The organism is Bacillus cereus (assembly GCF_025917685.1).
GTDB lineage: Bacteria > Bacillota > Bacilli > Bacillales > Bacillaceae_G > Bacillus_A > Bacillus_A cereus_AT.
Genome location: NZ_CP089518.1, coordinates 1,898,432 through 2,359,804 on the forward strand (window position 1 = coordinate 1,898,432; position 461,373 = coordinate 2,359,804).

The following is a 461,373-nucleotide window of genomic DNA, read 5'->3' on the forward strand; positions in this document are numbered from 1 at the left end:
AGATTTAAAGTGTAAATAGAAAGGGCTGCTTCAAAATAGTATTACTGCTATTAGAGGCAGTCCTTTTAGTTAATAGCCCTTTTTGTAAGAGTAGAGAACTTATGGGGAACGGGGGGATTCAATAATTAAAGCTTTATTTTATTTAATATTTGTCGAAAAATAGAGGGATTTGTTAAGTGTGTGTATAATGAATATTGTATAGATTACATATAAAGGAGATTATTATGGGAGTGTATTGGGGAACGAAAAGACATTCTTGGCTTAGTTATGTCTCGTTTTGGTTAAGTATTTTATTCTTTGCTGCTTTTGTAATTGAAGTGTTTATATTTAAAACACTTTCAAATAGTTCATTACAAATCATTAAATATTTTTATTTTATATTTGTCCCATTAAATATCATTCTTAGTTTGAGATTATTATCTAAGAAGAATGAAAAGAAAATATTACCGATTTTTAGTTTAATTGTCTCACTATTATTTGTCAGTTTAATTATAGTATTAGCATTAGTAGCCACAGGAAAAGTCTTTTGAGGAGAGTGATATAAATCACTCTTCTTTTGTGTGAAATTTTTAGATTTATAAGTAGTGTGAAGGAAATAAGGAAAGTGATAAGTTATCAGTAAAGGGACGTACTAGTGAGTAGAAAATGAATCAAAAATACTATATGTTTTGTATGTGTTTATAAAGCAAATGAATGCGGTAAGATTCGTGAAATATGGTACAATAAACATGGATAGTGATAGAGATAAAGGGTATATAAAATACTCATCGTTTTTTAGTAAGAGAGGGGTTATCTTATGCTATACGAGGATTTGATGACATTATTCCAAGCTGCTCCGATAGAATTGGATAGAGGCGGCTGGAAATATATAATCCAGGAACAAAATGATAATTATGAAATTGTTGATGAAATGTTAAAAAAGCAAATGAATGTTGAATTGTATTTTAATGAATATGATGAGGTGAAAATCACTTTATATAAAGATGGAAGCCCCATTACTACAATGCAAAGAATTGCTATTTCAAAAGTTGAGTTAGATGAAGAGGAAGAAGGCATTCAATTCGTATTAGAACGTATGCCAAGTCGAATGATTCGTTTGCAATTAAAGCCATATCTTGCAGTAGAAATGGGGCCGTATTGGGAAGTATGTGAAGAGTGTGAATGAACATGAAAAAGCATCCGTATAAACGGATGCTTTTTCATGTTTTTTGAAGTTGTTTAAAAGCAATAATCGGTAGTAAAATGATGCTTACCCAACCGATAATCGGATATAGAATATGAAGCAATTGGCTATATCCGATGTAACTAAAGCAATAACTAATTAGTAATATGAAGTAAATAATGTTATGACTTTTCCATCCTGTAATGGATTGCATTTGTTTTGTCATTCCGAATATATTCCCAACTAATGTTGTGAACACTTCACCAAAAATGATAAGAACAAAGAAAAAGTGGAAAGTGGCATTAAATCTTCTTACAACTTCAGCCATTGGGATGTTGTATTGATAAAATTGTTCAACTGATAATATTGCTAAATGGCTACATAATAAAATGAAGCAAAGCCCTGCGCCTCCTAAAATACCACCCCATAAAATAGCTTTTCGGTCTTTTACTTCACTGGCTAATGGGACGAGAACACTTTGGGCGAGTGAAAGATTTAATGCAACATATGTAATCGGGCTAGTAATCCATTTCATATTCCAACTTTCTGTAGGAACGGTGTTAATAAGAGGAGTTGTACCATGAATAAAGGTTGTGATAGCGAGTCCAATAATAAAGATCATCATTATAGGTACGACAAGTGTATTTACTTCAAAAACACCTTGTAATCCCCGGCTCCCAATAATGAGACAGGCGATGACTGTGATGAAAATACCAAGTTGTCTCGGGAGGCGGAGTTGTTCTTCAAATACTGCACCGGCCCCTGATAACATAACGCTTGTTACACCAAATAATACGAGTAATAGTAATGTGTTTACGACATTTCCAAATACATCCCCAAATAAATATTTGTTAAATTCTTGAGCTGAAAATGCCCCTATTTGTGATGAAAGTAACATCATCTTTGTGCCGAGCCAAATAAAAAAAAATCCACTTATACATATGCCGATGGTTCCGTAAAATCCGTTCACTGTAAAAAATTCAACAATTTCTCGCCCAGTAGCAAATCCAGCTCCAACGACAGTTCCGATATAAGTAGCAGCGACTTTCTTTGCTACTTGCCATTGTTGATTGTCCATGTTATCCCTCTTTCTTCTATGATGAGCTTGACTTACTATTATGCATATGTGTGAGCTTGGACAATTAGACATATGAAGTAGTTGAAAGAATACATGAATTATATGATATTAGGGAAATATTAAGGTTGTTAAAACTTTGTTACATATAAGCTGTTCATTCAAAAAAACAGGAAATGTATGGTAAAATGTAATTGGGTTATTAAAAGATAATAATTATAAAAATGCTAAGAGGAGTGGATTGTATGAGTACGAAAACAAATGTTGTTGAAGTATTAAACAAGCAGGTAGCAAACTGGAATGTGTTATATGTGAAACTGCATAATTATCACTGGTATGTGACAGGACCACACTTCTTTACATTACATGAGAAATTTGAAGAGTTTTATAATGAAGCAGGGACTTACATTGATGAGCTAGCAGAACGTATTTTAGCGCTAGAAGGAAAACCGTTAGCGACAATGAAAGAATATCTAGCAACTTCTACTGTGAGTGAAGGGACAAGCGAAGAGCCTGCAGAAGAAATGGTACAAACTTTAGTAAATGATTTTTCTGCACTCATTCAAGAATTGAAAGAAGGTATGGAAGTAGCGGATGAAGCTGGTGATGAAACATCTGCTGATATGCTATTAGCAATTCATACGACATTAGAACAACATGTGTGGATGTTAAGTGCATTCTTAAAATAAACATAAATGGATTAAAGAAAAACTCTATTGAAAAATTCTTTCAATAGAGTTTTTTATGATTTTTCAGTTTCCTTTTATGCTATAATATAGTAAAAAGGAGGCGATGGGATGTTTCGCTTTTTCAGAACTGGAAAAGAAGAGCGGGAAATTACGAAAGACGAATTAGAACAAGCGATGGCTAAGTTTCTAGAAACGAATGCTAATATCGTTTATACAGTATTAGTAAATGATGATTACACAGTAAATTATGATTTATTAAAGCCCTATTTACCTGCATTTCCAACCAACTTTTTTCTTATTACGAAGGAAACGCTTGAGGTATTTGAGCATACAGAAGAAAATTTAAACCTAGTTAAAGAAATTGATGTCGTACAAAAGGCCGTTGATCAATATGTAACAGAAAAAGAAATGTTCCCAATTGTTGAAGGTAGCGAAGATCGCCTCATATGTGGAATGAAGCTAGGACCATATTTAAATCGTATATTAAAAAGAGATTTATATATTTCAGAAAAGCATTATTTAGTTTCAAGTAAACCAGATAAGAAAAAAAAGAATACCGGATAGATGTTATGAGAACAACAATAATATATTGTTGTCTTTTTTTTGTTTTTTTAAAACATTGATTTTTCAGTCTATTTAATTTTATACTATAACTAGTGGATAGGAAGGAGTGGTGTATTATGCGTATACATACATTAATTATTAAATATCATTCTGAGAATCAGGTATTGTTAAGTTGAATTGTAGAATTTTACTACTTATACCGTGACCCTAGAATGATAGGATGATTGGAGAAAAAATTATTATAAAAGGTTACGGGGGATTTCTATATGAAAAATAGTATGACTTATATTCAATTATTAAATGAAACGCTAGATTGTTATGCAAAAAAAGGAAGTTTTGAAGCGTACACTTATATAATGGAGCATGCTAAAGGTGTAGTGGGTAATGAAGCACAAATATATAACTTTAAATATGCGCTAGCAAGTGCAGCAGGACTTGAAGAAGAAGCGTTGCATTTAATGAAGAAAGCAATTATAGAAAATGAGTTTTGGTACGGAAGTGAGTATTTAATTTCCGATGATGATTTAAAACCATTACATAAATTTGAAGAGTTTCATAGAATGGTTCAATTATGTAAAGAAAGAGAAGAATTAGCAAAGAAATCGGAACAAGCAGACGTGAAATATAAATACAGCAAACAAAATGAAAATCTATTAATAACAATGCATGGGGATCAAGAAAATATAAAAATAGTAGAACCTTATTGGCATTCAGCTTTGGAACAAGATTATATGTTAATGTTGCCTCAATCGTCTCAAACTCAATTTTCAGATGGATATGTTTGGGATAATGTCGAAAGAGGAAGAGAAGAGTTAAAAGGACATTACAATAAGATTATGTTGAGTAATACATTTGAAAACATTATCATTGGTGGATTTTCTGCTGGGGCAAGAGTAGCGTTACACTCCATTTCGCAAGGTGAAATAAAAGTGAACGGTTTTATTTTTGTGGCACCGTGGCTCCCGGAAATTGAAGAATGGGAAGACATGTTTGGAATATTACATGATAAAAGCATAAAAGGATATATAATATGCGGGGATCAAGATGAAGATTGTTTTGAAGGTACGCAGCAACTTGTACAGTTATTAAAGGATAAAAATATAGAACATAAGTATAAAGTTGTGCCTAACTTAAATCATGATTATCCTGAGAATTTTGAGGAGTTATTAAAAGAAGCTATTGAATATATAGGAAGCAAAAACAATTGATTGGTAGTAAGAAAGGGAGATGCATCATATGTGATGCATCTCCTTTTCGTTATTATAAATTAAAAGCGTCTGCCAATAGGCGATAAGAGTTTAATTTATCTTCAAATTGATGAGTGATTGTGACAATCATAAATTCTTCAGCATTGTATGCTTTGCTTAAGTTTAATATTTTTTCTTTTACAGAAGACGGATCGCCGACGATCATACGTTGACGATTTTCTTTAATACGAAATAGGTCATAAGCACTATACGAATAATTTTGAGCAGTTTCGATAGAAGGGGTTCCAGTAGTCCGTTTTCCTTGTTCTAATAGTAAAATCGATAAATCAAGGCTTGATGCTATATTCTCCGCTTCTTCGTTTGTTTCTCCGCAAATAACAAAAATAGAGACGATTGATTTTGGTTTATCACCTAAATAGGAAGGTTGGAATTGCTCTTGATAAGCCTTCGTTACTTCAGGGCCACCGTATCCGTTAATGAACTGTGCAAATGCAAAAGAAGCGCCTTGCTTTGCGGCAATCATTGCACTTTCCCCGCTAGAACCAAGCATCCACATTTCAGGAGATGTTGTGATAACTGGAGTAGCCTTTAAATTTGCATAATGATGGTTTTCTGGTACTTGATCATGTAAGTACATAGCAACATCTGCAATTTGTTCTGGATATTGATCAAGTGAGACCATTTTCCCTTCTTGAAGTGCGCGAGTTGCTATTGGCATACCACCAGGCGCTCTACCAACACCAAGGTCAATACGGTTTGGATAAAGTGCCTCTAAAACGCGGAAATTCTCGGCAACCTTATATGGACTATAGTGTGGCAACATAACACCACCCGAACCAACTCTAATACGATTCGTTTTTGCTGCAATATGTGAAATGAGTATTTCTGGACTTGAGCCTGCTAGGCTTACAGAATTATGGTGCTCGGATACCCAAAAACGTGTAAATCTTAGTTTTTCAACTTCTTGTGCAAGTGTTACTGTATGTGAAAAAGCTTCAGCTGCTGTGCTGCCATCAGAAATAGGTGATTGGTCTAATACACTTAATTTGATCATAGAATATACCTCTCAATCTTAATGTACATTCTATTATATATTTACTTACGAAAAATGCGTAGTGAAATGCTCACACAAAAAAGAGGATGATAATATAGCCACTTTTAACGAGAAAATCCTCGTTCATAATGATTCATTTCGACTAAGTTTAATATATATTCGTAGTTATCAATCTCAAGTTTTATTTGTTCACGTTCTTTTTCAGATAATTTCATATTACTAAGTTTTTTGCAGAGGTGTTGTTTCTTTAATTCTAGATGTTTTTTTGTAGCGTGGTAATCATAAGTCTGTTTCATTTTCAACCACTCCTTCGTTGCAGTTGCTATATTATACGAAGCATGAAGAGATGTGAGAGTTATACCTTATGTACTTTTAGTGAATATTCCAATTGCTATGGCGTTATGTTTAAGGGGATTTATGAATAAAATGCACTAAACCACTAATGCCCATAAAAGCCCGATTGGTTCAACTAATAATCAGTGGGTATGAACAAACCCAATGATTATAGCTTCACTTTATGAAGTAAGGGGTGGAATTGTGCAGAAAGATATAATGTATAACAGTGAGATGGATGAAACGTTAAAAGTTATAGATAAGGGATTGAAGAAGGCGAAAAGTCCGAAACAAATTATTGTAGTAGGGGCTGGTATGGCTGGGTTGGTTTCGGCATCTTTACTGAAGGCCGCAGGACATGAAGTGAAGATTTTTGAAGCAAATAATCGTGTAGGTGGTCGTATAGAGACGGTTAGAATGGAAGATACCGGATTATACTTAGATGTCGGGGCGATGAGAATTCCGTATTCACATAAGCTAACAATGGCATATATAAAAAAATTTGGACTACAGGTTAGCCCTTTTATTAATAGAAATGACACAGATATTATTTATGCCAATGGCCGAAAAACGACATTGAAACAATACGAAAAAGACCCGAGTATTTTAAGATATCCTGTCGAGATGAATGAAGTCGGGAAAACGTCTGAGGAACTATTATTGTTAGCGGTACAGCCCATTATAAATTTTATAAAAAAGAACCCAGAGAAGAATTGGGATATTGTAGTAAAGGATTTTGGGAGGTACTCTACAGGGCAATTTTTAAAGTATCATCCTTATCAATATAATACGTATTTTTCCCCGGTAACAATTGAGATGATCGGTGTTCTATTAGACTTAGAAGGCTTTTTGGAAAGATCTTTTGCTGAGACGTTACGTTTTTTATACATTATGCAAGAAGAAAGTGGATTTTGCGAAATAGTAGGTGGAAACGATAGATTACCAAAGTCTTTTTTACCACAATTAGAAGAAAATATTATATATAATCAAAAATTAATGAAGCTTCATCAACAAGCTAATGGCGTAACAGCCTATTATCGAAATGAGGAAACTTTTGAATATAGTAGTATTACAGGGGATTTAGTTATTGTGACGATTCCATTTTCGACAATGCGTTTTGTGGAAGTAGATCCATTTGATTCTATATCTCATGCGAAATGGAAAGCAATTCGTGAATTACATTATATGCCGGCCACAAAAATAGGGATTCAGTTTAAAAGTCGTTTTTGGGAGGAACAAGGGCAATTAGGCGGCAGAATTATAACGGATTTGCCGATTCGTTACGCCTATTATCCAAGTCATGGAATTGGAGAGAAAGGACCTGCTATGATGTTAGGAAGCTATACATGGTCTTATGATGCGTTACTATGGGATGGGGTATCGAAGGGTGATCGTATTTATTACACATTACACAACCTAGCAACGATATTAGGTGGTCAAGTATATGATGAGTTCATGTCTGGAATATCAAAAAGTTGGACAATGGATCCATATGCGCTTGGAGGATTTGCCCTTTTTCAAGCCGGTCAAGAATCTGAGCTACAACCAGCGATTGTAAAGCCAGAGGGGAGAATATTCTTCGCTGGAGATCACACAACGTTATATCACGGATGGATTCAAGGTGCGATTGAATCAGGAGTTCGTGTAGCGATGGAAGTGAATGAATAAAAAAAATAAAATTCGGAAATTTCTTTACTATATAACTTGAGATGGATATTATTATATATAAAAGAATTATAGGGAGTGTTTACAGTGAATCCGTTATTATTCGATTTTCCTTCTGAATTTTATACTGACAGGCTTTTTATTCGAATGCCAAAACCAGGTGATGGTAAAGTTCTATATGACGCAATTCAAGCTTCAATACAAGAATTAAAACCTTGGATGGTTTTTGCACAGAAAGAGCAAACAGGGGAAGAAATAGAAGAGAGTATTAGAAAATCGCATATTCAATTTTTGCAGCGTGAGGATTTGAGATTACTAGCTTTTTCGAAAGAAACAGGTGAATTTATTGCATCTGCCGGATTACATCGTATTAATTGGGATATACCTCAATTTGAAATCGGGTATTGGATTGATTCAAGGTTTAGTGGAAAGGGCTATATGGTAGAGGCTGCAAAAGGTATAACAGATTATGCTTTCACTGAACTGAAAGCAAACCGTGTAGAAATTCGATGCGATTCTCTAAATAAGAAGAGTAGGGCGATACCTGAGAAATTAGGCTTTAAATTAGAGGGGACTTTAGAAAGTGCGAGTGTAGCGGTGGATGGAAATGGATTAAGGGATATGTGTGTATTTGCAATGACGAGAAATACATATGAAAAAGAAGAGCTGTAAAGAAACAGCTCTTCTTTTTGTGTATTATGGTACAGGATGTCCATTAGAGCTTTCGAAAATTGTAAACCATTGTTGGCGGTCTAAGTTAACTTTTGTAGCAAGAGCGGCTGTTTTTACACGATCTAATTTACCAGAGCCAACGATTGGCATCATGTTAGCTGGATGAGCAAGTAACCATGCATACATAACAGTATCGATGCTAGTAACACCTAGTTCAGTAGCAACTTTTTGTAAAGTTTCACGTACACGTATGGCACGTTCTGATTGACCAGTAAAGATTTCACCACCAGCAAGAGGTGACCAAATCATTGGTTTGATTCGTTTTTCTTGGCATAAATCAATCGTACCTTTTTCAAAATGCTCAAGCTGCATCGCAGATACTTCAATTTGATTTGTAATGAGCGGGAAATCTAGATACGAACTTAACATATTAAACTGTGAAGGGATAAAGTTAGAGACACCGAAGTGACGAACTTTGCCTTCTTGCTTTAAGCGTGAGAACGCTTCTGCTACTTCATTTGGATCCATAAATGGATCAGGGCGATGGATGAGCAATACATCAATATAATCTGTATGTAAGTTTTGTAATGAATCCTCCGCGCTTTTTATAATATGTTCGGCACTCGTATTGTAGTGAGCAACATATCGCTCTGGAAATTTTGGTGATGGGGGAGCGATTCCACATTTTGTGATAATTTGCATGTTTTCGCGTAAGGAAGGCTTGAGTTGTAATGCTTCTCCAAACAATCCTTCACACGTATAACCGCCATAAATATCAGCGTGATCGAAAGTAGTAATTCCCATATCCATACAAGCTTCAATGAAAGAAAGTAACTCTTGCTTTGTCATATTCCATTCTGCTAAACGCCAAAAACCTTGAATAATACGAGAAAATTCTAGCGTTTCGGCCATTTGAACTCGTTCCATTATATGTACCCCCTTGATGAATGAATAATATTTTGAAAAGGCTTTCTTGCTACATACTATTATATAGTTACCCGGTTGTACATACAATAAATATGTTTTGCTACAAAAACGATTTTCTCTATATGCTATAATGAAGGAACATAGAGCTATAAGGAGATGTAAGGGATGATTCCAGTAACAATATTAACTGGTTTTCTTGGATCAGGGAAAACGACTTTATTAAATCGTATTTTATCAGAAAATCACGGTAAGAAATTAGCGGTAATTGTAAATGAAATCGGGCAAATTGGTATTGATAATCAATTGATTATGAATGTTGAAGAAGAAATTATGGAAATGACAAACGGTTGTTTATGTTGTACTGTACGTGAAGATTTACTCGTTGCTTTAAAACAATTACTGGATGTAAAAGCAGAGGGGGAAATGGATTTTGATGGTTTAGTAATTGAAACGACCGGTCTTGCGAACCCAGGTCCGATTATTCAAACGTTCTTTTTAGATCCAGTTATTCAATCTGCATACCAAATTAACGGCGTTGTAACAGTAGTAGATAGTTATCATATACATAAACATTTTGAAAAGGGACTAGAAGCAAAAGAACAAATTGCATTTGCTGATGTCGTTTTAGTAAATAAATTAGATATAATAGACGAGAGTGAAAAGGAAAGTCTCTTGCATGAACTGCAAGGAATTAATCCAACTGCAAAATTAATCGAGACGACTAACTGTGAGGTAGATATACCATCGTTACTACAAATTCAAACGTTTAAAACGAAAGATACGTTACAAATTTACCCTCATAAAGAACATAACCATTTAGAAGGTGTAAAATCTTTTGTACTTCGTGAAGAGCGTCCGTTAGATTTACAAAAACTGAATGAGTGGATGTCAGCTGTCGTTCAAGAGCTAGGGGAGTATTTATATCGTTACAAAGGAATTTTATCTATTGATGGAGTAGATAAACGTATCGTTTTCCAAGGTGTGCATACACTGTTTGCCGCTTCGTACGATAGAGAGTGGCAAGAGGGCGAAGAGCGAGTAAGTGAAGTAGTGTTTATCGGAAAAAATATTAATAAAGAATGGTTCCAAGAACATTTCCAAGAGTGTGTGAAATAAGTCTGCGTATATTGCAGGCTTTTTTTTGTTTACTAAAATTGGAATTTGTATTAAAATAATCTGAAAATACTAAACGTTTAGTATTTTTTTAGGGTAGGGGGAGAAAAGGTGCGTTTAATGATTCTTGGATTGCTTACTAAAAGAGAGTCGCTATCTGGTTATGAAATACAGCAGGCGCTAAATATGGTGCAAAGTAATAAATGGGCGGAAGTTTTCCCAGCTTCTATTTATCACGCATTAAAAAAAATGGAAAATGAAAATTTCATTCAAGTTAAAGCAATTGAAATGACCGGAAAACGGTCGAAAACGATATATTGTATTACAGAAAAGGGAAGTCAAGAATTTAAAAGGTTATTAAAAGAGTCGTTTCAAAAAACTTCAGTTATGTTTCCGAAACATCTATATACAGCGTTAACATTTCTGTCAGAAGAAGAGAGTATGAGAGAGGAGATTTTAGAAGCTTTAGAAGAGCAGAAAAGTGAAATACGATCTACTTATGAAGAGATGAGGAAAGGAGAAAGACTAAAAGATAACGCGCCAGCGTATGTGAAACTAATTTTCGAAAATATGTATGAACAATGTGAGATGCAACTTCGATTTATTCATAGGTTAGAGAAACTATTAAAAAACTAAAAATGTGGTGGGAAGAATATGAAAATCGATCATCTTGTTATAAATGTAAATAAAGAGATGCAAGAAAATAAGGAAACGATTAAAAATGTACATTCTATCGGGCTTCCATATGTTCCAAAATGGGGAAAGGGAACGAAAGGGTTTAAAGTATCTAACATATGGATTGGAAAAGAATATTTAGAATTAGTAAGAGTAAAAACAAAAGATGGGGGTGGTTGGGTACAAGAGTGGGTTCAGAAATATTATGCTGGCCATAGAGGACTCATCGGATTGGCAATTGATGTTGAAAATATAGATAAAGTGTATGAAAAAATGATAGAAGCTGGAATTGAAATTACAAAACCAGAATCATTACAATATAAGTGGTTTTTTAATTTATTTAAGAAAACTATGCCGTGGAAAAATGCATACATACAGCCGATGAAGGGGATGCCGTTTCAATTCTTTCTACAACAAATGGACGATCAAAAGAGCAGAGAATATATGGAGAAATATATGTATCCAAATAGTTTGGAACAGGGAATTACAGGAATAGATACGGTGAAATTATATGGAGAAATAACAAATGAAGATAGAGACATTATTAGTTGTTTATTTTCAGATGTTACAAATGAGGAAGAAGAATTAGTAATACGTTTAAACAATCAAATGATTCATCTAATTCAATCGGATGAGCATTTTACGGAGATAATACTAGATTGTAAAAGCGAAGCACATAGGGAGAAAAAATTAAATATAGAAAATGTGACATTAATAAATAAATAATAAAAAGCCTGTTTTCACAGGCTTGTATTTTCATCTATTAGTAACTCCATTACAACACCTACAACTGGACCTTCGTCATCAATATCCCCGTTTAAACGGAAGCCAAATGACTCATATAGTCCCATTGCGTGCTTGTTGTCTGGATGTAAACTTAAATAAATTATTTTACATTCAAATTTTTGTTGTAAATATTGGATTAATAAACGAAGGAAACGTTTTGCATATCCTTTTCCTTGAAAATGCTGATCAATCATAAAACGATCTAACCATACGCTTTCATGCTTTTGGGAATACCAACCGTACATTGCGTATCCAACGAGTGTTTCTTTGTCATATAAGCCTACTGACGTTCCGTTTTCTTCATATAATGATTCTGCTAAAGAAAACGCATTGCTTTCAATAAATTGCTGCTGGTCTTTTGCTACGTCTAAAGCAGCAACTGAACGCCAATTATTTGCTGTTACTTCACAAATGTGAAGATTCATAGTTCCAACTCACCTTCTAAATTATTATAGCTTAAAAGCTAATATGGATAATTTTACTTGTTATTTCGGTCAAGTCAAGGGTAAATACATAAAAAGGCAGCTGAATGACATATTCAGCTGCCTAGAAAATATAGTTGATTAGTTTGTTGCTTCTTTTAAAGTATTCACGTTTTCTTCCATTAAAGTAAAGTAATCTTTATTGTTCTTAGCATCATCTTCAGAAATAGTAGCAAGGTGATTTAACCGTAAAATTTTTGTGCCAGTTTCTTGTTGAATCACTGATGCTACTTTTGGAGTGGAGAATGTTTCAAATAAAATATATTTTAGACCGTGCTCTTTTACTGTTTTTGTAATGTCAGCCAGCTGTTTTTGAGACGGTTCATCAGATGCTGAAATTCCAGCGATTGGGATTTGTTTTAAACCGTATCGTTGTTCCCAGTAGCCATAAGCTGCGTGTGAAACTAATATTTCTTTCGTTTTTGCATTTGCAACAACAGCCTTAAATTGATCGTCTAGATCAGTAAATTTTGTTTGTAGTGCTGCGAAGTTTTTTTCGAACTCTTTTTTATGTTCAGGTTGTAATTCTACAAGTGCATTTTTAATTTTTTCTGCTTGTTTCATCGCCAGAGTAGGATCTATCCAAACGTGTGGGTCTTTATCATGGTGATGTTCATCTTCTTTATGACCGTCTCCATGATCGTGATGCTCTTCTTCAGATGAAGCACGAAGTTCGATATCTTTAGATGCATTTACAACTTTTACATTTTCTTTTTTTAATGATTTTTCCATTTTTTCGGCAAATGGTTCTAATTCTGCACCGTTATAAACGAATAAATCGGCTTTTGCGATTTGTACAGTCTGTTTTTGACTTGGTTCAAATGTATGAGAATCCGCACCAGGTGGGTAAATTGCTTCTACATTTACATAATCACCACCGATTTTTTTTGCGAAATCAGCAAGTGGGAAAATGGTTGTATAAACAGTTAGTTTTCCATCTTTCTTGGCAGTATCTTCTTTTTTATTTGAGCAGCCAGTAAAAATTAAAGTGAAAATAAGTAAGAATGAAAATATAGTCAATCTTTTAGGCATGAAGTTCTCCTCTTTTCTTTTTTTACGGATATATCTTCCCCAATTATAGAAGAAAAATATCATTTTAATGCAAAACGGAATAATTACGTTTTAGCTTGCGAACCTAGTATAATACATCTTTATGAAAGTTGCAATAAATAATAATCATTACGATTTGATTTTGTTATAAATCTGTCAAAAAGAAAGGTATTAATTTTTATGATTGGTGCATATGTGACAATGTTACTTTCATATATTGGGAGGGAGCAGAAAAAAGGGGATGAGCGCTTGGGTTACATTATGGAGGCTATCTTTTTAATACTTGCGGTTGTTTTGCCGTTATCTTTTGTTTTAATTTTTTTAAGAAAACTAATAAGTAATTTAGGGGATGCTACAACAATTACGAAATTGCCAGTTGAAGAAAAAGAAAAGAAAAAGAAGTAAGTAAAGCACTATGCTTACGCATAGTACTTTACTTATGATAAAATGATAAAATGATAAAACGGAAACTCCTATTAGCGACTTTCAGCAAAAGGAGAGAAAAGTAAATAAAGAGGTATGTATATATATGAATGAACGAACAGCGTTAGTACTTGGTGCAAGTGGATTAGTTGGACAAGAAATAACGCGTCTATTACTTGACTCAGATTACTACGATTCGGTTACTATTTTTGTAAGGGAACCATTACAATTACAACATGAGAAATTACAGCAGAAACAGGTGGATTTTTCGGTATTAGAGGAATATAAAGAGTTTTTTGCAGTAGATGATGTATTTAGTTGTTTAGGAACAACGATTAAAAAAGCGAAGTCGAAGGCGAATTTTAAAAAAGTAGATTATGAATATACATTGCGAGCTGCCTGCTTAGCTGAAAAACAAGGCGTGCAAAATTTTCTTGTTATTTCATCAATGGGAGCGAATCCTAAATCATTCTTCTTTTACTCGCAAGTGAAGGGGAAAATGGAAGAGGAGCTGAAAAAGCTAGTTATTGGTGGCATACACATTTTTAGGCCTTCATTATTAGTAGGAAATCGACAAGAATATCGTTTTGGAGAAAGAATGGCTGAGAAATTAACGCGTATTCTTCCGTTTATATTTAAAGGAGCTTTTAAAAAGTACAAACCAATTTCAGCTAAAGGTGTGGCGAAAGGAATGTATATAACGGCGCTACGTGAGGAATCGGGTATTCATATTTATAATTCAAATGAAATTACAACGATAGAATAAATAAAACCGAGAAGAATGACTTCTCGGTTTTATTTATTAGTTTTAATGTTTCCAGGTGCTCGCCCGTATTGATATGGTTCTTGTAATTCAAAGCCTAGTTCATTGGCGGCTATTCTTGGGAAGTATGGATTGCGAAGTAACTCACGTCCGATAAAAATTAAATCTGCCTCGTTAGTTTTTAAAATTTGCTCTGCTTGTGATCCAGTTGTAATTAATCCTACTGCGCCTGTTGCAATGTTAACATGTTCCTTAATATGTTTAGCATATTGTACTTGATACCCAGGATACACATCAATATGTGCTGGTACAACAGCACCAGAACTACAATCGATTAAATCTACCCCCTGTTCTTTCATCCATCCTGTATACTGTACATAATCTTGAACCGTTAACCCGTCAGGATGATAATCATTTGCCGAAATACGAACAAATAACGGTCCGTCCCAAACTTCATTTACAGAGTCAATGATTTCGCGTAAGAAACGATAGCGATTTTCAGCTGAGCCCCCGTATTCATCAGTCCGCTTATTGGAAAGCGGAGAAAGAAATTCATTAATAAGATAACCGTGAGCGCCGTGTAATTCAATAATGTCAAATCCTGCTTGTTTAGAGCGGAAAGCTGCTTTTTGAAAAGCAGAAACAGTTTCTTTAATTTGCTGTTTATTCATTTCTGCTGGTATTTTCATTCCGTCGCTAAATGGAATTGCTGAGGGAGCGAAAGCGTCTGTTTCTAATTCAGCCTTTCTTCCGGCATGAGCGAGTTGAATGGCTGCTTTTGCACCGTTATCATGTATAAAAGTTGTCGTTTTATGTAAGCCTTCAATTAGAATGTCATCCCAAATGCCTAGGTCTTTGTTAGAAATTCGTCCTTCAGGTAACACAGCTGTTGCTTCAATCATAACTAGACCTACTTGACCAGCGGCCCTGGTTCCATAATGGACAAGATGAAAATTAGTTACTTGGCCATCCGCGTTTTCTGATGAATACATGCACATAGGCGACATAACGATACGGTTTTTTAGTGTAACGTCCTTAATTGTATAGGGTGAAAAAAGTTGGGAATGCATCAAATAACCTCCTTGATTGAATTTTCTTACATTGTATCATTCTCTTTTTTGTTTCCCTAACAAAACGCTTATACGAAAAATTTTGTCTATTCGTGTTACAATGACTAATATGAAATGAATTGGAGGATGACATATGTATCAGGCTTATTATGAAAGTGAATTAGGTTTGCTGGAAATTACAGCGAATGATAAAGGAATTACGTCTGTTATATTTGTTGATGAACGACAAGAAGAACGTACAAATGAAATGATAGATCAGTGTATAAAAGAGCTAAAGGAATATTTTAAGGGGAAAAGAAAAGAGTTCACGGTTCCGTTGTCTGCTGAGGGAACATTATTTCAAAAAAATGTATGGGATGCGCTCTATACTATTCCATACGGCGTAAGTGCTTCATATTTAGATATTGCGGAGAAGGTCGGCAATACGAAAGCTGTACGAGCGATAGGAGGAGCAAATAGCCGGAATCCAATTTCAATTATCGTTCCATGTCACCGTGTAATAGGAAAGAGTGGAAAGCTTGTTGGGTATGCGGGTGGTTTATGGAGGAAAGAGTGGTTATTGAAACATGAAGGTATTTTAAAATGAAGTGTGGATGGAAAGAGGGATCGTTTTGAAATGTATAAATTGTGGGCGACCTTGTACTAATGATCAGTTAAATTGTGCAAATTGTCAACGAGATTTGCATAATGAACAAGGGGAAAGTAGCTCGTTAATAGACAAAGAATTAGAAGTATATGTAGGGAGACAATATCCGTATTACAAAAGAAAATGGGAGCTTGAAAACAAGCGAATTGCTAGGTGGAGCTGGAATGGTTTGGCTGCTATTTTCAATGTAGGTTGGCTTGGATATCGTAAGTATTATTTACCTGCTGCTTTATTTATACTGTTATTAGTGGCATGTGATGCGTTTTCTTATTATATGGGGTTCAACGTAGCATTGCCAATCATTAATATGGTGCCTCTTACGTTTTTATTACTCGTTTTTATTCTATTTGGGATGGGGATTTTTGCGAATGGATTATATTATCAATTTGCAGAAAGGCGTATATATCGAATAAAAGCACGGGGAATTAAAGATGAATCGGTTGAAAATTATCTCATCCGTGATAGTGGTGGAACGAGTAAAATGGGCGCAACAATCGTAACTATTTTAGCAGTTGCTAGCCTTCTTTTAAGCCATTTCTTTTTTCCGACTGATCGAGATATTATACAAAAAGTACGTACAAGTTCGCTTTATGAATATCCATTCTTTTCGATTGGTGAATCGTTTGAAAGCTATTTTCAAAATTCAGGGTGGATATATTATCGTGGATCGGAAGGTATGGAATTAGTAGAATTTCAAGGATACAGTCCAGGAATGCCAAGACAAAAAGTTACAATTCAATTTATTGTTGATTATAAATTGAGTGAAATTGAACCATACTCCCTTACGATTAATGGCGAATCTAAAAATGAAGAAGAGTTTTTGAAGATGATGGAAGAAATATTCAAGGTTCAAAATCCGTTTGAAATAGAGGATGGGTTGCAAGTAAAAGTGATAGAAAAAGAAGCGGATGGAAAGAACTTTCTATCTGCTTCTTTTTTTGTGTGTGAAAAAATAATATTTGAAATAATCTGAATCTTTTGTATAATAATATGTATTATACTATACTGGCTTTCATTTATACATATAGATTGGGGGAAGGAAGAATGAAGAGAAAGGTAACAACGATTGCTGCAGTTGCATTATCAACTAGTGTATTGGTTGCAGGTTGCGGAAATGGGGAGAAGGCATCTACAACAAAGAAAGAAGCAGGTAAGGGAATAGCAGATAAGCAAGTATTAAACTTACTAGAAACAGCAGAAATTCCTTCAATGGATACATCAAAATCAACGGACTCTGTATCATTCCGGGCCTTTGTAAATGCAATGGAAGGGCTATATCGTTTAGATAAGGATAATAAGCCAACGCCAGGTATGGCAAAAGATGTGAAGATTAGTGAGGATAAAACGACGTATACATTTGAATTACGAGATGCAAAGTGGTCTAATGGCGATCCAGTTCGAGCGCAAGACTTTGTATATGCATGGCAACGCGCATTAGATAAAGCAACGGCTGCTGAGTATGCATTTATTTTATTCGATGTGAAAAATGCACAGAAAGTAAATAAAGGAGAATTACCGCTAGATCAATTAGGAGTGAAAGCGAAGGATGATAAAACATTAGTAGTAGAATTAGAACAACCAGCACCGTATTTCCTTGAGCTGACTTCATTCCCGACATTTTTCCCTTTAAATGAAAAATATGTGAAAGAACAAGGGGATAAATATGCATTAGAAGCAGATAAATTATTATACAATGGACCATTTACTATGAGTCAATGGAAACATGAACAAAGTTATCAGTTAAAGAAAAACCCTAATTATTGGGATAAAGATACTGTAAAGTTAGAAGAAATTAATGTAAGTATTGTGAAGGAAACGAGCACGGGAGTAAATTTATATGATAGTGATCAAGCAGATCGAGTTATTTTAAGTTCTGAATTTGTTGATAAATATAAAAAGAATAAGCCAGATGAATTTAAAACGAAGTTAGATCCACGTATGTATTTCTTGCGCTTCAACCAAAAAAATGCAACATTTAAAAATCAAAAAGTACGTGAAGCAATTGATTTGGCATATGATAAAAAAGGAATTGCGAATGTTATTTTAAATGACGGATCATTACCAGCATATTTCTTAGTACCTGAAAAATTTACGACAGGACCAGATGGGAAAGATTTCCGTTCTGTAAATAAAAATTTCCGTGACAGTAAAGATAATGCAGAAAAAGCAAAAAAATTATGGGAAGAAGCGAAGAAAGAACTTGGCCAAGATACAATTACAGTAGAATTTCTGAATGATGATAACGGTAGCCGTAAAAAAGTGGGCGACTTTATTAAAGAAGAGTTAGAGAAAAATTTACCGGGTCTAAAGGTGAATTTGAAACAACAACCATATAAGCAGAAGCTAGAATTAGAAAAGAAATTTGAATATGAATTCTCATTATCTGCATGGAGTCCAGATTATCCAGATCCAATGACTTATATTGATATGTTTGTAACTGGAAGCTCATTTAATGAAATGGATTATTCTAATCCGAAGTATGATGATTTAGTAGCAAAATCAAAAGGAGAATTATTAAAAGATGATGCAGCACGCTGGAAAGCACTTGCGGAAGCTGAAAAAATCTTAATTGGTCAAGATGCTGCAATCTCACCTGCTTATCAGCAAAGTACGGCTTATTTAGAGAAGACATATGTAAAAGGTATCGCTAACCATACATTTGGTGGGGACTTTAGTTATAAATGGGCATATATTACAAAGAAATAGTATAATAAAAGATGAGTGAATTTTCGCTCATCTTTTATTTGTATAGGAGGAATTAGAGTTGTTAAAGGGAATCAATCATCTTTGTTTTTCAGTGTCCAATTTAGAAAAATCTATTACATTTTACGAGAAAGTATTGGAAGGAGAATTATTAGTCAAGGGGAGAAAACTTGTATATTTTAATATATGTGGAGTATGGATAGCGCTTAATGAAGAAACACATATTCCGAGAAATGAGATTCATCAATCTTATACGCATATGGCGTTTTCTGTTGAACAGAAAGACTTTGAATGCCTACTGCAGCGATTAGAAGAAAACGATGTTCATATTTTAAAAGGAAGAGAACGGGATGTAAGGGATTGTGAGTCTATATATTTTGTTGATCCTGATGGCCACAAGTTTGAATTTCATTCAGGGACATTGCAAGACCGACTTAATTATTATAGGGAAGAGAAACCTCATATGACATTTTACTAAGGGGGGAAGAAGTTGCATGCACTAGTAATTGGTGGGACAGGAATGTTAAAGAAAGTTTCTGTTTGGCTTTGTGATCAAGGATTTCGTGTGTCTGTTATTGGACGAGATGAAGTGAAATTAGAAAATGTTAAGCGAGAGAGTGCTACACCAGAAAGTATCACATGCCTTCCGTTAGATTATCATAATGATGGCGATGTAAAGCTAGCTATTAAAAGTACAATTGAGAGGAATGGCCCAATAACATTAGTTGTCGCATGGATACACTCAAGTGCGAAGGATGCGTTATCATTTATTTGTAGAGAAGTAGACTCATCGTCTGAAACATACAGCGTTTTTCATATTTTAGGTAGTAAAGCGTCGCGTATGCCTGCACAAAAAATAGGAGGTACGCGATGTAGCTATCATAGAATAATATTAGGTTTTATATTAGAAGATACATATGGAAGATGGCTTACCCATGAAGAAATATCGGATGGGGTAATAAAAGGAATTGAAAGTAAATGTGATGAATGGATTGTAGGATGCGTAGAACCTTGGGAATTGCGGCCAAAATGGTAAGGGGGAATGTGTAATGAAAACAACTGTATATGTAACAAGGCACGGTGAAACGGAATGGAATGTAGCAAAGCGAATGCAAGGGCGGAAAAATTCTGCTTTAACTGAAAATGGTATGCTACAAGCGAAACAATTAGGTGACCGAATGAAAGATTTATCTATTCATGCGATCTATAGTAGTCCGAGTGAAAGAACACTTCATACTGCAAAGTTAATAAAGGGCGAACGTGATATACCGATAATAGCGGATGAGCATTTTTATGAAATTAACATGGGTATATGGGAAGGACAAACAATCGATGATATAGAGAGGCAATACCCAGAAGAAATACAATTGTTTTGGTATGAGCCACATCTTTTTCAGTCAACATCAGGAGAAAATTTTGAGGCCGTTCATAAAAGAGTAATTGAGGGGATGCAGCTTCTTTTAGAAAAACATAAAGGAGAGAATATATTGATTGTTTCTCATGCGGCAGCAGCAAAATTACTTGTAGGACATTTTGCGGGTATTGAAATTGCAAATGTATGGGATGATCCATTTATGCACAGCGCTAGTCTTAGTGTGATTGAGTTTGATGACGATTGTGGTGAAGTAAAACAATTTGCAGATATAAGTCATTTTCAGTAAACGTAAAAAAGGTCGCAAAGCGACCTTTTTTGGTGGACATAAAAAACTAGCAATTACGTTTTTTATACCAGAAGTGATCGAATTTTTTATTCTTGCAAGAAGAAAACTTGTGTCTGCAATCTTTGCAATCATTCCACTTGTGCCCGTCATCGTGACAGTCTTTACCATGATCACAATCATCGCAAGAGCGACCGTGTCCGTGAGGGAAGAATTCGCATTTTTTACAGAAACATCGTTTTGTCCAGAAACATTTCTTTTCAAAGCGTATGCATTTTGTAACGAAAGTACAATGTTTTCTGCGAGTACGTTTTGTAACTAAAACGCATTCTTTTCTACGTGTCACTTTCGTAACGAACGTCCATTTTTGAACGCGTACACGAGTACATTTTGTAACAAATGTCCATTTTTTTACATGAGTACATTTTGTAACGAAAGTACAATGTTTTACGCGAGTACATCTTGTTCTTGGACATTTATTCCCTGTTGTACATTTCCGTCCTGTTGTACATCGATGATGAGAGAATTTATCATCATCGCACTCAAAAGTACTTGGATCTTGGTGTAAGAAATCCTCCATCCCTGCACTTTTGATTTCTTCAACAGCTTTTCTAATATCACGTTTCATAGAAATCCTCCTTATCGAGTGTTAAATTGAAAAGGTATTCTTTTTCCTTAACATGATATGAGATTCGGCTTCTTTCTGAACAGGACAAGAGTGTAATTTTATATAAATGGATGATAGCGGATGTATGGACAAGGCGTGGTGCATACATTGAATGAAGAGAACTGAGAAGGGATGAGAAAACATGCTGCCTTCATATGATTTTTTTGTTCATCCAATGTACTTAGTGGAATTGAAAAAAGACATTTGGTCAGATAGTCCAGTGCCAGCAAAGTTAACATATGGAAAAAAGAAGTATGACATTGATATTGTCTACCGTGGTGCTCATATTCGTGAATTTGAGAAAAAATCTTATCATGTTATGTTTTATAAACCGAAAAAATTTCAAGGCGCGAAAGAGTTTCATTTGAATTCTGAGTTTATGGATCCGTCTCTCATACGAAATAAATTATCTTTAGATTTTTTTCATGATATTGGTGTACTTTCACCAAAGTCACAACATGTATTTATAAAAATTAATGGTCAAATTCAAGGTGTATATTTACAGTTAGAATCAGTTGATGAAAACTTTTTGAAAAATAGAGGATTACCGAGTGGTTCTATTTATTATGCGATAGATGATGATGCGAATTTTTCTTTAATGAGTGAGAGAGATAAAGATGTTAAGACAGAGCTCTTTGCGGGTTATGAATTCAAATATTCGAATGAAAATAGTGAAGAACAGCTGAGTGAATTTGTATTTCAAGCGAATACTTTGTCGAGGGAAGCTTATGAAAAAGAAATTGGGAAGTTTTTGCATGTTGATAAATATTTACGATGGTTAGCTGGAGTTATTTTCACACAAAACTTTGATGGTTTCGTTCATAACTATGCACTATATCATAACGATGAAACAAATTTATTCGAAGTGATACCGTGGGATTATGATGCGACTTGGGGGCGAGATGTACAAGGGAGACCACTTAATCATGAATATATTCGTATTCAAGGTTATAACACGTTAAGCGCAAGATTGTTAGATATACCTGTATTTAGAAAACAATACCGAAGTATTTTAGAAGAAATATTAGAAGAACAATTTACCGTTTCGTTTATGATGCCGAAAGTAGAAGGTTTGTGTGAATCGATTCGTCCATATTTACTACAAGATCCATATATGAAAGAAAAATTAGAAATATTTGATCAAGAAGCTGATATGATTGATGAATATATAAATAAAAGAAGAAAGTATATACAAGACCACTTACATGAATTGGATTAATTTTGAAAGAGATTGGAACACTATCAATCTCTTTTTTTGTATAATAAAGATGTATCAATTGAATTGACGTAATATTTATTTAATAAAGAATGGAGATGTGGAAACATGACGGTCAAGTGGATTGATTGGGTAAAACAATTACAATCTATAGCTCAAGCGGGTTTAACGTATTCTAAGGATGTGTATGATATAGAGCGTTTCCAACAATTACGGGATATTTCCATTTCGATGATGTCACATTACACAAAGACAGATTGGGAAGTTGTAGAGAAGTTATTTGCAAGTGAGACAGGCTATCAAACACCTAAAGTTGATATAAGAGCAGTCGTTTTTCAAAATGAAAAACTATTATTTGTGAAAGAAAAAAGTGATAGGAAATGGGCATTGCCAGGTGGATGGGCTGACATTGGTTATACGCCAACAGAAGTCGCGGCGAAAGAAGTATTAGAAGAGACAGGTTATAAAGTAGATTATTTTAGGCTATTAGCAATATTCGATAAAGAAAAACATCAACCATCCGCATCAGCAACCCATATATATAAGATTTTTATAGGTTGCGAGATTGTTGGCGGAGAAAAGAAGCTAAGTATTGAAACAGAAGATATAGATTTTTTTAGTGAACATGAAATACCTGATTTATCAATCGCTAGAAATACCGAGTGGCAGATTAAAGAAATGTTTGCGTTTATGAAAGATCGAAATAAGGAGAGGATACTTGATTAATTAAATGAATCAAATATCCTTTTAGGGTATATTGATGAAAGGTTGTACATATTCTTTTAACAAAAAAGAACATTGTGTAGTTATCCTTAATGTCTATAAGTTAGGTGAAGAGGTTCACATGATTATATTGGCAGATGCCAATATTTATGTGATAATGGAATGGTATGTGAAGAAAAAAGGAGATAGAAAAGAAAATGTTAGCAAACATAATAGATCAGTTATTGCAATTCTTTGCAAGTCTAGGATACTTTGGAGTAGCGCTAGGTTTAATGATTGAAATTATCCCAAGTGAAATTGTTCTTTCATATGCAGGATTTTTAGTTGCAGAAGGAAAAATTAGTTTTGTCGGAGCTGTTATCGCTGGAACAATTGGTGGTACTTTAGCGCAAATCTTTTTATACTGGCTTGGATACTACGGAGGGCGTCCGGTTGTTGAAAAATACGGGAAATATTTACTTATTAATAAGCATCATCTAGATATTGCAGAAAATTGGTTTAAACGATACGGGGCAGGTGTAATATTCTCTGCACGCTTTATTCCAGTTGTACGCCATGCTATCTCTATTCCAGCAGGATTAGCTAAGATGCCGTTAAAGCTCTTTACACTGTATACAGTAGTAGCGATTATTCCATGGTCAATTCTTTTTATATACTTAGGAGAAAAGCTTGGTGGAAATTGGAGACATATTAAAGAATATGCATCTGATTACACACATTACATAATTATAGGTGCGGTTTTCTTTATTGCTCTTTACTTCGGTTTAAAGCTTTTGAAAAAGAGAAAAACAACTCATTAAAGTCAATGATTTTTCATTGGCTTTTTTTATTGTTTCAGTTCTAAAAAAAAGGAGTTGTCCATAATGTGTAATAATAAAGCGTAGCGGGGGAATGTGATGAAAGGATCACCGTTTTTACGTGGAACGATATTTTTAACGATGGCAACGATGATATCTAAAATGTTAGGGTTCATATATGTTATACCATTTACAGCAATGGTAGGTACGAGTGGGTACGTATTATATACGTATGCATACCGTCCTTATACAATTATGCTTAGTATTGCAACGATGGGATTGCCACTTGCCGTTTCAAAAATGGTATCAAAATATGATCAATTGAATGATTATCATACGGTTAAAAGAGTATTAAAGAGTGGTATTGTCTTTATGTTTATAATGGGAGTTATTTCATGTTTTACACTATATATATTAGCTCCACATTTAGCTAAACTTGTAATCGATGGAAATGATCAAAGCGGGAATAGTATAACGGCAGTCACTAATAACATTCAAATTGTAAGTTTTGCGCTAATACTTGTACCAGTAATGAGTTTATTAAGGGGCTTCTTTCAAGGGTTTCAATCGATGGGGCCTTCTGCACTAAGTGTAGTTGTTGAGCAATTTTTTCGGGTCTTAACCATTTTAATAGGAAGTTTTGTCGTTTTATATGTTTTAAAAGAGTCTATTTCACTAGCGGTCGGTATTTCAACGTTTGGTGCATTTATGGGAGCTATAGGTGGATTAACGGTTTTAAGTGCCTATTATGTAAAAAGGAGAAGGCACTTAAAGAAAAAAGAGATGGCAAGTATACAACAAACAACGAAATCTTTTTTCGCGTTATATAGGGAGCTCTTTACATATTCAATACCGTTTGTTGTGGTTGGTTTAGCAATTCCGTTGTATCAGACAATTGATACATTTACAATTAATAAACTACTTATACAAATAGGATATATGCAAGGAGAAGCAGAAAAGATTAATGCGATAATTGGTCTTGTTCAGATGGTTGTACTCATTCCAGTTTCCGTTGCGACCGCTTTTAGTATGTCTCTTGTACCGGAGATGACGAAAGCTTATACAGCAGGAAATACAAAATTGCTGTACAAACATTTTACGAGGACGAATGTATTAGTAGTAGGGATTACGGTACCAGCAGCAATTGGGATGATGGTATTAGCTAAGCCAGTATATACTCTTTTATTTGGTGCCGGAAATGATCCGGAGATGGGGAGAATCATTTTACAGTACTATGCTCCTGCTTGTATACTATTTTCACTCTTTACAGTAACGGCTGCAATGCTACAAGGAATCAATCAACAGCAGAAAACAGTGCAAGGATTAGTAATCGGAATAATCGTAAAGATAGTTTTAAATATTGTATTGCTACCGTATTTTGATTATGTGAGTTTTATCATTTCAACATACGCTGGCTATACGATTTCAGTCGGCTTTAACTTGTGGATGCTTTCTAAATATGTTATAAAGGCAACATAAGCTTTTTTAAAGGCAGAGAACACTCTGTCTTTTTCTATGTTTACAAGATTTTTCTTAAAAAAACGTTTTCAAAATAATTTTTCTATTGAAATTTAATCGTTTGTTCCATATGCTGAAAATAGCGGTTCAAAAACTGTTGTTTAAGTGAGGTAGATTCCTACATGTAAAAAGAATCGGGGTGATAGTATGTTAAATATTTATTTAACAGACCGAAACGGAAAACTACAAGAGATTGAGGAAATGCAAAAGGGTTGCTGGATTAATGTACTTCATCCAACAGAAGAAGAAATTCAGTATCTAGTACAAACTTTAAATGTAGATTTAGATTTCATTAAAGACCCTTTGGATGATGAAGAACGCTCTCGTATTGAAAAGGAAGACAATAATACCTTAATCATCGTCGATATTCCGACAGTTAGGCATGATGAAGAGGGGAATTCGATTTATGACACGATTCCAATAGGTATGATTGTAATGCCAGATTGTTTCGTTACAATTTGCTTAGAAGAGAATCCAATTTTTGAACGTTTTATTAATCAACGTATTAAAGAATTTTATACGTTTAAAAAGACACGCTTTGCACTGCAGCTCTTATATACAATTTCTACTTATTATTTAAGATACTTAAAGCAAATAAATCGAAAAACAATCGATTTAGAGCACCAATTAAATAAATCAATGAAAAACAAAGAAATTTTCACATTGCTCGGTCTTGAAAAAAGTTTAGTCTACTTTACAACATCATTAAAGGCTAATAAAATTGTAATTCAAAAATTAATGCGAAACAGTACATTTTTAAAAATGTATGAAGACGATCAAGATTTATTAGAAGATGTATTAATTGAAAATAAACAGGCAATTGAAATGGCGGAAATATATAGTCACATTTTAAGTGGAATGATGAATACATTTAGTTCCGTTATATCAAATAATTTAAATAGTGTTATGAAACTGTTAACGTCTATTACAATTATTTTATCTTTACCAACAATGGTTTCTAGTTTCTTTGGAATGAACGTAAAGGTTCCATTTGAAGGTGAAGCCCATGGTTTTGTAATTGTACTCATAATATGTGTAACACTATCTTTCACATTAGCTTTTGTTTTCTGGAAGAAACGTTACTTTTAACGATAAGAAAGCTGCTTTAGCATAGTTATAAAACTGTGCTAGAGCAGCTTTTTTGCTATGAAATCCAAAGTTTTGAATAGAATATAAGTTATAAAATGTAATGTATATGAAAGGAGGGAATTCCGTATAAGTCTTGTCCAATTAATAAAATGGGGTTAAAATTACATATTGTTAATGAAAAGTTGGAGGAAATACATCATGGAATTGTTTCAATTACCGAAAGCATTCCTGCAAATGAATACAATCTTTATCTCAATATTAATCGAAGCACTTCCTTTTGTGCTAATTGGTGTATTTATTTCAGGATTCATTCAAATGTTTGTGACAGAAGATATGGTGGCAAAATGGATGCCGAAGAACCGATTTCTGTCTGTTTTATTAGCTACTTTTTTAGGTATGATGTTTCCAGGGTGTGAATGTGGAATTGTTCCGATTGTAAGGCGACTAATCGGAAAAGGGGTTCCGCCATACGCAGGGATTGCATTTATGTTAACTGGACCGATTATTAATCCGGTTGTACTATTTGCAACATATGTTGCTTTTGGAAGTAGTATGCACATGGTATGGTATCGTTCTATTGTAGCGATTATCGTAGCAATTATCGTTGGAATTATATTATCATTTATGTTTAAAGAACATCAATTAAGAGATGATCACTTCCCAGAAGTGAATCATAAGCGTCCATTACGTAAAAAAATGTGGGATGTATGTACACATGCTGTTGAGGAATTTTTCTCAATGGGAAAATACTTAGTGTTAGGAGCATTAATTGCTGCTGCAGTTCAAACGTTTGTACAAACTTCAACATTGCTTGCTATTGGACAAGGTCCGTTTTCTTCATCAGCTGTAATGATGGGACTTGCTTTTATTTTATCACTTTGTTCAGAGGCAGATGCATTTATTGCTTCTTCGTTCCAAAGTACATTTTCAACAGCGTCACTTGTCGCGTTCCTTGTATATGGACCGATGGTGGATATTAAAAATATGTTTATGATGCTTGCAACATTTAAAACAAAATTTGTAATTGTCGTGACGGTTACAGTTACACTTGTTGTATATGCAAGCTCACTACTCATTTATGCGATGGGGTGGTAGGTTATGTTTCGAGCATATATATTATTAGGCTTTACAATATTAATTGGACAGCTCCATATTTCCGGTAACATTACGAAGTATATAAATATGAAGTACGCCTATTTATCAAAAACTGCAGCTATTATTTTAGGTTTCTTAACGATTGTACAAATTATTATCGTTTTCCAGAAAGAGCATCAAAAGGAAAAAGAGAAACAAGATTGTAGTTGTGATCATAGCCATTGTGGGCATGATCATTCAAAAGATGAAAATAAATGGTGGAAAAAAGCATTTTCGTACACATTGTTCTGTTTCCCAATTATTTCAGGATTATTTTTCCCGATTGCAACTTTAGATTCGGACATTGTTAAAGCGAAGGGATTCCATTTTCCTGTTGCACAAGCGGAAAGTAAAGATCCGTTTATGACAAGACAATTCTTAAGACCAGATACGAGTATTTATTACGGAAAAGAAGGATATCGTGGTGTAATGGAAAAAGGGAAGAAAGAGTTTGTTACGAAAGACAATATTGCATTAAAAGATGAAGATTTCCTAAAGGGTATGGAGACAATTTACAATTATCCTGGTGAATTTACTGGTAAAACTTTATCATTTAAAGGCTTTGTTTTCCGCGATGATTCTTCTAAAAAGGAACAATATTTCTTATTCCGTTTCGGCATTATACATTGCGTAGCGGATTCGGGTGTATATGGTATGTTAGTCAAAAAACCAGAAGGTGTAGAGTGGAAAAATGATGATTGGATTCAGGTGGAAGGAGAAATTTCAACTGAATTTTATCAGCCGTTTCATGCGAATATTCCAGTGTTAGAAGTAACGAAATGGAATAAAGTTGAACAGCCGAAAGAACAATATGTATTTAGAGGAGCCGATTGATAAAATCGGTTCTTTTTTGTGGACTAAAAGTTCTAAAAATTGTTAATATTAAATGTGTAGTTCATGAAATGTAGTATATATTGGAATATTAGGGGTATTTAATTAAAGGGGTGATAACAATGACTGAAGTAAAGGGTAAAACAGCTAATGAATCAAGAGTGTTTAAAACGAGTCGAGTATTTCCAACAGATTTAAATGATCATAACACGCTATTTGGTGGAAAGATATTGGCGGAGATGGATATGGTTGCTTCAATTTCAGCAACGAGACACTCGAGAATGGAATGTGTCACAGCGTCTATGGATTGGGTAGATTTCTTACATCCAGTTCGTTCTTCAGATTGTGTTAGTTATGAATCTTTCGTAATTTGGACGGGAAGAACTTCTATGGAGATATTTGTGAAAGTAGTAGCGGAAGATTTAATTTCAGGGGAAAAACGTGTAGCGGCAACCTCATTCGTTACTTTTGTTGCGCTTAGTAAGGAGAATAATCCAGTTCCTGTACCGCGCGTTATCACTGAGACAGAAGAGGAGAAAGAATTACATCGAATTGCTGTGTTACGTGCAGAGCAACGCCATATTCGTAAGGCAGAGAGTAAGAAGGTAGCTAAACTGCTAACTTTTTGATGATAAATACTTTTTCTTTTCGTTTAATATTTCAGCAATAGGCGAAAAAAGTTTTAAAATGAAAAGCGGGCACCTAAAAATAGGTGTCCGCTTTTATAGTTTTTTCATCCCCATATCGTATTACAATAACTGCTTAGCAGAAGCAAGCAGCACCGACGATAATTAAGAGGATAAATAATACAACTAGTAGCGCAAATCCATTACCATGTGCGAAGCCCATTGTTATTTCCTCCTTTTATTTTAAGATACAACATACAATATGCAAATGAGCTCTTGTTTGATATGGACGTATATCATGGAGTGACATATTTTTTGTATGATAATGTTTTAAAAAAGGAAAGATATAGGAATAACAGTATGTGGAGAAAGGAACTTATCCATGAAGCACTTTTTTATTATAATACTTTGCTTGATAGGTGTATTCATATGGATGAACATCGATGTGGAAATGGGGAAAAAAATGGTTAGCGGTTATGAATTAGAAAAAATTCGATTAGGGGATGTTCAACTATATACGAACGGTGATGAGTTATATAGGAATTTATTTGATGATATAAATCGCGCGGAAAAGTACATATATATTCATTTTTATATTGTAGGTAAAGATGAAGTAAGTCGAGAGTTCTTACGGTTATTAGAGAAAAAAGCATCTAGTGGTGTAGATGTGAAATTGTCAGTAGACCGGATAGGTGGATATAAGCTTAAGAAAAAGATAATTAGTCAACTAAAAGAAAAAAGCGTGAAGTTTACATTTAGTAAAAAACCTAAATTTAAAAATTTATTTTTTTCTTTGCATCAACGTAATCACAGACGCATTGTTACTATAGATGGGAAAGTATCGTACATCGGTGGTTTTAATATCGGCAAGGAGTATCTTGGACAGGATCCTAAATTTGGTCCGTGGCGTGATTATCATGTACGCATCGAAGGGGATGGAGCTGCTGATATGGAACGGAAATTTGCGGAAGATTGGCAGGAAGATACGGGAGAAAAGTTCCCTATACATCATGGTTTACCTATACAAGGAAATGTAAAATATCAATACATATTTTCGAATGGAAAAGGTTTATGGCAGGAATATGGGGGACTATTAAAGAAGGCAAAACATTCCTTAATAATCGCCACACCATATTTTGTACCGAGTAAAGAAATGATGCAGGGGTTAAAAGATGTATTAAATCGAGGTGTTCGTGTGAAAATTCTCGTCCCGTTTAAGAGTGACGCTGTAATGCTGAAACAAGCAGCTTATCCACATTTAAAAGAAATGCTTATGGCAGGGGCAGAAATCTATCAATATCGAAATGGATTTTTTCACGGGAAAGTAACAATTATAGATGATGAAATTGTTGACGTTGGTACAGCAAACTTTGATAATAGAAGTTTTTATTTAAATACTGAATCTAACTGCTTTATTTATGATAAGAAAGTAGTAGCAGAAGTATGGAGCCGACTAGAGAAGGACTTTCATAAATCTAAACGGTTTTCTGAAGCAGACTTTGAAAAAATTAGTAGCTGGGATTGGTTTCTAGCAAGAATAGCGAATGTCATAGCATCATATTTATAGTATAGAGATGAAAATAGGAAGGGAGGCTTTTTAATGGATTGTATGAAAGAATTGATGACATATAGTTACACGCTTATATATAAAGTTGGAGAATATACGGGCATGGTTCGAGATGAAGAATTAAAGGATATATTACAGCATCATTTGCCGTATATGTTACAAGCATATAATGAACAAGTGAATTTTCAAGAAGGAGAAAATGTACAACATATAACTTGTAAACAGATGTGGCCGGAATTTACTGAAATGGATAGGGAAACAGATAATGAATATACAGGGGATATTGGGATTGCTATTTGTTATATTACACATTTGAAACGATTAGCATTGAAATTTGCTCAAGTGGCAGTAGAAGTTGCGAACCCGGAGTTTCGTTCTTTTCTGGAAAATTGTTTTGTGAAAATGAACCGTTATGCATATAATGTTTGGCAATATGTTGTGAAAAAGGAATATAAGATTAAACATGTATATGAAAATGAAAAATTCGCGTGAAAAGCTAAGGCGGTATGAAAGGCGCCTTAGTTTTTTTATGTCCAATTAGAGGGTGAAGATTAAAGAGTGGGTTTGTTAGCAGTAAATTTACATAAATTTACTGTATCTTTACTATTTTTAAATCTTTCCTTTAAAAATAAAGAGTAATATAGGGTTGTACATATTCTATCAAAGGGAGGAAACGCAAATGAACAAATGGGTTAAGTCATTAACTGCTATGGCACTTGCAAGTTCTTTATTAATGGTAGGTTGTAGTAAAGGTGAGGATAAAAAGAAAGAGGATGACACAACTTCGCAGCAAGATGAAAAGAAAGATAAAGAAACAAGCAGCACAGATAAGTCTACTGATTCAAAAGAAAAGAAATAAAGTAATAATAGAGCTTCCTCTTATATATGAGGAAGCTTTTTTTGTTGTAAATTGATTGAGATTATTGAAAAATAGAGAAAGAATGAAAGAGGGGGAAAACAAATGAAAGTATGTATATTGGGAGCAACAGGGCGAGTAGGTTCAAACATAATAAAATTAGCACTAAAGGATTCAGCTGAAGTGACTGCGTTAGCGCGTGATTTAAATAGAATCGAAATAAATCATGAAAGGTTACGAGTGATAGAAGGTAATGTATTGAACGAAAATGATATAAAGAAAGCGATAGAAGGAAGCGATATAGTAATTAGTGCACTTGGAACGGATCAAAATGGGACATTAGCAAAGAGTATGCCACAAATCATAAAGCATATGGAAGAAGAAGGCGTTAAGAAGATCCTTACAATAGGAACAGCTGGTATTTTACAAGCAAGAACAAATCTAAATTTATTTCGTTTCCAGTCATCGGAATCAAAAAGGAAAACGGCAACAGCAGCAGAGGATCATCTAGCTGCATATAAGGCAATTAATAATAGTAATTTATGTTGGACCATTGTTTGTCCGACGCATTTAATAGACGGTGATGTGACAGGGGTATATCGAACCGAAAAAGATATATTGCCAGAAGGTGGAGCGAAAATCACAGTTGGTGATACAGCACATTTTACATGGAATTTGAGTAAAGAAAATATATACGAAAATAGTCGAGTAGGTATTTCATATTAAAAAAACCATTCCAAAGTCGGAATGGTTAAAAGATGATATAACATACGAAGATGATAATCATAATGATCTGGAGAATGGCTTTTGCAACGGTACTACTTAAAAAACCAACAACAGTAGCAATTCCAACTAAAAAGGCGTCTTTTGGCGCTTTTTTATGCATTAATTCTGTTATAAATACCGATAAAAACGGTATGATAATAAGACCAAATGGCGGGAAGAAGAACGAGCCGACAATGATAGAAATCATGCCGACACGTTCACCCCACTTAGAACTCCCGTATTTTTTTAAGAAATATCCATTTGCAATAAAATCAGCACCGAAAATGAAAAGCGTAAAAATGACTTGAATGATCCAAAAAGATGTCGTTAACTCTCCGCCATTTATACCAAAATGATAAATGAAATAGCCAGCCCATACTGCAAGAATGCCAGGAATAATGGGGTAAATAAAGGCAAGAAATGAAACAATGAAACAAGCGATGATACTAATTGTTAATAATACAGTCACTTTATATCTCCTTAATAGAATCTAATTTATGTACAGCAATTTTTTTAATTTGATGTCCGTCTAGTTCCAATGCCTTAAATTGAAAACCATCATATTCAACTGAATAGCCAGCATCAATATTTAAGTCAATAGCTTGGGAGAGAAGCCAACCACCAATTGTATCTAAATCACTATCATCAATATGCAGACCAAACATATCATTTACTTCAGAAATGAGTACTTTTCCATCTAAAACAGTAAGTTTTGGAGTACGTTTTTCAATCATTGGTGATTCGTCTGTATCAAATTCATCTTGAATTTCTCCGATAATTTCTTCAAGAATATCCTCCATCGTTAAAAGTCCAGCTGTCCCACCGTATTCATCCATAACAATTGCCATTTGTACGCGGTTCTTTTGAAGGTGGATTAACGTTTTACGAATGGGAACTGTTTCAAATACAGTTAAAACAGGATGTATATACGCATCAAGCGGCTTGTAAATGCCTTTTGTTTGATTATGAAAAATCTCTTTCGTATTTATCATACCGATAATATCATCTTTATCTTTTTCAATAATAGGATAGCGTGTATATTTTTCAGTTGCGACGATATCCATATTTTCTTCTAACGTATTTTCAGTAGATAAGCAAACCATTTCAGTTCTAGGTACCATAATTTCTTTAGCAACACGATCGTCAAATTCAAAAATATTATTTACATATTTATATTCGGTTTGATTAATTTCGCCGCTTTTATAGCTTTCGCCTAAAATGAGTCGTAGTTCTTCTTCGGAATGAGCAAGTTCATTTTCTTTTGCAGGTTCTAAACCGAATAATTTTGTGAAAAACACAGCTGAACTATTAAGCACCCAAATGAATGGATACATAATTTTATCAAACAAAATAAGCGGTTTTGCAAATTTTAATGTGATTGCTTCTGCTTTTTGAATTGCGAAAGACTTAGGAACTAATTCTCCTAATACAACATGGAAAAAAGTAATAACACTAAATGCAATAATAAAGGATAACGTGTTAGCTATTGCTCCAGTAATGTTGATCTTTTCAAATAGTGGGCGTAGTAAATGTTCCACAGTCGGTTCACCAAGCCAACCAAGTCCTAAAGAAGTGATAGTAATGCCGAGCTGACAAGCAGATAAATAAACGTCTAAGTTAGATACGACGCTTCTTGCAGCCAATGCCTGCTTATTACCTTCATTTGCAAGCTGATCAATGCGGCTTTTTCGTACTTTTACAACAGCGAATTCTGATGCAACGAAAAAGCCAGAAATAAGGATAAGTATAAAGATGAGAAAAATATTTAATATGTCCAAGTGTGTTCTCTACTCCAAAGTTTGGAATAAAGATGTCACCTCCTGCAATTATGTTATACTTTTATAATAAATCCAAATGAAAAGATTAGTCAAAGGAAATGGGTAAATATTGGTAGGTTTTTAAAGTGTTTTTTAAATTTGCTGTTATTTTGTCCTCTATATAATAGGAATAACCGTCTACATTTAATTTAAGTAGACGGTTATTCTATGTTATGGTTTCGAAATACTTCTAGTTAAAGTATATGTTTTCTGTTTAGAGTAGTTTGTTGTCCATAAAGTTTGGAGAAAAGACAAGACGCTATACGGAATATAAAGTAGTAATAAACCAATTGTAACAACTATAGGTGTATTTCCCCCAAATTGAACGATAAATTGTAATAGTCCATTTACATGAAAAACACATTCCATAAAAACGAATGAAAGAATAATGGAACTTAAAATAGATTTATGATTGGAAGTAAGCGCCATAAATAACGTATCAACAAGGAAAGCTGAATTTTTTATTTCATATTCATTTGTGTTATTTAAGAAAGGAAGCCATTTTTTAATTGCTTGCATAACAATAATCATAGAAGTGCTACACACGATGATAAAAGATGAGTAGAAAGGAAACTTTATGAATTTCGCGATGTAGAGAAGTAGTAATAAGACTGAACATTGTAATATTACAGTGCTAATAGAATACGGTATCCAGCGCAATAAAGAAGTACACTTTCTTACTGGATTGGGTGCTTTTAAAAATAGATGTCCGATTCCTAAACTTAAAAAGAAACCGATCGCAAGAGTGAATGTGAAACGAACAATCGATAAAAAATATATTTCCCATATGTAGGGGAATAGTGGTGAAGAATGGCTTGAAGTATGTATCATATTTTGTGCATGAATAATCTGATTTGCCGAGAAAAGGATAGGTTCATGCATCCAATCAATTCTTGGAATTGAAATGGAAGAAAGTTGTGCGAAGTTATGAAAAATGCTTATAAAACTAGTTAAGTAAGAGTTACTATGTGTAAGAAATAATGCTGGAATAGGACTTATAACAAGAATAACAAGAACACCAATGATAAATTTACATATATGTGAGCGCAATAAGGACATACAATCACCTGCTCTTAGAATATTCAGAAAATTCTTATTCTTATTTTAGCTTTTTTCGGAGTAAGTTACAATATATTTTTCTTGCAGTAATTCAGAGAGAATGTTTGATACTGAAGATCATACAAGTGAATGATTCATGAATAAATTATGACAAGAAAATGAATAATTTTCAGAAAAATAAAATAAATCATTTATTTTTTTCTGAAAATATAATATAGTTATGGCACAGAAAGTATTTTAACATAAGGAGGCTATTTATGAGGATTAAAGGGAATTATGTGCCGAAAAGGGAAGTTTTATTTTGCTCCGGCTCAATTACAGTAGGGGAAGCGCTAGAGCACTTAAATAAAACAGGGTATCGTTGTGTACCAGTTTTAGATGAAAAAAAAGAGAAATTTTTAGGGAATGTATACAAAGTAGATATTTTAGAATATAAAGGTTCACTTGAAGATAATGTATTACAATTATTGAACGATAAAGATGGGTACGTGAGAGAAGACTCTTCCTTCTTTAAAGTATTTTTTACAATTAAAAAGCTACCTTATTTATCAGTAGTTAACGAAAAAGGGATCTTCCTTGGTATTTTAACTCATAAAAAAGTTTTTGAACTATTGGAAGATGCATGGGGAGTCCATTCTAGTAAATATTCTGTCATGATTGGAACACAAGATTATAATGGGGCCATTCAAAAATTATCGACAGTGCTAAAGAAATACACTGGTATTCAAAGTTTAATGACTTTTGATAATGATGCTTTATTAGTACGCAGAATTATGTTTACATTAGGAGAAGAGTTTGAAGATAGTGAATTAGAAACATTGCTAAAGGATTTAGAAGATCATGGATTTAGAGTTGTGTATGTTGAAGAGATGAATAATCCACGTGAAGTTGAAACGATAGACTAACAAGTAAAGCCATCTTATTTTTGATGGCTTTACTTTCTTTCGTGTAAAGATATCTAAATATAATAAAATATATGAATCTTAAATTTTTAAAAATATTTGTGTAATAGAATAAATAAAGGGAGTATATGTGGATAATTTTGATTTTCGAAAAATTCTATTTAAAAATATGTTTTTATTTTTCAACTAAATATGTTACTATATGTGTGATAAAAGCAAAGAGGTCTGACAACTAAACTCCGCGTTATAACACTCTAATGACTTAAATATTCGAAAAAATCAAAATTTATTATTTAGAGTAATTAAAAGGGGAATGGAGAAATTATGGAGAAAGACATTGCTTTGTAAGGGGCATCTTTTATGATCATGAACAGAGAGGAGGATGCATAGCATATTGTGAGAATAGAGAAAAACAATGAAAAAGTGCTATGCAATTTAAAGAAATGAAGGGACGATTAAGGCCAGGTGATACGCTAGCAATTGGTTTAATGTTATTTGCATTATTTTTAGGAGCGGGAAATTTAATTTTCCCACCAGTTTTAGGTCAACAAGCAGGAGAAAATGTTTGGATTGCTACAATTGGATTCCTTGTAACGGGAGTCGGTTTACCCCTATTAGCTGTCACAGCTGTCGCGTTTGTAGAGGGGGACTTGAAAGCGCTATCTTCTAGAGTTCACCCTATATTTGCGTTTGTTTTCCCATTAATTAGTTATTTAGCGATTGGACCATTTTTCGCGATTCCGCGTACTGGAGCCGTTTCATTTGAAATGGGTATGAAGCCATTTTTATCAGAAGCAATGGTTTCAGAATGGTACATGCTATTTCTTTTTACTATAGTTTTCTTCGGAATAACGTGGTATTTATCATTAAATCCATCTAAATTAGTGGATTGGTTCGGGAAATTTCTTACACCATTGTTAGTATTGATTGTTGCTGTTATTGTCGGAAAGGCAATTATTGATCCGATTGGAGAACCAGCTGCGCCGCTAGCGGCATACAAAGAAAATGCTTTCTTTGGTGGATTTATTCAAGGATATTTAACGATGGATGCAATTAGTGCGCTTGTATTTGGAATTGTCGTTGTACAAGTTATCCGTTCTAAGGGAATCAAAGAGAGTAGTCAAATTGCAAAAACAACAGTTGTATCAGGTATTATTGCTGTACTTGGTTTAACGTTAATCTATTTATCACTTGCTTATCTTGGTTCAACAAGTACATCACTTGGTGTATCGGAGAACGGTGGTCTTATTTTAACGAATGTTGTAAATGAGTTATATGGAACAAGTGGTAAAATTTTATTAGGTCTTGTTATTATACTCGCTTGTTTAACAACTTCTGTTGGATTAACATCTGCCTGTGCGGGCTTCTTTACAAACTTATTCCCAAAACTTTCGCATAGAACGATTGTAACGATGGTATGTGTGTTTAGTTTAATTGTATCTAACCTAGGATTAACACAATTAATCGCAGTAACTTTACCAGTGTTAATGATCATTTATCCAGTTGCAATTGTATTAATTGTACTTTCGTATTTCCATAAATGGATTGGAAAGCGTAATACAATTTATATTGGAGCAATATTAGGCGCCTTGTCAATTAGCTTATTTAATGGTTTAGAAAGTGCGAATATCAAAATTGACGCAATTTCAAATGTACTACAAATGCTACCATTATATAAAGAAGGAATAGGATGGTTAATCCCAGCATGTATTGGCGGGGTTCTCGGTTTCTTCTTCTATAAATCAAATGAATCAAGTGAGTTACAAAAGAAAGGTGCCTAGGCACCTTTCTTTTTTGAAGGGGATTTTTATATTTTGTCTAAGTAGTAATTGGGAGGTTTGATAAAATGGCTAGTTTTGAAGATTTTTTAAATTTGGATTTGCGTATTGGGACTGTAAGGAAGGCGGAGGAATTTAAAGAAGCAAGGGTTCCTGCAATTAAGTTAGAAATTGATTTTGGAGAGCTAGGGGTTAAGCAGTCCAGTGCTCAAATTACGAAAAGATATAGCCCAGAAGATTTAATCGGTCAACAAGTGGTTGCTGTTGTGAATTTCCCACCAAAGCGTGTGGCAGGATTTAAATCGGAAGTGCTTGTATTGGGGGGGGTTCCTGAGGCTGGCGATGTTATTTTACTTCAGCCTAATATGGAACTACCGAATGGAACGAAAATTAGTTAGTGTGAAAGTGGGTGTTAATTTGGATATCGGACAAGAATATTTAAAATGTGCAATTTCGAATTTTAAAGCAACACAAAATCAAGGAGAACGAGTACTTTCTCAATTAACTTATGAACAGATAATGTGGTCTCTTCATGAGGAGACAAATAGTATTGCAATTATTATTAAGCATTTACATGGTAATATGCGTTCAAGATGGACGGAATTTTTAATATCTGATGGCGAAAAAACAGACCGTAATCGAGATGGTGAATTTGAAGGTGGCTACAATTCAAAACAAGAAGCTCTTGCTGCGTGGCAAGAAGGGTGGGAATATGTTTTTGAAGCTTTGGATAATGTAACGCCAGAGCAGATTTTGCAGAAAGTATACATTCGCGGAGAAGAGCACACTGTCATGCAAGCGATCGAAAGGCAAATTTCTCATTATGCTTTACATATTGGACAAATCATTTACATTGGTAAAATGTTAAAAGAAAATGATTGGGAATGTTTAAGTATTCCTAGAGGTCAGTCTACCCGTTATTTAGAGAAAAAACGTTCAACATAATAATATGAAAAAAACCGATATAAAATAGGAAGCAAAAAAATAAGCCAAATGATAGAGGGCTCTGTGAACATTAGAATGCTGCCAGCGATAAGCCCGTATGTAATAAGAAAGAAACCAAAGAGTGTATTTATAGGAATAAAACGCGAGACAAATAATTGCTGATTTTTGAAACAAGTGTTGTGAAATAAATAAAAGCGGAAATACCGTATAGAGGTAATAAGATCTTTCTTTCTTGTTATTCTTTTTTTACATTTATGACAGATGAATGGTGGATGCATTTAGTTACACTCCATTTTGGGAATTCATTAGTTTCATAATAAGTTGAGACAAAATTAAGTACAACGTGTATACACCTATATATGCTCCTGAGAGTAGAAAAAATGGATTTAGTAAAATTCCATGAATGCTTGTCATGAAAACTAGATTTTGTATTAAAACATCATATATAGTAATAGAAATTATAGTCCCAAGTACATACAATGCTAGGTACGCAGAAATATGGAGCACAATACGAATTTTAGGATGTAAAGCAAGTAAATAAAAAGTAATTGATAGAGCGATTGGTAATGCACCTATTAATAGCTTCAATTCATTTCACCTCATTAACAATATAGCCGAAATTTAAACGGTCTATTCTCTAGAGCTTGTACATAACTTGAAATAGAGAGGGTGATAGTATGAATCGAGGCTTTTTTTACGTGAAATTAACAAGTGTACGCAAATTAATTTTATTTGTTATTACTACGGTATTAGCGACTTTTTTTCTTATTAGTGTAATGGTAACTTCCATGAAAGAGACGAAGTCAACGTATTTATATAATTGGTTGAATGAGTTATCAATGAATGGTTACATGTACGTTATTGGGAAAGAGAATCATTATTTTACACAGGAGTACCGGAATTTGAATCAAGACTTTTCTATTTCTTCATTCCTCTTTTCGATGGCTACGAATATTCGTTTTGATGATGTACGTAGTTTTGTTGGGAAAGAACTTCCGGGATTTGGGAAATATGATACGGAAATCGTTATAGCAGGTGAAGGAACAAATTACTCCAACTTACCGATAGAATCGAGTGTTCCTCTTGAAGAAGTAGTGAAGGAACGGACTGGAGAAGCTGGACAAGTTCCTAAGCCTGATCCGAATAAAGAGAAGAAACAGCCAGCTCAAACAACGGGGAAAAGACAAGTTGCATTCATTTATCATACACATAGTTGGGAATCTTATTTGCCGTTACTGAACTTAACGAATGACCCAGATCCGAATAAAGCAACGAGTTCTGTAACGAATATTTCAATAGTTGGAGATCGTTTTCGGGAACAACTGGAAAGTGAAGGTATAGGTGCTAATAACGATAAGACTGATGTCGGCCAAAAGTTAATAAGTAAAGGATTAAACAGTAATAGTTCTTATAAACTGTCACGAGAAATTGTACAAGAAGCGATGACTAGTAATAAAGAACTCCAATATTTTTTCGATTTGCACCGTGATAGTGCACGGAAAAATGTCACGACAAAAACAATTGGAGATAAATCATATGCAAAGCTTGCTTTTGTAATAGGGAAAGGTAACAAAAACTATGAAAAAAACTTACAATTAGCAACGGCTTTACATGAGACGATTAATAAGAAATATCCAGGAGTGAGCCGTGGTGTAATTCAAAAAGGATTCCAAACAGGAAATGGAGTCTATAATCAAGACTTATCAGGACAAGCCATATTAATTGAAGTTGGTGGCGTAGACAATACAGAGGAAGAATTAAATAGATCGATAGATGCTCTTGCTAAAGCATTTGGAGAATATTTTTGGCAAGCTGAAAAAGTAAATGGATAAAGTGAAAATTTAATTGGTGAGTGCTCATCCTACTGATTAGTAGCCCTTACCAATCAGGATACCTGTTAATGCGGGATAAACGTAAGCAAGATTACGTTTATTTGTTTGTTCATAATCTATAGGTAGAAAGAAATGTCACATTATAGACAAAAATCCCTATTATTATAGTGATATCGAAATTTGTCTATTTATAGTAAGAAATTTAGAAAGGAATTTTCGGAATAGTGGAGAAAATATTTTTACAAGGAAAATTTTTAACTAACAGAATGGGTAGGGGATCAAGGTGATACGTGAGATTAGAGTAGAAGATGCAGCGTCTTTTTTGCAATTAAGTAAGCAATTAGATGAAGAAACGAAATTTATGTTATACGAACCAGGAGAACGAAAAACTACAGTAGAGCAACAAGAAAAGATGGTCCACCGTTTTATAGAAAATGAATATGCAACAATATTTGTAGCAGTTGAAGATGATAGAGTAGTTGGATTTATTTTAGCCAATGGTAATGATGTTCAGAGAAAGAGACATGTGGCAGGCATTGTAATTGGTATTTTGCAAGAGTATAGTGGCCGAGGTATTGGAACGAGTTTGTTTATAGAAGTAGAAAAGTGGGCAAGATTACATGATGTATGGCGTTTAGAATTAACGGTAATGGCCCACAATACAAGAGCTCAGGCACTATATAGCAAAATTGGATTTGAACAAGAAGGTGTCAAAAAATCTGCTCTTATCATCGATGGAAAAGGTGTCGATGAGTATGAAATGGCCAAATTATTAAAATAAGAGGTCGTTATATGAAAAAAAGATGGGCACTACTTGGTATCGTAGCGATGATACTGATTGTTGGAGTAGCAGGAATAAATTATAAGATGTACAAGGATCAAGAGGCGCGGGAAGTAAATGTAAATAATATATTCCCAAAAGCAACAGAAACGATTGCTAATATGGATGGAGATATCGCGGTCATTAGTAATCCAAATTCGATGCTTGTACTTGTGAATAAAAATAGGCGATTACCAGATGGGTATAGACCGCCAGATTTAGTTATCCCGAAAGTACGTTACTCTAGTGAAGGTGATCAAGAGAAGAAAAAGATGAGGAAAGAGGCAGCGTTGGCACTTGAAGAAATGTTTCAGCAAGCTAATAATGAGCGGATTTTCCTTTTTGCAGTCTCTGGATTTAGATCTTTTGATCGACAAAAAGCATTAAATACGATGTATAAAAGGCAAGATGGAGAAGCAAAGACAGCGATGTCTAGTGCAGTCCCTGGTACGAGTGAACATCAAACAGGATTAGCTATGGATATTACATCTCAATCAGCTAAGTTTCAGTTAGAAACTGCTTTTGGGGAGACGAAAGAAGGAAAGTGGCTTTCTGAAAATGCCCATAAGTTTGGTTTTGTTATTCGATATACGAAAGCGAAAGAAGGGATTACTGGTTATCGTTATGAACCGTGGCATGTACGGTATGTTGGGAATCCGCAAGCTACATATTTATATGAAAACCAAATGACGCTTGAAGAAGTAACACAGTAATGAATTGAGGGGAGAGGGCTAAGATGGCGATGTTATATAAGAAAAAGGTACATGCATATATTACGAGAGAAAAAGAAGGGGTTATGCAACTACTCGTTTTTAAACATCGTGATATACGAGAGGCTGGTATCCAAGTGCCAGGTGGGACAGTAGATGAAGGGGAAACGTTAGAGGCAGCAATTTTACGTGAAGTACAAGAAGAGTCAGGACTACGCCATTTTTGTATCGAGGGCTTTCTTTCCGATTACATTATTTTTGTGAAAGAAAAAAAGGAATATCAAAAACGTCATTTTTTCCATATTTCATTATTAACAGATGTGAAAGATACGTGGGAGCATATAGTGAGTGCTGGTGAGGAAGACAAAGGTTTAGTATTTTGTTATGAGTGGGTTGATATTAACAAATGCCCTGAATTAGCAGGTAAACAAGGAGAGTTTTTACATTTGCTAGAAGAGGTATACGTAAAATAATAAAAAGAGTCTGGGGCGACAATGTGTTCGTTTCAGACTCTTTTTATTTCTCTGGAAATTAAAGGTTTTTTAACTGGTAAGTTGAAGTCCTTTAAAGGGATTGTAGTTATTTATGTGAGGAGCGGAGAAAATGAAAAGATAATAGATACGCGTCATCAATAAAAGGAGAATGAATATGGAAATCCAGTTTAATACATTATTGCAAAAAGAATTAACAATTCATGATATTCAAAAGGAAATGGAAGCTGGGCAGTTAACTTCAAAAGAACTAGTCATGTATTATCTTTATAGAATCGCAAAGTATGACCAAGACGGCCCGGAAATTAATTCAATTTTAGAAATTAATCCAGATGCTATCTTTATTGCAGAAGCATTAGATTATGAAAGAAAGACAAAAGGTGTAAGGGGTCTATTACATGGTATACCGGTTTTACTTAAGGATAATATTGAAACGAATGACTCAATGCATACAAGTGCAGGTACAATTGCCTTAGAACAAAATATAAGTAGTGAAGATGCATTTCTCGTAAAAAAACTGCGAGAAGCAGGAGCAGTGATAATAGGAAAAGCAAATATGACAGAGTTAGCAAATGGAATGTCTTTTGAAATGTGGGCTGGATATAGTGCGAGAGGTGGTCAAACAATCAATCCATATGGAACAGGCAAGGATGATATGTTTGTTGGAGGATCAAGTACAGGGTCTGCTATAGCAGTTGCTGCTAACTTTACTGTATTATCCGTTGGAACAGAGACGGATGCTTCTATTTTGAGCCCAGCTGTTCAAAACTCAGTTGTAGGTATTAAGCCGACTGTTGGGTTAATTAGTCGTAGTGGAATTATTCCTTTCACTTATTCACAAGATACAGCTGGGCCATTTGCAAGAACAGTAACAGATGCTGCTATTTTGCTAGGGAGTCTAACTGGGGTGGATGAGAAGGATGTAGCTACTCATAAAAGTGAAGGAATGGCATATCAAGATTATACAACTTACCTCGATGCTAACGGTTTAAAGGGGGCGAAGATTGGTGTGTTTAGCAATGCACCAAAAGAATATTACGAATCTGGTGAGTACGATGAAAAATTGTTTAAGGAAACGATCCAAGTATTACGTAGTGAGGGAGCGACAGTAGTAGAAAATATTGATATTCCTTCTTTTCACAGAGAATGGAGTTGGGGAGTTCCACTTTATGAGCTGAAGCATAGCCTGGATAACTATTTTTCTAAACTACCTTCTACTATTCCAGTACATTCTATTTCGGAGCTAATGGAGTTTAATAAAAACATAGCAGAAAGAGCTTTGAAATATGGACAAACTAAGTTAGAAAGAAAAAAAGATTTTCCTAATACGTTAAGAAATCCTGAATATTTAAAGGCAAGATTAGAAGATATATACTTTTCGCAAGAACAAGGTATTGATTTTGCATTGGAAAAATATAATCTGGATGCGATACTGTTCCCTTCTTATATAGGATCTACTATATGTGCGAAAGCAGGTTATCCGTCTATAGCAATACCGGCTGGATATATGAAAAGCGGAAGGCCTTTTGGAATTACGATTGCAAGTACTGCTTTTAGTGAAGGAATATTAATTAAACTAGCATATGCTTTTGAACAAGCGACAAAACATAGGGAAATTCCTCAATTGTCATGAATAGAATAAAACAAAGAGGACAGGAATTCCTGTCCTCTTTGTTTTATTGATTAAAGTGAAATATCTTTCTGCTCCGTCTTATGATATTTTAATAAGCTAAAAGACAAACAAGCAGAACATAAAATAAGAAAAGAAGCGATGATATAAATAGTACGAACACCGAAAATGTCAGTAATAATTCCAACGCTAAGCATAGAAAGGCCGGAAGCTGTCGAGATAAGTGCACCATGGGCTGTATACATCTTTGATAATAATGAAGGAGAGACACTTGATTGAAGAACTGTTGTTTGAGAAATATCTCTAATTTGATAACATGGTCCCATTAAAATGCAAAGAAATAGAGCGATAAATGCGTTGCTTGTAACACCATATAGAAACGTAAGGATGCTAAACATAAGAGAGCCTAATGCCATGGAGCGTATTAAATTATTTTGAATGTATGAACTCATTCTCCACGCTATTAGACCACCAATTAATGTACCGACATAGTAACTTGTATTAATATATCCCCACCATTCTTCACCTTTATGTAGAATAGTCGTTACATATGCCATCGTAATAGCACCAATCCATATTGTTCCTGCGAAAGTTTCAATTATGTCCATTAGTGTAACTGTGCGCAAAGAAGGGTGATGAAATAATAGTTTCCAGCCTTCTAATAAAGCGGTGCTTTTTGAAGAGGAAGGCTCTGTTACTCGTTCAGTATGTATGGAACGTAATGAAAAGTGTAATGCAACACATCCAAAAATCATCAGAATGTTATTAATCATGAGTGTAGAAGTAGCGCCAATGAGAAGAACTATAATACTTGTAAATGAATAAGCCGTCGCTTGTGCAATTTGTGTTGAAAATGAAAAGATACTATTTACTTTTACCAATTTTTCTTTTGGTGTTAGGCGTGGAAGGATGCTGTATAGTAATGGAGCACTCCACCCACTACATAATGAAATGAAAAAAATGAAAGTTAATAGAGCTAAAATGTTTGTGGATAAGACCGGGAATAAAATCATTAATAATAGCAAAAGAGCTGTTTTCAGCCATTGCAGAGTATATAGCAATGCATAAGATGGAAAACGATTCATTATAAGTGGTGCAGATGTGTTCGCGATAAGATTTGTGATTACTTGTAATAATGGAAAAAGAGCGGTAATTGTAGCTGATTTAGTTGTGATATAGATGTGAGTTGTAATAATCATTATGTATACAATGTCAGCAAGGGTAATACACATTTTGGAGCCTAAATAGAAAGCTAGTGAGCGTTTCGGCAATAAGAATACCACCTTCCAAAAAATAATGGTTTTTCAGTTAGAATAATTATAATTTTAAAAATATAATTTTGGAAGAATTAAATTTTTTGTCATTTTTTGAAAGGGATTTTCATGTATAATGAAGAATATATTAATATAGTATTTTATTAATGCTTGTTGTAACAGCGAATATATATAATAGCTTGTAGCAAACGCCCCTCTATGAGAAAGGGCGGATAAACCATTCTTTTCTTCATATACATATAGAAAATGAGAAAGAAAGTGAGGGTTGCATATGGCCGGATGGGTGATTTGGTTCATAATAGCAGGTATTTTATTTATCGCAGAAATGTTGTCGATTACGTTTTACATGCTTTGGCTTGGGATTGGGGCTGTTGTCGGAGGTCTTATTGCTTTGTTTGCTCCTGATGCACTATTTTTACAAGTTGTTGCTGGTGCGATTGTCAGTTTAACATTGACCTTCTTTACGAAAAGAATTTCAAAAAACTTACGAGAAGCAAAAGGTTTTACTGATACAGTAGATAAACTTGTTGGTAAAAAGGGAATTGTTATGCAAGCGATTACAAGTGAAGTGAACGGTATTGTGAAAGTGGATGGAGATACTTGGACAGCTATTTCGGATACTCCTATTGATGCTGGAGAAAAAGTCGTTGTTATAAAGAGGCATAGTACTATTTTACAAGTAAAAAAGGAGAGTGAATAAATATGGTAGTAGCATTAACGTTAACGATTATTTTCGCATTGATTGTCGTTGTATTTGTTGCATTGACGATTAAAATTATCCCACAGCAAAAAGTTGGGGTTATTGAAAGGTTTGGTAAATTTCAGCGCATTATGCACCCAGGATTAAATATTTTAATCCCGATTGTAGATCGCGTTCGTGTATATCATGATCTACGTATTCAACAAACGAATGTACCACCGCAAAAGGTAATAACGAAAGATAATGTACAAGTAGAAATTGATACAATTATTTTCTATCAAATTGTTGAACCAGAACTTGCGACATACGGTATTTCTAATTATGAATATGGTGTTCGCAATATTACTTCTGCAACTATGCGTCAAATTATTGGTAAAATGGAACTTGATGAAACATTATCAGGTCGTGAGAAAATTTCAACAGAAATTCGCTTAGCGCTTGACGAAGCAACAGAAAAATGGGGCGTTCGTATTGAACGTGTTGAAGTAGTAGATATTAACCCGCCAAAAGATGTGCAAGCATCGATGGAAAAACAAATGAAAGCAGAACGTAATAAACGTGCGATCATTTTAGAAGCGGAAGCTGCAAAACAAGATAAGGTTCTTCGTGCTGAAGGTGAAAAACAAAGTAAAATCTTGATGGCTGAAGGGGATAAAGAAGCACGTATTCGTGAAGCTGAAGGTATAAAAGAAGCAAAAGAATTAGAAGCGCAAGGGGAAGCAAGAGCGATTGATGAAATTGCAAAAGCAGAACAAAATCGAATTGAGTTACTTCGTGCAGCAGATTTAGATGAGCGCGTACTTGCTTATAAATCATTTGAATCATTGATTGAGGTTGCGAAAGGGCCAGCAAATAAAGTCTTTATTCCATCTAATGCAATTGAAACACTTGGTACACTTGGGGCAATCGGAGAAATCTTTAAAGAAAAACAAGCGAAGAAACTACCTTCAAATGATACAGGTAAAGAACAATAAGAATGAGAAAGAGAAATGGGATGCCATTTCTCTTTTTTTGTGCGTATATTACATAAAGCTTGTACATATTCATGTATAAAGAAGGTGATACAGTGAAAAAGTATGCAACTCGTATACATGGAAAGAAACTAATTTCATTACTCTTTTTATATGCACTAGTAGTAATTATTATTGCGTCGATTGTGACGTCACTTTTACATACAATGAAATCTTATTATGCGAATCAGTGGTTTGGAAAAGTATCGATGCAAGGTTTTGTTCAAATGATAGAAAGTGAGAATCATTACTATGGATATGATTATTTTAAAAAATATAAACGGGACTCAGTTGGAAGTTTACTATTCTCTATCGCGACGGATTTAAAAATTAAAGATTTAAGAACGTTTGTTGGTAAAGAAGTACCCGGTATGTCAAAATATTATTCTAACATTATCGTAGCTGGTGAAGGGACGAACTATACGAATATTCCTAATGAATCTAGTGTACCAATTGAAGAAGTAACGAAAGAACGAGAAGTAGCAAAAGACAAAGTTACAGAAGCGGAAAAGAAGAATCCAGTGCAAAAAAAGAACGGGACAAAAAAGGGAGAAAGCGCGGTATATATTTACCATACACATAGCTGGGAATCCTTCTTTCCGTTATTACCAGGGGCTACCGATCCATCGAGTCCAGATGTAAATGTGTCCTTATTAGGGAACCGTTTTAAGGAGCAACTTGAAGGACAAGGAATTCCAGTAATTCATGATAAAACGAATATGGGTGATTTACTAGCAAGTAAAAAATGGAAATGGTATCAGTCGTATACAGCATCTCATGAATATGTAAAAGAAGCATTAGCACAAAATAATAAAATTGCGTTTCCGATTGATATACATCGTGATGATCAGCGAAAGAAAGTAACAACAAAAGTCATTAACGGGAAATCGTATGCAAGATTATATTTTATTATTGGGATGGAAAACGAAGGGCGTGCTGAAAATGAAAAAATCGCAAGGGCGATCAATAGCTATTTAGATGAAAACTATTACGGATTAAGTAGAGGGATTTTTCCGAAGTATAAAAAAGATGGAAATGGGATTTATAACCAAGATTTATCTAAAAACGCAATATTAATTGAAGTTGGTGGTGTGGATAATACGTTAGATGAACTATATAATACCATTGATGTGTTAACGGAAGCGTTTAGTAAGTATTATTGGAACAATGCGGAGAAAGTGAATGGGTGAGGAACGGGAAACTGTTCCTTTTTTGTGTTACTTAAAAAATTATTAGGATTTCATAATGTGAAATAAGAGAGGGATTGTACCTATTAAAATTGATATAATAATTGAAAATTCAGTCATCTAATAGAGTTTCTAAACTTTTTAGTATATTATTATGGGAAATTGGAGGGGAAAGAATGGCAATTAGAACAGGGGAACAGTATATTGAAGGATTGCGAAAAAGAAATCCTGAAATTTGGATTGGTGGAAGAAAAATAACGGATGTAGTAAATGAAGATGTTTTTCGCGAACCTATTTTACAAATTGCTAACTTATATGATATGCAGCACAATCCAGAATATCAAGATAAGATTACTCATATATGCGAAGAGACAGGCGAAAGGGTCTCAAATGCCTTTTTAGTGCCAAAAAATTATGAGGATTTAAAAGCACGTCGTGAATTATTTGAAGTATGGGCAAAAGCTACCTTCGGTTTAATGGGAAGAACACCAGATTTTTTAAATGTAACAGTGACTTCAATGGCAAGTAATTCTTGGTTTTTTGAGAAGTTCAATCCAGAATGGGGAACGAATATAAAGAATTATTATAAACATATACGGGATAATGATTTATTTTTAACACATGCGATTATTAATCCGCAAAATGATCGTAGTAAGGCTTCTCATCAACAAGAAGATGAAACGATGCATTTAGGTGTAGTAAGTGAAACAGCAGAAGGGATGTATGTTAGTGGTGCTAAAATGTTAGCGACACTTGCTCCAATTACAGACGAGGTAATTATATATTCCTATCCAAGTTTTAAGCCAGGTGATGAACGTCATGCAATCTCTTTTGCAGTACCAATTGATGCACCAGGACTAAGAGTTCTTTGTCGTGAGCCAATGCAAGATGGAAAACGTTCTTTATTTGATCATCCTCTTGCATCAAGGTTTGAGGAAATGGATGCATTACTAGTATTTCATAATGTGTTTATCCCATGGGATAAAGTATTTATTTATCAAAATATAGAAGCTGGGAATCAATTGTATCCTAAAACGGGAATTGGTCATCAACCAGCGCATCAATCTGGAGTAAGAGGATTAGTAAAGCTTTCTTTCGCTGCTGAAGTAGCTATGAAATTAGCAGATTCGATAGGAGTAGATGGATTTTTGAATGTACAAAACCAGTTAGCAGAGCTTATGCAAGATGTAGAAACGATACGTGCGCTCTTACAAGTAGCTGAGTATGAATATGAAACGAATCCATATGGAGAAGTTATTCCTGCAAGGTTGCCACTTGATACGATACGCAGTTTATTACCTAAAATGTATCCACGTGCAATTGAGATTATTCAAACTATTGGTGCTGGTGGATTATTAATGTCACCCACAGGTGCAGATTTTATGAATCCAGAAATTCAAGACGATATGGAAAAATACTATATCGGGCGTGAAGGAGTATCTTCTGAGGAACGAGTTCGTTTATTTAAATTAGCATGGGATTTATGTGGAGAAGCTTTTGGACAACGGTTATTACAATATGAGCGTTATTATTCTGGAGATCCGGTGCGTAAAATGGGAATGTTTTATAATGCGTACAAAAAACAACAAACGTTTTCCCTAGTAAACAATGCTTTGCAATCAAGTTCATCTGAAGGTGCTTTAAGTTAAATAAAAATGTTTGCGCTTACATTTTTATTTGGAAAAGGAAGGAGCAACAGATGATAACAAGAATTTTACTGTTAGGATGTAAATCTTCTTATATTTTTAACAACATCTAAAACTAGAGAACTGTAACTGGAATAGGGGAGGTAAATGATTTGATCGCTTCTATCAGTAAAATTTGTAAAATTCTAAATTGTTTTACGAGTGATGAGCCTGTACTAGGTAATTCTGAAATAGCGGAAAAACTAAATATGAATGCAAGTACGGTTCATCACCTTGTTCGTACGTTGTGTGCAGAAGGAATGCTCATTCAAGATGAGCAAAGAAAATATAGATTAGGCTGGAAATTGTTAGAGTGGGGAAACCAGGTTATGTTTCAGCAAGAGATTTATAGCGGAGCAATTCCACTTGTAGAAGAGCTGGTTAGAAATTTTAATGGGACTGTGCATATTGGTATGTATGATCGTGGTGATGTCGTATTTATTTTGAAAGTTTCATCAAGGGAATCAGTTCAAATTTCAACACATGTTGGATCAAGAGAGCCTGCATATTGTACAAGTACAGGGAAAGTGTTGCTTTCGTTTCATTCATCTTCATTAGAATGTACGTCAGAAAAAGAACTTTTACGACGAGCCCCTAATACAATTACTTGCGTGAAACAATTTCAAGTGGAGTTACAGAAGATTCGTAAACAAGGATATTCAATTAGTGATAATGAAAATGAACATGGACTATATGGAATTGCTGCTCCAATTCGATCTTATACTGGCAGAACTATTGCGGCGCTTAATATTGTTGGTCCCATATCATATATGCAGGGAAGTAAACGTGAAATCATAATTCAAAGTGTGATGAATACAGCAAATTTGATTTCAAAGGAATTTGGTTATTTAGAAATCTAACTCTAGAAGAAGAGAGATGAGAATCATTTATATACATGAGCAGTGTATACCTGAATTAACGAAATCAATTGTTACAATTGGTGCTTTTGATGGTGTACATAAAGGCCATCAAACTGTTATTAAAAATGCTGTTGAGAAGGCAAAGGAATTAAAGATAACAAATGTTGTGTATACATTTGATCCACCACCACGTTTTTATTTTCAAGGGGCGCAAATATTAACAGCCATTGAAGAGAAGGTGAGCGAATATCTTCAACAAGAATTAGAAATTATGTATGTCATGGAGAGTTGCAAAAGTCTAGCTCTTTACTCGGTTAGTCTTTTAAAACGATATAAATAGAAGGAATAAAGAGGAGGAAATAATATGTCTAAAACATTGCAATCTTTTAATTTACTAAAATGGATTGATGAGAATAAGGAGTTATTGAAGCCGCCAGTAAATAATAAAGTTATTTGGCAAGATTCGGAATTTATCGCCATGATATTAGGTGGTCCAAATAGAAGACGTGATTTCCACGTAGATCCTTCAGATGAATTTTTCTATCAAATTAAAGGTGAATGTTATGTGGAGTGTATTACAGAGGAAGGTAAGCGGGAAGTCGTCACAGTAAAAGAAGGGGATGTATTTATGCTGCCAGCAATGGTACCACATTCACCACATCGTGTTGCTAATACATTTGGGCTAGTAATTGAAAGAAAACGTAGCCAAGGAGAACTTGAGGATTTCGTTTGGTTCTGTGACGAGTGTAATCATGAAATGCATCGTGTACGTGTTCAATTAAATGATATCGAAAAACAAGTAAAAGAAGCAATTCATAGTTTTAATTCAAATAAGGAAATTCGAGCGTGTAAGAACTGCGGTCACATTATGCCAGAAGAAGTGGAGGAATGGAAGTGCGAATAGATTTTCATACACATATTATTCCTGAAACTTTTCCGGATTTTGAAGAGAAGTTTGGTGGCGGTCGTTGGCCGATATTAAATCGGACTTGTACATGTGGTGCAAGTATTATGGTTGGAGGTAAAAACTTTCGTGACGTTACAGACCAAGTCTGGTGCCCTAAGAAAAGAATTGAAGATATGGACCGTGAAGGTGTAGATATTCAAGTTTTATCGCCAATCCCTGTTACATTTTCGTATTGGGCAAAACCAGAGGAAGCCGAAAGTATGGCACGTATTCAAAATGATTTTATTGCAGAAACAGTTTCAGCACATCCAGATCGTTTTGTAGGGTTAGGAACAGTTCCGATGCAAGATGGAGAAACTGCAATTCGTGAAATGGAGCGTTGTATAACGGAATTAAATTTACATGGTATTGAAATTGGCACAAACGTAAATGGTAAAAATTTAGATGATCCATCGTTTATTGAATTCTTTCGAATGGCTGAAAAATGGCAAGTTCCGATTTTTATTCATCCATGGGAAACATTAGGGCGCGATAGAATGCCACATCATAATTTTATGTATACAGTTGGGATGCCAAGTGAAACAGCACTTGCGGCAGCTACACTAATATGTAGTGGGATAATGGAGAAATTTCCACGGTTAAAGGTTTGTTTTGCACATGGGGGAGGGTCTTTCCCATATATTTTGCCAAGATTAGATCAAGGATGGAAAGTATGGCCACATTTACGGCTGACTACATACCCTCCTAGTTATTATGCAAAGAAATTTTATTTTGATTCTTTAAATTATGATCCTATTAATTTGAAATATATGATTGAAAGATTTGGACATGAAAAGATTTTCATGGGTTCAGATTATCCATTTTTATTGCGAGAAGTTGATCCGGGAAAAGTGATTGATGAAACAGTCGGTTTATCGGAGGAACAAAAAGCAGCGATGCTTGGGGGGAATGCTGCGGGATTTTTAAATATTGATATAAAGAAACGAGGTGTAGCATATGCAGAGATTACAAACACCTGAGAGCAAATTAAGTGAGTTAGGAATCACACTACCAGCTATCCGCCCAGCAGTTGGAAATTATGTGAGTTGTGTAAAAGTAGGTAACTTATTGTTTACTGCTGGACAAGGGGTAGATGAGTATCATGGGAAATTAGGAAAGGATATTTCAATTGATGAAGGATATAAAGCAGCAAGACAATCAATGTTGAATTTATTGAGTGTTGTGAGAAACGAACTAGGTGATTTAAATAAGGTGAAACAAGTTGTAAAGCTGCTTGGTTTTGTAAATAGTACGGAAGATTTTATTAATCAGCCAAAAGTAATGAACGGGGCATCTGATGTATTAGTAGATATTTTTGGGGAAAAGGGAAAACACGCCCGATCTGCAGTCGGTATGGCTCAATTACCTAATAACACAACAATTGAAATTGAGATGGTTTTAGAAATTGAGGAATAGGAGGTAAGGAAGGTGAACAAAGAATTATTAGCTGACAAAATGAAAGTAAAAGATGCGAAATTGTTTATTGATGGACAATATGTGGATTCCATATCTGGCGAAACATTTGATACGTTCAATCCAGCGACGAATAGAAAGCTTGCTTCTATTGCAAAGGCAAATGAAGAGGATACAAAAAGAGCAATTGATGTGGCAGAACGTACATTTAAAAGCGGCATTTGGAGTAAAATTCCTGTGGAAGAGCGGTCGAATATTTTATGTAAAATGTCAGATTTGATTATGGAAAGAGTGGATGAACTAGCGTATATAGAAACTCTTGATGTTGGGAAACCGATTAAAGAAAGTAAAGGATTCGATATACCACGTTCGGCTCATAATTTTCGCTTCTTTGCTGAAATGGCTAAATATATGGTGCATGAGCATTATGACAAACATAACTTTATGTCATATGCAAAGTATGCTCCCGCGGGAGTGACCAGTTTAATCATTCCTTGGAATTTGCCATTTATGCAAATGACGTGGAAAGCATCAGCTGCACTTGCTTCTGGTAATACTGTTGTTGTCAAACCAGCCTCCTATACTCCATTAAGTGCAGTTATGCTCGGTGAAATTGCAAATGATGCAGGACTACCTCCAGGTGTACTTAATATTATTACAGGTCCAGGGAATACTGTCGGGACAAAAATGACAACACATCCAGCTGTAAGAAGAATTTCATTTGTTGGAGAAAGTAATACAGGAAAAACAATTATGCGTAATGCATCAGAAAACTTAATACCTGTTTCGTTAGAATTAGGGGGTAAATCAGCAAATATCGTATTTGAAGATGCAGATTTAGATGAAGCGGTACAAGGATCGATTGAAGCTATTTATCGGAACCAAGGAGAAATTTGTTTAGCTGGTTCAAGATTACTTGTGCAAGAAAGTGTATATGAACAGTTTTTAGAGAAATTTGTAGCGGCTGTAAAAAGAATAAAAGTGGGAGATCCTCTTTCTGAAGATACAGATATGGGAGCGCTTGTATCAAAATCTCATTTAGAAACAGTTGATCGTTATGTAGAAATAGGAATTTCAGAAGGGGCAAAATTAGCCTATGGTGGAAAAAGAGTGGAGAGTCTAGTAGAAGGAAACTTTTATGAACCTACTATTCTATATGATGTCGATAATAGTATGCGTGTAGCGCAAGAAGAGATATTTGGCCCAGTTCTAGTTGTTATTCCATTTAAAACGGAAGAGGATGCAATTCGCATTGCGAATGATTCCATTTATGGACTAGCTGGAGTTGTTTGGACAAATAATCTTAGACGAGCGCAACGAGTGGTTTCACAAATCGATTCAGGCTTACTTTGGATTAATTGTTGGTATGTTCGAGATTTACGTACTCCATTTGGCGGTTCGAAGGCGAGTGGGATTGGTAGAGAAGGTGGACGTCATAGTTTCGAATTTTATACGGAAGCTAAGACGGTTACGATGAAATTATAAAGGTGATGTTTTAACTTAAAGTTCAAAGCTCCCATCTGACATTTATGGAAATAAAATAGTTAGGTGGGGGCTAGTTATCATGTCATTGATTGGGGATATATAAATTTAAAAAATGAGGTGAAAGCAATTGTTAATTAAAGAATTAGCTGATGAACTATTACAAGCTGAAAATTCACGAGTAGGGATACCTCCTTTTACTGAGAGATATGCTAATTTATCTGTTGAGGATGCTTATAATATTCAGCTTGAAGTAGTAGAAAGAAAGTTGGAGAATGGGCGTTGTGTAATTGGAAAGAAAGTTGGACTTACGAGTGTTGCGATGCAGCAGATGCTTGGGGTAAATGAACCAGATTATGGACATTTACTAGATGATATGAAGATAGAAAATGGTAGTGAAATTTCAATAAGTTCCTTTGTATCTCCCAAAATAGAGGCAGAAATAGGGTTTGTTTTAGCAGAAGACTTAAATGGGCCTAATATTACATATGTTGACGTACTAATGGCGACGAAATATGTAGTGCCTACACTTGAAATTATTGATAGTCGAATTGCTGATTGGAAAATTCGGCTTGCTGATACAGTGGCGGATAATGGATCGTCGGCAAAAGTTGTAATTGGTGATACATTCTCTAGTGTTGATAAAGTAGATTTACGTACAACCGGAATGACACTTTATAAAAATAAGAGTTTAATTGCAACGGGTGCTGGTGCGGCTGCATTAGGGCATCCTGCGCAAGCTGTTGCTTGGCTAGCTAATAAACTTCATGAGTTTAATATTGGATTAAAAGCAGGGGAGTTAATTTTACCAGGTGCGTTATCTGGTGCAGTCTCAGTAAATAGTAAAGATAGTATTCAAGCTGATTTCGGTTCACTCGGATCGGTTTCTGTTACCTTCATATAGATTAAAGGATTGAAAAAGGAGGGATAGATGTGGAGAAAGTAAAGGTAGCTATTATTGGATCAGGTAATATTGGCACGGATTTAATGTATAAATTAAGAAAAAGTGAAGTCATAGAGCTGAATGCCATGATCGGAATAGATTCGGAATCGGATGGTTTAAAGCGAGCAAAAGAAGCGGGATACGAGGTTTTTGATAATGGAATACAAGCAATTATTGATAATCCAAGTTTAGCTGATATTGTATTTGATGCAACTTCAGCTAAAGCACATAGTTATCATGCAAAAGTATTAGGAGAACTTGGAAAAATAGTAATTGACTTAACACCTGCTGCATATGGACCGTTCGTTTGCCCTGCTATACAAAATAATAATTTTGTAGATAAGCAAAACGTTAATATGATTACGTGCGGGGGACAAGCAACGATTCCGATTGTTTATGCTATTAATGAGGTAGCAAATGTTACATATGCAGAGATAGTTGCTACAATTTCAAGTTTAAGTGCTGGTCCAGGTACACGGGCAAATATTGATGAGTTTACTATTACCACAAAGCGTGGAATTGAAGAAGTTGGTGGAGCAGACAGCGGGAAAGCACTTATTATATTAAATCCTGCAGACCCGCCTATTTTAATGAGAGATACAGTATATTGTGAAGTTGAAAATATGGATGAATTTTCTATCCAAGAAGCTATTTATAAGATGGTTGAAGTAGTGAAGCGATATGTTCCGGGTTATTCTTTAAAACAAGAGCCGATGTTTGATGGGAATCGAGTAACTGTATTTTTAGAGGTTGAAGGAGCTGGAGATTATTTTCCCCCTTATGCCGGTAATTTAGATATTATGACAGCGGCGGCATTAAAAGTAGGTGAAGAATTTGCCGTGCAAATCATTTCGGAGAAGAAAAGAGGTGTAATGAATGAGGCGAAATAGTGAAATGCCAGTGAAAATAACGGAAGTTTGTTTACGTGATGGAAGCCATGTAATGAAACATCAATTTACAGAAGAACAAGTTCGATCTGTTACAAGGGCATTAGATGAGGCTGGTATGCATTATATCGAAGTGAGTCATGGGGATGGCTTAGGAGGATCCACATTACAATATGGAAAGTCGTTAGTTAATGAAATGAAGCTGATTGAAGCAGCGGTAGATGAGTGTAAACAAGCTAAAGTAGCTGTTTTATTAATTCCCGGCATTGGAACGATCTATGAATTAAAGCAAGCTGCAAGTATTGGTGCGAAAATTGTTCGTGTAGCAACGCATGTAACAGAAGCTGATGTTTCAGCTCAGCATATTCAATTTGCGCGTGAGTTAGGAATGGAAGTATGCGGTTTTTTAATGATGGCACATTCTGCACCGGTTGAAAAGTTAGTAGAACAAGCAAAGCTTATGGAAGGTTATGGTGCAGAAGCAGTTTATGTAACAGATTCAGCGGGGGCTTTATTGCCTCATGAAGTACGTGAACGTATCCGTGCTTTGCGTCAATCTTTAAATATTGAAATTGGTTTCCATGGTCATAATAACCTTTCTGTTGCAGTAGCGAATACAGTGGCGGCAATTGAAGAAGGTGCGACACGTATTGACGGAAGCGTGCGGTGTCTTGGAGCTGGAGCTGGAAATGCCCAAACAGAAGTATTGCTCGCTGTTTTAGATCGTATCGGATATAAGCTAGATATAGATTTATATAAGATGATGGACTTGGCTGAGGATGTTGTTGCGCCTTTATTGCCAGCACCACAAGAAATTCAAAAAGGTAGTCTTGTAATGGGATATGCTGGTGTATACTCTAGCTTTTTATTACATGCTGAAAGAGCGGCAAAACGATTTAATGTAGATGCCCGTGATATTTTAATAGAACTGGGGAAAAGAAAAGTAGTTGGAGGACAAGAGGATATGATTTTAGATGTAGCGGCAGAATTAGCAAAGATAAAAATGGGGGTGTAACATATGGCTTTAGTGAAAGGGGCAGATTTAGAAATTATTGACTATTTACTTCAAGCTGAAAAGGAAAGGAAAGAAGTAGTAAAAGTAACGGATAAGCACCCAGATTTAACAGTAGAGGATGCTTATAAATTACAAAAATGTTTAATTGAACAGAAAATGAACGAAGGTTCTAAAAGAGTTGGTGTGAAACTTGGGTTAACGAGTAAAGCAAAACAACAAATGATGGGTATTGATGAAGCGATATACGGATATTTATTGGAAGATATGTTAGCGTTCGAATGGGAGCCATTGCAATACGAAACATTGATTCATCCAAAAGTAGAACCAGAGATTGCTTTTTTAATAGGTGAGGATTTACAGGGAACGAATGTGACAGCAGATGATGTATTAAAGGCAACAAAATATGTTGCGCCAGCTTTAGAGATTATTGATAGCAGGTATTTAAATTTTAAATTTACATTACCTGATGTAATAGCAGATAATTGTTCATCTTCAAAGTTTTTATTGGGAAGTAGATGGATGGATGCTAAAGAAATAGACTTAGCTAGTGTAGGGATGGTTATGTCGAAAAATGGTAAGATTGCTACAACTGGAACGGGGGCAGCAGTGCTGGGACATCCAGCAGAGGCAATTGCTTGGGCGGTAAATAAACTTGGTTTACAAAATGAAGGATTTAAAAAAGGTGATATTGTATTAAGTGGAGCATTATCTGAAGCGATTGCATTTAAAGCAGGAGATTCCATAATTGCACAATTTGATGATTTAGGAAGTGTAGCGATGTTTTGTGAATAAATAGTAAAGTGAGAGATAAAAATGCCAATTATACAAATTCAAATAATAGAAGGTAGAAAGCAGGAGCAAATTCAAAATCTAATATTTGATGTTACAGAGGCAGTTGCGAAAAACTTAGATGTAGATGTTGGACGAGTGCGTGTTTTAGTGAATGAAATCCCGAGTTCACATTGGGGAGTAGGAGGAAGGTCTAAAGCTAGTTTAGATGAAAAATAGGTGTTAACAAAAGCAATTTTCATTCATTTTAGAATGGGGATTGCTTTTGTTATTTTGAAAATTTTTAATAATATGTTAAAATCTAATCTTGGTTTTAAGTTGATAAGGGGGAATAAGCATGCAAATACTACTAATACGCCACGGAGAATCAGAAGCCGACATTTTAAATGTACATGAAGGACGAGCTGACTTTGAATTAACAGAAAAGGGAAGACAGCAAGTACAAAGACTTGTACAGAAAGTGAAAGCGGATTTCCCGCCAGATTTCATTTGGGCAAGCACATTAAAACGTGCTCGAGAAACGGCTGAAACATTAGCGGAAGAAATCGGATGCCCAATTCAACTAGAAGAAGAATTAATGGAGTTTAATAATGGAGTACAAGCCGGTTTATCCTTTGAAGAAGCGAAAAAATATCCAGAGCCAAAATTTCTCCATGATCGTTTTGAAAACGGGGAATCATTTATTGAATTTAGAATGAGAATAGAAGGAATCTTTTCTAAAATCGTGACAGAGAATACATATGACCGAATTGCAATTGTTGCACACGGTGGTGTAATAAATAGTATTTTACGAGCGTTTTTCCAAATGCCAATTAGCATGGACTATTATTTTAAAATGGGAGATACGGGAATTAGCTTGATTGAACTTACGGATAAACAGAAAACTATTCATTTTATAAATGATACAAATCATTTAGATAGGATGTAAGAGGATATGTACAAAGTTGTATTTATTGATGTTGACGGTACTCTTTTAAGCGAGATTGATAGAAGTATGCATGAAAGCACAAAAGAAGCGGTACAAAGGTTAATAGATAAAGGAATTCACGTAGTTGTTACAACAGGGAGACCATATAGTTTATGCTTACAATTTAAAGAGCTGGGCATAAATACGTTTATTTCTGCAAATGGTGCACATATAAAATGTGCTGATGAAGTTGTACATAAATCGGTACTTTCAAGTGAAATTGTTCATGATATTTCAAGTTTTGCTGAATTACATGGTCATAGTGTTTCTTATTTTACAGAAGAATTTGTAATGAATGGTATTGCCTCAGAAGACGAACGTGTAATACGAGCATTAAATGAAACGTTAAATTTAGAACATTATCCTGACAAAATTAGAAACTTATCAGAAGAGATTTATTGTGTATGTCTGTATGCTGATGAAACAGAAGCTCAAAAATTCTTTGAAAGATATCCAGCACTTACGTTTGAACGTTTTCATGGTTACGTTATGAATGTGTTGGAAGATAATAAAGTATCGAAGCTAACTGCAATTCAAAAGGTATTGGAACATCTAAAAATTTGTAAGTCAGAAGCAATTGCATTCGGAGATGGTGGGAATGATATTGAGATGTTACAGTATGTAGGATTAGGAATTGCGATGGGGAATGGCGGAGAAGAGTTAAAAACAAGGGCAGATTTCGTTACAAAGAAGGCGAGTGAAGGTGGTATTTTATTTGCCTTAGAGAAGTTTCATGTCGTCTAACATACCTTTATTGAAATAAAGGTATGTTAGGATCTTTAATGTGCTCGCACAATAAAATATGAATTTGTCCGCGATGATGATAAAAGTGTGCAACGATTTCAAGCAACCATTCGAATCGAGAATAAGAAATACCCCAATAAGCAGTCATAATTTCCGCTAACTCTTCATTGGAATAGGATAAGAAAGTTTTAGAAAGTAGTTCGTACCCTTTTATCATCATTTGTTGCATTTGAGTAATCGTTTTTGGTGTTTGTTCTATATAAAAGGTATGTAACTCTTTTTCCGAAATACCATTTAATACGAGCAAATCCGCATGGAAAATAAGGGGAAGATGTGTATACATTTCAAATAATGAACGCTTTGATTCAATCGGTTTTATTATTAAATCACTTTCAGTATATTGGTTCAGTATTTGAATAGAAGTATCGACAGCAACTTTAAGTTGGTGCAACGCAGATTGTACAAACATTGTAATTCTCCTCATCTCCGTATATAATAGTTTCTTAAGGGTATTATATCATACTCAAAATTCCGAAAATTCTAGTAGTTTGACTAGCATATTGAAAAGTATTATATTGTAAAAGGTCATATGAAACGTGAAATAGAATGGAATGTAATTATTGAGTTAGGAGTTAGACCAATGAGCTTGAAATATGGAAGAGATACAATTGTTGAAGTTGACTTAAATGCTGTAAAACATAATGTAAAAGAATTTAAAAAACATGTGAATGATGAAAATATTACAATGATGGCTGCTGTAAAAGCGAATGGGTATGGCCATGGAGCAGTTGAAGTTGCCAAGTCTGCTATCGAAGCAGGAATAAACCAACTTGCAGTTGCATTTGTAGATGAAGCAATAGAATTAAGAGAAGCTGGAATCACTGTCCCGATTTTAATTTTGGGCTATACATCAGTAGCAGCTGTGGAAGATGCAATTCAATATGACGTTATGATGACTGTTTATAGAATTGAAGATTTACAAAGTATAAATGAAATTGCAAACCGTCTTCAAAAGAAAGTACAAATTCAAGTGAAAATTGATACAGGAATGAGTCGTATCGGTTTACAAGAAGAAGAAGTGAAACCATTTTTAGAAGAATTAAACCGTATGGAGTATGTGGAAGTGGTAGGAATGTTTACACATTACTCTACCGCTGATGAAACTGATAAAGCATATACGAATATGCAAACAGGTTTATTCGAAAAAGCTGTAAATACAGCAAAAGAATTGGGAATTCATTTTCCATATATTCATAGTTCAAACAGTGCAGGATCAATGGAACTTAGCAACACATTTCAAAATATGGTTCGTGTCGGTATTGGAATCTATGGAATGTATCCTTCGAAAGAAGTTGATCATACTGTTGTAGCGTTAAAACCAGCGTTGTCTTTAAAATCAAAAGTAGCTCATGTTAAACATGCGAAGAAAAAACGTGGTGTTAGTTATGGAAATACGTATGTAACAACGGGTGAAGAATGGATTGCAACTGTCCCGATTGGTTATGCGGATGGTTATAATCGTCAGTTGTCTAATAAAGGACATGCACTAATAAACGGAGTTCGAGTACCTGTTATTGGCCGTGTTTGTATGGATCAGCTTATGCTAGATGTTACGAAAGCAATGCCAGTACAAGTTGGAGATGAAGTTGTATTCTATGGTAAACAAGGCGAAGAAGAAATTGCGGTAGAAGAAATAGCAGATATGTTAGGGACAATTAACTATGAAGTTACATGTATGTTAGACAGAAGAATTCCACGTGTTTATAAAGAAAATAATGAAATGACTGCTGTTGTAAATATATTAAGAAAAAACTGAATCGTTCTGATTCAGTTTTTTTATTTTTCACAAATAAAAAATGTTCTATTTGTACCATGTAGTTGAATGTTTTTAAATCCTACAGATTCCAATGAAGAAATTATTTCTTCATTGGAGTAACAAGCTTCCTCAAAAGAAAAGTCACTTCTTTTCCAATTAGCATTTATGTCATGCCTAAATAGTATAAAGTTCATTTCTGCTTTTTTTCTTTCAATGTCATAAGTAGAGTTTATCGTACAGACATATTTTTGTTCTGAAATGTGAAAGGACGCACTCCAACTTTCAAGAAAACCTTTCTCCATATTCATATCAAATGCAAATGTACCTCCATCATATAATGCTAAATAAACATGATGGAAAGTGTTTTTTAGCTCATCTAATTTCATTATATGATTTAAGCTATCACCGGCTGAAATGACATAGTGGAATTTCTCATTCACTTTGAAAGAGCGTGCATCATCGACGGTGAAGGATGCATCTGGCGCGTTTTGACGTGCGTGTTCAATCATTTGAGCAGAACCATCTATACCAGTTACTATAAAATTATTATCAATTAGTTTCCTAGTAAGATGTCCAGTCCCGCAGCAAAGGTCTAATATACGGGAGTGGGAAGCTGCATCTTGTAAAATGAATTTATGATAGGCTGGATAAGAGTGTTCTGCAAAATGTCCCCAATGTTTATTATAGATGTCTGCAAAAACATCATAATCAGAATAAATTAGTTTTTTAGACATATGTATGCTCCTCAAAATTCATTAAATTATAATAGTCATGCTTCGTTTTAATTTCAAAACCACATTGTGTATATAGTTTTAAAGCATTGTTATTTTTCGTTTCGACGTCTAATTCAATTGTTGAAATCCCTTCTGTAATAAGTGTATGTACCATATAACTAAGAATATCTTTACCATATCCTTTACCTTGATAAGAAGGATGAACTGCGAATCCTGATAGTGTAGTAGATTGCCCTTGCTCAGAAACTGTAATCGTTCCTATCACTTTTTCATCGATAAGGGCACTGTAAACTTGATGGGAAGGTGAATTCATCATTTTCTGTAACCATGTAGCGGTATTTTCTACAGAATCTCCAAAGGCTTTACTGGAAATTTCAATAAGATTAAGAAGTGATTCTGAAGATGCAAGAGTGAGCTGTATAGTATTCTTTGTTGTTTTTTGCACTTCTTTTGCTTTGAACTCCATACTATATTCACTATATAAATAAGGTAACTTCATTTGTTTTGCAAATTCTTTCCCAGAAGCAGAATCCCCATTCATAATAAGAAGAGCTTCATCTGCCTCCCTTATTCGTATTTCTTTCATTGCGGTTTGTAAAAGAGTGGTGCCTATATGTTGTTTCCTATAGTTCGGATGGACAAACCCTATTAACTCCAGTTTTGTCGGTCTTTCAAAGTCATACATACTTAATGCACTGATTAATTGTGTATTATCATAAAATAGAAAATCATTTATCTTTTCTTTATTACGAGCAGTTAAAAAGTTTACATGTAAATCTGACGAGTAATCAATTTGATCGTGTTGTCCGCAAATATGAGATAAATCTTTCATTTGCTGAATTTCGTTTGCTGTTAAAGATTTCTTTTTTTCAATATTCATTTCATAATCCCTCTCATTCGTATTTAAAAATAGGATGGATGACTTAGCCACTTTTCTAACTCCACATTACCCTGAACAGATAATAAGCGATATAAATATCGATAGGGTTGTCTACATTCTTTAAGACGAGGAATGGGCATAATGGTTTCGTAACCTTGTTTAAAAGCATGAGCCTCTTTTTCTGTAAATACATATTCTAAGCCGATGAAATCAAACTCTCGAGGAGCAACTGCATAGGCTTCTGTATCTACTAAACCCGTAATAGTTGTACCATCTGATAAAAACTGAGTAGGGTCCATATCAATTAAAACGAGTGTAGCTTCCTTTGGTGCTGGCAAGGAAGAGAGTTGTGACTCAAAAGTATGAAATGCGTTATGGATGCCCGCGTTATCGGAATAGAACCTATTTACAAGATCTTTACTGACTTTTAATATGTGAGACTTAAATTCTTCTAGTGAAATGTGGAAAGTACTTGATGGGTTTCCTATAAACTCTGCTTGAAACGAATGAATCTCTGCTAGTCCTTTTCCAAGGCTGAATAAAATAGAATCAGGTTGTCCGATAAATGATTGCAGTGTACTTCCGGTTAGTTTTTCGACGATTACATACTCTTGGCCATTTAAAATATGTTTTTGTAAAATAGTAGGGATTGGTAAGGTAGTATGCTTTTTCAATAATGCGTGTATTGTTTCTAAATAATGTACGTTCCTTGGATCAATTCCAAAAAGGTTTTTACATCCCCACCAAAAATCATTGCTAGGCTCTTCAGTCATTTTTGAGGAACGAACAATAACTTCTTCAGATGCTGTTTTAACAAGAAATACATCGCTTGCATGATCTTCATAACCTGGGTGTAAAGTTTGAACAGATAAGATAGATGAAGTGAATAGTTGTTGTAGCATGAAGGTGCTCCTTTTTTCTGTAAATTCCATAAATTCATTATATAACAAAATATGTACTAAGTGGATAATGATAGGGAAAACATAGAACTTAAATAAATCTATTGTGAGAAATTGGTGTGGAAATTATATTTTTCTAGTTTTGTATGAATTATCAAAATAATGTTTTTGATGATACACCTGTAAAAATGCCTGAATGTAAATCTCGTATTTTTCAGTAAATGAAGAGTTCAGCGTACTTGTATGAGGATTATAATGTAGGTTTTGAAAAATATTTCTCAATAATAAAATGAAGAGAAAAATATGAAGAAGTAGAATAGATTCCTTTATAATAGTTTTAAATTAATTAACATGATTAATTATTAATTATATTAGATAGGAGAGAATATTATGGCAAATGTACTCGTAATAAATTTCCCTGGAGAAGGTCATATTAATCCGACTTTAGCTATTGTTAGTGAGTTAATTCAGCGAGGGGAAACAGTTGTTTCGTATTGTATTGAAGATTATAGAAAGAAGATTGAAGCAACAGGTGCAGAATTCCGAGTGTTTGAGAATTTTCTCTCTCAAATTAATATTATGGAACGAGTAAATGAAGGTGGGAGTCCTTTGACGATGCTATCTCATATGATTGAAGCATCAGAGCGTATTGTGACTCAAATTGTAGAAGAAACAAAAGGCGAAAAATACGATTACTTGATATACGATAATCATTTTCCAGTAGGACGTATTATAGCGAATGTTTTAAAATTACCTAGTGTTTCTTCCTGTACAACATTTGCTTTTAATCAGTACATTACTTTTAACGATGAACAAGAATCAAGACAAGTAGATGAAACGAATCCATTATATCAATCTTGTTTAGCGGGAATGGCAAAATGGAATAAGCAGTATGGTATGAAATGTAATAGTATGTATGATATTATGAATCATCCTGGTGATATTACTATTGTATATACTTCAAAAGAATATCAGCCGCGGTCAGATGTATTCGATGAATCGTATAAGTTTGTCGGTCCATCAATTGCTGCTCGAAAAGAAGCAGGCAGCTTTCCTATTGAAGATTTAAAAGATGAAAAAGTGATTTTCATTTCTATGGGAACAGTTTTTAATGAACAACCTGGGCTATATGAAAAATGTTTTGAAGCGTTTAAAGATGTAGAAGCGACAGTCGTATTAGTTGTTGGTAAGAAGATAAATATAAGTCAATTTGAAAACATTCCGAATAACTTTAAGTTGTATAATTATGTACCACAATTAGAAGTATTACAGCATGCTGATGTATTCGTGACACATGGTGGTATGAATAGTTCGAGTGAAGCACTATATTACGGTGTCCCGTTAGTTGTAATTCCGGTAACAGGAGATCAGCCTTTAGTGGCGAAACGAGTGACTGAAGTAGGGGCTGGAATAAGGCTTAATCGTAAAGAATTAGCTTCTGAATTGTTACGTGAGACTGTAAAGAAAGTAATGGATGATGTGACGTTTAAAGAGAATAGTCGTAAAGTTGGAGAGTCACTTCGGAATGCTGGTGGATATAATAAGGCAGTTGATGAAATATTTAAAATGAAAATGAATTCATACTCAAAACTTCAATAAACGTTAGAAACACACTTACTGTAATAAGTAAGTGTGTTTCTATAAATAAATTACATAAAAATCGCCGTAAAGGTGAGAATTCTGTGTATATAAACCGATATCTTTGAATTAGTAGTAAAATTACGTTAAAATAATACTAAGAAAATATATAAGTTTTGGGGGTAATGAATGAAAAAAATATTTGAATACCTATTATTAACAATTGGCTCGATTATAGTAGCAGGTTCATTAGAGCTTATTTTAGCACCTAATGGATTAGTAGATGGCGGGGTAACGGCTATTGCTATTATGGCAAATAAAGTTGCTGGATTACCGCTTTACGGAGTGTTTTTAGGACTTAATATCCCGATTTTACTATTTACTGCAAAAGTAATGGGGAAGAAGTTTTTCATCCGTACATCCTATGCAAATGTTGTTACAACACTCGGATTGATTTATTTAAAACCATTTCCAGCAATTACGACTTCGGAATTATTAATTGTACTTTATGGAGGAGTTCTATTTGGTGTTGGTGTTGGGATTGTTGTAAAAATGGGCGGAGCAATTGATGGATCAGAAATGTTAGCTGTATGGATGAACAAGCATTTTAAAGTACCAATTAGTACATTTTTACTTGCTGTAAATGCGGTTATTTTTGTATTTGTTGCTATTTTATTTTCAATTGAGCAAGCGATGTTCTCATTAGCAATTTTCTATATTGTTACGAAGATGATAGATTTCATATTAGACGGTATTAATCAAGGAAAGAGCGTCATGATTATTTCGAATAAAAATAAAGAAATTGGCGAACTGCTTATGAAAGAATTACAACTGTCTGTTACGTATCTACATGGAGAAGGTGGTTTTTTAGGAGAGCACCAGAGAATTATTTATTGTATTACAAACCGTTTCATTTATCCAAAAATGAAAGATCTCGTTCTCTCTGTAGATCCAACTGCTATAATTGAAGCTTCTTATTCAACAGAAACAACTGGTGTAAAGCGTCCAGGAAGGACAGCGAGATCAGGGCAAGTATCAGAAAAATAGTAACTAAAAATAACTCCACGTAAGTATAACTTACGTGGAGTTATTTTTAGTTAGGGAACCAGACTATTTTCAGTAATTTGACAACCGTTTCGATACTATCTTCGGGAATACTGCCGAAACCAAGTAATACATAAGACGCCTTTCTTAAATTATGTACAGAATCATATGTAGAGAGTGGGTACAATTTGATTCGCTGTTTTGCAGCAGCATGAATAAGTTCTTGTTCGTTCATCCCATTATGAACATGAAGTACGATATGAAGCCCTGATTGTTCACCGAGTATATGAACGCTATTGCCCATTTCGTTTGTAATAGATTTAACTAAAGAAATATGTTTTCTTTTATATAACGTACGACTTCGATTAATATGGCGTTCCCAATCCCCATTTTGAATAAAGGCTGCAAAGGCAAGTTGCTGCAGGGTAGAAACAGTTTGTTTAAACATGCCTCCAAGCGCTTTATAGATTTTTAAAAGATGAGGTGGTAAAACGATATACCCCATTCGCAAAGAAGGTAAAAAGGATTTCGAGAAAGTTCCCATATAAATAACGCGTTCATTTGAATCTAGTCCCTGTAAAGAGGGGATAGGTTTTCCTACATAACGAAATTCCCCGTCATAATCATCTTCAATAATATATCCTTCGCAATCATTGGCCCATCTTAATAATTCGAGCCTTCTAGATAATGGCATAATCATTCCAAGAGGAAATTGGTGAGATGGAGTGACGTATGCCACATTAGCACTTGATTCACGTAAAGCTGAAATATGAATACCTTTATCATCTAGAGGTATAGGGTGAACAGGAAGAGCAGAACTTTGAATCATAGCAGTTATACGGTGAAATCCAGGGTTTTCGATTCCATATTCTTTTTTTGAACCAAGCAGTTGGAGTAGTAGCCAAAGAAGAGGCTGCGTACCGGCTCCGATAATAATTTGATCAGGTGTAGAATGTACCCCGCGAGCATGATATAAATATTTTGAAATATGTTCTCGTAGAATGAACTCACCTTGAGGATCTTCTCTAGCAAATAAATCATTTTCATACTGGAATAAAGTTTCTTGTAATGCTCTTTTCCAGTTTGTAATTGGAAAAGCTTTTTGATCAATAAGGCCTTGGCTACAATCATAGTCATATTGTTCATTTTTAATATTGTTAGCGCTGTTTGACGCAACGTGTTGTTTATTTTGAATGACATCAATATCAACTTCCGCAACAAAAATCCCACGTTTCGGTTTACTTTCTACATAACCTTCAGCTAGTAATTGTTGATAAGCAGATTCAACAGTAATACGACTAACATTAAGTTGTATCGCTAAATTTCTGTGAGAAGGAAGGCGTGTACCGGCAGGTAGTAATCCCTGAGAAATTTCTCGTTTCATATATTCGTAAATTTGTAAGTAAATTGGTGTTTTACTTTCTAATTGTAATGGGATAGTAAGATCCATTTTAAGAATTCTCCTTTAAAAACTGGCCATATAAAAAATAATCGAACTGTCACTTAAGTTAAGGGCAGTTACTTTTTATAATGATGATATAACATTTAGAAAATTTAATAAATAGCAAGGAGAGAATCATAATGAATATTAGAGAAGTAGTAACAGAAGCTGATTTACATGATGTATTCCCTGTATTACAGCAATTACGAACAAAAATCTCAAGAGAAGAAGCAAGTTCTTTATTTCAAAAAATGAAAAAAGAAAATTATAAACTACTCTCGTTACAGAATGAAGATGACGAAGTTGTTAGTCTAGCTGGTGTAGCGATTTGTACGAATTTTTATAATGAGAAACATGTTTTCGTATATGACCTTGTAACTGCAAAAGCTCACAGATCAAAAGGATATGGTAAGGTTCTGCTGTCATATGTAGAAAAATGGGGGGAAGAAAAAGGGTGCAGTTCTATCGTTCTTACATCAGCGTTTCCAAGAGTTGATGCACATCGTTTTTATGAAAGAGAAGGCTACGATAAGGTAAGCTATTCTTTTTATAAAGAATTATAATATTAAGGGGGTTCTATGTGTGAGAACATATGGAACCCCTTTTAATTTAGAATTGAAGAATGAGGAGGGTTAATTACTTATTTTGTCGAATAGTTTCTTTATAATTGAGACGATAATATTGAATTAAAAGAAGGTTAGGGGAGTTTATACTTGGAAAAAATTCAGAAACTATTAATTCCAAAAGGTGTAAGAGTTATCGTAATATCTGATATTCATGGCGAATTAAATCTTTTAAAGGAATTATTACATAAAGTTAATTTTAAAGATGATGATTATTTAATTATAAATGGCGACCTTTGTGAGAAGGGGAACGATAGCATTGGCGTCGTAAACTATGTGATGGATTTAGTAGTTAGCAAGCCGAATGTTTATGTAGTTGAAGGGAATTGTGAAGTTGTAGTTGAAGCGCTTGTAAATGAAAATCCTGCGCTAATAAATTATTTATGTACGCGAAAAAATACAATTTTTAATGAATGGATAGGGCAATTGAACATTACAGTTAATGAAGAAAGTGATATTCGTGAAGTGAAAAACATATTGATGAGCCATTTTTCAAAAGAAATAAAGTGGCTAACAGAATTGCCAACTGCTATTGAAACTGAGGAGTATATCTTTGTACATGCTGGCCTTGAAGATAGAGAGGATTGGAAACGAACAGACAGGAAAAATGCAATTGCAATGCCAGAGTTTTTTTATAAGTCACACAGAGCGGATAAGTACGTAATTGTAGGACATTGGCCTGTTGTGAACTATTCCGATGAGGCGCCGTCTAACAATCCAGTTATTGATAAAGAGAAAAAAATTATTGCGATTGATGGTGGTAATGCGATTAAAGAAGCAGGGCAATTAAATGCATTTATTATTCAGAGGACAACTTCAGGTGATATGTTTTCTTATACGTATGTAGATCATTTTCCGCAGTATGAAGTATTGGCTGATTTTAATGCGAATTCAGTAATGCAGGGCGGGGTTACATATCCGCATTATTACATAGAACCAGTGGAGAGAATGAAAGGTTTTACAGTATGTAAACAACTAGGAACAAATGAATTACTTCATGTGAAAAACGAGTATATAAAGCAACTTGAATCAGGTGAGTATACAGTGAAAACGGATATTTCTTGTGCGCAAATCAGTATTAGAAAAGGGGATACAGTTTCTTTAATTGATGGCAGTTGCATGGGATATGATTTAATTAAAAAAGATGGTGTAGAAGGCTGGATAGAGAAAGGGATTCTACTTGAGGTAAAAAAGAAGGGGAATACAATATTTAGCTAAAATGGGGGGGATATAACCTCCTATTTTTATTAACTATGTTACGAATTCGTACTTCATCTAACTTTTTCCGAAGTTCCGTTTCTAAATTAAACTCGAAAAATTTGGCTAATTTACATAAATAATTCGCATCTTATAACAAAATTATACAATATAGAGTGGAGTTTTGTTTTGATTTTTCAGAAAAAATATTATAATTATATATGAAATAAAGAGAGATGTAGGAGGAAATTATGCAAAACGTTATATTAAAGGGGAACAAAGTTACAATTCGTACAATTGAAGAATCAGATATAAAAACATTATGGAGCCTCATATTTAAAGAAGAAAATCCAGAGTGGAAAAAATGGGATGCACCGTATTTTCCAATATCAATGCAAGAATACACGCCATATAAAGAAAATTCACAAAAACGTTTAAAAGAAGAACCGCTATCGAATTTAATTGTCGAACATGAAGGCCAAATCATTGGGACAGTAGGTTTTTATTGGGAACATAAACCGACGCGTTGGTTAGAAATGGGAATCGTAATTTATGACCCAGCATACTGGAATGGTGGCTACGGTACAGAAGCATTAACATTATATAGGGACTTACTATTTAAAAATATGGAGATTGGTAGAGTAGGACTTACAACTTGGTCTGGCAATGAAAGAATGATGAAAGTAGCGGAGAAAATAGGAATGAGCTTAGAAGGTAGAATGCGAAAATGCCGATATTATAACGGAACATACTATGATTCTATTCGAATGGGAATGATTCGTGAAGAGTGGGAAGTGCTATGTGCAACGAAGGGATGAGGAAGCGTGTACGCTATTATTGCTACATTTGATTGTGTGTTTACTAATAAAGTTAGAGAATTGCAAAATGAATTAACGAATATAATTGAAACAAATGAACTAGCCGGAGTAGAACCACATATAACATTGGCTGATTATAAAGAGTTAGATGTTAATTTATATACGAAAAGATTAGAGGAGTTTGTAGTTTTTCAAGAGAACATCTCCACTGTAACTTTTCCTTCTGTTGGAACTTTTCTTACTAACGGAACGATCTTTCTAGCACCAAACATTACTGATGAATTATTAAGACTTCATCATTCTTATCATGATTATTTCAAAACTTTTCATGATAATCAAAAGTCCTATTACGTACCAGGGAGGTGGGTCCCACATTGCACAATTGCAAATCAGTTAAATGTAAATCAGTTTTTAGGTGCAATAGAGTATTTATATGAAAAGTTCGAAATAACAAGAGCTTCAATTGAAAAGTTAAAATTAATTAAGGTAAATTATGAAAATGGTTTTGCCATTTCTTCTAGTATATTAGCAGAATATAATTTAAAGAGAATGGAGACATCGAGATGACATATGTAATTAGAGAAATGAAGCAAGAAGATATTCATGCTGTACAAAACGTAGCAAAAATAGCTTGGCATGATACTTACGAAGGAATTATTCCGAGAGAGATTCAAGATAGTTTTTTAGATGAAGCCTACTCTGATGAAAAAATGAAATATCGTCTTAAAAATACACATTTATTCGTTGCAGAAGAAGAGGGAGAAGTAATTGGATTTGCGAATTTTTCACCTGTTAGACTGCAAAATGAAGCAGAATTAGGTGCGATTTATTTGTTACCAGATCAGCAAGGAAAAGGGATAGGAAGTGCTTTGTTAAAAAGAGGGATTAAGGGACTAAAAGGGATTCGGAAACTGTACATACATGTAGAAGCAGCAAATGAAAAAGGAAAGCGCTTTTATGAAGCGAAAGGTTTTGCAGCTTTAGAGCAATTTGAAGAAGATTTTGAAGGACATTTGATGCAGACAGTAAGGATGGTTTTATACATATAGGGAGGAGTAGGAATGAAAATATTTGATTTTAGTGTAGAGGTTGGGAAGTACATATCAGCATTTCAATCTAATTTCATAATGGCAAAAATATTAAATCATCAAGGGAATATACATATCGGTGCCATGCATTTACAAGAGAATGGAACTATCGGATATCATGAAGCAGTTGTATCTCAACTGCTTCTTATTGTGGACGGAGAAGGGTATGTATGCGGGGCAGATAAAGTAAAGGTAAAGGTGGAAGCGGGACAAGCTGTGTTATGGGAGAAGGGTGAGTTACATGAAACAAGTACAGAAAAGGGATTGATGGCAATTGTTATGGAGTCGGAGAATCTTGAACAAGCGATATTAATGCCTATTAGTGATGGGAGTTGTGAAAAATGATAGTAAAGGCGAATCGAGAAGATACAAAAGAAATATTACATTATGCAGCTCAAGCGCTTTTTGAAGGGACGAGAGGGAACTGTCAGTTAAGTAAAGAGAAAGCGATTGAAATTACAAAGCCAATAATAGAAAAAGGGGCATATTATTTAGTCATTAAAGAAGAAAATAAAGTAATGGGATGGATATTAATAGGGGAAAATGCAGACTATTTTTCTCGTGAAAAACTTGGATTTATATATGAGCTGTACGTATTCCCAGAATATCGCGGGAGAGGATTATCGCGAGAATTGATGGAGGCTGGCATTAAGGAATTGAAGGAGAAGTATTCCGAAATTCGTTTGAATGTATTTGCTGGGAATTTTGCAAAAGAGATGTACGAAGAATTAGGGTTTGTTGAAAGACAAGTAATTATGACTTTGAAGTAAGTACAATAGCCTGAACGGGAGAAGAGAGAGAATGAGAAAAGAAAACGAGTATGTTGCGTATTTACAAAGGATGTATCCTCAATTACAAATAAAATCGGTTTATGTAAATGAAATAGGTCAAAATAATGATGTATTAATTGTAAATGATAATATAGTATTTCGTTTTCCGAAATATGAAAAAGGTATTCAGAAACTTCGAGTAGAAACAAAGCTGTTAGAGAAAATAAGACCCTTCATTACGCTCCATATTCCCAATCCATGTTATCAAAGATTTCAAGATGAAGTGCCAGGGAAAGTATTTACAGGATATGAAATGATTGAGGGAGAACCGTTTTGGAAAGACATTTTTACAGAAATAAATGATGAAAAACAAATACAGAAACTTGCGTGCACATTAGCAGGATTTTTAAAAGAGTTACACGAAATTCCATTATCTATATTTGAAGGTATTATGCAATATGATGGTACTGATACGTATTCAGAAATAAATAGTTTATATAGTAAATTACAAGAACATGTTTATCCATTCATGAGAAATGAAGTGAGAAAAGAGATTTCAAAATCGTTTGAGTTATATTTAAATGAATCTAGTCATTTTAACTTTACCCCTAGTCTTGTTCATGGGGATTTTGGCATGACAAACATTTTATATAGTGCAACAAAGCGGGATATTTCAGGAGTTATAGATTTTGGTGGTGCGAGCATGGGAGATCCTGCTTATGACTTTGCGGGGATATTAGCTAGTTATGGAGAGGAGTTTTTACAACTCTTTTCGGTTCATTATCCTAATTTAGAAGCAGTAAAGGAACGAATGTATTTTTACAAAAGTACATTTGCTCTTCAAGAAGCATTATTTGGTGTCCTGAATAATGATAAAAAAGCCTTTCAAGCTGGAATGGCAGAATATGTATAAAAGCCGATTTCAAATCGGCTTTTTATTATCGATACATCGTCCACATCCCAATATCTTTAAATCCTAATCGCTTATAAATTCGTCCGGCAGTTGGATTGTTATAAAATAAGCAAAGCGTTCGGCCTTCTTTCGTAAAGTCTTGGATCATTTTCTGTAATATGAACGAAGCATATCCATTCCCGCGATGATTCGGATGTGTACAGACTCCAACAACCATAGCCGATAATGAATTTTCAGCGGATGTAGAGGCGGATGCGATGATTGCACCGTCTTTTTCAATATAGTATGTACGTCCTGTATTTGTTTCGATAGCTTGCCTTAAAATTTTTTCTGATTCATTAGCAGTCGGGAATTCAGCGATGTTCTTTCGTAATTTCATAATTCGTTCTATATCATCGAGTGAGGCAAGTTTAATTGTTTCATGAATTGGTGTGCTAGGTAAGTTGTTGTCATCTAGACATTCGCAAAAATACATTTCATTTTTGGTACCTAGTTGTACACTTGGAGCAGTTTCAAATCTTTCTACAATAGTCGACTTGCCAGAGAGTTTAAGCGGCTTATATGCGGAAAGAAGTGCCTCATAGTAAGTAACCACAAACTCATCTTTACTATACGGTATAAATGTATCGTGAAAGCGAAGTAAAATCGATTTTAATGTTCCATTCTCTTCGAATGCTCCCCATAATTCTTGAAAGTCTGTTTCGTAACCGAAAGCTTCTATATCTCCAATAATAAACAGGTTAAGGGCTGCTTCTTCTTTTAGAAAAGAGAATACTTGTTCATGGTCTTTCTTTGTTAATTTTCGCATCATAACGAATCGACCTCTTTTTTATTTTTTCTAAATATTACAACTTTTAATTTTTGAAATCAATATAAAATTTTATGTTTAGTTCACAAAGTTTCGGAAAAACTAGGAAAGATATGACAAAGGAGGTTATGAACGGTGGATCATCCAATTCAAGGATTAATGAAAGCAGCAATGGAAAATTTGAAGGAAATGGTCGATGTAAATACGATTGTTGGAGAGCCTGTTCAAACGGCTGACGGTGGTGTAGTGTTAACGGTTTCTAAAGTAGCGTTCGGTTTTGGAGCAGGAGGTTCTGATTTCCAGACGAATGATGGACAAAGAGCGAGTGGTAACCCTGCATTTGGTGGCGGTAGCGCGGGTGGAGTTTCAATTACACCGGTAGCATTTCTAGTTGTGAATAAAGACGGGGTAAATATTCTTCATTTACAAAATGCGACACATTTAGCGGAAAAAATGATTGAATTAGCTCCACAAACAATCGATAAAATCCAATCGATGTTCCAAAAAGAAGAAAAGAAAGAGGAAAATCATCACCCTCAAAACCCAGATGACATCCTTTAAAAACGCCTGCTTATGAGCAGGCGTTTTTTCTTGTAATCAGTATGTAATAAAACACATGAAATTGTAAATAGTTTTTGAAGTTTTTTCTATGTTTCTAAAATTTTTCATGTTAAAATATGCTATAGAATTGAAACATATAAAACGAAGGTGGCTAGGTGCTTTGTCTGGAGGATCTGACCAAGTAAACAATATGATATATATTAATGGTAATCGTCGGGGTCATTGTTTTATTACATCTGGAATTACGTTTAAAGAGTTTGCAAGTAACATCCCTTCACCGCTTCATCAAGTATTACTTTTAAAGCATAATTTTGAGTGGACAGATTTTCATTATCATACTTTATTTGAATATGTCGAGGAAGAAAACATACATAAACTCATTCAAGCAGAGATTGATGAATTTGATGAATTTTGTTGGGTAGATTTTGATGATGCAAGCGATTTAGATGAGTTAGAGCCAAAAGAAATTGCAGAATTATTATATTTGGCTCACAAAAAAGAACCACTTGGAAGAACGTTCTTCCCGTTACTGAAAAATAGATTCGTTTATTTTTCACATGATGACGGTTGGTACAACAAAGTGTATTACCGTAGAATCGGTGATTTTGTAGGAATGCTAAGTAAAGTAATTCCATATAAACTCGGTTCGTTTGGAAAGAAACGTTTTACTTTCTTCCAAAAATCAAAAATTTTCCCAGCAATTTCAAAGGAAGTTATCCTTGGGCTTGTTCCGTTAATGGAAGATGGGTTATACATTGATTTAGCGGGGAAAATTGAGTCAAGGAGAGGTCTTGAAATTCCGGTATATGTAGTAGGATCATTCGAAAGTACGGATGAGGTACTAGATAATATCGATGAATTGAAAGCGGACGCAACAGAAACAGGTTGGCTCATTTTTGATAAGAAAGAACAAGAGTGGCAATGGGTAGTAGACTAAGAAAACTTGGCGCATGAAGTCAAGTTTTCTTGTCTTTTGAAAGGAGAACAAATGAAGAAATATTATACAATTGTGGGTATGGTAAGTATTATTCTCGTGGCGATATTACTTATAACTTGTCCGAAAGAATCAGATTTCAAGTTGTATTTAGAGGATAAGTATGCATTGAAATGTGACGAGAATAGCTTTGAATGCACGCAAAATGTAGATGAAAAAAAAGAAAAATTACAGTTTGAAAGTATTGATGCGCGAAATGGTGTTTTCTTTATGACTGTAAAGCAAACGTATAAAACAGAAGCTGGTGTTACAAAAGAATATAGCGGAGTAGGGATGTTTGGTACATTTCTTTTTGTTTCAGAGAAGACTTTCTAGTAATAGAAGGTCTTTTTTTTATGCTTATGTTCATATAGATGAAGTAAGACAAGCATAGGAGGGGTATTAATGAAGAAGGAATGTATCGTTTGTGGTGGTGAGGAGTTTTTTTCTTCAACATTATATGCACGTACGAAACAAGATTGGGCATATGCACCAAACATGTACCGATTTGAAAAGGTGTTTATTGAACAAAGGGACGAAGAAAATTATCCAGTCTTTCAAGAAATTACAGCCAAGCATTGTTGTGGATGCGGTCATATCATGTTGTATCATGAATGAACACACCAAGTATAACTTGGTGTGTTTTTTTTAAAACGCTGATAAAGCAAGCGGATATAGTAAAGTGAATAAAACAGAAAAACTGCCAAAACCAATTGCGGTATATCCAAGTGTTCTCGCTCCAAAGTTGACAGCTAATAAGCCGACTAAAATCGCAAGGGAGCCGAGTGTAACAGGATAAAAAGCAATGGAGAATAACGAAAGAAATAATGCGACATAGCCTATCATTGCTCCGGTATTTGTACCTTCTATTTCATTTGCAATTTCTTTGCGCTCATGTCTTATCGGAATACCAGCTGGTGATATTTCAGCTGCATACTCTTCGTTTTTTTCACCACTTTTAAAATGATGATTTCTCTTTCTTCGCATGTACATCCCTCTCTTTCAATTGGGTGTATCTATAGTATCTTTCATAAGGAAAAGAACATGAGTATGAGTTAAACCCAAGTAAAGCAAAAATTGGAGAAAATAGATTCCGTTGTTATTCTGTACATCCCGCTATTTGCCGTGCAGTAAGGATCCCACCTCAAAATTCGGCTGGAGTAAAGAAGTAAGGTGGGAACCGGGTTGCCCGTAAAAGCCCGATTGGTGAGGGCTAATAATCAGTTGGGACGAACAAAATCCCCACTAATTAAAGTTTCACTTTATCTCCTTATGAAGATAAACAGGAATTTTGGAAAATGATGTAGAATGAAATGAATGATAATAACTGAAGGTAGGGGAATGTATGGCGAAGTTTAATTGGCATGAATCGGCAGAGAAAAAATGGGATAACAATGCAGAGTTTTGGAATCAAAATAGTCAAGAAATGTGGGATAGCGGGAGCAGGAGTACAATCATTCCATTTTTTGAGCAGTACGTGGAAAAAGAAGCACAAGTGTTAGATGTTGGCTGTGGTGATGGGTATGGTACATATAAATTAAGTATTACTGGGTATAAAGCAGTTGGAGTGGACTTATCGGAAGTGATGATTCAAAAGGGTAAGGAACGCGGAGAGGGCTCAAATTTATCTTTTATAAAAGGTGATCTTTCTGCATTACCATTTGAAAATGAGCAATTTGAAGCAATAATGGCAATTAATTCTTTAGAATGGACTGAGGAGCCATTACAAGCATTAAATGAAATAAAACGTGTTTTAAAGAAAGATGGATACGCATGTATTGCAATTTTAGGACCGACAGCAAAACCGAGAGAGAATAGTTATCCGCGCTTATACGGCAAAGATGTTGTTTGCAATACAATGATGCCTTGGGAATTTGAACAGTTAGCGAAAGAACAAGGTTTTGAAGTTGTAGATGGCACCGGCGTATATAAGCGCGGAGTAAATGAGAAGATGTTAGGTCAACTACCTACAGAGTTACAACAATCGTTAACATTCTTATGGGTATTTATGTTAAAAAATGTATAACGAAATCAAAGAATTTTTAGGAGGTAAATAAGTGCAGAAAATACAAAAAACTGATACAATATCATCAGAACCAATTAAAGGGGGACTAGGGTATATGACAACTACTACAACAGTTAAATCTGATATTGAAATCGCACAAGAAGCAAGTATGAAGAAGATTCAAGAAATTGCAGCTAATTTAAATATTTTAGAAGAAGAACTAGAGCCATACGGACATTATAAAGGCAAGTTATCTCTTGATATTTTTAAGCGTTTACAAGATGAGAAAGACGGTAAAGTTGTTTTAGTAACAGCGATTAACCCAACTCCAGCAGGAGAAGGTAAATCAACAGTAACAGTTGGTTTAGGTCAAGCTTTTAATAAAATTGGTAAGAAAACAGTAATTGCACTTCGCGAACCATCTCTTGGACCAACAATGGGATTAAAAGGCGGAGCAGCAGGTGGCGGTTTTTCACAGGTTGTACCAATGGAAGACATTAACCTTCACTTTACTGGAGATATTCATGCGATCACAACTGCCAATAACGCGTTAGCGGCGTTTATTGATAATCATATCCAACAAGGAAACGTACTTGGGATTGATACGCGTAAAATCGTTTGGAAACGCTGTGTTGACTTAAATGATCGTGCCCTTCGTAACGTAGTAATTGGCCTTGGTGGACCGGTTCAAGGTGTACCACGTGAAGACGGTTTTGATATTACAGTAGCATCTGAAATTATGGCCGTATTCTGCCTTGCAACAGATATTCAAGATTTAAAAGCGCGTCTATCTCGCATTGTTGTCGCTTATAATTTTGCAAATCAACCAGTAACAGTAAAAGATTTAGGTGTAGAAGGTGCGTTAACATTATTATTAAAAGACGCATTAAAACCGAACTTAGTACAAACATTAGAAAATACACCAGCTATCATTCATGGCGGACCATTTGCGAATATCGCTCACGGTTGTAACAGTGTTATCGCTACGACAATGGCAGCAAAATTAGGTGATTATGTTATTACAGAAGCTGGATTCGGTGCGGATTTAGGTGCTGAGAAGTTTTTAGACATTAAAGCTCGTGCAGCTGGCATTAAACCAGAAGCAGTTGTTATTGTTGCGACTATTCGTGCGCTTAAAATGCATGGCGGTGTAGCAAAAGATCAATTAAAAGAAGAAAATGTAGATGCATTAGCAAAAGGAATGGAAAACTTACAGAAACATGTTGAAACAATTCAAAGCTTTGGTGTTCCGTTCGTAATTGCTATTAACAAATTCATTACTGATACAGATGCAGAAGTTACATACTTACAAGAATGGTGCAATGAGCGTGGCTATGCAGTATCCTTAACGGAGGTTTGGGAGAAGGGTGGCCAAGGCGGAGTTGACCTTGCTGAGAAAGTGTTAAAAGAAATTGAAAAAGGTGAAAACAACTACGCACCACTTTATGAATTAGAATTACCATTAGAAGAAAAAATTCGTACAATTGCTCAAAAAGTGTACGGTGCAAAAGATATTGAATTTGCTCCGAAAGCACGTAAGCAATTAGCTCAATATGAAGGAGAAGGCTGGAGTAACCTACCGATATGTATGGCGAAAACACAATACTCTCTTTCTGATGATGCAACGAAATTAGGTCGCCCATCTGACTTTATCGTTACAATTCGTGAATTGAAACCATCTATCGGTGCAGGATTTATCGTTGCGTTAACAGGAACAATGTTAACAATGCCGGGACTTCCGAAACAGCCAGCTGCACTTCAAATGGATGTAAATGAAGATGGAAAAGCAGTAGGTTTATTCTAAAAGGTTGTAATTCATCTCGTTTATCTGTAAACTATATATACATCAAGTGGCGCCTTTCCATAGAAAGGCGCCTGTTTTTTGGAGGAAATTATGTTTGATCCAACTGCTTTTGAAAATTTAAAGGTAATTGTGGAAGGAGCTGTCTATGATTTCGATTTACACGGTGATATTCTCGTAACAGATCGAAAAGATTTGATGGACCTTGCTTCATTAAGTCGTATGTATTGTATTTCATTTCAACTAACAGAAAAATTTAATACGATGGTAGAGGCGACATTTTCACTATCTGTTGATGCAAAGAACTTATCAGGTGAAATATTAGAAGTACCTCAGTTTATACCAGGGTGTGAAATGAAGTTAGAATTCTCGTTCGAAATGGAACAACCGGAGATAGGATGTCAAGAAATTGAAGATTTATTGCATTCTATATGGGGAAAAGAAAGAATGATTAAGCAGAAAATTTCATACGAATATAATAAGCAAGCGATTTCATATCATAATAAGGTAGAGGTTCTATTTCAAAAAGCGATTACAGAAGACCATGTTGATGATCTAATAGCTGTTATTTCACACATGATAGAAACGGTGCGAACAATACAACATTTTCTTCAAAAATAGAGATAAAGGAGAAAAACAAATGATAAAAGATATGCAACCATTTTTACAACAAGCTTGGGAGAAGGCTGGTTTTAAAGAATTAACTGAAATTCAAAAACAAGCGATTCCAACTATTTTAGAAGGACAAGACGTTATAGCTGAATCTCCAACTGGAACAGGAAAAACATTAGCGTACTTATTACCCCTTTTACATAAAATTAATCCTGAAGTTAAACAACCTCAAGTTGTAATTTTAGCGCCAACTCGTGAACTTGTTATGCAAATTCATGAAGAGGTTCAAAAGTTTACAGCAGGAACTGAAATTTCAGGTGCATCTTTAATTGGTGGTGCAGATATTAAGCGCCAAGTTGAAAAATTAAAGAAACACCCGAGAGTAATTGTCGGTTCACCAGGCCGTATTTTAGAATTAATTCGTATGAAAAAGCTAAAAATGCATGAAGTGAAAACAATTGTATTTGATGAGTTTGATCAAATTGTAAAGCAAAAAATGATGGGCGCTGCACAGGATGTAATTAAATCAACGATGCGCGATCGTCAATTAGTATTCTTCTCAGCAACGATGACAAAAGCGGCAGAAGATGCAGCACGTGATTTAGCAGTTGAACCACAATTAGTACGTGTAACACGTGCAGAATCAAAAAGCTTAGTTGAGCATACGTATATCATTTGTGAGCGACGCGAAAAAAATGATTACGTAAGAAGAATTATGCATATGGGCGATGTAAAAGCAGTTGCTTTCTTAAATGACCCATTCCGTTTAGATGAAATTACTCAGAAATTGAAATTCCGTAAAATGAAAGCAGCAGCTCTTCATGCAGAGGCAAGCAAGCAAGAGCGTGAAGCAACGATGCGTGCATTCCGCGGTGGGAAATTAGAAATTCTACTTGCTACTGATATTGCAGCACGTGGTATAGATATTGATGATTTAACACATGTAATTCACTTAGAGTTACCTGACACTGTAGACCAATACATTCACCGTTCAGGACGTACTGGACGTATGGGGAAAGAAGGAACAGTAGTTTCTCTTGTAACACAACAAGAAGAACGTAAATTACTGCAATTTGCGAAAAAACTGGGTATCGTGTTTACGAAACAAGAAATGTTCAAAGGAACATTTGTAGAATCGAAACCACAAGAACCAAAGAAAAAGAAACCAGCATTTACTGGGAAGAAAAAACCTAGATAAATGAACGGAAAGACGTAACTATGCGTAGTTACGTCTTTTTTGTTTGTAAGTTGTCATATAGTAATTTCAAATATATCAACGATTCTATAGGGGATATCGATTTATCGAAAAAAAAACGGCAATAGTGTTAGTTTCTAATTTTGTATGTGCATTGAATGGAATGAGTCAGTCGATAAATTTCGTGAAGAAACACGTATAAAATATAAAGGATTAATAAGAGCACCTGTAGAAAGCTACTTAGAATATAAAAACCATTAGGGGGAAAATAAATGATTCATAAAGTCGGACAAATTATGTTATATGTAAATAATCAAGATGAGGCAGTAAATTTTTGGACGGAAAAGGTAGGGTTTCATGTAGTTGCAGAGGAAGATAACAAACAAGGAATGAGATGGATTGAAATTGCTCCAACTAACGGTGCTGAAACGAGCATTATATTACATAATAAAGAAGTTATTTCAAAAATGAGCCCAGAATTGAATCTTGGTACACCGTCTTTAATGTTCTTCTCAGAAAATCTTGATCAATTATATACAGATTTAAAAAATAAAAATGTTACTGTTGGAGAAATGGTAAATATGCCTTCTGGTAAAGTGTTTAACTTTGCTGATAGTGAAGGGAATTACTTTGCGGTTATGGAAAAAAATAAATAATTATATAGTTATGTAAAAATCCCCCTTGTATATAATGAGGGGGATTAAATATTTGAAGTGAATTTTTTGTTAGCGAGTTGTTCTATAAAAAATGTTCCTTTTTCAATTGCAGTCTCAATATAACCAACGATTTGATCAAATGAAAACACTTGTAAGTTTTCGTGCAAGTGTTGCTCAGGGTATAGCATATCTTCAAAAAGGTATTTTCGAAAAGCTAAAACGTTTTCTTTAGAAACTTCTTCGATATCCACAATGTGAGCCTCTTGATTGAGAAGAGAGAAGAGTTGTTGTCCTTTATCGTAATGATGAAGCAACTTTGCGTTCAACAATTTAAAATCGTTATAGTACATAGGAGCGATAGTTTTGTCATTTTCTATTCTATTTTTTAGCCAAGGTAGAAAAAATCCACTTAGCCAATTATCATCGGCAATCAGGTGGGTATAATAGCCTAAGAGGAAAGGGGAATCCATATGAACTTTATATTTATGAAAAAAAGAATTGAAATCTATCCTTCTCGTATAGTTCTTCGTTGTGCCAGCGTAAAAATGTGAGGTTCCTTTTTCTTCTTTTGAATGCACCGCATCAGGGGCTACACCTCCAAGTAAGAAAGACGCTTTATCTTGAATAGATAGTTTCTCTGCAATACCGTTAGCGATAATAACATGCATAATTCGTGATCCCATGAATAACACCTCTATTTCAAGTATTCACTCTAGGGAGCTGTCTGAACGTTTAGTATTACTTTCCCTGTACTTTGTCTACTTTCGACCCATTCATGTGCTTTCCCTGCGTCTTGAAGAGGAAAAGATTTCGTAGCTTTAATTTGCAACCTTCCATCACGTAAATAACGGAAAACTTGATTCGCAGTTTCTTGAAGCAATTCAGGACGTTTTTTCCGTGTAGTGCCAAAGCTGAAACCGAGTATAGAACGGCAACTTGCGTGTAAATCTTTCGTTTGAAAACTACCAACTTCTCCGCTAGCATTGCCGAAATGGACGAGACGACCGTAATAGGCAAGGCATTCTAAACTTCTTTCGGACACAGTACCAGAAATAGAATCTAAAACAATATTAACGCCTTCTCTGTTTGTAAGCTGATTTACCCTCTCTACAAAATCTTCATCTTGATGACAAATAACATAATCAGCGCCAGCATCTAAAGCAATTTTTCTTTTTGCTTCACTTCCGACAGTCCCGATTACTTTTTTAGCCCCTAATAATTTTGCGAGTTGAATCGCGGTAGTACCAATTCCTCCAGCAGCTGCATGAATTAGAACAGATTCACCTTGTTGAAGTCTTGCAACATTTGCAAGTAAATTGTAGCTTGTAAAAGATACGATAGGGCAAGCGGCTGCAGTTTGGAAATCAACTTCATCAGGTAATACGAAAGTAAGCTTTTCATTTGCAACAACATATTCAGCGTAAGAACCATTTTGAGGAAAAGTAATGACTCGTTGGCCAGGATAAATGTTTTTTACATGAGAACCTACGCGTTCTACAATACCAGCTGCATCTATCCCTGGGATAAAAGGTAAGGCTTTGTTTCCTTTTTTGCCATAACGTGATTTAATATCGGCAAAATTAACACTAGTAGCAACAACGCGAATTAAAACTTGATTATCTGAAATTGTAGGAATATCCATGTCTGTATATTTCAACACTTCAGGACCACCGAATGAAGTTACAACGATAGCTTTCATATACATCCTCCTAAATTTGACTATATAAATTATTTTAAATCTTCATTAGGAATTGGAAAATTATATAATTGTTATGCAAGGCTATAAGTGAAGCTTATGAACTCATTGGATTATTATATTAATGTATATAAAAAAATTGAAAAAATCGAACGAAATATCAATTACTTGCCAATATATAGTGTATGACAAGGGAGGGAAGGTACATGAAGGATGAAACGGTGTATACAGATTTAATCCAATTAACTTTATCAGGCAATAAAGAAGCATATAGCGAATTGTATGATAAAACGATTCAAGAAGTATATAAGACAGCACATTTTTTAATAGAAGATAAAACGGATGTAGATGATATCGTTCAGGAAATATACATACAGCTATATGAATCGCTTCGTAAATATGATAGCGAGAAGCCATTTCGTCCTTGGCTAATTGGACTTGCAATTAAACAAATTCATTCTTATAGAAGAAAGAGATGGATGCGACTGCGAATTGTAAAAAAAGCAGAAGAGCAAAGAAAACCAGTACAAATGGATTTTTCTAGCGATGTTGTAAGTAAACTATCAAATCAAAAACTAATCGAACTCATTCATAAATTGCCGTATAAATTGAAGCAAGTTATTATTTTGAGGTACTTACACGATTACTCACAAGAGGAAGTAGCACAAATATTACATATTCCAATCGGTACTGTGAAATCTAGAATCCATGCCGCATTAAAGAAACTACGTCAAAAAGAGCAAATAGAAGAAATCTTTTTAGGAGAGGTAGGGAATGTGAAATGAGTTTAGATTGTAGAGTTAGAGAATCTATACAAGAAGAAGCGAAGGGGATTGTTGCCCCGCCAGAGTTAAAAGAAAAAGTAATCGTTCAAATAAAAATGAAGAGCGGGGGGAGTAAAAAGAAGAAGCGCCTCATCGCTGGGGTGCTTGCAGCCGCATTTTTAATTCCGACAACTGGTTTTGCTTATCAATCTATTATGGCGGATGGTATATACGGGTCGTTTGAAAATTTAAAGAAGCATGCCGGAGCTATAACATTAGAAGGATACATGCGTTTTAATGCAAAGTTATCACAAGTGAAAGACGAAATGGGTGCAAAGGAATATGAAGAGTTTTCAAAAGAACTAAAGAAATTAACAAATGCAAAGCTTGAGTATGGGGATTCGAACGGTAATATTGATTATGATCAATTATCACCAGCTAAAAAAGAGGAATTGAAAAAGGTAGAAATGGAGCTTCAGCCGTATTTTGATAAATTAAATGGTCATAAATCTAGTAAAGAAGTATTAACTCCTGAAGAGTATGAACAATATATGGAAGCATTAATGGCGTATCAAACCATATTGGTAAAAACGAAATCGAGTGGCGGAATAACAGCAGACAAAGTACCTGAGGCGTACAAAGAAAAATTTATTAAAGCAGAACAGTTTATGGAGTATGTAGATGAAAAGGTGAGATAAGTAAAAAGCTCATAGCTTTAGCTTAGAGCTTTCCTTATTGAAATGTAAATATATTAACCACCTATTCCTTTTGCTAGCAATAAGAAATATACAAATACTAGTATTACCCCATTTAATGCCGTACCAACTATTTTAAATAGCCAATTCTTTGATGAGATCGCAAAAATAATACCGAGTAATGAAAAAATACTTAGAAGCACAATAATTAATGTTAAATTCGCATTAGGTCCTCTTAAAATAAAGAAAGAACATATACTTGCGATAAACGTTAGAAACGAGAAAGTCCCTAATTTCATAATAAGTCCCCCTTGTTTGAAAGGTATTTTGATTTAGTTCACGATTCCCTTTAATTTAACATAAAATTCCTGTTACATATTAAATATATGAATAATAAAAAAACGAGTATAAAATCTACGGGATTTCATACTCGTTTTGCTATTATTTAAATTTCCTTACGGCATATATAGCGACCTTTACAAGTAATATCGCAATTATAAATAAGCCGCCGTAACTAACGATACTTAAAAATTGGTCATCAGTTATATTTTTTCATATTCGCATTGTCCTTTTGGATAAAACAATCTAAAAGTGAGTAACCAGCTATTAAGCTAATAATGGTAACGAAAGTTGTATTTACAAGAATAATATTAGTTAAATAGGGTAGGTATTTGCCAACTGGTGAAAAGAGTAGAGCAGGAGAAAAGGAAATTAATATTGTAGGGACTGTAATAGCGATAAACTTATCCGGCTGAAAGCCCCAGTTGTGTTTAGTTGTTTCGTGATTAATGGATTGAAGGAATCGTAATAAAATGCCGACCAAAAGAGGGAAGAGTGTATAGTAGAATAACCTTGGATAAAAGTTAAAGTTCACTTGCGCATCTGTTTCTAAATAAAATTGAATTTTCACTCCTACAAATAATAATAAGATGATAAATAATGTAAAGCAGAGGTAAAGTATCACTTTTTGCATTCCATTCCACCATCCTTTACTAAAAATATATTCAAGGAACGAAGATATATACGAAAACTGCGTTGTATATATCTTCGTTTTCAATTAGTTAGTTGTGGATTTTGTTTGTTTCGTTAAGTAATCAATAATGCCCATTGCACTAATTTCTATATCTAGATGTAAAATGTTATAAACGGAATGATTTGATGGAACGTTTAACTTTGTAAGATGAGAAGAGATTTTATCCATTAATAAAGTTTGCAAAGCTTTAGTCGCTTCATCGAAATCATTATACTTTTCAAAGACCTCTTTACCAGTACCAACGAAAATAGGTAACCAATGTTCAAGTTGGTTATATACTTCTGTAACATTGGATGATGCGCCGTAATGACCGAAATAAATAGTATCTACATTCATACTTTGAATATGATTTTTAGAAGCAATCATCGCATCTGGCTGGAATTGTGAAGGAGACGTTGATGGTAGATATAGTTCTACATCAAGATCTGCGAGTTCTCTATAATAAATTCCTATTGTATCGCCAGTAAAAATGCCGTTTGTTAATGAATCATGAATGCTAATATGGTGCTTCGCATGTCCCGGTGTATCGTAAAATGTAAGTGTACGGTCTTCTGAAATTTTTAACGTATCACCATGTTGTACAATACGAACACGTTCTTCTTCAATTGGAAGAATGGGATCAAAAAGTTTATCAAAATCTTCTTTGTACACAGCTTTTGCACCTAAAATGAGTTTTGTTGGATCAATCATATGACGAGCACCGCGAGAATGCACAAATAAAGTAGCATTTGGGCATTTTTCCATCATTAGCCCAGCTGCGCCTGCATGATCTAAATGAACATGTGTAACAATGATGTTTTTTACATCTTTTAAATCAATATGTAATTGTTGTAAGCCATCTAAAATGTAAGGAAGAGAAGGGGCTGCACAAGTTTCAATTAAAGTAATTTCGTCACCTAATAAAACGTACGTACCTGTTCGTTCAATATGTTGTAAGTCGTAATCATCAATAAGATATAGGTGAGAAGATAATTGTTCTACTTTTTTCATCTTTACCACTCCTTATATACTTTTATGTTTTTTATTATACGCTAAAAATGCAAAAAGGCAGAAAACGAAACCTCGTCTTCTGCCTTTTTGTAATGTAGTTATTTCGTTTGATCTTTATTTATAGACATAACGAACAGTCCGACAATACCTCCAACTATTGGAAGCATAATCTCTCCTGCTAAATTAAAGTAGGAGCTTAAGAATAAACCATTTACATCGATTACCCAACCAGTAACATACAATAACATCATATATAGTACGAAATAAAACTCGCGATTTGAAATCGTTTCATGTTGTGCAGTTTTCATAATGAACACCATCCTTTTCTTTTATAATGGAAATATAAACTGTCACATTTTGTTCACAATTCAATTGTAAAACTTTCCAACATAAAAGTCTAGTATATTGTGTCGAATTTTTGAACAAAAATAAAGCGCTATCATTTCAGTGTGTAAGTACGTAATAAGAGCTGTATATTCACGAATGTAGTATAGTAAAAACATAGAATGATAATGAAGAGAGGGGTAGGAACAATGACAGTTTATGATTTTTCAGCTAAAACAATAACAGGAGAAGATAAATCGTTAAAAAATTATGAAGGAAAAGCACTGCTTATTGTAAATGTAGCTAGCAAATGTGGTTTTACACCGCAATATAAAGGATTACAAGAAGTATATGATAAATATAAAGATCAAGGATTAGAAATACTAGGTTTCCCTTGTAATCAATTTGGAGGACAAGAACCGGGAACAGAAGCTGATATTACTAGTTTTTGTGAATTAAACTATGGTGTAAACTTTCCGATGTTTGCAAAGATTGATGTGAAAGGTGATAAGGCTCATCCTCTGTATACATACATGACAGAACAAGCACCAGGTTTACTTGGTATGAAAGCAGTGAAATGGAACTTTACGAAGTTTCTAATTGGAAAAGACGGGAAAGTAGTAGGGCGTTTTGCGCCGCAGACGAAGCCGGTGGATTTAGAGGTTGAGATTGAAAAGGTACTTGGGGAATAACTAGGAGTTTCACTTTATTAAAAAACGCCTCAAAGAACTACTTTGTTCTTTGAGGCGTTTTCTTTAAACTCACATTATCAAGATTAAATCACTGAATGGAAGTCATTTGATTTAGGCGGAGAAGCTGCTTTTTTCATAAGCAATTCCCATAAGTGTACGGATTTCTTCCATTCGGCTGTGGTCTGTCCCTTTTGATACATAGCGTTCTCATAGCTGAAAGTAAGTTGTTGCATATCGGCCGAGTTGTAAAGTGTATCGATGCGAAGAGCGTATTCTCGGAATGTTTGACTTTCATCCCGTGGTATGCCGATTCTCGCAAATTGTTTTAAAAGTGCACTGTAAGCTTTTTGATAAACAGCATCATCTTTTCGGTATTTATAGAAAAGAATAATAAAAAATGTAATCCATTTCATTCTAGTAGTGAAGAGAATGTATCCTATAATACTAATCGGTATCGTAGAGAGGAATACGTACCACCAAGAAATCCTATTTTTAGAATTTGTAATCTTTTTAGTAGAGGCTTCCTCTGTAGTTTCTATTAAATTTTTGAGTTTTGCTTCATTGTTCCGCTCTTGCATTTGCGCGTTTTGAGAATTAGTTTCTTCGCTATTTTGTGAAGTAGGAGCAGGAGTATTATTTGTGAAATTATAGGGATTTGTAAATCCTTTTGTTGGTTCGAATGGAATCCACCCGTATCCTGGAAAATATACTTCGACCCAAGAGTGTGCGTTATCGTTCGCGATTTTATAAACATTCTCACCTTCAGCACTAGCACTTGTATTCTGGGGAGTTCCTTCTGTAAATCCTTTTACCCAGCGAGCGGGAATTCCGGCAGAACGAAGTAGCACAATCATAGATGTTGAAAAATTATTACAGTAGCCGCTTTTCGTATCGAAAAGGAATTGATCTACATAATCTTGGTTTTTGTCAGGAAATAAGACATTCGTTGTTTCGTATACAAAAGAGTTGTCTGTGAAGTACTTTTCAATAGCTAATACTTTATCATACTGGTTGTCTTTATCATTTGTAAGATTGGCAGCCAAGTCTTTTACTCGCTGTGGTAATGATTCGGGAAGTTGTGTGTACTTTGTCATGAAATAAGAACTTGTTTCATGACCTTCATTCGTTTTTACAGCTTTCAAGTTTTCTATGGGAAACTCCGGAATCTCATATGTTACTTTATACGAATTTAAAGTAGTAGAAGAGTCTCCGTGCATCGTATAAATTTTTTCTGAAAAGGGGTCAACGCTGTATGATACATCAGAAGAAGCCTCAACTGATATCAATCCCGCTGGATAGGTAAGGTGAGGAGAACTTTTTTGCATGGTGATTGTTGCTTCGGTTGTCTCCGTTTTTGTATTTTGTTCGTACCAGCTTACGACGTCGTTTTTATTTTTAAAAGAAACCTTTTTCGGATTCTCAGAAACTTCCCATCCTTTTCCTGTATAAAAATCTTTCGTTTCTACTCTCCAATATTGTTTATTTTGCGTTTGTGCTGTAAAAACAATTGTATTATCTGCCTTAAAGGGACCACCTAATTGCGAGTCATCTAAACCATACCCAATTGTAGAAACTTTTTGTTCTTTACTTGCTTCGGATGTGTTGAATTTTAAAAAATCTATTGGATTTGGCCATTGAGGGCCAAATTTTGGAGCAAAGTATGCGACGGTTGCTGACAATACAATAAATAGTGTAAGAGGTTTAAGTAATTTCGAGATTTCTCTAGCATAATTTTGTAAGTGTTCCATCTCTTTTATTCGTTCAATTTGAAGAAGACTAAGCATAAAAAAGCCGATGACAACAGTACGAATGATAGCGTAGTTTGCATTGTATAAATGTAAGTTATGAAAAGTTGTGATATAAATAATAGTCAATACAAGAAATAACAACCCACGTTTTTTATGAATCATCCAAAAAGAGATGAAAGAACTCAAAAACCAAAATGATAGAAAAAATAAAAATGTTGGAAAAACTGGAGAAATATCTAGCAAATTCCCTTGAAATAACAGGGAGGAATTTCGAGAAATATCAGAAAAAAATTTTGTTAGCCAAGATGGATTTATAAAAGCATTTTTATAATACAAGAAATGAATGATGAATAAGATCGTGACGATCTTTATTGGAATCTGCCACCTTGTTTGAAAAAAAGAGAGTGTGAAGCAAATTCCTATAAATATTACAAAAATATCTAATCTACCTACGTTTGTAATACCTATAAGGGGTCTTAGCCATTCTAGTAAAAGTAGAAGTGCACATACATGCATGAAGAATCTGCTCATATCCCATTTGTATTTTGTTCGTAATGTTATCATTTGCTCACCTCAAAAAACACGTTTGTATACCGGTTTTCATAAACCGCATTTACAAATATTTTTCGTTTTTGTAGAGTTTCTAGAATACTTAGTTCTCGATGTGAGAGTTGATTCGCTTTTTCTTTCACGACAAACACCATTAATTTTCTATTTTTAATAGCAGCATAGTCGGCCGCCTTTTGAATATCGGGAGAAAGGTCGCTTGTCACGAGTATAATCGTTACGGGCTCATAAATTTTTCTTAATTCCATTTCTACACTCTGGGAGAGCGGGAATACACTGTCTGCTTGTACTTTCGCTAAATGACAAAAGATTTGTTGTAACTGCGTATCTCCATTGTCTAAAGGGAAAAAAGTTCGTTCTTTTCCGACAGACACGAATGACGCTGGTGAATTTTGCTTCAAGACAGCCCTCACAATAGAGGCAGTAAACGTTACGACTGATTCGAATAAAGAAGATGGGGTTCTGTCCATGAATATCATGATATTATGGCTGCGCTGTTGTTCAAACTCTTTCGTCATAATATTGTTTGTTCGTGCAGTTGCTTTCCAATCAATCCATGAAAAGCGGTCACCAGGTTTATATTCTCTGACACCGACAGAGACTGTAGAGTCTTTTGCTAAATTTATATTTGCTGAAAGCGCTCCTTGTTCGAAATGATTTTCCAATTGTCGATACGTTATATCTACATACTGAGGATAGACTAAAAATGTATCTGGAACTGAAAAAGTTACTTCTTTCTCTATCATACCGAATAGATCACCAGTTTTGACACGTACGCTTGAAAAAGCGTGCTCTCCTCTAGGGATTGTGTCAATAGTATATTGAAACGAAATATTTCGTTTTAATCCTGGAAAGAGTATGACCTTATTCATCTTTGTTTGTATACAACTTGTAAAATGTGGTGGCAGTTCATCTTCTATAACTAAATAAAGTAAGGGGAAAGGAAATTTTCTTTTTATTGTAATGGTGCTTACAAATGGTTCTCCAGCTACATAATCGTTTTGATTTGTTATTCGTTTTACTTCAGCGCCCCGTAAAGTATAGAAGGGGAGTAGTAGTGAGTAGAGGCCAATAGGAATCATACTATAAAACAGAAACCAACTTACAAATCCTCCTTGAAGCATAGCGTATACAAATGTTAAGACTAGGCATAACGGAATGAATGATAACTTAGTAAAATGATATAGTACTCGTAGTATCCGTTTCATCAAAGGTTCATCTTTCTTTGAGTAGGAACGGTAGTTCGTGCAACGATTTTGGCGATAACTTGTTCTCCTGTTATTCCTTCAAATCTTGCTTCCATTTTTAGAATGAGTCTGTGTGCTAAAACGTAAGGAGCTAAAAATTTAACATCGTCTGGAATAACATAATTTCTGCCATGGATGAATGCATAAGCCTGTGAAGCTTTCATTAAAGCAATTGAGCCGCGTGGACTTGCACCTAGCTGTATAGAACTGTAAGAACGAGTCTGACTAACAAGCTTTACAATGTAATGCTTGATTGCTTTGTCCATGCTTATATCCCGTATGCTTTGTTGTAAATAAAGTAATTCTTTTATTGTAGTAATAGCTTGTAAATGAGAGAGTGGATTTGTTTTTTCCATCCGGTTTAAAATTTCAAATTCTTCTTCAGGTGTAGGATATCCCATTCTTAGCTTTAACAAGAAACGATCGAGTTGAGCTTCTGGTAAAGGATATGTTCCCTCATATTCGACCGGATTTTGTGTAGCCATTACAAAGAACGGTTTTGGTAATGGTCTAGTAATGCCATCTATTGTGATATTGCCTTCTTCCATACTTTCAAGTAAGGCAGATTGTGTCTTTGGAGATGTACGATTAATTTCATCAGCAAGTATAAAATTCCCCATGATTGGCCCAGGCTTGAACTCAAATTGGAGCTCTTTTGGATTGTAAATAGAAACACCTGTTACATCTGACGGCAGTAAATCAGGTGTGAATTGAATTCGCTTGTAATCGGCATCAATGGATTTAGAAAGAGCACGTACTAGAATTGTTTTCCCGACACCAGGAACATCTTCCAATAGTACATGACCTTCAGCTAAGAGAGCTGTCAAAGCTAAAATCGTTTCTTTTCGTTTCCCGACCATTAATCTTTCAATATTGTTAATTATTTTTTCTACAATGGGATGTAATGAATCAAGCTGTGGCATCGTAATCCTCCTAATTTTATTATCGTTTTCTAATTTATTTAGTAGAAAATAGAATTTATCCCTCTATTTGCGGGTAGTAAAACTCTTATCTTGAATTCTGGGAATATTCAGATTATTTATTCCGATTACAACTAGTATAATTGTTTCCGTAACCAAGGGCAATACGGTAAATAATGATTTCTACTCTTATGTAAAATATGTCTTGATATAAAGTAATATCGTTGAAGAAAATAAATTCCTTACATACAATTTATAATCGTTTCCTTATAGTAGTTTTGAAATAATATCAAAACTCTATTTAATATATTTATAGAGAAAAACGTAGGAACTTTTCCTGCGTATTTTTTTTGCAAAAAAGATTAATCCCCCAAATACTATTCTCCTAATAATCAGGATTGACCATAAACCTTCACAAGGGAACAAAGTAACCTTTGTATACGAAGATTTTCTTTCGAGCTTATTTTTTATGAATTTTTGACAATCTCTTGAACTGTGCGAAATGTCACATCTGTATTTTACAACCTCTCTTATAGTAAGGGTATGTAAGAGAGACGTATTAAGGGAGTGAACAGTATGAAGAAGAAACCTTCAGCACTAATGAGACGTTTAAAATATTTTTCACCAATAGATCGTTATAACGATAATCATACACAAGAAACATATGAAGATCGCGAATGGGAGAAGGTGTACAGAAAGCGTTGGCAACATGATAAAGTAATCCGCTCTACACACGGTGTGAACTGTACTGGTTCTTGTAGCTGGAACATTTATGTGAAAGATGGAATTGTAACGTGGGAAGGGCAAGAGCTTAACTATCCAACGACAGGTCCTGATATGCCTGATTTTGAACCACGAGGATGTCCGCGTGGAGCAAGTTTTTCTTGGTACATTTATAGCCCGCTTCGTGTGAAATATCCATACGTACGTGGTGTTCTTTGGAGTATGTGGCAAGAGGAATTACAAAATAATGAGTCACCATTAGATGCTTGGAAAAGCATTGTGGAAAACCCTGAAAAAGCACGTACGTATAAGCAGGCGCGTGGTAAAGGGGGATTCATTCGTGCGAATTGGGATGAAGTGTTACAACTCGTTTCTGCTTCTTTACTTTACACAGTAATTAAATATGGTCCAGACCGAAATGTTGGTTTTTCGCCAATTCCAGCTATGTCGATGTTAAGTCATGCTGCTGGTAGCCGTTTTATGCAACTTATGGGTGGACCAATGCTTAGTTTCTATGATTGGTATGCAGATTTACCACCAGCTTCTCCGCAAATTTGGGGTGATCAAACTGATGTACCAGAAAGTAGTGACTGGTACAACTCTGGTTACATTATGACATGGGGTTCAAATGTACCGATGACGAGAACACCAGATGCACACTTTTTAGCTGAGGTTCGATATAAAGGAACGAAAGTCGTTTCTGTAAGTCCTGATTTCGCTGAATCTACAAAGTTTGCGGATGATTGGATTAGTGTGAAACAAGGTACAGACGGTGCACTTGCGATGGCAATGGGGCACGTGATCTTACAAGAATTTTACGTAGATAATCAAGTGGAATACTTCACAAAGTATGCGAAGCAATATACTGATTTTCCTTTCTTCGTTACATTGAAACAAAAAGGAGATCAATTCGTCGCTGATCGTTTCTTAAATGCTACTGATATTGGACGTGAAACAAAGTTAGGAGAATGGAAGCCTGTTCTTTGGAACGAGAACACGAAAGATTTTGCAACACCTCACGGCACAATGGGGTCACGTTGGGATAATGAAAAGAAATGGAATTTACGTTTAGAAGATGAACAAACAGGTGAAAAGATTGATCCACGTCTTTCTTTACTTGGAATGGAAGACACTGTTGGAACGGTACAAATTCCGTACTTCTCAGATGAGGGAAATAAAGTATTGGAACGTACAATTCCAGTGAAAAAAATTATGACAGAAGAAGGCGAAGTGTTCGTTACAACTGTATACGACTTAACGTTAGCAAATTACGGTGTGAACCGAGGACTCGGTGGACAAGAACCGAAAGATTTCAATGATGACGTACCGTTTACACCTGCATGGCAAGAGAAAATGACAGGAGTGAAACGAGAGCTTATTATTCAAATCGCTCGTGAGTTTGCACAAAACGCAGTTGATACGGATGGGCGCTCGATGATTATTGTAGGGGCCGGTATTAATCACTGGTTTAATTCTGATACGATTTATCGCGCAGTTTTAAATCTTGTTCTTCTCGTCGGGGCACAAGGTGTAAACGGCGGCGGTTGGGCGCATTATGTTGGGCAAGAAAAATTACGACCAGCAGAAGGATGGCAAACAATCGCGATGGCAAAAGATTGGCAAGGGCCACCGAAATTACAAAACGGTACATCTTTCTTCTATTTCGTAACAGATCAATGGCGTTATGAAGATACACCGGTTGGACATTTAGCATCACCAATTGAGGGCAACTCTCGTTATCAACATCATGGTGATTACAATGTATTGGCAGCACGACTTGGTTGGTTACCTTCCTATCCAACATTCGAGAAGAATGGAATTGAATTATATAAAGAAGCTGTTGCTGCTGGTGCAACAACGCAAGAAGAAATCGGAAAATACGTTGCACAAAAACTAAAAGAAAAAGAACTAAAATTTGCGATTGAAGATCCAGATAATAAAAACAACTTCCCGCGCAACTTATTCGTATGGCGTGCCAACTTAATTTCAAGTTCTGGTAAAGGCCACGAATATTTCTTAAAACATTTATTAGGCACAACAAATGGATTAATGAATGACGATAGTGATTCATTACGACCAGAAGAAATTAAGTGGCATGAAGAAGCACCAGAAGGGAAGCTTGATCTACTCATTAATTTAGATTTCCGTATGGCTGGAACAGCGCTCTATTCTGATATCGTCTTACCTGCTTCAACTTGGTATGAAAAGCACGATTTAAGCAGTACGGATATGCATCCATTTGTGCATCCATTTAATCCAGCAATCGGTTCACCATGGGAAGCACGCTCTGACTGGGATATTTTCACTTCACTTTCTAAAGCTGTGTCAGATTTAGCGAAGAAAATTGATCTTGAACCAATGAAAGAAGTTGTTGCAACGCCACTTCTTCACGATACACCGCAAGAATTAGCGCAACCACTTGGCAAGATTAAAGACTGGAGCAAAGGTGAGTGTGAACCGATCCCAGGTAAAACGATGCCGCAAATTCATGTTGTTGAAAGGGATTATAAAACGATTTATGACAAAATGACTGCGCTAGGACCAAATGCCGGAAAACAACCGATTGGTACGAAAGGGATTTCTTGGTCTGCAGAAAAAGAGTATGAGCAATTAAAGAGCCGATTAGGAGTTGTTCGAACGGATTCTATTGCGAGAGGTTGCCCAGACATAAAAGAAGCAATCAATGCTGCTGAGGCGGTATTAACACTTTCTTCTACAACAAATGGTCATATGGCTGTAAAGGCATGGGAAGCACTTGAAAAACAAACAGATCTAAAATTACGTGATTTAGCAGAAGAACGTGAAGAAGAATGCTTCACATTCGAACAAATTACAGCACAGCCTAAAACAGTAATTACTTCTCCGGCCTTTACAGGTTCTGAAAAAGGTGGACGACGTTACTCACCGTTTACAACAAATGTGGAACGTCTTATCCCTTGGAGAACGATAACTGGTCGACAATCTTTCTACTTAGACCATGACATGATGAAAGAATTTGGTGAAACGATGGCAACATTTAAACCAATTCTGCAACATAAACCTTTCCGTAAATCTAGACCTGAAGTAGAAGGAAAAGAAATTACACTAAACTATTTAACACCGCATAATAAGTGGTCGATTCACAGTATGTATTTCGATTCATTACCGATGTTAACGCTGTTTAGAGGTGGTCCAACTGTTTGGATGAATAAAGAGGACGCTGCTGAAGCTGGTGTTGCAGATAATGATTGGATTGAGTGCTTTAACCGTAACGGTGTTGTTGTAGCGCGTGCTGTCGTAACACACCGTATACCGAGAGGAATGGCGTTTATGCACCATGCACAAGATCGCCACATTAACGTGCCTGGTACGAAATTAACAAGCACCCGCGGGGGAACGCATAATAGTCCAACCCGTATTCATGTTAAACCAACACATATGATTGGTGGATATGGCCAATTAAGCTATGGATTTAACTATTATGGTCCGACTGGGAACCAGCGTGACTTAAATGTTGTAATCCGTAAACTGAAGGAGGTAGATTGGCTTGAAGATTAAAGCACAAGTCGGAATGGTAATGAACCTAGATAAATGCATCGGCTGCCATACTTGTAGCGTAACATGCAAAAACACCTGGACAAATCGTCCAGGTGCTGAATATATGTACTTCAATAACGTAGAAACGAAACCTGGAATTGGTTATCCGAAACAATGGGAAGATCAAGAGAAATATAAAGGCGGCTGGGAATTGAAAAATGGTGAAATTCAGCTGAAATCCGGTTCGAAAATGAAACGCCTTATGAATATTTTCCACAATCCAGATCAGCCAACAATCGATGATTACTTTGAACCTTGGAACTATGATTATGAAACATTAACAAATAGCCCGCAACGTAAGCATCAACCAGTTGCTCGTCCGAAATCGGCAATTACAGGCGAATTTATCGACAAAATTGAATGGGGTCCAAACTGGGAAGATGATTTAGCTGGTGGACATATAACAGGATTGCAAGATCCGAACGTAAAGAAAATGGAAGAAGAAATTAAAACAGATTTTGAAAATGTCTTTATGATGTATTTACCACGCATATGCGAACATTGTATGAATCCATCTTGCGTATCTTCTTGTCCATCTGGTGCGATGTATAAACGTGAAGAAGATGGGATTGTTCTTGTGGATCAAAATGCATGTCGTGCTTGGAGGTTCTGCGTATCTTCTTGTCCATATAAAAAAGTGTATTTTAACTGGCAAACGAATAAAGCAGAAAAATGTACAATGTGTTTCCCACGTATTGAAGCTGGTATGCCAACGATTTGTTCGGAAACATGTGTAGGACGTATTCGATATATTGGGGTAATGCTATATGACGCTGACAAAGTGAAAGAAGCAGCTTCTGTTGAAGATGAAAAAGATTTATATGAATCTCAGCTTACTGTTTTCCTAGATCCAAATGATCCAGAAGTAGCAGCTGAAGCGAAAAAACAAGGCATTCCTGAAGAATGGATTAAAGCAGCACAAGAGTCACCAATCTATAAAATGATTATCGATTGGAAAATTGCTCTTCCTCTTCATCCAGAGTACCGTACAATGCCAATGGTTTGGTATATCCCGCCACTTAGCCCAATTATGAATATGGTGGAAGGGAAAGGAAGTAACTGGCAAGCAGAAGAGATTTTCCCTGCTATTGATAATATGCGTATTCCGATTCAATATTTAGCGAATTTACTCACTGCAGGAGATGAATCACATATTCGTCTTACATTGAAAAAAATGGCTGTTATGCGAACGCATATGAGAGCATTGCAAATTAATAAAGAACCAAATGAAGCTGTATTAAAAGAGCTTGGATTAACGAGACAGGATGTAGAAGATATGTATCGTCTTCTTGCTATTGCGAAATATAAAGATCGCTTCGTCATTCCAACGTCTCACCGCGAACAAGTTGCAGATTTATATAGCGAACAAGGAAGCTGTGGCCTTTCCTTCACAGGTGGCCCAGGCTCTTGCACGACAATTTCTTAAATAAAGGGGGCAGAAAATTATGAAACAAAGTTTACAAACTGCTTTTTCTTGTTCTTCTTTTCTTCTCTCCTATCCGGAACTTGGGTGGGGAGAAGCTTTAACTGAATTACAAGAAGAGATTGAAGCGATTGAACAGGAAGACGTTAAAGTAGCACTTACAGCATTTATAAAACAAGCACTAGATAAAACGAATGATCAATTAATTGATTGTTACGTATATACATTCGATTTTGGTAAAAAGACAAATATGTATCTTACTTATATGAACACCGGTGAACAAAGAGAAAGAGGGATTGAATTATTAGAGCTAAAACAGCATTATAAAAAATCTGGTTTTGAAGTAACAGATAAAGAACTACCTGATTATTTACCGCTATTACTTGAGTTTTTTGCAAATGCAAATGAGCAAGATAGTGAACCAATTATGAGTAAATACAAGGAAAATATACAAGCATTGCACGTTCAATTAAAAGACGCAAATAGTATGTATGAACCAATTCTTGCAGCTGTTCTCCTCGCTATCGATGCATGGGGTGTACAGACAAATTAGAAAGGAGAGTTGTCAAAATGATGGATCAATTTCTATGGGTATTGCTTCCCTATATCATTTTTGCAATCTTTATCGGTGGACATATTTTCAGATACAACTATGATCAATTTGGATGGACATCGAAATCTAGTGAACTATTAGAGAAGAAAATGCTCCGAATCGGAAGTCTGTTATTCCACTTTGGGATCATGTTCGTCATTGGTGGTCATGTTATGGGGATTTTAATTCCAGAGTCTGTATACCGTTCAATAGGTATTTCTGAGCATATGTATCATGTAGTAGCAATTAGTTTCGGGCTTCCGGCAGGTGTTGCTTCTATCATCGGTTTAATTATATTAACGTACCGCCGTGTAACAGTAAAACGTATCATTGCAACGAGTACAAAGGGAGATTATATTGCGCTTATTTTATTACTTATCGTAATGCTAGCAGGACTTTCTTCAACCTTTTTAAATATCGACTCAAAAGGGTTTGATTATCGTACAACAATCGGTCCATGGTTCCGAAGTCTCTTTATTTTCCAACCAAAGATTGAATATATGACGGAAGTACCTGTATGGTTTAAAATTCATATTATTGCAGGGCTGGGGCTATTCGCAGTGTGGCCATTTACTAGACTTGTACATGTATTTAGTGCTCCAATTAAATACTTAAGCCGTAGTTATGTAATTTACAGAAGACGTATTCCTAATGAATTGAAAAAATAATACCGCTGTAAACGGATAAGAGTTAACAGCAAACATGAAACGAGGTCTAATGGAAGGCCTCGTCTTTTTTTAGGAAATAGCTGTATGCAAGAAAAAAAGATTAGCATCTAAATTAGATGCTAATCAATGCTACAAACAGAAGCAGAGCAATCTTCACAAGCAATTTCACATTTTAAAAACTGTAAATCGTGAATTGTAATCTTGCCTTTATGGATAGAAATTGTTCCTTGCTTTTTTAATTCATTTAACATTCGATTTACACTTTCGCGTGAAGTTGCACAGAAATTAGCAAGTTCTTGATTTGTTAATGGTAAATCGATGAGAATACCATTTTCCTTTAACACACCATAACTATTTGTCATTCGAATGAGAGTAGAATATAGGGCACCTTTTTTGCCGTGTAATACTAAATCTCGGAATTTCGTTTGCATTCTTCTTAAATGTTCACTAATCCATTTCATAAATTCAAATACAAGAGCGGGCTTTTGGAGTAATGCTTTTTCTAAGGTTTCACGTTTTATAACTCCTACTTCAACATCTTCAAGGCATTTTGAATTTAATAAATACTTTGCATTGTCCGTGAACAATGTTAATTCACCAATAATGTCGTATGCCGAACAAATACGAAGTGTTAATTCTTGCCCATCAGCACTTAGTTTACTAATTTGTACTTTTCCTGAGTGGATGATATAGAGTTCTGTTGCTTCCATACCTTCTTGAAAAATAAAACTTCCTTTTTTAATCTGCATTTTATATTCAACAGATGCAAGTAACTCCTTTAAATCTTGAGATAATGTCATACTGTTTGCCACAGCGATCACCTTTCTTATTTTAAGCAATACATTTCCTATTTTGAATGTAAGTATGATGAAAATGCAAGAGCTATTTTAAAAATAAATTGAAATTTCAATGACCGTAAGGGGAAGAGATTTTCAGTTTTTAGTTTGAAAAATTCAATAGACAAAGTGGATGAGATTAAAGATGTGAACAAAATTCGAACGGATTTGTGAAGAATTTTTGAATGGGGAAAGTAATGTGAGAAAAGTCACATTGAATATGTAGCTTCTTTTTTATAATGAAGGCAAATAAAAAAATTGAAAGCTTACTAAGGATTACAGCAGAAAAGAAGGGATATAGATGCACGAGAACATGAAAGATTCTTTAGAACGGCCACTTCAAGATTTACGTATTTCAGTTATTGACCGTTGTAATTTTAGGTGCACATACTGTATGCCAGCTGAAGTGTTCGGACCAGATTACGCTTTTTTACAGGAAGAGTTTTTATTAACGTTCGATGAAATAGAAAGATTGGCGAGATTATTTATAAGTATGGGAGTGGAAAAAATTAGGCTTACTGGCGGTGAACCTTTGTTGCGTAAAGATTTACCGAAGTTAATTGCAAGACTTGCAAAGCTAGAAGGCTTAAAAGATATTGGACTCACAACAAACGGTATTCATTTAGCAAAACAAGCAAGGGCGTTAAAAGAAGCGGGATTAAAACGTGTAAATATTAGTTTAGATGCGATAGAGGATTGTGTCTTCAAAAAAATTAATGGACGAAACGTAAGCACAAAGCCTGTATTAAAAGGAATTGAAGAAGCAAAGAACGTAGGGTTAGAAGTAAAGGTAAATATGGTCGTAAAAAAAGGAATGAATGATAGTCAAATTCTTCATATGGCTCGTTACTTTAAAGAACAAGAAATTCAGCTCCGCTTTATAGAGTTTATGGATGTGGGCAGTACAAACGGCTGGAACTTTGAACAAGTTATTACGAAGGAAGAATTAATTGAGAAAATTAATCGTGTGTATCCAATTGAGCCTGTTAAGCCTCGTTACTTTGGAGAAGTTGCGAAATTGTATCGATATGTAGGGAGTAATGCAGAAGTTGGATTTATTACTTCTGTTTCTGAGTCATTTTGTTCTTCTTGTACGAGAGCCCGTATTTCGGCAGACGGTAAGTTTTTTACGTGCCTATTTGGAGCGAAAGGAACGGATTTGCGAACGCTTCTTCGAGAAAATATTTCTGACGCCTCATTATTAAAAATTTTACAACATACATGGCGATATAGAACAGATCGATATTCAGATGAAAGAACGGTTGAAAGTACAAGTAAACGTCCAAAAGTTGAAATGTCTTACATTGGTGGATAGTGAAAGGAGGATTTCTTATGCAAGAGCGTTATTCAAGACAAGTGTTGTTTTCTGGAATTGGTGAAATGGGACAAAGAAAAATAAGAGAAAAGCATGTGCTCCTAATCGGTGCGGGTGCACTAGGAGCTGCAAATGCAGAAGCTCTTGTTAGAATGGGAATTGGGAAATTGACAATTGCTGATCGTGACTACGTCGAATGGAGTAATTTACAACGGCAACAGTTATATACAGAAGAAGATGCACAGCAGTGCAAACCGAAAGCAATTGCAGCCGCAGAACATTTAAGAAAGATTAATTCTGAAGTGGAAATTGTACCAGTTGTAACGGATGTCACACTGCAAGAAATAAAAGAGTTAACAAAAGAAGTGGATCTCATATTAGATGCGACTGACAATTTTGATACGCGCCTACTTATAAATGACATTTCACAAAAAGAAAATATACCTTGGATATACGGTGGATGCATTGGAAGTTACGGTGTAACGTATACAATTCTTCCTAGAGAAACACCATGTTTTCGCTGCTTAATGGATCATCCTATGGGCGGAGCAACATGCGATACAGCAGGAATCATTCAGCCAGCTGTACAAATGGTCGTTGCTCATCAAGTAACAGAGGCGATGAAAATATTGGTGGATGATTTCGAGGCGCTAAGAGGGACAATGTTATCATTTGATATTTGGAACAATCAATATCTCTCATTAAAAGTAAATAGACAGAAGAAAAATACATGTCCATCTTGTGGAAATACACGCACGTATCCAAGTTTAACATTTGAAGCACAGATGAAAACGGAAGTGCTATGTGGACGGAATACGGTTCAAATCCGTCCAGGGATAAAACGTGTTCTTCATTTAGAGGAAGTTCAAAAACGATTACAAAAAAGTGTAAATGTCCAAAAAACGTCTTACTTACTATCATTTCTAATTGATGAATATCGTTTCGTTTTATTTACAGACGGTAGGGCATTTATTCATGGAACAAATGATGTGAAAATAGCAAAACGATTATACGCAAAATATATAGGCTGAATAGAAAGTGAGTTTCACTTTCCAAAAACGAGGTGAAAAAAGAATGTTATTAAAACGTAATCCAATTCCAGTGGCAGAAGCAGTTGCACGAGTAATGGAATATGCTTACCAGGGTGAAATAGAAAAGGTTTCTCTTATAGAAAGCTACGGTAGAACGCTTGGAGAAGATGTTATTGCAGATCATGATGTCCCGCATTTTGATCGCTCTCCGTACGACGGGTTTGCGATTCGAGCAGAAGATACGAAAGAAGCCAGTAGCAGTAACCCTATTCAGTTTGAAGTAATTGGTGAAATCGGAGCAGGTTTTGTTTTTACAGAAGAAGTGAAAGCATTTCAAGCTGTCCGTATTATGACAGGAGCCGCAATTCCAGCAGGGTGTAATGCTGTTGTTATGTTAGAGCTAACGGAAGGATTTGAAGAAAAAGAAAAGACTTATATGAAATTAAAACGCTCTTTCGCTTCTGGTGATAACATTTCTTTTAAAGGAGAAGATGTAAAGCAAAATGCTATCCTTGTGAAAAAAGGGACTGTTATTAACGCAGGGGTAGCAGCACTTCTTGCTACGTTTGGTTATAGTTCCGTACATGTTGTAAAACAGCCAGTCATTGGAATTGTAACGACAGGAAGTGAACTGCTCGAAGTACATGAACAATTAAAGCCAGGGAAGATTCGAAATAGTAACTCCTATATGGTAGCTGCTCAAATTGAACGAGCGGGCGGAGTTGTACAGTATTATGGGCAATTCGCTGACGATTTTGAGACGTGTTATAACACTGTGAAAAAAGCGATAAAAGAAGTTGATATATTAATTACAACTGGTGGCGTTTCAGTAGGAGACTATGATTATTTACCGGCTATTTATGAGAAATTACAAGCAAATGTACTTTTCAACAAAATAGCGATGCGACCAGGAAGTGTGACAACTGTAGCTGAGCTAGAAGGAAAACTATTATTTGGTCTATCTGGTAATCCTTCTGCTTGTTATGTCGGTTGTGAATTATATGTTCGACCAGTCATTGAAACATACTTGCATAAGAAAAATCCCCACTTATATCGTGCAGAAGCAATTTTACAGAAAGACTTTCCAAAAGCGAATCCATTTACTCGTTTTGTAAGAGGGAGAGTGGAATTTGTAGATGGCCAATTGAAAGTTACACCAGTCGGTTTAGATAAATCTAGTGCAATTTCTTCACTTGCAGAGACGAATGCATTTATCGTCCTGCCGGGAGGAACGAGAGGATTTGAAGCAGGGATAATTGTTTCGGTATTATTATTGGAATCGAACATGGGAAGTGAGTGGCCATGGGAAGAACCGCTTCGATCATACAAGTAATAGAAAAATAGATTGCTAATTTATACAAAGATAAGAGGTGCAAGATGACACATACGTATTATGAAGTAATTGATACACCTATTTCAATTGAAAGTGTTACTAGCAAAGTAATTCGGCATGAGTGTGGTGCGGTTACTACTTTTATTGGTACTGTTAGGGAATTTACGAAAGGACGTCGTACGCTTTATTTAGAGTATGTAGCTTATAAAACAATGGCGGAAAAACAACTTGAGAAAATTGGTACTGAAGTAGGAGAGAAATGGCCTGGGACATATGTGGCAATTACACATCGCATTGGTACATTGCAAATTTCTGATCTTGCGGTTGTTGTCGCTGTTTCTACACCACATCGGAAAGCGGCCTATGAGGCGAATGAATATATTATGGAGCGTATAAAACAAATTGTTCCGATTTGGAAGAAAGAGTTTTGGGAAGATGGTGAGTCATGGATAGGTGATCAGTTAGAGAAAATAGCATATGTAAATGGCGAGCCTGGAAAGAAGATGAGAATATGATTGAAGTATTATTATTTGCACATTTGCAAGAAGAAGTAAGCAAACCGGCCTTGCACATAGATTGTGAAAATATTACGGTTGCTGAACTAAAGGAAGTTCTGGTTAAGGAATATAACGTAGCAATTTCAAACGAGATTACGTTCGCCATAAATGAAGAGTATGCAAATGAGGATGACATCATTCAAACTGGCGATATTGTAGCGATGATTCCGCCAGTAAGTGGTGGTTGATTCTTTTCAGCCTAATCATGTTAGGACGTGATTAGGCTGGAGAGAATGAATATAACGATGAATACATAGGAGGGAACAGGATGAAAAGTCCTAATTTTCAATTAAGTTTACAAACTTCTAATCTAGTTATCGGTTTTATGGTATGGGTTATCTTATCATCATTAATGCCATATATTAAAGCGGATATTCCATTAACTGCGGGACAAATTTCTATGGTAACAGCAGTACCGGTTATTTTAGGTTCTATTCTTCGCATTCCAATTGGTTATTGGACGAATCGTTACGGAGCAAGAAAATTGTTCTTTATTAGTTTTATACTTTTATTATTCCCTGTCTTTTACATTAGTATTGCCAATTCTATGATGGATTTAATTATTGGTGGATTATTTGTAGGGATCGGTGGTGCTGTATTCTCTGTAGGAGTAACTTCTCTACCGAAATACTTCCCGAAAGAGAGTCACGGTTTTGTAAATGGTATTTACGGTGTCGGTAACGCCGGAACAGCAATTACTTCATTTTTAGCACCTGTAATTGCGACATCAGTTGGATGGAGAACGACAGTACAGTGTTATTTAGTTTTACTTGCAGCATTTGCACTTATGAACTTTTTATTAGGCGATCGTAAAGAAAAAAAGGTGAATACACCATTAATGGAACAAATAAAAGGTGTATATAAAAATGAAAAACTTTGGTTTTTATGTATCTTTTACTTTTTAACATTCGGATCATTCGTCGCATTTACAGTATATTTACCAAACTTTTTAGTGTCTCACTTCGGATTAGAGAAAGTAGATGCAGGCATGCGGACAGCTGGATTCATCGTATTAGCAACAATGATGCGCCCAATTGGTGGTTGGCTCGGTGATAAATTTAATCCATTTAAAATATTAATCTTCGTATTTATCGGTTTAACACTGTCTGGTATTGTTTTATCATTTATGCCTAGTATGAATGTGTATACATTTGGTTGCTTACTAGTTGCATTTTGTGCAGGTATTGGAAATGGAACAATCTTTAAGCTTGTTCCAATGTACTTCTCTGAGCAAGCAGGGATTGTAAATGGGGTTGTGTCAGCTTTAGGTGGACTAGGAGGGTTCTTCCCACCATTAATTTTAACATTACTATTCCAACTGACAGGTCATTATGCAATTGGATTTATGGCGTTATCAGAAGTCGCACTTGCTTGTTTAATCATTACAGTGTGGATGTATAGCCAAGAGAAATTGTTAGTGATGTTAAAGAATCATTAATAAGGAAAAAGAACCGTCCCAAAGTATATTGGGATGGTTCTTTTAGTAATAGGCTTCAACATGTTTTTATTGCTATCTCAACAAACGCTTGTTTTCTAAAAGAATGTGCTTTTAAAATGAAAAACAGAAGGTTTATGGAATTTTATGTTAAAATATAGATGTCAGAAGTTATTCAATTAAAGGGCTGGTTAGTTAAAGGAATCTTAAAATTTTTTCAAAGATCGAACTAATTTTTAGAATGCAAATATTTAATTGGATCGGGGTGCTTAGATGAAAAAACTATATAAGTCCACTAAGGATAAACAAGTATCAGGTGTATTGGGTGGCTTAAGCGACAAGTATGGAATTGATGTAAGTATCCTTCGCATAGTAACTGCATTATCAGCCTTTTTTACTAGTGGATTAACAGTGCTAATTTACATAATAGCTGCAATTGTTTTGCCTACAGATAAAGAAATTAAGGGATAAATTTATGAACTTAAATCTAATTCCACACAATCGGGAACTTTAATGGAACGAGTAGATAAAGGCACTCCGCCTCTTACACGTCTAGGGTACTAGAAAGGGGCTTCGATTTTGGTAGTAAGAATCCAACTGATTTTAGTCAGCTTGCCTCTTTAGGGGTGGGAGTGCATTGCTATCAAGCTAAGGTAACAAGGAAACAGTAAGAATTAGAATCAAAATAAGCTTAGATAACAGCTCTACTTGTCGATGACCTTCATTCTGTTCTGCACTACCGACAGCATTTGATGATTGTTTCTCTAGTCGAGAACTCAGTTTTTTGTCTATTGAAAGTTTCCAAAGTAAAAGCAACAGTACGATTGTTATAAGACTGAAATGAACAAACGAAAAATCCTCATAAAACATTCGGAATATATCGAGAACGAAAATAATAACTTTTGAATTAAACGATGACTATTAATCGCTAACGAATCGATAAATAGTCGCTCCTTTCTAAAAACTATATATTAATCTATATAAAAAATATATCAATAGATTGAGATGTTCCGAAATTTAAAAACATAGGACGGTATCTATAACAAGAAAAAACTTCATATTTTTTAGGGCCAGATTTTTGGGTAAGGCTAATGGATATTGTGAAAAAGTACACTTAAAATAAAGAATACAGTTTAGGTCGATAAGATAAAATTATGAATTTGTATAAATAATCCATAATTTTCTTTATAAGTCATATTTGATATGTTAAAGAAAAGAGAGGGGAGGGAAATGAAATGAGAATTTTTGATGCACATTTTCATATTATTGATTATAATTTTCCGATTATTGAGAACTAAGGATATTTTCCACCCAACTTTGTTGTAGAAGATTATCAGAATGAAACTCCTGATTTGAATGTAATTGGTGGAGTAATTGTATCTGGTTCTTTCCAAGGATTTGACCAAGAATATTTATTAAAGGCAATAAAACAATTGGGTTCAACATTTTGTGGCGTAACACAATTACCTTTTACAGTGACGGACGAAGAAATACTAAATTTAAATGAAAATGGGATAAAAGCATTACGTTTTAATATTAAAAGAGGTGGTTCAGAAGATTTATCGAAGCTGGATTACTTTGCTAGAAGAGTTCATGATTTAGTAGGATGGCATAGTGAGCTTTATATTGATGCAATAGAGTTGCCCGAAATTGCATCCACTATAGAAAAGTTACCAGCTATATCAATTGACCATTTAGGGTTATCAGAAGAAGGTTTAGCACATTTATTAAAACTAGTTGATAAAGGGGTACATGTGAAAGCTACTGGTTTTGGTCGTGTCGAATTAGATGTTGAGAATGCCTTAAAGTCGATTTATGAAGTTAACCCAGATGCACTTATGTTTGGAACAGATTTACCATCTACCAGAGCAAAAAGACCTTTTGAGTATGGAGATATCAAATTGATTCAACAGCTATTTGATGAACAAGCTACCGATAACATCCTGTATACGAATGCTTTTAAATGGTATTTTTGGTACCGTCAGGGGCTACATTTGAATTAAATGTGTCCATATTTAGTAAAGAGTTTAATCCAACTATAATATATTTAGAATGAGGTTTTAAATGTTTGTTTTTATTATATTAGACGTAATATTACCAATATTAATATTGATGCTAATTGGTGCAATCTTACAAAGAAAGTTCCAATTTAACTTGAAGCAGCTTTCTACACTTATTACTTATTGCTTGATGCCAGCGGCTGTATTTGTGAATATATATGATATTAGTATAGAGACAGGTTTGTTGCTCCAGATAATATACTATTTAATGCTTTATAGTCTGAGTCTGATCATAGTAAGTCATTTCATTTCAAAAACATTAAAGTTAGAAAAAGGAGAAAGTGCAGCTCTAAAAAATAGCATTTCGTTAATGAATTCCGGTAATTATGGGTTACCAGTAAGTCAATTGATTTTCAGTCACAATCCAGTGGGGGTTTCCATTCAGATTTTTATTATGATTTTCCAGAATCTTTTAACTTATTCATATGGGATATATAATTTACTATCAGCAACAAAAACAATCGGAGGTATTATTCAATCATTTCTAAGACTGCCTGTATTTCATGCGCTCGTATTAGGGGTTCTCTTTCAATCTTTTAAAATTCAAATACCTAATTCTATCTTGCTACCTCTTAATCAGCTTGCGAATGGTTTTGTTGCAATAGCACTCATATTGCTAGGGGCACAATTATCCAACATTAAGCTTAATTTTTTCCATCGAGTCATAACATGGGCTTTAATTGGAAGGTTACTGATGGGACCATTATTAGCACTTGCCATGATATACCTACTAAACATTAATGGTATTGTTGCACAATCATTATTGATTGCAAGTTCTTTTCCTACTTCAAGAAATACATCAACCATTGCTATGGAGTATCAAATAGAGCCTGAATTACATGCACAAATCGTTTTATTTTCAACACTTTTAAGCATTATTACAGTAACTGTCGTTATTTATTTGTCATATATTTTGTTTTGAATATACGTGCAAAAGCGAATAGATTTGAGGCGGTAAATGATGGACGGAAATCCCATCGATATGAGAAGAAAACAGTCTTAGATATATTGGGTGTCGTTTACAATTGTACCATGTCTGATAATCAAGCAGCTTAATTCAAAAAAAGGAAACTCATTAGGGGCTATTTCGTATGCAAATCTTTAAAGCATCTACATATAGACTTGCGAAAAAAGACACAATCTCGCTTATAATTGACGTTACATAAGCTTAGGTTGATAGCGATGGGGGGAGTGTCAAGTAAGAATTTTATCTTTATTGATTTCATGCGGTTTTTCCATATAATTGTAACTAAGGGGGATGATTCCAAGTTGAGTGAAAAGAATATCAGCACAACAGTTTCAGGAAATATAATTGTTACCCATCTAGTTGGCAATATAAAAACAGATGATGTGTATGAATGGTTTAATGGTTTCGAGCAGGTTTGTCAGCAATTCATTTCCGAAGGGCGGAAATACAAATTGTTGGTAGATAGAAAAGGATACACGCCAAATCATTTTTCTGTTCAAAAAGTATGGAAAGAGAAGTTCTTCAATGAAACCATTTTGAATCACAGTAAGGCAATTGCATTTCTCCTTGAAGAGGGAGAGATAATGAATTTTTTACAACAATCTAATACGAAAGAATCTGTGAGATTTTTTGATGATTATGAACATGCGCTAATTTGGTTGAATGAATATCCAATATAAAACCTGTATTGAAGCAGTTGCTCTCAAGCAACTGTTTTTTATGTCCGTAATTGTTGCCGTTATTTTTCTTCACAGATTCTTGTCCAATTGTTTGTCTGAGCTTAAAAAACGAAACTAAAGCAAAAAGAACAAACGCCTCTAAAAAACGTTTGTTCAAAGTTAATTACTATTTTAGCTGAGTGATAGATTACAATTTGCGAGTATGAGAAAATTTTTTTATAAGTTTAGGAAATATAGATGTTAATTCTTGCTTCATACGCTTCGTAAACGATGGATCCTTACCTGAAGTTGAAATAGTAACAACATATTCATCATTTCGAATGACGCCAGGTGTGTGAAAAGATGATGCTGTACCATCACTTACAACGTTAACCCACTGGAAATCATGAGCGGCCTGTTTGACCATCATATTTACAGCATGTTGATTTGTAGCTGCATAAATAAGGTGGGCATCTTTAATATCATCATTACTAAAAGCTTTTTGCTTCCAAGTAATATAAGGAAGTTCCTTCATTTCCTCACAAATATCTGGGCTAACAACAGTGACAAAAGCGCCTGTATCCTTTAATCCAGACGCTTTTCGATATGCAATTTTACCTCCACCAATGATAACGACCAATTTTTTATTTAGATTAAGCATAAGAGGGTACATGTTATACATACACACATTCCTCCATTCGTTCTAATAATGTTAATTTCATATACGTATCAAACTGAAGACAGTTACAAGCTGTAACGTGATTGTATTTTTTTGCATGCAATTTAATTTTTTGAAGTAATAATCCGGTAAAGAGGAGGTACGGCATGACATATACATGGGACGCAGTCGATGTTATAGCCTTGAGCTCAGCAGTAAAAGAGGGAGTTCCTTTCGTTAAAAAAGAACAGGATATTGGCATACCGAGTTTTTGTTCGACAGCTGCTCCGATTTGTTGTAATTCATGTATCGGCTGAGGGTCACTGCTACCTCGTCCTACGAGTAAAATACTACTACCTTGCAGTGGCATAGCTTCACGTATTCTTTTCACTACAAGTTCAACCATATGCGGATGCGTACTAAGAGGTGGTACAACTGAAAATGTTATATGTGGATATTGCTTTTGCATTTTCTCTATCTCAAAAGGAATATCACGTTTAAAGTGAGCTGCTGCAAATAATAAAACAGGTACAATCATTATTTCAGTTGCTCCCTCTAGTAGTGTTTCTGTAACTGCATCCGAAATGGTAGGTATCGTTAGTTCTAGAAAAGCAATTTTTTGAATTCTTTCGTTACGTTCTTTCATAACAGATTGAATAAAGTGAATGAATTGTTCGTTACCTTCTTGTAGCCGGCTCCCGTGTCCAACATATACAATTCCTTTCATTGTCTCACCATGTCTTTCTTTATAAGAGTTTCTTGTAATTGATGGTCTACGTTATGAAACCCGACTTTATTTGCATAGTGTAAAGTTGGAACATCGGTATACGAGAATGGAAGAGTAAGAATATCGATAAAGCCAAGGCGTTTTATTTCTGCTAGAAACGTATCAATAGAAGCACGACCTTCAAATACAATACTATCCCATGAGAATTCAGAAAGCATACGGGAATGAATTTCATCGAAACGATAATCAATTGTATACTCATGAGTCATAATATAAGATCCAGCACCGATTTTTTCTTGAATGAAAGCAATTCGATTAATATTTCTGCCTAAATAAATAGTTGTATCGGAAGAGAACGTTGCTTGTTTACTTAACAATCCATATTGCATAAGCTTTTCTTGAACAGAAAGGCTCATATATTGAAGTTCCGCTTGTAAGGATCGAATATCTTTATGGTTTTTACTGCATGATTGCATCAAAATTTCTACACTTTCAGCCGAACAAAATACAAGGCGATCAACGTTAAAAACTTCATTGATTTGTTCAGAGGTTAAAGTGTATTCTTTCTTTTTGAAAGTTGGAATTTGATATATTTCTGCACCGGACTCTTGTAACATTTGCTTTATTGCGCTTTTTTTATTTGTTGCAGATGCAAGTAAAACTTTCTTGCCATGCAATGGTTTACGTTCTTTCCAAGCGATTTGATTCCGTAAAGTAACAACATCACCAACAATTGTCATGGAAGGGTTAGAAATATTTTCGTTTTTGACGATAGGGACAATGGTGGAAAGTGTCCCTGTGACTACACGCTGTTTACCAGTTGTACCCCATTCAATGACTGCTACTGGCGTATCTTCTTTTTTTCCTGCGTGTAGTAAGTTTTCACAAATTGTAGGTAAGTTTTTTATACCCATGTAGTAGGCAATCGTGTCGCTATTGTGAGATGAATTATATTTTCCATGATCGGTTAAAGGACCTTTTGCATGTCCGGTTAATAAAGTGACACTATTACTGTAGTCACGGTGGGTGAGGGGGATACCTGCATAGATACTAGCGGCGATGCTAGATGTAATACCTGGTACAATTTCATATGGAATATTTGCTGCTGCTAAAGTTTCTGCTTCTTCACCAACACGGCCAAAAATAGATGGATCTCCGCCTTTTAAGCGGACTACGATTTTTCCTTCTTTTGCAAATTGAAGGAGGTGTGCGTTAATCATTTCTTGACGCATAGTATGATTGTTTGGCATTTTTCCGCAATAAATAAGTTCACATGTTTCTTTTGTATAATTAAGAAAGGAAGGGTTTAATAAGCGGTCATATAAGACGATATCTGCACGATTTAAGCACTCTATTGCTTTTTTTGTAATAAGCCCTTCATCACCTGGTCCTGCACCAACTAAATATACATATCCGTTCATATTCGCACCTCGTCTATTTTTATTTAAAAGGAAGCCAGGGGAAGCTTCCTTTTGTAAATTACATGTATATATAAATATCCCCGTCAATAACTTCTACTTCATACGTTTGAATACAACCGTCATCAGGTTTTTGAACTTCACCTGTTATTAATGAAATTTTCCAATCATGTAGTGGACAAAAGACGAATTCTCCAGATACAATGCCTTCTGCTAACGGTCCGTTTTTATGAGGACAACGATTTTCTACAGCTCGAATATCGCCATTTGAAAGGCGGAATAAGGCGATAGACATACCTTGCATTTGTACCTCTTTACCGATTTGAATAGGAAGATCTTCTGCCCGCATAACTTTTATTTTTTCTTTCGTTTGTAACATATGGATCACAGCTCCTTATTTCACAGTTTCAACTTCATACATCGCTTTTAATGATTTCGTTTCTAGTGCTTGTCCCCAAGCTTCTTTATATGTGCCACGAGCTGTTTGGAAACGCGCATTTAACATCGTGACCATACTTGTATTTTGTAGTATTTCTTTTATATGATTGAAGCCTAATCTCTCTGTCCAGTAGGCAGTACGCTCTCCGTAAATACCAGTTTCACGATAATATTGCATGTAAGCTGTAGCGATGCGAAGGACATCATCTTCAGTAGGGACAATCATTACAAAATCAGCCTCGCGTACTTCAGTACCACCATTTCCGCCAATATAAAGTTGGAATCCATTTTCGACACAAACAACGCCAAAATCTTTCGTCAGTACTTCCGCACAGTTACGTGGACAACCTGTTACACCCATCTTCATTTTATGAGGCGTATCTACCATTTCTAATGATTGTTCAAGTAACATACCAAGTCCTAATGAATCTTTCGTACCGAATCGGCAGAAGCGAGAACCAACACATGATTTTACATTACGTAGAGATTTTGAATACGCATATCCCGAAGTCATATTTAAATCAGCCCATACGTTAGGTAAATCTTGTTTTTTAACACCATATAAGCCGATTCGGCTAGCACCAGTAATTTTCACAAGAGGAACATTATACTTTTTCGCAACTTCAGCAATTTTCATTAAATCATCAGCTGTTGTAACGCCTCCGTACATACGTGGAATAACAGAGAATGTACCATCGTGCTGGATGTTACCATTCATTCTTTCATTAACGAAACGGGATGATTTATCATCTGCATATTCTTCTGGAATCACCATACGTAAATAGTAATTTAGAGCAGGGCGACATTTTGAACAGCCATCTTCATGTGAAAAATCAAGAACATTTCGTACTTCTTTTGGTGATTTTAAACCTTTCTCATGAATCGCCGCTACGACTTCATCACGTGATAAAGTTGTACATCCACACATACCGGTAGACTGCGCAGAAGCATCAAAAGCATCTCCGAGTGTATGAGATAAAACTTGTTCCACAAGCGGACGACATTTTCCACAAGACCCCGCCGCTTTCGTACATCCTTTTACTTCTTCAAAAGTAGTTAACTCTTGTTCTAAAATGGCATGAACGATTGTACCTTTCGTAACACCATTACATCCGCAAATCGTGTCATCCGCACTCATAGTAGCAACGTTAAGTTCACTTTCTTCACCAGCTTTGTGAAGAAGGGAAGTTGCTGTATATTCTTGTATATCTTCTTCTTTCTTTAACATGCTAAAGAGGCGTGTACCATCAGCAGTATCCCCGTATAAAACAATACCAACGACTTTATTGTCACGAATTAATACCTTTTTATAGGAACGTTTACATTCGTCAAAGATTGATATTGCTTTCGTTTGATCATCTTCATATATTTGGCCAGCAGAGAATAAATCACAACCTGCAACTTTTAATTGCGTACCGACGATACTGCCCACATATCCATCAGTTTGTAAATTTGTTATATGCTTAGCTAATGTTGCACCTTGTTCATAAAGAGGAGCAACAAGTCCATATGCGATACCATCATGTTCCGCGCATTCGCCAACTGCATAAATGGATTCATCATTTGTTTGCATATAGTCGCTGACTACAATACCGCGATTTACAAGTAAACCAGCATCTTTTGCTATTTGAGTATTCGGACGTATTCCGACAGCCATTACGATTAACTCACAATCTACAACTTCACCATCTTCAAATAGAATGCCCTCAACATGGTCTGTACCAAGAATCTTTACCGTTTTCTTTTCCATTAGAAACTTCATGCCTTGCGCTTCTAAATCTTCACGTAATAGAGAAGCTGCTTTGGAATCTAGTTGTTGCTCCATTAAGCTCGGCATTAAATGAACAACATGTACGTCCATTCCTAAGTCAATAAGACCTCTTGCAGCTTCTAAACCAAGTAATCCACCACCAATGACAACGGCCTTTTTCTTTTCTTTAGCGGTATCAATCATAAATTGTGTATCTTCAATTGTTCGAAATCCTGTTACACCAGGAAGGGTGGAACCTTCGACTGGTAAAATAAAAGCACTAGAACCTGTTGCGATAATGAGTTTGTCATATGTAAGAGTACGACTCTTTTCTGTGATAATGATTTTATCTTCTCGGTTAATACTTTGAACTCTTTCATTTGTATACAAAGTTATTTCGTTTTCTTCGTACCAACTATATTCATTCATAATGATATCTTGCATATTTGTTTTGCCTTGTAAAACATGAGAGAGCATAATGCGGTTGTAGTTTGGATGCGGTTCATCTCCCAAAATAGTAATCTCATATGAATCACTATCATGTTTTAATATTTCTTCCATACAGCGTATGCCAGCCATACCATTTCCGATCATAACTAAACGTTTTTTCATATTTATTTCCCCTTTTATGTGAATTGCTGAACAAAGTATTATATTCTCATTATAGAAAATCAAAAAAGGGGAAGATGTGATGTTTATCACATTTTTATAATGATTCACAAATTGTTAAAATTCGGATTTATGTGAAGGGAGAAGCGAAAGGGAATTTGGTTATATGGATAGAGGGGGAGGGGAAGTATAAATAAAGTGAAGGACATGAGCATTTATACTCATGTCCTTCACTTTATTTATGCTTTTGTAATTGCACGCGGAAATAAAATATTATTTTCTAAATGAATATGCTCAAATAAATCAGATTCAATGGCTTCAAGGCGCTGGTAAACAAGGCGATAAGTGCCGCAAGCTCCTTCTGGTGGAGTAAAGTCATCTGTCACCCTACGAAGTTCTTTAATAATATTGCCAGCATGGTTATGTTCATTCTCCAACTCATCTACTACTTTACGTAACTTTGTATAGTTTTCATCAGTTGGATTTCGTTCGAATTCTAAAATTAATGGGAAATCCTCTGTTTCTTCTTTAATTAAATGTTGTTCTAATTCAATCTTAAGTTCATGAAATAGTTTATGAGTTTGAGCTAAATGAGGCTGATTTGCCCCATGAACACGTAATACCTTAGTCACATATGGACTTAACTGTGGCAACTCTTCATTCAAATAGCGATGATGCTTATTAATTACATAATCAATCAATTCACGATATGAAGCATTTTTCCAATCAATTTCCGATTCATTTAATAGTTTCGTTTTATGATAAAGCGTATTTAACTCTGTAATTACTTCAGAAGCTGATAAATTTCTTTCATTAATTGCATCAATCAGTGGTCTATTACCACCACAGCAAAAGTCTATTCTATATGATTTAAAAAGGTCACTAGCTTTCGGGAATTGCGTAACAATCTCACCAACAATTGAAGTTTCAGTAAATGTATGTTCCATATGAATACCTCCATAAAGTTTAAATGTAATATCTAAATCAAGAATAGCGATAATTTAAAATCAATGTGGTGATTGAAATCACTTATTATGTGTCATTTTTGAGAATAATAAAATGAGTTTTATAAAAGGAAGGGGGAGGGTAATTCGTCGCAATAGTTTCTGATAATAAAAAAGAAGCTTACTAGAAGCTTCTTTTTTATTACTATTTTTCACACGCGACTCCATCACCATCACGATCAAGGTGAGAGCTGTAACCTGGCTGATCTCTATATAATGGAGCTTTCCCAGCAGCTCTAACTGCGGCACAATTTTTGTAATATGCGTTACTAGTATTTCCTGCAGCTGGTTGTGTTTGAGTTTGCTGTGCTTTTTGTTGTTCCTGTTGTACGAGAGCTTGTTCAGCGGCTTGACGTTGTTGCTCTTCTTGTTGTTTGCGAGCTTGTTCATCAGCTTGACGTTGTTGCTCTTCTTGTTGTTTGCGAGCTTGTTCATCAGCTTGATGTTGTTGTTCTTCTTGTTGTTTACGGGCCTGTTCTACAGCTTGACGCTGTTGCTCTTCTTGTTGTTTACGGACCTGTTCTACAGCTTGACGCTGTTGCTCTTCTTGCTTACGAGCTAGTTCATCAGCTTGGCGTTTCTCATCCTCTTGCTTACGAGCCAGTTCATCAGCTTGACGTTTCTCATCTTCTTGCTTACGAGTTTTTTCGTCCGCTTCTTTCTTTTCTAATTCCTTTTTCTTTTCGTCATCTTTTTTCTCTTCACTATTAGAAGCGACTTGTTTATTCGTTGCTGTCGTTTTTTCAGAAGAAGGACCTGAAATACCTAATAGCGCAACAAAAATGACAAATAAAATAGCTGTAATAATAAATTGTTTTTTTGCTACACCGGTTTTCTTAATTACAGATAAGATTGCTAGAACAAGGAAGAAAATAAATAAAACAAAGCTTAAAATAGAAAAGAATTCAACAATTGGGTGATTAGAAGTCTCTGCGCCAGTTATTATTAAGACGATTGAAATCATAAAAAGAATAACGGTAGAACGACCATATTGTTTTACTTTACCATTTTTCTTAAAGAACGAGATGATGCAAAGAATTAAAAGGATAAAAGCAATAAAAAATAAAGCCGCACCAATATTACTCAATACTGTCATTTGAATACCTCCATTTGTAAGATTTTCTCTATTGATTATATAAAAATCCATTGGGAATTACAGGATTTTTAATAAAATAAAAAGATTTATATTATTTTTAATAGATAGATAAACAGTTATTTTATATATAAAGAAAAATGGATTTAATTACTATTACTTTTTGAAAAAAATTTCATAGATTATAGTATCTCATTTGAAAGGAGGAGATTTGAATGGAATTTCAATTATTAGTGAATTGCGTGTTACAAGAAGGGAATGCTTACTTTTTAGTAACAAAAGTAGATGATGTTATTACGTTGAAAGTGCCAATTACAGCAGGAGTAGCAGGTTTGTTTTTAGCTTTAGGTGTACCAAGATGTTCTTAATCTAGCTTTTGATAGTAAAAGGATGGGGGACAAGCCTTATCCTTTTACTATTACATAATTTTTTTATGTAAACTAAATGAGTTTTTTAATATTATTTTTGCCATAGCACGTTTAAAACAGACATGCATATACTATAATGTTTCATTGGCCTTTGATGAGAAACGATAGTTTTAAAAAGTGTATCGAAAGTAGAAGTGATACTTTTTTTAATAATGAAAAAATATGAGGTGCTAGTATATATGAAAAGACGGACGTATGATATTCCAGTCGCGTTGCGAAGAGAATGGTTTTTAATAGAGTTAGCGCATTTAACAAAGAAATACGGAATTGAAATTGCAAATAGTAAAATAGAAGATGCACCATTTCTAAGAGATCAAGTTACAGAATTGAAAATAGGAGCTGGTTTGCAATACGATAAATATGATGATGAGTACATCATCGAGTTTTAAATAAAGAAGCTGCGTATAAAAGGTTATTAAAGAGACCTTTTATACGCAGCTTTTTTTGTAAAGAGAAAGCTTTATTGAGAAATATTTAAAACGCTTCTTGCAAAAAGGAATGAAGGGATGCTGAGAGAATAACGTTTGATAAGAAAGGAATGTGGCTATTAATTTCTTATTCAAATGTATCGTAAAAATAATTGATTAAATGGAATTTAAAACAATTGGTGTTCAATGTAATGGTATCGCTTTCTTTCGGGCGGGAAAAGGGGGATTTTAATGGGGATTATGAAAAGGTGTATCGTATTACTTATTGTACTTTGTTTTATGAGTCCGATGGTTGTTAGTACAAATGTACACGCAGAGGTTGTAACAGAGATTAAGACTGGCTTTCCAGATCAAGAAGTATTTACTCCTGGAGAATGGTTTTTAGGTCAGAAACCTGCTAATTATGATGAGAATAAACCACCAATTCTCTTTGTACAAGGAAGAAATGGTAATGCGGATAGTTGGTATGGAAAGACAGTATATCATGAGATGAATGATATGTACGATTATGCTTTGAAAGCAGGCTATCAAACTGTATTTATTCAATTATATGATGCCGCGGGGAAAGGATCTGCTAGCCAATGGGATAATGGAAAATTGTTAGCACAAAAGCTTGAAGAGATTTATAATCATTTTGGCAAAAAAGTAAATATTGTAGCTCACAGTAAAGGTGGTATTGATACACAAGCTGCGGTAGTTGGATATGGAGCAAATCGATTTGTTGGAAATGTTATTACGCTTGCCACTCCACATTACGGATCAAATTTAGCGGATTTATCATATAGTTGGTGGGCAGGGTGGCTTGCCTCTATATTAGGTCAAAAAGATGATGGGACATATTCATTACAAATAGGTGAAATGGCAAAGTTTCGTTCTACAATAGATAATAATCCTGCAGCTAAATTAAACCGTTACTATACGGCTACTGGGACAAGCTGGGGACCTGTTTTTTCAGCATTATCTATGGGCGGGTTGTATTTGTCATCATACGGTTCTAATGATGGGTTAGTGAACGAGTGGAGTGCTAAGTTACCATATGGAACACATTTATTTACAGATTCACGGTTTGATCATGATAATATACGAAAAGGTTCAGCTGTTTTCGCACGAATTGAACCATATTTACGGACAGCGAATGTACCAGTACCGGTTTTATTAACCCCAAGTAATAGTTCGGAGGAAAAGGTAGAACAATTAAACACAACCTCTAATCAAGCTATTTTAGGAGGAGAGTTGTCACAAAATCAGTGGGTAGGGCAAACTGTCGCAGTTGATAAAAAGGCAGAAGGGGTAGTTTCTGTTTTAACAGCTTCTTCGGATGTAGAAATACAACTAATATCTCCAAAAGGAAAAATTTATACAAATAAAGATAGTGCTGTATCTACTGGTGAAGGTGAATCTTTCTTTAAAGGAGCGACTATAAGAACATTTAAATTTGATAAAATGGAAGCAGGAGAATGGCAAGTTAAAATGATGGCGAAGCAGCCGAATGATGCATATTTAATCGTAACCGATTACAAAAAAGATGCTCCGTTCGTCCTTCAAATGCCGGTAAAAGTTAAAGTAAATAAAGCAGAGTATAAACTCAAAAAATCACCTGTAGCTCCAGAAATGAAAGGCGATCTTTCAGTAACAGTAAGAGTAATTAATAAAGATGGAAAGTTAGTTTCTGAATCAAATGAATCGCAAAATATTAATACAAATACATTTACAGGTGCTTTGAAAAATATAGAACAGCCGGGTGTATATAACGTTACAATTGATATAAAAGGGATGAATAAGGAAGGACAACCTTATAATCGTACGATAGTTAAGTCGGTTTATGTGGAGAAGTAGGAAAGAATGAATAGGTTTTAATAAAAAAAGTGCCGAATTCTTGTGGTAGAAGGATTTCGGCACTTTTTCATATTTAGTAAATGAATAGAAAAGTGAAATGGGAGTTTATGTTGTATAAGAGGACGATAGGAATCAAAAAACGTTATGCAATAAAAAAAGATACTAAATTAGTATCTGAATGTGAGGGAATAGTATTAACTTAGTTTTGTAACTGTTAATTCAACTGAATTTATACCATTATCACAAGTTACAATACTTTGATGATTGAAGCCACTATTATTTCTAAGTTGAAGAGTTGAATTAGCGGGTACCGTAACAATAGTTTCGCCAACTAGTTGAAGGCATTCGTTATTTGATGAAGTATTCATTTGAAAAGCGAAATCACCTTGACTATTAGCAAGTGGATTGTTATTTAAAAATATAGTTATGACTGGAATATGGGGAAATACAGGATTTAACGTAGTGTTAATACTTGAAATGAAAGAAATTCTATAATCACCAGCTTTACTAAATTGTATAGTAGTCGGATTTAGTAAGGAAACTCCTCCTGCCAAAGGGCCAACGTGATTAAACGGAAAAGAACCGCCAAAAGGAACAGTGATAAACTCAGTTTGCCAAAAAGTGCCGTAAGCAGGCCTAGATGATTTATGTGAATGGTCGCATGAACATTTTTTATACGAACGGGAAGATTGATGGCATGAACATTTTTTATATGAACTAGAAGAAGAGTGGCATGAACATCTTTTATATGAACTTGAAGAATGATAGTATGAACCCAATATATTACCTCCTATTATTAATAAATGTATTACACATAGTAGTTTATGCAATCGAAAAGCAATTGGCGTGTATACTTGTCCATATATAAGGTAATAGATTTGGGATAAAAAGCTGGCATAATATAAAGTGCTCTAATGAGGAGATATAGTTTTCAAAAAAATGGAGTTAGAATATTCAATGTAATGAATTTTGGAGAAGAAAAAGGATGAATACTTAGCAGATAACTCTATCCAAGGTTTTAAAATGTTGAAGTATTTAAACTTTAAGATAGTATATCGCCAAAGTAAAGAAGAGAAGTATTTAAAGGACAGCATTTTAGTGAAACAGAGAAATGGATAAAGCGATGATTAAGTTTTTACTTAGTCGTCGCTTTTTATTTATGTAGTTGTGCAGGAAGAAGGAAAAAAATATCGAATGAATGTAATTATACAGAATTGTTTGTATTTATTATGAATAGTAGTTAAAGATACGTTAGTCATATTTCAAACAGTAAGAAAAGAGAGATTAAATAATAGAGGGAGCAACTTACATGGAAAATATATTAAAGGTATCCTCAAAATCAAGTCCGAATTCAGTGGCAGGTGCAATAGCGGGCGTACTAAGAGCAAGTGGCAATGTAGAAATCCAAGTAATTGGAGCTGGTTCTTTAAATCAAGCGATTAAAGCGATTGCGATTGCAAGAGGTTTTGTCGCTCCAAGTGGAATTGACTTGGTTCTTGTTCCAGCGTTTCAAGAGGTTACTATCGATAATCAAGAAAGAACAGCAATCAAATTAATTGTAGGTCCTAGAAGAAAAAGGTCTTAATAGCGAGCACTAATATAAGGGGATTTGAAAAGGTCAATAGACTCCAAAAAGTTAGACACGTTATTTCATTTGACAGTTCCTTGGGCTTGGATACAGTATTGTACCGGATTCATGACTTTTAATTTCCACGTATATTTATCGGATTTTTCTAGAAACTTAAAAATGCCAAATCCTTTGTTACATTTAAACAGACTATAATTAGAAGAGGATACTATGTTCAGTATGAGAGCATATATCCTCTTTTTTCATACATATTAGAATGTATAATCAGATATAAAAGATATAGTTTAGTATGTATATAATGTTTAGGGAACTTAGTTAGTTTTTTGAGTTAGAGGATTTAGCCCATAGCGGGAGGCGTAGAGAAGTCGTGAAATCGAGCGTAAAAGAAAAAGAGTTTAGGAGTGAAAAACTATACGTGTACAAGAGATAGTACTAGAAGAAGGTAAAAGATACATTTTAGTAGATAAAAAAGGCATTCCTGTAATTCCTGTGTTGAAGTACCTCAAATATTTGGATGCCACAGGGAAAAGTCCCAATACACAGAAGACGTACTGTTATGCATTAAAACAGTATTTCTCTTACTTACAGGAGATAGAAAAGGATTATAGAGAAATACGACTGGAGGACTTGGTAGAGTTTGTGGGGTGGTTACGGAATCCTTATGAGAGTAACAGGGTAACACCGCTTGTTCCTGTGAAAGCAAAGAAAGCAGAGAGAACGGTGAACCTGACGGCCACCACTGTAACAAAATTTTATGACTACTTGTATCGTAACGAAGCGTTGCCACGTGATATGGGCGAGAAGTTAATGCGCCAGGTTTTTACAGGCGGGCGAACACGTTACAAGAGCTTTCTTCACCATGTCAATAAAGACCAGCCATCTGTAAGGAATGTGTTAAAGGTAAAAGAGCCTCGCAAGAGGATACAAATACTCACAAAGGAACAGGTGCAAAAGATCTTAGGGGCTACCACAAATATAAGGGATACATTTATGATTCAACTTTTGTTTGAAACTGGATTGCGGATTGGAGAAATACTTTCCCTATTCCTGGAGGACTTCCAATTTGATTATGGAAAAGGGCACCGCATTCGCTTGACGGACCGTGGGGAATTGGAAAACGGAGCAAAACTCAAAACAGGTGAAAGAGAGATTTTTATATCACAAGCTCTAATGGATTTATATGATGACTACCTGTATGAAGTCGTTGATGAACTGAGTATCGATACAAACTTTGTATTTGTAAAGTTACGTGGTGAGAACACAGGAAAGCCCATGACATATAGCGATGTGGAAGCTCTGTTTAAACGGTTGCGGCAGAAAACAGGAATTGATGTTCACCCTCACTTGTTCCGTCATACCTACGCGGAAGGGTTGAATCCTTGCGGCAACAACAAGCACAAGCACCAACTTTGAAGCAAATCAAACGTGAGATGAATGAGAATAACAAAGATGCCATCATAGATTCTTTGAAACGTCGAATTAAGAAATTGGAAGGAGAAAATAAGGAATTACGTGAGCAATTAAAGTTTGCATACGCGGATGTTCAACAAGCTTGGTCTAATCGGAAATTGCTATTTGTCTTATTAACTATAATACAGATTTAGACTGGATAATAAATATACATTTTATGTAATGGAGATAAGGGAAATCCTGAGAATTTGCATATAAGAAATTGTTGGAATTGAAGTCTTGGAGGATACATTTCGAAGAAATTACCATGCGATATATTTTTCTGTAGCTCTAACATTTCCATAAATTTCTTTCCAGTTATTTATTGCTGCTTTCACTTGAAGTTATTTTTTCTATTATATAAGTTTGTTGTACCGAAGGTTCATTTATTATAAAGATATTTGGTTAGGGCATATTCAAAGAATTTAATCATAAGATACATATGTGATTAAACTTCATTAGTAGTAAATAAATCTTTGACAAATTTAACTTATATTTTTAATGAAATTTAAAAACCAGTTAATTAACTATTTAACAGCATGTGTAAGTCATACAGTGAATAAAATTTTCAAATGGCAAGGGGGGGTTATATGTCATATGAGAGTGGAGACTATTTGAAAGGATTAAACCCAGATGATTTTATATCTGCTGGAGCACTTGATCCTAACCTTGTAGGACCTACATTACCACCAATACCGCCATTTACATTACCAACCGGACCTACTGGATCTACTGGACCTACTGGACCTACTGGAGCAACAGGGTCTACTGGAGCAACAGGGTCTACTGGAGCAACAGGGTCTACTGGAGCAACAGGGTCTACTGGAGCAACAGGGTCTACTGGAGCAACAGGGTCTACTGGAGCAACAGGGTCTACTGGAGCAACAGGGTCTACTGGAGCAACAGGGTCTACTGGAGCAACAGGGTCTACTGGAGCAACAGGGTCTACTGGAGCAACAGGGTCTACTGGAGCAACAGGGTCTACTGGAGCAACAGGGTCTACTGGAGCAACAGGGTCTACTGGAGCAACAGGGTCTACTGGAGCAACAGGGTCTACTGGAGCAACAGGGTCTACTGGAGCAACAGGGTCTACTGGAGCAACAGGGTCTACTGGAGCAACAGGGTCTACTGGAGCAACAGGGTCTACTGGAGCAACAGGGTCTACTGGAGCAACAGGGTCTACTGGAGCAACAGGGTCTACTGGAGCAACAGGGTCTACTGGAGCAACAGGGTCTACTGGAGCAACAGGGTCTACTGGAGCAACAGGGTCTACTGGAGCAACAGGGTCTACTGGAGCAACAGGGTCTACTGGAGCAACAGGGTCTACTGGAGCAACAGGGTCTACTGGAGCAACAGGGTCTACTGGAGCAACAGGGTCTACTGGAGCAACAGGGTCTACTGGAGCAACAGGGTCTACTGGAGCAACAGGGTCTACTGGAGCAACAGGGTCTACTGGAGCAACAGGGTCTACTGGAGTAACAGGGTCTACTGGAGTAACCGGACCAACTGGATCAACGGGACCAACTGGAGTAACCGGATCAATTGGATCAACGGGAGCAATAGGGTCTACTGGAGCAACAGGGTCTACTGGAGCAACAGGGTCTACTGGAGCAACGGGACCAACTGGAGTAACTGGAGTAACTGGAGTAACTGGATCAATTGGATCAACGGGACCAACTGGACCAACTGGGTTTACTGGAGTAACCGGGCCTACTGGGGCATCAGGTGGTCCTATTGGACCAACAGGAGTAACCGGATCAACAGGGCCTACAGGATCAACGGGATCAACGGGACCAACAGGAGTAACCGGATCTACTGGACCAACGGGACCAACGGGACCAACTGGGGACACGGGACCCGCTGGAGTAACCGGAGCAACAGGAGTAACCGGATCAACAGGATCAACAGGGCCAACCGGAGTAACCGGATCAACTGGAGCAACAGGATCAACGGGATTAACAGGAGTAACAGGAGTAACAGGGTCAACCGGATCTACTGGACCAACGGGACCAACAGGAGTAACCGGATCAACTGGGGACACGGGACCAACCGGAGTAACCGGGTTAACCGGGCCAACGGGACCAACAGGAGTAACAGGGTCAACCGGATCTACTGGACCAACGGGACCGACCGGAGTAACCGGGCCAACGGGGCCAACCGGAGTAACCGGATCAACAGGATCAACCGGAGTAACGGGATCAACCGGAGCAACAGGAGTAACAGGATCAACGGGAGCAACAGGATCAACGGGAGCAACAGGGCCTACCGGGCCAACAGGATCAACCGGAGTAACCGGGCCAACAGGATCAACCGGGTCAACCGGAGTAACCGGACCAACAGGATCAACGGGACCAACAGGATCAACGGGACCAACGGGACCAACAGGAGTAACCGGGCCAACAGGATCAACCGGATCTACTGGACCAACGGGACCAACGGGACCAACGGGACCAACCGGGCCAACAGGATCAACCGGGTCAACCGGGTCAACCGGGTCAACCGGGTCAACCGGGTCAACCGGGTCAACCGGGTCAACCGGGTCAACCGGGTCTACTGGACCAACCGGAGTAACTGGATCAACGGGACCAACCGGAGTAACCGGGCCAACAGGATCAACCGGAGTAACTGGATCAACGGGACCAACCGGAGTAACCGGGCCAACAGGATCAACCGGGTCAACCGGGTCAACCGGAGTAACTGGATCAACCGGAGTAACTGGATCAACCGGAGTAACTGGATCAACCGGAGTAACTGGATCAACGGGACCAACCGGAGTAACCGGGCCAACTGGATCAACCGGATCAACCGGATCAACCGGATCAACCGGATCAACCGGATCAACCGGATCAACCGGATCAACCGGATCAACCGGATCAACCGGATCAACCGGATCAACCGGAGTAACCGGGCCAACTGGATCAACCGGGTCAACCGGGTCAACCGGGTCAACCGGAGTAACTGGATCAACCGGGTCAACCGGATCAACTGGACCAACAGGAGTAACCGGAGTAACCGGATCAACGGGACCAACCGGGTCAACCGGATCAACGGGACCAACCGGAGTAACCGGGTCTACTGGAGCCACCGGTCCTACGGCAACAACTTCTACAAAGGCTATCCTTTTTGGTGGTACTAATTCAGGATTTCAGCGTACAGCAGGATCACCTGGTGCAGATTCATTAACACTGCCTTATGTAACAGGTGGGGCTGGTAGTATTGTTGGTTTTTCCACTTCTATAAATATAAATAATTTAGCTACGGGTGTATATGTACTGCAAGTATGTGATAATGTACCTATTAATCTAACTTCACCCGGAGCTGGTCAAATAGTATCTACAATTACCCTTACAGCTAATATTACTGGAACTATAGTATTTTCAATTAAACCTACTGATATTGGACCACAGCCTGTAAAAGTATTTGACCCAAATCCAGTAGTTGCACCCGCAACTGTTACATGGACTAGTACGATACCTGGTAATCCAGTTGCAAGATCGGATGCTATATCACTTTTTATTACTCCGGGGATTACTCAAAGTGCTGTATACTCTGTATTTATATCTACTGCAATTTAAAAAACTACTAAGTTAAATGTACAATTTTTATAGTTTTAGAAAAAATAAATAATTATTAATGAACTTGACAAAAATATTCCTGAAAGTACGTTTAGAATATAGGTAGGAGTCCGAATGACATTGGACTCCTTTTTTGCATCAATTAAGCTCATGGCAATAATTTATTAAATCTTAATAAATGATTATCTAGAATTTTTCTCTGCAGTAATTGTTAAATCCAATTATTATCATAGAAGTCATTAGGGGCTCTCAAAGTGGGATTTAAGTTGTCTATTTAGCGGGAGCACGAAAAGTAATAAACCCCCCTCACATATTAGTCATGTAAAATATGTGAGGGGGGTTATTTTTACTGGATTTTTTAAAAAAAGGTCTTGATAAGATACATAAGGGATTTTGCATTTTTGAAGTTTTTATATTTTTTTAAATAGATACTAAAACTGCTCATTCTTCTCCCAAGATTCAACGATATAGGCTTATAAACCTTGATATATCAAGGTTTATAAACTTTGTTTTTTATCGATGCTCACATTTTGCTCACATTAGAATTTTTTCGCTTTTTATTTGATATTTTCATAAGGTTTTATTACATTCTCAAAATTTTCTGCGGCTTGTTGCTGCATGTTTTGTGTAATATGGCTATACTTGTCTAAAGTCATTTGAATAGAAGAGTGTCCTAAGCGATCCTGAACAATTTTAGGGTGCTCACCAGCTTGTAGCATAAGTGTTGCATGTGTATGCCTTAAGTCGTGAATACGAATTCGTGGAACACCAGCTTTTTTATAATGGTCTTTCAAAAAACGATGAGGCGCATCTATATGTAAGGGAGAATGAATCGTATTGCCAGCGAAGATATAGGCCTCCTCATTCAAGTGGATACCCCAGCGGAAGGACTCTTTCTTTTTATAAAAGTAGTATGATTGTAATTCTGTTACAACAAAGGAAGAGATGCTAATGCTTCTATTCGAAGATTTAGTTTTTGTAGCAGCTTTAAATAGTCCATCTTCAGTTTTTACAAGAGATTTATTAACTAAGATACGTCTGTTATCAAAGTCAATATCTTTCCACGTCAACGCAAGTAACTCTCCACGTCTCATACCTGTATAGATCGCAAGTAAAAAGAACATATAGTATTTTTTGTTTTTTTCTTTTAAATATTGAATGAATCGATTACATTCCTCACTCGACCAGGTTTTCATTTCACCTTGCTCTTCACGCGGCTTTTTTACTTTATTCATTATATTATCATGTATGATTTCCCATTCTACAGCATGTTTGAATATGCATCTGAAGCAGCGATGGATATTGCTGATTGTACCATTTGACAGACCTTTTTCTTTAAGTTCAGCATAATAGCTTTGAATCATTACAGGTTTAATGCTTTTAATTTTTTTATAGCCAAATGTGGGAAGTATATAAAGTCTGACTAAGCTCATGTCTTTTTCATAAGATGTTATTTTTAACTCAGCTTTACGAATAGGCTTTAATTTTTCCCAGATATCTAACACATTTAATTGTTTGTCGTCAAAATACATTCCTTTTTCAATCTCTGTAATCATATTTGCAGCAGCATTTTGAGCTTCTTTTTTAGTTCTAAATCCACCTTTACTTTTTTGCTTTCTTTTTCCTGTCATTGGATCTATACCAACATCTATAGTAAATGACCATCTATCTCCACGTTTATGAAAGTATCCCTTCAAATTTAACCCTCCTTAAAAAATTATTAAATCATTTTGTAGTGTTGAGTAATGGCATCTTGCAACTTACTAGCTAATAGTTGATTTTCATAACGCAGTAGCCTTTTTTCAGCGAATTGGAGTGAGACGTTAAAAGTCTCAGCTATAAAATGTACTGTTAAATGTGAAGGAAGCAAGTTTCTTAACATGAAAGTTGGTATACAAAAATGTAATTCAAAATTCTTAGCTTTTGCTTCTTGATAATCTAGAAACATTTTAGGCATTAATAATTGATTACCAGAATGTAAGAGTATGTGGCATAGCTCATGTCCGAAATCTTCCCATTGTTCCTGTTTTGTTTTACGATTATCAATTACTAAGCTATACATTCCACTTCTTTCAATAGCATGGCTTCCAAATGGGGCAAAGTAAATCCAAATACTTAATTTATTCGCAATCTCCATCATATCAATTTCTTCTGGAACAATAATAGATAAGGATTGGTACATGTGCTGGATATAGTCTTCGAGTTGTGTCGTGTAGTAGGGTTGCGATTGAAACATGATTTTCACTCCATTTAAATTATAAAATAAGAACGTTTGTTCTTATTTTATAATAAAAGAGAAAGAGTTTGAAGTGTTATTTTTGTATATTAATTTATATATATAAAATTGTATGAGATTGCTAATTAATATCTTGTCAGGAATTAAATGTTAAGGTACGGTAATAAATGAAAGAAATATATGGAAAAGAGGGTTGAGAGTAGTTGGAAATGAAAACAATGGTAACACAAAAACAAATTTTGGAACATTTCAATTTATCTAGAGATACTTTGTGCGTTACGTGCCCCCACAATGTCATTACCGAATTACTGGGAGTTTCCAGGCGGAAAAATAAATGAGGGCGAAGATCCTAAAGGAGCGTTAATACGAGAGATTAAAGAAGAGTTGGACTGTACTATTACTGTAGGAAAGAAAATAGAAGAAGTTGAGCATGAGTATGAGAAAATTAAAGTGCATTTAACTACATATAAGGCACAAATAGAATTCGGCATACCTAATGCTCTTGAACATGCCGAATTAATGTGGGTTACCACTAATAACTTGAAAAACTTTACGTGGGCGCCGGCTGATGTGCCAACTGTAGCAAAATTAGTATAATCGTTTTATTAAACAGGGGAGATATATTTAATGTATTTTTAATAGAGAAAGAACAACCAAAAGAAAAATATGAAGTTAAATAAATTAGAAATTATATTTGGGGAGTATAAACATGTCAAATAACTATCATAATCTTTTTATTGAAACAAGTGATACAAAGGCAATGCTAGAAAAGGCAACAGTAGTTGTTGATACAAATGTTCTTTTAATGGCTTATCAGTGGAAGGACGTTACTTTTGAAAAAATTTTAGAGATTTTAACTGATCTTTCTAATCAAGATAGATTAAAAATCCCTTCTCATGTAGTTAGAGAATTTGCAAAGAATAGGCCTGAAAAAATAAAGAATTGGATTAACGAATTACATCAATTTATTAGTAATATTCCGAGTGTGAAAAATAATGGGAAATCTTTAGATAAAATTATTCCAGCAATAGAGGTTTTGGAAAGTCAGTATGAACCAATTGTAGAAATAGAAAGTAAATTCGAACAAGCCATAACCCAATTAAAAGATATTCGTAAAGATTATATAGAAGCTTTAAATGGCTTGAAAAGCAATTTAGGTGAATGTCTAGACTCGGATCCTATCCTTAAAAAGTATAATAATATTATCAGAAAAAGTTTTTTTGATCCAGAAGAAACAAAAAGTGAAGCAGAATTACATGAGGAGTGGAATAAAAGGTTGGCAGCCAATATTCCACCTGGGTATATGGATAAAGGAAAAAAAGACAATAAGTATGGGGATATAATTGTATGGAATCAAATTTGTAAGTTACAAAGCGATGTTATTTATATTACAGCTGATAATAAACCTGATTGGGTTTATACGTCTAGCAATGAGGAGGTTATAGGTGCTAGAAGAGAATTAGTTGAAGAGTTTTATAATTTAAGCGGTGGAAAAACATTTAAAATATTAACACCATTACAATTTGTAAATCTCTATGCTAGTTACAATGTAGAGTCAGATATACAAGAAGATTTAAAAAATACTAAAAGGTATCTGGATGATTTTTATTATAATATGCAAAATGTTAGTGATTTAACTTTAAATATTAAAGATAGTGAGGAAATGAACAAAAATAAAACGGATATTTCAGAAGGTAATTATAAAAATTTAATTAAATCATTAATTTATCAACATTATACTACAGAAGATGCACATTTATTTATAGAACTTTCTAATGAAATTGAGGCTAATATTAAAAGAGCAAAGAAATTTAATTTGTTTGAAATGCAATATTATGTCCCAGAATGGGAAGAGGAATATAATGAATTAAGCCAATTAATCTTCCGTGATTTAGAATATAATAGAAAAATGGACTTAAAAAGCTATTTGAATAAACTTGGAGTACTTAATGAAAAAATAGGAATATTTATAAGGCGAGCGGAAGAAATTGGGGTTAATGACTTTAGTTAAGATGGTATAAAAATTGATTTTTAGAATTGGTAAGATTCTTTTTTCATGTTTTGTTAAGTATATAATTAGTATATCTGAATTTTTCACAGTAGGCATGTTATTGGTAGAGTACCGAGTGTTAATAATAGATTTAATAATATTTTTAATTGATTTTGTAAATAAGTTAAAACTTGACCAACAAATGTCACAGAATACTAATAAATTTATATAGTTTCTATTTAATCAAAAGCTTGGGAATCTCAACAAAAGAGCTTTCCAAGCTTAAGAATTAATAATTTAAAGGTTACCGTTTAGATTTCACATAACCATTTGCTTGAGCATCAGCTTCTGAACAGAACCATACGATATTATCTTTTGTAGAATCATAATATTGCCCACCAGGAACATGGTATTTTTTCGAATTGGCATTTCCTTTAATTTGTCCTTTACAAGTAGTGTTGGATTCTTTGTCATCACTAGGATCATTCTGGAAAGGCTGGCCATTAGAGCCTCCACGATTAACACTAGATGAGGAAACTGTAGCGCTTTTCTTTTGTGAAGCCTCTTCCTGAGCTTTATGTTGAGCTTCTTCTTGAGCCTTACGATCAGCCTCTTCCTGAGCTTTACGCTGAGCTTCTTCTTGAGCCTTACGATCAGCCTCTTCCTGAGCTTTACGTTGAGCTTCTTCTTGAGCCTTGCGATCAGCCTCTTCCTGAGCTTTACGTTGAGCTTCTTCTTGAGCCTTACGATCAGCCTCTTCCTGAGCTTTACGTTGAGCTTCTTCTTGCGTCTTGCGATCAGCCTCTTCTTGATCCTTACGTTGAGCTTCTTCTTGTGTCTTGCGATCAGCCTTTTCTTGAGCTTCTTCTTGCGTCTTGCGATCAGCTTCTTCTTTCTTCTTTGTGTCTTCTTTATTATCAGCTGAAGTGGAAACTTTTGTGTTTACCTTTTGGGCAGTTTGTTTGGAAGCTGATTTGCCATCAACAAACGCACTACTCATTAAAAAGAATGCTAAAGCTAGATATAAATATGAATATAATACTTTTTTTCTTGTTTTAATTTGTATTTTTGGTAACACAAATTGTGGTTTTATTAATCCAATAATTAAAGCTAGTAAACTTAACAAAAAGCCCCAAAAACCAATGTTAACAATTATAGGGTGGATAAAATTTGGAATAATTGCTTGAAGAATTAAAAATAAAATTATGCTATAAACAATAGAAGCAATAAACATTTTCCAGCCTGTTTTAGAACGATAACCAAACATTTTTCTCCAGTTCATTTAAGAACCTCCTTTTCTGAATTGCTGCGCTTTACTACTCAAAGTAGAATACGGACCACCTTTCTCTATTGGATAAGAATAATATATCGATAAAACGAATATATTACAAAACAAATACACGCATGAAGCGTGTATTTGTTTTGTAATAAACTATCTATTTTATTTATATCTATTTTGTCTAATCTTTTCGTTCTGCATTATAAACTCCCAAAAGCGTTTTAACTCTTCGCGTTTTTCAGGTGAAGCATCTTTAATATCTTTAAACCAGAGACCCAGTTCTGGATCCACGTCAATATTAGTTGGTACATGTTCTTGGTAACTAGTTGTTCTTCCAAGGAGGAAGTCAGTTGTTACTTTAAAATAATTAGCAATACGATTTAATGTATCATAATCGGGTTGGCGCTCATTTCTTTCATACATACCGATGGTACTTTCACTAAGTTTAAGCGTAATTGCTAAATCTTTTTGAGTTATTTTCTTTTCTTTTCTTAATTCACGTAGTATATTTCCGAATGTTTTCATTTTATCACCTGTCCTTATAATAACACATTGCGTGTTATTTGATTAAGTTTCTAAGTTTTAACCACACGAAAAGTGTTGACAACACGGAGTGTGTGGTTTATATTTTAAATTAACAACACGATATGTGCGGTTAAGGGGGTGTAGATATGAATAAGAGAAAAGTAGCAGCAACTCTTGTTAATTTAAGAAATGGAAAATCTAGAGAGGAAATTGCAGAGGCGATAGGAATCAGTGTGAGTACATTACAAATGTATGAGAATGCACAGAGAATTCCAAGAGATGGTATAAAAATAAAATTAGCCAATTTTTATGGTGTTACAGTTCAATCTATTTTTTTTGATTATTAACTGCACAAAGTGTGTGGTCTTGTGGAAAAATACTAAGGGGGGAGAAATATGATTAACTTCGATATCGAATCATTCCGACAGATTATCCGAGAAGAAGTACAAAAAGCAACTGAGCATCTTCAACCAATGAAAGAATTACCACCATTTTTAACTATTAAGGAATTAATGGATCTGTTACATATTAAACGCACCAAAGCATCTGAGTTATTAAATCGCTCTGATTTTCCAGTATGTCGAGAAGCAGGAGTTCTTATCCCTACACATCTTTTATTTAAGTGGATGGAAAATCATACTGACTGGGTAGAAAACAATACAGAGTACTACAATCCATTTAAAGAATCCGTCTAATACTAAGTTACCATGTTGGGGTGTCACAAATAAATAATACATTAGGTACGAATGGGGGAAGTAAACGATGTCTATAGGAAAAGAAGTTGCTATGGCACGTAAACGAAAGGGAATCACTCAAGAACAACTCTCCTTAGAAATCCCTGTAAGTCGTGAGTCGTTAGCAAAATATGAAACTGAAAAACGGCGAATACCGAAAGACTTAAGAAAATGTATTACTGAAGGAATAGACGACCCACAATTGTTTTTTAAAATGTGGAGTGAAGCAGCTGGTCATGTAAGCATTCCATTTTTTAATGGAGAATACATAGATCTGCATCCTACAAGTATGAGGTATATGGTTCAGCAAGAAACAAATGAAGCTTTGAAACAACTTGATACATTATGTTGGTTTAAACCTTCACAAGCATGGTCTGAACAGGAGAAAGAATCTATGAAAAAAGCTATGCATGAAATTTTAGATGCTACAGGTTCGATGATGAGTCTTGTAGCGGTCTTATGTGATCAGTACGGTTTTTCAATGACAGATATATTTAAGTATTGGAAGGTTTCACTGAGAGCAAGGAAATATACAGATGGTTAATTTGATTATTATTAGGGAGGTTAAAGTAATGACAATTGACTATGTGAGTCCAACTTTAAAGCAATATAAAGAACTGGTGAGAAAAGAAGCAAATTTATATGGTGATATCCGAATTGCATCAATTTGTGGAGATTTTATAAAAGCTAAAAGTTTAAAGCAAGAGAAGAAATTAACGGAGATAAGAATTCGTATTATAGAAGCTGCATTTGTTTTGAAAAATAAAAAGAAAAAAGAAATGGCTACCGCATAGCCCGCGATAACCAATAATATCAACAAATAAATTATAACATATTCCGATTTAATGCGACAAGCAACTGCGCTTGTCGTTATGGCCAGAAAGAATTGTTCTCCTATTGTTAATAGTTTATAAGATTGTACTTTCTGGCCATAACGATACGTACAGTATCAAATTATTTAAAGTGAGGAATGAAACATGAAAGTAGATTGTAATCGTCTGTTTGATTTAGTTCTACCAGGAGACTTTGCTTTTGCAAATGAATTACATAACTGCATGGTGACATGTATTCATAACATGTTTAATGCTGGTTCGCTTGATGAAGCAGATCACTGGGAGAAAGAGTTAAATAGGTGCGCTAAAGAATTCAAGAGTATTCGTAACGCAAGAGAAGAACATGATGTATCAAAAAGTTATCGAGTAGTTGTTAAAAATCTTCAAGGGAAAGGAATCAATGCATCATTAGTTAGTCGTAGAAAATAAAAAATCTATCACTTGGCAGAGTGATAGATTTTAGACTCTTATAGAGAGTCTTTATAAAAATAAAAGTAGATTAAGTATATCAAAGTAAACCAAGTAAAACAATGGAGGGTGAATATTATGGCAGTTTATAGACCTGTTCAGGTTTCATATTGGCAAGATGCATTTGTTTTAGATCTTACACCAGAGGAGAAATACTTTTACTTGTATTTAATGACTAACAGTAAAACTTCTCAGAGTGGAATTTATGAGCTTCCATTACGTGTTATAGAAATGGATACAGGATATAACCGTGAAACAGTTGAGAAACTATTAGAGCGGTTTAGTGATTACGGAAAAATTAATTACAACAAGAAGACTAAAGAAATCATGTTGCTTAATTGGCTTAAATTTAATGCTATTACAAATATGAACATTGAAAAGTGTGTGCTGAAAGAAATACAGAGCATTAAAGACGAGGAGTTTTTAGTTGATTTTTATGAAACCTGTTTAGAGCAAGAAAAACAGCAAGATTTTAAAATTCCTCGTATTAAGGAGTACTTCCAAGCTCGTTTTGAGTGGCTTGCAAGGGGCTTCGATGACCCTATGAAGGAAAAAGAAGAAACAAAAACAGAAACAAAAGAAAAAGAAGAAACAAAAACAGAAACAAAAGAAGCAGCGAGCTGCTCCGAAATGCCAAAAGTAGCAGAAGAAAATCCAATAGCATTTTATGAACAAAATTTTGGAGTTCTTAAACCTTTTGTAGCTGAAGGTATTAACGCTTGGATTGATGATTTAAATACACAACTTGTAATTAAAGCAATGAAAATCGCTTTAGAAAAAAATGCACCTAATATGTCTTATGTGCAAGGTATTTTAAGAGATTGGCATGCTAAAGGGTATAAAAGCATTAATGATGTTGAAGCTGCACAAGCTCAATTCCGTAAGAAATATCAGTCACGTGGTGGAAGAAATAATGCTCGAAAAGAAATTGTTCCTGATTGGTTACATGCTCAAGATACGGAAACACATTCTCAGTCAGTAGAGCGTAGTGAAACCGAATTAGAAGCTGAACGTAAACGTTTAGAACAAGTGTTATCTAAATATAAAAAAGAGGCCTAGGAGGATTGTAATGCCAAAGCAGCTAACAATCTTTGATGTTGAATCAGTTGTGTCATTTGATCCTAAGAAGGCTCATGTTCATCGGTTAAATTCTAAACTACGTTTTGCTGACGTTGTTGTACAAATACCACGCCAAGCAAAGGCGATTGACGAATTAAAACCAACGACAGCACCTGATGAGCGTTATGAGTTGTTTGAAGATTACGTGATTGGTATTTGGCGCTATAAGCGATCGGAGGATAAAGAATTTGTATGGGAAGAAGCAGAAAAAATGTGTAAGCAAGCACGGGATGAAAAAAAGCCGATTCCAATACGGCTCCATTTATCACTTGAACAATCATTTGTTCCAGAAAATGTTGTGCGATATTTGTAGACAAACAAAAAAGCCGAGACTGCTCCCGACTTACTTCGACAAAGTAATTATAACATATGGGAGTGATCTAGGTGGGAATCAGAAAAGAAAATCTTATAGAAATGACAGCTGAAATAGATTTGAAAATAAACGGAATATATGTTGTTAAAAATGGTCAAGTCCAACTAATAGAACCACCTCAAGGTGGATTTGGTGAACAATCATTTGTATATCAAAGTGGAAAAGTAATCCGTATGGAAGAACGAAAAACACAGTTACTTTAATCAAATTTGAATTTTATTAAAAAATTGGACTAAAAGCATTAATAATGAGATGGGAAAAAGAGCATCATCACTGAAATAAAAAAGCCCTGCACACAGGGCGTATAAAAAGATACCTTAGCAATAACGACGATTAGGGGGACGTATTAGCTAAGGTATCTTTATAGGGTGATTGCATACTAAGTATGCAATCAGGAGCATTGTTGAATGTATTGGGATATTCAACACGTTAAGAATAACATGAAATTTCAGTTAATTCATCCGGTAAATTTGTCCAAAAAAGGTGCTTCTATAAAAGTTTTTCATCTAAGAATTGGATTCATGGATCTTAACAAAAGAGTTATTTAATAGAATTTTGTTAAAAAGCGATTATCATTAAATCGCTCCATGATTAATGATAATCGCTTATGTATTGAAAAGCTATTCAGTTATTTGAAATATAGTTTCATCAGGTCTGGAGAATCCATACAATTTCCTTGCGAACTTTAAAATACCTTCTTCACTCTCTGTTAAAGTTTTAATATCGTTTTCAAAATAACGTCCTGTAATTTCTAATTCAGATAATCTTTTCTTTTCTTTATTAAGTGTAATTTGTTTTTCTTGAATCATTTGTTCTTGCTTATAAATGGAAATTTGGATGGAAATAACCATAGGTAGCATAAAAGCAAGCGCTAATAAAAGACGACGTCTTAGCTTTTTATTCGTTTGTAGGTTCTTGTTAGGATTAATTTGTTTTTTGGAGATTGATTGTTGTGGTGGTAAATTTGGGACACTCCCCATTTTAATGCCTCCATTACTTATGTATAGAATTTAAATTGCTTAAAAGTATTATATATGCTAAATAGATAATTTTGAACCTATTTAGGCAAAGATAGGTTTTATGAAATTTAAATAAAATCCTTATTTGAGAGAAATAGAATTATTTCAAATTTTGTAGCTGTGATTCTGCTAACCCTGCACCAATAATAGTAGCAATAATTAATACGCAAGCAATTAAAATACCTAAAATGATTAACATAGCAAAAGTAATTTTTTTCGCTATATCTCCTTTCGGAGCAAGGATAGCTAAAATAATTGAGATAGATAGTATAAAACTTGCAGTTAAAAAATCAAAGTGTATATACCTAGAAAATGAACTGAAAAATAAGATTGAAGTTAAAAACATTGAAATGAAACCGAAGTATTTTCTCATTATTTTAGCCTTTCTTGAAAAATGAATTATGCAGATTATACCATAATTAAAGTGAATTGAAGTTGGATTTTAACAAAAACGCTATTTTAGTAGGAGAGTTAAAAAGGACCCACATTGAGGGGGTGAGTCCTTTTAATAAAGCTAAGCATATAGAGATTATGTATATATTACCAAAAATGGAATCCGATTTCTATATGTTAGATGTTGAGAAAAAATCACTTGGCACAACAAAGTAGCCAGCTTAATCAGCTAACCACTTGTTGTACAAAAGAAAATTAGGCCCTACAAGTTAGTATGTGTAACTTTAAGTTACAGTTATAGTGTAAACCAGATTGGAAATGTTATGCGGGAGTGAAAACAATAAAAATTTCATTTTGTAGAAATAAAAACCCTAGTTTCCTAGGGGAATGGTATAACAGCTCAATATATTTTAATCTTTTATATTGTAACGTAATATTACGTTGAAAACATCAGGTGAATGTAACCAATCGCAGAAAAAGAGCAGCTAGCAAAAGCTAACTGCTTAATACAGAGGAGAGAAGAATTACAGGGACAGTTAAATGAGTTCTGGCTTATCGCCTGTGTATAGCATTTGCGAATTATTAAATTTTATTCAGGAGGAATGGATTTGAAAAGATATCGCGTTGAATTTACTGAAACTAAATCTTATGAAGCATTTGTGGAAGCACCTGATCTAGATAAAGCAATTGATAAAGTTCGTAAGGGTCTTGTAGAGGATGAAGAACTAATTGCAAAGGATGTATTTACAAAATAAGAGCAGCTAGCCACTTGTTGTACAAAAGAAAAATAGGGCCTGCAAGTTGGGATGTGTAGCTTTAAAGTTACAATTTTAGTATAAACCGATTAGAAATGTTATGCGGAAGTGAATGGAGAAAAGCTTCATTTTAGTAGTAAGCGTTCTTTTTCCTAATTACTTTAATAAATTTAATGGTTTTTCAGGTTAATTTAATATAAATTTCATGTTCTGGCTCTAAATGGATTAGTATGTGAGCACGATTAAATTTTTTCTTGATACTTTGTTCTATTCGATCACATAACTCATGCGCTGTTTTGATGTCATAGTGAGATAAAACAACAAGGTGAAAATCTATGTATTCCATTGAACCTGAGCGTCTTGTGCGAAAATCATGAAACTCAATATATTCATCTTTATAAGTTTCAATGATATTTATGATTTTTTGTTCTTCTGCTGGTAATAGACACGCATCAATTAATGGAGGGAAGGACTCTTTCATTAATTTGAAGGCTTCAGTCATAATATAAACAGCTAAAATAATTCCAATGATTGGGTCTAGGAAATACCATTTAGTTAAACTAACTAAAAATAAGCTAATTGCAACACCTAAGGAAGTGTAAACATCAGTGAGTAAATGTAGTGCATTAGATTTCATTGCAATTGAATTTGTTTTTTCAGCAGTTTTGTTAACAATTCGTGATACTACAGAATTGATGAGTGCTCCTATCAACATAACGACTATTCCTAAAAATGGGAGTTGAATTGGTTCAGGGTTTATCAATTTAAGAACACATTCATAAATAATCCAAAAACCAGCTATGAAAATTAGTAATGTTTCAATTGTTCCGGATATGTTTTCCACCTTTCCGTGTCCATAGGGATGGATTTTATCCGCTGGTTTATTTGAAATTCGGACAGAAAAGAAAGCGATGATTGAAGCTAATAAATCTAATGATGAATGAATAGCCTCGGAAAGAATAGCGACTGAACCAGTAAATATACCAATAACAACTTTTAAAACAACAACAAAAGAGTTACTTAATACTGATAAAAAAGCTACTTTTGATGAATCCATTGTTATTTATTCCCCCTAAACTCTTATGATTTACCATTTTATGTTATCAGTTCAAAATACAGTGGGTCTATAGCAACCTTTTTGTGAAAGACAATAAAAATTGAAGTGCTCTTAATATGTTTCCTTTAGGCATATTTAATTACAAAATTGAAATATAAGTGAACAGAATATAGTCCGGCTAGAAAACTAGAGGACACCAATTCACTAAAGCAGCAATTAAAACTGTTTTAGGAATAGGTGTCCTTTTTATTTTGAAAAGGGAGATGGGGAAATGAAGGCATTAAAGGATCAGCTACGTGAGTGGAAAAAGCAATCAAAACAAGCAAAGAAGAAAAATAAGAAAAACAAGAAAAAACGAAAAGGAAAATTAAGTACTCGTGACATTGAAGATTTAATGAGAATTCGTGGCCCACGTTATGAACGTAGACGCGGAGCTTTAAGACAAAAGTAATTTAAAAATAAAAAGGAGTGGTCTTACATGACTAAACAATTATCTTTCTTACCAAAAATTGATAGAACGGCAACACAAGAGGAATTAGAAGGTGTGTTGGAAAGCGTACGTATACATAGGCAATTTTGGATGATACGTAAAGAAATGAAAGTCACTCCTTCTTATGAAATACGTGAGCACGGTCCTACACATGCGGTTGGGAAGCCATTAGAAGATGTTGCCATAGCGAATATTCAACAAAGCAAACGAGAAGAGTGGCTTGAAAGAATGTCATTACGTATTGATCAGTTTCTAAATCGATTAGGGAACGGACGTGCGGGAAGTATTCAAAGAGATATTATTTATAAACGTTATTTAGAAGAAGAGGACGTATGTGATTACATGGTTTATAACGAAATAGGGATGTCAGAGCGTACTTATCGACGTTGGAAATCTAAAGCGTTTTATAAACTTGCTTTTGCGCTTGGATTAGAAGTTTACGAGACAGAAGAAAAGGGAGGTAATGAATAATGAATTTTGTTCAACCAATACGTGATCCAGAGCAAATACAGCAGCTTAAAGAGTATTTTAAGGAAAAGAGCTTACGCAATTACATTCTCTTCATTATGGGCATTAATACAGGTCTTAGAATCTCAGATATTTTGAAACTGAAGGTAGGAGATGTCAAGGGCAGTCATATATCTATGAGGGAAAAGAAAACAGGGAAGCAGAAACGAATACAAATTACCGCATCTCTTAAAAGAGAGCTTAAATGGTTTATTGAAGAAAGAGAAGATAATGAGTATTTATTACAAAGTAGACAAGGGAAGAATCGTCCTATTGGGCGTAGCATGGCATATAAGATATTAAGTGGAGCAGCCGCAGAGTTTGGATTAGATGAAATAGGAACACATACGCTAAGAAAGACGTACGGATATCATATGTACATGCAAACGAAAAACATAGCATTACTCATGGAGATATTCAATCACTCTTCAGAGAAGGTCACGTTACGTTATATAGGTGTAAATCAAGATGCAATGGATAAAGCAATGACTAGGTTTAGAATCTAATCATTGCTTTTTTCTTTTTAAATCTAGGGGTATCACCAGCAATTACTAAATCAATGATAACGATTGATAATAAAGCTAAAAAAACTCCAATGTATTCACCTCAATTTATACTTAAAACAAATTGTGCACAGCGATTAATAATAATATAAATCCACTTAAAGCTGTGCTAAATTGTCCTAATGTCCAAGATCCAATTTTTACATTTGCAACTTTTTTTCCTAATTTAACTCCTAACCAAACAGTTAAAAAGCTGAATATTGCTGCTGATAATGAAATAGCAAATGGAGATAATTTTAATAGCCCTGCACCTAGTCCATTCGTTAGAGCATTCATAGATATAGCAATACCAAGAACAATAGCTTCAAAAAAACTAATATTTCCTGATTTATCAAGGTCAGCTTTTTCAGGAGATTTTAAATATCCAGTAATAACATTTGAAACAGATTCATCGTCATCAAATACTTCTTGATTAACTTTCTTTTTTCTTGGAATTGTCATTAAAATAATTCGCAAACCAATTACAAACAAAAACACTGTACCAATAACGTCAGATAATGTACCAGGAAAAACTTTTGAAATATATTGCCCAAACAAAATACCCATTTCACTAAAAACAAAAGCAATAATCGCAATTATAAAGTTAGCTAAAAAACCTATACGAATATTACGGATACCATAAGATATGCCTACTCCAAAATTATCTATACTAGAGGATAACGAAAGTAATAAAATGGTGATTAAAGCTGTTATAGCCACAATTATCATACTCCCTTTTTGTTCTATGCTGAAACAGCAAGCTATTTTCTGGGTTATTGTATGTTTTTGCTTAGCGTGTTGTTCTTCATAAATGCTGGTGGTACTCCTATACAGTTACTCATAAATTTCGTACTGTGTAACTCAAAAGAGAAAGTTTAATTAAGTCAATGATTGCAAGGGATTCAGCGAAGGGGTCAGTTACACACAATATAAGATATGGGTAAGTCATTTATGATAACATAATTTATAGATGTTTATAAAATGGAGGGATGAGCATGGGTTATACAAGAAAGCAATGGGGAGAGCGTTATAGTCAAAGAACTGATATGAGTACCTATTTAATACACTTAACAAAGGGAGTTTATGATGAAAACGGGAAACAAATAAAATCACCATTTGAGGTACTTAATAAAATATTAATAGATAAAAAAATATTAGGAAGTACAACGGAATCAGGATACATAATAGGGGGAAATAAAGCTGTGTGTTTTCAGGACATGCCATTGACTGGTGTGTGTCAAAATATATTATTCGAGCAGGAGCGGACAGACCAAGTTTCTCAAAGACGATATGTAGCAGCGGGTTTAGCTTTTCCGAAGGATTATGTATATAGAAATGGTGGCAGACCAGTACTTTACGAAAAAAAAGATATTGCAAAGGATTTACTTCCAGAAGATGAGTGGTGGCGAATAGTAAGTCTAAACTTAGATGATGCTGATAACTACATTGACTGGACTCATGAAAGAGAATGGAGATTAAAAGGGGACTTTGAATTTGATATTAGAGAAGCAGTTATACTTTTAGGGAATGCAAGGGCTTATAGAGGTGTGGCAACTCATATAGATTCAGCAATTCTAAAAGAAGTAGCCGGAGTAAATATGATGGCCCCAATTCTTTTTTAATGAATTAAATAAAAAAGGTGGCAGAGTCGTGACCGCTTTTTGGCAGTATATGTGCCGGTTGTTTTGGCATCATCGTGATATATTTGTATTGTGAGAAGTGGTGGAAAACACAACTCAGTATGTTGTTCTTAAATTTCTAAACGGTTCGTAATGACGGCACATAAAATCCGAAACCAGCAGATGGTACTGATTGAATGCTACCGTTATTAAGGAGAGCTTTTGCTCTTCCTTGAGTTAACAACATCCTAGTTAGACAGAATGAGGTGGACCTGATAAGTTCGCCAAGAGTGTCTGTTGAGGTTGTTAGCTGAGGGAAGAATAAAACTTAATTTGCCGTAATTTAATAATTAATGAGAAAGCATTCATTCGGGTGCTTTTTATTTTGGAGGAGGATATCGGAGTAAGGGATGAAATGAGTGGTAGGAAGGCGCGGGAGAACGTATCGGCGTTTGTTTCGTACTGAGCCTAGTATTTCTCCAGCTAGGTTCAAAAGTAACATATCCCCTTATAGGAAAGTTATCATTGTTTGATGAAGGTTTTGAGTTGAATAATTAGTAAATTTAGGTTAAAATAAATAGAACAAACGTTCCTTTTTTCTGTGCTATAAAAATTATTCTAAATACTTTATAATTAAATTAGTAATTTTATACAGCTAAAGGGGAAATGAATAGTGGTACAGAAGAAAAGAATTATATGTAATTTTTTTTACTTTGAAGAACCAGAAGGTGGAGAGGGAAAAATAAATGCATTATTTGAAACGCAAAAAAATATTATAGATAATGCAGGGGTAACAAATATACAAGTCTCTTATTTTTATTTAAGAATTACATATTTGGAAAAAAGAATAGATGAAGATAAACAATGGTGGGTTGGAATAGTTGAAAGACTTGAGACTACCGAAGAAGTTGAGAGCTCTAATTTAGTTGGTGAAAGAAATGTATACGCTTCTGGGGATGATGAAGGTCCAATAAAAAACACGGGCTTTGTATACTATCCATATACTAAGACACTAGTTTTACATAGAAAAATTGGTGGTGTTAATGATTACAATTTTGGTATATTCATTAGAAAGCTTTTAAAACAATTAAAAGTAGTTAATAAAGGATTTACTAAATATAAAATGCATTTGTTACCAGATTTACATAAATTGGATAGGTTAAATAAGGCGCCTCATATCCATTCATTAGAGTATAGTTTTAAGTTACCGGAAAAAATTGATAAAGTCGCATCTGAAAATAGATCAATTTTTGGGGATTTATTTTTAGCAGAAAGGCTTGGGGGAAGCCACATGAAAGTTGCGATTAAATCGGATAAAATGAATGTAAAAGAAACGATTCAAAAAGTGTTGAAAATTAAAGCGTTAGGTGATGATAACGTTAATACATTAAAGGTAGTTACTGAGCATAACAACATTGAAGAACCCTTAGATTTATTAAATTCCAAGTTTACAGATTTTAAGGATGTAGAATTAAAAAAAGGGAAAAAAGAAACACCTTCATTAGTCATGGATACAATAAATGAAATATTTAACAATCAGAGAATATTAATTGAGAATATGTATATAAACAAAGAGGAAGAGGAATAATTTTACACAGAGGAGAGTGAAATTTGTGAAAAGATTTGTATTAAAGTTTTTAATTTTTTTAATTCCTCTCATAATATTCTCGTGTGTAAACTTTAACTATTCTAATATAGGTAACATGAAAGATATTTTGTTAGGCGCTATTGCATTAGGTTCTTCTTGTCTTGGTTTTTTTATTGCAGGAGTATCAATTATGCAAACCACAAATTTCAGTAGGTTTTATAAAAAATTAGTGGAACTGGGAACAAATAAGAAAATTACAGCATGGCTAATGGCAGCAATAGGATACTTTTTCCTTTTGGCGTTTTTAAGTCTATTTCTTTTATTTTTTACAAATGTTGAAAATATGTTTGTCCAAATGTTATTTAATATTTGGTTATCTACTTTAACTGCAGCGTTTATTTCAAGCTTATTTGTAACGGTAATCATTATTATTGTTTTTTCTAAATGATTTAAAGAGCTTTTCATGAGATTCTTAATTATTTATAAGGTGTAATTTAATTCCTGAAATAATTATTAGATGAAAAAGTTTTGTAAGCATCATCATAACGATGGTGCTTTTTATGTTTTACAAAACAAACTTAAATGTGAAGTGACAGATGAAATGTAAATAGCTAAATACAATTTATGGTTAACCATAAGAAGGGTTATTGAAAATTGAAGGGTATGTAAGGAATGGTCATACAGAAGAACAAACTATCCATAATATGGACATTAGTTTTACTACTTGAAATAATTAGGAAGAATATCCGATGATTGCACAAGTTTTTCGATGTGGAAAAGAGGTTGCGTATCGTGGAGTTGAGACTACTTTGTTAAGAGGAAAATAATTGTAATTAACCAATAAAAATTATCGCAGACGCTACTTTCATTCTTCTAGCATCTAATTTGTTTTTAAGGAAAGATCAGGGGGATAAGGATAAATGGATAACATTTTAAAAGGTAAGATTGCTGTGCTTGGTCTTATACCTATCGATAAGAAAGCATACATTAAACACCTTAAGCCACATGAGAAAGCGTACAAGAAGTCTGGGATTGATGTTAATCGATTCAAATATTATAAACTGTATGGACAGAAACCTATATTTTACTCTATGGAATATATTAAGCAAACAACAATAAAAGATTTATTGGAAAGAGATAAAGGTAATAAGGATCGTTTGGTAAAGACAGATGAATGAATACAAAACCAAACAACAGAAGCGTAAATTCTATGACAGTGGTGAGTGGAAGAATATAAGAGAGCAAGTAAAGAAGCGAGACAATTTTGAGTGTCAGGAATGCAAACGTAATGGTCGCGTTCAAACAGACAAGAATGAATACAGTGAGAGTGCAAAGCGTAAGAAGATTCAACTCGTTGTCCATCATATAAAAGAACTAGAACATTATCCAGAACTTGCATTAGAAATAGATAATCTCGAAATAGTCTGTGTGGATTGCCACAATAAAGAACACGGTAGAACATTCAAAAAGAAACAGAATAAATGGGAACACGATGAAAAGTGGTGAAAATGATTCGGTTATACCCCCCCTTAAAATATTTCATCAAAAAATGCTCTAAGGGGCACCGGAGGAGGGGGTTAACTGTCAGGTTTTTTTCGAAATTACGCACGTAAGGGGGGTGGGGAGATGGCTGTTAGTATTCTGAAGTTGAAAGAACAGCTAATGAATAGTATTGATATTACAGATTTAGTTGAAGTTGAAAAGGTTGAAAGATACATAGATCTTGTTAAAGCATTTAGAAAAATAAATAAAACCATTAATAAAGAAGGCGAGTCTGTAACAATAAAAAATGGATCACAAGTTTTTGTGAAAGCCCACCCTCTTATAAGTGAGAGGAATAAAATTAACAGTTCTTTAATTGCTTTAGGACGAGATATAAAGTTTACTCCGAAAGCTGGTGGTTCTAATACGGGATATAGTACAAGTGATTTAATATGATTAAGCAAAAGTATGTGGAAGAATATATTGAACTTTATAGAAGTGGTAAAGTAAAGTTCAACAAAGAACGAAAACTGTTAATTGAATATCTAGAAAAATACGTTTTGAACAGAGACGACTTGTATTTTGATGATGAAATGATTGAGAAGTGTATCCGTTTCGGTGAAAAGTGGTACTTTCCATTACAATCATTTCAGAAATTCTTAATAGCATTCGTCTTTTTATTTTACAAGAAAAATGGTCGCGTATTTTATCGTAAGTTTCTATGGATGCTTGGACGTGGTGGAGGTAAAAACGGATTAATATCAGTAATTATTCATTTTTTAATTAGTGAGATGCATGGTATTTCGGAGTATAACATTTCTGTTGTTGCAAACAGTGAAGAACAAGCAAAAACAAGTCCTGATGAAGTTCATAAATGTGTTAAACGAAATGAAATATTACAACGAGCATTTAAAACAACATTAACTCAAACTGTTTCTAAAGCTACAGGAAGTGTATTGAAGTTTAGAACCTCAAATGGAGATACAAAAGATGGTTTGCGAGATGGTGCTGTTGTATTCGATGAAATACATCAATACGAAAGCAATAAAGATGTCCGAGTTCATATAAGCGGTTTAGGGAAAAAGAAAAATCCACGAGAATTTTATATTGGTACAGATGGATATGTCCGTGATGGTTTCTTAGATAAGCAAAAAGAAAAAGCAATGAAAGTATTAAATGGTGAAGCACGGCCAAATGCTATTTTCCCATTCATTTGTAAATTGAATGATGAAAAAGAAGTTGATAATCCAGATAATTGGGAAATGGCGAATCCTATGTTATCACAACCATTAAGCGAGTATGCTGAGGGATTACTTGAAACGATAAAGGAAGAATATGAAGATTTAGAGGATGATCCTAGCAACCGAGAAGAGTTCATGACAAAGCGTATGAACTTACCTGTTACAAACTTAGAACGTTCTGTTGCAAAATGGTCAGAGATTCTTGCTACAAATCGTCCATTCCCTGATTTATATGCTCGAGAATGTATAGGGGCACTAGACTTTGCAAGTATTCGCGATTTCGCAGCATGCGGTCTTTTGTTTAGACAAAATGGCGAGTACATTTTTAAAACCCATTCCTTTGTACGTAAAGAATTTGTTGATATTTATTATGGTTATTCTAAGAAAGCTGACGAGTATAAAAAACAAAAATTTGCTCCTATAAAAGAGTGGGAAGAGCAAGGTCTACTAACAGTTGTGGATGAACCGACTATTAATCCTCAACACATTGTTGATTGGTTTGTAGAAATGCGAGAACAATATGGGATTAAAAAGATTATAGCTGATAACTTCAGAATGGAAGCTATAAGACCACTATTAGTAGCAGAAGGATTTGAAATAGAAGTTATACGAAATCCAAAAGCAATCCACAGTTTATTAGCTCCACGTATTGAAATGGCATTTGCAAATAAACAAATTGTTTTTGATGATAATCCGCTAATGCGTTGGTATACGCAAAATGTGTTGGTTGTTATCAAAGGTGATGGAAATAAAATATATGAAAAGAAAGAGCCTGTTCGTAGAAAAACAGATGGGTTTCAGTGTTTTGTTCATGCTCTTTATCGGGCAGATGAGATACAAGAAGCAACTGACTTCGTTATAGGTAACATTAAATTTTAATAAAGGGGGTGATAACCATTGGATGGTTAGGTTCAGTATTTAAAAGAAATAAAGAACTAGAATTTATGGTGGATCTAGACATAATTGCTGATACAGCAAACAGGCTTCATATGAAACGATTAGCACTTGATACATGTGTATCTTTTCTAGGAAGAACGATTAGTCAATCTGAATTTAGGGTGAGAAACGGTAAAATATTTGAGAAGAATGAGCTTTATTATCGATTAAACGTTAGACCGAATAAGAATATGACTGCAAGTACCTTCTGGGAAAGATTTATCCGTAAACTTATTTATGATAATGAGTGTTTAGTTATACAGGCGGATGATGGTGATTTACTTATTGCTGATGGGTTTCAGCATAATGAATATGCTGTATATGAAGATACCTTTACAGATGTAACAGTAAAAGATTACACGTTTAAGAGAAGTTTTAAGCAAAGTGAAGTTATTCATTTAAAGTATCGAAATGATAAATTGTCTCCGCTTATTGATGGATTATTTGCAGATTATGGGGACTTATTTAGTAGGATATTAAACTCTCAAAAACGTAAAAATCAAGTTCGTGGCACGGTCGATATGGATATGATTGGTGCCAAAACAGAAGAACAAATAGCGAAGTTACAAGAGTTTATCGACAATATGTATAAGGCGATTGGTACTAAAGATATCGCTATTGTTCCGCAACAAAAGGGTATTAATTATAACGAAATATATAATGGTGTTGCGAATGGGCCGAGTGTGGAAGAAATAAACAAAGTAACCAGTGGTTTTTTAAATCAAGTAGCAATGGCCATCGGTATTCCGACAGCTTTATTATATGGAGAAATGGCTGATGTAGAGAAGCAAACGAAAAATTATATGCTTTTCACAGTAAGACCATTATTAAAAAAGCTATCTGATGAAGCGAATGTTAAATTCTTTGAAATGAATGAATATCTTTCAGGACAAAAGATTATAGTTAAGGCTGTTTCTTATCAGAGTATATTTGACCTAGCAACAAGTATTGATAAGCTTATTTCTTCAAGTGCATTTACAGGAAATGAGATTCGTTCAGAAGTAGATTATGAAGATTCTGATGATCCAAACTTAAATATCCACCATATTACAAAGAACTATAAGAAACTAAATGAATCTGAAGGAGGTGAGAAATGATGGAACATTTGAACATGAATAAGCTTTTAAATTTAAAACGAGATATTCGTTTTGAGGCAAAAGGTGAAAATGAGTACAAATTAACCGTTTACGGGTCAATCGGTGGATGGTTTAGTGAAAATAACGCTGAAGCAGTAAGAAGAAAGATTCAAGATGTAAAAGCAGAAAAAATTCACGTTCATATTAATTCGGGTGGAGGTTCAGCGTTTGATGGTGTAGCAATTTGTAATCAATTAAAGCAGCATGATGCCGAAATTATAGTTCATATTGATGGTTGGGCAGCAAGTGCCGCATCTGTAATTGCAATGGCAGGTGATAAAATCATTATGCCTAGTAATACTATGATGATGATTCATCAAGCGAGTACCTTTGAATATGGAAATGCAGATCTATTTGAAAAAACAGCACGAGATTTACGGAAGATTGATTCAGCTTTAGCAGCATCTTATAAGAAACGTTTTGTTGGAACAGATGAAGAATTAAAACAACTTTTAAAAGATGAAACCTGGCTAACGGCAGAGGAAGCAGTTGCTCTTGGTTTAGCTGATGAAATTGCTGATGAAATTGAAATAGATGATGCGCAGGAAGAGGAAGTTGTAGAAAATTTTAAAGAAGATTTAGTAGCTAAGTATACGAAACAGCCAAATAATCAAAAACCAAAAGAGCTTATTCAAGAGCCTGTTAAAACAAAACAGAATCTGAGTACGCTCTTTTTAAATTTAGGAGGAAAATAAATTATGGTAATTAAATTTAATAACTTTGAAGATAAAAAACTAGCTTTTGCAAAAGCAACGCAGGAAGGAACACCAGAAGAACAAACAGCGGCTTTAAATTCCATGATTGAAGCACTTGCTACAGATGTTCGTTCGGATATCTTGAATCAAGTCAATGAATCTATTGTAGACCGTTCTATTATGCAGTCTCGTGGTTCTAACGTATTAACGAGTGAGGAAATGAAATTCTTCAATGCAGTCGTTCAAGATGGTGGATTTAAAGATACTGAAACATTACCTAAGACAACGCAAGAACGAATTTTTGATGATTTAGTTCAAGGTCATCCGTTGTTAGAACATATCGGATTAGAAAACTTAGGTGCTGTGACAGAATTTATCTATGGAGATCCAGAAGGTGCAGCTGTATGGGGACCATTATTCGGTGATATTAAAGGACAACTAAATGCTACATTCCGAAAAGAGTCTATCTCTCAACTTAAATTAACGGCATTTATCCCATTGGCAAATGACATGCTTAAACTTGGTCCAGTGTGGGTGGAACGATATGTTCGTACAATGATTTCAGAAGCTATGTCTGTAGGTTTAGAACGTGGATTTGTAATTGGTACAGGTAAAGATGAGCCTATCGGATTGTTAAAAGATCCAAGTGGAAGTGTTGTTGGAGGAGTATATCCAGATAAAAAAACAGCAGGGACTTTAACGTTTGAACCAGGTCGCAAAACAATCAATGAATTAAAAGGCGTTGTTAAATTACTGGCTAAAAAGCTAAATCCCGATGGTAAAACTGATGCAGACAGACCAAAAAATATTGCTGGGAAAGTCGTTATGGTAACAAATCCGTTTGATACTTTTGATATCCAAGCAAATGCAACAATTCAAAATGCGGCTGGAGTATATGTGACAAGTTTACCTTTCAATCCAACTCCTACAGAATCAGTGTTTGTCCCTCAAGGAAAGGTCCTGTTTTTTGTTAAAGGAGAGTATATTGCAGCGATGGGCGGAACTGAACCGATTAAAAAATATGAAGAAACATTAGCTTTAGAGGACGCGACACTTTACGTCGCTAAACAATATGCTACGGGTAAGCCAAAGGATAAATATACTTCACAAGTTTACACATTAAAACTTGAAGAAACACCAACTCCACCAGCTCAAGGGTGATGCGAATGGATACAGTAATTTCAAATGAAATATTACAGCAATTCAAAGATAGGATGCGATTAGGTGATGATGAGGATGATAACCTAAGACGTATCCTTTCCGCATCTAATCAAGAATTAACAAGAGTATGTGGTTCATATGACATAAATAATGATGAAGCGTTCAAAGAATTAGTTTTTGAGCGCTCTCGTTATGCTTATAATGATGCACTTGAATATTTTAATAATAATTTTTTAACGATGATTAATAGTTTCAGTATTGAAAAAGCATTAGAAGAAATTGTATTGGACGGTGAATCATATGCGTCCTTTTCAGTATAAGAAACCATTAAATACAGGTGATTTTAGGAATAGAATCATCATCGAACAACCTGTAGCAATAGAAGATGAATTAGGTCAAATAAGTGAAGAAGATATAACATGGAAAGAGTTAAAAAAGGCGTGGGCTATGATAAAAACGCTAAAGGGCTCTGAATATATTGCAGCTTCAGCTTCACAAGCGACCAAAACATATCGTTTTGTTATCCCGTATACTTCTGGAATTACAGAAGAGATGAGGATTAAATTAAAAGGTCGCATCTTCGATATTATCGAACCACCTATGAATGATGATGAAATGAATCAAACATTAACCATCATTGCAAAGGAGAGTGTGGGAGATGAATGATTTTGCTAGTGAAATTACTAGAGAATTACAACGATACTCTCACCTAGTAGAAGAGGACTTGGAAGTTGCTAAAGAAGAAGTTTCAAAGAATCTTGTGGACGAATTACAACAAAAAAGTCCAAAGAATACAGGTGAATATCGTAAAGGGTGGCGTAAGAAGAAAGTTGGCAATGCAATTGTTGTTCATAATACATTGAAACCACAACTTACACACTTGTTAGAAAAAGGACACGCAAAAGCCAATGGTGGGCGTGTGCCAGCTCAAGTCCATATCGCTCCAGCTGAAGAAAAAGCTATAAATGAATTTTTAGAACAAGTTGAAAGGGCGATTCAACAATGACATTAAGTGAATTAAAAGGAATTCTTGATGCTACAGGTTATCCTGTGGCCTATTCGCATTTCACAGCAACGCCCGGTAAGCCAGTTCCTAAACCGCCTTATATTTGTTATCTTGTGGATGGCTCTCCTAATATGCCAGCCGATAACAAGGTTTATCACGAGATAAGTGATGTAAGCATTGAGCTTTACACAATTAAAAAGGATTTAGTTGCTGAATCCAAATTAAAAAAAGCCTTAGATGATCATGAGATACCTTATGAATCATTTGAGGCTTTTATTGAATCTGAAAAAATGTATCAAAAAACATATGAAGTGAGGTTGATATAAATGGAGAACAAAGTGCAATTTGGTTTAAAGAACGTTCATTACGCAACATTTGAAGAAAAAGACGGTGTGGTTACATTTGAAGCGCCAACTCCTCTACCAGGTGGGGTTGAACTGACATTTGAACCACGCGGAGATTTAATTGAATTCTATGCAGACGATATGCTTTATTACGCTGCAAGTAATAACCAAGGTTATGATGGAACGTTAAGTATCGCTAGTATCCCTGAGAAATTTGCTATCGATGCATTAGGCGAACAGTTAGATGAAGTTGATGGCGTATTAAATGAGATAGCGGATGCAAAAGGGAAATCATTCGCATTGCTATTTGAATTTGATGGCGATAAAAAAGCAACTCGCCATGTTATGTATAACTGTTCAGCGAGTCGTCCAACACTCGCATCTAAAACGAAAACAAACTCCGCTGAACCTAATACAAACGAGTTGAAATTCGTTGCTAGTCCTATCAACCTTAATGGGAAACGTGTAGTTAAAACAAAAACAACTTCTAATACCACTCAAGCTATTTATGATGGTTGGAACACAGAAGTTTATAAAAAGAAATAATGCTAAAAGGAGCGTAAGTAAATGGAAAAAACAATTATTGTAGATGATAAGGAAGTTAGATTAAAAAGCACAGGAGCTACTCCAATCCGATTTAAAGCGCAGTTTAGAAAAGATTATTTTGCTGAGCTTTTAAAATTAGCACCACTTGGGAAAATTGATATGGAAAATTTGGATCCAAGTAAGTTAGATAGTGTTGATTTTGAAGTATTTTATAATCTCGTTTGGACTATGGCAAAAACTGCAGATAAAGAAATACCAGAGCCGATGGTATGGCTAGATTCCTTTGATGAATTCCCAATCATTGAAATCTTAGAAGATATCCAAGATATGATAACTTCCACAATTCAATCTAAAAAAAAGTTGTAGATAGCAATAATAATAGTCAGCAAGGAGCGGATCAGGGTGATGTATTCACAACTGAGACGTTCCTTATTTTGTGTTATAAATGCAAGCTCACTAGAGCTGATTTAGAAGATATGACAATTGGAATGTGCTTAGATTACATCGATGAATATTTAGAAATGCAAAAACCTCAAAAAGAAAAAGTAAGAAAAGCAACTCAAGAAGACTTTAATTCCTTCTAAGGAAGAGAGGTGAGATTATGGCAGGAAGAATTAAAGGAATCACCGTTGAAATAGGTGGAGATACCGTCGGATTACAAAACGCCTTAAAAGACGTTAATAAACGCAGTAATGATTTAACAAAAGAATTAAAAGATGTTGAACGTCTTTTGAAGTTTAATCCAGGTAATGTGGAAGCATTAGCTCAAAAACAACAATTACTTACACAAGAAATTGAAAATACAACACAAAAGCTAGATAAGTTGAAGGCTGCAGAGCAGCAAGTCCAAGCTCAATTTCAAAACGGTAAAATTTCTGAAGAACAGTATCGTGCATTTAGGCGTGAAATTGAATTTACAGAAGGATCGCTTAATGGTTATAAAAACAAACTTGCTGGATTAAAAGCTGAACAAGATAATGTAGCAAGTTCAACTAGACAGTTAGGAACTTTGTTTAGTGCTACAGGTAAAAACGTTGAAGATTTTGCAGGAGCGTTAGGAAATCGTCTTGTAAATGCGATCAAAAGTGGTACGGCCACAAGTAGACAGTTAGATCAGGCTATTGAGCTTATCGGTCGTGAAGCTTTAGGTGCTGAAGCTGATATTGAAAAGCTACAACGTGCATTGCGATCTGTGGATGATGGAAACTCAATACAAAATGTTCGAAATGAATTAAGGGAACTCTCTCGTGAAGCGGAAAGAGCGAGTAAAGAATTTAAAGAGTTAGATATTGGTTTGGAAAATATGCTTGGTGGAGCTATGGCAGCTGGTGGTATATCAGGAGTAATTGAACAAGCTCTTGATACTTCTAAGTTAAAAACAAAAATTGATATAACTTTTGAAGTCCCTGAAGCATCAAAAAAGTCAGTTGAACAGGCTGTTCGTGGGATAGAAGCATACGGTGTAGATGTGGAAGAAGCTCTTGAAGGAACACGTAGACAATGGGCTTTAAATAAAAGTGTCGGTGATGAAACAAATGCAGCAATCGTAAAAGGAGCAGCCGCAATATCAACTTCTTATGCAGGTATTGATTTTACAGAATTAATACAAGAGACAAATGAAGTTGGTAGTGAATTAGGGGTCACTAACGAAAGTGCTTTAGCTTTAACAAATGCCTTATTAAAAATGGGTTTTCCTCCAGAACAATTAGATATTATTGCTGAATACGGTGGGCAATTAACACGAGCCGGTTATACAGCCGAAGAAGTACAAGCTATTATGGCGGCCGGGGTCGATACAGGTACCTGGAATATTGATAACTTATTGGATAAAAAATTGTCCCTATGAATGGTGACATTCATAGCAAACTCCTTTAATTCGGTGAAACTCTCAGTGATTTTTCATTGAGGCAATACCGAGCCAAGCTTTTAACAAATCGACGACGAATTTATTTTTTTATTAAAAATACCATTCCTAATTGTTCAAACATTTCTTCCTCTAAAGTAAATGATACAATATAGGTATCATTAAGGATTGTAAATATGGGGTGAGTAGATGGACAAACGGTTCTACGTTTACGAATTTATAAGACTAGATACAGGAGAGCCATTTTACGTAGGAAAAGGCTGTGGAAATCGAGTGAACGATATACACAGGGGGAGAAGTGAATGGTTTAAAAATACAATCAAGGTACATGGTGCTATTTCTAGGGTTATAGCTGATAATCTTACTGAGAAAGAAGCGTACGAAGCTGAAGTGTGGTATATCTATGAATATAAGCACTTATTTAATTACAAACTTGTGAATTTAGATGACGGCGGATATGGTGCAGCCTCTGGTGATTTTAATCCAATGTACGGAAGAAAGGGTAATTTAAGTCCGTTATATGGAAGAAAAGCCACAGAAGTGAGGAGGCAAAAAATCAGTAAAGCGCTTGAAGGTAAGAAAAAGTCAGAAGAGCATAAGTTGAAACTTAAAATTCATTGCTTGAATAGAGATTATTCAGGAGAAAATAATCCTAATTTCGGTAATGGAGCAGCTATATCCGGAGAAAATAATCCTAGTTCTATAAAAATAAGAGCTACTGATAGTAGTGGGAGTGTCACTATATTTGCTTCTAAAGAAGAGGTTACTGAACATTTTAGGATGAGTTATTACTTATTGAATAAATTAATGGGGAAAAAAATATCCGTTGAAATAGATTTTAATAGAGAAAAAAATAAATATCGTCATTTAGAAGGGTATAAATTCGATTTGTTAAATGAAGGTGTAACGACTAGTCGAGAGACGTACACTATAAGTTAATGATAGTGGAAATAGGGAGCATCTAGGCTCTCTTTTTTATTGCCTAGATGATGATATAGTCTGGTCTGTATAGTGATATACAGAAGTTCATAAGAGAACTGGCAGGGCGTTGCGAATTCTGCTGAACATTACGGGACTAAAAGAAGGGCGTATTAAAGCGGCTGAATTTGGTCAAGGTGTCGATAAGTCAATGAAGGAAGCCTTGGAAGGAACTAAAATTTCAGCTGATCAGCTAGAAAAATGGGGACAATCTGTAGCAAAAGGCGGTAAGGAAGGTTCAGCCGCTATGACAGATATCGCTAAAGCATTGAACGAAGTCGAAAATGAAACAAAGCGAAATGAGATTGGCGTAAAGTTGTTCGGGACCATGTTTGAAGACCAAGGGCAGAACATCATCGATACACTGTTAAATGCTAAAGATAAAGTTATTGATTTAAATGTAAGCCAAGAAGAATTAAACGAAATGATTAAGAAAATGGATGCAAGCCCAGCTATAAAGTTCCAAAAGGCAATGGGTGACTTAAAAATGGCACTTGAGCCACTTTTAGGCGTAATTGCAAGCATCATTGGTGCATTTGCAAGTTGGATTTCCGCTCATCCAGCATTAGCGGCAGCATTAACAACTATTGTTGTTGCGATTGGCATATTAATTGGAGCTTGCATGGCTCTAGCCCCAGTGTTTATAACCTTATCCAGTATTGCTGGAATTGTTGGTGTAAGTGTTGGGGCTATTGCTGGTCCGGTCGCATTAGTTGTTGCTGGGTTTATAGCCGCCACCGCCGCAATAGTTGGAGTGGTAATTGGATTCAAAAAGTTGTGGCAAACGAATGAAGGATTCAAAAATAGTATTACTGGCGTGATCAGTGGTATACAAAGTTTCATCGATATATTAATTTCGCTAAGTAAATACTTATTTTTCACAGCTGTGGACGGAGATTATCTGAATGACTGGATTACCCATCTACCTACAGGATTTCAAAATGCAGCCGAATTAATCGGAAAAGCAATAAGCAAAATCCGAGAGAGTTTAGTCACTTTGTTTAATGCTTTGAAAGCCGTATTTTCAGGAGATTTCAGTCAGATAGGTGAGATATTTAAAACAATTGGTCCATCAATAGTAGGTGCAATAGTAGGAGGAATTCCCGGAGTTTTAATCGCTACATCTAGATTTCTTCCAGCGATTGCAGGTCAACTTAATGCGAATAAAGGCGTTTTATTAGAAGCGATCACTAACATCTTTAGTAACGTAGCTAATTTCTTAATGACAACACTTCCACAGTTTATTCAAACTGGAGCGGAAATTATAAATGGTCTTGTGAATGGATTAGTACAGGCAGCACCTGTCATTTTGCAATCAATGGTTGAAATAATAAATACGGTAGCTCAAGCAATCGCTACGAATTTACCTATGCTCGTTCAATCTGGAATACAAATAATCCAAACTTTAGTTACCGGGATTACTCAAACTTTACCGACAATAATTCAAATTGGACTTCAGCTCATTATGACATTAATAACGAGTATTATGCAGATGCTTCCACAATTAATTCCTGTGGCTGTATCAATCATTCAAACGATTATTAATGGACTTATGATGATACTCCCACAATTAATCGAAATGGGTATTAATTTACTAATTTCATTGATTACTGGAATTACACAGGCTTTGCCAATGATCGCATTAGCAATAATTACTGTAATTACTACATTAATTGAAGCAATTACGGCAAATTTACCAATGATTATTGCATCTGGTATGCAGATTTTGACAAGTTTAATAAATGGTATCATCCAAATGTTACCTCAACTTATTGATATGGCAATAAATTTGATTACTCAAGTAGCTAATACTTTACTAGCAAATTTACCTGCAATTATTCAAGCTGGTGTTCAAATTTTAATGGCTGTAATACAAGGGATTGTGCAAGTTTTACCGCAATTGATTAATGCAGCACTAGATTTAATTGTTAAAATCGCTTCTACTTTGATTGCGAACTTACCACAAATCATTAGTGCAGGTATAAATATTTTACTAGCTTTAATTGCTGGTATCGTTCAAGTTATACCTCAATTAATAGCGGCAGGTATTAACCTGATTATCACGCTAGTAGGGGCCTTGATTAGTAATCTACCAAAACTATTAGAATCAGGCGTAAAACTAATTTTAGCGTTAATACAAGGGATTATAAGTATGGCTGGGCAACTCGGATCAACAATTGTATCAGATATCATTCCTAAAATTGTCGATACTCTCAAGCAAATTGATTTATTAGGGATTGGTAAAAATATCATTCAAGGCTTGATAAATGGTATCGGTTCAATGGCTGGAGCTGTCGGTAGTAAGGTATCAGAAATCGGAAGTGGCATCAAGAAGGGCTTTACGGACTTCTTTGATATCCACTCACCTTCACGACTTATGCGTGATGCAGTCGGTAAACAAATCGGTGCTGGTCTTGCAATTGGTATGGAAAATTCAATTGGTGTGATTAATAGAGCTTCACAAGCAATGAGTGAAGCGGCAACACCTTCTGTGGATAGCGGTAATTATGGTTTAACACAATCAAATGGTGGTTATTTACCAGGAAGTGCATCAGGAAATGGAAATGCTACAATCCAACTCGTGCTAAATGAACAAATTCTTGGTGAAGTTGTTGCGCCACTAGTAGATATCGCTCAAGGGAAACAAATGAAAACAACATTATACTTTTCGGGGGAGGCTAATGCATTTAATTATTGAAAGAATGAATGGTGAACGGTACAAAATTAGTAAAGAAACAGGTTATATTCTTTTGAAATTCCGCCCAGAATCCATAAGAGTAAATAAATTAAGAGAAAGAATCAATGGTAGACCTCCTATCAGTACAGGTAATGAAATCGAAGGGAGGTCTATTCATGTTGAAATTTTATTTAAAGCTTATGATTTTCCAGATCATGCTTTAAAACGAAATGAATTTTTCCAAATACTTGATTCAAGGGAGGACTTTTATGTCATATACAGTGAAGAACCAGGAAAACGGTGGTTAGTAAGCACTGAAGGTTTTACACCAGAACCCGTGTCTATAACTTTAGGAAGATGTGAAATGGTTCTTTATTCAACATCACCATACGCAGAATCAATAGGAACAACGCTTGATATGTTCACTTTTGATTCTGAACTTTGGCAAATAGGACAAGGATTAATTGCAGAAGATGTACAGTATGTACATAAAACCTCATCATTTCGTATTTATAATGCTGGTGATGAGGAAATAGATCCTAGAAAACTACCACTTGTAATTCGGATTCGTGGAGATACAAATGGTTTAACCATCACTAATCGAACGACAGGCGATGTATTTAAACTCAATATCCCAACTTTGGCTAGTGATACTGTTGAATTGAATAGAGTTAGAGTTTTTAAAAATGGAAATACAGTATTCACAAGTACGAATAGAAAAGTTATTAAAATAGCTCCTGGATGGAACGACTTTATTGTGTCGGGTATATCAGGGGCTATTCAAATTGATTTTGATTTTCGATTTTATTATTTGTAGGTGATTGAATAATGAATGATTTATATATTCGTAGTATTAGTGGATCTGAGGAAATGTTAACTCATTTTGAGGTATCTCGAAAAGATGGTGTAAATGGCGACAAATATATTGATGTGAAAATCATCAAGACTGATACAAACGAACATGCTTACTCTTTAATCTACAATCAAAACACGTTTATATACGATGATGAGGAATATATTATCAAAAATTGTGACGAACAAACAATTGGAAATACAGTAACACGTAATTGTAAAGCTATCCATCGTTTTTTCGAAGATTTAAATGATAATCATATTTATGAGCAAATAAGTGGCATATTACGCTTAGATAAACTACTAGAATTCTCTTTAAAAGGTACAGGTTATAAAATCGTTATTTATAATAATAATTTACCATTAAGTGTGGAAGTTGAAAATTTCGGTGATGAAAGCTCATTGGTGTTATTCAAGAATGTCTTAGATAAGTTTGGAGCAGAGTTTGATGTTATTGGTAATGAAATAACAGTAATGAAGGAAATCGGCAACTATACAGATGAACAACTACGATATTTTTATAATATTAAAGATCCATCCCAAGAAATTGATACAAATGATTTCAAAACACATATTAAGGGATATGGTAAGAAAAACGAAGATGGTTCTTATGTAGTTACTGCAGAATACACAAGTCCACTTTCTAAAGTATATGGGATAAAACACGCAAAACCTGTTAGAGATGATAGGTATACAGATTACGCAAGTTTGTTAGAACGTATAAAACGTGATTTGCATGACAGTATCGATATTTCGATTAAATTATCAGCTGTGGAAGCAGAAGAATTGGGCTGGCAATACATCAACAAAGGCGATTATGTTTGGTGTATCATTGATCCATTTGATTTAGATGTTCGAATTCGCGTGGTAGATGTGGAGGGTTTTTCTAATGAATATAAATCTTCAATTTATACATTAGGACAAATTAGGCGTAAGGCTTCAGATATAATGGTTGACCTAAAAGCATCACAACAAGCAGTAAAAAAAGATATCAACGATACCAAGGTAACCGTAATACAGACGCAACAAACAGTAACTAAAGCTGTTGAGGATATTTCAAACGCTACAGTTGATGTAACTGAAGTCAAGTCCTCACTTGTAACTACCAATAAAACTGTTAGTGAACAGGGCGGAGAAATACGCACGCTTAAACAGACAGTACAAACATTAGAATCCAGTGTTGACGGTATCGTCATACCAGGAGTTGCAACCGAAACAAAAGATGGATTAATGAGTGCTGCAGACAAGAAAAAACTGAATCTGATTAAATACACAGGACAAGCCGAGGTGGACTTGTCTATTTTAGTGCAAAAAATTAGTGTTTTAGAACAAGGTAACGTCACTTTAACGCAGCAGTTACAACAATTAGATGGACGTGTGAAAGTGTTAGAAGGAAACAAACCAGTTTAAAAAACGAATTTTATATAAATTAGGAGGGATTATTTATGAGACCAATTCAAATTTACTTAGGGGTACCACAACCAAATAAATTACCTGTCTATGAGGTACCAGCAGGTCAACAAACTACAATTAAACAAATGATCTTTTCTAATACAGATTCAGTTGATTCAAAAATTACAGTGACAATTAATACAATTGATATCATGAAAGATTATGTTGTGAAAACTGGTGAAACGAAAATTATTGATTTAGCAATTGTATTGAATCAAAATGACAGATTATCTTTACAACAGGAAAAGGCAAATGCGATAAACGTCATGATCAGCGGTACATCTGAGCAGATACAAGCAATTTACCAACAATAAAAGCAGAGCGCATGATTGTGCTCTTTTTCTTTTAGATTTCAAGAAAAGTAGGTGAGAGGATGCCAATTAACTTACACAGATGGAAGGGAACGGCACAGAATCGAGAATTTAGGAACAATACGAATTCTAACTGGGATCAACTCGAAAAATCACACAACGGAATTGAGGAAATAAGCGATCAAGCCAAAAGAGTTGCAGACGATGCAAACCAAAAAGCAAAAGAAGCGAATAATTTATCTGAGAGTGTACAAGAACAATTTAATCAAGTTGTTATTGATGGGGATTCATCTGTTGAAGCGGCGCAAGCAAGGGTGGATGAAGACGGGGTAGCACATCCTACTTTAAAAGCACGTGTTGATCATGAATCAAAAAAAATCAGCGGTTTAGCTCAAAAAATAGATTGGATTGATGTCCGTGATTATGGATTTATTGGTGATGGTATTGTTGATGATACAAAAGTAATACAAAATGCCGCAGCAGATTTACCTGGAAAAGGGACACTAAAATTCCCGTTATCAACTTTTTTATTAACAAAACCGATTGATATACATGTTTCTGACGTAGAAATTGACGGCAGTGGCAGCACTATCATTTGGAACGGAACTACACCTTTAGGTAACGCGAACCGTTTAATTGGAATGTTCAATATAAAAGGGTCAATTACAACAGATAAGAAGCTTATTACATCTTTCGACTTAAAAGATAAAAAGAATTTATATTGGGCAACACGTGGTGGTGCTATTACACTAAACGATGTGTCAAACTTAGCAATTGGTGACTATGTAGCCGTAGAGATTCAAACGGGTGGTTATAACCCTAATTTACTAAACACGAAAGTAAGTATACTCACGAAAATACTAAATATTAGCTTAAACACTGTATATGTAGAGTATGTTAATCCATTTCCCTTTCCTGCACAAATGACGGCAGGAACATTGACAAAGGTTAACGTTGTACAGAATGTTAAAGTTAAAAACTTCGCAATAATCGATAATACTGCGCTGAAACCTGGATGGGTAAGTACTCCATTCACTTCCTATCCAGATGCAGACCGAACAAACATAGTATCAGGAATATCTTTACAGTATGCAGAGAATTGTACTGTTGAAAATGTGAGTGGAACGAACACAAAATTCCCACTCGTTATGGCCAATTACACATGTCGTTCGAAAGCGATTAACATAAATTTGGAGAAACCAGCGCTAATTGGTGGAGGCGAGGGGTATGCGGTGCAATTTAATAGTTCGCTATATTGTGAAGCTACTAAATGCTACGGTGTGAGTGCTCGACATGTTGTTGACTTCACAGCATCAGCATTTTCTAATGCGAAAGATATAAAAGGATTTGATATAACTACATCAACAATTCAGATGCATGGAGCGTACGAACATGATATTACATTTGAAGACGTTATCGGAAAAATAGGTGTAGTAAGCGGACAAACTTTTGGTAATGCGAATATGAACATTACATTTAATCGCTGTTCTGGTACGACTATTTCTGGTCTAGGATTCACTGTTGGATATAGACTAGAAAAATGTAACTTTGAAATTGATAATGTATTTACAAATGCTATGTTTATTGATTGTGATATTTTATGGTCTTCTGATTTGTACGAATCGCCAGACAAGCGTGGTTATGCTATAGATTCGAAAATAGAAATACGAGGTGGTTTGCTAACATTCGATAGCTCTCAAGATTACTGTATTATCAAAGACTACGATTATATCGTAATCAACAACGGATGCAATATAAAATTTGTTGGAATAACGGATGGTAGCGTAGCTGGTAAAAACGTAGATTTCGAAAACGTAAAGAACTTTAAAGTATACAAAAGTGTGATCGATGGGGTTAAATTACGCCCGAGAGGGTCATATCGTACGATGGAATTCAGTATCGATGATAACGAGATTATTTGTAAATACGCAGGGCCTTCTATTAGTACGAAACATTTAACTAATGCAGTATTAATCGGAACTATTACAAATAATACATTTACGAAAATAGGAAATAACGCATCTATTGCAGCGGCTTTTCCTTATCCAGAAGATACAATCATTGGTTCAACAATTAGTGCAACGTATTCAGGGAATACATTCAAAGGACAACTTGAAGTAAGGTTCGAACCTGTAGGTGAAAAAGGAACGACTATATTTACAATAAATACATTGCGTGATGGTGCTAAAGATGTAAATAAGAATAAAACAAACGTAACGAATTTAAATAATCAGATCGTTTAATGAATTTTGTTCTGTTCTAAAAATGAATAAAACAATGATGTAGATCGAGAGAAGTTCACAATGAAAATTTGATTTTTATAAAAAGAAGGTGATGATATCGAAGGAAGAGAATATCAATTACAAAGGGCATCTTTGTATCGAAACAAACTACCGTAGAATCAAAAAATATAGTAAAGGGTGATTATAATGAAACTTTACGAGGTTTTGATGAGGTATGAAAAGGGTGAGTATAAAGATGGAGATGTATTTTTGTATCAAAACAATCCAAGAATGAAAGCGATGTTCGAATTTGGAGATTTAGTATGGTGTGATGAGCATATAGCTGTGAGTTGTAAAAATCTTTCTCGTGATATATGGACATATAAAGAAAGACTAAAAAATCAAGCTAGATATAGTTCTTAATTCGGAGAGATAATTGTCTCTCTTTTTATTTCGAAAGAATGTATTCTTATTAAATACACATAATATCCATTAAGAGTTAACAATCTTAATATACTCTATAAGTAAATGTATCGAAAGAGGTGGATAGTATGGTAGGGAAATCGAACTTCGATAGAGGTTTGTTTTACGGAGGTATGCTATCGTTAGGTTTTTGGATTATCCTATTTAATGTGATAAACACTTTAGTTAGATAACTAAAATTTAATAAAATACGGCTTTTATAGATTAAGAGGGACATACGCGTTCCTCTTTTTATTTTTAAATAAATTCACATGATTTATATATTTAAAACTTCACAAATAATACACCGCTAATACACAACAGCAAGATATGATATGGTGACTAACTTATGAAAATAATAGGAGAGATATTATGAAGAGTGAAGTTAATTTCTTTGTAGGTTTATTATGGGCAAGTTTCTTTTCAATCATTTTATGGGCGGCATTTTTTCTGATTGGTAAAGGGATTGTAAATGGATTTATATATCAATATTAATGAAATATAAAAAATACGGATTTTATAGCAAAAGAGGGACAAATAAATGTCTCTCTTTTTATTTTGGAATGGGGTGGTCAAAGTGGAAGGATTACAAGATGTAAGGAACGATGTTCATGAAATAAAGCAAGATATCAAGGACATTCGTTTAGAAATTAAAAGTTTAGAGATGCGAACAACGGGTAACGAAAAAGATATTATCAATATCAACAAACAGTTAGATAAAATTAGCAACAATACTACCTGGATCTTACGGCTTATTGTAGGTGGGATTATAGGCGCAGCACTCACTTTTTTAATGAAAGGAGGTGGTATGTAATGTTTGAAATTACTGTAATGATTGGAATTGTAATTGGTCTTTCACAGATTGCAAAAACAATTGGATTACAAACAAAATACGTTCCGTTATTAAATTTAACGCTTGGCATTGTGCTAGGCGTTTTATTTTTGGGCGGAGATATCAAAACAAATGTATTTCAAGGAATCATCATTGGACTATCTGCAAGTGGATTATTTAACCACACAAAAATTATGAAAAAGGATGTTGATGCTAAATGAAAAAGACAATGAAACTAGCTTCCTCTGTATTTATGACACTAGTGCTCCTGTTAAGTTTCACAACAGGGGCTTTTGCTGATAGAACGCTTATTATTCCAGATTTACCAAAACAGCCATATCGTTATGGTGTAGGTGCTTATGAGGGCGTTGTAGCTCATTCTACAGCAACTCCAGAAGCGCCAGCTATTAACATTCAAAAATATGAGTCTCGTACATGGCGTTCAGCATTCGTTCACTATGCAGTCGATTGGGATGAAAAGATTCAAATTGCATCTACTAAATATCGTGCATGGGGTGCAGGTTCAGCAGCGAATGCTAGATTTGTTCACATTGAATTGTGTGAGACAAGTGATCCAATAAAATTTAAACGTTCTTACGAACGATATGTAGAGTTGATTGGGGAAATCTTACGGGAACGAAATATTCATCCTTCTAAAGGTTTATGGACACATAAGGATATTACTTATAAATTAGGTGGCACAGACCATGAAGATCCACTTGATTATCTTCGTAGTCATGGTGTATCTGAGGCTAAATTCCGAGCAGACGTGTTAAAGTCTTATAACGGGAACTCGGTTACGGTGGATGCAAAACCGCAAAAGCCAAATGAAATACCTGGTACAGTCGAGGTGAATGGTGTTGCGTATATTGAGGGATACAATATAAATCTCCGCTCTGGACCATCCACAGATAATAGTATTATTCGTAAACTACAAAAAGGAGAGGCTTATAAAGTATGGGACAAATTAGGAAACTGGTTAAATCTTGGTGGTAACCAATGGATTTATTATGATTCCTCATATATTCGTTACAATGGGACGGAAGCTTCTACTGTAGCTGCTGGTAAAAGGGTTATTTCTAAAGTGGACAATTTACGTTTCTATGAATCTCCATCTTGGCAGGATAAAGATGTTGTAGGTACCGTTGATGCAGGATTAGGGTTTACAATTATTGATAAAGTATCGGTGAATGGTTCAACGCAATATAAAGTGAAAAACTCAAAAGGTAGTATCTTCTATATTACAGCTAGTTCAACATATGTAGAGGTACCATAAAATAGAAAAGCCGATTCCAATTAAGGATTCGGCTTTATTCTTATTAAGAAATTTAGAATTTACTTTTAGACAATGCTTTTAATATAGGATTTATGATTTTACTTAATAAACGAAATCCGTTAAATATAGATTTTATAACCGTCATATTATTGTCCCCCTAAACTAAATAAATCATATCAACTTCATACCAAGGATGTAAACATTGTATGTTCATAAATTCAAATGAAAAAGAAGCTTCTTTTTCAAAGTGAATGATGGTGTTATGACTAAAAATAGACTGAATAATCAGAAAATATTTTATCAATAAATAGTAATTGTTATGATATACGCTTTGATATGATGATTTGTTATAATATTTAGATAATATTCTTGGAAAAGGGGGATTTATATGGAGACAAAAATTTCTACTACTAGCAAGGGGTATGAGCTATTAGAAGAATGGTATCATGAAATGCTTGCTCAGCATATAGAGAAGGCAAGTGTTTTAAAAATTGAAGCAGATAATATATTTAATAAGGTTAAAGAAAATGCAGATTCTTTTATTTATTACTCCCTGTTACGATTTAGGTACCAAATGTTAAAGGGGAATTTTGAAAAAGGGCTAGAAGAGCTAGAATACATAAAAGATATGCCAGATGGTTTACTAAAATATTACTATCACTTCTTTAAATTTATTTATGAAACAGAAGTTGGAAACTACAATAGTGCAGAGAAACATCTTGAATCTGCTAGTGATTTATTAGATATGATGTCCGATGAAAAAGAAAAAGCAGAGTACAATTATCGTGTTGCGCTATATAAATACTATATTTCACAACCCACTTTAGCGATTAATTATGCTACAAAGGCTCTTGATTATTTTTCAAGTCATGAAGGCTATGAGACTAAAAAGGGAGCGTGTGAAAATACATTAGGTATGGCTTGTATTACTTTAGAACAATTTGAATTAGCAGAGGAATATCTAATTTCTGCTCTAAATATGTTTCAAAAACTTGACGAACAATCGCTAGTTTTAAAAGTTCGTAGTAATTTAGGAGTACTGTATGCCGAACAAAACTTATCAGATTCAGCTATACGTCATTTAGAAGAAGTATATAAAGCGTGTCAACATACAAAATTGCATTATCAAAGAAGGGTAATATTCCTATTAGCTCGGGAACATATTAAAATAAAACAGCATAATGATGCAGCTTTTTATATTAAAGAGGGCTTGAAGGATTGTAATCAAGAATATAGTTATCATCTAAATATTATGGAGTGTATAAATAACAATGAATCTATAGCGAAGTTAGAAGAAATTGTAAATGAATCACTTTCGTATTTTAAAGAACAAGAATTGTGGAAAGACATTCAAATTTATACCGAACTATTAGCAAGTAAATGGTATAATGTGGGTGCAAAGGATAAGGCGTGTGAGTATTATCACTTAAGCCATGAAGCGAGAACTTTATTAAAAGAAAAGGGGCGTTTAAAATGAAAAAGATTAAAATTACATTAATGAGTTTAATCGGTATTGCAGTATTATCGTTTGGATTAAATAGTCCTAGTATTGAAAAAAGTGCAGCAACTACACTGAAACAAGAAAATATTATTTCATATTCAGAACATGGTACAGGAATCTAATAAATAAAAAAATTACCCCCATCAGTTATTAAAGAAATAAATAATCAATAAGCAGTAAAGTAGATAAAATAAACAAGGCAGGATGATGACAACATCTTGCCTTGTTCAATTGTGAAAAATTATTGAACTGTAACGAATTTTTTTAGAGGGTATTTTAAATAGGAAAGAACAGATGAAAAAATAAAACAAGCCTAACCTATTTATGTTTGTTTTATTTTGTGGGGGGCACCCACAAACCCACCCACAATTCACCCACAAAAATAAAAAAAAGTGATGAATCACTATGAAACATCACTTTTATGAAACCTTGATAAATCAACGTTTTTGGCACGATTTAAAACTTGATGAATCCAGAGGATATATTCCGTACACAAGTTCAACAATGGGAACGGTAATACCTATTTATCAAGGTGATTGTAATACAATATTTATTGCAGAAGTGTATGTTAAATGAATTGTTTTTAAAATAAAAATCGATTTAATACAGTTTAATTAAAGGCTATTATTTGCTCACATTTTGCTCACAAATAATATAAAAACACGTGAAAAAATATGAAATTCCCTATTGAAATAGAATATAATATAACAAATGAAAAAGTGTCACAAATGCTTGTATAACAGGCATTTGTGACACTTTTATAGTTTTATTTAACACAAAATGAATAAGATTAAAACTGCTCATTCTTCTCCCAAGATTCAACGATATAATGTGCAATCGTCGGATTAAATCCTTTACCAACTAAGAACATAATCGCAGCAACTTCTGTTAAAGCATGTTTGTGTGATGTATGTTTCGCTTCATTTAAACCGTAATCTACCCAAGGTTTTACGAAATCAAGTACAGGTTTCTTTAAAGGTAAAAACTGTGTGCCGACAACTTGCTGGATTTGTTGTTGCGTTGGTTCTGTAATAGGTCCAGGTGGTAAAATTTGAGGCTGTGTAATATCGAGTGTCGGTCCAGGAGGTAAGATTTGTGGTTGTGTCGGATCAATTGTTGGTGGTGCAGGTGGTGAAACACGTGCGTCATAGTGTGGTTGATACATTTGTTGTTGGTATTGCGGTTGTTGTGGCTGAGTTGGATATGGATTTTGTTGATATTGTTGTTCTTGACTTTGCGGTGCTGTATATGGAATTTGCTGATATTGTTGTTCTTGATTTTGTGGTGCTGCATATGGAATTTGCTGATATTGTTGTTCCTGATTTTGTGGTGCTGCATATGGATTTTGTGGATATTCAGCTTCTTGATTTTGCGGTGTTGCGTATGGATTTTGTTCGTATTGTTGTTCTTGCTGTTGAAGCTCTTGTTCCTCATATTGTTCTGTGTATCTTTGTTCCTGCTGCTGAGGATAAAATGGTTGCTGTGGATAAGGCGGTTGATTATTATAGAACATATTGATTCCTCCTTCATAATGATGCCTACCACCTAGTGTATGGGCGGACAAGAAAATATGTGATGAAAAAATGTAGGCGTGTTACAATAAGTAACTGGGTGAAGATAAAATGATAAAACAAGAAAAAATAAAAAAGACAATAACTTTCGTAAAGCATATTTTAGAAAAAGATGCGAGTGGGCATGATTGGTATCATATTGAACGCGTACATAAATTGGCGATTTCTTTATCCGAGCAAGAAGGAGGAAATCGTTTTATAATTGAAATGGCAGCATTACTTCACGATGTGGCAGATGAGAAGTTAAATGATAGTGAAGAAGCAGGAATGAAAAAAGTTTCTGATTGGTTAGAAGAGTTACATGTTGAAGAAGAGGAAAGTAAGCATGTTCTTCATATCATCGCCAATCTGTCTTATAAGGGTGGTCACGGCGGCATAGTAGAGTCACTTGAAGGGAAAATTGTTCAAGATGCGGATCGCTTAGATGCTCTTGGTGCAATTGGAATAGCTCGTACATTTGCATACGGAGGAGCGAAAGGGAGATTAATGTATGATCCAAATGTTCCGCCTCGTGAAGTGATGACCAAAGATGAATACCGAAAAAATAACGATCCATCTTTAAATCATTTTTATGAAAAACTTTTAAAATTAAAAGACTTAATGAATACGAACGCGGCAAAACAAGAGGCTGAAGTTCGTCATCGTTATATGGAAGAGTTTATTGAACAATTTATGAAAGAGTGGAATGCACAAATATGAAAATGTTAACTGTGGAGAACTTATCGAAATCATACGGAGAAAAACCGTTATTTGATGGATTATCATGTAGTATTACAGAAGGACAACGTGTCGGAATTATTGGTGTAAACGGTACTGGTAAATCGACATTATTAAAAATTATTGCAGGGTTAGAAACTCCTGATACAGGTGATATGACGCATTCACGTGGGTATACAATTAGTTATTTATCACAGCAACCAGAGTTTGATGAAAAACTAACAGTATTAGAGCAAGTGTTCCATGGTGATACACCTTTAATTCGTCTTCTTCGTGATTATGAAAAAGCACTATTAAATATCGAAAAAGATCCAAGTAATGAAAAAGTACAGGAACAATTATTTGCAGTGCAGCAACGTATGGATGCAATGAGTGCATGGGAAGCAAATGCAAATGCGAAATCTCTTTTAACAAAATTAGGAATTACAGATTTCACTGCAACTGTTGGAAATTTATCTGGTGGACAGAAAAAACGTATCGCAATGGCACAATGTTTTATTGAAACACCTGATCTATTAATTTTAGACGAGCCTACGAACCATCTTGACCATGAGACAGTTGAATGGTTAGAAGAATATTTAGCAAGATATACAGGTGCGGTATTACTTGTAACCCATGATCGTTATTTCTTAGATCGTGTGACAAACCGTATTTTTGAATTAGATAACGGTAAACTATATAGCTACGAAGGAAACTATAGTACATTTTTAGAAGCGAAAGCACTTCGTGAAGAGCAAGAATCGGCACAAGAATCAAAACGCCAAAATTTATATCGTCGTGAATTAGCATGGATTCGTCGTGGCGCAAAAGCCCGTTCTACGAAACAAAAGGCACGTATTCAGCGTTTTGATGAGCTAAAGGGACAAGAAGGACCAGCTGCAAAACAGTCAGTTGATATTGCACTAAGTGGAAGTCGTCTAGGAAAGAAAGTACTTGAGTTAAAAGATGTAACGAAAAAATTTGGTGATAAGACGGTATTACATAATTTTAATCATATTGTGAAACCAGGCGATCGTATCGGAATTATTGGGGCGAATGGAAGCGGGAAATCTTCTCTATTAAATATGCTTGCAGGCAAGTTATCTCCTGATAGTGGTGAAGTTGAAGTAGGACAAACTGTAAAAGTTGCTTATTATACGCAAGAAAATGAAGAGATGAATTTAAACCAGCGTATGATTGAATACATTAAAGAGATTGCAGAAGTTATTCATACAACAGATGGAAAAGTAATTGGTGCATCTCAAATGTTAGAACGTTTCTTATTCCCGACGCATTCACATGGTACACCGCTTGGTAAACTATCTGGTGGTGAAAGAAGACGTTTATATTTATTACGTATTTTAATGGGAGAACCAAACGTACTATTACTTGATGAACCTACGAATGATCTAGATACACAAACATTAACAGTACTAGAAGATTATTTAGAAGATTTCCCAGGTGTCGTTTTAACTGTATCGCATGACCGTTACTTCTTAGATAAAGTAGTAGATGAACTGTTCATCTTTACTGGCGGAGGCGAAGTGTGTGAGTTCCTAGGTAGTTATACAGATTATTTAGAAATGGAAAAAACGAAAGAACTTATTGAAAAAGCGGAAGTTCAAAAAGAGAAAAAAGTAGTAGAAGAAGCTCCAAAACAACAACGTAAACGTAAACTTTCATACAATGAGCAGCGTGAATGGGAAACAATTGAAGATACAATTGCCGAACTAGAAGAGAAAATTGAGTCAATTGGAGAAGAACTTTCGAAAGTTGGATCTGACTTCACAAAGGCACAAGAATTATCTGAAGCACAGCAGAAAACAGAAGAAGAGCTAGAAAAAACGATGGAAAGATGGAGTGAGCTATCAGACATCGTTGAAGGATTAAAATAAAAACAAGCTGCATATATTGAAAAGTAAAGAGAAAAACTTTACACTATTGGTAGAACCTATTTTAGGAGGGAAAAAATGAGAACATCTAATCCAATGTTGAAAAAAGAGGCATTTCGTAAAGAGGGAGCAAGCGCTTCTGCGATGACTATTGGCGGAACAGTAGGCAAAACGTTTATAATGCTTATCTTGCTACTTGCAACGTCTGTCTATTCATACATACAGATGATGCAGGGTACGATGAAAATGCCAGTGTTAATAGGTGCATTAGTAATTGCGGCAATCATCGCATTTGCATCTATCTTCTTCCCGCGAATGGCACCAATTGGGGCGCCAATTTATGCGGCGGTAGAAGGAGTTGTATTAGGAAGTATTTCAGCAGTTTATACAATGAAATTTGGCGATTCTATCGTTTTAAATGCTGTATTACTTACAATTTCAATCCTATTTGCAATGTTAGTTTTATATGCAACACGCGTTGTAAAGGTAACTGATAAATTCCGTACGGGTGTAATTGCAGCGACAATGGGAATTATGGTTATGTATTTAATCGTATTCTTATTAAATATGTTCGGTGTAACTGTTCCATATATTCACCAGGGCGGTACAATCGGTATTATCATTAGTGCGGTTGTTATTGTAGTTGCTGCATTAAATTTATTACTAGATTTCGATTTAATCGAAAGCGGTGCACGTAGCCAAGCTCCAAAATATATGGAATGGTACAGTGCAATGGGTCTAATGATGACTCTAGTATGGCTATACTTAGAAATTCTTCGTTTCGTTTCTTACTTTACGAAAAATGACTAATAAAAAAATCCTGCATGAAATGTGCAGGATTTTTTTATTTTCAAAGATAAATCGAGTTCGTGGTATAATATGGATATTAGCAACTTGAATTGAAGGAGATGGAATATGATGAAAGATAAGAAAGGGATTATGAAAAAACTATTTTCTAAAAGTTTTTTCATAGAACTAGATGAAGCTTTAACGTATCCATCATCAGAAGTTATTACTTCAGCGATTGAAGGATACGCAGCTGAATGCAATGAAAGACTAACATTTGAGAGTAAAGCTAAACCGATTACTTTTTACTTAGAAAATGTAATGTACTGTGCTGAAATAAAGATGGCTCGCGGTGGATATTACATCTCTTGCAGTGAAGTATAATTTTTTGAAACCTTACATGTTTAAAATATGTAAGGTTTCTTTTTTTCTTTTGTAAGGTATAAAATAATACTTTTTACATACAGAAATAACTTTTTCCGTTTTTTACCTTTCGCATATTTCTCTTTACAATGAAGAAAAATATGTGAGGTGGTATAACTTATGATGAATCTTCTCTGTACATAACTGTGTAGAAGTAAAAAAATAATAGCTTATAGAGAGTGATTAGGACAGAAATTAAGAAATATATAGGAAGAAACTACACACTATACATTATAAGGTGTGTAGTTTCTTCCTATATATATCAATTAGAAAGTGAAGAGATTATCCTATCTTACGATATAGAATGGATATTTAGTTTGTGATAATCTGGAAAAAGAATTAAAAAGTTTGTTTTCTTCGTGGTTTAATAAAATTGTGAGCAGTGTATTAAATATTAGGGGGGATAATAAACATGAAAAGTTTAGATGAAAGCCTACATTGGATGCCTAAAAGTGTATCTTTGCAGAGGAAAATAGCAAATGACATAAAATATGATGAAGTTGTAATGATTTGTATAAAAAATAAGGTGGATGAATTAGTTATCCCACATCCCATTACAGACTTTATAAGAAAAGTATATAGGAATAGAGGAGTAGGGTATCATACTCAACTTAAAGCGGCAAGAGTAATATGTAAATTTCTTAATTTTATCTATAGAAGTATTGGAGATGATACTAAAGGCTATAATGAATTATTAAATCAAGGAATAAGGGGATTAAAACTTAAGCATGGTGGAGACTTTATTACACAGCTAACTTATGAAGGAGTTAGTTTCAAACATTCTAGTTATTGTGAGAGTGTACTTACAAAGTTTTATATATATTTAAAAGAAAATGAATTAATTGATGAAATTTTTCAAGTAATATATCGAAAAGATGGTGAAAAAGTAGGAGTACCATATTCATTATTTAGTAAATCTGTTTTTGATATTGAGCGCCCTAATAAAAAATGGATTAACGAAAAGTTAAGACTTAAGGATTTTGGACCTAATCGATATCGATTAGCTTATGAGTTTATTGAGGAAGCAGAGTCAAGCGATATAGCATTAGGTGTTTGTTTTCAAATTCTTGCAGGATTGAGATTGGGAGAAGTTGTAAACTTAACAAAAAGTTCTATTTATGAAACGGGTTTTAGAGGGAACGATGGAATGTGGTTAATAATTCAAGATAATCAAGAAGAATTGTTTGGACATTTATCTTCTAAGTATGATGTTCAAGTTAAACGTCCTAGAGAAGTTTTTGTTTTAAATGATCAGAGGCTTTGGGAGATTTATCATAATCATATGGAACGTTTAAAAAAACTTGAAAAAGAATGGGAATATAAAAATAATAAGGCTTTATTCATTTCAAACAATGGCTTACCTTTAAGTGGTGCTGGGTACGCTAAGAGATTTCATAGAGTGAAAAAAAGATTTTTAGAAAAGTTAAGAATAAACCGAAGGTATGAAGATTTAGAATTCTTAACAAGTTTACCTTGGTCTACACATATAGGCAGGGGGATTTTTACAAACTTCCTTATTGATATAGGTCTTAGTATTGAAGAAATTGCTAATTTAAGAGGAGATAAAACATTAACAGCAACTCTAGAATATATTGAAAAGAGAACCTCTTATAACAGAATAAAAGAACATGTAAATATCCTTACTAGTGTATATGGAGAAAATAAAGACAATGTAGATATTTTGAAAAGCTCATCTAATACAAGAAAAATTTACGATAGATATATACATAATTGGAGTGGATTGAAGTAATGAATCAAAAATTTGTAAATTTAAATCAGCTGAGTTATAAAATTACTAAACATGGACTAAAATTTCTGGTAGAAAACGGTATTATTAAAGTTGATTATAAGGATGATGGGATTTTTGTATGTGAAAAAGATATAAAAAAGCATGAAGAATGGGAAAGAAAATTTAGTAATGAATATTTTACTGTAAGACAATTATGGGGATTTTTGGGTGTGAAGACGATAGAAGGGAAAAAATTGACTAATGCATATTATAAAAATCTTAATAAGCTTGCTGAAAAAGGAATTATCGATATTAGGATATTGAGATATCCGTTAATGACATTGAATGATAAAGATTATCAAAATGTAAATCAATTTATCAGAAAAAGGGAGATAATTGATATTTTACATAAGTATGTACCTACAAGTGAATTTTTGAAAATGGTATCTATAGGATACAGTTATGCAAATGATATAGTAAATAAGTTTAATATAGGGAAAATAAAGTTCCTACAAGGAAAAGAAATGACATTTTACAATAAAAAAGACATAGAATCTTTCTTGAAATATAGGGAGAAGACAGTTGGAGATAAGATACGACTAAATGTTTCTGATGAGAGTCTATTAATTAAAGAAGATGTGTGTAGAATGTTAAATTTAAATAGTTTTAACTATAAGAAGTTTATAAACGAAGGGATATTACAAATTCAGGAAAAGATTGGGAGGAATATTTTCTTCACAAAAGATAAAGTAATAGTCCTAAAAAACCAAATAGAAAAAATGGATAAGAAACTTAGAACAGAATATTATACAAGACATGAAGTAGTTCAAGAATATGGAATGAATGTAGATGCAATAAGGGAAGGGATAGAGAAAATTGAAGTTCCCTTATTAGTTAGGGGAATTTCAAGATATCTTTATAATAGATGTTTATATTTAAAGAAAGATATTATTAAGGAATACAATCGCAGAAGTGAAAAAATAAATATTTATTTAGATAAAAGGAGTTTATCTGCCAATGTATTATATAGATTAGGTGTTGAAGGGATTGAATTTTCTGAACGATGTAAGGAGACAAAGTTACTATGGTTTGAATTTTTAAATTCTAAATCAGTTTTATACTCTGGCCAAAATAATGCGTCCAAAGCTGCAAGGGTGTTAGAGTATTTTTCAGCTACTAAGTTTTTGAGTCAACGACTTACCGAAAAAGAAATTTTTATGTGTTCTTCTAAAGAACTAAATTTAATGTTTTTTAATAAAAATACTGGTATCTATATACAAAAACCGATATATGTTTTTTTGAAAGAATTGGATAAGAGTGAGGAGGGGATTTTTAATAATAACAATTTTAGGTTAAGCGAAATAAATAGTCCATATAAGATAACTAGCAAGAAAAAAAGATCAAATGATATATACTCACCTGAAGAGTTTAAAAAATTTTTTGATTATATTTCTAACCTTGATTTTCATAAAGAGAGAGCAATTAGAAGCGTGAAGGAAGTTATCAATAAATCTGTAACTAATGACTCAAGGAGAAATTTTTATAATCAGTATGATTCGGTTTGGCTGTATATGTTAATACACTTAAATAATGCTTGGAGACACTGGGATTGTACAGAAATTCCAAGAATAAATTTTGAAGGAACTAGTATAGTAGGTACCATAGATTGGCTCGAAAATAACCAGATATCAATAGAGGATGCTAAAACAATTGTAAGGAAATTGCAAATTAAAAATTTGAAACATTCAAAAACTGGGTCGACACGTTATTTTTATTGCTCTGAACAACTAATACTACCAGTTGCCTATGCAATAGTATTATGTGAAATACGGAGCCGTGAGCTAAATCCTTTGAGCGAATCTTTAATAGATTTTCGTTCAAAGAATCGAGTGGTTACTAGTTATCCATATAATAGTTTTTTTAGTGATTTTTTAGAAGCGAACCTTAAATTTTCATCACTGAAAATGAATAGGACTTTTATAACATTTTCTTTTAATATAATTAATAAATATAAAGGTTCCGCACATGAACTTGAAGTATTAAAATTTATTAGAAATCATAAATCGATTGAAACTACAAATATTTATATACACATGAGTCAATTAGATATTGATTTTTTAAGTAAACAAATGTTTTCTAGAGATTATTTTGGTTTTATAGCAGATGGTTTTGCAGATATTTTATTTGGATCAACACAAGATATTTCTGAGAGGACCCAGCAAATTAATGTAATATACGAGAAAATTGGAAAGGATTTAAAGTTAGAGGGGCTAGCAGATACCTTATTATATTTGTCAAAGAAAGAAGATATAGTAAGAGATCTCATTTACGGATTAGATGAAGAGAATATCCACAAGATGAATAATATGTTAAACATTGGTGGTATGCATTCTAAAACAATGCACACCCAATGTTTATTGTCGTCAGAAGATTGTGTGTATCCTAATATAGACAATTGTATAGGTTGTCCTTTTGCAATATATAATTTTTATGCACTTTCAGCAATAACTGAAAGAATACTTAAACATATAGTAACTTTAGTTGAAGGTGAAGGCCTTGCTAAATATAAAGGAGATAATGAGAGAAATGCGATCCTGTTTATAAAAGATTTAAAATTATTTAAGGAGGCTGAAAAAAAATTTGGCCCTTGTATTTATGAATTTTTTAACATGAGCCAGAAGAAATTTGAAAATATATTATTAAAATTACCTTCTCTTACTAGGTACCTTCCGGAAGAGAGAGAGGTGTAAAAATGGGAGAAGTAGCTAGATTTAAAGGGAATTTTGAGATTTCAGAACTAAATGATGATGTGTTTGATTTGGATTTAAGTATAGAACTTGCTATTGAAAACTTACAAAGGGTAGAAATGAATGAGTTTTCTAAAATTAATTTTCACAATAATTTATGGCAACTATATGATGAAGAGAAAGATAGTATGCTATATTTTAGATTCAATAGATTGGAAGAGGAATTGCAAGATGAGCATTTTGATCGGGTAGAGAAAGTAATAGTAGTAATGAAATGTTGGGTAGCTAGTTTGTTAGTTCAATATCATTTTAGTACTGTACATGCAAATTTTAATTATACAATTGATGAACTAATAGTCACAAAATGTTTCGAAATACACTTGTTAGATGATTTTATTGAAAGGACTATTTCAAAAGGTGAGAGAACGAAGTCAATATTAGCCACAGCTTTACTAAACTTCTTTAATTATTATGATAATTTTAATGGAGTATCAGAATATTTGAATTTTATATCAACCATTCCAGCTTCAAAGCCAAAAACAAGGACTATTCCTACGGTAAAGGATTGCCTTAAATTCGCTTGGATTTTAAATGATTTCTTTACAAGGACTGATCATAAAGATTGGAAGTATATTTATTTTTATCCAATACGTATTTGGTGGCACTTAACTACAATTATTCCAATAAGAATTGGAGAATTTCTTCTTCTGAAAAGAGAATGTATAAGAGCAGAGGGAGATAAGTACTATCTTTATTTGTCGAGAATTAAAAATAAGAAACATGTAGGTAAGGAAAGAGAGCTTGAAAGGATAGAAATATCTTTTGAATTTTATAACATGATAAAAGAATATGTGGAATTGACTGAACAATATGGGTATTCTAAAACATTATTGTCTTATCGAGCTCATAAAGAAATATCATTGACCAACAGGTTAGATTATTCAAAAACGAAACGGAATCCTAATATTTTTACGAGTCATTCTTTTCAGAGGATTTTAAATGATTTTTATGATAATATCATTTCGTCTTCACCATATAATTTCACCATTAGAGCACTAGGAGAGGACTCAGAACATGAGATTAGAAGAAGTAGACAGAATGGTATAGTTTTTGATTTCGAGCGTCGTTTAAGGCCAAATGATACGAGACATATAGCCTTTTTATCATTAATGATACAAGGATTTCATCCAGTGGAAATTGCAAGATTAGGGGGACATGACACTGTATACGCCCAGCGACATTATCAACAGCATGAATTTTTTTTAACAGACTCAGGTATATCTAAGTTAATTAAAATGTTTAGTTTTACTGGGGAATTTTTAAAAGGATATAATTCCAATGGGAATTATATGAAAAACACTTTAAACATAGGGAAAAAGTTTAGAGAGGAATTTATTTTTTCACCAGCTAAAACTTTTAAATATGAGTGGGATAAACTGGATGTTGGAAATTGTACGGCTCTAGTTAAGGATTGTCATACGCAATGTTTTCAATGTGAATATTGGAGAATAGAATATGATGAGTTTATAGAAAAGAGAGAAAAGATTGAGAAGTGGATGTTAGAAAGTCGTGAGGAGGTAATGGCTTTATATAAAACTTTATTTAATTTACATTTAAAGTTAGTTAACAAAACAATAAGTAAGATTAATCCGAATTTAACGAAAAATTTAGCTATACAATCAAAGAAACTTACCGCATTAATTGAAACACTTGATAAGTTTAAAGAGAAATATGAAGGATGGTTGGAAGATGAGTAAGGTTGGGAGAAAAAAGAAGGAATATCCAGAGGATAAAATCAAAGAAATTATTCTTAAGTTTGCAAAAGATAAAGGAATAAGATCAGAGATTCCTAAAAGAACATTGAGTAAGTATGCAAAAGAACTTTTTAGAAAAGGAAAAATTACTTGGCTTGATGAGGAGATATCAGATAACTATTGGGTTCGAACCGAGAGAAGGGGGTTTCAGTTAATTGAGGAATATAATACTATAGTTCATAAATCTTTAGCACAAAATAGATATAATACAGTACAATTGCCTAGAATAGAGGAAATTATAAAGTTGCATTCCAATAATTTGAAGCGGTTACAGCAAGAACTTCTCCCTTATGAAAAGGAATTATATATAATTCAGAAGGAAAAAAACACATTGCGAGATGAAATGAATCAGTTAAAAAAAATAATGAATGAGAAAGAAATATATATAGCAAATTTAGAGAAGAGAATTAAATTGCAGCAGGAAACAATCTTTAAACTATTTCATTATGGTTCTGTTAAAAATCCTAAACTTAGAAATTTAATGGAGATGGGGGAAGAGGTAAATTCTATAGTACAGGATGCGTTACAAAATATTTTTAACTTAAATGCAGATAAATTTTTAAATTATGATATGAATGAGGAAGGAAGAATCACAAATATGGAGAAGATGCAATCAAAGCTTTCGCTTTTAGATGATTTTAAAAAGTTATAAACAGAAAGAACTGTACCTTACAAACTGTACAGTTAAAAAAAGAGCTTTAAAAATTAGGGACTTAAAAAATAGTTCCGGTATTATATCGGAGCTATTTTTCGAGTTTCTATCGATAACGATTATAATTATAATTTTACATATAATCCTCCGTTACTTGTTGAAGAGATTGGAATGTTTGACAACACGTAGATTAAAAAATAATTAAATAGAATTAATTGTCCCATCCGATTATTGACTTATGAAGGAAGATATATATAGGAGCATTATATCACACGTACTTAAGCCGCTAGGAATGTGTATGGATTTTCAGATTTTTTATATAGTAATATTGACAATGACCTAGAGGGTTATAAGAAACTAAGGATCGAATGCTTGAAAGGGGAGCAATAAGTAATTATAAGATAAGAGAATTAAATAAATTAGGTATAAACTCTAAAAAAATTATCAAAATAGCTATAGAAAATATGTCTAATCTTTTAACAGATGAATTTTGAGGATTGAAATAAAAGAGAATACTGGTGTGAAAACTATAAAAGGTAAGAATTTAGGACCAAAGAAGAAATCTCTCTTGGGTTGTTTGCAAAATTAATATTTATAATTTTATGTTTTTCACAAAATACTTTTGAATCAAATCCATTATAATGGATGTAGTTGGTAATATGTGATAATTATGTATACATCTAATATGAAAAGGTTAATTTATTCATGAAATTTTGAGTGAGAAGGAGTTTTTTTAATGAGTAGACTTCAATCTATAGAAAATGGTTTGATTGAAATTAATGAGACAGTATTTCAGGAGCTTTGTGATGGTTATCTTGCGATGCGTAACGAAAATTATACAGCTTTTTCTAGAACGGGAAGTCAGAGTGGGAAACAGAAAACTAGAAAAGGGACGCCTGATTCATTCTTTTTATTGTCAAATGGAAAGTATATATTTGTTGAATATTCCACTAATATTACTTCAGGGGTAAAAAAATTGGGGGAGGATATCCAAAAATGTCTCGATGAAGAAAAAACTGGAGTCCCCATTTCAGATATAGCAGAAATAATTTTATGTATTAATTTTAATTTGAAGGCATCAGAAATACAGGAATTAAAAGAATTATTGTCTAAAACAAAAATTATATTAACAATGGTAACGTTGAATTCATTGGCTATAGAATTACATTTAAACCATAGAGATTTAGCTAATCAATATTTGGGATTGCCATTAGATACAGGACAAATTGTATCAATTGGAAGATTTATTGAGGAATATAATAGAGCTTCAAATCGGATATCGACCCCATTGGACAATAAATTTCTACATCGTGAAAATGAAGTTAGTGCTCTAAAAAGTGCTCTAGCTGATTTGGATTTTATAATATTAACAGGTGCTCCAGGTGTAGGAAAAACCAAACTAGCGATTGAGACTATAAAAGAATTTGTAAAAGAGAATAAAACGTTTAATGCATTTTGTGTTTCTTACAAAAATCACACTTTACTTGAGGACTTGTTCCATCATTTAAAGGAGGATAAAGATTATATTTTATTTGTTGATGATGCTAACCGAATAGATAGTTTTGATCAAATTAAAGGATTTTATCGTAGTTCAAGGAAAGGAAAGCTTAAAATTGTTATTACAGTAAGGGATTATGCTTTACAAGAAATAGATAGAAGGTGCAATGAATTTTTGCCGCAACATATTAATGTTCCAAAACTTAATGATGAACAAATTATTGATATAATAAAGGCTGATTCATTTGAAATATTAAACTCAGATTATCAACGAGAGATAGTTAGAATTGCAGATGGTAATCCAAGGTTAGCTATAATGGCGGCATTGTTGGCAAAACAAGAGCAAAATTTGGAGATTTTATCTGATGCGTCAGATCTTTTTGAAATTTATTTTTCAACCTTTATTCAAGATCAAGCAGAATTTGTAAATGATTTACATATTCGGTGTTTAGGACTTATTGCATTCTTTTATACAATCCCATATAAGGATAAAGAATTAGTAACAAATATATTGAGTGATTTCGAAATTAATTATTATGATTTTATTGATGCAATAGATAAGCTTGATAAATGGGAATTAATTGAAATTCAATTTGAACATGTGAAAATTCCTGAGCAAAACTTGTCAACATATTTCTTCTATCGATCTTTTATTAAGGATAATTTACTTTCATTTGGGATTTTGTTGAAAAAATATTTTGATGCAAATGAGGATCGATTTAGGGAATGTATTATTTCAGCAAACAATACATTTGGTCCTAAAAATGTAATGACTAAATTGAAATCAGAATTAATAGAAAACTGGAATACTATAAAATCTGATGAAAAGAAAGCATATAAGTTCCTATCAATCTTTTGGATCTATTTGGAAAACCAATCTTTAGAGTTTGTCTATGATAAAATTGCTGATTTACCAGTAGTAGGTGTTGAAGAGTATAAAGTAGAGTATAAAAATAATGCATTTTCTTACAATAGGAATGAAATCATTGAGTTGTTAGGCGAGTTTTTTAGACCAATTTCAAGTTTTAAAGATGCTATAGAGTTAGCTTTTGAATTTACTAGAAAATACCCACAACATTTACCAGAGCTGATTCATAAAATTAGAGAAGTACTTACATTTGATAGAGATGATGAAATAACGGGGTATTATAGGCAAGAAGTACTATTTGATTTATTACTTAGAGGTTTAAATGAAGGGGATCAACTCTATTCGACTGCATTTTATGAGTTAGCGAAGACTTTTTTAGAATTTCAATTCCACCATAGTAAAGGAGGTAGAAATTATACTGTCTATTGGTACGATTATCAATTAAGAAGTATAAAACCAATACAAGAGTTCCGAGCAAAGATTTGGCATGCTTTGGATACTCATTTTACATCTAATCCTAATAAAACATTTGAAGTACTCCAGAGCTACTTAGATAACTATAAAACAGTTAAAGAGATTATGGAGTTTGATATTCCTTTTATTTTAGGGATTATTGATAAGTATTTTACTAATGAGTCCTTTGACAACTGCCGTTATGTACAAGACTATATAAGACAGTGTAAGCGAAATTCAGTATTAAATCCTATTTTTCCTAGCCTTATTGAAAAATTTACAAATTCAACATATGAAAGGTTTTTAAAAATAGATTGGAATAGATTACGTGATAAAGAAGTGTATCAATTTGAGGATTGGAAGGAGTATGAAAGATTAAAAGAAGCGGAGATAAGGTCTTCATTTACATTCCATTCTAAAGAGGAAATAAAAATATTTTATGATGATTTTGTGTATCTTAAAGACAAAATTAGGGATAATTGGTCTCATAATAAAGTAATGGATATTGTTATTGAAGAAAATTGTCTTAATAATTTTGAACTAGGAATGCATATTTTACAATTGATCATTAAAGAAAACAATATAATAAATTATATTCCAAGAGCAGTTTTTTATAATCAACTTAACACTCAGGAACGAGTGAATCAAATTTGGGGTTTAATGCTAGATGAGTCATTTCAGCATAAGATACAATGGGAATTTGCTTTCTTTGAAAATATTCATGACTCTTTAATAAATCAAGAAATTCAAAAAGCAATTATGAATTCAATAAGTGCAACGGAAGAAAATGTTACAATCTATTTTGACGGACTAGAGAAGTTTCTAAAAATCCAGCCAAATCTATTTGAAGAAATGCTTAAAACTATTGTTGAAAAAAATTCTATGGGAGTAGTTAAGCTATATGTGTTGAGGGATGTATTTATAAAATATTTTGATAAATTGGGTGACGATATTGGGATCATTAAAGAGGCTTATTTACAACAAAATAAATTAAGCAATCATTTTGATTATGATGGAAAAGGGTTGCTTAATATACTAAAGACTAATCCGAGTTTTTTGGTGGATTTTGTTAATACACTTTATAATGTAGCTGATGGAAGATTTGAGAAGGAGAAAGTGAATTTGAGCTGCATTTGGGAAATTGAAAATATAGAAAATCAGTTAATAAGGGTATTCGATGAAGTAATTGAAAAGGAATTTTACTTAGGCATACTTGAACATTTTTGTAACAACTTTTTTAGAGATTTAAAAGATACACACCAATTAAAAGCAGATAGATTCCTGCTGAGTTATGTAAAATCCAATTATAATAATCAGGTTAAAATGAACGTGGTTGTTGATATAGTGAGAAATTCAAGAACTGAATTGCTTGAAAAGGTTTTATTGTCGTACCTTTCATTGAATCAAAGTAGAGAAGCTTTTTCAAAAATCTATTGGATAAAAAATGGTGGAGTATATTCAGCTGATGTGATATTTGGAGATGTTGAAGCGGCTGAATGGAGAACTATTTTGTCAATAGTAGAAAAAGCAACATTGGGTATAAAGTTAATACCAATAAAAAGGTATTTAGCAGAAAAAATTGAAAATTGTCTTAAAAGTGGAGAGTATGAAAGGAAACGTAGATTTCTACAAAAGAACTGATTTGAAATATGTTAATAAAGTTCTCTATTGATAACACATAAGTAGTTGTCTGCATCGACAGGCAACTACGACAAATAACTATAATGAAAAAGTAAGTATTAAATATTATCTACCTTTCATTTGTAAATAAACTATTAGATAATCTCATATATCCTAAGATTTATTTGGAGGAGGAAACAGCTTTTAAAGAGAGAAGGGGGGAATTATTAACGTGAACGTCAAGTAACTCAAGAATCAATTTTATTGTATATTACTGAAGTTACTTAACGTTTGCGAATAATTCACCTATAAATAAAGAATACTCAATCTATCTGCACTAGACTTATCCATAATAATTGTAAAATTGTTTCGATAATTACAATTAACATTAATGCACTATTTTTTATTGGTACATTCCAAAATTATAAGACATAGCATTAATGTTAATTTTATTACATTACGTATTTTATTATTTTTAGAATTTATAATTATAGATTTTCATAAACTCCTCATCTTGTAAATATTCTTCATTTAAAAAATAAGAAACTTCATTATCTTGGAGGGTAAACCATTCTGTAGAATGAAATAATAAATGCCTTTTATTAATGAATTTTTTCTTTACATACAGCTCTAGGTTAAATGCATTATTATTTAATATAATTTTCAATTTCTTAAAAGTTCCATTAGGAAATCGAAAATTATAAGCTTCTTCTGCTTCTATAAAACGCCTAGATAATGAACTAAATGTAATACCTACTTTATATGTTTTGGTGCTATGATCTCCAAAAATATATAAAATTTTTGCTTTTTTATATGTTTTCATGAAAGTGAAATTATAATCTAAATTTCTGAAGTCATTCTCGTAACAAAAAATATCGCCTGGATAAATTCTATCTATAATAAACATATCATTTTCAAATTTTTCGTTTTCGACTAAAAACTCAATTTCTTTTCTGAATTTGGACAATCTATAATCAGTTGAAACAACAAGTTTGTTAATTAAAAGCTTATAAACATTGTCAATATGCATTATAGAATTTGAACTACTATTAAATATTTTGTAGAGCGTTATGTATTTTAAACTACTACTAAATTCAGCTATTTGATAAAGCTCATGATCTTCAATTTCTTTTGCTGTTTCTCTCCACTTATATCCTCTGTAATAATTTCCCCAATCATTAAGAATATTATTAATTTTAATACAAAACTCCTTTACTTCTTGGTCTAGCAACCTGTTGTTGATATAAAATAATGTTTCATATTCTCCTAGTTTGTTCTTAATTTTAATAATAGTATCAACTCTTCTAATTTTAGCTCTTCCCATTAATTTTAAAGAGTAACACATTTCGTTAACTTGTTTAAGGATATCACACATGTTTTCTCGAGTTGACATACTTAGATTGTCATTATTAGTATAAAAATATTCCAGTTTCTCATTTAACTTTTTAACCTGAATGTTACTCTGACATACATCATATTTTAAAATATGTTTTTCTTGAAGACATTCTTGATAGCTTCTCAGGTATCTTTTCTTTTTTTGCTCTGTGATGTAAAGTTGTTTATTTAAGTGAATTACTTTATCCTCCAACTTATAACAGTGTTCTTTCAATATATCATTCTGATGTTTAGCTTCTGCTAGCATATTCTCAATTAATTCGACATAATATACATCTAGCTTGTTAGTTAAATTCCAATCAAATTGTAATAATCGTTCTATTTCCTTTTTCTTTTCAATTTCTAAATTCAACTTTTTTTCAATTGAAATTCTCTCCCATTTTTCAATTTCTAGCATTAGCTCTAATTCAAATATCCGATGATATAATCCTTGAATCACATCAGACATATAATTTCACTCCTAACACTTAACTTTTTTAGTAATAAACAGCTATATTCTTCAAAGTTCAATAATAAAATGAAATTAAATTAATTATATATTACACGAGAAATGTAGACTATAGTCTGTAGAACAAAAAGATTTACTCTCTCAAAATTAGTCTAGAACTAATAGGAGAGTGATCTCTTGAAGATTGAGCAAGCATTTGGAATTGTATTAAATAGACACCGGACTAATTTACAATTAAGTCAAGAGGAGTTAGCCTTTCAATCTGGACTAGATAGAACATATATAAGTCTTTTAGAAAGAGGAAAAAGAAAACCTACAATAAATACTCTATTTTCCTTAGCTAGAACTTTAAGAGTTACGCCATCCCAATTAATTAATGAAGTTGAAGAATATTTAAACTACTAATGAAAAGAGCAAATCGCTAAGAGATTTGCTCTTTTTGTTGATTCAGATACTGATTAGTGTGAATTTGAAATAAAGTTTGGTCAAAAATATCTTATAACTCGTATTTTATTGTAAACAAAATTATCTATTAAAAAAGATTAATCAGCTTCTTTTCTAGCATACTTAAGTTTCTATTTTATACAAGGATTGTAACCACTTAATTACCCTAAGGGGTTAATATTCTGATTTTAAGCTTACAGCCACAAGCTCTTGCTAACTATGTAGAACAATGTTAGCTTGGTGACCATAAAATTCTGCCATTAAACATGTATGAAGTTTAAAAAAATGGCGATGAATATAAGTGAGTATCAAGATAAGTTAAATGAGTATAGGAGTGTTATATAATGGTAATTCGAAAAGTATTAATAAATAAACTACGGTGCAAAAAATGTAATGACATCATTGAATCCAAACATCGACATGATTTTAATTTATGTAAGTGTAAAGCCATTTTCATAGATGGTGGGAAGGATTATCAACGTTGTGGTTGGGGATTAGACCGTCCAGGTGAAGACCTACCGATAGATGATTATGTTGATTTTAGTTATTCAGTTTATGAAGACTAGTTTTATAAAGGAAAACACTATAATTTACGAAGGTCTTTGCACTATTACGCGAAAATCATAAAGAGTTTAAACAATATTTGGATTGGAGAACTGTCCATTAACTTCTTCGTAGATGGATATGATTGCTGTTCTTTGAATGATTACTTGATGTACTCCTTACAGTTTGTGTTGCGATGGTGAATTCAACCAATTGTAGTGGCTGTTTTAGAATGATTTGGCTTAAAACAGAAGGGAGTCTATTTTAGCTTAATTTAGCGTTATTTTTTGTTTATTGTGAATTATAAAATACATTTGGTTATATAAAGGGGGGATGGTATAATTCAGATAATTAAATGTATAGGAGGATGTTACATTTGTATATTGAGCGTATTCAAATAGAGAATTTTAGAAATTTTAAGGAAGTAGATGTTTCTCTTGGAAATCAAATGGTGATAGTAGGCGAAAATAAAATAGGTAAAACTAATTTTTTATATGCTATGAGATTAATCTTAGATCCTTCATTACCAGATTCTGCACGTCAGCTCCAAGAATCTGATTTTTGGGACGGTCTGCCTAGACCAATTAATAATGCACGTATAAAAATTTCAATTGATTTAACAGATTTTGAAAATGATATAGATTTAAAATCTGTATTAGGTGATTATCTAGTTGCAGTTGATCCTTTAGTTGCACGCCTATCATATGAATTTTATCCAGTATCGAGGGATGGATCACCTAAAACACTTAATGATTATGAATTTTTAATATATGGGGGAGATGACCGAGAAAATAAAATTGGATATGATGTTAGAAAAAGAATCCCATTTGAAATATTACACGCGTTAAGAGATGCGGAATCTGATTTGTCTATTTGGAATAAATCCCCACTTAAGCCTTTGATAGAAAATGCTATTTCCAAAATTAATCGTTCTGATTTAGAGGAAGTTGCAGGGGAAATTTCAGAAGCGACAAATTCTTTAAAAGATCTAGGGGAAATTAAACACCTAGCCAAAAATATAAATAATCAATTAATTAAAATAGTAGGAAATACTCATAATATAGAAACGAGTTTGGGCTTTTCTCCAAGTGATCCTAATAAACTATATAGAGCCATTAGAATGTTTATAGATGGAGGGAATAGAGGGATTGGTGAAGCAAGCCTTGGATCAGCCAACTTATTGTATTTAGTCTTGAAATCTTTACAATTGGAACACCTAGTTTCTGAAAACAATAGAAATCATACTTTCTTAGCTATTGAAGAACCTGAAGCTCATTTACATCCGCATATTCAAAGATTAGTTTATCGTTATTTACTTCAAACTAGACAATCGGATGATACTAATAAAACATTAAATAATAATGTGACAAATATCTTGACAACACATTCTCCTCACATCATAAGTGTGGCCCCTTTAAAGTCAATTGTTTTGTTAAAACAGTCAGAGGAACATATGGCGACGGAAGTAGTATCAACAGTAAATATAGACTTACTGGATAAAGATATTGATGATTTAGAGCGTTATCTCAATGTTACTAGAGGAGAATTACTATTCTCAAAAGGGGTAATATTGGTTGAAGGTGATGCAGAGGAGTTTTTAATTCCTGCTCTTGCTAAATTAAATGGGTTCGATTTAGATGAACTAGGCATTACGGTTTGTTCTGTTTCGGGTACAAATTTTATGCCGTATGTAAAACTATTGGGAGAAAAATGCTTAAGTATCCCTTTTGCAATTTTAACAGATTTGGATCCTAAAGAAGATGGGGGAAATTTAGGGGATAGCAGAGTAAGTAAATTACTCTCTGAAATAATGGATCCTAAAGAGTATATTGAATATTCTTTTGATAATCTTTTACAATCAGCACCTGAATTTGGTGTTTTTATGAACAATTATACCCTAGAAATAGATTTGTTTAATAGTGGCCGTCATATTTCTATGTGTAACACAATAATAGAATTAACAGAAAATGGAGCGGCAAAAAAACGTGCTGAAGAATGGAAGAAGAAAAAATGTTTCAATGATGATGAAAAGCGATTCTTAAAAGATATTGAAGAAATAGGAAAAGGGAGATTTGCTCAAAGGTTCGCTTCAAATCTTCAAAATAATAGGGCAATACCATCATATATTTTGGAGGCTTTGAAATATGTTGAAAAAAGAGTCTAACTTTCCGAAATATATAATGGATTCTGAGGATTTGAAGGGTAATCCTGAACAAATGTTAGTTTATAATTCTTCAGGAAATTGTATAGTTTTAGCGGGACCAGGAAGTGGTAAGACAAAAACATTGACAATAAAAATGGCTAGAATGTTAAACGAAGATATTAGAGAACCGCAGGGTATCGCATGTATTACATATAATAAAGAATGTGCACGAGAATTGAAGCATAGGCTCGGTAAATTAGGAGTATATGAGAATAAAAGGGTGATTATTGATACAGTTCATTCATTTTGCCTTAATAATGTTATTAAACCATTTTTTAGATTAACGAACATAAGAATACCTGAACCTATTAAAGTTGCAAGTAAAGCACAACAATCCAAACTATGGGAAGAATCTTTTAACTTTACAATTGGTTTAAGAGAAAGATTAACAGGCGGTTGGAAAACGGATGCTACCGTTTATAGACGGACATATTTGGATCGAAATTCCAATGAATGGAAAGAGGGGAATAGTGAATTAGCAACATGGATTGAAGACTATGAAAACTTGTTGAGGCAAGAAGGATTAATTGATTTCGATGATATGGTACTGTTAGGCTTGCGAATTATAGAACAAAATGATTGGGTTAGAGATATTCTTAAAGCGAAATTTCCTATAATAATAGTTGATGAATATCAAGATTTAGGATTACCATTGCATCGAATTATTAAGAGTCTATGCTTCAAATCAGATATTAGATTATTGGCTGTGGGAGATCCAGATCAATCAATATATGGATTCACAGGTGCAAATCCACAGTTGTTAAAAGAACTTTCAGAGATGGAAAACGTATCTACAGTTCCGTTGCAAATGAATTATAGATCGAGTGAAAAAATAGTCAAGGCATCTCAAATTGCACTTGGGGAATCTAGGGATTTTAAGAGTGCTAATAAAAAAATAACAGGTATGATAAATTTCTATGAATACCCAAAAGGTATAGAAGATCAAGCAGAAAAAATTTGCACAGAAATTATTCCAGATATCCTACAGAGAAATCCTTCTAGTAAACTTGGAGATATCGCGGTTTTATATCTCGATAAATATGATGGGAATATAATAGCTGAAAAAGTGACAGCTCATAAATTGAATTATATTCGAATGGATCAAAATGCGCCATATAGTAAAACACCACTAACTCGATGGTTAGAAGATTGCGCAGCTTGGTGCTCAACAGGGTGGGAATTTGGAAATCCAAAGTTATCTAATCTTATTAAAGCTTGGGAAATGTTTATAAAAAATTCACGTATTAGTGACAAGGAGTTGTTAGTATTAAAAAGAGGATTTTTAGAGTTTTTATGGGATCAAAGAAATCCAGCTATTAAATTGTTTGATTGGTTAAAACTCTTTTATAATGCCGTATTGAAACAAATTTTTGAACTCGGACAAGATCTAAAAGATGAGATGGAAGAATTTAAAAAATTAATTAATGAAAGTGCAAAAGGAAGAATGTTGAATTTTACAGTCGCTTCTTTTGCTGGTCAAAGTGGATCTCCTGAGCATTTGAATTTGATAACATTGCACAGTGCAAAAGGTTTGGAATTCACTTATGTAATTATGATGGGAATGGAGGAAGGACGAATTCCGTATTTAAGAGCTAGTGATACTCAAAAAAGAGAGTCAAGAAGATTGTTTTATGTTGGATTTACTAGAGCGAAGCAAGAAGTTCATTTAACATACTCTGGTTGGTATAGATATTATGAATATATTAATAGCCATGGTCCATCACAGTATGTTTTGGAGCTTCAAAATCGAATATAAAATTAATTTCAAGATATAAGAGGAGATTATATACTTTTAAATCCACTGAATTAATCCGTTAGAAAAATGAAGTGGAAACGATAATTATTATTTATAGGATTCGAATATTTTATATACTTGGTTAATTCACGAATTTATACTAATGAACATTTGTACTAGTAGATTAAAAACTAATACAGATGTTTTTTTTTTCTCAAATTCTTAGACATGAATTTGAGAGAAGTTTATAAAGTATTTCTACACTAGAATGGAGTGTAGAAATTAAGAGAAATATTTAAACATATAGTTTCTTGTAATTCTACACTATTGAAATTTTACAGAGATTGAATCGAGTTGTATTAATCGGTAGATTGACAAAGGAGCCAGAATTATACTACACAAAACAAGGAGTCGCTTATTCACGAATATGTGTTGCGGTGAATAGAGGATTTCGAAATAGTTTAGGTGAACAACAAGTCGATTTTATAAATTGTGTCGTCTGGCGAAGGGCGGCTGAAAATGTAACAGAATATTGTACGAAGGGTTCACTTGTTGGGATTACAGGGCGTATTCATACGAGTAATTACGATGATGAACAGGGAAAGAGAATATATAGAACTGAAGTTGTGATTGAGAGTATTACCTTTTTGGAGAGAAGGAGGGAGGGGGCATCGTAATAAAAGGAGATTTTAAGTAATAACTTCGCTAAAAATTGTAGAAAGTATTTTAATAAACTTAAAGAAGGGATACCGCCAATATTTTAGAAAAAACAAGTTAAGAGCATGTAAGATTTTATACAGTTTTTCGGTTAATTCAGTAACAAACGAGAACCGTAAAACCCATGCCAGGATAGGAATGTATAGAAAGATGAATCGAGTGATAGAAAATAAAAAAGGGATTCCTTACTCTCAGAAGGAATCCCCTTTTTTATTGCTACTGATAATGAGAGGTTATGTTAACAGAACATGTATAAAATATACACTAAAAAATGTATGACTTATTCTAATTTCTTCTTGATAGAATATAAATAATCCATATTTCACCAAAATATAAAAGGGGGAAAACTTTTGTATGAAAAACTTAGAAAACAGCTTATATTAGGTTCCATAATTTTTATCATTAGTGGTTGCTCAATTTCAAAAGGATACGACACACAACAAGAAGCATTAAAACAAGGATTAAAAACAACAAATAATACAGAACTAAATAAATATAATGCTCTAAAACGTATTATAAAAATAGATGAAAAAATAGCCTTTTTTGTTACACCAGATAATTACATTTCAATAGCAGATTTAGAAATAGAAAATAGAAAATGGACTGTTAGTGGGATAACAGGAGGAACAAATGTAAGTGAGTTAGAAGTACAAGATTCTGGTATATCACCTACTATGGGAATATCAAATGGAAAAGTTATTTCTGGTTATCTTAAGAACCCATCTATTAGCAAGGTATCATATGAATCTACCTCAGGACATATTGTAGATTTAGATAAATTCTTACCAAATGAAACAAAGTATAAAGGATGGAGTTTATGGTACGTGATCCTTCCTAATAAATTAGATGATGATTTAAAGTCTTTTGATCTTATTACGACTGTTTTAGAATTTAAAGATACAAATGGCACTATTATAAAATATAAGAACTGATCATCTAAAAACAACTTCTGATAACTATAATTATGTGAACACGAAAGTCCTCCAGTTAAACGAAATGGAGGACTTTTAATAGTCTTTTAAATACATTGAATCCCTATAATGAGACGTTATGTTAACCGATCATGTATAGAATATACAGGGATTTATAATTTGATATAGAACATAAAAGGAAGAGTTTATACTGTAAATAAGGGGACATACATATGGAACTAGAATCCGAGATTAAAGCAATCGTTTTAGATTTAGATGGTACTTTATTAGATTCACAAAAGAAAGTGTCAGAAAGAAATAGAAAGGCTATACTGGAGTGTCTGAAGAAAGGAATAAAAATTATTTTTGCTACGGCAAGGGCGCCACGATCAGTTAAAGTTTTTCTTCCTCACGAACTTCAAGACATTGCAACTATGATTTACTACAATGGAGCTTTGGTAGTAGATAACGCATTAGGTTACAGACAATATTACCCGATTGAATCAGCAATCACAAATGAAATTATAGAATTTGTTATTACTCACCAGGCTGATGCATGCCTCTCAGTTGAATCGGAAGATACATGGTACAGTAATAAAACATTGGATTACAACAAAACCATGAATGCAGTTGTAAATCCAATTGTAGTTCCATTAAATGAATTAAAAAAAGTTAGTGCATCAAAATTATTAATCTCACAATATACTTATTATGAAAAACTACAAAAACAGTTTGCACATAAAGTAAGTACTATATGTACCGATGCAGGAACTTTAACTCAAATCATGGCAAAAGGTGTTTCTAAAGAACGAGCTGTAAGGGAAATCTGCGCCAAAAATAATATCTCTATGGGTAACATAATGGTCTTTGGAGACGATTGGAATGATTTAGAGCTATTCTATACGTGTGGTTTTCCAATTGCTATGGGAAATGCAATACCTAAATTGAAGGATGCTGCATATTTTATTACCGATACCAATGATAAAGATGGTGTAGCTCAAGTATTAGAAAAATTAATTTGTACTGTTAACAACAGTTAAAAGGATAGAATGGTTACTTCCTATATCGAAAATATTGAAAATTATGTAAAAAAGTTGTCCATATGGACAGCTTATTGTATGTTTTTGCTTAGCGTGTTGTTCTTCATAAATGCTGGCGGTACCTCAAGAAATGGATAAAAAATAAATATATCTATATTTTTTTATCCATTTCTATAAAGTGTTGCCTCCTAATGTTTCTAAACTTGAAAGTTGCGAGAGGCCTGCACGACTTCACAACCATAATGGAGTATGGACATCAATAGGAGGGAGGTCACTATCAGTCAATAAACTCTCCATGTTTTAGTTACAGTTTGTCGGCCTGTAGCAATTCCATTAATTCATCTTCCGGAACATCCACAATCAAAATGTCTTCAGAAATCAATTCTCCATCAATAAGTCCCTCAGAGCGCATTCGTATCAACGCTTTTATAGTTTTTAATCGTTCTTCTTTTTTTTAGTAATATCCTCCAGGGATTTATTTATTAACTTCACTTTAAAATGAATGATCTAATTATGATACAGATACCTCTTTTTATGTAGGGAAAAGAACATAAATTCCCTCCTTAAAACAAAACTTATCGGAAACGAACGGTTTTAAAATCTCATTCCTAATTTGAAATGTAAAAAAAGAATGAAATAGTATGGTAGCGGGAAGAAATCAGCAAAATTAAGCATCCGAGTAGGAGTATAAAGGGGTAACATGTTACAATACAGCTAAGAACATGCAATAAAGGAGAGTTTTTTACGTGAAGATTAAAGCAATTGAACCGACGCCAAGTCCAAATACAATGAAAGTTATTTTGAATGAAGTATTACCATCAGGAGCGCGTAATAATTATACAAATGAAAATAAAGAACAAGCACCGATGCAAGTGCAAGAAATTTTGAAAATTGAAGGCATTAAAGGTGTATATCATGTAGCCGACTTTTTAGCAGTGGAGCGAAATGCAAAGTATGACTGGAAAGTTTTATTACAACAAGTTCGTGCTGTTTTCGGCGAAGAAGTAGTGGAAGAGAGCGAAGAACAACAACTTGCTCATTTTGGGGAAGTGAAAGTGTTTGTTCAAATGTTCTTTACAATTCCAATGCAAGTGAAGTTAACAGATGGAACATCGGAAGAGCGTGTAGGCTTACCTGATCGTTTTAAAGAATCTATTATGAAAGTGCAAATGTCTGCACCTAACGTTGTGAAAGAGCGCAAATGGGTAGAGCAAAGTACACGTTACGGTAATTTTGAAGAAATCGGGAAAGAAGTAGTAGAAGAAATTGTTGCTGCTTATTCAGAAGAACGTGTAAATGAAACGGTTAAAGAATTATTAAATCAGGCAGGTGCTGTTGAAGTAACGATTCAAAAGCGCGAGCCATATAAAGTAACAGAAGAGATGATGAAAGATTCTGACTGGAAAAACCGTTTTGCAGCATTAGAACAAATGGATCCTACTGAAGAAGATATTCCAGTGTTGAAAATGGCATTAGATGATGAGAAAGTATCTATCCGCCGTTTAGCAACAGCGTATTTAGGTATGGTAAAAGGTGATGGAGTATTGCCGTTATTATATAAAGCGTTATTAGATCGTTCTGTAAGTGTTCGTCGTACAGCAGGAGATTGCTTATCAGACGTAGGTGATCCAGCAGCGATGTTCGTTATGATTAAATCTCTGAAAGATTCAAGTAAATTAGTACGCTGGCGTGCAGCAATGTTCTTATTTGAACTTGGTGATGAAAGTGCAATTCCGGCACTAAAAGCAGCAGAAGATGATCCGGAGTTTGAAGTGGCGATGCAAGCGCGTTTAGCTTTAGAACGTATTGAAGGCGGCGAAGAAGCAAAAGGATCAGTATGGAAGCAAATGACGGAGTCTCGTAAAGGGGAATAGTTTATGATTGTTTTCTATGATAGTTGGTGTCCGATGTGTACAGCAGTTGCAGAGCGTACGAGAAGATTAGATAAAAAGGGTAAGATGAAATTTGTTTCATTTCGAGATGAAGATGTAGTTGAGAAGTATGAACTTTCTCAAGAATTACAAAGTAAGATGGAACAAAGATTGTATATTTTAAAAAATAATAAGTGGTATGACGGAATTCATAGCATCAACGTATTAGCAAAAGCCGTTCCATCTTATTGGTTTGCAGTGCCTTTTATAAAGCTATCTATCGTACTAGGATTTGGAAGTAAAGTATACGATTATATCGCTAACAATAGAAAACTTGTCCCAGTTGGACATTGCCGTGAAGGGGTTTGTGAAATCCCTACAAAAAAATGAAATCATCGTTATCTTTCTTTTGCACCTATTAATAGAGCGTGATATGATGAATTTGGAATGAAAGTTGAAGGAGAGATTACAAGATGTCAAATGCTTATGAAGAATACATGCGTCAAATGGTAATTCCAATGCGCCAAGAATTAGTGCGCTCTGGATTTGAAGAATTAACTACAGAAGAAGCTGTTACAGAATTTATGGAGAATGCATCAGGTACAACTTTAGTAGTTGTAAACTCAGTTTGTGGTTGTGCAGCTGGTTTAGCACGTCCATCAGCAGGTCAAGCGGTTGTTCGTGCTGAAAAACAACCTGATCATCTTGTAACTGTATTTGCAGGTCAAGATAAAGATGCTACTGCAAAAATGCGTGAATACTTCGGAGAAATTCCTCCATCTTCACCATCTATGGCATTACTAAAAGGAAAAGAAGTTGTTCACTTCATTCACCGTCATGAAATTGAAGGTGCAACTATGGACGAAATTATTACGAACTTAGAACAAGCTTTCGAAAAGAATTGCTAAAGAAGGGGGAGAGTAAATCTCCCTCTTTTCTTTATATAGAGGTGAAATAATGATAGTAACAACAGCAGGAAGAACAAATAAAGAAATGACAGCTTATGCAAATAAGGTAGCAGCAGAATTAAATAGTTCTTTCGTTATACGTAATGATATACCTGTACATAAATTGCATGAACAGCATGAACAAGATGTGCTTGTTGTAGGGAAAAATCGATTAGCCATTTATCCAAAAGGAACGGAAGAATCGTTTTTCTTTCATCCGAATTCAGCGATGTTTCGTGTGAAAAGATTAATGCGCGGAGAACATGATCCGTTCGTACAAGCTGCTAAATTAGAGAGCGGAATGACAGTGTTAGATTGTACGCTCGGTATGGCATCAGATAGTATTGTAGCTAGTTATATTGTTGGTGAAAGCGGAAAAGTAACAGGACTTGAAGGAAATGAATATATGGCTTATATCATGGGAAAAGGCTTGCAAACCTGGTCTTCGTCCGTTGCAGAAATTGATGAGGCAATGCAAAGAATTCATGTAAAGCAAACAGAGCATTTCGCATTTTTAACGCAATGTGAAGACAATAGTTACGATGTTGTTTACCTTGATCCGATGTTTGAAGAAACTGTCATAGAATCAGATGGAATAAAAGGATTAAAACACTTCGCTTTGTATCATGATATTACTGACGAAACAATTGCGGAAGCGAAGCGTGTGGCGAGAAAGCGTGTCGTTCTGAAAGATCATTTTCGTAGTTCTAGATTTGAAAAACATAATTTTCATGTATACAAAAGAAAAAGTGCTAAGTTTCACTTTGGTGTAATTGACCCTTGCTAATTGTTTGAAAAGATGTATAATAAGCAATAATTAATTAAATATACTGTCTGTGATGAAGAGAGTAGTCTTTTTCAGAAGGAAAGCGAGCTAGGGATGGTGTGAGCCTAGTGCAGAAGAAAAAGATGAAGCGCACTTCGGAGACGCTTCTTGAACGAATAGTAGAGTAAGCCGAGGCCCCCTGTCCTCGTTATAAACGGGAAAGTGGTTCGGAATGAACAACAAGGGTGGTACCACGGGTTAAAACTCGTCTCTTTTTTAGAGACGAGTTTTTTGTATTCAAAAAATAAGGAGGTTGTATTATGGATTATAAAACGCAGTTTGCAAAAAGCTTATCGAATATTTTTACGAATGAATTAACGCAAAATCAAATTTTAGATTTAATTGAAGCACCAAAACAAGATGAATTCGGAGATGCAGCATTCCCATGCTTTTCACTAGCGAAGCAATATAAAAAATCACCAGCTATTATCGCAAAGGAAGTTGCGGAGAAATTAAATGATCCGTTCTTTACGAAAATAGAGGCCGTTGGTCCTTATGTAAATGTATTTTTCAATCGTGAAACTGTAAGTGATGCAGTATTAAAAACGATTTTAGCTAAGAAAGAAGAGTACGGTCAAAATCACTTTGGATGTGAAAAAACGGTAGTTATCGATTATTCCTCTCCGAATATCGCGAAACCTTTTTCAATGGGGCATTTACGTTCTACAATGATTGGTAATTCGCTGAAACATATCGCCGAAAAATGTGGGTATGAAGTTGTCGGAATCAATTATATTGGCGATTGGGGCACGCAGTTTGGGAAGTTAATTACCGCGTATAAAAAATGGGGAAATGAAGAGGTAGTTAAAGAGGATCCGATACGTGAGTTATTTAAGTTATATGTTCAATTCCATGAAGAAGTAAAAGAAGACGAAGAACTAGAAGAAGAGGGACGCGCTTGGTTTAAAAAATTAGAAGAAGGTGATGAAGAAGCAGTCGAGCTTTGGAACTGGTTCCGTCACGAATCTTTAAAAGAATTTTCACGTATTTATGAACTTCTCGGTGTGGAATTTACAAATTTTCAAGGAGAAGCTTTCTATAATAATTTAATGGAAGATTTTATTGGAATTTTAGAAGAACATGATTTGCTTGAAGAATCAGAAGGCGCATTAGTCGTTAATTTAGAAGAAGAAGGAATGCCGCCATGCTTAATTAGAAAATCAGATGGTGCGACTATTTATGCAACACGTGATTTAACGGCGGCTTTATATCGTCAAAACACATATGGATTTGATAAAGCACTTTATGTAGTTGGACCAGAACAAAGTTTACATTTTAATCAATTTTTCACTGTATTAAAAAAGCTAGGCTATACTTGGGTTGATGGAATGGAACATGTACCGTTCGGGTTTATATTAAAAGATGGCAAGAAAATGTCGACACGTAAGGGCAGAATTATTTTATTAGAAGAAGTACTAGAAGAAGCTGTTGCACTTGCGGAACAAAATATTGAAGAGAAAAATCCGAATTTAAAACAAAAGGAAGAAGTGGCAAAGCAAGTAGGTGTTGGGGCAGTTATCTTCCACGATTTAAAAAATGAGCGTATGCATAATATTGAATTCTCATTAGCAAATATGTTGAAATTTGAAGGGGAAACGGGACCGTATGTACAATACACACACGCGCGTGCTTGTTCTATTTTAAGAAAAGAAAGTGTAGAATTTGAAACGTGTACTTTTGAATTAAAAGATGATTATAGCTGGAGTGTAGTAAAATTATTCAACAAATTCCCGCAAGTAATTGAAGCGGCCTTCAACAAAAATGAGCCATCTATTATTTCAAAATACGTATTAGATGTAGCACAAGCGTTCAATAAATATTATGGAAATGTTCGTATTTTAGAAGAGAACGAAGAAAAAGAGAGTAGACTCGCATTAGCTTACGCTGTGACGGTTGTATTAAAAGAAGGATTACGTTTACTTGGGGTGGAGGCACCTGAGGAGATGTAAATAATAATTTTGTGCTTATGCGCAGAGAGAAATATTCACATCACTTTACTAATAAACTGCAGATCAAATTAAAGCGTAATATAGAGTAACAAAAAGACAAATCAGACGATTATTATCCTGTTTTGTCTTTTTGTATTTTCTTAAATAAACTCTTATCTATATAGAGTTATACGCTGTGAAGTGTAAGAACTCTATAATTTTGTTGCGAAATCAATTAAAATATTTGTAGAGAGGATGGTCCGTATTGATTCGAGGTTTCATTTTACATATTCCTTGTCATAGACTACCGGAAAGGAGTTTTCTTAAATTACAAAAATACATGCCTTTATGTGCGCGATGCACGGGTATGTTAATTGGTTTCTGTATGTTTCCAATTTACTTTTTAATAACACCTTCGTTTAGTCTCTCATTAATGCTATCCTTTTTTGCCCAAATTCCATTAATAATTGATGGATTCACCCAAAAGTGGAAATGGAGAAGCAGCACAAATTTGCTAAGAGTAACTACCGGCTTATTAAGCGGTAATGGTATGGGACTATTTATTGCATCTAGTATTATATGGATTACATCTTAAACCACATATCAACGGAGGTAGCTACTTACATGTTCTGGATTTACATAATTCTAATTTTTATATCAGGTGGAAGTGGAATTGGTTTTATCATTCATGAAAAATATGTAGAAGCCACAATAGCTTTTGTTATTTGCGTATTATTTATGGTGCTACTATATTGTTATTTAAAAAGAAGCAAAAAAAAGAGAAATTTAGATTGTGACGTAATAGATTGTACCGATTGCTCAGATTGTGATTGTACTAACTAAACTTCTGTTTATTTCAATATTATTATGAAAAGGATTATATATCGTTTCAGGTATGTAATCCTATTTATTTTTTCAAAATTAGTTTGTCAAATAGGTGGAGAGTAAAGAACATGTACAATTTAACGTTTCAATTAAAATTAAACATCTCTAAAATTTTTAGACACATAGGAATACATTTATTAAATAGAGAACTATAGTTTTATATATAAAAGGAGGCGTGGGTTTTGGAAGAGTATGATTGGAACAGTAAACTAACATATTTAAAAAATACGAGAGATTTATATTACAATGACGATTATTTAAGTTTTTTAGTAAATACAGTTTGGAAGATTACTGAGCCGGTACATATTGTTGATTATGGTTGTGGATATGGTTATTTAGGATTAGTTTTGTTGCCGTTGCTTCCAAATGGATCAAAGTATACAGGCATTGATAGCGGGGAAGCATTAATAGCTGAAGCGAGAGAGTTGTTTCGTACACTACCATATGAATCAGAATTTATTGAAGGAAATGCTACAGAAATTGAATTGAAAAATAAAAACGATATTGCGGTCTGTCATGCTTTCTTATTACATATGAGTTCCCAAAAAACGATGCTAGAGAAAATGATACATTCAATTAAGGAAGGTGGTAAAATAATCTGTTTTGAACCACATTGGATGTCAAATATGTCTTCTTACGTATTAGATGGAGAGAATCAATCGGAAATTATTCAGCTAGGTGTTTTGCAGAAGTTATTTGAAAGGGACACACAGAGAAACGGTAACGATGGCAATATCGGTATGAAAATACCGATGTATTTAAGTGAATTAGGTGTGAAAAATATCGAGTGTAGAGTAAGTGATAAAGTGAACTTTTTAGATTCTAATATGCATCATAATGATAAACATAGTTTGTATCATTCATTAAAAGAAGAGGGAATTGCGGGCAATCCAGGTGATAAACAGCAATTTATAGAACGTTTAATGGTAAGAGGATTAACATATGATGAAGCGTTAGCTCAATATGAAGCGGAACTACGGTTTTTTAAAGCATTTCATATGCATTCATCTTTAGTATATGCTCCGAATATGAAAATTACATTTGGTGAAATACAATGTTAAAAAGTAGCGATATAATGAAAATTGCTACTTTTAATATTTGGAATCATGAAACATTGTGGTCTGAAAGGTTAGAGGCTATTTGTGAAGAAGTCCAAAATATTGCTCCTCATATATTAGCAATTCAAGAAGTTCGGAGTTGTATTAATAATAAAGGAAAGAAGACAAATGTTGCACAATATATTGCGGAGCAAGTAAATTATCCATTTTGTATATTTAAAGAATATCCAGATTCTCCAGATGAAGGATTAGCTTTTTTAAGTAAGGTTCCTATATTAATGGAAGAGGCTATTTGGGAAACTGATGCAAAGGAAGCTAATTATTGTGCAATTAGAATTATATTTAAATATCGAGATTACAAACTCGGAATAACAAATGTTCATTTGAATTGGAAGTCAATTTTGATAAGGCAAGAACAAATTAGCACAGTACATAATTGGATTAAGAGTAAAAGTAAAACTAGTACATATGAAGTACTTTGTGGTGATTTTAATGCCAATCCTGATTCGAGTGTTCATCAATACTTAGTAGATAACCAATGGATAGATGTAGCTCAGTTTAAAGAAGAACATGATTGCACCTTGGCTCAGCCAACTTTAGATTATGGAAAGAATACAAATTTAATAGGGGATGTAAAGAAAGAAGAACGATATGATTGGATATTGATACAAGAAAATGATTCGTTTGAATCTCTAAATATAGAAAATGTAGCTGTATTTGGAGATTCAGCATTAACTTCATCACACGTATTTCCAAGTGATCATTACGGTGTTTTTGTAGATTTAAAGTTTGATGAGTGAATCGATATACCTTGTTGAATCGCTGATATATTTTAAGAATCGCCGATATAATAAAAGATTCGATTGATATATATATCAATTATCGTCTGTATAATTTCATTTACCAGAAAAAGATTATACATTATTTCATCAAATTAAACAAAATAACGAGAAAAAGTATCGTTTTTAAGATATTTAGTTAAAAACTTGAATAATATTAAATAATATTAAATAATATCGTTCATTATATGAGGTTTTAGTTGAATGCATACTATATGATGTGTAAAATCTAAGCAAGTAGGTTAGAATACTGCTTGCAAATGGCAGTATAAATAATTATTTGAGGTGAATACATGCTAGATTTTAAACAATTAGAAGTTTGTTTGAAAGAAAAGAGATTTGTAGATGGATTACATGAGATAAATAATGAAATTGCACATATAAAAGAAACGAATAAGTTATCATACGTGAAGACCTGGCTTTCTAACGTTTCATCATTTACAGAGTTCGATACATTAATTCGCCTTGCTGATGAAGGTTTGATGCATCAATATAGCTCCTTTTTAATTCGTTATACTTATAAAAAATTCCCAAATATGAGAACGCTCTCTTTATATTGTGATGAGTTAATTGATGAGCGTAAAATCCTTGATGCGGAACAATTATTAAAAGATTCTTTGGAAGAGGTAAATGAAGAGGAAACTGATGCGGATGTTTTAACGAAAGCATATTTTACGTTAGTTAGATGTTTGTTAGATATGAAGCGAAATGAAGAGGCCTATGCCTATATGCAAAAGGCGGAAAAGTATAGTACACGTGCAGTTTTTGATAAATGGGGTTACTTATATATACAGACTGGTGAGTGGGAGAAGGCAGAGGAACAACTTTTAGCCGGTCAGCAGCATAAAGATTGTGAAGAGCTAGCTACGTACTTATTGGCGCAATTATATGCATATAAAGGTGAACAGCAGCGAGCATTACAACTTATAAATGATGCGATTGCAAAGTTCCCTCAAGTACCATATTTCTATTTTGAAAAAGTAAAATATTTATTAGATTTAGAGCGCTATAAAGAAATGTTAGCGGTAATAGATAAAATCAATCACATGCTTCCGCATCATGCATATACAACTTATTTTATACATTTACGTGCAGAAGCATTTTATAAAATAAATAATATGCATGATTTGCAAGCACTATTGAAAAGTGAAAAGAGTTTGAAAAATTCTCTATATCATCATATAGAAAAAAATCCTGATGGAAAAAAGGTTCGTTTACCAATAGTTCCGGTTGTACAAAAGGATAACTATTGTGTTCCGACAAGTTTAGAAATGATGTTAGGGATATGGGGAGAAAAACGTACGCAAGATGAAATAGCACAACATATTTTTGATGTAACAGGTTCTAAGTTTTCAGATACAGTTACATATATAGAGGAGCAAGGTTACGAATATCGTTATTTTCAAGGGAATGTGGAAAAATATAAGAGATTACTTGATCAAGGTATTCCTGTTTTATTAAGTATAGATATTGAGCACGCTTCCCATGTACAAGTACTTTCTGGTTATGACGACGTGCTGCAAGCTTTTTATATTCAAGATCCGAATTTCTTAGAACCGATTCTTGTGGAATATGATAAGTTGCAAGAAAAATATCGTTATACAGATTGTTTAGCTATTACGTTTACACCAAAAGATAGAATGGAACAACTTTCATTTTTGGATGAGGAAGAACATAATTATTATAAATCAATTTTTTCTCTAACTGATCATTTAGCTGAGCAAGATAAAGAGGGAATTGAAAAGTTAGTATTATTTTTAAAAGAAACAAGTGAAAATCCAAACACTTGGTTATATACGATTAAACATTTAGATGCGGAAGTAGATAAAGAGTTTATTCAGTTTTGTATAGAAAAATTAATGGAAAAGTTTCCGAGCTCTGACTTTGTGAAATTGCATAGTGCACAGTGTTTTATTCGTCTGCAAGATATGGAAAAAGCAGGACATATGCTTCAAAGTGTGGAGAAGAAAAGCAATCAAGCGTTGTATCATTTTATAAATGGGCGGTATTCTTTTGAGCAAGATAATTATGCAGAAGCGATTGCTAGTTTTCGTTCGTCATTACAACTGGATGCAGACCAACCAGTTGCGTGGAGTTTCTTAGCATTATCATACATGTATATGGATCAATCCGAAAAGGGGATAGAGTATTCTCTAACAGCTATAGAACGTAGCCCAGAAAGGTTTACACTTGTAAATCACGGTTTAATTTTAATAGATTTAGAACGATATGAAGAAGCATATAGATTCTTTAATGATTTATTAAAAGAATATAAGTATGAAGCACACATTTGGTATGAACGTGCAAGATGTGCTCAACATTTAGGAAAAGTGTATTTAGCGGTAAAAGGACTTAAAGTAGCAATTCAGTTAGATAAAACAGCAGCTTATTTATATACGAAGCTTTCGGAAATCTATGAATCAGATTTGGATGATGAGAAAAGTACGAAGGAAATTTTATTACAAGGAATTCGAAATTGTGAAGATCAGGCGTCTTTATACGTTCGTTTAGGAGATTTTTATTTTCAAAATGATGAACTTGAAGAAGCAGAAACTATATATAAGCGCTCTTTAGAAGAAAATAATGAAGATGTATATTCTCATTTTGGTTTAATTCAAGTATACATGGCAAAGGAACAATATGAGGATGCAAAAAATTATATTGTTAGTATCAATAAGCAATTTGAGGACAATCAAGATTTCCTTATGAATGCTGGTATGGTGCTGTGGGATGCTGAAATTGCGTTAGGCGGGAATGAAGCTGAGTTGAAAACAGCACTTTCTAAATTAGAGGACGGTATACGAAAGTTATACAGTAATATAGAGAACGTATTAGAAGAGTATGTAAATAGAATAAAGGAAACAGCTTTCGTGCAACGAGGCATAGCGTTTTTAAGAACGTTACAAAAAGAAAAAACGGAAGTAATTGAATACGGTTGTTATGCTGGTATTTTATATGAATCTATTGGACAATATGATCAGGCAATGAAGAGCTACAACAAGGCACTCGAACAAAAGAAAACGACATTGCCATATTACCGAATTGGCGAAACACTTATGGCATTAGGACAATTGACAGAAGCAAAGCAAGCGTATGAAACATGTTTAGAGCTTGATGAAAACTTCCCGGGTGTACATTTGCAACTAGCAGAAATATATGAAAAAGAAGAAAATCGTTTAAAAGAACAAAGTCATATGGTTCAGGCGATGAAAGAAGAGCCATTGCATATAAATATGGAATATTTGGCACAGCTTTCAGTAGAAATAAATCTTCAGGAAGAGTTGCTAAAGGAATTAGAACAGCTAGCGGACGAAGTACCTGAAATATGGCGCTTAGATGCGATTGCATATGTGTATGGAGCGATGAATGAAATAGATAAAGAAAAGGTACGAATTGAAGAAGCACTACAATTAGATGAGGGACATACAGAAGTTCTATATCATTATGCAAAAGTATTAGTGAAAAAAAGAGATGCAAAAGCAATCGAGGTTGCACTGAAAGTAATCCAAAAGAATATGGATAGTGAACGTATATTTGATGTATATATAAAAGCAGTAGAACAACATAAAAAATTGTCTCACATAAGAGATTCTCTTCATACATTAAAGGTGAAAAAATCGGATAGAAGTATGGCATTCATGTATGCAGCAGCTGCGGTTACAGAAAGATGGATTGAACGTCAACAAAATGAACAGCCGAAAAAATCTATATTTACGAGAGCTTTTTATCGTATGAAAAATCGCGCGAAAGAAATTTCAATGATTACTACAATCATTGATTTATATGAAATCTCGTTAAAATTAAATCCGAAAAATAGTATGGCAGCGCAGCGATTTGCACTATTTTACGAGAATGCGGCAATGAATAAAGAAGCAATAGAAGTATTGCAAACGTCGCTAGAAAATAAATGGGATTATGATGTAGCGAAGCAACTTGTAAATCTTTTCATTGAGTGTGAAGAAGAAGGCATGTTACGAGATGCGTTGGAATTAACGAAACAAATGGTTCGAGAGCTACCGGATGATTATGATACGCTTCTTTTACAAGCGCAAGTATTCTTGAAAGCTGGGGAAGAAAGAAAAGCAGAAAAAATATGTTTACAATTAACGGAGAAAACATCGTTTGTAAGTAGAGGGTTCCTTACTTTAGCAGAAATATACCAAAGTCAAGAGAGGTTTGAGGATGCAATTCATTTATTAGAAGATGCTTCTGTACATCATCCAAATGAAACGGCAATTCTTATTGCTTTAGCATCTTCGTATCATAGAACTGGGCGAACTGCCAAAGCAGAAAAAATAACAAGTGATATATTAGAAATTGATGCTACACACTTGTTAGCAAGATACGATCATGCTTGCTACTTAGCATTATTAAACAGAAATGAAGAGGCGAAAGAAGAACTTGAAATTGTGCTTCGTGAAGATGAGACGGGATTCTTTGCTGAACTTGCAGAGGAAGATGAAGATTTAGCGGGATTACGAGAATTTGAAAAGTAATTGTATAGAAATAGATAAAAAGGATATAAATCAAAATATATTTTGAATTAGTTGACAATTAATTGCCTAATGGCATAAAATAACTTTTAATAAAGTATACAAATCTGAAGACGAGAAAGAGTAAAATAGTGAGCTGTTCTCCAGAGAGCCGGTGTATTGCTGAAAGCCGGTGTGCAGACGTTATTTGAAAATCATCTCCGAGGAGCCGTGGCTGAATAAAGTAAGCTCGGACGGATGTCTACCGTTACAAAGAACGCGTATGTTAGTACGTTGCTAAGTGCTATTAGTGAAAAGCTAATAGAATTAGGGTGGTAACGCGGGTAAACCCGTCCCTACTTCATAGGGACGGGTTTTTTGTGTGCTTTTAAAACATTCAAAGGAGTGATTGTAGATGAAGAAAGTAGATGTAAAAGAGTCAGCTGTAGGGAGAGAAACACGTATTCGTAAGCAGTGGAACGAACAGGGCATTTTTGAACAATCAATTCAGAATAGAGAAGGCGCACAATCGTTTGTGTTTTATGAAGGACCACCAACGGCGAACGGTTTACCACACGTCGGCCATGCACTTGGTCGGGCAATTAAAGATTTAGTAGCAAGATATAAAACGATGGCTGGATATAAAGTGTTAAGAAAAGCTGGCTGGGATACACATGGATTACCAGTAGAATTAGGCGTTGAAAAACAACTTGGTATTTCAGGTAAGCATGAGATTGAAGAGTACGGCATTGAGCCATTTATTCAAAAGTGTAAAGAGAGTGTATTCACATATGAGAAGCAGTGGCGTGAATTTACGGAGAGCATTGGATATTGGGTAGATATGGATGATCCATACGTTACTCTAGAGAATCCATATATCGAAAGTGTATGGAATATTTTAGGGACGATTCATGAAAAAGGTTTGTTATATAAAGGACATAGAGTTTCTCCATACTGTCCGAGCTGTCAAACATCGCTTAGTTCACATGAAGTTGCACAAGGGTACAAAACGGTTAAAGATTTAAGCGCAACGGTTAAGTTTAAAGTAAAAGATAGTGAAAATGAATATTTCCTTGGATGGACGACAACACCGTGGACACTTCCAGCGAATGTTGCACTTGCCGTACATCCGAATATGGAATACGTTAAAGCGAAACAAGAAGGATATGTATACATTGTTGCGAAAGAGCGTGTACAAGAAGTATTAAAAGAAAACTATGAAGTAGTATCCGTTCATAAAGGCGAAGAATTAGTAAACACATCTTATACAGCACCGTTTCCGATGAAGGAAGTTACAAATGGGTACCACGTAATTGCAGCAGATTTTGTAACTGCAGATAGTGGCACAGGACTCGTTCATATCGCTCCAGCATATGGGGAGGACGATTATAGAGTCGTTCAAAGTGAAGGATTGTCGTTCTTACATGTTGTAGATGAGAAAGGTGAGTATACGGATGCAGTACCATTTCTTAAAGGTAAGTTTGTAAAAGATTGTGACGTTGATATCGTTCGTTATTTAGCGAAAGAAGGGTTACTATATCATAAAGAAAAATATGAACATAGCTATCCGCATTGCTGGCGCTGTGATTCACCATTACTTTATTATGCAGGAGAAAGCTGGTTAATCCGAACAACTGAGATTAAAGAAACATTTTTACGAAATAATGATTCTGTTACGTGGTATCCAGACCATATGAAGCACGGACGGTTTGGTAAGTTTTTAGAAAACATGGTGGACTGGAATATTAGCCGGAATAGATATTGGGGAACACCGTTAAACGTATGGGAATGTGAAAGCTGCGACCACCAATTCGCACCGAAAAGCATTGCTGAATTAAGAAAGCATAGTGCGAAAGAAACACCAGAAGATTTAGAATTGCATAAGCCATATGTAGATGAAGTGCAAGTTTACTGCGAAAAATGCGGAAGTACAATGAATCGTACACCAGAAGTAATCGATGTTTGGTTTGATAGTGGCTCCATGCCGTTTGCACAATATCATTATCCGTTTGAAAATAAAGAGTTATTTGAAGAACAGTTTCCAGCAGATGTTATTGCAGAAGGAATTGATCAAACACGTGGCTGGTTTTATAGTTTATTGGCAGTATCAGCGCTATATACAGGAAAAGTTCCATATAAACGAGTTTTATCACTAGGGCATGTTCTAGATGAAGAAGGACAGAAAATGTCTAAAAGTAAAGGAAATGCACTAGATCCAGTTGATTTAGTAAATCAGTTTGGTGCAGATGCTTTAAGATGGGCTCTACTTGTGGACAGTGCTCCATGGAATGCGAAGCGTTTTTCTGAAAGAACAGTACTGGAAGCAAAATCTAAATTTGTAGATACGTTAGTCAATGTATATAGCTTCTACGTTTTATATGCAAATTTAGATGAGTATAATCCGAATGAAACCTATGATGTAAAGCGAACGAAATTGGATGAATGGGTATTATCAAGATTGCATAGCGCAACGAAAAAAGTGAGAACAGCACTTGATGATTATCAATTTACGAATGCAGCTCGTGAAATCGCGGCGCTTGTAGATGAAGTAAGTAACTGGTATGTAAGACGTTCACGCAATCGTTTCTGGGAATCTGGTATGAATACTGAGAAAGCAGCGGCGTATGAAACACTTCATGAAGTGCTTGTAACGATTAGTAAATTAATTGCACCATTTACACCATTTGTCGCTGAAGATATTCATTTGAATTTAGAAGGACGTAGCGTTCATTTAGAGGATTATCCAGTTGTAAATGAATCACTTATCCAGCCGAAATTAGAAGTGGAAATGGATGCAGTTTTACAAGTTGTTGAACTTGGAAGAAGTAACCGTAATCAGCATTCTTTAAAAGTAAAACAGCCGTTAGCAGAGCTTGTATTACTTGAGAATAAAGAGAATAATATCGATTGGGAATCTTATCGTGATATCGTAATGGATGAGCTAAATGTGAAAGCATTTCATGTTGAACTGGATGAAACGAAGTACACATCATATCAATTAAAGTTGAATTTTAAAACAGCAGGGCCGAAGTTTGGTAAAAATGTGAATGCAGTAAACGGCTGGTTAAAACAATTATCACAAGAAGAAGTACAAAGCTTTGTTTCAACTGAAAGAGCAGTATATGAAGCAGCATCAGGGGAAGAAGTAGTTGTAACGTCTGAAGATGTATTAGTAGAAAAAGTAGCAAAAACAGGATTCTCAAATACGACTAACGGACAATATACAGTTATGTTAGACACGAATGTAACGGAGGAATTGTTACAAGAAGGAGTGGCTCGTGAATTCATTCGGGCAGTCCAAGAATATCGTAAGCAGTTGAATTTACCAGTTAATTTAAGAGTGGATGTTATTCTTGATACAGAGGAAGAACTACAGAAAACTTTAACAAATCATAAAGATTTGTTGGAAGAAAACTTACTCGTTAAGCAATTTACATTTGATAACTTAACGAATGAAGACGATGAACTTCCTTTAGGTGAGACAAAAGTCCGAATTAAATTAAGCCCGGCTAATTAAAGAAAAAAGGAAGTTGGAATCATTCCAACTTCCTTTTTTGTGTGAAGATAAATTAACCAGTTATTTTCCGCAGAATCCATTCGATAGGTCCTCTAGAAAATTTCTTTCGCCATAAAACGCTAAATAATACACTGAAAATGAAAAATCCAGTAGCAAATAATAAAACGAATAATGGTGTTTGATGTTCTATTAAAAATTATAGGGTTTAGGAAATGAATAAAGTAATATATTTCTACAGTATTTTTCTCCATTTACACATAAATATTGAGAAAATTTCACTCATCCGAAATGGAAAGGTAATAGAATTGCTCGTATAGAATTACTCGTAGATTCACTTTATTTCGCTACTTGTGGACAGGAATAGCCTTATAGGAATGGGGTAAAGGTTTCAATTTATTAGGGGGAGTGGTTTTATGTTTAATAAAAAAATGGTGGCAATGGCAATGACTGTACCATTAGTAATGGGGACAATTTCTACTGTTTCAGCACTGGAAAAACAACAGGAAGTAAAGCTTGAAGGTTATTCACCGCAGAAAAAAGCAATTGAATATTTAAAAGGACATGCTACGGAATATGGATTGAAGGCAGACCTTTCAGACTTACAATATATTTCTACAACAGAAACACCAGTAGCTTCATATGTTAGATTCCAACAAGTGGTCAATGGTGCTCCTGTATTTTCAAAACAAATAACAGTTACTATTAATGGACAGGGACAGGGATTACTTGCTGTTTCTGATTACCAGGCAGTTCAAAGTGTGAAAGAAATAGCGAAAAAGATTAGTGAAAAAGACGCAGAACAAAAATCAATGGCGTATGTTGGAGGAGAAAGCGAGCAAAACTTATGGGCTCCTACAGAGAAAGAATTCGGATATATTATTGAGGATGGAGTAGCTATCCCAGTATACAAAGTTTTAGTCCATTCTAATAAACCTTTCGGTGCATGGGAAACATTTATTGATGCAGAAAATGGAAAGCTAATTAAAAAGGTTGATATAAACCGAAAAGCAGAAGGGACTGGGAAAGTGTTTTTACCTAACCCCGTCGTATCTAGCGGTAGTAAAGTAGGGTTAAAAGATAATAATGATGCAGATTCGACAGCACTAACGAATCAATTAAAAACTGTTACGTTAAAAGGTTTAGATGGTACAGGATTTTTAATTGGAGAGTATGTTACGATTTCTTCAAAAGCGAAGACGAAATCTACAAATTTACAATTTAATTACACACGTGCAAATGATAGTTTTGAAGATGTTATGTCATATTATCATATTGATACATTACAGCGTTACATTCAAGGATTGGGCTTTAAAAATATTAATAATCGTTCGATTAAAGTAAATGTAAATGGTACAACTGACGATAATTCATTCTATTCCCCATCAACGAAAGCTTTAACTTTCGGTACTGGCGGTGTAGATGACGCAGAAGATGCGGGCATTATCGCGCATGAATATGGACATTCTATTCAAGATAATCAAGTACCAGGATTCGGAAGTTCACCAGAAGGTGGAGCGATGGGAGAAGGGTTTGGAGACTTCTTAGGTGCTACGTATGAAGATGCAGTATCGACAACTGGTTACGGAAAAGCATGTATTGGAGAATGGGATGCGACTGCTTATTCTAGTTCAGATCCGACGTGCTTACGCCGATTAGATACGAATAAAGTATACCCGAAAGATATAACGAATGAAGTGCATAATGATGGGGAAATTTGGGCCCAAGGTCAATACGAAATGGCGCAATCTTTTGGACGTGATGTGGCAACAAAAATTATTTTACAATCACATTGGTCATTAACGCCAAATGCTAAATTCCGTGATGGGGCAAAAGCAATTAAGCAAGCGGATGCTCTTTTATATGGCGGACAACATGCGGCTGAAATTGATCGCATTTGGGCAGCGAGAGGAATTAGCACAAATTAATATAAAAAGTCGTGGCTTTTATAAGCCACGACTTTTTAATTTGCTTAAGAACTGGTACTAGTAAAGTAAGCTATATCAATGATAGTGTGAATTTATCCGCATTCCATTTATTTTTTTTCGTCTTTAAAAACAAAATGCTCTTTAAATTTTCTAGACTCGACTTTTTGACCGTTTCTCATAGAGCGGAAAGGATGTTCTTGCCATGTAATGATCACGTCAACCTCATTGGCTTTTGTAGAAACAGGGAAGTTAGCATGTCTAAATCCAGTTTTTCCACTTGCGAGACGACCTTCTTTCAGGGAAAAGAGTTCATATTTTGTTTTCATATTTGGTTCATTGCGGAAGACTTCAACTTGTACGTTATATACTTCATTTTCTCCGACATTCTTTACTGAAAATTGATATGTTTGAAATTCATCTTTTTTAGCTTGAAGCATATTTTTGCTTATTTTTTTCGGTTCATCAATATTCACTTGCCATTGATCAGAGTTTTGGGAGATTGGTAAAGATTTTGGTGAATAGGCGTACGTTTCGTTTACTACAATTAGGCATAACAAAAGGAGAAAGAAACTAATCACTTTTTTCATATAAACACCTCGCTACAAAATTTTTATTAATATGCGTAAATGAAATGGGATTTATGTAATAAAATGGAAAAAGGTGATACTTTGATTCAAATGAATTTAAAAAAACTTGAAGAGGTAGTAGATGGAGAAGGATTACAAGAATCTTTTCATCATATAGAAATACATGGTGTCTGCATAGATTCAAAAAACATTAAAGAAGGAAATTTATTTATTCCAATTATTAGGGTGAAAGATGGACATGATTATGTGAAAGAGGCAATGGATAATGGAGCTATTGCTTCCATGTGGAAAAAGTCTTACGGTACTCCGCCAAAAGGGATACCAATTATATTTGTAGATGATACTTTGTTTGCTTTGCAACAATTGGCACAATTTTATCGGAATGAGCTAGGTGTAAAAGTAATCGGTATTACAGGTAGTAACGGAAAGACGACAGTAAAAGATATAATAGGAGGCATTTTAAGTACAACTTATAGTGTGCATAAAACAAAAGGGAATTTAAATAGTCAAATCGGTTTGCCGCTAACGATTTTAGAAATGAAACGAGATACAGAGTTTTTAATACTTGAAATGGGAATGAGTGAAAAAGGACAAATTCGAAACTTATCACAAATAGCACAGCCAGATGTATCGATAATTACAATGATTGGGCAGTCTCACTTAGAAACACTTGGATCACGAGAAGAGATTGCGAGGGCAAAATTAGAAATTATAGACGGATTAAAAGATGAAGGACTGTTTTTATATAATGGTGATGAGACATTACTTTCTCGAAATAATAATGTGCTAGGTCTAGAATGTAAGTCATTTGGTGAAAAGGATACAAATGATTTGTTTCCAACAAACGTGCAATTAGATGAATATGGTGTTCATTTTAAATTAAATGATTCCAAAATACAGTATGATGTCCCCTTACATGGAAAACATAATATTTTAAATACGATTGTTGGAATCGCTGTAGGTCAATTTTACAATGTATCTCCAGAAGAAATAAAGGAAGCACTGCGGCAAATAAATATTACTCATATGCGCTTTCAATTTTCAATTGCAAAAACAGGTTTTACGATTATTAATGATGCATGGAATGCTAGTCCATCTTCAATGAAGGCTGCAATTGAAACGTTAGAGAAGTTAAATGTTTATCAGAAAAAAATCATAGTAATTGGGGATATGTTGGAGTTAGGGAAGGAAGCTGAAACGTATCATAGAGAAATTGGTAAAATGCTAAATCAAGAGAATATTTCACATGTGTTTACTTATGGAGAGCTGGCAAAAATAGTAGCGGAAGAAGCAATGAAGACATATGCTACAGGGCAAGTTCGGTCATATAATAATAAAGCTAAGTTAGCAGAGGAAGTATTGAAGATTATTACGAAAAAGGATGTCGTATTATTAAAAGGCTCACGTGGAATGGCTTTAGAAGAGATTGTACAAAAGTGGATGTAAAAAAACAGTATATATTTAAAAAAGGCTTGCGTTTTATAAATTAAAAAGATAGAATACTCTGTAAATATAAAAAGTGATGATTAGGAAAAGTACATGATGCAAGGGTCTACAGAGAGCAATCGGTTGCTGGGAAGATTGCGATACCGCATGATGGAAAGACACCTGTGAGTGTTGCTTTGAACGTGATAATTAGTAAAAGCAAACGGTACCTACCGTTATCAGGGCTAAGATGGTCATTATGACAATTTGGGTGGTACCGCGGAAAAATCCGTCCCTATTTATAGGGACGGATTTTTGTATTCTTTGAAAGGAGGTGAGTGACCGTGGATGATGACGACGACAACAATAACAATAACGTAAATAAAAATAAAATTAATGGAGGGAAATATAATGGATCAAGTAATGAAGCGTTCACTCACACGAGAATGTACGGAGCATGTAGGAAGGGTTGTATTACTACAAGGATGGGTAAAAAAAATTCGTCATCTAGGTAATGTTAGTTTTTTATTAGTAAGGGACCGAACGGGAGTTATTCAATGTGTATTAGAAAACGGGTTAGCTGGATACAAAGTTGATGTAGAAAGTGTCGTTCAAATAGTTGGTGAAATTGTAGAGACTTCGAAAACAGAATTAGGGGTTGAAGTACTTGCACATGAAGTGAAAGTACTAAATGGTGCAGAATCACTCCCATTTGAAATAAATAAAAAGAAGTTACAAGTTGGCTTAGATCAATTATTGAATGAGCGGGTATTATCGTTAAGACATGAGCGAATCACGGCGATATTTAAAGTGAAATCTATACTCGCTCAGAGCTTTAGTGAATTTCTGATAGAAAACGATTTTACACGTATATTTACTCCGAAAATTGTTTCACAAGGGGCAGAAGGAGGCGCGAATGTTTTTAAGCTTCCATATTTCCAGAAGGAAGCTTATTTAGCACAATCACCACAGTTTTATAAACAAATGATGGTAGCTGGGGGACTAGAGCGTGTATTTGAAGTTGCGCCTGTTTACAGGGCGGAACATCATAATTCTTCACGACATTTAAATGAATATATATCGTTAGACGTAGAAATTGGATTTATTCATGATTTTCATGAAGTGATGCAATTAGAAACGGATGTTTTACGATATATGTTTCAACAAGTAGCAAAAAATTGCAAAAAAGAATTACAACTACTCCAAATAGAAGTACCTGTCATTACTGAAATTCCTAAAATCGCATTGTTAGAAGCACAAGATATTTTGAAAAATAAATACCGGAAAGAATCGCCGATTGGGGATTTAGATACAGAAGGTGAAAAGTTATTAGGGAAATATGTGAAGGAAACATATAAGAGTGAGTTAGTTTTCATTACACATTATCCGAAAGAAGCTAGGCCGATGTATACGATGCCGAATAAAGAGAATCCATCTATTACCGATTCATTCGACTTATTATATAAGGGATTAGAAATAACATCAGGGGCACAGCGTATTCATAATCATGAAATGTTACTCGCATCTTTTAAAGAAAAAGGATTACATCCAGAGAAATTTCAATCTTATTTAAATACATTCCGATATGGTTGTCCACCGCATGGCGGTTTTGGAATTGGATTAGAAAGGGTTGTATATAAACTTTTAGAATTAACAAACGTACGAGAGGCGAGCGCTTTTCCGAGAGATTGTACACGTCTTACACCATAAAAAAGAATCTTCGCGATTATCGCGAAGATTCTTTTTTACTGTTCTTTCATTTTTACATTTTGTTTAAAAAGTGAAAAATATTTTCTCTTTCTTTCTCTTTTGTCTTTTGATAAAACACTTAATAAAAGCGAGTTCTCCATATAATTTATATCTTTTTCTAATACATTTTGCATACCTGATAACATCATGTATACAGCTAAAATAACGATAGTGAAAAATAAAACGGGGCCGAATGCTATCCAAGGCAAAATATTTAAAAACTGATGATTGTGGCCAAGTAAAACAAGTGTACCAGCAATGTTAAATGAAATGGTTCGAAATAGTTACTAAAATTCAATTGTAAAGTTGGTGTAGGCGGCATTGCTAGTGATGTTGTTGGACTTGGAGGTGCACCGAAAAATAATTGTGGCAAGGAAAAAATCGCAATAATACCAAAGATGATGAAAAATGAGCGGATAATAAAAAACATCCATTCTTTAAAAGTGACATAACGTATTTTCTCCTTATATTTTTATTTGTAAATATTTTCTATGTGATTTTATAAAAATCTTTTTTCGACAAAAAATCTATATATACCTTGACAGTTACAAATATAACCGATATACTTCATATTAATTTCAAAAGAAAATATATTCTAAATATTAAAATGTGTTGAATAGGAGTAGTAAGGTCGTATATTTGTACAGAGAGCTATGGGTTGGTGTGACATAGTCAAATGACATCCTGAACTCGCCTAGGAGCAGTAAGGTGGAACGGAATCACATTCTTAGTAAATCTTAACGGTTAACCTTCGATATTAGGTTTGTAATCAAACGATTACTACTAAGGTGGATTCATAATGGAATCAATAAGGGTGGTACCGCGTTAAGTAAATGGCTTAGCGTCTCTTTATATAAAGAGATGCTGAGCCATTTTTTATTTTATAGAAAAAGAAATGGAGGGTTTATTCGGATAGGTATATAAAATTTATTTATTTATATAAAAAGATTTAATTAGGAGGAAAATAAGATGAAACAGACGGAGCAATGGACTTCGAAATTAGGATTTATAATGGCTGCAGCAGGATCAGCAATTGGACTTGGCGCAATATGGAAGTTTCCTTATATCGCTGGGAAGAGCGGGGGAGGAGCATTCTTTTTAATCTTTATATTATTTACTGTGTTAATTGGACTACCACTACTAATAGCTGAATTTATGATTGGACGCAGTACACAAAAACAAGCAGTTGGAGCATTTAAAAGTATTGCACCAAATACAGGGTGGCACTGGATTGGACGCCTTGGCGTTGGAACGTGTTTTATATTACTTTCGTTTTATAGTGTTGTAGGTGGATGGGTACTAATTTATTTATTCAGAGGAGTAACTGGACAGCTTATTACTCCGGGACAAAATTACGGTTCGTTATTTACTGAAACAATTGGAAATCCGGTTTGGGCTATTATTGGACATTTCGCTTTTATGTTCATTACGATATGGGTTGTATCAAAAGGTGTACAAAATGGCATTGAAAAAGCAAGTAAATATATGTTGCCAGCATTGTTCGTTTTATTTGTCGCTCTTATTGTTCGCTCACTAACACTTGATAATGCAATGGAAGGTGTGAAGTTTTTCTTACAACCAGATTTTTCAAAGATTACTTCAGAAAGTATTTTGTTCGCAATGGGACAATCATTCTTTGCGATTAGCATAGGGATTTCGATTATGGTTACGTATAGTTCGTATTTAAATAAAAAAGAAAGTTTACCAAAATCAGCAGTTACGATTGTTGGATTGAATTTATTCGTATCTTTATTTGCAGGCCTTGCTATATTTCCAGCAGTATTTTCATTAGGAATGGAGCCGACAGAGGGGCCGGGCTTACTATTTATTGTATTGCCATCTGTATTTAGCCAAATTCCATTCGGAGGATTGTTCTTAACGGTATTTCTTGCGCTATTTACATTTGCGACATTAACCTCGGCATTTTCTCTACTAGAGACGGTTGTTTCAGCATTAGCAAATGGTGAACAAGAAAGAAGAACAAAACTATCATGGATCATTGGTTTCTGTATTTTCTTAGTGGGTATACCATCTGCGTTATCATTTGGAGTATGGAGTGATATTACGATTTTTGGGAAGAATATTTTTGATGCAGTAGACTTCTTATCTAGTAATATTTTAATGCCGCTCGGAGCGCTATTTATTAGTATTTTCGTATCATTCAAAATGGAAAAGAAAGTGTTAGAAGCAGAATTTTTTGTAGGTGGAAATTACGGAAAGAAAGTATTTACTTGTTGGGCATTTTTACTTCGATTTGTAGCGCCACTTGCAATAATCATCGTCTTTTTAAATGTAATAGGAATTATTTAACATTAAATGTTATAATATTCAGTAAAAAAGAAGGTGATGATTATAAAGGCGAATTTGATAGAAACTGGGAAATACATGCATATTAGAGGGAAGAAGATATACGTTGAAACGCATGGAAATCCTAAAAATAATCCAGTCTTATACTTACATGGTGGACCAGGAGAAAGTTGCTATGATTTTTCATATCATCAAGCGGAACGTTTAAAAGATTTTTTATTTGTAATTATGATAGATCAAAGAGGCGTTTGTCGCTCAGAAGAAATTACTGAGGACGAGGCTTTTGGATTAAAAGATTTGATTGAAGACTGTGAAGAACTAAGAAAAGTATTACAAATTGAGAAATGGTCTATAATTGGACATTCTTTCGGTGGATATTTAGCATTGTTATATGCAAGGGCGTATCCAAATTCAATAGAGAAAATAATATTTGAAGGGCCGACTTTTGATTTTGCATTAACAAGTAGGGCTTTATTACAAAAGACAGGGAGTTTATTAAAGAAGTACGGAAAAGAAGAAGCGGCAGAAGAGTGCCTAGCTTATTCATCTAGTAATGCTAGTTCAGAAGAATTGCTAGAAGCTTATATAAGATTAAGTAATGAATTAGAAGAAAAAAGAATGGAGATTTACAATTATAAGGAAGATGAGACAGACGATAGTTTATATAGTGACGAAGAGTGGGGAGTATTTTCGAATCGTTCCAAAATCCATTTCGATAGATTAAAATCAGAGGGAGCATGTCATACGTCATTATTATCTAAAATAAAAGATGTACAGAATCCAATGTTATTAATAGTAGGAAAATATGATGTAGTAACGTGTGAAAAGCAAATTGAAGTATTTAATCGAGATGCTCGAAATGGTAAGTATATCGTGTTTGAAGAGAGTGGTCATACGCCACATTATGAAGAAGCAGATCGCTTCGCTGAAACAGTTATTCATTTTTTGAATTGAAAAAGGAAAGGGTGCTTCTAATAATGAGAAGCACCCTTTTTAAATTTCGGGATAAGTGATTGTAATGTTGGGCCATTTGCTTTGCCAATTCTTTTTCATAACTCTTTTTTTGTACATATGTATTCGTTCTTTCGTTTCAAGAAAATGAAGTGTAGGTTTCACTTGTAATGAGAGCACATCTTCAATTCCGCATGGAGACGTTAATATGACATTGTTTTGTTCGTCAAGCGTAACGCCTAAAGCAGTTGCTGTTTCAGGAAATTTAGAAATAGCATCAACAGAAGAAGAGTATGGCGGCATTCCATTCACTACATGCATGCGAGTTTGATTTTTTACTGACCAAGGGATAGAGGCATCCATCTTCGTCAGCTTCTGTTCTAATGATTGTTCATATACCTCATCTTTATGTAATGGATCAAAATAAATGACATCGACGTCGGGTGTAGCTGTTCGTACTTCGTAGTTATGTAAAGCATCCCAAATTTTAGAACGGACAAATCCAGCGCAAACCCACCAATCAGGTAGCTCTAGTGATTTTGCCATTTGTAATACATTCATCATCCATTCGTCGTTTTCTATTAAGTGAATTAAATCTTGCTCTGTTTTTATATTCATTGATAAATACACCTTCCTTGTAGATTAATGCATCAGCTCAATAATCCATAAAATCCAGTAAGCACCTGGTACAAATAAAAGTTGTGCTAATAAGGTGCCGAGAAGTCTAGAAATCATTAGCCAACCATACATTTTACTCATTGCATCGGCACCCTTTTCTGATTGTAAAGCTCGTTCTGTTAAAAGAGCAATGCGTGGATCGAGTAGCACTGTTAATAAAATGGTAGCAAAACCATTAACTAGACCAGAAGCTGTACTTGCATTTGTTGCGTAATCTGGGTTTAAAAAGGAAGCGTAAAGGGCTGAAAGTACCCCCGCTGTATAAATTGCAGTAGCAAACATGTTAATAAGCATAATACGCTTTGGGATACCACCGATCCTCATTCGATGAATCATTTCGAATTTAGGGAAGCGTACATATTTTTTTGTGTACTTTAATTTTTGAATGTTATTTGTCTTCATCATTCGAATGAATGAACCATCTGTTTCAAAGTTTTGAATGACGTATCCAAATAGCTTTGTCAAAGTTGGATAGAGTATAATCGCGAGCAAAGTACCGACAGAAGCAGATAATAGAACGAGCCGTATAATATGCTCTAAATTAATAGAAGAATCTAGTTTTGCTTCATCGACAATACCACCGATTAAAAAGGCTTGTAGTAAGTTAGATGTTCTTGAAATAAGCAGTACCATTCCTACGACGGATAAGGCAACGGCAATTTTTTTTAAACGTACACCAGCTAATCGAATACTATAAGAGCTAGTTTCAACCGCGTGGATAACAATTGTGAAAGCCATAATAAAAATTAATGTAATTGACATTTGATTCACCAGTTTCTATTAAATTAAGTATAACTTTTTCACTTTATCATATCTTTTGTGATTTTGTAACTGAAAGTATAAGGATTAGAAAAAGTAATTTTCTGAAAAGTTAAATCGTGATAGTATAGTAAAGGGCTAATTAGGAGAATGGCTTTAATGGGGTACATATAAAATCAGTGGGGGAATTAAATATGTATAAAACATTTCTATTTGACTTAGATGGAACATTAACGGATCCGAAAGAAGGGATTATAAATTCTGTTCTATACGCGTTAGAAAAAATCGGGATTGAAGAAGTAAATATAAGCGAGTTAGATTCATTTATCGGTCCACCAATACAACAGTCTTTTATAGATAGATATAATATGAACGAAATAGAAGTAGAACGAGCAGTATTTTATTTTCGCGAATATTTAAAGCGAAGTGGTTTATTAGAGAATACAGTATACGATGGAATTCCAACTCTATTGCAAGAATTAAAGGATGCTGGCAATCGTTTGTTTGTAGCAACATCAAAACCTACTGTATTTGCGAAACAAGTAATAGAGCACTTTCAGTTAACAACTTTTTTTGAAGAGATTGTAGGGAGTAATTTAGACGGGACAAAAATAAAAAAGGAAGAAATAATTGCTCATATTTTACAAACAAATGAAGAACTTAAAAAAGAAGAAATGGTGATGATTGGTGATAGAAAGCATGACGTAATCGGTGCGAACAGTAACGGAATTGCTTCAATAGGTGTATTGTATGGATATGGTAGTGAGATTGAATTGAGTGATGCTGGGGCGATTCATATAGTGAAAGATGTCGAAGAATTACAAAGATTTTGTATAGAGAATAGTACGATAAAACTATAGAAATAGAACCTAGAAATCCCTTTATAACATATGACGATGAAATCGTTTTTGTTTAAAGGGATTTTACATATGTAATCGAATACTATAATTAGACAATTTTAGCATGAAAAATTTGTAATAAAGTGAAACTTTGATCAGTGGAGGCTTTTTCCATCCTTCACAAATTATCAGCCCTCACCAATCGGGATTTTACGGGCAGTTGATATCCCGCCTAGCTTCCGCGCATTTGCTGAATTTTAAGGCGGGAGTCTTACTGCCCGCAAATAGCGGGATAAAAAGAGGAGGAATGTCATGAAATAAAAGGGTTTGAAATCCCAGTAAAAGTTCGTTATTAAAAGATTGAATTTTCAGTTTAAAAGGAGGGTTATAATTGGAGCTAGTTATTATTTTATTAGCACTTAGTTTACTCATGTTTGTAGCATATAAAGGATTTTCTGTAATATTATTCGCACCGATTTTTGCATTATTTGCGGTATTTTTGACAGAGCCTAGTTTTGTATTACCTTTCTTTTCAAATATTTTCATGGAGAAAATGGTAGGATTTATTAAATTATATTTCCCTGTGTTTTTACTTGGAGCAATATTTGGAAAAGTAGTAGAAATGTCAGGAATCGCTGATTCCATCGCAAAGACCATTGTAGAGTTAGTTGGAGAAAAACGTACAATTTTAGCGATTGTTCTAATGGGGGCTATTTTAACGTATAGCGGTGTTAGCGTATATGTAGTGGTGTTCGCTATATTTCCGTTTGCGGATAAGTTGTTTCGACAAGCGGATATTCCGAAGCGTCTAATCCCTGGAACGATTGTTCTTGGAGCAGTAACGTTTACAATGGATGCGCTACCTGGATCACCACAAATTCAAAACGTAATACCTACAACCTTTTTTAAAACGGACATTTATGCTGCGCCGATACTTGGTATTGTAGGGGCAATTTTTGTTCTTACATTAGGTTTACTATATTTAGAGAGTAGACGTAAGAAGGCAAAAGCCGCAGGAGAAGGGTATTTTGGTTTTAATGATGGAAATTCTGAAATGGCAGCATCTTTACAATTAGAACAAAAAGATATGCCGATACTAAGCGGTATTGAAATCACAAGAGTGCAACAGGTGATTGCGTTTGTACCACTTATTTTAGTAGGTGTAATGAATAAAGTTTTCACAATCATGATACCGAAGTGGTATCCGAATGGCTTTGATTTCTCAGCTATTGGTATGAAAGCATTTGGAAAAGTTGAATTAAGTGCAGTAGTTGGAATTTGGTCTGTAGAATTGGCACTTATTATAGGGATTCTATCAATACTTTTATTATATTGGAAACGGGTAGTAACTGGATTTCAAGCTGGTTTGAATACAAGTATTGGTGGAGCGCTACTTGCAACAATGAATACAGGAGCTGAGTTTGGGTTTGGTGGTGTTATTGCCGCACTTCCTGGCTTTGCGATAATGAGAGATGGCATTTCTGCAACGTTTACTAACCCATTAGTAAATGGGGCAGTAACGACGAATATTTTAGCTGGAATTACAGGTTCAGCATCAGGCGGAATGGGAATTGTGTTAAGTGCGATGGGGGATAAATTTATTGCTGCAGCAACGCAATATAACATTCCATTAGAAGTTATGCACCGAATTGTATCAATGGCGTCAGGCGGAATGGATACATTGCCGCATAATGGTGCAATTATTACAATATTGACGGTAACGGGATTAACACATAAGCAATCATATAAAGATATTTTTGCTATTACAGTTTTGAAAACGGTTGCTGTATTTGCAGTTATCACGTTCTATACTTTAACAGGAATCTATTAATAAGAGTTAATAGATGAAAAGAAAATATTAATTAGGATAAGAAGGGGTGGAGTACTTGCAAGAAGTTGCTGAATTTCGTATGCCGAAGTCTGTATTATATGGGAGAAATTCGCTTGAAAAACTAGGAGAGCAATCAAAGAAGTTAGGGAAAAGGGCTTTTATTGTGAGTGATACAATTATGGAGAAATTAGGGTATGTTAAAAGTTGTATTAAGCAATTAAATGCGAAAGGGATTACTGTTAGTACATACAATAAAGTGAACGCTGAGCCTACAAATATACACGTATTAGAAGCTTTATCTATTTGTAAAGAAGGAAAATGTGATTTTATTATCGGTATCGGCGGAGGAAGTTGTATTGATGTTGCGAAAGCAATTGCAGTGTTATATACAAATGGTGGGGAAATTGAAGATTATGTACAAAAGGATGTTGAAATAGAAAAAGATCCGCTACCGCTTATCGCAATTCCAACAACTTCTGGTACTGGATCGGAAGTAACAAGTGTAGTGGTAATTACGAATAAAAAAACGGATGTAAAAATGATGATAAAGCATCCGAATTTCACCCCACAAGTAGCGATTATTGACCCGATTTTAACACGTTCGTTACCACCTCATATTACTGCAGCAACAGGGGTAGATGCATTATGTCATGCAATTGAAGCTTATTTTTCTAAAGTTTCACAACCTCTTACAGATGTTCTTGCTCTGTCGGCTATTGAAAGCATTATGAAATATTTACGTATCGCATATAAAGATGGAGATAATATGGAAGCAAGAGAAGCAATGATGATTGCTTCATTGCAAGCTGGGATCGCTTTTTCAAATGCATCGGTTACATTAGTGCATGGTATGTCTCGTCCAGTGGGAGCATTATTCCATGTACCACATGGAATATCGAATGCAATACTATTACCTACAGTTTTAGAATATACAAAAGCGAAAGCCGTAAGAAGATTAGCTGACATAGGACATAACTTAAACAAAGATTTGTATTCTCATTCTGATGAAGAAGTAGCCAACTACACGATTGCTGAAATTAAGAAACTTTGCTTTGATCTTCGTATTCCTAATTTAAGAGAATATGGAATTGGGGAAGTTGAATTTGAAAATGCTATTTCTAAAATGGCGAAAGATGCAATTGCAAGTGGTAGCCCAAGCAATAACCCGAGAGTTCCATCATATGAAGAAATAAAAGAATTGTATCGCAAGTGTTTTGATTATCAATATGAGCCTACTACAAGAGTTGTTTTCTGAATATTCTATAATTATTTCCATGGAAATGAATAATATTTCTATACATTCAATCGCATATAAAGGATGGGGATTTGATTTATTATAGTAATGAAACGTTATTTATTATATATAAATTACAGTATGAATTATCTGTTTGAAAATATTATTTTAAAGGAGAATATATGAAATTAATAGGTCTTATTGGCGGAATGAGCTGGGAGTCATCTACTGAGTATTACAAAATTATAAATGAAGAAGTAAAAATGAGGCTAGGTGGATTACATTCAGCGAAATGTCTACTTTACAGTGTTAACTTTGAAGAAATTGAGCGATATCAATCTGAAGGGGATTGGAATAAAGCGGGAGAAGTATTGGGAAATGCAGCTTCTTCTTTGGAGAAGGGTGGTGCTGATTTTATAATAGTTTGTACAAATACAATGCATAAAGTTATTAAGCATATAAAAAATAAAATCAGTATCCCGATATTACATATTGCCGATGCAACAGCGAAGGAAATAAAACAACATGGAATTCAATCAGTTGGTCTACTTGGGACAAAATACACGATGGAGCAGGATTTCTATAAATTACGTATAGAGGAAAATGATATAAAAGTAATCGTACCAACAGAAGAAGATAGAGAGACAGTCAATAAAATAATATATAACGAATTATGCTTAGGAAAAATAAACCAACAATCAAGAGAATATTTTAAAAGTGTAATGGAAGATTTAGTACAAAGAGGAGCAAAAGGCATAATATTAGGGTGTACGGAAATAGGACTATTAGTAAAACAGGAAGATTCATTAGTTCCTTTATTTGATACAGCGCGCATACACGCAATTGAAGCTGTGAATATGTCTTTGGAAAGTGAAGATAATTTTATTATGTAAACAATGATCGTGTGAGTGGAAAACATTCAGAAAATATTTTATAATGTAAGTGGTTACATTCAAGGGGGAATGCGGATGTTTTCAGTTCAACCAATCGCATTTGTACATAATGAAAGAAAGGAAATAAAAGATGATGAGTGGGGAGATGTAAAATCCTGTATTACTTTAACTGATATGTATACAGAGGAAAGTATACAAGGGATTGAAGACTTTTCCCATATTGAAGTTATTTTCTATTTTCATAAAGTAACAGATGAACAAATTCAATATTCTGCTAGACACCCTAGAAATAATAGTAATTACCCAAAAGTAGGGATTTTGGCACAGCGTGGAAAAAATCGTCCGAACCGAATAGGAGCGACAATTGTTAAAGTAATAAGAAGAGATGGAAAAACAATCGTTGTTGAAGGATTAGACGCAATTGATGGTACACCTATATTGGATATTAAGCCTGTTATGAAAGAATTTATACCGAGAGAAGAAATAATGCAGCCTGAATGGGCAACGGATATTATGAAACAATATTGGAAGGGGAATAAAGTAAAATGAGAATATATGAGGCAACAATTGCAGATTTAGATGGACTAGCATCGGTTTTTAATAATTATCGCGTATTTTATCGACAAGATTCCGATATTGAAGGAGCAAAAGTATTTTTACGAAATCGAATTGAGAGAAAAGAATCCATTATTTTCGTGGCAGTTGAAGATGGAGAATATATCGGGTTCACGCAACTATATCCATCATTTTCTTCTATTTCAATGAAAGAGTTATGGATTTTAAATGATCTGTTTGTACAACAGGCGAAGCGCGGAGCTGGAACAGGTAAAAAATTATTAGAGGCCGCAAAAGAATTTGCATTAGAAAATGGTGCAAAAGGTTTAAAACTACAAACAGAAATTGATAATTTATCAGCACAGCGACTATATGCTGAAAATGGATATTTAAGAGATAATCGTTATTTCCATTATGAATTAACTTTTTGAAATACACATAGTTAAATGAGACGTTTGCAAAGTGAAGACGTCTCATTTAATTTTTTATTGATGATTTAAAATCCAATTTGTAGCATCTTCAAAGTTTTCTGCAATGTAGTTTGGTTCAATATGTGCCCATTTATCTCGGAACGTATGTAAAGCATCATATCCAGCACCAGTTCGAACCAATATAGTCGTTGCATTTACTTTTGTCCCAGCAACAATATCCGTCCAGCGATCACCGATTACAGCGCATTTTGTTAAATCAAGCCCATGTTTTTCCGCTGCTTGTAGGAGCATACCTGTGCTCGGTTTGCGACATTCACATCCATCACCATGTTTATGAGGACAAAGGTAAATATCATCAAAACCAAACTCTTTTAATTCTTTCGCAAAATCATTCACGGTCGCTAGTCCATCTGCGATACCTGGTTGATTTGTAAAAGAGAAAAGCTTTATATTTTTTGCTTTTAATTTTTGTAGAGATTCTTTCGTAAAAGGAAATAATGTGAAAGAACCTGGATAATGTATTGTAGTATCACCACCAATTGTTCCGTCACGATCAATGAATATTGCTTCAATGTTTGTCATAGTTATAGTCCTTTCTTTGTACCAGTAGTTTAAAAATATTTTACAAATCGATACCCATTTACTTCATAGCCCAATTTTTCATAAAAGGGGTGTGCTTCTTTGCGGTTCATTCCACTAACAAGCCAAGTACCAATACAGTCATGCTCTTTTGCTAATTGTTCTGCATAATCCATTAACACTTGTCCAATACCTTTTCGACGTATTGTAGAATCAACACTAATAATTGAAATTTCTCCATAACGAGTTACATCTTCTAAATTTTCACGTATACGAAATCCTAGTAATCCAAAAATAGTATTATCTTCCTCATATACATATAAAAAATCAAAAGGGCTCATTTTTACGAATTGTAGACGATTCTTCATATCTTCATTAGAGATAGAGGATCCTTTTAATTCTTTTGTAAGAGAACAAAGTGAATCTATATCATCTATAGTCGCTTCACGAATTTGAACTGACATATGATCAACCCCATTTACTTTAAAATCTTCAAACATTAAATATTCTGTTAAAGTGTTTTTTTTCCTGCTACCGAAACAAATATTTTAGAAATGATATAATACTATATTAAGAGGGATATGTTATCATTTTCCTTGATTGTATTGTAAATGGAAAGAAGGGAAATGTATGCTAGAGGTGAATATCCGCTCAGCTGGATATGAAATTGGTGAAAAGACAGTTCGTGATATTGCATTTGCAATTGAAAAAGGCGAGTTAGTGGCTCTTATTGGTGCAAATGGCGCAGGAAAGAGTACGACAATTAAATCGATGCTCGGTTTGCTAGTCAATATGGATGCTGAAATTTCGTTTGGTGAAAAGAAAAATCCATATGCATATGTACCGGAGCACCCCACTTATTATGATTACTTAACTTTGTGGGAACATATTGAATTACTAATGGCTGCCCGTGGAAATGAAGTGGGAAATTGGGAGGACAAAGCAAGGAAATTATTACATACGTTTCGAATGGAAAAACATATACACGAATACATATCAAAGTTTTCAAAAGGTATGAAACAAAAGTCGATGCTTATATTAGCATTTTTAACAGAGCCAGATTTTTATATTATTGATGAGCCTTTTATTGGTTTAGATCCAGTAGCTACGAAAGAATTTTTGAATTATTTATATAAAGAAAAAGAGCGAGGAGCTGGAATTTTACTTTGTACGCACGTACTAGATACAGCTGAAAGAATTTGTGAAAGATTTTTACTCATTTCGCAAGGTACATTAGTAGCAGATGGGCATTTAGAGGCGATACAATCGTTAGCAGAAATGCCAGGAAGCACACTGTTAGATTGCTTCGATGCAGTTGTAAGGCGAGAGCAGCATGATTAAACAACAGTTTAATAAAAGGTTACGTCATGAATTGCAAAGAAAATGGAAGTCGATTCGTTCTGTTACAGATTGGACAGTCGCATTATATATTATTATTCCAGCACTTATATTTGCGGGGATTTACTATCGTTCACTATGGATGAAAGAATTATCGATGGAAGAGACCGTTTATTTTGGATTAGGCTTACTCGCGTTTTATTTTGTCACATTTTCAAGAGGAGTTCGCTCATTTTTTGAGCAAGCAGATAGCTTATTTTTAATTTCGTATCCAAATCATATGCAAAAATTAATGAGGCTTGGCATGATGTATACGTTTATTCGGATTGCGATAACGAACGTAATTGTAATATTTATTATGTTACCTATATTGATGAAAAGTATGGGAGCGACAAGTATACAAATCGTACTATTTTGGATTTTCTTTACTGTTTTTCGATTTATGCTATCGTTGTTGATGAGATTCATAAATGTACGTGTGGGGAAACGATGGGTTTTATGGATAGTAAAAGATGTTGTATTTTCTATTAGCTTAATTTTTTTTGGAATCAGTATATTTTTTATTTATAAAAATCCGTTGTACTCAGTATTATTTATCGGTCTAGCAGCTTTACTTACTGTAGTCTTAGTAAAAGAAAAGATGAATTATAAAAATTACTTTTTTAAAGAAGTTGAGAAAGAAAAAGAAGAAAGTATGCGCTGGATGAGAGGGATTATGCAAGTTGGTGGACATGCGGCGAAACCAAGTAGTTCGAATAAAAAACCGTGGATGTTCCCTCACTCTAAAAAGATATTAGGAAAAAAAGCGGATTCACGTATTATTGAATCTTTTTTAAAAGAATTTTTGCGTACAAGTAGTGCTTTAATGTTTTATGTTCAAATTGTTTTAATAAGTACTGTAAGCATTATCGTAACTCCGAAGTGGATAACAGCTATTATTCTTGTATTTGCTTTAATTGCTATTTCTCGCTATGCACGTGATTATTGGAATGAATTTACAAAGAAAATGTTTCTACACTTATATTGTGACGAAGGAAAATTACTATTATTAAGATGGAAGGCGGATCGTTATTTGCTCTTTCCAGCCGTATTCATATACGGGACGGTCATCCTTTCTCAGTTTTATTTATTGCCAGCAGTAATTATTGGGGTTATTTTTATAGTATTCATTGGTTGGATTGTATTTTTACCATAGAAAAAGAGCCGGAAACGGCTCTTTTTCTAGTCTGTAACACACTGATAAATAAAATATACTAAAAGGAGTATGCTTGCGGCGGAGTACATGGCATCTAAAGTCATTTGATCGCCTCCTTGTTGTTGTATTTATAGTGTATGAAATCTTACAATTTCATATTCAAGTGAAAAATATGTGAACGTTAACAAATTTGTAAAGTGCAAAAATTACAATCATTTTGTATAATAGAAGAAACAATCGTTATATAAAATATAATGAGCGAAAGGGGAGGGAACATAAATGCCAAATTGGTTTAGAAAAACCTTAGTCGCATTAATTACCGTATTTACATTTGGTCTAGTGACGCCTCCTTCCATATTACTTGATAATGCCAAAGCTGCGGACAAGCCTACGAGCACAGCTGGGCAACAAAATTTGGAGAGTACGTCCTATACATATGAAGAAACGAATGATAGGTTAACCACCGATACTTTTATTAATTATGCGATGCAAGAAGCAGAGAAGCAATCTATGCAAAAATTTGGCTCTAAAATTGGGCCTGTAATTGAAGATGAATTTAAAGATGTTGTATTACCTAAAATTGAAGAGGCAATTGCGGAACTTGCCAATGATGTGCCAGAAGAATCGTTACAATCATTAGCGATTTCTCAAAGACCAGCTGGCGGAAATAATGAAAAGATTTTTCATGTTTATGACACGAAAACAGGAAATGATTTACTGCGATTTCATGTGAGGAGAGATCATCCACCGCAAGATGGATATTATTTTAATTTCCACTATCATCGTTTTGATGATGGATACTCAGGACACCATGAGTTAGGAAATATTTATTGGAATACGAATGTGCCGCCGAAATGGCTGTCTTAAAAAAGAACAAGAGAAAATCTTGTTCTTTTTTTATATTTATGAAAGGGTAAGACATTTATGTTGTTGAATAACATATGTTTAGGAAAAAAAGCAAAGGGAGTATGGGGGATGCAAAAATACATTGTTTTTGACTTTGACGGCACATTAGTAGATTCACAAAATATATTTGTACCGATTTATAATCAACTTGCTGAAAAGCATGGGTATAAGACAGTTAGTGAGGAAGAAATTGAGCCTTTACGAAAATTAACTATGTCGGAGAGATGTAAAAAGCTTGATGTACCACTTTATAAACTACCTATATTAGCATTAGAGTTTTATAAATTATATCAACCCGCTATAAAAGATCTCGTTTTATTCCATGGGATGAAGGATGTATTAGATGAATTACATAAAAAAGGATACGGGATTGCGGTCATATCATCGAACTCAGAAGAGCATATTAGGACATTTTTACATAATAATGGCATCGGGAATATACAAGAAGTGTATTGTTCTAAAAACTTATTCGGTAAAGATAAAATGATTAAAAGGTTTTTAAAATCGAAAAAGCTAACAGAACAAGATATGTTGTATGTCGGTGATGAACAACGTGATATAGCAGCTTGTAAAAAAGCTGGTGTAAATGTAATTTGGGTTTCTTGGGGATATGACGTTATTGAAACGGTAAAAGGGGATGCGCCAGATTATATGGTCAATACGCCAATGGAAATAATGCAAGTAGTACAGGGAGCACATTCTTAATATGAATACACTTCGAGCAGGTATTCATCATATTGAATTTTGGGTAGCAAATTTAGAGGAGTCTATTTCTTTTTACGATATGTTGTTTTCAATAATTGGATGGAGAAAATTAAGCGAAGGAGCATATAGTACGGGAGAAAGTGAAATATATTTTAAAGAAGTAGACGAGGAAATTGTAAAGACGTTAGGACCGAGACATATTTGTTATCAAGCTATTAATAGAAAAGTAGTTGATGAGGTATCAGGATTTTTAGTCGATACTAATGTGAAGATTATACGTGGTCCTATCGAAATAAATCATTATTCGGATGGGTACTATACAATAGACTTTTATGACCCGAATGGTTTTATTGTAGAGGTTGCGTATACACCGAATGCGGAAATGTAAGGGGAATAGACATGAAGACAATTACAGCATGGCAAAACAATATACAAATAGTAAAAGATGCAGCAAATATTGAAGAAATCTCTAAAGGTTTCTCTCCTGATAAAAAATATATCATTACGACTACTGAAGATGAAAAGTATTTGTTACGGACAGGCGATATAAAAGAGTTTGAAAGAAAGAAAATAGAGTTTCAAATTTTGAATGAAATGCAGGAACGAAACGTGCAGGTACAAAGACCAATTGAACTTAGCATATTGGAAGAAGAAGGTTTATGCTATAGTGTTTTTTCATATTTAGAGGGGGAAGATGCGAAAAAGCTGTTGCCTACATATACGCCAAAAGAACAATATGAAATTGGTATAGAAGCAGGAAAAGATTTAGCAAAAATGCATGTATATGAAGCTGCCAAGGACTTACTGCCTTGGCATGAAAGAGCAATGGAAAAACATAGAAAATATTTAGAGGCATATAAAACATGCGGAATCAAAATAGAAAATGATGATAGAATTATTAAGTTTATAGATGAAAATGAAATGTATGTAAAGAACCGTCCGAATCGATTTCAACACGATGATTTTCATTTAGAAAATATAATTGTACGGGATGGAAAATATGTAGGTGTTATTGATTTTAATGGCTATGATTGGGGCGATCCACTGCATGATTTTGTAAAAATTGTATTATTTGCAAGAGACGTTAGTATCCCGTATTCAATCGGACAAATAGAAGGATACTTTAATGGTAGAATACCAGAGGAGTTCTGGAAATTGTATGCGGTGTACGTTGGCATGACGGTTTTCTCTTCAGTTGTTTGGTGTTTACGAGCAGCGCCGCATATGTTAGATGATATGTTAGAACGTCTTACTATAGTTTTAGAGGATCATAAAGACTTTGAGTTATCAAAGCCAATTTGGTTTCAGCCAGAAAAGATTGATATGAAATAGAAAAGGTAGGTGTGATTCACATCTACCTTTATTTTTTACCATTCTTCGTTTTGAAGCAGTTGTAATGCTAACTTTAAATCCACATCTTCTTGTATATGTTCCGGAGTCCAAGGGATATGTATATGCGGTTGTATACCAATTCCGGACATTCCTTCGCCTTTATCTATAATAGAAAGCCGTGAAGTAGGGTAGCAAAGAGCAAATGTATCAACCCATTCCATTACTGCTAAATTAGAATAATCATTTACACCAGCGGTAGGGCGACCTATTACTTTCACTTTAGATGATTTTTTTGCTACTTCTACAAAGGAGTCGCCGGAGCTTGCGCATGTTACGTCTGTTAGTACTAATACTTTACTTGGCATTTTTCTTCCGTGTATTTTTAATGATTGAAGTTCTTTTGGTAACCCAGAAGTATCAAATGTAACGAATCCTTTTTTATAATTCTTTTTTAAATCTTGAATAAACATATCAGTGAATAATCTTGAAAGTTCGTCTAAAGAATCATAATCTTCATTTTCGAAGTCTTTCATTCGTAAATGAAAGTTTCTTTCTGTATGATTTAATTGCATTGTATCCGAAGAATCGAAAAGCGAAATCTCTTTGTCTTCAAATAAGTACGGAAGTAAGTTGAAAAAAACGTCATCACTTCCACCGAGATTCATTCGGACGTCTATAATTAAGTTCGGAAAAGAATCAAGCTCGTTTTTGTATGTATCTATTAATTGATTAACAGCTTCAGTATTTGTGAAGTCTGTCAAAGTAATTAAGAGTGTATCTTCATTATACTTTTCTAATGAATAGTTAGGCGTGTAACCGATTTGTTTATACTTTTGTAAAGGAATAGTTTGGGTTACTCCATTTTCATCTATAATTGTACAATTGGATGACTTCGATAAAGCATAGTCCCATTTTTCACGATCATAGGTAGTCTCATTTAAATATTTTTTATATTTTATTAATAGCTCAGGAATTTTTATGTTATCTAATGCAAGAATAGTCTGTCCTTTTTTCACTCGTTTTTCTTGGTTAGCTGATGTAATGTATAACCGATCTTCATATCGTTTAACTTGAAACCCAACACTATTAAGTGGTTGTTTTTTTGTAGTCATTTTGAAAAACATATGATTATCTTTAAAGTCTAATAAGTAATCTCCTACAATTTCAGTAAATTGTACTGGTGTTAACTCTCCATGTTTCTCTAATCGTTCAATCTTATGTAAATATGTAGTAGGGTCGTCCCATCCTTTTTTATCGAGAAACCCCGAATAATCGTGGTGAGTAATTGAAACAACTTCTTTGAAAATTTCTGTGTACACAACTTTTCCTCCTTATAATTTGATTAGTCGAATAAAAGAATTCTGTACTGTACCCTTATTATCCTTTATTTGGATGTGGGAAATTAAATGAAGTGGCATAAAGTACAGGAGAAAGTGAAATGTATTTTAAAGAAGTAGACGTGGAAAGTGTAAGGACGTTAGGACCGAGACATATTTGTTAGCAAGCTATTAAAAGAAAAATGGTCGATGAAGTAGCAGAGTTTCTTTCCAATACTAAGGTGAAAATAATGCGTGGTCCAATCGAAATGAATCATTATTTGGATGATTCATTTCGATTGATTTTTACGATTCTAATGGATTTATCGTAGAGGTTGTGTATACTCCAAATGCAGAAATGTAATGAGAAACTTGACGTTTACTTTATAATATAAAAAGGGGGTGGAATATTGAAAGTCAGGCAAGGAAAATATGAAGAAATAAAATTACACGATAGAATTCCAGGAATGGTTGAATATATAGAGGACACAATGTTACCTACTGGTTTTCACTATTATATTCCTCCGCATTGGCATAGAAGTATTGAAATTAGTCTAGTCGTATATGGAGAAGTTTTCTTGTATGTGAATGGGCAAAAAAAGAAAGTATCCGCGGGTGAATTTATTTTTGTAAATAGTGGAGATGTTCATGAATTTGAAAAAGTTGAAAATACAAGTTGTGCAGTCATGATGCTAATTATTTCTTATGAATTTCTTAAAGAGCTAAATGAAGATTTTGATAAATATAGATTTAATATAAAAGAATCAGTTGTTCAGAAAACTAACCTCCAGCAAATGTTTTATGAATTAAAGGGGTTAGTCACAAACTCTGATGATTTAACTTACATAAAAATTAATAGTTTAATTTATGAAATTGTTTATATTCTATTGCGATATTGCAAAGATGGGGAGAATATAAACAATGATTTTCAACTTGAAAATAGACAGAAAGAAATAATTACGTATATTTACAAACATTATGATGAGGAACTAAAACTGAAAGATGTGGCTAAACATTTTTTTGTAAGTGAAGAACATTTTTCACGTATGTTTAAAAAATCATTCGGATCAAATTTCACCACTTTTTTAACGAGATACAGGCTCTATAAAGCGTATGAAGATATTATTAGAAGTACAAATTCTATACAAGATATAGCGCTGAAACATGGATTTCCAAATGTGAAATCATTTATTTCACAGTTTAAAGACAAATATGGATATACACCATTACAGTATAGGAAAAATATCATATCAAAAAATGACTATAATCGAATCAAATATGAACAACAATAAAAATACGTTCCATGGTACATTTTGTACATGGAACGTATTTTTATTTAGTAAACGGGAAGTTATATAATCCCGAATAATGAAAGCGCTTGAATTTAGAGGGGAGAAATATTAGATGACTAGAAAATATGACTTAGACTTATTAGAAAAAATTCAAGAAAAACAAGAAACCATCAATGTGAAGGGGGCAAAAGTCTTAGTAAAAAACATACCAGATTGTGATGAAAAAGGAGCGATGGATCCACGCCTTTATAAGGATACGAAGGTTCAAATGAATGTAATGAGGTTTATGCCTAAAAATATGATGAAAATGGATGCTTCTGAAAAATCGGTAAAGAATATGCGAAAACAATTTAATGGAATTAAAAGTGTTCCAATTGTCACTAAAGACATAAATATTGCGCATAAAACAGTGAAAGCGGAAGATGGCTATGATATACCTATAAGAATTTATAACAGTAGTACTAAACGAGAGAATGCACCAATTTTATACTTTATTCATGGTGGCGGATTTATGGCAGGATCACCTGATGTGGTAGAAGAACTTGTGAAATTGATAGTAGAAAAAACAGATATACTAGCCGTTTCTGTGGATTATCGATTAGCTCCAGAAAATCCTTTTCCAACTGGGCATACAGATTGTTACACTACTCTAAAGTGGATTTATGAGAATGCTGGCACATTAGGCGGTGATAAGAATAATATCTTTGTAGCAGGTGATAGTGCAGGAGGGAACTTAACACAGTATTGTACAACTAAAGATTTGGAAGATGGTAGGAAGTACGTGAAGGGACAGTTGCTACTGTATCCTACAATTAACATGTGTGATTATGAAGATGAGTTTTATTCTTGGAGTATAGATAAATATGAAATTGCTCCAAAGTATAAAAAAGGATTAGAAAAAATGCTTAATATTATGCATTCAATGGTTGGAGGTATGTCAGAAGTACTTGGTACGAAAGAAATTAATTCTAAGTATTTAAGTCCATATGTTGATGTATCCTCAGACTATCCAAGTACATTTATTACGGTAGGAGAGCATGATTTTTTAATGATAGAATGCTTAGCTTATGCAGCTAAATTAACTAACAAAGGAGTTGATACCGAAACAGTTCTTTATCGTGGTTTAGGGCACGCTTATGGAGATAACGTAGGTGTCTATCCTCAAAGTGAAGATTTAGCAATTGAAATGGGGAATTTTATATTAAAGCATAGTGGAAAGTAGGGAGCATGATGAAAAATAGAAAAGTGATATTAATTGCTAGCTTTGCTATTTTACTATGTATCTTTGCATTTACAGACTTACAAATATCCAATAGTTTATATGAACCAACTAATAAGATTGCTCTTTTTTTACAAGCTAAAGGAGTATTTTGAGCTTATATAATGATGAATGGTTTGAGTAGTACTAAAGTATTATTTGTTTAATCGGATAAATAAATTATTGGTTTTAGATGGAATTTCTACTTGTGAAAAAATAGAGAGAAGCGAAAGCTTCCCTCTATGAAATTAACTATTCAATTTTAGTAAATGTAAGCGGCTGAGTACTTAGCATAGCGGGCACATGTAACTGAAGTGATGGGAATTCACCATTCACATTCATTTCATATGCAAATAATAGATTCATTTTTGCTTGGAACAAGTCAACTGGTGCGGAGAAAATGTCGTAATGATGATGCTGTAATTGAATCTCCATCTCCATAAATTGTACGTGTAATGAATCATCCCGTTTATATACTTGTAATGCTCCATAAGCAGGATGCTCAAAAGTACCAGTGTAGTCCTCTAATTTGTGAGAAGGTGCAGTCCCTTTAATTTGTTCAGGAAGGGATTCAGTTGCTTCTTTCATCATTTCCTTCATTTTTTCAGTATCTTCTACAGCACGTTTATGCCAATCGATACCTTCTAATTCAAGTAGATCGTCATAAATTTGGTTAGCAAGATAAGTAGGGAGTAATGTGCTTCCAGCATTCGTTAAAATGACAAGGCCTACATTTTCTTTTGGCATGAATGAAACAAGTGCCGAAAATCCATCAATATTACCGCCATGATGAATCACTTTATTACCACGATAAGCGCTAATAAACCAACCAAGGCCGTAACTATTTAATGGAGATTCAGGGAGTGATAAAACTGGTTGATCTGGAATGGAATTGTGTGGTGTATACATTTGTTGTAATAATTCAGAGGAGATTAATTCATGATCTCCAAACTTTCCTTCGTTTAAGTGAAGAAGTACCCAATTTGCCATATCTTCAATTGTAGAATTAATGCATCCAGCAGCGCCAACTGTATCGATATTACGGAATGGAACTTCTTTTATTTCACCGTCATTTTCCATGTAAGGTAAAGCATAATCGTCTGTATTTTGTGAGTCTGTAACAGAGAAATTTGTTTGATTCATATTTAAAGGCTCTAAAATATGTTCTGTAACGTATTGTTCCCACGTTTGATTTGTAATGTTTTCCACAATGTAGCTAATTGTCGCATACATTAAGTTGTTATATAGAAACGCTGTTCGGAACGGCGCATCAAGTGGTAAATGTTTTATTTTTTCAACTAGATCTTTTCGAGATAAGGAAGAGCTGTACCAGAGAGCCTCATGACGACTTACACCAGTTCGATGAGAAGCTAAATCTCGTCCTGTAACTTGCGAGTTAGCGAGCATATCGGATAGAGAGAAGTTAGGTACGTAAGTTTGGATAGGAGTATCCCAATTAAACTTTTTTTGTTGTGCTAATAAGCTTAATGAAAGTGTTCCGAATGCTTTCGTTGCGGAACCGATTGCGAATCGTGTCTGCGGAGTAACAGCCTCTTTTTTCTCTATGCTACGATAACCGAAACCTTCTGAAATAATGACCTCGCCGTCTTTTATAACAGCTACAGCAGCGCCAGGAACGTTTAAATCCTTCATCATCTTCTCAACCTTATGTTGTAACGTACTTAAAACAGGAGTTTTGATTTTAGACATGCTTCCAACCTCCAAATATAATTTTTATGTTCCGCACTATACTTTCTGTAATAGAAAAGTGAAACCCTTTTTAAATACAGAAAGTTAATAATTTTGTAAGAATAAATAAATTTATTATTTATTTAGAATTTTATTTTTACTATAATTAATTTAAATTAATTATAATAAAAAGATGGTGAAGAAGCGTGTTAACAATAAAGAAAGTACTTTGCGATAATAAAATTAATCCGATAGGCATAGATTCAAAAGTTGTTAAAATTAGTTGGCAGCTCGAATCGAATAACCGAAATGTAAAACAACATGCTTATCAATTGCAAGTTGCGAAGGATAAAGATTTTGAAAATATAGTATTTGATTCACAGAAAGTAGAAACAGATCAAAGTTTACATATACCGATCAATTCCTTTCTATATAGAACGGAGACACGCTATTTTTACCGAGTGAAGGTGTGGGATAATCATGCAGAAGAGTCATCTTGGTCAAAAGTAGCATTTTGGGAGACTGGATTACAAAGTGACAATTGGACGGGAAACTGGATTGCTGCAAAAAAAGAGCGAACACAAGTTATGTCTTTTAATAAAAATATTTTTATTGAAAAATTAGTAAAAAAAGCACGTTTATATATAACAAGTTTAGGATTATATGAGGCTGCTATAAATGGAGAGCGTATTGGAGAGTGTTACTTTACTCCTGGATGGACAAGTTATGATAAGAGAATATTGTATCAAACGTTTGATATAACGCATTTATTAAAGGATGAGCACAATGCTATTTCTGTACTGGTAGGTAATGGATGGTTTAAAGGACCGCTTACAATGAATCATATACGTAATTATTACGGGGAAAGGCGTGCGATCATTGCTCAAATACATATAACGTATGAGGATGGAACGAAAGAAAAAATTGTAACAGATGAAACTTGGAAGGTAGAAAAAAGCCCTATTTTGTATTCTGAAATTTATGAAGGAGAAGTTTACGACGCTAGGTTAGAAGAAAGTGGACAAGAGCTTGAGGATGTTGAAGTAATTGAGTATTCTAAACAAATAATTGTTGCACAAGAAAACGAATCGATTCGTAAAATGAAAGTCATAAAACCAATCTCTATTTCAAAACTACCAAATCACGAGTGGCTCATTGATATGGGACAAAATATGGTAGGATGGGTGCGATTTACAGTCCGTCATGTTTATATTGGGCAAAAAATAGAATTACAACATGCTGAAATATTAAATAAAGACGGTAGTTTTTATACTGGAAACCTCCGAAAGGCAAAACAAAAAATAGTGTATATTGCAAAAGGAGAAGAAGAGGAAAAGTTTGAGCCTCATTTTACATATCAAGGTTTTAGGTATGTGAAAATAAGTGGATTAACTCAGCCACCTCAATTAACAAATTTTGAGGGGATCGTATTACATACTAATATGGAAAAAGCGTCTAAGTTCGAAACGTCCAACCCATTAATCAATCAGCTTCATCATAATGTAGAATGGTCCCAAAGAGGTAACTTCTTTGATGTGCCGACAGATTGTCCTCAGCGAGATGATCGACTTGGATGGACTGGGGATGCGCAAATGTTCATCGGAACAGCTACACAATTAATGAATGTTCAATCGTTTTTTAAGAAATGGCTTCAAGATTTATCGTTAGATCAAAATGTTAATGGGGCTGTGCCTTTAGTTATTCCGGATGCGTTTGGAAAAAGAGAAGCTTTTGATCTTGATACTTCTGGAGGTTGGGGGGATGCAGCAATTATATGTCCGTGGGTTCACTATTTGCATTACGGAGATGTATCGGTTTTAAAAGAACAATATGACAGTATGAAGAAGTATATAGATTACATACGTTCACAAGGTGAGAACGAGTATATATGGGATACAGGTTATCATTTAGGAGATTGGCTTGCGTTAGATACGAAACCGGATGTATATGAAGGTGGAACTGACAAGCATTTTATTGCGACAGCGTTTTATGCGTATTCTACATCGCTACTACAAAAAATTGCTGAGATTTTAGGTGAAAATACAGATGCTAAGTTTTATGAAGAGTTACACGCAAATATTGTTCGAGCATTTCAAAATGAATTCGTTACACCAAATGGTAGATTAATTTCAGATACCCAAACGGCCCACGTATTGGTGCTTTTGTTTGAATTGGTAAATGATAATGTGAAGGAGAAAATATTTAATCGCTTAATTGAGCTTTTAAAAGAAAATAAAAATCATTTAACAACTGGTTTTATAGGAACACCGTATTTAAATTTAATATTAAGCAAGTTTAAACGTCATGACCTTGCTTGTAAGCTTCTATTTCATGAAGATTATCCATCTTGGTTATATCAAGTGAAAAAAGGTGCTACAACGATTTGGGAACATTGGGATGGTGTGAAAGAAGATGGAACACTTTGGAAGGATAGCATGAATTCTTATAATCATTACGCATACGGTTCTATCGTTGAATGGATATACCGATATATTGTTGGGCTAGAAGTGAATGAAACAAAGGCTGGATATAAACATTTTTATATCCAGCCTCATTTTGATTCCAATCTAGAATGGATTAATATAAAGCGTGAAACAGCGTATGGAGAAATTAAAATTGATTGGCGTGTAGAACATGAACAAGCTATATTAAATATCTCAGTACCAGCAAATACTACAGCAACGTTACGAATTCAGGAAGCTGAATGGGAAACGAGAGATAGGATTGAAAAGGAACTAGGATCGGGCGATTATGAATTTACATTTTGTAAGAAAATAAATGAGGTAGAATTCTGTTAATATAGAAATGTTTTTTATTAATTTGGATTATTAAATTCGCTGTTTTTCATGTTATGATAAATTGCATATAAGATTGAAAGAAGGTTTTCTTACATATGAAACATGCTGAATATGAATACTTAAATTTATGCCGTCATGTAATGGAGCACGGTACGAAGAAAGAAGATCGTACGGGGACAGGTACTGTATCTGTATTTGGTTACCAAATGCGTTTTGATCTAAGTAAAGGGTTTCCTTTATTAACGACAAAGAGAGTCCCATTTCGCCTTGTAGCAAGTGAACTACTTTGGTTTATGAAAGGTGATACAAATATTCGTTATTTATTGCAACATAATAATAATATTTGGAATGAATGGGCGTTTAAGAGCTGGGTAGAAAGTGACGAATATAATGGCCCTGATATGACAGATTTCGGTCTTCGCTCACAACAAGATGAGGAATTTAAGAAGCAATACGATGAGCAAATGGAATTGTTTAAAAAGAACGTTCTAGAAGATGATGATTTTTCGAATAAATATGGTTATTTAGGAGACGTATACGGAAAGCAATGGCGTGCTTGGAAAACGACAGCTGGTGAAACGCTTGATCAACTAAAAGATGTAATTGAAATGATTAAGAAAACACCAGATTCACGTCGACTAATTGTTTCTGCTTGGAATCCTGAGGATGTACCAAGCATGGCTTTACCGCCTTGTCATACGCTATTTCAATTTTATGTAGCAGATGGAAAGCTTTCTTGTCAGTTATATCAAAGAAGCGGTGACATATTCCTTGGAATTCCATTTAACATCGCAAGCTATTCATTACTGACACATTTAATTGCACATGAATGTGGTCTTGAAGTTGGCGAATTTGTTCATACAATTGGAGATGCACACATTTATACAAATCATTTTGAACAAGTAGAAAAGCAATTAGCACGTGAACCACGTCCATTCCCGAAACTTACATTAAATCCAGATGTGAAATCTGTGTTCGATTTTGAAATGGAAGATTTAACGATTGAAGGATATGATCCACACCCAGCAATTAAAGCACCTGTTGCAGTGTAATTGTAGAGGAGATGAAAAAATGATTATTTCATTTATGGTCGCAATGGATGAAAATAGAGTAATTGGTAAAGATAATAATTTACCTTGGCGTTTACCAAGTGAATTACAGTATGTAAAAAAAACGACGATGGGCCACCCGCTTATTATGGGCAGAAAGAACTACGAAGCGATTGGTAGACCGCTGCCTGGAAGACGTAATATTATTGTAACGCGTAATGAAGGGTATCATGTTGAAGGCTGTGAAGTAGCACATTCTGTAGAAGAAGTGTTTGAACTATGCAAAAATGAAGAAGAAATCTTTATTTTTGGCGGAGCGCAAATTTATGATCTCTTTTTACCTTACGTAGACAAGCTATATATAACAAAAATCCACTATGCATTTGAAGGGGATACATTTTTCCCGGAAATAGACATGACAAATTGGAAAGAGATTTTTGTAGAAAAAGGTTTAACGGATGAAAAAAATCCGTATACGTACTATTACCATGTATATGAGAAGCAACAATAATAATAAAGATTGATGTAAAAATTTGCATCAATCTTTTTATTTATATTCATCGATATAAGTTTATAGATGATATTCGATAGTGCTATAATGAAATATAGCATGTGAAAATGCTAAAATTTTCAAGAGTATTAAGATAGAAAGAGGAGGAGAATCGGTTGAGAAAAATATGGGGGATTCTTTTTCTTTGCTTTGCATTAATGCTAGTCGGATGCGGCAAAGAAGAAAAACCACAAGAAGCGTTTGATACATATGCAAAAGCGTGGAATAAGCAAAAATTTGCTGATATGTATGATCAATTATCAGAAAATGCAAAAAAAGATATTTCAAAGAAAGAGTTTACTGAGAAATATGAAAAGATTTATTCTGGTATCGAAGTGAAAGACTTAAAGGTAGAAACAGGAGAAGTAAAAGAAGATAAAAAAGATGAAGGCCCTGTTCCTTTTAAGGTAAGTATGGATACAGTTGGTGGTAAAATCACTTTTAGCCATGAAGCAAAAATGGTGAAAGAAAAAGACGGAGATAAAGAATCATGGAAAATAGATTGGACTCCTGATTTTATATTCCCAGGTATGACAAAGGATAGTAAAGTGCGTATGCAGACAACACAGCCAAAACGTGGTGAAGTTTACGATCGTAATGGAAAAGGTCTTGCGACGAATGGTAAAGCTTCTGAAATCGGAATGATTCCAGAAAAATTAGGAGATGCTGCTCCACAAACGAAAGAAACTGTAGCGAAGTTGTTAAATGTGTCTGTAGAAGAAATTGATCAGAAACTAGCTGCTAAATGGGTAAAACCAGGGTATCTCGTACCAATTGGAATTTTACCTGAGGGAGAAACGCAAAATACGTACATTGATTTACCAGGTGTTGCAACAAAACCAGTAAATGTTCGTTCATATCCATTAGGAGAAGCAGCAGCACATCTTACTGGTTATATTGGAAAAGTGAATGCGGAAGATTTAAAAACGCTACAAAAGAAAGGCTATCAAGCTGATGATCCAGTAGGTAAAGCTGGTTTAGAGCAAATATTGGAAGAAAAGCTACGTGGTAAAAAAGGTGGCCGTGTCTTCATGGAAGATGCACAAGGAAAAGAAATTAAAAATTTAGCGAAGACAGATGCTGTTGATGGAGAGAATGTAACTTTAACTATCGATAGTGTTGTACAAGAAAAAATTTATAATGAAATGAAAGGAGAAGCTGGATCAAGTGCAGCAATCAATCCGAAAAGTGGAGAAACGATTGCGCTTGTGAGTAGTCCAGCATACAATCCTAATCTTATTGCGAGAGGGACATCAAAAGCTCAACGTGAAGCTTGGAATAATGACCCGAAAAAACCAATGACGAATCGATTCACACAATTATCGGTTCCAGGCTCTGTATTTAAGCCTATTACAGGGGCAATTGGTCTTGAAACAAAAGCGATTGATCCGAAAGAAGAATTGAAAATTGAAGGATTGAAATGGACGAAAGATTCTTCTTGGGGTAATTATTATGTAACACGTGTAAAAGATGCAAATCCGATTGATTTTGATAAGGCGATGAAATACTCGGATAATATTTACTTCGCACAAGAAGCTTTGAAAATAGGTAAAGATAAATTTATGACTGAAGCGAAAAAATTCGGATTCGATGAGAAATTACCAATCGAATACGGATTCCCTGCTTCTAAAATTGCAAATGACGGCATTAAAAATGATATTCAAATGGCAGATACAGGATACGGACAAGGAGAAGTCTTAATGACTCCTCTTCATTTAGCCTTAACGTATGCACCAATTGTCAATGATGGAACGATTCCCACGCCGTACATCATTAAAACAGATAAACAACCAAAAGCTTGGAAAGAAAATGTGATTTCTAAAGGGAATCAGGATATATTAAAAACAGCATTAACGAAAGTAATTAACGATCCAGATGGTACTGGAAAAATTGCTAAAATTGATGGTATGACTCTTGCTGGTAAAACAGGAACAGCAGAATTAAAAGCATCAAAAGAGGCAGAAGGAAAAGAACTAGGTTGGTTTGCTGCGTTTGATTTAAATTCACCTGATATGGTCATTACAATGATGATTGAAGATGTAAAAGGTAGAGGTGGAAGTAATATTCCGGCTGAAAAAGTGAAACATGTTTTTCAAAAGTAATGATTAATAAAGACTATCTCCATGAAATGTGGAGGTAGTTTTTTTATTGGTTAAAATCCTAATGCTTATATACAAAAAAATAAACAATATAATTTTTATTAACTTACGAAAAAAAAGTAGCTATTTTTATTGACATTACGTAAGACTTTTTGTATTATACTTACATAAGGTAAGTTATTTACTTTCGAATTATAAATCTTGAATTAAAGATAAATTAGAAAAAGGGAGAGAATACAATGACAAAAGTACTATTTATCACAGCAAATCCAAATTCAGCAGAAGGTTCTTTCGGTATGGCAGTAGGAGAAGCTTTCATCGAAGCATATAAAAACGAACATCCACAAGACGAAGTTGTAACAATTGATTTATTCAATACAACTGTACCAGCAATTGATGCAGATGTATTTGCTGCTTGGGGTAAATTTGCAGCAGGTGAAGGTTTTGAAACTTTAACGGAAGTTCAACAACAAAAAGTTGCAGCAATGAACGGAAACTTAGAAACATTTATGCATGCAGATCGTTATGTATTCGTAACTCCAATGTGGAACTTTAGCTATCCACCAGTAGTGAAAGCATACTTAGATAACGTAGCAATCGCAGGTAAAACATTCAAATATACTGAAAATGGTCCAGTTGGCTTATTAGAAGGCAAAAAAGCACTTCACATTCAAGCTACAGGTGGCGTTTATTCTGAAGGAGCATATGCAGCTGTAGACTTCGGCCGTAATCACTTAAAAACAGTATTAGGATTCATCGGTGTAAATGAAACTGAATATATTGCAGTTGAAGGTATGAATGCTAATCCTGAAAAAGCACAAGAAATTAAAGAAGCAGCAATTGCTAACGCACGTGAATTAGCAAAACGTTTCTAATATAGAATACTTAAAAATGTCCAAACACTTGTTGTTTGGACATTTTTTCTTCTTTTTCCTTCGTTTGTCTAGTATAATGAAGGTCGGAATGATAATAGGTGGGGGTTCTGTATGATTCAAACGTTTTTTAAAATCTTTTATTTAATTTTAATCGTAATTGCGATTACACCGAGAATGTGGCGTCTTAAAAAACAAGTAAATACGATGTCACCGCAAGAAAAAGATAATGCTGTGTACAAAACGACAAATTGGTTTGGTAAGAAAATGGTACGTGTAGCTGGGGGAACAGTCGAAGTAAAAGGACTTGAAAATGTTCCAAAAGATAAGCCGGTACTAGTTGTAAGTAATCATCAGAGTAATATGGATATTCCTGTTTTACTAGGTTACTTAAATAAACCAATTGGATTTGTTTCAAAAGCAGAGATTAAGAAGTTTCCAGTTGTACCAACTTGGATGGAACTTATGAATTGTGTATTTATGGTTCGTAATGATCGTCGTCAATCTTTTCAAGCGATTAAAGATGGAATTGAACTATTAAAGAATGGACATTCTATCGTAATTTTCCCTGAAGGAACGAGAAGTAAGGGTGGCGAAATTGGAGAGTTTAAAGCTGGTAGTTTTCACCTTGCAGTAAAATCTGGCGTAGCTATTTTACCAGTAACGTTAGATGGTACATATAAAATGTTTGAGGCAAATGGAAATCGTATGAAGCCGGCACATGCAACGGTAACAATTTCTAAGCCAATTACACAAGAAGAATATGCAAGTATGGATATTAAAGAATTAACAAAACATACACAAGACGTTATTGCATCTCAATTACATAAGTAATAAAAAAAAGGTTTCAGCTTAAATTAAGCTGAAACCTTTTTTTTATGCTGCTGGTAATACATAAAATAGTACGCAGAAAAACATCATTGCACTACCACCTAATACGAAAAGATGCCAAATGGCATGATTGAAAGGTAGCTTTTCCCAAAGGAAGAATATAGCACCGACAGAATATAAAATTCCACCTGCTAATAGTAGTGAAAAACCGTGACCAGTTAGATTTTCATAAAGTGGTTTTATAGCAACGATTATGAGCCATCCCATAATGATATAACATAAAGTTGATGCTTTTATAAAGCGACGTACAAAGAAAATTTTGAAGACAATACCGCCAATTGCAAGTGTCCATATAATAGCGAGTAACGTCCAGCCTAAAGGTCCACGAAGTGTAATAAGTAGAAACGGAGTATATGTGCCAGCGATTAATAAATAGATGGCTGAGTGATCTAAAATAGTAAATAATTTTTCTACCTTTGGATGGTGAATGCTATGTAGCAACGTCGAAAACAAGTACAGTAAGAACATGCTTACACCATAAACAGTAAATGCAACAACAGCAGATGCAGTACCATGTTTAGAAGCATGAATAATTAATATAATTAAGGCAGGGATGCTTAAAATGGCACCGATACCATGTGTAATTGCATTTGCAATTTCTTCTTTCACAAAATGTGTCATTCGTGTCATTTTTTCAGTCATAATGCAAATCCTTTCTACTATCATAAAATAATATGTCGTTTCCCTTACCATATCATACACAAAGACAATAGAAAATGAAATTTGTATAATTGATTATATTTTTGAATTTTTTTGACAAAAGACAACGGACTTGTTGACGTTTTCAAACTTTTTTGACAAAATAAAATTATGTAATAGTAGGACAAGGAATCTACTAAAAAAAGGGGATGGGGAAATGTTTTCAAATATTGGCTTTCCAGGGTTAATTTTAATTTTAGTAGCTGTACTCATTTTATTTGGACCTAAAAAATTGCCGGAAATCGGGAAGGCTTTAGGAGAAACGTTAAAAGAGTTTAAAAAATCAACGAAAGAATTGACAGATGACGCATTTCAAGAGAAGGAAAAGAAGGAAAAAATGTGATGAATTTTCCTCGTAATGGGATAAATAAAGTGTGGTGAACGAGATGGAAGATCGGGAAATGAGCGTAGTAGAACATATTGTTGAGCTTCGTAAACGAGTAATATATACAGTTTTATCCTTTGTACTATTTTTAATTATTGGATTTACTTTTACGAAGGACATTTATTTTTGGCTCGTAAAAGATTTACCAATGAAATTAACTGTTCTCGGTCCAAGTGATGTATTGTGGATTTTTTTCTCGATTGCTACAGTATTTGCTATCGTTTGTACAATTCCTTTTGCTGCTATACAAATTTGGTTATTTGTAAAACCAGGTTTACATTCAAATGAACAAAAGATGACAGTGATGTATATACCGGTATTGTCTATATTATTTATTGCAGGTTTATGTTTTGGCTATTTTATTGTAATGCCGTTTCTATTTCATTTTTTAACTACGATTGGTAATGAAATGTTTAATACGATGTTTACGACAGAAAAATATTTTCATTTTGTATTGAATTTAACAGTACCATTTGCTGTCATTTTTGAATTACCTGTAGTTGTAATGTTTTTAACGAGTATTGGACTTTTAACGGCAGAATTTCTTGTGAAAATAAGAAGGTATGCATATGTAATATTGATTATTATTGCATCATGTATATCACCACCTGATTTTTTATCACATAGTTTAGTTGCGGTACCACTTATTTGTATTTATGAAATTAGCATCGCTTTATCAAAGATTGTTAGTAAGCGAAAACAAAAAAGAGAAGAAAAACAGTCGAAAAGTGCCTCTTTATAAAGGCACTTTTTAATTTATTTGTTATACTCTAGATATAATCGTATACAATATATAGAAGAAAAAAATTATAGAATCTCCAAAATTTAGACAAACTTTTCACTTTTATAAGTTTATACTGAAGTTATCGAGCTATATATGGATAATAAGACTCCCGTCTCAAGGGATATATAGGACAGGGGCCGAATTAGGTGGATATAAATGAAGTATTAACTTCTAAACGGGGGCCGCTTAAGAATATTTTAGTTTTCATAGGAAACCTACACTTGAAAAACGTGTTAAAGAATAAAGTGGAGGAAGTTCAAAAATCCAACGAAAAAGAGGATTGATATTGTGATTACGAAAAGTTTTTATTTCACTCATGCAACAGGGAGTTGTATTAAAATATTTGAAATCCCTGTCCTACAAACACAGCATCCATTAGCGTTTCTAATTCAGTCTCGTCTTCAATTGTTTATTGCAAAAATTCAAAAACATAAAAATCCAAGATTCTCGTACTCTTTCCGTGAATATTTACAAAGTTGTTTGAAGTGGAATGATTATTCAAATGTATATAAAACAAATACTCTTGAAAAAAATGCATGATATAGAGTGTGGACAGGGTTAAGAGCTCTGTCTTTTTTATTTTAGATATAAAAATATAATTAATTTGGTGAAATTTGTTCTAAATTGTTGAAAGCAATGGGAATACTAGTATAATAACAAGGAGAGCGTATTGGAAAGGGAAGAATATAATATGCAAAAAATTAAAATTGTAACAGATTCAACGGCGGATTTATCACAAGAGGTAATTGAGAAGTATGACATTCATGTTCTACCATTATCAATCTCTGTAAATGGACAAACATATTTAGATCGCGTTGATCTACAACCGGATGAATTTATTGAAGAAATGCTTAAATCAGAAGAACTACCAAAAACATCACAACCGGCAATGGGGACATTTGTAGAAATGTATGACAAGTTAGGCGAAGATGGAAGTGAAGTACTTTCTATTCATATGACGAGTGGAATGAGTGGTACTGTCGCAACTGCCAATAGTGCTGCAACAATGACCGATACAAAAGTAACAGTTGTTGATTCTCAATTTATTACACATGCTTTAGCATATCAAGTAATTGAAGCTGCTAAAATGGCAAATGAAGGACGCTCACTAGAGGATATTATAAAGCGAATTGATGAAGTGAGAAAAAATACCCGCTTATATGTAGTTGTAGATACATTGGAGAACTTAGTGAAAGGTGGACGTATTGGTAAAGGAAAAGCATTTATCGGTTCTTTACTGAACATCAAACCAATTGCAAACCTTGAAGGTGGAGCATACAATCCAGTGACAAAAGTTCGTAGTCAAGGACAGATTGTAAAGACACTGACTAAAATATTTGAACAAGATACAGCAGGAAAGTCTATAAAGGCTGTTGCAATTCCGCATGCAAAAGCAATTCCTTTAGCTGAAAGTATGAAAGCAGCGGTTGAAAAAGTGAGTGGATTTACTCAATCAGAAATTTTTTATACAACACCTATTATTAGTACTCATACAGGGCCAGGAGCAATTGGTTTTATGTATTTAGCAGAGTAATAAAAAAGCTACTTGAAATATATTTTCAAGTAGCTTTTTTATGTGAAAATAATATAGGAAATGAGAAGGGCTATACAGGCGCTACCGCTAATGATATAGCGAGTCTGTAAATAATCTTTCATAGAAATCACCCTTTTCGATTTTCTAAAGTATATGATAAATCATTAAAAAAAAGTAGCGCAGTTATACATGAGTGGTTTCTGTGATTTTTTCTGTTTTTTCCTCTGAAATACTGGGGCTATAAGTGAAAGTTTGACCTAAAAAGAGAACATGTAGTTGTTCCCACGGTAGCATTCGTAAATTCCAGTTATTTCGTAGTCTTGTTATTGCTTCTCTTGGTGTTTCATCTGCTAAAGCAAAAGTACCGTAGTGCATTGGAATGAAATGTGTAGCTTTTATATCTAAATAGGCTTGCACAGCTTCTTCAGGTGAAACGTGAGACACTTTCATAAACCATTCTGGTTCATAGGCACCAATTGGCATAAGTGCAATATCAATTGAAAAACGGTTTCCGATTTCTTTAAAACCTTGGAAATAACCACTATCACCACAAAAATAAATGGTTTCTGAAGAAGTCATATTATCAATGATCCATCCTCCCCAGTGAGAGGTGTTCATATCAAATAATGATCTTCTCGTCCAGTGCTGGGCAGGTACGAAGTGAAAAGAGACTTCATCAATTGTTGTACTTTCCCACCAGTTGTATTCTTCTACATTGGTAAATTTTTTACGAGTGAATAATTTTTTAAGCCCAATAGGAACAAGGTATAAGGCATCATCATTTAGTTGGCGAAGAGATGAAAAGTCTAAATGATCGTAATGACCGTGTGAAATAAGAACGATATCGATTTTCGGTAGTTCTTTTATAGAGAGCCCTGGCTCAGTAAGTCGTGGAACCAACTTTAATTTATTTGCCCATACTGGATCTGTTAAAATATTTAAGCCGTTCGTTTGAATGAGAAAAGTGGAATGACCAATCCATGTGACAGTTGTTTTTTCAAAGTTATTGAGCAAAAATTTACTTTGTTTAACAGGTGATTGTTCTACTAGAAAAGAAAAGTCTTTTTTTGTTTGTTTTCTCTCTTTACGCCAGCGTAGGAAGGAGCGAATCGATTTTTTTGTACTTACATTATCCATATTTTCATAGCGCTTAGCCATGAACATCACCTCATTTAAAATCGTTGTAGTTGTATTGTACCGAAATGTTGTTAAGGAATACAGTGTTTAACATGGATTAATGTTTAAGTAATTGTAAAAAAACAGGGGATAGGCATTTACAAATTTAACAATGAACTTTGTCTCGTAAATAATGTTTAGAGAAATAATAGTAGTAAAATATATTTTGTCTAGTAATTAGCTTTAAATAAAGAAGTAACATACGTAAAATCGTACGATTTCGTGAACAAATGGCGTAAACAATTTTCTCATAGTGTTTACTTTTGTTATGATATACATTACTTACATAAATTAAGGAAAGAGAAAAGAGGTTTAATAATGAAGCGTTATCAAAGGTTAATTGGTCTTATGGTTGTATTTTGTCTCTTTATACTTGCAGGTTGTAGCAGTTCAGGTTCAAAATTACGTAAACCGTTAAACTGGGATTTAGAAACTTTCCAATTTACAAATCAAGAAGGAAAGCCATTTGGTACAAAAGATTTAAAAGGGAAAGTTTGGGTAGCTGATTTCATGTTTACAAACTGTCAAACAGTTTGTCCGCCAATGACTGCTAATATGGCGAAATTACAGAAGATGGCGAAGGAAGAGAAATTAGACGTTCAGTTTGTATCGTTTAGTGTAGACCCTGACCTTGATAAACCAGAAAATTTGAAAGCATTCATTCAAAAGTTTACAGAAGATACAAGTAATTGGAACTTGTTAACAGGTTATTCGCTGGAGGATATTACAAAGTTCGCAAAAGAGAACTTCCAATCGCTTGTAGATAAACCAGAGAATGGGCAAGTAATGCATGGTACATCATTTTATTTAATTGATCAAAATGGAAAAGTAATGAAGAAATATAGTGGTATTAGTAATACGCCATACGAAGATATTATACGTGATATGAAGCGATTAGTGGATTAAAAAGAAGGGTGCTTAGCACCCTTCTTTTTTGTCTTTTAGTCTATGGATAATATATCGTGTTGTTGCGGAAGTTTCTGTGCACGAATTTCTAACACACCGTTTTGATAAGAAGCTTTCGCTGCTTTTTTATTAATTAAATATGGTAACTTAATAATTCTTGAAGCTTCTGAAATGGAACGTTCTCGGCGATAATAGTTATGAGATGTTTTTTCGTCTGCCTCTTCAAGTATATCTTCTTTAACAGAGACTTTTAAGTATTCACTTTGTATTTCAATTTGAATTTGTTCTTTTTGTATGCCTGGTAGTTCAGCTGTTACGAAGAGTTCGTCACCAACTTCGTATAAATCTACAGGGAATGTTAATAAACGGTTTCCTTTTTGGAAAAAATGATTTAAATCAGCGATTACATTGCGAAGTGGTGTTTGTTCGAAAAAATCATCAATTTGCTTTAAATAATTGCGAACCGGTGGGCGAGAAGAATCTTTTTTTTCTTCACTCATGGTATTCCCTCCTAGAAATCAATATGCAATATCATATGACAAAAGCGGAGAAAGGTGATTGCCTAGTTTTCATGTTTTCATAAAAAATTGTTAAAAATGTGAAATGGAGTGATTTTTTTATAGTTTTTGGTCGCCATATTCAGTTGATTATGCTAGTATAAATAGGGTTGATATAGTAGTATAGAGACAGAATGAAAACTGAAAGAGGGTAAGAAGTATGTGTGGTTTTGTAGGATGTTTATGTGAAAACCCTAGAGAGTTTTCAGAAACAGAAAAACATCAATTTGAAAATATGAACACGATGATTTTCCACCGAGGTCCAGATGACGAAGGATATTTTCGTGATGAACATGTACAATTTGGCTTCCGCCGTTTAAGCATCATTGACTTAGAGGCAGGACATCAGCCGCTAACTTATGAAAATGATCGATATGTAATTATTTTTAATGGTGAAATTTACAATTATGTAGAATTACGTGAAATGTTACTTGAAAAAGGCGCGACGTTTGCAACGCAATCTGATACAGAAGTTATCATTGCATTGTATGCACATATGAAAGAAAAATGTGTAGACTACCTTCGTGGTATGTTCGCATTTATGATTTGGGATCGTGAAGAAAAGACACTTTTCGGTGCGCGTGACCACTTCGGCATTAAGCCTTTATACATCGCACAACAAGGTGATACTACATTCTTCGCATCTGAGAAGAAAAGTATTATGCATGTAATGGAAGACAAAGGGGTAAACCCAACGTCACTACAACATTACTTTACGTACCAATATGGTCCAGAGCCAGAAACATTAACAATTGATGTTAATAAAATTGAGCCTGGTCATTACTTCGTAAAAGAAATCGGTAAAGAGATGGAAATCCATCGCTACTGGAATCCTTATTTCAACGCTTCAAGCGCAACGAAAGAGGAACATATCCAAGCAATTCGTGATGTATTATACGATTCTGTAAAAGTGCATATGCGTAGTGATGTACCAGTAGGTTCATTCCTTTCTGGTGGTATCGATTCATCTATTATTGCTTCTATCGCAAGAGAAATGAACCCAAATCTTTTAACATTTTCTATTGGTTTTGAGCAACGCGGTTTCAGTGAAGTTGACGTTGCGAAAGAAACTGCTGAAAAATTAGGAGTTAAAAACCATAACGTATTCATTTCAGCGCAGGAGTTTATGGATGAGTTCCCAAAAATCATTTGGCATATGGATGATCCTTTAGCAGATCCAGCAGCTGTACCATTGTATTTCGTTGCGAAAGAAGCACGTAAACATGTAACGGTTGTTCTTTCTGGTGAAGGTGCAGACGAGCTATTTGGTGGATATAACATTTATCGTGAGCCAAACTCTTTAAAAATGTTCTCTTACATTCCTAGCCCAGGAAAGAGCGTTCTAAAGGCATTAAGTGGTGCTCTTAAAGAAGGATTTAAAGGGAAAAGCTTCTTAGAGCGTGGATGTACGCCAATTGAAGAGCGTTACTATGGAAATGCGAAAATCTTCCGTGAAGAAGAGAAAGCTGAATTAATGAAGTATTACGATGAAAGTGTTAACTATATGGATATCACAAAACCATTGTATAACGAAATTAAAGATTATGATGATGTAAGCAAAATGCAGTACATTGACATGTTCACATGGTTACGCGGTGACATTTTATTAAAAGCTGATAAAATGACGATGGCAAATTCATTAGAACTTCGTGTACCGTTCTTAGATAAAGAAGTATTTGACGTTGCATCTAAAATTCCGACTGAATTTAAAATTGCTAACGGCACTACGAAAGCTATTTTACGTGAAGCAGCACGTGGCATTGTTCCAGATCACGTATTAGATCGTAAAAAGCTTGGATTCCCAGTACCAATTCGTCACTGGTTAAAAGATGAAATGCACGATTGGGCTATAAATATTATTAAAGAAAGCAAAACGGATCATTTAATCGACAAACAGTATGTATTAAACTTACTGGAAGCACATTGTGCAGATAAAGGCGATTATAGCCGTAAAATTTGGACTGTACTTGCGTTTATGGTATGGCATCAAATTTATGTTGAGCATAAATATGATACAAATAAGTTCCACGAAGAAACAAAGCGTGCGTATAGCTTAGTTTAATAAAAAACCTTAAGGTCGTATTCGGCCTTAAGGTTTTTTTCATAAATTATAATTATAATTGATACAATAATAGTAAAAGGATGGACAACATATGATTACATTTGAGAAAGTAAATACAGAAAATGAAGGCGTTGTAAAAGAAATGTTTCACTCACACAGCTTAGATATGAAAAAGGTTCAGTATTGTGTAAAAGTTGATGATACATATATTGGTGTAATAGATTATAGTGTCCAAGAAGAGAGTGCTATTTTGTCACAGTTAATTATTCATTTTGATTATCAAGGTTATGGATACGGGACAAATACGTATTTTACATTTGAAGAAATAATGAAACAGAGAAATGTGAAAGAAATAAAAGTATTGCAAGAGGTGTTTACGGAACAAGCTAAATCTTTCATAGTGGGATCTGGTTTTATTGAGGAAAATGGAATATATGTAAAGAAAATGTAGTGGATATTGATCACTTGATGAAATGAATATGGGGCAGGTGAATGTATGACAATGACTGCTGGTCTTGTATTAGTTGGAAGTTGTTTTATTGTAGCAGAACTATGCCAGATTTTTATTCGAAAAAGAATGTATAAGAAGAGAAAACCATATGAATTACAATATATACCCGTGTTTGTAATTTTGTTTTGCATGTTATTTGCATTACAAAACGCAATTCATTTTTCACCTCTTTTGAACATCTTTTTAAAGTTTGGATTGTTATACAGCGGTGTTGGAATAGCTCTTATATTTATTTTGTTTTGCATACGTTACATCCACTATCAATCGTACATATTCATTTTAAATTGGTTAAAGAAAAGTGATAGAAGCCGCCTTACATAAGGGGGTTTTTTCTTTGTATTTGTAACGAAACTTGTACAACTAACATAAAATAGGACGAGTAGAAATGTAAGCTTATTACCTTAACGAAAGGAACGAAAAAGATATATGAAACTTGTTATAGACGCAGGGCATGGTGGATATGATTCTGGTGCTGTTGGTAATGGGTTAGTGGAAAAAGAGTTAACACTTCAAATTGCTAGACGTGTACGAGATATTTTATCTGCAAATTATCCAATCAATATTAAAATGACACGTGACAGCGATGTGTTCATCTCTTTATCAGAACGTGCTAATATTGCTAATTCATTTGGTGCAGATTATTTTACCTCATTTCACATTAATAGCGGCGGTGGCACTGGATTTGAAAGCTATATTTACAATGCGCTATCTAATAGTAGTTCCGCATATGAAAAGCAACAAAAAATGCATGCAGCAGTCAATCCTGTATTAACTAAATATGGTCTTCGTGACCGAGGAGCCAAAAAAGCAAATTATGCGGTACTACGAGAGACTGCGATGGATGCAATTTTAACTGAGACTGCTTTTATTGATACAACGTTTGATGCTAATTTATTGAAAAACCCACAATTTATTGCAGACTTAAGTCAAGCGTATGCAAATGGGATAGCAGCTATTTTGGGAGTTGCTCCAAATCCCAATCCTCCAAATCCACAACCTCCAAACCCCCAGCCAACACCACAAACGAAGGGGATTGCCTATATACTTGGGAAAAATGTGAATTTAAGAAGTGGTCCATCAACGTCTTCTTCAGTTATTCGTCAACTAAACTCCCCAGAGTCGTATGTCGTATATCAGGAGAGTAATGGATGGTTGGACTTAGGAAATGGACAATGGGTGTATAATGACCCTTCGTACATTAATTTTGTAAAGACGAGCAATAGTGATGGAAGTGCAATTGGTGTCGCATATATACAAGGAACGAATGTGAATTTAAGAAGTGGCCCATCAACATCTTCTTCAGTTATTCGTAAATTAAATAATCCAGAATCTTATTTAGTATATATTAATCAAAACGGTTGGTTAAACCTTGGTGGAAATCAATGGGTGTACAATGATCCATCATATATTAAATATAATCAATATTAGGGAATGGATTTATAATGTAATATGAATGCGTATTTATGTATAACGTAGATACGCATTTTAAGAACGTTTATTATTTTCATACTTATACACTTTATTTTAAAAATAAACATTTGAATAGTGGATAGAATCTAAATTGTATATATTAAAAAAATTCTGATATACATTGACAATGTATGTAATATACATTAGTCTTTAATCGTTAATGATAATCAATTTCATCTAGAGAGGGCATATGGTACATAGTAAAAAAATTTATGTTCTGCATTATGATACTTATGGTAATAATCGCAGGGTGTAGCAAAGAAGAGAAAAAAGAAAATGATACAGCAGCTAAAGCAAAAGATTCGTATACTGTAAAGCATGCCATGGGTGAAACATCAGTAAATGGTACACCTAAAAAAGTAGTTGTTTTAACAAATGAGGGTGCGGAGGCACTTATAGCTGTTGGAGTAACACCAGTAGGAACTGAGCGTGATATTAATTTAGAGGCAGTTATGAAGCTTAAGCCGGATTTAATTATCGGGAATAAAATGCGTCATGAAAAAATATATGAGCAATTGAACGAAATAGCGCCAACTGTATACGCTGAAACATTGCGCGGGGATTGGAAGGAAAACTTTACACTCTATACAAAAGCTGTAAATAAAGAAAAAGAAGGGCAAAAGGCTCTTGAAGATTATAAAAAACGTATTGAAGGAATGAAAGAGAAGTTAGGAGATAAATTGAATTATAAGGTTTCTATTATTCGCTTCGTACCAGGTGATGTCCGGATTTATCAGAAAAACTCATTCTCAGGTGTTGTTTTAAATGATGTTGGATTTAAGCGCCCACCACTACAAGATAAAGATGAATTTGCGATAAAAGGAATTACAAAAGAGCAAATTCCGAATATGGATGGGGACTACATATTCTACTTCACATCTGATAAAGATGCAGATAAGAATAACGAAGGAAATACGTTAGCAAAAGAATGGACAGAGGATCCACTCTTTAAGCAGCTACAAGCTTCAAAAGACAATAAAGTATTCCAAGTGGATGAAGTAATTTGGAATACAGCAGGCGGTATTAAAGCAGCAAATTTAATGTTAGATGATATTGAAAAATATTTTCTGAAATAAATGAATGGTTGAGTACATCACTTTAAATAGGTGATGTACTTTTTAATTTGTTTAAATACAGAAAATTCCTTCTTTTAAGTGTGGATAAGTTGTACAATAAAATCAATTATGGAATAAAGGAGTGGGAAGGAATGAAAGCTACTCATAAAGATTGGATTTTATTTAACGGAAGAATTGTGAATACGAAGGAAGAACAGCCGATGGTCCCATTAGAGGAGAGGGGCTTTCAATTTGGTGATGGTATATATGAGGTTTTTAGGTTATATGATGGGAAGCCACATTTATTGGATTTACATTTGGAACGATTTTTTAATTCTATGGAAGAAATAAAACTAATTCCACCGTTTACTAAAGAAGAGTTAGTGGAAGAGTTACATCAAATGATTGAAAAAAATCAATTTCAGGAAGATGGGAATGTGTATCTTCAAATATCACGTGGTGCTCAAGCACGAAATCATGTGTATGAAAAAGATTTACAACCAACATATTTTGCGAATATCGTTTCGTTTCCAAGACCTACTGCTACTATGGAACAAGGAATAAAGGTTACTGTCGAAGAGGATATACGCTGGAAGTTCTGCCATATAAAATCATTAAATCTGCTCCCTAATATCATGATTAAAAATAAAATAAACGAACAAGGATACCAAGAAGCGATATTGGTGCGAGATGGAATTGTAACAGAGGGGTGTCATTCGAATTTCTTTATGGTGAAAAATAATAAATTGATTACACATCCGGCGGATCATTTTATTTTACATGGCATTACTCGTCACTACGTTATTACATTAGCGAAAGCGTTACATATAGAGGTAGAAGAGCGTGAATTCTCATTACAGGAAGTGTACGAATCCGATGAGTGCTTTTTCACAGCGACACCACTTGAAATATTCCCAGTTGTTCAAATTGGTGATGAGAAGTTTGGAAGTGGTGAAAGAGGATCAATTACGAAAAAACTACAAGCTGCATATGAAGAAAGTATTAGTTTGTTTAAAGTGACAAATTAATAATGAGGAAAAAAGCTGGTATTCCTCCAGCTTTTTTTCATGATATAATTCAACCATAGGACAATTTTTGAAAACGCTGTAAAAAGGGGATTTAATGTATGAATTATGAAGATTTTAAAGAAGTAATTCACGGTAGACGAAGTGTTAGAAAGTTTACAGAACAAGAAGTATCCACTAGTGACATAAAAGAAATTATTGATTGTGCTCGTTATGCACCGAGTGATACGAACTCACAAACGTGGGAGTTCTTGGTCATTATGAATCGAGAGAAAATTAAAGAAATTGAACAAATGACATGGGATGCATTACATAAACTTGCAGCAAAAGCAACAGAAAATGGAGAAGAGAAAGCAGGGAAATTACTTACACGTTCTTTCGGACCGTATGCGACAGCTTTCTCTGAGGCACCAGTATTAATCGTATGTTTGGCAACACCATATGAATCCAAGTTTCGGGAAAAGATATTTGATCCAATTGCCTTCGTTCCTGATTCAGTGTGGGAAGAGGAAGGAATTAAGAGTAGCTGTCTAGCAGCACAAAACTTAATGCTAGCTGCACATGCGAGAGGACTTGGCACTTGTCCAATGACAGGACCTGTATTATTAGCTCAGGATGAACTGCGACAATATTTACAAATTGAGCCTCAAAAACAAATTAATATGGTAATTTCACTCGGGTTTCCGAAAGATAAGCCGAAGAAACTTTCTCGAAAAGAAGTTGATGAGATTACAACATTTATTAAATAATAGATAAAAAAGACATTGGAAATAACGATGTCTTTTTATTTTTTGGGATATTGTGGGGTGATTTTGGGCTAAAATGATGAATAAGAAAGAATTTCTATTTATTGCTTACAAAAAAATAATGTTCTATTAAGGAAAGTATGATACAGTAATCGTGAGCAAGATAGTATTTGTTCATGAAAGTGTTAAAAGTAGTTTTAAAATATTAAAATTATTTTTGTATAATAAAATATAATGAAATTACAGGGGGGATGAATTTTGAAGAAATTCATAATCGCTGGACTGTCTGTATTGTTATTAGTAGGTTGTGGTACTCCAAAGGAAAAAGAGGACGCACAGTCTAATCAGAAAGAACAGGTTGTAAATGCCAGTGATGAGAATATGGTTGTATTTCCTGAAGGGGCAATACCAGTTGGAGAAGGGAAAGTAAAAGTCATTACACCTGATGGTACTTCTGAAAATGGAAATATACCAACTGTATTCATAAAAAGGGATACTTTAATTCAGCAAGTCGAATTAGAACTTTCCAATTTTCAAAACGATAAAGAAACATTCGTATTTGTAGATCAAATATTTGCAGATAAACATCAAGTAACTAGTTCAACACAGACAACAGTACAATTAAAAGAAAAAATGCTTGAGACAGGTAGTCATACGATTACCGCAGCTCAGTTTGAAAACAATGACCCAAAAGGAAAAGTCATTAGCTTTAATCAAGCGACGTTTGAAACGAAGCCTGCGTCTTAAATAGGGATAAAAAGTACATTACTTAAAGTGGTAGTGTGCTTTTTAATTTGGATAGAATTAGGTTGTTGAGAGTAATATGTTTCACTTTCTAGTACGAATGAATAGTAAGAAATTACTCTTTACTACTACGAAAGGGGAAGAGGTTGAAGATATGAATCGGTTTGTTCGTATCGTTTTGATTAGTATGATAATGTCAGTAATTTGGTTTACTATACAAGAGGTTATTCAAATGACGCTCAATTATCAAATACATGACATGCTAATAGGAGCTGTATGTTTTGTCATTGTGTACCGATTTTATCCCGTATTAACGGGCAGTAAGAACCCCACCTGAAAATTCGGCGCATGCGAGGAAGTTAGGTGGGAAATCAACTGCCCGTAAAAGCCCGATTGGTGAAGGCTAATAATCAGAGGGGGATGGCCCCCCCTCTGATTAAAGTTTCACTTTATGATAAACTCGGATTAAGGTAAGTATTGAGTTGGAAATGTAGGGATTTCATTTGAAATGTCGAATAGTACATACGATGTCGTAATAACAAATTTTCTATTGTTTACTGTGAAACAGAAGAAGGAGAGATAGTAGTAATGAAACGAGCTCTTATTAATATCGACTATACATATGATTTTGTAGCTGAAAAAGGTGCTTTAACTTGCGGGAAGCCAGGTCAAGAAATTGAGAAAGAACTTGTGCGTGTAACGAAGCAGTATATTGCAGATGGAGATTATGTAGTGTTTGCAATCGATAAACATGAAGACAATGATGTATATCATCCTGAAGCCAAATTGTTTCCACCTCATAATATAGCAGGTACAAATGGAAGAAACTTGTTTGGTGAATTACAAGATGTATACGAAAAATATAAAAATGATGAGAATGTATATTACATGGACAAAACGCGATACAGTGCATTTGCAGGAACGGATCTAGAGATGAAGCTAAGAGAAAGAGGAATAGAAGAAGTTCATCTTGTAGGGGTATGTACGGATATTTGTGTTCTACATACAGCAGTAGATGCTTATAATAAAGGATTTAAAATTGTCGTTTATGAAAAGGCGGTTGCATCTTTTAATGCGCAAGGACATGAATATGCACTTGGACATTTTAAATCTTGTTTAAATGCAGAAGTGAAGTAAAAAAGAGGCCTTCAAAAAGGTCTCTTTTTTTGCATTTAAATAGAAACGAATTGTTGTTGAATTAACTTTTTAATGAACGGACTAATCTTTTCTGGTAGTCGGTTTAAATCGGAAAATTGTACATGTAATGATTCAACTCCGTCTGCTTTTAACAAGCCACCTGTAATGTCTTTGCAAAGGTATGCGATTGTAATGGGATAAAATTCATCTCCATTTGGTAATTGTACAAAAAACTCTTTACCCGAAAATACACTTACTAACTGAAGTGTACCAATTTCAATACCTGTTTCTTCAAGCACTTCTCGTCTCCCAGCTTCTTCTGTGGATTCACCAAGTTCCACAAAACCTCCAGGAACACCCCAAATGCCATTTCGTCTTTGTTGTAGTAATATTTGACCTTGTTCATTGAAAACAGCTACAGCAACTCCTACTAGATTGAGTGGTCTAGATCCAACAATTGCTCTTAGTTCTTCGATATATCCCATTAATTGTAACCTCCATGAAAAAAGTATCAAATGAACTATTCGGTGTTATGTGAATGTATTCCTTTGAACGAGGTGAGAGTTACAAAGTTGCTTATAAAAATTTCTATTGTAATCTCCCTTTAGATTATTAAAAAGGGTATATTTATAGTAAATAGAAAAGGACATCTGAAGTTGAAAGATTGATGAAAGGGTTATATTGTTGGAGATGAACTAGGGATACAAATACATAGTTAAGAAAGTAAAATGAAAGATCAGGGAAAAAAGTTGCGAAAGCAAATTTTGAGATAATCAATAAGTAATTACAATAAATTAGCTCTGCATGAAATTTTAAAAAAATAAGGAAGTGGATAGATGAGTGTATTAGCGTATACTGAGGAGTTTTTTAATTATGTAAGGGAGTTTTTGCTTTTAAGGTTTTTACTATTTGCTTTAGTTCTTATCATTATTTCTTTTGTCATAAACCGCATTATTGATTGGTTCTTTAAAAAATCCAGCTTTTTTGATGAAGAGGTAGAGCAGACGATTCAAAGTGTTATTCGATCTATTTTTAGATATATCATTATCATCAGTCTGATCGTATATTTAATTAGTCAATTTGTAGATATAAAAAGTATTATTGCAGGTGCAGGGATAGCGGGGGTTGTCATCGGTTTTGCTGCACAACAGATGCTAAAAGATGTCATATTAGGCTTTGCAAGATTAGCGGACAAAGAGTTTCGTGTTGGCGATTTTGTAACTTTTAACGGAACAAATTCAGGAACTATTGAGGAAATTAGTATTCGTTTTATGCAAATTCGTGAATGGTCAGGGAAACTCCTTACCATACCACACGGAGAGATTAGAACGATACAGAATTTTAATAAAGGATGGATGCGAGTTATTGAACGCATCACGGTAAGTTATCAGGAAGATCCTACAAGAGTTAAGGAATTGTTAGAAGAAGTATGTGTTATTTGTAATGAAAAATTGGATCAAAATCTTTATAGAGTAGATAATGAAGCTGTTGAACCATTTAAATATGTTGGAGTTACAGACCTAAATCCTAACCTTAAATATGTTGGATATGAATTTTGTATTACAGGTTTGATTAAACCGGAAGATTATTTTGAAACTTCTAGACAAGTAAGATTTGAATTAATGTCTATGTTCCATAAAAATCAAGTGCAAATGCCAGCAGCGAATATGTTCGTTAACACTGAAAGTTTACAGCATATTCATGGGGGACAATCTTTATCAGACAGTTAAAGAAAATTAGCTGATTTCTGTTTTTATTTAGAATTTGGATTTGAATGAACTGTATGGGATATCTCGTGAAAAAGAGCTGAAGGAATTCAGCTCTTTTTTGTTTGTAGTATTTAGAAATTTCTTAATGTTATAATGGTAGTTGGTGATGAGAATGAATATAGATGAAAAAGAGATGCATCGTTTAGAAGCGTTAAAAGAAATTGCTGAGTTACTGAATGAAGCGACAAACTTACAGGAAATGTTAGAAAAAGTGTTACATACATTATTACAAGTTATGAATTTACAAACAGGGTGGATATTCTTTATTGATGAAAGTGGAAAGCATCGTATGCTTGTAGACCAAAACTTACCACCAGCTCTTACGTGGCAAGAAAAGAAGCCGATGTGTGAAGGAGATTGTTGGTGTGTAGAACGTTTTGTGAATGGAAGATTGGAAAAAGCGACAAATATTATTGAATGTAAACGAATAGAGGATGCGATTGAATGTAATTGGGGAGAGACCGAAGATGTTACACATCATGCGACAATCCCACTAAGATCTGGATCAGAGAAATTTGGTCTATTAAATGTTGCCTCGCCTCATAAAACACATTTTTCTGAGGAAGAGTTAGCGTTATTAGAAGCGATTGCATTTCAAATTGGAACGACAATACAACGTATTCAATTAGTTGAGAAAGAACGGAAATATGTAGTTGTAGCTGAAAGAAACCGATTGGCTCGTGATTTACATGATTCCGTTAAACAATTGTTATTTTCAATTATGCTAACAGCGAAAGGAACTCTAAATATGACGAAGGATAGAGACTTACAAGAGATGTTAAGTTATATTGGAGAATTATCACAGGAAGCATTACAAGAGATGACGCTTTTGATTTGGCAATTAAGGCCTGAAGGATTAGAGAAAGGTTTAGCAGAAGCGATACAAAATTACGGAAAACTGTTAGGGATTCAAGTGGAGGTTCGAATTGATGGAATGGTTTTAATTGAAGATGAAATAGAAGAAGTTTTATGGCGTATAAGCCAAGAGGCATTACATAATTGTAAAAAGCATGCTTCGTGTGAAAAAGTATGTGTTCATTTAAGGATTGAAGATAATAAGCTGCACTTTTACATAGAAGATAACGGAATTGGATTTATACAGGATCAAGTAAGAGAGTCCGCACTTGGTTTGAAAAGTATGAAAGAACGAATTGAATTAATGAGGGGGATTTTTCGAATAAAAGCAGAACCAGAAAAGGGGACGAAGATAGAAATTCAATTACCAGTTTGAGAGGGAGAACGTCTGTGAAAATTAAATTATTACTTGTAGAAGATCATCATATTGTTCGAAGGGGACTTGTATTTTTTTTGAAGACGAGAGAAGAATTTGAAATTATCGGGGAAGCAGAAAATGGTGAAGAAGCATTAACATTCGTCCAAACAGAAAGGCCAGATGTAGTATTAATGGATTTATCAATGCCGAAAATGGATGGTATTGAAGCGACAAAACGTATAAAACAATACGATGAGACGATAAAGATACTTATGCTCAGTAGTTTTGCAGAACAAGATTATGTTTTACCAGCAATAGAAGCTGGAGCAGATGGTTATCAATTAAAAGAAGTGCAGCCAGATCAACTTGTTGCGTCAATTGTTGCGGTATATCAAGGAAATGCAAATTTTCACCCAAAAGTAACACCTGCACTATTAGGACGGTCAGCAGTCAAGAAAGAAAGAGAGAATCCTTTTTCTATGTTAACGAAAAGGGAGCAAGAAGTACTTCGTGAAATTGCGAAAGGAAGAAGCAATAAGGAGATTGCAGCGGAGCTTCATATTACAGAACAAACGGTGAAAACACACGTTTCTAACGTATTGGCTAAATTAGAAGTAGATGATCGTACACAAGCTGCATTATACGCAGTAAAGCATGGGGAAAACTAGAAATAAGTATGAATAATTGTGTCATATGTTACGGTAGAATACATAGGAGCAAATAAAATGTATAGTGATGCGCTAAATAAAGTTGTTTCTTCTTTCGATTATTAGGTACAATAAAGTGAAACTTTAATCAGTGGGGGGCATCCCCACTGATTATAAGCCCGCACCAATCGGGTTTTTACGGGCAGTTGATCTCCCATCTAACTCCCTTGCATTCATCGAATTTTGAGGAGGGAGTCTAACTGCCCGTTAATACGGGATAAAGCTACTATGGAAGGGGAAGATACGATATGCCTGGTACAAAAAGCGGGATTGGAAAGATTCAGGCTTCGTTAAATGGTTTATCACCGAAATTACGAAGTATTGCCGAACATATTTTGAAACATCCACAAGATGTTGTACATAAATCGATTACGGAGTTAGCTGAAGTTACGAATAGTTCTGAAGCAACGATATTCCGCTTATGCAAACACCTAGGTTTTCAAGGGTTTCAAGACCTGAAAATTACATTAGCTCGTGAAATTGTACATACCCCGATGCAAAATATTCATGAGGAAGTATCGGTAGAAGATAATATGGTCACTGTTGCTAAAAAAGTTTTTCATTCACATATTACAGGACTGCAAGATACATTACATTTGTTAAATGATAACGCGTTGGAACAGGCAGTAAGTGCGCTAAATGAAGCGAAACGAATTGAGTTTTATGGAAATGGTGGTTCGGGTATTATTGCGATGGATGCTTATCATAAGTTTATGAGAACGGGTATTTCTTGTATTGCTCATACGGATTCACATTTTCAAATTATGGGAGCTGGCTTGCTGACAAAAGAAGCGGTGGTCATTGCAATTTCTCATTCGGGTAGTAATAAAGGATTGCTTGAAGCATTAGAAGTAGCGAAAGCAAGAGGGGCTCGCATTATTGCGATTACGAGCTATCAAAAATCGGCATTAAGCCAACTTGCTCATATAACGCTATATACTTCGACGCGTGAGACGGAATTTCGTACAGAAGCAAGTTCGTCACGATTAGCACAGCTTAGTTTATTAGATACTTTGTATGTGGGATTGTCATTGCAGCGACAAGAGGAAACACTACAAAATTTACAAAGTATACGTGAAACAATTTCGATGAAGCGAATATAAAAAGCTCTTCAAATGAAGAGCTTTTTATATTGGCGAGTAGTCTGTTGATATACCCTCTAGATCTACTTGTTCTAAGTGTCTATAGAAATATACCACTTACCTATAGTAATAATCTCTCATCTTTTAGACCATTCATTTTTTAACCTCGATATTTTGCATATGAAATTTAACACATAGCTTGATACATCAAAATACGTATTGGGTAATAATTCAAATATTGTTCAATATTTTACAATGAGCTTATGAATTTCCATGTTATGATGAACTTGTAATGATGATTGAACACTTAAATTTGGTACAATAATTAGCCAAAATAGTGAGGACAGTAGTTGTGAGATAAACTCATTAAAACTCTAAAACACTAAAGGGGAGATCACATATGAAAGCAGTAGTAGTTAATAAAAACAGCAAAGCAAACATTGAAGTTATTGAAAAGGAATTACGTCCGTTACACTCGGGTGAAGCGCTAGTAGATGTAGAGTATTGTGGAGTTTGCCACACTGATTTACACGTTGCGAATCATGATTTTGGAAACACAGATGGCCGCATCCTTGGTCATGAGGGTGTAGGTATTGTTACGAAACTTGCTGATGATGTTACTTCACTAAAGATAGGTGACCGTGTAAGTATTGCATGGATGTTCCAATCTTGTGGACGTTGTGAATATTGCGTAACGGGTAGAGAAACATTCTGCCGTGAAGTGAAAAATGCTGGTTATTCAGTAGATGGTGGTATGGCTGAACAATGTATTGTTACAGCTGATTATGCGGTGAAAGTACCAGAAGGATTAGACCCTGCTCAAGCATCATCAATCACATGTGCGGGCGTAACTACATATAAAGCTATAAAAGTATCAGACATTAAACCTGGTCAACCTATCGTAATCTATGGTTGTGGTGGATTAGGTAACCTAGCTATTCAATATGCTAAAAACGTATTTGGTGCAAAGGTAATTGCAGTTGATATTAATGACGATAAATTAGCCTTAGCAAAAGAGGTTGGTGCTGATATGACTATCAATCCAATTACTCAAGGCCCTGCTGATAAGATTGTTCAAGAGGCGTTTGGTGGCGCTTATGCTGCTGTAGTAACAGCAGTTTCTAAAGTAGCATTCAACTCAGCAGTTGATGCAGTACGTGCTTGTGGTAAAGTCGTTGCAGTAGGTTTACCAGTAGAAACTATGGATTTGAACATTCCGCGACTTGTACTAGATGGAATTGAAGTAGTTGGCTCTCTAGTCGGTACTCGTAAGGATCTAGAAGAGGCATTTATGTTCGGTGCAGAAGGAAAAGTAGTGCCGGTTGTTCAAACTTGTTCTTTAGATAAAGTGCAAAATGTATTCGAAGAAATGGAACAAGGTAGAATTCAAGGGCGTATGGTAATCGATTTTAAACAGCATAATTGTGATTGTAAATAATTCATTTTAAATATAAAAAGCATGAGTCTAGCAAAGGACATGTAAAAAAGTTAGACGGCATCCAGAAGATGATCCCTGTTGAATACAGGGATCATCTTCTTTATATTCCACTAATATCAATGCCGATTAATGAGAAATGATTAAAGGTTCAATTTATCCCGCTATTTGCCGGGCAGTAAGCCCCCCACTTCAAAATTCGGTGAAAGCAAAGAAGTTAGGTGGGGAATCAACTGCCCGTAAAAGCCCGATTGGTGAGGGCTAATAATCAGTGGGGGATGAAGAAAACCCCCACTGATTAAAGTTTCACTTTATTTGCAAACGAAAAAGAATCTTTATTTTTAACAAATTTTTTATGATCTGGAACGGTTTGAATGGCTACAACTTGCGAATCTCTTGCTTTCAATGCATCTTGTATCCCGATGGTCATAAGCTTAATAAAAAGAATCGTAATAAAGAATGAAACGAGAGTATAAAAAATAATCCACCATGAAAGATTCATTTCATAACGATTTAATCCAATAAGGCCTGCCCAATCATTAGATAGAGAAACAGGTTTGGGCACTCCGTCATAGAGTTCTCGCATTTGTATCCCGCCAATTACAATGTCAAGCAACGCTAAATGGATAACGAGTATGAGTGCTTGAACGATATGTTCCATGAATAATACAAATAAGCGATCAAGTAATAAGACTCGTAAGTGTTTTTTGATGATATGAAAACGACTAGCCCCCAGCAATTGGGAACTTAAAATGTAATCTTGTTTCATAAATTCATCAACCTCTGAGGATATATATAAAGAAAGTGTAGGCAGAGCGACGAAAATAAGTACGAGTACTTGATAAAACATAAATGAAATATTTGGGTCTAATCTATCAGCGTTTGAGGTGATTACAATATTAACGGGCGTGATGAGTATAAATGCGATAAATAAAGTTGGAATATAATAAAAAACTTCTGAGCATGACTGGAAAAATCTCTTGAATTTTGGAGCATATAAACTTAAGAGGATTCCTATACATGTTCCGAATAAAATTCGAAAGAAGCTAATTGCCACGGCTAATAAAATAGTGAATTTTGCTCCTTCTACAATTTGTAAGAAAACAGACTCTCCAAAACGATCAGATCCAAAAGGTGGCATTAATGATGGTGGAAAGGGAGCCTTTCCAAGTAATTCGTTATTGTCATTGTAAAGTAACTGAGGAGGTTTTGGGATGTTATCTTTAAAGAACCAACTATAAATAAAACTAGCTGAAACAAGTATGAATAAATAAGTAAAGCCGATTAAAAAGCGTTTTGATTTCCAAATAGATTTCATAGAGCTGCTCCTTTCAATTGCTTTTGCCATCTATTCATCATGAGAGAGATTATTTGAAAAATGGAATAAAACGGTAAGATAATCATGACAAGTATGATAAATGCAGCTGGAGGTGAAATAAACGCCTTCTTAAATAAAAATTGAATAATGCCTTGCATATTAAAAACAAATTCTAAAATGAATAAGTTAGAAAGTAAGAAAACAAAAATCGTTTTTAAATGGTGGAAAAAGTGGATAGATATATTTTTGAATAAATGAATGCATAGTATATAACTTGATGAAAGGCCTTTTCCATATGCAACCTCTACGTAATGTTTTCCATGTTCTTCTTTTATGTATAACACCATCATCCGAAACATTTGTAATGTAGGTAAGACAGCTAAAGATAAAATAGGGAGTAAATAAGCTCGATTTTCATTAAAAGAAATAATGGTGAAAGGAGCTTCCCCGAATTTCTGAAGTACCCATATGAAAAATATTTGCAAACAAATCATCATCATCATATCAGGGACAGCTTCTAATATGAACACAATTCGGTTTATCCATTTTTTGATATAATCTTTTGCTAAAAAATAAAAAAATGCCATGCTAGATGATATAAAGAGCGCAAGCAAAAAGGCTACAAATAATACAGTAAATGAATATAGGTAAGGTTCTAAAACAGTTGGAAATAATGGTATTTTTTTGAAACTACCAAATTTCGGGTCTGATCCTATAACCACTAATGATTCAGGGGAGAAAACCTGTTTTAACATAGTAACGATCTGATTAAAAAAATAAATGGGTTGAAAGGTGAATCCTTGTTGAGTGATAAATAAATAAGGTAAATTTAATAATAGTAAGAGTGATAAAAGAATTGATGAAAGCTTAATTGTGAATTGAGATATTTTATTTAACATTAAATCCCTCCGACATCTTTTTACAATATTAAACAATAAAGTTTAAAGATATTGTTTTATTTTTCTGAAAAATATAAATACTATTAGATTTTATAGTATGGAGCATATATTTACAAGGTAAAAAAGTGATAGTAGTGAGCCGGGCTCTATGTCCATCAAGATCAAAGGAAGAGTGAAATTAAAACAATAAAAAGAGCAAAATGCACAGAATTCCTATTGTGGAGGTAGTTGCTTTTCTTAGCTTGATGGCTATGTTACGTGACCGATAAAAATGAATATGGCTTTTCAACTTCTTTTTCATGCAAATGTGTAGAACGTATTGAAGGACCATGTATGTGTTGTTAATGAAAGAAAAAGATTGTGTTGCGTAACGAATATAACGCAACTCTACCAAGTGGAAAATCTAAATTTAGTATGTAATTGAAATGGAAGGAGGGGATTTATTTTTCGTTATGAAAAAAATTTTCTTTTTAAACCTTGATTAAAGAAAAAATTTTTTATATACTAATTCATGTAAACGGTTTACTAGATCGTATTTTGCTAGAAATGAAGGGAAGATTCGTATGGAAACAAGGGGGAGAGTAATCGGGATTGATATCGGTACCACAAGTACAAAAACGGTTGTGTTCACAGAAAAAGGAAAAGTCGTTGCATCACATGCAGTTGATTATCCAATTATTCAACCGAATGTCGGATGGGCTGAGCAGGATCCAGATGTAATATGTGCTGCTGTATATAAAACTGTAAGCGTTGCCATTGAAAGAAGTAACGTGTTACCAGAAGATATTTCTTCAATCGGTATTAGTACTGCAATGCACGCCTTAATTGCAGTAGATGAAAACGGTGCGCCGTTAACGCGCTCTATTATTTGGGCAGATAATAGAAGTACGAAACAGTCAGAAAAATTATTACAACATATGAATGGGCATGACATATATAGACGAACGGGTACACCAATTCATCCGATGTCGCCGCTTTCTAAATTATTGTGGATGAAAGAGGAAGAGCCAGAATTATATGCGAGTGCTTATAAATTTATTTCCATTAAAGAGTATGTTATTTATCAACTGTTTTCGCGTTACGTAGTGGATTATTCGATAGCATCAGCTACTGGGTTATTTAATTTAGAAACATTAAACTGGGATGAAGATGTTTTAACTATGTTAAATATGTCACCAGAACAATTATCAACACCTGTACCAACTACATATATTTTATCGGGAATGAAGCCGGAATTAGCACAAAAAATGGGTATTAGTGAGGATACTCCGGTTGTTATTGGTGCAAGTGATGGTGTTCTTGCAAATGTAGGTGTCGGTGCAATATCGACTGGCTCAGCTGCAATTACGATTGGAACAAGTGGAGCGGTTCGAACAATTTCATCAAGTGTTAATACAGATGAAAAAGGAAGAACGTTTTGTTATGCATTAACAGAAGAGCACTGGGTAATCGGTGGACCGACGAATAATGGCGGGATTTTATTAAGATGGCTACGTGATGAATTTGGTAGTCCAGAGCAAGAAGTTGCAAAGAAGCTTGGGATTGATCCTTATGATTTATTGATTAAATATGCAGAAAGTGTACCAGCTGGAGCAGATGGATTACTATTTTTACCGTTTCTATCTGGAGAACGTGCACCCTACTGGAATGCAAATGCTCGTGGTACATTCTTCGGAATTAACCTTCAGCATAAACGTGAACATTTCATACGTGCTGTCATGGAAGGGGTTTGTATGAGTGTGTATTCAGTTGCACTTGCCATTCGTGATTGTACGGGGCCACTTTCTGAAATACGTGTTTCAGGAGGCTTTGCAAAGTCTGCGTTTTGGAGACAAATGTTATCTGACATGATGGGGAAAGAATTGCTTGTTCCAGAAAGTCATGAAGCATCTGCGCTTGGGGCAGCGGCACTTGCTTTGTATGCAATTGGGAAAATTGATTCTCTTGAAGAGGTGAAGGATTGGATTGATATTGTCCATCACCATGTACCGAATAAAGAAAATACGGCTTTATATTTAGAGATGTTTTATATGTATGAACGACTTTACAATCGCTTGAAAGAAGAATTTGATTGTATAGCTGCTTTCCAACGTAAACAATAGGGGGATTGGGAGAAATGGTAGTTGGGATTGTACTAGCGGCTGTTGTCATATTACTTTTACTAATTACGGTAGTAAAATGGCATCCATTTGTCGCGTTAATTTTAACAGCAATCGGAGTTGGGCTAGCAATGGGGATGCCCTTAATTGGAACTTCACCACAACATCCGGGGATTATCGATTCTATTAAATTAGGTCTTGGTAATACGTTAGGGTTTTTGGCAATTGTTTTAGCTTTAGGAACAATGCTTGGAAAAATGATGGCTGAGTCTGGCGGTGCTGAACGAATTGCAAACACATTAATTGGACGTTTTGGGAAAAAGCGTGTTCACTGGGCAATGATGTTCGTTGCATTTTTAGTAGGGATTCCGGTGTTTTTCCAGGTTGGATTTGTACTATTAATTCCGTTAGTATTTACAATTGCGTTAGAAACAGGGGTATCACTTATTACAATCGGTATTCCGCTAGTAGCAGGCCTTTCGGTTGTACACGGACTTGTTCCACCGCATCCAGCAGCAATGGCAGCGGTAGGTATATTTAAAGCAGATGTAGGGAAGACAATTTTATATGCATTAATTGTCGGACTTCCAACTGCAATAATTTCAGGTCCGCTTTACGGGAAATGGATCGGTGCTCGTATACATAAAGAAGTACCATTAGAGATAGCGGAGCAATTTATTGAAAGAGATAAGAAGAAGGAACTTCCTAGTTTCGGAAATACATTGTTTACTATTTTACTTCCAGTATTTCTTATGCTAGGTGCATCCATTGCGGAAGTAGCGTTAAGCAAAACAAGTCAACTTGCACAAATATTGCACTTTATTGGAGATCCAATAGTCGCATTATTAATTGCAACGATATATTCTTTCTTTAGTCTTGGTTATGCAAAAGGTTTCTCAAAAGATAAAGTATTACAATTTACAAATGATTGCTTAGGACCTATTGCGAACATCCTGTTAGTTATTGGTGCAGGCGGCGCCTTTAATAAAGTATTGTTAGATTCTGGAATAGGAACGACAATCGCAGAAATGGCGAAAGAATCTCATATTTCACCGATATTATTAGGTTGGGGAATTGCAGCACTTATCCGAATCGCGACTGGATCTGCTACAGTTTCTATGATGACAGCAGCTGGAATTGTAGCGCCAATTGCAGCAAGTACACCGGGTGTAAATGTTGAACTACTAGCACTTGCAACAGGAGCAGGATCATTAATATTATCACATGTGAACGATTCTGGATTTTGGATGATTAAAGAGTATTTCGGAATGACTGTGAAAGAAACATTATTAACATGGACTGCAATGGAGACAATACTATCTGTTGTAGCACTGGGACTAATTTCGTTATTAAATATATTTGTATAGAATGGGAGATTGATTAATATGAAACTAGGTTTAATTGGATTAGGAAAAATGGGATTCCCATTAGCTGAACACTTACATGAAGACAAGCATGAAGTAGTTGTATACGATGTAAATAATGAGCTTGTTGAAAAGGCAGGAAAACTAGGGATTACTGCACGTCATACATTAAAAGAAATGATCGCTGAACTAGAAGCACCTCGTACAATTTGGGTAATGGTACCTGCAGGAGAAGTTGTTGAGTCAGTACTAAAAGAGGTATATCCATTATTAGAGGAAGGCGATATCGTTATTGAAGGTGGAAATTCATTCTATAAAGATACGTTGCGTCGTGCTGAAGAAGCGAAAAGCTTTGGCTTACATTACGTAGATATCGGTACATCAGGCGGTGTGGAAGGAGCTAGATACGGTGCGTGCTTAATGGTTGGTGGAGAAAAAGAAATTTATGATCAACTAGAACCTTTATTTAAAGACTTAGCAGTAGAAAATGGTTATTCATATGCGGGCCGCGTTGGTAGTGGGCATTTCTTAAAAATGGTTCATAACGGTATTGAATATGGAATGATGCAAGCAATCGCTGAAGGATTTGAAGTACTAGATAAAAGTGATTTTGATTTCAATTATGAAGATGTTGCAAAAGTATGGGCGAACGGATCGGTTATCCGTGGTTGGTTAATGGACTTAACTGAAAAAGCATTTGCAGATGATCCAAAACTTGATGGCATTAAAGGTGTAATGAACTCTTCAGGAGAAGGGAAATGGACTGTTGAAACTGCGCTTGAATTACAAGCAGCGGCACCAGTTATCGCAATGTCATTATTTATGCGCTACCGTTCACAAGAAGATGATACATTCCACGGAAAAGTGGTTTCTGCACTTCGTAATCAATTCGGTGGACATGAGGTTGTGAAAAAATAGGAAATATTAGTTTTGTGAAACTCATACGAAAGTATGAGTTCTTTTTTATTTCTCATACTATTTAATGAAAGTTTTTCCCTCTTTTTACTGTGTTTTGTATAGAAATTTCTGATAATATATAAATATAACTTGAAAACAAAGGGGAGAAATAATTATGAAACTAGTCGTTATTAACGGTACACCAAGAAAATTCGGTAGAACTCGCGTTGTGGCAAAATACATTGCAGAGCAATTTGAAGGGGAGTTATACGATTTAGCAGTAGCGGAATTACCTTTATATAATGGAGAAGAATCACAACGTGAATTGGAGGCAGTAAAAAAATTAAAAGCTTTAGTGAAAGCTGCGGATGGAGTAGTACTATGTACACCAGAATATCATAATGCGATGAGTGGAGCACTGAAAAATTCATTAGACTACTTAAGTAGCAGTGAATTCATCCATAAACCTGTCGCATTGTTAGCAGTTGCTGGAGGAGGTAAAGGGGGAATAAACGCATTAAATAGTATGCGGACTGTCGCTAGAGGCGTTTACGCAAATGCAATCCCAAAACAAGTAGTACTTGATGGATTACATGTGCAAGATGGTGAACTTGGAGAAGATGCAAAACCATTAATTCATGATTTAGTTAAAGAATTAAAAGCATATATGAGCGTATATAAAGAGGTGAAAAAACAATTAGGAGTTGAGTGATATGTCCTCTCTTTATCATGATTCTCGCTTGTATTACATTCTAGGAGCCAATAGTTTATCTGCTATTGGCTCTGGGATTGTTATGATAACGATTCCATGGCTGTTGATTAAGGAAAGTGGGGGAGAGACAACGTTTGGGTATATTTCTATCGTTGCAACTCTCATCATGTTTTTGCTAACGCCATTCATTGGGCAAAGCATAGATCGTTTTTCAAGAAAATCTTTATTGTTATGTAACGAAGGTATCGGGATAGCCATTATAGGAATGATGGCTATTTGGGGATTTGCTGGGCAATCATACAATTCTATTCATTACATTATTATTTATATAGCAGGATCTTTCTATTATCTATTATTCTATCCCACAATATTTGCATTTAACCAAGAAATATTTCAATCAGAGCATTATAAAAGTTTAAGTGGCACAATGGAAATACAAGGACAATTAACGCAAGTTATTTCAGGTGCAGCTGCTAGCTTTTTAATTGAGATTATTTCTTTGAAATGGATCTTGTTAGTGGATATGTTAACTTTTGCAGGAGCATTTTTCCTGTTCTTATGTATACCATATGTAAAGAAAAAAGAGGTAAAAGGGAAAATAACATTTAAGAAGCAATTGTTCGAAGGAATTCACTTTATGAAAAAGCGCCCTAAGTTATTTTGGTTTTTACTAGCGACTTATATGCCGTTTATCGGTGTCATGATGGCAAATTATTTAATCCCAGTATATATTTCAGATATGCTCAAAGCTAGTGCCTCTGTATACGCAATTGAAGGTATGATGTACGGTGTCGGAGCGGTTCTTGCAGGAATAAGTATTCCAATCATGATGAAATATGTCAAAACAGAAGTTTCAATCGTTATGACGATGTTCATTTATGTAATTTCAATTACCGTAATGATTATTGAGCCTTCCATTATGCTATTATATGGACTTGCAATTTTTCATGCTATTGGAAATGCTGGAACGAGGGTGGCGAGAAATGTATTAATGATGGAAGAAATCCCAAATGAAGTAATGGGACGTGTGGACAGCTTATTTCGATTAATTGGTACAGGAATTCGAATTGTATTATTAATGTTGTTTACGGCAGGCGTATCTAAAGCAGGGGTAATGATCCCGTTTTACGTACTAAGCTTTATATTGATCCTATCATTAGGGATTGCTTTTTATTATGTAATTTCAAAACGTAAAATGGAAGCGAATGTGTCTAATAAATCCATCGTTTAAAAAACACTTCTTACTCCCTTTCTTTTTCTATATAATAAAAAGAAAGGGAGTGCTAACTTATTTATGAACAAATGGATATTACTTATAATCTTATTACTACCTCCGCTATACATCATTTATATGACATTTCGAATGAATAAAGCTGCTCGTGAAACATTGAGTAATCACTCTCCATACGTTCTTATATTAGGTGCAAAGTTATTTGGAGATAGACCGTCTTTATCTCTTCAAAATCGTTTGGATGTAGCGTTGGAATATTTACATGCTCACCCTGAGGTGAAAGTAATTGTTTCAGGTGGTCAAGGGGAAGATGAAGATATACCGGAAGCTCACAGTATGAGAAACTATTTAATGGTACATGGTATAGATGAGAATCGTATTTTAATTGAAGACCGCTCTACAAATACATATGAAAATTTAAAGTTTAGTATGGATTTATATGATGTAAAGCATGCGGTAGTTGTAAGTAATACGTATCATTTATACCGAACGAAAATAATTGCCAAGCGTTTAGGGATAAAGATGGAAGCTTTGGCTGCTGAAACACCGAGGCGCTCTAAGAAAAAAGCGTATGTGCGTGAATATGCTGCAATTATGAAAACAATATTGTTCGACCGTTAGAGCTCAAATGAGAGCTCTTTTTTGTATAATAAAGCGTATCATTTGAAATGAATGCTATATTCCATCAAAATAAAGGAAACAACATGAAAGGAGTTGTGTCTGTGATTCAATTTAATCATGTGTCAAAAGCGTATGAAGATGGCACAAAAGCAGTGGATTCATTGCATTTAGAAATTAAAAAAGGAGAATTTTTTGTTCTCATTGGTCCGAGTGGTTGCGGGAAAACAACGACAATGAAAATGATTAACCGTTTAATTGAAACGACGGAAGGATCAATTTTAATCGATGGAAAAGATATTCAACAATATAACATAAACGAACTACGTTGGAATATAGGGTACGTGTTGCAGCAGATTGCGCTGTTTCCACATATGACAATTGCTGAAAATATTGCAGTTGTCCCTGAAATGAGAAAATGGACCAAAAAGGAAATAAAAGCACGTGTCGATGACTTACTACAGATGGTTGGGCTCGATCCAGATGTATATCGTGATCGTATGCCAGATGAATTGTCGGGAGGACAGAAACAACGTGTTGGTGTCGTACGGGCATTAGCCGCAAACCCGAAAATTGTACTTATGGACGAACCATTTAGTGCGTTAGATCCGTTAAGTAGGGAGCAGCTCCAGAAGGATATCGTACAACTGCAAAAAAAGATTCAAAAAACAATCGTGTTCGTAACGCACGATATGCAAGAGGCTTTATCACTTGGTGATCGTATTTGTGTAATGAAAGAAGGGAAAGTTGTTCAATTAGATACACCAGAAGGAATTATACATAACCCGAAAAATGAGTTTGTAGAGGAGTTCATTGGAAATCGTGGACGACCTTGGTATGAGGGGAAGAGTATAGAAGAGGTATTGCCGCTAGACGATGGTATACGAGTTGAAGGGAATGCTTTATCTTTACATTCGTCATTACAAGAAGCACTAGTCCGCTTACAAACTGAAGAGTCAGTGCCGGTTGAAGAGCATGGTCAATATGTTGGAGCGTTAACAAGTCGTCATATTGTCAATTACATTGTTGAACAAATGAAGGAAAGAGGCTAAACAGTGACTGATTTTATTCAAACCTTCCAAGAACGAAAAGTAGAATTGCTAAGTGCATTAAGTGAGCATTTACAAATATCGCTTATTTCACTATTTTTTGCAGTAATTATTGCGGTGCCTCTTGGCATTTTATTAACGAGAAAAGAACGGATGGCTGAATTTATAATAGGGACTTCTGCTGTTATGCAGACTGTGCCATCACTTGCATTACTTGGACTTTTAATTCCATTAGTAGGAATCGGTAAACTTCCAGCCATTATCGCATTAGTTGTGTATGCACTATTACCTATTTTACGAAATACATATACAGGAATACGAGAATTAGATGAATCACTTATAGAAGCGGCGAGAGCTATGGGAATGAATAGCTGGAGAAGGTTATGGAAGGTGGAGCTTCCTCTCGCGTTGCCAATTATTATGGCGGGTATTCGTACAGCAATGGTATTAATTGTTGGAACGGCTACATTAGCTGCTTTAATAGGTGCAGGTGGGCTTGGTAAACTTATATTACTAGGTATCGATCGAAATGACCATGCGCTTATCATTTTAGGGGCCGTACCAGCCGCGCTACTCGCTTTATTCTTTGATGTAGTACTTCGCACACTCGAGAGCCCAAGACGCTCTTCTAAGCGCGTTATATTGACAATATGTATTGTTGTCGTAATGATTGCTTCGCCATTTCTTTGGAATACACAAAAGAACGATATAGTTATTGCTGGCAAACTTGGATCTGAACCAGAAATTTTAATTCAAATGTACAAGCAGCTAATTGAACAGGATACAGATTTACACGTAGAATTAAAACCAGGTCTTGGGAAAACAGCATTTGTATTTGAAGCGTTAAAATCAGGTGAAGTAGATATATACCCAGAATTTTCAGGTACAGCTTTATCTACTTTCGTGAAAGAAGAACCGAAAAGTACAAATCGTGATGAAGTATATGAACAAGCTCGCATGGGAATGGAAAAGAAATATAATATGGTTATGTTAAAGCCAATGGAGTATAACAATACATACGCACTAGCCATGCCGAAAAAAATAGCAGATCAAAATAACATAAATACAATTTCTGATTTAGGAAAAATTGCACAGGAAGCTAAAGTAGGATTTACATTAGAATTTGCTGATCGTGAAGATGGTTATAAAGGAATGCAAAAATTATATAACTATAAGTTTTCAAATGTTAAAACGATGGAACCGAAACTACGCTATAGTGCAATACAATCGGGTGATGTGAACGTAATTGATGCATATTCAACTGATAGTGAATTGGAGCAATATGGACTTAAAGTGCTAAAAGATGATAAAGGATTATTCCCGCCTTATCAAGGAGCACCATTATTAAAAAAAGAGACGTTACAGAAATATCCTGAACTCGAAAAAGTATTAAATAAATTATCTGGAAAGATTACAGATGAAGAAATGCGAAAAATGAATTACGAAGTAAATGTGAATGGGAAAAGTAGTGAAGAAGTAGCAAAACAATTTTTACAAAAAGAGAATTTACTTCGTTAATTTTACAAGAAATATACAATTTTATATGTTTGAAATGACCGTTCATTACAAAATGGACGGTTTTTTTGTGCATACTTATACATTTTTTCAAAAAAGTATTCCATTTTTCTTCATTTTCTTTTAGAATAAGTAATGTTTTCCTGAAAAAATATAAGAGAAACGTCTATTAGAGAAAAAGGTGACTTTAATAGTTGAACGAGCATAACACCTAGAATGACAGATGGGGTGGTACAAATAGAAAAGAAGTTAGGATTTTTTCCGTTAATCGCATTAGTAGTTGGAACGATGGTTGGAGGCGGTGTTTTTAGTTTACCGCATGATTTAGCAGTAGGAGCAAATAGTGGTGCAACGATAATTGGTTGGTGTATTACAGCAATGGGAATGATTCCACTTGCGCTCGTATATCAAACGTTAGCAAGACAAAAACCGGAGCTTGAGGGCGGAATTTATAGTTATGCACGAGCTGGTTTCGGTGAATATATTGGTTTTAACAGTGCTTGGGGGTACTGGCTGGCAGGAATTTTAGGAAATGTCGCAACAATTATGTTGCTGTTTAGCACATTAGGTTATTTCTTCCCAATTTTTAAAGGAGGAAATAACGTTGCGTCTATCATTGGTGCATCTCTTTTATTATGGACACTACATTTTCTAATTTTATTTGGAATTCGTGAAGCTTCCATTATGAATGTTATCGCAACAGTAGGGAAATTAGTTCCAATCGTATTATTTATTGTTGTAATGGTAACAGCCTTTCGCTGGGATACATTTACGCATGATTTTTGGGGAGAAGGAACAATCTCACTTTCCGCTATCCTTGGTCAAGTGAAAAATACAATGCTTGTAACGCTATGGGTGTTCATTGGGGTTGAAGGAGCAGTTGTATTATCAGGAAGAGCTAAAAATAGCAGAGACGTTGGAAAAGCGACAGTACTTGGATTAATTTTAGTAATGTCTATTTATATTTTAATTTCTGTTCTGTCAATGGGAGCAATGACACGAGGAGAACTTTCCGTTTTAGAAACTCCGTCAATGGGACATGTATTAGAACATGTTGTTGGTCCATGGGGTGCAGTTGCGATAAACATCGGGTTAGTTGCATCACTTGTAGGTACATTAATTGGCTGGTTTTTACTTGTTTCTGAAATTTCTCACGTAGCTGGAAAAGATGGAGTGTTTCCGAAAGTCTTTACGAAAACAAATAAAAAGCAAACACCGCATATGGCATTATGGATTTCAAATGCTGTTGCCCAAGTTATTTTTATAATCGTTCTGTTTTCAGAATCGACATACCAAATTATGTATTTTATTGCATCAACATCTATATTACTGCCGTACTTATTATCAGCTTTATATCAATTGAAATTAGTCATTACGAAAGAGCTTGAAGTTGCGAGGGTGAAAAATGGCTTGTTAGCTTTAATTGCTTCTGTATATTCTGTATGGCTCATTTACGCAGCTGGTTTAAAGAATTTACTGCTTGTTTCAATTGTATATGGTATTGGGATTCTCGTGTATATGTTTGCAAGAAAAGAAAAAGGGAATCGTTGTTTTGCAGGTATTGAGAGATATGTGATGTGGGCAATTGTTATTGCGGCTATCACTTCAATTTATATGTTAATGTCAGGAAATATAAAATTGTAAAAGTCCTTTAAATTTAAAGGGCTTTTTTCTTAGTTTAGAGAATATTTAATACATAAGATATTCAGGAGGGATGAAAATGGAAGAAAAAGAACAGTTGTCTAGAATTATGGATTTAGCTAGTGATTTGAGGAAAGTATTAGTACAAGAATCTTTTTTTAATCATCATCCTGAACTTCGAGGTGTGATTGAAAATTTAGCGAGTTCTGTAGAGAATTTGGCGAGTTTGCAACAAAATAAAGATGAAAATGCCGAAGATCGATTACGGTACGTACTTGCTAAAATGAAAATTGCTCATAATGCTATTTTACAAGAAAAAAAAGCATTTCCTTCTCTTTAATATACGTTTTAATTTTGAACCTGACGGATGACGTCAGGTTTTTTATTTCTAGTTTTAGATTGTAGTTCATACACTAAGAATAGTATGAAAAAAGAAGGTGACTACGTTGAAATTACATAAAGCTCTTCATCCAAGTTTTATAAAACGAATGTATTATATGAGATTTATTGGAACGTTTGCAAAATCGGAGGGAGAGAAGAATGGAGAAAATTTCTTTGTACAATGCCTTTCTCCATTACCCTTCACTTTACAAGAGTTATTTCCGGATGGAAAATATTTATTTGAAGGATTATGCAGTAATAAAAAAAATGAAAAAATCTTTACTGATTTAAAGAAGCGTAAATTAGAAAAGCAATTGGTTATGTTTCGTCTTTATTATGATCGAGGAAATTTATTTTTGGAATTAATATGTACAGAAGAGCCTAGAGAAATAGCATCTTCATATAAATTGATTCCTTCACCAAAGGTCTCGAATTATAAAAAGAGAGCGTCTTTGGAACGTAAGTTAAGCAACGGTTATTTATCATTTCTTATGCCTAAATTACCAAAAGACTTTGAGCCTCCAGAATTATTATGGTATGAAGGAAGACTATATGGGAATTTATCGTTAAAATCATCAATAAGTTCAATTTCATATTTTGAGCAAAGAAAAGAATGCAAATATATTGAAATAAACGATTGGATGAAACATGTAGAAATAGCAGTAGATGAACATTTATATTTTGTGAGTGAGAATGTGTATGAGCAATTAAATAAACGAATTGTTGAAGAAGGTAAGTTAGTTGAAGCAGAGGATATTAAAATGCAAAAGGAGGACTGGGAATGGGATGAGCGTGAATCCTCTTTTTTGCAGTATGTACAAAGTATGGTTCGTAAAAAAGGTCTATATTTGGATGATACAGATATATATAATTTTCACATTAGTGTTAAAACCAATATGTTAACGATTGTTGGTGGTATACCAGGTGTTGGGAAATCACGCTTTGTGCAAGCATATGCAGAAGCACTTGGCTTACGTTATGGTGAAGAATTAATTTGGATTCCAATTTCACCATCGTATCAAGAACCACATGATATTCTCGGCTACCTTCATCCGAATGGTAATTTTATTGAAAGTGAAACGAAGTTAGTTCGGACATTATTGAAGGCTAAAGAAAACCCAAATCAATTGTATATAATTGTGTTTGATGAAATGAACATGTCACATATTGAGCATTGGTTTACTCCATTTCTATCCGTTCTTCAACTTGAAAAGCAAAACCGTATTTTGAATTTGTATGAGAAAGTACAAGAAATAGAAAATCAAATTCCGCCTTCAGTGGAAATTGGTGAGAATGTTATTTTCGTAGGTACTGTAAATTTTGATGAAACGACGAAAGAGCTTTCCGATCGATTATTAGATCGAACAAATTTGATTACGTTACAAAAAATTCCGTTTTGCGAGATGAGTATAGAACAAGAGAAAGTAGTTCAGCAACCCCCACTGAAAGTAACAACAGGAGAATTTCGAATTAATTGGTTTAGGAATAAAGAGATGATTGAAGTGTTTACTGAAGAGGAATTAGAGTTATTGGATAAGTTACATGATGTATTATCATCACACGATATATCAAAAGGAATTTCTTTCCGATGTGCAAACGCAATCGCTACGTATTTGCAGAATATACCGTTCCAAAATAATCAGTCCTATATGATTAGCAGGGAAGAAGGCTTTGACTTGCAAATAAAGCAACGCGTATTAACGAAATTAAGGGGGACAGAAATGACAGTGGGCTCTCTACTTTCTGAAGAAGCAAAAAGGGGAGCGATATTGATACCACTTTTACAGTCTCCGCTTGCAAATCGTGTATCTACATTTGAACATTCTTTAGCTTATATAAGACAAAAGCGTAGAGAACTGGAGTTGTATGGATATGCAAAATGAGGAGCGTTATGAAACAGCAATCGTTGATACGAAAGAAACGCTCCCGTTTGTATTGAAGCTAATCATTGGTACGGAGGGGAAAGGCGATTTTATCCTTTTAAATAGGCTCTGTACGTCTACTACAGCATTAGTTCAATGTATTTATAAGGTACAGGAATTAAAACCACTGAAATTGCATTTCCATTATCAAAATCCAATGGATATTACATTCATATGGAATAAAGTATATGAGGGACAAAAGAATATAAAAGAGTCACAATATGAATTAAATGAAAAAAAACAAAGAGTATTAGTGTATGAACATGGAAAAACTGAATTTTTTTATCCGTGGCGCTGTGGCTTATATCATTTTGAAGTGCGTATAGAAGATAAAACTTATTATGGGGCGTTTCAAGTTGTTCCTAAAAACTTTTTTGATGACCAATTTGAAATGATTCAAGATTATGTGAAGTCAATTTTAAACGAGTTAATTTTAGATAGAGGTTATTACAAGAAAACTTTCTCAGCACTGAGCGATATTGAAGATTCTTCTTATTTGGTATTGTTAAGAAAATTGCCACAAAAAATGAAAAGAATAAAACAAATTTTTAAGAAAGTAGAATCGAATGCGGAATTTGTACACGAATTTAATTGGGAAACGAAAGAGCGGAAGACAACGAGAAAAACTGCCATTATGACAGAAAGAAAGCTTTATGCGAAATATTACAACCGTAAATTTAAGGAGCAAAAAAATAGTATTGAAAATGCATTCCTTAAATTTAAAACAATACAATGCTATTATTATTTACTTGAAGCAGAAAGTTTTGTACGTAAAACGATTGAAATACTAGACGGAGAAAAGAAGAAAAAATCAGATGAATTCCAAGCTGTTAAAACAATTATGAAAACGATTGAACGAAATGGATCAGTGACGGACAGAGAAAAACAAAAATATAGAAATATACATTTACTAAAAGAAGCAGATTTACGTAAAAGTTCTGTGAAAATCCAAGAATATAAAATATTAGCTCATATCGTACATGAAAGCGTGCAATACTTTCGAAATTTATTGTATTCTCCATTTTGGAGGGAAGTTTCTGAAACAGCTAACATTAATTCGCACACTTTATCTATACCACATCAACAATTACTCCATCATTTAGAATTGTTACCGCAACAAACGGAGCAATCCCCATCTTTATTATTCGTATATAAACCAACGTTTTTAGTGTATGAGTATTACGCTTTTTTTATCGTTATTTCTATATTAGAACAAATCGGATTTGAAGATAAGAATCCTATCCGTGAACAAATACAAGAACATTTTTATTTAGACGGATTACAAGATGGAACGACTGTTATCTTGCATAGAGATAATATAAAAGTGCACGTCGCATTTAATGATCTAATTGAAACACACCCCCTTATTGCACTTAGCAAAGGAAGTAATTTTTATAATGGAGAGGACACAAAGAAGCCAGATATACGTCTAGATTGTTATGTAAAGGAAGAAGAGAAGTACGTATATAAATCATCTATAATTATTGAAGTGAAATATAGCCCTATGTATAATATTTTTCAACCTATTGGTAATACGAAAGCGACGGAGCAAATGTATAAATACTGGTCTATTAAGTATGTAGAAGAACAAAGTGGAAAACGAGTTTTTCATCGTAGGGCAATTTATGAAGTGATTTGTGTATATCCAGGGAGTCATATGCATAGTAAAAAAATAGAATCTGGTTGTGGTGTGTTTTTGCAATTATATCCGTATAAGACGAAACAAGGAGAAGAGAAGTTGGCGGGAAAGCACGGGATGATTCAAATTTTTGAAAAATGGTTAAAAAGCAATAAAATGTAAAAGAAATCCTTTTTTTATAAAGGATTTCTTTAGGTTAAGAAGAATTATATGCCATAAGGAAAGAAGCATAACATGGGTCGAATTTGAAATGATAATCATCTTTCATTAGAGAAATTAACTTTTTTTGTATGTACGATTGTATAAGAAAGTAAGAAATGGTACATGTGGGGGAACAGAGTGTGAAATAGGAATTTAATTCAATTTACAGAATATAATAAGACGTAAATATTTTTAGTTGCATACGAAGGTTTGTTCTTATATGATAGTAGGTGAAAGCGTTATCAAAAACAGAGCGGCGATGGGAAAGGCGGGTAAATATGTTCCAGCGTGTTCAAACAAAGGAAGAACATTTTTGGTTCGAGCAACTGTGGGGAGATTTTTGTGAAGAAAGAAACTTAATGTTTGTAGAACGTAATTTAAATCCATCACGATTTTTATTAATAGAAGATGAACATCATATCGGTACAGTAGAATGTATTAAGTATACAGTACCTGAACAATCAAATTCGGAGTTTTTCTATCCGTTTTCTAAAAATGATTTAGTGAAAGATTTGAAAAATGTATATGAAATAGGAAAGTTAAGCATTGCGAAAACGTCTCGGGGGAGAGGACATTTCAAAAGGTTGGCAGCTATTTTATTTATGCATGCGTTAGAGACCAAAGCTGAATGGTATATTGCAGCAGTTACAAAAAGAATGTATATGTATTTACTTACACTCGGTTTTCCAATTGAGCCGATAGATAGTCCATTCCAGTTTCATGATACTTTACAAGGTGTACCAGTACGGATTCATGCTCGAAAAGGGGCTGCACATTTGTATTCTTTGAAAGAATTCCGTGATATTATTCAAGGGAATGCTCATGCGCAGGCACTTATTGCAGAATACAGTAAAAATATTATGTTAACAAAATAAAAATATATGAATATGTATAATATGAAGAAGGGTGTCATGTTACAGCCTTCTTTCTTCATACAAAAAGTAGACCCTTATTCTTGTAATAAGGGTCTACAAGGTTATAGTCCAAATATACTAAAAATCATTTTGCGGCGCTTAGGTTTCTTTTCTCTTTCATATGTTGGTTTTGAATCAGGAGTAATATATATTGGTTCTTCTTTTTTTAAGGCAGCTTCTAGTTTTTGAATTCGCTCTAACATTTCCTCCATTTCACGGCGATGTTGTAAAAGTTGGTATGTAACGACATCATTTGCTTTATCTAGCATTTGTTCTTCCATTCGATCTAGTCTTCTCGTAATTGAATTTAATTGAGCTGCTAATTGCTCAAAATCATTTGATGATGTTGTTTGAGTAGGTTGAACGTTGTGAGGTTGGTCTGCTTGAGAACGATGGTAGTCTAACATTTGATCTAAATCACCTTGTGTGAAAATAAAATGACCATATTTATTTTTTTCTATCGTAAGATTTAATTGTTGTGCAATCCGGACAACAGCCTTTGGGCTAACACCTAATTTCTTCGCGATAAATGGTGTTTTATATTCCAAAATAATCCCTCCTATATATATCCTATTGAATGATTTCTAGTTATGTAGTAAGTTCCCTTCAGGTGTGACAAAAGAAGTGTGGAATCGGCAAAGAAAGTGTTTTTTCACGAAATTGAGCTGTTTAGCATATACGATTTAAAGAAAATATTTTTTATTTATCTAAAAATTGGGATTATTATAGTTTGACGATGATAATCTAATTAGATTATCATAATTATAAATATCTTTTTTATGTATGCATATAATATATAAAAAGGTGGTTGCTAATGTAGAATTTTATTAGAGTATAAGAATGCTTACTTCACTTGAATAAATTTAAGTAGGAGGTGGCTTCCTTGCTTACACTGTAAGTAAGGAAAAGTATTTGGACATATATAGTATAAGTATAGTGATTGTTTTAATTGCCTTAACGGCATTTTTCGTTGCAGCAGAATTTGCAATTGTTAAAGTGAGGAGTTCACGAATTGACTATTTAATTGCAGAAGGAAATAATCGTGCAATATCTGTCAAAACAATCATTACAAACTTAGACGAATATTTATCAGCTTGTCAGTTAGGAATAACTGTTACAGCTCTTGGGATTGGGTGGTCTGGTAAACCTGCGCTAAAGTACATGTTTGATGTGCTGTTTGCAAATTGGAATGTCCCCACTCAACTCGCAGATATTTTGGCTATAATTTTAGTGTTTTTGTTTATCACATTTTTTCATGTGGTAGTAGGAGAGTTAGCTCCAAAAACATTCGCGATTCAAAAAGCAGAACAAGTGAGTTTCTTTGTTGCTAAGCCACTCATTTTGTTTTATCGTATTGCATTCCCATTCATTTGGCTTTTAAATGGATCAGCTCGGCTAATTACGAAATTTTTTGGGTTGAAACCACCAAAAAAGCATGACGAAGTGCATTCAGAAGAAGAATTGCGGTTGTTGGTTTCAGAAAGTTATAAAAACGGTGAGATTAATCAATCTGAATATAAGTATGTAAATAAAATATTTGAATTTGACGATCGTATCGCAAAAGAAATAATGGTACCACGAACAGAAATGAATATATTAAATAAAGAAATGCCTGCCGAAGAGGCTTTACAAAAAATGTCTCATGAAAAATATACGAGGTATCCGGTGGTTGATGGCGATAAGGACCATGTAATAGGCTTTGTGAATTTTAAAGATATATTTACAGATTTTGTGAAGCATCGAGTTGTTAGTGAAAAGACAGTGGAGCAATATATTAGGCCAATTATTCTAGTAATTGAATCTATCCCAATTCATGATCTATTTTTAAAAATGCAAAGGGAAAGGACGCATATTGCTATATTAATTGATGAATATGGTGGTACATCAGGTCTTGTAACCGTTGAAGATATTTTAGAAGAAATTGTAGGGGATATTCAAGATGAGTTCGATACTGATGAACAACCGGAAATCCAACAAGTTAGTGAGACGAAAACAATTTTAGAAGGAAAAGTACTTGTTAGTGAAGTGAATGCATTATTAGGTTTGACTATTGATGACGATGATGTCGATACGATTGGCGGCTGGATACTAACGAAAAATATTGAGATCGCCGAAGGAGATACCGTTGAAATTGAGAACTATAAGTTTTGTGTGAAGGAATTAGATGGGCACTATATTAAGAGGTTGGAAGTAACGAAACCTTCAGAATCGATTGTTATTGTGGGGGATGAAAAAAAAATTTCGCTCCAAGAACAAATTAGTTCGTAAACTCTGCTTTGTAGCAGAGTTTTTTTTGAGCAAAATGTTTTTTGGGGTGTTAGGGCTATGATACAATTACATAAGTCAGACCTTTCACTAGGTGAAATAAATGTAACGTATTATTGTATGCGCATATTCGGAAGGAGAACCACTATGAAAAAGCATTTATATATAAATGGGGTATGGAAATCAGTAGGGACGTATAAACCATTGTATGCACCATATTCTGAAGAAAAATTAGCGGAGATTGCGCAAGGTACAGAGGATGACGTAAAGGAAGCAATAGTTTCGGCTAAAAATGCAATGAAAGAAATGAAAAAATTATCTGCATACGATCGCGCAACTATTTTAGAAAAGGTTGCACAAAAAATGGATGAGAGAAGAGAAGAGTTTGCAGTGATTATCGCAAAAGAAGCTGCAAAACCAATTTGTGCTGCACGGGGAGAAGTAGATCGCACTGTTCAAACATATAAGTTTGCAGCTGAAGAAGCGAAGCGAATATATGGTGAGACGTTACCATTAGATGCGGCACCAGGAGCAGAGGGCCGTATAGCGTATACAATTCGACAACCAATCGGAGTTATTGGTGCTATTACACCGTTTAATTTTCCACTTAATTTAGTAGCACATAAAGTAGGTCCGGCAATTGCGGCTGGAAATACTATAGTGCTAAAGCCAGCCGACCAAACGCCACTTTCGTCATATGCATTGGTGGAATTATTTGAAGAAGCTGGTTTACCAAAGGGAGCTTTCAATATAATTTCTGGACCTGGACCTGTTGTAGGTGAGGCATTAGTAAAAGATGAGAACGTTGCTTGTATTACTTTTACAGGAAGTCCAAAAGTAGGTATTGGAATTAAGCAAAAAGCTGGATTGAAACGAGTGACGTTAGAATTAGGATCAAATGCTGCTGTTATCATTGATGAAGACGTTGAATTGACAGACGAAATAATTGAACGTGTAAAATGGGGCGCGTTTGTGAATAATGGACAAGTTTGTATTTCTGTACAACGTGTTTTTGTACATGAATGCAAAATAGATGAGTTTATTACAAAATTAACAAAAGCAATGGAAAACGTTGTAGTAGGAGACCCGCTTCATGAAGAAACAGATGTATCAGCACTTATTTCAAAAAAAGATGTAGAACGTGTAAGTTCATGGGTAGAAGAGGCAGTTAAGGCAGGAGCAAATGTTGTATACGGTGGTAACAAACGTGATGCAAGGATTTTTGAACCAACTGTATTAACAAATGTTCCAGAGTATGTATCTGTTCAGTGCCAAGAAGTTTTCGGTCCACTTATGACTGTAAATCCATTTATAGAATTTAATGAGGCTTTAGAACAAGTAAATAATTCACGTTATGGATTACAAGCAGGTGTATTTACAAACAATTTATGTAAAGCAATGCGTGCAATTGATGAATTAGAAGTCGGTGGTGTCATGATTAATGATATTCCAACGTTCAGGGTTGATCATATGCCTTATGGTGGTGTGAAAGAGAGTGGCACAGGTCGTGAAGGAATTAAATATGCAATAGAAGAAATGACAGAAATGAAATTAGTGTGTATTAAAAAATAAAGTAGATCGAGCTTAAACATCGCAATAAAAAACGAGCAGGAAATGTTTACGATTCCATACTCGTTTTTTATTGTTTGTTTTACGTTTCTCGGAACGATTTCATTTAATCAAGTGTACCTTTTACTTCATTTCTTGTTTGAAAATAGCATCTTCTACATAAATTTGTTCTTTGTCAACAGCAGTGCTATGAGATAGTACTAAACCGATTGGTGTTTCTGTACCTTTATTTTGAACAATTGTAAAAGGAACATTTTTTTCATTTGCTAATTTAATGTATTTTGATAAATGTGGGTAAGCAATGCTACCATTTAGGAATAGTTGTAATGATTGAGAAGAACGTATGCTACCCGTTACTTCTGTATACACATTACTTTGCATTACTTGACCGATTGTTAAAGCGACTTCTACACGCTCACGTAATGTAGTTAAGTACATATTACGTTCTTCTGGTTTGTTTTGCTTTTGGCCATATATGCCTTCTTGGAGATAATCTTCCACATTTTTATTTACCATATTTTTCACACCTTTCAATTCTTATTGTACGCAAGAATTAAAAAGGATGCAAAAAAAAGTAGTTTTGAACAGAAAAATAATTAAAAAATGAGAAAGAAAAAGAGATATATGAATAAAACTTATTTAATAAGAAAGGAAAAATAAATTTTATCAACAGAAATTAACAAAATGTGACAATAATCTATTAACGAAATGTATTTTTTGTGTTAATATTCAAAATATAAAGGGTATTCGTCGTATGGAAATGGAGGGAATGGAGGTTTTTCCAATCGATAAGGATATTAAAGAAGTATTTTGTTCGCACTTGAAAAACAACAAGCACCAATTCGTAGAGAACTGGAAAAACAAAATGATAATTTCCGAAAAAGATCCATTTAAACAAGAAGTAGTTCAAAATGGAGAAGATTTATTAGAGTTAATTATCGAACTTGTTATGGAAGATAAAGATATTAATTATCTTCAACCATTATGTGAGAAAATTGCTATTGAGCGTGCAGGGGCAGATGTGAATATTGGAGATTTTGTCTATAATGCAAATGTGGGAAGAAATGAACTTTTTGAAGCAATGTGCGAATTGGATGTAAGCGCTCGTGAACTGAAACCGATTATGGCCAAAATACATATTTGTTTTGACAAATTAATTTATTATACCGTTTTAAAATACTCAGAAATTATATCGAAAAATTTAGAAGAAAAACAGCAATATATAAACGAAACACATAAAGAAAGGCTTACGATTCTAGGGCAAATGTCGGCTAGTTTTGTCCATGAATTTCGTAATCCGCTAACTTCAATTATGGGATTTGTAAAGTTATTGAAGACAGACCATCCTAATCTATCGTATTTAGATATTATTTCACATGAATTAGATCAATTGAATTTTAGGATTTCACAATTTTTACTTGTGTCGAAAAAAGAAATGTGGAATGAATCTGAACGTTTTTGGCTAAATGATTTGTTTCAAGATATTATACAATTTTTGTATCCAAGTTTAGTAAATGCAAATGTTTTGATTGAAAAAAAATTGCCATATCCTATTCCACTTATTGGCTACCGGAGTGAAGTGAGACAAGTATTTTTAAATATTTTAATGAATTCAATTGATGCTCTTGAATCGGTGAAAGAAGAGCGGAAAATTATCATTGATGTATTTGAAGAGGATACCACTATTCGCATTGTTATAAAAAATAATGGGCCTATGATTCCAGCGGAAAGTGTAGAAACCATTTTTGAGCCATTTGTAACTACTAAAAAGCTAGGAACTGGAATTGGACTATTTGTATGTAAACAAATTGTAGAAAAGCATAAAGGATCCATATTATGTCGTTCGAATAACGACTGGACAGAATTTCAAATTGAGTTTCAAAAGTAAACAGTCTACACCATAGGAATGGTGTAGACTGTTTTAATTTGTAAGTATAACGGCCTCTAACTTTGGATCCTCAGTTGAATAACCTATTATTGAAATTGTGTAAATTGAATTTGGTTCAACGTTGAACTTAGGAATGGTTAATAGTACTTTTTTTGAATCAGCAAGTGAAACTTCAATATCTGCTGTACCAGGGCTAACTTGTAAAAAATCTGTTACTTGTTTAAAGAGTACATTTTCAAATAAATGATCCCCATCTTTCAAATTAACATTTACAACCGGAGTGTCTGGTGAAAAATGTGCAAACCGTATTTTTGCTTGACCAGATGGTAAATGAGTATTATCAAGAATAGGTTGTAATTGGAGATGATTATCGCTATTGACTGCTGCAAGGGTATAAGTGTGATTCCCCATTATGGGTACTAATGCTGAGAATATTGGAGTTTCGTTTCCAACAGGGACAATATCAATACGGTATTTACCTTGTACTAATGATAAGTAAGGACTGAATTGTTTAAAGGAAATATTTTTAATCACTTTTTGTCCATTTACAATAATATCAACTGCTGGTGTATGGGGAGCTGTGTGGAAAATTCTCATATGTGACGGCAAAGTTGCTTCTTGTGAATCTCTCTTTTCATATGCTTGTACAAGTTTTGTAATTGCATCATGATATTTCATATAGAGTTCCACATACTTTTTAGGATTGCTATATTGGTAGTAACGAGCAAGTTGTTCGTAACGTGCAGCTTCTTGTCCGTATTTTTCAATTTCGGATTGAGTCATAAAACATTCCTCCTTCATCATTACAACTATATGCGAAGCTGGAAAGAAGATATGCGAAAAAAACTGTTTTTCTAAAAGGAAAAGTTAAAATAGGGATTTTTTTATTTATAGGCAAACACACATACAAATCGGTAATTGTCCTACATAATTTATAAAGGAAAGGTAGTTTGACTTTGAAGGAAGGAGCACAATGGGGATGTGGATATCCCGGGTATGTAGTGTGAATTTAGTTATGGAGGATTTCGTGCTTTAGGCTGTGGTACAAATGTTGGATTTGCACTATAAGTATTTCTATTCCCAATAAGTGAACTGGCTGGAAAAGGTAATATCGGATAAAAGAGCGTCGTGCCGAACTGATTACTGTGGTTAATCGGTTCTTTTTTTATTGTTTTAAATAGATGGTACTACTTGTTTAGTAATAGTTACGATAATTGTGGTTTGTTATCTATATAGTGAAGTAAAATGTCGAATTTTGTTTGAAAATATGCAATATAAAGTAGGATAATAGGAAGGAGATTAACGGGAGTTCCGTCGAAGTTTACACAATGTCGGCAATTGAAGGAAGCTGATATTATGTTAAAAAAGCATTTAATTTGTTGTTATCTTAAATCAAGGAGGGGTGTTTAAGCGTACAGATAAGGATTGGTCTTTAATTCATGTTCTGAATTTTCTGTTTTTAAATTAATATTTTGCACTCATTTGTATATTTTATAATAGTTTTTTGATAAATTCACTGCTTTCGCAGAGGGTTCTTTTTTATGAAAGAAACGTCAATTTTCTTCATATATATATACAAATTGGAGAAATGGGGGAGCGCTATGCGCGATTACTTAATTAAACCACTTGTTGGTCAGCCGTATCCAATGATTTCACATGGAGAAGGTGTTTATTTGTATGATCAAAACGGAAACAAATATTTTGATGGTTCGTCAGGAGCAATTACGGCAGGTATTGGGCATGGCGTAAAGGAGATTGCAGACGTTATTAAAAAGCAAGCAGAGGAGATTGCTTTCGTATATAGGTCACAGTTTACGAGTGAACCAGCTGAAAAATTAGCGAAGAAGTTAAGTGATTTAAGTGTAGGAGATTTGAACTGGAGCTTTTTTGTAAATAGTGGTACGGAAGCAAATGAAACAGCTATGAAAATTGCAATTCAGCATTTTCAGGAGCGCGGTATTCAAGGGAAACATAAAATTTTGTCACGATGGATGAGCTATCATGGTATTACTATGGGAGCCTTATCAATGTCTGGGCATCCGCTGCGCAGACAACGTTTCGTATCTATTTTGGAAGATTATCCAACTATTCCAGCTCCTTACTGTTTCAGATGCCCTGTACAGAAGGTATATCCAACTTGTCAGCTTGCTTGTGCGACTGAACTAGAAAGAGCGATTGACCGAATTGGTGCAGAACATATTGCAGCTTTTATCGCTGAACCGATTATTGGGGCTGCTGGAGGCGCGATTGTCCCGCCGAAAGAATATTATAAAGTAATTAAAGATATTTGTAGTCATTACGATATATTATTTATTGCGGATGAAGTAATGACTGGACTTGGTCGTACTGGTGCATGGTTTGCGATGGAGCACTGGGGTGTAGAACCGGATATTATGACGCTTGGTAAGGGGCTAGGAGCGGGGTATACACCAATGGCAGCGACAGTTGTAAGTGACCGTGTTATGGAGCCGATTTTACGTGGATCACGTTCTGTAATGAGCGGGCATACGCTTAGTGCAAATCCATTGTCTGCAGCAACGGCATTAGCTGTTATTGAATATATGGAGAAACATAATCTACCTGAAAAAACAGCAGAAAAGGGAGAGTATTTATTAAAAGGTTTACAGAAAGTTCAGCAACAATCGACAATTATTGCCGATGTACGTGGAAAAGGATTGCTAATTGGAATAGAATTGCAACCGTTTACAAAAGCGTCGGAACTTATTTCGGTTGCGGCTAAAAATGGATTACTCTTATACCAAGCTGTTTCAGGGCAAGCAGGAAAAGAGGATAGTGCACTGCTTGTTGCACCACCAATGACAACTACATATTCCGAGTTAGATGAATTACTTTCAATTTTTGTAAAGAGCGTGGAAGAGATGATGCAAAAAGGAGGGCATAGTATCGCATGACAACTATTACAAATACATTCGGTAAATTAAAAGAAGTAGAGGAAGTAATTTCTTTGTTCCATGATGATATGACATTAATGTTTGGGGGATTTGGAGGGATTGGATCCCCTCCATCTTTAATTCAAGCTGTTTTAGATAAAGGCATTACGAATTTGAATTTAATAGGAAATGATACTGGATTTCCTGATGTAGGAATCGGTCGTCTTGTTACGAATGAAAGGGTTAAATCTTTAGTTACTTCTCATATTGGATCAAACCCAAATGCGGGAAGACAATTAAATGAAGGCAGATTGCAGATTGAGTTTTCTCCGCAAGGAACATTAGCAGAGCGTATTCGCGCTGGTGGTGTAGGCCTTGGTGGTATTTTAGTTGATGTTGGTGTCGATACGATTGTAGAAGAAGGAAAACGAACAGTTGAAATGAATGGAAAGACATATTTAGTTGAAACAGCTTTAACGGCTGAAGTCGCAATTGTATATGCGAAAAAAGCGGATCCGTTTGGAAATCTGGTATTTGATAAAAGCGCTCGTAATATGAATCCGCACGTAGCTATGGCTGGGGACATAACGATTGTAGAAGCAGAAGAAATTGTTCCACTTGGAAGTTTAGATCCAGAAGAAATTGTCGTCCCGGGTGTATTTGTAAATTATATCGTGCCATCGGAAGGAGTGAATTGGAAATGGGTATGGGCGTAGAAGTGAGAGATAAGATTGCAAGACGTGCAGCGAGAGAAATTCAAAATGGCATGATTGTAAATTTAGGTATTGGAATTCCATCGCTTGTACCGAATCATTTGCCAGAAGATATGAATGTTATGTTTCACGCAGAAAACGGTATTGTCGGTATGGGACCAACGCCAAGTAAAGGGAATGAAGATGAGAATTTATGTAATGCAGCTGGTTTACCAACATCGCTCATTACAGGAGCAAGTTATTTCGATAGCTGCATGGCGTTTGGCATGATTCGAAAAGGATTACTTGATGTTACGATACTTGGTTCGTTACAAGTAAGTGAAAATGGTGATTTAGCAAACTGGATTGTACCAGGAAAACGCGTTCCAGGTATTGGAGGAGCGATGGATTTAGCGCAAAAAGCGAAGCGAGTCGTTGTTGTGATGAATCATGTGGATAAATACGGAAATGCAAAGATTGTTTCGGAATGTACATTGCCATTAACTTCGAAAAAATGTGTAGATTTAATTATTACAGACATGGCTGTAATGGAAGTGACTCCAAGTGGACTTGTCTTACAAGAATTAATGAGTCCGTACACTGTAGAAGATGTAAAACGACATACGACGGCTGATTTTCAAATAAGCTCAAATTTACTAGTAATTGAATGAGGGGAGCTGTAATATATGGAGCAATTAAAAAAACAAGTTTGTGATTATATTGAGAGTCATGAAGAAGAGAGCGTAAAATTTTTAACACGATTAATTCAAGAAAAGAGCGTATCTGGTGATGAAAGTGGTGCGCAGGCAATTGTTATTGAAAAGTTGCGTGAGTTAGGTCTAGACCTCGACATTTGGGAGCCTGCTTTTAATGAAATAAAAGATCACCCTTATTTCGTATCACCTCGTACAAGCTTTACAGATAGCCCGAACATTGTAGCGACTTTAAAAGGAAGTGGCGAAGGGAAATCTATGATTTTAAATGGCCATATTGATGTCGTGCCAGAAGGCGATGTAAATCAGTGGGACCATCATCCGTATAGTGGAGAGAAAATAGGAAACCGCATATATGGACGTGGAACAACAGATATGAAAGGCGGCAATGTCTCACTTATGCTTGCGATGGAAGCGATTATTGAATGTGGTATTGAACTAAAAGGTGATATACATTTTCAAAGTGTAATAGAAGAAGAGAGCGGTGGGGCAGGAACATTAGCAGCTATTTTACGAGGGTATAAGGCAGATGGCGTTATTATTCCTGAGCCGACGAATATGAAATTTTTTCCGAAACAACAAGGGTCAATGTGGTTTCGTCTACATATAAAAGGCAAAGCAGCACACGGTGGTACACGTTATGAAGGAGTAAGTGCTATAGAAAAAAGTATGTTTGTTGTAGATCATTTGAGAAAATTAGAAGAGAAGAGAAATAGTCGAATTACAGATCCATTATTTAAGGGGATTCCGATTCCGATTCCAATTAACGTTGGGAAAATTGAAGGGGGAAGCTGGCCAAGTTCTGTTCCCGATTCATTAATTTTAGAAGGAAGATGTGGTATTGCGCCGAATGAGACTATAGAGGCAGCAAAAGAAGAGTTTGAAGGCTGGATTGGTGAATTAAAAGAAGTGGATAGTTGGTTTGTAAAAAATCCTGTAGAAGTAGAATGGTTTGGAGCGAGATGGGTTCCTGGTGAACTAGAAGAAAATCATCCGCTTATTACAACGCTTGGGCATAACTTTGTTGAAATTGAAGGGAACGAACCGATTATAGAAGCATCGCCATGGGGAACAGATGGAGGTTTGTTCACACAAATCGCTAACGTACCAACGATAGTATTTGGTCCAGGAGAGACGAAAGTAGCACATTATCCAAACGAATATATAGAAGTTGATAAAATGATTGCTGCCGCGAAAATAATTGCATGTACATTACTAGATTGGTGTGAGGTGAAGAAATGAAATACTATGAATCTTTTAGTGAACAGACAAAGTATTACACAGTAGAAGGGGTATTAGACTATTTTAATAAACGTGTTAGAGTTGATCACTATACAGGAAATGTTGAACGCATTATACAAACAATCGATGAATTAGCAGAGAAACATTCTTTCACTAAATGTATTATTAAAGGAAAGGGAGAGCATGTTTCAACATGGCTCTCTTTCGGTTTCTTATTGGAAGCAACGATACCTCATTATTTTCAAGGTCACGATGCGTACTTCTTCGTGAAATATCATTCCAATGAAAGACGAAATAGTATTCATTGGAATGAGGAAGATAGCATTTTAAGTGGTGTAAAAGCAAAAGAAGTGAAAGAAAAAATAGTCCCAGAGGAGTTTGTGTTAAGAAAAGCGACAGAAGAAGACGCGGAAGAATTAGCAATTGTCTTTGGGAAAGTATTTGAAGTTTATCCGACACCTTTAAATGAAGCGAGTTATGTAAAGCAGACGATGAAGGAAGACGATACAATTTACTATGTTTATGAATTTAAAGGGAAAATTATTAGTACAGCATCTGCTGAGATGAATGTGAAAGAAGGTAATGCAGAATTAACGAATTGTGCTACATTACCTGAATATCGAAAACATGGTTTTATGAAAAGTTTGCTAATTAAGTTAGAGGAAGAACTTCAAGAAAGATCTATTTTTTGTTCGTATACAATTGCTCGTTCGCTATCTTTCGGTATGAATGCAGCCTTTCATCAATTAGGCTATACATATACGGGAAGGCTCGCGAATAATTGCTACATTTTTGATAAGTTGGAAGATATGAATATATGGGTGAAAGATTTATCAAGCTATTCGAACGCAGTAAGATTCCCGCCTCAAAATTCGGCTGTAAAGCAAAGCAGTTAGGTGGGAGTCAGGATAATAATCAGTGGGGATGAATAAAGCCCCACTGATTAAAGTTTCACTTAACCATAAATAAGCGATAAAAATATATACAAATTTCATCAAAATAATGGAACGGAATCGTCATGCTTATAATCGCACAGAGGGATGCCGAAAATTCGGCATGTATTTGCCAGATTTTCGGCAAAAGGGGGGATGACATTGCTAGCAGTTTCGACACAAGAAGTCATTGAAGCGATTTTGGGCAGTATTGATGAGGCTATACACGCAGTAGATGAAAATGGAATTACAATTTTTTACAATACCGTTGCAGCAAAACATGATGGATCCAAAATTGATAAAGTGTTAGGAAAGCATTTGTTAGAAGCGTTCCCTTCTTTATCTAGGGACACGAGTACATTGATGAAGGTGTTAGATACAAAAAAACCAATTGTACATCAAGCGCAGCATTATCAAAATTTAAATGGAGAAGATGTTTGTACGGTAAATACGACGTTACCTATTTTTATAGATGGAAATATTGCTGGTGCTGTTGAAATTGCAAAGGACTATTCTACAATTCAAAAACTTACTGATACAATAGTCGATTTACAGTCAAAAATAAAGCGATCATCTGGCAAAAAAGCGATAAAAAAGCATGTTGCGTTTGAGACGATAGTAACTAATGATGCTCGGTTTAAACAGACGAAAGAATTAGCGCAAAAAGTAGCGCCAACTGATGCAAATGTTTTAATATATGGTGAAACTGGAACAGGGAAAGAGCTATTTGTGCAAGCCATTCATGAAGCGTCTAAACGGAAAAATAAGCCATTTATTGCACAAAACTGCGCAGCTTTGCCAGAGTCGCTATTAGAAAGTTTATTGTTTGGAACGACAAAAGGAAGCTATACAGGGGCAATTGAACGAGCTGGATTGTTTGAACTTGTAGATGGAGGAACATTGTTTTTAGATGAACTGAATTCAATGCCACTCGATTTACAAGCGAAAATGCTACGTGTATTAGAGGATGGAGTTATTCGTCGCATTGGTGATAATAAGACGAGAAAAGTAGATGTTCGCGTTATTACTGCGATGAATCAGCCTCCAGAAGTATGTTTAAGAGAAAATAAAATCCGCACTGATTTATACTATCGATTAAATGTGTTTTCATTATATATCCCGCCACTTCGCGAAAGAACTGAGGATGTACTGTTATTAGCGTCTTATTTTTTGAAAGAATATAATAAAAGTTATAAAAAAGGTGTACTTCAAATGGATAAGGAAGCAAAAGAAAGATTACAAGCTTATCAATGGCCAGGAAATGTTCGTGAGTTAAAACATACGATTGAACATGCAGTCATTATTGCGGAAGGGAGTTCATTAACCGCAAAGTGTTTACCACGTATATTTAGGAAAGAGAAACTTCCAAAGAAGAAAAGTATATTACCGCTTAGGGAAGCTCTTCATCAAACGGAAAAAGAATTAATAGATCAAGCGTTAATTGAAACGGAAGGGAATATTTTGCAAGCAGCAAAAATGTTAGGTATTCCGCGTCAAACGCTTCAATATAAACTGAGCAAGTACGACAAAACCGCCGAATAATCGGCGGTTTTTGTGTGTTTGCACCAATAAAAGAGCGTTTACATATATAAAAAGTAATGAATATGATAGTAAATATTGTTTTAGTACTGCACTTGAAAATATTTTTTCTCATATATAATAGGGTATTTCTCACATTTACTTATCAAGAATATGAAGTTGGCATAATTATTGCTTATATAAAGGATGAGCGTATAAAAAGGGGGAATAGCAATGTTACATGATGTATACAAACCAAATCGTCACTGGAAAGATATCGAATTATGGAAAGATATTACAGAGGAACAATGGAATGATTGGGTTTGGCAATTAACGAATACGATCAAAACTTTAGATGATTTAAAGAAAGTAATTAACTTGACACCTGAAGAAGAAGAAGGCGTTAAAATTTCAACGAAAACAATCCCGTTAAACATTACACCGTACTATGCTTGGCTAATGAATCCTGATGACCCACGCTGTCCGATTCGGATGCAATCAGTACCGATTTCGGAAGAGTTATATAAAACAAAATATGATTTAGAAGATCCTCTTCATGAAGATGAAGATTCACCAGTTCCAGGGTTAACGCATCGTTATCCAGACCGTGTACTATTTTTAGTAACGAATCAATGTTCTATGTATTGCCGTTACTGTACACGTCGTCGTTTTAGTGGACAAATTGGGATGGGCGTACCGAAAAAGCAATTAGATGATGCGATTGCTTATATTAGTGAAACACCACAAGTACGTGACGTTTTAATTTCTGGCGGTGATGGACTTCTAATTAATGATAAAATTTTAGAATATGTATTAAAGAATTTACGAGCAATCCCGCATGTCGAGATTATTCGTATCGGAACGAGAGCACCGGTTGTATTCCCGCAACGTATTACAGAAAACCTATGTAACATTATTAAAAAATACCATCCAGTATGGCTAAATACGCATTTTAACACTTCTATTGAGATTACAGAAGAATCGAAACTAGCATGTGAAATGCTTGCAAATGCAGGTGTTCCAATTGGAAACCAAGCTGTAATCTTAGCTGGAATTAATGACAGCGTTCCAATCATGAAAAAACTTATGCACGATTTAGTAAAAATTCGTGTTCGTCCATATTACATTTATCAATGTGATTTATCAGAAGGTATCGGTCATTTCCGTGCACCAGTTTCTAAAGGTCTTGAAATTATTGAAGGCTTACGTGGACATACATCTGGTTATGCAGTACCGACATTCGTTGTTGATGCACCGGGCGGAGGCGGAAAAATTGCGCTTCAGCCAAACTATTTAATTTCACAAAGTGCGGATAAAGTTGTACTTCGTAACTTTGAAGGGGTTATTACAACGTATCCAGAACCAGAAAATTATATCCCAGGAAGAGCAGAAGGCTACTTTAAAGAAATTTATCCGACTTATGAAGAGAAACGTTCTGATATCGGCGTTGCAGGATTGATGAGTGATAAGAAATTTAATCTTGTTCCAGATGATTTACAACGTATGAATCGCCGTAAAGATTATGAAGTCAATGAAACGCATGCTTCTTTAAAAGATAAACGTGATAAGCGTGATCAATTAAAAGATAAAAAATATCAAGCACAAATGGCAAAGTTAGAAGATGACAAAAAAAATGAGGGTGACGCAGTATGAATTGTATGTGGTGTGACAGTACAGAAGCGAAAGAAAGCTTGAATACTGTATATTGGGAATTACCAGATGGTACGAAAGCCATTGAAATCCAAGAAACACCATGTATAACTTGTTCCTCATGTGGAATGGATTATCAATCAGACCATACTGTAAAAGAAATTGAAGACCAGTTGTTTTTAATCTATACGAAAGATTTGCCAAAACAACTAACGTACGAAGAGTTGATGGGAAGACCTCGTCTATTAAAAAGGAATTATTTCGACTTTTAACCAGCTTTTATGCTGGTTTTTTTCTATTTCGCCTTGTATAATGTACCCAAGTTAGAAAGGTAGGGAATATTTTTGAAAAAGACATTTTACCATTATATGATGAAGCACCGTGCAGCTTTATTTAAAAATGAAATATCAGATTTAGCAGAGGCGATGTATGATGATTTAAGTTTTCCGAAGCAATCTGAAGACTATGATGAAATTAGTTCATATTTAGAGTTAAGTGGAATGCTAGAGAGTATGTCTATATTTGATGAAGCATGGGATTTATATATACAAGAGAGATAACGATATTGGAGTGCTACGTAAATGAAAACATAAGGAATACATTACTTTAAAAAAGTGAAGTATTTCTTATGTTTTTTTATTAAATTTCGCCTTGCTGTTAGAACATAAATGTTAAGTAAAAGCTAGTATATATACTAGCTTTTTTGAGTTATACACACATTCTACTTTTTTATTGAAAAAATTTATGAATATAAGCTTCTGTGATAAGCGTTTTTATGTAGGTTGCATATACTGTTATCAAAATCACGACGTTAAAAAAAGGAGAGATATAGATGGCAAGGAAAAAACAACCTAAATACAACGTAGGGGACATTGTCGTGATTACGCTATATGGAACCGTTGGGAAAGTTACAAATATGAAGGTTTTAGATGGAGTTTACGTATACGAAGTAAATAATCACGATGGATTTTATGTAGAGCAAACTCTGCAGCATGTGACGGAGCAAGAAATGAAAAAGGGCGACACAGAGTGGATTGAATTAAATTATAACTTTACGTTTGGTGATCTCGTGCAAGTAACTGGGTATGATAAAGACGTTTTTCGTATTGTTGGTTTTCGTACAGAAGTATGGAGATATAAAAATGATGCATGGGAAGATACTATATATGAATTGTCACGAATTACGGATGGTGAATGGTTAGAAGCTGATGAATCGGATTTAACATTACTTGCTAATGCACAAACGGCAAATGCAATTTTGAAGAAAATGAAACAAGATAAAGCTGGTATGAATAAATTGGATTTAGGAAAGTTGAAGTCAATTAACAATTCGAAAAAAGTAAGTGTAAAGACGAATCGCCAAGAAATTATTGATGGATTATTAGATATTTATAATGATTATCATTTGTTATTCGATACATTTAAAGATGAAGAATACAAAATTGTTATGGATGTTGTTCATAATTATTTAGTTAAATTGACAGAGAAAAAATAGTTAACTAGAAAGAGAGAATAAATTGAACAACAACATATGCAGTATAAGGTATGCCTACAATTATTAAAAAAATAAAAAGCCATTTAATAAGAGAGTCTGCCCATTGATCTTCATGCATGAACTCTTCTTTTGTTTGCCCTACTTCTTGATCTACTTCTTGATCTACTTCATATTGGTATTCCATAATTATTTCCCCCTTTTTGATAGCTTGTACTACCATCGTATGCACCTCGTCCAAAAGATATGACCTATAAAAAAAGAAAAACTATTTTTCTAATCTCATATACATAATTTTGAGATTTTTTCATAAAACAGAAATAAAGGAGTGATGCTCATGAAGGAAATTGAAGTCGTAATTGATACGGAAGAGATTGCGGAGTTTTTTTATGAGCAACTAATTGAAAGAGGATACGTTCCAAAAAGAGAAGAAATTGAGGACCTAGCAGATATTACATTTGAGTATTTATTAGAGAAATGCATGATTGATGAAGTTTTTGATGAAGAGGAAGATTGAAAGTAACGACGGGCTTAACTCGTCGTTTTTTACTCTTTACAAACTTGTCACAAACAGAGTCAACAATTATTGGTATAATTAAAAGAAATTTTTATACAAGAGGTGAAGGGATGTTCAAAAAAATTATTGATTCTTTATTAGGAAAGAAAAAATATCGTTCGTATTCAAGTAGTGATTATCGTCATAGAGGGCGCTCTTATTCAAGTAGCGATTATAAACGACGTTCATCTGATTATGGGCATCATCATTATAAAAGAAAACGTAAAAGCCGTAGCTTCTTTTCAAGTAGTTGATGAAATGGCGTCGTATACTAGCTTTATTTGATAGACCACTGCGAAAAAATACAATTGTTGCAGAACGTTATAGCATTGAATCGGTAATTGGAATGGGCAGTTATGGGATTACATATGTCGTTAATGATTTACAAATAAATAAATATAAAGTCTTAAAACAATTAAGACAAAGTAAACAAAGATATGAGTCTGGTAGAAAATCATTTGAACAAGAGAAAATGATTTTACAAACATTAAATCATCATGCAATTCCTAGTCTATATGATCATTTCGTATGGGAGAAAAAGAGCTTTTTTGTGATGGAGTATATGCCGGGAGAAAATTTCGAAGATTATATTTTCTTAGATGGGCATGTATATAAAGAACGAGAGGTTTTTAAAATTTTATATGAAATATTAGGAATTGTTTCAGTTTTTCATAGTAAAGGTATCATTCACCGAGATTTACGTATTCCGAATATATTAATGAAAGAAAATCAAATTAGTATTATTGATTTTGGTTTGGCTAAATTGAAAGGTGAGGGTGATGAGAGAGCTACAACTTATGAAGGGGAACAAGCTTTGATGCGAGAAGTTCACTTTCGTAGCGATTTTTATGCGCTCGGTCATTTCGTATTATTTTTACTGTATGCTAGTTATGAATCAACTGAAAAAAAAGAAAAACCTTGGTATGAAGAGTTAGTATTGGAAGAATATAATCGCGAAATGCTAATGCGAATGTTACAAATGAAAGCGCCATACTATGAGAATGTACAAGATCTGAAAAAAGATGTAGCTTACACTTTAGAAAGGATGGAGACCCCATGTTTCAAAAGTTTTTAGCAAGCGTTGGTATTGGTAGTGCAAAAGTAGATACGGTTCTTGAAAAAGATGAGTATATAGTTGGAGAAGAGATAGTAGGAAAGGTTCATATAACTGGAGGCTCAGTTAGCCAACAAATTGAAAGCATTTACTTAACGTTATCGACGTCTTATGTAAGAGAAGTGGATGATAAAAAAGTAACGGCAACGTATGATTTAGAGCGAGTTCGTTTAACAGAACCTTTTTCTGTTGAGCCGAATGAAAAAAAGGAAATTTCATTTTCATTTAAACTGCCAGTTGAAACACCGCTTACACTTGGAATGAAAACAGTTTGGGTACATACAGGCCTTGATATTAAACGTAGTATAGACCCAAGTGATCGTGATTACATTCAAGTGTTGCCAAATGCACTATTAAATAGTGTGTTAGAGAGTGTAAATCAATTAGGTTTTAAAGCGCGTCATATAGAATGTGAAGAGTTGCCGTATCGATTACGTAAGCAAGTTCCATTCGCACAAGAGTTTGAGTTTGTTCCTGTTTCCGGACAGTATTATGGGAAATTAGACGAGCTAGAATTATTAATTTTGCCAAGCACTTACGATCGCCTAGAGATTATTATGGAAGTAGACAGAAAATCTCGTGGATTAGCAGGTTTATTTACGGAAGCGCTTGATCTTGACGAGAAAGTGATTCGCTTTACAGTAACGAATGAAGATATTCCAGCGATGAAAGAAAAAATTAACAATTATATTTTTTAATAAACTATGCATAAAAAAGAAATGGAGAGGAAAACTAAAACAACCGCTCCATTTTTTTGCATAGTGAGGTTATGTATGTGAAACGATATCGACATTTATACTTGTTAAGTTTTACGCTACTCATTTGTTTTGTCGTATTATCACTTTCGTATCATACCGCTTGTATTGAGAAATTTGACAATATAGTTGCGCATTTTATTCAAAGTTTTCGAAACGACTACTTGACAGCCTACTTTACTTGGGTGTCTTTTATCGGTTCCAAAAGAATATATTTTCCGTTACTCATTATACTTGTAATGTATTTTCTCGTTAGAAAAAAGTTGCTTAGTGCATTACTTCTAACAATTAATTATTATGGATCTCGTTATTTAAACAGTATGCTTAAACTATGGTACGAACGAGCAAGACCTGATGTAACGCAGCTTGTTACTGCAACTGGATATAGTTTTCCGAGCGGTCATACGATGAATGCTACTGCTTTTTTAGGATTTATTGCATACGTCACAATTACAGAAGATCGTATTTCATTGCATAAAAAGTTGCTGATTATTTTTATAGCGAGCTTTGTTGTATTATCTATTTCAGTTAGCCGGATTTATCTTGGCGTGCACTATCCATCTGATATATTAGCCGGATGGGCAGCGGGCGGTAGCTGGCTCGTTTTATGTGTTATATTTCATAAGGCGTTCATCAAAAAAGAACCTATGTCATAATAGGTTCTTTTTGCATGGGCTCCACATGAATATGAGCATGGTATATTCCGAATTTCTTTCGAAGCATAGCCTCGATGTTGTCAGTAATACAGTGACTTTCTCCAACATCCATACGGGCATCTACCTCGATTGTAATATCAACGTATGTTTGATTCCCGTACATACGAGCGCGAATATCTACGATGTTTTCCACGCCACCAATATGTTCAATGGCATCAGCGTACTCTTCCATCTTATCTGGATCGATTCCATCCGTTAGCATATGAGAAGCTTCTACGAAAATTTCCCATGCGGTTTTACAAATAATAAGACCGACAATTAAAGCGGCAATAGGGTCTAAAATAGGCATTTGGAACTGTGATCCGACTATACCTATTACTGTACCAATACTTACGAGTGCATCTGATAAATTATCTTTTGCAGCGGCTTCTAACGACTTACTCTTTGTTTGAATCGCAATCTTTTTCGTATATTTATATACGAAATACATTACGACGGCAGAAAATAAAGCAACCCACGCAGCGAGTACATTAGGCGCTGCTTGTTTCGGATTTAAAAACGATTGAATTGCACTAATCACAACTTCTAATCCGACCGTTGCCATAATAAAAGAAGCAACAAGTGATGCGATTTGTTCTGCACGCGAATGCCCATATGGATGATCTGGGTCGCGAGGCTTACGAGAAATTTTCAGGCCAATTAATATTGCTAAAGAAGCACCAATATCCGTTAAGTTATTCAATCCATCAGCACGTAATGCGCTAGAGAGGGTAATATAACTGATGATAATTTTCATAGAGGATAAAAATATGTAGGCCATAATGCTGACAATAGCACCTTTATCAGCTTCTTTATGAGAAAGAGAATCCATTTTAATCACTCACCTTCCTATTAGGAATTTCTTTCTATACATAGAGTATCAAACGAAACTCGTGTGGGTCTATACAAACATTGTTGACGTTTTATAGCTTTTTAAGAAGGGGATAACAAAGTTTCGTTAAGGAAAAAAATGTTGAAAAGTACAAAGTTTAGGTTTGGAATTCATTTACAATTAAAGAGTGGGAGGGTAAGGTGATGAAAAAACTAATATTTTTCTTACTATGTATTGTTCTTATAATGACTGGGTGTAATTCATCAAATATTGAAAATGTGAAGGAACATAATATTTCTAAAGTATCCATATCTACTTTTAATGGCTACGGTGGATTAAATGAAAATTATTTTCTAAACATAGAAGACAAACAAATAATCAATGGAATTAATAATATGTTTAATAGCATGAAAAAACAAAAGAGAAGAGGTGAAATACCACAATACGATATACTAATTACATATGAAAATAGTGATACGAAGGGTATACATTTATACCTCGGAGATGAAGGAGAAAGGAGTGTAATTATGTACATTGGTCATGAAGAAACTGTATACTACACTTCTGAAGAAATGACGAAACAACTACGAAAGATAATTGTGAAAAAAGATTAAAACCCTCTAAAAATTATTTTTCAGAGGGTTTTAATCTTAGTATGCTTCTAAAAACTCAGTAACTTGCTCTTCAGTTTTTGCGTTAGCACTATGTAAGTGACCAAGCTTCTCGCCATTTTGATAAACAAGTAGGCTTGGAATGCCCATTACTTGATACTCTTCCGCAATACTTGGGAACTCATCTTTATTAATAGAATACCATTCAAACTTATTGAACTCTTCCATTACATCTCCGATAAAGTTGTCCATACGCACGCAATCCGGGCACCATGTAGTAAAGAACTTAACAACAACTGGTTCCTCGCTTGCGATGATGTCTTTGAATTCTTGTTCAGATTTGATTTCTTTCATGTTTTGTTGCTCCTTTTTCACTTATAATATTTGGGGTTATTTAGGCGGTGTTTTTGCCTAGAAACGAAAACTTTTAACAAAAGTTTTTCTTTCCAAATAATTCGTTTGCAAATTGATCCACCGCAGTTTCCTGAAGTCCTGGTACAACATGTGAGTAGGTCTTCAGTGTGATACTTACTCTTTTATGTCCTAATCGTTCACTTACAATCTTAGGATATATACTTTGTTTTAACATAATTGTTACACGAGTATGTCTCAGATCATGGAACCGAATATCAGGAACCTCACTTTTCTTTATAAGCTTTTTCCAGAGCTGTGTCAAACTTCTGAAACGGCAGACCCAATCGTAGTCATTATAGCTTTCATCATATCGCTCTTTTTCATCAGAGATTTTTTGCAGATGGTCATTTAGTACTATTAAAGTAATGTCAGGAAAAATCAGCAATCTCTTTCCTGAAGAGGTTTTTAGTTCATGGAATCCCTTTGTAATGTGAGAAAGGGAACGGTTAACAGATAACGTTCGTCTCTCAAAATCAATATCTTTCCATTGTAGACCTGTGATTTCACCTTTACGCATTTCACATGTAATAGCAAGAAGATAAGCGATATAATAACGGTTTTCTTTTGCATGTTCTAAAAAACGAAGAACTTCTTCATCGATTAAAAAACCAGGGGGTAAACGCTGATTTAGGATGCGGAAATGGCTAAAGAAACTATTTTCGAAAAAACGCCCACCCTGCATTGTTTGTGAGGAACAAGAAGGTGAGCTTCAATTAAACGAAACTGATAGGATCTGTGAAAATTGTGCCCAAATTATGCATGAAAAAGGTATTGAAAGAGATGAATAGTACTCTTTACACCTTATTCCATATATAACAAAGCTGGTTAGCTTCTGATTCAAGCGCTATTAAATGATCATTATTAATAGAGTCATTCGTATACATTCTATTCTTTTGGATGTTAAGAACCGTATAATTCACATCGTTATGTTCATTTGAAAATGTTGATTCATTTAATAATGTCAGTGTTGAGTTGATGTTGTATTTATCAATTCGCTCTTTTTTTCCTTTGAAATATAGTTTGATTAGATGCGGCTCATCATTAATGAGCAAACCGAGTTCAGGTGATGAGCGGACGATTAAATCATCTGATATCCAATGTGATTTACCTGGATCGAACCAAGAGACGTCGTTGTTTTTAATAAATTTTTTGTACTGCTTTATGACATCGATATAGTTTTGCTTTTTCTTTTGATCAACCGTTTGTACTAATGTTTCGAAACATTCAAAAGGTAGTTCATTTTGATGAAATTTAATAACAGTGTCTCGTAATTGTTTCCAGTAATCAAAAGCTGGTTGGTATTCAGGTTGAGATTTTAGATTTTTTACAAAGTTTGTTTTAGCTGCACTACTTTTCAGTGTGAAGTCTAAAAATTGTGTAAGTCCTACTTTAATTTCTGCCATGCTACACCCCCTTTCCAAACATTACTAATTCGATAATAGAAAGGAAAATCCTGCATTTTTTAAGGGGGTGAGCTAGATGCTAGAAAACCAGATGTCCATGCACAATGGCTATGGAAAAGCTACAAGATGCTATCAGTCGAGTGGTGGATTTTTACAGTAATATCCAGAAGGTGCGGAACCTGAGGGCGTGAATGGGAGCATAAATGAAGTGTTGGAATTGTTACAAAAGTATTTGGAGCAATAAAAAAGGACTCACGGCAATGAGTCCTCATAAAAAATATATGTTGGTATCAGTATACCACGGAAGGTGAGTGAATAGAACATGCAAGCAAAAGTATTGGTTAACACACTAAACATGGACCACACTAAGTGGTTGCAAGCTATTGGTGGCTCAGATGTTTCTGCAATTGCAGGCAGGTTTAAATAAATGAAAATCAGCAGTTCAAGTATTCTTTGAAAAAACACAAGCGATTGAAAAGGAAGATGTACAAAGTGAATCGGCATATTTCGGAAACGTTTTGGAAGAGGTAGTTGCAAAAGAATTTTCCAAGCGTACGAATTTAAAGGTACAACTCAGAAATGCAATCCTGCAGCATCATGAATACCCGTGGATGCTTGCAAATGTAGACCGATTGATTGTCGGTGAAAAGATCGGCCTTGAATGCAAAATAGCGAGGATCAAAAGAAGGAAGGTGAACAAAAACGCTATTTGAATAAAAGCTAGTGGACTAGTTTTTAACACTCACTGAAATTAAGAATCATAACATACTTTGTAATAACTTATATGGGAGTGAGTTGAATAATAATGTTTTATTCATATTTTGATACCCGAGATAGAATGCGTCCGTATGGTACGGCGGGTATTACGTATAGCGGAGCACAAAGTACAATTCAAGCTGTTCAACAAGCGTTACAAGCACAGCAGCAAATGCAACAAATACAGCAAGGCATGCAACCTTACTATCCATCTATGGAGTATTATTACCCAATGCATCATATTACACCATACGGAATTTCTGTTTCAACAATTCCATATGGAACTGTATACAATTTATAAAAATATGCGGGGGAACAAATTATTTATATAAGGGCGCAAGTACAGAGCGCCCTTATAAGAAATGATTCGTATCTAGGGAACAATTATAAAATTTTAGATATTGGAATGAGAATGTTACAACTTCATGAGTTATATGCAACGTAAGGATTCTTAAGTGGGGGATATTATTTTTCCAAAATGAAAGGTGACGATAAGAATGATAAGAGAGGAATTTGGCGAAAATTATTGCCAAGCATTTATAAAATTTTGGTACTTTCCTAAAATGGCAAAGAGTAACTCTTACCTTACTCCTTGTCCATAAAATACATAAAAATCTTATGTTTATACAGGTGAATAATTTACAATAATAATGTTTGAATATAATGTTTAATAGGGATTTCGAAAGATGGAATATAATTTGTTACAGGTAGATTGTTGATTTTATAGGGAATTTAGGAGAATGTTATCATCTTATCGACAATAAAAGGATAATAAAATATGAAATATTGCATATCGTACTGAATGTTGTAATCTATTTAATAATAATAAAATTGAACGGAGGAGAAGGTTGGAAATCCGAGTTGATAAAATGGGATAATAGGTATTAGTGATATAATCAGAATTTAAAATGCGAGCTTTGTTTTTTAGTTATACTTTTTCTTCAAGCTGTCTCATGGTAGCACGTTCTTAAATTTGTAATAGCAACAAATTAGTCTAAACCCTTCAAATCTAACTTGCATAATATGTAGTAGTAGAGTAGAAAGGAGCAATATATATGTCTTGTTATTACTACTGTAAGAATCGTGAGAGTTACAAAAAGAAAAGTCATGATTGTTGTAAAAAAAGAAGTGACTATAATAATAAGTACAGTAAAAAATATGATAATTGTTCTTGCAATCATAAGGAGAAAAACCTTGTAAGAGCATCCGCTTTTAGAGCGGTAAATACAGTTGATCAAAACCTTCCAGCCAATACTTTTGTCAAAGTTTTATTTCAAAATGAACAATTTGATTTAGCGAATGAATATAACCCGGCAACATCAGAGTTTACTCCGAAGACTAGAGGCGTTTATTCCGTAATTGGAACGATTGGTTTCTTTCCAAACGATACAAATGTAAACTATAGAGCGCGTGTAGAAGTTCGAGTGAATGGAAATGCGGCAATTGCTATAGATAACGATTTTTTTGGTCCGATAAATTTTGGGAATGTCGTAAGTGTTTCAACAATACTACAATTACATGCAGGTGATTTTGTTGAGATTTTTGCGCAAAGTAGTATAGATGGAGTTATTAGTAGTTCAGAAGATGGTTCTCATTTTGAGGCTGCTAGATTTCCATCTCCAATTGTATAAATATTAAACAGGAAAAACTTTTATTAACTCTGCTTTTCGGTGGAGTTTTTTTAAATTCATAATAGCAATAGCTCGTCCAAACTTTTTAAATTTATTTTGCATAGTATACAATAATAGATTTAGAAAGGGGATATAAATATGTCTTATTATTATTATTGTAAGCATTGCAATGGCTATAAAAAGACACAGCATACTTGTTGTAAGAAGAGTACAGATTATTACGATAAGTGTTGTGATAATGAGAAAGATAAACTTGTAAGGGCATCTGCTTTTAGAGCGGTTAGTACAGTAGATCAAAATGTCACTGCAAATACTTTTGTGAAAGTATTATTCCAAAATGAACAGTTTGATTTAGCGAATGAATATAATCCAGTAACATCAGATTTTATTCCGAAGACTAGAGGGGTTTATTCTATTATTGGTACAATCAGCTTTGCACCTAATGATAGTAATACGAATTATAGAGCGCGTGTAGAAATTCGGGTAAATGATAATCCAGCTATAGCGATAGATAATGACTTTTTTGGTCCATCCAATTTTGCAAATGTCGTAGCTGTTTCAACAATACTTCAATTACATGCAGGAGATGTAGTTGAAATTTTTGCTGAGAGTGATGTAGATGGACTGATTATACAAAATGATCCAGGATTTATTAGTACGCATTTTGAAACTGCAAGATTCCCATCTCCAATAAAATAAAAGACATGTTTGTGATTTATGGACTATTTTAAAAAAAGGCTCTACCTTATGGTAGGGCCTTTTAGTTAAAGGTGTTAAATTGGTAATATATTAAAATAAGTTCATAAATACTTGATAAGCAACACCTAGAGTTAATACGATAGATAATAGTTTTGCTACCCAACTCGGTGCATTTAAATGTAGTAAAAGGGAATGACATATACTAAATGTAATGCCGAGTGTTAAAAGAATTGCGATAAGATATAAAATTAATAGGAAGAAAGGGTGCTCTATGGAGCCAAAGTCAATTTTGGATTGAGTCATGTGATATGTACCTCGTTTTTGTTAATATATTAGTATAATAATAAATAACACGAAAAATTGGAATAGTTATGTAATAAGTACTATAAAAGTAAATTTGAAGTTATGGATGGAGTAGATAAAATAATCTTTGAAAAGACGATACAAAGCTATCATTCGTTTAAGTATCTTTACAGTGGTTTTTGATTAAAGTTTAAGTTCGGTATACAAGAACGAGTGTTCTTGGTATACTGAAAAATAAAAAAGGTGCGTTTACATGATTGATTTTAGTAATATAGTTGGAAAACTAGATGAAATGATTTACAAACCTAATAATCTATTCGTTACTAACCAAAAAGAAGAAAAGCAAAACTTAGAATATGCAGGAGGGATATTCCAGCTAAATAATAGAAGTATACGATTTAGAGTATCAAAAATTACACCTAATAAGATTGGACAATTTGTTTCTTTTTGGGAAAAGGATGCTTCCATGAAAAATCAGGCATTTTCTTATGATTCGGCTCCTAATCTTTTAGTTATTACTTGTATAGCGGATAATAAACTAGGACAATTTATTTTTCCAAAAGAGATTCTTCTAAAAGAAAAAATATTAAAAACTCAAAACCAAAAAGGGAAAATGGCTATGAGGGTTTACCCTATTTGGGATAAACCTGTAAGTAATCAGGCTAAGAAGAGTCAACTATGGCAACTTCAATATTTTGTCGATTTAAGTGATGCTGAAAATGTAGCTATAGATAAATTGTTAAAGTTATATTCATAGCGATTAATAAGAAGATGATTTTTTGAAATATTTAATGTTTGTATGGGGGATCTTCGGAAATATGAACAGGGTAATGGTAAGTAAAGAATAAAAAAAGAGCATACAAATAAAGTATACTCAAAAGAAAGATAGGTTTTATGAGTGGAGTACCTCCATACGATAATATATGCTCATTTCATTAATATGTGTAGAATATCAACGAAATATCAATAGAATATCAATTAATGAGTTATTTTAGTTTTTTATTATCGAACGGTTCGAAATGAAAAATCACAAATAATATGCTTAACAATTTGATAATGATCGGACTTCAGTTATATATTTCTTGAAGTCTGGATATTGAGATACAGTCTGGCAGCTAGTGGTGAGTAGTTGATTAATTAAAGATACGTTTGTAATTACTTCTTCGCAAGGACCGAAGAATGTAATTTTTAATTTTGAGTTTGGGGGAACTTTGAATACGATAGGGGTTTTTTTCATGAAATCAGCTCCTTAGTATAGAAGGTTATGTGTTAATCTTCTTTTGATTATGAAGACATATAAATACAATATGTAAATTTAGTGTAGTTGCTTAGTATAGATGCCGTATTGGTACATGGATTCTCATTCCAGCATAATACTTGAAGTTAGGAAAGAAACATAGCATACTTTTCTTAAATTGCTTCATTATTATAAATAGTGAACGTAAGAAAAATAATATAAATGCCTTATGCAATTTAAAAATCATTACATATTATGATAATGAGAATTGTATAAGGAGGTAGAATGAAAGAGTGGAAGAAAATGTACAAGTTGAGCTTTCACCACCGTGGATTACGTATTTTAATGAGCTTAAAAATTCTATAGGTGCTGATCCGACTGTAACAGTGGGTCCGCTTATTCCAGTTGGTGGGAACTTTATTATTTTAGTACAAGCTATGAGCGATGAAAAAGCGATAGCATTAGCTACGCTTTTAAAACCTTTCGTGGAATTTGGAAATGTAAGTGTAACGGTTGTTGTTAGTAACGAAGAAAGTGTGATTGTAAATCCGCTTCCATGTCCACTAGATGCATTTGAAATTGCACATTTATTTCAAGTAGCATTAGAAAATAATCCTTATTTTCAACAAGTTGTTGTACAACCACAGCTACCAGGTGGAGCGAATGTTATTTTTCCAGTTTTTGCTGCGAAAGTTATTCAATTTTTTAACGATGATATTTCAAACCTTTGCCAAACGTTTACAGGTGTTGCTGCCAATGTATTTCATGATGTAATGAACGACGTTGTGTGCGATATCCCTATTTTATTTTCTACAAGCTGCGTTACAAGCACTGGTGATGTACGATTTGTTAGTGGAGGGAATATACAAAATCAGGATATAACACCAAAACTGTATTATTAAAATGTGAAAAGACATTTTCCTGAATCGAAAATGTCTTTTTCTTGTACATAAAGAAAAAAATAACTAGACAGCTTTTATTATTTAGCTGCCTAGTTACAGGGAGATTGAAAAATATTGGAGGTCAGTCATGAGTGTAAGCTAAAATAGCTTACATATAGTATGCACACTATTTATAGTTTTATCCCGATATTAATAGTAAGAAAGTTAAATTTGTCTATTTAATTTAAAGAAAAATATTCTAGATAGGTTCTATATTTTGAAAAAATGATGAGATTATATTTATTTATTTTATGGAGAGTTTGTATTAGGCATATGAGTCTAACAATAATACAAGCTTTGAATAGGATAATAAAAAGGAGTTGATTAGTAATGGGTTATATTGTAGATATTTCGAAATGGAATGGAAATATTAATTGGGATATTGCAGCGCCTCAGCTAGATTTAGTTATTGCTAGAGTTCAAGATGGTTCGAATACGGTCGATTTTATGTATCAAGGTTATGTGAAGGAAATGAAGAAGCGTAGTATCCCATTTGGGAATTATGCATTTTGCCGTTTTATATCTATTTCAGATGCAAAAAAAGAAGCGCAAGATTTTTGGAATCGTGGCGATAAAAACGCTAAATTTTGGGTGGCAGATGTAGAAGTTCAAACAATGGTAGATATGCAAGGCGGGAGTCAAGCATTTATTGATGAATTACGCCGATTAGGTGCAAAAAAAATTGGTTTATATGTAGGACATCACACTTATGTATCATTTGGAGCTCGCAATATTGATGCTGATTTTATTTGGATTCCTCGTTACGGAGGGAATAAACCCGCATATCCTTGTGATATTTGGCAATATACTGATTCAGGAAATGTTCCTGGTATTGGAAAATGTGATTTAAATCAATTAATTGGGAATAAAAATCTTTTTTGGTTTATAGGTTCAGATCAAACAAATCAATCTAGTATTGGAGATAGTAAGCAACCAAATGGAATTGGTATTGCAGTTTCAAAATATGATGATGGATACGGTATTAATTTATATGAGAATCCTGCGAATCCACAGTTTACAGGAAGACTTACGAAAAAAATCCCATATATAATCTATAAAGGTTATTGGGGAGGTGGTGAAAAAGATATGATTTGTTTAGGTGGAGAACAACAGTGGGCTAAGTTAGAGCATTTTAATGTGCAATGGTATTATGCATATTCAAAATACACACCTGGATATGAAATTAGAACGTACGATGGACCAAACGGGAATGATACAGGTGCGGTCGATGGGAAAATTCCTTATCGTATTTGGAATCGTCAGGGTGGATATGTAGATATAGGTGGAAACAAATGGATCAAAGAAGAACATGTGCAGATTAAATGATGTTAAAAGATCGGCTTCATGCTAGCTTTTAGTGTTTAATAAAGCTTACACCTGACATGAAGAGAAATACTTGCGGAAAACACATTAATTTCACAATAGCGTTGTATAGTTCCTAATATACAATTATCAAAGTGAGGTATTTGAATTGAAAAAGAATAAGCTATTTATGGGAACTATTATTACGTGTATGGCGCTAGCATTGTCTGCGTGTGGTTCCTCAGAAAATGTTGCAACATCAAAAGTAGGAAACGTGACAGAGAAAGAGTTAAGTAAAGAATTAAGGCAAACATATGGAAAAAGTACTTTATCTCAAATGATGTTAAATAAGGCATTGCTAGATAAATATAAAGTTTCAGATGAAGAAGCTAAAAAACAAGTAGACGCAGCGAAGGAACAAATGGGTGACAAGTTTAAAGTGGCTTTAGAGCAAGTAGGGTTAAAAAATGAAGATGAACTAAAAGAGAAAATGAAGCCAGAAATTGCACTTGAGAAAGCGATTAGAGCGACTGTCACAGATAAAGATGTGAAAGATAACCATAAACCTGAAATGAAGGTAAGTCACATTTTAGTGAAAGATGAAAAAACTGCGAAAGAAGTAAAAGAGAAAATAAATAATGGTGAAGATTTTACTGCTTTAGCGAAACAATATTCGGAAGATACTGGTTCAAAGGAACAAGGCGGAGAAATAGCTGGTTTTGCTCCTGGTCAAACTGTGAAAGAATTTGAAGAAGCTGCGTATAAATTAGATGCAGGACAAGTAAGTGAACCAATAAAAACATCTTATGGTTATCATATAATAAAAGTGACGGATAAAAAAGAATTGAAACCATTTGATGAAGTAAAAGATACGATTCGAAAAGATTTAGAACAACAAAGACTGCAAGATGCGACAGGTAAATGGAAACAACAAGTAATCAATGATCTATTGAAAGAAGCGGATATTAAAGTAACAGATAAAGAATTTAAAGATACATTTAAATTCTTAGATGAGAAATAAGGTTTAGAAAAAAACAGAGATTTAGCATAATGCTATATTTCTGTTTTTTTATTTTCAATAGAAAAGGGAACTCATATAGAGTTCCCTTTTCGCGTTAGTGTGTGAGTTATAAATAGATAGTAAGACAATACAATATTACATATAAATATTAAGAATTACAATGGGAAAATTTGTATGTAGATAAAAGGAATAAGCAATTTGATTCGCAAAATGTTGAAATGATAATGTTTTAGTTAATTAATTTGGTTAAATATAAACTAAATATATTTTTTGTGTTTTCTTAGAGAATGAATAGAAGACATAATTTAAAGAATGATACATACCATATTATCGGAGAGTAAATTGACTTTATACGAAATGAAATGTAGAACTTTTTATTGCAAAAAGTATTCTACATTATGATATGAATAATTTTAGATTTACTAGATTATTAAATTAATTTGGAGGAGAATATATGAAAGTTATTTTTAAAAGAGAAGGCGGAGGGAAAATTTTCGAATCAGCTAATGAAAATATAAGTATTCTACTAGATGTATTAAAAGAAACAAAAGGGATAAAGATTGGGATGATTGAGTATGAAGTATTAGAATATAAACTGGAATATTATCGGAATCCGAAAAAAACAGAAACAGAGAGAGAATTACATATTATTATGCAACCTAAACTTAATCAATAGAGAAAGTAAAGTAATGAAATGATTAGTTTTGACATTGTTCGTCCTTACTGATTATTACAGGATCAATGAAATGATTTGTCGAAATGTATGAAACTTCTAAAGAATGTATTTTTTACATTCTTTAGAAGTTTCGAAAGTTTTGTGAGTTTCGTCCATAATAAAAGTATATGCTTATGTCGATGGATGGTGAATGAATAGTAAAACTAAAACTAAAACTTCTTTTATCTACGCAGGAAATGAATGTATAAATGAATAAATGTATTTATGAAGTGCTTTGTTGAATAATATTGTAGGAATTAAATTTGAAAATAAATCATTTTGATGTAGCTGAAATTTGTATTCCAGAAAGAACGTTAGTTAGGATAGAAAAGTAGAAATATAAAAGCGACTCCACATTGGATGGAGTCGCTTTTATTGTTGCTACACGTATTCTATGATGCGATAGGAAGTGCAAAGAAAATTGATTGATAATAGGGAGTAATCAATGAGTATGAATAAACTTCATAGATTAAAGTTACATTTTGTTTGAAAAATTTACATGTTGCACTTTCGAAAGAACGTTCGTTCGTGTATAATAAGAACAAACGTTCTTTTGTAGTGGAGATTTATATAAATTCATAAATAGTTTTTAATTAGAAAGCTACGCTACATATTAAATAAGAGATGGATAAAGTGTATTTAGAAGTGAAATTTCTATTTTGTGAATGGATAGATATAGAAAATTGAGGAGTAAAGAAAATGAATTATGTAAAGATACAGGAAACAAGAAGAGAGTGGGTTCCGTTTACAGTAATGTCGGAACAATTATTAAGTATGAAAAAAAATATTGGAGAGGAATTAAAAGTCCAAAGACCGCAAATAACGAATGAAGCGAAAGCAAGTATTTCAGATAAGTTATTAACTTCATTATTGTCTGAAGAAGAGATGCTAGTGACATATTTTGAAGAAGGATACATACTTACAAGTTATATGACAGTGGTTCATATAAATCCTATTCAACAAATTGTAAAATGTACAGATGCATTTTATAAAACGTATATATTTTCTGCAATGGACATAATTGATGTAACCTAAAAGAAGCTGAATTTTGAAACTTAGCTTCCTTTAATTTGTCCCGCTATTGGCGGGCAGTTAGATTCACACCTCAAAATTTGGCTGTACGTCAGGCTGCCTGCAAAAGCCCAATTGTTATGAGCTACTAGTCAATGGATAATGGGCAAAACCCTTACTATTTTTGAAGAGGTGAAGAATTAAATGAAAAAGCAGCTAGATGCAAACTAGCTGCTTAGCCCCAGGGAAAGGGAGAAAAAGATTGGGTACTCAAAAAATCAACGATAGCTGTTTATCAGCCTGAGTATAGTATAGACAAATTTTAAAATATTATACAAATCTGATTACAGATCTGGTTAGGCCGTACCAACTTGGTTTTGATCTGCTAAATCAGAATCAAATGTATTAGTTGCGCTAACCCCACTAAAAGTGTTCACAACGAAACCAACGTTAGATGCGCCAGAGCCGTTATAAGCTTTTGTATTCTCTTTTGGAGAAACGTTGTAGAAATCACCTAAGTTGAAAGATCCGTTACTATTTTGTACAACTAAATTCCCAACAACTGAGGGCATAATTTTCACCTACCTTATAAGTAATTGTTTGCACTACTATATGAAGGTATAGTCTAATTGGTTCGTTTGACAAATATTGTGGGATAGGAAAACATTTGAAGCTTTATTTAATCAATTGGGCAAAAAGTATGTTAAAATTAATGAAGAGTTGAATTTTAAAAAGTATAAATTTTAATAATTAATATATACGGAATTAAAGGAGGCAAAATGTAATGGATAATGTTATAAAAACAGTAGATTTAACAGATGCAGAATCAAGTAAACTTGTTGCTTTTATTTGTAGTAATGATGTTACATTGATCGAAAAAGCATTTTGTCCTAATGAAATAAAATTAAAGTTTAATGAAATAGCGATTTTATCTGCAATTAAAACAGCATATATTACGAAAGTATCTATAAGGAAAGAACTTGAAGCGATTTTTCACGATACAGGCGTTTTATTAGTGAAGCAAAATGTTGAAAGGAATAGTACACAATCTATAACAATGCATTTTGAACAATTTAAAAAGTTGCAAGAAGAGATTGAGAATTTAAATGAAAGCGTGTTTAAGGCTACGTGAAGATACTTGGATAAAGGTGGACCATGTTATGTTGAAAATGTGGATTGAAAAGCATGTGGATAAATCGAACCGTAAACATAAATATACTTTCATCATTGTGTAACCTATATTTATTGATATGAGAAATGTAGGAAAGAGCAGATACAATTTAAAAATAATAAAGATACAAACAAAAAGAGTAACTATAATGGTTACTCTTTTTGCTTGTAATATGTAATATCAAAAATACATCTAAAGTATGAAATGAATTGATACTTTAGTAAGAATTTGAATAAGAATAAAAAGAGTAATATTAATTGAAAGGAGGAGATGAAGTTGGAGCGAAACGACATTGAAAAACTTGTAATTATTACTGGAGTAACGCAAGGGTTAGGACGTGCATTGGTTGATAGGTTTCATGAATTGGGATGGAACATAGTAGGGTGTGGACGCTCAAAAAATAAAATTGAAGAGCTTAATAAATATTACGGTGCTTCACATGATTTTCAAACAATTGATGTTTCAAATCATCACCAAGTTAGTAAATGGGCAAGTTGTATTCTAAATAAGTATAGGGCTCCTGATATGTTAATAAATAATGCATCGATTGTTAATCAAAACGCACCGTTATGGAAAGTTACCGCTCAAGAATTTGAAAGTGTAATGAGTGTAAATGTGAACGGGGTAGTAAATGTCATTAGGGCATTCGTCCCGGCGATGATAGCTAGAAAAGAAGGGATTATTATTAATATGAGCTCTAGTTGGGGAAGAGAAGGCGAGGCTGAACTTGCGCCATATTGTGCTTCGAAGTTTGCTATTGAAGGTATCACGCAGTCTATGGCAATGGAACTGCCAAATGGCATGGCCGTAGTTGCTTTAGATCCAGGTGGAAGTATTAGCACTCCAATGCTTCACTTATGTGCACCTCAATATGTAAAAGAATCTCCTACACCTGAAATGTGGTCACATAAAGCAATTCATTATATATTAAATATATCAATAGATAAAAACGGAGATTCATTGACATGTCCAGTATACATTTAATATTTAGATAGGTATTAAATGTAATATGCACATTTTTGAAGGACAAGCATATATTGAAGTATGTAAAAAGCATTTGCAAATTAGACATTTATCGAGAAAGCCCTTGTCAAAAAGAGCGCCTGAAAGGTGCTCTTTTGTATTATTAATACATTATGTGATGCACAAAATTACATATAAAAAATAAAATAATGAATTAAAGGTGATGTTTGTTTCGAAAGTACTAGAAAATTTAAATATAGGTGATGCGAAATGAACCTACGCGATTTAGAATTGACAGGGGCCTGGTTTCAAGTAGGAGGAAATCTTATAGCAGCAATTGGAACAACTAGAGGTTTTTCAGGAGAAGAAAAGATTGAGTCGGATCTTGTTATTGTAGGGAGTTCATTACAAGCCCTCGGATATATATTACAAATCATAGCAACTATTGATGTGAAAGATGAAGATAAACGTGAGAAGCAAGAGGTAACTATAGATAACAAAAATAAAGCGCTAGCGAAAACGGGGATTGAGTTATTAGCTTTAGGTAATATTTCTAATGTAATAGGAACGTATTTTAATCTCAATGAACAAATGAAAGAAAATGATTTTCTTATAATTACTGGAAATAGTTTGCAATCAATTGGCGCTTTTTTAGGGGTAGAAGTAGCATTGAATGAGATAAAGGGAATACAGTGGATTATTGTATTAGGGAATTCAATGCAAAGTTTAGGTGCGGGATTACAAGCATATCAGGGTATTCAAAATATATCAAAAGAAGAAAAGGGAAATGAAGACAGTAATATTGATAAAGAAGATCAACGTATAATAGGGCTAATAGGTATTTGGATTCAGGCAATAGGTACTGTAATTTCAGCAATTGGATTAACCGAAATAGTAGAGGAACAACGATTGGAATCTAAGAAAAGGCGATGAAATACTCATTTCAATGAAGTATGGAGTATTTCAATTTTAGAAGTAGGACAAGATTGATGTGTTAATGCTTTTTGTAGGCTTTTTCTTATAGGCGTAGAATATACATATAAATGAACAAGTGAAAATAACTTGTTAACGTTAGTGAGACGCTCCTCATTTAGTTGTACTATTATATATGATTTTTGAAATGATGAGTTCTTATATATGTTTTTAGAAAAACTATGATTTTATAAGTTTGAAAATGTAGGATAAGGATAGGTAAGAATTGAAAAATAAACATTAAGGAGTTTTTCAGACATGATGTACTTATTAGCAATTCTACTTCCGCCGGTAGCTGTTTTATTTTGCGGAAAGCCGTTTCAAGCGATTATTAATTTCATTTTAACCTTAATTTTTTGGGTTCCAGGAGCGATACACGCAGTTCTTGTCGTACATGATAAAAAAGCCGACAGGCGACTTAAAAGACAAATTCAAGCGTACGATGAAATTAATAAAAGAAGATAGAAGGTAAATTGCGAGTGAAAACATACAAAAAAGAAAGGGAATTTGATTCGCCTTTCTTTTTTTGTATGCCAATCAAGTTTAAATTTTAGTGTAGCGGTAAGAATTTTTAATATAGGTATTATGATAATAACTTTTAGAATGTGCGTTTAATAAACCGGTGTAAATGCTTTCTGGTACGTTAAAGAAATCATACATACCATTCTTTAGTTGAATACGTAAAATCATAGAAAAAGGATTATAGCCAACAGCAACTATATTTTTTGAGATAACGGGAGAGAGCTTCATCAATACGCAACTCCTTATTTTTCATTTTAGATGGTTTCTTGTAGATAAGGGGATTGTCGTGTTGAAATCCTAATAATTAAAGAGGTATTATATTTATATGCAATATATCAAATGTTCTTTATACGTAATTATAAGGAAGTTCACACGAAGTACATATCGTTGTGCTATTTTTATTTCACCTTTGATTTATAAATAAGAAAATATTGACCATTTGAAAAAAAGGTATATTATGTATACGAGGTGTTAAAAATTCACTTCTTACATTCTATGCTTTAAGGGGTAGCATTATTAGAAAAAATAGAAGTGAAAATAGTTTGTATAAGAAGTATTCTGAAATTTATAATCTGCGAATTGGGAAAACATTGAATGCTCCAGGTCAATATACTTTCTTGACTAAATGTATTTGTGAAAGTGACCTCAATATTTTTAAGTAAATCAACGGGAGAATTGAAAGGCAGGAGAAAGTAACATGTCAGAAAATTATCGTTCTCGAGAGGAGCGACGACAAGTTCAAAAGAAAAAACAGCCAGCTTCTGAAAACACAAAGCCAAAAGGTAAAACATCGTTTTTCCGTAAATTTTTAATCAGTTGTTTACTACTTGGTATTGTAGGTTTAGTGGCAGGGGTTACTACCTTTTTCGTTATGATAAAGGATGCACCAAAACTTGAGAAATCAAAACTTGTTAATCCGTTATCCTCAAAAATTTATGATAAAGACGGGAATTTGGTATATGAATATGGGAAAGAAAAGCGCACGAATGTTACGTATGATCAAATTCCAAAATTAGTAGAAAATGCATTTTTAGCAACAGAAGATGCACGTTTTTACGAGCATAGCGGGGTAGACTTTAAAGGTACTGCCCGTGCGGTTTTAGTCAGTCTTAAAGGAGATTATGGCTCTCAAGGTGGAAGTACGATAACGCAGCAAGTTATTAAAAATTACTTCTTATCGATGGAAAAAACATCAAAGCGTAAGGTTCAGGAAATATATTTAGCGTATAAGCTAGAACAACAATATTCAAAACATGAAATATTAGAGATGTATTTAAATAAAATTAATTTAGGTAACCGTTCATATGGAATCGCAACAGCAGCACAAAACTACTATGGTAAAGAATTGAAAGATTTAACATTACCAGAAGTTGCGATGCTTGCCGGTTTACCGAAAGCACCGAATAACTATGACCCAACGAAAAAAGAAAATGTTCAAAGGGCAACAGAAAGAAGAAATACTGTACTAAACTTAATGAATCGACATGGTTATATTACAAAGGCAGAAATGGAAGAAGCATCGAAAGTTCCAGTAACAGATGGGCTTAAGCCTGCAACTGAACAACAAACAATGCCATATACTGCATTTATGGATGCGGTTGTGAAAGAAGTAGAAAAAGAATTACCAGATGCTAATATTGGTTCTGATGGTTTAGAAATTTATACGACATTAGATCCAAAAGCACAGAAATTGGCTGATAATATTTTAAATACAAATATTATTGATTATCCAAATGATAAATTCCAAGGTGCTTTCACATTTATGGATACAAAAACAGGGGAAGTTCGCGCTATAGGTAGTGGTCGTGGCGAAAATAAAGCTGTATTTAAAGGTCATAATATGGCGATTGAATTAGATCGTGCAGCTGGTTCAACGATGAAGCCAATTTTTGACTATGCTCCTGCAATTGAATATTTAAAATGGGCTACGTACCATCAAATTGATGACTCTCCGTTTAAGTACTCAGATGGTCAAGAAGTTCGAAATGCAGACAGAAGTTATTCAGGCCCAATTTCAATGCGTGATGCATTAAAAATGTCACGTAACATCCCGGCTATTAAAACAGCGAAAGAGGTAGGGATTAGTAAATCGAAAGGATTCTCAGAGAAATTAGGGATTACATTTAATGCAGCACCGACTGAATCAACAGCTATTGGTACAAATGAAGTGTCACCAACTGAAATTGCAGGTGCTTATGCGGCATTTGGTAATGATGGTAAGTATACGAAGCCGCATTTTGTTAAGAAAGTAGTTTATCCAGACGGCAAGTCACAAAGTTTTGGACAAAAACCAAAACAAGTTATGGCCGATTCTACAGCATATATGATTACTGATATGCTTCGTTCTGTCGTTACATCAGGTACCGGTACAGCGGCAAATGTGGCCTCTTTAGATGTAGCTGGTAAAACAGGTACAACAAACTATGCTTCAAAACAATTAGCACAATATAAAATTCCAGAAAGTGCAACTCGGGATAGTTGGTTTGCAGGATATACACCGCAGTATACGATGGCAGTATGGACTGGATATATGAAAGATAGTAAAGACGATTACATTAGTAGTAAAAATACGAAAATTGCACAGTTGATCTTTAAAGAAATGATGAGCGAGATGGCTACAGATAAATCACGCTTTAAAATGCCAAGTAGTGTTATTCAAGAAGGTAGTGAGTTACGTATAAAAGGTGAAAAACGTGATTCATCTCCAAATACGAGCGTACCGGATACAACGGAACAACCAAAACAAGACCAACAGCAAAAAACTGAAGAAGAGAAAAATTCAGAGGAATTAAAGAAACAGGAAGAACTTAAGAAACAAGAAGAGCAAAAGAAGCAAGATGAACTTAAGAAGCAGGAAGAACAAAAGAAACAAGATGAACAGAATAAGCAAAATGAACAAAACAATGGAAATGGTCAAGGAACTCCAAATCCACCTAACAATGGAAATGGTCAAGGAACTCCAAATCCACCAACCACTGGAGGTGGCCAAGGAACTCCAAATCCGCCAACCACTGGAGGTGGCCAAGGAACTCCAAATCCACCAACCACTGGAGATGGCCAAGGAACTCCAAATCCGCCAACCACTGGAGGTGGCCAAGGAACTCCAAATCCACCAACCACTGGAGGTGGCCAAGAGACTCCAACCCCACCAACTACTGGCGGGAACACAGGAGAGGCTCCTTCCAATAATGGACAATAAATAATGCATTTAAAAAGCACCAAAGGTACCGGAAAAAACGGTTTCTTTGGTGCTTTTTGTATTATAAAGAGTAATATTATTTTTAAATGTTAAAAGTACCATAGAAATTTTGAAAGTAAATTGACGGGAAATGATAAAAAAATTGAGTTGGAGGTATTGGATAACTAGGGCTATAAAAAGTAGCACTACTAGGATGTGTACCATGATGCCAAAATGAAGGGGTGACTTGGTCAGTCAATTGATATTGTTGCCAAACGGCAGGAAGTTCGATACCAACATCAGAACTAGCTGTATGAATGGCAGGAACATGTATTGAGGGAACTGATGGGACAACGGCGGTTATTCTTGGTGATACCCACATGAAAACGATCACTCCTAAGTTTCAATGATAAAGTAGTATATTCTTTTAATGCTTATAAAGGTACATATAGATAGGACTTTCGGTTAAAACATACGTACAAAGTCGTAAGACCAATGTGAATTGATGGTGGACCATTTATTGCGAAAAGATACGTCTAATAGCGGAGGGAAAAGGAATATGAAACATATACAATGGATGTGTTGATCGTAATATTTTACGTGTTTATGGAGGAATTTTAATGGAACGATTATGGACGAAATCATTTATTCAAATGACTATCGCGATGTTATTTTTATTTACAGGGTTTTATTTACTAGTTCCAACGCTACCGCTCTTTATTAAAGAGATTGGTGGAAATGAATCACAAGTTGGACTGATGATGGGAATGTTTACAATAGCTGCAGTTGTAATACGACCGATTATTGGAGGAATGTTAGATCAATATGGTAGAAGATCTTTTATTATTTTCGGACTCATATTTTTTGGGATAACGATGTATTCGTATAATTTAGCATCGACTATTGTCCTTTTAGCTGTTTTACGCGTTATTCACGGAGTGACGTGGGCTGTTTCTACAACAGCAGTTGGAACAGCGATAACTGATATTATTCCAGATTCACGTCGTGGTGAAGGAATGGGCTGGTATGGCATGGCGATGACAATCGCGATGGCAATTGGCCCGATGATTGGATTATGGGTTGTACAAAATTATTCATTTCATGGTCTATTCTTGTTAGCGACTCTTTTATCCTTTATGGCAGTCGTATTATCGTTAATAACGAAAATGCCATTCACGCCACAAAAAGAAAAAGGGAAAATTCAGCTGTTTGAAAAATCCGTTTTATCAATAACGATTGTTGTTTTCTTTTTATCATTTGCATATGGAGGAATAACAACATTTTTACCGTTATTCGCTTCATCAATTGATGTGAATCCTGGGACATTCTTTCTTGTATATGCAATTGCTTTAACAATTGTAAGACCTATTTCAGGAAAACTATTAGATAAATATGGAGAAGTTTTTATCATACTTCCGGCACTATGTATTACTATTTTAGCGATAGTTGTACTAACGATTTCAAATGGTTTGACAGGTGTAATGATTGCAGCGGCATTATATGGTGTTGGATTCGGTTCAGCACAGCCCGCTTTACAAGCAGCGATGCTGACAATTGTTGATCCTAGTAAAAGAGGAGTTGCTAACGCTTCATTCTTTACCGCTTTTGATTTAGGGATTGGATTAGGTGCGATTTTACTTGGAGTTGTTTCACAAATGTTTGGTTACCGTATTTTATTCGCAGGTAGTGCAATTTCAGGATTAATAGCTTTAATTATATTTGTCATTTTTGTAAAACAACGATTAGGCAAAAAAGATTTTGCGTAAACAGGAAGAGCGAAGGTGAAAATTTCAATTGAACATGACGCTCGACGATGCTTTAAGGAAGAATTGCGTATAAAGTATAATGAATCAATTTGATTTATCCCGCTATTTGCGAGCAGTAAGACCTCCACCTCAAAATTCAGCAAATACAAGGAAGTTAGGCAGGAGATCAACTGCTCGTAAATGCCCGATTGGTGTGGGCTAATAATCAGTAGGGGATGAACAAAACCCCACTGATCAAAGTTTCACTTTATAGTAAGATACGGAGGGAATAGTGCAATTCATCCAGGATACTCTTTAGGAATTGTTTCTGAGAAACCAGTTCGGGAAATAGTGTCAGTTGAGAAAGACGGTATTTTATTTTTATAGATTTTGATAATCTTTCGTACTTTTAAAACTATGATTTAGTTGTCAGCTATCGTAAAGAAACGGAAGAAATTTAATTTAATTATGTAAAATAATAACTTTATTAAAAATAAATAAATTTTATATAAGAATTATATTTATAGGAATGTGAAATAAATATTATCAAAAACGAGCTGTGTATGAGTGCAGCTCGTTTTTTTATATTTGTTAAATAAAAAGAGATTAAAGGTATATTTAGTGGGATTATATGGATAATTGTTATATTTCGTTTTAGAAAATTGTAAAAAGATGTCTGTACTTTTTTATAAAATATGAAAGTTATTTTTGGAAAATTGTATTATTACATCGGTAAAAGTATAGGAAACTTATCATTATAAAATAAATTGAAATCTTCTAAAAACTCTGATACATTGAAATAGAAATGTAGTTTCAATGTATTGTAAAGGCTTACAGTTATGTGCACGAAGATCTATTAGGATTGGAGGAAATAATGATGAAAGCTGAAGAAAAATTTTCCCCGGGATTAGATGGTATAGTGGCAGCGGAGACGAAGATCTCGTTTCTTGACACAGTGAAAGGTGAAATTGTAATTCAAGGGTATGATTTAATCGAACTCTCAAAAACAAAAGAGTATTTAGACATTGTGCACCTTTTATTAGAAGAACAGCTACCGAATGAAGATGAAAAAGCAACAATTGAAAAGAAATTAAAAGAAGAATATGCAGTGCCAGAAGGTGTATTCAACGTGCTAAAGGCATTACCTAAGGAAACGCATCCTATGGATGGGTTACGTACAGGTGTATCTGCATTAGCTGGTTACGATAGTGATATCGAAAACCGCTCGTTAGAAGTGAATAGAAGTAGAGGGTACAAGCTTTTAAGTAAAGTGCCAAATATTGTAGCGAATAGCTATCATATTTTAAATAATGAGGAGCCAATTCAGCCCCTTCAGGAATTGTCATATAGTGCGAATTTCTTCTATATGTTAACGGGTAAAAAACCAACTGAACTTGAGGAAAAGATCTTTGATCGTTCCCTTGTTTTATATAGTGAACATGAAATGCCAAACTCTACATTTACAGCTCGCGTAATTGCATCAACACAATCGGATTTATATGGTGCTCTAACAGGTGCAGTGGCATCTTTAAAAGGAAGCTTACATGGCGGTGCAAATGAAGCGGTTATGTACATGCTTTTAGAAGCTGGAAATGTTGAGAAATTTGAAGAATTATTACAGAAGAAACTTTATAACAAAGAAAAAATTATGGGCTTTGGACACCGTGTTTACATGAAGAAGATGGATCCAAGAGCACTTATGATGAAGGAAGCTTTAAAACAGCTTTGTGATGTAAAAGGTGATTATACACTATATGAAATGTGTGAAGCCGGAGAGAAAATTATGGAGAAGGAAAAAGGTATTTATCCGAATCTTGATTATTACGCAGCTCCAGTATATTGGATGCTTGGTATTCCGATTCAACTTTACACACCAATCTTCTTTAGCTCTAGAACAGTAGGACTATGTGCGCACGTTATTGAGCAACATGCGAATAATCGTTTGTTCCGTCCACGTGTAAATTATATAGGCGAGCGACATGCATTTAGTAAATAAAAACAACTGGGGAGTTGTTAGCACCGCCCGCCGGATGGGTGTTTGACCGACACCCATCATTAATAATAACGAATTTTCGACAGAAAGGGAAGATTAGCATGATTAAAACAAATGAAATTAAACAAAAAGATGCATTATTAGAAGAAATTACGGACTATGTATTAAATAAAGAGGTTACAAGTACAGAAGCATTCAGTACGGCTCGCTACGTATTACTTGATACGCTTGGATGCGGAATTTTAGCATTGCAATATCCAGAGTGTACGAAATTATTAGGGCCAGTTGTACCGGGAACGATCGTGCCAAACGGTACACGTGTACCAGGTACGTCATATGTACTTGATCCAGTAAAAGGTGCATTTAATATCGGATGTATGATCCGTTGGTTAGACTATAACGATACTTGGCTTGCAGCAGAGTGGGGACATCCATCTGATAACTTAGGCGGAATTTTAGCAGTTGCAGATTATATTAGCCGTGTTCGCATTTCAGAGGGAAAAGAACCATTAAAAGTACGTGAAGTACTAGAAATGATGATTAAAGCACATGAAATTCAAGGCGTGCTTGCTTTAGAAAACAGCTTAAACCGCGTTGGACTTGACCATGTATTATACGTAAAAGTAGCAACAACTGCTGTAGTTGCGAAAATGCTTGGCGGAACACGTGACGAAATCTTTAATGCATTATCACATGCGTGGATTGATAATTCTAGTCTTCGTACATATCGTCATGCTCCAAATACTGGCTCACGTAAATCATGGGCAGCAGGTGATGCGACGAGTCGCGGTGTTCATCTTGCAATGACTGCTCTAAAAGGTGAAATGGGTTATCCAACAGCATTATCTGCGCCAGGATGGGGATTCCAAGATGTATTATTTAACAAGCAAGAATTAAAATTAGCTAGACCATTAGAGTCTTATGTAATGGAAAATGTATTATTTAAAGTATCATACCCAGCAGAATTCCATGCACAAACAGCTGCAGAATGTGCAGTGAAGTTACATCCGGAAATTAAAGAAAGATTAGATGAAATTGATCGTATTACAATTACAACTCATGAATCAGCAATTCGTATTATCGATAAAGAAGGTCCATTAAATAACCCAGCTGATCGTGATCATTGTTTACAATACATTACGGCAATTGGTTTATTAAAAGGAGATATCGTTGCGGACGATTATGAGGATGTAGTAGCAAATGATCCACGTGTAGATGAATTACGTAATAAGATGGTTGTTGTTGAAAACAAACAGTACAGTTTAGATTATCTTGAGCCGAACAAGCGCTCAATCGCCAACGCTGTTCAAGTTCACTTTAAAGATGGTACTGTAACAGAAAATGTGGAATGTGAATACCCACTTGGTCACCGTTTCCGTAGAGACGAAGCGATTCCAAAAGTTGTTCAAAAATTCACTGCAAATATGGCAGGTCATTATTCTAGTAAGCAACAAGAACAAATTCATGAAGTTTGTTTAAATGAAGAAAAACTAGAAAATATGAATGTAAACGAATTTGTAGATCTATTTTTAATTTAATAATAGGGGGAATTTAGAATGGCTTGGGTTGTGAATAAACAGTCAACACAAGAGGAGCTTGCGAATCGCCTTCGAATTTTAGTAGAAGCAAATGAAATTTTGCAAATTCCAGGTGCTCATGATGCAATGGCGGCTCTTGTTGCGAAAAATACAGGTTTTTCGGCTCTTTATTTATCGGGAGCTGCTTACACTGCAAGTAAAGGTCTACCAGATTTAGGTATCGTGACTTCTACTGAAGTAGCAGAGAGAGCAAGAGATCTAGTAAGAGCTACAGATTTACCAGTTCTTGTTGACATTGATACAGGATTTGGTGGAGTATTAAACGTAGCGAGAACAGCTGTAGAAATGGTAGAAGCGAAAGTAGCAGCTGTTCAAATTGAAGATCAACAATTACCAAAGAAATGTGGACATTTAAATGGTAAGAAACTTGTTACTACAGAGGAATTAGTTCAAAAAATTAAAGCGATTAAAGAAGTTGCGCCGAGCTTATACATTGTAGCACGCACAGATGCTCGCGGTGTAGAAGGATTAGATGCAGCGATTGAAAGAGCAAACGCATATGTAAAAGCAGGGGCAGATGCGATTTTCCCTGAAGCGCTTCAATCAGAAGAGGAATTCCGTCTATTTAATAGTAAAGTAAATGCACCTTTATTAGCGAATATGACTGAATTCGGAAAGACTCCATATTATAGTGCAGAAGAATTTGCAAATATGGGCTTCCAAATGGTTATTTATCCTGTAACTTCACTTCGCGTTGCAGCGAAAGCGTATGAGAATGTATTTACTTTAATTAAGGAAACAGGTTCTCAAAAAGATGCACTTTCTAATATGCAAACGAGAAGTGAGCTATATGAAACAATTTCATATCATGACTTTGAAGAATTAGATACTGGAATTGCAAAAACAGTATTATCAGAGGATCAATAGATAAAACAACTGAGGCGATGAGAATACATCTTTGGCAAAACGAACTGCTTGATGTGAAAAATCATCGCCTTCTGTTTTCAATAATAAGATATTCCACTCATCGTAGACGAGCATAAGCAAAAAAGCTATGAAAGCCGAATGATAGGGGGATACATATGGAAAAAACGAAGTTACCATGGGATGAATTTTTTTCACTCAATAAAGATATGAATCATACTTACTTTACACCAGAAGATTTTTCAGGTGATGAAGATTTAATTGCAAAAACGACAGAACAATTCGTTAAACAAGAAATTGTCCCACAAATTGAAAACATTGAAAAACATAACTATAACGTTTCTCGTCAATTATTTGAGAAAGCTGGGGAACTTGGATTATTAGGCATTGAGGTACCAGAAGATTATGGCGGGTTCGAGTTAGGGAAGGCAGTTTCAGGGCTTGTAGCAGAAAAAATGGGTTACGCTGGTGCATTTAGCGTTTCATTTAATATACACGCAGGTGTAGGTACATTGCCTTACATATATTACGGAACGAAAGAACAAAAAGAAAAGTATTTGCCGAAAATCGCGTCAGGAGAATGGATTGGTGCTTATGCTTTAACTGAGCCAAATGCTGGTTCTGATGCATTAAGTGCAAAAACGAGTGCAGTATTGAATGAAGATGGTACAGCTTGGAAGTTAAATGGTGAGAAGCAGTGGATTACAAATGCTCATATGGCAGATGTATACGTTGTTTTTGCGAAGACAAATAAAGGAATGACAGCGTTTATTGTCGAAAGAACATGTGAAGGTGTATCAATAGGATTAGAAGAAAAGAAGATGGGGATAAAAGGTTCTTCAACGGCGACACTTATTTTAGAAGATGTTGTTATCCCTGCTGAAAATGTTTTAGGGGAAGTTGGAAAAGGGCATCACGTAGCTCTTAATATTCTTAACTTTGCTAGATTGAAACTTGCTTTTGGAAATATTGGAACAGCAAAACAAGCAATCGGTTTGTCAGTTCAATATGGAAAAGAGCGAAAACAGTTCCAAACGGAATTAGTAGACTTTACGATGATTCAAGAGAAAATTGCAAATATGATCATTGCTACATATGGAGCGGAAAGTGCAGCTTACCGTACAGCAGGTGTAATTGATGAAGCAATTCATGAGAGTGAAGAAGATCTTATGAAAAAAATGTCCCAATTTGCAATTGAATGTGCACTTAATAAAGTAAACGCTTCTGAAACACTTGCTTATATCGTAGATGAAGCGGTACAAATTCATGGTGGTTACGGCTATATGCAAGAATACGAAGTAGAACGATTATATCGTGATGCTAGAATTAGTCGTATTTTTGAAGGAACGAATGAAATTAATAGATTAACAGTAGCTAAAATGTTAATGAAGCAAATCGAACAAATAGAAAATACTGAAGTAGAAATTGATGTAGCAAATGTAGAAAGAAACCATCGCTACATTTTATTAGCGAAAAAATTGTTGAAACAATCTTTGAAAACGCTCTCTAAAACTCCAGGCCTAAAAATCGATCAAGAGCAAGAATATTCACGTGTATTATCAAATATGTTGACGGACGTGTACGTCATGGAATCAGCATTTTTACGTACGAGTAAAGCAATTAGTAAAAATGGTGAAGAAAAAGAGCGTACAAAACAAATGATAACTGATGTTATTTGTGAAGAAGGCTATCGTAAAGTAGAAGAAGCAGCAATTTCTATACTTTCAGCGGCTGTCACAGAAGAAAAAGATAGACACGTAATTTTAGCTGAAATCCGTCAATTATTAGTGCCTTTATACACGAACGTATTTACGAAAAAGAGAGAAATTGCGAAAGTTATTATAAATCGTGGAAAATATATTGTGTAAATAGGAGGAAAGCGATATGAAAAAGATTGGTTTTATCGGCTTAGGTAACATGGGTCTTCCGATGTCTAAAAATTTAGTTAAATCAGGTTACACAGTATATGGTGTGGACTTAAACAAAGAGGCTGAAGCTTCCTTCGAAAAAGAAGGGGGAGTTATCGGTTTATCAATCTCGAAATTAGCAGAAACATGCGATGTGATTTTTACAAGTTTACCTTCACCTCGTGCGGTTGAAGCGGTATATTTTGGGGAAGAAGGATTATTTGAAAGTAGCCACTCGGACGTAGTTTTAATTGATACAAGTACTGTATCTCCACAGTTAAACAAACAGTTAGAGGAATCGGCGAAGGAAAAGAAAGTAGACTTTTTAGCAGCACCAGTTAGCGGTGGTGTAATTGGAGCAGAAAATCGTACATTAACGTTTATGGTTGGTGGATCAAAAGAGGTATATGATAAAACTGAATCTATCATGGAAGTGTTAGGAGCGAATATTTTCCATGTTAGTGAACAAATTGATAGCGGTACGACTGTTAAATTAATTAACAATCTATTAATTGGTTTTTATACAGCTGGTGTTAGTGAAGCTTTAACGTTAGCGAAAAAGAACAATATGGATTTAGATAAAATGTTTGATATTTTAAATGTAAGTTACGGTCAAAGTAGAATTTATGAGCGTAATTATAAAAGTTTCATTGCATCAGAAAACTACGAGCCAGGCTTTACTGTGAATTTATTGAAGAAAGATTTGGGGTTTGCAGTTGATTTAGCTAAGGAAGGTGAACTCCACTTACCAGTAAGCGAAATGCTATTAAACGTATATGAAGAAGCGAGTAAAGCAGGATTTGGTGAAAACGATATGGCTGCTTTATATAAGAAAGTTAGCGAACAATTAATTTCTAATCAAAAATAATAGACTTATATACATCATAAAAAGGGAGAGAATATAATGATTACAACTGAAATTAAACGAGTAAAAAATCATATTAATGGTGAGTGGGTTGAATCAACAGGTACGGAAGTAGAAGCAGTTCCGAATCCAGCGACTGGAAAAATTATTGCTTACGTTCCACTATCTCCAAAAGAGGATGTTGAAAAGGCTGTTGAAGCTGCAAAAGCGGCATACGAAAAATGGTCTAAAGTACCAGTTCCGAATCGTTCAAGACAATTATATAAATATTTACAGCTTTTACAAGAAAACAAAGATGAGCTTGCAAAAATCATTACACTTGAAAACGGTAAAACACTAACGGATGCAACTGGTGAAGTGCAGCGTGGTATTGAAGCAGTAGAACTTGCAACATCAGCACCAAATTTAATGATGGGACAAGCTCTTCCGAATATTGCTAGCGGAATTGATGGGTCGATTTGGCGCTATCCAATCGGTGTTGTTGCTGGTATTACACCGTTTAACTTCCCAATGATGATTCCATTATGGATGTTCCCACTTGCAATTGCTTGCGGTAATACATTCGTATTAAAAACATCTGAAAGAACGCCACTTTTAGCAGAGCGACTTGTAGAGTTATTCTATGAAGCTGGTTTCCCAAAAGGTGTATTAAATTTAGTACAAGGCGGAAAAGATGTTGTAAATAGCATTTTAGAAAATAAAGATATTCAAGCTGTTTCATTCGTTGGATCTGAGCCGGTAGCTCGTTACGTATATGAAACAGGTACGAAACATGGAAAACGTGTACAAGCGTTAGCAGGTGCGAAAAACCATGCGATTGTAATGCCAGATTGCAATCTTGAAAAAACAGTACAAGGTGTAATTGGATCTGCGTTTGCAAGTAGTGGAGAGCGCTGCATGGCATGTTCTGTTGTAGCAGTAGTAGATGAAATTGCTGATGAATTCATCGATGTACTAGTAGCAGAGACGAAAAAGCTAAAAGTAGGTGACGGTTTCAACGAAGATAATTATGTTGGACCATTAATCCGTGAATCTCATAAAGAACGTGTTTTAGGCTATATTAATAGTGGTGTAGCAGATGGAGCAACTTTACTAGTAGATGGCCGTAAAATCAATGAAGAAGTTGGGGAAGGTTACTTTGTTGGTGCAACGATCTTTGATGGTGTAAATCAAGAAATGAAAATTTGGCAAGATGAAATTTTCGCTCCAGTATTAAGTGTTGTAAGAGTTAAAGATCTAGAAGAAGGTATCAAACTGACAAATCAATCGAAATTTGCGAATGGTGCTGTTATTTATACTTCAAATGGTAAGCATGCACAAACATTCCGTGATAACATCGATGCTGGTATGATCGGTGTAAACGTTAATGTTCCAGCACCAATGGCATTCTTCGCATTTGCAGGAAACAAAGCTTCATTCTTTGGAGATCTTGGTACAAATGGTACGGATGGCGTTCAATTTTATACACGCAAAAAAGTCGTAACTGAGCGTTGGTTTTAAGAAATAGTATGTAAGTTGTTACATGTAAAAACCACTCTAAAGAGTGGTTTTTTATTGTGTATTAATTATTTCTTTCAAAGGCTAACTTAATACCAAATCCAATTAAGACGAGTCCTGTAACCCCTTGAATATAACGCTGTGTCTTTGGTTTTTTCATAAAAGCACTAATTTTATCAATTAAAAATATATAAAAAGCAAACCAAATGACTGTTAAAATGAGATAAGTAAGTCCCATAACGAGAAGTTGTATAAATGTATTATGATTTGGGTTTAAAAACTGTGGTAAAAAAGTTAAAAAGAAAACTGCAACCTTAGGGTTTAGTAAATTTGTAAGAAACCCTTGGCGAAAGCAAGAAGTATGTTTATTGTCATTATTTATTGGAACATCATTTGTATTTAAGTCTTCTGTGTTTCTTACTGCTAAAAGGGCTTTAATACCAATATAGACTAAATATACAGCACCAACATATTTAAAAATAGAAAATAAAAGAGCAGACTTTACAATAAGTGCTGAAAGACCAATTACAGCAGCTAAAGTGTGAATTAAAAGCGCAACACAAGTACCAAAAACAGTTTTTACGCCGCCGATTTTGCCAGCAACCAATGTGTTTTTCGTAGCCATTGCTGTATCAGGACCGGGTAGAATAATAAGACATATAGACATAATAATAAACAAAAAATAATTTTCCATAATGTTATCCGCCTTCCTTTGTTGTTTTTAGAAAATTCGATTAACGTTAGTTTAACATACATTGTAGTTTAATAAAATTAAATTATATTTAAAATTATTTAACTAAAAAGAAGAGGTCATATAGAGTAGCTGAGAGTAAGCTACAATATATGGCCTCGTTGTTTAGGCGTTAAGTAAGTTAAAGAAACGATTTACATCTTCTTCTGAAACATCACTTAATTGTTTATATTTATAATTTGGATTTTGATCTTTATCAACTACAACGGAGCGTACTCCTTCAAAGAAATCTTCATGTCGCATGAAGTTTTTAGCGAGTATAAGGTCTGTCGCGAAACACTCTTCAACTGACTTTTCTTGGCCATCGATAAACTGTTTTAATGTTACTTTTAATGAAACAGGGGATTTTGATAATAGCTTTTCTTTCGTTGCTTGGGCAAAGGAGCTTGGATCTTTCTCTAACGATTGAATGATTCCCTCAATTGTATCGAATGCAAAATGCGAATTAATTTCTTCTAATGAAGAAGAAAGATTGCCATCTAAGTTTGGAGTAGTTGCAAATGTACGAATAACTTCTTTTAAATGAGTATGTACATCTTCTTTATTCCAATTTACATTTTCAAGTGCGGTAAGGAAATTTGGTAATGAATCTGATGTCATAAAATAATCAGCAGCGTTTATATATAATACATCAGGAGCTTTTAAAATGGATGCTGTTAAAGCGACATATCGGCCAGTAGATCCTGGAGCTTTATTTAAGAAATAAGCAGCACCGACATCTGGAAAGAAACCGATGTTCATTTCAGGCATTGCCCACTTCGTACGCTCTGTTACTATTCGATATTTAGCTCCATTTGTCAGACCAACACCACCGCCCATTACGATTCCATCTAAACAAGCGATAATTGGTTTTTTATATTGATAAATAAATGTATCAATTTCATATTCTTCTTCAAAAAATTGTTCTGCATGCTGTAATGCAATCTCATTTGAACGTGCTTCGTATAGCGTTTTAATGTCGCCACCTGCACAAAAACCTTTCGTTCCAGCTCCTTTTAAAACGATAACTGTAATCTGATCATCTTGTTCCCATTCTTTAAGTTTTTGCCCAATTGGTTTTAACATGTCATAGGATAAAGAATTAAGTGCTTTTGGACGGTTTAAAGTAATAAATGCAACGCCGTTTTCGCTAACAGAAAATAAAACGTGTTCAGTCATTATAAATCCTCCCTTACATATCTTCCTATTCTTATTTCTTGATACATGATGAAATGTCCTTTATAAATTTGTCTAATATTGGCGCTATAAGGATTAATATGTACTACGCATATTTTGACGAGTTATATTTGCAGGATTCTGAAGAATGAAGAGGAATATTACAACATTACTGTAAGCGCAATTATTTGGAATTATAGTGTTGAAGGCGCTATTATATGTATAACTTATATTGAGTTATTATGCGTGGCGTAACAATCTATTAAAGAGTGGATGTAGAAAAGATCAAAAAGCTGAATTGTCTAACTTTTAAAGACAGTGGGGTTTGTATATAATTAGAAATAGAGAAAGGAGAGATCGGAATGCCAGGACCTTTACTATTGTCGGTAATTATTTTGTCATCTCTTATGGTAGGAATTACACAGTATTTTCATCATACAGATACGACAGAAGAAGTGAAGGATAAGGTGCGTCTCGTGTTTCCGATTTTTATAATATCTATTTCCATATGTTTTTTACTCAATAAAGATGGGTATGTAGTGGCCGTATTTGCGTTTTTTGTAGCGATTGTCTTAATAACTGTATTGTACTATGTTATGAAAGAGTACTTACAAAAATAAGGATGCCTGAATGGCATTTTTATTTTTGTAGATTGAAAATTTCACATACCGTATTTTATGTAAAAAACATAAAATATTAATAATTAAAAAAGTATGTACATCGCGGTGTATTTACTTGTCAATCTTGCATGACCACTATACTATTAAAATGTAGAGATTAGAAAAAAGGGGTTGTATCTAGTATGAAATTTGAGATGCACACAAAAATTATTTCAAATGAAAAAGAAGTAAGATTACATATAGAAGATAATTTATTCCAATTAAATTTAGATGGTTATCATCTATTTACTGTTCAAGAAATATTGCCTTTATATAAATCAAACGAAGAAAGAATCGGTAGTGCAATTGTCCAAAAGTTAGAATGGGAGAACGGAAAAACTACACTAAACTATCAGCTCGTTTCACTACAATCAGTAAACTAAAAGGAGAAGGATAATATGAAGTTTTTTCATACAGCGGATTGGCATTTAGGTAAGCTTGTTCATGGTGTATATATGACTGAAGATCAAAAAATTGTGTTAGATCAGTTTGTACAAGCTGTTGAAGAAGAAAAACCGGATGCTGTAATTATTGCAGGAGATTTATATGACCGAGCAATTCCACCTACAGAAGCAGTAGACTTATTAAATGATGTATTACAAAAGATAGTTATTGAGTTACAAACACCAGTAATCGCAGTTGCAGGAAACCACGATAGTCCGGACCGTATACATTTTGGTAGTAATTTAATGAAAAAACAAGGATTACATATTGTTGGACAATTTCAGTTTCCATATAATCCTGTTGTTTTAAATGATGAATACGGAGAGGTTCATTTCCATCTCATTCCGTATGCGGATCCAAGTATTGTTAGACATATATTGAAAAATGAAGATGTTCGTTCTCATGATGATGCGATGCGTATTTTTATGAATGAACTTTCTGAAACGATGGATAAAGAAGCGAGACATGTATTTGTAGGACATGCATTTGTAACTTCTTCAGGAGAGGCAGAGGAAAATACAAGTGATGCGGAACGACCACTTTCAATTGGTGGAGCTGAATATGTAAATAGCCATTATTTTGATAAGTTTCATTACACGGCGCTTGGTCATTTACATCAAGCGCATTTTGTACGTAATGAGACAATTCGTTATTCAGGTTCGCCACTCGCCTATTCTATCTCTGAAGAAAAACATAAAAAAGGATATTATATTGTGGAACTGGATGAAAATGGTGAAACAACAATTGAAAAGCGTTTACTTACACCACGTCGTAAAATGCGTACAGTAGAAGCGAAAATAGATGATTTATTGCATCATCCATTAAATGAGGATTATGTATTTGTGAAATTATTAGACGAAAATCCAGTCTTGCAGCCAATGGAAAAAATACGTTCTGTATACCCAAATGCAATGCATGTTGAAAGATCTATTCAAAGACGAGAGTTCACAGATGAAAATGAAGTAACTATTTCAAGACATAAAACGGATGATTTATCACTTTTAAAAGCCTTTTATAAAGAAATGAAAGGGTTAGAGTTATCAGCAGAGAAAGAACGTCTATTTATAGAGGTATTACAAACAGTGCAAGAACGGGAAGGTGAACGAGGATGAGACCGATTCAGCTAATTATGACAGCATTTGGACCCTATAAACAGAAAGAAGTAATTGATTTTGATGATCTTGGAGAGCATCGTATCTTCGCCATTTCTGGTAATACAGGGGCCGGAAAAACAACGATTTTTGATGCGATTTGTTACGTATTATATGGAGAAGCTAGTGGAGAAGAGCGTAGTGATACAAGCATGCTTCGTAGTCAATTTGCTGATGATAATATTTATACAAGTGTGGAATTAACCTTTCAATTAAAAGGGAAAAGATATGAAATAAAACGACAACTTGGTCATAAAAAACAAGGGAATAAAACAATTACAGGACATGCAGTTGAATTATATGAAGTAATTAATGAAGAAAAGGTTCCTTGTGTTGATCGTTTTCATGTAACGGATGTAAATAATAAAATTGAAGATTTAATTGGATTAAGTAAACATCAGTTTAGCCAAATAGTAATGTTACCGCAAGGAGAGTTCCGAAAACTATTAACGTCTGAAACAGAAAATAAAGAAGAGATTTTACGTCGTATTTTTAAAACAGATCGTTATAAGTTAATGCGTGAGTTACTAGACCAAAAACGGAAACAATGGAAAGACGTCTTACAAGAAAAACAAAAAGAACGAGAGCTATATTTCCGTAATGTTTTTAAATTACCAATACGTGATGGAGCATTGTTAGAGACATTAATAGAGCAAGAGCATGTAAATACACATCAAGTTGTAGAGGCATTAGAACAAGAAACAATTTGCTACAATGCAGAGGTTGAGCAATTACACATAGAACAAAATGACAAAGCAAAACAATTAAAAGAAGCAGCGGCACATTTTCATACAGCAAAAGCTGTAAATGAGAAATTCAAAGATTTAGCACAAAAGAATGAGAAATACAGTATTTTACAAGAAAACCGTGCAGTAATCGAAATGAAAGAAAAATCTTTTAAACATGCGGAACAGGCGAAGCGATTATTACCATTTGAGCAATGGTATGAGGAAGCGATGCAACATGAACAGAAGTCTGAAGGTTTGTTAAAACAGATAATCGCAAAAAAAGAACATATAATGAACAGTTTTGAAGTTGCTCAGGATAAATATGAAGCATTAAAGAATAAGGCATCTGAGCGAGAAAACGCTAAAAAACAAGTTCAAAGACTAGAAGAGTTACAACCAATTATTGCATCATTGGCTGAGAAAAAGTTAAATTTGCAAAATGCTGAAATTCAAATAGGGAATTTAAAAGAAGGTATGCAAAAGTTAGATGAACAACTAGAAGTGCATACAAATGAAAAACAAAGAATGTCTGACGAATTACAGCAATTAGAAATAGCGCTTGAACAATATGTAGCTAAAGTAGAAGAACTAACGAATATGCGAGAAGATGCAAAAGTATTAAAGCAGGCATATGATGTATGGCAAGAAAAACAAAAATACGAGCAAGAAAAAGAAATTGCGTTTCATAAGATGCAACTGGCAGTTAGTGCGTATGAAAATATGGAACGCCGCTGGTTAAGTGAACAAGCTGGTATATTGGCTCTTCATTTACATGATGGTGAATCTTGTCCAGTATGTGGTAGTATGGATCATCCGAAAAAAGCTACAGAGCAAAGTAATGCAATTGATGAAAAAGAGTTAAATGGGTTAAGAGAAAAGAAAAACGTTGCGGAAAAATCGCATGTTCAATTAGAAGAAAAGTGGAATTTCTATCGAGTTCAATATGAACAAGTGATAGAAGAAGTGTTAAAGCGAGGCTATCGCGCAGAAGAATTAGTAGAAACGTATAGGGCGCTCGTTCAAAAAGGAAAGCAATTAGCAGCAGAAGTTAATGCGTTAAAAGCAAGTGAAGAAACGCGTAAGCAAATTGCTGTGAATATAAAAAACGTAGAAGAAAAAGTAGAAGAACTCCAGAAACAAAAGCGTGAAGTAGAAACAATACAGCACCGTACTGAAATGGAATGTATGCAGCTTCGTACGTCATATGAACATGATAAGCAAAATATTCCGGAAAGCTTGCAAACGGTACAAGCTTGGAAAGTACAGTTTGACCAAGCTCTGCAAGAACTAAGGTTAATGGAAGATGAATGGGAGAAAGTACAAGAAGCGTATCAACATTGGCAAAATGAAAATATACGTATTCAAGCAGAACATGATAGTGCTTCTAATCAATTTAATAGTGCAAAAGAGAAGAAAGAAGAGACTTTCACACGCTTTATGAAAGAGCTAGAACAAAGTGGATTTACAGATCAATTAACATATACAGCAGCTAAATTAAATGGTGCTGAGATGGATAAGTTACAACAAGAAATCCAAAGTTACTACGCGTCTCTAGAAGTACTTACAAAACAAATTGAAGAATTAAAGGTAGAATTAAAAGATAAAGAGTATATGGACATTTCTTCATTAGATGAGCAAGTGAAGGAATTGGAAATTAACCTTGATATTATTAAAGAAAAACGACAACGTGCTCATAATGCCGTAGCATATATTACGGATTTACATGAAAACATTAAACGAATTGATGAACAAATTCATGAGGAAGAAAAAGCATTCCAAGAACTTGTTGATTTATATGAAGTAATGAAAGGGGATAACGATAGTCGTATATCCTTTGAACGTTACATCTTAATTGAGTATCTAGAACAAATCGTTCAAATCGCAAACGAACGATTACGTAAATTATCAAATGGACAATTTTATTTAAAACGAAGTGAGCGAGTTGAAAAGAGAAACCGTCAAAGTGGATTAGGCTTAGATGTATATGACGCATACACAGGTCAAACCCGAGATGTAAAAACATTATCTGGCGGTGAGAAATTTAACGCATCACTTTGCTTAGCACTTGGAATGGCAGACGTAATCCAAGCATATGAAGGTGGTATTTCCATCGAAACGATGTTTATCGATGAAGGATTCGGCTCATTAGATGAAGAGTCATTAACGAAGGCGGTTGACACCCTAATTGACTTACAAAAATCAGGCCGCTTTATCGGTGTAATTTCACACGTTCAAGAACTGAAAAATGCAATGCCAGCTGTATTAGAAGTAACGAAGCAGAAGGATGGGTGTAGTCAGACGAGGTTTGTGGTGAAGTAAGTTCAATTGTAATTTATATTATTTGCGATTCTTTAGTATAGAACTTATGATAAAATAAATGCCTCCTCTGTATTGAGGAGGCATTTATTTGTTATTCAGAATTAGATAATTCACCTATGAGTTATCTGTAGAAGGCGGCGTATTCTCCAAACGATTATAAGTTTTAAAGGCCGAAATTGCGGATATAACACCACCTACTAAAAATAAAGCTGATCCACCGACTAATATGATACGACTGACATATGTTTCCCGTGCTTCTTCAACTTCTTCTTGTAAAGGTGTAGGCATTATAATTCCCCCCCAATAATAATGTGTTTTGCAATAGTATATACAACTGCCTAACATGTGTTAAAAACGCTAGATAGTTAATTATAGGTAGAATTATTAGTTCTGTAAAAAAATATAGAAAATTATATGAATCCTATAGTATCAAAAAACGTTTTAATTATTTGAAAAATCTTCACCCTAAATTTATGCTAACTTCACATACAGCACAAATTGAAATTATATTATGTATATGTACAAAATAAATAAAATTTTATAACATTGCTGTTTTTAAATAGTGAAAATCCAATTATTCCTATATAAGGGTCTTAATTGTGTGTTAGATATCATTTTATTTAGAAGCAGTTATAAATAAAAAGGACTTCAAATAAAAGGGGAATGTCTTATGACAACATATACGAGCGAGATAAAAAAAAGTTTAGTAACTGAAGAAGATGTGGATATTTTAAAAATAATGGCGCATCCAATACGATTACAAATCGTAAATGAATTAAGTGCACGTAAAACTTGTAATGTAACACAATTAACGGAAATATTAAATATTCCTCAATCGACTGTTTCGCAGCATTTATCAAAAATGAAAGGTAAAGTGTTAAGAGCTGAGAGAAGAGGGCTAGAAATTTATTATTACATTAATAATTTAAAAGCAAGCAAGATTGTTAGTGTTTTAGGATATATAAACTAATGAAGTGTTATTATACAAAATAGCCTCTGCTATTAAGCAGGGGCTATTTTGTATTGTTTTATTTATTTGCATTTAAAATTTTATAGTTTTTATGATTTACAATTGTTCGGTCAAATTCAAAAGTACCACCGCTCACATCTGTAACTTCAACTAAGACCGATTCAGTGTATAGTTTTAGTACAGATCCTGTAATCTTTAAGTTACTTCGTTGAAATAGTATAGTATCCCCTACGTTTGCTTTCATAGTACCTCCTTATAAAAGACAGAAATGTTTGTTTATTATATATATTAAACCACGTATAGATATATTAGTGAATGTTTAGTTTTATTTATCAATAAAATATTTGTTGTTTAATAAACTGAAAGCGCAACATTATGTAAATAGATTGTATATTTTCTATTTTTATGTACGTAATTGGAAATACAAAAAGAGTGGGATTCTTGAGCACAAGCCTTGTAACGAAAAGCCAGTTTATAAGGAAATTAAATGACTTGTATCAAGGAATGCGGGTGCAACATGTTACAAAGCTGGAGAGTTAAAAAGAATATCAGATAATCAAAATCTTGGAGTCCAGCCATGGTGTAACAGGGCGCATGACTTTGTATAAAAGAGGATATGAAAACACACATAAGTCGTATTGATGTAAAACATTATAAAAGCTGCTACGTATTTAACAAATAGTTTTTTGTATTTCACCCTTCGTTTTCTGTAACTGATTCCATATTTTTGACGCTCTATCTTGTAAGTGCTTACATAAGCAAGGACATCCTATACAATGAAGTTGTTAAATCGAATGAGGTGGCGAAAATGAAAATAAAAAAAGCATATTTAGAGAATAGCATTGAAATAGAAAGAGGAGGAGAGATGATATGAAAAAATCATCGGTTAATCCATGGCTTGTTGTTCTTGGCACAGTCATAGTACAAATGGGGCTTGGAACGATATATACATGGAGCTTGTTCAATCAGCCCTTAGTGAGTAAATACGGTTGGAGTCTTAACGCTGTTGCTATAACTTTCTCAATTACTAGCCTTTCTTTAGCGTTTTCAACTTTATTTGCGAGTAAATTGCAAGAAAAATGGGGACTTCGTAAACTTATTATGATAGCTGGACTAGCATTAGGACTAGGATTAATTCTTAGCTCACAAGCTTCCTCATTAATATTGCTTTATGTACTAGCAGGAGTTGTTGTAGGTTACGCAGATGGTACAGCATATATTACTTCACTATCCAATTTAATAAAGTGGTTCCCAGAGCGTAAAGGTTTAATCGCGGGTATATCTGTCTCTGCATATGGTACGGGTAGCCTAATTTTTAAATACATAAACGCAAAATTAATTGATTCAGTTGGTGTATCGCAAGCGTTTATATACTGGGGCTTAATTGTTACAGCTATGATTGTGATTGGCGCTTGTTTAATCCACCAAGCCGCTGATCAAGGTGCAGTTCAGGAAACAAAAACTAAGGAATATACAACGAAAGAAATGTTAGGCACAAAACAAGTATACTTATTATTTATTATGTTATTTACATCATGTATGAGTGGCTTATACTTAATTGGCATGGTAAAAGACATCGGTGTTCAACTTGTAGGGCTTAGCGCAGCAACAGCAGCTAATGCGGTGGCTATGGTTGCAATCTTCAATACATTAGGTCGTATCATTCTAGGACCGTTATCAGATAAAATCGGCCGTTTAAAAATCGTTACTGGTACTTTTGTTGTTATGGCGACTTCAGTCTTGGTTCTAAGTTTCGTAGATTTAAATTATGGTATCTACTTCGTCTGTGTAGCAAGTGTAGCGTTTTGCTTTGGTGGAAATATCACTATTTTCCCAGCTATTGTTGGTGATTTCTTCGGTATGAAAAACCATAGTAAAAACTACGGAATTGTGTATCAAGGATTTGGATTTGGAGCGCTCGCAGGTTCCTTTATCGGTGCACTTCTAGGTGGATTCAAACCAACCTTCATGGTGATCGGCGTATTATGTGTCGTGTCATTTATTATTGCACTTTTAATCCAAGCACCTAAGCAGAAAAAAGAACAAGAAGAAGATTATCGCAGCGTAGCGTAAGTATATAAATCTTCTATTACACTACTATAACTAAAAAGCACCCTATTAAATAGGGTGCTTTTTTACGGTATATAATAAAATTACGAAAGGGAAGTGGATGCTAAACCACTTTTCTGTTTTCTTTATGAATTATTTTTTAATTGATTTTCTCTATCTAGCCTTTGTGATTTCCGGAATTTTCCTGATAAAAAAGCGAGTAAACTATCTCGGTGGATTATACTGGAATATTATAAAGTGATACATAATATATGAAATTTTTACTAAATCTTAGATTATATACATGACATTCATTGAGAAATGAAAGATGTAAAATGAGATATTTTCAGAAAAATATTGAGAAAAGAAAAACTGTAGATGAAGAAATCTGCAGTTTTTCTTTTTGAATTTCAAAAAAGATGAGAAGGAATTATGGATTTAATATTTAATTAAAGCACTTTTTAACCCTTATAGATGCAATCTTATATAGAAACGTAAAAATACTTTATCTGAAAAATAAAAAAAGATTGACAAGTGTATTGAGAAACATTATCATTTCGGTGTAGATAAAGAAAATGAAAATCATTATCAACTAGTCGGTTTATTTTCTTTTCTATGATTATGTAATAAAAAACATACTTGACCAATTAGTTTAGTAAGTGTATTATTTTTTTACCGAAAGTTATTGAAAATGAAAATCATTATCAGTAACTAGGTCAACTCTGTTTAATATGGTTAACTTTATTTTTGTAAAGAAAGGGTAGAGACAATGGAATACAGGGAATTTGATGGGAAGACTGTTGTAGTAACAGGTGCAGCCCAAGGTATAGGTATGTCTGTAGCGAAAATGTTTATAGAGAGAGGTGCCACGGTAGTTGCTATCGATCAAAATAACGAAGGTCTTCATAAGCTTTTAAATCATTATGAATTAAATGATGGATGTATTAAGACCCTTCAAATAGATGTGAGTGACAGTTCCACTGTTGAAGATACAGTGGAACGTATTGAAAATGATTTAGGTCCTATAGATATTTTAATCAATGTTGCAGGTGTTTTACGCATGGGAGCGGTTCACTCTTTAAGTGACGAAGATTGGAATAAAACATTCTCTGTAAATACTACAGGCGTTTTCTATATGTCCCGAGCGGTAAGTAAACATATGATGTTAAGGAAGTCAGGGGCAATTGTTACAGTTGGTTCAAATGCAGCAAATACTCCGAGAATAGAGATGGCTGCGTACGCTGCATCAAAATCCGCAACGACAATGTTTATGAAATGTTTAGGGCTAGAGCTTGCAGCGTACAATATCCGTTGCAACTTAGTTTCTCCAGGTTCTACTGAAACTGAAATGCAAAGATTACTATGGGCTGATGAGAATGGAGCTAAAAATATAATTGCTGGTTCTCAAAATACATATAGACTCGGTATACCGTTACAAAAAATTGCGCAACCTTCAGAAATTGCTGAAGCAGTATTGTTTTTAGCTTCTGATAAAGCGAGTCATATTACAATGCACAATTTATGTGTCGATGGCGGAGCTACATTAGGAGTTTAATAAAGTGAAACTTTAATTAGTGGGGGTTTTGTTCATCTCCCACTGATTATCAGCCCTCACCAATCGGGCTTTTACGGGCAGTTGATCCCCACCTAACTTCTTTGCTTCCGCTGAATTTTGAGGTGCGGATCTTACTGCCCGTTAATGCGGGATAAAAAATTCAGGAGGTTTTAATACTATGAATGAACTTACAGCCGTAAAGGAACTGTCAGAAAAATTATTAGAAGATTATAAGACTGAATCTTCGTTCTTTTTCGCTTCGCCAACTCGAACGATATTGACAGAAGGAGAGTTTACTACAGTAAAACATAGTGAAATCGAAAGCTTTCCAGAGCTTGTAAAGGCGGTATTAAGTAATGCAAAACAAGCAGGAAATCCGAATCCTATCGTTGTTGGTGCTTTGCCATTTGATCGTAGAAAAGAAGTTCAACTTATTGTACCGGAATATGGCAGAATTACTGAGCGTTTACATTTGGAGACAACAAATGAGATAAAACGAAATGAGAAACTGACATTTGAAATGACACCGGTTCCAGATCCTGAAGTTTATATGAATGGTGTGAAGCAAGGGATAGAAAAAATTCAGGACGGAGATTTTAAAAAAATCGTTCTATCTAGATCGTTAGATGTTAAATCTTCAGAGAAGATTGATAAACAAAAACTACTTCGCGAATTAGCAGAACATAATAAGCATGGCTACACATTTGCTGTTAATTTACCGAAAGATGAAAACGAGAAAAGTAAGACGTTAATTGGAGCAAGTCCTGAATTACTCGTTTCACGTAATGGTATGCAAGTTATTTCTAATCCGTTAGCTGGTTCAAGACCACGTAGTGATGATCCAGTAGAAGATAAAAGAAGAGCAGAGGAATTACTTTCTTCTCCGAAAGATTTACATGAACATGCGGTAGTAGTGGAAGCAGTTGCTGCAGCGCTTCGTCCGTACTGTCATACATTACATGTTCCTGAAAAACCATCTGTCATTCATAGCGAAGCGATGTGGCATTTGTCTACTGAAGTGAAAGGTGAACTAAAGAATCCAAATACTACTTCTTTGGAATTAGCAATTGCTCTTCATCCTACGCCAGCAGTTTGCGGAACGCCGATGGAAGAAGCGAGAGAGGCTATTCAAAAAATTGAGCCATTTGACCGTGAATTCTTTACAGGAATGCTAGGATGGAGCGATTTAAATGGAGATGGTGAATGGATTGTTACAATTCGCTGTGCTGAAGTGCAAGAAAATACACTTCGTTTATTTGCAGGAGCGGGAGTTGTTGCTGAATCAAAGCCAGAAGATGAGTTAGCAGAAACATCAGCTAAGTTCCAAACAATGCTGAAGGCTTTAGGACTAAGAGATAATTCGCTGAATGAAAAATAGGGGGAAGAAAGAATGTTAACAGGTTATACGGAATGGCCAGAAGAATTTGCAAATCGTTATCGAGAAGAAGGATGTTGGCTTGGAGAAACATTTGGTTCGTTGTTAAGAGAGCGTGCTGAAAAATATGGAGATCAAATTGCGGTTATAAGTGGTAATACGCATATAACATATAGTGAGCTTGATAAAAAAGTAGATCGCTTAGCTGCAGGCTTACTGAATTTAGGATTAAAGCAAGAGGATCGAGTTGTAATCCAATTACCTAACATTATCGAGTTTTTCGAAATATGCTTTGCGCTATTTCGCATTGGAGCACTTCCTGTTTTTGCACTACCTTCACATCGAAGCAGTGAAATTAGTTATTTTTGTGAGTTTGGTGAGGCGAGTGCTTACGTTATTTCAGATAAGGCTCTCGGCTTTGATTATCGAAAACTAGCAAGAGAAGTAAAAGAAAAAGTGCCCAATTTACAACATGTAATTGTAGTGGGAGAAGAAGAAGAGTTTGTGAACATAAGTGATCTATATATAGATTTCGTTCCATTACCAGAAGTAAAGCCAAGTGATGTTGCGTTTCTCCAATTATCGGGAGGGACAACAGGACTTTCTAAATTAATTCCTAGAACGCATGATGACTATATTTATAGTTTACGTGTTAGTGCTGAAATTTGTAATTTAAATACAGAGAGCGTCTATATGTCAGTTCTTCCAGTAGCACACAATTACCCGATGAGTTCTCCAGGGACACTTGGAACGTTCTATGCGGGTGGAAAAGTAGTGTTGGCAACTGGAGGGAGTCCAGATGAGGCGTTTGCTCTTATAGAAAAAGAAAAAGTTACGATTACTGCTCTCGTTCCACCGTTAGCAATAATATGGCTTGATGCGGCATCTTCTCGCAATAACGATTTATCGAGCCTGCAAGTGATTCAAGTAGGTGGTGCTAAGTTTAGTGCTGAAGTTGCAAAGCGTATACACCCTACATTTGGATGTACGTTACAGCAAGTATTTGGTATGGCAGAAGGGTTAGTAAATTACACAAGATTAAATGATCCTGAAGAAATCATTATTCATACACAAGGTAGACCGATGTCTACATTCGATGAAGTAAGGGTTGTTGATGAAAATGATAATGATGTTAAGCCTGGTGAAGTAGGTAGTTTATTAACACGAGGTCCATATACAATTCGTGGTTATTATAAAGCAGAAGAGCATAATGCACGATCATTTACAAAGGATGGATTTTATCGCACAGGTGATCTTGTAAAAGTAAATGAACAAGGTTACATCATTGTAGAAGGAAGAGATAAAGATCAAATTAACCGTGGTGGTGAGAAGGTTGCTGCGGAAGAGGTTGAAAATCATCTATTAGCACATGATGCAGTACATGATGTAGCAATTGTATCTATGCCTGACGATTATTTAGGAGAACGTACTTGCGCTTTTGTTATAGCTCGCGGACAAGCTCCAACTGTAAGTGAATTAAAAACGTTTTTAAGAGAACGTGGTATAGCGGCTTATAAGATTCCAGATCGAATTGAATTTATTGAATCATTCCCGCAAACAGGTGTTGGAAAAGTAAGCAAAAAAGAATTACGTAAAACCATTGCTGAAAAACTTATTACAGTAAAACGATAAAAAACTATTAAAATTCGGAAGGAAGTGATTAGATGGCTATCCCATCTATTTCAGTATATAAAATGCCAATTGAATCAGAACTACCAAAAAATAAAGTGAATTGGACGCCAGATCCGAAACGTGCGGTTCTTCTAATCCATGACATGCAAGAATACTTTCTTGATGCATATAGCGATAAAGAATCGCCAAAAGTAGAACTAATTTCAAATATTAAGGTGATAAGAGAAAGATGTAAGGAACTTGGCATACCAGTTGTTTATACAGCACAACCTGGTGGACAAACGTTAGAACAACGTGGGTTATTACAAGACTTTTGGGGTGACGGTATTCCTGCTGGACCAGACAAAAAGAAAATTGTCGATGAACTTACTCCTGATGAAGATGATATATTCCTGACAAAATGGAGATATAGTGCATTTAAAAAGACAAATCTATTAGAAATTTTAAATGAACAGGGAAGAGATCAACTTATTATTTGCGGTATTTATGCGCATATCGGCTGCCTTTTAACAGCTTGTGAAGCATTTATGGATGGTATAGAGCCATTTTTTGTAGCAGATGCAGTTGCTGATTTTTCATTAGAGCATCATAAACAAGCGTTGGAGTATGCATCTAATAGATGTGCAGTAACGACATCAACAAACTTACTGTTAAAAGATTTACAAAGTTTAAAGGGTGCTGAGAGTGAAGGCATCACTTTACAGGAAGTGCATGAACTAGTTGCACAACTACTCCGTGAGCCAGTAGAGAGCATTGAAGTTGATGAAGATTTATTAAATAGAGGACTTGATTCGGTCAGAATTATGAGTTTAGTAGAGAAGTGGCGTCGAGAAGGAAAAGAAATCACTTTTGCGGATTTAGCAGAGAGTCCAACTATTGTTGATTGGTACCGCTTATTATCTTCGCAAACAGAACATGTACTTTAATATAGACTACATAATAAAGGGGTAGTAAAGAATGCCTAATAGTCAAAAGGTTCGTCATTCGTTATCATCTGCGCAGACTGGTATGTGGTTTGCGCAACAATTAGATCCGCTTAATCCGATTTATAATACTGGGGAATATGTAGAAATAAACGGAACGATTAATCAAGAAATTTTCGAATTAGCTGTACGTAAAGTTGTAACAGAAGCAGAAGCACTTCATGTTCGTTTCGAAGAGGATGAAATTGGTCCATGGCAAGTTATTGAGGAACCGTCAAAGTTTTATATGCATTTTATTGACGTTTGTAAAGAAGAAGATCCTGAAGAAGCTGCTAAAGTATGGATGAAAAATGATTTATCTATGCCCGTGGATTTAAAAGAGGATAAATTATTTACTGAAGCACTTATTCAAGTTGAAAATAATCGTTTCTTTTGGTATCAGCGCATCCATCACATTTTGATGGATGGCTATGGATTTTCACTTCTTAGCCAAAAGGTAGCGAATGAATATACAGCACTTATAGAAGAAACAAATAAAACTGAAAAGCCATTTGGTTCTCTTGCAAAAATTGTACAAGAAGATAATGAGTATCGTAAATCTAAACAATTTCAGGAAAATCGTACTTTTTGGTTAGAAAAATTTGCAGATGTACCGGAAGTTATAAGTTTGGCAGAACGAGCGCCGAGAACATCAAATGGATTTTTACGAGAAACAGCTTATTTATCTAGTTCTAGTACGAAAGCTTTGCTAGAAGATACAAAAGTGTCGATAACAAGTTGGCCGGAATTTATTGTCGCTGTAACAAGTATTTATATGCATAAATTAACAGGTGCAAATGATATTGTTTTAGGCTTACCGATGATGGGGCGTCTCGGTTCTGCATCTATTTATACACCGAGCATGGTAATGAATTTAGTACCACTTCGTCTCACTGTAACTCCAAATATAACTCTTGCGGAATTATTACAGCAAGTTTCTAAAGAAATTCGAGATATACGTCGCCATCATAAATATCGTCATGAGGAATTAAGAAGAGACTTAAAGTTACTAGGTGAAAATCAAAGGTTATTTGGGCCGTTAGTGAATGTTATGCCTTTTGATTATGGGCTTAACTTTGCTGGAAATCGAGGTATTACACATAATTTATCAGCAGGACCTGTCGATGATTTATCGATAAATGTATATAAGCGCTTCGATGAAAATGAGTTAATGATTCATTTTGATGCGAATCCGGAAGTATATAGTGATACGGAACTAGCATTGCATAAAGAAAGATTTATGAATCTATTAGAATTAGTGATAAATGATTATCACAAAGACGAGTCGATTGGAAAAATAAATATTACCCTTCCTGAAGAAAATCATAAAGTTTTATTGGAATGGAATGAAACGAAGGAAGCTGAAGAGCTAATCACTTTACCTATATTATTTGAAAAACAAGTACAAAAACATCCAAATAAAATAGCAGTTACTTGTAACGGGATAAAACTTACGTATAAAGAACTAAATGAACGAGCGAATGAACGAGCGCACTATTTAGTAAAAGAAGGAATACGACAAAATCAGTTTGTAGCTTTAGTATTTCCAAGATCAATAGAAATGGTAGTTAGTATGATAGCAGTTTTAAAGGCTGGTGCAGCGTATTTACCGATAGATCCAGAATACCCAGCCGAGCGAATTAATTATATAGTAAATGATGCAAAACCAGTTTGTATCATAACACATTCATCTGTTTCATCTACTTTAGTTATAGAAAATGATATTAAAAAAATCATATTAGATAGCGAAGAAACGAAAATAGCGTTAAAAACATATTCTCATATGAATATACCATTTAAAAATGATGAATCACTTTTAAACCCAGCGTATACAATTTACACTTCAGGATCAACAGGAAATCCAAAAGGTGTAATTGTTCCTATGAAAGGTTTAAGTAACTTTTTATTAGCTATGCAGCATACGTTTTCATTAAATGAAAACGATCATTTATTAGCAGTTACGACGTTTGCGTTTGATATTTCTGCTCTAGAAATTTATTTACCGCTTATTAGTGGTGCAAGTATAACAATTGCACAAAAAGAAGTAATCCAAGAGCCTTCTGTGTTAACGACACTTTTACTAGAAGAAAGAGCGACAATTATGCAAGCTACACCGACGCTCTGGCAGGCGTTAGTAAATGAATATCCAGAGAGGCTACAAGGGCTAAACGTACTCGTTGGTGGTGAAGCTCTTCCAGCACATTTAGCAAATAAATTAAAAGAATTAGGTTGCTCTATAAGTAACTTATATGGACCAACTGAAACGACAATTTGGTCTACTTACATGAACATTGATGAAAGTGAAAGTGGTATACCTCCTATTGGAAAGCCAATTTGGAATACAGAAGTGTATGTTTTGGATGCAGGGTTACAACCAGCTCCACCTGGAGTTATCGGTGAATTATATATTGCAGGAGAAGGACTTGCGAACGGATATTTAGGAAAACCTGATTTAACGGCTGAACGGTTTGTTGCAAATCCTTATGGAAAACCAGGGAAGCGTATGTACCGCACAGGTGATCTTGTGAAATGGCGTAACGATGGTGTGTTAGAGTACGTGAGCCGAGCAGATCATCAAATTAAAATTCGCGGTTTCCGAATTGAATTAGCTGAAATTGAAACGGTATTACAACGACATGAAAATATTCAACAAGCGGTAGTAATGGTACGAGAAGATCGCCCAAATGATAAACGAATCATTGCGTATATCGTTGCCGAAGAGAAGGAAACGATTCATCTTTCAGAAATCCGTTCTTATATTTCAGAAAGTTTAGCGAATTATATGGTACCATCAGCATTTGTTGTACTAGAAGAATTACCATTAACACCAAATGGTAAGGTTGATAGAAAGAAATTACCTGCTCCTGATTTTAATGGAATGAACAATGAGAGAAGTGCTAGAAATCCGAAAGAAGAAATACTATGTGATTTATTTGCAGAAGTACTTGGTATTTCGCGAATTAGTATTGATGATAATTTCTTTGAAATGGGTGGTCATTCGCTTCTTGCATCTCGTTTAATGGTAAGAATTCGTGAAACGTTAAGTGTGGAATTAGGAATCGGAAAACTATTTGAATCGCCAACTGTTGCTGAATTAGCGAAACAGTTGGATCGTGCAAAAAGCGCAAGACCAGCTATTAAGAAAGTAAGTAGACCAAATGAAGTTCCGCTTTCATTCGCACAGCGCAGGTTATGGTTCTTAAATTGTTTAGAAGGTCCAAGTCCTACTTATAACATTCCGTTAGTCATTCGTATGTCTGGAAAATTGAACGAGGAAGCACTGCAAGGTGCCTTTTATGATGTAGTGAAGAAACATGAAACACTTAGAACAATTTTCCCTAACGTATTAGGTAGTTCCTATCAGAAAATTTTAAATATGGAAGACTTAAATCTAGAGATGATGATAACAAAAACATGTAAAGATGAATTAGAAAGTGTGCTTGCAGAGGCGGTAAGACATAGCTTTAATCTTGATGTTGAGCCAGCAGTTCGTTTACAACTTTTTAAAGTGAGTGACAACGAACATGTTTTACTAATTCTTTTACATCATATTGTAGGAGATGGATGGTCATTACAACCGTTAACGAGAGACTTTACAGCGGCTTATAAAGCAAGATGTCAAGGTGACAAAGTTCAACTGGAGGCACTTCCAGTGCAATACGCAGATTATTCACTTTGGCAACAGCAATTACTAGGTGACGAAACGACACCAGAAAGTCTTATTTCAACACAATTAGATTTTTGGAAAGAGGAACTAAAAGGTTTACCAGATCAAATGGAGTTGCCTACAGATTATCAACGTCCAATGGAAACGAGTTATCGCGGGGAAACAATTCATTTTCATATAGATGAAGGTATGCATAGTAGGTTAGTAGAGCTTGGTCGTAATAATGGGGTTAGTTTGTTTATGGTGTTGCAAGCAGGACTAAGCGCGCTATTTACAAGACTAGGTGCTGGGACTGATATACCAATTGGAAGTCCGATTGCCGGAAGAAATGACGATGCGCTATCAAATATAGTTGGTTTATTTGTGAATACATTAGTGTTACGTACAAATACATCAGGAGATCCAAGTTTTAAAGAATTATTAAATAGAGTAAAGCAGGTAAATCTGGCAGCTTATGAAAATCAAGATGTTCCATTTGAACGACTCGTTGAAGTGTTAAACCCAGTACGTACCCGAAATAGTCATCCGCTGTTTCAAGTTATGTTAGCTTTCCAAAATACGCCTGAAGCGACGTTTGATGTCCCAGATTTAGAAGCGAGCCTTGAAATTCAAAGTGTTGGTTCTGCAAAATTTGATTTAACATTTGAAATTAGCGAGAGTAATGGAGTTGATGGTACTCCAAATGGCTTACACGGATTGTTAGAGTTTAGTACCGATTTATATAAACGTGAAACGATTCAAAAAATAATAGAACGATTCATTCTATTATTAGATGATGCAGCGAAACATCCGGATCAATCAATTGGTAGATTAGAAATATTAACTTTAGCAGAGCGAAATACAGTTTTAGAAAAGTGGAATGGTGGTTTTCAAATTGTGCCCGAGATGACATTGCCACAATTATTTGAAAAGCAGGCTCATGTAAATCCAAATTCTATTGCTGTCGTCTTTGAAGATGAAAAGCTAACGTATGAAGAGTTAAATAGAAAAGCGAATAAAATAGCTCGTTCGTTAATAGCAAAAGGAATCGGTCCGGATCAACTCGTTGCTTTAGCGATGCCGAGATCTTTAAATATGGTTGTAAGCTTACTTGCTGTTCTTAAAGCAGGTGCCGGATATCTTCCGTTAGATCCGGATTATCCGTCAGATCGTATTTCATTTATGCTACACGATGCGAAACCATCATGTGTGTTAACAAATGCAAGTGTAGAAATTGAATGTGATGAGGCACTAAAGATTTTAGTTGATGATGTGAACGTAATAGAAGAAATTGAGAAATATAGTGAAGACAATATTGATGAAATGGAGCGCATGAAGCCGTTATCTCCTTCACATATTGCTTACGTTATTTATACGTCAGGCTCAACAGGTAGACCGAAAGGGGTTATGATACCTCATCAAAATGTAGTAAGACTTTTAGGAGCAACCGATCATTGGTTCCAATTTGACGCATACGATGTGTGGACGATGTTCCATTCATATGCTTTTGATTTCTCGGTTTGGGAAATTTGGGGACCTTTATTATATGGAGGGCGTTTAGTTGTAGTACCACATACTGTAAGTCGCTCGCCGAAAGAATTTTTACAGCTTCTTGTTAAGGAAAAGGTTACTGTTTTAAACCAAACTCCATCAGCGTTCTATCAATTGATGCAAGCAGATCGTGAAAATGAAGAGGTTGGTCAAAAATTATCTTTACGATATGTTGTTTTTGGTGGAGAAGCACTTGAACTAAGTCGATTAGAAGATTGGTATAGTCGTCATCCTCATAACGCACCGAAACTTATTAATATGTACGGTATAACGGAGACGACGGTACATGTTAGTTATATTGAGTTAGATGAGAGTATCGTTTCTTTACGAGCAAATAGTTTAATCGGGTGCAGTATACCAGATCTTAAAGTATACGTATTAGATAACTATTTACAACCAGTGCCACCAGGAGTAGTTGGAGAAATGTATGTTGCAGGTGCAGGACTCGCTCGTGGATATTTAGGAAGAGCAGGATTAACGGCTGAACGTTTTATCGCAGATCCATTTGGTAAGCTAGGTACAAGAATGTATCGTACCGGAGATTTAGCGCGCTGGCGTCAAGATGGGACGCTAGATTATATAGGGCGTGCAGATCATCAAATTAAAATTCGTGGATTCCGAATTGAATTAGGAGAAATAGAAGCGGTAATAATGAAACACGATAAAGTTGAACAAGTAGCCGTTATTGTACGGGAAGATCAACCAGGGGATAAACGATTAGTTTCTTATATCGTCGCATCAAATAATGAAACGATCGATACGAATGAAATGCGCCAGCATGCTGGAGGTAGTTTGCCAGATTATATGGTTCCATACGCTTTTGTAGTAGTAAATGAGTTGCCTTTAACACCAAACGGTAAATTAGATAGAAAGGCATTGCCAGCTCCAGAATTTACTGCATCATCTTCTAGTCGCGGACCGAGAACACCGCAAGAAGAAATGCTATGTGACTTGTTTACAGAAGTTTTAAGTGTGCCTCAAATTGGAATTGATGACGGATTCTTTGATCTGGGTGGTCATTCACTTCTTGCAGTGCAGCTTATGAGTCGCATAAAAGAGGCACTTGGAGTGGAACTAAATATCGGAACTTTATTTGCAGCACCTACTGTTGCAGGGCTTGCTGAAAGACTTGAAATGGGGAATGGTCAAAGTGCACTTGATGTGTTACTTCCATTACGAGCAAGCGGAGATCAATTACCACTATTTTGTGTACATCCAGCAGGTGGATTAAGTTGGTGCTATGCAGGACTTATGAAATCTTTAGGAACAGATTATCCAATCTATGGTGTACAAGCACGTGGTATCGCTGAAAATGAGGAGCTTCCAAAAAGCTTAGAGGAGATGGCGGCGGATTATTTGAAACACGTTCGTGAAGTACAGCCTCACGGACCATATCGTTTACTAGGGTGGTCGCTTGGAGGAAATGTTGTTCATGCAATGGCGGCGCAACTACAAAATGAAGGAGAAGAAGTAGAATTACTCGTTATGCTGGATTCTTATCCTGGTCACTTCTTACCGAATACGGAAGCACCTACTGAAGAAGAAGCATTAATCGCATTACTTGCTTTAGGTGGATATGATCCAGATAATATGGATGGTAAACCACTTACTATGGAAAGCGCTGTTGCAATACTTCGCAAAGATGGAAGTGCATTAGCAAGTCTTGAAGAAGAGACAATTTTGAATTTGAAAGAAACATATGTGAATTCAGTAGGATTGTTAGGGAAATATGTACCGAAAGTTTATAACGGAGATATTTTATTCTTTAGATCTACTGTTATACCAGACTGGTTTGATCCAATTTCTCCAAATACGTGGCTAAATTATTTAGACGGAGGAATTGTGCAGCACGATATTGATTGTAGACATAAAGATTTATGTCAGCCAGGTCCGCTTACAGAAATCGGACAAGTACTGGCGAAATATTTGCAGGAAAAGAAAGGGGTAAGTACAGTATGACGAATCCATTCGAAAATGATAATTACACATATAAAGTATTAAAAAATGAGGAGGGTCAGTATTCTCTCTGGCCTGTCTTTCTCGAAGTACCTATTGGTTGGAATGTCGTACATGAAGAGGCTAGTAGGAATGATTGTTTACAATATGTTGAAAATAAGTGGAAAGATTTGAATCCAAAAAGTAATCAAGTTGGCGAAAAAATATTAGTAGGAAAACGATAATGAAGGAAAAAATAAATCCGAAAGTAGTTGTAAGTATCGTATATATAACAGCGATGTTTATGGCTGCGATGGATGCAACGATTGTGAATGTAGCACTGCAAACGATAAGTAAAGAACTGCAAGTGCCCCCATCTGCAATGGGGACAGTGAATGTTGGGTATTTAGTTAGCTTAGCTGTTTTTCTTCCTATTTCTGGTTGGTTAGGAGATCGCTTCGGTACGAAAAGAGTATTTCTAACCGCTCTTTTCGTATTTACAACTGCGTCTGCATTATGCGGTGTAGCGAACGATATTACTTCATTGAATATTTTTCGTATCATGCAAGGTGCTGGTGGGGGGCTTTTAACACCAGTGGGGATGGCGATGTTATTCCGAACATTTTCACCAGAGGAAAGACCCAAAATTTCTCGATTTATTGTACTTCCAATTGCTGTTGCACCAGCGATTGGACCAATTATTGGTGGTTTCTTTGTAGATCAAATGTCTTGGCGCTGGGCATTTTATATTAATCTGCCGTTTGGTATCATTGCGTTGCTATTTGGACTTCTATTTTTAGCAGAGCATATTGAAAAATCAGCTGGTCGTTTTGATTCTCTCGGTTTTGTTCTTTCAGCACCAGGTTTTGCGATGCTCATCTATGCACTCAGTCAAGGTCCGTCAAAAGGATGGATTTCTCCAGAAATAATAAGTACTGGGATAGCTGGGATTATATTCATTTCACTGTTTATAATTGTAGAACTGAAAGTAAAGCAACCGATGTTAGATTTACGCTTATTAAAAGAACCCGTTTTTAGAAAAATGAGTCTCATATCCTTGTTTTCATCTGCTGGTTTACTAGGAATGCTATTTATTTTTCCGCTTATGTATCAAAATGTAATCGGAGTTTCCGCGCTGGAATCAGGTCTTACGACATTCCCAGAAGCGATTGGATTAATGATTTCTTCACAAATTGTACCATGGACGTATAAGAAATTAGGTGCTCGAAAGGTAATCTCTATTGGATTAATAAGTACCGCGGTTATATTTGTATTATTAAGTTTTGTAAATTATGATACGAATCCATGGCAAATACGGGCATTATTGTTTGGCATAGGTATTTTCTTAGGCCAATCTGTCGGTGCAGTTCAATTTTCTGCTTTTAACAATATCACGCCACCTTCTATGGGGAGAGCAACTACTATATTTAATGTGCAAAACCGATTAGGATCTGCAATAGGAGTTGCTGTTTTAGCTAGTATACTAGCTGGTTTTGGAAATAATAGTGTACAAAATAATGCCCCGGCCGATTACATGCCATATCAAGCAGCATTAATTGGATCAGCGATATTTTTACTCATAGCATTACTATTTGCTTTACGTATTTCTGATAAAGAGGTAATGCCAAAGAAGAATAAAAAGCCGTTATCTGTATTACAAAAAGAGAAAGAAGTTGTAAATGAATGAGTTGCGGCATGCTAATACTCTTTTGAAATAAAGTGATATTGGCATTTAAAAGGAGAGAGTTTACATGATAGAGAGTGAAGTTGTAGATTCTGTACCAACTTTGAATGAGAATGATTGTCAAATATGGTGGGCAAGAATTTCAGATTTGCAATCATGGCATTACAATTTGCTAAATGATGTAGAGAGAGAGAAAGCAAATTCATATTATCATTCGGCAGATCGTGCACGTTTTATAGTAGGTTGTGTAATTAGTAGGTTAGTTCTTGGAAAGATACTTTCTATGTCGCCAGTTCAAGTGCCGATTGATCGAATGTGCCCGGTATGTAAGTTACAACATGGTAGACCGCAATTACCAGAAGGGATGCCACAATTATCCGTTTCACATTCGGGTGAGTGGGTTGTCGTTGCATTTACAAAATCTGCATCTGTCGGTGTTGATGTTGAACAAATGAATCCAAATGTAGATGTTATGAAAATGGCAGAGGGTGTATTAACAGACATTGAAATAGCACAAATTATGAAATTACCTAATGAACAAAAAATAGAAGGTTTTTTAACATATTGGACTCGAAAAGAAGCAGTACTGAAAGCGACAGGTGAAGGACTATTGATTCCACCAGTAGATATTACAGTATCAGCTCCAAATGATCTTCCAAAATTATTAATTTTTAAGGATAGACAAGAGTTATCAGAAAATACAATGATGGAAGATGTAAGGCCAAGTGTGGGTTATATGGCTGCAATTGCAATATTTAGTAAAGAAGTAACTGAAATTACGCAGTTAGACGCGGTATCGCTTTTAAATTATAAATAAGTTTAATAAAATATTTTATAGAAGAGGTGTTCCTCATGTTAGTGGCGGAAAATAGAAAAAACGAATTTACTTATAATGTACAAGCAATTAAAAATGTTTTATTTTCTGGAGATACATCATCTATTCATGCTTTAGAAAAGCTTTTGAATGATACAGTTCAGTTTGATGTTCTCGAACAAGAGGTACTTGATAGACAGTACATTCCGAAAGAAGCGAAGAATTTCTTTGATAAAAACGGAACATTTCTGTACCGCGTATCTAATGTTAGTTATAAAGGTAAGGTGTTATCTGAAAATCTAATTTTTGCGGACACTTCATTTTTACCACATACTATAAAGCAAGAATTAGAGAATGGGAATATTCCAGTTGAAAAGCTTATAGAAAAGATGGAAGTAAGAAGAAATGTATTATACGAAGGATATCAGCCATCCGGAAATATTATCGAGTTGTTTGATGGATGTTCTGTTGCGGCGAATGTTTATCCAACTAGAAAATATCAAATTGTAAGTAACTGCAAATGTGTATTTTATATTTGTGAAGTGTATCATGCAGAAAATATAAAGAAACTGCTTAAATAAGAAATAGACAAGAAACCAGCCTATAAAATGGCTGGTTTCTTGTTTATTTAACAGCTTCTTTTAATTCTTTTCCTGCTTTAAATGCTGGAACTTTACCAGCAGCAATCTGAATTTCTTCTCCAGTTTGCGGATTACGCCCTGTACGAGCAGATCTTTCACGTACTTCAAAAGTTCCAAAACCGATCAATTGAACTTTATCGCCAGATTGTAATGCAGTAGCAATTGTGTCAAATACGGATTGTACAGCTGCAGAAGCTTCCTTTTGAGAAATATCAGCTGACTGTGCTACGTTTTTAATTAGTTCTGTTTTGTTCATGTTTTCACCTCATAAAAAAATTTTTAGAATGAATGTTTTAGTATAATGGTTAGTACAGATAAAGCTATCTTTGTGATTAGAAAGAATGCTGTATAGTTATGTTAATTTCGTTGAAAGAAGCTGAATCCCTGCTAATTAAAAGGGATTTATTAAGAATTGATGTATACCAAAAGCTATATTATGAAGGTGAGGGGGAGTATACGGATGATTTTTCGTGAAAAGAATGAGAAAAAAAGTATATTAATTCGTCAACATGATCATGGTTTTTTAGCTGGAGAGATTGCAAGGTATATAAAAGAAGATTTTTTTGAAGATAAAACATACTTAAAAGAGACAATTGATGCTATATATGAGCATGATAGAGGCTGGATAGGGTTAGATAAAATCCCGATTTTGAACGATGCTAAAAATGTTCCATATACATTTATGGATTGTCCAAGCTCACTACGCTTTGTATTCTATACAATCGGTTTGAATGAAATTGAAGTTTCAAATCCATACGGGGCATTGCTTTGTAGTAAACACTTTTTATCATTTCCGCTAAATGAAGAAGATGAAGAGATGATGTCTTTTTATAAACGAGAATTGGATCGACAAAAAAGAATTTTGAAAACGTTAACAAAAGAACAGTATGCTATGTTTGATAAACAGTATAGGCTATTAAAGTTTTGTGATGAGCTTTCATTATATGTATGTATGAATAAACCTGGTGTAAAAAAGAAAGATGAAATTGATTTATTTAAAGATGGTTTTGAAGGAACAGAAATGTTTAATAACAAGGAGCGGAAACTTATACAAGCTGAATGGGTGGACGAAGAAAGGATTCGGGTTACACCATTTCCATTTAAAACGGAATTTTATACGTATGTAAAATATAAAACTATAAATAAACATGTTATTGAAGAAAAAGGAATTGCAAAAGCTGATAGAGAGTCGGAAGTTCAGAAGCAAATGGTATGTTTTATACAATAAAGATGAGGCATAAAAAGAAAAAGGAATGATCTCACTTTATGAGTCATTCCTTTTAGAAATAAATTAACTGGCACGTTTTTTATTTAATACTTTCAATTTTTCTGCTTGTAAAAACCGATTTGTTTCAGCGACAACGACACTACTTAACCCAATAAGACCAATTAAGTTCGGAATCGCCATAAGCCCATTCGCGATATCGGCAAATGTCCATACAACACCTAATTTTAAATTAGCCCCAATAGCAATCATAACGATAAAAATTGCTTTATAATATCGAACAGCACCTTCTCCAAATAAATAAGCGACGCATTTCTCACCGTAATAAGACCAGCCTAAAATAGTAGAGTAGGCGAATAAAATAATGGCAATACCAAGGATCATACTACCAGCGGTGCCGAATACAGATTGGAATGCAAGTGTTGTAGCTTCAACTCCAGTTTTACCTGACTTCCATGCACCTGTTGTAATTAATACAAGTCCTGTAATTGTACATACGATAAATGTATCAAGAAAAGTACCAGTCATAGAAACTAAAGCTTGTTTTGCAGGTGAATCTGTTTTGGCAGCAGCCGCTGCGATAGGAGCACTACCTAAACCAGCTTCGTTCGCAAATACACCGCGCGCCATTCCGATTTGAATAGCTGATGCAACCGTTGCGCCAATAAAACCACCAGCCGCTGCAGTACCATTAAATGCACCAGAAAAAATAAGTGAAAATGCCTCTGGAATTTGATCAAAGTGATAGAAAATAATAATAAGGCCAGCAATTATATAAAAGAAAGCTTTAATAGGAACGATATATCCCGTCACTTTCCCGATTTTTTTTACACCGCCTAAAATAACAATAGCGATTAAGAATGACATGAATATACCAGTTAATGCAGGAGGGAAAGAGAAGTTGATTCGCATTGCCTCTGCAACTGAATTAGATTGAACCATATTACCGATACCGAAAGAAGCAGTTGTTCCAAATATGGCGAATAAAACAGCTAGCCACTTCTTCCCTAAACCATGTTCTAAATAATACATTGGTCCACCGGAGTATTCACCATTTTCATTACTAACACGGTATTTCACTGCAAGGATTGCTTCGGCATACTTTGTTGCCATTCCGAATAAAGCAGTAATCCACATCCAAAAGATTGCGCCGGGTCCACCGATTGTCACGGCAGTTGCGACACCAGCTATATTTCCCATACCAATCGTTGCAGCCATAGCTGTCATCAGTGCTTGGAAGTGACTAATATCCCCAGAAGATGATGAATCCTCTGATTTTTTAAAAGCTAGTTTGTGAGCGTATATTAGTTTACTAAACTGTAAACCTTTTAAGCGCACTGTGAGAATAATACCAGTCCCAACGAGTAGCAACAAAGTTGGCAACCCCCACACATACTGATTAATTTGTTCTAATACTGTACTTACTGTCTCCATCTGTATTCTCCTTTTTTAGAAAAAATAAAAACCACTTCAAGGAAATGAAATGGTCTCTGGAGAAACAAGGGATAGAAAAATAAACCGATACAAATCGGCATTTTCTTTCGCTTGTCTCTGTCCTTTTACCTGAGAGATTATCCGCTAGATTAGCGGATTTGCTCCTTCGGTGCTCGTTTTCCTCCGCGCTATATAAAAGCGAGAGGGAGTCTCTCCAGAGATTCGTCCCCATGCAGTTCTACTTGTAAACAAGACCTGAGAGTTTCAAAGTTGGTTCAGCAACTTTTTGCCCCGTCGGTAGATCAATAGACCTTCTCCTGAATGGTTCATCCGAATTATAAAATTAATAACGAAATGCATTGATCATAAGTATCTATAATCAATAAACACATTATAGATACACTATAAGTGAATTGCAATCATTTTTTATTTTAAAATAGTAAATAAACTTATTTTTTTGATATTCCTAATTTATCTTTTATTTCATTTAAAGTAGACAAAGCGATTACAATATGTTGATCTGCAAGCCCTAAAGCATGCTTTGTATTTTCAATTGTTTCATTGGTTGGAGTAGAATTGTTGTATCCGTCTATAATCAAATCTGCTGCATTTTTCATGAAATTAGAAGCGGCCTTAAATTCAGTTGTGAAATAGACTAGTTGCTTTTGTATATGTGGTTCCGTTATATTTTCTTCGTTTTTCATATTGTCTATTTCTTTAATAATTGTTTCATATTGTTTAGAAACAGTATTCATTGTAACTAATAGTTTGTTTTTATCTACTGAATCTCCGTTTGTGTTAATCTCTTCCCAGGCAGGCAACCAATCTTTCTCAATTATGTCATTATAATTAGTAGTTAATTCATTCAATTTAGGTTGCAATTGAGTTCGGAAAGTTGTGGTATCAACGGTTTCTACAGTTGCTTTTTCAGCATTTTTTTGAGCTTTAGTTGTGTAGAAAATAGTGCTGGCAATACTAAGAATAGAAACCAAAAGCAGCCATTTGTTTAAAAGTAATTTCTTCAATATATAAATCCTCCAAATTCTAAAAACTTATAATTAAAATATATAACAATAATGTTATCGAAGGCAAAGAGTATAGTACAGAAATAATTCGAATTATGTTTATTCTATACATGAATAATTAAAACTATTAAAATAATGAAGATATTATGTAAGAAAAGGGGATTTTTAGTGGGAACGAAAAGAAAAAAACGAGCTTCAAGTATTGCAACGGCTATGTTATTAGTTGGTTTACTTGCACTCATATATATGAACAAAGAATCCAAAATTGAAGATTTTCCAATACCAATGTCAGCAATACATGTTAATGATGATAATGAAGGGAATTATCAATATATAAGTGTTATGCCTATTACGGAGGCAACCGGATGGGAGAACTTAGGGGAAAACGGACATACTGTTAGTTTTAAAAAAGGGGATCGGAAAGTAACTGTATTACATTATCCGGGAGAGATTACTTATTATTTATTTGAAAAGTAAATAGAATGAGTCATAAACAATGAGGCTTTCCTAATTTGTTTATGGCTTTTTATATATTAAAAATTGAAGTTTGAACGATATTATGAAGGGGAATTTTATATAGAAGAGAATATAAAAATGATATAAGAAAATATAAGGAGATATATTCTATGAGGAACGAAGCTTTACATGCGGTAGAGGAATATCGTAAAGATTTAAATGCTGGTAATATTGAAAAAATAAATAGTTGGGTATCAAATGATTTTATAGGTTACTTTGGGTATTACAGTGATAGAGACTATGAGGTATACCGAGGCGATACATATAAAGAAGATAATATTGAAACATTAAAAAGTTATGAAGGACAAAATCCTTATTGGAAATATAAAGACTTAACACATAGTTTAAGAATGGAGAACGAACTGATATTATCTGCTATTGTAGAGTTTTATTTGCAGGATAAAAAAATAGCATCTGTTTTAGCGATGGAAGTTTTTAAGAAAGAAATGGATGGGTGGAAGTTATATAGACAGCATATGGAAAGATATGCGGAATAATTTGAAGGATGCTGATTTTATGTAGATTATCAATTTAAACGTAGTATCTTGAACTATCTGTTACTTATCTAAACTTGAAGTGGTGCACTCCTACGAATACTAACATATCTATTAGTTATTTTAGTAAGTTTTATTGTAGTTACTGTAGCTTAAGGATTTCTGATATCAATGTCAGAAATACATATTTACCAGGATAATGAAGTTATAACTGTATCACATGATTCCGAACAGAATAGTTATTATGTATTTGAAAAATGAATGATGATAAAAGAGATAGAACGTAAACGACCCTATAGGAGTGTTTACGTCCTATTTTTTTGTTTTTAATTCTGAATTATTCGAATTATAATATATGTAATATGGGGAGTAAAACAATATTTTGAAGGGGAATGAGTTGATAAATTGCCAAGAATAAAAAAAATAGGGCGTTTTTGTCCTGTGGATGATCAAGGATTTATTATAAATGATGCACATTTGAATAAAATTCAGCCTGTGTTTTGGGAGGTAATACAAGAAATAAAGGATACTTGTTGTCAATTGTTACGGGATGATTTGCATAGTGTTTATATAAGAGGTTCTATTCCAAGAGGGATTGGAATAGAAGGTATTGCAGACGTAGATATGATTATTTTAGTTCAAAAGGACCCTAAGGCAATAAACTTAAGCTGGAGAAAGAAGCTAGAAGTCCAAATTACACAGCAGTTTACTTGTATATCAGGAGTGGAGTTAAGTTTTTATAGTGAAAAAGAAGTAATAAACTCAGAGGATTTTTCTTTTATAGGATTTATGATTCAAACACATAGTGTGTGTATATTGGGTGAAGACGTAAAATTATTTTTACCTAAATATAAAGTAAGTCAGGAGATAGCGTATGAACATCTCATTCATTTGCGGAAACAAATTGAACAAGCACACAAAGAGTTAATTCATAATCAAGACGTGGATGATATAGAGGATTGCTGTCGGTGGATTATGAAAATAATAATCAGAGCCGGTCTAGCATTAACAATTGATAGAGAAGGGCTTTATTCCAGGGACTTATACCCAGCGTATGCACTATTTAGTAAGCATTTTTCCGAGCAAAAAAAGAATATGAGGAAGGCATTACAATATGTAATTGAGCCTATAAAAGATATAGAAGAAATTTTATCGTTTTTAGATACCTTTGGTAATTGGTTGATAGAAAGAGCGGGGGATTATTTGAAGAATATCCGTTTTTAATTCATCATAATTTTGTTATGTAAACAATAGGTATTGAAGTAAAATAGAGGAGTGAGGGATTTGGATTTTTATATTGTATATGTCTTCTCACGAGGTAAGTATACAGGAATCAACTTGCAGTGTTTATGGAAAATTAGGAAGTTTCCAGTGAGGAAATGCAGACAGTAGCAAAAGAAATGAATTTTGCAGATTACTATGGAATCCCAGAGGATACGGCAACAGGAAGCTCAAACGAATGTTTAGCAGCGTATCTTCTAAAATATCGTTATTTTGGAACAGAAAAGGTAGATATGCGTGTTGAACAAGGATATGAAATAAACAGGCCTTCTTTAATACATATACAAGCTGAAAAAGTAGCGAGTAAAATTAATGTTAGTGTAGGCGGAAAAGTAGAAAGTATTGCAAGTGGGAAATGGATCGTATCATATCATAAGGGGGAATAGAAATGCTATTAAAAACAATATTTTGCAAGGTGGAAGAAGAGAAAAGGGAATTGTTTTCTGATGCGCAAGAAAAATGGCGTGATTTACAGTATTTAGACGGATTCTATGGACAATTTGGTGGGTGGAATGAAGATGAAGCATGTGTGTATACTTTATGGAAAGATAGAAATGCATATCAATCATTCATGAATGACGCCCATGATACAATTTTTTTTAATAGTAATCAAGAAGGCACATATACTTCCTGCAATATTGAAATGTTTCAAACGTTGTATGATATAACAGAAATTTCTTTGAAAGACGTAATTGCACAAGGTTCATTTGTAAGAGTTGCAATTTGCGATGTGGGGGAAGGGAAAGAAAAATACTTTTTACATGCGCAAGAAACAATTTGGAATAAAGGAATGGAAAATGCAAAAGGGATATTAGGTGGAGTTGTAGGAAAGTCTTTAAAGACTGAAAATCGTTACATAGTATTAACGTATTGGCAAGATGAAATAGCACATGAAAGTTATATGAAAGAAATTTTTCCTGCGTTATACCAGTTAGCAAATGTAAATGAGTATGTTGAAAATATAAATGGGAAGAGAGTTATTCGGAAGGAAGAATGGTCTGTTGCCGCTTCTAAATTAAGTTAGAACATATTTAAGTAGCTAGTTTTGAAAAAATTGATATAGAACGTTTGTTCTTGTATGATTACTTTGTACAAGAATAAGAGGGGGAGATATTTAAATGAGTAGAGTTTTAAGATTTGAATTGCAAGTCCCAAACCCTGAAGAAGCTATTCAATTTTATACAAATAGTTTTGGATGGAAGTTTGAAAAAATGCCTGGATCACATGACTATTGGTTCATTATAACGGGGGAAAGCGATCGACCTGGTATTGATGGTGGATTAATGAAATCACCTGATGGTGCTACTAGGACGACTAATTCGATTGAAGTACCTTCAGTTGATGAGTACATAAATAAAGTCATTGAAAATGGTGGACAAGTAGTTGTACCTAAAACTGCTATTCCTAATATGGGTTACTTTGCTTATTGTATAGATAATCAAGGGCTTCTTTTTGGAGTATGTGAAGAAAATATTGAAGCATAAAAAATTAGAGGATTTCGAAATTATTTTGTTTGTTGAACGATGTTTTCTATCAAAGATTATAATTATTGAACAATTGTATATAAAAACTAGTATTATTTTAGCTGAAGAAGGATCCATTTTGATTATTTCCAAAAGGATTCTTTTTTTGTTTTTCACATATTCTGAGTTATTCAGGCGTTATTATTCAAACTTACATCTGTATATTATCTATGAAAAAAGTAAATAAATGATGATATATTTAAGGGTTAATCTATTGACTGCTAAACAGTTTGAGATGAAAAGGAAAAGAAGACCAATTATTTTCTAATAAACATGTAATTAAGTGAAGACGTCATATACCCTTTCATGTTAATATATTTAAGTTATAATAGGAGGCTTACCCTTTTGTATTGTTCGGTAGAAGCAGTGTGAGCTTGAAATTTTTTATGAAAAGGATGTGCCTAACTTGCGTATCAATAAATTTATTAGTGAAGCTGGAAAAGCGTCTCGACGTGGAGCAGATAAGTTAATTAATGAGAGAAGAGTAATTATTAACGGTAAGGTTGCAAAAATTGGTGACCAAGTAAATCCAGGTGATGACGTACGAGTAAATGGAGAGCAACTTCGTATTGCTCGAGACCATGTGTATATCGCTTTAAATAAACCAGTAGGTATTACATGTACAAGTGAAAAAGCAGTAAAAGGTAATATTATCGATTTAGTGAATCATCCTTTACGAATTAATCACATCGGGCGTCTCGATAAAGACTCAGACGGTTTAATTTTGTTAACGAATGATGGCGATATTGTTAATGAGATTTTACGTGCTGAAAACAAGCATGAGAAAGAATATATCGTTTCAGTAGATAAGCCGATTACACCGGAGTTTTTAGAGAAAATGGCAGCAGGTGTTAAAATTTTAGATACAAAAACGCTTCCTTGTGAGATTACACAGTTATCAAAATATGAGTTCAAAATTATTTTAACACAGGGGCTAAATCGTCAAATTCGCCGCATGTGTGAAGCTTTAGGTTATCAAGTATATACGTTAAAACGTACGAGAATTATGAATATTGAATTGAATAATTTACCGGTTGGACAGTGGAGAGATTTATCGAAGAAAGAGAAAAGACGTCTATTTTCAGATTTAAATTACGAACCACAAGATTGGTAAAATTGAGAAGTGAATCCATATTTTTTGGTTTCACTTTTTTAAATTAAATAAATAATATTATTTAACACTTGCAAAAATAAAATGAATAAGATATATTAAATAACAATAAATGGATGTTTTATAAAAGCAAAGAAAAGGACACGAGTTATTTTAACCGGTTATACAGAGAAGGAAGGAAAGCTGAGAACTTCCTAACGCAGAAAAATAACTTACCACCTTAGAGCTGCACTGGGGAAATTAAGTATCTAGTGCCGTGTAAACGACGTTACCGTAAAAGAAGCCATTGCATTTTGTGATGGGAATCTGGGTGGAACCACGAATATAAGCATATTCGTCCCTAATTTTTAGGGATGAATATGCTTTTTTGCATTCAATTTTATAATAAGCGAAGAAAAGGACACGAGTTATTTTAACCGGTTATACAGAGAAGGAAGGAAAGCTGAGAACTTCCTAACGCAGAAAAATAACTTACCACCTTAGAGCTGCACTGGGGAAATTAAGTATCTAGTGCCGTGTAAACGACGTTACCGTAAAAGAAGCCATTGCATTTTGTGATGGGAATCTGGGTGGAACCACGGGTATAAGTACGCTCGTCCCTATTTTAGGGATGAGTGTGCTTTTTATTATGAAATGGAGAGATGAAAAATGAAAGAACAGATGATTGAAATTAAATTTCCAGATGGTAGCGTTAAAGAATTTGTGACAGGTATTACTTTAGAAGAAATTGCTGGATCTATTAGCAGTAGTTTAAAAAAGAAAGCAGTTGCAGGAAAAGTAAATAATCAACTTTTTGATTTACGCCGAAACATTGAAGAAAATGTGGAAGTAGAAATCATTACTATAGATTCCAATGAAGGTGTAGAAATTGCAAGACACTCCGCTGCACATATTTTAGCGCAAGCTGTAAAAAGAATGTATGGTGACATAAACCTGGGTGTAGGGCCTGTTATTGAAAATGGATTTTATTATGATATGGATCTTCCAAGTAGCATAAACGTAGAAGACTTACCGAAAATCGAAAAAGAAATGAAAAAGATTATAAATGAAAATGTAAAGATAGAACGAGTAGAGGTCTCACGAGAAGAGGCAAAAAAACTGTTTAAAGAAATGAACGATCACTTGAAATTAGAACTTTTAGAAGCAATCCCTAATGGGGAAAGTGTAACACTATATAAACAAGGTGAATTTGTAGATTTATGTAGAGGACCACATTTACCGTCAACTGGCTATTTGAAAGCATTCCAATTAACTCACGTTTCAGGTGCATATTGGCGAGGTGATAGTAATAACCAAGTGCTTCAGCGTATATATGGTGTTGCGTTCTCTTCTCAAAAAGAACTAGAAGAGTATTTACATTTCGTTGAAGAAGCAGCAAAAAGAAATCATCGAAAATTAGGCAGTGAACTTGAATTATTTATGTTTTCGGAAGAGGCTCCGGGAATGCCATTTTATTTACCAAAAGGACAAATTATTCGCAATGAATTAGAGGCGTTTTTAAGAGAAATTCAAAAAGAGTACAATTATCAAGAAGTACGCACTCCGTTTATGATGAACCAAGAATTATGGGAGAAGTCAGGGCACTGGGGACATTATAAAGATAATATGTATTTCTCAGAAGTGGATAATAAAAGTTTTGCATTAAAACCGATGAACTGTCCAGGACATATGCTTATGTTTAAAAACAAATTACATTCTTATCGCGAATTACCGATTCGTATGTGTGAATTTGGTCAAGTACATCGCCATGAATTTAGTGGCGCGTTAAACGGATTATTAAGAGTACGTACTTTCTGCCAAGATGATGCTCATTTATTTGTAACTCCAGAACAAATTGAAGATGAAATCAAATCAGTAATGGCGCAAATTGATTACGTATATAAAACTTTTGGATTCGAATATGAAGTAGAACTTTCTACTCGTCCAGAAGATTCAATGGGTGATGATAAGTTATGGGAGCAAGCAGAAGCAGCATTAGAAAATGTGTTACATTCATTAAATTATAAATATCGACTAAATGAAGGTGACGGTGCATTTTACGGACCGAAAATTGATTTCCATATTAAAGATGCTTTAAATAGAAGTCACCAGTGCGGAACAATCCAGCTCGATTTCCAAATGCCAGAGAAATTCGATTTAAATTATATAGATGAGAAGAATGAAAAGAGAAGACCGGTTGTCATTCACAGGGCAGTTTTAGGATCTTTAGATCGCTTCTTAGCGATATTAATTGAGCATTTTGGAGGCGCATTCCCGGCATGGGTAGCACCAGTTCAAGTGAAGGTCATTCCAGTTTCGAATGCAGTGCACGTGCAATATGTAGAAGAGGTTGCAGATAAATTGGCACAAGCTGGCGTTCGTGTAGAAAGAGATGTACGAGATGAAAAGTTAGGATATAAAATAAGAGAGGCACAAATGCAAAAAGTTCCTTATGTTCTTGTAATAGGGGATAAAGAAATGGAAAACACAGCAGTAAATGTACGGAAATATGGGGAAGAGAAGTCGGATGTTGTTTTGCTAGATGTATTTGCGGCAAGTATTGAAGAGGAAATAAAGAATAGAAAATAATAATTGATTAGAAAATACGCCATTATAATGAAGTGAACTCGAATAATGGCACATGAAAAAAACACCTCCTGAATTCGCATACTAAGTATGTCAATTCAACGGAGGTGTTTTTCATTTGAAGGGAAGAGTACATTACCCGAATGAAGTAAAGTGGAAAGTGATTGATTTGATATTGAAAGGCTCCCAACATTGTAGACATATCTAAAATGTTGGGGGCCGATTTGTTTTCTAGTTATTCACTTATTAAAAGTAAAGCTGTTAACTTGCCTTACAAATTTTCTTCAAAAAGTTTCGGTAAAAATTTGCTGAACTCGCTCATTTCTTCTACATTGTGTTTATATAAACCACTTAGATTAATAAATGGTGGTAATCCTTTTGGGAAAATGAATGTAGAAGTCATTACTGTACCGTTATCAGATTGTTCGTATTGATGTATTACTTGTGAAATGACATCGTCATCATCATCTAAACATGAACCCATTAAAACATGGCTGTAATGGATATTGATAGGGCAATCTTTAGGATCTTCCCATCTAATTCTTAGCGGGAATTCCAGTCCATCCCCCGCAGATTCGATTGAAGCTGATATGGCTCCTACGTGTCCATGTACTTTAGGGTCAACTAACCACTTAAAATCAACATGTTCTTCTGGGTGCCATAGTTTATATCGTTCAGGGTTATCAATATTATCCCACCACCAGTCAATCATTTCTGGTGTTACGTCATTCAATTTATGTTCAACTACTAGTGATACTTGGTTTTTCATTTCTATACCTCCTATTTTTTAACCAACATGGTGTTGGTTAAAAAATAGGAGGTATTATAGTATGGGTATCTTATGTGTTCAATAAACAGAAATAGCTGATCTGTTGTATTCTGAACATTATATAAAAATATGTCTAAAAAAATTAAAGAGGTAAAAAGTGGAATGTGTATATGCTGATTTACGCGTAGCTCGTACTAAAGAGGCGATACGTGATGCAATGCACTAACTGAATTAATAAATAACAAAGGGTTTGATTCCATTACGGTTAAGGATATTACAGCTAGGGCTAATATTAATCGAGGGACATTTTACTTACATGGGGAAAATATGATAAAGAAAAAGCTATTGAATTAATAGTAAGCATAGTCATGGATTTAGCAATACATTGGAATAGTGAAATTGAGCAACGAAAATGGAAGTACTCTATTTTAATGTCTATGAGAGAAAAAAATAATGATTATGATACTTTATTAGAGAATGTAGCTAACCTGTATAGTGATTTTAATTATCCAGAGGATATGAAAGGGTTTATTTATTATTTAGAACCGGATGAAGGCTATGATTCAAGTAAGTATACCAAAAATGAAAATATTAGACGACTGATAGATAAACTAGATTCATTCTTACAAAGTGAACAGAAAGCTTTACAGGAGGTTTAAATCGTAAGAATAAACCTTTAGAGGATATTTTATAGTAAATCGAGATTCCTTTACAAAGTCGTAGGTTATACTCCTACGGCTTTTATTATGCATTATTTAAGTGAAAGCTACTTTTTTTGAAGAGAATGAAAGATCCAATGCTAGTTCGGGTGGTTTTCGATTTGAATCAATATGCTACTTTCCAAATCGATTTACATGTACTGTAATGTAGGGACTTAAATAACAAATCAATTATTTATTAAATCTTAACATTACGTTATACCTCTTATAACGGAAAATAACAAATAACGACACGTTTTTTTTTAGAAATGTTGTTATTTGTTGCTTATTTGTCTTCTATTTGTTGTTATTTGTTATTTATCCGTCTTGTATTTATTGTTTATTTGTTGTTTTTATCTATGGAGAAATATGTAATGATGCATATCTAAATAAAGGGGATCGATATGCAGAGTGTGATTAAATTATATTAAACAAAATTCAAATTATATGAGTTATTTTATATATATTAAAAACGACTCCCTTTAACTAAGTATATCAAGTTGTAACTGCTATAATTACTTAAATAAAATTAAAAAATCATTTTATAAGTATAACATTTTCATTCGTATTAATACTTAATAGTTAAATTATTGAATGTAATCGACAAAATTCTACTATTTACGTATTAAAAATTTAATGTTTTAATAAAGGTGTAAATGGTATGACCACTCAAGGGGGGAGAAGATTGCACTAATAAATGTGCAGTAAAGTTGCAAGTAATATTATGTTGAAATTAATTGTCTTAATATTATGTCACTTTTTAAAGGGGCTAGAATCTTGAAAGTATAACATTTGAAAAAAGTGTTTTAAGTTTCTACATAGCAAAAATGATTTTATTCCGTAATAAAAGTATAAGCAATGTACAGTATAAATTCATCTTTTGTAATCTTGTAGGGCCCTGTTGACAAAACTAGGAGAGATATTATGAAATTATTATCAAAAAGGTCATGGCAGGGTTAGCAGTAGCAGCAACTCAAGAGAAAAATGAATATTATACTTATCATTGGGCAGTTAATTCAAATATAGGTGATGAAATTTTACTATTTACTTCCGAAAAATTTAATATTCGAATTAAAAGAAAACAATATCCTTACTTTCTATGAGAAGTAAATAATAACGAGGTTTAAAACTCTATTCGAAAGATTTCTCCTTCCTAGAGCATGTGACAAAAAGAGCCTAGCGCTAGGTCGTTCAAGATGTATGTGTAAGATTGTAAATAGACAATAGTAAAGGGGCGTACGGAATGAAAAAGAAAATAATTTCAGGATTTTTTATAACATCAATTGTAACTGGGGCGACTATTCCTATCAATACTCTCGCAACACCAATCGTTCATGCAGAAACTCAACAGGAAAGCATGGATATTTCCTCATCATTACGAAAATTAGGTGCACAATCTAAATTAATCCAAACATATATTGATCAAGGTTTAATGAGCCCTAATGTACAGCTAGCAGAAGTCCCAGCTTTAAATACAAATCAATCTCTAATCAAGCAAGATATGAAGGAATGGTCATCAGAACTTTATCCACATTTAATTCTAGTAAATTCAAAAAGTAAAGGGTTTGTAACTAAATTTAATAACTATTACCCAGCATTAAAAGAGTTTGTAGACAATAAAGAAGATAAAGAAGGGTTTTTGGATAGACTTGAGGTTCTTCAAGATATGACTATGACGAATCAAGAAAACGTACAAAGACAGATTAATGAATTAACAGATCTTAAATTACAGCTGGATAAAAAACTTCAAGATCTCGATATGGATGTAGCAAAAGCACAGGGTGTACTAAGTTCAGACGGAACAGGGAAAATAGATCAGCTAAAAAATGAATTACAAAATACCCAAAAATCAATTCAAAATGATTTACAACAAATAGCATTATTACCAGGAGCTTTAAATGAACAAGGGTTTGTTATATTCAAAGAAGTCTATAACCTTTCAAAAGATATCATTGAACCTGCTGCTCAAACTGCAGTAGCAGCGTATAACAAAGGCAAAGAAATTAACAACTCTATTATAGAAGCAGAGAAAAAAGCAGAGCAAGAAGCGAAAGAAAAGGGTAAATCTGCTCTAGAGATTGAAGCTGCCAAAAAAGAAGCCCGTGAAGCAATTGAGAAAAGCAAACAAGCTGAAATAGCTGCAGCTGCAGTTGCAAAAACAAAAGAGTATGACCTTACGAAAGCTATTGACCCTGAAAAAATTAAGAAAACATATAGTGCTTTCGCTGAAGTAAATAAATTAACAGCAGAACAGCGAACACATTTAGCAGATTTAGAGACACAAAACCAAAAATTTTATGATTTAACTAAGAACCTAAAAATAGCAGATTTACAAAAATCAATGCTTCTTATTATGCAAAATGATTTACATACCTTTGCATATCAAGTAGATGTAGAACTTGACCTACTAAAACGTTATAAGGAAGATTTGGGTCTAATAAAAAATAGCATTACAAAATTATCTACTAATGTTGATACAACTAACCAGCAGTCTCAAAAAGATACATTAAGACAATTAAAAAATGTAATAAGTTACCTTGAAGAACAGGTCTATAAATTTTAATATTATGTTTTTTGAAAATATAAAAAGATTATAAGAATCTAGCGAAAGAATGAGAAGGAGAATAGTTATGAAAAAATTTCCATTTAAAGTGTTAACTTTAGCTACTCTGGCAACGGTTATAACTGCTACTACCGGTAACACTATTCATGCATTTGCACAAGAAAAGACCGCTCAAGAACAAAAAGTAGAGAATTATACATTAGGGCCTGAGGGACTGAAGAAAGCATTGGCTGAAACAGGATCTCATATTCTTGTAATGGATTTATACGCAAAAACAATGATTAAACAACCGAATGTAAATCTATCCAATATTGATTTAGGTTCAGAAGGAGGAGAATTAATCAAAAACATTCACCTTAATCAGGAACTGTCGCGAATCAATGCTAATTATTGGTTAGATACAGCGAAACCAAAGATTCAAAAAACAGCACGTAATATTGTAAATTACGATGAACAATTTCAAAATTATTACGACACATTAGTAGATACTGTACAAAAGAAAGATAAGGCAGGCTTAAAAGAGGGTATAAATGATTTAATAACTACAATTAATACAAATTCAAAAGAGGTTACAGAAGTAATTAAGATGTTACAGGACTTCAAAGTAAAACTATATACAAATTCTACAGATTTTAAAAATAATGTAGGCGGCCCAGATGGAAAAGGTGGATTAACGGCACTATTAGCGGGTCAACAAGCGCTAATTCCACAACTTCAAGCTGAAATTGAGAAGCTACATTCTACTCAGAAAGAACATTTTGACAATGTATTAGCATGGTCAATTGGCGGTGGATTAGGAGCGGTCATTTTAGTTATTGGCGCTATTGCAGGAGCGGTAGTGATTGTTGTGACTGGCGGTACAGCAACACCGGCTGTTGTTGGTGGCCTTACAGCTCTTGGTGCAGCTGGAATTGGTTTAGGAACAGCAGCTGGTGTCACGGCATCTAAGCATATGGACTCCTATAACGAAATTTCTAACAAAATCGGACAATTAAGTACAAAAGCTGATCTCGCTAGCCAAGCTGTTATTTCGCTTACTAACGCGAAAGACACTTTGGCATATCTGTATCAGACAGTGGATCAAGCGATACTGTCTCTAACGAATATTCAACAACAATGGAATAAAATGGGGGCTGATTATACAGATTTGTATGATAATATCGACCAAATGCAAGAGCATAAACTCTCGTTGATACCTGATGATTTAAAGGCTGCTAAACAAAGTTGGAATGATATTCATAAAGATGCAGAATTCATTTCGAAAGATATTGCTTTTAAACAAGAATAGAATCTAAAAATCATAGCCTATATTGGAGGAATATAAAATGATTAAAAAAATCCCGTACAAACTAATCGTTGCATCAGCTCTTTTAACTATGACAACAACTTCTATAGTCTCACCAGTAGCAGCTTTTGCAAGTGAAATTGAACAAACTAACAATGCAGATACGGCTCTTTCAGCAAATGAAGCGAAGATGAAAGAAACTTTGCAAAAGGCTGGGTTATTTGCAAAATCTATGAATGCTTATTCTTATATGTTAATTAAAAATCCAGATGTGAACTTTGAAGGGATTACTATTAATGGATATGTAGATTTACCTGGTAGAATTGTACAAGATCAAAAGAATGCAAGGGCACATGCTGTTACATGGGATACGAAGGTGAAAAAACAGCTTTTAGATACATTGACGGGTATTATTGAATACGATACAACATTTGACAATTATTATGACACAATGGTAGATGCGATTAATACAGGAGATGGAGATACTTTAAAAGAAGGGATTACAGATTTACGAGGTGAAATTCAACAAAATCAAAAGTATGCACAACAATTAATAGAAGAATTAACTAAATTAAGAGACTCTATTGGACAAGATGTTAGAGCATTTGGAAGCAATAAAGATCTCTTACAGTCGATTTTAAAAAACCAAGGTGTAGATGTTGAGGCTGATCAAAAGCGTCTAGATGAAGTTTTAGGATCAGTAAACTATTATAAACAATTAGAATCTGATGGGTTTGATGTAATGAAGGGTGCCATTTTGGGCCTACCGTTAATTGGCGGTATTATAGTGGGTATAGCAAGAGATAATTTAGGCAAGTTAGAGCCTTTATTAGCACAATTACGTCAGACTGTAGATTATAAAGTAACATTAAATCGTGTAGTTGGAGTTGCTTACAATAATATTAGTGAAATGCATAAGGCGCTTGATGATGCTATTAATTCTCTTACTTATATGTCCACGCAGTGGCATGATTTAGATTCTCAATATTCGGGAGTACTTGGACATATTGAAACTGCATCTCAAAAAGTGGATCAAAATAAATTTAAATTCTTAAAACCTAACTTGAATGCAGCGAAAGACAGTTGGAAAACATTACACACAGATGCGGTCACTTTAAAAGAAGGAATCAAAGAATTAAAAGTGGAGCCTGTTACTCCGCAAAAATAAGGAAATATTAATTCTGTTGCAAAGTCACCTAAAACATAGAGAATCTATGATTACGTTGTTAAATAGTAATGCGACAATTAATAAATCCTTATACACCAGAAAGGCGGAGTCTCATTAATGACTTCGCCTTTTGTCTTTATAAAATTTGTACCCAGATACCAAGATAACCGTACTGTATTACAGATTTTCAAAAAATTTGAAAGACGTCGCTTTTAAAGAAGAATAGAATTAAAAATCAAAACCTATATAGGAGAAGTATAAAATGATGAAAAAAATCCCTTATAAAATACTCGCTGTATCGACATTTTTAACTATGACAACAACTTATGCAGTTACACCAGCAGCAGCTTTTGCAAGTGAAATTGAACAAACTAACAATGGAAATATGTCTCTTTCAGCAAATGAAGAACAGATGATAAAAACTGTGCAAGATGCTGGGGTATTTGTAAAATCTATGAATGAATATTCTTATTTGTTAATGAATAATCCGGATGTGAGTTTTGAAGGAATTACTATTAATGGGTATGCAGATTTACCTAGTAAAATTGTACAAGATCAAAACAACGCAAGAGCACATGCAGTTTCATGGAATACGAAAGTAAAAAAACAGCTTTTAGATACATTGACAGGTATCATTGAATACGATACAAAATTTGAAAATCATTATGAAACATTAGTAGAGGCGATCAATACTGGGAATGGAGATACTTTAAAAAAAGGGATTACAGATTTACGGGGGGGAATTCAACAAAATCAAAAGTCTGCAAAAGTATTAATAGAAGAATTAACTAAATTTAAAAATGCTATTGGAGAAGATGTTAGAGTATTTGGAAGCCATAAAGAGACCTTGCAGTCTATTTTAAAAAACCAAGGAGCTGCGGTTGAGGATGATCAAAAGCGTTTAGAGGACCTTTTAGGGCAAATAAACTATCAGAAAGACATAGAATCTAAGGGCTTAGACATGGTAAAGATCCCCTTTCTCCCAACATTGATTGCTGGTGGGATAATGATAGGTGATGCAAGAGGTAAGTTAGGCTGGCTAGAGCCGGAATTAGCAAAATTACGTCAGAATGTAGATTATAAGATAACATTAAATCGTGTAGTAGGAGTTGCGTTTCATAATATTAGTGATATGCATAGTGCGATTGATAGTGCTATTACTGCTCTTACTTTTATGTCCACGCAATGGGATGATTTAGACTCTCAATATTCGGGCGTACTGGGACATATTGATACAGCTAATCAAAAAGCTGATCAAAATAGATATAAATTCTTAGCACCTAACTTGAATGCAGCAAAAGATAGTTGGAAAACAATAAGAACAGATGTTGTCACATTACAAGAAGGGATAAAAATTGCAGAGAAAAAAGAACAAGATTTTATGAATCAGCTTCGTCCATCAAGCGTTTCCTACTTTTATAAAAAAATTCATAACGCATATACATTTGAAATAAAGACTGGATCAAATGCACCAAATGCGTCTTATAAAGTTATGAATTTAACTAAAAACACGGTTCATAATATGTGGGGTGGAGGACCAAATACAAGCATGTGGGCTGACTGGCTTTCATTTAATCCAAAAGATGAATTTGCGGTGGTAGCAGTAGTGGATGGAAAAGAATATGTTGTATATAAAGACAAAGTAGAAAATATAATGAACTGAACCCGAAAATGAATGAGCAAAAAGAAAGAGCTTTTTTCACTTTAGTAATTGCCAACTTTTTTATTTGATAGACGTGTAAATAGACTACTATTTTAGTAAGTCGATGAAAATTTTGTCGAAATATTGAATATTTAAATCGCGTAGGCAAAACATTTAAATATATGCCTAAAGGTCCAGAAGGTCTTATTGAAAGTGACGTATATACGGAAGTTTAAAAATAAAATTAAGGATAGCTTTTAAATGGATTGGCTACAATATTGATTGTGGAGGTGAGAAAGGTGAACAAAAAACAACAAGGTTACAATAAGGCAACTTCTGGCGCTAGCATCCAAAGTACAAATGCTAGCTATGGTACAGAATTCGCAACTGAAACAAATGTACAAGCAGTAAAACAAGCGAATGCACAGGCTGAGGCAAAGAAAGCACAAGCTTCAGGTGCACAAAGTGCGAATGCTAGTTATGGTACAGAATTTGCAACTGAAACGGATGTGCATGCAGTGAAACAAGCGAATGCACAAGCTGAGGCAAAAAAATCACAATCTTCTAGTTCTAATCAATAATGAAGGGAAAGGACTTCTCTATCTTAAGAGAAGTCTTTTCTCAGGCTGTGGAGAAAGTCTTCTCCACGGCCTATTTTTGTGTCTGAGTCTTTATTGAAGGGGTACAGCCAGCATTTTTGAAAAAAACAAGCTAAGCAAAAAATATAATAAGCCGCCCATATGGACAGCTCATTTACATAATTCTCATTATCGGAATTCAATGTATCTAGAAATGAATAAATATGATCTACTTAACATTAGCCTCCGTTATCAGTAATTGGATAACTACTTAAAACAGAAAAGGAATTTGCCAATTTTTTTGCAAAACTTAATGGTGGTTCAACAGATTGGATATGAATATACATAATCAATGGTTTCATATATAACCAATGATTATGTAAGGCGCTAACAATAATTCCTTGTTGAACAATTGATTGTATAAATAAAGGAATTTCTTCTTGTAAAATAGCGATTTCCCCTAAGTTCAACGCATTGCCATTTTGATCTAACGATTCAAAAGATATCCCAACCGGTATCACAGAGGTGCTTGGTCGTCCTTGAACAAACACTTTAATATTACGACGCAAGGAGACAGAACAAACACCCTGATTTATGTTGCTCTTTCCATTAAAAATTTTAGCAAATTGCTCACAAAGGAAATTAAGGTTGTTCATAAATCTGATGCCCCTTTCTTAGCAGATAAAAGTTACTTCATAAATATTAATACTCGTCCATTAGCTTTTATATAAGTAATTTAAGAAATTTCCATAAAGAAAAGACACCCATATAAGAGGGTCTTTTCTAATAGTTTTTTAGCAGAAGCAAGAAGCTCCAACTATGATTAATAATATAAAGAGCACAAGGACTAAGGCGAATCCGCCGCCAAAGAATCCCATATTAATCTCTCCTTTGAGTAAGAGGGGGAATTCAAGGTCACACATGTGTTTTAACAGGTTCACATTACTTTATATTTTTAGGGATTAATTGAGCAGGTCCTTTTGAAAATAAAGAAAAGATACCATAAGGTGTATTCCTCCGACTTGAACCACGTTAAGTTATATCGTTCATTGAGAAAAAAGAAAAAAGCACTCTTTCGAGTGCATAATTACGACTAACTCCTAATTATGATTCAACTTCAGTTAAGTTAGCTACGGCGTTACTTAGTTTTTGATCGGAAAGTTTAATGGATTTTTGAGCTTCCTCCATTCTTTCTTTCAATGGAGCTATACCGTTTATTCCTTGAGTTACAGTCCTCCCAGCATTACTTCTATAGTTAGTTGCTAGTTCAAACTCTACTCTAAATTTCTCGATTTTTTCTTTTAATACAGGACCACTTAGCTTCGCACCATCTTTAAATGCTGTATTTTTCTTGGATAATTCATCGTATTCTTTTATCATAGCATCAATAGTAGGCTTGATCTCATTTTCGTATGTAACTTTATCAGCATTTACAGATGGTTTAGGTGTTTCTTGAAGTGATTCGATTCCAAGAAATGTGGGAAGAAGATAAAAGCTGCATTGAAATTGCAGTAGAGTTGGGAAGACATCAGTTAGAAATTGCAGCCTTAATCATGGATCAGGCGGATAAGAACAAGAATAAATCTCGCACAATGGGATTAAGAGCATGAAACAACTCACACTTGAGGATGTAGTAGGAAGTTTCGATTATACCGCAACAAGTACAGCAGAAAAATTCTTGAAGTGTAATAACGTTATGACGTACTCAATAGAGTTTTACGACAAAGACGAGAAGTGGAAGCTTTGTTGGTTTGAGGTGAAGTCAGAGGGCGAATCTATCGAAATGGCTAAAAAAGAATATGGACAGATACAAATTATTACCACTTATATTTCGGATAAAACCTTAGAGGAAATAATGAATTTAGATTAGGAGGCATACCGTTATGACGATAAATAGATGGCTAGAAAAAGCAGGTTATGAAGTCGCTGAAAAGAATGACGTCATCCATGACGCGTTGGTGGGTTTGGACCTACAGGCGTGAAGTAAGATAAAATTTGAATTTTGTACAAATATGCAGAGAGTGTGGGGATAATCGTATAAATAAAAGCTCAACTCTCAAAAGGGTGAGAGTTGAGCCTGTGGATGTAGCTACTGAGTTCTCGGGTCGATGAAAACCAGTAACTTGATAATAAACTTAAACCGTATGTATTCAAAGTAAAAAATAATGGATACAGGATTTGGTGCTAGCCTATAAAGAAAAGACACCCTAAGGTGCCTTCCTCCGACTTGAGATCACATCTATGTATTGAAGAAATTTAGAAAAGATAAATACAAAAAGGAAAGGTACAGATCAAACTTATCGTTTTCAACAACCTGCAGGAAAACAATATCCTTTTGGAAATGGGCCAAAAGAGCTAAGCGAATTGAGCAGATGGTTTAGGTGTTTTGATATGTGTCCCGTTTTCGGGGTTCACTTCAAAGTGGTGTGTTTTCTTTTTTACCTTACAAAATTGTAAGGTAAATGTAAGGGAAATCGAATGAATGGATTTTAGAAAAATGAGAATATTAAGAAGTGATATGATTCATATTTCTTTTGAGATTGAAAAGTTAAAAAACTCTTAAGGATTTATATGGCAAAAAGATAAGAAATATATGAGAAATTAATAATATACAAAAGGGATGGAGTGAAAGAGATGTCAACAAATGTAGTTACTGTAGAAAGCGTAGAAAAAACGTATGGGAAAAGAAATGAGAATCAATCAAAAGCATTAAGGGGTGTATCATTAAGTATTAAAGAAGGGGAATTTGTCGGGATTATGGGTCCTTCTGGATCTGGAAAAACGACTTTACTTAATGTGATAAGTACACTTGACCAAGCGACAGGTGGTAGTGTGACAATAGCTGGCACAAATATTACTTCTATGAAGGGGAATGCATTATCAGATTTTCGTTCTCAAAAATTAGGTTTTATCTTTCAAGATTTTAACTTACTTGAAAACTTATCAATTTATGAAAATATCGCTTTGCCACTTTCTTTGCAAGGTGTACCTTCAAGTGAGATTACTGGAAAAGTAAATGAGGTTGCGAAGAAATTAGGTATTACTGAAATTTTAACAAAATATCCAACTGCTGTTTCTGGTGGACAAAAGCAAAGAACAGCGGCAGCACGAGCTTTAGTACATAATCCAGCAATCGTATTAGCAGATGAGCCGACAGGGGCACTTGATAGTAAAAACGCAAAAAGCTTATTAGAAGCGATGCAAGATTTACATGAAAATCATAATGTAAGTATTTTAATGGTGACACACGATGCATTTAGTGCGAGTTACTGTGAGCGTATTTTATTTATTCAAGACGGTCTTCTTTATAAAGAGTTAATGCGTCAAGGTACGCGAGAAAATTTCTATCAAGACATTTTAGGTGTGCTTGCTCATATGGGCTCAGCTGCTGAGTCTAAGTAGGGGGCGAGACTATGTTATTCAAATTATCACGTCATAGTATGAAAAAAATGTTAAAGGATTATATGGTATTACTTATTGGTCTAGTCATTAGTATTAGTATTTTCTACATGTTCCAAACGATGGCGATGAATAGTGAATTTACAAAAGATAATAGTCTCATTAGTAGTATTAGACTTGTCTTCTGGGTTGGTGCCATATTACTATCGTTCATTACTGTCTTTTACATTATTTATGCCAATTCTTTTCTACTTACATTAAGAAGGAAAGAACTCGGTATGTACATGATGCTTGGGGCGAAAAAGAAAAAAGTAGCACAGTTATTATTTATTGAAACATTCGGTATGGGTATTGTCAGTATTATTATCGGTATTTTAGTAGGGATGTTACTTGCCAGTGTAGCAGGAAATTTGTTAATGAATGGAATGGAAATTTCAGCAAAAGGTAGTTACTCATCTGTATATACACCAGCAATCTTAGTTACAGCTATTTTCTTCTTAATACTATTTTTTATTACTGGTTTAATGAACAGTATCCGATTATTACGTAAAACAGAACTAGAATTAATTCGTGAAGATGAAACACTAGATGAAGTGAAGAAAAGTAAAACTCGTATTATTATAATGACTGTACTTGGTGTATTGCTAGTAAGTACAGGGTATTATTTTATGGTAAATATAAAAACATATGCTGAGATCGGTTTTATAATAGCGACGGTTGTTACCACGCTTGGAACGTATTTTATTTTTAGTTCATTACTCCCGTTTTTTGTGATGAAAATTAAGGGGAATAAAAAACGTAATGAAACTGGTTTAAATAGTTTTACATATGCACAGCTACGTTTCCGAGTAAATAGTTTATCGAGAGTACTAGGTACGGTAGCGATGTTAATTGCATTAGGGGCAGGTGCGATGACAGCAGGTATGGCGTTCCAAAAAAATGTCGGCATTATGACAGATTTCTCACGTGTATATGACGTTGTAATTCACGATCCAAATGAACAAGATACAGCAGCATTAAAAGAAATGGAAATTGTTGAAGAAAGCAAGTACAAGTATAAAGTAGATGGAGAAGCGGTTTATTACTTACGTAACGATTTAACTGCGAAACCACCACTTGTTTCCGACCACTTTGATACAAAAACTTTAAAAGAACCTGCGCGTAAACGTGTAGCTGAACCTTTAACTGAACCTGTATACTCTGCTTTGGAAGCTCCTGAAGTAGCGAATAAGCTTCCTCGTATGCCAAAAGATTGGGAAGATGCAGTTGTAAGAGAAATACAAATTACACATAATCAATTTAATGGAAAACCTGTAAGAATTGCAGATGAAGAACACTATAAAGGAATTCAAGGAACAGAACACACTGTAACATTAGCAAAAGTAGATGATATGAAAAAATATAAACCGTTGTTAATCGAAATAGATAAGAGACAAAAAGAACAAATTGAAAGAACAACAGGTACAAAAGTAGACTTATTTACGAAAATGACAATTTATCAATTTATGAACAGTTTCATGAGTGGGACAATGTTTATGGGATTTTTCCTCGGAATTGCCTTTTTAGCAATGATGGCAAGTTCTCTTATGTTCAAAATATTAACGGGTGCTTCTCGTGACGTACGCCGTTATGAAATGTTAAGAAAAATCGGTGTGAGACGTAGTATGTTAACAAAAAGTATATATAAAGAAATTTCATATTTATTTATCTTCCCAGCGATTATTGGAATCTCTCACGTGTTAGTAGGGCTTAACTTATTCAGCTTTATATTAGTTGATCCGTTTGTGAAAGTATGGGTGCCAATAGGAATCTTCTTAGTCATTTATTTCATCTATTACTGGATAACTGTTCAATTGTATAAAGGTATGGTAATGCCGAAAGAAGAAGTAGCGAAATAGTTTAAGAAAAGAGTCCTTGTTTTGAAAATAAGGGCTTTTTTCTATGCATGGGATACGTGTATGCGAGATGTTATCAAGTCTTTTTGTAGTGAATATATAGAAGATTAAGAAATCGTTAAGGTTTTATGTAGTGGAAAGTTAAGAAGTGTATGGGATATTAAGAATGTACAAAAAATTAAGATGAAATTGCAACGTTAAATTGTTTTACGCTCTTATTTTTTTACGGTAGTTTTGCAGAATTAAATTGATATTTTTATTAATTTAACAGAAAGGAATCGTCTTATGAAGAAGATAAATAAAGTAATAAAACGTATTGGAGTCAGTGCTATACTACTAATAATCATAGCACTAGTATTTCCTACATGGACCTCACAAATAAAGGGAAAAAACAGTATAAGTACATTAGAGCAAGTAGAGATAAATGGAAGTGGTCATGAAATTATGATACGCGGCAAAGATAAGAACAATCCGGTTATTATTTTTGTACATGGTGGACCAGGTTCTTCAGAAATACCATATGCTCAAAAATACCAAGACTTATTGGAAGAGAAATTCACAGTTGTTAATTACGATCAAAGAGGAAGCGGGAAATCGTATCATTTCTTAGAAGATTATTCGAATCTTACATCAGATCTACTTGTAGAGGATTTATTAGCTATGACAGATTATGTTTCAAAACGTCTTGGCAAAGAAAAGGTAATATTAATTGGCCATTCTTACGGTACATATATTGGAATGCAAGCTGCTAATAAAGCTCCTGAAAAATATGAAGCGTATGTTGGTATAGGGCAGATGAGTGATACAGTAGAAAGTGAAATGGATAGTTTAAACTATGTTATTGAACAGGCACAAAATGCGGGGAATACAGATGAGGTTTCCTATTTAAAAGGGTTAACCGAAAAAATTAAAAATGGCGATACATACACTCCGCGAAATTATGTTGCGAAATATGGTGGAACATCAAGACTCATTGAAAATCTAGATGGTGATAACATCGGGATGCTACTTAGTAATGAATATAACTTGTTTGATGTAATTCGTTATAACGTTGGATTATCATACTCTCAAACTGTCTTATTAGAAAAAGATCTAAAGAATCCATTACCTATAAAAGTAACTAAACTGAAGTTACCGTTTTATTTTCTTATGGGTAAATACAACTATAATACTTCATCCCATGCAGCCAAACAGTATTTTGATAGGATTGAGGGGGATAAAAAAGAATTTATTGCTTTTGAGAAATCTGCTCATTATCCGCAATTTGAAGAGAAAGAAAAGTTTTATAAGTGGATTTGTGATACATTCGTAAAATAAATAAAGGGTATCCGAACTTTAGGGAATTAAAAAAGTTAGCGACATATATATCATTACATGAAGCGAAGTTAAATAAAAAGGACTCTTGTATATAGAACAAGAGTCTCAGACTGTAGACAAACTATTTTTGAAGAGTTCAGCTGCTAAAAAATAGTTTGTCTCTTGCTTTATGGCGAATTTATCCCACAACATTTATAGGTAGTGTTTTCTATGCTACAATTTACTATAAGTAAGGAAAGAAGGTGTCTTATGCAAATATCCGTTTATATTGCAAGTGCATTTAGCAAGGATCATAAAGGTGGAAATAAAGCAGGAGTGGTATTTATTGAGAATACATTGACCACTACTCAAAAAATGGCAATAGCCAAACAACTGGGCTATGCGGAAACCGCATTTATATCAGAATCTGAAATTGCTGATTATAAATTTGAGTATTTTACACCAAAAGAAGAAGTTGATTTATGTGGTCATGCCACAATTGGCTCTTTCGTGATACTGATGCATTTAAATAAACTTTTCAGGAATCGCTATACGATTGAAACGAACAGCGGTGTTCTTACTATTACCATAAAAGATGACATCATATTCATGGAACAAAACAAACCGATATTCTATGATGTTGTATCTCTAAACGAGTTCATTGACTGTTTTGACATTAAAGCTATAGACAATAAATACCCAATTCAAATTGTCTCCACGGGCTTAAAAGATATTTTAATTCCTATAAAAAGCGAAACACGATTACATACACTGCAACCTAATTTTGAAAAAATTAAAGAAATCAGCAAGTATTATAATGTTGTCGGGATGCATCTATTTACTTTTAATGACAATCGAATTATATGTAGAAATTTTGCTCCACTATACGACATCAATGAAGAAGCAGCGACTGGAACTTCAAACGGTGCATTAGCTTGCTACCTTTATGAACGGCACTACTTGCAAAAAGAAGTCTATGTATTTGAACAAGGTTATTCTTTACACTCGCCTTCCGAAATATTAGTTAAATTAGCAACCAATAGCAAGAATGAAATAGAAAAAGTTTATGTTGGCGGCAAAGGCTATTACTGTGAAACTAAGTGTTTAAATGTAGAAAATATTGAGTGAAAATAAAAAAACACCGAATAAAAAGGTTGAGAAAATAATTTCTCAATCTCAGACTGTAGACAAAGTATCTGATTTAGATGTTGAAAAAATAAGATATGAGTAAACGAAATCAAATTGGTTTTTATTCTTTAGATGATCTAGTTCCACAGGAACATTTGTTAAGAGATATTGATAAAAAACTAAGTTAATTATGAGACATTTAAGGGAAGATGAAATGGAACGATGTGAGGATATCCGTCATTCCCTTGGAATGAAACAACTTTATGGAATTAGAAAACAAACAATAGAACGATTATTTGGAACAGCTAAAGAATTTCATGGTCTTCGCTATACGAATATGATTGGTAAAGAAAAAATGCACATGAAAATTGGGCTTACTTTTGCTTGTCTAAATATAAAAAATTAGCGAAAATCCTGAAATTAAGAGACCAAAAGGACCCTATTTTTTTGCCTATTTCTATGTTTTAATTCAAAAATAGAGAAATAGATAAAAAAACAAACACATTATTTAATTGAACAATGTGTTTGTTTTCAATCTGAGACTCTTGTATATAGAACAAGAGTCTTTTTTATATTGTTTTCTATATAGAAGGAAAAGATTGGATAATGGTCGAAAAATATAATATAACTTCCAAGAAATGACTGAAATAATACTATTTTGTCGAGAGAAAGGATATTACGTATGAAAGAAATGCTACAGTTATTTCGAAACAAAGTTTATGCACGCTTTTTTCTAGCGAATATTTTAGAACGCCTTGGTTCTATGATTGCTGGAATTTCTTTAATGTTTTACTTGTTAGATCAATACGGGAAACAACCAGTTTACGCAACGATGACGCAAATTATGATTGCATTACCTGCATTAATCTTTTTTCTATTAGTAGGGACAGTAGTGGATCGTTTTGATAGACAGCGTATTTGTACGGTAAGTAATATATGTTGTTCGCTTTGTAATATCGGAATTCTAATTTCGCTTTATTACGGGATGATTATACTCGTCTTCATATTTTTATTTTTGGAAAATGCATGTATACAATTTTTCTCTCCATCAGAACAGTCGATGATACAGGGGGTAGTTGAATCAGACCAATATGGTGTAGCAGCGGGTATGAATCAAATGGTAAATAGTTTGTATGCTTTGTTTGGTGTAGGAATTGCAACGATGGTGTATTGGACTTTTGGAATTTACGGAAGCATTTTAGTAAATACGCTCACCTTTATTATGAGTGGTATTTTGATTCAAACGATCTCCATTCCAGAAAAAGTTCGTTTACCAAATGGTAGAACAAAATGGAAAGAAGTTAATTTTAAGATGTTAATAACAGAGTTTCAAGAAGGGATCAAGTATATATACCAAAATGAAACTTTAAAAAAATTACTTTTAGGATTTATCGTATTTGGACTATTAAACGGTATTTTAAGCGTATCCACTACTTACATATTAAAATACAAATTAGCACCAGCAACGTATGAAAATTTAGCAATGGTGGGCGGTGTAGTTGGAGGGATTTCATTACTAATTGGAAGTATAGTAGCAACAAGTATAGGTAAGAAATATGCACCAAAATCTATTATTGTTTTTGGTATGGCAGGCTCAGGAGTCTTCTTCGGTATGTGTTACTTTGTAAATCACGTATGGTCTTTTTATGTATGTATCGCTTTTGCGACTTTCTTTTTACCATTTATTAATGTTGCAATAATGGGCTGGATGTATGAAATTGTAGAAGAGTCATTCATGGGACGTGTACAAAGTTTACTTAGTCCATTAACGACAGGATTCCAGCTTTTATCTCTCGGTGCGATAGCAATGTTGTTCCCGAAATGGATTAGTGCAGATACATTGTTTATTATTTTATTTGCTTTATTATTTTTGGTTACGTGTTTATATCAAGCTATTTTATCTAGTGGGAAGAAGCAAGTGCAGGGTATAGCTGAAGAGATGTAACATATGTAGGTTTTTTATTTCTGAATATTCTATCGAATCGTAAGGGGGATAGAGTGATGGTGATACGAGTTGCTAAATGGTGTGGGATTACTTGTTTACAACTATTAGCTGCAATCTTATGTATAATCTGCCTAGGTGCGTTACCGCGTTTATTTAAGGGATTGCAAATTGATTTAATCGGTTTTTGGAACACAGTTCTGTTTCTTGGAGAGAAGTTACTTCAACCAGGTGAAATTACTTATGGATTTCGGAACTCAAGAAAGTTATTTCCACAAATATGGATTCATTATGTAGAGACAATGTTTGTATTTATTTCGGCATTTATCCTTTCTTTGCTCATTGCGTATGTTATCGTTGTGTGGGTATTGCAGCGCTCTCAGTCAAAGCAACGTATATGGAATGGAGTTTTCGTCGCACTTGAAAGTATCCCGGACATTTTATTAATTTTACTATCTCAACTTCTAGTAGTAATTATCTTTCAAAAAACAGGATTTATGCCAGTGAAACATGCGGGATTTGGTGAGGATAGAGCTCGCATGTTACCAATAATATGCCTTGCTATACCTACAACGTTATTATTTATGAAGCTACTATTATTACGTTTTAGAGAAGAATTAGAGAAAGATTATAGCATATTTGCAAAGAGCAAAGGACTGAGTTTAAGACATATTTTGACACACCATATTTCAAGAAACGTCTTGTTAACAACAGTCTATTATGCAAAAACAAATATTTTATTTATGTTATCAAATTTATATATTATTGAATGGCTATTTAATACGTACGGCATGTTTGTTTTTGTAAAAGAAAATTCCAAATTAGAAATATTTACAGTGAGTTTAGTTATATTATACGTACCGCTTTTTATACTATTTCGTATATTACATACGCTTTTAAAAAATGTTATAAAGGAGCGTGTGTAACATGTGGCAAGTTGTAAAAAGAGATGTGAGATTTTGGCTAGGTGTTACTTTTTTGAGTGTATTAATGCTTGTTAGTATTGGAAATACGGTGTTTTTTGACGGGAATATTCGCGAATTAACGATGATGTATAACGAAAAAGGAGAATTAGAGGCTGCTCCGTTTTCACCATCGAGTAAATTTTGGTTCGGAAGCGATGAAAAAGGACGCGACCTTTTTCAGTTAATAATAGAAGGAGCGAAATGGACAGTTGGTGCAAGTATCGTTATCGCAATTTTACGTGTAGTAATTGGCGGAACTATTGGTTTATTACTTGGTATGTACAGTAAACGTTCATTTCCAGCTATCTCATCTTTTTTTGATCCGTTTAGTATTGTACCGATGATTATGATTTCCTATTTTATGTTAAATGAAGTTTTAATGTTTGAAAGTGGAGAGGAGGCTGCTCCGTTACATTTGCGGGTTGCGTTTCAAATTATAGTTCTTGCGTGTCTTGCTGTACCAACTGTTATGTTGTATGTAGCGCAAGAAGTAAAACGTATTAAGAATGAAGAATTTATGTTGGCGGCCACTGTGCTCGGCGGGAGTAAGTGGCAGAGGTTGAAACGCCATGTATGGCCGCATATGCTACCATCATTTCTTTTATTAGTAGCCCAGCAATTTGTAAGTACTTTATTACTCCTCTTGCATCTTGGTTTGTTAGAATTATTTTTTGGCGGAACAATAATTTTTGGTACAGAAGCAGATAGTGTAACAAAAGAGTGGACAGGTTTAATCGGACAAAATTTCCGTCACTTAACTACACATACATGGATTGTACTTATACCAATCGCTTTCTATAGTATGACAATTTTGTCAGGAAATCTTATTAGTAATAGTATGCAAGATGCGATTAAGCTAGGAAATGTAAGAATGCCGAAGAGGAAGGATAAAGAAGTGAAAGTAGAGAAGCAAGTACAACCTACTATGAATGATTTTTCTTTCTATAAAGAGGTACAAAAATAAAGAAAGATAGCTGAAGACAAATTGTTTTCAGCTATCTTTTTTCGTTTAGAGTGGAGGTAAATCAATCTTACCTTCTTCAAATAACTCTTTTATCATATGTTTCGTATAACCGGCTGCTTGGCCAAATGTGATTTTTGCTGGCATTGGTGCTTCATTTACATCTACAACTACATCAATAATGCATGGTTTACTTTGTTTTACCGCATTTTCAAAGGCAGGAAGTAAGTCATCTAACTGTTCGACGCGGTATCCAATACCACCGCACGCCTCTGCGTATTTTGCGAAATCAGGATTCGTTAAGTCTGTACCAAATTCAATATTCCCCATAACTTCTTGTTCGAATTTAATCATAGCAATTTTATTATTGTTTAATACAACAACAACGATTGGTAGTTTATATTTAACAGCTGTTACGAAATCATTCATTGTCATTCCGAATCCGCCGTCACCACAAACTGCAAACACTTGTTTATCCGGGAAAGCAATTTGTCCAGCAAGTGCGCCAGGTAAACCGCAGCCAAGTGTTGCAAGCCAACTAGAAATGATAAATTTCTGGTTTGTCATACGGAAGTGCCTTGCAGTCCATACTGTTACATTTCCGACATCGACTGAAAGAATTGCGTCATCTTCTGCTACTTTCTGCAGTGCATGCATAACTCGCTGTGGTTTAATTGGAATCGAAGAATCTTCTTCTTGATTGTGTAATTTTTCTTCCCACTTTTTCATCATTTCTTGATGATGCTCTAAGAAGGAATGATCCTCGTGTTTTTCTACATTTTCAATTAACCATTTTAATGTTTTATCAGCATCACCAGCTAAGCCGATATCTGTCGTATAACGTTTCCCGATTTGTGCGGGGTCTGTATCAATATGAAGTGTTTTTGCTTTTTCGGGTAAGAAACCAGTGAACGGATAAGAAGTACCTACCATAATTAAAGTATCTGCATGCTTCATTGCTTCATAAGAAGGTTTCGTCCCGATTAATCCTAATCCACCGATACAAAGAGGGTGTTCATCAGGAACAATTCCTTTAGCTGGTAATGTAAGTACGATTGGAGCACCGATATGTTCTGCAAATGCAAGTAAAGATTCTCTCGCATGTTTAGCTCCTTTCCCGGCTAAAATAACAGGTTTTGTCGCTTCATTTATTGCGAGTCTCGCTGCATCTAAATCTTCTTTTTGCGGAAATAGCTCAGGCAATGTAAAAGAAGTGTTTGTAACACGAGCACCATTTTTTACTTCAAATTTCGGAACATCATCCGGAATAGTAAGAACGGATACACCTTTTTTCGTATATGCCATACGAATCGCTTGATTGACTACAGCAGGTAGTTGTTCAGCTGACATTATACGTTGGTTATAAACCGCAACATCATCAAACATTCTTTCTAAGTTTACTTCCTGGAAAAAATCCGTTCCGAGTAAATCGGTTTCTACTTGTCCTGAAATTGCTAGTACAGGAGCTTGATCGAGTTTTGCATCGTATAAACCATTTAATAAATGAATAGCCCCAGGTCCTGCAATAGCCATACAAACACCAAGTTTTCCTGTTAATTTCGCATAGGCTGCCGCTGCTAACGCACCAGCTTCTTCATGGCGAACTTGAATAAATTTAATTTTATCTTGTTTTTTTCTTAAAGCCTCAATTATTGAATTGATGGAATCTCCAGGCATACCATATATGTGTTCTACTCCCCAGTCAATTAATAAATCAACTAATGCTTCACCGGCTGTTTTTCCAAACATAATTGTTCCTCCTTATAATAGGTAGATAACATTATGTTTTGGAGAAAAAGGAAAAATATACAAATGATATAACTTATTTGTTTTAATGATGTCCAGTGAAAAGAGTGAAGACTGTTATTAGTAAAAATCCACTAATTGCCCACGTTAGAAATGTAAGGAAAGAGAGCTGTTTCTTAGCTTTCCAAAGCATTTCGTGAATTGTGACATAACCAAGTGAACCGATAGCGCTTCCCATAATGAGTCCTTGTAAATGAAGAGCTTTTCCTTCCATCAAAATTCCAAAAACCGTACCGGTACCGAGAATAAGAGAAAGTAATAAAGTTGTTAATAGAAATGAAATATATTTATGCTTTGTAAAGAGGAAGGGGATAATTAAAGCTAATCCTTCTGGAATATGGTGAACGACGATTGCTATTAAAAAGGGAATGGCAGAGTCATTATGATTTATAAAAGCTGTACCTAGCGCAAATCCACTCGGTATATTATGAATAAATATAGCGAAAGAGAGAAATAGGAAAGTTTGCCATGCTTGTTGATCTTTCTTATGTATATTCGGATGATGGCAATAGTTATCTAATAAGCTCATAACTAAAATACCGATAGCTATACCAAGTATAGGACCAATCATTTCATAGCTTGAAAATGTTTCAGGAATAATTTCAAGTGATAATAATCCAAGTAAAATCCCACCACATAATGCGTATAAACGATGCATCTTTTCTTCAATTAGTTGGCGTGTTGCTACTCCAACAGCACCACCTAATAATAATCCACCGAATGAAAAAAAAGTAACGATCATTGGGATCCATAAACGTTCCATAGTATCACACTCCGATTCTATACCCTTGTATTTAGCTTACGAAAAGTTAAGTTGTATTAGTCCAAATTATTTTTACTAATTATAGAGAAAAAACTGTAAATTCATTATAATTTATATATTAAAATGAAATGGGGAATATAAGTGCAAACAAAATGGAACTTATCCGAATATGAAAATCCAAAACAATATGATATAGAAAATAAAAGTTTGTCAGATTTTCCGTTTTTACTATCATGGGCACAAAAACTAAATATACAAAATGAATGGATTCTAGATATAGCCTGTGGAACAGGGCGAGTTACAATTCCATTCATAGAAAACGGATATCAAATGATTGGTGTAGATATACATGAAGGAATGCTTACTGAAGCGAAGAAAAAATCAACAAGTTATACGAAAGTGAAATGGTTACAGCAAGACTGTTTACAATTGAACATGGAAGAAACTATTCCGTTAGCATTTATGGTAGGGCACGGATTCCAGCATTTTCTTACGAATATACATCAAAATCAGTTATTAACATCTATTCATCATGTGTTAGCTGACAATGGTATATTTATATTCGATACACGTTTCCCTTCAAAAGAAGAATTAATACAACCATCTACAGAAGAATATTGGACAACTATTACGGATGAAAAGAGAAGAAGATGTGATTTATATACTGAGATGAATTATGATTCAATTCAGCAAATACAGTACTACATAACAACAAGAAGGTTTTATGAAGATAATGCGCTAGTAGAGGAACTGAAAACAACGATTGATCTTCGTTATACGTATCCGCAAGAATTAGAAAGATTGTTAGAGTTGAACGGGTTCGAGTTGCTAAATATATATAATGATTGGGAAGGGAATGAGTTAGGAGAGGATTGTTATTCTATGGTAGTAGTTTGCCGGAAGAAAAGATAGTGTTAGTGGATATGAGGTGAAAAATGACATAAAGATATAATTCACAATTACGACAAACAGACGGTTCCTTCAGAATGAAGAAACCGTCTTATTTTTAGTTGGTATTTGATATTTTAATAAGTGCTTCATCAAATTTTATATAAGTTCAACTACAATGAATTATCTGTTTTTTTCTGAGACTGATGTATCGGAAAAATTTAGTAAATTAAGCAAAAAGAATTTGGACATTTACAAAATGTTTCGATTAAACAAGGTTCCATTTATAACCATAGGTTTTGATGGCCAATGACTCAATATAATTGAGTAGTAAATAGCTGCTTTTTCAACTAATGTGTGATTTACTTTGGACAGGGAGGGGGCCTAAATCCGAATCTTGTCCAAACGTTTCAGGAATGGAGTAGAGCTCACTTTTACATTTTACTTCTGCATGTTTTAAATCGCAAAGCTATAGTATGATAGGTTCAAAGGGGGAGATGTAATGGAAAGTAGGGCGTTGTTTAATGATTCTAAGACGTATCGTTATTCTTTAGAACGTATTTGGGACTCGCATAAAGAACGGGTACTGTTTATTATGTTAAATCCAAGTTAAGCGAGTCAAGATAGCGAAGATGCGACTTCCAGACGTTGCTTCAATTTTGCGAAGAGCCTTGGTTTTGGTTCCTTGGAAATTGTAAATTTATTTGCCTATATTGCAACAAATCGTGAAGAATTGCTTCAAGTAAGTAAAGAAGATGCAATTGGTCCTGAAAACGAAAATCATGTGATTCGTGCATTGAACCGTGCAGATATGGTGATTGCTGCATGGGGTGAAAACTGTAAATATCATAATCGGCACAAAGATATTCATGAATTGTTTAAAGGTTATCATTTACACTGTCTTGATAAAACAAGGGATGGATTTCCGAAACACCCTTTATATTTAAGTAAAGATTTGCAGCCAATAGATTACATAAAACCAGAGCGGATTGTACACCGTCTAATTCGAACTGCAAGAAACCAAGAAAGAGCAAGTAAAGAAGGGCGCACAATAAATCGTAATGGTGAAACAGAAGGGGACGCATGGTTGTGGTGTTCGATCTGTCATGAAGAACATCCCATAACAGATTCAACTGCTTGTTTATCCTGTATTAATAGACTTATAGAACAATATCACAGAGTAAAGTAATCAGTATTCTAACTGAAAAGAATTTTGTACAAATAGTAGTAAATGGAGGAACTAATTATGCAGCAAATTAAAAAAGTAGGAAACTCATTTTGGTATATGACACCTGTTTCTGAAACAGATAGACCAATATTAGGAATGGTCGTTGGAAAAGAAAAAACTTTAATGATTGATGCAGGAAATTCAGAAGAACATGCACAATTGTTTTTAGAAATGCTAAAAGAACAGAATGTATCAAATCCTGATTTCATAGCATTAACGCATTGGCATTGGGATCATATTTTTGGATTGCCTGTATTACAAAATGCAGTATCTATTGCACATTCTGAAACGAAAAAAGAGATGCAGACACTAGTTTCATATGAATGGACAGATGACGCGTTGGACGTAAGAGTAAAAGAAGGTACAGAAATTGAATTTTGTGCGGAATGTATCAAAAAAGAGTTCAGTGAAAAACCAAGAAATATTAAAATTATTCCTCCGACCTTAACGTTCCAGGATCAACTTGAATTAGACCTTGGTGAAGTGACATGTGTGTTAAAGCATGTGGGCGGAGATCATTCACATGATTCCATTGTTATGTACGTTAAAGAAGAAAAGATTTTATTTTTAGGAGACTGTATATATGCAGATATTTTTTCTTCGAAGTGGAACTATACGACGAAACGAACGTTTAAATTAATAGAAGAGTTAGAGGAATTTGATGCTGAAACTTATATTCTTTCTCATGGAGCAGCTATAGATCGGGTTGAATTTTTACAAGAAATTCATTTGCTAAAAACAGTAGGAACTTATACAGAAGCCCATAAAGGTGATGAAGAGAAGATAAAGGCAGCGTATAAACAAGACCTAGATAGAGAATTAAATGAAGATGAGCTAGAAACAATAACGTATTTTGTCAATGGTTACGAGATGGATAATTTGTAAAACACAACTCTAATCAAATAGCATTAAACTGCACAAAAAGAGTATTGAAATTTAATTCAATACTCTTTTTAAAATTAAATATTAAGTTCCAACCAATTTCTAAATTTTTTGGCTGGCTCATCATCTGGAGTTATACCACTTTCAAAACTGGTAGTGAAAGGTAACCACTGCCAATCCTCACATCCTACAAAAGCTACTCTTGACCAATTATCAATAAATTCAATGAAATTATTCGCAATCTTATATCCATGACCTTCTCCATCGTCGTGACTTAGATAAATTATTGGAGCATCTATATCATCTTTCATATCAAATGCTAAATAATCTCCATTTCCCACTTCACAAAATGCTAATTTGTTATGCCAAACTACATCATATTCATCTTCAGGATTTGGAAAAGCTGTGTCAATCCAATCTTTTCGTTCTTTTTCAAACTCAAAAAGGTTTTCTAAACTCCAGTGGGGTGTTCCACAAAAAATTTCACTAAATTCATTTGGTATCTGCATATCGTCAGATAAAAACCAGCGTAAACTAAAATTCCCAGAGAACTCTAAAAGTACTTTTTTGAAGCTATTAGGTAATTTAATACCTAGTGTTTCTTCTACTAGAATTACTTGTTCAAGAGTAGATGGTTCATCTATACAAACTTCCTGAACCTCACCGCCTAGTTCTTTAATTCTAGAAGTAATAATTTCTATTCTTTCTTTTAGTAACTCATAATCCACATTATCACCCCATGCTATATTAATTAAAGTATATCATTCTTAATAAATTTTTTCGTGTAATTGAGGTTTCAAGTAGCAGCTTTTTTAGCTAATTTAGTAATATATTCAAAGAATACGTCACGTTTTACATCGTAAACGACATTTACAGGTCGCCCATCATCAGTTTCCACTGTACGCCCTTGGCTAGGTCCGTATGTATGAACAATACTTTTAATCGTTTGTATCTTTGCAAGATCAGCTTTCCCAACAAAAGCAGCAGTTAATACATCCCACAAATAGTAAGTAGAGTTAGTTGAGAAGTGAACGAGAGGAGGGACCATCGCATAGCATTGACCAAGGAAATCAACACCAATATATTTACGCTCTTTTGCCCACTGTTCACGTATGTCTATTGTTAACGGAACTTGGTTTGTACTTTCTAGAGTTACTAAATCAATGATTATATTAGCATTCCAAACACGAGCTACTGCTTCGGGATCCCAAAATGAATTCCATTCGGCTGTTCCGTCATGTTCCGGCTCATGTACATTGCCTGCAGTACGAAATGTACCGCCCATCCAAACGAGACGTTCAATTTTATCTTCAATTATGGGAGCCTCATATAATGCACGGGCAAGGTCAGTTAGTGGCCCGGTAAATAATAAAGTTGTTTTTCCTTCCGTTTGTAGAAGCGTTTCTATTAAATGGTGATGTGCAGGCTTTGCCGCCATGGGTGTTACAACTTTTCCAGACTCATTTAAAATTGGTAAAGCATCTACATAAAATGCATGCATCCGCCAGTCTTTCGGAAATGGATTTTTCCCACGAGAGTTTGACGCTGCTACTCCAATATTACCTTTGCCGAAGCGATCAATAATTTTACGACTTGCAGACATTGCGGGTTCTAAATAACAATCTGCAGGGATAACTGAAACACCTGTAAGTTCGACATTATCCATCTGGAGTAATAAAAATAGTGAAATTAGATCATCTACACCACCATCATGATTGAAGTATACTTTTTTCTTCATTGTAATCTCCATCCTATATGGTTTAGTAAGGAATTAATTATGAAGTGAGGAAAAATCATCAATAATTTCAACTACCTCAATTTTCCCATTAATCAATAGCTCAGGAAGTTCATTTCTAACGTTTCCTTTCCAATATTCTCTAGCTTGTTCAATTTTTTGAGAGAAAGGAATACCATCTTCTTTCGGTAAAAGATTCCCGTCACCTTCAAAAAAACATCCAATCACTCGTAGTTTAACAATCTGCAAAACTTCTCGATTGTAAGAATCAAATAGCGTTTTCCATTTCAAAGCATCTTCATAGCTTTTGGCAGCATATAAGCAAGATAATCTTGACGGGTATGCAGTATATTCTTGCAACCTAACCATTTCTACAATCGTTTCTCTAACCGCTCTAATTGTTTGATCTATATAATTCATAACTAATTTAGCATTTTCATTATTTATATGTAATCCGTCATTATTATAATGATTGATTAAAATTTTTATGCCATCTTCACCGTTAGAATTTAATTGGTCTCTTTCAAAAAAGAAGCGATATAGAGTATTAGTTTGATTTTTATCAAATTGAATGATTTGTCCAATTTTCATTTCTTTCCTTGTAACGATGTGATATGCGTAAAATTCTGATTCATTCATGGGTATCCTCCTAGTAGTAATTATCGAATATAGTAATGTTAAATTTAGTAATTCAACATCACAATATATAAAACCTTTGTCAGTAAAAAGTTATAAAGCGGAAGGAATACACGTAACCGCTTTAAAAACGTTCACAAATTGTTCACTTACGAAGAGGTTTTCAATATCGATATAATGACAAAGACTCAAAGAGAAGGGATGATGAAAATTGCCAACAACAAGAAAGGAAAACCTCCAATTTGGTATGATGATGTGCCTCGGGATGGTTATCGTAATGACGTTTTACAATGTATTAATGAATGGAGCAGGAGGGCCAATTCATATTAAGGAGATTGCATTAGAATTACTAATTGGATTTATGATTGCACTATTAATTGAAATATGTATCGTTGGACCTTGTGCGAAAAAAATTGTATTCGCGTTACCATTTGATAAATCGAAGAAAATAAATATTATACTTGCGATGGCGACAGCAATGGTAATTGGAATGGTGTTCTTTATGTCATTTTTTGGTATGGCTATGATGTATTTACATAACGGGCTACATGGTGACTCATTTATTTCTATTTACTTTTCAATTTTTATTAAAAACTTCATGATGGCGTATCCACTACAAATAATCATTATGGGACCGTTAGTACGTTTCTTATTTGCAAAGTTTGTTATGAAGAATAAACCTGTTAATATAGCGTAGTTATTATTTATAAAACATTATATATCGATAAAATTATAAAAACACATCTCAAATATTTTGAGGTGTGTTTTTTCTTATTCATTCCCAGTTATTTTCATAGTAATGTGACATTTGTCCTTTTGCCTTTGTAGGATTATAGCTTTTAATTAAGTCAGAAATAGAAAATTAGGAGATGATTTTTTGAAGGGCATTGTATTTGCTATTTTTGCTGGTCTATTTATAACACTTCAAGGAACCTTTAATGCGAAACTTAGTTCACATATCGGCATATGGTCAACGAGTATTATAACGCATTTAATTGGGTTTCTTATTGCAACTACTGTATTTTTGGTAAAGAAAGAAGAGAAAGTAACGGATTTAAAGGGTGTGAAAAAAGTATATTTAGCAGCCGGTGCATTCGGTGGTTTGATTATTTGTGCAGAAACTATGGCGATATATTCAATGGGAGTTACATTAACAGCTGGAACACTTATGGTTGCTCAATTGTTAACAGCAACCTTTATTGAAATGAAAGGATTATTTCATATAAAAAAGATACAAATGGAGAGATATCACATTGTGGGAACAATAGTAATGATTATAGGTATTGCTGTATTTAATATGTAAATGAAAGGAGGAAATGAAAGTGGAGAATAGGTCAGAATTAATTATTCAATATTTGAAAGCTTATAATATGCTTGAAATTTTTTCAGGAATAAGTACTGATTATTTTCAAGTAAATCATTTTGAAAAAGGCAAGCTTATTTGCAATATAGATGATGAAATGGATCGTTTGAATTTCGTTGTTAAAGGTAAAGTAAAAGTTTATACGATTACACCAGAAGGAAAGAAACTCATCCTTCGTTTTATTAATCCATTGGCAGTTGTTGGCGATATTGAATTAATACAAAAAAGTAAGACGCATAATGTCGTTGAAGCTTGTTCAGATGTTGTAGCTATCTCCATTTCTAATACGGTTATTAGAAACAAGTTATTACATGATCCTATATTTATGAACTTCCTACTTGAAAATATTGCGAACACGTTAAAAATATCGACCCGTTTTACAGCTCTTAATTTACTTTATCCTGTAGAAGTACGTGTAGCTAGTTATTTACTTTCAATTTCAACAGATAGTAACGGGAATATGTATAAAGAGGATTTGGATGCAACATCGGTATCAAGTATTGCGGATTTTATAGGAGTAAGTTATAGGCACGTAATTCGGGTGTTACAAAAATTTTATAAAGAAAAATTAATTGAAAAGAAAAATGGAGTTATTGTAATTAAAGATTTTTTTGGAATGAAGGAAGTTGCTAAAGATAATATATATGAGTAATGAAAGGGAGAGGAAGATTTTGATTGGATTTAGTTTAGCCATATTAGCTGGAATATTAATTAGCTTACAATCTGTTTTTAACACGAAAGTGAATGAAAATGTAGGACAGTGGTTAACAACTACATGTGTTCTTGGAATAGGTCTCATAAGTTCTGTTATATTTTATATCATTACAGAGAAAAGTATTATCATTAATTTTTATACTGCAAATTATTTATTTTATATAAGTGGATTGTTTGGCATTGGACTAATTATTTGTATAATGGGCGCAATAAAGAGTTTAGGTCCAGCGTATACGGTGTTAATTAGCCTTATTACCCAATTGGTCGTTGCTTTGTGTATTGATTCATTCGGATTATTTGGAATGGAGAGCATTCCATTACAAATAAATAAATTAGTTGGCATAGGCCTATTAATTGTCGGGGTAGGAATTTTTAAAAATCTATTTTCGAATAAAAAAGATATTCATATAAATAAGGATAGTGTTTAAAGAATATTAAGGGAAAAAGTGTTAATGGTCAGAACTTATACATTTAGATAGTAATAAGTGAGCGATAAGGAGAGAGATAAATGATTCAGTTAATGTTGCAAGATGGTGTACATTATTTGAAAATCAATGGGATTTTGCATTGGTGTAAAGTTGCAGGGACAGCTCATAATACAGTTCCTCTTATTATTGTACATGGTGGTTCAGGTGGTAATCATTATGTATTCGAAAGAACACTTGGGTTGAGGTTAGAAGGAAATATCTCTGTAGTTTATTACGAACAAAGAGGATGTGGACGAAGTGAGGCACCACAAGATGACGGTGAGTACTCAATCAATACTCTAGTGGAAGATTTATAGGAATTAAGAAAGAAATTAAATGTAGAGAAGGTAAATTTGTTAGGCTACTCTTTTGGTGGACAACTCTGTTTAGAGTATGCTTTGAAATATCCGAAAAAGGTTGCAACAATGGTATTACAAGCACCATTGTTAGATGATTTTAATGATATGTATACTGTGCAGATAGAAGGTTTTCTACAAATAACGAAAGGGGAAATGAAAGAACAAATATCGAAAATAAGTAAGTCGGAAATTGCGTTAAAAGAAAAATATAATCAAGTTTGGAATATAGTTGATACAGCAACTATAGATCGTCTATTGTTTAAAAATGAAGAATTTGCAAAGTTAAATCGCAGTCTTTGGGAGGAAAGTAAGTTAAGTAATACAGGAAAGATGAGTAAAGTTATTTTTGAAACAAAATCACCTTTACCGCTTATTGAGCGCATTAAAGATTTAGAAATTGATACGTGTGTCTTAGTCGGGGCGCATGACTATAACACGGGTGTAGGAATGAGTAATAGAATAACGAGACAATTGAAAAATAGTAAACTTGTTATATTTGAAAATAGTGCGCATTTCCCAGATATAGAGGAGACGGATAAAGTATGTGAAACGATTATTGAGTTTTTGGAACGATAGGGGAATCGCTAGCATTTCGGAAAATCCTCACGCTAAGAGCATACGAAATTTTATACAGTTTTTTGATGAATCCAATAACAAAAAATAACATTAAAACGGCATCAGTATAGGAATGTATAAAAAACGCATAGATCCATAGAACAAAAAAGGTGCTTCGCTGGTGAGTGTAGGGTGTCTCCTTTCTCTTGCTATCGATAATGAGACGTTATGTCAACCTAACATGTATAGGATATACACTGTTCCTTATTCAACTAAATAGCAGGTTAGTTGAAGTATATTTTGGTTAATATAGGAATTTTTGGATGCCCCCTAGAATATAAAAAATATAGATTGTATTATAGGAGGTATATAATGAAACAAAACATTTATGATAATCCGTTTTTCTTTAAAAATTATAAGTCATTACGTGAAAATGGATTTACCTTTAATGATTTTGTTGAACAGCCAGCAATTAAATCTATAATTGCTAATCTTACAGATAAGTCTGTATTAGATTTGGGATGTGGAACTGGTCATTTTTCTATGTACTGTGTAGAAAATGGTGCCTCGAAAGTTATAGGAGTGGACATCTCAAGAAATATGATTGAACAAGCTGAAATGTATAACAAAAACGAAAAAATAGATTATATGTGTGTACCAATAGAAGAACTTAATTTGCCAAATCAAAAATTCGACTTAATAACAAGTTCTTTAGTTATACATTACATAGAAGATTACTCACATCTAATTAAGAAAATAAGAGATTTGTTAAAAAATGATGGTGAATTTATCTTTTCAACAGAACATCCAATAGTAACAGCTCGAAAGGAAATGAATAATTGGTTTAAGGATAATAATGGAAACAGATTGCATTGGGCATTAGATAATTACCAGGAAGAAGGAAAAAGGGAGGAACATTGGTGGATAGATGGTGTTGTTAAATATCACAGAACAATTTCAACATTAATTAATACTCTTATAGACAACGGTTTTGTAATTGAGAAAATTATTGAGCCAGAGTCAACTCCAACAGGATTAGAAAAAATGCCAGAATTAATAAATGAAAAACGGAGACCATCTTCTATTATCATTAAATCAAGAAAATATTGAGATTAAACCCTCGTTGATTAACTTCCGCTTTCGAATTTTATGTAAATAAGCAAAAAACGAGGTAGAAAATTGGCTAGTATTAAAGAATTAAATCATTTTCTAAATGAACAAGAGGAACGAAATATATTTTATCGTATAAGCAAAATTAGAAGAGGCAGCATCATGGTGGAAGTAAATGTTCCAGGTCAAAGATGGTAAATAGAATGTAAGAAAGATTGTACAGTTGAAATAGAAAAGTTTATTAGTGATGGTAAATATCATAATGATAAAGAATTAGAAGTATTATTTAAGGAATTCTCAGATTAAGGAGATTAACTTTCGATAACAAAAAAATATAATAAGCTGTCCATGTGGGCGGCTTATTATATTTTTTTGTTTAGCGTATTTTTCTTTCTTTATGAATTTAGTCATTATTTTATTACTAATTTAACTATAAATCAATTAATTGAATTTAATATGGTAAATTTTTATTTACTAATTTGTCGTTTTTGAATTTATGTGGACTGAAGTGGATGTGTTTGAGTAGTTGTTTTAGGAAAGGAGAATATGATCGAAAATAAAATATTACTAAACGTATATAACTAATGAATATAATGTCTTTTTCAGTTATTATGTTGTAAATCATTTTATGATAAAATCTATTACATAATTTAATAAAGGGGTAACTAACTGTTACGATTTATTTAACCAATTATAACGAAAGTTAATTAAATATATCAGTAAGCCCTGCTAGTCAAGTGATTGGCTAGTAGTGAGGGTTAACTGCGGGCAATCCCTAAAGCTGATTGAACTACAACGTGGCTAGAAATGGTGAGCGTGAATGTTGCGAAAGCAGAAAAAATCAATCAGATGGTGCAAGGTTAAATCCTAAACACTAGAACAATGGGTCTTCCGCCTCGAATCATCTAAGTCAAAATGGATAAGATGAACGTTCAACGACTATCTCGTATAACTGACGAGAGTACATCACAAGCCTATGGTGGTGGAAAAATCCTCTGTCTCTAAAGAGATAAACATATAGTCTGCGCTCATATGAAAATATGAGAAGTTCATAAGAGAACTGGCTAAGGAATTGCGCCCTTAGTTGAACAAGATAAATTTTATTGAATCTATCAAACTTTATTGAAAATATCGAACATACGTGCTATGTTAGGTTCAATGAGGTGAGAATAATAATGAAATTTTCACGAGTTAGTCAAGTATCAGAATTAACAGGTTTGCATCCGAGTAGTCTTAGGAGAATGCTGGTGGAACACGCTACTATTCAGAAGAACAAATCTTTCATTAAAGGAGTTAAATTCTGATGATATTGGCGAAGAAAGTCAGACTGATTCCAACGCCTGAACAAGAAAAAGTGCTTAGAAACCATGCTGGAGCTGCAAGATTCGCTTATAACTATTGTAAAAGAATGAGTGATAGATATTATAAGCTATTTGGAAAATCTGTTTCACAGTTAGCTTTACAGAAAAGATTTACAAAGATCAAGAAGCGAAAGAGATATAAGTGGTTAAATGACATCAATGCACAAGTTCCAAAACAGGCTTCAAAAGATTTTGACAAGGCGAGGAAACATTCGTTCGAAAAGTACAAAAATGGTTATCACACTTCTTATAAATCCAAAAAAGATTTAATTCAAGGATTTTATGCCAATTATGAAAGACTGATTATAGGAAAGAAAGTAGTTCATATTCAGTCTATTGGAGAAGTGAAAACAAGCCAACAACTACCAAGAAACAAAAAAACATCAAATCCAAGAGTTACCTTTGACGGTCGTCACTGGTGGATTAGTGTAGGATTCAAAGAAAACTTTGAATCACAAGAACTAACCAATGAGTCGATTGGTGTGGATGTTGGTTTAAAAGAGCTTTTTGTAGCTTCTAATGGTATGAAAGAACGAAATATAAACAAAGATGCCAAGGTTAAAAAACTTTTGAAAAGGAAAAAGTTAGCACAAAGAGATATGTCTAGGAGATTTAGAAAAGGTGTAAAAATTCAATCTGCCGGATATGAAAAAGCTAAAACTGAGCACCTGCGGTTACCTAGGAAAATTATGAATATCCGAAATAACCATATCCATCAAGCAACAGCTAAATTGGTGAAAACCAAACCAATGAGGATTGTTGTGGAAGACTTATCTGTCTCAAACCTGTTAAAAAACAAAAAACTATCGAAAGCATCTTCATTTCAAAAATTAAACTTCTTCTTTCAATGTTTATCATACAAGTGCGAGAAGCATGGCATTGAGTATGTACAAGCTGATAAATGGTTCGCCTCAAGCAAGATTTGTTCATGTTGCGGCGTAAAATACGACCATTCAGTTCAACCAGAAGGACAGTGGAGTTTAAAAATACGTGAGTGGTGTTGTGTTCCATGCAATAGTCATCACGATAGGGATGTAAATGCTGCGATAAATTTATCAAGATGGGTAAAATAAATGCTTGATAATAGGAGGTAACGATACTGCCTCGTGTGGAGTGTTATACCCCTCGTCCCTTTGGGGCTGCGAGAACACGATGAAGCACTAACTTGTGTAAATTTGATTGAATTGTATAGGTTTAGTTAAGTTTATCGTATCGGTAGTATTCTATGGGTTATTTCTCAAATAGTTTATTAGTTTTGTTCGTTCTTATCGTATGTAGCTGTATGATTTTTGGTTGATAATATAATGATAGTTTTATACAGAGGAAGTTAACTGTGGTGAGGTTAACTTCTTTTTATTTTATGTTGAGAAGGAATTATATTGTTCTTATGGAAGTTTGTTTAAGTTAACTTCATATTAAGGGTTATTTTACGAAATATAAACAAACGAGAGAATAAGGAGTATTCACATGAATAATAGTATAAGCTACACAATTGAACACCCAACAGACTTCAATGGATTATTAGCGTTATATGAATCTTTAGGATGGAATGCTCTTAAATTAACGGTTAACGATTTAGAACGAATGTGTAAACAAAGTTGGTGTATTGCCAAAATATCAGTCTAGTGGCATCGGGAAAGAAATAGTGAAACGATTAATCCAGCATTGTGAACACAACAAGGTTATTCCCCAACTTATGTGTGTAGAAAAATTGCAATCTTACTATGAATCTAAAGGATTTGAAGCATTCTCGATTGGGATGACAAAACACATTAAACGATGTTAAAAAATAATTTAATTACTATTTTATAAATAGAACTCTTAATAAATAATAAAAGAGCATGTTTGAGAAAAATTCAAACATGCTCTTTTATTAAAGGGAATTTATTTAATATGAATGACCTAACCCGTTCCAATAAAAAGAAACAATTTCTTGTGCTAATTCATCTATACTAGCAAGAATAGAATTACGATTCTCATCTGTAAAATTCCCCATTGATAATAAAGTTACGAAAGCATGGGCAGCAAATTTTGGATTCCCTTTAGGTATTTCTCCAATATGCATCGCATTAGCAATTGATTTTTCCAATACTTCATACATGTTATCTTCGGCATTTTTCAGTTCCTTTAATTGCTCTGCAGATAACGATAGTTTTGCATCTTTCATAAAGTTCTTCATATCAATATCCATCGTTGCGTGTAAGTATACTGTAGCAAAGTCCAATAATCTTTCTTCCAAATTCTTATTTGTAGAGAGGATTTGATCCATATTTTCTCTTATTCGTACCATCATTTGAATCATAGTAGCGGTAAATAAATCCGCTTTTGTTGAATAGTAATAATAGACGGTTGCTTTTGTAACACCACATTCTTTCGCGACCTCATCCATCGAAACAACTTGATAATTTTGAGTGAGAAATAGCCTAGTTGCAACTTCTAAAATGATTTCTTTTGTAGATTTTGTATTTTTATTTTGACGAGGCCTTCCGAGAGGACGTTGTTTTTGTTCCAAATACATTCGCTCCTGACATTTATGATTGAGATAATTATAACATAATTTTTAATCATTCTTGATTAATTAACCGACCAGTATATATAATTAATATTGGAGGAAAAAAGGAAGGTGGGTTTTTATGAAAAAGCAACCGTTACATATGTTAGGGAAGCTTGTAGCAGGGAAGAATACGCAATGGATAACATTATCGGTATGGATTCTTATTACATTAGTACTTTCATTTACGTTACCACAAGTAAATAGTAAGAAAGAGCCGAATCCGAAAAATTTACCTGAAACAGCTATGTCACAGCAAGCTGAAGCACTTATGAAAAAAGAATTTCCTAATAATGCAGGAAATCCATTGTTAGTAGTATGGCATAGAGATGGTGGATTACAGTCAAAGGATTATAAACTCATACAAGACGTTTATAAGGAATTAAAGGCCAGTCCTTTAAAAGAACAATCAACATTACCACCATTTGATACAATTCCAGAGCAAGTATTATCAAAAAGCGCATCAAAGGATGGTACATCATTTGTTACACCGGTATTCTTTAATAAATCTGCTGGAACGGATATATTAAAAGATAATTTAGAAGAGTTACGAAAAATAGTGAATAGTAAAGTGGACGAAGATCCATTCAAACAAAAGATAAGTGATTCTGGTTTACATGCTCGATTATCTGGACCTGTAGGTATTCAAACAGATGCAGTTAGTTTATTTAGTCAAGCAGATGTGAAATTATTAGTTGCTACCGTATTACTCGTATTAGGTTTATTAATTTTATTGTATCGTTCACCAATTTTAGCAATTTTACCTTTACTTGTTGTGGGATTTGCATACGGTATTATTAGTCCTACACTTGGTTTTTTAGCCGATCACGGATGGATTAAAGTAGATGCCCAAGCGATATCAATCATGACAGTATTATTGTTTGGTGCTGGAACGGACTATTGTTTATTTTTAATTTCGAGATATAGAGAGTACTTGTTAGAAGAAGAAAGTAAATATAAAGCGCTGCAACTTGCGATTAAAGCATCTGGCGGGGCAATTATAATGAGTGCCTTAACTGTTGTACTTGGATTAGGAACATTATTACTTGCTCAGTATGGTGCCTTTCATCGATTTGCAGTACCATTTAGTGTTGCTGTATTCATAATGGGGATTGCTGCTTTAACAATTCTTCCGGCATTTTTATTAATTTTTGGTAGAGTTGCATTTTTCCCGTTTATACCGAGAACAACTTCGATGAATGAAGAGTTTGCAAGAAGGAAAAAGAAAGTAGTAAAAGTCAAAAAATCAAAAGGCCTATTTAGTAAAAAACTTGGAGATATTGTAGTACGAAGACCGTGGACAATTATAATGTTAACCGTATTTGTATTAGGTGGATTAGCTTCATTCGTACCGCGCATTCAATACACTTATGACCTATTAGAATCATTTCCAAAAGATATGCCTTCACGTGAAGGGTTTACGTTGATTAGTGATCATTTTTCGGCTGGTGAACTAGCACCTGTAAAAATTGTTGTTGATACGAAAGGAAAAGAGCTTCCTATTAAACAAGAAATTGAGAAATTTTCTTTTGTAAATACAGTGAAAGAGCCAAAAGAGGGAAAAGACAATAAACAAATACAAATGTATGAAGTTTCTTTAGCGGAAAATCCGTACTCTATTGCAGCGCTAGATCAAATCCCTAAATTGAAAAATAGTGTAGAAAAAGTATTAAAAGATGCGGGGATTAATAATGTTGAAGATCAATTGTGGATTGGTGGGGAAACAGCGTCACTATATGACACAAAACAAATTACGGAACGTGATGAAGCAGTTATTATTCCAGTAATGATCAGTATTATAGCTTTACTATTACTTGTCTACTTACGATCAATTGTAGCGATGATTTATTTAATAGTAACAGTTGTTTTATCATTCTTCTCTGCATTAGGAGCTGGATGGATATTACTTCATTTTGGTATGGGAGCTCCAGCAATACAAGGTGCGATACCGTTATACGCATTCGTATTTTTAGTTGCTTTAGGTGAAGATTATAATATCTTTATGGTTTCAGAAATATGGAAAAATAGAAAGAATCAAAGTCATGTAGAAGCTGTGAAAAATGGCGTTATACAAACAGGAAGTGTCATTACATCAGCAGGTTTAATTTTAGCAGGGACTTTTGCAGTGTTAGGCACACTTCCAATTCAAGTTCTTGTCCAATTTGGTATTGTAACTGCAATTGGTGTATTACTGGATACATTTATTGTAAGACCATTACTTGTACCAGCAATCACAGTTGTTTTAGGCCGCTTTGCTTTTTGGCCAGGGAAACTTTCTAAAAAGAGAGAAGAAGTACAAAAATTGGATATATAATATAGAAGAGCCAAGGATGTTTTCCTTGGCTTTTTCCATGTAGTTAATTAATTTTTTGAAGTTAAATCATCAGTTGCAGCGTGATCAGCATCTTCAATAGCGGTTTCTGGCATTCCATATAAACCGTTCATTGCTTGTTCTTCGATATTAAGATTTGCAGTATTATTATTTTGAATAGATGTAGTGTTTTCGATAACATTTTCTTTTTTATTTACATTTTTGTCATTCATGTTTGAATCCTCCAAACGTCATTTGATTTATCCCACATTAACGGGCAGTAAGACCTCCACCTCAAAATTCGACGAAAACAAAGAAGTTAGGTGGGGGTCGGGCTGCCCGTAAAAGCCCCACTGATCAAAGTTTCACATTATTAATAGTATGTGGATGGATTTCCAGAAATATGTGAACGAATTTCTGCAGATATTATATAGTTAAATAAAAAGTTTAGTATTAAATTTAAGCTGTAAGGAGTGAACAAGTGTGGTGAAAGCAAGAAAGTTAGCCTTCTAAAATAAAAATAAAATTTTAGGAGGCTATTAAAATGAAGTTTCATGTAATTGACAGAGAAAATTGGAATAGAGAGCAGTATTTTGAACATTATTTAAAATTAAAGTGTTCGTTTAGTATGACAGCGAATGTTGATATTACGATGATGCTAGAGGAAATACATCAAAAGGAAATTAAATTTTATCCGACTTTTATTTATATAATTTCTAGAGTGATAAATAAACATAAAGAATTTCGAACATGTTTTAATGATGAAGGAGTTTTAGGGTATTGGGAGGAAATGATACCTAGTTATACAATCTTTCATAAAGATGATAAATCTTTTTCAAGTATATGGACGGATTATTCTAGCGATTTCCACATTTTCTATAAAAACTATGAAGAGGATATGAGATGTTATGCTAATGTTCATGGTTTATTTACGAAAGAAAATATTCCGCCAAATGTTTTTCCGATTTCTAGTATACCTTGGACTAGTTTTACAGGATTTAATTTAAATATTAATAATGATGGTGATTTTTTATTACCAATTATTACTTGTGGGAAATATTTCAATGATCGAAGCAGGGTTATGCTACCTGTTTCATTGCAAGTACATCATGCGGTTTGTGATGGATATCATGCGAGTCGATTTATAGAGGATTTACAGGAGCTAGCTAATACTTGTAACCTTAAGTAATATCTAATTATTAATTATATAAAATTGAAAATGAATAAGCGTTAAAATAAAAAGAAGAGAACATATGTATATTACATGTTCTTTTCTTTTTATTCATTCATACTAAGTAATAGTGGAAAATATAGGTTGATTTGTAGTTTAATAGTAAAGAGAGTGAGTGGTTTTAATTTTCTTTATTTTATAATTATTTAAGGATTCAAATGTTTTAATAGGGGGAAGGTAAAGTGAAATTTATACGTATTGAAAAAGATGAAATCCTAATTAATAATATGGCAAAATTGTATTGTAAAGCATTTGAGAAAACAAATTTTACTGAAATGATTGAAAGAATGAAAAGACATATAGAATATGCAGATTTTAAAGGTATAGTAGCAATAAATGATGAAAATGAGGTAGTTGGTTTTACTTATGGTTATCGCTCATTAGAAGGACAGTACTATAATCAATTAATGAGAGAAGCGTTAAATCTAGAACAAGCAGACGAATGGTTACAAGATTGTTTTGAATTTGTAGAGTTAGCAGTTCACCCACAATATCGAAATGAAGGTCTTGGAATGAAATTACATAATGAATTATTAGAAGGGATTTCAAATAGAACGAGTATTTTAACAACACAAATAAACAATGAAAAAGCGCGTTCTTTATATAAAAGATTGGATTGGGTGGATGTATTAGAGCCATTTCACCCAAGTAAAAGTGATGCTCCATATGTAATAATGGGAAAAATATTAAAGACAAAAGTAAATTAAAAACTATATCGTTCACAAAAGTTATCAGTTTATAACAATGGAGGGGAAAACAAAAATGACAATAATATCTATAGAAAAAGCTACAATTTTAGATGCTGAAAAGTTAACAGAAATAATGAAAAGAACATTTGATGAAGAAGCAAAGCGATGGTTATACGCCCAAGGTGATGTAATTGATTATAACATTCAACCGCCAGGATATTCTTCAGTTGAAATGATGAAATATTCAATTGAAGAATTGGATACTTACAAAGTGATAATGGATGAAAAAGTAATCGGGGGAATTATAGTTACAATCTCTGGTAAATCGTACGGAAGAATCGATCGTATTTTTGTAGAGCCTTTTCTTCAAGGAAAAGGAATTGGATCGCGGGTTATGAAGTTAATAGAAGAAAAATTTCCGAACATAAGGATTTGGGATCTTGAAACATCTAGTAGACAAATTAATAATCATTATTTTTATAAAAAAATGGGCTATGAAATCATTTTTAAATCTGAAGATGAGTATTGCTATGTAAAAAGAAAAAAAGTAGATGCAGGTGGAGAGAATCTAATTAAAAATAAAGATATGAAAAATGGTCAATACGAAAACTGTAATTTGGTTCATACAGAATATTATCAAGTGAACTTAAAAAATAGTGCATTTGTTGGTAGTAATATAATGCATATGAATATGAGTAATTGTAATGTAAGTCAATCAAAGTTTAGGAATATAAACTTTAGAAGGTCTTCATATGCAGATTTAAATCTTTCTAGTAGTACATTTAATTTGGTGACATTAGGTGGAGTGCAATTCAAAAATACAAGTCTTGGAGATGAGAAGGAACCTCTTTCATTTGAAAACTGTGATTTGGAAGGTAGTACAATACATAATAGTAACCTGAAAAATATTGAAATAGTAAATTGTGATGTAAATGGTATGAAGATAAATGGTATTCCAATAGAGAATTTGCTTGAGTTATATAATAAGGTGAAAATTTAAGGTATATGGTTGTTAGGTTGTTAGGATAAGATGTTTGGAAATTAAGTGTTATACCGAAATAGTTATGTAAAAATAACATAAAGAAATACAGGTAAGGAAGGATTTAATGTAGGGTTCTAGAATGATAATATATTGTTATTTATATGGAGGGGGAGGAATATGGGAATCAACATACGAGCAGTAGAAATACAAGATGCTAGAGCAATTCATCGTATATGTATACAGGATGAGGTTTTACCTTATATGGTTTTCTTACCTAGCATGCGTGTAGACGCTATGGAAAATAGAATTCGAAACTTAGCACCAAATCAATTTGAATTTGTTGCAGAGTATGACGGGGAAGTAGTAGGTTTTATTGGCTTAACACAAAGTCCGGGACGAAGATCTCATTCAGGCGATTTATTTATTGGGGTAGACAGTGAATATCATAATAAAGGTATTGGCAAAGCACTTCTTACAAAAATGCTTGATTTAGCTGATAATTGGTTAATGTTAGAGAGAGTAGAACTTGGCGTTTTAGAAACGAATCCGAAAGCAAAAGATCTATATGAAAAATTCGGGTTTGTAGTAGAAGGGGTAAAGGTAGGGAATTTAAAGGCTCACGGAAAGTTTATAAATGAAATTATGATGAGTCGTTTTAGACCTGGTGGTTTAATTGTACATAATTAATATGTAAAAGCATGACACATCAATGTCATGCTTTTTTTATTGTTATTTGCGATTCGGTAGTTTCGGTTGTAATAAAAATAATGCTAATCCAATGAAAATAATTGAAATTCCTAGTGCTTGTTGTAAAGTAATGGTTTCACTCAAAATAAAATAGGCTAGAACACAAGTACCAATTGTTTCACCTAAAATACTCATTGAAATAACAGTAGCGCTCATCCATTTTAATAACCAATTGAATATCGTTTGTCCTAAAATCGTTGCAATGAAAGCTAATCCAATAAAGGACAACCAAGTTTGTGTAGCGTAATGAATGAAAGATTGTTGCTGCGTATAAGCAAATATACCGAGAAAGCATGAGCTACTTCCATAACTAATTACCGAATATGGTATAAGAGATAAATCTTTACGAATGTGTTGACTAATGAAAAAGTAAGCTGTAATAATTCCGGCCGCCATAAATGCTAAAATATCTCCGTATAAAGCGTCGCCACTAATTTGGAAATCTTGCCAACCAATGACGATACTTCCTGAAATGGCAATGAGGCAACCGATAACCGCTCCTTTCGTAAATCTCTCTTTAAATAAAAAGTAACCACCAATCATTGAAAATAAAGGTTGTAACGTTACGATAACTGTAGAACTTGCTACGGAAGTATATTGTAAGGATTCAAACCATAGTACATAATGTGCAGCTAAAAATAGCCCGGATAGAAATCCGAATCCCCATTGTTTTTTCGATAATGTTTTTAGTTCGTTTCGATTCCTTTTATTAAATAGTAATAACGGTAACAGAATTACTGTAGCAAATAATAATCGATAAAAAGCGATAATCGCCGCAGGAGCATCTGCCAATTTTACAAAAATTGCTGAAGTTGATAAGGCGAATACACCGAAAAATAAGATGAAATATGAAAGAATAGGTGATTTCAAATTCTGTCCCTCCGATAGAATGTTTATTATAATAAACTTAATAAGATATAATGTACAAAGGTAAGTATATAAGACCCTGAGACGATAGGAAAGGATTAGTTGCCTTTGTTTAGTATGTCAGCACAAAGGCAATGAAACATGCAATATGATGGACGAAAGGAAGTTTTTACTATGATACATGATAGACTCGGACAAACTGTATTAAGTTATCGTAAGAAAAATAAGATGACAATTCGTGAATTTGCTGATTATGCAGGGATTAGTACTTCACTAATTAGTCAAATTGAACGAGGATATGCGAACCCTTCTTTAAGTGTATTAGAATTAATTGCGAAAGCATTAAATGTACCGTTATTTACACTTTTTATTAATGAGATTGATACAGATTCACTCATTTCTAAGAAAAAAGATCGAAAAAAAGTATATCGGGAAAATAATGATCACATTGTATATGATGTATTAACACCGGATTTTATGAAAGCGCGTATTGAAATGTTGATGATGGATTTAAATAAAAAAGCAAGCACAACGGAAAGTCACTATTCACATGAAGAAAAGGAAGAGATTGCGGTTGTCATGAAAGGGGAAGTGTATGTGGAATTAGAAGGAAAAGAATATTTTTTAGAAGAAGGTGATGTTGTACGTATCCCACCAAACGTGAAGCATCGATTTTTGAATAAAAGTAATGAATCGAATCACATTTTATTTGTATTAACGCCATCTTTAGGATGAGTACAAAATGAGTTTTATAATGGGGGATAGAAAATGGAAGATAAAAGTGTTTTAAAAGGCGGCCTTTCAATTATTTCTCAATGCAAAAAACAAACAAATGATATTTGGCATGCACATTACGGGGCAGCTGCAATTGCTAGTTATTTTTTCATGAAAGATAATAATATTGAGGAAGAGATAGCTCGCAATATGCATTCTCATACAAAAATGATGCTGAACAAGCAAAACTTAGATGAAATCATCGATAGTAAAGAAGAAATTGATTTTCAAAGTGCCGAAAAAATGATAATAAAATCATTGGAACATACAATTGATGAACTTCATTGGGTGGGGCATAATGTTATTTATGCGGCATTAAGTTTATTAGCTATGAAAGAACTACAAAAATGGGGCGATAATCAAGCAATAGAAGGGATAACGGACCTTATATTATCATTTCAAAAAACAATTCCCGGTAGATCGTGGATTGGTTTTACGACGAAGGAAGTAAAACAATTAAGTATAAAAGATGAGATACGAAGTGAATTAAGAAATCCAAAACAATTATCTAAGTTTATTTTAAATGAACTATCGGAGTTTAAGAGTATTTATAGAGCAGAATCACATCATGATTTAATTGGCCATATGCTTACTTTTTCCCACGCAATTAATATAATGTATGATTTAGGATATAAAGATATATTTCAAAGAGGAATACGTCCACTTTTAAAACTAGTATACGTATTGCGTGCTAGTAAAAATATTATGCTGAATATTGAAATAAATATACATTCACCTATAGATCATTTACCTTTAATTGAATCTAAACGTGCTCACGTATTACCAACGGAAAATCAATTTTGGCTAAAAGACTATAGTAAATTCGATTGGGATTTTGGACATATTTTCAAATTTTCATATAGTTATTTTGATCATATAAAGAGAATTCCGGAATATAAAGATATAACATTAGAGAAATTCCGATTTGTTATTAATACGTAATATAGTGAATGATCTGTATAAAGGGGCTAAATTTAAAATTTCTTTGTTGATAGTATATTATTTTTATATTTGTAAGATTTTACATGCGCATTTTACTTTTACTAATTATGTAAGTAGGCTATACTAAAATACATACATTTTATTATTGGAGAGAAATAAAACGACATGGAATTAGTAAAGCTAGAAAAAGTAATTGAAGTGAAAAAAGAAGAATTATTGAATCTAGTTTCAAATTATGGACTTCAGCATGAAAAAGTAATAGAGCTCAGCCAAGAAATAGACAAATTAATAAATTGGTTTATGTTTTTAAAATAGAAAGAACTATGACGTGGTTTGAATATGTTATAGTTCTTTTTTATTTGGAAATTCAAAAGTATATTCGATATACTGTTAATAAACGGAATATTCAATTTGGAAAGAGGGTAATTAATGATTTTACATACGCATATTTCAGGCGAAGGGGAACCAATTGTGCTTCTACATTCTGGTGGTATGACGGGTTTAGTAGAGTTTGAAGAACAAGTGAAATTTTTTAAAGAAAAACAATATAAAGTAATTCGTCCTGATTTGAGAGGACATGGAGAATCAGGAGGTACATTAGATAATTATTTTCTGTGCTCTGCTGATGATTTAAATGATACGCTAGAACATTTGCGAATTAATAGTTGTCATATAGCGGGTGTTTCACTAGGGGGATTAGCCGTTTTATTATTTGCAAAAAAATATCCAGATAAAGTGAAAACATTAACCTTTTCAGGTGTTTTTCCAGTTAAGCGAGATAATTGGGAAGAGTCTCAGGAGTATGAAGCAAAGTGTCATCAACAGTTGATGGAAAATGAAGAAGTTGTAACTTATATGAATCAAATTCATGTAAAAAGTGATTGGAAAGGATTGTTCGAATCGTGGCAAGTTAAGGATTGGTACCCATTTCATGAAACGGGTGATGTAGTTAATCTTCAAATACCTACACTGTGTATTGTCGGGGGAGATTCAGAAGATGAAGTTACAGCTGCTACAACGTTTAAACAATTAAACAAAAATATACATATTGCTGTTATTCCGTTTGCAGGTCATTTAGTACATAATGATCAACCTAAAATGTATTCATATATATTGTCTAATTTCTTACAGAATGCACAAGCTGCTAGTCGACTATGATGATTTTTGGTTATAATAATAAAGGAATTATTAATTGTATCGGTTAGGGGCGCAGCAAATATGAAAACAGTCGTTGTCATCGGTGGAGGTATTACTGGACTTTCTACTATGTTTTACTTAGAAAAATTAAAGAAGGATTATAATATAGATTTAAATTTAATCCTTATTGAGAAAGAAGAGTATTTAGGTGGTAAAATCCACAGTGTGGAAGAAAATGATTTTATTATGGAATCTGGAGCAGATTCTATCGTGGCTCGTAATGAACATGTGTTGCCACTTGTAAAAGATTTGAATTTAGAAAATGAAATGGTATATAACGAAACAGGTATTTCTTACATATACTCTGATAACATATTACATCCAATTCCTGCTGACACTATATTTGGGATTCCTATGAGTGTTGAATCATTATTTAGCAGTACACTAGTCTCAAAAAAAGGGAAAATCGTTGCTTTAAAAGATTTTATTACGAAAAATAAAGAGTTTACGAAGGATACATCACTTGCTGTATTTTTAGAAAGCTTTTTAGGGAAAGAGTTAGTGGAAAGGCAAATTGCGCCTGTACTTTCAGGTGTATATTCTGGTAAATTGAATGAGCTTACTATGGCATCTACATTACCATATTTAGTGGATTATAAAAATAAATATGGAAGTATTATTAAAGGTTTTGAAGAGAATAAAAAACAATTTCAATCAGCAGGAAATAAAAAATTTGTATCATTTAAAAGTGGACTATCTACGATTATTAATCGCTTAGAAGAAGTGCTGACTGAGACTGTCATTAAAAAAGGTGTTGTAACGACTGCTGTAAGTAAAAAAGGTGATCAATATGAGATTTCTTTTGCAAATCATGAGACAATACAAGCTGATTCTGTCGTTTTAGCAGCTCCGCATGATATCGCACAAACTTTATTACAGTCTAAAGAGTTAAACGAGAATTTTAATAAATTTAAAAATTCATCGCTTATAAGTATTTACTTAGGTTTTGACATACTAGATGAACAACTACCGGCTGACGGAACAGGTTTTATCGTAACGGAAAACAGTGATTTACATTGTGATGCTTGCACATGGACAAGCAGGAAGTGGAAACATACATCGGGTAAACAAAAGCTGTTAGTAAGAATGTTTTATAAGAGCACAAATCCAGTATATGAAACGATTAAAAATTATAACGAAGAAGAATTAGTACGAGTTGCTTTATATGATATTGAAAAAAGTCTTGGAATTAAAGGTGAACCAGAAGTAATTGAAGTTACAAATTGGAAAGATTTAATGCCGAAATATCATTTAGAACATAATCAAGCAGTTCAATCATTACAAGAAAAATTGGCTGCTCTTTATCCTAATGTATATTTAGCAGGCGCTTCCTATTACGGTGTAGGAATTGGAGCTTGTATTGGAAATGGAAAGAATACTGCCAATGAAATAATTGCTATATTAAATGAAACGCATAATGAGTAGTTTTAAAATATATAAACAAAAATATCCCTCCAGCAAAAAGGAGGGATGTTTTTGTTTTATTTTACAGTAAGTATTATTTTTTTATTTGTTTTGTTATTTTGCTGAATTGTTAATGTTACCTTTCCGGATTCTTTAAAGGTGTATGGTGCTAGTTGATAAATTTCCTCAATTTTATGTTTTTCTTTTAACGTACTTGTAGATATGGACGATATAGTAGGTTTCCAATTTTCTTGTTTACCGGAAGGGTAGTCGATTTTTATTTGCGGGTGTTCTAAATGTATTGGTTCCCAAGAAACAAAATACACTTTAGTTTTCACATCTTTTTTCAGTAATTCTTCTGAGAAATAACCGAATTCGCCAATATTACCGAAAACAGTGCGATCTTGATTTTGTAATGTAATATCTAAATGACTAGGTTGATATGTTACTGCGTGATAAATCCCGTATGAAAGAGAAAGTACGGCAGCGATTAAAATACTAATTGAAAATGTTTTTAAGCTATTTCCTTTAAAACTTGTCATCATGAAAGAATTTGGTGTGAATTTTTTTGCGAATAAAAAAATGAGTAATATAAGTAGAAGTGCTAAGCCAATGAAAATATACATAAAGTTAATACACCTCCGTAAGAATAACTATTACCTAAATTTTAACATAAAAGTATGGATTAGGGGATTGTTTTACAGGGGGAAATACACTGATGTCTATCTCTTCGTTAATGAGTTAGATACACTTCTCAGACTAACTGGATTTTTAAGTGAAAACGGGGATAAACAGCACGTTGTTATTGAGCGCTAGTCGCATATAAAGAAAAAACAAAGAGAAAATCATCTTTTTGTTTTTTCTAATTTCCAAGAACCAAATATTAATAAGCTACCAATAATAAAACAAATGACAATATTGACTGTTATTAAAACAGGGAACATCGGAAGTTCGTTTTGGATTCCTTTCCCAGTAAGGGCTACGAATACTTCATTTAATGGTATACGATAAATGAAACTAAGTACTAATATAAACGTAATTAATAAAATTTGATTTATCATACTTCCTAGTTTAGACCATCGGTTACGAAGTGATAAGCTAGAATCTTTAAGGGAACTAGTGGCGTCGTATGCGAAACGATTTAATTGTCTTGCTTGTAAAGATGAGAAGAAACCGACTAGTAAACCACCGATTGGTAATGTCCATGATAGCATTGTACATAGTATACCTAACAATGCACCCACATTTGTTACTGTTATCGGATGGTAAGAGTTAAAGTGATGGGATAGTTTGGATCCTAAAAATAAGGATAGAATAATCCCAATTCCATATGGTAAATAAACGCCATAAATCATGAAAGTACTGTTTTTCTGTGACAATGCAAAGAATGTGCCATACAATAGGTAAAAATTAACGATCATTCCTTGTGTGAATCCGAAGTAATAAATAAACTTAGGTAATTGAAGCTGAAATTTCACTTTAGTAATGTATATAGTTAGTAGTGCTATTGCAACAAGAATGGTGACGACTAATAGTACAAGTAGCAGTTGTAAATTTATTTCACGAGTCGCCTTCATAAGGAAAAGTAGTGTAGTAAAGAGAATGAATAATAAAAATGAAGGCACTGAAAAATGGAATGAGTTCTCTACTGTGACTTCGTATGTTGGCATTTTTCTTAGGGATACGTAACAAATATAAAGAGCGATTCCGTAAAATATAAAAGCTAAACTTGCATGATTAGAATTAGCTGTAAATAATATAAGTGGAAGAATCAATATAACTGTTAATAGTGCAAAAAGATATTGATTCCTTTTCATTTTCCTACCAAATAATAATTTTTCATGATATTGGGTAGTTGTATAAAGTGGTAACAAAATACTTGATGCAATTCCCATAAAAAGAGCTGAGATTTCAAGCCAAATTGTTGAAAAAGAAGCTAACGATCCACATATAGTTCCGATAATCGCTACTATTAGAAAGTTTAATAACTGTTCACGTGTGTTTAGTTTTGTTTTAAATGAATGAATAAGAAAAGTACCTGTATATTTAAAAGTGTAGAAGATAATGAGAGGAAACCAACCGTTTAACAGTGTGTTATATGAATTTCCAATAATGATAAAAAGAAAATAAGGTAAGAAGATAATTGTGTTCATGAGAGCGTATGTAAAATAATTATATTTTGTCATAAAACCAACCTCTTAACAGTTCTTGATAATTTGAAATTTAATATATCCCGTAAATATCCGAGTGGTGTAATTAATAATCAGTTGAGGTGAACAAAACTTTTACTGATTAATGTTTCACTTTATAGTAATTATAGCATGAGGTCTAAATGGTAATCAAAAAGCAAGAAGGTATACTCTTAGTTTATATAGAATAAGAAGGATAAAAGCATCGCTAGAAATATTTGATTTATGGGACATTGAGGACTTTCCTAATTATAAATACTTTTTCTGCTATAATAAATGAGTAGAGAGAAAGGAGTGATCCTATGGCATTTCCTATGTTAGAAACAGAACGCTTGCGCTTAGTTGAAATAGAACAATCTTATTGTCAAAAAATATATGAAATATTCTCATTAGATGAGGTAACGTGTTATTACGGTATGAATTCTTTTACTGAGTTTGGACAAGCTTCACGTATGATTGAATCTTTTTCGAAAAATTACTTTGAGAAAAAGGCGATACGTTGGGGGATTGTATTAAAAGAAACAAATACTTTAGTAGGAACAATTGGATTAAATAATTTACAACTTTGGAGCAAACGATCTGAGATTGGATATGATTTACATCCTCGTTATTGGGGGAATGGTTATGCTTCAGAAGCTGCTCGAGAAATTATTACTTATGGATTTCGAGATTTAGGTTTATTTAGAATTGGAGCTATTACATATCCTGAAAATATAACTTCGTGTAATATGTTATCTAAATTAGGTTTTCAAAAGGAAGGACTGTTACGCGGATACATTCATCAAGGAAATAAACAACACGATGCATTAATGTATTCTGTTGTGCGAACGGATGTAGAGCATAATCATTATTAATAAAAAGCCCCTCTTAATAAAATAAGAGGGGCATGTAAAAATTAACCTAACTTAGGTAATAAACGTTCTCCGCTTTTCATGCTACTTTTACATAAAGGGCATTTAGGCTCTTCTTCAAATGAAAAGTTCTTTCTCATCCATCCTAAACAATCCTCTGATTCACATTCCCAAACAGGTGTTTGTTCTGGTGGTACTTCTGCTACATCGTTCTTTCGATTGCGATACATGTAACCACTCCTTTTATGTAAAAATTTTTAGTTATATATTAAAAAGGTTGTTAACCGAGCTGGTAACAACCTTTTTATTGTTTGAATTATAGCTTTACAACGTTTTTAGCTTGAGGTCCACGGTTACCGTCTTCAACTTCGAAGCTAACTTCTTGACCTTCGTCAAGAGATTTGAATCCGTCGCCAGTGATAGCTGAGAAGTGAACGAATACGTCGTTACCGTCTGCAACTTCGATGAAACCGAAACCTTTTTCGCTGTTAAACCATTTTACTTTACCTGTTAATGTCATGGTAATGCCTCCTAAAATTTAAAAAGATTACAATATGATCGGCCTTATTTGAATGAAAATAAAAGTTCACATATTATCAAAAACCCATAAGGAGTACGAAATGGTCCTGATTGATACTTGATAATATGCAAAGAAAATATATTGTTAAATTGACCTTAATTACTATCTTACAACAAATGGTGTGAAATAGCAAGTGCTGGTAATACCAGTGAATGATTTGGGTGATAATGGTAAAGGGCACAAAGACATCTCTTTTATTTATATATTATTCCTAATCTGAATTTATTCCAAACAGAAATCATTTATATTAAAAAGTATGTTTAGGGGAAACGATATATATTTTAAGAATACAGATGATCACAACAATAAGGAGGATAGAATATTGCTAAATAAACAATTTAAAATAATTGAAGCAGCAAAAGAAGGGAGAAGAAAAGTTCATCCTGTTTTCGCTGTTATACTTGCTATTGTATTCTTGACTTTAGGTGAATTATTTATGTTATTTATGCTGTTCTTACCGAAAGCAGAAACAACCTTTATGAAGGCGATTTATAGCAATATTGAGATGATATTAACGTTTGGTGGAGCTATATTTTTTGTTTTTTTATGGATTAGATTTGTAGAGAAAAGATCATTTTCATCAATTGGTTTTTGGAAAAATCAATGGATTAGAAAATATTTGAGAGGTGCTTTAATAGGGTTTGTTTTCATCTCAATACCAGTAATTTTACTCTTATTAACAGGTAATGTGAAATTACAAATGCAAGAAATTACAATGACAGCTATATTTGGTATTGTAGGGTCTTTAGTTGCATTTTTAATACAAGGGGCAACTGAAGAAATTGTTGTACGAGGTTGGTTATTCCCGGTTCTCTCTGTTAGAAGCCGTATATGGATTGGGATTGTTGTGACGTCTTTTTTATTTGGTTTTCTTCATTTACTTAATCCAGGTATTACAATTCTTTCAATATCGAATATAATATTAGTTGGTGTATTTGCAGCTTTTTACGCTTTGAAAGACAGTAGTCTTTGGGGGATATGCGCGTGGCATTCGCTGTGGAATTGGGCGCAATTTAATATTTATGGTTTTGCAGTAAGTGGAATGGCAATGTATTCTACACCACTTTTTAAACCTGTAACAAACGGATCGGAATTCCTTCATGGAGGCTCGTTCGGAATTGAGGGGAGTATCATTACAACAATCATGCTTTCTATTGCTTCGATTGTTTTATGGAGACAGTTATGGGGGAGAAAAGCGAAACAACGAGATCTAAGTTAATGAAAGTGGGAGAAACAATGGGGATTATAGTGTTCGAGGGAGCAAGTGCTGTTGGTAAGAGCAGCACGTGTCGTGAATTAGAAAAAAATTATGGTGCTTATATTATACCTGAAGTGAATTTTTTATTTGAAAGACCAGAAAATGAACATAGAACATGGTATTTTGAAAAACAAGTAGAGCGCTGGAAAATAGCAGTGCAGAAATCACAGCAATATGAAATTGTAATACTTGATGGGGACATATATCAGCCACTTAGTTATAATTGGTGCTTTCATTTTGATATATTTAATCAACCGTTATCTTTAATAGAAAACTTTTATAAAGAAAAGATGATAAATAGGGAAATTGGTTTTCCGGATCAATATTTTTATTTGTACACGAATGATGAAGAACTTCGAAAAAGGAAAGAATCTGATGAGACGAAAAGAAGAAGAAACTTTGAAAAGCATTTACATATATCAAAATCGTTTCAGCGTTATTATGAAAATTTAAATACCATAACGGACGGATACTGTAAATTGATTGAAGCGAAAAGTGTAAAGTCGAATGAATTAGAAATTGTAAAAAGTTTAAACAGCTTGAACGTGTGTGAAGAAAGCCGTTTTGATGTTTCGAGGTTAGATGCTATTACGGGGTGGTTAAAAGAGAATCGTGCATAAAAAACAACGAGTGCCTTATAAGGTACTCGTTGTTTTTTTATACATATTGAATATGTGGGTTCGTATTATATATTATTTTTAATATTTGTAAGTTTGCTTTTTCATTTTTCTTAATAGCATTTGTATATTTAGGAAGAAAGAGTTGAGAAGGATAAACTGTTCGTTCATCACAAACATGGATACTATAAACAGAATTATTCATAGTGAGAGAATGAATACATTTTAAAAGTGTAGATAGTTTCATCAAAGTTTGAAGATGTTAAACCACCATACAATAAACTCATATTTATGCAGCTCCTGTAAATATTGGGCTAGCATATATTTTTATAAATTTAAAACGAAATGCTTAGAGTGGAGTTAGCACTTGAAAAAGACTGTTTTTTTTGACGGAATAATCTTTCAATTTACAAAGAAAAGAAATACAATATAAGGAAATGTATATATGATTCAGGGAATAGAAAATATGTAATAAACGAAAATGAATTCCGCCATTTTGGGGGAATTAGACTCAAAATTCAGCTGTGACAAAAAATTAGGCGGAGGTCAACTACCCGTAAAAGCTCGATTGCTTCAACAAATAATCGATGTGTCGAGTTATAACTTGTGAAGGAGGAATAAATATAAGCATGAAAAAGATTATTATTTCAGATCTTGATGGGACTTTATTAAGAAGTGATAAAACAATTTCAGAGAAATCTATTAATATTTTGAGGGAATGTAAAAATAATGGAGACGAATTGATTTTTGCTACGGCAAGGCCTCCAAGAGCTATAAATCAGTATATTCCCAGCGTGTTAAAGAATGAGATTATTATTTGTTATAACGGAGCTCTAGTTCTTAAAGGTAATGATATTTTATATGAAATGAAGATTTCTAAAAATGATATTTTAGAAATCATAGAAATAGCAAAAAAGTATAATCTCCATCAGATTTGTCTTGAAATAAATGATAAGCTGTACTCAAATTTTGATGTTACTGATTATTTTGGTGATGTGCCGTGTGAAGTCATGGATATAAGAAAGTTAAACTTTGAAAAAGCTTCTAAATTAATCATTTGTACTAATGGCTCAATAAATAAGGAGTTCACTGAGGAATTGCCTGATGAGTGTAAGGCAGTCATTACAGATAACGGAACATTGTGTCAAATTATGCATACGGATGTTTCAAAATGGAATAGCATTCAGCATGTTCTACAGCACTTAAATCGAGATGTATCAGAAGTAATTGCATTTGGAGATGACTACAATGATATGGAAATGATAGAGAAGTGTGGGATTGGCGTAGCAATGAGCAATGCTGTTGAAGAATTAAAATCCGTCGCTAAATTTATTGCCAAAAGTAATGATGAGGATGGAGTTGCTACATTTCTGGAAAGTAATAGTTATAGTTATGTTAATTAGTATGGAAAAATGAATCGCAGCAAGCTGCGAAAAAAGAGATGCTACATCTGTTTTTGATAGATAAAAATTATGAAAAGGGCTATGTGGGAGGAAATAGGCGAGATGAAAACACTATTTAAAGTATTAGGGATTATCGCGGGGATGGTAGTAATCGGGGTAGGTGTAACGTATGGTATGCTGTATTATCTGAATAATAGTAAACCAGCTGCGAAAAAGGCATCACCAGCCGCTCCGGCAGTAGAAGTGCTAGCTGATAGTAATGTAAAAGCTGAAGATGCAAAGCTTTTAGAAAATGGCAATCATTCATTACCGAATAGCGGTTTTAATAAAAATTTTAAGTGGACAGATGAGAACATACAGACAGCATTACATGAAATGGCACATCAAAAAACGAAAGCTGATCAAAAATGGGGCTATATTTTTATTACACAAGAACGTATTGAAAGTTTACTTGAAATTATAAATAGTAATGATGTTGCACAAAAAAGTACATATGTGGATATTTTAGAACGATGGAAACAAGGAAAATATGAAAAGGTTGATGTGGACCACAACAAGATTTGGAAATTACAAAGTGGGAATTTAGGAGAAGGGAAAGGAGTAATGTCAGAAAAGGAACAAAAAGAATTAATTAATCAAGTTTTTATACAAAAAGGTACATATTCAGGTAGTAAATTAATTGCAGGTGAGGTACAAGCTAATAAATAATATACATATTGATTTTGAAACACCTTTGTTGGTATAAATGCAAAGGTGTTTTTTATTGACACAAGAAATAAATGGGAATATGATTCATATATGAAATAAATTAGAGGGGCTTAAATATACATATGAATAACAGAGAGCTTTACGGAAATATTCGTGATGTTTATCATTTACTCCAAAGAAATTTAGATAAAGCAATTGAACAATATGATATAAGCTATGTTCAATTCGGAGTAATTCAAGTACTCGCAAAATCTGGGAAAGTATCCATGTCAAAATTAATTGAAAACATGGGATGTGTTCCAAGTAATATGACAACAATGATCCAACGGATGAAGCGTGATGGTTACGTTATGACAGAGAAGAACCCCAATGACCAACGTGAAACGCTCGTTTATTTAACTAAAAAAGGTGAAGAAGCAAAAAAGCAAGTAGATGTGCAATATAGTGATTTTTTAAAAGAGAACTGTGGTTGTTTTACGAAAGAAGAAGAAGAGCATTTAGACGCTTTATTATTAAAGTGGAAGAAACATTTGAGTTAAATATAATAAAAATGTAACACTTTGTTACATTTTTATTTATATAAATACTTCATATATGAAGTAAAAACTAGTGCAATAAAAAGAAGGGGGATAATTATAAGGGGTTATTTCATATATGAAATAAAAGGGGAGTTTTATATGGAGGTAAAGTCGATGATACGTATTTTGGCAATTGTAGCTTTTTTTGTTGGGCTAGATTCATTACTTGTGGCACCTTTATTACCAGCTATTACAGAAACAATCAGTATGCCTGATGGGAGTGGAGGACTTTTAATTACTATTTATGCACTTTGTTATGGAATAACTGCACCTTTATTCGGACCAATGTCTGATAGAGTTGGAAGGAAACGTATGATCATAATGGGGTTTGTTATTTTCTCCATTTCTACATTTTGTACTGGAATAGCTAAGAATTTTGAAATGCTTTTATTATTTCGTGGTCTAACAGGTTTATCCGGTGCAATGATCATGCCAAGTATATTTGCATTAGTAGGAGATAAAGTTACATATGAGTCAAGGGGAAAAGCAATGGGAACGATTATGGGAGCAATGGTAGGTTCGACAGTCATCGGAGTACCTATAGGAGCATTTTTATCTGAAGTAGGAAATTGGCAGTGGACATTTTATAGTATAGGACTATTAACTTTATTTATTACATTACTAGTTAATCAGCTATTAGAAAATGAAAAACCGAGAGATGAGGTGCGTGTTTCTATAACGAAGACGTTGATTGCATCGTTAAAAATGGTTTTAGTAAATGTATCAGTTTTATTTGCATTATTAGCAACGTTCCTATGGACAATTGGATTACACGGAATGTTTTCATACATAGGTGTTTATTATGGAAATAACTTTGGACTTTCCGTTGGCGAGATAGGTATTGTCATCTTTCTGGCGGGAATTGGTAGTGTGGCTGGAAATATTTTTGGTGGAAAGTTAGCTGATAAAGTAGGAAAGAGGAATGTTGTTTCCATTGCCAGTATTGTAGACTCAATTAGTGTAATGATATTCTCGCTTTCTATAGAAAATCTAGCAATTGCAATTACTGTACATATAATTTGGAGTTTATTTATTGGATTTGGCCAAGCATCATTAACGGCTTTAATTTCAGAATTAAAACCAGCTGTGCGAGGGACTGTGATGGCATTAAATAGTTCTGCCATGTATATTGGAATGACCATTGCTTCTGGAGCAGCTTCACTTGCAGTAAGTAATGGATTGCCGTTTTCTTCTTTAGGAATTATGTGTGCAATTGCTAGTTTGCTTGTCCTTCCGATTGTATTTGTTCTAGTTGAGGGAAAAGAATCAGCTAATAAAAAGAAGATGACTATATAAGTTGAATGAAAGAAAACATGGTTTGATATTCTTCAAAGGAACTCAACTCATGTTTTCTTTCATATTATTTTTATATTTTCATCACTTTTAATAGTGAAAGAAACGATTGTAAAACGGGTGAAATCCATCTAGATTTATGATAGATTACATGGCTTTGAATAACTGCTGGCGTTTCGATAGGCTGAAAACAGAGTTGCTCTTTTTCGCAACTTTCTTTTACAACGATGTAAGGAAGAATCGAAATTCCTAACTCACACATGACTGATTGTTTAATGACTTCAACGTTGGAAGTTTCAAATGTTTTAGCTGGAATATTCCCGCTTTGACGTAAAAAACGATCTACCATCGGTCTATAGCCACAGCTTTGTTCTGTAAAGATAAATTGGGTATCGTTTAGTAAACAAAATGGATTAGAGTGTGTTGAGGAATGCGAAGGTAAAATCCATCCAAATGTTTCATTACTAAAAGTACACGTAATAAAATCATTATGTTCTATACTTTCTCCAATTATGAAGATAACATCTGTTTCTCCTTCACGTAATTTTTGTAATGCTTGTTCATTTGTGTTTGTTTCAAGTACGATATTTACTTTCGGGTTTTTCTGTTTGTAAATACGTAATAATTGTGGTAAACGGTACACTGCTAATGATTCGTTTGATGTAATACTCAATGTACCTTCTAATTGATCGGTATTTTGAGGGATTTCTTGCGCTTTTTCGTAAATTGCAAGTAATTCTAAAGCATAAGGATGAAATTGATGACCTGCTTTTGTAAGAAGCACTTTTTTTCCTAACCGATCGAAAAGAGGGAGATGTAAATCGTTCTCTAATGCTTTCATATGCGCTGTAACTGTAGATTGCGCATAACCTAATGCATGAGCAGCTTTAGAAAAACCACCATACTTAACAATCGCACAAAATGTTTTAACATGTCTCATTTCCATAAGCAATCCCTCTTTTATTATCATGATTTGTGAATGATTATATCACGTATTTCAATTTTCCAAATGATTAAATTCTTTATAAAATAAAATTGTAGAAATATTCATTCAAGTGATAATGGAGGAAAAAAGATGATCAAAAAGGGCTATCATGTAGCTGTAGTTGGGGCTACAGGTGCAGTAGGACAGAAAATTATTGAACTGTTAGAGAAAGAAACTAAATTTAATATAGTTGAAGTTACATTGCTTTCGTCAAAACGATCCGCTGGTAAGGTAGTACAATTTAAAGGACGAGAGATAATAATACAAGAGGCAGAAACAAATAGCTTTGAAGGTGTAGATATTGCCTTTTTTAGTGCTGGAGGAGAAGTTTCTAGGCAATTTGTGAATCACGCAGTCTCTAGTGGTGCCATCGTAATTGATAACACAAGTGAATACCGAATGGCACGTGATGTACCGCTTGTTGTTCCGGAAGTAAATGCGCACACTTTAAAGGGACATAAAGGTATAATATCAGTTCCGAATTGCTCAGCACTACAGATGGTAACAGCTCTTCAGCCAATTCGAAGATCATTTGGTTTAGATCGAATTATTGTTTCAACGTATCAAGCCGTATCAGGTTCAGGAATTCACGCGATTCATGAATTAAAAGAACAGGCTAAGTCAATGCTTACAGGTGAAGAAGTGAAGAGTACTATATTACCAGCACAAAAAGATAAAAAACATTACCCAATTGCATTTAATGTATTGCCGCAAGTGGATATATTTACAGAAAACGATTTCACATTCGAAGAAGTAAAGATGATTCAAGAGACGAAGAAAATTTTAGAAGATCCAAAGCTGAAAATGGCAGCTACTTGCGTCAGAGTTCCAGTTGTATCGGGGCATTCTGAATCTGTTTATATTGAACTTGAAAAAGAAGCGACCGTTGCAGAAATTAAAGGAGTACTACTGAATGCACCAGGTGTTATTTTACAAGATAATCCTAGTGAACAAATTTATCCAACGCCATTATATGCAGAGGGTAAAAAAGATACATTTGTAGGTAGAATACGCAAAGATCCGGATACGCCAAAAGGATTCCATCTTTGGATTGTTTCTGATAATTTATTAAAAGGTGCGGCCTGGAACTCAGTTCAAATCGCAGAGACATTGGTGGAAAAGGGGATTATTTAGTATAAATTTATATAAATATTGAAAATAGGAGGATATATGGGAAACCGTTAATTATAATGGTTTCCCATTTTTTACTTAATGAGTATTCTCCTAACTTCAATTAGAATTTAATTTAAGTTAGTTTTTATAGTGTTTTTATAAATATCAATTTTATTTGCAAAGAATTTTAAAAATCTAGGCTCTCCATTAATTGTGAGATAAATATTAATTGAGATTGGCATCTCAACCTTTTTTACTACATCTGCTATAGCAATATACTCATTTTCTTTTTCGTTATAAAAAACAATGGAACTAATTAATACCTCGTTATTTTCAATATCAATACTACACATCATAGGGAATTTTTCATCATTATGTATTATTAATTCGCCCAGTACTATTGAACCGTTTAATTCTTCTGTAAAAATTTATAGTTTCCACTAGTTTTACCCACGTTTCATCGCACTCTTCATTTTCCTTTTCATCTATTGCCCACTCCCATATCGGGTTGTGTTTCAAGTCTTTAATAGTTAATTCATCAATTGGTTTGCTTTTACTCATATACAATTACTCCCTTCATCATAATAAATGGATGATTAAAAAATATTCTTTCATTAACTGAACAATATGGCCATTTTCATCCATTTGAAATACAAGTTTTCGCATTTTCATAATCAGTTGAACGCCAATAAACAGGTTCAATGTAGAGTTTATTCCATTTGATATTATTTTAACTAGTTCCGAAATACTGTACTCATCCTAATAATATTCCGAACGCTTGTTCCTGTAGTGGTTTTAACAATGTTTTGAGTAGGTATCAAATAGTTATTAACTGACCTGATTGAAAAGAAAAAAGGATTGTTAATGTAAGTGGAAAAGAGCGGAAAACATCAAGAATGAACAAAAGGATTTCGGTATGATATGGATATATTCAATGTGAGGGGGAATTTAAGGTGTATCAAATAAAGGGGTATTTTTCGTCACTAAAAGGAAATTATTATGAAATTGGTAAGCAACAAGGAGAATTCGTAAAGAAACATCCGTATCTCATTCCACAATTTATACAGCAAGAACATTTTATATCAGATAACCACTGGACAGAATCTAGAAATGTATTAAATCAATATTGTTCAGGAATTAATGAAGAAATTGAAGGGTTTTGCGAAGTGTTAAAAATTCCGTCTAGAAATATGATGTATTATTATCAAACGCTATTAAAGGCAGGTTGTAGTCATTGTGCAGTATTACCACAAAAGACGGATTCAGAGCATACGTATGTATTAAGAAATTATGATTTATCACCCAAAATAGATGATATGCGTTTTTGCTCGACGCATGTTGAAGGTGCGTATACACATAGTGGCTTTTCTACTCAATATTTTGGCCGAACAGAAGGAGTTAACGAGCATGGATTATCTGTCACATTTTCAGCATGTGGGCAACCAGTAGGAAATATTGAAGGTTTAAGAAAGCCAATGGTAAGTGGTTTACAATGTTTTGCGGTAATTCGAGTATTATTGGAGAAATGCAAAAATGTAGAGGAGGCTAAGTCACTAATAGACGAAATGCCAATTGCAAGTAATATTAATATTATTGTAGCTGATCCTTTAAATGCAGCACATATTGAAATATTTGACGGGCATAAATCCATAACAACAATTGAAGATAATAATCATGCTTTTATTGTATCTACGAATCATGCGGTTAGTTCATCCATTAAAAAGTTAAATAATAGAAGGCTAGAACAGTCTACTAAGAGATATCAAATATTACAAGACTATTTAAATCAAGGTGAACAAATTAGCAAAGATTCTTTAAAAAGTTTGGTAGAATGTGAATATCCTAAAGGGCTAACAGTACATAATTATGAAGAGTGGTTCGGGACCTTGCATTCTGTATTATTTGATTTAAAGGATCGTACATTGAATATTTGCTTCGGATCGCCACTTTTGAACGGGTGGTACTCATTGAAAGTTGGAGAGAGCCTTCCGTTTTCTGAGGTGAATGTGCACTTTAAAAATAGTAAATATACTGATTTTTGGAGAGAAGACAAAAATGAATGGGTTCCTAAAGATTAAAAAGGAATAAGATGGTAAAATTAAGGGGATGGAAATAGATAGGAGGGATTGACTTTGCTACAAGTTATGTTACTAATTGTTTTTATCTTTTTTCTAGTCGTTTCGATGTATATAACTTATCAAAGAAGAAAAAAAGCAGGGATAAAAGGATTAAAAAGCTCATTAACTTCTATTTGTTGCTTTTTAATTGCAATCTTAAATTTGTTTGCATATTGGCTTCATTTTGGCGGTATTTTTACTTGGCTAGTCTCAATAGTATTGTTGCTAGTGGGGGCGTATTTTACAAAATATATTCCATTCTCCAAAAAGGTGCACTAAAATTATATAAGTTTATATGTTATTGTTTAAATTCATATTTTATAATTTCCATTTATAAAAATGAGCCCATAGTAAAAATAGGCATATGAACAAGGTGCATCATCAAGTGATAGGTCATATTTTGTTGGTGTACGTATTGAACTTAGTTTATAGCGCTATTTCTACTTAGATTTAACGAACAGAAATATAGGTAAGCATCGATGGGGTTGTAGTTTATAAACGGAGGTCATGAAAATGAATAAGTTTCAACAAGAACTACAAGCGTTAAGCCTTAATGATTATCAGTCTGGAAATATTGTGTATTGGGACCAGCAAAACCAATATCCATATTACTATATTACAGATGATGCTCGTCGCTGTGGCGGTTGTGGTCGTTGTGGCGGTTGTGGCGGTGGCCGTTGTGGTGGATTCCGTTGTTTTGGTTGCTTCGGTTGCTTTAGTTGTTTTGGTTGTGGTGGTTGCTCTAATTGCTCTAATTGCTCTAATTGTTTTGATGGGTTTAATGGTACTACTGTAACATTTGAATATTGATAAGAGACAAAAAGGAATCCATTTTGAAAAAAGATTGATCGAAACGGATTCCTACTTTGTGAAGCATTATATAATTTTTATAAAAATGTGCTAACAAGTTTGCAAACGGACTTGCTAACACCTATACGAAATAGACATAAAATATCGCTGATGTGTAGCTTAATAATACGATAATAATTCAGCACTTATAATGAATAATAGGTTATTAGAAAAGAAACCACAAAATGTAATGTTTTATATCATTATAAAAAGAGATCATTCTAATAGGTCGTTGTGTAACGGCTGCATAGGATAATCTCTTTTTATGTTTAATTTTGTAGAGAGTGTACTGTTAACTTTAGTTGTTCAATAAATTCTCGGGTAGTAGCGCACATGTATTTATCTTTTCTATAAATAAGTCCTATATCTATTGTTGGAGTGGGGTTTTCAATTTTAATAGATTGAATATGTTCGCTTTGCAAAAAATCTATATAAGGTTTTGGTAATACTGTAATTCCCATGTCTTTTGAGACCATTTGAACTAAAGATTCCATCGTACTAATTTCTAAAATTGGTTTTGGTGTAAAGTTGAATTTTTGACAATGAGATGTAATTAGTTCGGTTAAAAAGAAATTTTTAGGTAAAAGAATTAAAGGGTAGTTCTGTAATTCAGCAATAGATACATGATCACGTTCAGTTAATTGATGACCGGTTGGCACGACTAATGTAAGTTCACTTTTGTATAGAGGGATAGAAATAATCTCTTTATCTTGCACCGGGAGAAATGTAATGCCAATATCTAGTTCGTTTTGTAATAATTTTTCAAGGATCTCTCCTGTACGAAGTCCCAACACAGAAAGTTCGATATTTGGATATTGCTTATTGAAATCTAATATAGCTGGTGGTAGTAAATAATTTACTACGGTTAACAAAGATCCTATTGTTAAGGAGCCGTGCTGTAATCCATTTAAATCTTGAATGGCAGAACGAGCTTGTTCGACTTCATGAAAAATTGCTTTACCGTGTGATAATAAAATTCTTCCTGCTTTAGTTAAAGATATTTTTTTACCAATTCGATCGAAAAGCGGTATTCCCACTTCATGTTCTAATGCACGTATTTGTTGACTTAGTGAAGGTTGTGAAATGTTTAATTTCTCAGCTGCTTTTGTAAAATGTAACTCTTTCGAAACAGCTAAAAAGTATTCTAGTTGTCGTAATTCGATTGGAATCACCTCAAATTTAATCATAGGATATACCTATCATTATTATATAAATAATTGAATTGAACAATGGTTTTATGAGATTTATAATCACTTTATCAGAAATGGATTGATTATAAAAATTAGATGAGGTGAAGTAGAATTGTTGAAATTGAACGTATTAACAGGAAATTATTCACAAGTACTTCAAAAAAGGTATGAGGTGGTTTACCGACAGGAATATATCGTTTAACGCCTTTATATGTAAAATAAGCAAGAGGAGCGATAAGGATGAATAAAGAATATGAGATACTATCTCTAAACATAGGATTGCCAAAAGAGGTTATATATGGAGGAAAGTTAATTCAAACAGGCATAAATAAAGTTGAAACAAAGGAGCTTATATATTTATCGTTTGTAAAATTTAAAGGTGATGGCCAAGCGGATTTAGTTCATCATGGTGGAGTGGATAAAGCGGTTTGTGTGTATTCGGGAGAACATTATGGATATTGGGAGAAAGAATTGAGTCAAGACCTTGTATATGGAGCCTTCGGAGAAAATATAACAGTTAGCGGTATGCGCGAAGAGGATGTTTGTATTGGTGATACGTTTCAACTTGGAGAAGCGATAGTACAAGTGACGCAGCCAAGACAGCCTTGTTTTAAACTAGCTAAGAAATACAATGTTCCAAGGTTACCATTGTATTTTCAAGAAACAGGATATACAGGGTTTTATTTTCGCGTATTAAAAGAAGGATGGGTATCACCAGTCGATACGTTAAAATTGCTGCAGTCTGATTCGAAAGGCATTACAGTAGCGTTTGCTAATTGTATCATGCATAAAGAAAAACAAAATATGGAAGGACTAAAAAGAATTTTAGAAGTACATGCGCTTTCTACTAGTTGGAGAAAGACATTTGAAACACGAATAAGGGGAGAAGAAAATAATACGAAGGAGAGGATTGAAGGAACTAAAGATTAAATAAATATTTTTTATAAATGGTGCATTTCTATTAGCAAAAACTCATTAGAAAGCGCTGTTTTTATATAATAAACTTATTAATATTCAAAAAAACTTAATATTGGTTTATTCGACTTATTTTTAAAGAGTCAAAACATAAAATTAATTAGATTCTTTTTTTATATTTTATGATACTATATTGATTTGTAAGGCCTATTATTTTATGGGTAGGTCTTATAAGTTTATCTAATTTAATGGAATCGACGTATGGAGGTACAACATGGGGAATATTGAAAAAATTGCATATCTTCTATTAGAAGAACCGAAAAGAGAGCAGTTATTTCCTTTATTTGAAGAAGTGTTTGGGATTACAAGTCAAACATTACATGATTTTTCAGAGAAAGGATATTGGGATTATACATATAAAGCGTTATCATTTATACAAGATGATAAAGTGATTGCAAATGTTGCCGCGTTTTCACTTCCGTTACTAATTAATGGTGAAAAAATAAATGCAGCGGGCATTCAATCAGTAATGACACATCCGGATTTTCGTAGACAAGGACTAATGACACAATTGCTTAATAAGATGATAGAAAAAATTGATAAGCAATGTGAATATGCTCTCTTGTTTACTGAAACCCCTGAACTATATAAATCATTTGGATTTCAAATTGTGCAGGAATATCTGATGACTATACCGTATGATAAAAAGAATAATAAAGATTCGATACTTAGAAAGTTAGATTTTTATAATGAAGAGGATAGAAATTTAATAAATGAAATAATTGAAAATGGTCAAAGGCTTTCTAATATGTTTTCGACAATAAATTATCGATCTTCGTTTTATTTGAAAATGTATGACTTAAAGTGGAATGAGAGACTGTATTATTCTAAGAAACTAGATGCGATGATCGTTTATGAAGTAGAAAATGAAAAGCTAAAGTTATATGGAGTATTTGCTCCAGTACTTCCGATTTTAGATGAATTATGTGAGGAAATCTCTGAATCATTTACAGAGGTTGAATTTTACTTTTGCCCAGATCAATTAGGGATTGATGAGATACAATATACAGAATTACAGTCTAGTAAGTATTTAATGGTTCGGAGTAATAAAGAATTAGATTTAAAAGGGTATAGATTCCCAGTTTTAACGGATTTTTAAATGTTCATTTAGATGCTTTTGATGAAGGATAAAGGTAATAATCGTATTAAAATAAGATTTTACATGTGGAATCCATCTGAAAATAATGGGTTTAAGATTGAATTTTACAATTAAACAAATATAAATAAAGAACCGCATTCTTTTTCTTTAGAATGCGGTTTTTGTATTTACGTAAGATAAAGCACATTTATTGACCGGAAAGTCATTAATGCTTATCATTTAATAATGTTAAATATTAATTTGTATAATATATTAGAAGTAATGAAAAAATTCTAGACTATATCGTTTAGATAAGGAGGAATATGAATTATTCAATGGTAATTTCATGAAAAAAGGAGATTATGTATGAAATCATTTCGCAAGTTGTTACAGTATTTAAAACCATACATGTTCTTCGCTATTATTGGACCGCTATTTATGGTACTTGAGGTTGCGATGGACTTAATTCAACCGACAATTATGCAACATATTATTGATGTTGGAATTGCAAATCGGGATTTGAATTATGTAATAAAAATGGGGCTTCTAATGATAGGGGCAGCAGCGATCGGTTTAGTTGGAGGGCTTGGTTGTATGATGTATTCTACAAAAGCTGCTGTTAATTTCGCTACAGACATACGAAAAGATGTGTTTGCGAAAATAGCAACATTTTCTAGCAAAAATCGTGATTCATTTGGAACAGGAAAATTATTAACGATTGTTACAAATGATATTACATCCATCCAATCGGCGATGACGATGACGTTACGTGTACTTGTCCGTGGACCGTTATTATTTATTGGAAGTATCATTATAGTCTTTGTGACAGCGAGAGACCTATTTCCTATTTTACTTGTTGTCGTACCCATTTTATTAGTTGCAATTGTATTGATTGCAAGTCAAGCGAGCGGTTCATTTAGACGAGTACAAGAAGCGTTAGATAAAGTAAACACAAAGCTACAAGAAAATTTATCCGGTGTACGTGTTATAAAAGCATATGTAAGACAAAAATATGAAATCTCACAGTTTGAGAAAGTAAATAAAAATTTAACTGGAATAAATATTCGTGCTATACAAATTATTTCATTGATGATGCCAATTATTATGCTAGTTGTAAATGGCGGGATTGTAGCAACTTTATGGATTGGTGGCGAGAAAGTTTTTAACGGTACACTCCAAGTAGGGGCCATTTTAGCTTTCATTAATTATTTAAATATCATTTTAATGTCACTTATGTCTATTAGTATGGTATTTATTCAAATTGCCCGTGCTTTTCCATCAGCTGATCGTGTACAACAAGTCTTACATACTGAAGTTGACATTACAACTGAAGGCGACGTATATGAACCAAAGCAAGTGGATGGTAATGTAGAGTTTAAAAATGTTAGCTACAGTTATACGAAAAATAATGAATATGTTTTGAAAGATATTTCATTTACTGTACGTAAAGGTGAAAAGATAGGGATTATTGGATCTACTGGGAGTGGTAAATCTACATTGGCAAAACTATTGCCACGACTTTACGATGTTGATCAAGGTGAAATATGTATAGACGATGTCAATGTGAAAGCGTACGATTTGCAGAAACTTCGTGCTTCAATTGGCTTCGTTCCACAAAAGGCACTTCTCTTTTCAGGCAGTATAGAAGAGAATTTACGTTATGGCAAAGAAGATGCCACTTATGATGAATTGGAATTAGCATCTTCATCTGCTTGTGCGACTGAGTTTATCAATAAGCTGGAAGACTCTTATCAATATAACTTAACACAAGGTGCAACAAATCTATCTGGCGGTCAAAAACAACGTATATCTATTGCAAGAGCCTTAGTGAGAAAACCATCTATTCTTGTATTAGACGATTCTACATCGGCAGTTGATGCGAAGTCAGAATCTGTAATACAAGAAGCATTAAGGTCGAGATATAGTGGCACAACGACATTTTTAATCGCATCAAAAATATCCTCTATTATAGATGCTGATAAAATTCTCGTTCTGGATAACGGTGAATTAGTTGGAAGTGGTACGCATGAGGCTTTATTGGCAACTTGTGAAGTGTATCAGGAAATTTATCTTTCCCAAGGTGGTAACCTGCAGCAAGAAGGAGGGGAAGAGCGTGCGTAATTTTCAAGGACAATTTGGAAATAAAGGTGGACGTAATAATCCGAAAAAGGGAAAAGCAAAGAATACTAAAGGAACTATAATGCGAGTATGGAACTACATGGGGTATCAAAAAGCATCTCTTATATTCGTTATTATTCTTGTATTTATCACGACATTACTCGGTTTACTTGGGCCATATTATATGGGGGTCATCATTGATGAATATATTGTACCGAAGGATTTAAGCGGGACAGCGAGAATGTGCATGCTGCTCATTGCAATATATGGGATAACCGTATTGTTAACATGGTTACAAACATTTGTTATGATTAATGTTGCATTAAAAACAATACAAAAAATACGACAAGATATTTTTGAGAAAATCCAAACACTTTCTCTACGATTCTTTGATGTACGTTCTCAAGGTGATTTAATGAGCCGCGTGACAAATGATATTGATAACTTAAATCAAGCTTTGACACAAAGTGTTGTGCAAATCATTTCATCAGCGTTAACGTTTATAGGTGTAACAATTGCGATGTTTTCATTAGATTGGATTTTAGCAATTGTCACTTTAATTACGGTACCTATTATGTTTTTCGTTACAAAAAAACTAGTTGCTTATAGTGGGAAAAACTTTGCGAAGCGTCAAAAGGATTTAGGAGAATTAAATGGATTTATTGAGGAAGCTATTACAGGTGCAGATGTAACTACGTTATATGGAAAAGAAAAAGAAACCGTACATAACTTCAATGAAATTAACGAACAGCTAAGAATTTCAGCAACGAAGGCTGAAACATTTTCAGCATTTATTTTTCCGAGTATGAACTTTATTAATAACTTAGGAATGGGGCTTGTAATTGGAGCTGGATCAGTTATGGTATTAAACGGAATGACAACAGTAGGTGTCATTGCTGCTTTTATTAACTATTCTCGTCAATTCGCAAGACCGCTTAGTCAATTTGCAACGTTAATGAATACGATTCAAGCCGCAGTTGCTGGCGGAGAACGTGTTTTCGAGATTATGGATGAAGTACCAGAAATTCAAAATAAAAAAGATGCATTAATTGTACAGAAATTGCAAGGGAATGTAGCACTGGAGAAAGTTTCATTTGGGTATGCGGAAAATAAAACGATTTTAAAAGATGTGAGTCTTGAGGCAAAACCTGGTGAGACAATCGCTTTAGTTGGTCCAACAGGATCAGGAAAAACTACAATTATTAATTTGTTAACTCGCTTTTACGATATTCAAAAAGGACAGATTAACATTGATGGAAAAGATATAAAGAATTATGATATTAATTCTTTGCGAAGTAAAATAGGGGTTGTTTTACAAGATACTTATTTATTTGCAGGAACAATAATGGATAACATTCGTTATGGGCGTTTAAATGCAAGTGATGAAGAAGTAATTGCAGCAGCTAAAGCAGCTTCAGCTCATTCTTTTATTAAGCATTTGCCAACTCAATATGAAACAAAAATTGCTTCAGAAGGTTCGAATTTAAGTCAAGGACAAAAACAACTCCTTGCGATTGCACGAGCGATTTTAGCTGATGCAGATATATTAATTCTCGATGAAGCAACATCTAATATTGATACGAGAACAGAATTGCAAATTCAAGCAGGATTAAATAATTTAATGAGAGGGAGAACAAGTTTTGTAATCGCTCATCGACTAAAAACGATTGAAAAAGCAGATCAAATACTCGTTATTAAAGATGGTAGTATTTTTGAAAGAGGAAATCATGAATCTCTAATGGAAGATAGAGGATTCTATTTCGATTTGTATACGAGTCAGTTTAAAATTTAATAAAAATATTGATGTAATGCGGTTTCTCGCGGAAAGAGAAACCGCATTTTTTTATATTTGCAAACATTGCTATCCGAATAGTCTTTCACTACATGTTTTAACAGCATCCTCTTTCATTCCGGGTATAACATGTGAATAGCGATTTAAGGTTATGAAAACGTCTTTATGGCCCAATCGTTCACTTACAATCTTTGGGTGTACTCCTTGTTTTAAAAGTAGTGTTGCACGTGTATGGCGTAAATCGTGAAATCTAATGTTTTTTAGCTCGGATTTTTTCAAAAAGGTTTTAAACACGTCATGAAAGCCACCGCGACAAATGCATTTTCCTCTTTGGGTACTAATAACTAAATCACAATCCGAGTATGCGGTGTAAAGAAAAAAGGACAAGCAGTCGTACCTGCTGTCCTTTTAATAGGAGAAAAAATATTTTGGTTTAGAACTACGAATAAACAGAAATTCTGCTTATAACCAGTGTTGTCAAAGATGTAATAATCTATGCAACAAAAAATTAGTCGGAATTCAAAACACCAAAATGGCTTACATTGGTAAACAGGCTCAAAGGTAGTATATGTAAAATGAAAAAATTTATACAAAAAGCAGACAACAATTTTTGTTGTCTGCTAGTGAGTCGAATGAGTTAGCTAATTGTGATAAATTGCTTTCCCATTACAAGAAGAGTGAAGCTGCTAGTTCAAACAGCTTGTAGGTAGTGTTTTCAATATTTTAAAAAATATACAGAGAAAGCAGATAAGTGATGAACCTACCTGCTTACTACTGTAACAAAAGAAAGAAGTACTAGCCGTAGATTAAGCGGCTTGGAAATAGTATGTATTGATTTCAAAATATTATTCAAGGATTGAAGTTAGGTGGATTGTATCGTAAACGGTGTATATCGTTCTGATAGTGCCGTGATGTTTCTAATGAATCTAAAGGCGATTTCTTTAATCTATATCGATTTTCTAGTTTAGCAATTTCATTAGAAAAGTTTTCAAGGAAGATATAATCAGTTACAAAGTGTTCCTAATCTTATGTATATTGTGGGTTTATTACATCTGAATTAGAATCAAAAGCGCTTAAATAATATAGATAAATTTTAAAGGCGATTTTCTTATTACAATTTCATCTCCGTACAGAAATTGTCGAAAAGGTCTCCATTCCGGATGTTCTATTTGCTAGGATAATTATAGAGCGCCTACTTGTCTATATACTAATTCGTATGTTACAAAAATGTGAGCGAAATAGGAATAAACAAAAAAGCTAGTGGAATAGGTTTTAACACTCACTGAATTTAACCCTCATAACATACTTTGTAATAAGTTATATGAAAGTGAGTTGAATAAAAATGTTTTATTCATATTTTAATCCCCGAACTAGTATGCGTCCGGCGTATGGTACTGCTGGTATAACATATAGTGGGGCACAAAGTACAATTCAAGCTGTTCAACAAGCATTGCAAATGCAACAACAAATGCAACAAGACATACAATCGTATTATTCACCTATGGGTTATTATTATCCAGCGCATCAAATTACACCATATGGAATTTCTTTTTCAACGATTCCATATGGAACTGTATACAATTTATAAAAATAGATGGGGGAAGAAGTTGAGTGTTTAAGTAAGGGCGCAAGTAAAGAGAGCCCTTATAAGAAATGATCCGTACCTAATGAATTAGTGTTCAATATATAATTCCTAATTTTTAATGTGTGATAAAGATTAATATAAAAAAAATTATTTTGTAGAAAACCTCCAGAATAAAAAGAGCACTAATTGAGAGTGCTCTTTAAAGGTGACACGAGTGACAAGTTCGCGTTATAAAGAGAGGAGTAATTAGTTACCGTAAAAAGAGATTACGGTTATTTACAAGTAAAATGATAAACTGCAAGTGCATCAATACATTAGAAATTTTGTGAACATGAAGGACAAGGTCCACCAGTAGGTTGGAATACAACGTTATCAACAAAAGCTGTTCCGCCTTCTTCACCTGTAGCAATATTTTGAAAAGCAACACATGCTGTAGTCACACCAGGAGGTATACACACAACAAGAACATAATGTTGGAAAAGAGATTGCGGTTGATTCCCAACAGGTATAATATGTGGAATATTTAATGAACCAAGAGTTGTAGCGAGAGGAGGACATCCGTGTCCAAGTTCTGGAAAAGATACAGAAGCTATAAGAAATGCATTATCCCTTACATCCGCAGCGAAAGAAAGTGTAAAACAACAACCTTCACCAACATCAACCGATTGATTAATACTTCCACCTGGTTCAATTGATGCAGCTAAGAGACTAAGTGTCCCATTTGAAAGAATACGACCACTATGGGCATTTGGAAAACCTACTTCTGTAACCCCTCCAGCTGGATTCCAACCAGGAACTGGATTGCCTACTATTGCTGGTTCATCAAATCCAGGGTTATCAAGAATATTAGTACATGGACAACATCCTACTGCAGTCGGTCCAGTCGGTCCAGTCGGTCCAGTCGGTCCAGTCGGTCCAGTCGGTCCTGTTGACCCTGTTGGCCCTGTTGGTCCTGTTGGTCCTGTTGGTCCTGTTGGTCCTGTTGGCCCTGTTGGTCCTGTTGGTCCTGTTGACCCTGTTGGTCCTGTTGGCCCTGTTGGTCCGATTTGAGGTAGAGGTACAGGGGGGAAAAAACACTCACACGGGATCTCAAATCTCTTTTTAAATTTACTCATTTATACACCAACCTTATCTTTCACCCACTTACACTCTATAACTTATGAATTAGCTAACACACAAGTATAAGAAAAAAGCCCTTGAAAATTAAAATAAATATAAATATAAGCCCTTATGTCACAAATATAAACCCATTCCATAATATATAAGGAACATGTATTCATTCCAAACAGCTTTCAATATATAAGGGGGTTCGCCTCCGGAGTCAATTGTATTGGCCCTGTTGGTCCAGTCGGTCCTATTGGTCCTGTTGGCCAAGTGAATAACGGAAAATAGGTGGGGAGTGTTAAGCGAATTAAATGTGATTCAACAGCAGCTCCACGCAAAACAATATTTTCTTTATTTATAAATTTACCTCCTATGATTGCTCGTCATAGGAGGTGAATTTTATTTGCGAAAGGGGTTCCGCCACATGTTCATCAACTTAAGAATGTTATAACACCCCGGAGCAAAAATTTTGTTCATTTTTATCAGGAAGATGTCAATATTCTCGTTTTGAGCTATTAGCTTTGCTTAGATTGATAGTGATAGTGAAAATCGAAAAGTTAGCAGAGATTATTGATGCAAACGCAAGTATGACTTTTAATCATACTTTAAGTGCGGTATTGGCAAGAACAAAAAACAGTTTGAAAGAATGAAAGGAATTGAAATTGGTGATTTAGTTATGGAAACAACTTCAGCGTTCGCGTGTCCGGCAATTCATCGAGTCGGATACTTAGAAGACAGGTTTAAAGGTGGTGCTGGGTTATAAGAGAGTTGGGCGGAAAAACAGCGGATTGACCAAACTGTTCATTCATCAAAGTATTTGAAGAGTATGTATTCGATAATTGGACAAATATTTTATTTTGTATGTATTTGAAACACGAAAAGAGCACTTAATAAAGTGCTCTCGTGATGAGATCATTTACTCAAAAGAAAGAATTTACCATATTATATGAAGATTTTCTGAAGTGTGCTTGAGGTAATTAATTAGTATTCATAATAAAGAGCAGCTAGCAAAAGCTAACTGCTCATCTCCAGAGGGATTGGAGAATGGGTTGTCTATATTATTGTTGGAATATTCAGCTTTGTTCGCGAGGAATTACATTTAACTTAATGCATAGCCCACAATCAAAGTTAGTGTTAAAAACACTGATAATGACAATGTTAGTAAGACTGTTGTTGCACTTCTAAGCATCGCAATCCAATTATTCATCTTAGAAAATCCCTTAATGCCAGCAAAAAAAGTTCCTATTGTTAAAACTAATAAAATAAATAAAGGGTGAATGTGTAATGAATCCGTGAAAAATTTGAATAGGTCATGTGGAATTTTAAAATATAAACGGAATAGCCCAACGCAAATCAAAGAACAGATAAAGGAGCATAGATTGATGGTATGCTTCAAAGCTTTCTCCTATGTTATCAAAATAGTTGTATTTAATTTTAATGAAAAATAAAAGAAAAAGATAGATGTTATAAACTGGAATCAAGTTCTTAACAAAATAATCCTTTTACGAAAAAAGGTCCTGCTGTCTCCAACAGAACCTTTCCTAAAATGGCAAAGAGCAACTCTTACCTTACTCTTCTGCTATATAATACACAAAACACATATAGATGTGTAGAATAATAATTTCCAATATAATTATTGGGATATATCATTTAAGTGTATTTTAGTGAAATCGAACATAAGGAATTAAATTACAAATGTTGATTTATCAATGGATGTTAATGATATGATAGAAAAAGATAGTTAATAAAAAATATTACAATAATAAAATATGGAATATTGCATATTCAATTGAAATAGAAAATTACAAGTGGAAAGCGAGGAATAATAATGAATTACGGTGCTGATTTTATTGTATTTAATAATTTTTTGAATCCATCAAAAGTGAATCCATTTATGAGCTAGTTCAATCAAAGATATAATCGTTAACGAACTATTATCGCGTTGTTTTACTTGATAGCAAGATTGTTTATAAGCAAAATGCATTTCATGAAAATTGGAGTGTTTTTTTATGGAATAAAAAACAAAAACACCGATAAAATAAGGGGAATTATGCAAATGAAATCAACGGTAAAATATAGGTACAAGCTCTTTGACGACCATATATTGAAGAGGATTAGTACACCTATAAGTGAAACGCTCTTATGCGAGAATGTCACGGTAACGTATACCGCATAGTAAAAGAATTCCTGGGTGGAAACGTTATACACAAATTCCAAGTAGAAAGACTACGGAGGTTCGATTCCTCTGCTACATCTATTAAAGGCATCCAAAACGTGTGCTCTTTCCTTTGTTATATAGAAATTAAACATTAAACCGGTGAATATTCTAATAAGACAAACATATGATAACGTGGATGAGTTATCATATGAGGTGAAACTCGGAGCGCTATACTTATTTGTTGAAGGGTACTCTTGTTATTTTGCACCTTTTAATAAGGACAAGTATATATTGGAGTATGGGGTAGCCCCACTTCATACATTTGAGCACCTGCAATCGTAAGGTGCTCTTTATTTTGTAAAAAATGGACATATGGTTTAAATGAGTATATAAATAAGAAGAATCTAATTATTGGATCCACATTTTACTTTAAGAGGTACAAATTCGATGCGAAGTGAAAAGGATTTGTTGAAACAATGGAAGGCGGATTTGCAAGCTGTTCAAGAAGAGAAGAGGCTAAAGAAGAAAGCTAAGAAAAAGAGTAAGAAATATAACATTCCTGGTAATCAAGCTGACTTCATGAATGGCAAGAATATATATCGTAAAGAGAATGGGGTATGGAAGCAAAGAAATAAATAGTGTGAGGATAAATGAATCTGATTAAGATTATAGCAATTATCGTAGGCGCTGCCGTGATCTGGGTGGCGTCTTGTTTGTTTTTAAGGAAATATAAGGGGTGAAATAGATTTGAAACTTAAAGATTAGATAATAATATTATTACTTTAAAATGCAGAAAATAGACTAGTAAACAAGCTGTTTTTGTTTTTTAGCATAAAATATGATGAATCCTAGAGTTAAGAGGAGGGAATTATATTTATGGGATGTAATGGTGATTTCAGACGGTTCCGAGATTGTGATAGATTTTGGGATGATTTAATGTTCTGTAGACGTAGACATAGAGATTGTGATGACCGCCGTTGTAGACGCGACCGAGACTGTGATTGTGATGAATGTCGTCGTAGACGTAATCATGATCGTGACTGTGATTGCGATAATCGTCGAGAGTGGTAAATCTCTTTCAATGAGTGCGTTTCTTCACAGCACTCGTTTTTTTTGTTTATGGATTCTCTGAACTAATACTTATTAAATATGAAGAATATAGTTGCGATTCGTTTTAAGGTCTAACAAAACAAACGAATGAAAAAGAAAAGCAAGAATCAGGTGACTTCTGCCGCTTGAAGAAATTCTATTATTGTTTTGCCTATAGCACGAATGAATTTAGGTGAAATAGTAAGTTCACGCTGTTTAGATTTAAATCGCATCTTAACACCTCTATATTAACATAGACGCAGGAACGAGGAGATTTTTGGTCAAGTTTATGTAAAAAAGTAAAATGTCTTATTTAAGCCCCTAAAAGTTGATACTTATGTTATGTCTTGAATGTCATGGGAAGATACATGGCGTTAATAGAGTTACACATAAAGAATTACAAAGGATTAGAATAGAAAAATCAAAAGAACGTGGTGTGTATAAAGGAAAACCTAAGAAATACACTGAGACAAATGAAAGTATGAAACAAGCTTTAGAACTGTTTAAAAATCGTAAGAATAAAGGCTATAAAGTAAAGCAAATATGCAATGAAACAGGAGTTAGTCGTACTGTTTTGTACGAAATGGAAAATTACTCTGAGTAGAAGTGAAAAAATAGGAATTTGCCTTAAACATTTATTATAGTCAAGAATATTTATAAAAATATGAGTATGGAAACAAATCCGATTTCATAATGACGGAGGGAATTGATGTGGACATAACTCAAAGTATGGCAAGAATAGTGATTAATGGGAAAGACCTTCCGTTTACTTCAGTTAGAACTTCTGTATGGAATAACGGCCCTGTAAATGATTTAATTGTTTCGACAAACCAGAGAGTGAATGAGTTTTATCAATTTATGTGGTCACAATTACCAGTTACGCTCACAATGTATTTTCTTCAAGGAGCGGATTTAATGCGATTTGCTAGAATTGCTGGGATTAATGAGAGAGTAACGGGAGAATATATATATCATTTCATTTGGGGATAAGGCGGATTTAAAGTAGAAGTGGTGAGTAATCAGGGACCTTATCAATCAACAATACATTTTATAAGTAACGGATAACTGGAACAAAATATGAGCTCGCCTTTAAACATAATAAAAGTGTTGTCAACAGCTGAAGAGATTTAGGAAATAAGTCGATGCCTTTTAAGGTGTCGGCTTATTTAGTATGTTATGGTGGGGAATTTATCACTAGAAGGTCCCCATTTTAAAACAAAAAAACAAAGATGATAGGTGGGAGGATAATGATTTATTTGAGATTGACTGTTAAATTAAGAATTAGTATGGTTATGGAGCTAGTTAATAACAATTGAAATAGCACTAAAAACTAATAATACTGCCATAATGATGTTGAATAGTTGGTTATGTTTTACTAAAAGCTTTTGGAATATCGAACCGAATAAGCTCCAACTAAACGTACTCATTAAACCGACTGTACCTAGAAATATTGAAAAAAGAAGGTAACTAGAATATGAATTGTAGTATGGGAGAATAAAAGTAGAAACTACAGTCAGTCCGAATAATATCCCTTTAGGGTTAACAAACTGAAGAAAAATCCCCACTGTAAATAAGTTTTTATTATCTTTTTCATCGGGATCTGTACTGCCTTTACTAGTGAGTATTTTAATAGCTAGATATAGCATGTATGCTACTCCTAAAATTTTTAAAGGTAATTCGATTTTGGGTAAAATATTAATTAGTACGATATTAAAGAAACTACATAAAGAAGTGAGGAGGAGAAAACCGAAAGCTACTCCAAAGCAAAATTGCATGCTCCTTTTCAAACCAAGTTGATTTGCGTATGTCATAGCTAAAAAATTGTTAGGACCGGGTGTGAAGCTACTTATAAAAACAAATAATAAAAAAGAAAATAAAGGCATTTCAAAACCCCCTAAGTATTTTTCGTGTGTTATAATGACCGAAAAGAACAATATAACGTGTGCTTTTTATTATACATAACGGTCGTTATATTGTAAACAGTGTAGGGGTGTTTTTTTATGGAAGAAATTCAACTTATTTTGGCGAAAAATATAAAAGCAATACGTGAGAAAGAAAAATTAAGTTTAGAAAAAGTTTCCCAATTAACAGGTGTGAGTAAAACGATGATTGGACAAATTGAAAGAGGAGATTCAAGCCCGACACTTACAACAATATGGAAGATTGCGAATGGTTTAAAAGTGTCTTTTACCTCTTTAATCAATAATCCACAGGCTGATACGAAAGTAGTTTTACGAAATGATGTGCAAGTATTGTCTGAAGACAATGGGAGATATAAAGTGTATCCTTCTTTTCCTTTTCAAGATAAAAGGAACTTTGAAATCTATACGGTAGAAATTGAAACAGAAGGAAAATTAAGTTCGGAAGCACATAAAGAAGGAGCGGAAGAATTTATAACGGTGTTTGAAGGGGAATTGACAATTGAAATAAATGATTGTCAATACAAATTAAATAGCGGAGATTCAATTCGCTTTAAGGCGGATAGACCTCACACTTATAAAAATTCAGGAAGAATAGTAACTCGGTTAAGTATGACCATTTATTATCCAGCTTCATAAAATTTGCTATTTTATTTAGAATATAAAGAGATATGTTTTGATAAAACCATCTATAAGAGATGGTTTTATTTATTACATTTTACAAAAAAAGACACTCATTTGAGTGTCAACATAGTATTACTCTCGCGTATAGGATTGGAGAATATTTCTCAAATACGTATTGAGATGGTTCGTAAAGGAGAAATTGTCTTCTTATTTAATGTAACATCAGCATGAGCGCAGTGTAAATTGATAATATATATACGGAAAATTTAGTAAAGATAGTTACTACTATGAATATAGTGCAATGTGTTTTTGTTGCTTAATCACTGTCGTGATAGATACTAGTTTAGTATCTAAAAATGTTTATTAAAAAAGAATGAATCATTTTTTAATCGATTCGTATAATTGTTAGAAAGGTACCTGTTGAACCACCTTCAACTAAATTAACGATGGATAATATGCCGAATAATTGAAGCAAAATTGTATTACCAGCAAATAAATTGGTAATTAAATTATTATTATAATTTGAAGTTGATATTGCGGGAGTAAAAATAGATTGGAGTGGAAGAGTTCAATAGTAGTTGTAGCAAAGGTAAAAGTTTAATATATGTAAAAATCATTTGAGAATGAAAAAAAGATTAGTTATGGAATTTTTCTAAAATGATAGAGTTATTATTATATAAATTAGTATACAAAAATGTGGAATGAGGTATTAAATTGAAGCGAGATGATAAATTATCAATAAATAAAGCTATGATAGAACCTGGAAATATTGGACCTATATTTCCAGTTCTTCCCCCCAATTTATATTCCAACGGGACCAACAGGAGAACCTGGGGTTATTGGCCCCATAACAACAACCAATTTATTATATTATACTTTTTCAGATGGAGAGAAACTTATATATACAGATGCAGATGGGATAGCTCAATATGGGACAACGAATATATTATCACCTAGTGAGGTTTCATATATAAATTTGTTTATTAATGGAATTCTACAACCACAACCATTTTATGAAATTAGTACTGGTAAACTAACTTTATTGGATAATCAACCACCTTCGCAAGGGTCATCAATTATATTACAATTTATTATTATTAATTAAAAAAGACAGATTCTTAATGGAAAAAGGAATCTGTCTTTTTTTGTTCTAAATTACATTAGTTAAAATTAAGTGACGATAAATTCAATTGTTATTGGGATTCCACTGTCTAATGCATCTCCGCCAGGAATTGTAATAGCACCAGTAGGACCTGTGGTGACACTGGAGTTCACGCTAGGTTGAATTATGCCGTTTACATAGAGGTTGTAATACGTAAAAGTTGGAAAGGCAGTTGCAGTAGTACCGGCATCGTTTAAACAAGCTGTTGCAGCAATCGAAAAAGCTGCGCCTGTTCCAGCTCCTAGTGTAGATGTAAATCTCCTAGAAGCCATAAATGGTTGAATGATTGGCAATTAAATTGCACTCCTTTAATTACCTTTTTGAACGAAGTATAGAATAACTTGTCCACTATATTGTATGAAAGTTTTTTATAATAGAAACGGCTTCATGATTATAGAAGGAACATAATATTAGTAAAGGTATCATTGTTAATTATTTGAAAGAATGATGTTGTTACTTGTGGAATATATGCTAATGATTTATTTATGTTTTAATTTTTAAATGAAAATGTGCTTTTGGACCTAATAGATAAACGTGGAAAAATAAAATAAACTCTTAAGTTTAGGTGTTTAATCTAAGCAGTCAATTATTAAAAACATATAATTAGTATGTGAGTCATGAACATAATTAAATGTCGTTTTAAAGTTTAATTATAATTCATGTTTCCTATTTTAAGTGAATAAATAACATAACTCTTTGTACACTTTTATGGTTCTTATAATAGGAAAACACTCAACTATAAGACAAGTAAGGAGGAAATAAATGTCACATAACAATTGTTTTGGTCATAATAACTGCAATCCGATAGTTTTCACTCCAGAATGTTGTAATAATCCACAAACAGTTCCAATTACTAGCACTCAATTAGGACAATTAATCACTTTACTAAATTCTTTAATTTCAGCTATTGCAGCATTTTTTGCAAATCCAAGTGATGCAAACAGATTAAATTTACTCAATTTGTTTACTCAACTATTAAATTTACTAAATGGATTAGCACCATCTCCAGAGGGTAATTATTTAAAACAACTAATTCAAAGTATTATCAATGTACTACAATCCCCTAATCCAAACTTAAGCGAATTACTTTCTTTATTACAACAATTCTACAGTGCCCTTGCACCATTCTTCTTCTCTCTAATTATTGATCCTGCGAGTTTACAACTTCTATTAAACTTATTAACACAACTAATTGGTGCTACTCCAGGAGGCGGAGCAACAGGTCCAACAGGTCCAACAGGTCCAACAGGAGCAACAGGATCAGGAGGAGCAGGAGCAACAGGAGCAACAGGGGCAACAGGAGCAACAGGAGCAACAGGGGCAGGAGCAACAGGAGCAACAGGAGCAACAGGAGCAACAGGAGCAACAGGGGCAACAGGAGCAACAGGAGCAACAGGAGCAACAGGAGCAACAGGAGCAACAGGAGCAACAGGAGCAACAGGAGCAACAGGAGCAACAGGAGCAACAGGAGCAACAGGAGCAACAGGAGCAACAGGAGCAACAGGAGCAACAGGAGCAACAGGAGCAACAGGAGCAACAGGAGCGACAGGTCCAACTGGTGCAACAGGAGCAACAGGAGGCGGAGCTATTATTCCGTATGCTTCAGGTACAACGCCAGCTGCGTTAGTTAACGCATTAGTAGCTAATACAGGAACTCTCCTTGGATTTGGTTTTAGTCAGCCTGGCGTAGCATTAACAGGTGGAACTGATATCACACTAGCGTTAGGGGTAGGTGATTATGCATTTGTAGCACCACGTGCAGGAACTATTACGTCATTAGCAGGTTTCTTTAGTGCAACAGCGGCATTAACGGTATTAACACCGGTACAAATTCAGATGCAAATATTAACTGCACCTGCAGGAAGTAATACGTTTACAGTTCAGGGAGCACCTCTATTATTAACACCAACATTTACTACAATAGCAATTTTGGACACAGCATCAGGGATCGTAGCTGAAAGTATTCCAGTAGTTGCTGGGGAACAAATACTATTATATGTTTCATTAACAGCTGCTAGTCCAATAGCTGCAGTTGCTGGATTTGTAAGTGCAGGTATTAATATCGTCTAACTTGTTACAATGTTTGTTTGAAATTTAAACAGGCATTTGTAGATAGCCCCTCCTAATAAAATTAGGAGGGGCTATCTTTTATGGAAAGATAGGTGATGAATCAATTGAGAAATTACTGTTTGATAAGTTGGTATATAAGAAAAATCAAAATTTATATTTTGCACTTTATTGTTTATAGAATAAGTTATATGGTTTGAAAAATTACATATAAACAAAAAAGATGAATTCTATTAAAAATAGAATTCATCCATTAAAAAAACTATATACTAGGGCTTAAATTATTTATCATGAGCGGTGAAATGTCATTGCTCAAATTAGTAATAAACTATTTATTTTTATTACAGTTACATCCTTTTTTCTTTACATAGCCTTGCTCGGCTAAATCTCTTTGTGACTGGGAATCGGAAGATTGAGAGTTCGAAGATTGAGAGGATGCTGAAGAGCTACTATTTTTATTATTAGAGTAGTTTTTTCGATAGTTATAATTACTCATAGTACTATCACCTCCAATTAAATATATAAATATTATATGTATGAACTCTATTAATTGTTACGATAAAAAATCTCCCCGATATTTTCCGAGGAGATAAATGGTGGTTCTATTAAAATGATACTAATTAATACCCCCAGTATAGGGGGAAGTAATAAGAATCTTGGTAATATAGATTTTGTTGTTGAGTAGGGGGCTGAGTTGACCGATTTATCATGTCGCGGTTTTGATTACAGTTTGCGGGAGGACCAATTACCGTAGTGGATTGAATTGGGGATACTGCTTGTTTCCATTGTTGTTCATTGAGGCAATAAGTATGAGCCATCATATTAGTGGGAGTTAATCTTAAAATATCAGAACCAAAAATAACTTCTGGGGTTGGGGCGTCGAATATAGCTAATAAATGAGTATTATCTGCTGAAGCAATTTCATAATGCCACCACGCTTGTGGGATGTTGGCAACTTGCCCTGGTTTTATCGGTAAGTTTAATATTTGATTCGTAAATGGATTAAGTAAAGAAACAACAGCAGATCCTGAAATACAGTAAACGAGTTCAGCTGCATTTTGATGAATATGTGGTTCTACAACGTTGCCTGTACTTAAATAAATATCTAATAAAGAAGTGCTTTCTAAAGTGTTTAATTGTTTCATGCCAAGCACGTTTATATAATTTTGGACATCTTTCTTAAAAAAATTACTTTTACTTAAATCATAAGTGAAATTAGTTGAGGGGGAAGTGTAGTCGATATTAGAAGTCAATTGTATTACCCGCCTTTCTATAGGTAAGTTAGGTTACAAAATTAGGATATGTGTCTAGTGTTTGTTATGTGCCGTTGTCGGTAGCTTAATAAATTTACCTATTTCATAAAGAATATAGGGTGTACCTCGTACTTACATTAATATTAATACGGATATATAACAGTTAATATAGATGTTGGATAAAGATTAAAAAGTATAGAAATGTGTTTCGTCTATTTAGAAATAATGGTTACATTATGATAAAAGACCACTACCTTTAGAGTGGTAGTGGTCTTTTATTTAAGATAGTTTTTGCTGGATAATTAATTGTGCTTTAGCGGTATTGGCGTAATTTAGCCAATCTAATTCCAAGTTTTGTTTTAAACCAAAATGGATTTCGATGACGTCAAAATGAGATACCTTTGTTTTAAGTGGAACGGGTATTCCATTTACTATTGCTTTTTTCATGTTATGTGCAATTTTTGGAAATGCAGAGAAAGAAAAATCAATAATTGTAGCCCCCTCTGGTAAATAAATAGGTTGTAAATCTGTAGTATAAGCCGTAATGGTATTTTCAAATAGTTCATACGATACTAGATTGTGGAAAGCGATTGGATCTGTATTTAATAAATTATTATTCACAATTGTATCATTCATTATTTTATAAGATATTGCTTGAACATCTACAATTCTATTATTCAATAAAGAAAAAATACCATTGTTTTTTAATGTTTTTGCTAATTGTGTTTGAATGATAATTGTTTGTTCAGTATCATTCATATTGATTTTAGTTTTTAAATTGTTATTAAAATGGCTATTTTCAAGTGCTATATTATCTTCGAAATAGTTTATAGTTGGTTTGTATAATTGATGTATTATTCCAAGAAATTTATAGCAATCTAGTACACTTGTAGTTGTAATACAAATTTGTGAAATCCCTGATACGTTTTCTACTTCTTGTAATTGTGAGTAAGCAGTATAAATTGGAGGGAACTCATAGCTTATTTCAAATGAAAGGTTAGTATCATAAAAAGAATGTATTCCCTTTCTTAAATGAGTTATATTTTTTTGAAGATGCGGCACATATCCGGTTAAAAATTTATGTACTTCGGTATATCTTTCTATATGTAGATATTGAAAAGCAAGATTTTCTAATTCGTGCTGGATTGTATATAACCCTAATCGCTTTGCAAGTGGCGCAAAAAGTGTTAATGTTTCATTCGCATAAGCTACTTGTTTTGCGGGCTTTTTAACACTCAATGTTTTTATATTATGAAGTCGATCTATAACTTTAATAATGCCAACACGTATATCTTGTTGAGAGGATAATAGTAACTTTTTAAAATTAATTGCTTCGTATAATGCTTTCTTTTGATCTTGTTGTTTTTTTCCTTTTGTTAATCCATTTACAATATATCGAATAGTCGCACCAAAATGTGATTCAATTTCTTCTAGAGAATATTCGGTATCTTCTACAACATCGTGTAATAAAGCAGCAATCAATGTTGTAATGTCAGCTTTATAATTTAGCAGTATTTCTGTAATTGCGAAAGGATGAATGATGTACGGTTCTCCAGTTTGACGGTATTGTCCGTCATGTGCTTTCTCTGCAAAATGTATAGCTTTTTTTAATAGTTTTAATTCCTCAGATTGAAGATAATTTGCCTTTTGTAATAATACCTTGCTCATATAAATCCGTCCCTTAAAATTATTTTTAATAATAATTCTATATAATAGAATAAATACCCTTCGAAATTGTTTTAAATGTGTAAAAAAATAAAGGTATTGAGATTAAACTATATTCGTATTCCCATTCATACTTTGGATTGATGGAAAAAAGTAATGAACGTGTTAATTTAAAATTACATCAATCAATAATAAGGAGTGAATGTTCATGTCATTTAGTGAAATGATTAGAAATGAAGTGCTCAGCTGGGCGGGTGTTTCTGAAAAACCGCATCGATTTGGTGGTATTGAAATAAATTATGGTAAGAAAGAACTTGGTCATCTTCATGGTGAAAAGTTAGTTGATTTACCATTTCCGAAGGTAAAGCGAGATGAATTAGTGAACGAAGGGTTAGTGAAACCACATCACGTATTACCTGAATCAGGATGGATAAGTTATTATATAAAGAGTGAAGAGGATATTGCATTCGCAATTGAGTTATTTCGTATGCAATATGACCGAATACAAAAAAGAAATAAAGTAGATAAATAAAAATTTGTTTTTATGTCACATCCCTCCTAAATCGTTCGTCTTGTATGTAGAACGATAAGGAGGGATTTTATTATGAATACATTTGATGTAGCAATTGTTGGCGGTGGGCTTGCTGGGCTAACAGCATCTATATATTTAGCGAAAGCTGGAAGGAAAGTTATTGTATTAGAAAAATCTAGTCACTTCGGTGGTCGAGGGATGACTATAAATAAAAATGGCATTTGTATGAATCTTGGTGCACATGCTTTATATAGAGGTGGAGAAGCGTTTATAACTTTTAATGAACTAGGTATAAATCTTCCGGGGGGAATCCCATCTACAAAAGCACATGGAATATGGAAAGGGGATATTTTCACCATCCCAACAGATTTTCGCTCTATTTTATCAACACCGTTACTTTCATGGTCTGCAAAAGTACAGTTCTCTCGTCTTATGATTCATTTGGGGAATTTAGATGTAGGAAAAGTTCCAAAAATGAGTCTAACTACATGGGCAGAAAATGAGATTAAAGATCCAATGGTTCGAAATATATTTTATGCATTATGCCGAACAACAACATATACGTATGCTCCTACAATACAATTAGCATCTTCCGTACTAAAGCAAATACAGCTTTCTATGAAAGAAGGGGTATTTTATGTAGATGGTGGTTGGGAGACGATAATAACAAAATTAAGAGACATAGCGAATAATGTCGGGGTGCAATTTTTGGCTAAAAAGCATGTTTTGGAAATAGAGCATTACGAAGGTAAACAAAGAATACATTGTTTTGATGATGAGGTATTTGAAGTAGGTACAGTCATCGTGACGACTCCACCGAAGGAAGCTTGTAAAATAATAAAAGGTGCAGAAGGAACAAGTTTGCATAGATGGAGTGAACAATCGGTACCAGTTACCGTTGCTGCATTAGATATTGGTTTGAGACGATTAACCAATCCTACACATCAATTTGCATTAGGGTTAGATCAACCTATATTTTTCACGAATCAATCAAGAGCAGCTAAATTAAGTGAAGATGGATCAATTGCAGTGAGTCTAATTAAATACCATAACCCTGCGCTAGAGCTGAATCATATTCAAGAAGATAAAGAACAGTTAGAAAATACGATGGAATTGTTACATCCAAATTGGAAAAGAGAAGTTGTTGCAAAGCAATATTTACCAAAAATAACGGTAGTACATGATTTTCCTCATATTGACCGCGTTGAAAAACCGGGCCCTAATATACCTGAAATGTCAGGTGTTTATGTTGCAGGAGATTGGACTGGGCATGATGAAATATTAGCTGATGCTGCAGTAGCAAGCGGAAAACGTGCAGCGTTACACATTTTAAAGCAATCCGAAAGTGAGGCAGTTCATCATGGAAACGGAGCAGTTATATGAAGCGTATCAACCGTTATTATTTTCGTTAGCATACAGAATCCTTGGGAGTGTTATGGATGCTGAGGATATCGTTCATGACGTTTTTATCTCGCTAAATAATATAGAGGACGTTCAATCTATAGAAAATATGAAAGCATATTTATGTAAAATGGTAACAAATCGCTCAATTGATAAATTACGTTCGGCAGCACATAAACGTAATTTATATGTAGGAATGTGGTTGCCGGAGCCATTTGTGGAAGAGACTGATGACCCATCTGAGTCATTTGTAATGAAAGAATCCATTTCTACGGCATATTTATTACTTTTACAACAACTGTCTGAGGTAGAGAGAGTTGTTTTCATATTAAGAGAGGTTTTCAGTTATGAATACGAAGAAATCGCTTCAATTGTTGATAAGAGTAGTGTGACCTGCCGAAAAATCTTTCAACGTGCACGGAACAGTATTTTGGATAAGCCGAAGCAATCAACATTAAGTCCGAAGAAAATGGCTGCCTATGTGGAAAAATTTGTATCTTCATTACAGTGTGGGGATGCGCAAGGCATGTTAGAAGTATTAAAAACAGATGCGATATTTAAAGCAGATGGTGGTGGTAAAGTTACAACTGCAATTAATCCGATTTATTCTGCAGATAAAATTATACGTTTGTTCTTTGGAATTGCAAAACGATTGCCAGAAAAGTATAGTGTTGATTTCAAAAAAATAAATGGTGCACCAGGCGTTATAGTTACAATAAATAATAAAGTGACGTATGTACTTTCATTCGCATTTGAGGATGAGAAAATTTCAAACATTTATATGATGGTTAATCCTGAAAAACTTATGCACTTAAATGTAATAGTATAAAAAAGACGCATTTCTTTAGAAATGCGTCTTTTTTTTATTTTTCTAACATTTCAAGAGGTACATCTTTTTCGCCGGCTACCTCAAATTTAATTTCCCCGTCTTCTTCATAAATACGTGAAATAATCGGTATAGTAATCATTAATTTTTTATGCTGTTTTCGCTTTCTAGCGGCATCTAAGCTAATCACGTTCATTGTAAGCATCCTTTCTTCTAGAAATATATAAACAAAAGAAAATGCGTCCGGAAAGGGCGCTTAATTGAATTTGAAATACCGATTCATTTAAATGGGGTTTATATTATTTAATAACTGCAATTTAATTAAAAATAGTATGAATGGAATAATTGCACGTAGAAATTAACTTTACCAAAAAACGAAACAATATGCTATAAAAAAATTTAAAAATTTGTCATATAACGAGAAAAAGGTTTTCGTTTCGCATATAATGAAAGTAGACGGGCAGCAAGAGCTTTTTCATCATATTGCTTGGAAAGGCGATGAAAAGAATGGATACTGTAGATTCATTATTATTGCAACTTGAACAATATGGAGAAGAGCATGATCGAAATAAAAAAACGCGGGAAGAGAAATTACGGAATATTTCTCGTGAGATGGGGCAATTTTTATCAATTTTAGTAAAAGGGTGTAATGCAAAAAACATTTTAGAAATTGGAACTTCTAATGGCTATTCTACATTGTGGTTAGCTAATGCGGTAGAAGAAACAAATGGAAATGTAACAACTGTAGAGCTTTCTTCAGAACGGGTTGGAGAGGCAATTGTAAACTTTGAAAAGGCGAACCTTGTACAAAGAATTGATGTCCATAATCAAGAAGCAGGGGCGTTTTTAGATTCGCAATTAGATCATTCATTTGATTTTATTTTCCTAGATTCAGAACGTACACAATACATGTGGTGGTGGGAACATATAAAACGTATTTTAGAGCCAAAAGGTTTGCTTGTTATTGATAATGCAACTTCACATACAGAAGAATTAGCGGAGTTTATCAA

456 protein-coding genes, 20 pseudogenes, 1 riboswitch and 6 other annotated features (2 of these 483 only partly in view) are annotated in these 461,373 nt (G+C 34.1%); of the genes and pseudogenes, 363 read left to right on the forward strand and 113 right to left on the reverse strand.

Annotated features, from left to right (window positions below; genetic code table 11):
• From LUS72_RS09825 to LUS72_RS09835, 3 genes are all read left to right on the forward strand, one after another.
• Positions 1-15, forward strand: partial view of a HAMP domain-containing methyl-accepting chemotaxis protein gene (locus LUS72_RS09825; protein ID WP_264448871.1) — the final stretch only. The gene continues 1,968 nt to the left of window position 1, outside the view; 15 of the gene's 1,983 nt are visible here — the last part of the coding sequence; its start codon lies off the left edge, out of view; its stop codon occupies positions 13-15.
• A gap of 209 nt (positions 16-224) precedes the next feature.
• Positions 225-530: a hypothetical protein gene (locus tag LUS72_RS09830; RefSeq protein ID WP_097829752.1), complete on the forward strand. Its 306-nt coding sequence runs from the start codon at positions 225-227 to the stop codon at positions 528-530.
• A 266-nt stretch (positions 531-796) separates the two neighbouring features.
• On the forward strand, positions 797-1,165 hold the full coding sequence (locus tag LUS72_RS09835; protein ID WP_016129214.1) for a DUF3979 family protein: 369 nt from the start codon (positions 797-799) through the stop codon (positions 1,163-1,165).
• A gap of 34 nt (positions 1,166-1,199) precedes the next feature.
• Here LUS72_RS09835 and LUS72_RS09840 read toward each other — a convergent pair whose 3' ends face one another.
• Positions 1,200-2,240: a YkvI family membrane protein gene (locus tag LUS72_RS09840; RefSeq protein WP_002075563.1), complete on the reverse strand. Its 1,041-nt coding sequence runs from the start codon at positions 2,238-2,240 to the stop codon at positions 1,200-1,202.
• Positions 2,241-2,482: 242 nt separating this feature from the next.
• On the opposite strand from LUS72_RS09840, the gene LUS72_RS09845 reads away from it, so the two are divergent.
• The 3 genes from LUS72_RS09845 to LUS72_RS09855 all read left to right on the forward strand — a co-directional run bounded on the left by LUS72_RS09845 (position 2,483) and on the right by LUS72_RS09855 (position 4,698).
• On the forward strand, positions 2,483-2,926 hold the full coding sequence (locus LUS72_RS09845) for a Dps family protein (protein ID WP_097829751.1): 444 nt from the start codon (positions 2,483-2,485) through the stop codon (positions 2,924-2,926).
• Positions 2,927-3,034: 108 nt separating this feature from the next.
• Positions 3,035-3,490 carry a DUF3939 domain-containing protein gene (locus LUS72_RS09850; protein WP_097829750.1) on the forward strand — a complete coding sequence of 152 codons (456 nt, stop codon included), beginning with the start codon at positions 3,035-3,037 and terminating at the stop codon, positions 3,488-3,490.
• 266 nt (positions 3,491-3,756) lie between these two features.
• Complete coding sequence (locus LUS72_RS09855) at positions 3,757-4,698, forward strand: alpha/beta hydrolase (RefSeq protein ID WP_264448872.1); 942 nt, start codon at positions 3,757-3,759, stop codon at positions 4,696-4,698.
• Between the two features lie 52 nt (positions 4,699-4,750).
• On the opposite strand, the gene LUS72_RS09860 is transcribed toward LUS72_RS09855, so the two are convergent.
• The gene (locus tag LUS72_RS09860) at positions 4,751-5,752 is read right to left on the reverse strand and encodes an LLM class flavin-dependent oxidoreductase (protein ID WP_264448873.1); all 1,002 of its coding nucleotides are present in this window, start codon (positions 5,750-5,752) and stop codon (positions 4,751-4,753) included.
• A gap of 104 nt (positions 5,753-5,856) precedes the next feature.
• The gene (locus tag LUS72_RS09865; RefSeq protein WP_071769946.1) at positions 5,857-6,048 is read right to left on the reverse strand and encodes a DUF3896 family protein; all 192 of its coding nucleotides are present in this window, start codon (positions 6,046-6,048) and stop codon (positions 5,857-5,859) included.
• A 241-nt stretch (positions 6,049-6,289) separates the two neighbouring features.
• Here LUS72_RS09865 and LUS72_RS09870 point away from each other — a divergent pair, with 241 nt between their 5' ends.
• Positions 6,290-7,753 (forward strand): flavin monoamine oxidase family protein, encoded by a 1,464-nt coding sequence (locus LUS72_RS09870; RefSeq protein ID WP_264448874.1) that lies wholly within the window; start codon positions 6,290-6,292, stop codon positions 7,751-7,753.
• Positions 7,754-7,837: 84 nt separating this feature from the next.
• Positions 7,838-8,422 (forward strand): GNAT family N-acetyltransferase, encoded by a 585-nt coding sequence (locus LUS72_RS09875; RefSeq protein WP_264448875.1) that lies wholly within the window; start codon positions 7,838-7,840, stop codon positions 8,420-8,422.
• 24 nt (positions 8,423-8,446) lie between these two features.
• Here LUS72_RS09875 and LUS72_RS09880 read toward each other — a convergent pair whose 3' ends face one another.
• Positions 8,447-9,349, reverse strand: a complete 903-nt coding sequence (locus tag LUS72_RS09880) for an aldo/keto reductase (protein WP_264448876.1) — start codon at positions 9,347-9,349, stop codon at positions 8,447-8,449.
• A gap of 165 nt (positions 9,350-9,514) precedes the next feature.
• On the opposite strand from LUS72_RS09880, the gene LUS72_RS09885 reads away from it, so the two are divergent.
• From LUS72_RS09885 to LUS72_RS09895, 3 genes are all read left to right on the forward strand, one after another.
• Positions 9,515-10,465 carry a CobW family GTP-binding protein gene (locus LUS72_RS09885; protein ID WP_097829745.1) on the forward strand — a complete coding sequence of 317 codons (951 nt, stop codon included), beginning with the start codon at positions 9,515-9,517 and terminating at the stop codon, positions 10,463-10,465.
• 108 nt (positions 10,466-10,573) lie between these two features.
• Entirely contained in the window at positions 10,574-11,098 is a 525-nt protein-coding gene (locus LUS72_RS09890; protein ID WP_097829744.1) for a PadR family transcriptional regulator, read from the forward strand.
• Between the two features lie 18 nt (positions 11,099-11,116).
• Positions 11,117-11,863 (forward strand): VOC family protein, encoded by a 747-nt coding sequence (locus LUS72_RS09895; protein ID WP_264448877.1) that lies wholly within the window; start codon positions 11,117-11,119, stop codon positions 11,861-11,863.
• Positions 11,864-11,877: 14 nt separating this feature from the next.
• Here LUS72_RS09895 and LUS72_RS09900 read toward each other — a convergent pair whose 3' ends face one another.
• A complete protein-coding gene (locus LUS72_RS09900; protein WP_016104610.1) occupies positions 11,878-12,348 on the reverse strand; it encodes a GNAT family N-acetyltransferase in 471 nt (156 codons plus the stop codon).
• A gap of 138 nt (positions 12,349-12,486) precedes the next feature.
• Positions 12,487-13,437 carry a metal ABC transporter substrate-binding protein gene (locus LUS72_RS09905; protein WP_097829741.1) on the reverse strand — a complete coding sequence of 317 codons (951 nt, stop codon included), beginning with the start codon at positions 13,435-13,437 and terminating at the stop codon, positions 12,487-12,489.
• Between the two features lie 198 nt (positions 13,438-13,635).
• Here LUS72_RS09905 and LUS72_RS09910 point away from each other — a divergent pair, with 198 nt between their 5' ends.
• Entirely contained in the window at positions 13,636-13,860 is a 225-nt protein-coding gene (locus LUS72_RS09910) for a hypothetical protein (RefSeq protein WP_097829740.1), read from the forward strand.
• Between the two features lie 124 nt (positions 13,861-13,984).
• Positions 13,985-14,644 (forward strand): oxidoreductase, encoded by a 660-nt coding sequence (locus LUS72_RS09915; RefSeq protein WP_097829739.1) that lies wholly within the window; start codon positions 13,985-13,987, stop codon positions 14,642-14,644.
• A gap of 29 nt (positions 14,645-14,673) precedes the next feature.
• Here LUS72_RS09915 and namA read toward each other — a convergent pair whose 3' ends face one another.
• Positions 14,674-15,711, reverse strand: a complete 1,038-nt coding sequence (namA, locus tag LUS72_RS09920; protein WP_097829738.1) for an NADPH dehydrogenase NamA — start codon at positions 15,709-15,711, stop codon at positions 14,674-14,676.
• 133 nt (positions 15,712-15,844) lie between these two features.
• On the opposite strand from namA, the gene LUS72_RS09925 reads away from it, so the two are divergent.
• The 6 genes from LUS72_RS09925 to LUS72_RS09950 all read left to right on the forward strand — a co-directional run bounded on the left by LUS72_RS09925 (position 15,845) and on the right by LUS72_RS09950 (position 20,721).
• Entirely contained in the window at positions 15,845-16,297 is a 453-nt protein-coding gene (locus LUS72_RS09925; protein WP_097829737.1) for a methylated-DNA--[protein]-cysteine S-methyltransferase, read from the forward strand.
• Positions 16,298-16,322: 25 nt separating this feature from the next.
• Complete coding sequence (locus LUS72_RS09930; protein WP_141533545.1) at positions 16,323-17,330, forward strand: DUF2628 domain-containing protein; 1,008 nt, start codon at positions 16,323-16,325, stop codon at positions 17,328-17,330.
• Between the two features lie 71 nt (positions 17,331-17,401).
• Positions 17,402-19,063, forward strand: coding sequence for a peptide ABC transporter substrate-binding protein (locus LUS72_RS09935; protein WP_097829735.1), 1,662 nt, complete (start codon positions 17,402-17,404; stop codon positions 19,061-19,063).
• A 58-nt stretch (positions 19,064-19,121) separates the two neighbouring features.
• Positions 19,122-19,538, forward strand: coding sequence for a FosBx1 family fosfomycin resistance bacillithiol transferase (fosB, locus tag LUS72_RS09940; protein ID WP_097829734.1), 417 nt, complete (start codon positions 19,122-19,124; stop codon positions 19,536-19,538).
• 12 nt (positions 19,539-19,550) lie between these two features.
• The gene (locus tag LUS72_RS09945) at positions 19,551-20,096 is read left to right on the forward strand and encodes a short-chain dehydrogenase (protein ID WP_097829733.1); all 546 of its coding nucleotides are present in this window, start codon (positions 19,551-19,553) and stop codon (positions 20,094-20,096) included.
• Positions 20,097-20,109: 13 nt separating this feature from the next.
• Positions 20,110-20,721, forward strand: coding sequence for a phosphoserine phosphatase 1 (locus LUS72_RS09950; protein WP_097829732.1), 612 nt, complete (start codon positions 20,110-20,112; stop codon positions 20,719-20,721).
• A gap of 46 nt (positions 20,722-20,767) precedes the next feature.
• On the opposite strand, the gene exsB is transcribed toward LUS72_RS09950, so the two are convergent.
• Complete coding sequence (gene exsB / locus LUS72_RS09955) at positions 20,768-21,346, reverse strand: exosporium protein ExsB (RefSeq protein ID WP_097829731.1); 579 nt, start codon at positions 21,344-21,346, stop codon at positions 20,768-20,770.
• A 181-nt stretch (positions 21,347-21,527) separates the two neighbouring features.
• On the opposite strand from exsB, the gene cotH reads away from it, so the two are divergent.
• From cotH to LUS72_RS09995, 8 genes are all read left to right on the forward strand, one after another.
• A complete protein-coding gene (cotH, locus tag LUS72_RS09960) occupies positions 21,528-22,604 on the forward strand; it encodes a spore coat protein CotH (RefSeq protein WP_097829730.1) in 1,077 nt (358 codons plus the stop codon).
• Positions 22,605-22,709: 105 nt separating this feature from the next.
• A complete protein-coding gene (locus tag LUS72_RS09965; RefSeq protein WP_097829729.1) occupies positions 22,710-23,327 on the forward strand; it encodes an NUDIX hydrolase in 618 nt (205 codons plus the stop codon).
• A gap of 194 nt (positions 23,328-23,521) precedes the next feature.
• Positions 23,522-24,124, forward strand: coding sequence for an undecaprenyl phosphate transporter UptA (locus LUS72_RS09970; RefSeq protein WP_000880692.1), 603 nt, complete (start codon positions 23,522-23,524; stop codon positions 24,122-24,124).
• A 96-nt stretch (positions 24,125-24,220) separates the two neighbouring features.
• Positions 24,221-25,600, forward strand: a complete 1,380-nt coding sequence (locus LUS72_RS09975) for a putative polysaccharide biosynthesis protein (protein ID WP_264448878.1) — start codon at positions 24,221-24,223, stop codon at positions 25,598-25,600.
• Positions 25,601-25,786: 186 nt separating this feature from the next.
• Positions 25,787-26,728, forward strand: a complete 942-nt coding sequence (locus LUS72_RS09980; protein ID WP_000932386.1) for a magnesium transporter CorA family protein — start codon at positions 25,787-25,789, stop codon at positions 26,726-26,728.
• Between the two features lie 198 nt (positions 26,729-26,926).
• Positions 26,927-27,823 (forward strand): permease, encoded by an 897-nt coding sequence (locus LUS72_RS09985; protein ID WP_002118586.1) that lies wholly within the window; start codon positions 26,927-26,929, stop codon positions 27,821-27,823.
• A gap of 3 nt (positions 27,824-27,826) precedes the next feature.
• Complete coding sequence (locus tag LUS72_RS09990; protein ID WP_097829727.1) at positions 27,827-28,696, forward strand: TIGR03943 family putative permease subunit; 870 nt, start codon at positions 27,827-27,829, stop codon at positions 28,694-28,696.
• Between the two features lie 119 nt (positions 28,697-28,815).
• The gene (locus LUS72_RS09995) at positions 28,816-29,322 is read left to right on the forward strand and encodes an acyl-CoA thioesterase (protein WP_264448879.1); all 507 of its coding nucleotides are present in this window, start codon (positions 28,816-28,818) and stop codon (positions 29,320-29,322) included.
• Positions 29,323-29,455: 133 nt separating this feature from the next.
• Here LUS72_RS09995 and LUS72_RS10000 read toward each other — a convergent pair whose 3' ends face one another.
• Positions 29,456-29,542 (reverse strand): YjcZ family sporulation protein, encoded by an 87-nt coding sequence (locus tag LUS72_RS10000; protein WP_000505094.1) that lies wholly within the window; start codon positions 29,540-29,542, stop codon positions 29,456-29,458.
• Between the two features lie 159 nt (positions 29,543-29,701).
• Between LUS72_RS10000 and cls the strand changes: the two genes are divergently transcribed.
• The 4 genes from cls to LUS72_RS10020 all read left to right on the forward strand — a co-directional run bounded on the left by cls (position 29,702) and on the right by LUS72_RS10020 (position 32,468).
• Entirely contained in the window at positions 29,702-30,886 is a 1,185-nt protein-coding gene (gene cls, locus LUS72_RS10005) for a cardiolipin synthase (RefSeq protein ID WP_264448880.1), read from the forward strand.
• A gap of 33 nt (positions 30,887-30,919) precedes the next feature.
• Positions 30,920-31,378: a spore coat protein gene (locus LUS72_RS10010; protein WP_097829724.1), complete on the forward strand. Its 459-nt coding sequence runs from the start codon at positions 30,920-30,922 to the stop codon at positions 31,376-31,378.
• A gap of 187 nt (positions 31,379-31,565) precedes the next feature.
• Complete coding sequence (locus LUS72_RS10015; RefSeq protein ID WP_097829723.1) at positions 31,566-31,745, forward strand: hypothetical protein; 180 nt, start codon at positions 31,566-31,568, stop codon at positions 31,743-31,745.
• A gap of 102 nt (positions 31,746-31,847) precedes the next feature.
• Positions 31,848-32,468: an NAD(P)-dependent oxidoreductase gene (locus LUS72_RS10020; protein ID WP_264448881.1), complete on the forward strand. Its 621-nt coding sequence runs from the start codon at positions 31,848-31,850 to the stop codon at positions 32,466-32,468.
• A 25-nt stretch (positions 32,469-32,493) separates the two neighbouring features.
• On the opposite strand, the gene LUS72_RS10025 is transcribed toward LUS72_RS10020, so the two are convergent.
• The 3 genes from LUS72_RS10025 to LUS72_RS10035 all read right to left on the reverse strand — a co-directional run bounded on the left by LUS72_RS10025 (position 32,494) and on the right by LUS72_RS10035 (position 35,383).
• Positions 32,494-32,976 carry a DUF456 domain-containing protein gene (locus LUS72_RS10025; RefSeq protein ID WP_097829721.1) on the reverse strand — a complete coding sequence of 161 codons (483 nt, stop codon included), beginning with the start codon at positions 32,974-32,976 and terminating at the stop codon, positions 32,494-32,496.
• A 1-nt stretch (position 32,977) separates the two neighbouring features.
• On the reverse strand, positions 32,978-34,285 hold the full coding sequence (locus tag LUS72_RS10030; RefSeq protein WP_097829720.1) for a hemolysin family protein: 1,308 nt from the start codon (positions 34,283-34,285) through the stop codon (positions 32,978-32,980).
• Positions 34,286-34,495: 210 nt separating this feature from the next.
• Positions 34,496-35,383, reverse strand: a complete 888-nt coding sequence (locus LUS72_RS10035; protein WP_097829719.1) for a hypothetical protein — start codon at positions 35,381-35,383, stop codon at positions 34,496-34,498.
• A gap of 257 nt (positions 35,384-35,640) precedes the next feature.
• On the opposite strand from LUS72_RS10035, the gene cbpA reads away from it, so the two are divergent.
• The 4 genes from cbpA (at position 35,641) to LUS72_RS10055 (ending at position 39,008) form a co-directional block, all read left to right on the forward strand.
• Positions 35,641-36,288: a cyclic di-AMP binding protein CbpA gene (cbpA, locus tag LUS72_RS10040; RefSeq protein WP_098361930.1), complete on the forward strand. Its 648-nt coding sequence runs from the start codon at positions 35,641-35,643 to the stop codon at positions 36,286-36,288.
• Positions 36,289-36,728: 440 nt separating this feature from the next.
• Positions 36,729-38,066 (forward strand): branched-chain amino acid transport system II carrier protein BrnQ4, encoded by a 1,338-nt coding sequence (gene brnQ4, locus LUS72_RS10045; protein WP_097829805.1) that lies wholly within the window; start codon positions 36,729-36,731, stop codon positions 38,064-38,066.
• A gap of 65 nt (positions 38,067-38,131) precedes the next feature.
• Positions 38,132-38,461, forward strand: coding sequence for a chaperone CsaA (gene csaA, locus LUS72_RS10050; protein ID WP_097829717.1), 330 nt, complete (start codon positions 38,132-38,134; stop codon positions 38,459-38,461).
• The gene (locus LUS72_RS10055) at positions 38,442-39,008 is read left to right on the forward strand and encodes a DUF1572 domain-containing protein (RefSeq protein WP_141533543.1); all 567 of its coding nucleotides are present in this window, start codon (positions 38,442-38,444) and stop codon (positions 39,006-39,008) included. The genes csaA and LUS72_RS10055 overlap by 20 nt, the downstream gene beginning before the upstream one ends.
• On the opposite strand, the gene LUS72_RS10060 is transcribed toward LUS72_RS10055, so the two are convergent.
• Together LUS72_RS10060 and LUS72_RS10065 are read right to left on the reverse strand one after the other, a co-directional pair.
• The gene (locus LUS72_RS10060) at positions 38,981-39,286 is read right to left on the reverse strand and encodes a permease (RefSeq protein WP_097829716.1); all 306 of its coding nucleotides are present in this window, start codon (positions 39,284-39,286) and stop codon (positions 38,981-38,983) included. The two genes, LUS72_RS10055 and LUS72_RS10060, sit on opposite strands and share 28 nt — an antisense overlap.
• A 4-nt stretch (positions 39,287-39,290) precedes the next feature.
• Complete coding sequence (locus LUS72_RS10065; RefSeq protein ID WP_097829715.1) at positions 39,291-39,596, reverse strand: hypothetical protein; 306 nt, start codon at positions 39,594-39,596, stop codon at positions 39,291-39,293.
• A gap of 89 nt (positions 39,597-39,685) precedes the next feature.
• On the opposite strand from LUS72_RS10065, the gene spoIIP (LUS72_RS10070) reads away from it, so the two are divergent.
• The 5 genes from spoIIP (LUS72_RS10070) (at position 39,686) to LUS72_RS10090 (ending at position 44,494) form a co-directional block, all read left to right on the forward strand.
• Positions 39,686-40,840 carry a stage II sporulation protein SpoIIP gene (spoIIP, locus tag LUS72_RS10070; RefSeq protein WP_097829714.1) on the forward strand — a complete coding sequence of 385 codons (1,155 nt, stop codon included), beginning with the start codon at positions 39,686-39,688 and terminating at the stop codon, positions 40,838-40,840.
• A gap of 283 nt (positions 40,841-41,123) precedes the next feature.
• Positions 41,124-41,621 (forward strand): GNAT family N-acetyltransferase, encoded by a 498-nt coding sequence (locus LUS72_RS10075; protein ID WP_097829713.1) that lies wholly within the window; start codon positions 41,124-41,126, stop codon positions 41,619-41,621.
• Between the two features lie 11 nt (positions 41,622-41,632).
• The gene (locus LUS72_RS10080) at positions 41,633-42,373 is read left to right on the forward strand and encodes a M15 family metallopeptidase (RefSeq protein WP_097829712.1); all 741 of its coding nucleotides are present in this window, start codon (positions 41,633-41,635) and stop codon (positions 42,371-42,373) included.
• A 23-nt stretch (positions 42,374-42,396) separates the two neighbouring features.
• Entirely contained in the window at positions 42,397-42,843 is a 447-nt protein-coding gene (locus LUS72_RS10085) for an NUDIX hydrolase (protein ID WP_097829711.1), read from the forward strand.
• Between the two features lie 175 nt (positions 42,844-43,018).
• Positions 43,019-44,494 carry an amidase family protein gene (locus LUS72_RS10090; RefSeq protein WP_264448882.1) on the forward strand — a complete coding sequence of 492 codons (1,476 nt, stop codon included), beginning with the start codon at positions 43,019-43,021 and terminating at the stop codon, positions 44,492-44,494.
• Positions 44,495-44,544: 50 nt separating this feature from the next.
• Here LUS72_RS10090 and LUS72_RS10095 read toward each other — a convergent pair whose 3' ends face one another.
• Positions 44,545-45,762: an MFS transporter gene (locus LUS72_RS10095; protein WP_264448883.1), complete on the reverse strand. Its 1,218-nt coding sequence runs from the start codon at positions 45,760-45,762 to the stop codon at positions 44,545-44,547.
• A 274-nt stretch (positions 45,763-46,036) separates the two neighbouring features.
• Between LUS72_RS10095 and LUS72_RS10100 the strand changes: the two genes are divergently transcribed.
• From LUS72_RS10100 to LUS72_RS10180, 17 genes and pseudogenes are all read left to right on the forward strand, one after another.
• Positions 46,037-46,465 carry an NfeD family protein gene (locus LUS72_RS10100; protein WP_264448884.1) on the forward strand — a complete coding sequence of 143 codons (429 nt, stop codon included), beginning with the start codon at positions 46,037-46,039 and terminating at the stop codon, positions 46,463-46,465.
• 2 nt (positions 46,466-46,467) lie between these two features.
• Complete coding sequence (locus LUS72_RS10105) at positions 46,468-47,439, forward strand: SPFH domain-containing protein (RefSeq protein WP_071769919.1); 972 nt, start codon at positions 46,468-46,470, stop codon at positions 47,437-47,439.
• A gap of 71 nt (positions 47,440-47,510) precedes the next feature.
• Positions 47,511-48,665 carry a stage II sporulation protein P gene (gene spoIIP / locus LUS72_RS10110; RefSeq protein WP_141533541.1) on the forward strand — a complete coding sequence of 385 codons (1,155 nt, stop codon included), beginning with the start codon at positions 47,511-47,513 and terminating at the stop codon, positions 48,663-48,665.
• Between the two features lie 173 nt (positions 48,666-48,838).
• Entirely contained in the window at positions 48,839-50,311 is a 1,473-nt protein-coding gene (locus LUS72_RS10115) for a 4-hydroxyphenylacetate 3-hydroxylase family protein (RefSeq protein ID WP_097829708.1), read from the forward strand.
• A 149-nt stretch (positions 50,312-50,460) separates the two neighbouring features.
• Positions 50,461-51,207, forward strand: a complete 747-nt coding sequence (locus tag LUS72_RS10120; protein WP_128854910.1) for an IclR family transcriptional regulator — start codon at positions 50,461-50,463, stop codon at positions 51,205-51,207.
• Positions 51,208-51,223: 16 nt separating this feature from the next.
• Positions 51,224-51,452 (forward strand): annotated as a pseudogene (locus LUS72_RS10125) (adenylyltransferase/cytidyltransferase family protein); the annotation flags it as partial.
• Between the two features lie 119 nt (positions 51,453-51,571).
• Positions 51,572-52,111 carry a 3-hydroxyanthranilate 3,4-dioxygenase gene (gene nbaC / locus LUS72_RS10130; RefSeq protein ID WP_088058417.1) on the forward strand — a complete coding sequence of 180 codons (540 nt, stop codon included), beginning with the start codon at positions 51,572-51,574 and terminating at the stop codon, positions 52,109-52,111.
• On the forward strand, positions 52,096-53,133 hold the full coding sequence (locus LUS72_RS10135) for an amidohydrolase family protein (RefSeq protein ID WP_097829706.1): 1,038 nt from the start codon (positions 52,096-52,098) through the stop codon (positions 53,131-53,133). Before nbaC ends, LUS72_RS10135 begins: the two co-directional genes overlap by 16 nt.
• Complete coding sequence (locus LUS72_RS10140) at positions 53,111-53,569, forward strand: RidA family protein (protein ID WP_097829705.1); 459 nt, start codon at positions 53,111-53,113, stop codon at positions 53,567-53,569. Before LUS72_RS10135 ends, LUS72_RS10140 begins: the two co-directional genes overlap by 23 nt.
• A gap of 12 nt (positions 53,570-53,581) precedes the next feature.
• Positions 53,582-55,051, forward strand: a complete 1,470-nt coding sequence (locus LUS72_RS10145; protein WP_097829704.1) for an aldehyde dehydrogenase — start codon at positions 53,582-53,584, stop codon at positions 55,049-55,051.
• 127 nt (positions 55,052-55,178) lie between these two features.
• Positions 55,179-55,952 (forward strand): 2-keto-4-pentenoate hydratase, encoded by a 774-nt coding sequence (locus LUS72_RS10150; protein WP_097829703.1) that lies wholly within the window; start codon positions 55,179-55,181, stop codon positions 55,950-55,952.
• 29 nt (positions 55,953-55,981) lie between these two features.
• Positions 55,982-56,881, forward strand: coding sequence for an acetaldehyde dehydrogenase (acetylating) (locus tag LUS72_RS10155; protein ID WP_098361929.1), 900 nt, complete (start codon positions 55,982-55,984; stop codon positions 56,879-56,881).
• Positions 56,868-57,893: a 4-hydroxy-2-oxovalerate aldolase gene (dmpG, locus tag LUS72_RS10160; RefSeq protein ID WP_264448885.1), complete on the forward strand. Its 1,026-nt coding sequence runs from the start codon at positions 56,868-56,870 to the stop codon at positions 57,891-57,893. Before LUS72_RS10155 ends, dmpG begins: the two co-directional genes overlap by 14 nt.
• Before the next feature lie 3 nt (positions 57,894-57,896).
• On the forward strand, positions 57,897-58,685 hold the full coding sequence (locus tag LUS72_RS10165; protein WP_097829700.1) for a 2-keto-4-pentenoate hydratase: 789 nt from the start codon (positions 57,897-57,899) through the stop codon (positions 58,683-58,685).
• A gap of 21 nt (positions 58,686-58,706) precedes the next feature.
• Positions 58,707-58,901 carry a 4-oxalocrotonate tautomerase gene (locus LUS72_RS10170; protein ID WP_097829699.1) on the forward strand — a complete coding sequence of 65 codons (195 nt, stop codon included), beginning with the start codon at positions 58,707-58,709 and terminating at the stop codon, positions 58,899-58,901.
• Between the two features lie 118 nt (positions 58,902-59,019).
• Positions 59,020-59,610 carry a histidine phosphatase family protein gene (locus tag LUS72_RS10175; protein WP_097829698.1) on the forward strand — a complete coding sequence of 197 codons (591 nt, stop codon included), beginning with the start codon at positions 59,020-59,022 and terminating at the stop codon, positions 59,608-59,610.
• Positions 59,611-59,616: 6 nt separating this feature from the next.
• Entirely contained in the window at positions 59,617-60,393 is a 777-nt protein-coding gene (locus tag LUS72_RS10180) for a Cof-type HAD-IIB family hydrolase (protein ID WP_097829697.1), read from the forward strand.
• Between the two features lie 7 nt (positions 60,394-60,400).
• Here LUS72_RS10180 and LUS72_RS10185 read toward each other — a convergent pair whose 3' ends face one another.
• Positions 60,401-60,862, reverse strand: a complete 462-nt coding sequence (locus LUS72_RS10185) for a DinB family protein (RefSeq protein WP_264448886.1) — start codon at positions 60,860-60,862, stop codon at positions 60,401-60,403.
• A gap of 171 nt (positions 60,863-61,033) precedes the next feature.
• On the opposite strand from LUS72_RS10185, the gene alr reads away from it, so the two are divergent.
• Entirely contained in the window at positions 61,034-62,209 is a 1,176-nt protein-coding gene (gene alr, locus LUS72_RS10190) for an alanine racemase (protein WP_097829695.1), read from the forward strand.
• Between the two features lie 20 nt (positions 62,210-62,229).
• On the opposite strand, the gene LUS72_RS10195 is transcribed toward alr, so the two are convergent.
• The 3 genes from LUS72_RS10195 to LUS72_RS10205 are packed head-to-tail and all read right to left on the reverse strand — an operon-like array spanning position 62,230 to position 64,725.
• A complete protein-coding gene (locus LUS72_RS10195) occupies positions 62,230-62,943 on the reverse strand; it encodes a class I SAM-dependent methyltransferase (RefSeq protein WP_097829694.1) in 714 nt (237 codons plus the stop codon).
• Complete coding sequence (locus LUS72_RS10200) at positions 62,936-63,823, reverse strand: GNAT family N-acetyltransferase (protein ID WP_264448887.1); 888 nt, start codon at positions 63,821-63,823, stop codon at positions 62,936-62,938. The genes LUS72_RS10195 and LUS72_RS10200 overlap by 8 nt, the downstream gene beginning before the upstream one ends.
• Before the next feature lie 23 nt (positions 63,824-63,846).
• Positions 63,847-64,725, reverse strand: a complete 879-nt coding sequence (locus LUS72_RS10205; protein WP_097829692.1) for an aminoglycoside phosphotransferase family protein — start codon at positions 64,723-64,725, stop codon at positions 63,847-63,849.
• Between the two features lie 387 nt (positions 64,726-65,112).
• Here LUS72_RS10205 and LUS72_RS10210 point away from each other — a divergent pair, with 387 nt between their 5' ends.
• Entirely contained in the window at positions 65,113-66,321 is a 1,209-nt protein-coding gene (locus tag LUS72_RS10210; RefSeq protein WP_097829691.1) for a macrolide family glycosyltransferase, read from the forward strand.
• Between the two features lie 168 nt (positions 66,322-66,489).
• On the forward strand, positions 66,490-67,347 hold the full coding sequence (locus LUS72_RS10215; protein ID WP_097829690.1) for a YitT family protein: 858 nt from the start codon (positions 66,490-66,492) through the stop codon (positions 67,345-67,347).
• A 46-nt stretch (positions 67,348-67,393) separates the two neighbouring features.
• Here LUS72_RS10215 and LUS72_RS10220 read toward each other — a convergent pair whose 3' ends face one another.
• Positions 67,394-68,794: a MocR-like pyridoxine biosynthesis transcription factor PdxR gene (locus LUS72_RS10220; RefSeq protein ID WP_097829689.1), complete on the reverse strand. Its 1,401-nt coding sequence runs from the start codon at positions 68,792-68,794 to the stop codon at positions 67,394-67,396.
• 131 nt (positions 68,795-68,925) lie between these two features.
• On the opposite strand from LUS72_RS10220, the gene LUS72_RS10225 reads away from it, so the two are divergent.
• The 8 genes from LUS72_RS10225 to LUS72_RS10260 all read left to right on the forward strand — a co-directional run bounded on the left by LUS72_RS10225 (position 68,926) and on the right by LUS72_RS10260 (position 74,194).
• Positions 68,926-69,348 (forward strand): GNAT family N-acetyltransferase, encoded by a 423-nt coding sequence (locus LUS72_RS10225; protein ID WP_097829688.1) that lies wholly within the window; start codon positions 68,926-68,928, stop codon positions 69,346-69,348.
• A gap of 150 nt (positions 69,349-69,498) precedes the next feature.
• The gene (locus LUS72_RS10230) at positions 69,499-70,626 is read left to right on the forward strand and encodes a metallophosphoesterase (RefSeq protein WP_097829687.1); all 1,128 of its coding nucleotides are present in this window, start codon (positions 69,499-69,501) and stop codon (positions 70,624-70,626) included.
• 230 nt (positions 70,627-70,856) lie between these two features.
• Complete coding sequence (locus tag LUS72_RS10235) at positions 70,857-71,423, forward strand: GNAT family N-acetyltransferase (RefSeq protein ID WP_097829686.1); 567 nt, start codon at positions 70,857-70,859, stop codon at positions 71,421-71,423.
• 6 nt (positions 71,424-71,429) lie between these two features.
• Positions 71,430-71,990 (forward strand): 2'-5' RNA ligase family protein, encoded by a 561-nt coding sequence (locus LUS72_RS10240; protein ID WP_097829685.1) that lies wholly within the window; start codon positions 71,430-71,432, stop codon positions 71,988-71,990.
• The gene (locus tag LUS72_RS10245; RefSeq protein WP_097829684.1) at positions 71,987-72,472 is read left to right on the forward strand and encodes a GNAT family N-acetyltransferase; all 486 of its coding nucleotides are present in this window, start codon (positions 71,987-71,989) and stop codon (positions 72,470-72,472) included. The genes LUS72_RS10240 and LUS72_RS10245 overlap by 4 nt, the downstream gene beginning before the upstream one ends.
• A gap of 12 nt (positions 72,473-72,484) precedes the next feature.
• Positions 72,485-72,856: a cupin domain-containing protein gene (locus tag LUS72_RS10250; protein ID WP_097829683.1), complete on the forward strand. Its 372-nt coding sequence runs from the start codon at positions 72,485-72,487 to the stop codon at positions 72,854-72,856.
• The gene (locus tag LUS72_RS10255; protein ID WP_097829682.1) at positions 72,853-73,281 is read left to right on the forward strand and encodes a GNAT family N-acetyltransferase; all 429 of its coding nucleotides are present in this window, start codon (positions 72,853-72,855) and stop codon (positions 73,279-73,281) included. The genes LUS72_RS10250 and LUS72_RS10255 overlap by 4 nt, the downstream gene beginning before the upstream one ends.
• Before the next feature lie 31 nt (positions 73,282-73,312).
• Complete coding sequence (locus tag LUS72_RS10260; protein WP_097829681.1) at positions 73,313-74,194, forward strand: phosphotransferase family protein; 882 nt, start codon at positions 73,313-73,315, stop codon at positions 74,192-74,194.
• A 25-nt stretch (positions 74,195-74,219) separates the two neighbouring features.
• Here LUS72_RS10260 and LUS72_RS10265 read toward each other — a convergent pair whose 3' ends face one another.
• The gene (locus LUS72_RS10265; protein ID WP_097829666.1) at positions 74,220-75,005 is read right to left on the reverse strand and encodes a GNAT family N-acetyltransferase; all 786 of its coding nucleotides are present in this window, start codon (positions 75,003-75,005) and stop codon (positions 74,220-74,222) included.
• Positions 75,006-75,137: 132 nt separating this feature from the next.
• Here LUS72_RS10265 and ytfJ point away from each other — a divergent pair, with 132 nt between their 5' ends.
• The 4 genes from ytfJ to LUS72_RS10285 all read left to right on the forward strand — a co-directional run bounded on the left by ytfJ (position 75,138) and on the right by LUS72_RS10285 (position 77,154).
• Complete coding sequence (gene ytfJ / locus LUS72_RS10270) at positions 75,138-75,563, forward strand: GerW family sporulation protein (protein WP_097829665.1); 426 nt, start codon at positions 75,138-75,140, stop codon at positions 75,561-75,563.
• Between the two features lie 160 nt (positions 75,564-75,723).
• Complete coding sequence (locus LUS72_RS10275; protein ID WP_000014098.1) at positions 75,724-76,500, forward strand: hypothetical protein; 777 nt, start codon at positions 75,724-75,726, stop codon at positions 76,498-76,500.
• A 51-nt stretch (positions 76,501-76,551) separates the two neighbouring features.
• The gene (locus LUS72_RS10280) at positions 76,552-76,872 is read left to right on the forward strand and encodes a hypothetical protein (protein ID WP_097829664.1); all 321 of its coding nucleotides are present in this window, start codon (positions 76,552-76,554) and stop codon (positions 76,870-76,872) included.
• A 69-nt stretch (positions 76,873-76,941) separates the two neighbouring features.
• Positions 76,942-77,154 (forward strand): hypothetical protein, encoded by a 213-nt coding sequence (locus tag LUS72_RS10285; RefSeq protein ID WP_000711203.1) that lies wholly within the window; start codon positions 76,942-76,944, stop codon positions 77,152-77,154.
• Positions 77,155-77,184: 30 nt separating this feature from the next.
• On the opposite strand, the gene LUS72_RS10290 is transcribed toward LUS72_RS10285, so the two are convergent.
• Positions 77,185-77,523 carry a hypothetical protein gene (locus LUS72_RS10290; protein WP_001253195.1) on the reverse strand — a complete coding sequence of 113 codons (339 nt, stop codon included), beginning with the start codon at positions 77,521-77,523 and terminating at the stop codon, positions 77,185-77,187.
• Between the two features lie 358 nt (positions 77,524-77,881).
• Between LUS72_RS10290 and LUS72_RS10295 the strand changes: the two genes are divergently transcribed.
• The 5 genes from LUS72_RS10295 to LUS72_RS10315 all read left to right on the forward strand — a co-directional run bounded on the left by LUS72_RS10295 (position 77,882) and on the right by LUS72_RS10315 (position 82,805).
• Complete coding sequence (locus tag LUS72_RS10295) at positions 77,882-78,562, forward strand: class I SAM-dependent methyltransferase (RefSeq protein WP_141533540.1); 681 nt, start codon at positions 77,882-77,884, stop codon at positions 78,560-78,562.
• 94 nt (positions 78,563-78,656) lie between these two features.
• Positions 78,657-80,345 carry a formate--tetrahydrofolate ligase gene (locus tag LUS72_RS10300; RefSeq protein WP_097829801.1) on the forward strand — a complete coding sequence of 563 codons (1,689 nt, stop codon included), beginning with the start codon at positions 78,657-78,659 and terminating at the stop codon, positions 80,343-80,345.
• Between the two features lie 90 nt (positions 80,346-80,435).
• The gene (locus tag LUS72_RS10305) at positions 80,436-80,963 is read left to right on the forward strand and encodes a hypothetical protein (RefSeq protein ID WP_264448888.1); all 528 of its coding nucleotides are present in this window, start codon (positions 80,436-80,438) and stop codon (positions 80,961-80,963) included.
• 19 nt (positions 80,964-80,982) lie between these two features.
• Positions 80,983-82,152 (forward strand): DEAD/DEAH box helicase, encoded by a 1,170-nt coding sequence (locus LUS72_RS10310; RefSeq protein WP_097829662.1) that lies wholly within the window; start codon positions 80,983-80,985, stop codon positions 82,150-82,152.
• A gap of 269 nt (positions 82,153-82,421) precedes the next feature.
• Positions 82,422-82,805 carry a VOC family protein gene (locus tag LUS72_RS10315; RefSeq protein ID WP_097829661.1) on the forward strand — a complete coding sequence of 128 codons (384 nt, stop codon included), beginning with the start codon at positions 82,422-82,424 and terminating at the stop codon, positions 82,803-82,805.
• Between the two features lie 44 nt (positions 82,806-82,849).
• Here the strand turns inward: LUS72_RS10315 and LUS72_RS10320 are convergent, their stop codons facing one another.
• Both LUS72_RS10320 and LUS72_RS10325 read right to left on the reverse strand, forming a co-directional pair.
• The gene (locus LUS72_RS10320; protein ID WP_097829660.1) at positions 82,850-83,488 is read right to left on the reverse strand and encodes a zinc dependent phospholipase C family protein; all 639 of its coding nucleotides are present in this window, start codon (positions 83,486-83,488) and stop codon (positions 82,850-82,852) included.
• A gap of 29 nt (positions 83,489-83,517) precedes the next feature.
• Positions 83,518-84,504: a quinone oxidoreductase family protein gene (locus LUS72_RS10325; protein ID WP_097829659.1), complete on the reverse strand. Its 987-nt coding sequence runs from the start codon at positions 84,502-84,504 to the stop codon at positions 83,518-83,520.
• 203 nt (positions 84,505-84,707) lie between these two features.
• Between LUS72_RS10325 and LUS72_RS10330 the strand changes: the two genes are divergently transcribed.
• A complete protein-coding gene (locus tag LUS72_RS10330) occupies positions 84,708-85,286 on the forward strand; it encodes a sigma-70 family RNA polymerase sigma factor (RefSeq protein ID WP_097829658.1) in 579 nt (192 codons plus the stop codon).
• Complete coding sequence (locus LUS72_RS10335) at positions 85,283-85,963, forward strand: DUF3600 domain-containing protein (RefSeq protein ID WP_264448889.1); 681 nt, start codon at positions 85,283-85,285, stop codon at positions 85,961-85,963. The genes LUS72_RS10330 and LUS72_RS10335 overlap by 4 nt, the downstream gene beginning before the upstream one ends.
• Before the next feature lie 53 nt (positions 85,964-86,016).
• Here LUS72_RS10335 and LUS72_RS10340 read toward each other — a convergent pair whose 3' ends face one another.
• The 4 genes from LUS72_RS10340 to LUS72_RS10355 form a co-directional block, all read right to left on the reverse strand.
• Entirely contained in the window at positions 86,017-86,259 is a 243-nt protein-coding gene (locus LUS72_RS10340; RefSeq protein WP_097829656.1) for a hypothetical protein, read from the reverse strand.
• A gap of 239 nt (positions 86,260-86,498) precedes the next feature.
• The gene (locus LUS72_RS10345) at positions 86,499-86,933 is read right to left on the reverse strand and encodes a hypothetical protein (RefSeq protein WP_264448890.1); all 435 of its coding nucleotides are present in this window, start codon (positions 86,931-86,933) and stop codon (positions 86,499-86,501) included.
• Positions 86,934-87,017: 84 nt separating this feature from the next.
• Positions 87,018-87,983: an MBL fold metallo-hydrolase gene (locus LUS72_RS10350; RefSeq protein ID WP_097829654.1), complete on the reverse strand. Its 966-nt coding sequence runs from the start codon at positions 87,981-87,983 to the stop codon at positions 87,018-87,020.
• A 98-nt stretch (positions 87,984-88,081) separates the two neighbouring features.
• Positions 88,082-88,291: a DUF3925 domain-containing protein gene (locus tag LUS72_RS10355; protein ID WP_097829653.1), complete on the reverse strand. Its 210-nt coding sequence runs from the start codon at positions 88,289-88,291 to the stop codon at positions 88,082-88,084.
• Between the two features lie 225 nt (positions 88,292-88,516).
• Between LUS72_RS10355 and bsaA the strand changes: the two genes are divergently transcribed.
• The gene (gene bsaA / locus LUS72_RS10360) at positions 88,517-88,999 is read left to right on the forward strand and encodes a glutathione peroxidase (protein ID WP_097829652.1); all 483 of its coding nucleotides are present in this window, start codon (positions 88,517-88,519) and stop codon (positions 88,997-88,999) included.
• An 83-nt stretch (positions 89,000-89,082) separates the two neighbouring features.
• Here bsaA and LUS72_RS10365 read toward each other — a convergent pair whose 3' ends face one another.
• Genes LUS72_RS10365 through LUS72_RS10375 form a run of 3 tightly spaced genes read right to left on the reverse strand, consistent with a single transcriptional unit; the run spans position 89,083 to position 93,484 of the window.
• Positions 89,083-91,311 (reverse strand): transglutaminase TgpA family protein, encoded by a 2,229-nt coding sequence (locus LUS72_RS10365; RefSeq protein ID WP_097829651.1) that lies wholly within the window; start codon positions 91,309-91,311, stop codon positions 89,083-89,085.
• Positions 91,308-92,522: a DUF58 domain-containing protein gene (locus LUS72_RS10370; protein WP_097829650.1), complete on the reverse strand. Its 1,215-nt coding sequence runs from the start codon at positions 92,520-92,522 to the stop codon at positions 91,308-91,310. The genes LUS72_RS10365 and LUS72_RS10370 overlap by 4 nt, the downstream gene beginning before the upstream one ends.
• On the reverse strand, positions 92,522-93,484 hold the full coding sequence (locus LUS72_RS10375) for an AAA family ATPase (RefSeq protein ID WP_097829649.1): 963 nt from the start codon (positions 93,482-93,484) through the stop codon (positions 92,522-92,524). The genes LUS72_RS10370 and LUS72_RS10375 overlap by 1 nt, the downstream gene beginning before the upstream one ends.
• Before the next feature lie 573 nt (positions 93,485-94,057).
• On the opposite strand from LUS72_RS10375, the gene LUS72_RS10380 reads away from it, so the two are divergent.
• The 4 genes from LUS72_RS10380 to narI are packed head-to-tail and all read left to right on the forward strand — an operon-like array spanning position 94,058 to position 100,463.
• Positions 94,058-97,741: a nitrate reductase subunit alpha gene (locus LUS72_RS10380; RefSeq protein ID WP_097829648.1), complete on the forward strand. Its 3,684-nt coding sequence runs from the start codon at positions 94,058-94,060 to the stop codon at positions 97,739-97,741.
• The gene (gene narH / locus LUS72_RS10385) at positions 97,731-99,206 is read left to right on the forward strand and encodes a nitrate reductase subunit beta (RefSeq protein WP_097829647.1); all 1,476 of its coding nucleotides are present in this window, start codon (positions 97,731-97,733) and stop codon (positions 99,204-99,206) included. The genes LUS72_RS10380 and narH overlap by 11 nt, the downstream gene beginning before the upstream one ends.
• Positions 99,207-99,225: 19 nt before the next feature.
• Positions 99,226-99,756 (forward strand): nitrate reductase molybdenum cofactor assembly chaperone, encoded by a 531-nt coding sequence (gene narJ / locus LUS72_RS10390; RefSeq protein WP_097829646.1) that lies wholly within the window; start codon positions 99,226-99,228, stop codon positions 99,754-99,756.
• Positions 99,757-99,773: 17 nt separating this feature from the next.
• Positions 99,774-100,463: a respiratory nitrate reductase subunit gamma gene (narI, locus tag LUS72_RS10395; protein WP_097829645.1), complete on the forward strand. Its 690-nt coding sequence runs from the start codon at positions 99,774-99,776 to the stop codon at positions 100,461-100,463.
• Positions 100,464-100,582: 119 nt separating this feature from the next.
• Here narI and LUS72_RS10400 read toward each other — a convergent pair whose 3' ends face one another.
• A complete protein-coding gene (locus tag LUS72_RS10400) occupies positions 100,583-101,275 on the reverse strand; it encodes a Crp/Fnr family transcriptional regulator (RefSeq protein WP_000013863.1) in 693 nt (230 codons plus the stop codon).
• 325 nt (positions 101,276-101,600) lie between these two features.
• Between LUS72_RS10400 and moaA the strand changes: the two genes are divergently transcribed.
• The 10 genes and pseudogenes from moaA (at position 101,601) to LUS72_RS10450 (ending at position 110,677) form a co-directional block, all read left to right on the forward strand.
• A complete protein-coding gene (gene moaA, locus LUS72_RS10405) occupies positions 101,601-102,614 on the forward strand; it encodes a GTP 3',8-cyclase MoaA (protein ID WP_097829644.1) in 1,014 nt (337 codons plus the stop codon).
• Between the two features lie 17 nt (positions 102,615-102,631).
• Complete coding sequence (locus LUS72_RS10410; RefSeq protein ID WP_097829643.1) at positions 102,632-103,645, forward strand: molybdopterin-synthase adenylyltransferase MoeB; 1,014 nt, start codon at positions 102,632-102,634, stop codon at positions 103,643-103,645.
• 43 nt (positions 103,646-103,688) lie between these two features.
• Positions 103,689-104,978 carry a molybdopterin molybdotransferase MoeA gene (gene glp, locus LUS72_RS10415; RefSeq protein ID WP_097829642.1) on the forward strand — a complete coding sequence of 430 codons (1,290 nt, stop codon included), beginning with the start codon at positions 103,689-103,691 and terminating at the stop codon, positions 104,976-104,978.
• A gap of 44 nt (positions 104,979-105,022) precedes the next feature.
• The gene (locus tag LUS72_RS10420; RefSeq protein WP_097829641.1) at positions 105,023-105,493 is read left to right on the forward strand and encodes a molybdenum cofactor biosynthesis protein MoaE; all 471 of its coding nucleotides are present in this window, start codon (positions 105,023-105,025) and stop codon (positions 105,491-105,493) included.
• Positions 105,490-105,723 carry a molybdopterin converting factor subunit 1 gene (gene moaD, locus LUS72_RS10425; protein WP_097829640.1) on the forward strand — a complete coding sequence of 78 codons (234 nt, stop codon included), beginning with the start codon at positions 105,490-105,492 and terminating at the stop codon, positions 105,721-105,723. The genes LUS72_RS10420 and moaD overlap by 4 nt, the downstream gene beginning before the upstream one ends.
• 80 nt (positions 105,724-105,803) lie before the next feature.
• Positions 105,804-106,973, forward strand: coding sequence for a nitrate transporter NarK (gene narK / locus LUS72_RS10430; protein WP_016126838.1), 1,170 nt, complete (start codon positions 105,804-105,806; stop codon positions 106,971-106,973).
• 270 nt (positions 106,974-107,243) lie between these two features.
• Entirely contained in the window at positions 107,244-107,441 is a 198-nt protein-coding gene (locus LUS72_RS10435; RefSeq protein WP_097829639.1) for a PspC domain-containing protein, read from the forward strand.
• Positions 107,442-108,205: 764 nt separating this feature from the next.
• Positions 108,206-108,973 (forward strand): annotated as a pseudogene (locus LUS72_RS10440) (amidohydrolase family protein).
• 61 nt (positions 108,974-109,034) lie between these two features.
• On the forward strand, positions 109,035-109,952 hold the full coding sequence (locus LUS72_RS10445; RefSeq protein WP_097829638.1) for an AEC family transporter: 918 nt from the start codon (positions 109,035-109,037) through the stop codon (positions 109,950-109,952).
• Between the two features lie 260 nt (positions 109,953-110,212).
• The gene (locus tag LUS72_RS10450) at positions 110,213-110,677 is read left to right on the forward strand and encodes an STAS/SEC14 domain-containing protein (protein ID WP_264448891.1); all 465 of its coding nucleotides are present in this window, start codon (positions 110,213-110,215) and stop codon (positions 110,675-110,677) included.
• Between the two features lie 187 nt (positions 110,678-110,864).
• On the opposite strand, the gene LUS72_RS10455 is transcribed toward LUS72_RS10450, so the two are convergent.
• From LUS72_RS10455 to LUS72_RS10485, 7 genes are all read right to left on the reverse strand, one after another.
• The gene (locus tag LUS72_RS10455) at positions 110,865-111,338 is read right to left on the reverse strand and encodes a precorrin-2 dehydrogenase (protein WP_097829637.1); all 474 of its coding nucleotides are present in this window, start codon (positions 111,336-111,338) and stop codon (positions 110,865-110,867) included.
• Positions 111,331-112,041, reverse strand: a complete 711-nt coding sequence (locus tag LUS72_RS10460; RefSeq protein WP_097829636.1) for a sirohydrochlorin chelatase — start codon at positions 112,039-112,041, stop codon at positions 111,331-111,333. The genes LUS72_RS10455 and LUS72_RS10460 overlap by 8 nt, the downstream gene beginning before the upstream one ends.
• A complete protein-coding gene (locus tag LUS72_RS10465; RefSeq protein ID WP_098361912.1) occupies positions 112,038-113,462 on the reverse strand; it encodes a uroporphyrin-III C-methyltransferase in 1,425 nt (474 codons plus the stop codon). The genes LUS72_RS10460 and LUS72_RS10465 overlap by 4 nt, the downstream gene beginning before the upstream one ends.
• A 58-nt stretch (positions 113,463-113,520) precedes the next feature.
• Positions 113,521-113,838: a nitrite reductase small subunit NirD gene (nirD, locus tag LUS72_RS10470; protein ID WP_097829634.1), complete on the reverse strand. Its 318-nt coding sequence runs from the start codon at positions 113,836-113,838 to the stop codon at positions 113,521-113,523.
• Positions 113,839-113,853: 15 nt separating this feature from the next.
• Positions 113,854-116,259, reverse strand: a complete 2,406-nt coding sequence (gene nirB / locus LUS72_RS10475; protein WP_097829633.1) for an NADPH-nitrite reductase large subunit — start codon at positions 116,257-116,259, stop codon at positions 113,854-113,856.
• A gap of 236 nt (positions 116,260-116,495) precedes the next feature.
• Positions 116,496-117,203: an iron-sulfur cluster repair di-iron protein gene (gene ric, locus LUS72_RS10480; protein WP_097829632.1), complete on the reverse strand. Its 708-nt coding sequence runs from the start codon at positions 117,201-117,203 to the stop codon at positions 116,496-116,498.
• Between the two features lie 202 nt (positions 117,204-117,405).
• Complete coding sequence (locus tag LUS72_RS10485; protein ID WP_098361910.1) at positions 117,406-118,356, reverse strand: excalibur calcium-binding domain-containing protein; 951 nt, start codon at positions 118,354-118,356, stop codon at positions 117,406-117,408.
• A 212-nt stretch (positions 118,357-118,568) separates the two neighbouring features.
• On the opposite strand from LUS72_RS10485, the gene exsG reads away from it, so the two are divergent.
• The 3 genes from exsG to LUS72_RS10500 all read left to right on the forward strand — a co-directional run bounded on the left by exsG (position 118,569) and on the right by LUS72_RS10500 (position 121,045).
• On the forward strand, positions 118,569-118,721 hold the full coding sequence (gene exsG, locus LUS72_RS10490) for an exosporium protein ExsG (RefSeq protein ID WP_000395676.1): 153 nt from the start codon (positions 118,569-118,571) through the stop codon (positions 118,719-118,721).
• A 239-nt stretch (positions 118,722-118,960) separates the two neighbouring features.
• A complete protein-coding gene (locus LUS72_RS10495) occupies positions 118,961-119,170 on the forward strand; it encodes a hypothetical protein (RefSeq protein ID WP_141533549.1) in 210 nt (69 codons plus the stop codon).
• Positions 119,171-119,440: 270 nt separating this feature from the next.
• Complete coding sequence (locus LUS72_RS10500; protein WP_097830351.1) at positions 119,441-121,045, forward strand: lipase family alpha/beta hydrolase; 1,605 nt, start codon at positions 119,441-119,443, stop codon at positions 121,043-121,045.
• Positions 121,046-121,239: 194 nt separating this feature from the next.
• Here LUS72_RS10500 and LUS72_RS10505 read toward each other — a convergent pair whose 3' ends face one another.
• On the reverse strand, positions 121,240-121,824 hold the full coding sequence (locus tag LUS72_RS10505; protein WP_097830352.1) for a preprotein translocase: 585 nt from the start codon (positions 121,822-121,824) through the stop codon (positions 121,240-121,242).
• A gap of 530 nt (positions 121,825-122,354) precedes the next feature.
• Here LUS72_RS10505 and LUS72_RS10510 point away from each other — a divergent pair.
• The 4 genes and pseudogenes from LUS72_RS10510 (at position 122,355) to LUS72_RS27315 (ending at position 127,657) form a co-directional block, all read left to right on the forward strand.
• Complete coding sequence (locus tag LUS72_RS10510; RefSeq protein ID WP_000427797.1) at positions 122,355-122,630, forward strand: stage V sporulation protein S; 276 nt, start codon at positions 122,355-122,357, stop codon at positions 122,628-122,630.
• 414 nt (positions 122,631-123,044) lie between these two features.
• Positions 123,045-123,998: pseudogene (locus tag LUS72_RS10515) on the forward strand (tyrosine-type recombinase/integrase); the annotation flags it as partial.
• Positions 123,992-124,237, forward strand: a pseudogene (locus LUS72_RS27310) (hypothetical protein); the annotation flags it as partial. The pseudogenes LUS72_RS10515 and LUS72_RS27310, both read left to right, overlap by 7 nt.
• Before the next feature lie 435 nt (positions 124,238-124,672).
• On the forward strand, positions 124,673-127,657 hold the full coding sequence (locus LUS72_RS27315) for a collagen-like protein (RefSeq protein WP_420720172.1): 2,985 nt from the start codon (positions 124,673-124,675) through the stop codon (positions 127,655-127,657).
• Positions 127,658-128,214: 557 nt separating this feature from the next.
• Here the strand turns inward: LUS72_RS27315 and LUS72_RS10530 are convergent.
• On the reverse strand, positions 128,215-129,354 hold the full coding sequence (locus LUS72_RS10530) for a site-specific integrase (protein ID WP_264448892.1): 1,140 nt from the start codon (positions 129,352-129,354) through the stop codon (positions 128,215-128,217).
• 23 nt (positions 129,355-129,377) lie between these two features.
• Positions 129,378-129,893 (reverse strand): ImmA/IrrE family metallo-endopeptidase, encoded by a 516-nt coding sequence (locus LUS72_RS10535; RefSeq protein ID WP_264448893.1) that lies wholly within the window; start codon positions 129,891-129,893, stop codon positions 129,378-129,380.
• Between the two features lie 246 nt (positions 129,894-130,139).
• Here LUS72_RS10535 and LUS72_RS10540 point away from each other — a divergent pair, with 246 nt between their 5' ends.
• Positions 130,140-130,490 (forward strand): (deoxy)nucleoside triphosphate pyrophosphohydrolase, encoded by a 351-nt coding sequence (locus tag LUS72_RS10540; RefSeq protein ID WP_264449056.1) that lies wholly within the window; start codon positions 130,140-130,142, stop codon positions 130,488-130,490.
• 112 nt (positions 130,491-130,602) lie between these two features.
• A complete protein-coding gene (locus LUS72_RS10545; protein ID WP_264448894.1) occupies positions 130,603-131,904 on the forward strand; it encodes a PIN-like domain-containing protein in 1,302 nt (433 codons plus the stop codon).
• 283 nt (positions 131,905-132,187) lie between these two features.
• Here LUS72_RS10545 and tolA read toward each other — a convergent pair whose 3' ends face one another.
• On the reverse strand, positions 132,188-133,165 hold the full coding sequence (gene tolA, locus LUS72_RS10550; RefSeq protein WP_264448895.1) for a cell envelope integrity protein TolA: 978 nt from the start codon (positions 133,163-133,165) through the stop codon (positions 132,188-132,190).
• 159 nt (positions 133,166-133,324) lie between these two features.
• Entirely contained in the window at positions 133,325-133,687 is a 363-nt protein-coding gene (locus LUS72_RS10555; protein ID WP_264448896.1) for a helix-turn-helix domain-containing protein, read from the reverse strand.
• A gap of 146 nt (positions 133,688-133,833) precedes the next feature.
• Between LUS72_RS10555 and LUS72_RS10560 the strand changes: the two genes are divergently transcribed.
• The 8 genes from LUS72_RS10560 (at position 133,834) to LUS72_RS10595 (ending at position 137,417) form a co-directional block, all read left to right on the forward strand.
• On the forward strand, positions 133,834-134,034 hold the full coding sequence (locus tag LUS72_RS10560; protein ID WP_264448897.1) for a helix-turn-helix domain-containing protein: 201 nt from the start codon (positions 133,834-133,836) through the stop codon (positions 134,032-134,034).
• 48 nt (positions 134,035-134,082) lie between these two features.
• Positions 134,083-134,382 (forward strand): helix-turn-helix domain-containing protein, encoded by a 300-nt coding sequence (locus tag LUS72_RS10565; RefSeq protein WP_264448898.1) that lies wholly within the window; start codon positions 134,083-134,085, stop codon positions 134,380-134,382.
• 67 nt (positions 134,383-134,449) lie between these two features.
• A complete protein-coding gene (locus tag LUS72_RS10570; protein WP_098588778.1) occupies positions 134,450-134,965 on the forward strand; it encodes a helix-turn-helix transcriptional regulator in 516 nt (171 codons plus the stop codon).
• 28 nt (positions 134,966-134,993) lie between these two features.
• A complete protein-coding gene (locus tag LUS72_RS10575; RefSeq protein WP_000151171.1) occupies positions 134,994-135,215 on the forward strand; it encodes a hypothetical protein in 222 nt (73 codons plus the stop codon).
• Positions 135,216-135,398: 183 nt separating this feature from the next.
• Positions 135,399-135,683 (forward strand): hypothetical protein, encoded by a 285-nt coding sequence (locus tag LUS72_RS10580; protein WP_264448899.1) that lies wholly within the window; start codon positions 135,399-135,401, stop codon positions 135,681-135,683.
• 117 nt (positions 135,684-135,800) lie between these two features.
• Positions 135,801-136,781 carry a DnaD domain-containing protein gene (locus LUS72_RS10585; protein ID WP_264449057.1) on the forward strand — a complete coding sequence of 327 codons (981 nt, stop codon included), beginning with the start codon at positions 135,801-135,803 and terminating at the stop codon, positions 136,779-136,781.
• 10 nt (positions 136,782-136,791) lie between these two features.
• A complete protein-coding gene (locus tag LUS72_RS10590; RefSeq protein ID WP_264448900.1) occupies positions 136,792-137,154 on the forward strand; it encodes a cell division protein SepF in 363 nt (120 codons plus the stop codon).
• A 71-nt stretch (positions 137,155-137,225) separates the two neighbouring features.
• Positions 137,226-137,417, forward strand: coding sequence for a DUF3954 domain-containing protein (locus LUS72_RS10595; RefSeq protein ID WP_264448901.1), 192 nt, complete (start codon positions 137,226-137,228; stop codon positions 137,415-137,417).
• Between the two features lie 417 nt (positions 137,418-137,834).
• Here the strand turns inward: LUS72_RS10595 and LUS72_RS10600 are convergent, their stop codons facing one another.
• Positions 137,835-138,194 carry an FtsB family cell division protein gene (locus LUS72_RS10600; RefSeq protein WP_113734722.1) on the reverse strand — a complete coding sequence of 120 codons (360 nt, stop codon included), beginning with the start codon at positions 138,192-138,194 and terminating at the stop codon, positions 137,835-137,837.
• A gap of 227 nt (positions 138,195-138,421) precedes the next feature.
• Between LUS72_RS10600 and LUS72_RS10605 the strand changes: the two genes are divergently transcribed.
• A complete protein-coding gene (locus LUS72_RS10605) occupies positions 138,422-138,631 on the forward strand; it encodes a hypothetical protein (protein WP_033656731.1) in 210 nt (69 codons plus the stop codon).
• A 603-nt stretch (positions 138,632-139,234) separates the two neighbouring features.
• The gene (locus tag LUS72_RS10610) at positions 139,235-139,381 is read left to right on the forward strand and encodes a hypothetical protein (protein ID WP_264449091.1); all 147 of its coding nucleotides are present in this window, start codon (positions 139,235-139,237) and stop codon (positions 139,379-139,381) included.
• A gap of 181 nt (positions 139,382-139,562) precedes the next feature.
• On the opposite strand, the gene LUS72_RS10615 is transcribed toward LUS72_RS10610, so the two are convergent.
• Positions 139,563-140,438: a cation diffusion facilitator family transporter gene (locus tag LUS72_RS10615; protein WP_097831885.1), complete on the reverse strand. Its 876-nt coding sequence runs from the start codon at positions 140,436-140,438 to the stop codon at positions 139,563-139,565.
• A gap of 271 nt (positions 140,439-140,709) precedes the next feature.
• Between LUS72_RS10615 and LUS72_RS10620 the strand changes: the two genes are divergently transcribed.
• Genes LUS72_RS10620 through LUS72_RS10630 form a run of 3 tightly spaced genes read left to right on the forward strand, consistent with a single transcriptional unit; the run spans position 140,710 to position 141,941 of the window.
• A complete protein-coding gene (locus LUS72_RS10620; RefSeq protein WP_264448902.1) occupies positions 140,710-140,889 on the forward strand; it encodes a hypothetical protein in 180 nt (59 codons plus the stop codon).
• Between the two features lie 27 nt (positions 140,890-140,916).
• On the forward strand, positions 140,917-141,399 hold the full coding sequence (locus LUS72_RS10625) for an ArpU family phage packaging/lysis transcriptional regulator (protein ID WP_097831887.1): 483 nt from the start codon (positions 140,917-140,919) through the stop codon (positions 141,397-141,399).
• On the forward strand, positions 141,399-141,941 hold the full coding sequence (locus LUS72_RS10630) for a site-specific integrase (RefSeq protein ID WP_264448903.1): 543 nt from the start codon (positions 141,399-141,401) through the stop codon (positions 141,939-141,941). Before LUS72_RS10625 ends, LUS72_RS10630 begins: the two co-directional genes overlap by 1 nt.
• A 111-nt stretch (positions 141,942-142,052) precedes the next feature.
• Here the strand turns inward: LUS72_RS10630 and ytaF are convergent, their stop codons facing one another.
• Positions 142,053-142,697, reverse strand: a complete 645-nt coding sequence (ytaF, locus tag LUS72_RS10635) for a sporulation membrane protein YtaF (RefSeq protein ID WP_205753518.1) — start codon at positions 142,695-142,697, stop codon at positions 142,053-142,055.
• Positions 142,698-142,972: 275 nt separating this feature from the next.
• Here ytaF and LUS72_RS10640 point away from each other — a divergent pair, with 275 nt between their 5' ends.
• The 30 genes and pseudogenes from LUS72_RS10640 to LUS72_RS10785 all read left to right on the forward strand — a co-directional run bounded on the left by LUS72_RS10640 (position 142,973) and on the right by LUS72_RS10785 (position 168,280).
• Positions 142,973-143,599, forward strand: coding sequence for a DUF2971 domain-containing protein (locus tag LUS72_RS10640; protein ID WP_264448904.1), 627 nt, complete (start codon positions 142,973-142,975; stop codon positions 143,597-143,599).
• Between the two features lie 670 nt (positions 143,600-144,269).
• Entirely contained in the window at positions 144,270-145,184 is a 915-nt protein-coding gene (locus LUS72_RS10645; protein WP_264448905.1) for a hypothetical protein, read from the forward strand.
• Between the two features lie 25 nt (positions 145,185-145,209).
• Positions 145,210-145,632 (forward strand): hypothetical protein, encoded by a 423-nt coding sequence (locus LUS72_RS10650; protein WP_264448906.1) that lies wholly within the window; start codon positions 145,210-145,212, stop codon positions 145,630-145,632.
• Between the two features lie 472 nt (positions 145,633-146,104).
• The gene (locus LUS72_RS10655) at positions 146,105-146,362 is read left to right on the forward strand and encodes a hydrolase (RefSeq protein WP_264448907.1); all 258 of its coding nucleotides are present in this window, start codon (positions 146,105-146,107) and stop codon (positions 146,360-146,362) included.
• Positions 146,355-146,690 carry an HNH endonuclease gene (locus tag LUS72_RS10660; protein WP_264448908.1) on the forward strand — a complete coding sequence of 112 codons (336 nt, stop codon included), beginning with the start codon at positions 146,355-146,357 and terminating at the stop codon, positions 146,688-146,690. The genes LUS72_RS10655 and LUS72_RS10660 overlap by 8 nt, the downstream gene beginning before the upstream one ends.
• 120 nt (positions 146,691-146,810) lie before the next feature.
• Positions 146,811-147,122 (forward strand): P27 family phage terminase small subunit, encoded by a 312-nt coding sequence (locus LUS72_RS10665; RefSeq protein WP_264448909.1) that lies wholly within the window; start codon positions 146,811-146,813, stop codon positions 147,120-147,122.
• Positions 147,119-148,786: a terminase TerL endonuclease subunit gene (locus LUS72_RS10670; RefSeq protein WP_264448910.1), complete on the forward strand. Its 1,668-nt coding sequence runs from the start codon at positions 147,119-147,121 to the stop codon at positions 148,784-148,786. The genes LUS72_RS10665 and LUS72_RS10670 overlap by 4 nt, the downstream gene beginning before the upstream one ends.
• A gap of 8 nt (positions 148,787-148,794) precedes the next feature.
• A complete protein-coding gene (locus tag LUS72_RS10675) occupies positions 148,795-149,940 on the forward strand; it encodes a phage portal protein (RefSeq protein WP_264448911.1) in 1,146 nt (381 codons plus the stop codon).
• Positions 149,940-150,674, forward strand: a complete 735-nt coding sequence (locus tag LUS72_RS10680) for a head maturation protease, ClpP-related (protein WP_264448912.1) — start codon at positions 149,940-149,942, stop codon at positions 150,672-150,674. The genes LUS72_RS10675 and LUS72_RS10680 overlap by 1 nt, the downstream gene beginning before the upstream one ends.
• Before the next feature lie 3 nt (positions 150,675-150,677).
• Positions 150,678-151,835, forward strand: a complete 1,158-nt coding sequence (locus tag LUS72_RS10685; protein ID WP_264448913.1) for a phage major capsid protein — start codon at positions 150,678-150,680, stop codon at positions 151,833-151,835.
• 5 nt (positions 151,836-151,840) lie between these two features.
• Positions 151,841-152,155 (forward strand): hypothetical protein, encoded by a 315-nt coding sequence (locus LUS72_RS10690; protein ID WP_264448914.1) that lies wholly within the window; start codon positions 151,841-151,843, stop codon positions 152,153-152,155.
• The gene (locus LUS72_RS10695; RefSeq protein ID WP_264448915.1) at positions 152,136-152,501 is read left to right on the forward strand and encodes a phage head closure protein; all 366 of its coding nucleotides are present in this window, start codon (positions 152,136-152,138) and stop codon (positions 152,499-152,501) included. The genes LUS72_RS10690 and LUS72_RS10695 overlap by 20 nt, the downstream gene beginning before the upstream one ends.
• Positions 152,494-152,841 (forward strand): HK97 gp10 family phage protein, encoded by a 348-nt coding sequence (locus LUS72_RS10700; protein ID WP_420720167.1) that lies wholly within the window; start codon positions 152,494-152,496, stop codon positions 152,839-152,841. The genes LUS72_RS10695 and LUS72_RS10700 overlap by 8 nt, the downstream gene beginning before the upstream one ends.
• On the forward strand, positions 152,838-153,167 hold the full coding sequence (locus LUS72_RS10705) for a hypothetical protein (protein ID WP_264448917.1): 330 nt from the start codon (positions 152,838-152,840) through the stop codon (positions 153,165-153,167). Before LUS72_RS10700 ends, LUS72_RS10705 begins: the two co-directional genes overlap by 4 nt.
• A complete protein-coding gene (locus LUS72_RS10710) occupies positions 153,168-153,731 on the forward strand; it encodes a major tail protein (protein ID WP_264448918.1) in 564 nt (187 codons plus the stop codon).
• 21 nt (positions 153,732-153,752) lie between these two features.
• Positions 153,753-154,097 carry a hypothetical protein gene (locus LUS72_RS10715; RefSeq protein WP_264448919.1) on the forward strand — a complete coding sequence of 115 codons (345 nt, stop codon included), beginning with the start codon at positions 153,753-153,755 and terminating at the stop codon, positions 154,095-154,097.
• A 235-nt stretch (positions 154,098-154,332) separates the two neighbouring features.
• Positions 154,333-155,559, forward strand: a pseudogene (locus tag LUS72_RS10720) (hypothetical protein); the annotation flags it as partial.
• Between the two features lie 225 nt (positions 155,560-155,784).
• Entirely contained in the window at positions 155,785-156,534 is a 750-nt protein-coding gene (locus LUS72_RS10725; protein WP_264448920.1) for a GIY-YIG nuclease family protein, read from the forward strand.
• Between the two features lie 367 nt (positions 156,535-156,901).
• On the forward strand, positions 156,902-159,271 hold the full coding sequence (locus LUS72_RS10730; RefSeq protein WP_420720173.1) for a phage tail family protein: 2,370 nt from the start codon (positions 156,902-156,904) through the stop codon (positions 159,269-159,271).
• Positions 159,255-160,067, forward strand: coding sequence for a phage tail family protein (locus LUS72_RS10735; RefSeq protein ID WP_264448921.1), 813 nt, complete (start codon positions 159,255-159,257; stop codon positions 160,065-160,067). The genes LUS72_RS10730 and LUS72_RS10735 overlap by 17 nt, the downstream gene beginning before the upstream one ends.
• Before the next feature lie 11 nt (positions 160,068-160,078).
• Entirely contained in the window at positions 160,079-161,512 is a 1,434-nt protein-coding gene (locus LUS72_RS10740; protein WP_264448922.1) for a phage tail protein, read from the forward strand.
• A gap of 35 nt (positions 161,513-161,547) precedes the next feature.
• Positions 161,548-161,868: a hypothetical protein gene (locus LUS72_RS10745; protein WP_264448923.1), complete on the forward strand. Its 321-nt coding sequence runs from the start codon at positions 161,548-161,550 to the stop codon at positions 161,866-161,868.
• Between the two features lie 59 nt (positions 161,869-161,927).
• Complete coding sequence (locus tag LUS72_RS10750) at positions 161,928-164,108, forward strand: glycoside hydrolase family 55 protein (protein WP_264448924.1); 2,181 nt, start codon at positions 161,928-161,930, stop codon at positions 164,106-164,108.
• A 207-nt stretch (positions 164,109-164,315) separates the two neighbouring features.
• Entirely contained in the window at positions 164,316-164,510 is a 195-nt protein-coding gene (locus LUS72_RS10755) for a hypothetical protein (RefSeq protein WP_420720168.1), read from the forward strand.
• A 411-nt stretch (positions 164,511-164,921) separates the two neighbouring features.
• A complete protein-coding gene (locus LUS72_RS10760) occupies positions 164,922-165,044 on the forward strand; it encodes a hypothetical protein (RefSeq protein ID WP_264448926.1) in 123 nt (40 codons plus the stop codon).
• Positions 165,045-165,126: 82 nt separating this feature from the next.
• Complete coding sequence (locus tag LUS72_RS10765) at positions 165,127-165,363, forward strand: hemolysin XhlA family protein (RefSeq protein ID WP_264448927.1); 237 nt, start codon at positions 165,127-165,129, stop codon at positions 165,361-165,363.
• On the forward strand, positions 165,363-165,602 hold the full coding sequence (locus LUS72_RS10770) for a holin (protein WP_264448928.1): 240 nt from the start codon (positions 165,363-165,365) through the stop codon (positions 165,600-165,602). Before LUS72_RS10765 ends, LUS72_RS10770 begins: the two co-directional genes overlap by 1 nt.
• Positions 165,599-166,657: an N-acetylmuramoyl-L-alanine amidase gene (locus LUS72_RS10775; RefSeq protein ID WP_264448929.1), complete on the forward strand. Its 1,059-nt coding sequence runs from the start codon at positions 165,599-165,601 to the stop codon at positions 166,655-166,657. The genes LUS72_RS10770 and LUS72_RS10775 overlap by 4 nt, the downstream gene beginning before the upstream one ends.
• A 388-nt stretch (positions 166,658-167,045) precedes the next feature.
• Complete coding sequence (locus tag LUS72_RS10780) at positions 167,046-168,134, forward strand: response regulator aspartate phosphatase (RefSeq protein ID WP_264448930.1); 1,089 nt, start codon at positions 167,046-167,048, stop codon at positions 168,132-168,134.
• A complete protein-coding gene (locus LUS72_RS10785) occupies positions 168,131-168,280 on the forward strand; it encodes a Phr family secreted Rap phosphatase inhibitor (RefSeq protein WP_197218985.1) in 150 nt (49 codons plus the stop codon). The genes LUS72_RS10780 and LUS72_RS10785 overlap by 4 nt, the downstream gene beginning before the upstream one ends.
• Positions 168,281-168,948: 668 nt before the next feature.
• Here LUS72_RS10785 and LUS72_RS10790 read toward each other — a convergent pair.
• Complete coding sequence (locus LUS72_RS10790) at positions 168,949-169,671, reverse strand: hypothetical protein (RefSeq protein ID WP_264448931.1); 723 nt, start codon at positions 169,669-169,671, stop codon at positions 168,949-168,951.
• 109 nt (positions 169,672-169,780) lie between these two features.
• Here LUS72_RS10790 and LUS72_RS10795 point away from each other — a divergent pair, with 109 nt between their 5' ends.
• The 9 genes from LUS72_RS10795 to LUS72_RS10835 all read left to right on the forward strand — a co-directional run bounded on the left by LUS72_RS10795 (position 169,781) and on the right by LUS72_RS10835 (position 184,927).
• Positions 169,781-170,428, forward strand: a complete 648-nt coding sequence (locus LUS72_RS10795; protein WP_264448932.1) for an HD domain-containing protein — start codon at positions 169,781-169,783, stop codon at positions 170,426-170,428.
• On the forward strand, positions 170,425-172,320 hold the full coding sequence (locus tag LUS72_RS10800) for an ABC-F family ATP-binding cassette domain-containing protein (protein WP_097831900.1): 1,896 nt from the start codon (positions 170,425-170,427) through the stop codon (positions 172,318-172,320). Before LUS72_RS10795 ends, LUS72_RS10800 begins: the two co-directional genes overlap by 4 nt.
• Positions 172,321-172,395: 75 nt before the next feature.
• The gene (locus LUS72_RS10805) at positions 172,396-173,127 is read left to right on the forward strand and encodes a Bax inhibitor-1/YccA family protein (protein ID WP_001260657.1); all 732 of its coding nucleotides are present in this window, start codon (positions 172,396-172,398) and stop codon (positions 173,125-173,127) included.
• A 105-nt stretch (positions 173,128-173,232) separates the two neighbouring features.
• Complete coding sequence (locus LUS72_RS10810) at positions 173,233-173,487, forward strand: DUF4318 domain-containing protein (protein WP_097831901.1); 255 nt, start codon at positions 173,233-173,235, stop codon at positions 173,485-173,487.
• Positions 173,488-173,938: 451 nt separating this feature from the next.
• Positions 173,939-175,276, forward strand: coding sequence for an integrase (locus LUS72_RS10815; protein ID WP_086693241.1), 1,338 nt, complete (start codon positions 173,939-173,941; stop codon positions 175,274-175,276).
• Entirely contained in the window at positions 175,276-178,005 is a 2,730-nt protein-coding gene (locus LUS72_RS10820) for a hypothetical protein (RefSeq protein ID WP_086693243.1), read from the forward strand. Before LUS72_RS10815 ends, LUS72_RS10820 begins: the two co-directional genes overlap by 1 nt.
• Positions 178,006-178,007: 2 nt before the next feature.
• Positions 178,008-179,759, forward strand: coding sequence for an integrase (locus LUS72_RS10825; RefSeq protein WP_086693245.1), 1,752 nt, complete (start codon positions 178,008-178,010; stop codon positions 179,757-179,759).
• Positions 179,752-180,468 (forward strand): hypothetical protein, encoded by a 717-nt coding sequence (locus LUS72_RS10830; RefSeq protein ID WP_086693247.1) that lies wholly within the window; start codon positions 179,752-179,754, stop codon positions 180,466-180,468. Before LUS72_RS10825 ends, LUS72_RS10830 begins: the two co-directional genes overlap by 8 nt.
• A gap of 736 nt (positions 180,469-181,204) precedes the next feature.
• On the forward strand, positions 181,205-184,927 hold the full coding sequence (locus LUS72_RS10835) for an nSTAND3 domain-containing NTPase (RefSeq protein ID WP_086693249.1): 3,723 nt from the start codon (positions 181,205-181,207) through the stop codon (positions 184,925-184,927).
• A 454-nt stretch (positions 184,928-185,381) separates the two neighbouring features.
• On the opposite strand, the gene LUS72_RS10840 is transcribed toward LUS72_RS10835, so the two are convergent.
• Positions 185,382-186,749, reverse strand: a complete 1,368-nt coding sequence (locus tag LUS72_RS10840) for a GIY-YIG nuclease family protein (RefSeq protein WP_242263937.1) — start codon at positions 186,747-186,749, stop codon at positions 185,382-185,384.
• Between the two features lie 177 nt (positions 186,750-186,926).
• On the opposite strand from LUS72_RS10840, the gene LUS72_RS10845 reads away from it, so the two are divergent.
• The 18 genes from LUS72_RS10845 to ileS all read left to right on the forward strand — a co-directional run bounded on the left by LUS72_RS10845 (position 186,927) and on the right by ileS (position 210,685).
• Entirely contained in the window at positions 186,927-187,154 is a 228-nt protein-coding gene (locus tag LUS72_RS10845) for a helix-turn-helix domain-containing protein (RefSeq protein ID WP_086693044.1), read from the forward strand.
• Positions 187,155-187,537: 383 nt separating this feature from the next.
• A complete protein-coding gene (locus LUS72_RS10850) occupies positions 187,538-187,759 on the forward strand; it encodes a DUF7695 domain-containing protein (protein WP_086693042.1) in 222 nt (73 codons plus the stop codon).
• 353 nt (positions 187,760-188,112) lie between these two features.
• The gene (locus tag LUS72_RS10855) at positions 188,113-189,900 is read left to right on the forward strand and encodes an ATP-dependent nuclease (protein ID WP_086693040.1); all 1,788 of its coding nucleotides are present in this window, start codon (positions 188,113-188,115) and stop codon (positions 189,898-189,900) included.
• Positions 189,881-191,695, forward strand: coding sequence for an ATP-dependent helicase (locus LUS72_RS10860; protein WP_262716784.1), 1,815 nt, complete (start codon positions 189,881-189,883; stop codon positions 191,693-191,695). The genes LUS72_RS10855 and LUS72_RS10860 overlap by 20 nt, the downstream gene beginning before the upstream one ends.
• 323 nt (positions 191,696-192,018) lie before the next feature.
• The gene (locus tag LUS72_RS10865) at positions 192,019-192,351 is read left to right on the forward strand and encodes a single-stranded DNA-binding protein (protein WP_264448933.1); all 333 of its coding nucleotides are present in this window, start codon (positions 192,019-192,021) and stop codon (positions 192,349-192,351) included.
• 390 nt (positions 192,352-192,741) lie between these two features.
• Positions 192,742-193,323 carry a hypothetical protein gene (locus tag LUS72_RS10870; protein WP_097831903.1) on the forward strand — a complete coding sequence of 194 codons (582 nt, stop codon included), beginning with the start codon at positions 192,742-192,744 and terminating at the stop codon, positions 193,321-193,323.
• 212 nt (positions 193,324-193,535) lie between these two features.
• Positions 193,536-194,342 (forward strand): HAD family hydrolase, encoded by an 807-nt coding sequence (locus LUS72_RS10875; protein WP_098519700.1) that lies wholly within the window; start codon positions 193,536-193,538, stop codon positions 194,340-194,342.
• Positions 194,343-195,088: 746 nt separating this feature from the next.
• Positions 195,089-196,216: a conserved virulence factor C family protein gene (locus LUS72_RS10880; RefSeq protein ID WP_097831906.1), complete on the forward strand. Its 1,128-nt coding sequence runs from the start codon at positions 195,089-195,091 to the stop codon at positions 196,214-196,216.
• A gap of 3 nt (positions 196,217-196,219) precedes the next feature.
• The gene (locus LUS72_RS10885) at positions 196,220-196,603 is read left to right on the forward strand and encodes a thiol-disulfide oxidoreductase DCC family protein (RefSeq protein ID WP_097831907.1); all 384 of its coding nucleotides are present in this window, start codon (positions 196,220-196,222) and stop codon (positions 196,601-196,603) included.
• Between the two features lie 83 nt (positions 196,604-196,686).
• Entirely contained in the window at positions 196,687-197,121 is a 435-nt protein-coding gene (locus LUS72_RS10890) for a BrxA/BrxB family bacilliredoxin (RefSeq protein ID WP_000063703.1), read from the forward strand.
• Between the two features lie 49 nt (positions 197,122-197,170).
• A complete protein-coding gene (locus tag LUS72_RS10895; RefSeq protein ID WP_264448934.1) occupies positions 197,171-197,947 on the forward strand; it encodes a class I SAM-dependent methyltransferase in 777 nt (258 codons plus the stop codon).
• Positions 197,948-197,987: 40 nt separating this feature from the next.
• Positions 197,988-198,202 (forward strand) — a binding site (T-box leader).
• Between the two features lie 44 nt (positions 198,203-198,246).
• Entirely contained in the window at positions 198,247-199,935 is a 1,689-nt protein-coding gene (gene argS, locus LUS72_RS10900) for an arginine--tRNA ligase (RefSeq protein WP_264448935.1), read from the forward strand.
• Positions 199,936-200,179: 244 nt separating this feature from the next.
• Positions 200,180-200,509: a DUF2085 domain-containing protein gene (locus tag LUS72_RS10905; RefSeq protein WP_097831910.1), complete on the forward strand. Its 330-nt coding sequence runs from the start codon at positions 200,180-200,182 to the stop codon at positions 200,507-200,509.
• A 29-nt stretch (positions 200,510-200,538) separates the two neighbouring features.
• A complete protein-coding gene (locus LUS72_RS10910) occupies positions 200,539-200,757 on the forward strand; it encodes a hypothetical protein (RefSeq protein ID WP_097831911.1) in 219 nt (72 codons plus the stop codon).
• A 224-nt stretch (positions 200,758-200,981) separates the two neighbouring features.
• Positions 200,982-201,860 (forward strand): methyltransferase domain-containing protein, encoded by an 879-nt coding sequence (locus LUS72_RS10915; RefSeq protein ID WP_097831912.1) that lies wholly within the window; start codon positions 200,982-200,984, stop codon positions 201,858-201,860.
• A complete protein-coding gene (locus LUS72_RS10920) occupies positions 201,854-202,657 on the forward strand; it encodes an endonuclease/exonuclease/phosphatase family protein (protein ID WP_170961044.1) in 804 nt (267 codons plus the stop codon). The genes LUS72_RS10915 and LUS72_RS10920 overlap by 7 nt, the downstream gene beginning before the upstream one ends.
• Positions 202,658-202,989: 332 nt before the next feature.
• Positions 202,990-207,192 carry a bacteriocin-processing peptidase family protein gene (locus LUS72_RS10925; RefSeq protein ID WP_264448936.1) on the forward strand — a complete coding sequence of 1,401 codons (4,203 nt, stop codon included), beginning with the start codon at positions 202,990-202,992 and terminating at the stop codon, positions 207,190-207,192.
• Positions 207,193-207,290: 98 nt separating this feature from the next.
• Positions 207,291-207,529 (forward strand) — a binding site (T-box leader).
• A 54-nt stretch (positions 207,530-207,583) separates the two neighbouring features.
• Positions 207,584-210,685: an isoleucine--tRNA ligase gene (ileS, locus tag LUS72_RS10930; protein WP_264448937.1), complete on the forward strand. Its 3,102-nt coding sequence runs from the start codon at positions 207,584-207,586 to the stop codon at positions 210,683-210,685.
• 52 nt (positions 210,686-210,737) lie between these two features.
• On the opposite strand, the pseudogene LUS72_RS10935 reads toward ileS, so the two are convergent.
• A pseudogene (locus LUS72_RS10935) lies at positions 210,738-210,875 on the reverse strand (DUF418 domain-containing protein); the annotation flags it as partial.
• A gap of 223 nt (positions 210,876-211,098) precedes the next feature.
• Between LUS72_RS10935 and LUS72_RS10940 the strand changes: the two are divergent.
• A complete protein-coding gene (locus LUS72_RS10940; protein WP_097831915.1) occupies positions 211,099-212,610 on the forward strand; it encodes a M36 family metallopeptidase in 1,512 nt (503 codons plus the stop codon).
• A 107-nt stretch (positions 212,611-212,717) separates the two neighbouring features.
• Here LUS72_RS10940 and LUS72_RS10945 read toward each other — a convergent pair whose 3' ends face one another.
• Positions 212,718-213,197: a hypothetical protein gene (locus tag LUS72_RS10945; RefSeq protein WP_097831916.1), complete on the reverse strand. Its 480-nt coding sequence runs from the start codon at positions 213,195-213,197 to the stop codon at positions 212,718-212,720.
• Between the two features lie 63 nt (positions 213,198-213,260).
• On the opposite strand from LUS72_RS10945, the gene LUS72_RS10950 reads away from it, so the two are divergent.
• The 4 genes from LUS72_RS10950 to LUS72_RS10965 all read left to right on the forward strand — a co-directional run bounded on the left by LUS72_RS10950 (position 213,261) and on the right by LUS72_RS10965 (position 219,632).
• Positions 213,261-214,643: a UDP-N-acetylmuramoyl-tripeptide--D-alanyl-D-alanine ligase gene (locus LUS72_RS10950; protein ID WP_264448938.1), complete on the forward strand. Its 1,383-nt coding sequence runs from the start codon at positions 213,261-213,263 to the stop codon at positions 214,641-214,643.
• Positions 214,644-214,710: 67 nt separating this feature from the next.
• Positions 214,711-214,922 (forward strand) — a binding site (T-box leader).
• Between the two features lie 111 nt (positions 214,923-215,033).
• Positions 215,034-216,332 (forward strand): aspartate--tRNA(Asn) ligase, encoded by a 1,299-nt coding sequence (aspS, locus tag LUS72_RS10955; protein WP_264448939.1) that lies wholly within the window; start codon positions 215,034-215,036, stop codon positions 216,330-216,332.
• 642 nt (positions 216,333-216,974) lie between these two features.
• Positions 216,975-217,223 (forward strand) — a binding site (T-box leader).
• A gap of 117 nt (positions 217,224-217,340) precedes the next feature.
• On the forward strand, positions 217,341-218,681 hold the full coding sequence (locus tag LUS72_RS10960; protein WP_098361868.1) for a sodium-dependent transporter: 1,341 nt from the start codon (positions 217,341-217,343) through the stop codon (positions 218,679-218,681).
• Between the two features lie 36 nt (positions 218,682-218,717).
• On the forward strand, positions 218,718-219,632 hold the full coding sequence (locus LUS72_RS10965) for an alpha/beta fold hydrolase (protein ID WP_264448940.1): 915 nt from the start codon (positions 218,718-218,720) through the stop codon (positions 219,630-219,632).
• A 39-nt stretch (positions 219,633-219,671) separates the two neighbouring features.
• On the opposite strand, the gene LUS72_RS10970 is transcribed toward LUS72_RS10965, so the two are convergent.
• Both LUS72_RS10970 and LUS72_RS10975 read right to left on the reverse strand, forming a co-directional pair.
• Complete coding sequence (locus LUS72_RS10970; protein ID WP_097831920.1) at positions 219,672-220,247, reverse strand: nucleotidyltransferase family protein; 576 nt, start codon at positions 220,245-220,247, stop codon at positions 219,672-219,674.
• A 24-nt stretch (positions 220,248-220,271) separates the two neighbouring features.
• A complete protein-coding gene (locus LUS72_RS10975; protein ID WP_097831921.1) occupies positions 220,272-221,069 on the reverse strand; it encodes a lipid II flippase family protein in 798 nt (265 codons plus the stop codon).
• A 191-nt stretch (positions 221,070-221,260) separates the two neighbouring features.
• Between LUS72_RS10975 and LUS72_RS10980 the strand changes: the two genes are divergently transcribed.
• From LUS72_RS10980 to LUS72_RS11005, 6 genes are all read left to right on the forward strand, one after another.
• Positions 221,261-221,926, forward strand: a complete 666-nt coding sequence (locus tag LUS72_RS10980; protein ID WP_097831922.1) for an HAD family hydrolase — start codon at positions 221,261-221,263, stop codon at positions 221,924-221,926.
• A gap of 370 nt (positions 221,927-222,296) precedes the next feature.
• Complete coding sequence (locus tag LUS72_RS10985; protein WP_264448941.1) at positions 222,297-223,736, forward strand: GntP family permease; 1,440 nt, start codon at positions 222,297-222,299, stop codon at positions 223,734-223,736.
• 55 nt (positions 223,737-223,791) lie between these two features.
• Positions 223,792-224,991 (forward strand): iron-containing alcohol dehydrogenase, encoded by a 1,200-nt coding sequence (locus LUS72_RS10990; protein ID WP_264448942.1) that lies wholly within the window; start codon positions 223,792-223,794, stop codon positions 224,989-224,991.
• A 161-nt stretch (positions 224,992-225,152) separates the two neighbouring features.
• Entirely contained in the window at positions 225,153-225,863 is a 711-nt protein-coding gene (locus LUS72_RS10995) for an aspartate/glutamate racemase family protein (protein ID WP_097831926.1), read from the forward strand.
• 75 nt (positions 225,864-225,938) lie between these two features.
• Positions 225,939-226,412 (forward strand): SAM-dependent methyltransferase, encoded by a 474-nt coding sequence (locus LUS72_RS11000; protein ID WP_264448943.1) that lies wholly within the window; start codon positions 225,939-225,941, stop codon positions 226,410-226,412.
• The gene (locus LUS72_RS11005) at positions 226,409-226,849 is read left to right on the forward strand and encodes a GNAT family N-acetyltransferase (RefSeq protein WP_097831928.1); all 441 of its coding nucleotides are present in this window, start codon (positions 226,409-226,411) and stop codon (positions 226,847-226,849) included. Before LUS72_RS11000 ends, LUS72_RS11005 begins: the two co-directional genes overlap by 4 nt.
• Before the next feature lie 54 nt (positions 226,850-226,903).
• On the opposite strand, the gene LUS72_RS11010 is transcribed toward LUS72_RS11005, so the two are convergent.
• Positions 226,904-227,431, reverse strand: a complete 528-nt coding sequence (locus LUS72_RS11010; protein WP_097831929.1) for an HAD-IIIA family hydrolase — start codon at positions 227,429-227,431, stop codon at positions 226,904-226,906.
• 29 nt (positions 227,432-227,460) lie between these two features.
• The gene (locus tag LUS72_RS11015) at positions 227,461-227,892 is read right to left on the reverse strand and encodes a GNAT family N-acetyltransferase (protein WP_071745283.1); all 432 of its coding nucleotides are present in this window, start codon (positions 227,890-227,892) and stop codon (positions 227,461-227,463) included.
• A gap of 166 nt (positions 227,893-228,058) precedes the next feature.
• On the opposite strand from LUS72_RS11015, the gene LUS72_RS11020 reads away from it, so the two are divergent.
• The 6 genes from LUS72_RS11020 (at position 228,059) to LUS72_RS11045 (ending at position 232,904) form a co-directional block, all read left to right on the forward strand.
• Entirely contained in the window at positions 228,059-228,769 is a 711-nt protein-coding gene (locus LUS72_RS11020; protein ID WP_264448944.1) for an ABC transporter ATP-binding protein, read from the forward strand.
• Positions 228,762-229,961 (forward strand): ABC transporter permease, encoded by a 1,200-nt coding sequence (locus tag LUS72_RS11025; RefSeq protein WP_097831931.1) that lies wholly within the window; start codon positions 228,762-228,764, stop codon positions 229,959-229,961. Before LUS72_RS11020 ends, LUS72_RS11025 begins: the two co-directional genes overlap by 8 nt.
• 279 nt (positions 229,962-230,240) lie before the next feature.
• A complete protein-coding gene (locus tag LUS72_RS11030) occupies positions 230,241-230,828 on the forward strand; it encodes a YpjP family protein (RefSeq protein WP_097831932.1) in 588 nt (195 codons plus the stop codon).
• A gap of 108 nt (positions 230,829-230,936) precedes the next feature.
• Positions 230,937-231,572: an HAD family hydrolase gene (locus LUS72_RS11035; RefSeq protein WP_097832041.1), complete on the forward strand. Its 636-nt coding sequence runs from the start codon at positions 230,937-230,939 to the stop codon at positions 231,570-231,572.
• Between the two features lies 1 nt (position 231,573).
• Positions 231,574-231,960, forward strand: coding sequence for a VOC family protein (locus LUS72_RS11040; RefSeq protein ID WP_097831933.1), 387 nt, complete (start codon positions 231,574-231,576; stop codon positions 231,958-231,960).
• 11 nt (positions 231,961-231,971) lie between these two features.
• Entirely contained in the window at positions 231,972-232,904 is a 933-nt protein-coding gene (locus LUS72_RS11045; protein ID WP_264448945.1) for an aminoglycoside phosphotransferase family protein, read from the forward strand.
• A 35-nt stretch (positions 232,905-232,939) separates the two neighbouring features.
• On the opposite strand, the gene LUS72_RS11050 is transcribed toward LUS72_RS11045, so the two are convergent.
• Positions 232,940-234,223, reverse strand: coding sequence for a S41 family peptidase (locus LUS72_RS11050; protein ID WP_098361872.1), 1,284 nt, complete (start codon positions 234,221-234,223; stop codon positions 232,940-232,942).
• A gap of 47 nt (positions 234,224-234,270) precedes the next feature.
• Here LUS72_RS11050 and LUS72_RS11055 point away from each other — a divergent pair.
• From LUS72_RS11055 to LUS72_RS11065, 3 genes and pseudogenes are all read left to right on the forward strand, one after another.
• A pseudogene (locus LUS72_RS11055) lies at positions 234,271-234,584 on the forward strand (topoisomerase IV).
• Between the two features lie 46 nt (positions 234,585-234,630).
• On the forward strand, positions 234,631-235,512 hold the full coding sequence (locus tag LUS72_RS11060) for an AraC family transcriptional regulator (RefSeq protein ID WP_097831936.1): 882 nt from the start codon (positions 234,631-234,633) through the stop codon (positions 235,510-235,512).
• Positions 235,513-235,624: 112 nt separating this feature from the next.
• Entirely contained in the window at positions 235,625-236,734 is a 1,110-nt protein-coding gene (locus LUS72_RS11065) for an alpha/beta hydrolase (protein ID WP_097831937.1), read from the forward strand.
• A gap of 288 nt (positions 236,735-237,022) precedes the next feature.
• On the opposite strand, the gene LUS72_RS11070 is transcribed toward LUS72_RS11065, so the two are convergent.
• Complete coding sequence (locus tag LUS72_RS11070; RefSeq protein WP_097831938.1) at positions 237,023-238,480, reverse strand: serine hydrolase; 1,458 nt, start codon at positions 238,478-238,480, stop codon at positions 237,023-237,025.
• A gap of 185 nt (positions 238,481-238,665) precedes the next feature.
• Here LUS72_RS11070 and LUS72_RS11075 point away from each other — a divergent pair, with 185 nt between their 5' ends.
• From LUS72_RS11075 to LUS72_RS11100, 6 genes are all read left to right on the forward strand, one after another.
• Positions 238,666-241,257, forward strand: a complete 2,592-nt coding sequence (locus tag LUS72_RS11075; RefSeq protein ID WP_097831939.1) for an alpha-L-rhamnosidase — start codon at positions 238,666-238,668, stop codon at positions 241,255-241,257.
• Positions 241,258-241,352: 95 nt separating this feature from the next.
• Complete coding sequence (locus LUS72_RS11080) at positions 241,353-242,309, forward strand: thymidylate synthase (RefSeq protein WP_002118973.1); 957 nt, start codon at positions 241,353-241,355, stop codon at positions 242,307-242,309.
• 19 nt (positions 242,310-242,328) lie between these two features.
• Positions 242,329-242,817 carry a dihydrofolate reductase gene (locus LUS72_RS11085; RefSeq protein WP_097831940.1) on the forward strand — a complete coding sequence of 163 codons (489 nt, stop codon included), beginning with the start codon at positions 242,329-242,331 and terminating at the stop codon, positions 242,815-242,817.
• Positions 242,818-242,972: 155 nt separating this feature from the next.
• The gene (pbpC, locus tag LUS72_RS11090; protein ID WP_264448946.1) at positions 242,973-244,958 is read left to right on the forward strand and encodes a penicillin-binding protein 3; all 1,986 of its coding nucleotides are present in this window, start codon (positions 242,973-242,975) and stop codon (positions 244,956-244,958) included.
• A 236-nt stretch (positions 244,959-245,194) separates the two neighbouring features.
• On the forward strand, positions 245,195-245,830 hold the full coding sequence (locus LUS72_RS11095) for an FMN-dependent NADH-azoreductase (RefSeq protein ID WP_097831942.1): 636 nt from the start codon (positions 245,195-245,197) through the stop codon (positions 245,828-245,830).
• A gap of 111 nt (positions 245,831-245,941) precedes the next feature.
• Positions 245,942-246,661 carry a lysophospholipid acyltransferase family protein gene (locus LUS72_RS11100; RefSeq protein WP_264448947.1) on the forward strand — a complete coding sequence of 240 codons (720 nt, stop codon included), beginning with the start codon at positions 245,942-245,944 and terminating at the stop codon, positions 246,659-246,661.
• Between the two features lie 42 nt (positions 246,662-246,703).
• Here LUS72_RS11100 and trhA read toward each other — a convergent pair whose 3' ends face one another.
• On the reverse strand, positions 246,704-247,360 hold the full coding sequence (gene trhA / locus LUS72_RS11105; RefSeq protein ID WP_000136879.1) for a PAQR family membrane homeostasis protein TrhA: 657 nt from the start codon (positions 247,358-247,360) through the stop codon (positions 246,704-246,706).
• A gap of 214 nt (positions 247,361-247,574) precedes the next feature.
• Here trhA and LUS72_RS11110 point away from each other — a divergent pair, with 214 nt between their 5' ends.
• The 4 genes from LUS72_RS11110 (at position 247,575) to LUS72_RS11125 (ending at position 250,120) form a co-directional block, all read left to right on the forward strand.
• Positions 247,575-247,760, forward strand: coding sequence for a twin-arginine translocase TatA/TatE family subunit (locus LUS72_RS11110; protein WP_000492443.1), 186 nt, complete (start codon positions 247,575-247,577; stop codon positions 247,758-247,760).
• A 43-nt stretch (positions 247,761-247,803) separates the two neighbouring features.
• A complete protein-coding gene (gene tatC / locus LUS72_RS11115; protein WP_097831944.1) occupies positions 247,804-248,544 on the forward strand; it encodes a twin-arginine translocase subunit TatC in 741 nt (246 codons plus the stop codon).
• 330 nt (positions 248,545-248,874) lie between these two features.
• A complete protein-coding gene (locus LUS72_RS11120) occupies positions 248,875-249,126 on the forward strand; it encodes a DUF2535 family protein (protein WP_000629009.1) in 252 nt (83 codons plus the stop codon).
• Positions 249,127-249,277: 151 nt separating this feature from the next.
• Positions 249,278-250,120: a DegV family protein gene (locus LUS72_RS11125; protein WP_097832042.1), complete on the forward strand. Its 843-nt coding sequence runs from the start codon at positions 249,278-249,280 to the stop codon at positions 250,118-250,120.
• A gap of 183 nt (positions 250,121-250,303) precedes the next feature.
• On the opposite strand, the gene LUS72_RS11130 is transcribed toward LUS72_RS11125, so the two are convergent.
• Positions 250,304-251,278: an MBL fold metallo-hydrolase gene (locus LUS72_RS11130; protein WP_097831945.1), complete on the reverse strand. Its 975-nt coding sequence runs from the start codon at positions 251,276-251,278 to the stop codon at positions 250,304-250,306.
• A gap of 336 nt (positions 251,279-251,614) precedes the next feature.
• Between LUS72_RS11130 and LUS72_RS11135 the strand changes: the two genes are divergently transcribed.
• On the forward strand, positions 251,615-252,202 hold the full coding sequence (locus LUS72_RS11135; protein ID WP_097831946.1) for an SCO family protein: 588 nt from the start codon (positions 251,615-251,617) through the stop codon (positions 252,200-252,202).
• Between the two features lie 35 nt (positions 252,203-252,237).
• Here LUS72_RS11135 and LUS72_RS11140 read toward each other — a convergent pair whose 3' ends face one another.
• Positions 252,238-252,702 (reverse strand): Hsp20/alpha crystallin family protein, encoded by a 465-nt coding sequence (locus tag LUS72_RS11140; RefSeq protein WP_097831947.1) that lies wholly within the window; start codon positions 252,700-252,702, stop codon positions 252,238-252,240.
• Positions 252,703-252,919: 217 nt separating this feature from the next.
• Between LUS72_RS11140 and asnB the strand changes: the two genes are divergently transcribed.
• From asnB to LUS72_RS11190, 10 genes are all read left to right on the forward strand, one after another.
• Complete coding sequence (gene asnB / locus LUS72_RS11145; RefSeq protein WP_000333827.1) at positions 252,920-254,821, forward strand: asparagine synthase (glutamine-hydrolyzing); 1,902 nt, start codon at positions 252,920-252,922, stop codon at positions 254,819-254,821.
• Positions 254,822-254,912: 91 nt separating this feature from the next.
• Positions 254,913-255,272: a GNAT family N-acetyltransferase gene (locus LUS72_RS11150; RefSeq protein WP_097831948.1), complete on the forward strand. Its 360-nt coding sequence runs from the start codon at positions 254,913-254,915 to the stop codon at positions 255,270-255,272.
• A gap of 45 nt (positions 255,273-255,317) precedes the next feature.
• The gene (locus LUS72_RS11155; RefSeq protein WP_097831949.1) at positions 255,318-255,653 is read left to right on the forward strand and encodes a hypothetical protein; all 336 of its coding nucleotides are present in this window, start codon (positions 255,318-255,320) and stop codon (positions 255,651-255,653) included.
• Between the two features lie 105 nt (positions 255,654-255,758).
• The gene (locus LUS72_RS11160) at positions 255,759-256,760 is read left to right on the forward strand and encodes an N-acetylmuramoyl-L-alanine amidase (RefSeq protein ID WP_264448948.1); all 1,002 of its coding nucleotides are present in this window, start codon (positions 255,759-255,761) and stop codon (positions 256,758-256,760) included.
• 254 nt (positions 256,761-257,014) lie between these two features.
• Positions 257,015-257,878: an ABC transporter substrate-binding protein gene (locus LUS72_RS11165; protein WP_097831951.1), complete on the forward strand. Its 864-nt coding sequence runs from the start codon at positions 257,015-257,017 to the stop codon at positions 257,876-257,878.
• A gap of 131 nt (positions 257,879-258,009) precedes the next feature.
• Positions 258,010-258,885: a D-amino-acid transaminase gene (dat, locus tag LUS72_RS11170; RefSeq protein WP_097831952.1), complete on the forward strand. Its 876-nt coding sequence runs from the start codon at positions 258,010-258,012 to the stop codon at positions 258,883-258,885.
• A gap of 98 nt (positions 258,886-258,983) precedes the next feature.
• Positions 258,984-259,631 carry a nitroreductase family protein gene (locus tag LUS72_RS11175; RefSeq protein ID WP_097831953.1) on the forward strand — a complete coding sequence of 216 codons (648 nt, stop codon included), beginning with the start codon at positions 258,984-258,986 and terminating at the stop codon, positions 259,629-259,631.
• 255 nt (positions 259,632-259,886) lie between these two features.
• Complete coding sequence (locus LUS72_RS11180; RefSeq protein ID WP_097831954.1) at positions 259,887-260,375, forward strand: putative periplasmic lipoprotein; 489 nt, start codon at positions 259,887-259,889, stop codon at positions 260,373-260,375.
• A gap of 76 nt (positions 260,376-260,451) precedes the next feature.
• A complete protein-coding gene (locus LUS72_RS11185) occupies positions 260,452-260,709 on the forward strand; it encodes a hypothetical protein (RefSeq protein ID WP_097831955.1) in 258 nt (85 codons plus the stop codon).
• Positions 260,710-260,960: 251 nt separating this feature from the next.
• On the forward strand, positions 260,961-261,509 hold the full coding sequence (locus LUS72_RS11190) for a cysteine hydrolase family protein (RefSeq protein WP_097831956.1): 549 nt from the start codon (positions 260,961-260,963) through the stop codon (positions 261,507-261,509).
• Between the two features lie 35 nt (positions 261,510-261,544).
• Here the strand turns inward: LUS72_RS11190 and LUS72_RS11195 are convergent, their stop codons facing one another.
• Positions 261,545-261,994 (reverse strand): NUDIX hydrolase, encoded by a 450-nt coding sequence (locus LUS72_RS11195; protein WP_097831957.1) that lies wholly within the window; start codon positions 261,992-261,994, stop codon positions 261,545-261,547.
• 351 nt (positions 261,995-262,345) lie between these two features.
• Between LUS72_RS11195 and LUS72_RS11200 the strand changes: the two genes are divergently transcribed.
• From LUS72_RS11200 to adhP, 5 genes are all read left to right on the forward strand, one after another.
• Positions 262,346-263,239: a mechanosensitive ion channel family protein gene (locus tag LUS72_RS11200; protein WP_097831958.1), complete on the forward strand. Its 894-nt coding sequence runs from the start codon at positions 262,346-262,348 to the stop codon at positions 263,237-263,239.
• Between the two features lie 172 nt (positions 263,240-263,411).
• Positions 263,412-264,509, forward strand: a complete 1,098-nt coding sequence (locus LUS72_RS11205) for a GAF domain-containing sensor histidine kinase (protein ID WP_240523239.1) — start codon at positions 263,412-263,414, stop codon at positions 264,507-264,509.
• A gap of 14 nt (positions 264,510-264,523) precedes the next feature.
• Positions 264,524-265,159 (forward strand): response regulator, encoded by a 636-nt coding sequence (locus LUS72_RS11210; protein ID WP_097831960.1) that lies wholly within the window; start codon positions 264,524-264,526, stop codon positions 265,157-265,159.
• 287 nt (positions 265,160-265,446) lie between these two features.
• Positions 265,447-266,301 (forward strand): MurR/RpiR family transcriptional regulator, encoded by an 855-nt coding sequence (locus tag LUS72_RS11215; protein ID WP_001119626.1) that lies wholly within the window; start codon positions 265,447-265,449, stop codon positions 266,299-266,301.
• 379 nt (positions 266,302-266,680) lie between these two features.
• Positions 266,681-267,718 carry an alcohol dehydrogenase AdhP gene (gene adhP / locus LUS72_RS11220; protein ID WP_097831961.1) on the forward strand — a complete coding sequence of 346 codons (1,038 nt, stop codon included), beginning with the start codon at positions 266,681-266,683 and terminating at the stop codon, positions 267,716-267,718.
• A gap of 295 nt (positions 267,719-268,013) precedes the next feature.
• Here adhP and LUS72_RS11225 read toward each other — a convergent pair whose 3' ends face one another.
• Entirely contained in the window at positions 268,014-269,033 is a 1,020-nt protein-coding gene (locus tag LUS72_RS11225; RefSeq protein WP_141533556.1) for an ABC transporter permease, read from the reverse strand.
• Positions 269,030-269,932, reverse strand: coding sequence for an ABC transporter permease subunit (locus LUS72_RS11230; RefSeq protein ID WP_097831963.1), 903 nt, complete (start codon positions 269,930-269,932; stop codon positions 269,030-269,032). The genes LUS72_RS11225 and LUS72_RS11230 overlap by 4 nt, the downstream gene beginning before the upstream one ends.
• Positions 269,933-270,495: 563 nt before the next feature.
• On the opposite strand from LUS72_RS11230, the gene gntK reads away from it, so the two are divergent.
• The 13 genes from gntK (at position 270,496) to LUS72_RS11295 (ending at position 286,076) form a co-directional block, all read left to right on the forward strand.
• Positions 270,496-272,034 (forward strand): gluconokinase, encoded by a 1,539-nt coding sequence (gene gntK / locus LUS72_RS11235; protein WP_097831964.1) that lies wholly within the window; start codon positions 270,496-270,498, stop codon positions 272,032-272,034.
• Between the two features lie 14 nt (positions 272,035-272,048).
• Positions 272,049-273,398: a GntP family permease gene (locus LUS72_RS11240; protein ID WP_141533557.1), complete on the forward strand. Its 1,350-nt coding sequence runs from the start codon at positions 272,049-272,051 to the stop codon at positions 273,396-273,398.
• An 18-nt stretch (positions 273,399-273,416) separates the two neighbouring features.
• Positions 273,417-274,313 carry a phosphogluconate dehydrogenase (NAD(+)-dependent, decarboxylating) gene (gnd, locus tag LUS72_RS11245; RefSeq protein ID WP_097831966.1) on the forward strand — a complete coding sequence of 299 codons (897 nt, stop codon included), beginning with the start codon at positions 273,417-273,419 and terminating at the stop codon, positions 274,311-274,313.
• A 154-nt stretch (positions 274,314-274,467) separates the two neighbouring features.
• The gene (locus LUS72_RS11250) at positions 274,468-275,004 is read left to right on the forward strand and encodes an NADPH-dependent FMN reductase (protein WP_071745885.1); all 537 of its coding nucleotides are present in this window, start codon (positions 274,468-274,470) and stop codon (positions 275,002-275,004) included.
• 1 nt (position 275,005) lies between these two features.
• The gene (locus tag LUS72_RS11255) at positions 275,006-276,235 is read left to right on the forward strand and encodes an MFS transporter (protein ID WP_098361966.1); all 1,230 of its coding nucleotides are present in this window, start codon (positions 275,006-275,008) and stop codon (positions 276,233-276,235) included.
• A 63-nt stretch (positions 276,236-276,298) separates the two neighbouring features.
• Positions 276,299-276,856, forward strand: a complete 558-nt coding sequence (locus LUS72_RS11260) for a YdcF family protein (RefSeq protein ID WP_097831968.1) — start codon at positions 276,299-276,301, stop codon at positions 276,854-276,856.
• A gap of 101 nt (positions 276,857-276,957) precedes the next feature.
• On the forward strand, positions 276,958-277,905 hold the full coding sequence (locus LUS72_RS11265) for an ABC transporter ATP-binding protein (RefSeq protein ID WP_097831969.1): 948 nt from the start codon (positions 276,958-276,960) through the stop codon (positions 277,903-277,905).
• 3 nt (positions 277,906-277,908) lie between these two features.
• Positions 277,909-279,420 (forward strand): ABC transporter permease/substrate-binding protein, encoded by a 1,512-nt coding sequence (locus LUS72_RS11270; RefSeq protein ID WP_097831970.1) that lies wholly within the window; start codon positions 277,909-277,911, stop codon positions 279,418-279,420.
• A 213-nt stretch (positions 279,421-279,633) separates the two neighbouring features.
• Positions 279,634-281,061, forward strand: coding sequence for an arginine-ornithine antiporter (gene arcD, locus LUS72_RS11275; RefSeq protein ID WP_097831971.1), 1,428 nt, complete (start codon positions 279,634-279,636; stop codon positions 281,059-281,061).
• A 76-nt stretch (positions 281,062-281,137) separates the two neighbouring features.
• Positions 281,138-281,398 carry a LemA domain protein gene (locus LUS72_RS11280; protein WP_097831972.1) on the forward strand — a complete coding sequence of 87 codons (261 nt, stop codon included), beginning with the start codon at positions 281,138-281,140 and terminating at the stop codon, positions 281,396-281,398.
• Positions 281,399-281,504: 106 nt separating this feature from the next.
• Positions 281,505-283,322: an AAA family ATPase gene (locus LUS72_RS11285; protein WP_141533558.1), complete on the forward strand. Its 1,818-nt coding sequence runs from the start codon at positions 281,505-281,507 to the stop codon at positions 283,320-283,322.
• Positions 283,312-285,162, forward strand: coding sequence for a hypothetical protein (locus LUS72_RS11290; protein ID WP_264448949.1), 1,851 nt, complete (start codon positions 283,312-283,314; stop codon positions 285,160-285,162). The genes LUS72_RS11285 and LUS72_RS11290 overlap by 11 nt, the downstream gene beginning before the upstream one ends.
• A 317-nt stretch (positions 285,163-285,479) precedes the next feature.
• Entirely contained in the window at positions 285,480-286,076 is a 597-nt protein-coding gene (locus tag LUS72_RS11295) for a hypothetical protein (RefSeq protein WP_097831975.1), read from the forward strand.
• 101 nt (positions 286,077-286,177) lie between these two features.
• Here the strand turns inward: LUS72_RS11295 and LUS72_RS11300 are convergent, their stop codons facing one another.
• A complete protein-coding gene (locus tag LUS72_RS11300; protein WP_097831976.1) occupies positions 286,178-286,663 on the reverse strand; it encodes a chromosome segregation protein in 486 nt (161 codons plus the stop codon).
• Positions 286,664-287,027: 364 nt separating this feature from the next.
• Here LUS72_RS11300 and LUS72_RS11305 point away from each other — a divergent pair, with 364 nt between their 5' ends.
• Together LUS72_RS11305 and LUS72_RS11310 are read left to right on the forward strand one after the other, a co-directional pair.
• Positions 287,028-288,383: a hemolysin family protein gene (locus LUS72_RS11305; protein WP_264448950.1), complete on the forward strand. Its 1,356-nt coding sequence runs from the start codon at positions 287,028-287,030 to the stop codon at positions 288,381-288,383.
• 144 nt (positions 288,384-288,527) lie between these two features.
• Positions 288,528-289,952, forward strand: a complete 1,425-nt coding sequence (locus LUS72_RS11310) for an aldehyde dehydrogenase family protein (protein ID WP_264448951.1) — start codon at positions 288,528-288,530, stop codon at positions 289,950-289,952.
• Positions 289,953-290,072: 120 nt separating this feature from the next.
• Here the strand turns inward: LUS72_RS11310 and LUS72_RS11315 are convergent, their stop codons facing one another.
• Positions 290,073-290,465: a YueI family protein gene (locus LUS72_RS11315; protein ID WP_097831979.1), complete on the reverse strand. Its 393-nt coding sequence runs from the start codon at positions 290,463-290,465 to the stop codon at positions 290,073-290,075.
• Positions 290,466-290,703: 238 nt separating this feature from the next.
• On the opposite strand from LUS72_RS11315, the gene LUS72_RS11320 reads away from it, so the two are divergent.
• Entirely contained in the window at positions 290,704-291,837 is a 1,134-nt protein-coding gene (locus LUS72_RS11320; RefSeq protein ID WP_097831980.1) for a BA2291 family sporulation histidine kinase, read from the forward strand.
• A 33-nt stretch (positions 291,838-291,870) separates the two neighbouring features.
• On the opposite strand, the gene LUS72_RS11325 is transcribed toward LUS72_RS11320, so the two are convergent.
• On the reverse strand, positions 291,871-292,620 hold the full coding sequence (locus tag LUS72_RS11325) for a DUF4397 domain-containing protein (RefSeq protein WP_000194391.1): 750 nt from the start codon (positions 292,618-292,620) through the stop codon (positions 291,871-291,873).
• Between the two features lie 818 nt (positions 292,621-293,438).
• On the opposite strand from LUS72_RS11325, the gene LUS72_RS11330 reads away from it, so the two are divergent.
• The 10 genes from LUS72_RS11330 to LUS72_RS11375 all read left to right on the forward strand — a co-directional run bounded on the left by LUS72_RS11330 (position 293,439) and on the right by LUS72_RS11375 (position 302,970).
• Positions 293,439-294,749 carry an aspartate aminotransferase family protein gene (locus LUS72_RS11330; RefSeq protein ID WP_097831982.1) on the forward strand — a complete coding sequence of 437 codons (1,311 nt, stop codon included), beginning with the start codon at positions 293,439-293,441 and terminating at the stop codon, positions 294,747-294,749.
• Positions 294,746-295,444: an acetate CoA-transferase subunit alpha gene (gene atoD / locus LUS72_RS11335; RefSeq protein WP_000208113.1), complete on the forward strand. Its 699-nt coding sequence runs from the start codon at positions 294,746-294,748 to the stop codon at positions 295,442-295,444. Before LUS72_RS11330 ends, atoD begins: the two co-directional genes overlap by 4 nt.
• Entirely contained in the window at positions 295,429-296,091 is a 663-nt protein-coding gene (locus tag LUS72_RS11340) for a CoA transferase subunit B (RefSeq protein ID WP_098478034.1), read from the forward strand. The genes atoD and LUS72_RS11340 overlap by 16 nt, the downstream gene beginning before the upstream one ends.
• A 15-nt stretch (positions 296,092-296,106) precedes the next feature.
• On the forward strand, positions 296,107-297,375 hold the full coding sequence (locus tag LUS72_RS11345) for a peptidase (RefSeq protein ID WP_264448952.1): 1,269 nt from the start codon (positions 296,107-296,109) through the stop codon (positions 297,373-297,375).
• Positions 297,372-298,271 (forward strand): putative beta-lysine N-acetyltransferase, encoded by a 900-nt coding sequence (gene ablB / locus LUS72_RS11350; RefSeq protein WP_264448953.1) that lies wholly within the window; start codon positions 297,372-297,374, stop codon positions 298,269-298,271. The genes LUS72_RS11345 and ablB overlap by 4 nt, the downstream gene beginning before the upstream one ends.
• Positions 298,272-298,463: 192 nt before the next feature.
• On the forward strand, positions 298,464-299,849 hold the full coding sequence (gene rocR / locus LUS72_RS11355) for an arginine utilization transcriptional regulator RocR (protein WP_264448954.1): 1,386 nt from the start codon (positions 298,464-298,466) through the stop codon (positions 299,847-299,849).
• A 210-nt stretch (positions 299,850-300,059) separates the two neighbouring features.
• Positions 300,060-301,478 carry a lysine 2,3-aminomutase gene (gene ablA / locus LUS72_RS11360; RefSeq protein ID WP_097831987.1) on the forward strand — a complete coding sequence of 473 codons (1,419 nt, stop codon included), beginning with the start codon at positions 300,060-300,062 and terminating at the stop codon, positions 301,476-301,478.
• On the forward strand, positions 301,475-301,747 hold the full coding sequence (locus LUS72_RS11365) for a YokU family protein (RefSeq protein WP_002119088.1): 273 nt from the start codon (positions 301,475-301,477) through the stop codon (positions 301,745-301,747). Before ablA ends, LUS72_RS11365 begins: the two co-directional genes overlap by 4 nt.
• 72 nt (positions 301,748-301,819) lie before the next feature.
• Positions 301,820-302,035 carry a YozE family protein gene (locus tag LUS72_RS11370; protein WP_071745820.1) on the forward strand — a complete coding sequence of 72 codons (216 nt, stop codon included), beginning with the start codon at positions 301,820-301,822 and terminating at the stop codon, positions 302,033-302,035.
• A 272-nt stretch (positions 302,036-302,307) separates the two neighbouring features.
• A complete protein-coding gene (locus LUS72_RS11375) occupies positions 302,308-302,970 on the forward strand; it encodes a hypothetical protein (RefSeq protein WP_000101504.1) in 663 nt (220 codons plus the stop codon).
• Between the two features lie 4 nt (positions 302,971-302,974).
• On the opposite strand, the gene LUS72_RS11380 is transcribed toward LUS72_RS11375, so the two are convergent.
• Positions 302,975-303,154 (reverse strand): DUF3930 family protein, encoded by a 180-nt coding sequence (locus LUS72_RS11380; RefSeq protein ID WP_264448955.1) that lies wholly within the window; start codon positions 303,152-303,154, stop codon positions 302,975-302,977.
• A gap of 150 nt (positions 303,155-303,304) precedes the next feature.
• On the opposite strand from LUS72_RS11380, the gene LUS72_RS11385 reads away from it, so the two are divergent.
• The 5 genes from LUS72_RS11385 to LUS72_RS11405 all read left to right on the forward strand — a co-directional run bounded on the left by LUS72_RS11385 (position 303,305) and on the right by LUS72_RS11405 (position 306,048).
• Positions 303,305-303,484, forward strand: coding sequence for a YozD family protein (locus LUS72_RS11385; RefSeq protein WP_000658452.1), 180 nt, complete (start codon positions 303,305-303,307; stop codon positions 303,482-303,484).
• A 110-nt stretch (positions 303,485-303,594) separates the two neighbouring features.
• Positions 303,595-303,777 (forward strand): hypothetical protein, encoded by a 183-nt coding sequence (locus LUS72_RS11390; RefSeq protein ID WP_071745888.1) that lies wholly within the window; start codon positions 303,595-303,597, stop codon positions 303,775-303,777.
• Entirely contained in the window at positions 303,777-304,598 is an 822-nt protein-coding gene (locus LUS72_RS11395) for a serine/threonine protein kinase (protein ID WP_097831989.1), read from the forward strand. The genes LUS72_RS11390 and LUS72_RS11395 overlap by 1 nt, the downstream gene beginning before the upstream one ends.
• Complete coding sequence (locus LUS72_RS11400) at positions 304,580-305,335, forward strand: sporulation protein (RefSeq protein WP_097831990.1); 756 nt, start codon at positions 304,580-304,582, stop codon at positions 305,333-305,335. Before LUS72_RS11395 ends, LUS72_RS11400 begins: the two co-directional genes overlap by 19 nt.
• A gap of 77 nt (positions 305,336-305,412) precedes the next feature.
• Complete coding sequence (locus LUS72_RS11405; protein WP_141533525.1) at positions 305,413-306,048, forward strand: phosphatase PAP2 family protein; 636 nt, start codon at positions 305,413-305,415, stop codon at positions 306,046-306,048.
• Here LUS72_RS11405 and LUS72_RS11410 read toward each other — a convergent pair.
• Positions 306,038-306,919, reverse strand: a complete 882-nt coding sequence (locus LUS72_RS11410; protein ID WP_141533526.1) for a cation diffusion facilitator family transporter — start codon at positions 306,917-306,919, stop codon at positions 306,038-306,040. The two genes, LUS72_RS11405 and LUS72_RS11410, sit on opposite strands and share 11 nt — an antisense overlap.
• Positions 306,920-307,122: 203 nt before the next feature.
• Here LUS72_RS11410 and LUS72_RS11415 point away from each other — a divergent pair, with 203 nt between their 5' ends.
• The gene (locus LUS72_RS11415; RefSeq protein WP_097832044.1) at positions 307,123-307,533 is read left to right on the forward strand and encodes a YhfM domain-containing protein; all 411 of its coding nucleotides are present in this window, start codon (positions 307,123-307,125) and stop codon (positions 307,531-307,533) included.
• Positions 307,534-307,569: 36 nt separating this feature from the next.
• On the opposite strand, the gene LUS72_RS11420 is transcribed toward LUS72_RS11415, so the two are convergent.
• The 3 genes from LUS72_RS11420 to LUS72_RS11430 all read right to left on the reverse strand — a co-directional run bounded on the left by LUS72_RS11420 (position 307,570) and on the right by LUS72_RS11430 (position 309,347).
• Complete coding sequence (locus LUS72_RS11420) at positions 307,570-307,884, reverse strand: thioredoxin family protein (RefSeq protein WP_000658777.1); 315 nt, start codon at positions 307,882-307,884, stop codon at positions 307,570-307,572.
• A gap of 73 nt (positions 307,885-307,957) precedes the next feature.
• Entirely contained in the window at positions 307,958-308,491 is a 534-nt protein-coding gene (locus LUS72_RS11425) for a site-specific integrase (protein WP_303660213.1), read from the reverse strand.
• Positions 308,492-308,738: 247 nt separating this feature from the next.
• Entirely contained in the window at positions 308,739-309,347 is a 609-nt protein-coding gene (locus LUS72_RS11430; RefSeq protein WP_097831992.1) for a hypothetical protein, read from the reverse strand.
• 322 nt (positions 309,348-309,669) lie between these two features.
• Between LUS72_RS11430 and LUS72_RS27245 the strand changes: the two are divergent.
• The 4 genes and pseudogenes from LUS72_RS27245 to LUS72_RS11450 all read left to right on the forward strand — a co-directional run.
• Positions 309,670-310,021, forward strand: a pseudogene (locus LUS72_RS27245) (YqaJ viral recombinase family protein); the annotation flags it as partial.
• Positions 310,022-310,152: 131 nt separating this feature from the next.
• Entirely contained in the window at positions 310,153-310,404 is a 252-nt protein-coding gene (locus LUS72_RS11440) for a DUF3947 family protein (protein ID WP_097831993.1), read from the forward strand.
• 754 nt (positions 310,405-311,158) lie between these two features.
• Complete coding sequence (locus tag LUS72_RS11445) at positions 311,159-311,734, forward strand: C1q-like domain-containing protein (protein WP_097831994.1); 576 nt, start codon at positions 311,159-311,161, stop codon at positions 311,732-311,734.
• Positions 311,735-311,872: 138 nt separating this feature from the next.
• Entirely contained in the window at positions 311,873-312,433 is a 561-nt protein-coding gene (locus tag LUS72_RS11450; RefSeq protein ID WP_097831995.1) for a C1q-like domain-containing protein, read from the forward strand.
• 90 nt (positions 312,434-312,523) lie between these two features.
• Here the strand turns inward: LUS72_RS11450 and LUS72_RS11455 are convergent, their stop codons facing one another.
• Positions 312,524-312,736: a hypothetical protein gene (locus tag LUS72_RS11455; protein ID WP_097831996.1), complete on the reverse strand. Its 213-nt coding sequence runs from the start codon at positions 312,734-312,736 to the stop codon at positions 312,524-312,526.
• 253 nt (positions 312,737-312,989) lie between these two features.
• Between LUS72_RS11455 and LUS72_RS11460 the strand changes: the two genes are divergently transcribed.
• The gene (locus tag LUS72_RS11460; RefSeq protein WP_141533527.1) at positions 312,990-313,493 is read left to right on the forward strand and encodes a MepB family protein; all 504 of its coding nucleotides are present in this window, start codon (positions 312,990-312,992) and stop codon (positions 313,491-313,493) included.
• Between the two features lie 285 nt (positions 313,494-313,778).
• Here LUS72_RS11460 and LUS72_RS11465 read toward each other — a convergent pair whose 3' ends face one another.
• Positions 313,779-313,973 (reverse strand): hypothetical protein, encoded by a 195-nt coding sequence (locus tag LUS72_RS11465; protein WP_097831997.1) that lies wholly within the window; start codon positions 313,971-313,973, stop codon positions 313,779-313,781.
• A 293-nt stretch (positions 313,974-314,266) separates the two neighbouring features.
• Here LUS72_RS11465 and LUS72_RS11470 point away from each other — a divergent pair, with 293 nt between their 5' ends.
• The 5 genes from LUS72_RS11470 (at position 314,267) to LUS72_RS11490 (ending at position 318,987) form a co-directional block, all read left to right on the forward strand.
• The gene (locus tag LUS72_RS11470; RefSeq protein ID WP_097831998.1) at positions 314,267-314,875 is read left to right on the forward strand and encodes a hypothetical protein; all 609 of its coding nucleotides are present in this window, start codon (positions 314,267-314,269) and stop codon (positions 314,873-314,875) included.
• 369 nt (positions 314,876-315,244) lie between these two features.
• On the forward strand, positions 315,245-316,240 hold the full coding sequence (locus LUS72_RS11475; RefSeq protein ID WP_097831999.1) for a glycoside hydrolase family 25 protein: 996 nt from the start codon (positions 315,245-315,247) through the stop codon (positions 316,238-316,240).
• Positions 316,241-316,385: 145 nt separating this feature from the next.
• Positions 316,386-317,237 (forward strand): peptidylprolyl isomerase PrsA, encoded by an 852-nt coding sequence (locus LUS72_RS11480; RefSeq protein WP_097832000.1) that lies wholly within the window; start codon positions 316,386-316,388, stop codon positions 317,235-317,237.
• Between the two features lie 454 nt (positions 317,238-317,691).
• Positions 317,692-317,913, forward strand: coding sequence for a hypothetical protein (locus LUS72_RS11485; RefSeq protein ID WP_000864200.1), 222 nt, complete (start codon positions 317,692-317,694; stop codon positions 317,911-317,913).
• A 738-nt stretch (positions 317,914-318,651) separates the two neighbouring features.
• Positions 318,652-318,987 (forward strand): YolD-like family protein, encoded by a 336-nt coding sequence (locus tag LUS72_RS11490; protein WP_097832001.1) that lies wholly within the window; start codon positions 318,652-318,654, stop codon positions 318,985-318,987.
• Between the two features lie 332 nt (positions 318,988-319,319).
• Here LUS72_RS11490 and gerPF read toward each other — a convergent pair whose 3' ends face one another.
• Positions 319,320-319,535, reverse strand: a complete 216-nt coding sequence (gerPF, locus tag LUS72_RS11495; RefSeq protein WP_001141569.1) for a spore germination protein GerPF — start codon at positions 319,533-319,535, stop codon at positions 319,320-319,322.
• Positions 319,536-319,747: 212 nt separating this feature from the next.
• On the opposite strand from gerPF, the gene LUS72_RS11500 reads away from it, so the two are divergent.
• From LUS72_RS11500 to LUS72_RS11515, 4 genes are all read left to right on the forward strand, one after another.
• Entirely contained in the window at positions 319,748-320,095 is a 348-nt protein-coding gene (locus tag LUS72_RS11500) for a hypothetical protein (protein ID WP_097832002.1), read from the forward strand.
• Positions 320,096-320,410: 315 nt separating this feature from the next.
• Positions 320,411-321,118, forward strand: a complete 708-nt coding sequence (locus LUS72_RS11505) for an SDR family oxidoreductase (protein WP_098361902.1) — start codon at positions 320,411-320,413, stop codon at positions 321,116-321,118.
• A 249-nt stretch (positions 321,119-321,367) separates the two neighbouring features.
• A complete protein-coding gene (locus LUS72_RS11510; RefSeq protein ID WP_097832004.1) occupies positions 321,368-322,030 on the forward strand; it encodes a DUF6944 family repetitive protein in 663 nt (220 codons plus the stop codon).
• 297 nt (positions 322,031-322,327) lie between these two features.
• Positions 322,328-322,534, forward strand: a complete 207-nt coding sequence (locus LUS72_RS11515) for a YqaE/Pmp3 family membrane protein (protein ID WP_000990221.1) — start codon at positions 322,328-322,330, stop codon at positions 322,532-322,534.
• 78 nt (positions 322,535-322,612) lie between these two features.
• On the opposite strand, the gene LUS72_RS11520 is transcribed toward LUS72_RS11515, so the two are convergent.
• A complete protein-coding gene (locus LUS72_RS11520; RefSeq protein ID WP_000777813.1) occupies positions 322,613-322,819 on the reverse strand; it encodes a KTSC domain-containing protein in 207 nt (68 codons plus the stop codon).
• A gap of 469 nt (positions 322,820-323,288) precedes the next feature.
• On the opposite strand from LUS72_RS11520, the gene LUS72_RS11525 reads away from it, so the two are divergent.
• Complete coding sequence (locus LUS72_RS11525; protein WP_097832005.1) at positions 323,289-325,790, forward strand: PBP1A family penicillin-binding protein; 2,502 nt, start codon at positions 323,289-323,291, stop codon at positions 325,788-325,790.
• Between the two features lie 82 nt (positions 325,791-325,872).
• On the opposite strand, the gene LUS72_RS11530 is transcribed toward LUS72_RS11525, so the two are convergent.
• Positions 325,873-326,151: a hypothetical protein gene (locus LUS72_RS11530; protein WP_097832006.1), complete on the reverse strand. Its 279-nt coding sequence runs from the start codon at positions 326,149-326,151 to the stop codon at positions 325,873-325,875.
• A gap of 238 nt (positions 326,152-326,389) precedes the next feature.
• On the opposite strand from LUS72_RS11530, the gene LUS72_RS11535 reads away from it, so the two are divergent.
• The 7 genes from LUS72_RS11535 to LUS72_RS11570 all read left to right on the forward strand — a co-directional run bounded on the left by LUS72_RS11535 (position 326,390) and on the right by LUS72_RS11570 (position 336,241).
• A complete protein-coding gene (locus tag LUS72_RS11535) occupies positions 326,390-327,535 on the forward strand; it encodes an MFS transporter (RefSeq protein ID WP_000440687.1) in 1,146 nt (381 codons plus the stop codon).
• A gap of 853 nt (positions 327,536-328,388) precedes the next feature.
• A complete protein-coding gene (gene mmgD / locus LUS72_RS11545) occupies positions 328,389-329,510 on the forward strand; it encodes a citrate synthase (RefSeq protein WP_141533481.1) in 1,122 nt (373 codons plus the stop codon).
• Between the two features lie 98 nt (positions 329,511-329,608).
• Entirely contained in the window at positions 329,609-331,045 is a 1,437-nt protein-coding gene (gene prpD, locus LUS72_RS11550) for a 2-methylcitrate dehydratase (protein WP_097832008.1), read from the forward strand.
• 18 nt (positions 331,046-331,063) lie between these two features.
• Positions 331,064-331,972 (forward strand): methylisocitrate lyase, encoded by a 909-nt coding sequence (prpB, locus tag LUS72_RS11555; protein WP_098361824.1) that lies wholly within the window; start codon positions 331,064-331,066, stop codon positions 331,970-331,972.
• A gap of 155 nt (positions 331,973-332,127) precedes the next feature.
• Positions 332,128-333,837: an acyl-CoA dehydrogenase family protein gene (locus LUS72_RS11560; protein ID WP_097832011.1), complete on the forward strand. Its 1,710-nt coding sequence runs from the start codon at positions 332,128-332,130 to the stop codon at positions 333,835-333,837.
• 16 nt (positions 333,838-333,853) lie between these two features.
• Positions 333,854-334,744, forward strand: coding sequence for an NAD(P)-dependent oxidoreductase (locus tag LUS72_RS11565; protein WP_097832012.1), 891 nt, complete (start codon positions 333,854-333,856; stop codon positions 334,742-334,744).
• 36 nt (positions 334,745-334,780) lie between these two features.
• Positions 334,781-336,241: a CoA-acylating methylmalonate-semialdehyde dehydrogenase gene (locus LUS72_RS11570; protein ID WP_097832013.1), complete on the forward strand. Its 1,461-nt coding sequence runs from the start codon at positions 334,781-334,783 to the stop codon at positions 336,239-336,241.
• A gap of 61 nt (positions 336,242-336,302) precedes the next feature.
• On the opposite strand, the gene LUS72_RS11575 is transcribed toward LUS72_RS11570, so the two are convergent.
• Complete coding sequence (locus tag LUS72_RS11575; RefSeq protein ID WP_097832014.1) at positions 336,303-336,935, reverse strand: LysE family translocator; 633 nt, start codon at positions 336,933-336,935, stop codon at positions 336,303-336,305.
• Between the two features lie 159 nt (positions 336,936-337,094).
• A complete protein-coding gene (locus LUS72_RS11580; RefSeq protein ID WP_097832015.1) occupies positions 337,095-338,147 on the reverse strand; it encodes an enoyl-CoA hydratase/isomerase family protein in 1,053 nt (350 codons plus the stop codon).
• A 359-nt stretch (positions 338,148-338,506) separates the two neighbouring features.
• Here LUS72_RS11580 and LUS72_RS11585 point away from each other — a divergent pair, with 359 nt between their 5' ends.
• From LUS72_RS11585 to LUS72_RS11600, 4 genes are all read left to right on the forward strand, one after another.
• Positions 338,507-338,764, forward strand: coding sequence for a hypothetical protein (locus LUS72_RS11585; RefSeq protein ID WP_001119412.1), 258 nt, complete (start codon positions 338,507-338,509; stop codon positions 338,762-338,764).
• A gap of 182 nt (positions 338,765-338,946) precedes the next feature.
• Positions 338,947-339,186, forward strand: coding sequence for a DUF2584 family protein (locus LUS72_RS11590; RefSeq protein WP_000667340.1), 240 nt, complete (start codon positions 338,947-338,949; stop codon positions 339,184-339,186).
• Positions 339,187-339,201: 15 nt separating this feature from the next.
• On the forward strand, positions 339,202-340,359 hold the full coding sequence (locus tag LUS72_RS11595) for an exonuclease SbcCD subunit D (protein WP_097832016.1): 1,158 nt from the start codon (positions 339,202-339,204) through the stop codon (positions 340,357-340,359).
• Positions 340,356-343,445: an AAA family ATPase gene (locus LUS72_RS11600; RefSeq protein WP_097832017.1), complete on the forward strand. Its 3,090-nt coding sequence runs from the start codon at positions 340,356-340,358 to the stop codon at positions 343,443-343,445. The genes LUS72_RS11595 and LUS72_RS11600 overlap by 4 nt, the downstream gene beginning before the upstream one ends.
• Before the next feature lie 114 nt (positions 343,446-343,559).
• Here LUS72_RS11600 and LUS72_RS11605 read toward each other — a convergent pair whose 3' ends face one another.
• The gene (locus LUS72_RS11605) at positions 343,560-343,733 is read right to left on the reverse strand and encodes a hypothetical protein (RefSeq protein WP_097832018.1); all 174 of its coding nucleotides are present in this window, start codon (positions 343,731-343,733) and stop codon (positions 343,560-343,562) included.
• 382 nt (positions 343,734-344,115) lie between these two features.
• On the opposite strand from LUS72_RS11605, the gene LUS72_RS11610 reads away from it, so the two are divergent.
• On the forward strand, positions 344,116-344,415 hold the full coding sequence (locus LUS72_RS11610) for an ArsR/SmtB family transcription factor (RefSeq protein WP_097832019.1): 300 nt from the start codon (positions 344,116-344,118) through the stop codon (positions 344,413-344,415).
• A gap of 58 nt (positions 344,416-344,473) precedes the next feature.
• Here LUS72_RS11610 and LUS72_RS11615 read toward each other — a convergent pair whose 3' ends face one another.
• Positions 344,474-344,659 (reverse strand): YkvS family protein, encoded by a 186-nt coding sequence (locus LUS72_RS11615; protein ID WP_000646796.1) that lies wholly within the window; start codon positions 344,657-344,659, stop codon positions 344,474-344,476.
• Positions 344,660-345,285: 626 nt separating this feature from the next.
• Between LUS72_RS11615 and LUS72_RS11620 the strand changes: the two genes are divergently transcribed.
• The 10 genes from LUS72_RS11620 to LUS72_RS11665 all read left to right on the forward strand — a co-directional run bounded on the left by LUS72_RS11620 (position 345,286) and on the right by LUS72_RS11665 (position 362,199).
• Positions 345,286-346,488, forward strand: a complete 1,203-nt coding sequence (locus LUS72_RS11620; RefSeq protein WP_097832021.1) for an L-lactate MFS transporter — start codon at positions 345,286-345,288, stop codon at positions 346,486-346,488.
• A 745-nt stretch (positions 346,489-347,233) separates the two neighbouring features.
• Positions 347,234-348,019: a 2,3-dihydro-2,3-dihydroxybenzoate dehydrogenase gene (locus LUS72_RS11625; protein WP_097832022.1), complete on the forward strand. Its 786-nt coding sequence runs from the start codon at positions 347,234-347,236 to the stop codon at positions 348,017-348,019.
• Positions 348,020-348,197: 178 nt separating this feature from the next.
• Entirely contained in the window at positions 348,198-349,397 is a 1,200-nt protein-coding gene (gene dhbC / locus LUS72_RS11630) for an isochorismate synthase DhbC (RefSeq protein WP_097832023.1), read from the forward strand.
• A gap of 12 nt (positions 349,398-349,409) precedes the next feature.
• Positions 349,410-351,026, forward strand: a complete 1,617-nt coding sequence (locus tag LUS72_RS11635; RefSeq protein WP_097832024.1) for a (2,3-dihydroxybenzoyl)adenylate synthase — start codon at positions 349,410-349,412, stop codon at positions 351,024-351,026.
• 32 nt (positions 351,027-351,058) lie between these two features.
• Positions 351,059-351,952, forward strand: a complete 894-nt coding sequence (locus LUS72_RS11640; RefSeq protein WP_097832025.1) for an isochorismatase family protein — start codon at positions 351,059-351,061, stop codon at positions 351,950-351,952.
• 31 nt (positions 351,953-351,983) lie between these two features.
• Positions 351,984-359,144 carry an amino acid adenylation domain-containing protein gene (locus tag LUS72_RS11645; RefSeq protein WP_097832026.1) on the forward strand — a complete coding sequence of 2,387 codons (7,161 nt, stop codon included), beginning with the start codon at positions 351,984-351,986 and terminating at the stop codon, positions 359,142-359,144.
• A complete protein-coding gene (locus tag LUS72_RS11650) occupies positions 359,141-359,365 on the forward strand; it encodes an MbtH family protein (RefSeq protein WP_097832027.1) in 225 nt (74 codons plus the stop codon). The genes LUS72_RS11645 and LUS72_RS11650 overlap by 4 nt, the downstream gene beginning before the upstream one ends.
• Positions 359,365-360,807 carry an MDR family MFS transporter gene (locus LUS72_RS11655; RefSeq protein ID WP_097832028.1) on the forward strand — a complete coding sequence of 481 codons (1,443 nt, stop codon included), beginning with the start codon at positions 359,365-359,367 and terminating at the stop codon, positions 360,805-360,807. Before LUS72_RS11650 ends, LUS72_RS11655 begins: the two co-directional genes overlap by 1 nt.
• 64 nt (positions 360,808-360,871) lie before the next feature.
• The gene (gene sfp / locus LUS72_RS11660) at positions 360,872-361,621 is read left to right on the forward strand and encodes a 4'-phosphopantetheinyl transferase Sfp (protein WP_097832029.1); all 750 of its coding nucleotides are present in this window, start codon (positions 360,872-360,874) and stop codon (positions 361,619-361,621) included.
• A gap of 35 nt (positions 361,622-361,656) precedes the next feature.
• On the forward strand, positions 361,657-362,199 hold the full coding sequence (locus LUS72_RS11665) for a cold-shock protein (RefSeq protein ID WP_097832030.1): 543 nt from the start codon (positions 361,657-361,659) through the stop codon (positions 362,197-362,199).
• Between the two features lie 43 nt (positions 362,200-362,242).
• On the opposite strand, the gene LUS72_RS11670 is transcribed toward LUS72_RS11665, so the two are convergent.
• Entirely contained in the window at positions 362,243-362,515 is a 273-nt protein-coding gene (locus LUS72_RS11670) for an HU family DNA-binding protein (RefSeq protein ID WP_002157910.1), read from the reverse strand.
• Between the two features lie 204 nt (positions 362,516-362,719).
• Between LUS72_RS11670 and LUS72_RS11675 the strand changes: the two genes are divergently transcribed.
• Positions 362,720-363,487 carry a DUF3891 family protein gene (locus tag LUS72_RS11675; protein ID WP_097832031.1) on the forward strand — a complete coding sequence of 256 codons (768 nt, stop codon included), beginning with the start codon at positions 362,720-362,722 and terminating at the stop codon, positions 363,485-363,487.
• A gap of 63 nt (positions 363,488-363,550) precedes the next feature.
• On the opposite strand, the gene LUS72_RS11680 is transcribed toward LUS72_RS11675, so the two are convergent.
• Together LUS72_RS11680 and LUS72_RS11685 are read right to left on the reverse strand one after the other, a co-directional pair.
• Positions 363,551-364,918 carry an alanine/glycine:cation symporter family protein gene (locus LUS72_RS11680; protein ID WP_097832032.1) on the reverse strand — a complete coding sequence of 456 codons (1,368 nt, stop codon included), beginning with the start codon at positions 364,916-364,918 and terminating at the stop codon, positions 363,551-363,553.
• A 107-nt stretch (positions 364,919-365,025) separates the two neighbouring features.
• Positions 365,026-365,146: riboswitch (glycine riboswitch) on the reverse strand.
• Between the two features lie 221 nt (positions 365,147-365,367).
• Positions 365,368-365,943: a hypothetical protein gene (locus LUS72_RS11685; protein WP_097832033.1), complete on the reverse strand. Its 576-nt coding sequence runs from the start codon at positions 365,941-365,943 to the stop codon at positions 365,368-365,370.
• Positions 365,944-366,075: 132 nt separating this feature from the next.
• On the opposite strand from LUS72_RS11685, the gene LUS72_RS11690 reads away from it, so the two are divergent.
• The 8 genes from LUS72_RS11690 (at position 366,076) to thrS (ending at position 373,436) form a co-directional block, all read left to right on the forward strand.
• A complete protein-coding gene (locus tag LUS72_RS11690) occupies positions 366,076-366,420 on the forward strand; it encodes a hypothetical protein (RefSeq protein WP_170961038.1) in 345 nt (114 codons plus the stop codon).
• Positions 366,421-366,569: 149 nt separating this feature from the next.
• Positions 366,570-366,956 (forward strand): DUF4440 domain-containing protein, encoded by a 387-nt coding sequence (locus LUS72_RS11695; protein WP_071771422.1) that lies wholly within the window; start codon positions 366,570-366,572, stop codon positions 366,954-366,956.
• A gap of 402 nt (positions 366,957-367,358) precedes the next feature.
• On the forward strand, positions 367,359-368,177 hold the full coding sequence (locus LUS72_RS11700) for a nucleotidyltransferase (RefSeq protein WP_097832034.1): 819 nt from the start codon (positions 367,359-367,361) through the stop codon (positions 368,175-368,177).
• Between the two features lie 155 nt (positions 368,178-368,332).
• On the forward strand, positions 368,333-368,620 hold the full coding sequence (locus LUS72_RS11705; protein ID WP_240523219.1) for a PhzF family phenazine biosynthesis protein: 288 nt from the start codon (positions 368,333-368,335) through the stop codon (positions 368,618-368,620).
• Positions 368,621-368,622: 2 nt separating this feature from the next.
• On the forward strand, positions 368,623-369,258 hold the full coding sequence (locus tag LUS72_RS11710; protein ID WP_097832035.1) for a YdbC family protein: 636 nt from the start codon (positions 368,623-368,625) through the stop codon (positions 369,256-369,258).
• 94 nt (positions 369,259-369,352) lie between these two features.
• Positions 369,353-369,718 carry a VOC family protein gene (locus tag LUS72_RS11715; RefSeq protein ID WP_097832036.1) on the forward strand — a complete coding sequence of 122 codons (366 nt, stop codon included), beginning with the start codon at positions 369,353-369,355 and terminating at the stop codon, positions 369,716-369,718.
• A 445-nt stretch (positions 369,719-370,163) separates the two neighbouring features.
• Positions 370,164-370,871 (forward strand): pseudouridine synthase, encoded by a 708-nt coding sequence (locus LUS72_RS11720; RefSeq protein WP_001222156.1) that lies wholly within the window; start codon positions 370,164-370,166, stop codon positions 370,869-370,871.
• 120 nt (positions 370,872-370,991) lie between these two features.
• Positions 370,992-371,213 (forward strand) — a binding site (T-box leader).
• A 37-nt stretch (positions 371,214-371,250) separates the two neighbouring features.
• Positions 371,251-371,472, forward strand: a binding site (T-box leader).
• A 44-nt stretch (positions 371,473-371,516) separates the two neighbouring features.
• Positions 371,517-373,436, forward strand: a complete 1,920-nt coding sequence (gene thrS / locus LUS72_RS11725) for a threonine--tRNA ligase (protein WP_097833324.1) — start codon at positions 371,517-371,519, stop codon at positions 373,434-373,436.
• 268 nt (positions 373,437-373,704) lie between these two features.
• Here thrS and LUS72_RS11730 read toward each other — a convergent pair whose 3' ends face one another.
• Positions 373,705-374,202 (reverse strand): DAPG hydrolase family protein, encoded by a 498-nt coding sequence (locus LUS72_RS11730; protein ID WP_097833325.1) that lies wholly within the window; start codon positions 374,200-374,202, stop codon positions 373,705-373,707.
• 157 nt (positions 374,203-374,359) lie between these two features.
• Between LUS72_RS11730 and LUS72_RS11735 the strand changes: the two are divergent.
• From LUS72_RS11735 to LUS72_RS11765, 7 genes and pseudogenes are all read left to right on the forward strand, one after another.
• Positions 374,360-374,520: pseudogene (locus LUS72_RS11735) on the forward strand (TetR/AcrR family transcriptional regulator); the annotation flags it as partial.
• A gap of 26 nt (positions 374,521-374,546) precedes the next feature.
• Positions 374,547-374,861, forward strand: a complete 315-nt coding sequence (locus LUS72_RS11740) for a DUF2247 family protein (protein ID WP_373605292.1) — start codon at positions 374,547-374,549, stop codon at positions 374,859-374,861.
• A 1,282-nt stretch (positions 374,862-376,143) separates the two neighbouring features.
• A complete protein-coding gene (locus tag LUS72_RS11745; RefSeq protein WP_097833326.1) occupies positions 376,144-377,463 on the forward strand; it encodes a hemolysin BL lytic component L2 in 1,320 nt (439 codons plus the stop codon).
• Between the two features lie 67 nt (positions 377,464-377,530).
• Positions 377,531-378,751 (forward strand): hemolysin BL lytic component L1, encoded by a 1,221-nt coding sequence (locus tag LUS72_RS11750; protein ID WP_097833327.1) that lies wholly within the window; start codon positions 377,531-377,533, stop codon positions 378,749-378,751.
• A 37-nt stretch (positions 378,752-378,788) separates the two neighbouring features.
• Positions 378,789-379,916 (forward strand): hemolysin BL binding component B, encoded by a 1,128-nt coding sequence (hblB, locus tag LUS72_RS11755; protein ID WP_097833328.1) that lies wholly within the window; start codon positions 378,789-378,791, stop codon positions 379,914-379,916.
• A gap of 262 nt (positions 379,917-380,178) precedes the next feature.
• Positions 380,179-381,579, forward strand: a complete 1,401-nt coding sequence (locus tag LUS72_RS11760) for a hemolysin BL regulatory component HblB (RefSeq protein WP_097833329.1) — start codon at positions 380,179-380,181, stop codon at positions 381,577-381,579.
• 278 nt (positions 381,580-381,857) lie between these two features.
• The gene (locus LUS72_RS11765) at positions 381,858-382,139 is read left to right on the forward strand and encodes a gamma-type small acid-soluble spore protein (protein WP_071745562.1); all 282 of its coding nucleotides are present in this window, start codon (positions 381,858-381,860) and stop codon (positions 382,137-382,139) included.
• A gap of 236 nt (positions 382,140-382,375) precedes the next feature.
• Here LUS72_RS11765 and LUS72_RS11770 read toward each other — a convergent pair whose 3' ends face one another.
• The 3 genes and pseudogenes from LUS72_RS11770 to LUS72_RS11780 form a co-directional block, all read right to left on the reverse strand.
• Positions 382,376-382,792: a DUF1259 domain-containing protein gene (locus LUS72_RS11770; RefSeq protein ID WP_071745563.1), complete on the reverse strand. Its 417-nt coding sequence runs from the start codon at positions 382,790-382,792 to the stop codon at positions 382,376-382,378.
• 138 nt (positions 382,793-382,930) lie between these two features.
• A complete protein-coding gene (locus LUS72_RS11775; RefSeq protein WP_097831164.1) occupies positions 382,931-383,014 on the reverse strand; it encodes a YjcZ family sporulation protein in 84 nt (27 codons plus the stop codon).
• A gap of 226 nt (positions 383,015-383,240) precedes the next feature.
• Positions 383,241-383,591 (reverse strand): annotated as a pseudogene (locus LUS72_RS11780) (ribonuclease); the annotation flags it as partial.
• Between LUS72_RS11780 and LUS72_RS11785 the strand changes: the two are divergent.
• The 10 genes and pseudogenes from LUS72_RS11785 (at position 383,582) to LUS72_RS11835 (ending at position 393,725) form a co-directional block, all read left to right on the forward strand.
• Positions 383,582-383,746, forward strand: a complete 165-nt coding sequence (locus tag LUS72_RS11785; protein WP_141533483.1) for a helix-turn-helix domain containing protein — start codon at positions 383,582-383,584, stop codon at positions 383,744-383,746. The pseudogene LUS72_RS11780 and the gene LUS72_RS11785 sit on opposite strands and share 10 nt — an antisense overlap.
• Positions 383,743-384,006: a hypothetical protein gene (locus tag LUS72_RS11790; RefSeq protein ID WP_097831163.1), complete on the forward strand. Its 264-nt coding sequence runs from the start codon at positions 383,743-383,745 to the stop codon at positions 384,004-384,006. Before LUS72_RS11785 ends, LUS72_RS11790 begins: the two co-directional genes overlap by 4 nt.
• A gap of 764 nt (positions 384,007-384,770) precedes the next feature.
• Positions 384,771-385,538 (forward strand): ABC transporter ATP-binding protein, encoded by a 768-nt coding sequence (locus tag LUS72_RS11800; protein WP_071724180.1) that lies wholly within the window; start codon positions 384,771-384,773, stop codon positions 385,536-385,538.
• 11 nt (positions 385,539-385,549) lie between these two features.
• Positions 385,550-387,433, forward strand: a complete 1,884-nt coding sequence (locus LUS72_RS11805) for an FtsX-like permease family protein (RefSeq protein ID WP_264448956.1) — start codon at positions 385,550-385,552, stop codon at positions 387,431-387,433.
• 282 nt (positions 387,434-387,715) lie between these two features.
• A complete protein-coding gene (locus LUS72_RS11810) occupies positions 387,716-388,747 on the forward strand; it encodes an alpha/beta fold hydrolase (protein WP_264448957.1) in 1,032 nt (343 codons plus the stop codon).
• 249 nt (positions 388,748-388,996) lie between these two features.
• Entirely contained in the window at positions 388,997-389,854 is an 858-nt protein-coding gene (locus LUS72_RS11815) for a PhzF family phenazine biosynthesis protein (protein WP_097831169.1), read from the forward strand.
• A gap of 181 nt (positions 389,855-390,035) precedes the next feature.
• Positions 390,036-390,254: pseudogene (locus LUS72_RS11820) on the forward strand (transposase); the annotation flags it as partial.
• 282 nt (positions 390,255-390,536) lie between these two features.
• Positions 390,537-391,799 (forward strand): MFS transporter, encoded by a 1,263-nt coding sequence (locus LUS72_RS11825; protein WP_264448958.1) that lies wholly within the window; start codon positions 390,537-390,539, stop codon positions 391,797-391,799.
• A 56-nt stretch (positions 391,800-391,855) separates the two neighbouring features.
• Complete coding sequence (locus LUS72_RS11830; protein WP_141533484.1) at positions 391,856-392,722, forward strand: ABC transporter permease subunit; 867 nt, start codon at positions 391,856-391,858, stop codon at positions 392,720-392,722.
• Position 392,723: 1 nt separating this feature from the next.
• Positions 392,724-393,725, forward strand: a complete 1,002-nt coding sequence (locus LUS72_RS11835) for an ABC transporter permease (RefSeq protein WP_264448959.1) — start codon at positions 392,724-392,726, stop codon at positions 393,723-393,725.
• Between the two features lie 45 nt (positions 393,726-393,770).
• Here LUS72_RS11835 and LUS72_RS11840 read toward each other — a convergent pair whose 3' ends face one another.
• On the reverse strand, positions 393,771-395,471 hold the full coding sequence (locus LUS72_RS11840) for a pyruvate oxidase (RefSeq protein ID WP_097831158.1): 1,701 nt from the start codon (positions 395,469-395,471) through the stop codon (positions 393,771-393,773).
• Between the two features lie 82 nt (positions 395,472-395,553).
• Complete coding sequence (locus LUS72_RS11845; RefSeq protein ID WP_097831157.1) at positions 395,554-396,291, reverse strand: ZIP family metal transporter; 738 nt, start codon at positions 396,289-396,291, stop codon at positions 395,554-395,556.
• 141 nt (positions 396,292-396,432) lie between these two features.
• Here LUS72_RS11845 and LUS72_RS11850 point away from each other — a divergent pair, with 141 nt between their 5' ends.
• From LUS72_RS11850 to LUS72_RS11860, 3 genes and pseudogenes are all read left to right on the forward strand, one after another.
• Positions 396,433-397,203 carry a class I SAM-dependent methyltransferase gene (locus LUS72_RS11850; RefSeq protein WP_097831156.1) on the forward strand — a complete coding sequence of 257 codons (771 nt, stop codon included), beginning with the start codon at positions 396,433-396,435 and terminating at the stop codon, positions 397,201-397,203.
• 478 nt (positions 397,204-397,681) lie between these two features.
• Positions 397,682-398,368 (forward strand): annotated as a pseudogene (locus tag LUS72_RS11855) (DUF1643 domain-containing protein).
• A 57-nt stretch (positions 398,369-398,425) separates the two neighbouring features.
• Positions 398,426-399,292 carry an MBL fold metallo-hydrolase gene (locus tag LUS72_RS11860; RefSeq protein WP_097831153.1) on the forward strand — a complete coding sequence of 289 codons (867 nt, stop codon included), beginning with the start codon at positions 398,426-398,428 and terminating at the stop codon, positions 399,290-399,292.
• 74 nt (positions 399,293-399,366) lie between these two features.
• Here the strand turns inward: LUS72_RS11860 and LUS72_RS11865 are convergent, their stop codons facing one another.
• From LUS72_RS11865 to LUS72_RS11875, 3 genes are all read right to left on the reverse strand, one after another.
• Complete coding sequence (locus LUS72_RS11865) at positions 399,367-400,017, reverse strand: SMI1/KNR4 family protein (RefSeq protein ID WP_097831152.1); 651 nt, start codon at positions 400,015-400,017, stop codon at positions 399,367-399,369.
• A gap of 68 nt (positions 400,018-400,085) precedes the next feature.
• Positions 400,086-401,027 carry a nucleoside hydrolase gene (locus LUS72_RS11870; protein WP_097831151.1) on the reverse strand — a complete coding sequence of 314 codons (942 nt, stop codon included), beginning with the start codon at positions 401,025-401,027 and terminating at the stop codon, positions 400,086-400,088.
• A 33-nt stretch (positions 401,028-401,060) separates the two neighbouring features.
• Positions 401,061-401,663 (reverse strand): DUF2441 domain-containing protein, encoded by a 603-nt coding sequence (locus LUS72_RS11875; protein WP_097831150.1) that lies wholly within the window; start codon positions 401,661-401,663, stop codon positions 401,061-401,063.
• A gap of 208 nt (positions 401,664-401,871) precedes the next feature.
• Here LUS72_RS11875 and LUS72_RS11880 point away from each other — a divergent pair, with 208 nt between their 5' ends.
• From LUS72_RS11880 to LUS72_RS11920, 9 genes and pseudogenes are all read left to right on the forward strand, one after another.
• Positions 401,872-402,357 (forward strand): DUF2798 domain-containing protein, encoded by a 486-nt coding sequence (locus LUS72_RS11880; RefSeq protein ID WP_264448960.1) that lies wholly within the window; start codon positions 401,872-401,874, stop codon positions 402,355-402,357.
• Between the two features lie 180 nt (positions 402,358-402,537).
• Positions 402,538-402,963, forward strand: coding sequence for a DMT family transporter (locus LUS72_RS11885; RefSeq protein ID WP_097831149.1), 426 nt, complete (start codon positions 402,538-402,540; stop codon positions 402,961-402,963).
• A gap of 19 nt (positions 402,964-402,982) precedes the next feature.
• Positions 402,983-403,675 (forward strand): Crp/Fnr family transcriptional regulator, encoded by a 693-nt coding sequence (locus tag LUS72_RS11890; protein ID WP_420720169.1) that lies wholly within the window; start codon positions 402,983-402,985, stop codon positions 403,673-403,675.
• Positions 403,676-403,694: 19 nt separating this feature from the next.
• Positions 403,695-404,165: a DMT family transporter gene (locus LUS72_RS11895; RefSeq protein WP_097831147.1), complete on the forward strand. Its 471-nt coding sequence runs from the start codon at positions 403,695-403,697 to the stop codon at positions 404,163-404,165.
• An 80-nt stretch (positions 404,166-404,245) separates the two neighbouring features.
• A pseudogene (locus LUS72_RS11900) lies at positions 404,246-405,139 on the forward strand (alpha/beta fold hydrolase).
• Positions 405,140-405,490: 351 nt separating this feature from the next.
• Positions 405,491-406,228, forward strand: a complete 738-nt coding sequence (locus LUS72_RS11905) for a class I SAM-dependent methyltransferase (protein ID WP_000812398.1) — start codon at positions 405,491-405,493, stop codon at positions 406,226-406,228.
• A 69-nt stretch (positions 406,229-406,297) separates the two neighbouring features.
• Positions 406,298-406,426 (forward strand): hypothetical protein, encoded by a 129-nt coding sequence (locus tag LUS72_RS11910; protein WP_255290738.1) that lies wholly within the window; start codon positions 406,298-406,300, stop codon positions 406,424-406,426.
• Positions 406,427-407,531: 1,105 nt separating this feature from the next.
• Positions 407,532-408,662, forward strand: a complete 1,131-nt coding sequence (locus tag LUS72_RS11915; protein ID WP_264448962.1) for an RNA-guided endonuclease InsQ/TnpB family protein — start codon at positions 407,532-407,534, stop codon at positions 408,660-408,662.
• 394 nt (positions 408,663-409,056) lie between these two features.
• Positions 409,057-409,375, forward strand: a pseudogene (locus LUS72_RS11920) (GNAT family N-acetyltransferase).
• Positions 409,376-409,477: 102 nt separating this feature from the next.
• Here the strand turns inward: LUS72_RS11920 and LUS72_RS11925 are convergent.
• On the reverse strand, positions 409,478-410,101 hold the full coding sequence (locus LUS72_RS11925) for a TetR/AcrR family transcriptional regulator (RefSeq protein ID WP_141533486.1): 624 nt from the start codon (positions 410,099-410,101) through the stop codon (positions 409,478-409,480).
• A 121-nt stretch (positions 410,102-410,222) separates the two neighbouring features.
• Here LUS72_RS11925 and LUS72_RS11930 point away from each other — a divergent pair, with 121 nt between their 5' ends.
• Positions 410,223-412,454, forward strand: a complete 2,232-nt coding sequence (locus LUS72_RS11930) for an MMPL family transporter (RefSeq protein WP_264448963.1) — start codon at positions 410,223-410,225, stop codon at positions 412,452-412,454.
• Between the two features lie 47 nt (positions 412,455-412,501).
• Here LUS72_RS11930 and LUS72_RS11935 read toward each other — a convergent pair whose 3' ends face one another.
• Positions 412,502-412,684 (reverse strand): DUF4021 domain-containing protein, encoded by a 183-nt coding sequence (locus tag LUS72_RS11935; protein WP_264448964.1) that lies wholly within the window; start codon positions 412,682-412,684, stop codon positions 412,502-412,504.
• Positions 412,685-412,995: 311 nt separating this feature from the next.
• Between LUS72_RS11935 and catA the strand changes: the two genes are divergently transcribed.
• The 4 genes from catA to LUS72_RS11955 all read left to right on the forward strand — a co-directional run bounded on the left by catA (position 412,996) and on the right by LUS72_RS11955 (position 416,040).
• Positions 412,996-413,640, forward strand: a complete 645-nt coding sequence (gene catA / locus LUS72_RS11940; RefSeq protein WP_097831140.1) for a type A chloramphenicol O-acetyltransferase — start codon at positions 412,996-412,998, stop codon at positions 413,638-413,640.
• Positions 413,641-413,864: 224 nt separating this feature from the next.
• Positions 413,865-414,389, forward strand: a complete 525-nt coding sequence (locus LUS72_RS11945; protein WP_002141727.1) for a GNAT family N-acetyltransferase — start codon at positions 413,865-413,867, stop codon at positions 414,387-414,389.
• Between the two features lie 37 nt (positions 414,390-414,426).
• Positions 414,427-415,371 carry a GNAT family N-acetyltransferase gene (locus tag LUS72_RS11950; RefSeq protein ID WP_141536790.1) on the forward strand — a complete coding sequence of 315 codons (945 nt, stop codon included), beginning with the start codon at positions 414,427-414,429 and terminating at the stop codon, positions 415,369-415,371.
• Positions 415,372-415,530: 159 nt separating this feature from the next.
• Complete coding sequence (locus tag LUS72_RS11955; protein WP_264448965.1) at positions 415,531-416,040, forward strand: GNAT family N-acetyltransferase; 510 nt, start codon at positions 415,531-415,533, stop codon at positions 416,038-416,040.
• Positions 416,041-416,082: 42 nt separating this feature from the next.
• Here the strand turns inward: LUS72_RS11955 and LUS72_RS11960 are convergent, their stop codons facing one another.
• Positions 416,083-416,970, reverse strand: coding sequence for a DMT family transporter (locus LUS72_RS11960; protein WP_097831137.1), 888 nt, complete (start codon positions 416,968-416,970; stop codon positions 416,083-416,085).
• A gap of 138 nt (positions 416,971-417,108) precedes the next feature.
• Between LUS72_RS11960 and LUS72_RS11965 the strand changes: the two genes are divergently transcribed.
• The 5 genes from LUS72_RS11965 (at position 417,109) to LUS72_RS11985 (ending at position 421,305) form a co-directional block, all read left to right on the forward strand.
• Positions 417,109-417,702, forward strand: a complete 594-nt coding sequence (locus LUS72_RS11965) for a helix-turn-helix domain-containing protein (protein ID WP_306475217.1) — start codon at positions 417,109-417,111, stop codon at positions 417,700-417,702.
• Positions 417,703-417,735: 33 nt separating this feature from the next.
• The gene (locus tag LUS72_RS11970) at positions 417,736-418,683 is read left to right on the forward strand and encodes a hypothetical protein (RefSeq protein ID WP_264448966.1); all 948 of its coding nucleotides are present in this window, start codon (positions 417,736-417,738) and stop codon (positions 418,681-418,683) included.
• A 165-nt stretch (positions 418,684-418,848) separates the two neighbouring features.
• Positions 418,849-418,998, forward strand: a complete 150-nt coding sequence (locus tag LUS72_RS11975) for an aspartyl-phosphate phosphatase Spo0E family protein (protein WP_097831134.1) — start codon at positions 418,849-418,851, stop codon at positions 418,996-418,998.
• 114 nt (positions 418,999-419,112) lie between these two features.
• A complete protein-coding gene (locus LUS72_RS11980) occupies positions 419,113-419,841 on the forward strand; it encodes an alpha/beta fold hydrolase (protein ID WP_264448967.1) in 729 nt (242 codons plus the stop codon).
• Positions 419,842-419,901: 60 nt separating this feature from the next.
• Positions 419,902-421,305, forward strand: coding sequence for a protoporphyrinogen oxidase (locus LUS72_RS11985; RefSeq protein ID WP_264448968.1), 1,404 nt, complete (start codon positions 419,902-419,904; stop codon positions 421,303-421,305).
• 56 nt (positions 421,306-421,361) lie between these two features.
• On the opposite strand, the gene LUS72_RS11990 is transcribed toward LUS72_RS11985, so the two are convergent.
• Together LUS72_RS11990 and LUS72_RS11995 are read right to left on the reverse strand one after the other, a co-directional pair.
• A complete protein-coding gene (locus LUS72_RS11990) occupies positions 421,362-421,910 on the reverse strand; it encodes a hypothetical protein (RefSeq protein WP_264448969.1) in 549 nt (182 codons plus the stop codon).
• 219 nt (positions 421,911-422,129) lie between these two features.
• Positions 422,130-423,470: a hypothetical protein gene (locus LUS72_RS11995; RefSeq protein WP_098361831.1), complete on the reverse strand. Its 1,341-nt coding sequence runs from the start codon at positions 423,468-423,470 to the stop codon at positions 422,130-422,132.
• Between the two features lie 305 nt (positions 423,471-423,775).
• Here LUS72_RS11995 and LUS72_RS12000 point away from each other — a divergent pair, with 305 nt between their 5' ends.
• Positions 423,776-424,327, forward strand: coding sequence for a GNAT family N-acetyltransferase (locus LUS72_RS12000; RefSeq protein ID WP_097831129.1), 552 nt, complete (start codon positions 423,776-423,778; stop codon positions 424,325-424,327).
• A 41-nt stretch (positions 424,328-424,368) separates the two neighbouring features.
• On the opposite strand, the gene LUS72_RS12005 is transcribed toward LUS72_RS12000, so the two are convergent.
• Together LUS72_RS12005 and cspD are read right to left on the reverse strand one after the other, a co-directional pair.
• The gene (locus tag LUS72_RS12005; RefSeq protein ID WP_000286203.1) at positions 424,369-424,554 is read right to left on the reverse strand and encodes a cold-shock protein; all 186 of its coding nucleotides are present in this window, start codon (positions 424,552-424,554) and stop codon (positions 424,369-424,371) included.
• A gap of 86 nt (positions 424,555-424,640) precedes the next feature.
• Positions 424,641-424,844 (reverse strand): cold-shock protein CspD, encoded by a 204-nt coding sequence (gene cspD / locus LUS72_RS12010; protein ID WP_000176365.1) that lies wholly within the window; start codon positions 424,842-424,844, stop codon positions 424,641-424,643.
• A 382-nt stretch (positions 424,845-425,226) separates the two neighbouring features.
• Here cspD and LUS72_RS12015 point away from each other — a divergent pair, with 382 nt between their 5' ends.
• Together LUS72_RS12015 and LUS72_RS12020 are read left to right on the forward strand one after the other, a co-directional pair.
• Positions 425,227-426,123 (forward strand): CPBP family intramembrane glutamic endopeptidase, encoded by an 897-nt coding sequence (locus LUS72_RS12015; protein ID WP_264448970.1) that lies wholly within the window; start codon positions 425,227-425,229, stop codon positions 426,121-426,123.
• Positions 426,124-426,140: 17 nt separating this feature from the next.
• A complete protein-coding gene (locus LUS72_RS12020; RefSeq protein WP_097831167.1) occupies positions 426,141-426,782 on the forward strand; it encodes a DEAD/DEAH box helicase family protein in 642 nt (213 codons plus the stop codon).
• A 37-nt stretch (positions 426,783-426,819) separates the two neighbouring features.
• Here LUS72_RS12020 and LUS72_RS27250 read toward each other — a convergent pair.
• Positions 426,820-427,026: pseudogene (locus LUS72_RS27250) on the reverse strand (arginase family protein); the annotation flags it as partial.
• Positions 427,027-427,408: 382 nt separating this feature from the next.
• Here LUS72_RS27250 and LUS72_RS12025 point away from each other — a divergent pair.
• From LUS72_RS12025 to LUS72_RS12040, 4 genes are all read left to right on the forward strand, one after another.
• Complete coding sequence (locus LUS72_RS12025) at positions 427,409-428,182, forward strand: HAD family hydrolase (protein WP_264448971.1); 774 nt, start codon at positions 427,409-427,411, stop codon at positions 428,180-428,182.
• A 102-nt stretch (positions 428,183-428,284) separates the two neighbouring features.
• Positions 428,285-428,890, forward strand: coding sequence for a PRK06770 family protein (locus LUS72_RS12030; protein WP_071771459.1), 606 nt, complete (start codon positions 428,285-428,287; stop codon positions 428,888-428,890).
• 122 nt (positions 428,891-429,012) lie between these two features.
• Positions 429,013-429,429: a MarR family winged helix-turn-helix transcriptional regulator gene (locus LUS72_RS12035; protein ID WP_097831126.1), complete on the forward strand. Its 417-nt coding sequence runs from the start codon at positions 429,013-429,015 to the stop codon at positions 429,427-429,429.
• A 138-nt stretch (positions 429,430-429,567) separates the two neighbouring features.
• The gene (locus tag LUS72_RS12040) at positions 429,568-430,764 is read left to right on the forward strand and encodes an MFS transporter (protein ID WP_264448972.1); all 1,197 of its coding nucleotides are present in this window, start codon (positions 429,568-429,570) and stop codon (positions 430,762-430,764) included.
• Between the two features lie 70 nt (positions 430,765-430,834).
• Here the strand turns inward: LUS72_RS12040 and LUS72_RS12045 are convergent, their stop codons facing one another.
• Positions 430,835-431,707 (reverse strand): LysR family transcriptional regulator, encoded by an 873-nt coding sequence (locus tag LUS72_RS12045; protein ID WP_097831124.1) that lies wholly within the window; start codon positions 431,705-431,707, stop codon positions 430,835-430,837.
• Positions 431,708-431,836: 129 nt separating this feature from the next.
• Between LUS72_RS12045 and LUS72_RS12050 the strand changes: the two genes are divergently transcribed.
• Positions 431,837-432,880 carry an aspartate-semialdehyde dehydrogenase gene (locus tag LUS72_RS12050; RefSeq protein WP_264448973.1) on the forward strand — a complete coding sequence of 348 codons (1,044 nt, stop codon included), beginning with the start codon at positions 431,837-431,839 and terminating at the stop codon, positions 432,878-432,880.
• Between the two features lie 107 nt (positions 432,881-432,987).
• Here the strand turns inward: LUS72_RS12050 and LUS72_RS27255 are convergent.
• Positions 432,988-433,420: pseudogene (locus tag LUS72_RS27255) on the reverse strand (hypothetical protein).
• A 392-nt stretch (positions 433,421-433,812) separates the two neighbouring features.
• On the opposite strand from LUS72_RS27255, the gene LUS72_RS12060 reads away from it, so the two are divergent.
• The 3 genes from LUS72_RS12060 to LUS72_RS12070 all read left to right on the forward strand — a co-directional run bounded on the left by LUS72_RS12060 (position 433,813) and on the right by LUS72_RS12070 (position 435,786).
• Positions 433,813-434,937 carry a C45 family autoproteolytic acyltransferase/hydrolase gene (locus LUS72_RS12060; protein WP_264448974.1) on the forward strand — a complete coding sequence of 375 codons (1,125 nt, stop codon included), beginning with the start codon at positions 433,813-433,815 and terminating at the stop codon, positions 434,935-434,937.
• A gap of 54 nt (positions 434,938-434,991) precedes the next feature.
• Complete coding sequence (locus tag LUS72_RS12065) at positions 434,992-435,255, forward strand: hypothetical protein (RefSeq protein WP_141533488.1); 264 nt, start codon at positions 434,992-434,994, stop codon at positions 435,253-435,255.
• A gap of 234 nt (positions 435,256-435,489) precedes the next feature.
• Entirely contained in the window at positions 435,490-435,786 is a 297-nt protein-coding gene (locus tag LUS72_RS12070; protein WP_219302251.1) for a heterocycloanthracin/sonorensin family bacteriocin, read from the forward strand.
• 308 nt (positions 435,787-436,094) lie between these two features.
• On the opposite strand, the gene LUS72_RS12075 is transcribed toward LUS72_RS12070, so the two are convergent.
• Complete coding sequence (locus tag LUS72_RS12075) at positions 436,095-436,997, reverse strand: LysR family transcriptional regulator (RefSeq protein ID WP_264449059.1); 903 nt, start codon at positions 436,995-436,997, stop codon at positions 436,095-436,097.
• A gap of 258 nt (positions 436,998-437,255) precedes the next feature.
• On the opposite strand from LUS72_RS12075, the gene LUS72_RS12080 reads away from it, so the two are divergent.
• The 4 genes from LUS72_RS12080 to LUS72_RS12095 all read left to right on the forward strand — a co-directional run bounded on the left by LUS72_RS12080 (position 437,256) and on the right by LUS72_RS12095 (position 442,978).
• Complete coding sequence (locus tag LUS72_RS12080; protein ID WP_264448975.1) at positions 437,256-437,945, forward strand: MOSC domain-containing protein; 690 nt, start codon at positions 437,256-437,258, stop codon at positions 437,943-437,945.
• Positions 437,946-438,204: 259 nt separating this feature from the next.
• Positions 438,205-439,089 (forward strand): GNAT family N-acetyltransferase, encoded by an 885-nt coding sequence (locus LUS72_RS12085; protein ID WP_264448976.1) that lies wholly within the window; start codon positions 438,205-438,207, stop codon positions 439,087-439,089.
• A gap of 345 nt (positions 439,090-439,434) precedes the next feature.
• Entirely contained in the window at positions 439,435-441,189 is a 1,755-nt protein-coding gene (locus tag LUS72_RS12090; RefSeq protein WP_264448977.1) for an ABC transporter ATP-binding protein, read from the forward strand.
• Positions 441,182-442,978: an ABC transporter ATP-binding protein gene (locus LUS72_RS12095; protein WP_264448978.1), complete on the forward strand. Its 1,797-nt coding sequence runs from the start codon at positions 441,182-441,184 to the stop codon at positions 442,976-442,978. Before LUS72_RS12090 ends, LUS72_RS12095 begins: the two co-directional genes overlap by 8 nt.
• A gap of 69 nt (positions 442,979-443,047) precedes the next feature.
• On the opposite strand, the gene LUS72_RS12100 is transcribed toward LUS72_RS12095, so the two are convergent.
• Positions 443,048-443,365 (reverse strand): tyrosine-type recombinase/integrase, encoded by a 318-nt coding sequence (locus LUS72_RS12100; protein ID WP_264448979.1) that lies wholly within the window; start codon positions 443,363-443,365, stop codon positions 443,048-443,050.
• A 462-nt stretch (positions 443,366-443,827) separates the two neighbouring features.
• Positions 443,828-444,147, reverse strand: a pseudogene (locus tag LUS72_RS12105) (hypothetical protein); the annotation flags it as partial.
• Between the two features lie 173 nt (positions 444,148-444,320).
• On the opposite strand from LUS72_RS12105, the gene LUS72_RS12110 reads away from it, so the two are divergent.
• Positions 444,321-444,566: a DUF3947 family protein gene (locus LUS72_RS12110; RefSeq protein ID WP_264448980.1), complete on the forward strand. Its 246-nt coding sequence runs from the start codon at positions 444,321-444,323 to the stop codon at positions 444,564-444,566.
• Between the two features lie 311 nt (positions 444,567-444,877).
• On the opposite strand, the gene LUS72_RS12115 is transcribed toward LUS72_RS12110, so the two are convergent.
• Both LUS72_RS12115 and LUS72_RS12120 read right to left on the reverse strand, forming a co-directional pair.
• Complete coding sequence (locus tag LUS72_RS12115; RefSeq protein ID WP_264448981.1) at positions 444,878-445,678, reverse strand: collagen-like protein; 801 nt, start codon at positions 445,676-445,678, stop codon at positions 444,878-444,880.
• Positions 445,679-446,766: 1,088 nt separating this feature from the next.
• Entirely contained in the window at positions 446,767-447,063 is a 297-nt protein-coding gene (locus LUS72_RS12120; protein WP_264448982.1) for a hypothetical protein, read from the reverse strand.
• 1,209 nt (positions 447,064-448,272) lie between these two features.
• Between LUS72_RS12120 and LUS72_RS12125 the strand changes: the two genes are divergently transcribed.
• The 4 genes and pseudogenes from LUS72_RS12125 (at position 448,273) to LUS72_RS12140 (ending at position 449,904) form a co-directional block, all read left to right on the forward strand.
• Complete coding sequence (locus LUS72_RS12125; RefSeq protein ID WP_264448983.1) at positions 448,273-448,464, forward strand: hypothetical protein; 192 nt, start codon at positions 448,273-448,275, stop codon at positions 448,462-448,464.
• A gap of 237 nt (positions 448,465-448,701) precedes the next feature.
• Positions 448,702-448,896 (forward strand): hypothetical protein, encoded by a 195-nt coding sequence (locus tag LUS72_RS12130; RefSeq protein WP_097833456.1) that lies wholly within the window; start codon positions 448,702-448,704, stop codon positions 448,894-448,896.
• A 355-nt stretch (positions 448,897-449,251) separates the two neighbouring features.
• Entirely contained in the window at positions 449,252-449,518 is a 267-nt protein-coding gene (locus tag LUS72_RS12135; protein ID WP_141533491.1) for a helix-turn-helix domain-containing protein, read from the forward strand.
• A gap of 33 nt (positions 449,519-449,551) precedes the next feature.
• A pseudogene (locus LUS72_RS12140) lies at positions 449,552-449,904 on the forward strand (hypothetical protein).
• A 308-nt stretch (positions 449,905-450,212) separates the two neighbouring features.
• Here LUS72_RS12140 and LUS72_RS12145 read toward each other — a convergent pair.
• The gene (locus LUS72_RS12145) at positions 450,213-450,797 is read right to left on the reverse strand and encodes a LysE family translocator (RefSeq protein WP_264448985.1); all 585 of its coding nucleotides are present in this window, start codon (positions 450,795-450,797) and stop codon (positions 450,213-450,215) included.
• Between the two features lie 117 nt (positions 450,798-450,914).
• Between LUS72_RS12145 and LUS72_RS12150 the strand changes: the two genes are divergently transcribed.
• Entirely contained in the window at positions 450,915-451,472 is a 558-nt protein-coding gene (locus LUS72_RS12150; protein WP_264448986.1) for a helix-turn-helix domain-containing protein, read from the forward strand.
• Between the two features lie 370 nt (positions 451,473-451,842).
• Here the strand turns inward: LUS72_RS12150 and LUS72_RS12155 are convergent.
• Positions 451,843-452,044: pseudogene (locus tag LUS72_RS12155) on the reverse strand (BclA C-terminal domain-containing protein); the annotation flags it as partial.
• A 224-nt stretch (positions 452,045-452,268) separates the two neighbouring features.
• On the opposite strand from LUS72_RS12155, the pseudogene LUS72_RS12165 reads away from it, so the two are divergent.
• Positions 452,269-452,562, forward strand: a pseudogene (locus tag LUS72_RS12165) (DUF4183 domain-containing protein); the annotation flags it as partial.
• Positions 452,563-452,627: 65 nt separating this feature from the next.
• Here the strand turns inward: LUS72_RS12165 and LUS72_RS12170 are convergent.
• Positions 452,628-452,912, reverse strand: coding sequence for a DUF4183 domain-containing protein (locus tag LUS72_RS12170; RefSeq protein ID WP_264448987.1), 285 nt, complete (start codon positions 452,910-452,912; stop codon positions 452,628-452,630).
• A gap of 469 nt (positions 452,913-453,381) precedes the next feature.
• Between LUS72_RS12170 and LUS72_RS12175 the strand changes: the two genes are divergently transcribed.
• Positions 453,382-454,689: an exosporium glycoprotein BclB-related protein gene (locus LUS72_RS12175; RefSeq protein WP_264448988.1), complete on the forward strand. Its 1,308-nt coding sequence runs from the start codon at positions 453,382-453,384 to the stop codon at positions 454,687-454,689.
• A gap of 617 nt (positions 454,690-455,306) precedes the next feature.
• Here the strand turns inward: LUS72_RS12175 and LUS72_RS12180 are convergent.
• On the reverse strand, positions 455,307-455,939 hold the full coding sequence (locus tag LUS72_RS12180; RefSeq protein WP_264448989.1) for a cupin domain-containing protein: 633 nt from the start codon (positions 455,937-455,939) through the stop codon (positions 455,307-455,309).
• A gap of 279 nt (positions 455,940-456,218) precedes the next feature.
• Positions 456,219-457,607, reverse strand: a complete 1,389-nt coding sequence (locus LUS72_RS12185) for an HD domain-containing protein (RefSeq protein WP_097833250.1) — start codon at positions 457,605-457,607, stop codon at positions 456,219-456,221.
• 205 nt (positions 457,608-457,812) lie between these two features.
• Here LUS72_RS12185 and LUS72_RS12190 point away from each other — a divergent pair, with 205 nt between their 5' ends.
• The 3 genes from LUS72_RS12190 to LUS72_RS12200 all read left to right on the forward strand — a co-directional run bounded on the left by LUS72_RS12190 (position 457,813) and on the right by LUS72_RS12200 (position 460,366).
• Positions 457,813-458,136, forward strand: a complete 324-nt coding sequence (locus LUS72_RS12190; RefSeq protein WP_071772496.1) for a luciferase domain-containing protein — start codon at positions 457,813-457,815, stop codon at positions 458,134-458,136.
• Positions 458,137-458,208: 72 nt separating this feature from the next.
• Complete coding sequence (locus tag LUS72_RS12195) at positions 458,209-459,519, forward strand: phytoene desaturase family protein (RefSeq protein WP_097833251.1); 1,311 nt, start codon at positions 458,209-458,211, stop codon at positions 459,517-459,519.
• The gene (locus tag LUS72_RS12200) at positions 459,497-460,366 is read left to right on the forward strand and encodes a sigma-70 family RNA polymerase sigma factor (protein ID WP_097833252.1); all 870 of its coding nucleotides are present in this window, start codon (positions 459,497-459,499) and stop codon (positions 460,364-460,366) included. The genes LUS72_RS12195 and LUS72_RS12200 overlap by 23 nt, the downstream gene beginning before the upstream one ends.
• A gap of 34 nt (positions 460,367-460,400) precedes the next feature.
• On the opposite strand, the gene LUS72_RS12205 is transcribed toward LUS72_RS12200, so the two are convergent.
• Positions 460,401-460,559 carry a hypothetical protein gene (locus LUS72_RS12205; RefSeq protein WP_001100983.1) on the reverse strand — a complete coding sequence of 53 codons (159 nt, stop codon included), beginning with the start codon at positions 460,557-460,559 and terminating at the stop codon, positions 460,401-460,403.
• 302 nt (positions 460,560-460,861) lie between these two features.
• On the opposite strand from LUS72_RS12205, the gene LUS72_RS12210 reads away from it, so the two are divergent.
• A protein-coding gene (locus LUS72_RS12210) for an O-methyltransferase (RefSeq protein ID WP_097833290.1) crosses the window boundary here: on the forward strand, positions 460,862-461,373 show its 5' portion. It continues 82 nt past the right edge of the window; only the first 512 of its 594 coding nucleotides appear in the window; its start codon is at positions 460,862-460,864; the stop codon falls past the right edge of the window.

Excerpts from the sequence above, each read along its gene's own strand:
- LUS72_RS10500 (WP_097830351.1), top strand. The coding sequence starts at position 119,441 with ATGGGGATTATGAAAAGGTGTATCGTATTACTTATTGTACTTTGTTTT.
- LUS72_RS12195 (WP_097833251.1), top strand. The coding sequence starts at position 458,209 with ATGAATACATTTGATGTAGCAATTGTTGGCGGTGGGCTTGCTGGGCTA.
- LUS72_RS11020 (WP_264448944.1), top strand. The coding sequence starts at position 228,059 with ATGCTAGAGGTGAATATCCGCTCAGCTGGATATGAAATTGGTGAAAAG.
- LUS72_RS11070 (WP_097831938.1), bottom strand. The coding sequence starts at position 238,480 with ATGTCTAAAATCAAAACTCCTGTTTTAAGTACGTTACAACATAAGGTT.
- LUS72_RS11230 (WP_097831963.1), bottom strand. The coding sequence starts at position 269,932 with ATGTTAAATAAAATATCTCAATTCACAATTAAGCTTTCATCAATTCTT.
- LUS72_RS11860 (WP_097831153.1), top strand. The coding sequence starts at position 398,426 with ATGCAGCAAATTAAAAAAGTAGGAAACTCATTTTGGTATATGACACCT.
- LUS72_RS11830 (WP_141533484.1), top strand. The coding sequence starts at position 391,856 with ATGGTGATACGAGTTGCTAAATGGTGTGGGATTACTTGTTTACAACTA.
- cbpA (WP_098361930.1), top strand. The coding sequence starts at position 35,641 with ATGAGGATTAAAGGGAATTATGTGCCGAAAAGGGAAGTTTTATTTTGC.
- LUS72_RS09990 (WP_097829727.1), top strand. The coding sequence starts at position 27,827 with ATGTTTCGAGCATATATATTATTAGGCTTTACAATATTAATTGGACAG.
- LUS72_RS10590 (WP_264448900.1), top strand. The coding sequence starts at position 136,792 with ATGCCAAAGCAGCTAACAATCTTTGATGTTGAATCAGTTGTGTCATTT.
- LUS72_RS11040 (WP_097831933.1), top strand. The coding sequence starts at position 231,574 with ATGAATACACTTCGAGCAGGTATTCATCATATTGAATTTTGGGTAGCA.
- LUS72_RS10325 (WP_097829659.1), bottom strand. The coding sequence starts at position 84,504 with ATGAAAGCTATCGTTGTAACTTCATTCGGTGGTCCTGAAGTGTTGAAA.
- LUS72_RS12045 (WP_097831124.1), bottom strand. The coding sequence starts at position 431,707 with ATGGAAATGAGACATGTTAAAACATTTTGTGCGATTGTTAAGTATGGT.
- LUS72_RS10795 (WP_264448932.1), top strand. The coding sequence starts at position 169,781 with ATGATAAAACAAGAAAAAATAAAAAAGACAATAACTTTCGTAAAGCAT.
- LUS72_RS10080 (WP_097829712.1), top strand. The coding sequence starts at position 41,633 with ATGAAAAAAAGATGGGCACTACTTGGTATCGTAGCGATGATACTGATT.
- LUS72_RS10345 (WP_264448890.1), bottom strand. The coding sequence starts at position 86,933 with ATGCAAAAAGTGATACTTTACCTCTGCTTTACATTATTTATCATCTTA.
- LUS72_RS09950 (WP_097829732.1), top strand. The coding sequence starts at position 20,110 with ATGAAAACAACTGTATATGTAACAAGGCACGGTGAAACGGAATGGAAT.
- LUS72_RS11255 (WP_098361966.1), top strand. The coding sequence starts at position 275,006 with ATGTCCTCTCTTTATCATGATTCTCGCTTGTATTACATTCTAGGAGCC.
- LUS72_RS10195 (WP_097829694.1), bottom strand. The coding sequence starts at position 62,943 with ATGTCTAAAAAACTAATTTATTCTGATTATGATGTTTTTGCAGACATC.
- LUS72_RS10950 (WP_264448938.1), top strand. The coding sequence starts at position 213,261 with ATGGAAAAAGGTGATACTTTGATTCAAATGAATTTAAAAAAACTTGAA.
- LUS72_RS10090 (WP_264448882.1), top strand. The coding sequence starts at position 43,019 with ATGGAAATCCAGTTTAATACATTATTGCAAAAAGAATTAACAATTCAT.
- LUS72_RS11375 (WP_000101504.1), top strand. The coding sequence starts at position 302,308 with ATGGCAAGGAAAAAACAACCTAAATACAACGTAGGGGACATTGTCGTG.
- LUS72_RS10685 (WP_264448913.1), top strand. The coding sequence starts at position 150,678 with ATGGTAATTAAATTTAATAACTTTGAAGATAAAAAACTAGCTTTTGCA.
- LUS72_RS11665 (WP_097832030.1), top strand. The coding sequence starts at position 361,657 with ATGTTAGTGGCGGAAAATAGAAAAAACGAATTTACTTATAATGTACAA.
- LUS72_RS11400 (WP_097831990.1), top strand. The coding sequence starts at position 304,580 with ATGTTTCAAAAGTTTTTAGCAAGCGTTGGTATTGGTAGTGCAAAAGTA.
- LUS72_RS11460 (WP_141533527.1), top strand. The coding sequence starts at position 312,990 with ATGATTGATTTTAGTAATATAGTTGGAAAACTAGATGAAATGATTTAC.
- LUS72_RS10715 (WP_264448919.1), top strand. The coding sequence starts at position 153,753 with ATGGAAAAAACAATTATTGTAGATGATAAGGAAGTTAGATTAAAAAGC.
- LUS72_RS11625 (WP_097832022.1), top strand. The coding sequence starts at position 347,234 with ATGGAATACAGGGAATTTGATGGGAAGACTGTTGTAGTAACAGGTGCA.
- LUS72_RS10340 (WP_097829656.1), bottom strand. The coding sequence starts at position 86,259 with ATGAAATTAGGGACTTTCTCGTTTCTAACGTTTATCGCAAGTATATGT.
- LUS72_RS10205 (WP_097829692.1), bottom strand. The coding sequence starts at position 64,725 with ATGCTACAACAACTATTCACTTCATCTATCTTATCTGTTCAAACTTTA.
- LUS72_RS10825 (WP_086693245.1), top strand. The coding sequence starts at position 178,008 with ATGGGAGAAGTAGCTAGATTTAAAGGGAATTTTGAGATTTCAGAACTA.
- bsaA (WP_097829652.1), top strand. The coding sequence starts at position 88,517 with ATGACAGTTTATGATTTTTCAGCTAAAACAATAACAGGAGAAGATAAA.
- LUS72_RS11325 (WP_000194391.1), bottom strand. The coding sequence starts at position 292,620 with ATGACTCAATCCGAAATTGAAAAATACGGACAAGAAGCTGCACGTTAC.
- LUS72_RS09865 (WP_071769946.1), bottom strand. The coding sequence starts at position 6,048 with ATGAAACAGACTTATGATTACCACGCTACAAAAAAACATCTAGAATTA.
- LUS72_RS11135 (WP_097831946.1), top strand. The coding sequence starts at position 251,615 with ATGAAGCGTTATCAAAGGTTAATTGGTCTTATGGTTGTATTTTGTCTC.
- exsG (WP_000395676.1), top strand. The coding sequence starts at position 118,569 with ATGGAATTTCAATTATTAGTGAATTGCGTGTTACAAGAAGGGAATGCT.
- LUS72_RS11140 (WP_097831947.1), bottom strand. The coding sequence starts at position 252,702 with ATGAGTGAAGAAAAAAAAGATTCTTCTCGCCCACCGGTTCGCAATTAT.
- LUS72_RS11775 (WP_097831164.1), bottom strand. The coding sequence starts at position 383,014 with ATGGGATTCTTTGGCGGCGGATTCGCCTTAGTCCTTGTGCTCTTTATA.
- LUS72_RS11065 (WP_097831937.1), top strand. The coding sequence starts at position 235,625 with ATGACTAGAAAATATGACTTAGACTTATTAGAAAAAATTCAAGAAAAA.
- LUS72_RS10510 (WP_000427797.1), top strand. The coding sequence starts at position 122,355 with ATGGAAAATATATTAAAGGTATCCTCAAAATCAAGTCCGAATTCAGTG.
- LUS72_RS11520 (WP_000777813.1), bottom strand. The coding sequence starts at position 322,819 with ATGAAGCTCTCTCCCGTTATCTCAAAAAATATAGTTGCTGTTGGCTAT.
- LUS72_RS10655 (WP_264448907.1), top strand. The coding sequence starts at position 146,105 with ATGGATAACATTTTAAAAGGTAAGATTGCTGTGCTTGGTCTTATACCT.
- LUS72_RS10295 (WP_141533540.1), top strand. The coding sequence starts at position 77,882 with ATGGCGAAGTTTAATTGGCATGAATCGGCAGAGAAAAAATGGGATAAC.
- LUS72_RS11030 (WP_097831932.1), top strand. The coding sequence starts at position 230,241 with ATGCCAAATTGGTTTAGAAAAACCTTAGTCGCATTAATTACCGTATTT.
- LUS72_RS10235 (WP_097829686.1), top strand. The coding sequence starts at position 70,857 with ATGCAAAACGTTATATTAAAGGGGAACAAAGTTACAATTCGTACAATT.
- LUS72_RS09835 (WP_016129214.1), top strand. The coding sequence starts at position 797 with ATGCTATACGAGGATTTGATGACATTATTCCAAGCTGCTCCGATAGAA.
- LUS72_RS11155 (WP_097831949.1), top strand. The coding sequence starts at position 255,318 with ATGACAATGACTGCTGGTCTTGTATTAGTTGGAAGTTGTTTTATTGTA.
- LUS72_RS09915 (WP_097829739.1), top strand. The coding sequence starts at position 13,985 with ATGAATGAACGAACAGCGTTAGTACTTGGTGCAAGTGGATTAGTTGGA.
- LUS72_RS11100 (WP_264448947.1), top strand. The coding sequence starts at position 245,942 with ATGATTCAAACGTTTTTTAAAATCTTTTATTTAATTTTAATCGTAATT.
- LUS72_RS10850 (WP_086693042.1), top strand. The coding sequence starts at position 187,538 with ATGGTAATTCGAAAAGTATTAATAAATAAACTACGGTGCAAAAAATGT.
- LUS72_RS10835 (WP_086693249.1), top strand. The coding sequence starts at position 181,205 with ATGAGTAGACTTCAATCTATAGAAAATGGTTTGATTGAAATTAATGAG.
- LUS72_RS11680 (WP_097832032.1), bottom strand. The coding sequence starts at position 364,918 with ATGGAGACAGTAAGTACAGTATTAGAACAAATTAATCAGTATGTGTGG.
- LUS72_RS10290 (WP_001253195.1), bottom strand. The coding sequence starts at position 77,523 with ATGCGAAGAAAGAGAAATCATCATTTTAAAAGTGGTGAAAAAAACGAA.
- LUS72_RS10545 (WP_264448894.1), top strand. The coding sequence starts at position 130,603 with ATGTCAAATAACTATCATAATCTTTTTATTGAAACAAGTGATACAAAG.
- LUS72_RS10965 (WP_264448940.1), top strand. The coding sequence starts at position 218,718 with ATGATTATAAAGGCGAATTTGATAGAAACTGGGAAATACATGCATATT.
- LUS72_RS10730 (WP_420720173.1), top strand. The coding sequence starts at position 156,902 with ATGTTTGAAGACCAAGGGCAGAACATCATCGATACACTGTTAAATGCT.
- LUS72_RS09900 (WP_016104610.1), bottom strand. The coding sequence starts at position 12,348 with ATGAATCTTCACATTTGTGAAGTAACAGCAAATAATTGGCGTTCAGTT.
- LUS72_RS11965 (WP_306475217.1), top strand. The coding sequence starts at position 417,109 with ATGCAATATGATGGACGAAAGGAAGTTTTTACTATGATACATGATAGA.
- LUS72_RS12190 (WP_071772496.1), top strand. The coding sequence starts at position 457,813 with ATGTCATTTAGTGAAATGATTAGAAATGAAGTGCTCAGCTGGGCGGGT.
- LUS72_RS11015 (WP_071745283.1), bottom strand. The coding sequence starts at position 227,892 with ATGTCAGTTCAAATTCGTGAAGCGACTATAGATGATATAGATTCACTT.
- LUS72_RS09935 (WP_097829735.1), top strand. The coding sequence starts at position 17,402 with ATGAAGAGAAAGGTAACAACGATTGCTGCAGTTGCATTATCAACTAGT.
- LUS72_RS10215 (WP_097829690.1), top strand. The coding sequence starts at position 66,490 with ATGAAAAAAATATTTGAATACCTATTATTAACAATTGGCTCGATTATA.
- LUS72_RS11675 (WP_097832031.1), top strand. The coding sequence starts at position 362,720 with ATGATTTTTCGTGAAAAGAATGAGAAAAAAAGTATATTAATTCGTCAA.
- LUS72_RS11225 (WP_141533556.1), bottom strand. The coding sequence starts at position 269,033 with ATGAAATCTATTTGGAAATCAAAACGCTTTTTAATCGGCTTTACTTAT.
- LUS72_RS10800 (WP_097831900.1), top strand. The coding sequence starts at position 170,425 with ATGAAAATGTTAACTGTGGAGAACTTATCGAAATCATACGGAGAAAAA.
- LUS72_RS10960 (WP_098361868.1), top strand. The coding sequence starts at position 217,341 with ATGAAACAGACGGAGCAATGGACTTCGAAATTAGGATTTATAATGGCT.
- LUS72_RS11035 (WP_097832041.1), top strand. The coding sequence starts at position 230,937 with ATGCAAAAATACATTGTTTTTGACTTTGACGGCACATTAGTAGATTCA.
- LUS72_RS12110 (WP_264448980.1), top strand. The coding sequence starts at position 444,321 with ATGTTTTATTCATATTTTAATCCCCGAACTAGTATGCGTCCGGCGTAT.
- LUS72_RS10020 (WP_264448881.1), top strand. The coding sequence starts at position 31,848 with ATGAAAGTATGTATATTGGGAGCAACAGGGCGAGTAGGTTCAAACATA.
- LUS72_RS11490 (WP_097832001.1), top strand. The coding sequence starts at position 318,652 with ATGAATTATGTAAAGATACAGGAAACAAGAAGAGAGTGGGTTCCGTTT.
- hblB (WP_097833328.1), top strand. The coding sequence starts at position 378,789 with ATGATTAAAAAAATCCCGTACAAACTAATCGTTGCATCAGCTCTTTTA.
- LUS72_RS10380 (WP_097829648.1), top strand. The coding sequence starts at position 94,058 with ATGAAGAAGAAACCTTCAGCACTAATGAGACGTTTAAAATATTTTTCA.
- LUS72_RS10700 (WP_420720167.1), top strand. The coding sequence starts at position 152,494 with ATGAATGATTTTGCTAGTGAAATTACTAGAGAATTACAACGATACTCT.
- LUS72_RS12035 (WP_097831126.1), top strand. The coding sequence starts at position 429,013 with ATGAATAACAGAGAGCTTTACGGAAATATTCGTGATGTTTATCATTTA.
- LUS72_RS10740 (WP_264448922.1), top strand. The coding sequence starts at position 160,079 with ATGAATGATTTATATATTCGTAGTATTAGTGGATCTGAGGAAATGTTA.
- LUS72_RS11870 (WP_097831151.1), bottom strand. The coding sequence starts at position 401,027 with ATGAAGAAAAAAGTATACTTCAATCATGATGGTGGTGTAGATGATCTA.
- adhP (WP_097831961.1), top strand. The coding sequence starts at position 266,681 with ATGAAAGCAGTAGTAGTTAATAAAAACAGCAAAGCAAACATTGAAGTT.
- LUS72_RS09975 (WP_264448878.1), top strand. The coding sequence starts at position 24,221 with ATGAAAGGATCACCGTTTTTACGTGGAACGATATTTTTAACGATGGCA.
- LUS72_RS12125 (WP_264448983.1), top strand. The coding sequence starts at position 448,273 with ATGCGAAGTGAAAAGGATTTGTTGAAACAATGGAAGGCGGATTTGCAA.
- LUS72_RS10010 (WP_097829724.1), top strand. The coding sequence starts at position 30,920 with ATGGATTGTATGAAAGAATTGATGACATATAGTTACACGCTTATATAT.
- LUS72_RS11465 (WP_097831997.1), bottom strand. The coding sequence starts at position 313,973 with ATGAAAAAAACCCCTATCGTATTCAAAGTTCCCCCAAACTCAAAATTA.
- LUS72_RS10465 (WP_098361912.1), bottom strand. The coding sequence starts at position 113,462 with ATGAACGGATATGTATATTTAGTTGGTGCAGGACCAGGTGATGAAGGG.
- LUS72_RS12150 (WP_264448986.1), top strand. The coding sequence starts at position 450,915 with ATGGAAGAAATTCAACTTATTTTGGCGAAAAATATAAAAGCAATACGT.
- LUS72_RS12185 (WP_097833250.1), bottom strand. The coding sequence starts at position 457,607 with ATGAGCAAGGTATTATTACAAAAGGCAAATTATCTTCAATCTGAGGAA.
- narJ (WP_097829646.1), top strand. The coding sequence starts at position 99,226 with ATGAAACAAAGTTTACAAACTGCTTTTTCTTGTTCTTCTTTTCTTCTC.
- LUS72_RS11160 (WP_264448948.1), top strand. The coding sequence starts at position 255,759 with ATGAAACTTGTTATAGACGCAGGGCATGGTGGATATGATTCTGGTGCT.
- LUS72_RS12085 (WP_264448976.1), top strand. The coding sequence starts at position 438,205 with ATGGGGAATATTGAAAAAATTGCATATCTTCTATTAGAAGAACCGAAA.
- LUS72_RS10305 (WP_264448888.1), top strand. The coding sequence starts at position 80,436 with ATGTTTGATCCAACTGCTTTTGAAAATTTAAAGGTAATTGTGGAAGGA.
- ileS (WP_264448937.1), top strand. The coding sequence starts at position 207,584 with ATGAAGAAAGTAGATGTAAAAGAGTCAGCTGTAGGGAGAGAAACACGT.
- cspD (WP_000176365.1), bottom strand. The coding sequence starts at position 424,844 with ATGACATTAACAGGTAAAGTAAAATGGTTTAACAGCGAAAAAGGTTTC.
- LUS72_RS11695 (WP_071771422.1), top strand. The coding sequence starts at position 366,570 with ATGAGGAACGAAGCTTTACATGCGGTAGAGGAATATCGTAAAGATTTA.
- LUS72_RS09850 (WP_097829750.1), top strand. The coding sequence starts at position 3,035 with ATGTTTCGCTTTTTCAGAACTGGAAAAGAAGAGCGGGAAATTACGAAA.
- LUS72_RS10815 (WP_086693241.1), top strand. The coding sequence starts at position 173,939 with ATGAAAAGTTTAGATGAAAGCCTACATTGGATGCCTAAAAGTGTATCT.
- aspS (WP_264448939.1), top strand. The coding sequence starts at position 215,034 with ATGGATCAAGTAATGAAGCGTTCACTCACACGAGAATGTACGGAGCAT.
- LUS72_RS11600 (WP_097832017.1), top strand. The coding sequence starts at position 340,356 with ATGAGACCGATTCAGCTAATTATGACAGCATTTGGACCCTATAAACAG.
- LUS72_RS11345 (WP_264448952.1), top strand. The coding sequence starts at position 296,107 with ATGGAGCAATTAAAAAAACAAGTTTGTGATTATATTGAGAGTCATGAA.
- LUS72_RS10135 (WP_097829706.1), top strand. The coding sequence starts at position 52,096 with ATGGAAGTGCGAATAGATTTTCATACACATATTATTCCTGAAACTTTT.
- dhbC (WP_097832023.1), top strand. The coding sequence starts at position 348,198 with ATGAATGAACTTACAGCCGTAAAGGAACTGTCAGAAAAATTATTAGAA.
- LUS72_RS09860 (WP_264448873.1), bottom strand. The coding sequence starts at position 5,752 with ATGATCAAATTAAGTGTATTAGACCAATCACCTATTTCTGATGGCAGC.
- LUS72_RS10970 (WP_097831920.1), bottom strand. The coding sequence starts at position 220,247 with ATGAATATAAAAACAGAGCAAGATTTAATTCACTTAATAGAAAACGAC.
- LUS72_RS11045 (WP_264448945.1), top strand. The coding sequence starts at position 231,972 with ATGAAGACAATTACAGCATGGCAAAACAATATACAAATAGTAAAAGAT.
- LUS72_RS10280 (WP_097829664.1), top strand. The coding sequence starts at position 76,552 with ATGAAGAAATATTATACAATTGTGGGTATGGTAAGTATTATTCTCGTG.
- LUS72_RS10695 (WP_264448915.1), top strand. The coding sequence starts at position 152,136 with ATGCGTCCTTTTCAGTATAAGAAACCATTAAATACAGGTGATTTTAGG.
- LUS72_RS11745 (WP_097833326.1), top strand. The coding sequence starts at position 376,144 with ATGAAAAAGAAAATAATTTCAGGATTTTTTATAACATCAATTGTAACT.
- LUS72_RS11315 (WP_097831979.1), bottom strand. The coding sequence starts at position 290,465 with ATGGTAAATAAAAATGTGGAAGATTATCTCCAAGAAGGCATATATGGC.
- LUS72_RS11410 (WP_141533526.1), bottom strand. The coding sequence starts at position 306,919 with ATGGATTCTCTTTCTCATAAAGAAGCTGATAAAGGTGCTATTGTCAGC.
- LUS72_RS11815 (WP_097831169.1), top strand. The coding sequence starts at position 388,997 with ATGCAAATATCCGTTTATATTGCAAGTGCATTTAGCAAGGATCATAAA.
- LUS72_RS10315 (WP_097829661.1), top strand. The coding sequence starts at position 82,422 with ATGATTCATAAAGTCGGACAAATTATGTTATATGTAAATAATCAAGAT.
- LUS72_RS11125 (WP_097832042.1), top strand. The coding sequence starts at position 249,278 with ATGCAAAAAATTAAAATTGTAACAGATTCAACGGCGGATTTATCACAA.
- LUS72_RS11455 (WP_097831996.1), bottom strand. The coding sequence starts at position 312,736 with ATGACTCAATCCAAAATTGACTTTGGCTCCATAGAGCACCCTTTCTTC.
- LUS72_RS11915 (WP_264448962.1), top strand. The coding sequence starts at position 407,532 with ATGATATTGGCGAAGAAAGTCAGACTGATTCCAACGCCTGAACAAGAA.
- LUS72_RS10255 (WP_097829682.1), top strand. The coding sequence starts at position 72,853 with ATGATAGTAAAGGCGAATCGAGAAGATACAAAAGAAATATTACATTAT.
- LUS72_RS10625 (WP_097831887.1), top strand. The coding sequence starts at position 140,917 with ATGACTAAACAATTATCTTTCTTACCAAAAATTGATAGAACGGCAACA.
- LUS72_RS10770 (WP_264448928.1), top strand. The coding sequence starts at position 165,363 with ATGTTTGAAATTACTGTAATGATTGGAATTGTAATTGGTCTTTCACAG.
- namA (WP_097829738.1), bottom strand. The coding sequence starts at position 15,711 with ATGCATTCCCAACTTTTTTCACCCTATACAATTAAGGACGTTACACTA.
- LUS72_RS10890 (WP_000063703.1), top strand. The coding sequence starts at position 196,687 with ATGTCAAATGCTTATGAAGAATACATGCGTCAAATGGTAATTCCAATG.
- LUS72_RS11790 (WP_097831163.1), top strand. The coding sequence starts at position 383,743 with ATGAAACAACTCACACTTGAGGATGTAGTAGGAAGTTTCGATTATACC.
- LUS72_RS11620 (WP_097832021.1), top strand. The coding sequence starts at position 345,286 with ATGAAAAAATCATCGGTTAATCCATGGCTTGTTGTTCTTGGCACAGTC.
- LUS72_RS11650 (WP_097832027.1), top strand. The coding sequence starts at position 359,141 with ATGACGAATCCATTCGAAAATGATAATTACACATATAAAGTATTAAAA.
- LUS72_RS11510 (WP_097832004.1), top strand. The coding sequence starts at position 321,368 with ATGAACCTACGCGATTTAGAATTGACAGGGGCCTGGTTTCAAGTAGGA.
- atoD (WP_000208113.1), top strand. The coding sequence starts at position 294,746 with ATGACAACTATTACAAATACATTCGGTAAATTAAAAGAAGTAGAGGAA.
- LUS72_RS10485 (WP_098361910.1), bottom strand. The coding sequence starts at position 118,356 with ATGACAGTATTGAGTAATATTGGTGCGGCTTTATTTTTTATTGCTTTT.
- LUS72_RS11750 (WP_097833327.1), top strand. The coding sequence starts at position 377,531 with ATGAAAAAATTTCCATTTAAAGTGTTAACTTTAGCTACTCTGGCAACG.
- LUS72_RS11240 (WP_141533557.1), top strand. The coding sequence starts at position 272,049 with ATGGTAGTTGGGATTGTACTAGCGGCTGTTGTCATATTACTTTTACTA.
- sfp (WP_097832029.1), top strand. The coding sequence starts at position 360,872 with ATGATAGAGAGTGAAGTTGTAGATTCTGTACCAACTTTGAATGAGAAT.
- LUS72_RS11080 (WP_002118973.1), top strand. The coding sequence starts at position 241,353 with ATGAAACATGCTGAATATGAATACTTAAATTTATGCCGTCATGTAATG.
- LUS72_RS11825 (WP_264448958.1), top strand. The coding sequence starts at position 390,537 with ATGAAAGAAATGCTACAGTTATTTCGAAACAAAGTTTATGCACGCTTT.
- LUS72_RS10175 (WP_097829698.1), top strand. The coding sequence starts at position 59,020 with ATGCAAATACTACTAATACGCCACGGAGAATCAGAAGCCGACATTTTA.
- LUS72_RS11635 (WP_097832024.1), top strand. The coding sequence starts at position 349,410 with ATGTTAACAGGTTATACGGAATGGCCAGAAGAATTTGCAAATCGTTAT.
- narI (WP_097829645.1), top strand. The coding sequence starts at position 99,774 with ATGATGGATCAATTTCTATGGGTATTGCTTCCCTATATCATTTTTGCA.
- LUS72_RS10750 (WP_264448924.1), top strand. The coding sequence starts at position 161,928 with ATGCCAATTAACTTACACAGATGGAAGGGAACGGCACAGAATCGAGAA.
- cotH (WP_097829730.1), top strand. The coding sequence starts at position 21,528 with ATGCTGCCTTCATATGATTTTTTTGTTCATCCAATGTACTTAGTGGAA.
- LUS72_RS11260 (WP_097831968.1), top strand. The coding sequence starts at position 276,299 with ATGAACAAATGGATATTACTTATAATCTTATTACTACCTCCGCTATAC.
- LUS72_RS11415 (WP_097832044.1), top strand. The coding sequence starts at position 307,123 with ATGAAAAAACTAATATTTTTCTTACTATGTATTGTTCTTATAATGACT.
- LUS72_RS10680 (WP_264448912.1), top strand. The coding sequence starts at position 149,940 with ATGGAACATTTGAACATGAATAAGCTTTTAAATTTAAAACGAGATATT.
- LUS72_RS10450 (WP_264448891.1), top strand. The coding sequence starts at position 110,213 with ATGGGGGGAGTGTCAAGTAAGAATTTTATCTTTATTGATTTCATGCGG.
- LUS72_RS11970 (WP_264448966.1), top strand. The coding sequence starts at position 417,736 with ATGGAAGATAAAAGTGTTTTAAAAGGCGGCCTTTCAATTATTTCTCAA.
- LUS72_RS11395 (WP_097831989.1), top strand. The coding sequence starts at position 303,777 with ATGAAATGGCGTCGTATACTAGCTTTATTTGATAGACCACTGCGAAAA.
- LUS72_RS11445 (WP_097831994.1), top strand. The coding sequence starts at position 311,159 with ATGTCTTGTTATTACTACTGTAAGAATCGTGAGAGTTACAAAAAGAAA.
- LUS72_RS09985 (WP_002118586.1), top strand. The coding sequence starts at position 26,927 with ATGGAATTGTTTCAATTACCGAAAGCATTCCTGCAAATGAATACAATC.
- LUS72_RS10310 (WP_097829662.1), top strand. The coding sequence starts at position 80,983 with ATGATAAAAGATATGCAACCATTTTTACAACAAGCTTGGGAGAAGGCT.
- LUS72_RS10895 (WP_264448934.1), top strand. The coding sequence starts at position 197,171 with ATGATAGTAACAACAGCAGGAAGAACAAATAAAGAAATGACAGCTTAT.
- LUS72_RS10660 (WP_264448908.1), top strand. The coding sequence starts at position 146,355 with ATGAATGAATACAAAACCAAACAACAGAAGCGTAAATTCTATGACAGT.
- LUS72_RS11800 (WP_071724180.1), top strand. The coding sequence starts at position 384,771 with ATGTCAACAAATGTAGTTACTGTAGAAAGCGTAGAAAAAACGTATGGG.
- LUS72_RS11440 (WP_097831993.1), top strand. The coding sequence starts at position 310,153 with ATGTTTTATTCATATTTTGATACCCGAGATAGAATGCGTCCGTATGGT.
- LUS72_RS11095 (WP_097831942.1), top strand. The coding sequence starts at position 245,195 with ATGACAAAAGTACTATTTATCACAGCAAATCCAAATTCAGCAGAAGGT.
- LUS72_RS11430 (WP_097831992.1), bottom strand. The coding sequence starts at position 309,347 with ATGGCAGAAATTAAAGTAGGACTTACACAATTTTTAGACTTCACACTG.
- LUS72_RS11000 (WP_264448943.1), top strand. The coding sequence starts at position 225,939 with ATGTTTTCAGTTCAACCAATCGCATTTGTACATAATGAAAGAAAGGAA.
- LUS72_RS12175 (WP_264448988.1), top strand. The coding sequence starts at position 453,382 with ATGTCACATAACAATTGTTTTGGTCATAATAACTGCAATCCGATAGTT.
- LUS72_RS10690 (WP_264448914.1), top strand. The coding sequence starts at position 151,841 with ATGGATACAGTAATTTCAAATGAAATATTACAGCAATTCAAAGATAGG.
- LUS72_RS10105 (WP_071769919.1), top strand. The coding sequence starts at position 46,468 with ATGGTAGTAGCATTAACGTTAACGATTATTTTCGCATTGATTGTCGTT.
- LUS72_RS11835 (WP_264448959.1), top strand. The coding sequence starts at position 392,724 with ATGTGGCAAGTTGTAAAAAGAGATGTGAGATTTTGGCTAGGTGTTACT.
- LUS72_RS10980 (WP_097831922.1), top strand. The coding sequence starts at position 221,261 with ATGTATAAAACATTTCTATTTGACTTAGATGGAACATTAACGGATCCG.
- LUS72_RS10705 (WP_264448917.1), top strand. The coding sequence starts at position 152,838 with ATGACATTAAGTGAATTAAAAGGAATTCTTGATGCTACAGGTTATCCT.
- LUS72_RS11420 (WP_000658777.1), bottom strand. The coding sequence starts at position 307,884 with ATGAAAGAAATCAAATCTGAACAAGAATTCAAAGACATCATCGCAAGC.
- LUS72_RS10435 (WP_097829639.1), top strand. The coding sequence starts at position 107,244 with ATGAAAAAACTATATAAGTCCACTAAGGATAAACAAGTATCAGGTGTA.
- LUS72_RS10885 (WP_097831907.1), top strand. The coding sequence starts at position 196,220 with ATGATTGTTTTCTATGATAGTTGGTGTCCGATGTGTACAGCAGTTGCA.
- LUS72_RS10725 (WP_264448920.1), top strand. The coding sequence starts at position 155,785 with ATGGACAAACGGTTCTACGTTTACGAATTTATAAGACTAGATACAGGA.
- LUS72_RS10570 (WP_098588778.1), top strand. The coding sequence starts at position 134,450 with ATGTCTATAGGAAAAGAAGTTGCTATGGCACGTAAACGAAAGGGAATC.
- LUS72_RS11200 (WP_097831958.1), top strand. The coding sequence starts at position 262,346 with ATGAGTGTATTAGCGTATACTGAGGAGTTTTTTAATTATGTAAGGGAG.
- LUS72_RS10670 (WP_264448910.1), top strand. The coding sequence starts at position 147,119 with ATGATTAAGCAAAAGTATGTGGAAGAATATATTGAACTTTATAGAAGT.
- LUS72_RS11875 (WP_097831150.1), bottom strand. The coding sequence starts at position 401,663 with ATGAATGAATCAGAATTTTACGCATATCACATCGTTACAAGGAAAGAA.
- LUS72_RS11150 (WP_097831948.1), top strand. The coding sequence starts at position 254,913 with ATGATTACATTTGAGAAAGTAAATACAGAAAATGAAGGCGTTGTAAAA.
- LUS72_RS11205 (WP_240523239.1), top strand. The coding sequence starts at position 263,412 with ATGCATCGTTTAGAAGCGTTAAAAGAAATTGCTGAGTTACTGAATGAA.
- LUS72_RS10830 (WP_086693247.1), top strand. The coding sequence starts at position 179,752 with ATGAGTAAGGTTGGGAGAAAAAAGAAGGAATATCCAGAGGATAAAATC.
- LUS72_RS11980 (WP_264448967.1), top strand. The coding sequence starts at position 419,113 with ATGATTTTACATACGCATATTTCAGGCGAAGGGGAACCAATTGTGCTT.
- LUS72_RS11485 (WP_000864200.1), top strand. The coding sequence starts at position 317,692 with ATGAAAGTTATTTTTAAAAGAGAAGGCGGAGGGAAAATTTTCGAATCA.
- LUS72_RS11515 (WP_000990221.1), top strand. The coding sequence starts at position 322,328 with ATGATGTACTTATTAGCAATTCTACTTCCGCCGGTAGCTGTTTTATTT.
- LUS72_RS10445 (WP_097829638.1), top strand. The coding sequence starts at position 109,035 with ATGTTTGTTTTTATTATATTAGACGTAATATTACCAATATTAATATTG.
- LUS72_RS11975 (WP_097831134.1), top strand. The coding sequence starts at position 418,849 with ATGGAATTAGTAAAGCTAGAAAAAGTAATTGAAGTGAAAAAAGAAGAA.
- LUS72_RS10555 (WP_264448896.1), bottom strand. The coding sequence starts at position 133,687 with ATGAAAACATTCGGAAATATACTACGTGAATTAAGAAAAGAAAAGAAA.
- LUS72_RS11005 (WP_097831928.1), top strand. The coding sequence starts at position 226,409 with ATGAGAATATATGAGGCAACAATTGCAGATTTAGATGGACTAGCATCG.
- LUS72_RS10620 (WP_264448902.1), top strand. The coding sequence starts at position 140,710 with ATGAAGGCATTAAAGGATCAGCTACGTGAGTGGAAAAAGCAATCAAAA.
- LUS72_RS10565 (WP_264448898.1), top strand. The coding sequence starts at position 134,083 with ATGATTAACTTCGATATCGAATCATTCCGACAGATTATCCGAGAAGAA.
- LUS72_RS10975 (WP_097831921.1), bottom strand. The coding sequence starts at position 221,069 with ATGTCAATTACATTAATTTTTATTATGGCTTTCACAATTGTTATCCAC.
- LUS72_RS10535 (WP_264448893.1), bottom strand. The coding sequence starts at position 129,893 with ATGTTTCAATCGCAACCCTACTACACGACACAACTCGAAGACTATATC.
- LUS72_RS10910 (WP_097831911.1), top strand. The coding sequence starts at position 200,539 with ATGTTCTGGATTTACATAATTCTAATTTTTATATCAGGTGGAAGTGGA.
- LUS72_RS10860 (WP_262716784.1), top strand. The coding sequence starts at position 189,881 with ATGTTGAAAAAAGAGTCTAACTTTCCGAAATATATAATGGATTCTGAG.
- argS (WP_264448935.1), top strand. The coding sequence starts at position 198,247 with ATGGATTATAAAACGCAGTTTGCAAAAAGCTTATCGAATATTTTTACG.
- moaD (WP_097829640.1), top strand. The coding sequence starts at position 105,490 with ATGATTGAAGTATTATTATTTGCACATTTGCAAGAAGAAGTAAGCAAA.
- LUS72_RS10245 (WP_097829684.1), top strand. The coding sequence starts at position 71,987 with ATGACATATGTAATTAGAGAAATGAAGCAAGAAGATATTCATGCTGTA.
- LUS72_RS11475 (WP_097831999.1), top strand. The coding sequence starts at position 315,245 with ATGGGTTATATTGTAGATATTTCGAAATGGAATGGAAATATTAATTGG.
- LUS72_RS11390 (WP_071745888.1), top strand. The coding sequence starts at position 303,595 with ATGTTCAAAAAAATTATTGATTCTTTATTAGGAAAGAAAAAATATCGT.
- LUS72_RS11330 (WP_097831982.1), top strand. The coding sequence starts at position 293,439 with ATGCGCGATTACTTAATTAAACCACTTGTTGGTCAGCCGTATCCAATG.
- LUS72_RS11985 (WP_264448968.1), top strand. The coding sequence starts at position 419,902 with ATGAAAACAGTCGTTGTCATCGGTGGAGGTATTACTGGACTTTCTACT.
- LUS72_RS10875 (WP_098519700.1), top strand. The coding sequence starts at position 193,536 with ATGGAACTAGAATCCGAGATTAAAGCAATCGTTTTAGATTTAGATGGT.
- LUS72_RS10775 (WP_264448929.1), top strand. The coding sequence starts at position 165,599 with ATGAAAAAGACAATGAAACTAGCTTCCTCTGTATTTATGACACTAGTG.
- LUS72_RS11670 (WP_002157910.1), bottom strand. The coding sequence starts at position 362,515 with ATGAACAAAACAGAACTAATTAAAAACGTAGCACAGTCAGCTGATATT.
- LUS72_RS12115 (WP_264448981.1), bottom strand. The coding sequence starts at position 445,678 with ATGAGTAAATTTAAAAAGAGATTTGAGATCCCGTGTGAGTGTTTTTTC.
- LUS72_RS10410 (WP_097829643.1), top strand. The coding sequence starts at position 102,632 with ATGCAAGAGCGTTATTCAAGACAAGTGTTGTTTTCTGGAATTGGTGAA.
- LUS72_RS11385 (WP_000658452.1), top strand. The coding sequence starts at position 303,305 with ATGAAGGAAATTGAAGTCGTAATTGATACGGAAGAGATTGCGGAGTTT.
- LUS72_RS11290 (WP_264448949.1), top strand. The coding sequence starts at position 283,312 with ATGCAAAATGAGGAGCGTTATGAAACAGCAATCGTTGATACGAAAGAA.
- LUS72_RS11570 (WP_097832013.1), top strand. The coding sequence starts at position 334,781 with ATGATTACAACTGAAATTAAACGAGTAAAAAATCATATTAATGGTGAG.
- LUS72_RS11935 (WP_264448964.1), bottom strand. The coding sequence starts at position 412,684 with ATGAATGACAAAAATGTAAATAAAAAAGAAAATGTTATCGAAAACACT.
- LUS72_RS10060 (WP_097829716.1), bottom strand. The coding sequence starts at position 39,286 with ATGCATCCACCATTCATCTGTCATAAATGTAAAAAAAGAATAACAAGA.
- exsB (WP_097829731.1), bottom strand. The coding sequence starts at position 21,346 with ATGAAACGTGATATTAGAAAAGCTGTTGAAGAAATCAAAAGTGCAGGG.
- dmpG (WP_264448885.1), top strand. The coding sequence starts at position 56,868 with ATGAGGCGAAATAGTGAAATGCCAGTGAAAATAACGGAAGTTTGTTTA.
- LUS72_RS11585 (WP_001119412.1), top strand. The coding sequence starts at position 338,507 with ATGCCAGGACCTTTACTATTGTCGGTAATTATTTTGTCATCTCTTATG.
- cls (WP_264448880.1), top strand. The coding sequence starts at position 29,702 with ATGAAGCACTTTTTTATTATAATACTTTGCTTGATAGGTGTATTCATA.
- prpB (WP_098361824.1), top strand. The coding sequence starts at position 331,064 with ATGGCTTGGGTTGTGAATAAACAGTCAACACAAGAGGAGCTTGCGAAT.
- LUS72_RS11955 (WP_264448965.1), top strand. The coding sequence starts at position 415,531 with ATGGGAATCAACATACGAGCAGTAGAAATACAAGATGCTAGAGCAATT.
- LUS72_RS10585 (WP_264449057.1), top strand. The coding sequence starts at position 135,801 with ATGGCAGTTTATAGACCTGTTCAGGTTTCATATTGGCAAGATGCATTT.
- ablB (WP_264448953.1), top strand. The coding sequence starts at position 297,372 with ATGAAATACTATGAATCTTTTAGTGAACAGACAAAGTATTACACAGTA.
- prpD (WP_097832008.1), top strand. The coding sequence starts at position 329,609 with ATGATTAAAACAAATGAAATTAAACAAAAAGATGCATTATTAGAAGAA.
- LUS72_RS12040 (WP_264448972.1), top strand. The coding sequence starts at position 429,568 with ATGGAGGTAAAGTCGATGATACGTATTTTGGCAATTGTAGCTTTTTTT.
- LUS72_RS11130 (WP_097831945.1), bottom strand. The coding sequence starts at position 251,278 with ATGGCTAAGCGCTATGAAAATATGGATAATGTAAGTACAAAAAAATCG.
- LUS72_RS12025 (WP_264448971.1), top strand. The coding sequence starts at position 427,409 with ATGAAAAAGATTATTATTTCAGATCTTGATGGGACTTTATTAAGAAGT.
- LUS72_RS09905 (WP_097829741.1), bottom strand. The coding sequence starts at position 13,437 with ATGCCTAAAAGATTGACTATATTTTCATTCTTACTTATTTTCACTTTA.
- LUS72_RS10640 (WP_264448904.1), top strand. The coding sequence starts at position 142,973 with ATGGGTTATACAAGAAAGCAATGGGGAGAGCGTTATAGTCAAAGAACT.
- LUS72_RS11930 (WP_264448963.1), top strand. The coding sequence starts at position 410,223 with ATGAAAAAGCAACCGTTACATATGTTAGGGAAGCTTGTAGCAGGGAAG.
- LUS72_RS12005 (WP_000286203.1), bottom strand. The coding sequence starts at position 424,554 with ATGTATCGCAATCGAAAGAACGATGTAGCAGAAGTACCACCAGAACAA.
- LUS72_RS10335 (WP_264448889.1), top strand. The coding sequence starts at position 85,283 with ATGAGTTTAGATTGTAGAGTTAGAGAATCTATACAAGAAGAAGCGAAG.
- LUS72_RS10180 (WP_097829697.1), top strand. The coding sequence starts at position 59,617 with ATGTACAAAGTTGTATTTATTGATGTTGACGGTACTCTTTTAAGCGAG.
- LUS72_RS11950 (WP_141536790.1), top strand. The coding sequence starts at position 414,427 with ATGGAGGGGAAAACAAAAATGACAATAATATCTATAGAAAAAGCTACA.
- LUS72_RS10375 (WP_097829649.1), bottom strand. The coding sequence starts at position 93,484 with ATGCCACAGCTTGATTCATTACATCCCATTGTAGAAAAAATAATTAAC.
- arcD (WP_097831971.1), top strand. The coding sequence starts at position 279,634 with ATGACAGATGGGGTGGTACAAATAGAAAAGAAGTTAGGATTTTTTCCG.
- LUS72_RS10665 (WP_264448909.1), top strand. The coding sequence starts at position 146,811 with ATGGCTGTTAGTATTCTGAAGTTGAAAGAACAGCTAATGAATAGTATT.
- LUS72_RS10355 (WP_097829653.1), bottom strand. The coding sequence starts at position 88,291 with ATGAAAACTGCACAACATGAAACGATTTCAAATCGCGAGTTTTATTTC.
- LUS72_RS11010 (WP_097831929.1), bottom strand. The coding sequence starts at position 227,431 with ATGACAAACATTGAAGCAATATTCATTGATCGTGACGGAACAATTGGT.
- LUS72_RS11310 (WP_264448951.1), top strand. The coding sequence starts at position 288,528 with ATGAAAAAGCATTTATATATAAATGGGGTATGGAAATCAGTAGGGACG.
- LUS72_RS10615 (WP_097831885.1), bottom strand. The coding sequence starts at position 140,438 with ATGGATTCATCAAAAGTAGCTTTTTTATCAGTATTAAGTAACTCTTTT.
- LUS72_RS10925 (WP_264448936.1), top strand. The coding sequence starts at position 202,990 with ATGCTAGATTTTAAACAATTAGAAGTTTGTTTGAAAGAAAAGAGATTT.
- LUS72_RS10300 (WP_097829801.1), top strand. The coding sequence starts at position 78,657 with ATGACAACTACTACAACAGTTAAATCTGATATTGAAATCGCACAAGAA.
- LUS72_RS11840 (WP_097831158.1), bottom strand. The coding sequence starts at position 395,471 with ATGTTTGGAAAAACAGCCGGTGAAGCATTAGTTGATTTATTAATTGAC.
- LUS72_RS12050 (WP_264448973.1), top strand. The coding sequence starts at position 431,837 with ATGATCAAAAAGGGCTATCATGTAGCTGTAGTTGGGGCTACAGGTGCA.
- LUS72_RS11565 (WP_097832012.1), top strand. The coding sequence starts at position 333,854 with ATGAAAAAGATTGGTTTTATCGGCTTAGGTAACATGGGTCTTCCGATG.
- LUS72_RS10140 (WP_097829705.1), top strand. The coding sequence starts at position 53,111 with ATGCAGAGATTACAAACACCTGAGAGCAAATTAAGTGAGTTAGGAATC.
- LUS72_RS09910 (WP_097829740.1), top strand. The coding sequence starts at position 13,636 with ATGATTGGTGCATATGTGACAATGTTACTTTCATATATTGGGAGGGAG.
- narK (WP_016126838.1), top strand. The coding sequence starts at position 105,804 with ATGAAAAGTCCTAATTTTCAATTAAGTTTACAAACTTCTAATCTAGTT.
- LUS72_RS09970 (WP_000880692.1), top strand. The coding sequence starts at position 23,522 with ATGTTAGCAAACATAATAGATCAGTTATTGCAATTCTTTGCAAGTCTA.
- LUS72_RS10710 (WP_264448918.1), top strand. The coding sequence starts at position 153,168 with ATGGAGAACAAAGTGCAATTTGGTTTAAAGAACGTTCATTACGCAACA.
- LUS72_RS10260 (WP_097829681.1), top strand. The coding sequence starts at position 73,313 with ATGAGAAAAGAAAACGAGTATGTTGCGTATTTACAAAGGATGTATCCT.
- LUS72_RS11730 (WP_097833325.1), bottom strand. The coding sequence starts at position 374,202 with ATGAAAAACCAAGTATCACTAGTAGTTGAACATAAATTGAATGACGTA.
- LUS72_RS11530 (WP_097832006.1), bottom strand. The coding sequence starts at position 326,151 with ATGTGGGTATCACCAAGAATAACCGCCGTTGTCCCATCAGTTCCCTCA.
- LUS72_RS11525 (WP_097832005.1), top strand. The coding sequence starts at position 323,289 with ATGTCAGAAAATTATCGTTCTCGAGAGGAGCGACGACAAGTTCAAAAG.
- LUS72_RS10735 (WP_264448921.1), top strand. The coding sequence starts at position 159,255 with ATGCATTTAATTATTGAAAGAATGAATGGTGAACGGTACAAAATTAGT.
- LUS72_RS10085 (WP_097829711.1), top strand. The coding sequence starts at position 42,397 with ATGGCGATGTTATATAAGAAAAAGGTACATGCATATATTACGAGAGAA.
- LUS72_RS10455 (WP_097829637.1), bottom strand. The coding sequence starts at position 111,338 with ATGTATAACATGTACCCTCTTATGCTTAATCTAAATAAAAAATTGGTC.
- LUS72_RS12135 (WP_141533491.1), top strand. The coding sequence starts at position 449,252 with ATGTTATGTCTTGAATGTCATGGGAAGATACATGGCGTTAATAGAGTT.
- LUS72_RS11605 (WP_097832018.1), bottom strand. The coding sequence starts at position 343,733 with ATGCCTACACCTTTACAAGAAGAAGTTGAAGAAGCACGGGAAACATAT.
- LUS72_RS12020 (WP_097831167.1), top strand. The coding sequence starts at position 426,141 with ATGGGGATTATAGTGTTCGAGGGAGCAAGTGCTGTTGGTAAGAGCAGC.
- dat (WP_097831952.1), top strand. The coding sequence starts at position 258,010 with ATGAAAGCTACTCATAAAGATTGGATTTTATTTAACGGAAGAATTGTG.
- LUS72_RS11195 (WP_097831957.1), bottom strand. The coding sequence starts at position 261,994 with ATGGGATATATCGAAGAACTAAGAGCAATTGTTGGATCTAGACCACTC.
- LUS72_RS10200 (WP_264448887.1), bottom strand. The coding sequence starts at position 63,823 with ATGAATATTGAAAAAAAGAAATCTTTAACAGCAAACGAAATTCAGCAA.
- LUS72_RS10365 (WP_097829651.1), bottom strand. The coding sequence starts at position 91,311 with ATGATAACATTACGAACAAAATACAAATGGGATATGAGCAGATTCTTC.
- LUS72_RS09855 (WP_264448872.1), top strand. The coding sequence starts at position 3,757 with ATGAAAAATAGTATGACTTATATTCAATTATTAAATGAAACGCTAGAT.
- LUS72_RS10170 (WP_097829699.1), top strand. The coding sequence starts at position 58,707 with ATGCCAATTATACAAATTCAAATAATAGAAGGTAGAAAGCAGGAGCAA.
- LUS72_RS10575 (WP_000151171.1), top strand. The coding sequence starts at position 134,994 with ATGACAATTGACTATGTGAGTCCAACTTTAAAGCAATATAAAGAACTG.
- LUS72_RS10495 (WP_141533549.1), top strand. The coding sequence starts at position 118,961 with ATGAAAAGACGGACGTATGATATTCCAGTCGCGTTGCGAAGAGAATGG.
- LUS72_RS10000 (WP_000505094.1), bottom strand. The coding sequence starts at position 29,542 with ATGGGCTTCGCACATGGTAATGGATTTGCGCTACTAGTTGTATTATTT.
- LUS72_RS10350 (WP_097829654.1), bottom strand. The coding sequence starts at position 87,983 with ATGAAAAAAGTAGAACAATTATCTTCTCACCTATATCTTATTGATGAT.
- LUS72_RS10580 (WP_264448899.1), top strand. The coding sequence starts at position 135,399 with ATGAAAGTAGATTGTAATCGTCTGTTTGATTTAGTTCTACCAGGAGAC.
- LUS72_RS10840 (WP_242263937.1), bottom strand. The coding sequence starts at position 186,749 with ATGTCTGATGTGATTCAAGGATTATATCATCGGATATTTGAATTAGAG.
- LUS72_RS11845 (WP_097831157.1), bottom strand. The coding sequence starts at position 396,291 with ATGGAACGTTTATGGATCCCAATGATCGTTACTTTTTTTTCATTCGGT.
- LUS72_RS11805 (WP_264448956.1), top strand. The coding sequence starts at position 385,550 with ATGTTATTCAAATTATCACGTCATAGTATGAAAAAAATGTTAAAGGAT.
- LUS72_RS10015 (WP_097829723.1), top strand. The coding sequence starts at position 31,566 with ATGAACAAATGGGTTAAGTCATTAACTGCTATGGCACTTGCAAGTTCT.
- LUS72_RS11175 (WP_097831953.1), top strand. The coding sequence starts at position 258,984 with ATGAATTATGAAGATTTTAAAGAAGTAATTCACGGTAGACGAAGTGTT.
- moaA (WP_097829644.1), top strand. The coding sequence starts at position 101,601 with ATGCACGAGAACATGAAAGATTCTTTAGAACGGCCACTTCAAGATTTA.
- LUS72_RS11770 (WP_071745563.1), bottom strand. The coding sequence starts at position 382,792 with ATGAACAACCTTAATTTCCTTTGTGAGCAATTTGCTAAAATTTTTAAT.
- LUS72_RS09845 (WP_097829751.1), top strand. The coding sequence starts at position 2,483 with ATGAGTACGAAAACAAATGTTGTTGAAGTATTAAACAAGCAGGTAGCA.
- LUS72_RS11215 (WP_001119626.1), top strand. The coding sequence starts at position 265,447 with ATGCCTGGTACAAAAAGCGGGATTGGAAAGATTCAGGCTTCGTTAAAT.
- LUS72_RS11710 (WP_097832035.1), top strand. The coding sequence starts at position 368,623 with ATGCTATTAAAAACAATATTTTGCAAGGTGGAAGAAGAGAAAAGGGAA.
- LUS72_RS11995 (WP_098361831.1), bottom strand. The coding sequence starts at position 423,470 with ATGACAAAATATAATTATTTTACATACGCTCTCATGAACACAATTATC.
- LUS72_RS10745 (WP_264448923.1), top strand. The coding sequence starts at position 161,548 with ATGAGACCAATTCAAATTTACTTAGGGGTACCACAACCAAATAAATTA.
- LUS72_RS10220 (WP_097829689.1), bottom strand. The coding sequence starts at position 68,794 with ATGGATCTTACTATCCCATTACAATTAGAAAGTAAAACACCAATTTAC.
- LUS72_RS12030 (WP_071771459.1), top strand. The coding sequence starts at position 428,285 with ATGAAAACACTATTTAAAGTATTAGGGATTATCGCGGGGATGGTAGTA.
- ric (WP_097829632.1), bottom strand. The coding sequence starts at position 117,203 with ATGGAACATACATTTACTGAAACTTCAATTGTTGGTGAGATTGTTACG.
- LUS72_RS12145 (WP_264448985.1), bottom strand. The coding sequence starts at position 450,797 with ATGCCTTTATTTTCTTTTTTATTATTTGTTTTTATAAGTAGCTTCACA.
- LUS72_RS10460 (WP_097829636.1), bottom strand. The coding sequence starts at position 112,041 with ATGAAAGGAATTGTATATGTTGGACACGGGAGCCGGCTACAAGAAGGT.
- LUS72_RS11340 (WP_098478034.1), top strand. The coding sequence starts at position 295,429 with ATGGGTATGGGCGTAGAAGTGAGAGATAAGATTGCAAGACGTGCAGCG.
- LUS72_RS10790 (WP_264448931.1), bottom strand. The coding sequence starts at position 169,671 with ATGTTCTATAATAATCAACCGCCTTATCCACAGCAACCATTTTATCCT.
- LUS72_RS10330 (WP_097829658.1), top strand. The coding sequence starts at position 84,708 with ATGAAGGATGAAACGGTGTATACAGATTTAATCCAATTAACTTTATCA.
- LUS72_RS10755 (WP_420720168.1), top strand. The coding sequence starts at position 164,316 with ATGAGGTATGAAAAGGGTGAGTATAAAGATGGAGATGTATTTTTGTAT.
- LUS72_RS11085 (WP_097831940.1), top strand. The coding sequence starts at position 242,329 with ATGATTATTTCATTTATGGTCGCAATGGATGAAAATAGAGTAATTGGT.
- gntK (WP_097831964.1), top strand. The coding sequence starts at position 270,496 with ATGGAAACAAGGGGGAGAGTAATCGGGATTGATATCGGTACCACAAGT.
- LUS72_RS10185 (WP_264448886.1), bottom strand. The coding sequence starts at position 60,862 with ATGTTTGTACAATCTGCGTTGCACCAACTTAAAGTTGCTGTCGATACT.
- LUS72_RS09840 (WP_002075563.1), bottom strand. The coding sequence starts at position 2,240 with ATGGACAATCAACAATGGCAAGTAGCAAAGAAAGTCGCTGCTACTTAT.
- LUS72_RS10115 (WP_097829708.1), top strand. The coding sequence starts at position 48,839 with ATGGCAATTAGAACAGGGGAACAGTATATTGAAGGATTGCGAAAAAGA.
- LUS72_RS11590 (WP_000667340.1), top strand. The coding sequence starts at position 338,947 with ATGAAATTTGAGATGCACACAAAAATTATTTCAAATGAAAAAGAAGTA.
- spoIIP (WP_141533541.1), top strand. The coding sequence starts at position 47,511 with ATGTATAAAGAAGGTGATACAGTGAAAAAGTATGCAACTCGTATACAT.
- LUS72_RS09880 (WP_264448876.1), bottom strand. The coding sequence starts at position 9,349 with ATGGAACGAGTTCAAATGGCCGAAACGCTAGAATTTTCTCGTATTATT.
- LUS72_RS09895 (WP_264448877.1), top strand. The coding sequence starts at position 11,117 with ATGAAAATCGATCATCTTGTTATAAATGTAAATAAAGAGATGCAAGAA.
- nbaC (WP_088058417.1), top strand. The coding sequence starts at position 51,572 with ATGTCTAAAACATTGCAATCTTTTAATTTACTAAAATGGATTGATGAG.
- LUS72_RS10265 (WP_097829666.1), bottom strand. The coding sequence starts at position 75,005 with ATGATGCGAAAATTAACAAAGAAAGACCATGAACAAGTATTCTCTTTT.
- LUS72_RS10995 (WP_097831926.1), top strand. The coding sequence starts at position 225,153 with ATGAAATTAATAGGTCTTATTGGCGGAATGAGCTGGGAGTCATCTACT.
- LUS72_RS10560 (WP_264448897.1), top strand. The coding sequence starts at position 133,834 with ATGAATAAGAGAAAAGTAGCAGCAACTCTTGTTAATTTAAGAAATGGA.
- LUS72_RS10760 (WP_264448926.1), top strand. The coding sequence starts at position 164,922 with ATGAAGAGTGAAGTTAATTTCTTTGTAGGTTTATTATGGGCAAGTTTC.
- LUS72_RS12000 (WP_097831129.1), top strand. The coding sequence starts at position 423,776 with ATGGCATTTCCTATGTTAGAAACAGAACGCTTGCGCTTAGTTGAAATA.
- LUS72_RS11615 (WP_000646796.1), bottom strand. The coding sequence starts at position 344,659 with ATGAAAGCAAACGTAGGGGATACTATACTATTTCAACGAAGTAACTTA.
- LUS72_RS10820 (WP_086693243.1), top strand. The coding sequence starts at position 175,276 with ATGAATCAAAAATTTGTAAATTTAAATCAGCTGAGTTATAAAATTACT.
- LUS72_RS11990 (WP_264448969.1), bottom strand. The coding sequence starts at position 421,910 with ATGTATATTTTCATTGGCTTAGCACTTCTACTTATATTACTCATTTTT.
- LUS72_RS10805 (WP_001260657.1), top strand. The coding sequence starts at position 172,396 with ATGAGAACATCTAATCCAATGTTGAAAAAAGAGGCATTTCGTAAAGAG.
- LUS72_RS10285 (WP_000711203.1), top strand. The coding sequence starts at position 76,942 with ATGAAGAAGGAATGTATCGTTTGTGGTGGTGAGGAGTTTTTTTCTTCA.
- LUS72_RS09980 (WP_000932386.1), top strand. The coding sequence starts at position 25,787 with ATGTTAAATATTTATTTAACAGACCGAAACGGAAAACTACAAGAGATT.
- LUS72_RS10250 (WP_097829683.1), top strand. The coding sequence starts at position 72,485 with ATGAAAATATTTGATTTTAGTGTAGAGGTTGGGAAGTACATATCAGCA.
- LUS72_RS11500 (WP_097832002.1), top strand. The coding sequence starts at position 319,748 with ATGGATAATGTTATAAAAACAGTAGATTTAACAGATGCAGAATCAAGT.
- LUS72_RS10945 (WP_097831916.1), bottom strand. The coding sequence starts at position 213,197 with ATGAAAAAAGTGATTAGTTTCTTTCTCCTTTTGTTATGCCTAATTGTA.
- ablA (WP_097831987.1), top strand. The coding sequence starts at position 300,060 with ATGTTACATGATGTATACAAACCAAATCGTCACTGGAAAGATATCGAA.
- trhA (WP_000136879.1), bottom strand. The coding sequence starts at position 247,360 with ATGACTGAAAAAATGACACGAATGACACATTTTGTGAAAGAAGAAATT.
- LUS72_RS11595 (WP_097832016.1), top strand. The coding sequence starts at position 339,202 with ATGAAGTTTTTTCATACAGCGGATTGGCATTTAGGTAAGCTTGTTCAT.
- LUS72_RS11645 (WP_097832026.1), top strand. The coding sequence starts at position 351,984 with ATGCCTAATAGTCAAAAGGTTCGTCATTCGTTATCATCTGCGCAGACT.
- LUS72_RS10055 (WP_141533543.1), top strand. The coding sequence starts at position 38,442 with ATGGAACGAAAATTAGTTAGTGTGAAAGTGGGTGTTAATTTGGATATC.
- LUS72_RS11610 (WP_097832019.1), top strand. The coding sequence starts at position 344,116 with ATGACAACATATACGAGCGAGATAAAAAAAAGTTTAGTAACTGAAGAA.
- LUS72_RS09925 (WP_097829737.1), top strand. The coding sequence starts at position 15,845 with ATGTATCAGGCTTATTATGAAAGTGAATTAGGTTTGCTGGAAATTACA.
- LUS72_RS11165 (WP_097831951.1), top strand. The coding sequence starts at position 257,015 with ATGTTCTGCATTATGATACTTATGGTAATAATCGCAGGGTGTAGCAAA.
- LUS72_RS12070 (WP_219302251.1), top strand. The coding sequence starts at position 435,490 with ATGAATAAGTTTCAACAAGAACTACAAGCGTTAAGCCTTAATGATTAT.
- LUS72_RS09885 (WP_097829745.1), top strand. The coding sequence starts at position 9,515 with ATGATTCCAGTAACAATATTAACTGGTTTTCTTGGATCAGGGAAAACG.
- LUS72_RS10630 (WP_264448903.1), top strand. The coding sequence starts at position 141,399 with ATGAATTTTGTTCAACCAATACGTGATCCAGAGCAAATACAGCAGCTT.
- thrS (WP_097833324.1), top strand. The coding sequence starts at position 371,517 with ATGAAAGAACAGATGATTGAAATTAAATTTCCAGATGGTAGCGTTAAA.
- LUS72_RS12080 (WP_264448975.1), top strand. The coding sequence starts at position 437,256 with ATGAATAAAGAATATGAGATACTATCTCTAAACATAGGATTGCCAAAA.
- mmgD (WP_141533481.1), top strand. The coding sequence starts at position 328,389 with ATGATGAAAGCTGAAGAAAAATTTTCCCCGGGATTAGATGGTATAGTG.
- asnB (WP_000333827.1), top strand. The coding sequence starts at position 252,920 with ATGTGTGGTTTTGTAGGATGTTTATGTGAAAACCCTAGAGAGTTTTCA.
- LUS72_RS09830 (WP_097829752.1), top strand. The coding sequence starts at position 225 with ATGGGAGTGTATTGGGGAACGAAAAGACATTCTTGGCTTAGTTATGTC.
- LUS72_RS11760 (WP_097833329.1), top strand. The coding sequence starts at position 380,179 with ATGATGAAAAAAATCCCTTATAAAATACTCGCTGTATCGACATTTTTA.
- LUS72_RS11715 (WP_097832036.1), top strand. The coding sequence starts at position 369,353 with ATGAGTAGAGTTTTAAGATTTGAATTGCAAGTCCCAAACCCTGAAGAA.
- LUS72_RS11655 (WP_097832028.1), top strand. The coding sequence starts at position 359,365 with ATGAAGGAAAAAATAAATCCGAAAGTAGTTGTAAGTATCGTATATATA.
- LUS72_RS11280 (WP_097831972.1), top strand. The coding sequence starts at position 281,138 with ATGGAAGAAAAAGAACAGTTGTCTAGAATTATGGATTTAGCTAGTGAT.
- tolA (WP_264448895.1), bottom strand. The coding sequence starts at position 133,165 with ATGAACTGGAGAAAAATGTTTGGTTATCGTTCTAAAACAGGCTGGAAA.
- brnQ4 (WP_097829805.1), top strand. The coding sequence starts at position 36,729 with ATGAAGGGACGATTAAGGCCAGGTGATACGCTAGCAATTGGTTTAATG.
- LUS72_RS11025 (WP_097831931.1), top strand. The coding sequence starts at position 228,762 with ATGATTAAACAACAGTTTAATAAAAGGTTACGTCATGAATTGCAAAGA.
- LUS72_RS10785 (WP_197218985.1), top strand. The coding sequence starts at position 168,131 with ATGAAAAAGATTAAAATTACATTAATGAGTTTAATCGGTATTGCAGTA.
- LUS72_RS12090 (WP_264448977.1), top strand. The coding sequence starts at position 439,435 with ATGAAATCATTTCGCAAGTTGTTACAGTATTTAAAACCATACATGTTC.
- LUS72_RS11190 (WP_097831956.1), top strand. The coding sequence starts at position 260,961 with ATGAAACGAGCTCTTATTAATATCGACTATACATATGATTTTGTAGCT.
- glp (WP_097829642.1), top strand. The coding sequence starts at position 103,689 with ATGTTATTAAAACGTAATCCAATTCCAGTGGCAGAAGCAGTTGCACGA.
- LUS72_RS10920 (WP_170961044.1), top strand. The coding sequence starts at position 201,854 with ATGTTAAAAAGTAGCGATATAATGAAAATTGCTACTTTTAATATTTGG.
- LUS72_RS11295 (WP_097831975.1), top strand. The coding sequence starts at position 285,480 with ATGTTCCAGCGTGTTCAAACAAAGGAAGAACATTTTTGGTTCGAGCAA.
- LUS72_RS11905 (WP_000812398.1), top strand. The coding sequence starts at position 405,491 with ATGAAACAAAACATTTATGATAATCCGTTTTTCTTTAAAAATTATAAG.
- gerPF (WP_001141569.1), bottom strand. The coding sequence starts at position 319,535 with ATGCCCTCAGTTGTTGGGAATTTAGTTGTACAAAATAGTAACGGATCT.
- LUS72_RS27315 (WP_420720172.1), top strand. The coding sequence starts at position 124,673 with ATGTCATATGAGAGTGGAGACTATTTGAAAGGATTAAACCCAGATGAT.
- LUS72_RS10035 (WP_097829719.1), bottom strand. The coding sequence starts at position 35,383 with ATGTCCTTATTGCGCTCACATATATGTAAATTTATCATTGGTGTTCTT.
- LUS72_RS11535 (WP_000440687.1), top strand. The coding sequence starts at position 326,390 with ATGGAACGATTATGGACGAAATCATTTATTCAAATGACTATCGCGATG.
- LUS72_RS12200 (WP_097833252.1), top strand. The coding sequence starts at position 459,497 with ATGGAAACGGAGCAGTTATATGAAGCGTATCAACCGTTATTATTTTCG.
- LUS72_RS12205 (WP_001100983.1), bottom strand. The coding sequence starts at position 460,559 with ATGAACGTGATTAGCTTAGATGCCGCTAGAAAGCGAAAACAGCATAAA.
- LUS72_RS10210 (WP_097829691.1), top strand. The coding sequence starts at position 65,113 with ATGGCAAATGTACTCGTAATAAATTTCCCTGGAGAAGGTCATATTAAT.
- spoIIP (WP_097829714.1), top strand. The coding sequence starts at position 39,686 with ATGAATCGAGGCTTTTTTTACGTGAAATTAACAAGTGTACGCAAATTA.
- LUS72_RS10165 (WP_097829700.1), top strand. The coding sequence starts at position 57,897 with ATGGCTTTAGTGAAAGGGGCAGATTTAGAAATTATTGACTATTTACTT.
- LUS72_RS11580 (WP_097832015.1), bottom strand. The coding sequence starts at position 338,147 with ATGACTGAACACGTTTTATTTTCTGTTAGCGAAAACGGCGTTGCATTT.
- alr (WP_097829695.1), top strand. The coding sequence starts at position 61,034 with ATGAGCTTGAAATATGGAAGAGATACAATTGTTGAAGTTGACTTAAAT.
- gnd (WP_097831966.1), top strand. The coding sequence starts at position 273,417 with ATGAAACTAGGTTTAATTGGATTAGGAAAAATGGGATTCCCATTAGCT.
- LUS72_RS11810 (WP_264448957.1), top strand. The coding sequence starts at position 387,716 with ATGAAGAAGATAAATAAAGTAATAAAACGTATTGGAGTCAGTGCTATA.
- LUS72_RS11705 (WP_240523219.1), top strand. The coding sequence starts at position 368,333 with ATGCAGACAGTAGCAAAAGAAATGAATTTTGCAGATTACTATGGAATC.
- nirB (WP_097829633.1), bottom strand. The coding sequence starts at position 116,259 with ATGAAAAAACGTTTAGTTATGATCGGAAATGGTATGGCTGGCATACGC.
- LUS72_RS10320 (WP_097829660.1), bottom strand. The coding sequence starts at position 83,488 with ATGGGATCACGAATTATGCATGTTATTATCGCTAACGGTATTGCAGAG.
- nirD (WP_097829634.1), bottom strand. The coding sequence starts at position 113,838 with ATGTTACAAACGAAAGAAAAAATAAAAGTTATGCGGGCAGAAGATCTT.
- LUS72_RS10600 (WP_113734722.1), bottom strand. The coding sequence starts at position 138,194 with ATGGGGAGTGTCCCAAATTTACCACCACAACAATCAATCTCCAAAAAA.
- LUS72_RS10420 (WP_097829641.1), top strand. The coding sequence starts at position 105,023 with ATGACACATACGTATTATGAAGTAATTGATACACCTATTTCAATTGAA.
- LUS72_RS11365 (WP_002119088.1), top strand. The coding sequence starts at position 301,475 with ATGAATTGTATGTGGTGTGACAGTACAGAAGCGAAAGAAAGCTTGAAT.
- LUS72_RS12130 (WP_097833456.1), top strand. The coding sequence starts at position 448,702 with ATGGGATGTAATGGTGATTTCAGACGGTTCCGAGATTGTGATAGATTT.
- LUS72_RS10225 (WP_097829688.1), top strand. The coding sequence starts at position 68,926 with ATGAATATTAGAGAAGTAGTAACAGAAGCTGATTTACATGATGTATTC.
- LUS72_RS11320 (WP_097831980.1), top strand. The coding sequence starts at position 290,704 with ATGGAAATGGAGGGAATGGAGGTTTTTCCAATCGATAAGGATATTAAA.
- rocR (WP_264448954.1), top strand. The coding sequence starts at position 298,464 with ATGACATTGCTAGCAGTTTCGACACAAGAAGTCATTGAAGCGATTTTG.
- LUS72_RS09965 (WP_097829729.1), top strand. The coding sequence starts at position 22,710 with ATGACGGTCAAGTGGATTGATTGGGTAAAACAATTACAATCTATAGCT.
- LUS72_RS10370 (WP_097829650.1), bottom strand. The coding sequence starts at position 92,522 with ATGAAACGGATACTACGAGTACTATATCATTTTACTAAGTTATCATTC.
- LUS72_RS10780 (WP_264448930.1), top strand. The coding sequence starts at position 167,046 with ATGGAGACAAAAATTTCTACTACTAGCAAGGGGTATGAGCTATTAGAA.
- tatC (WP_097831944.1), top strand. The coding sequence starts at position 247,804 with ATGGAAGATCGGGAAATGAGCGTAGTAGAACATATTGTTGAGCTTCGT.
- csaA (WP_097829717.1), top strand. The coding sequence starts at position 38,132 with ATGGCTAGTTTTGAAGATTTTTTAAATTTGGATTTGCGTATTGGGACT.
- LUS72_RS11185 (WP_097831955.1), top strand. The coding sequence starts at position 260,452 with ATGTTTCACTTTCTAGTACGAATGAATAGTAAGAAATTACTCTTTACT.
- LUS72_RS10810 (WP_097831901.1), top strand. The coding sequence starts at position 173,233 with ATGATGAAAGATAAGAAAGGGATTATGAAAAAACTATTTTCTAAAAGT.
- LUS72_RS09995 (WP_264448879.1), top strand. The coding sequence starts at position 28,816 with ATGACTGAAGTAAAGGGTAAAACAGCTAATGAATCAAGAGTGTTTAAA.
- catA (WP_097831140.1), top strand. The coding sequence starts at position 412,996 with ATGAAGTTTCATGTAATTGACAGAGAAAATTGGAATAGAGAGCAGTAT.
- LUS72_RS11450 (WP_097831995.1), top strand. The coding sequence starts at position 311,873 with ATGTCTTATTATTATTATTGTAAGCATTGCAATGGCTATAAAAAGACA.
- LUS72_RS11380 (WP_264448955.1), bottom strand. The coding sequence starts at position 303,154 with ATGGAATACCAATATGAAGTAGATCAAGAAGTAGATCAAGAAGTAGGG.
- LUS72_RS11250 (WP_071745885.1), top strand. The coding sequence starts at position 274,468 with ATGAAACTAGTCGTTATTAACGGTACACCAAGAAAATTCGGTAGAACT.
- LUS72_RS10605 (WP_033656731.1), top strand. The coding sequence starts at position 138,422 with ATGATTAACATAGCAAAAGTAATTTTTTTCGCTATATCTCCTTTCGGA.
- LUS72_RS11640 (WP_097832025.1), top strand. The coding sequence starts at position 351,059 with ATGGCTATCCCATCTATTTCAGTATATAAAATGCCAATTGAATCAGAA.
- LUS72_RS10100 (WP_264448884.1), top strand. The coding sequence starts at position 46,037 with ATGGCCGGATGGGTGATTTGGTTCATAATAGCAGGTATTTTATTTATC.
- LUS72_RS11110 (WP_000492443.1), top strand. The coding sequence starts at position 247,575 with ATGTTTTCAAATATTGGCTTTCCAGGGTTAATTTTAATTTTAGTAGCT.
- LUS72_RS10940 (WP_097831915.1), top strand. The coding sequence starts at position 211,099 with ATGTTTAATAAAAAAATGGTGGCAATGGCAATGACTGTACCATTAGTA.
- LUS72_RS11560 (WP_097832011.1), top strand. The coding sequence starts at position 332,128 with ATGGAAAAAACGAAGTTACCATGGGATGAATTTTTTTCACTCAATAAA.